General features: G+C 63.5%; 436 protein-coding genes, 10 tRNA genes and 2 pseudogenes (2 of these 448 only partly in view). 198 read left to right on the top strand and 250 right to left on the bottom strand.

What is annotated here, in order from left to right; all coding sequences use genetic code 11:
- Positions 1–489, bottom strand: partial view of an aconitate hydratase AcnA gene (acnA, locus tag RSE12_13240; protein ID WRH61342.1) — the beginning only. Its footprint begins 2,277 nt before the window's first position; 489 of the gene's 2,766 nt are visible here — the first part of the coding sequence; the start codon lies at positions 487–489; its stop codon lies off the left edge, out of view.
- A gap of 404 nt (positions 490–893) precedes the next feature.
- On the opposite strand from acnA, the gene RSE12_13235 reads away from it, so the two are divergent.
- Positions 894–1,538: a DUF1223 domain-containing protein gene (locus tag RSE12_13235; GenBank protein ID WRH64822.1), complete on the top strand. Its 645-nt coding sequence runs from the start codon at positions 894–896 to the stop codon at positions 1,536–1,538.
- Positions 1,539–1,540: 2 nt separating this feature from the next.
- Here RSE12_13235 and RSE12_13230 read toward each other — a convergent pair whose 3' ends face one another.
- The 5 genes from RSE12_13230 to dddP all read right to left on the bottom strand — a co-directional run bounded on the left by RSE12_13230 (position 1,541) and on the right by dddP (position 7,117).
- Entirely contained in the window at positions 1,541–2,413 is an 873-nt protein-coding gene (locus RSE12_13230; protein WRH61341.1) for a DMT family transporter, read from the bottom strand.
- Positions 2,414–2,708: 295 nt separating this feature from the next.
- The gene (locus RSE12_13225) at positions 2,709–3,779 is read right to left on the bottom strand and encodes a FliG C-terminal domain-containing protein (GenBank protein WRH61340.1); all 1,071 of its coding nucleotides are present in this window, start codon (positions 3,777–3,779) and stop codon (positions 2,709–2,711) included.
- Positions 3,780–3,851: 72 nt separating this feature from the next.
- Positions 3,852–4,022: an adenylosuccinate lyase gene (locus RSE12_13220; GenBank protein ID WRH61339.1), complete on the bottom strand. Its 171-nt coding sequence runs from the start codon at positions 4,020–4,022 to the stop codon at positions 3,852–3,854.
- A gap of 155 nt (positions 4,023–4,177) precedes the next feature.
- A complete protein-coding gene (gene purB, locus RSE12_13215; protein ID WRH61338.1) occupies positions 4,178–5,479 on the bottom strand; it encodes an adenylosuccinate lyase in 1,302 nt (433 codons plus the stop codon).
- A 294-nt stretch (positions 5,480–5,773) separates the two neighbouring features.
- A complete protein-coding gene (gene dddP / locus RSE12_13210; protein WRH61337.1) occupies positions 5,774–7,117 on the bottom strand; it encodes a dimethylsulfonioproprionate lyase DddP in 1,344 nt (447 codons plus the stop codon).
- A gap of 126 nt (positions 7,118–7,243) precedes the next feature.
- Between dddP and RSE12_13205 the strand changes: the two genes are divergently transcribed.
- On the top strand, positions 7,244–8,026 hold the full coding sequence (locus RSE12_13205; GenBank protein ID WRH61336.1) for a DUF3445 domain-containing protein: 783 nt from the start codon (positions 7,244–7,246) through the stop codon (positions 8,024–8,026).
- Between the two features lie 6 nt (positions 8,027–8,032).
- Here the strand turns inward: RSE12_13205 and RSE12_13200 are convergent, their stop codons facing one another.
- The 4 genes from RSE12_13200 to RSE12_13185 all read right to left on the bottom strand — a co-directional run bounded on the left by RSE12_13200 (position 8,033) and on the right by RSE12_13185 (position 12,351).
- Positions 8,033–8,953 carry a hypothetical protein gene (locus RSE12_13200; GenBank protein ID WRH61335.1) on the bottom strand — a complete coding sequence of 307 codons (921 nt, stop codon included), beginning with the start codon at positions 8,951–8,953 and terminating at the stop codon, positions 8,033–8,035.
- A gap of 244 nt (positions 8,954–9,197) precedes the next feature.
- On the bottom strand, positions 9,198–10,319 hold the full coding sequence (locus RSE12_13195; protein WRH61334.1) for a hypothetical protein: 1,122 nt from the start codon (positions 10,317–10,319) through the stop codon (positions 9,198–9,200).
- A 214-nt stretch (positions 10,320–10,533) separates the two neighbouring features.
- On the bottom strand, positions 10,534–11,943 hold the full coding sequence (glnA, locus tag RSE12_13190) for a type I glutamate--ammonia ligase (GenBank protein ID WRH61333.1): 1,410 nt from the start codon (positions 11,941–11,943) through the stop codon (positions 10,534–10,536).
- 69 nt (positions 11,944–12,012) lie between these two features.
- On the bottom strand, positions 12,013–12,351 hold the full coding sequence (locus tag RSE12_13185; GenBank protein WRH61332.1) for a P-II family nitrogen regulator: 339 nt from the start codon (positions 12,349–12,351) through the stop codon (positions 12,013–12,015).
- A gap of 175 nt (positions 12,352–12,526) precedes the next feature.
- Between RSE12_13185 and RSE12_13180 the strand changes: the two genes are divergently transcribed.
- The 3 genes from RSE12_13180 (at position 12,527) to tig (ending at position 15,794) form a co-directional block, all read left to right on the top strand.
- The gene (locus RSE12_13180) at positions 12,527–14,119 is read left to right on the top strand and encodes an NAD(P)H-hydrate dehydratase (protein WRH61331.1); all 1,593 of its coding nucleotides are present in this window, start codon (positions 12,527–12,529) and stop codon (positions 14,117–14,119) included.
- A gap of 230 nt (positions 14,120–14,349) precedes the next feature.
- Positions 14,350–14,434: transfer RNA gene (locus RSE12_13175), tRNA-Leu, on the top strand.
- Positions 14,435–14,459: 25 nt separating this feature from the next.
- Positions 14,460–15,794 (top strand): trigger factor, encoded by a 1,335-nt coding sequence (gene tig, locus RSE12_13170; GenBank protein WRH61330.1) that lies wholly within the window; start codon positions 14,460–14,462, stop codon positions 15,792–15,794.
- A 61-nt stretch (positions 15,795–15,855) separates the two neighbouring features.
- Here tig and RSE12_13165 read toward each other — a convergent pair whose 3' ends face one another.
- The 7 genes from RSE12_13165 to RSE12_13135 all read right to left on the bottom strand — a co-directional run bounded on the left by RSE12_13165 (position 15,856) and on the right by RSE12_13135 (position 21,565).
- Positions 15,856–16,797: a DMT family transporter gene (locus RSE12_13165; protein ID WRH61329.1), complete on the bottom strand. Its 942-nt coding sequence runs from the start codon at positions 16,795–16,797 to the stop codon at positions 15,856–15,858.
- Between the two features lie 82 nt (positions 16,798–16,879).
- On the bottom strand, positions 16,880–17,893 hold the full coding sequence (locus RSE12_13160) for a GSU2403 family nucleotidyltransferase fold protein (GenBank protein ID WRH61328.1): 1,014 nt from the start codon (positions 17,891–17,893) through the stop codon (positions 16,880–16,882).
- Positions 17,894–18,044: 151 nt separating this feature from the next.
- On the bottom strand, positions 18,045–18,617 hold the full coding sequence (gene rplI, locus RSE12_13155) for a 50S ribosomal protein L9 (protein WRH61327.1): 573 nt from the start codon (positions 18,615–18,617) through the stop codon (positions 18,045–18,047).
- Between the two features lie 11 nt (positions 18,618–18,628).
- Positions 18,629–18,856 carry a 30S ribosomal protein S18 gene (gene rpsR, locus RSE12_13150; GenBank protein ID WRH61326.1) on the bottom strand — a complete coding sequence of 76 codons (228 nt, stop codon included), beginning with the start codon at positions 18,854–18,856 and terminating at the stop codon, positions 18,629–18,631.
- 26 nt (positions 18,857–18,882) lie between these two features.
- Positions 18,883–19,356, bottom strand: coding sequence for a 30S ribosomal protein S6 (rpsF, locus tag RSE12_13145; protein ID WRH64821.1), 474 nt, complete (start codon positions 19,354–19,356; stop codon positions 18,883–18,885).
- 251 nt (positions 19,357–19,607) lie between these two features.
- Positions 19,608–20,039, bottom strand: coding sequence for a PACE efflux transporter (locus RSE12_13140; protein WRH61325.1), 432 nt, complete (start codon positions 20,037–20,039; stop codon positions 19,608–19,610).
- A gap of 86 nt (positions 20,040–20,125) precedes the next feature.
- Positions 20,126–21,565, bottom strand: coding sequence for a methyl-accepting chemotaxis protein (locus tag RSE12_13135; GenBank protein WRH61324.1), 1,440 nt, complete (start codon positions 21,563–21,565; stop codon positions 20,126–20,128).
- A gap of 200 nt (positions 21,566–21,765) precedes the next feature.
- Between RSE12_13135 and fabD the strand changes: the two genes are divergently transcribed.
- Together fabD and RSE12_13125 are read left to right on the top strand one after the other, a co-directional pair.
- The gene (fabD, locus tag RSE12_13130; GenBank protein ID WRH61323.1) at positions 21,766–22,701 is read left to right on the top strand and encodes an ACP S-malonyltransferase; all 936 of its coding nucleotides are present in this window, start codon (positions 21,766–21,768) and stop codon (positions 22,699–22,701) included.
- A 109-nt stretch (positions 22,702–22,810) separates the two neighbouring features.
- Positions 22,811–23,287: an ASCH domain-containing protein gene (locus tag RSE12_13125; GenBank protein ID WRH61322.1), complete on the top strand. Its 477-nt coding sequence runs from the start codon at positions 22,811–22,813 to the stop codon at positions 23,285–23,287.
- Here the strand turns inward: RSE12_13125 and RSE12_13120 are convergent.
- Entirely contained in the window at positions 23,284–23,967 is a 684-nt protein-coding gene (locus RSE12_13120; protein ID WRH61321.1) for a DUF2726 domain-containing protein, read from the bottom strand. The genes RSE12_13125 and RSE12_13120 overlap by 4 nt on opposite strands.
- 129 nt (positions 23,968–24,096) lie before the next feature.
- Here RSE12_13120 and fabG point away from each other — a divergent pair, with 129 nt between their 5' ends.
- The 8 genes from fabG (at position 24,097) to cysE (ending at position 34,841) form a co-directional block, all read left to right on the top strand.
- Positions 24,097–24,834, top strand: coding sequence for a 3-oxoacyl-[acyl-carrier-protein] reductase (fabG, locus tag RSE12_13115; protein ID WRH61320.1), 738 nt, complete (start codon positions 24,097–24,099; stop codon positions 24,832–24,834).
- Between the two features lie 177 nt (positions 24,835–25,011).
- A complete protein-coding gene (locus RSE12_13110; GenBank protein ID WRH61319.1) occupies positions 25,012–25,245 on the top strand; it encodes an acyl carrier protein in 234 nt (77 codons plus the stop codon).
- 152 nt (positions 25,246–25,397) lie between these two features.
- On the top strand, positions 25,398–26,357 hold the full coding sequence (locus RSE12_13105; protein WRH61318.1) for an arginase family protein: 960 nt from the start codon (positions 25,398–25,400) through the stop codon (positions 26,355–26,357).
- A 2,007-nt stretch (positions 26,358–28,364) separates the two neighbouring features.
- Positions 28,365–29,639, top strand: coding sequence for a beta-ketoacyl-ACP synthase II (fabF, locus tag RSE12_13100; GenBank protein WRH61317.1), 1,275 nt, complete (start codon positions 28,365–28,367; stop codon positions 29,637–29,639).
- The gene (mltG, locus tag RSE12_13095) at positions 29,639–30,814 is read left to right on the top strand and encodes an endolytic transglycosylase MltG (protein WRH61316.1); all 1,176 of its coding nucleotides are present in this window, start codon (positions 29,639–29,641) and stop codon (positions 30,812–30,814) included. The genes fabF and mltG overlap by 1 nt, the downstream gene beginning before the upstream one ends.
- A gap of 181 nt (positions 30,815–30,995) precedes the next feature.
- A complete protein-coding gene (locus RSE12_13090; protein ID WRH61315.1) occupies positions 30,996–31,325 on the top strand; it encodes a hypothetical protein in 330 nt (109 codons plus the stop codon).
- A complete protein-coding gene (locus RSE12_13085; protein ID WRH61314.1) occupies positions 31,273–33,690 on the top strand; it encodes a phage tail protein in 2,418 nt (805 codons plus the stop codon). The genes RSE12_13090 and RSE12_13085 overlap by 53 nt, the downstream gene beginning before the upstream one ends.
- Before the next feature lie 332 nt (positions 33,691–34,022).
- Positions 34,023–34,841: a serine O-acetyltransferase gene (cysE, locus tag RSE12_13080; protein ID WRH64820.1), complete on the top strand. Its 819-nt coding sequence runs from the start codon at positions 34,023–34,025 to the stop codon at positions 34,839–34,841.
- 65 nt (positions 34,842–34,906) lie between these two features.
- On the opposite strand, the gene RSE12_13075 is transcribed toward cysE, so the two are convergent.
- The 6 genes from RSE12_13075 to RSE12_13050 all read right to left on the bottom strand — a co-directional run bounded on the left by RSE12_13075 (position 34,907) and on the right by RSE12_13050 (position 41,504).
- The gene (locus RSE12_13075; protein ID WRH61313.1) at positions 34,907–36,211 is read right to left on the bottom strand and encodes a pyruvate dehydrogenase complex dihydrolipoamide acetyltransferase; all 1,305 of its coding nucleotides are present in this window, start codon (positions 36,209–36,211) and stop codon (positions 34,907–34,909) included.
- Positions 36,212–36,221: 10 nt separating this feature from the next.
- Positions 36,222–37,595 carry a pyruvate dehydrogenase complex E1 component subunit beta gene (locus RSE12_13070; protein WRH61312.1) on the bottom strand — a complete coding sequence of 458 codons (1,374 nt, stop codon included), beginning with the start codon at positions 37,593–37,595 and terminating at the stop codon, positions 36,222–36,224.
- Positions 37,596–37,609: 14 nt separating this feature from the next.
- A complete protein-coding gene (gene pdhA, locus RSE12_13065; GenBank protein ID WRH61311.1) occupies positions 37,610–38,599 on the bottom strand; it encodes a pyruvate dehydrogenase (acetyl-transferring) E1 component subunit alpha in 990 nt (329 codons plus the stop codon).
- A gap of 226 nt (positions 38,600–38,825) precedes the next feature.
- The gene (locus RSE12_13060; protein WRH61310.1) at positions 38,826–39,128 is read right to left on the bottom strand and encodes a septum formation initiator family protein; all 303 of its coding nucleotides are present in this window, start codon (positions 39,126–39,128) and stop codon (positions 38,826–38,828) included.
- A gap of 172 nt (positions 39,129–39,300) precedes the next feature.
- A complete protein-coding gene (locus tag RSE12_13055; GenBank protein ID WRH61309.1) occupies positions 39,301–40,194 on the bottom strand; it encodes a fructose bisphosphate aldolase in 894 nt (297 codons plus the stop codon).
- A 119-nt stretch (positions 40,195–40,313) separates the two neighbouring features.
- A complete protein-coding gene (locus RSE12_13050; GenBank protein WRH64819.1) occupies positions 40,314–41,504 on the bottom strand; it encodes a phosphoglycerate kinase in 1,191 nt (396 codons plus the stop codon).
- A 149-nt stretch (positions 41,505–41,653) separates the two neighbouring features.
- On the opposite strand from RSE12_13050, the gene RSE12_13045 reads away from it, so the two are divergent.
- On the top strand, positions 41,654–42,163 hold the full coding sequence (locus RSE12_13045) for a peptidylprolyl isomerase (GenBank protein ID WRH61308.1): 510 nt from the start codon (positions 41,654–41,656) through the stop codon (positions 42,161–42,163).
- Complete coding sequence (locus tag RSE12_13040) at positions 42,153–42,761, top strand: peptidylprolyl isomerase (GenBank protein WRH61307.1); 609 nt, start codon at positions 42,153–42,155, stop codon at positions 42,759–42,761. The genes RSE12_13045 and RSE12_13040 overlap by 11 nt, the downstream gene beginning before the upstream one ends.
- A 47-nt stretch (positions 42,762–42,808) precedes the next feature.
- Here the strand turns inward: RSE12_13040 and RSE12_13035 are convergent, their stop codons facing one another.
- Together RSE12_13035 and tyrS are read right to left on the bottom strand one after the other, a co-directional pair.
- Complete coding sequence (locus RSE12_13035) at positions 42,809–44,365, bottom strand: AMP-binding protein (GenBank protein WRH61306.1); 1,557 nt, start codon at positions 44,363–44,365, stop codon at positions 42,809–42,811.
- A 94-nt stretch (positions 44,366–44,459) separates the two neighbouring features.
- Positions 44,460–45,710, bottom strand: a complete 1,251-nt coding sequence (gene tyrS / locus RSE12_13030; GenBank protein WRH61305.1) for a tyrosine--tRNA ligase — start codon at positions 45,708–45,710, stop codon at positions 44,460–44,462.
- A gap of 59 nt (positions 45,711–45,769) precedes the next feature.
- Here tyrS and RSE12_13025 point away from each other — a divergent pair, with 59 nt between their 5' ends.
- A complete protein-coding gene (locus RSE12_13025; GenBank protein WRH61304.1) occupies positions 45,770–46,864 on the top strand; it encodes an anhydro-N-acetylmuramic acid kinase in 1,095 nt (364 codons plus the stop codon).
- Here RSE12_13025 and rarD read toward each other — a convergent pair.
- A complete protein-coding gene (gene rarD, locus RSE12_13020; protein WRH61303.1) occupies positions 46,861–47,763 on the bottom strand; it encodes an EamA family transporter RarD in 903 nt (300 codons plus the stop codon). The two genes, RSE12_13025 and rarD, sit on opposite strands and share 4 nt — an antisense overlap.
- 197 nt (positions 47,764–47,960) lie before the next feature.
- On the bottom strand, positions 47,961–48,389 hold the full coding sequence (locus RSE12_13015; GenBank protein ID WRH61302.1) for a cupin domain-containing protein: 429 nt from the start codon (positions 48,387–48,389) through the stop codon (positions 47,961–47,963).
- Positions 48,390–48,437: 48 nt separating this feature from the next.
- Between RSE12_13015 and RSE12_13010 the strand changes: the two genes are divergently transcribed.
- Positions 48,438–49,508, top strand: coding sequence for an FAD-binding oxidoreductase (locus tag RSE12_13010; GenBank protein ID WRH61301.1), 1,071 nt, complete (start codon positions 48,438–48,440; stop codon positions 49,506–49,508).
- A 98-nt stretch (positions 49,509–49,606) separates the two neighbouring features.
- On the opposite strand, the gene eno is transcribed toward RSE12_13010, so the two are convergent.
- Genes eno through RSE12_12990 form a run of 4 tightly spaced genes read right to left on the bottom strand, consistent with a single transcriptional unit; the run spans position 49,607 to position 52,254 of the window.
- Positions 49,607–50,884 (bottom strand): phosphopyruvate hydratase, encoded by a 1,278-nt coding sequence (eno, locus tag RSE12_13005; protein WRH61300.1) that lies wholly within the window; start codon positions 50,882–50,884, stop codon positions 49,607–49,609.
- Positions 50,885–50,932: 48 nt separating this feature from the next.
- Positions 50,933–51,436 (bottom strand): DMT family transporter, encoded by a 504-nt coding sequence (locus RSE12_13000; GenBank protein ID WRH61299.1) that lies wholly within the window; start codon positions 51,434–51,436, stop codon positions 50,933–50,935.
- Between the two features lie 21 nt (positions 51,437–51,457).
- A complete protein-coding gene (locus RSE12_12995) occupies positions 51,458–51,841 on the bottom strand; it encodes an EamA family transporter (GenBank protein WRH61298.1) in 384 nt (127 codons plus the stop codon).
- A 2-nt stretch (positions 51,842–51,843) separates the two neighbouring features.
- Positions 51,844–52,254: a Fur family transcriptional regulator gene (locus RSE12_12990; GenBank protein WRH61297.1), complete on the bottom strand. Its 411-nt coding sequence runs from the start codon at positions 52,252–52,254 to the stop codon at positions 51,844–51,846.
- A gap of 137 nt (positions 52,255–52,391) precedes the next feature.
- Here RSE12_12990 and RSE12_12985 point away from each other — a divergent pair, with 137 nt between their 5' ends.
- Both RSE12_12985 and RSE12_12980 read left to right on the top strand, forming a co-directional pair.
- Positions 52,392–53,312, top strand: a complete 921-nt coding sequence (locus tag RSE12_12985; GenBank protein WRH61296.1) for a DMT family transporter — start codon at positions 52,392–52,394, stop codon at positions 53,310–53,312.
- A gap of 407 nt (positions 53,313–53,719) precedes the next feature.
- Positions 53,720–57,400 (top strand): vitamin B12-dependent ribonucleotide reductase, encoded by a 3,681-nt coding sequence (locus RSE12_12980; protein ID WRH61295.1) that lies wholly within the window; start codon positions 53,720–53,722, stop codon positions 57,398–57,400.
- Between the two features lie 87 nt (positions 57,401–57,487).
- Here the strand turns inward: RSE12_12980 and RSE12_12975 are convergent, their stop codons facing one another.
- Positions 57,488–57,742: a GlsB/YeaQ/YmgE family stress response membrane protein gene (locus tag RSE12_12975; GenBank protein WRH61294.1), complete on the bottom strand. Its 255-nt coding sequence runs from the start codon at positions 57,740–57,742 to the stop codon at positions 57,488–57,490.
- A gap of 278 nt (positions 57,743–58,020) precedes the next feature.
- On the opposite strand from RSE12_12975, the gene RSE12_12970 reads away from it, so the two are divergent.
- The 3 genes from RSE12_12970 (at position 58,021) to RSE12_12960 (ending at position 61,244) form a co-directional block, all read left to right on the top strand.
- Positions 58,021–59,157 (top strand): PAS domain S-box protein, encoded by a 1,137-nt coding sequence (locus RSE12_12970; GenBank protein WRH61293.1) that lies wholly within the window; start codon positions 58,021–58,023, stop codon positions 59,155–59,157.
- Positions 59,158–59,307: 150 nt separating this feature from the next.
- Positions 59,308–60,258 (top strand): polysaccharide deacetylase family protein, encoded by a 951-nt coding sequence (locus tag RSE12_12965; GenBank protein ID WRH61292.1) that lies wholly within the window; start codon positions 59,308–59,310, stop codon positions 60,256–60,258.
- On the top strand, positions 60,255–61,244 hold the full coding sequence (locus tag RSE12_12960; GenBank protein ID WRH61291.1) for a GNAT family N-acetyltransferase: 990 nt from the start codon (positions 60,255–60,257) through the stop codon (positions 61,242–61,244). The genes RSE12_12965 and RSE12_12960 overlap by 4 nt, the downstream gene beginning before the upstream one ends.
- A gap of 72 nt (positions 61,245–61,316) precedes the next feature.
- Here RSE12_12960 and RSE12_12955 read toward each other — a convergent pair whose 3' ends face one another.
- Positions 61,317–63,857 carry a class I adenylate-forming enzyme family protein gene (locus tag RSE12_12955; GenBank protein WRH61290.1) on the bottom strand — a complete coding sequence of 847 codons (2,541 nt, stop codon included), beginning with the start codon at positions 63,855–63,857 and terminating at the stop codon, positions 61,317–61,319.
- Positions 63,858–64,101: 244 nt separating this feature from the next.
- On the opposite strand from RSE12_12955, the gene RSE12_12950 reads away from it, so the two are divergent.
- Both RSE12_12950 and RSE12_12945 read left to right on the top strand, forming a co-directional pair.
- Complete coding sequence (locus RSE12_12950) at positions 64,102–65,094, top strand: acyltransferase (GenBank protein WRH61289.1); 993 nt, start codon at positions 64,102–64,104, stop codon at positions 65,092–65,094.
- Between the two features lie 309 nt (positions 65,095–65,403).
- Complete coding sequence (locus RSE12_12945) at positions 65,404–66,093, top strand: VPLPA-CTERM sorting domain-containing protein (GenBank protein ID WRH61288.1); 690 nt, start codon at positions 65,404–65,406, stop codon at positions 66,091–66,093.
- 328 nt (positions 66,094–66,421) lie between these two features.
- Here the strand turns inward: RSE12_12945 and RSE12_12940 are convergent.
- A tRNA-Gln gene (locus RSE12_12940) sits at positions 66,422–66,496 on the bottom strand.
- Between the two features lie 102 nt (positions 66,497–66,598).
- On the opposite strand from RSE12_12940, the gene RSE12_12935 reads away from it, so the two are divergent.
- Both RSE12_12935 and RSE12_12930 read left to right on the top strand, forming a co-directional pair.
- On the top strand, positions 66,599–67,777 hold the full coding sequence (locus RSE12_12935) for an NAD(P)/FAD-dependent oxidoreductase (protein ID WRH61287.1): 1,179 nt from the start codon (positions 66,599–66,601) through the stop codon (positions 67,775–67,777).
- Positions 67,777–68,403: a hypothetical protein gene (locus tag RSE12_12930; GenBank protein WRH61286.1), complete on the top strand. Its 627-nt coding sequence runs from the start codon at positions 67,777–67,779 to the stop codon at positions 68,401–68,403. The genes RSE12_12935 and RSE12_12930 overlap by 1 nt, the downstream gene beginning before the upstream one ends.
- 72 nt (positions 68,404–68,475) lie before the next feature.
- Here the strand turns inward: RSE12_12930 and kdsA are convergent, their stop codons facing one another.
- The 4 genes from kdsA to RSE12_12910 form a co-directional block, all read right to left on the bottom strand.
- Complete coding sequence (gene kdsA, locus RSE12_12925; protein ID WRH61285.1) at positions 68,476–69,306, bottom strand: 3-deoxy-8-phosphooctulonate synthase; 831 nt, start codon at positions 69,304–69,306, stop codon at positions 68,476–68,478.
- An 8-nt stretch (positions 69,307–69,314) separates the two neighbouring features.
- Positions 69,315–70,970 (bottom strand): capsule biosynthesis protein, encoded by a 1,656-nt coding sequence (locus RSE12_12920; GenBank protein WRH61284.1) that lies wholly within the window; start codon positions 70,968–70,970, stop codon positions 69,315–69,317.
- Positions 70,971–71,052: 82 nt separating this feature from the next.
- Entirely contained in the window at positions 71,053–71,712 is a 660-nt protein-coding gene (locus tag RSE12_12915; GenBank protein WRH61283.1) for an ATP-binding cassette domain-containing protein, read from the bottom strand.
- Between the two features lie 241 nt (positions 71,713–71,953).
- Complete coding sequence (locus RSE12_12910) at positions 71,954–73,165, bottom strand: Na+/H+ antiporter NhaA (GenBank protein WRH61282.1); 1,212 nt, start codon at positions 73,163–73,165, stop codon at positions 71,954–71,956.
- A gap of 160 nt (positions 73,166–73,325) precedes the next feature.
- Here RSE12_12910 and RSE12_12905 point away from each other — a divergent pair, with 160 nt between their 5' ends.
- The 4 genes from RSE12_12905 (at position 73,326) to rpsI (ending at position 75,881) form a co-directional block, all read left to right on the top strand.
- Positions 73,326–73,955: a uracil-DNA glycosylase family protein gene (locus tag RSE12_12905; GenBank protein ID WRH61281.1), complete on the top strand. Its 630-nt coding sequence runs from the start codon at positions 73,326–73,328 to the stop codon at positions 73,953–73,955.
- A 13-nt stretch (positions 73,956–73,968) separates the two neighbouring features.
- A complete protein-coding gene (locus RSE12_12900; GenBank protein WRH61280.1) occupies positions 73,969–74,751 on the top strand; it encodes an SseB family protein in 783 nt (260 codons plus the stop codon).
- A gap of 171 nt (positions 74,752–74,922) precedes the next feature.
- Positions 74,923–75,387 (top strand): 50S ribosomal protein L13, encoded by a 465-nt coding sequence (rplM, locus tag RSE12_12895; GenBank protein ID WRH61279.1) that lies wholly within the window; start codon positions 74,923–74,925, stop codon positions 75,385–75,387.
- A 2-nt stretch (positions 75,388–75,389) separates the two neighbouring features.
- Positions 75,390–75,881 carry a 30S ribosomal protein S9 gene (rpsI, locus tag RSE12_12890; protein WRH61278.1) on the top strand — a complete coding sequence of 164 codons (492 nt, stop codon included), beginning with the start codon at positions 75,390–75,392 and terminating at the stop codon, positions 75,879–75,881.
- A gap of 130 nt (positions 75,882–76,011) precedes the next feature.
- Here rpsI and RSE12_12885 read toward each other — a convergent pair whose 3' ends face one another.
- The gene (locus RSE12_12885; protein WRH61277.1) at positions 76,012–76,224 is read right to left on the bottom strand and encodes a DUF1127 domain-containing protein; all 213 of its coding nucleotides are present in this window, start codon (positions 76,222–76,224) and stop codon (positions 76,012–76,014) included.
- Between the two features lie 90 nt (positions 76,225–76,314).
- On the opposite strand from RSE12_12885, the gene RSE12_12880 reads away from it, so the two are divergent.
- The 5 genes from RSE12_12880 to RSE12_12860 all read left to right on the top strand — a co-directional run bounded on the left by RSE12_12880 (position 76,315) and on the right by RSE12_12860 (position 81,104).
- Positions 76,315–77,721, top strand: coding sequence for a PLP-dependent aminotransferase family protein (locus RSE12_12880; protein ID WRH61276.1), 1,407 nt, complete (start codon positions 76,315–76,317; stop codon positions 77,719–77,721).
- A gap of 204 nt (positions 77,722–77,925) precedes the next feature.
- Complete coding sequence (locus tag RSE12_12875) at positions 77,926–78,183, top strand: hypothetical protein (protein ID WRH61275.1); 258 nt, start codon at positions 77,926–77,928, stop codon at positions 78,181–78,183.
- Between the two features lie 151 nt (positions 78,184–78,334).
- Entirely contained in the window at positions 78,335–79,207 is an 873-nt protein-coding gene (locus tag RSE12_12870; GenBank protein ID WRH64818.1) for an ABC transporter permease, read from the top strand.
- The gene (locus RSE12_12865; protein WRH61274.1) at positions 79,204–80,010 is read left to right on the top strand and encodes an ABC transporter permease; all 807 of its coding nucleotides are present in this window, start codon (positions 79,204–79,206) and stop codon (positions 80,008–80,010) included. The genes RSE12_12870 and RSE12_12865 overlap by 4 nt, the downstream gene beginning before the upstream one ends.
- A gap of 14 nt (positions 80,011–80,024) precedes the next feature.
- Positions 80,025–81,104: an ABC transporter ATP-binding protein gene (locus RSE12_12860; GenBank protein WRH64817.1), complete on the top strand. Its 1,080-nt coding sequence runs from the start codon at positions 80,025–80,027 to the stop codon at positions 81,102–81,104.
- Positions 81,105–81,123: 19 nt separating this feature from the next.
- On the opposite strand, the gene RSE12_12855 is transcribed toward RSE12_12860, so the two are convergent.
- From RSE12_12855 to RSE12_12825, 7 genes are all read right to left on the bottom strand, one after another.
- The gene (locus RSE12_12855; GenBank protein WRH61273.1) at positions 81,124–81,738 is read right to left on the bottom strand and encodes a TetR/AcrR family transcriptional regulator; all 615 of its coding nucleotides are present in this window, start codon (positions 81,736–81,738) and stop codon (positions 81,124–81,126) included.
- A 1-nt stretch (position 81,739) separates the two neighbouring features.
- Positions 81,740–82,615 carry a polyphosphate kinase 2 gene (gene ppk2, locus RSE12_12850; GenBank protein WRH61272.1) on the bottom strand — a complete coding sequence of 292 codons (876 nt, stop codon included), beginning with the start codon at positions 82,613–82,615 and terminating at the stop codon, positions 81,740–81,742.
- Between the two features lie 45 nt (positions 82,616–82,660).
- Complete coding sequence (locus RSE12_12845) at positions 82,661–83,626, bottom strand: alpha/beta hydrolase (GenBank protein WRH61271.1); 966 nt, start codon at positions 83,624–83,626, stop codon at positions 82,661–82,663.
- Positions 83,601–84,518 (bottom strand): homoserine O-succinyltransferase, encoded by a 918-nt coding sequence (gene metA / locus RSE12_12840; protein WRH61270.1) that lies wholly within the window; start codon positions 84,516–84,518, stop codon positions 83,601–83,603. The genes RSE12_12845 and metA overlap by 26 nt, the downstream gene beginning before the upstream one ends.
- A 34-nt stretch (positions 84,519–84,552) precedes the next feature.
- The gene (locus tag RSE12_12835; GenBank protein WRH61269.1) at positions 84,553–85,437 is read right to left on the bottom strand and encodes an ATPase; all 885 of its coding nucleotides are present in this window, start codon (positions 85,435–85,437) and stop codon (positions 84,553–84,555) included.
- A 113-nt stretch (positions 85,438–85,550) separates the two neighbouring features.
- A complete protein-coding gene (locus tag RSE12_12830; GenBank protein WRH61268.1) occupies positions 85,551–86,630 on the bottom strand; it encodes an outer membrane protein transport protein in 1,080 nt (359 codons plus the stop codon).
- Between the two features lie 89 nt (positions 86,631–86,719).
- Positions 86,720–87,616, bottom strand: a complete 897-nt coding sequence (locus tag RSE12_12825) for a DMT family transporter (protein ID WRH61267.1) — start codon at positions 87,614–87,616, stop codon at positions 86,720–86,722.
- Positions 87,617–87,733: 117 nt separating this feature from the next.
- On the opposite strand from RSE12_12825, the gene RSE12_12820 reads away from it, so the two are divergent.
- The gene (locus RSE12_12820; GenBank protein ID WRH61266.1) at positions 87,734–88,894 is read left to right on the top strand and encodes a low temperature requirement protein A; all 1,161 of its coding nucleotides are present in this window, start codon (positions 87,734–87,736) and stop codon (positions 88,892–88,894) included.
- On the opposite strand, the gene RSE12_12815 is transcribed toward RSE12_12820, so the two are convergent.
- The 3 genes from RSE12_12815 to guaA are packed head-to-tail and all read right to left on the bottom strand — an operon-like array spanning position 88,891 to position 91,814.
- Positions 88,891–89,892, bottom strand: coding sequence for an alcohol dehydrogenase catalytic domain-containing protein (locus RSE12_12815; protein WRH61265.1), 1,002 nt, complete (start codon positions 89,890–89,892; stop codon positions 88,891–88,893). The two genes, RSE12_12820 and RSE12_12815, sit on opposite strands and share 4 nt — an antisense overlap.
- 45 nt (positions 89,893–89,937) lie before the next feature.
- Positions 89,938–90,186, bottom strand: a complete 249-nt coding sequence (locus RSE12_12810) for an antibiotic biosynthesis monooxygenase (protein ID WRH61264.1) — start codon at positions 90,184–90,186, stop codon at positions 89,938–89,940.
- 26 nt (positions 90,187–90,212) lie between these two features.
- Complete coding sequence (gene guaA / locus RSE12_12805; protein ID WRH61263.1) at positions 90,213–91,814, bottom strand: glutamine-hydrolyzing GMP synthase; 1,602 nt, start codon at positions 91,812–91,814, stop codon at positions 90,213–90,215.
- Between the two features lie 256 nt (positions 91,815–92,070).
- On the opposite strand from guaA, the gene RSE12_12800 reads away from it, so the two are divergent.
- Positions 92,071–93,630, top strand: a complete 1,560-nt coding sequence (locus RSE12_12800; GenBank protein WRH61262.1) for a trimethylamine methyltransferase family protein — start codon at positions 92,071–92,073, stop codon at positions 93,628–93,630.
- A 34-nt stretch (positions 93,631–93,664) separates the two neighbouring features.
- Here the strand turns inward: RSE12_12800 and RSE12_12795 are convergent, their stop codons facing one another.
- The gene (locus RSE12_12795) at positions 93,665–93,988 is read right to left on the bottom strand and encodes a DUF6477 family protein (GenBank protein WRH61261.1); all 324 of its coding nucleotides are present in this window, start codon (positions 93,986–93,988) and stop codon (positions 93,665–93,667) included.
- A 212-nt stretch (positions 93,989–94,200) separates the two neighbouring features.
- On the opposite strand from RSE12_12795, the gene RSE12_12790 reads away from it, so the two are divergent.
- Positions 94,201–95,316: a DUF6456 domain-containing protein gene (locus RSE12_12790; GenBank protein ID WRH61260.1), complete on the top strand. Its 1,116-nt coding sequence runs from the start codon at positions 94,201–94,203 to the stop codon at positions 95,314–95,316.
- Between the two features lie 13 nt (positions 95,317–95,329).
- Here the strand turns inward: RSE12_12790 and RSE12_12785 are convergent, their stop codons facing one another.
- Entirely contained in the window at positions 95,330–95,899 is a 570-nt protein-coding gene (locus tag RSE12_12785; protein WRH61259.1) for a hypothetical protein, read from the bottom strand.
- A 176-nt stretch (positions 95,900–96,075) separates the two neighbouring features.
- Here RSE12_12785 and lipA point away from each other — a divergent pair, with 176 nt between their 5' ends.
- A complete protein-coding gene (gene lipA / locus RSE12_12780; protein WRH61258.1) occupies positions 96,076–97,026 on the top strand; it encodes a lipoyl synthase in 951 nt (316 codons plus the stop codon).
- An 8-nt stretch (positions 97,027–97,034) separates the two neighbouring features.
- Here lipA and RSE12_12775 read toward each other — a convergent pair whose 3' ends face one another.
- The 5 genes from RSE12_12775 to hpt form a co-directional block, all read right to left on the bottom strand.
- On the bottom strand, positions 97,035–97,646 hold the full coding sequence (locus tag RSE12_12775) for a glutathione S-transferase family protein (GenBank protein ID WRH61257.1): 612 nt from the start codon (positions 97,644–97,646) through the stop codon (positions 97,035–97,037).
- 56 nt (positions 97,647–97,702) lie between these two features.
- Positions 97,703–98,584, bottom strand: a complete 882-nt coding sequence (locus RSE12_12770; GenBank protein WRH61256.1) for a hypothetical protein — start codon at positions 98,582–98,584, stop codon at positions 97,703–97,705.
- A gap of 98 nt (positions 98,585–98,682) precedes the next feature.
- Positions 98,683–99,567 (bottom strand): cytochrome c, encoded by an 885-nt coding sequence (locus RSE12_12765; protein ID WRH61255.1) that lies wholly within the window; start codon positions 99,565–99,567, stop codon positions 98,683–98,685.
- A gap of 103 nt (positions 99,568–99,670) precedes the next feature.
- A complete protein-coding gene (locus RSE12_12760) occupies positions 99,671–99,838 on the bottom strand; it encodes a hypothetical protein (GenBank protein ID WRH61254.1) in 168 nt (55 codons plus the stop codon).
- Between the two features lie 4 nt (positions 99,839–99,842).
- Positions 99,843–100,382, bottom strand: coding sequence for a hypoxanthine phosphoribosyltransferase (hpt, locus tag RSE12_12755; GenBank protein WRH61253.1), 540 nt, complete (start codon positions 100,380–100,382; stop codon positions 99,843–99,845).
- 72 nt (positions 100,383–100,454) lie between these two features.
- On the opposite strand from hpt, the gene RSE12_12750 reads away from it, so the two are divergent.
- Both RSE12_12750 and RSE12_12745 read left to right on the top strand, forming a co-directional pair.
- The gene (locus RSE12_12750; protein WRH61252.1) at positions 100,455–100,907 is read left to right on the top strand and encodes a type II toxin-antitoxin system RatA family toxin; all 453 of its coding nucleotides are present in this window, start codon (positions 100,455–100,457) and stop codon (positions 100,905–100,907) included.
- Positions 100,908–100,981: 74 nt separating this feature from the next.
- Positions 100,982–101,833, top strand: coding sequence for an alpha/beta fold hydrolase (locus RSE12_12745; protein ID WRH61251.1), 852 nt, complete (start codon positions 100,982–100,984; stop codon positions 101,831–101,833).
- Positions 101,834–101,907: 74 nt separating this feature from the next.
- Here RSE12_12745 and RSE12_12740 read toward each other — a convergent pair whose 3' ends face one another.
- The 3 genes from RSE12_12740 to RSE12_12730 are packed head-to-tail and all read right to left on the bottom strand — an operon-like array spanning position 101,908 to position 104,031.
- Positions 101,908–102,414 carry a nicotinamide-nucleotide amidohydrolase family protein gene (locus RSE12_12740; protein ID WRH61250.1) on the bottom strand — a complete coding sequence of 169 codons (507 nt, stop codon included), beginning with the start codon at positions 102,412–102,414 and terminating at the stop codon, positions 101,908–101,910.
- A gap of 4 nt (positions 102,415–102,418) precedes the next feature.
- Positions 102,419–102,904, bottom strand: coding sequence for a phosphatidylglycerophosphatase A (locus tag RSE12_12735; protein ID WRH61249.1), 486 nt, complete (start codon positions 102,902–102,904; stop codon positions 102,419–102,421).
- Positions 102,901–104,031 (bottom strand): bifunctional 2-C-methyl-D-erythritol 4-phosphate cytidylyltransferase/2-C-methyl-D-erythritol 2,4-cyclodiphosphate synthase, encoded by a 1,131-nt coding sequence (locus RSE12_12730; GenBank protein ID WRH61248.1) that lies wholly within the window; start codon positions 104,029–104,031, stop codon positions 102,901–102,903. The genes RSE12_12735 and RSE12_12730 overlap by 4 nt, the downstream gene beginning before the upstream one ends.
- A 191-nt stretch (positions 104,032–104,222) precedes the next feature.
- On the opposite strand from RSE12_12730, the gene dusB reads away from it, so the two are divergent.
- From dusB to hflX, 9 genes are all read left to right on the top strand, one after another.
- Positions 104,223–105,206 (top strand): tRNA dihydrouridine synthase DusB, encoded by a 984-nt coding sequence (dusB, locus tag RSE12_12725; protein WRH61247.1) that lies wholly within the window; start codon positions 104,223–104,225, stop codon positions 105,204–105,206.
- On the top strand, positions 105,203–106,306 hold the full coding sequence (locus RSE12_12720; protein WRH61246.1) for an ATP-binding protein: 1,104 nt from the start codon (positions 105,203–105,205) through the stop codon (positions 106,304–106,306). The genes dusB and RSE12_12720 overlap by 4 nt, the downstream gene beginning before the upstream one ends.
- A complete protein-coding gene (locus RSE12_12715) occupies positions 106,306–107,670 on the top strand; it encodes a response regulator (protein ID WRH61245.1) in 1,365 nt (454 codons plus the stop codon). The genes RSE12_12720 and RSE12_12715 overlap by 1 nt, the downstream gene beginning before the upstream one ends.
- 83 nt (positions 107,671–107,753) lie before the next feature.
- Positions 107,754–110,036 (top strand): PAS domain-containing sensor histidine kinase, encoded by a 2,283-nt coding sequence (locus tag RSE12_12710; GenBank protein WRH61244.1) that lies wholly within the window; start codon positions 107,754–107,756, stop codon positions 110,034–110,036.
- Positions 110,037–110,038: 2 nt separating this feature from the next.
- The gene (locus tag RSE12_12705; GenBank protein ID WRH61243.1) at positions 110,039–111,463 is read left to right on the top strand and encodes a sigma-54 dependent transcriptional regulator; all 1,425 of its coding nucleotides are present in this window, start codon (positions 110,039–110,041) and stop codon (positions 111,461–111,463) included.
- 76 nt (positions 111,464–111,539) lie between these two features.
- On the top strand, positions 111,540–112,916 hold the full coding sequence (trkA, locus tag RSE12_12700) for a Trk system potassium transporter TrkA (protein WRH61242.1): 1,377 nt from the start codon (positions 111,540–111,542) through the stop codon (positions 112,914–112,916).
- A gap of 2 nt (positions 112,917–112,918) precedes the next feature.
- On the top strand, positions 112,919–114,442 hold the full coding sequence (locus tag RSE12_12695; GenBank protein ID WRH61241.1) for a potassium transporter TrkG: 1,524 nt from the start codon (positions 112,919–112,921) through the stop codon (positions 114,440–114,442).
- 154 nt (positions 114,443–114,596) lie between these two features.
- Positions 114,597–114,830: an RNA chaperone Hfq gene (hfq, locus tag RSE12_12690; GenBank protein ID WRH61240.1), complete on the top strand. Its 234-nt coding sequence runs from the start codon at positions 114,597–114,599 to the stop codon at positions 114,828–114,830.
- The gene (hflX, locus tag RSE12_12685; GenBank protein WRH64816.1) at positions 114,830–116,170 is read left to right on the top strand and encodes a GTPase HflX; all 1,341 of its coding nucleotides are present in this window, start codon (positions 114,830–114,832) and stop codon (positions 116,168–116,170) included. The genes hfq and hflX overlap by 1 nt, the downstream gene beginning before the upstream one ends.
- A gap of 78 nt (positions 116,171–116,248) precedes the next feature.
- On the opposite strand, the gene RSE12_12680 is transcribed toward hflX, so the two are convergent.
- Positions 116,249–116,635, bottom strand: a complete 387-nt coding sequence (locus RSE12_12680) for a helix-turn-helix domain-containing protein (protein ID WRH61239.1) — start codon at positions 116,633–116,635, stop codon at positions 116,249–116,251.
- Positions 116,636–116,740: 105 nt separating this feature from the next.
- Between RSE12_12680 and RSE12_12675 the strand changes: the two genes are divergently transcribed.
- Entirely contained in the window at positions 116,741–117,580 is an 840-nt protein-coding gene (locus RSE12_12675) for an SDR family oxidoreductase (GenBank protein ID WRH61238.1), read from the top strand.
- A gap of 15 nt (positions 117,581–117,595) precedes the next feature.
- On the opposite strand, the gene RSE12_12670 is transcribed toward RSE12_12675, so the two are convergent.
- The 3 genes from RSE12_12670 to RSE12_12660 all read right to left on the bottom strand — a co-directional run bounded on the left by RSE12_12670 (position 117,596) and on the right by RSE12_12660 (position 122,218).
- Positions 117,596–118,834, bottom strand: a complete 1,239-nt coding sequence (locus RSE12_12670; protein WRH61237.1) for a CoA transferase — start codon at positions 118,832–118,834, stop codon at positions 117,596–117,598.
- Positions 118,835–118,837: 3 nt separating this feature from the next.
- A complete protein-coding gene (locus RSE12_12665; protein ID WRH61236.1) occupies positions 118,838–119,659 on the bottom strand; it encodes a MaoC family dehydratase N-terminal domain-containing protein in 822 nt (273 codons plus the stop codon).
- 90 nt (positions 119,660–119,749) lie between these two features.
- Complete coding sequence (locus RSE12_12660) at positions 119,750–122,218, bottom strand: penicillin acylase family protein (protein WRH61235.1); 2,469 nt, start codon at positions 122,216–122,218, stop codon at positions 119,750–119,752.
- 81 nt (positions 122,219–122,299) lie between these two features.
- Here RSE12_12660 and RSE12_12655 point away from each other — a divergent pair, with 81 nt between their 5' ends.
- The gene (locus RSE12_12655) at positions 122,300–123,163 is read left to right on the top strand and encodes an NAD(P)-dependent oxidoreductase (GenBank protein ID WRH61234.1); all 864 of its coding nucleotides are present in this window, start codon (positions 122,300–122,302) and stop codon (positions 123,161–123,163) included.
- 48 nt (positions 123,164–123,211) lie between these two features.
- Here the strand turns inward: RSE12_12655 and RSE12_12650 are convergent, their stop codons facing one another.
- Positions 123,212–123,769: a YSC84-related protein gene (locus RSE12_12650; GenBank protein WRH61233.1), complete on the bottom strand. Its 558-nt coding sequence runs from the start codon at positions 123,767–123,769 to the stop codon at positions 123,212–123,214.
- 225 nt (positions 123,770–123,994) lie between these two features.
- The gene (hemB, locus tag RSE12_12645) at positions 123,995–125,008 is read right to left on the bottom strand and encodes a porphobilinogen synthase (GenBank protein ID WRH61232.1); all 1,014 of its coding nucleotides are present in this window, start codon (positions 125,006–125,008) and stop codon (positions 123,995–123,997) included.
- Positions 125,009–125,137: 129 nt separating this feature from the next.
- Between hemB and RSE12_12640 the strand changes: the two genes are divergently transcribed.
- Positions 125,138–125,662, top strand: a complete 525-nt coding sequence (locus RSE12_12640; GenBank protein ID WRH61231.1) for a component of SufBCD complex — start codon at positions 125,138–125,140, stop codon at positions 125,660–125,662.
- A gap of 86 nt (positions 125,663–125,748) precedes the next feature.
- On the top strand, positions 125,749–129,216 hold the full coding sequence (gene mfd / locus RSE12_12635) for a transcription-repair coupling factor (protein WRH61230.1): 3,468 nt from the start codon (positions 125,749–125,751) through the stop codon (positions 129,214–129,216).
- Between the two features lie 25 nt (positions 129,217–129,241).
- Here the strand turns inward: mfd and RSE12_12630 are convergent, their stop codons facing one another.
- The 3 genes from RSE12_12630 to RSE12_12620 form a co-directional block, all read right to left on the bottom strand.
- Positions 129,242–130,462, bottom strand: a complete 1,221-nt coding sequence (locus RSE12_12630; GenBank protein WRH61229.1) for a multidrug effflux MFS transporter — start codon at positions 130,460–130,462, stop codon at positions 129,242–129,244.
- A gap of 127 nt (positions 130,463–130,589) precedes the next feature.
- Entirely contained in the window at positions 130,590–131,231 is a 642-nt protein-coding gene (locus RSE12_12625; protein WRH61228.1) for a DsbA family oxidoreductase, read from the bottom strand.
- Positions 131,228–132,766 carry a class I adenylate-forming enzyme family protein gene (locus tag RSE12_12620; GenBank protein ID WRH61227.1) on the bottom strand — a complete coding sequence of 513 codons (1,539 nt, stop codon included), beginning with the start codon at positions 132,764–132,766 and terminating at the stop codon, positions 131,228–131,230. Before RSE12_12620 ends, RSE12_12625 begins: the two co-directional genes overlap by 4 nt.
- 64 nt (positions 132,767–132,830) lie before the next feature.
- On the opposite strand from RSE12_12620, the gene RSE12_12615 reads away from it, so the two are divergent.
- Positions 132,831–133,454: an XRE family transcriptional regulator gene (locus RSE12_12615; protein ID WRH61226.1), complete on the top strand. Its 624-nt coding sequence runs from the start codon at positions 132,831–132,833 to the stop codon at positions 133,452–133,454.
- 152 nt (positions 133,455–133,606) lie between these two features.
- On the opposite strand, the gene RSE12_12610 is transcribed toward RSE12_12615, so the two are convergent.
- Positions 133,607–133,723, bottom strand: coding sequence for an entericidin EcnA/B family protein (locus tag RSE12_12610; protein WRH61225.1), 117 nt, complete (start codon positions 133,721–133,723; stop codon positions 133,607–133,609).
- A gap of 11 nt (positions 133,724–133,734) precedes the next feature.
- On the bottom strand, positions 133,735–135,546 hold the full coding sequence (locus RSE12_12605) for an extracellular solute-binding protein (GenBank protein ID WRH61224.1): 1,812 nt from the start codon (positions 135,544–135,546) through the stop codon (positions 133,735–133,737).
- A gap of 282 nt (positions 135,547–135,828) precedes the next feature.
- Between RSE12_12605 and RSE12_12600 the strand changes: the two genes are divergently transcribed.
- Both RSE12_12600 and RSE12_12595 read left to right on the top strand, forming a co-directional pair.
- The gene (locus tag RSE12_12600; protein ID WRH64815.1) at positions 135,829–136,602 is read left to right on the top strand and encodes a 3-hydroxybutyrate dehydrogenase; all 774 of its coding nucleotides are present in this window, start codon (positions 135,829–135,831) and stop codon (positions 136,600–136,602) included.
- A 76-nt stretch (positions 136,603–136,678) separates the two neighbouring features.
- Complete coding sequence (locus tag RSE12_12595; protein ID WRH61223.1) at positions 136,679–137,695, top strand: patatin-like phospholipase family protein; 1,017 nt, start codon at positions 136,679–136,681, stop codon at positions 137,693–137,695.
- Here RSE12_12595 and RSE12_12590 read toward each other — a convergent pair whose 3' ends face one another.
- The 4 genes from RSE12_12590 to RSE12_12575 form a co-directional block, all read right to left on the bottom strand.
- Positions 137,696–138,379, bottom strand: coding sequence for a DUF502 domain-containing protein (locus RSE12_12590; GenBank protein ID WRH61222.1), 684 nt, complete (start codon positions 138,377–138,379; stop codon positions 137,696–137,698). It abuts the gene before it with no gap.
- A 61-nt stretch (positions 138,380–138,440) separates the two neighbouring features.
- Positions 138,441–139,352 carry a pseudouridine-5'-phosphate glycosidase gene (locus RSE12_12585; GenBank protein ID WRH61221.1) on the bottom strand — a complete coding sequence of 304 codons (912 nt, stop codon included), beginning with the start codon at positions 139,350–139,352 and terminating at the stop codon, positions 138,441–138,443.
- Between the two features lies 1 nt (position 139,353).
- Positions 139,354–139,935 carry a DUF1349 domain-containing protein gene (locus tag RSE12_12580; GenBank protein WRH61220.1) on the bottom strand — a complete coding sequence of 194 codons (582 nt, stop codon included), beginning with the start codon at positions 139,933–139,935 and terminating at the stop codon, positions 139,354–139,356.
- Positions 139,932–140,843, bottom strand: coding sequence for a PfkB family carbohydrate kinase (locus tag RSE12_12575; GenBank protein WRH61219.1), 912 nt, complete (start codon positions 140,841–140,843; stop codon positions 139,932–139,934). Before RSE12_12575 ends, RSE12_12580 begins: the two co-directional genes overlap by 4 nt.
- 64 nt (positions 140,844–140,907) lie before the next feature.
- On the opposite strand from RSE12_12575, the gene RSE12_12570 reads away from it, so the two are divergent.
- From RSE12_12570 to tsf, 3 genes are all read left to right on the top strand, one after another.
- The gene (locus RSE12_12570) at positions 140,908–141,465 is read left to right on the top strand and encodes a GNAT family N-acetyltransferase (GenBank protein WRH61218.1); all 558 of its coding nucleotides are present in this window, start codon (positions 140,908–140,910) and stop codon (positions 141,463–141,465) included.
- Between the two features lie 233 nt (positions 141,466–141,698).
- Positions 141,699–142,457, top strand: a complete 759-nt coding sequence (gene rpsB, locus RSE12_12565) for a 30S ribosomal protein S2 (GenBank protein WRH61217.1) — start codon at positions 141,699–141,701, stop codon at positions 142,455–142,457.
- Between the two features lie 83 nt (positions 142,458–142,540).
- Positions 142,541–143,437, top strand: coding sequence for a translation elongation factor Ts (gene tsf, locus RSE12_12560; protein WRH61216.1), 897 nt, complete (start codon positions 142,541–142,543; stop codon positions 143,435–143,437).
- Positions 143,438–143,808: 371 nt separating this feature from the next.
- On the opposite strand, the gene RSE12_12555 is transcribed toward tsf, so the two are convergent.
- Complete coding sequence (locus RSE12_12555; protein WRH61215.1) at positions 143,809–144,609, bottom strand: autoinducer binding domain-containing protein; 801 nt, start codon at positions 144,607–144,609, stop codon at positions 143,809–143,811.
- 126 nt (positions 144,610–144,735) lie between these two features.
- On the opposite strand from RSE12_12555, the gene RSE12_12550 reads away from it, so the two are divergent.
- Complete coding sequence (locus RSE12_12550) at positions 144,736–145,908, top strand: FAD-binding oxidoreductase (protein ID WRH61214.1); 1,173 nt, start codon at positions 144,736–144,738, stop codon at positions 145,906–145,908.
- Between the two features lie 111 nt (positions 145,909–146,019).
- Here the strand turns inward: RSE12_12550 and rpe are convergent, their stop codons facing one another.
- From rpe to RSE12_12490, 12 genes are all read right to left on the bottom strand, one after another.
- Positions 146,020–146,709 carry a ribulose-phosphate 3-epimerase gene (rpe, locus tag RSE12_12545; GenBank protein WRH61213.1) on the bottom strand — a complete coding sequence of 230 codons (690 nt, stop codon included), beginning with the start codon at positions 146,707–146,709 and terminating at the stop codon, positions 146,020–146,022.
- A 221-nt stretch (positions 146,710–146,930) separates the two neighbouring features.
- Positions 146,931–147,007: transfer RNA gene (locus tag RSE12_12540), tRNA-Arg, on the bottom strand.
- Between the two features lie 66 nt (positions 147,008–147,073).
- Positions 147,074–148,297 (bottom strand): cysteine desulfurase, encoded by a 1,224-nt coding sequence (locus tag RSE12_12535; GenBank protein WRH61212.1) that lies wholly within the window; start codon positions 148,295–148,297, stop codon positions 147,074–147,076.
- A gap of 2 nt (positions 148,298–148,299) precedes the next feature.
- Positions 148,300–148,884 carry a YIP1 family protein gene (locus tag RSE12_12530; GenBank protein WRH61211.1) on the bottom strand — a complete coding sequence of 195 codons (585 nt, stop codon included), beginning with the start codon at positions 148,882–148,884 and terminating at the stop codon, positions 148,300–148,302.
- Entirely contained in the window at positions 148,875–149,399 is a 525-nt protein-coding gene (locus tag RSE12_12525; protein WRH61210.1) for a YIP1 family protein, read from the bottom strand. The genes RSE12_12530 and RSE12_12525 overlap by 10 nt, the downstream gene beginning before the upstream one ends.
- Positions 149,400–150,686 (bottom strand): Fe-S cluster assembly protein SufD, encoded by a 1,287-nt coding sequence (sufD, locus tag RSE12_12520; GenBank protein WRH61209.1) that lies wholly within the window; start codon positions 150,684–150,686, stop codon positions 149,400–149,402.
- Positions 150,686–151,441 carry a Fe-S cluster assembly ATPase SufC gene (gene sufC / locus RSE12_12515; protein ID WRH61208.1) on the bottom strand — a complete coding sequence of 252 codons (756 nt, stop codon included), beginning with the start codon at positions 151,439–151,441 and terminating at the stop codon, positions 150,686–150,688. Before sufC ends, sufD begins: the two co-directional genes overlap by 1 nt.
- Positions 151,442–151,550: 109 nt before the next feature.
- Positions 151,551–151,796, bottom strand: coding sequence for a hypothetical protein (locus tag RSE12_12510; GenBank protein ID WRH61207.1), 246 nt, complete (start codon positions 151,794–151,796; stop codon positions 151,551–151,553).
- A gap of 105 nt (positions 151,797–151,901) precedes the next feature.
- Positions 151,902–152,213 carry a YbjQ family protein gene (locus tag RSE12_12505; protein WRH61206.1) on the bottom strand — a complete coding sequence of 104 codons (312 nt, stop codon included), beginning with the start codon at positions 152,211–152,213 and terminating at the stop codon, positions 151,902–151,904.
- 24 nt (positions 152,214–152,237) lie between these two features.
- On the bottom strand, positions 152,238–153,767 hold the full coding sequence (sufB, locus tag RSE12_12500) for a Fe-S cluster assembly protein SufB (protein WRH61205.1): 1,530 nt from the start codon (positions 153,765–153,767) through the stop codon (positions 152,238–152,240).
- Between the two features lie 48 nt (positions 153,768–153,815).
- Positions 153,816–154,847 (bottom strand): aminotransferase class V-fold PLP-dependent enzyme, encoded by a 1,032-nt coding sequence (locus RSE12_12495; GenBank protein WRH61204.1) that lies wholly within the window; start codon positions 154,845–154,847, stop codon positions 153,816–153,818.
- 96 nt (positions 154,848–154,943) lie between these two features.
- Positions 154,944–155,420: an Rrf2 family transcriptional regulator gene (locus RSE12_12490; protein ID WRH61203.1), complete on the bottom strand. Its 477-nt coding sequence runs from the start codon at positions 155,418–155,420 to the stop codon at positions 154,944–154,946.
- 156 nt (positions 155,421–155,576) lie between these two features.
- Here RSE12_12490 and RSE12_12485 point away from each other — a divergent pair, with 156 nt between their 5' ends.
- Genes RSE12_12485 through RSE12_12475 form a run of 3 tightly spaced genes read left to right on the top strand, consistent with a single transcriptional unit; the run spans position 155,577 to position 157,077 of the window.
- A complete protein-coding gene (locus tag RSE12_12485; GenBank protein ID WRH61202.1) occupies positions 155,577–156,236 on the top strand; it encodes an alpha/beta hydrolase in 660 nt (219 codons plus the stop codon).
- Complete coding sequence (locus RSE12_12480; protein WRH61201.1) at positions 156,236–156,496, top strand: hypothetical protein; 261 nt, start codon at positions 156,236–156,238, stop codon at positions 156,494–156,496. Before RSE12_12485 ends, RSE12_12480 begins: the two co-directional genes overlap by 1 nt.
- The gene (locus RSE12_12475) at positions 156,493–157,077 is read left to right on the top strand and encodes an HD domain-containing protein (GenBank protein WRH61200.1); all 585 of its coding nucleotides are present in this window, start codon (positions 156,493–156,495) and stop codon (positions 157,075–157,077) included. The genes RSE12_12480 and RSE12_12475 overlap by 4 nt, the downstream gene beginning before the upstream one ends.
- Here RSE12_12475 and RSE12_12470 read toward each other — a convergent pair.
- Complete coding sequence (locus RSE12_12470; GenBank protein ID WRH61199.1) at positions 157,074–158,228, bottom strand: DUF2235 domain-containing protein; 1,155 nt, start codon at positions 158,226–158,228, stop codon at positions 157,074–157,076. The two genes, RSE12_12475 and RSE12_12470, sit on opposite strands and share 4 nt — an antisense overlap.
- A 157-nt stretch (positions 158,229–158,385) precedes the next feature.
- Between RSE12_12470 and RSE12_12465 the strand changes: the two genes are divergently transcribed.
- Entirely contained in the window at positions 158,386–159,600 is a 1,215-nt protein-coding gene (locus RSE12_12465) for an NADP-dependent isocitrate dehydrogenase (protein ID WRH61198.1), read from the top strand.
- 160 nt (positions 159,601–159,760) lie between these two features.
- Here the strand turns inward: RSE12_12465 and RSE12_12460 are convergent, their stop codons facing one another.
- Complete coding sequence (locus tag RSE12_12460) at positions 159,761–159,997, bottom strand: hypothetical protein (protein ID WRH61197.1); 237 nt, start codon at positions 159,995–159,997, stop codon at positions 159,761–159,763.
- Between the two features lie 403 nt (positions 159,998–160,400).
- Here RSE12_12460 and RSE12_12455 point away from each other — a divergent pair, with 403 nt between their 5' ends.
- The 3 genes from RSE12_12455 (at position 160,401) to typA (ending at position 163,573) form a co-directional block, all read left to right on the top strand.
- A complete protein-coding gene (locus RSE12_12455) occupies positions 160,401–161,033 on the top strand; it encodes a YitT family protein (GenBank protein ID WRH61196.1) in 633 nt (210 codons plus the stop codon).
- 42 nt (positions 161,034–161,075) lie between these two features.
- On the top strand, positions 161,076–161,678 hold the full coding sequence (locus RSE12_12450; protein WRH61195.1) for a YitT family protein: 603 nt from the start codon (positions 161,076–161,078) through the stop codon (positions 161,676–161,678).
- A gap of 77 nt (positions 161,679–161,755) precedes the next feature.
- Positions 161,756–163,573, top strand: a complete 1,818-nt coding sequence (gene typA / locus RSE12_12445; GenBank protein WRH61194.1) for a translational GTPase TypA — start codon at positions 161,756–161,758, stop codon at positions 163,571–163,573.
- Positions 163,574–163,585: 12 nt separating this feature from the next.
- Here the strand turns inward: typA and RSE12_12440 are convergent, their stop codons facing one another.
- From RSE12_12440 to recA, 4 genes are all read right to left on the bottom strand, one after another.
- Positions 163,586–164,470: a LysR family transcriptional regulator gene (locus tag RSE12_12440; protein WRH61193.1), complete on the bottom strand. Its 885-nt coding sequence runs from the start codon at positions 164,468–164,470 to the stop codon at positions 163,586–163,588.
- 203 nt (positions 164,471–164,673) lie between these two features.
- A complete protein-coding gene (locus RSE12_12435; GenBank protein WRH61192.1) occupies positions 164,674–164,964 on the bottom strand; it encodes a DUF1330 domain-containing protein in 291 nt (96 codons plus the stop codon).
- Positions 164,965–164,968: 4 nt separating this feature from the next.
- Positions 164,969–167,623, bottom strand: coding sequence for an alanine--tRNA ligase (gene alaS / locus RSE12_12430; GenBank protein WRH61191.1), 2,655 nt, complete (start codon positions 167,621–167,623; stop codon positions 164,969–164,971).
- Positions 167,624–167,775: 152 nt separating this feature from the next.
- Positions 167,776–168,849 (bottom strand): recombinase RecA, encoded by a 1,074-nt coding sequence (gene recA, locus RSE12_12425; protein ID WRH61190.1) that lies wholly within the window; start codon positions 168,847–168,849, stop codon positions 167,776–167,778.
- A gap of 220 nt (positions 168,850–169,069) precedes the next feature.
- On the opposite strand from recA, the gene RSE12_12420 reads away from it, so the two are divergent.
- Positions 169,070–169,672: a hypothetical protein gene (locus tag RSE12_12420; GenBank protein ID WRH61189.1), complete on the top strand. Its 603-nt coding sequence runs from the start codon at positions 169,070–169,072 to the stop codon at positions 169,670–169,672.
- A gap of 12 nt (positions 169,673–169,684) precedes the next feature.
- On the opposite strand, the pseudogene RSE12_12415 reads toward RSE12_12420, so the two are convergent.
- The 6 genes and pseudogenes from RSE12_12415 to RSE12_12390 form a co-directional block, all read right to left on the bottom strand.
- Positions 169,685–171,151: pseudogene (locus tag RSE12_12415) on the bottom strand (ATP-binding protein).
- A 340-nt stretch (positions 171,152–171,491) separates the two neighbouring features.
- A complete protein-coding gene (locus tag RSE12_12410) occupies positions 171,492–172,637 on the bottom strand; it encodes an RsmB/NOP family class I SAM-dependent RNA methyltransferase (GenBank protein WRH61188.1) in 1,146 nt (381 codons plus the stop codon).
- The gene (locus tag RSE12_12405) at positions 172,634–173,386 is read right to left on the bottom strand and encodes an SDR family NAD(P)-dependent oxidoreductase (GenBank protein WRH61187.1); all 753 of its coding nucleotides are present in this window, start codon (positions 173,384–173,386) and stop codon (positions 172,634–172,636) included. The genes RSE12_12410 and RSE12_12405 overlap by 4 nt, the downstream gene beginning before the upstream one ends.
- Positions 173,387–173,484: 98 nt before the next feature.
- Positions 173,485–173,970 (bottom strand): bacterioferritin, encoded by a 486-nt coding sequence (gene bfr, locus RSE12_12400; protein ID WRH61186.1) that lies wholly within the window; start codon positions 173,968–173,970, stop codon positions 173,485–173,487.
- On the bottom strand, positions 173,945–174,232 hold the full coding sequence (locus tag RSE12_12395; protein WRH61185.1) for a (2Fe-2S)-binding protein: 288 nt from the start codon (positions 174,230–174,232) through the stop codon (positions 173,945–173,947). The genes bfr and RSE12_12395 overlap by 26 nt, the downstream gene beginning before the upstream one ends.
- Before the next feature lie 10 nt (positions 174,233–174,242).
- Positions 174,243–174,407 carry a hemin uptake protein HemP gene (locus tag RSE12_12390; protein ID WRH61184.1) on the bottom strand — a complete coding sequence of 55 codons (165 nt, stop codon included), beginning with the start codon at positions 174,405–174,407 and terminating at the stop codon, positions 174,243–174,245.
- 223 nt (positions 174,408–174,630) lie between these two features.
- On the opposite strand from RSE12_12390, the gene RSE12_12385 reads away from it, so the two are divergent.
- From RSE12_12385 to RSE12_12375, 3 genes are all read left to right on the top strand, one after another.
- Positions 174,631–175,137 (top strand): RNA polymerase sigma factor, encoded by a 507-nt coding sequence (locus tag RSE12_12385; GenBank protein WRH61183.1) that lies wholly within the window; start codon positions 174,631–174,633, stop codon positions 175,135–175,137.
- On the top strand, positions 175,134–175,874 hold the full coding sequence (locus RSE12_12380; GenBank protein WRH61182.1) for a zf-HC2 domain-containing protein: 741 nt from the start codon (positions 175,134–175,136) through the stop codon (positions 175,872–175,874). The genes RSE12_12385 and RSE12_12380 overlap by 4 nt, the downstream gene beginning before the upstream one ends.
- Positions 175,875–175,986: 112 nt before the next feature.
- Positions 175,987–176,337: a hypothetical protein gene (locus tag RSE12_12375; GenBank protein WRH61181.1), complete on the top strand. Its 351-nt coding sequence runs from the start codon at positions 175,987–175,989 to the stop codon at positions 176,335–176,337.
- Between the two features lie 195 nt (positions 176,338–176,532).
- Here the strand turns inward: RSE12_12375 and RSE12_12370 are convergent, their stop codons facing one another.
- A complete protein-coding gene (locus RSE12_12370) occupies positions 176,533–177,882 on the bottom strand; it encodes a S8 family serine peptidase (protein ID WRH61180.1) in 1,350 nt (449 codons plus the stop codon).
- A 166-nt stretch (positions 177,883–178,048) separates the two neighbouring features.
- On the bottom strand, positions 178,049–179,497 hold the full coding sequence (guaB, locus tag RSE12_12365; GenBank protein WRH64814.1) for an IMP dehydrogenase: 1,449 nt from the start codon (positions 179,495–179,497) through the stop codon (positions 178,049–178,051).
- Between the two features lie 141 nt (positions 179,498–179,638).
- Between guaB and RSE12_12360 the strand changes: the two genes are divergently transcribed.
- Positions 179,639–180,337, top strand: a complete 699-nt coding sequence (locus RSE12_12360; protein ID WRH61179.1) for a type 1 glutamine amidotransferase — start codon at positions 179,639–179,641, stop codon at positions 180,335–180,337.
- Between the two features lie 135 nt (positions 180,338–180,472).
- On the opposite strand, the gene RSE12_12355 is transcribed toward RSE12_12360, so the two are convergent.
- Together RSE12_12355 and RSE12_12350 are read right to left on the bottom strand one after the other, a co-directional pair.
- Positions 180,473–181,465 carry a tellurium resistance protein gene (locus RSE12_12355; protein ID WRH61178.1) on the bottom strand — a complete coding sequence of 331 codons (993 nt, stop codon included), beginning with the start codon at positions 181,463–181,465 and terminating at the stop codon, positions 180,473–180,475.
- Between the two features lie 85 nt (positions 181,466–181,550).
- Positions 181,551–182,339 carry a phytanoyl-CoA dioxygenase family protein gene (locus RSE12_12350; protein ID WRH61177.1) on the bottom strand — a complete coding sequence of 263 codons (789 nt, stop codon included), beginning with the start codon at positions 182,337–182,339 and terminating at the stop codon, positions 181,551–181,553.
- 85 nt (positions 182,340–182,424) lie between these two features.
- Here RSE12_12350 and RSE12_12345 point away from each other — a divergent pair, with 85 nt between their 5' ends.
- Positions 182,425–183,342: a LysR family transcriptional regulator gene (locus tag RSE12_12345; protein WRH61176.1), complete on the top strand. Its 918-nt coding sequence runs from the start codon at positions 182,425–182,427 to the stop codon at positions 183,340–183,342.
- Positions 183,343–183,345: 3 nt separating this feature from the next.
- Positions 183,346–184,308, top strand: a complete 963-nt coding sequence (speB, locus tag RSE12_12340; protein WRH61175.1) for an agmatinase — start codon at positions 183,346–183,348, stop codon at positions 184,306–184,308.
- 33 nt (positions 184,309–184,341) lie between these two features.
- Here the strand turns inward: speB (RSE12_12340) and RSE12_12335 are convergent, their stop codons facing one another.
- The 6 genes from RSE12_12335 to RSE12_12310 form a co-directional block, all read right to left on the bottom strand.
- Positions 184,342–184,473, bottom strand: coding sequence for a hypothetical protein (locus RSE12_12335; GenBank protein ID WRH61174.1), 132 nt, complete (start codon positions 184,471–184,473; stop codon positions 184,342–184,344).
- A 148-nt stretch (positions 184,474–184,621) separates the two neighbouring features.
- Positions 184,622–185,707: a sn-glycerol-3-phosphate ABC transporter ATP-binding protein UgpC gene (gene ugpC / locus RSE12_12330; protein WRH61173.1), complete on the bottom strand. Its 1,086-nt coding sequence runs from the start codon at positions 185,705–185,707 to the stop codon at positions 184,622–184,624.
- Between the two features lie 15 nt (positions 185,708–185,722).
- Positions 185,723–187,348 carry an alpha glucosidase gene (locus tag RSE12_12325; protein ID WRH61172.1) on the bottom strand — a complete coding sequence of 542 codons (1,626 nt, stop codon included), beginning with the start codon at positions 187,346–187,348 and terminating at the stop codon, positions 185,723–185,725.
- Between the two features lie 14 nt (positions 187,349–187,362).
- Complete coding sequence (locus tag RSE12_12320) at positions 187,363–188,493, bottom strand: carbohydrate ABC transporter permease (GenBank protein WRH61171.1); 1,131 nt, start codon at positions 188,491–188,493, stop codon at positions 187,363–187,365.
- On the bottom strand, positions 188,493–189,485 hold the full coding sequence (locus RSE12_12315; protein ID WRH61170.1) for a sugar ABC transporter permease: 993 nt from the start codon (positions 189,483–189,485) through the stop codon (positions 188,493–188,495). Before RSE12_12315 ends, RSE12_12320 begins: the two co-directional genes overlap by 1 nt.
- Before the next feature lie 138 nt (positions 189,486–189,623).
- Positions 189,624–190,976, bottom strand: a complete 1,353-nt coding sequence (locus RSE12_12310) for an ABC transporter substrate-binding protein (GenBank protein ID WRH61169.1) — start codon at positions 190,974–190,976, stop codon at positions 189,624–189,626.
- Positions 190,977–191,239: 263 nt separating this feature from the next.
- Between RSE12_12310 and RSE12_12305 the strand changes: the two genes are divergently transcribed.
- The 3 genes from RSE12_12305 to RSE12_12295 are packed head-to-tail and all read left to right on the top strand — an operon-like array spanning position 191,240 to position 194,598.
- Positions 191,240–192,283, top strand: a complete 1,044-nt coding sequence (locus RSE12_12305) for a substrate-binding domain-containing protein (protein WRH61168.1) — start codon at positions 191,240–191,242, stop codon at positions 192,281–192,283.
- 3 nt (positions 192,284–192,286) lie between these two features.
- A complete protein-coding gene (locus tag RSE12_12300; protein WRH61167.1) occupies positions 192,287–193,606 on the top strand; it encodes a GH1 family beta-glucosidase in 1,320 nt (439 codons plus the stop codon).
- A gap of 14 nt (positions 193,607–193,620) precedes the next feature.
- A complete protein-coding gene (locus tag RSE12_12295) occupies positions 193,621–194,598 on the top strand; it encodes an ROK family protein (GenBank protein ID WRH61166.1) in 978 nt (325 codons plus the stop codon).
- A 12-nt stretch (positions 194,599–194,610) separates the two neighbouring features.
- Here the strand turns inward: RSE12_12295 and RSE12_12290 are convergent, their stop codons facing one another.
- Together RSE12_12290 and RSE12_12285 are read right to left on the bottom strand one after the other, a co-directional pair.
- Positions 194,611–195,273, bottom strand: coding sequence for a dienelactone hydrolase family protein (locus tag RSE12_12290; protein ID WRH61165.1), 663 nt, complete (start codon positions 195,271–195,273; stop codon positions 194,611–194,613).
- Complete coding sequence (locus tag RSE12_12285; protein WRH64813.1) at positions 195,270–195,902, bottom strand: DNA-3-methyladenine glycosylase 2 family protein; 633 nt, start codon at positions 195,900–195,902, stop codon at positions 195,270–195,272. The genes RSE12_12290 and RSE12_12285 overlap by 4 nt, the downstream gene beginning before the upstream one ends.
- A 186-nt stretch (positions 195,903–196,088) precedes the next feature.
- Between RSE12_12285 and RSE12_12280 the strand changes: the two genes are divergently transcribed.
- The gene (locus RSE12_12280) at positions 196,089–197,309 is read left to right on the top strand and encodes an MFS transporter (GenBank protein WRH61164.1); all 1,221 of its coding nucleotides are present in this window, start codon (positions 196,089–196,091) and stop codon (positions 197,307–197,309) included.
- 19 nt (positions 197,310–197,328) lie between these two features.
- Here the strand turns inward: RSE12_12280 and RSE12_12275 are convergent, their stop codons facing one another.
- The 5 genes from RSE12_12275 to cysS form a co-directional block, all read right to left on the bottom strand.
- On the bottom strand, positions 197,329–197,784 hold the full coding sequence (locus RSE12_12275; protein ID WRH61163.1) for a Hint domain-containing protein: 456 nt from the start codon (positions 197,782–197,784) through the stop codon (positions 197,329–197,331).
- A gap of 281 nt (positions 197,785–198,065) precedes the next feature.
- Entirely contained in the window at positions 198,066–198,863 is a 798-nt protein-coding gene (locus tag RSE12_12270; GenBank protein ID WRH61162.1) for a squalene/phytoene synthase family protein, read from the bottom strand.
- Positions 198,851–199,573 carry a class I SAM-dependent methyltransferase gene (locus RSE12_12265; protein WRH61161.1) on the bottom strand — a complete coding sequence of 241 codons (723 nt, stop codon included), beginning with the start codon at positions 199,571–199,573 and terminating at the stop codon, positions 198,851–198,853. The genes RSE12_12270 and RSE12_12265 overlap by 13 nt, the downstream gene beginning before the upstream one ends.
- Positions 199,573–201,204: a citramalate synthase gene (gene cimA, locus RSE12_12260; protein ID WRH61160.1), complete on the bottom strand. Its 1,632-nt coding sequence runs from the start codon at positions 201,202–201,204 to the stop codon at positions 199,573–199,575. The genes RSE12_12265 and cimA overlap by 1 nt, the downstream gene beginning before the upstream one ends.
- A gap of 127 nt (positions 201,205–201,331) precedes the next feature.
- Complete coding sequence (gene cysS, locus RSE12_12255) at positions 201,332–202,825, bottom strand: cysteine--tRNA ligase (GenBank protein ID WRH64812.1); 1,494 nt, start codon at positions 202,823–202,825, stop codon at positions 201,332–201,334.
- Here cysS and RSE12_12250 point away from each other — a divergent pair.
- Together RSE12_12250 and RSE12_12245 are read left to right on the top strand one after the other, a co-directional pair.
- Entirely contained in the window at positions 202,709–203,212 is a 504-nt protein-coding gene (locus RSE12_12250; GenBank protein WRH64892.1) for a hypothetical protein, read from the top strand. The two genes, cysS and RSE12_12250, sit on opposite strands and share 117 nt — an antisense overlap.
- A gap of 80 nt (positions 203,213–203,292) precedes the next feature.
- The gene (locus RSE12_12245; GenBank protein ID WRH61159.1) at positions 203,293–204,672 is read left to right on the top strand and encodes a pyridoxal-dependent decarboxylase; all 1,380 of its coding nucleotides are present in this window, start codon (positions 203,293–203,295) and stop codon (positions 204,670–204,672) included.
- An 80-nt stretch (positions 204,673–204,752) separates the two neighbouring features.
- Here RSE12_12245 and RSE12_12240 read toward each other — a convergent pair whose 3' ends face one another.
- The 3 genes from RSE12_12240 to RSE12_12230 form a co-directional block, all read right to left on the bottom strand.
- Positions 204,753–205,349 carry an outer membrane beta-barrel protein gene (locus RSE12_12240; protein WRH61158.1) on the bottom strand — a complete coding sequence of 199 codons (597 nt, stop codon included), beginning with the start codon at positions 205,347–205,349 and terminating at the stop codon, positions 204,753–204,755.
- A gap of 250 nt (positions 205,350–205,599) precedes the next feature.
- Entirely contained in the window at positions 205,600–207,402 is a 1,803-nt protein-coding gene (locus RSE12_12235; protein WRH61157.1) for an ATP-binding cassette domain-containing protein, read from the bottom strand.
- Between the two features lie 42 nt (positions 207,403–207,444).
- Positions 207,445–208,101 carry a GNAT family N-acyltransferase gene (locus RSE12_12230; protein WRH61156.1) on the bottom strand — a complete coding sequence of 219 codons (657 nt, stop codon included), beginning with the start codon at positions 208,099–208,101 and terminating at the stop codon, positions 207,445–207,447.
- Positions 208,102–208,309: 208 nt separating this feature from the next.
- Here RSE12_12230 and msrB point away from each other — a divergent pair, with 208 nt between their 5' ends.
- Positions 208,310–208,702, top strand: a complete 393-nt coding sequence (gene msrB, locus RSE12_12225; GenBank protein ID WRH61155.1) for a peptide-methionine (R)-S-oxide reductase MsrB — start codon at positions 208,310–208,312, stop codon at positions 208,700–208,702.
- 96 nt (positions 208,703–208,798) lie between these two features.
- Here msrB and bamE read toward each other — a convergent pair whose 3' ends face one another.
- Positions 208,799–209,281 (bottom strand): outer membrane protein assembly factor BamE, encoded by a 483-nt coding sequence (bamE, locus tag RSE12_12220; GenBank protein ID WRH61154.1) that lies wholly within the window; start codon positions 209,279–209,281, stop codon positions 208,799–208,801.
- A gap of 226 nt (positions 209,282–209,507) precedes the next feature.
- Here bamE and RSE12_12215 point away from each other — a divergent pair, with 226 nt between their 5' ends.
- The 8 genes from RSE12_12215 to RSE12_12180 all read left to right on the top strand — a co-directional run bounded on the left by RSE12_12215 (position 209,508) and on the right by RSE12_12180 (position 215,257).
- Positions 209,508–210,098: a DUF177 domain-containing protein gene (locus tag RSE12_12215; GenBank protein ID WRH61153.1), complete on the top strand. Its 591-nt coding sequence runs from the start codon at positions 209,508–209,510 to the stop codon at positions 210,096–210,098.
- A 160-nt stretch (positions 210,099–210,258) separates the two neighbouring features.
- Positions 210,259–210,465 (top strand): 50S ribosomal protein L32, encoded by a 207-nt coding sequence (rpmF, locus tag RSE12_12210; protein WRH61152.1) that lies wholly within the window; start codon positions 210,259–210,261, stop codon positions 210,463–210,465.
- A gap of 24 nt (positions 210,466–210,489) precedes the next feature.
- On the top strand, positions 210,490–211,623 hold the full coding sequence (gene plsX, locus RSE12_12205) for a phosphate acyltransferase PlsX (protein ID WRH61151.1): 1,134 nt from the start codon (positions 210,490–210,492) through the stop codon (positions 211,621–211,623).
- A complete protein-coding gene (locus RSE12_12200; protein ID WRH61150.1) occupies positions 211,620–212,591 on the top strand; it encodes a beta-ketoacyl-ACP synthase III in 972 nt (323 codons plus the stop codon). The genes plsX and RSE12_12200 overlap by 4 nt, the downstream gene beginning before the upstream one ends.
- 97 nt (positions 212,592–212,688) lie before the next feature.
- Positions 212,689–212,991 carry an integration host factor subunit alpha gene (gene ihfA, locus RSE12_12195; GenBank protein ID WRH61149.1) on the top strand — a complete coding sequence of 101 codons (303 nt, stop codon included), beginning with the start codon at positions 212,689–212,691 and terminating at the stop codon, positions 212,989–212,991.
- A gap of 15 nt (positions 212,992–213,006) precedes the next feature.
- Positions 213,007–213,966, top strand: a complete 960-nt coding sequence (locus RSE12_12190; GenBank protein WRH61148.1) for a MerR family transcriptional regulator — start codon at positions 213,007–213,009, stop codon at positions 213,964–213,966.
- A 63-nt stretch (positions 213,967–214,029) separates the two neighbouring features.
- Positions 214,030–214,107, top strand: a tRNA-Pro gene (locus RSE12_12185).
- A 73-nt stretch (positions 214,108–214,180) separates the two neighbouring features.
- Positions 214,181–215,257: a 2'-deoxycytidine 5'-triphosphate deaminase gene (locus RSE12_12180; GenBank protein ID WRH61147.1), complete on the top strand. Its 1,077-nt coding sequence runs from the start codon at positions 214,181–214,183 to the stop codon at positions 215,255–215,257.
- A gap of 6 nt (positions 215,258–215,263) precedes the next feature.
- Here RSE12_12180 and RSE12_12175 read toward each other — a convergent pair whose 3' ends face one another.
- The 12 genes from RSE12_12175 to murI form a co-directional block, all read right to left on the bottom strand.
- Positions 215,264–215,476 carry a hypothetical protein gene (locus RSE12_12175; GenBank protein ID WRH61146.1) on the bottom strand — a complete coding sequence of 71 codons (213 nt, stop codon included), beginning with the start codon at positions 215,474–215,476 and terminating at the stop codon, positions 215,264–215,266.
- A 16-nt stretch (positions 215,477–215,492) separates the two neighbouring features.
- On the bottom strand, positions 215,493–216,140 hold the full coding sequence (gene scpB / locus RSE12_12170; protein WRH61145.1) for an SMC-Scp complex subunit ScpB: 648 nt from the start codon (positions 216,138–216,140) through the stop codon (positions 215,493–215,495).
- Positions 216,137–216,925 carry a ScpA family protein gene (locus tag RSE12_12165; GenBank protein WRH61144.1) on the bottom strand — a complete coding sequence of 263 codons (789 nt, stop codon included), beginning with the start codon at positions 216,923–216,925 and terminating at the stop codon, positions 216,137–216,139. The genes scpB and RSE12_12165 overlap by 4 nt, the downstream gene beginning before the upstream one ends.
- Complete coding sequence (locus RSE12_12160) at positions 216,918–217,934, bottom strand: glycoside hydrolase family 3 N-terminal domain-containing protein (GenBank protein WRH61143.1); 1,017 nt, start codon at positions 217,932–217,934, stop codon at positions 216,918–216,920. Before RSE12_12160 ends, RSE12_12165 begins: the two co-directional genes overlap by 8 nt.
- Positions 217,931–218,872, bottom strand: coding sequence for an SPOR domain-containing protein (locus tag RSE12_12155; protein ID WRH61142.1), 942 nt, complete (start codon positions 218,870–218,872; stop codon positions 217,931–217,933). The genes RSE12_12160 and RSE12_12155 overlap by 4 nt, the downstream gene beginning before the upstream one ends.
- 75 nt (positions 218,873–218,947) lie before the next feature.
- The gene (gene argS, locus RSE12_12150; GenBank protein WRH61141.1) at positions 218,948–220,693 is read right to left on the bottom strand and encodes an arginine--tRNA ligase; all 1,746 of its coding nucleotides are present in this window, start codon (positions 220,691–220,693) and stop codon (positions 218,948–218,950) included.
- Positions 220,694–220,775: 82 nt separating this feature from the next.
- A complete protein-coding gene (locus tag RSE12_12145) occupies positions 220,776–221,156 on the bottom strand; it encodes a 3TM-type holin (protein WRH61140.1) in 381 nt (126 codons plus the stop codon).
- Positions 221,147–221,611 (bottom strand): hypothetical protein, encoded by a 465-nt coding sequence (locus RSE12_12140; GenBank protein WRH61139.1) that lies wholly within the window; start codon positions 221,609–221,611, stop codon positions 221,147–221,149. The genes RSE12_12145 and RSE12_12140 overlap by 10 nt, the downstream gene beginning before the upstream one ends.
- A gap of 74 nt (positions 221,612–221,685) precedes the next feature.
- Positions 221,686–222,138, bottom strand: a complete 453-nt coding sequence (gene ccmE, locus RSE12_12135) for a cytochrome c maturation protein CcmE (protein WRH64811.1) — start codon at positions 222,136–222,138, stop codon at positions 221,686–221,688.
- 18 nt (positions 222,139–222,156) lie between these two features.
- Positions 222,157–223,185, bottom strand: a complete 1,029-nt coding sequence (argC, locus tag RSE12_12130; GenBank protein ID WRH61138.1) for an N-acetyl-gamma-glutamyl-phosphate reductase — start codon at positions 223,183–223,185, stop codon at positions 222,157–222,159.
- Between the two features lie 188 nt (positions 223,186–223,373).
- A complete protein-coding gene (locus RSE12_12125; GenBank protein ID WRH61137.1) occupies positions 223,374–223,628 on the bottom strand; it encodes a BrnA antitoxin family protein in 255 nt (84 codons plus the stop codon).
- Positions 223,629–223,940: 312 nt separating this feature from the next.
- Positions 223,941–224,753: a glutamate racemase gene (murI, locus tag RSE12_12120; GenBank protein WRH61136.1), complete on the bottom strand. Its 813-nt coding sequence runs from the start codon at positions 224,751–224,753 to the stop codon at positions 223,941–223,943.
- Between the two features lie 202 nt (positions 224,754–224,955).
- On the opposite strand from murI, the gene RSE12_12115 reads away from it, so the two are divergent.
- On the top strand, positions 224,956–225,849 hold the full coding sequence (locus RSE12_12115; protein ID WRH61135.1) for a LysR family transcriptional regulator: 894 nt from the start codon (positions 224,956–224,958) through the stop codon (positions 225,847–225,849).
- Positions 225,850–226,109: 260 nt separating this feature from the next.
- Here the strand turns inward: RSE12_12115 and RSE12_12110 are convergent, their stop codons facing one another.
- Genes RSE12_12110 through RSE12_12100 form a run of 3 tightly spaced genes read right to left on the bottom strand, consistent with a single transcriptional unit; the run spans position 226,110 to position 228,132 of the window.
- The gene (locus tag RSE12_12110) at positions 226,110–227,345 is read right to left on the bottom strand and encodes a sigma-70 family RNA polymerase sigma factor (GenBank protein ID WRH61134.1); all 1,236 of its coding nucleotides are present in this window, start codon (positions 227,343–227,345) and stop codon (positions 226,110–226,112) included.
- Between the two features lie 4 nt (positions 227,346–227,349).
- Positions 227,350–227,712: a YciI family protein gene (locus RSE12_12105; protein WRH61133.1), complete on the bottom strand. Its 363-nt coding sequence runs from the start codon at positions 227,710–227,712 to the stop codon at positions 227,350–227,352.
- Between the two features lie 27 nt (positions 227,713–227,739).
- A complete protein-coding gene (locus RSE12_12100; protein ID WRH61132.1) occupies positions 227,740–228,132 on the bottom strand; it encodes an MAPEG family protein in 393 nt (130 codons plus the stop codon).
- Between the two features lie 186 nt (positions 228,133–228,318).
- On the opposite strand from RSE12_12100, the gene purL reads away from it, so the two are divergent.
- The 5 genes from purL to grxD are packed head-to-tail and all read left to right on the top strand — an operon-like array spanning position 228,319 to position 232,085.
- Positions 228,319–230,472: a phosphoribosylformylglycinamidine synthase subunit PurL gene (gene purL, locus RSE12_12095; GenBank protein ID WRH61131.1), complete on the top strand. Its 2,154-nt coding sequence runs from the start codon at positions 228,319–228,321 to the stop codon at positions 230,470–230,472.
- On the top strand, positions 230,472–230,936 hold the full coding sequence (locus RSE12_12090) for a GNAT family protein (protein WRH61130.1): 465 nt from the start codon (positions 230,472–230,474) through the stop codon (positions 230,934–230,936). Before purL ends, RSE12_12090 begins: the two co-directional genes overlap by 1 nt.
- Positions 230,933–231,439 carry a GNAT family protein gene (locus RSE12_12085; GenBank protein ID WRH61129.1) on the top strand — a complete coding sequence of 169 codons (507 nt, stop codon included), beginning with the start codon at positions 230,933–230,935 and terminating at the stop codon, positions 231,437–231,439. Before RSE12_12090 ends, RSE12_12085 begins: the two co-directional genes overlap by 4 nt.
- 36 nt (positions 231,440–231,475) lie before the next feature.
- Entirely contained in the window at positions 231,476–231,712 is a 237-nt protein-coding gene (locus RSE12_12080) for a BolA/IbaG family iron-sulfur metabolism protein (protein WRH61128.1), read from the top strand.
- 13 nt (positions 231,713–231,725) lie between these two features.
- On the top strand, positions 231,726–232,085 hold the full coding sequence (gene grxD / locus RSE12_12075) for a Grx4 family monothiol glutaredoxin (protein ID WRH61127.1): 360 nt from the start codon (positions 231,726–231,728) through the stop codon (positions 232,083–232,085).
- Between the two features lie 51 nt (positions 232,086–232,136).
- Here grxD and RSE12_12070 read toward each other — a convergent pair whose 3' ends face one another.
- The 5 genes from RSE12_12070 to RSE12_12050 form a co-directional block, all read right to left on the bottom strand.
- Positions 232,137–232,436: a CcdB family protein gene (locus RSE12_12070; protein ID WRH61126.1), complete on the bottom strand. Its 300-nt coding sequence runs from the start codon at positions 232,434–232,436 to the stop codon at positions 232,137–232,139.
- Positions 232,436–232,663 carry a type II toxin-antitoxin system CcdA family antitoxin gene (locus RSE12_12065; GenBank protein ID WRH61125.1) on the bottom strand — a complete coding sequence of 76 codons (228 nt, stop codon included), beginning with the start codon at positions 232,661–232,663 and terminating at the stop codon, positions 232,436–232,438. The genes RSE12_12070 and RSE12_12065 overlap by 1 nt, the downstream gene beginning before the upstream one ends.
- 71 nt (positions 232,664–232,734) lie before the next feature.
- A complete protein-coding gene (locus RSE12_12060) occupies positions 232,735–233,067 on the bottom strand; it encodes an MliC family protein (GenBank protein ID WRH61124.1) in 333 nt (110 codons plus the stop codon).
- A complete protein-coding gene (locus tag RSE12_12055; GenBank protein WRH61123.1) occupies positions 233,064–233,432 on the bottom strand; it encodes a cell division protein ZapA in 369 nt (122 codons plus the stop codon). The genes RSE12_12060 and RSE12_12055 overlap by 4 nt, the downstream gene beginning before the upstream one ends.
- Entirely contained in the window at positions 233,425–233,970 is a 546-nt protein-coding gene (locus RSE12_12050) for a hypothetical protein (GenBank protein WRH61122.1), read from the bottom strand. The genes RSE12_12055 and RSE12_12050 overlap by 8 nt, the downstream gene beginning before the upstream one ends.
- A 227-nt stretch (positions 233,971–234,197) precedes the next feature.
- On the opposite strand from RSE12_12050, the gene tkt reads away from it, so the two are divergent.
- Positions 234,198–236,213 (top strand): transketolase, encoded by a 2,016-nt coding sequence (tkt, locus tag RSE12_12045; protein WRH64810.1) that lies wholly within the window; start codon positions 234,198–234,200, stop codon positions 236,211–236,213.
- Between the two features lie 4 nt (positions 236,214–236,217).
- Here the strand turns inward: tkt and RSE12_12040 are convergent, their stop codons facing one another.
- Both RSE12_12040 and RSE12_12035 read right to left on the bottom strand, forming a co-directional pair.
- Positions 236,218–236,592: a DoxX family membrane protein gene (locus RSE12_12040; GenBank protein WRH61121.1), complete on the bottom strand. Its 375-nt coding sequence runs from the start codon at positions 236,590–236,592 to the stop codon at positions 236,218–236,220.
- On the bottom strand, positions 236,589–237,560 hold the full coding sequence (locus RSE12_12035) for a DUF808 domain-containing protein (protein WRH61120.1): 972 nt from the start codon (positions 237,558–237,560) through the stop codon (positions 236,589–236,591). The genes RSE12_12040 and RSE12_12035 overlap by 4 nt, the downstream gene beginning before the upstream one ends.
- Positions 237,561–237,755: 195 nt before the next feature.
- Between RSE12_12035 and gap (RSE12_12030) the strand changes: the two genes are divergently transcribed.
- The 5 genes from gap (RSE12_12030) to RSE12_12010 all read left to right on the top strand — a co-directional run bounded on the left by gap (RSE12_12030) (position 237,756) and on the right by RSE12_12010 (position 242,956).
- A complete protein-coding gene (gene gap / locus RSE12_12030) occupies positions 237,756–238,760 on the top strand; it encodes a type I glyceraldehyde-3-phosphate dehydrogenase (GenBank protein ID WRH61119.1) in 1,005 nt (334 codons plus the stop codon).
- 12 nt (positions 238,761–238,772) lie between these two features.
- Positions 238,773–238,916 carry a hypothetical protein gene (locus tag RSE12_12025; protein WRH61118.1) on the top strand — a complete coding sequence of 48 codons (144 nt, stop codon included), beginning with the start codon at positions 238,773–238,775 and terminating at the stop codon, positions 238,914–238,916.
- Between the two features lie 97 nt (positions 238,917–239,013).
- Positions 239,014–240,015, top strand: a complete 1,002-nt coding sequence (gene gap, locus RSE12_12020; GenBank protein ID WRH61117.1) for a type I glyceraldehyde-3-phosphate dehydrogenase — start codon at positions 239,014–239,016, stop codon at positions 240,013–240,015.
- 90 nt (positions 240,016–240,105) lie between these two features.
- Positions 240,106–242,670: a cation:proton antiporter gene (locus tag RSE12_12015; GenBank protein ID WRH61116.1), complete on the top strand. Its 2,565-nt coding sequence runs from the start codon at positions 240,106–240,108 to the stop codon at positions 242,668–242,670.
- Positions 242,671–242,794: 124 nt separating this feature from the next.
- Positions 242,795–242,956, top strand: coding sequence for a hypothetical protein (locus tag RSE12_12010; GenBank protein WRH61115.1), 162 nt, complete (start codon positions 242,795–242,797; stop codon positions 242,954–242,956).
- Between the two features lie 56 nt (positions 242,957–243,012).
- On the opposite strand, the gene coaD is transcribed toward RSE12_12010, so the two are convergent.
- Both coaD and RSE12_12000 read right to left on the bottom strand, forming a co-directional pair.
- Positions 243,013–243,504, bottom strand: a complete 492-nt coding sequence (coaD, locus tag RSE12_12005) for a pantetheine-phosphate adenylyltransferase (protein ID WRH61114.1) — start codon at positions 243,502–243,504, stop codon at positions 243,013–243,015.
- Between the two features lie 88 nt (positions 243,505–243,592).
- On the bottom strand, positions 243,593–244,027 hold the full coding sequence (locus RSE12_12000) for a CBS domain-containing protein (GenBank protein ID WRH61113.1): 435 nt from the start codon (positions 244,025–244,027) through the stop codon (positions 243,593–243,595).
- 130 nt (positions 244,028–244,157) lie between these two features.
- Here RSE12_12000 and RSE12_11995 point away from each other — a divergent pair, with 130 nt between their 5' ends.
- The gene (locus RSE12_11995; protein WRH61112.1) at positions 244,158–244,751 is read left to right on the top strand and encodes a hypothetical protein; all 594 of its coding nucleotides are present in this window, start codon (positions 244,158–244,160) and stop codon (positions 244,749–244,751) included.
- Here RSE12_11995 and RSE12_11990 read toward each other — a convergent pair.
- A complete protein-coding gene (locus RSE12_11990) occupies positions 244,748–245,644 on the bottom strand; it encodes a LysR family transcriptional regulator (protein WRH61111.1) in 897 nt (298 codons plus the stop codon). The genes RSE12_11995 and RSE12_11990 overlap by 4 nt on opposite strands.
- A gap of 97 nt (positions 245,645–245,741) precedes the next feature.
- On the opposite strand from RSE12_11990, the gene RSE12_11985 reads away from it, so the two are divergent.
- The 3 genes from RSE12_11985 to RSE12_11975 all read left to right on the top strand — a co-directional run bounded on the left by RSE12_11985 (position 245,742) and on the right by RSE12_11975 (position 248,323).
- On the top strand, positions 245,742–247,241 hold the full coding sequence (locus tag RSE12_11985) for a CoA-acylating methylmalonate-semialdehyde dehydrogenase (GenBank protein WRH61110.1): 1,500 nt from the start codon (positions 245,742–245,744) through the stop codon (positions 247,239–247,241).
- A gap of 121 nt (positions 247,242–247,362) precedes the next feature.
- Positions 247,363–248,001: a Crp/Fnr family transcriptional regulator gene (locus RSE12_11980; GenBank protein ID WRH61109.1), complete on the top strand. Its 639-nt coding sequence runs from the start codon at positions 247,363–247,365 to the stop codon at positions 247,999–248,001.
- A 115-nt stretch (positions 248,002–248,116) separates the two neighbouring features.
- The gene (locus tag RSE12_11975) at positions 248,117–248,323 is read left to right on the top strand and encodes a DUF2892 domain-containing protein (protein ID WRH61108.1); all 207 of its coding nucleotides are present in this window, start codon (positions 248,117–248,119) and stop codon (positions 248,321–248,323) included.
- Between the two features lie 46 nt (positions 248,324–248,369).
- Here the strand turns inward: RSE12_11975 and uvrA are convergent, their stop codons facing one another.
- The gene (gene uvrA / locus RSE12_11970) at positions 248,370–251,234 is read right to left on the bottom strand and encodes an excinuclease ABC subunit UvrA (GenBank protein WRH61107.1); all 2,865 of its coding nucleotides are present in this window, start codon (positions 251,232–251,234) and stop codon (positions 248,370–248,372) included.
- A 196-nt stretch (positions 251,235–251,430) separates the two neighbouring features.
- Between uvrA and RSE12_11965 the strand changes: the two genes are divergently transcribed.
- Entirely contained in the window at positions 251,431–251,766 is a 336-nt protein-coding gene (locus RSE12_11965) for a rhodanese-like domain-containing protein (protein ID WRH61106.1), read from the top strand.
- On the opposite strand, the gene RSE12_11960 is transcribed toward RSE12_11965, so the two are convergent.
- A complete protein-coding gene (locus tag RSE12_11960; protein ID WRH61105.1) occupies positions 251,757–252,920 on the bottom strand; it encodes an MFS transporter in 1,164 nt (387 codons plus the stop codon). The genes RSE12_11965 and RSE12_11960 overlap by 10 nt on opposite strands.
- A gap of 118 nt (positions 252,921–253,038) precedes the next feature.
- Between RSE12_11960 and RSE12_11955 the strand changes: the two genes are divergently transcribed.
- Positions 253,039–253,500 carry a DUF6647 family protein gene (locus RSE12_11955; GenBank protein WRH61104.1) on the top strand — a complete coding sequence of 154 codons (462 nt, stop codon included), beginning with the start codon at positions 253,039–253,041 and terminating at the stop codon, positions 253,498–253,500.
- On the opposite strand, the gene lpdA is transcribed toward RSE12_11955, so the two are convergent.
- The 5 genes from lpdA to RSE12_11930 all read right to left on the bottom strand — a co-directional run bounded on the left by lpdA (position 253,497) and on the right by RSE12_11930 (position 261,365).
- A complete protein-coding gene (gene lpdA / locus RSE12_11950) occupies positions 253,497–254,891 on the bottom strand; it encodes a dihydrolipoyl dehydrogenase (GenBank protein ID WRH61103.1) in 1,395 nt (464 codons plus the stop codon). The two genes, RSE12_11955 and lpdA, sit on opposite strands and share 4 nt — an antisense overlap.
- Before the next feature lie 78 nt (positions 254,892–254,969).
- The gene (locus tag RSE12_11945; protein WRH61102.1) at positions 254,970–255,563 is read right to left on the bottom strand and encodes a DUF924 family protein; all 594 of its coding nucleotides are present in this window, start codon (positions 255,561–255,563) and stop codon (positions 254,970–254,972) included.
- A gap of 62 nt (positions 255,564–255,625) precedes the next feature.
- Complete coding sequence (locus tag RSE12_11940; GenBank protein WRH61101.1) at positions 255,626–256,846, bottom strand: MFS transporter; 1,221 nt, start codon at positions 256,844–256,846, stop codon at positions 255,626–255,628.
- Positions 256,847–256,938: 92 nt separating this feature from the next.
- Positions 256,939–257,973 (bottom strand): tRNA preQ1(34) S-adenosylmethionine ribosyltransferase-isomerase QueA, encoded by a 1,035-nt coding sequence (queA, locus tag RSE12_11935; protein ID WRH61100.1) that lies wholly within the window; start codon positions 257,971–257,973, stop codon positions 256,939–256,941.
- Positions 257,970–261,365: a DUF3971 domain-containing protein gene (locus RSE12_11930; GenBank protein WRH61099.1), complete on the bottom strand. Its 3,396-nt coding sequence runs from the start codon at positions 261,363–261,365 to the stop codon at positions 257,970–257,972. The genes queA and RSE12_11930 overlap by 4 nt, the downstream gene beginning before the upstream one ends.
- 104 nt (positions 261,366–261,469) lie before the next feature.
- On the opposite strand from RSE12_11930, the gene RSE12_11925 reads away from it, so the two are divergent.
- The 4 genes from RSE12_11925 (at position 261,470) to RSE12_11910 (ending at position 264,773) form a co-directional block, all read left to right on the top strand.
- Positions 261,470–261,931, top strand: a complete 462-nt coding sequence (locus RSE12_11925; GenBank protein WRH61098.1) for a peroxiredoxin — start codon at positions 261,470–261,472, stop codon at positions 261,929–261,931.
- A gap of 2 nt (positions 261,932–261,933) precedes the next feature.
- Entirely contained in the window at positions 261,934–262,755 is an 822-nt protein-coding gene (locus RSE12_11920) for a ferritin-like domain-containing protein (protein WRH61097.1), read from the top strand.
- A 172-nt stretch (positions 262,756–262,927) separates the two neighbouring features.
- Entirely contained in the window at positions 262,928–264,268 is a 1,341-nt protein-coding gene (locus RSE12_11915; protein ID WRH61096.1) for a DUF5930 domain-containing protein, read from the top strand.
- On the top strand, positions 264,258–264,773 hold the full coding sequence (locus RSE12_11910; protein ID WRH61095.1) for a polymer-forming cytoskeletal protein: 516 nt from the start codon (positions 264,258–264,260) through the stop codon (positions 264,771–264,773). Before RSE12_11915 ends, RSE12_11910 begins: the two co-directional genes overlap by 11 nt.
- 57 nt (positions 264,774–264,830) lie before the next feature.
- Here RSE12_11910 and RSE12_11905 read toward each other — a convergent pair whose 3' ends face one another.
- From RSE12_11905 to RSE12_11890, 4 genes are all read right to left on the bottom strand, one after another.
- On the bottom strand, positions 264,831–265,616 hold the full coding sequence (locus tag RSE12_11905; GenBank protein WRH61094.1) for a DUF2189 domain-containing protein: 786 nt from the start codon (positions 265,614–265,616) through the stop codon (positions 264,831–264,833).
- Between the two features lie 70 nt (positions 265,617–265,686).
- Positions 265,687–266,814, bottom strand: coding sequence for a peptide chain release factor 2 (gene prfB, locus RSE12_11900; protein ID WRH61093.1), 1,128 nt, complete (start codon positions 266,812–266,814; stop codon positions 265,687–265,689).
- A gap of 108 nt (positions 266,815–266,922) precedes the next feature.
- Complete coding sequence (locus tag RSE12_11895) at positions 266,923–269,472, bottom strand: PBP1A family penicillin-binding protein (GenBank protein ID WRH61092.1); 2,550 nt, start codon at positions 269,470–269,472, stop codon at positions 266,923–266,925.
- 114 nt (positions 269,473–269,586) lie between these two features.
- Entirely contained in the window at positions 269,587–270,753 is a 1,167-nt protein-coding gene (locus RSE12_11890; GenBank protein ID WRH61091.1) for an N-acetylmuramoyl-L-alanine amidase, read from the bottom strand.
- Positions 270,754–271,054: 301 nt separating this feature from the next.
- On the opposite strand from RSE12_11890, the gene RSE12_11885 reads away from it, so the two are divergent.
- Complete coding sequence (locus RSE12_11885) at positions 271,055–271,807, top strand: DsbA family protein (GenBank protein WRH61090.1); 753 nt, start codon at positions 271,055–271,057, stop codon at positions 271,805–271,807.
- A 9-nt stretch (positions 271,808–271,816) separates the two neighbouring features.
- On the opposite strand, the gene ispG is transcribed toward RSE12_11885, so the two are convergent.
- From ispG to RSE12_11865, 4 genes are all read right to left on the bottom strand, one after another.
- A complete protein-coding gene (gene ispG, locus RSE12_11880) occupies positions 271,817–272,953 on the bottom strand; it encodes a flavodoxin-dependent (E)-4-hydroxy-3-methylbut-2-enyl-diphosphate synthase (protein WRH61089.1) in 1,137 nt (378 codons plus the stop codon).
- A gap of 92 nt (positions 272,954–273,045) precedes the next feature.
- Positions 273,046–274,284, bottom strand: a complete 1,239-nt coding sequence (locus tag RSE12_11875) for a DUF4115 domain-containing protein (protein WRH61088.1) — start codon at positions 274,282–274,284, stop codon at positions 273,046–273,048.
- Positions 274,285–274,399: 115 nt separating this feature from the next.
- Entirely contained in the window at positions 274,400–275,623 is a 1,224-nt protein-coding gene (gene hemA, locus RSE12_11870) for a 5-aminolevulinate synthase (GenBank protein WRH61087.1), read from the bottom strand.
- Between the two features lie 190 nt (positions 275,624–275,813).
- On the bottom strand, positions 275,814–276,368 hold the full coding sequence (locus tag RSE12_11865) for a 5-aminolevulic acid synthase (protein WRH61086.1): 555 nt from the start codon (positions 276,366–276,368) through the stop codon (positions 275,814–275,816).
- Between the two features lie 111 nt (positions 276,369–276,479).
- On the opposite strand from RSE12_11865, the gene RSE12_11860 reads away from it, so the two are divergent.
- Both RSE12_11860 and RSE12_11855 read left to right on the top strand, forming a co-directional pair.
- A complete protein-coding gene (locus tag RSE12_11860) occupies positions 276,480–277,853 on the top strand; it encodes a M20/M25/M40 family metallo-hydrolase (GenBank protein ID WRH61085.1) in 1,374 nt (457 codons plus the stop codon).
- On the top strand, positions 277,850–278,293 hold the full coding sequence (locus RSE12_11855; GenBank protein WRH61084.1) for a GNAT family N-acetyltransferase: 444 nt from the start codon (positions 277,850–277,852) through the stop codon (positions 278,291–278,293). Before RSE12_11860 ends, RSE12_11855 begins: the two co-directional genes overlap by 4 nt.
- 418 nt (positions 278,294–278,711) lie before the next feature.
- On the opposite strand, the gene RSE12_11850 is transcribed toward RSE12_11855, so the two are convergent.
- The 3 genes from RSE12_11850 to RSE12_11840 all read right to left on the bottom strand — a co-directional run bounded on the left by RSE12_11850 (position 278,712) and on the right by RSE12_11840 (position 280,056).
- A tRNA-Asp gene (locus RSE12_11850) sits at positions 278,712–278,788 on the bottom strand.
- A 27-nt stretch (positions 278,789–278,815) separates the two neighbouring features.
- Positions 278,816–278,892: transfer RNA gene (locus tag RSE12_11845), tRNA-Asp, on the bottom strand.
- Between the two features lie 231 nt (positions 278,893–279,123).
- Positions 279,124–280,056: a pirin family protein gene (locus RSE12_11840; protein WRH61083.1), complete on the bottom strand. Its 933-nt coding sequence runs from the start codon at positions 280,054–280,056 to the stop codon at positions 279,124–279,126.
- A gap of 110 nt (positions 280,057–280,166) precedes the next feature.
- Between RSE12_11840 and RSE12_11835 the strand changes: the two genes are divergently transcribed.
- The gene (locus tag RSE12_11835; GenBank protein WRH61082.1) at positions 280,167–281,336 is read left to right on the top strand and encodes an alpha/beta fold hydrolase; all 1,170 of its coding nucleotides are present in this window, start codon (positions 280,167–280,169) and stop codon (positions 281,334–281,336) included.
- Here the strand turns inward: RSE12_11835 and RSE12_11830 are convergent, their stop codons facing one another.
- The 4 genes from RSE12_11830 to RSE12_11815 all read right to left on the bottom strand — a co-directional run bounded on the left by RSE12_11830 (position 281,337) and on the right by RSE12_11815 (position 285,880).
- Positions 281,337–282,644 carry an aspartate aminotransferase family protein gene (locus tag RSE12_11830; GenBank protein WRH61081.1) on the bottom strand — a complete coding sequence of 436 codons (1,308 nt, stop codon included), beginning with the start codon at positions 282,642–282,644 and terminating at the stop codon, positions 281,337–281,339. It abuts the gene before it with no gap.
- Positions 282,641–283,678 (bottom strand): phosphotransferase, encoded by a 1,038-nt coding sequence (locus tag RSE12_11825; protein ID WRH61080.1) that lies wholly within the window; start codon positions 283,676–283,678, stop codon positions 282,641–282,643. The genes RSE12_11830 and RSE12_11825 overlap by 4 nt, the downstream gene beginning before the upstream one ends.
- 138 nt (positions 283,679–283,816) lie before the next feature.
- Positions 283,817–283,892 (bottom strand) — tRNA-Val (locus tag RSE12_11820).
- A 95-nt stretch (positions 283,893–283,987) separates the two neighbouring features.
- Positions 283,988–285,880, bottom strand: a complete 1,893-nt coding sequence (locus tag RSE12_11815) for a polysaccharide pyruvyl transferase family protein (GenBank protein WRH61079.1) — start codon at positions 285,878–285,880, stop codon at positions 283,988–283,990.
- Between the two features lie 146 nt (positions 285,881–286,026).
- On the opposite strand from RSE12_11815, the gene RSE12_11810 reads away from it, so the two are divergent.
- The gene (locus RSE12_11810; GenBank protein ID WRH61078.1) at positions 286,027–288,360 is read left to right on the top strand and encodes a polysaccharide pyruvyl transferase family protein; all 2,334 of its coding nucleotides are present in this window, start codon (positions 286,027–286,029) and stop codon (positions 288,358–288,360) included.
- Between the two features lie 110 nt (positions 288,361–288,470).
- Here the strand turns inward: RSE12_11810 and RSE12_11805 are convergent.
- The 9 genes from RSE12_11805 to RSE12_11765 all read right to left on the bottom strand — a co-directional run bounded on the left by RSE12_11805 (position 288,471) and on the right by RSE12_11765 (position 299,063).
- Positions 288,471–288,545, bottom strand: a tRNA-Val gene (locus RSE12_11805).
- A gap of 13 nt (positions 288,546–288,558) precedes the next feature.
- Complete coding sequence (locus tag RSE12_11800) at positions 288,559–289,068, bottom strand: HU family DNA-binding protein (protein ID WRH61077.1); 510 nt, start codon at positions 289,066–289,068, stop codon at positions 288,559–288,561.
- A gap of 186 nt (positions 289,069–289,254) precedes the next feature.
- Positions 289,255–291,663 (bottom strand): endopeptidase La, encoded by a 2,409-nt coding sequence (lon, locus tag RSE12_11795; GenBank protein WRH61076.1) that lies wholly within the window; start codon positions 291,661–291,663, stop codon positions 289,255–289,257.
- A 342-nt stretch (positions 291,664–292,005) separates the two neighbouring features.
- Positions 292,006–293,136 (bottom strand): tRNA guanosine(34) transglycosylase Tgt, encoded by a 1,131-nt coding sequence (gene tgt, locus RSE12_11790; protein WRH61075.1) that lies wholly within the window; start codon positions 293,134–293,136, stop codon positions 292,006–292,008.
- Between the two features lie 67 nt (positions 293,137–293,203).
- Complete coding sequence (locus tag RSE12_11785; GenBank protein ID WRH61074.1) at positions 293,204–293,581, bottom strand: YbhB/YbcL family Raf kinase inhibitor-like protein; 378 nt, start codon at positions 293,579–293,581, stop codon at positions 293,204–293,206.
- An 86-nt stretch (positions 293,582–293,667) separates the two neighbouring features.
- Positions 293,668–295,296, bottom strand: coding sequence for an MBL fold metallo-hydrolase (locus tag RSE12_11780; GenBank protein ID WRH61073.1), 1,629 nt, complete (start codon positions 295,294–295,296; stop codon positions 293,668–293,670).
- Between the two features lie 39 nt (positions 295,297–295,335).
- Positions 295,336–295,926, bottom strand: coding sequence for an urea carboxylase-associated family protein (locus RSE12_11775; GenBank protein WRH61072.1), 591 nt, complete (start codon positions 295,924–295,926; stop codon positions 295,336–295,338).
- A gap of 278 nt (positions 295,927–296,204) precedes the next feature.
- Positions 296,205–297,443, bottom strand: a complete 1,239-nt coding sequence (locus RSE12_11770) for a Coenzyme F420 hydrogenase/dehydrogenase, beta subunit C-terminal domain (protein ID WRH61071.1) — start codon at positions 297,441–297,443, stop codon at positions 296,205–296,207.
- A gap of 108 nt (positions 297,444–297,551) precedes the next feature.
- The gene (locus tag RSE12_11765) at positions 297,552–299,063 is read right to left on the bottom strand and encodes an alpha/beta fold hydrolase (protein WRH61070.1); all 1,512 of its coding nucleotides are present in this window, start codon (positions 299,061–299,063) and stop codon (positions 297,552–297,554) included.
- Positions 299,064–299,203: 140 nt separating this feature from the next.
- On the opposite strand from RSE12_11765, the gene RSE12_11760 reads away from it, so the two are divergent.
- Positions 299,204–299,647, top strand: coding sequence for a hypothetical protein (locus RSE12_11760; GenBank protein WRH61069.1), 444 nt, complete (start codon positions 299,204–299,206; stop codon positions 299,645–299,647).
- On the opposite strand, the gene aroB is transcribed toward RSE12_11760, so the two are convergent.
- Both aroB and RSE12_11750 read right to left on the bottom strand, forming a co-directional pair.
- The gene (aroB, locus tag RSE12_11755; protein WRH61068.1) at positions 299,648–300,763 is read right to left on the bottom strand and encodes a 3-dehydroquinate synthase; all 1,116 of its coding nucleotides are present in this window, start codon (positions 300,761–300,763) and stop codon (positions 299,648–299,650) included.
- 1 nt (position 300,764) lies between these two features.
- A complete protein-coding gene (locus RSE12_11750) occupies positions 300,765–301,310 on the bottom strand; it encodes a shikimate kinase (protein WRH64809.1) in 546 nt (181 codons plus the stop codon).
- A gap of 261 nt (positions 301,311–301,571) precedes the next feature.
- Here RSE12_11750 and RSE12_11745 point away from each other — a divergent pair, with 261 nt between their 5' ends.
- From RSE12_11745 to RSE12_11730, 4 genes are all read left to right on the top strand, one after another.
- A complete protein-coding gene (locus tag RSE12_11745) occupies positions 301,572–301,706 on the top strand; it encodes a hypothetical protein (protein WRH61067.1) in 135 nt (44 codons plus the stop codon).
- A 16-nt stretch (positions 301,707–301,722) separates the two neighbouring features.
- Positions 301,723–303,237: a hypothetical protein gene (locus tag RSE12_11740; protein ID WRH61066.1), complete on the top strand. Its 1,515-nt coding sequence runs from the start codon at positions 301,723–301,725 to the stop codon at positions 303,235–303,237.
- A 2-nt stretch (positions 303,238–303,239) separates the two neighbouring features.
- Positions 303,240–304,187: a site-specific tyrosine recombinase XerD gene (locus tag RSE12_11735; protein ID WRH61065.1), complete on the top strand. Its 948-nt coding sequence runs from the start codon at positions 303,240–303,242 to the stop codon at positions 304,185–304,187.
- Positions 304,188–304,254: 67 nt separating this feature from the next.
- Entirely contained in the window at positions 304,255–305,553 is a 1,299-nt protein-coding gene (locus RSE12_11730) for an HlyC/CorC family transporter (GenBank protein WRH61064.1), read from the top strand.
- An 11-nt stretch (positions 305,554–305,564) separates the two neighbouring features.
- Here RSE12_11730 and RSE12_11725 read toward each other — a convergent pair whose 3' ends face one another.
- Together RSE12_11725 and RSE12_11720 are read right to left on the bottom strand one after the other, a co-directional pair.
- The gene (locus RSE12_11725; protein WRH61063.1) at positions 305,565–305,810 is read right to left on the bottom strand and encodes a hypothetical protein; all 246 of its coding nucleotides are present in this window, start codon (positions 305,808–305,810) and stop codon (positions 305,565–305,567) included.
- Between the two features lie 101 nt (positions 305,811–305,911).
- Positions 305,912–307,495 (bottom strand): helicase HerA-like domain-containing protein, encoded by a 1,584-nt coding sequence (locus tag RSE12_11720; GenBank protein WRH61062.1) that lies wholly within the window; start codon positions 307,493–307,495, stop codon positions 305,912–305,914.
- A gap of 468 nt (positions 307,496–307,963) precedes the next feature.
- Here RSE12_11720 and RSE12_11715 point away from each other — a divergent pair, with 468 nt between their 5' ends.
- Complete coding sequence (locus RSE12_11715) at positions 307,964–308,647, top strand: invasion associated locus B family protein (GenBank protein WRH61061.1); 684 nt, start codon at positions 307,964–307,966, stop codon at positions 308,645–308,647.
- Between the two features lie 53 nt (positions 308,648–308,700).
- Here RSE12_11715 and RSE12_11710 read toward each other — a convergent pair whose 3' ends face one another.
- The 4 genes from RSE12_11710 to RSE12_11695 are packed head-to-tail and all read right to left on the bottom strand — an operon-like array spanning position 308,701 to position 312,980.
- The gene (locus RSE12_11710; protein WRH61060.1) at positions 308,701–309,897 is read right to left on the bottom strand and encodes a beta-ketoacyl-[acyl-carrier-protein] synthase family protein; all 1,197 of its coding nucleotides are present in this window, start codon (positions 309,895–309,897) and stop codon (positions 308,701–308,703) included.
- Positions 309,894–310,154, bottom strand: coding sequence for an acyl carrier protein (locus RSE12_11705; GenBank protein WRH61059.1), 261 nt, complete (start codon positions 310,152–310,154; stop codon positions 309,894–309,896). Before RSE12_11705 ends, RSE12_11710 begins: the two co-directional genes overlap by 4 nt.
- A gap of 38 nt (positions 310,155–310,192) precedes the next feature.
- Entirely contained in the window at positions 310,193–311,287 is a 1,095-nt protein-coding gene (locus tag RSE12_11700; GenBank protein ID WRH61058.1) for a UDP-3-O-(3-hydroxymyristoyl)glucosamine N-acyltransferase, read from the bottom strand.
- A gap of 37 nt (positions 311,288–311,324) precedes the next feature.
- Positions 311,325–312,980, bottom strand: a complete 1,656-nt coding sequence (locus RSE12_11695; protein WRH61057.1) for a L,D-transpeptidase family protein — start codon at positions 312,978–312,980, stop codon at positions 311,325–311,327.
- 338 nt (positions 312,981–313,318) lie between these two features.
- Between RSE12_11695 and RSE12_11690 the strand changes: the two genes are divergently transcribed.
- Entirely contained in the window at positions 313,319–313,888 is a 570-nt protein-coding gene (locus RSE12_11690; protein WRH61056.1) for a DUF882 domain-containing protein, read from the top strand.
- Positions 313,889–313,970: 82 nt separating this feature from the next.
- Here RSE12_11690 and RSE12_11685 read toward each other — a convergent pair whose 3' ends face one another.
- Positions 313,971–314,717 (bottom strand): RlmE family RNA methyltransferase, encoded by a 747-nt coding sequence (locus RSE12_11685; GenBank protein WRH61055.1) that lies wholly within the window; start codon positions 314,715–314,717, stop codon positions 313,971–313,973.
- Entirely contained in the window at positions 314,714–315,853 is a 1,140-nt protein-coding gene (locus RSE12_11680) for a Ppx/GppA phosphatase family protein (GenBank protein WRH61054.1), read from the bottom strand. Before RSE12_11680 ends, RSE12_11685 begins: the two co-directional genes overlap by 4 nt.
- Positions 315,854–316,121: 268 nt before the next feature.
- Here RSE12_11680 and RSE12_11675 point away from each other — a divergent pair, with 268 nt between their 5' ends.
- The 14 genes from RSE12_11675 to RSE12_11610 all read left to right on the top strand — a co-directional run bounded on the left by RSE12_11675 (position 316,122) and on the right by RSE12_11610 (position 327,367).
- Positions 316,122–316,424 carry a virulence factor gene (locus RSE12_11675; GenBank protein ID WRH61053.1) on the top strand — a complete coding sequence of 101 codons (303 nt, stop codon included), beginning with the start codon at positions 316,122–316,124 and terminating at the stop codon, positions 316,422–316,424.
- Positions 316,425–316,447: 23 nt separating this feature from the next.
- Complete coding sequence (locus RSE12_11670) at positions 316,448–317,371, top strand: methylenetetrahydrofolate reductase (protein WRH61052.1); 924 nt, start codon at positions 316,448–316,450, stop codon at positions 317,369–317,371.
- A gap of 14 nt (positions 317,372–317,385) precedes the next feature.
- Positions 317,386–318,366, top strand: a complete 981-nt coding sequence (locus RSE12_11665; GenBank protein WRH61051.1) for a methyltetrahydrofolate cobalamin methyltransferase — start codon at positions 317,386–317,388, stop codon at positions 318,364–318,366.
- A gap of 39 nt (positions 318,367–318,405) precedes the next feature.
- A complete protein-coding gene (locus tag RSE12_11660; protein ID WRH61050.1) occupies positions 318,406–318,630 on the top strand; it encodes an N-(5'-phosphoribosyl)anthranilate isomerase in 225 nt (74 codons plus the stop codon).
- A gap of 119 nt (positions 318,631–318,749) precedes the next feature.
- Positions 318,750–319,904, top strand: coding sequence for a CoA transferase (locus tag RSE12_11655; protein WRH61049.1), 1,155 nt, complete (start codon positions 318,750–318,752; stop codon positions 319,902–319,904).
- A gap of 70 nt (positions 319,905–319,974) precedes the next feature.
- The gene (locus RSE12_11650; GenBank protein WRH61048.1) at positions 319,975–320,373 is read left to right on the top strand and encodes a cupin domain-containing protein; all 399 of its coding nucleotides are present in this window, start codon (positions 319,975–319,977) and stop codon (positions 320,371–320,373) included.
- Positions 320,370–322,439, top strand: coding sequence for an ASKHA domain-containing protein (locus tag RSE12_11645; protein ID WRH61047.1), 2,070 nt, complete (start codon positions 320,370–320,372; stop codon positions 322,437–322,439). The genes RSE12_11650 and RSE12_11645 overlap by 4 nt, the downstream gene beginning before the upstream one ends.
- A gap of 59 nt (positions 322,440–322,498) precedes the next feature.
- The gene (locus RSE12_11640; GenBank protein ID WRH61046.1) at positions 322,499–323,047 is read left to right on the top strand and encodes a sigma-70 family RNA polymerase sigma factor; all 549 of its coding nucleotides are present in this window, start codon (positions 322,499–322,501) and stop codon (positions 323,045–323,047) included.
- Positions 323,044–323,706 (top strand): anti-sigma factor, encoded by a 663-nt coding sequence (locus RSE12_11635; GenBank protein ID WRH61045.1) that lies wholly within the window; start codon positions 323,044–323,046, stop codon positions 323,704–323,706. The genes RSE12_11640 and RSE12_11635 overlap by 4 nt, the downstream gene beginning before the upstream one ends.
- A gap of 139 nt (positions 323,707–323,845) precedes the next feature.
- Complete coding sequence (locus tag RSE12_11630) at positions 323,846–324,358, top strand: fasciclin domain-containing protein (protein WRH64808.1); 513 nt, start codon at positions 323,846–323,848, stop codon at positions 324,356–324,358.
- Between the two features lie 171 nt (positions 324,359–324,529).
- Positions 324,530–325,075 carry an NAD(P)H-dependent oxidoreductase gene (locus RSE12_11625; GenBank protein ID WRH64807.1) on the top strand — a complete coding sequence of 182 codons (546 nt, stop codon included), beginning with the start codon at positions 324,530–324,532 and terminating at the stop codon, positions 325,073–325,075.
- Positions 325,076–325,153: 78 nt separating this feature from the next.
- The gene (locus tag RSE12_11620; GenBank protein WRH61044.1) at positions 325,154–326,812 is read left to right on the top strand and encodes a VWA domain-containing protein; all 1,659 of its coding nucleotides are present in this window, start codon (positions 325,154–325,156) and stop codon (positions 326,810–326,812) included.
- Between the two features lie 65 nt (positions 326,813–326,877).
- A tRNA-Gly gene (locus RSE12_11615) sits at positions 326,878–326,951 on the top strand.
- A gap of 62 nt (positions 326,952–327,013) precedes the next feature.
- Positions 327,014–327,367 carry a RidA family protein gene (locus RSE12_11610; GenBank protein ID WRH61043.1) on the top strand — a complete coding sequence of 118 codons (354 nt, stop codon included), beginning with the start codon at positions 327,014–327,016 and terminating at the stop codon, positions 327,365–327,367.
- A 74-nt stretch (positions 327,368–327,441) separates the two neighbouring features.
- Here the strand turns inward: RSE12_11610 and pgi are convergent, their stop codons facing one another.
- The 12 genes from pgi to RSE12_11550 form a co-directional block, all read right to left on the bottom strand.
- Positions 327,442–329,043, bottom strand: a complete 1,602-nt coding sequence (pgi, locus tag RSE12_11605) for a glucose-6-phosphate isomerase (protein WRH61042.1) — start codon at positions 329,041–329,043, stop codon at positions 327,442–327,444.
- A gap of 3 nt (positions 329,044–329,046) precedes the next feature.
- The gene (gene pgl / locus RSE12_11600) at positions 329,047–329,718 is read right to left on the bottom strand and encodes a 6-phosphogluconolactonase (GenBank protein ID WRH61041.1); all 672 of its coding nucleotides are present in this window, start codon (positions 329,716–329,718) and stop codon (positions 329,047–329,049) included.
- Positions 329,715–331,169 carry a glucose-6-phosphate dehydrogenase gene (zwf, locus tag RSE12_11595; GenBank protein WRH61040.1) on the bottom strand — a complete coding sequence of 485 codons (1,455 nt, stop codon included), beginning with the start codon at positions 331,167–331,169 and terminating at the stop codon, positions 329,715–329,717. The genes pgl and zwf overlap by 4 nt, the downstream gene beginning before the upstream one ends.
- 213 nt (positions 331,170–331,382) lie before the next feature.
- Positions 331,383–332,096 carry an MgtC/SapB family protein gene (locus RSE12_11590; GenBank protein ID WRH61039.1) on the bottom strand — a complete coding sequence of 238 codons (714 nt, stop codon included), beginning with the start codon at positions 332,094–332,096 and terminating at the stop codon, positions 331,383–331,385.
- A 119-nt stretch (positions 332,097–332,215) separates the two neighbouring features.
- Positions 332,216–332,800, bottom strand: a complete 585-nt coding sequence (locus RSE12_11585; protein WRH61038.1) for an HNH endonuclease — start codon at positions 332,798–332,800, stop codon at positions 332,216–332,218.
- A gap of 299 nt (positions 332,801–333,099) precedes the next feature.
- Positions 333,100–333,888 (bottom strand): xanthine dehydrogenase family protein subunit M, encoded by a 789-nt coding sequence (locus RSE12_11580; GenBank protein ID WRH61037.1) that lies wholly within the window; start codon positions 333,886–333,888, stop codon positions 333,100–333,102.
- A 13-nt stretch (positions 333,889–333,901) separates the two neighbouring features.
- Entirely contained in the window at positions 333,902–336,280 is a 2,379-nt protein-coding gene (locus tag RSE12_11575) for a xanthine dehydrogenase family protein molybdopterin-binding subunit (GenBank protein WRH61036.1), read from the bottom strand.
- A gap of 24 nt (positions 336,281–336,304) precedes the next feature.
- On the bottom strand, positions 336,305–336,790 hold the full coding sequence (locus tag RSE12_11570) for a (2Fe-2S)-binding protein (protein ID WRH61035.1): 486 nt from the start codon (positions 336,788–336,790) through the stop codon (positions 336,305–336,307).
- A 46-nt stretch (positions 336,791–336,836) separates the two neighbouring features.
- Positions 336,837–337,361, bottom strand: coding sequence for a carbon monoxide dehydrogenase subunit G (locus RSE12_11565; protein ID WRH61034.1), 525 nt, complete (start codon positions 337,359–337,361; stop codon positions 336,837–336,839).
- A gap of 110 nt (positions 337,362–337,471) precedes the next feature.
- On the bottom strand, positions 337,472–339,685 hold the full coding sequence (locus RSE12_11560; GenBank protein ID WRH61033.1) for a PAS-domain containing protein: 2,214 nt from the start codon (positions 339,683–339,685) through the stop codon (positions 337,472–337,474).
- Entirely contained in the window at positions 339,682–340,812 is a 1,131-nt protein-coding gene (locus RSE12_11555; protein ID WRH64806.1) for an FIST N-terminal domain-containing protein, read from the bottom strand. Before RSE12_11555 ends, RSE12_11560 begins: the two co-directional genes overlap by 4 nt.
- Before the next feature lie 190 nt (positions 340,813–341,002).
- A complete protein-coding gene (locus RSE12_11550; protein ID WRH61032.1) occupies positions 341,003–341,686 on the bottom strand; it encodes a response regulator transcription factor in 684 nt (227 codons plus the stop codon).
- Between the two features lie 182 nt (positions 341,687–341,868).
- Between RSE12_11550 and RSE12_11545 the strand changes: the two genes are divergently transcribed.
- Positions 341,869–342,324 (top strand): lytic transglycosylase domain-containing protein, encoded by a 456-nt coding sequence (locus RSE12_11545; GenBank protein ID WRH61031.1) that lies wholly within the window; start codon positions 341,869–341,871, stop codon positions 342,322–342,324.
- Here RSE12_11545 and RSE12_11540 read toward each other — a convergent pair.
- From RSE12_11540 to RSE12_11510, 7 genes are all read right to left on the bottom strand, one after another.
- Entirely contained in the window at positions 342,321–343,856 is a 1,536-nt protein-coding gene (locus RSE12_11540; protein ID WRH61030.1) for a trimethylamine methyltransferase family protein, read from the bottom strand. The genes RSE12_11545 and RSE12_11540 overlap by 4 nt on opposite strands.
- 228 nt (positions 343,857–344,084) lie before the next feature.
- A complete protein-coding gene (locus RSE12_11535) occupies positions 344,085–345,713 on the bottom strand; it encodes an alpha-D-glucose phosphate-specific phosphoglucomutase (protein WRH61029.1) in 1,629 nt (542 codons plus the stop codon).
- Positions 345,710–347,785 carry a glycogen debranching protein GlgX gene (gene glgX, locus RSE12_11530; GenBank protein ID WRH64805.1) on the bottom strand — a complete coding sequence of 692 codons (2,076 nt, stop codon included), beginning with the start codon at positions 347,783–347,785 and terminating at the stop codon, positions 345,710–345,712. The genes RSE12_11535 and glgX overlap by 4 nt, the downstream gene beginning before the upstream one ends.
- A 68-nt stretch (positions 347,786–347,853) precedes the next feature.
- The gene (gene glgA / locus RSE12_11525; GenBank protein ID WRH61028.1) at positions 347,854–349,287 is read right to left on the bottom strand and encodes a glycogen synthase GlgA; all 1,434 of its coding nucleotides are present in this window, start codon (positions 349,285–349,287) and stop codon (positions 347,854–347,856) included.
- A gap of 87 nt (positions 349,288–349,374) precedes the next feature.
- A complete protein-coding gene (gene glgC, locus RSE12_11520) occupies positions 349,375–350,646 on the bottom strand; it encodes a glucose-1-phosphate adenylyltransferase (GenBank protein WRH64804.1) in 1,272 nt (423 codons plus the stop codon).
- Positions 350,647–350,680: 34 nt separating this feature from the next.
- Positions 350,681–352,864, bottom strand: coding sequence for a 1,4-alpha-glucan branching protein GlgB (gene glgB / locus RSE12_11515; GenBank protein WRH61027.1), 2,184 nt, complete (start codon positions 352,862–352,864; stop codon positions 350,681–350,683).
- 36 nt (positions 352,865–352,900) lie between these two features.
- Positions 352,901–355,294, bottom strand: coding sequence for a glycogen/starch/alpha-glucan phosphorylase (locus RSE12_11510; protein ID WRH61026.1), 2,394 nt, complete (start codon positions 355,292–355,294; stop codon positions 352,901–352,903).
- A gap of 374 nt (positions 355,295–355,668) precedes the next feature.
- Between RSE12_11510 and RSE12_11505 the strand changes: the two genes are divergently transcribed.
- The gene (locus RSE12_11505) at positions 355,669–356,103 is read left to right on the top strand and encodes an Rrf2 family transcriptional regulator (protein ID WRH61025.1); all 435 of its coding nucleotides are present in this window, start codon (positions 355,669–355,671) and stop codon (positions 356,101–356,103) included.
- A gap of 49 nt (positions 356,104–356,152) precedes the next feature.
- Here the strand turns inward: RSE12_11505 and RSE12_11500 are convergent, their stop codons facing one another.
- Genes RSE12_11500 through RSE12_11490 form a run of 3 tightly spaced genes read right to left on the bottom strand, consistent with a single transcriptional unit; the run spans position 356,153 to position 360,027 of the window.
- A complete protein-coding gene (locus tag RSE12_11500; protein WRH61024.1) occupies positions 356,153–357,220 on the bottom strand; it encodes a dipeptidase in 1,068 nt (355 codons plus the stop codon).
- Positions 357,221–357,277: 57 nt separating this feature from the next.
- A complete protein-coding gene (cueR, locus tag RSE12_11495; GenBank protein WRH61023.1) occupies positions 357,278–357,673 on the bottom strand; it encodes a Cu(I)-responsive transcriptional regulator in 396 nt (131 codons plus the stop codon).
- Positions 357,670–360,027 carry a heavy metal translocating P-type ATPase gene (locus RSE12_11490; protein ID WRH64803.1) on the bottom strand — a complete coding sequence of 786 codons (2,358 nt, stop codon included), beginning with the start codon at positions 360,025–360,027 and terminating at the stop codon, positions 357,670–357,672. Before RSE12_11490 ends, cueR begins: the two co-directional genes overlap by 4 nt.
- Before the next feature lie 250 nt (positions 360,028–360,277).
- On the opposite strand from RSE12_11490, the gene RSE12_11485 reads away from it, so the two are divergent.
- From RSE12_11485 to RSE12_11475, 3 genes are all read left to right on the top strand, one after another.
- Complete coding sequence (locus tag RSE12_11485) at positions 360,278–360,478, top strand: heavy-metal-associated domain-containing protein (protein WRH61022.1); 201 nt, start codon at positions 360,278–360,280, stop codon at positions 360,476–360,478.
- A 172-nt stretch (positions 360,479–360,650) separates the two neighbouring features.
- Positions 360,651–360,785 carry a hypothetical protein gene (locus tag RSE12_11480; protein WRH61021.1) on the top strand — a complete coding sequence of 45 codons (135 nt, stop codon included), beginning with the start codon at positions 360,651–360,653 and terminating at the stop codon, positions 360,783–360,785.
- A gap of 81 nt (positions 360,786–360,866) precedes the next feature.
- Positions 360,867–361,199 carry a TfoX/Sxy family protein gene (locus RSE12_11475; protein ID WRH61020.1) on the top strand — a complete coding sequence of 111 codons (333 nt, stop codon included), beginning with the start codon at positions 360,867–360,869 and terminating at the stop codon, positions 361,197–361,199.
- A gap of 10 nt (positions 361,200–361,209) precedes the next feature.
- On the opposite strand, the gene ndk is transcribed toward RSE12_11475, so the two are convergent.
- Positions 361,210–361,632, bottom strand: coding sequence for a nucleoside-diphosphate kinase (ndk, locus tag RSE12_11470; GenBank protein WRH61019.1), 423 nt, complete (start codon positions 361,630–361,632; stop codon positions 361,210–361,212).
- A 251-nt stretch (positions 361,633–361,883) separates the two neighbouring features.
- Between ndk and RSE12_11465 the strand changes: the two genes are divergently transcribed.
- From RSE12_11465 to RSE12_11450, 4 genes are all read left to right on the top strand, one after another.
- The gene (locus RSE12_11465) at positions 361,884–363,737 is read left to right on the top strand and encodes an ABC-F family ATP-binding cassette domain-containing protein (protein WRH61018.1); all 1,854 of its coding nucleotides are present in this window, start codon (positions 361,884–361,886) and stop codon (positions 363,735–363,737) included.
- Between the two features lie 75 nt (positions 363,738–363,812).
- The gene (locus tag RSE12_11460; protein WRH61017.1) at positions 363,813–364,199 is read left to right on the top strand and encodes a DUF2267 domain-containing protein; all 387 of its coding nucleotides are present in this window, start codon (positions 363,813–363,815) and stop codon (positions 364,197–364,199) included.
- A gap of 80 nt (positions 364,200–364,279) precedes the next feature.
- Complete coding sequence (locus RSE12_11455) at positions 364,280–364,897, top strand: MarC family protein (GenBank protein WRH61016.1); 618 nt, start codon at positions 364,280–364,282, stop codon at positions 364,895–364,897.
- Between the two features lie 56 nt (positions 364,898–364,953).
- On the top strand, positions 364,954–365,529 hold the full coding sequence (locus RSE12_11450) for a TIGR02281 family clan AA aspartic protease (protein WRH61015.1): 576 nt from the start codon (positions 364,954–364,956) through the stop codon (positions 365,527–365,529).
- Positions 365,530–365,545: 16 nt separating this feature from the next.
- On the opposite strand, the gene RSE12_11445 is transcribed toward RSE12_11450, so the two are convergent.
- Positions 365,546–366,004: a DNA polymerase III subunit chi gene (locus RSE12_11445; protein ID WRH61014.1), complete on the bottom strand. Its 459-nt coding sequence runs from the start codon at positions 366,002–366,004 to the stop codon at positions 365,546–365,548.
- Positions 366,005–366,011: 7 nt separating this feature from the next.
- Positions 366,012–367,484 (bottom strand): leucyl aminopeptidase, encoded by a 1,473-nt coding sequence (locus tag RSE12_11440; protein ID WRH61013.1) that lies wholly within the window; start codon positions 367,482–367,484, stop codon positions 366,012–366,014.
- Between the two features lie 157 nt (positions 367,485–367,641).
- Here RSE12_11440 and RSE12_11435 point away from each other — a divergent pair, with 157 nt between their 5' ends.
- From RSE12_11435 to rsmA, 7 genes are read left to right on the top strand one after another with little or no spacing between them, the layout of a single operon-like run.
- Positions 367,642–368,289: an LptF/LptG family permease gene (locus RSE12_11435; GenBank protein WRH61012.1), complete on the top strand. Its 648-nt coding sequence runs from the start codon at positions 367,642–367,644 to the stop codon at positions 368,287–368,289.
- Positions 368,255–368,764 carry an LptF/LptG family permease gene (locus RSE12_11430; GenBank protein WRH61011.1) on the top strand — a complete coding sequence of 170 codons (510 nt, stop codon included), beginning with the start codon at positions 368,255–368,257 and terminating at the stop codon, positions 368,762–368,764. The genes RSE12_11435 and RSE12_11430 overlap by 35 nt, the downstream gene beginning before the upstream one ends.
- Positions 368,761–369,858: an LPS export ABC transporter permease LptG gene (lptG, locus tag RSE12_11425; protein WRH61010.1), complete on the top strand. Its 1,098-nt coding sequence runs from the start codon at positions 368,761–368,763 to the stop codon at positions 369,856–369,858. Before RSE12_11430 ends, lptG begins: the two co-directional genes overlap by 4 nt.
- 1 nt (position 369,859) lies before the next feature.
- Positions 369,860–372,064, top strand: coding sequence for an LPS assembly protein LptD (gene lptD, locus RSE12_11420; GenBank protein ID WRH61009.1), 2,205 nt, complete (start codon positions 369,860–369,862; stop codon positions 372,062–372,064).
- A gap of 46 nt (positions 372,065–372,110) precedes the next feature.
- A complete protein-coding gene (locus RSE12_11415; protein ID WRH61008.1) occupies positions 372,111–373,415 on the top strand; it encodes a peptidylprolyl isomerase in 1,305 nt (434 codons plus the stop codon).
- A complete protein-coding gene (pdxA, locus tag RSE12_11410) occupies positions 373,412–374,392 on the top strand; it encodes a 4-hydroxythreonine-4-phosphate dehydrogenase PdxA (protein ID WRH61007.1) in 981 nt (326 codons plus the stop codon). Before RSE12_11415 ends, pdxA begins: the two co-directional genes overlap by 4 nt.
- Before the next feature lie 47 nt (positions 374,393–374,439).
- On the top strand, positions 374,440–375,279 hold the full coding sequence (gene rsmA / locus RSE12_11405; protein WRH61006.1) for a 16S rRNA (adenine(1518)-N(6)/adenine(1519)-N(6))-dimethyltransferase RsmA: 840 nt from the start codon (positions 374,440–374,442) through the stop codon (positions 375,277–375,279).
- Between the two features lie 512 nt (positions 375,280–375,791).
- On the opposite strand, the pseudogene RSE12_11400 reads toward rsmA, so the two are convergent.
- The 7 genes and pseudogenes from RSE12_11400 to RSE12_11370 form a co-directional block, all read right to left on the bottom strand.
- Positions 375,792–376,418: pseudogene (locus tag RSE12_11400) on the bottom strand (DUF4167 domain-containing protein).
- A 251-nt stretch (positions 376,419–376,669) separates the two neighbouring features.
- Positions 376,670–377,524, bottom strand: coding sequence for a peptide chain release factor N(5)-glutamine methyltransferase (gene prmC / locus RSE12_11395; protein WRH61005.1), 855 nt, complete (start codon positions 377,522–377,524; stop codon positions 376,670–376,672).
- The gene (prfA, locus tag RSE12_11390) at positions 377,521–378,576 is read right to left on the bottom strand and encodes a peptide chain release factor 1 (protein WRH61004.1); all 1,056 of its coding nucleotides are present in this window, start codon (positions 378,574–378,576) and stop codon (positions 377,521–377,523) included. The genes prmC and prfA overlap by 4 nt, the downstream gene beginning before the upstream one ends.
- A gap of 77 nt (positions 378,577–378,653) precedes the next feature.
- Complete coding sequence (locus RSE12_11385; GenBank protein WRH61003.1) at positions 378,654–379,082, bottom strand: DUF1499 domain-containing protein; 429 nt, start codon at positions 379,080–379,082, stop codon at positions 378,654–378,656.
- Between the two features lie 30 nt (positions 379,083–379,112).
- Positions 379,113–380,078, bottom strand: coding sequence for an agmatinase (gene speB, locus RSE12_11380; protein ID WRH61002.1), 966 nt, complete (start codon positions 380,076–380,078; stop codon positions 379,113–379,115).
- Positions 380,079–380,350: 272 nt separating this feature from the next.
- A complete protein-coding gene (locus RSE12_11375) occupies positions 380,351–381,754 on the bottom strand; it encodes an aminotransferase (GenBank protein ID WRH61001.1) in 1,404 nt (467 codons plus the stop codon).
- Positions 381,755–381,920: 166 nt separating this feature from the next.
- Positions 381,921–383,096, bottom strand: a complete 1,176-nt coding sequence (locus RSE12_11370) for a M20 aminoacylase family protein (protein ID WRH61000.1) — start codon at positions 383,094–383,096, stop codon at positions 381,921–381,923.
- 102 nt (positions 383,097–383,198) lie between these two features.
- Here RSE12_11370 and mazG point away from each other — a divergent pair, with 102 nt between their 5' ends.
- The 3 genes from mazG to RSE12_11355 all read left to right on the top strand — a co-directional run bounded on the left by mazG (position 383,199) and on the right by RSE12_11355 (position 386,354).
- Positions 383,199–383,990 carry a nucleoside triphosphate pyrophosphohydrolase gene (gene mazG, locus RSE12_11365; protein ID WRH64802.1) on the top strand — a complete coding sequence of 264 codons (792 nt, stop codon included), beginning with the start codon at positions 383,199–383,201 and terminating at the stop codon, positions 383,988–383,990.
- Between the two features lie 287 nt (positions 383,991–384,277).
- A complete protein-coding gene (locus RSE12_11360; protein WRH64801.1) occupies positions 384,278–385,279 on the top strand; it encodes a Fe(3+) ABC transporter substrate-binding protein in 1,002 nt (333 codons plus the stop codon).
- A 130-nt stretch (positions 385,280–385,409) separates the two neighbouring features.
- A complete protein-coding gene (locus tag RSE12_11355; protein ID WRH60999.1) occupies positions 385,410–386,354 on the top strand; it encodes a nucleoside hydrolase in 945 nt (314 codons plus the stop codon).
- 54 nt (positions 386,355–386,408) lie between these two features.
- Here RSE12_11355 and phoU read toward each other — a convergent pair whose 3' ends face one another.
- Positions 386,409–387,119, bottom strand: coding sequence for a phosphate signaling complex protein PhoU (gene phoU, locus RSE12_11350; GenBank protein ID WRH60998.1), 711 nt, complete (start codon positions 387,117–387,119; stop codon positions 386,409–386,411).
- Positions 387,120–387,282: 163 nt separating this feature from the next.
- Positions 387,283–388,305 (bottom strand): ATP-binding protein, encoded by a 1,023-nt coding sequence (locus RSE12_11345; protein WRH60997.1) that lies wholly within the window; start codon positions 388,303–388,305, stop codon positions 387,283–387,285.
- Positions 388,306–388,413: 108 nt separating this feature from the next.
- On the opposite strand from RSE12_11345, the gene RSE12_11340 reads away from it, so the two are divergent.
- A complete protein-coding gene (locus RSE12_11340; protein ID WRH60996.1) occupies positions 388,414–388,821 on the top strand; it encodes a hypothetical protein in 408 nt (135 codons plus the stop codon).
- A gap of 7 nt (positions 388,822–388,828) precedes the next feature.
- Here RSE12_11340 and iolB read toward each other — a convergent pair whose 3' ends face one another.
- The 8 genes from iolB to RSE12_11300 form a co-directional block, all read right to left on the bottom strand.
- Positions 388,829–389,650 carry a 5-deoxy-glucuronate isomerase gene (gene iolB / locus RSE12_11335; protein WRH60995.1) on the bottom strand — a complete coding sequence of 274 codons (822 nt, stop codon included), beginning with the start codon at positions 389,648–389,650 and terminating at the stop codon, positions 388,829–388,831.
- A 70-nt stretch (positions 389,651–389,720) separates the two neighbouring features.
- Positions 389,721–390,617 (bottom strand): myo-inosose-2 dehydratase, encoded by an 897-nt coding sequence (iolE, locus tag RSE12_11330; GenBank protein WRH60994.1) that lies wholly within the window; start codon positions 390,615–390,617, stop codon positions 389,721–389,723.
- Positions 390,618–390,631: 14 nt separating this feature from the next.
- The gene (iolD, locus tag RSE12_11325; protein ID WRH60993.1) at positions 390,632–392,461 is read right to left on the bottom strand and encodes a 3D-(3,5/4)-trihydroxycyclohexane-1,2-dione acylhydrolase (decyclizing); all 1,830 of its coding nucleotides are present in this window, start codon (positions 392,459–392,461) and stop codon (positions 390,632–390,634) included.
- Positions 392,458–394,377 carry a 5-dehydro-2-deoxygluconokinase gene (gene iolC, locus RSE12_11320; protein ID WRH60992.1) on the bottom strand — a complete coding sequence of 640 codons (1,920 nt, stop codon included), beginning with the start codon at positions 394,375–394,377 and terminating at the stop codon, positions 392,458–392,460. Before iolC ends, iolD begins: the two co-directional genes overlap by 4 nt.
- A 120-nt stretch (positions 394,378–394,497) precedes the next feature.
- Positions 394,498–395,307, bottom strand: a complete 810-nt coding sequence (locus tag RSE12_11315; GenBank protein WRH60991.1) for a MurR/RpiR family transcriptional regulator — start codon at positions 395,305–395,307, stop codon at positions 394,498–394,500.
- Positions 395,308–395,495: 188 nt separating this feature from the next.
- On the bottom strand, positions 395,496–396,014 hold the full coding sequence (locus RSE12_11310; protein ID WRH60990.1) for a gamma carbonic anhydrase family protein: 519 nt from the start codon (positions 396,012–396,014) through the stop codon (positions 395,496–395,498).
- The gene (gene gmk, locus RSE12_11305; GenBank protein WRH64800.1) at positions 396,011–396,646 is read right to left on the bottom strand and encodes a guanylate kinase; all 636 of its coding nucleotides are present in this window, start codon (positions 396,644–396,646) and stop codon (positions 396,011–396,013) included. The genes RSE12_11310 and gmk overlap by 4 nt, the downstream gene beginning before the upstream one ends.
- Before the next feature lie 2 nt (positions 396,647–396,648).
- Positions 396,649–397,548: a YicC/YloC family endoribonuclease gene (locus tag RSE12_11300; protein ID WRH60989.1), complete on the bottom strand. Its 900-nt coding sequence runs from the start codon at positions 397,546–397,548 to the stop codon at positions 396,649–396,651.
- Between the two features lie 188 nt (positions 397,549–397,736).
- Here RSE12_11300 and RSE12_11295 point away from each other — a divergent pair, with 188 nt between their 5' ends.
- A complete protein-coding gene (locus tag RSE12_11295) occupies positions 397,737–398,366 on the top strand; it encodes a PAS domain-containing protein (protein ID WRH60988.1) in 630 nt (209 codons plus the stop codon).
- A gap of 58 nt (positions 398,367–398,424) precedes the next feature.
- Here the strand turns inward: RSE12_11295 and RSE12_11290 are convergent, their stop codons facing one another.
- A complete protein-coding gene (locus tag RSE12_11290) occupies positions 398,425–399,795 on the bottom strand; it encodes a 3-deoxy-7-phosphoheptulonate synthase class II (protein ID WRH60987.1) in 1,371 nt (456 codons plus the stop codon).
- Positions 399,796–399,953: 158 nt separating this feature from the next.
- Between RSE12_11290 and RSE12_11285 the strand changes: the two genes are divergently transcribed.
- A complete protein-coding gene (locus RSE12_11285) occupies positions 399,954–400,970 on the top strand; it encodes a GlxA family transcriptional regulator (GenBank protein WRH60986.1) in 1,017 nt (338 codons plus the stop codon).
- A 91-nt stretch (positions 400,971–401,061) separates the two neighbouring features.
- Here the strand turns inward: RSE12_11285 and RSE12_11280 are convergent, their stop codons facing one another.
- The gene (locus RSE12_11280) at positions 401,062–402,114 is read right to left on the bottom strand and encodes a PQQ-dependent sugar dehydrogenase (protein WRH60985.1); all 1,053 of its coding nucleotides are present in this window, start codon (positions 402,112–402,114) and stop codon (positions 401,062–401,064) included.
- A 291-nt stretch (positions 402,115–402,405) separates the two neighbouring features.
- Between RSE12_11280 and RSE12_11275 the strand changes: the two genes are divergently transcribed.
- The 8 genes from RSE12_11275 to RSE12_11240 all read left to right on the top strand — a co-directional run bounded on the left by RSE12_11275 (position 402,406) and on the right by RSE12_11240 (position 413,162).
- Positions 402,406–403,587 (top strand): ABC transporter substrate-binding protein, encoded by a 1,182-nt coding sequence (locus RSE12_11275; GenBank protein WRH60984.1) that lies wholly within the window; start codon positions 402,406–402,408, stop codon positions 403,585–403,587.
- 125 nt (positions 403,588–403,712) lie between these two features.
- On the top strand, positions 403,713–404,504 hold the full coding sequence (locus tag RSE12_11270; GenBank protein WRH60983.1) for an ABC transporter ATP-binding protein: 792 nt from the start codon (positions 403,713–403,715) through the stop codon (positions 404,502–404,504).
- 119 nt (positions 404,505–404,623) lie between these two features.
- Positions 404,624–405,334 (top strand): ABC transporter ATP-binding protein, encoded by a 711-nt coding sequence (locus RSE12_11265; GenBank protein ID WRH60982.1) that lies wholly within the window; start codon positions 404,624–404,626, stop codon positions 405,332–405,334.
- A 3-nt stretch (positions 405,335–405,337) separates the two neighbouring features.
- Positions 405,338–406,348 (top strand): branched-chain amino acid ABC transporter permease, encoded by a 1,011-nt coding sequence (locus tag RSE12_11260; protein WRH60981.1) that lies wholly within the window; start codon positions 405,338–405,340, stop codon positions 406,346–406,348.
- A complete protein-coding gene (locus RSE12_11255) occupies positions 406,345–407,643 on the top strand; it encodes a branched-chain amino acid ABC transporter permease (protein ID WRH60980.1) in 1,299 nt (432 codons plus the stop codon). Before RSE12_11260 ends, RSE12_11255 begins: the two co-directional genes overlap by 4 nt.
- A gap of 157 nt (positions 407,644–407,800) precedes the next feature.
- Positions 407,801–410,227: an FAD-dependent oxidoreductase gene (locus RSE12_11250; GenBank protein ID WRH60979.1), complete on the top strand. Its 2,427-nt coding sequence runs from the start codon at positions 407,801–407,803 to the stop codon at positions 410,225–410,227.
- Positions 410,228–410,574: 347 nt separating this feature from the next.
- Positions 410,575–411,180: a nucleotidyltransferase family protein gene (locus RSE12_11245; protein ID WRH60978.1), complete on the top strand. Its 606-nt coding sequence runs from the start codon at positions 410,575–410,577 to the stop codon at positions 411,178–411,180.
- A 164-nt stretch (positions 411,181–411,344) separates the two neighbouring features.
- Complete coding sequence (locus tag RSE12_11240; GenBank protein ID WRH60977.1) at positions 411,345–413,162, top strand: ATP-binding protein; 1,818 nt, start codon at positions 411,345–411,347, stop codon at positions 413,160–413,162.
- Positions 413,163–413,198: 36 nt separating this feature from the next.
- On the opposite strand, the gene RSE12_11235 is transcribed toward RSE12_11240, so the two are convergent.
- Positions 413,199–413,282, bottom strand: a tRNA-Leu gene (locus tag RSE12_11235).
- A gap of 79 nt (positions 413,283–413,361) precedes the next feature.
- Positions 413,362–414,219, bottom strand: a complete 858-nt coding sequence (locus RSE12_11230) for a neutral zinc metallopeptidase (GenBank protein ID WRH60976.1) — start codon at positions 414,217–414,219, stop codon at positions 413,362–413,364.
- A gap of 183 nt (positions 414,220–414,402) precedes the next feature.
- Between RSE12_11230 and RSE12_11225 the strand changes: the two genes are divergently transcribed.
- Positions 414,403–414,888 carry a disulfide bond formation protein B gene (locus tag RSE12_11225; GenBank protein WRH60975.1) on the top strand — a complete coding sequence of 162 codons (486 nt, stop codon included), beginning with the start codon at positions 414,403–414,405 and terminating at the stop codon, positions 414,886–414,888.
- A gap of 8 nt (positions 414,889–414,896) precedes the next feature.
- Here RSE12_11225 and RSE12_11220 read toward each other — a convergent pair whose 3' ends face one another.
- Together RSE12_11220 and RSE12_11215 are read right to left on the bottom strand one after the other, a co-directional pair.
- Positions 414,897–415,808 carry a hypothetical protein gene (locus tag RSE12_11220; protein ID WRH60974.1) on the bottom strand — a complete coding sequence of 304 codons (912 nt, stop codon included), beginning with the start codon at positions 415,806–415,808 and terminating at the stop codon, positions 414,897–414,899.
- Complete coding sequence (locus RSE12_11215) at positions 415,805–416,980, bottom strand: deoxyguanosinetriphosphate triphosphohydrolase (protein ID WRH60973.1); 1,176 nt, start codon at positions 416,978–416,980, stop codon at positions 415,805–415,807. The genes RSE12_11220 and RSE12_11215 overlap by 4 nt, the downstream gene beginning before the upstream one ends.
- 77 nt (positions 416,981–417,057) lie before the next feature.
- Here RSE12_11215 and erpA point away from each other — a divergent pair, with 77 nt between their 5' ends.
- From erpA to RSE12_11190, 5 genes are all read left to right on the top strand, one after another.
- On the top strand, positions 417,058–417,390 hold the full coding sequence (gene erpA, locus RSE12_11210) for an iron-sulfur cluster insertion protein ErpA (protein ID WRH60972.1): 333 nt from the start codon (positions 417,058–417,060) through the stop codon (positions 417,388–417,390).
- 12 nt (positions 417,391–417,402) lie between these two features.
- Positions 417,403–418,137 (top strand): hypothetical protein, encoded by a 735-nt coding sequence (locus RSE12_11205; protein WRH60971.1) that lies wholly within the window; start codon positions 417,403–417,405, stop codon positions 418,135–418,137.
- A 102-nt stretch (positions 418,138–418,239) separates the two neighbouring features.
- Entirely contained in the window at positions 418,240–418,956 is a 717-nt protein-coding gene (locus RSE12_11200; GenBank protein ID WRH60970.1) for a hypothetical protein, read from the top strand.
- 51 nt (positions 418,957–419,007) lie between these two features.
- Entirely contained in the window at positions 419,008–419,790 is a 783-nt protein-coding gene (xth, locus tag RSE12_11195) for an exodeoxyribonuclease III (protein WRH60969.1), read from the top strand.
- Positions 419,791–419,930: 140 nt separating this feature from the next.
- Positions 419,931–420,257 (top strand): hypothetical protein, encoded by a 327-nt coding sequence (locus RSE12_11190; GenBank protein ID WRH60968.1) that lies wholly within the window; start codon positions 419,931–419,933, stop codon positions 420,255–420,257.
- Positions 420,258–420,352: 95 nt separating this feature from the next.
- Here RSE12_11190 and RSE12_11185 read toward each other — a convergent pair whose 3' ends face one another.
- Together RSE12_11185 and dksA are read right to left on the bottom strand one after the other, a co-directional pair.
- Positions 420,353–421,537: an FAD-dependent monooxygenase gene (locus RSE12_11185; protein ID WRH60967.1), complete on the bottom strand. Its 1,185-nt coding sequence runs from the start codon at positions 421,535–421,537 to the stop codon at positions 420,353–420,355.
- Between the two features lie 91 nt (positions 421,538–421,628).
- Entirely contained in the window at positions 421,629–422,051 is a 423-nt protein-coding gene (gene dksA / locus RSE12_11180) for an RNA polymerase-binding protein DksA (GenBank protein ID WRH64799.1), read from the bottom strand.
- Positions 422,052–422,222: 171 nt separating this feature from the next.
- Between dksA and RSE12_11175 the strand changes: the two genes are divergently transcribed.
- The 7 genes from RSE12_11175 to RSE12_11145 all read left to right on the top strand — a co-directional run bounded on the left by RSE12_11175 (position 422,223) and on the right by RSE12_11145 (position 428,094).
- The gene (locus RSE12_11175) at positions 422,223–423,062 is read left to right on the top strand and encodes a MoxR family ATPase (protein ID WRH60966.1); all 840 of its coding nucleotides are present in this window, start codon (positions 422,223–422,225) and stop codon (positions 423,060–423,062) included.
- 479 nt (positions 423,063–423,541) lie between these two features.
- Positions 423,542–424,924: a DUF2927 domain-containing protein gene (locus RSE12_11170; GenBank protein ID WRH60965.1), complete on the top strand. Its 1,383-nt coding sequence runs from the start codon at positions 423,542–423,544 to the stop codon at positions 424,922–424,924.
- A 53-nt stretch (positions 424,925–424,977) separates the two neighbouring features.
- Positions 424,978–425,142, top strand: a complete 165-nt coding sequence (locus RSE12_11165; protein WRH60964.1) for a hypothetical protein — start codon at positions 424,978–424,980, stop codon at positions 425,140–425,142.
- A 9-nt stretch (positions 425,143–425,151) separates the two neighbouring features.
- Positions 425,152–426,333 (top strand): VWA domain-containing protein, encoded by a 1,182-nt coding sequence (locus RSE12_11160; GenBank protein ID WRH60963.1) that lies wholly within the window; start codon positions 425,152–425,154, stop codon positions 426,331–426,333.
- Positions 426,330–426,662, top strand: a complete 333-nt coding sequence (locus tag RSE12_11155) for a hypothetical protein (protein WRH60962.1) — start codon at positions 426,330–426,332, stop codon at positions 426,660–426,662. The genes RSE12_11160 and RSE12_11155 overlap by 4 nt, the downstream gene beginning before the upstream one ends.
- Positions 426,659–427,345 (top strand): DedA family protein, encoded by a 687-nt coding sequence (locus RSE12_11150; protein WRH60961.1) that lies wholly within the window; start codon positions 426,659–426,661, stop codon positions 427,343–427,345. Before RSE12_11155 ends, RSE12_11150 begins: the two co-directional genes overlap by 4 nt.
- A gap of 44 nt (positions 427,346–427,389) precedes the next feature.
- A complete protein-coding gene (locus RSE12_11145; protein ID WRH60960.1) occupies positions 427,390–428,094 on the top strand; it encodes a M48 family metallopeptidase in 705 nt (234 codons plus the stop codon).
- On the opposite strand, the gene RSE12_11140 is transcribed toward RSE12_11145, so the two are convergent.
- Genes RSE12_11140 through RSE12_11130 form a run of 3 tightly spaced genes read right to left on the bottom strand, consistent with a single transcriptional unit; the run spans position 428,070 to position 430,587 of the window.
- Positions 428,070–428,630 (bottom strand): PIN domain-containing protein, encoded by a 561-nt coding sequence (locus RSE12_11140; protein ID WRH60959.1) that lies wholly within the window; start codon positions 428,628–428,630, stop codon positions 428,070–428,072. The two genes, RSE12_11145 and RSE12_11140, sit on opposite strands and share 25 nt — an antisense overlap.
- Positions 428,630–429,859, bottom strand: coding sequence for a class I SAM-dependent rRNA methyltransferase (locus tag RSE12_11135; protein ID WRH64798.1), 1,230 nt, complete (start codon positions 429,857–429,859; stop codon positions 428,630–428,632). Before RSE12_11135 ends, RSE12_11140 begins: the two co-directional genes overlap by 1 nt.
- Positions 429,860–429,900: 41 nt before the next feature.
- Positions 429,901–430,587, bottom strand: coding sequence for a DUF6778 family protein (locus RSE12_11130; GenBank protein ID WRH60958.1), 687 nt, complete (start codon positions 430,585–430,587; stop codon positions 429,901–429,903).
- Positions 430,588–430,873: 286 nt separating this feature from the next.
- Here RSE12_11130 and edd point away from each other — a divergent pair, with 286 nt between their 5' ends.
- From edd to RSE12_11115, 3 genes are all read left to right on the top strand, one after another.
- Entirely contained in the window at positions 430,874–432,679 is a 1,806-nt protein-coding gene (edd, locus tag RSE12_11125) for a phosphogluconate dehydratase (GenBank protein WRH60957.1), read from the top strand.
- A 99-nt stretch (positions 432,680–432,778) separates the two neighbouring features.
- A complete protein-coding gene (gene eda / locus RSE12_11120) occupies positions 432,779–433,420 on the top strand; it encodes a bifunctional 4-hydroxy-2-oxoglutarate aldolase/2-dehydro-3-deoxy-phosphogluconate aldolase (protein ID WRH60956.1) in 642 nt (213 codons plus the stop codon).
- A gap of 68 nt (positions 433,421–433,488) precedes the next feature.
- Entirely contained in the window at positions 433,489–433,950 is a 462-nt protein-coding gene (locus RSE12_11115) for a VOC family protein (GenBank protein WRH60955.1), read from the top strand.
- A 150-nt stretch (positions 433,951–434,100) separates the two neighbouring features.
- Here the strand turns inward: RSE12_11115 and RSE12_11110 are convergent, their stop codons facing one another.
- Positions 434,101–434,373, bottom strand: a complete 273-nt coding sequence (locus RSE12_11110; protein WRH64797.1) for a hypothetical protein — start codon at positions 434,371–434,373, stop codon at positions 434,101–434,103.
- On the bottom strand, positions 434,360–437,203 hold the full coding sequence (locus RSE12_11105; GenBank protein ID WRH60954.1) for a glutamine-synthetase adenylyltransferase: 2,844 nt from the start codon (positions 437,201–437,203) through the stop codon (positions 434,360–434,362). Before RSE12_11105 ends, RSE12_11110 begins: the two co-directional genes overlap by 14 nt.
- 114 nt (positions 437,204–437,317) lie before the next feature.
- Between RSE12_11105 and RSE12_11100 the strand changes: the two genes are divergently transcribed.
- From RSE12_11100 to RSE12_11075, 6 genes are all read left to right on the top strand, one after another.
- Positions 437,318–437,788 carry a YbaK/EbsC family protein gene (locus RSE12_11100; GenBank protein ID WRH60953.1) on the top strand — a complete coding sequence of 157 codons (471 nt, stop codon included), beginning with the start codon at positions 437,318–437,320 and terminating at the stop codon, positions 437,786–437,788.
- Between the two features lie 292 nt (positions 437,789–438,080).
- Positions 438,081–438,533: a DUF2852 domain-containing protein gene (locus RSE12_11095; GenBank protein ID WRH60952.1), complete on the top strand. Its 453-nt coding sequence runs from the start codon at positions 438,081–438,083 to the stop codon at positions 438,531–438,533.
- Between the two features lie 72 nt (positions 438,534–438,605).
- Positions 438,606–439,052: an RDD family protein gene (locus RSE12_11090; GenBank protein WRH64796.1), complete on the top strand. Its 447-nt coding sequence runs from the start codon at positions 438,606–438,608 to the stop codon at positions 439,050–439,052.
- 174 nt (positions 439,053–439,226) lie between these two features.
- The gene (locus RSE12_11085) at positions 439,227–440,066 is read left to right on the top strand and encodes an arginyltransferase (protein WRH60951.1); all 840 of its coding nucleotides are present in this window, start codon (positions 439,227–439,229) and stop codon (positions 440,064–440,066) included.
- Between the two features lie 3 nt (positions 440,067–440,069).
- Positions 440,070–440,462: a VOC family protein gene (locus RSE12_11080; GenBank protein ID WRH60950.1), complete on the top strand. Its 393-nt coding sequence runs from the start codon at positions 440,070–440,072 to the stop codon at positions 440,460–440,462.
- 122 nt (positions 440,463–440,584) lie between these two features.
- On the top strand, positions 440,585–441,493 hold the full coding sequence (locus RSE12_11075; GenBank protein ID WRH60949.1) for a calcium/sodium antiporter: 909 nt from the start codon (positions 440,585–440,587) through the stop codon (positions 441,491–441,493).
- Positions 441,494–441,564: 71 nt separating this feature from the next.
- On the opposite strand, the gene gstA is transcribed toward RSE12_11075, so the two are convergent.
- From gstA to RSE12_11055, 4 genes are all read right to left on the bottom strand, one after another.
- On the bottom strand, positions 441,565–442,170 hold the full coding sequence (gene gstA / locus RSE12_11070; GenBank protein ID WRH60948.1) for a glutathione transferase GstA: 606 nt from the start codon (positions 442,168–442,170) through the stop codon (positions 441,565–441,567).
- A gap of 73 nt (positions 442,171–442,243) precedes the next feature.
- Positions 442,244–443,332 carry a TRAP transporter substrate-binding protein gene (locus RSE12_11065; protein ID WRH60947.1) on the bottom strand — a complete coding sequence of 363 codons (1,089 nt, stop codon included), beginning with the start codon at positions 443,330–443,332 and terminating at the stop codon, positions 442,244–442,246.
- Positions 443,333–443,366: 34 nt separating this feature from the next.
- Positions 443,367–444,812: a TRAP transporter large permease subunit gene (locus tag RSE12_11060; protein WRH60946.1), complete on the bottom strand. Its 1,446-nt coding sequence runs from the start codon at positions 444,810–444,812 to the stop codon at positions 443,367–443,369.
- Positions 444,813–444,827: 15 nt separating this feature from the next.
- Positions 444,828–445,355: a TRAP transporter small permease subunit gene (locus RSE12_11055; protein WRH60945.1), complete on the bottom strand. Its 528-nt coding sequence runs from the start codon at positions 445,353–445,355 to the stop codon at positions 444,828–444,830.
- Positions 445,356–445,776: 421 nt separating this feature from the next.
- Here RSE12_11055 and RSE12_11050 point away from each other — a divergent pair, with 421 nt between their 5' ends.
- From RSE12_11050 to ilvN, 4 genes are read left to right on the top strand one after another with little or no spacing between them, the layout of a single operon-like run.
- The gene (locus RSE12_11050) at positions 445,777–447,531 is read left to right on the top strand and encodes an acetolactate synthase 3 large subunit (GenBank protein WRH60944.1); all 1,755 of its coding nucleotides are present in this window, start codon (positions 445,777–445,779) and stop codon (positions 447,529–447,531) included.
- Positions 447,528–448,613 (top strand): hypothetical protein, encoded by a 1,086-nt coding sequence (locus tag RSE12_11045; protein ID WRH60943.1) that lies wholly within the window; start codon positions 447,528–447,530, stop codon positions 448,611–448,613. The genes RSE12_11050 and RSE12_11045 overlap by 4 nt, the downstream gene beginning before the upstream one ends.
- Positions 448,610–449,449 carry a polysaccharide pyruvyl transferase family protein gene (locus RSE12_11040; protein WRH60942.1) on the top strand — a complete coding sequence of 280 codons (840 nt, stop codon included), beginning with the start codon at positions 448,610–448,612 and terminating at the stop codon, positions 449,447–449,449. Before RSE12_11045 ends, RSE12_11040 begins: the two co-directional genes overlap by 4 nt.
- Before the next feature lie 20 nt (positions 449,450–449,469).
- Positions 449,470–450,030, top strand: coding sequence for an acetolactate synthase small subunit (gene ilvN / locus RSE12_11035; protein ID WRH60941.1), 561 nt, complete (start codon positions 449,470–449,472; stop codon positions 450,028–450,030).
- A gap of 157 nt (positions 450,031–450,187) precedes the next feature.
- On the opposite strand, the gene RSE12_11030 is transcribed toward ilvN, so the two are convergent.
- The 4 genes from RSE12_11030 to RSE12_11015 form a co-directional block, all read right to left on the bottom strand.
- Entirely contained in the window at positions 450,188–450,964 is a 777-nt protein-coding gene (locus tag RSE12_11030) for an enoyl-CoA hydratase-related protein (GenBank protein ID WRH60940.1), read from the bottom strand.
- 65 nt (positions 450,965–451,029) lie between these two features.
- Positions 451,030–451,476, bottom strand: coding sequence for a cytochrome c-type biogenesis protein (locus tag RSE12_11025; protein ID WRH64795.1), 447 nt, complete (start codon positions 451,474–451,476; stop codon positions 451,030–451,032).
- A gap of 20 nt (positions 451,477–451,496) precedes the next feature.
- Complete coding sequence (locus RSE12_11020; protein ID WRH60939.1) at positions 451,497–453,473, bottom strand: heme lyase CcmF/NrfE family subunit; 1,977 nt, start codon at positions 453,471–453,473, stop codon at positions 451,497–451,499.
- Between the two features lie 210 nt (positions 453,474–453,683).
- Positions 453,684–454,115 (bottom strand): Lrp/AsnC family transcriptional regulator, encoded by a 432-nt coding sequence (locus RSE12_11015; protein WRH64794.1) that lies wholly within the window; start codon positions 454,113–454,115, stop codon positions 453,684–453,686.
- A 107-nt stretch (positions 454,116–454,222) separates the two neighbouring features.
- Here RSE12_11015 and rocF point away from each other — a divergent pair, with 107 nt between their 5' ends.
- Positions 454,223–455,149: an arginase gene (rocF, locus tag RSE12_11010; GenBank protein WRH60938.1), complete on the top strand. Its 927-nt coding sequence runs from the start codon at positions 454,223–454,225 to the stop codon at positions 455,147–455,149.
- Positions 455,149–455,817, top strand: the 5' portion of a protein-coding gene (locus RSE12_11005; protein ID WRH60937.1) for an ornithine cyclodeaminase. It continues 360 nt past the right edge of the window; only the first 669 of its 1,029 coding nucleotides appear in the window; the start codon lies at positions 455,149–455,151; its stop codon lies off the right edge, out of view. Before rocF ends, RSE12_11005 begins: the two co-directional genes overlap by 1 nt.

Below are 455,817 nucleotides of genomic sequence, written 5' to 3'. Positions count from 1 at the left end.
CACATAGCGTTCCATGTTGCGTTCATATTCGCGGTCGACGTTGGCCTGAAACGCGCGCGGGGTGCCGAATTCATCGATCATCACCGAATGGTCGATCACCAGATCGACCGGGGCGAGCGGGTTGATCTGCTGGGCATTGCCGCCGAGGCCAAGGATGCCGTCGCGCATCGCGGCAAGGTCCACCACGGCGGGAACGCCGGTGAAATCCTGCATCAGGACGCGGGCGGGGCGGTAGGCGATTTCGCGCGGGTTCTGGCCGCCCATCTTTGCCCAGTCACCGAAAGCGCGGATGTCATCGAGCGAGACGGTTTTGCCATCTTCGAACCGCAGCATGTTTTCCAGCACCACCTTGAGCGCGGCGGGCAGGCGGGCGAAATCGCCCAAGCCTGCGGCCTGCGCGGCCGGGATGGAGTAATAGGCGACGGTCTTGCCGCCTGCGGTGAGGGTCTGGCGGGTCTTTGCGCTATCATGTCCGACGGTGACGGTCATGCTTGCCTCCTGGCTGTGGCTGGCGTTCACGGACTGCCCGGGGGGCAGGGCGGGTTCAACATTCCGGATGCCCGAAAGAATCCTGTCGGGCAAGGGTGTCTTTGGCGTTGTATGCCATTGTATGCCGAAAATCCAGCCCCGCCACGCGCGCAATATACAGAGATTTTGCTGCATTCGCACGACAGGGGGTGCGTGTTACAGGTCACGCAGGGAAGTGAAAAATGGCGGTGGGCCAATCGCAAAACCTTGATTGGCGGCAGGGACGGGCTTTTTGTTACACGGGGATACGGCGGGGACAGGCCGGCAGAGCGGATCGAAAGATCGGGAAGGACCAGATGCGACATATCGTCAGCGCCACCTGCGGGGTGGCCCTGTGGCTTGGTTTGGGCCTTGCTGCGCCCGTGATGGCGCAATCTACCGAGGGCGTGGTGGTGGAGCTGTACACGAGCCAGGGCTGTGCGTCCTGCCCGCCTGCGGATGAATTTCTGGCTGAACTGGCCACGCATAAGGAAGTGATCCCGCTCGCGCTGCATGTGGATTACTGGGATTACATCGGCTGGGAAGACAGCTTTGCGCAGGCTGCGTTCACCGAGCGGCAGAAGATGTATGCCCGCGCGGTGAAGAGCCGGTTGATCTATACGCCGCAGATGATCATCGGGGGCGTGGACCGGGTCGAGGGGAATACGCCCGACGCGGTGGTGAACCTGATCGGCAAGCATCTGGCGGTAGAGCGCACGGTGCAGGTGACGATCGAGCGGCGGGGCGAGCGGGTGGTCATCCGCGCCGTGGCCGAGCCGCCCTTGAGCGGGGGCGCGGTGGTGCAGCTGGTGCGCTATATGCCGGCGGCCGAGGTGGCCATCGAGCGGGGCGAGAATGCGGGCCGGTTGGTGACCTATCGCAACATCGTGACGGAATGGACAAAGGTTGCCGATTGGCCGGGGCTGGCACCGCTGGAGATCGAGGCGGCGGCACCGGGCGATGCGCCGGTGGTGGTGATCGTGCAAGAGCCCGGCCCGGCGGCGGTACTGGCGGCGGCGCGGCTGGAATAGCGTCAGGCGCGTTTGGCGCGCGTTTCGCGGTGCCAGATATAGGTGCCGGAAGCCACGATGATGAAAGCGCCCAGAAAGGCGAGCGCGTCGGGCCATTCGTCGTAGAACAGGACGCCCCAGAGTGTGGCCAGCAGGATGCCGCCATAGCCGAAGGGGGCGATGGCCCCTGCCTCGGCCACGGAGAAGGCGCGGATCAGGCAGATCTGCGCGGCGGTGCCAAGGCAGCCCACGATGGCGAATAGCCACAGATCGGATGCTGCGATGGGTTGCCAGACGGCGGGCATCATCGCGCTGGTGACTAGGGTGCCCAGAAGCGCGCCGTAGAACATGGCTGTCCAGGGGCTTTCGGTCATGCCGACCTTGCGGGTGAGGAGCGCCGAGGCGGCGTAGCAGACAGCGCAGGCCAAGGGGAGCAGGGCGGCGGGGGTGAACACATCCGCACCGGGGCGGATGATGATGAGCGCGCCGATCATGGCGGCGACAACGCCCGCGATGCGGCGGGGGCCGAGTTTTTCGCCAAGGAACAGCGCGGCACCCAGTGTGATCAGGACGGGGTTGATATCGGCAAGCGCCGTCGCCTCGGCCAGACCGATATGGGTGAGAGAAGCGAAGAAGAAGCCGGTTGCGCCCAGTTGAGTGAGGGACCGCAGGGCGTGCAGGCGCGGGTGTTTGGTGCGCAGGGCCGGGGCAAGGCGGATGTTCAGGATCAGCACCACAAGGAACAACTGCCCCGCAAAGCGCGCCCAAACGACCTGCGGTGTCGGGTAGCGCTGCACCAGACCCTTGGCCAGCGCATCCATCACGGTGAACATCAAAAGTGAGAGCAGCATCAGGAGGATGCCCTGACGGGTGGAGGCTTCGGTCGGCTGCTGCATGGGGTGTTCCTTGGCTCGGCCGGACCCTAGGCGGGGTGACGGGCGGGGGCAAGGTGGTGGGGGCGGTAATCTGGCGGCGCGGCGTGCCGCCGCACGGCATCTGTCTCGCCTGCGCGCCTTCGCGCTTGGCTCGGGTTTGATGGGGCGTGCCGCCCCCTCTGTCGGCGCGTGCCGCGCCGCCATTCACCCCCTGCGGGTATTTACGACCAAGATGAAGGGGGAAAGGGCGGGCTTTTGGGATCGCCGGGCCGTTGGTTTGGGCGGCATTGTTGGACCCGGTGGCGCGTGGGTGCGTTCACTCCTCCTCCTGTTTGAGGGTGAGTTCGCCCGACGCCTCTAGCCCGCGGATGGCAGAGACGATGGCGGTGAAGGCGGCATCGGCATCCTTTGGCGTGACCTTGCCGCGCGCGGCCATGTCATCGCGCAACTGCTGCACCATGCGGGGGGAGAGGGCGGCGAAGACGGCATCGACCACCGGAGCGAGGGCCGGGTCGGCCTGGGCGGCGGTGAAGGCGGTCGTGATCGTGGGCGCATCGACGGCACGCAACAGACGGGGCAGATCGCGCGGGGCGATACGGTCGGGGATATGGGCGAAGGTAAAGATCGCGCGGCGGACCTGTTCGGCAAAGGCGGCGTCAGCCTCGTCCAGCCCGGCGAGCACATCATCGCGTGTGGCGGAGGGCGAGACGTTGAGGATGGCGCCGATCCGATCGACCGGGCCTGCGGCAAAGGCGCGGGGCGGGCGGGCATCAAGCTGTGCCACGAGCGCAAGGCCGATGCGGCGCAGGGTTTCGGGGGCGGTGGCGGCGGTGCGCGACATGGCCAGCGCCACGCGGCGGGCGCGATCCCCCGGCATCTTGGCCAGAATGTCGGCTGCGCGGGCCACGGGCAGTTTGGAGAGCGCAACGGCGGCTGTTTCCGCCGCCTCATCCGCGATGAGGGGAAGCAGGTCTTCGGGGGGAAGGGCGGCGATCCTGTCCCAGGGATCGCTGCGGGCGGTGCTGGCGGCCATGCGGCGCAGGCGGCTGGCGGCATTGGGTGAGATATGGCCATCCACAAGCGACAGGGCGCCATCGATCCCATCGGGGAAGACAAGGCCGGTGGCATCCAGCGCGGTGAGGAAATCGTCCACCACGGCAGCGAGGGTGGCCCTGTCCACCAGCCCCATACGGGCCATCAGTTCGGCGAGGCGGGTCTGGTGTTGTTCGGGCAGGTTCGACAGGGGAAGCGGTTCCCCTTCGGCAAGCATGAGGCGCACGATGATCGCGGCCTTTTCGCCGGGCGTGGTGCTGCGTGGCACAAGTCCCGCTGCGGCGGCGGGCACTGGGGTGATGCGCGCAAGCGCGACAGGGCCTTCGTCCTGCATCTTGATCCTTCCCGAAGGTTGCTTCGGGAAGGTTAGGCGGGCCGGGTTAACCGGCCCTTACCCGGGTTCGGATCACGAGGTGGTTTGCGGCACGCAAACACCGGTTGCCGCGTCATAGACGGTGCCTTCGACGCAGGTCGAAGCGGTGATGTTCATCTTGTCGGAATTGCAGCCACCGCCTGCGAGGGCGAAGGTCGGGGCAAGCGAGAGGGTCAGCGCAATGAATGTGGTCTTGATTTTCATGGGTCGTCCTTTTGTTGGCATGTGACTGTCAGCAGGGCGACCGGCGGTCGGAAAATCCGCATCCGGTACGTAGAAATGAGGCTAGCATGGAATCGTGCGTTTCAAGGGCGGAAAATTCCGCCCCTGCGCCATGCCCGCCTCACGCTTTCGTGAGATCAGCCGAAAACGCGGCGGAAGATCGTGTCGACATGTTTGGTGTGATAGCCCAAGTCGAATTTTTCGGCGATTTCTGCCGGTGACAGGGCGGCTGTCACCTCAGCGTCGGCCAGCAGTTCGGTCTGGAAATCGGCGCCCTGTTCCCAGACCTTCATCGCGTTGCGCTGAACGAGGCGGTAGCTGTCTTCGCGGCTGACACCGGCCTGGGTCAGGGCCAGAAGCACGCGCTGCGACATGACCAGACCTTTGAACTTGTTCATGTTCTTGAGCATGTTCTCGGGGTAGATCACCAGCTTTTCGACAACACCTGCCAGGCGATGCAGGGCGAAATCGAGCGTGATGGTGGTGTCGGGGCCGATGGCGCGTTCCACCGAGGAATGGCTGATGTCGCGTTCATGCCAGAGCGCCACGTTCTCGAGCGCGGGGATCACCGACATGCGCACGAGGCGGGCAAGGCCGGTGAGGTTTTCGGTGAGCACCGGGTTTCTTTTATGCGGCATGGCGCTGCTGCCTTTTTGGCCGGGGGAGAAGAATTCCTCGGCCTCCAGCACTTCGGTGCGCTGCATGTGGCGAATCTCGATCGCGATGTTTTCGATGCTGGAGGCGATGACGCCCAGCGTGGCAAAGAACATGGCGTGGCGGTCGCGCGGGATGACCTGGGTGGAGATGGGTTCGGGAGTGAGGCCCAGTTGGGCGCAGACATGCTCTTCGACGAAGGGGTCGATATTGGCGAAGGTGCCGACGGCGCCGGAGATGGCACCGGTGGCAATTTCGGCCCGGGCGTTGATCAGGCGGGCGCGGTTGCGCGCCATCTCGGCGTAAAAGCGCGCGAAGGTGAGGCCCATGGTCGTGGGTTCTGCATGGATGCCGTGGCTGCGGCCGATGCGGACGGTGTCCTTATGCTCGAACGCGCGGGTTTTCAGCGCGGCGAGGACGCGGTCAAGGCCCGCGAGGAGCAGATCGGCGGCGCGGGTGAGTTGGATGTTCAGCGTGGTGTCGAGCACATCTGACGAGGTCATCCCCTGATGGACGAAACGCGCGGTGTCATTGCCGATGATTTCGGCAAGGTGGGTGAGAAAGGCGATGACGTCATGTTTGGTAACGGCCTCGATCTCATCAATTCGGGCGACGTCGAAGGTGACATCCTTGGCTTTCCACACGGCTTCGGCATTGGCCTTGGGGATGACGCCCAGGATGGCCTGTGCATCGCAGGCATGGGCCTCGATCTCGAACCAGATGCGGAAGCGGGTTTGGGGTTCCCAAAGGGCGACCATGTCGGGGCGGGAATAGCGGGGGATCATGGCGGGCCTCGTGTCAGGGAAGGGACGCGGTGGGCTTACGCCGGGACGCGCTGCGAGGCAAGGCGCAGGGACGGGACGGGTGGCACGAATTTTCTGCGAAAATTCGGAAGGAAGGGGGCTGTCTGCCCCCTCTTGGCGCGTGCCGCGCCAATTCACCCCCGAGGATATTTCAACAGAGAAGAAAGAATGAGGGTCTTTCGGGTTCTTCTCTGTCCAAATATCCGCGGGGGTGAATTGGCCGCAGGCCAAGAGGGGGCGGACAGCCCCCTGATTTTTCGCATGAAAAATCGTATTCTATGCGAGGCCCATCAGTGCGGAGTCAAAGGGGTAGCGGGTCAGGTTTTCGCAGCCGGTTTCGGTGATGAGCACCTGATCTTCGAGCTTGATCGAGAAATCGCCGCCTTCGGGGCTGACCAGAGCCTCGACGCAGATCGTCATGCCGGGTTCCAGCACGGCGTCGAAGGCGCCTTCCATCCAGCCATCGGGATAGGTGACATAGGGCCATTCATCGCAAAGCCCGACGCCGTGCATCTTGCAGGAGTATTTCTGCTGCCAGTACTGGCCGTCCAGCTGATGCCCGCCGAAAGTGAGGTCGCGGATCGAGACGCCGGGTTTCAGGCGGGACTGGTGATCGCGGATATGGTCGAGCGCATGGGCATAGGCGGCGATCATCGCATTGGTCGGGCGCTGGTCGCCCACCCACCAGGTGCGGGAGATGTCGATGCAAAAGCCGTAGGCGCCGATCAGGTCGGTGTCGAAAGCCACGATTTCGTTGTTCTGCACGATGCGGGGACCGCATTCCTGAAACCAGGGATTGGTGCGGGGGCCGGAGGCGAGCAGGCGGGTTTCGATCCATTCCCCGCCGCGGCGGATGTTTTCCGCGTGCAGGACGGACCAGATGTCATCTTCGGATACGTTGCCTTTGGGGACGTTTTCGCGGGTAAACGCCTCCATCGCTGCAACCGCGGTTTCGCAGGCATGGGCCGCGCAACGCATGGCAAGCATGTCATCAGGGCCCTTGATGGCGCGGGTGCGTTCGGTGACCTCTTCGCCTTCCATCACCTGAAAGCCGATGGATTCCAGCGCGCGCAGGCCGTGGACCATGATCTTGTCCACTGCAAGGCGGCGGTTGGTGCCGACATGGGCGCGCATCAGATCATCGACTTGCTGAGCGAAGGCGCGGGCGGCTGCGGCGCCCCGATCACCGGTGGAGTTGTAGAAGAAGGTGGCGCCGGAGCGGAGTTCCTTGACCAGCGGGTTGAAGGTCACAAGGAAGGGCGAGTTCTTGTATTCCCACATGACCATATGGCCGTCGGCCATCAGAAGGCAGGCGCGGAAGGGGTTGTGGGTGTTCCACAGCTGCATGTTTGTTGTATCGGTGGCGTAGCGGATGTTGAGCGGATCGAACATCAGAAGGCCGCCGTAATCGCGGGCTTGCAGCGCCTTGACCAGACGATCCCAACGATATTCGCGCATTCGGGCGAGGTTGGGAGGCGTGAGGCCCGCCGCCTGCCATTCGGCGAAGGCAAGCTGGGTGGGGCCGATTTCGACGCGGTCATTGTCGTTCGGGGTGCCGTCGCCCAGCGTGGTGCCCCGGCTTGGATCGATCTTGCGGCGGTCGGCGTAGTGCTGGTTCATGGTGGCCCCCCTGCTGGCATGCGGATGGTCGGGCAGGCAGGGGCAAGGGGGTTGCCGCTCTGCGACGCGGGGGAGTCGGATTTGGATGGGGTTGCTGGTCGCAGGGCGGGAATGTAGGCAAGAGGGATGAGAGAGCCGGTTTTTCAGGACAGCTTGCCCCATCAGCCATGGGCGGACCCGCGGACATGGCGGCTGCCCGGGATGCTGCCCTGCGGGGCGGAGGATTGGATCCGCGCGGACGAGGCCTTTGCCGGGCAGATGGCCGAGCGGGATTGGCTGATCGCCACGCGGCAGCCTTTGGTGCATGCGCTTTTGCCCGAAGGACGGGCGGCAGCGGCAGAGCTTTATGCGGCGGTGCTGGAGTTGGTGTCACGGCGTGACGGTTACGCGGTGGCGCCGGATCGGGTGCGGCGGCCGGATGGTGTGGAGGTGCGGCTGGATCCGGCATTTCCCCTGATCACGCTGGGGCGGTTGGTGCAGGAAGATCTGTGCCTGATGGAAAAGCAGGGGGAGGAATCCGTTCTGACCGGGGCGATCCTGTGCTTTCCGGCAAGCTGGACGCTGGGCCAGAAGATCGGGCGTCCGATGACGGGCATCCATCGGCCTGTGCGGCATTATGATGAGGATCTGGCGCGGCGGGTGCAGCGGCTGTTTGATCTGGTGCGGGTGGGGCAACCGCTGGAGCGGTACAATGCGCTGGTCTATGACGACCCGGCGCTGCACAACCCGCGTCAAGAATTTGACACCCGGCCCTATGCGGTGGAGCGTCTTTACATGCGATCCGAGCGGCAATGCATCCTGCGCCTGCCCGAAACAGGGGCGGTGGTGTTTTCCATCCACACGCATCTGGTGCCCATGGCGCGGTTTTCCGAGGCAGAGCGGGCGGCGATGGTGGCGGCCGGTTTGTAGGCCGCCTTACAGCAGCGACAGCATCGGGTTCAGCCCCGCAAAGTGGCCAAGCGCGAGCAGCGTGCAAGTCAGGGCCATGACGCGACCGGAGGCGTTGATATCGCCACCGCGCAGGAGCGAGCAGGTGAGCATCGCGGCCCCCATGGGGAGATAGACCACCATCAGCGTGACATCGAGCGTGGAGGCGGCAAGGCGCATCCGGACGTTCTGGCCTTTGGTTTCCGGCTCTTCGGGATAAAGGGCGCTGCGGACCTGATCGAGGTCGCCGGACGGGCGGCGCGGCAGATCGGGTTGGCTGTTGGCCGGGGCGGCGGGGGCCATGGCGGCATTGGAGAGGCGCGTCATGGCGGCGCGGGCGCGTTCGGCCTTGGCGGCCTTGATGGCCATGGCCTTTTCGACAAAGGACACAGGCATTCCGCCATCGGTTTCCGGGAAGGCGCGGATTGCCTCGGCCGATGGGGAGCGGCGGGCGAGCGGGCGCGTGGCCGCCGGGGCGGAGAAATCAGGCAAGCGGTCGAAGAGGTTGTCGACCAGATCGGCGGTGACGGGACCGGCAACCTGATGCCAGAGCGTTTCGCGCGGCGCGAAGCGGGCGCGCAGGCGATCAGCGATCAGGTGGCACAGGTCTTCGTAGCGGCGGCGATCGGCGGGATCTTCGCGGTTGCCCGCGATCACATCAGCGCCGGGGCCGACCGAAATCATCAAGCTGCTGGGCAGGCCGAGGGCCGGTTCGCCCGTGTAAGAGAGGGTGAAGCGCACGCCGTGCAAATCGACAAAAACGAGGTCTTCGCAATCCCAAGTGATGCGCCGGTCGCCGGCGCCGGACCGGCCGAGCGCATCGTCAAGTTCGCGCACCAGGACGGGTAGGTTCAATGCTGGGTCGCGGTCAAAGACAAACTGGGCGATCGTACTGTCGTCGAATGCCATCTGAATGCCCTCCTGCCTTTTTTATCGTTGCCCAGAGGTTGAAGGATAATTGTGCCTAATTTCAGGTGGGTTTGCGGTCGATGGATGAATTTGGCGGTTTTTCTGCCCGATTGTTGCCTGATTTGGGGGTGTTTGCGCGGAAACCCGCCTAATCTGCGGTGGTTGTCGACGGATCGTGAACAGGTCAGAGGTGTGATGATCTTGCCTGCGGTTGTGTTCTGCCCGGGTTGGCCGGGCAGGGCTGTTACATCAGATTGGGCGGGATAGTCTGGGCAAGGGCGAAGATAAGGCCGGTGATGGCCATGGCGCGGGAGGACAGGCGCAGGCCGTTGCCCGTTGCCATATCGCGCAGAAAGCGGGCCTGATCGGCCAGCACGGCGCGCAGCGGGGCAATGATCCGTGTCAGCAAGAGTGCCAGCGTGACCACGGCCGCCATCACACGAACGGGAAGCGATTGCTGCGGGGGCGATGCGAGTGCTGCGGCCACTTCTTCCGGGTCGGGGGTGTAGAGCGCGTGGCGGACCTGATGCAGATGGTTCTGTAGCGGATCGTGGATTTCGGATTGTGCAAGGCGCGGCTTTGGCATGCGCCGGGTGACCGACAGGTGCCGCACGGCGCGGCGCGGGGCCTGCCCATCGCTGCCATCCGAGGCGGTGGTTTCGGTCAGGGTGATCGTTGGCATGTCCGGGGCGGTTTCGGTGCCATCTTCCGTGGCCATCACCGCTTCGTTGGCATCATCGCCCCAGAGGTTGCGCGCTTCGGGGGCAAGGCCGGCCTCATGCGCGGCAAGGCGGGCACGGGCGCGGGCGCGGCTGCGCTGAAGCCGGGGGTCGATGCCGGGGCCGACAAGGCTGTCATCATCGAAGACATTGGCAAAAAGGTTGGGGGAGGGCAGGATGGCGCGGCTGTGTTCGACCGCGTCGCGCGCAAAGGTAAAGCGCATCGGGCGGCGCGGGGTTACGGCGCGGATGTCGGGGCTGTCGGCAAAGGGGGCTGCCTCTGCCAGCGTTATATCGGACCCATCTTCCGGGGCGAAGAAATCGGCATCGTCTTCATCGAATGACAAGAAATCTGCGTGAATGTCTTCACAGGTTTCGATGCCGGTTGTCGGATCATCTGTCGTGTTGATTGCAGAAAAATCGGTGTCGGTTTTCCGGCTTGGCACGACATTTGCACTTGTAACGGCAAGGTCGGCCAAGGCCGCCACGCCATGGGTGCCAGGATCGGGCATCAGGGCCATGCACAGATCGGCGCCGGTTTCGGCGCCGAACCGGAGGTCTGACAAGGGTGCGCGGCTGGTCCGGCGCGCCCCGCGAGAGGATTGGAATTCGGGTACAAGGAAGAAGGAAGCGTCACTATCCAGCATGGCGGCAACTCCTTAGGTTTTGTTAACCGAACCATCGAATCGTGACCAGAATTTGCGCTTTCTGTGGCGGGGTTTGGGGTATTCCCTGCAAATCCTGGTAATCGCGGCTGCGCGTCATGCCGGGTTTGCCCGATGGTGGCCCGAAACCTGTGGCAGGAATGCGAAAAGGGCCGCCCTGGGGCGGCCCTTTTGCCTTTATTCACTGATCCTTGGATCAGCAGGAATAGTACATCAGGTATTCCACCGGATGCGGGGTGTGTTCGAAGGCGTAGACCTCTTCCCATTTCAGGGCGATGTAGCCTTCGAGCTGGTCTTTGGTGAACACGTCGCCTGCGAGCAGGAAGTCGTGATCCTTTTCAAGCTCTTCCAGCGCCTCGCGCAGCGAACCGCAGACGGTGGGGATCGCGGCCAGTTCTTCCGGAGGCAGATCGTAGAGATCCTTGTCCGAAGCCGGGCCCGGGTCGATCTTGTTCTTGATGCCGTCAAGACCGGCCATCAGCAGCGCTGCGAAGGCCAGATAGGGGTTCGCCGACGGATCGGGGAAGCGGGCTTCGACGCGCTTGGCTTTGGGCGATTCGGTCCACGGAATACGGACGCAGCCCGACCGGTTGCGGGCGGAGTACGCGCGCAGAACCGGGGCCTCGAAGCCGGGGATCAGGCGCTTGTAGCTGTTGGTGGACGGGTTGGTGATCGCGTTCAGCGCCTTGGCGTGCTTCAGGATGCCGCCGATGAAATACAGCGCTTCCTGCGACAGGTCGGCATACTTGTCGCCTGCGAAGAGCGGCTTGCCGTCCTTCCAGATCGACATGTTGACGTGCATCCCCGAGCCGTTGTCGCCCTTCATGGGTTTGGGCATGAAGGTCACGGTCTTGCCATAGGCGGCCGCGACGTTGTGGATCACGTATTTGTATTTCTGGATGTTGTCGGCCTGTTGGACCAGCCCGCCGAAGATCATGCCCAGTTCGTGCTGGCAGGTCGCCACTTCGTGGTGGTGCTTGTCGACCTTGATGCCCATGCGCTTCATGGTGGAGAGCATCTCGCCGCGCAGGTCTTGCGCTTCGTCGATCGGGTTCACCGGGAAGTAGCCGCCCTTGTAATTGGCGCGGTGGGCGAGGTTGCCACCTTCCATCACGGTGTCGGTGTTCCAGGCGGCGGCTTCGGCGTCGATCTGGTACGACACCTTGTTCGGTGCGACCGAGTAGCGGACGTCGTCGAAGATGAAAAATTCGGCTTCTGGGCCGAAATAGGCCACGTCGCCAACGCCCGAGGATTTCAGGTATGCCTCGGCCTTGAAGGCGGTGCCGCGCGGGTCGCGGCTATAGGCCTCGCCCGTGTCGGGTTCGACGACGTTGCAATGCACGCACATCGTCTTTTCGGCATAGAACGGGTCGATATAGACCGAAGAAGCATCGGGGATGAGCTTCATGTCGGACTGGTCGATCGACTTCCAGCCAGCGATGGAGGAGCCATCGAACATGAAGCCTTCTTCGAAGAAGTCTTCATCCACGAGGTCCGCCACCAGGGTGACGTGCTGAAGCTTGCCCTTTGGGTCGGTGAAGCGGATGTCGACATATTCGACTTCCTCGTCCTTCATCAGCTTCAGAGCATTCTTAACTGCGCTCATCATGATGCCTTTCGGTTGGGTGTTGCAGAGGCCGCCGCGCAAGAATGCGCGGGCGGGTATTCGGAAAGGTCAGACCGCGTCGTCGCCGGTTTCGCCGGTGCGGATGCGGATGGCCTGTTCGATGGGGGTGACGAAGATCTTGCCGTCGCCGATCTTGTCGGTGCGGGCGGCAGAGACGATCGCCGCGATGGCGCTGTCGACCATGTCATCGGTGAGGACGACCTCGATCTTCACCTTGGGCAGGAAGTCGACGACATATTCGGCGCCACGATAGAGTTCGGTATGGCCCTTCTGGCGCCCAAAGCCTTTGACTTCGGTGACCGAGAGGCCCTGAATGCCGGCTTCCTGAAGGGCTTCCTTCACCTCGTCCAGCTTGAACGGTTTGATGATCGCCTCGATCTTCTTCATGGGCCGACTCTCCCCCCAGGTGGCTTGTCTTTGGAGGTCTGATCATTTCTGATTGGGGGCCACAATCGGTGAGCGGACGGGCGGGGCGGTCTGCGGCGGGTTTCCGCGAGCGTTGATTAAAAATTGTGCAAAACGCCTGCGTGATGGGCGGTTTGCGAAAGGATTGGGCGAGAACATGACCGAATTGCTAACCGCTGCCCAAATGCGCGCCATCGAAGCCGCCGCGATTGCAAGCGGCGCGGTGACCGGGCTGGAGCTGATGGAGCGCGCCGGGCGGGGCGTGGTGGAGGCGGTCTTTGAGGAATGGCCGGAGTTGCGGGCGACCTCGCACCGGGCGGTGGTGTTGTGTGGACCCGGCAACAATGGTGGCGACGGGTTCGTTGTGGCGCGGCTGTTGAAGGAGTGGGGGTGGGAGGTGGATGTGTTCCTCTACGGCGACCCCGAGAAGATGCCACCGGACGCGCGGGTGAATTATGAGCGGTGGGTGGGGATGGGGGAGGTGGGGGAGCTTACCTTGCGGAGCGTCGCCTCCGCCCTGTTCGAGGCGGTCAGAGCGGAGCAGGGTAACCAACAAAAGCCAGTCTTTGTTGATGCGCTTTTCGGGACTGGGCTTACACGACCATTGGAGCAAAACGTCTGGCGGGTCGCAGGTCTGCTCGCGAACGCTGCTGAGTTTTGTCATGCACATGTCGTTGCAGTGGATATCGTCAGCGGCCTGTGCGCTGATAGCGGTCTAAAGCTAAAGTCCCATTTAGGGGACTCGGAAGACGGTCTCGGCGCAGGTCTGACAGTCACTTTTCATCGCGCGAAACAAGGGCACTTTCTGGCAACGGGTCCAGAATATTGCGGCAAGTTGGCGGTGGCTGATATCGGGCTGGTGAGTCAACTGGGGGTGCACGCGCTCGAGGCCCCTGATGCGGGTAGGCTAAGAAAATTTGGCGCAGCGCATAAGTTCGGGCATGGAGCTTTGCTTGTTCTCACAGGTCCTTCCGGTCGCGGCGGGGCAGCGCGGCTTTCGGCGCGGGGGGCGCTCAGGATCGGGGCGGGGGTGGTGACGGTGGGGTGTCCTTCGGAGGCCTTGGCCGAGAATGCGGCTCGGCTGGACGCGATGATGCTGCGGGTGGTGGAGGATGGGGCGGCCTTGGAAGCCGTGCTGGAGGATGGGCGGATCGGGGTGGTTTGCCTTGGGCCGGGGCTGGGCACGGGGACGCGGGAGGCCGAGTTGGTGGCGGCGGCTTTGGGCGTGGTGCGCGAGGAGCGGCCCTTGTCTCTGGTGCTGGATGCCGATGCGCTGACGATCCTGTCGCGGGAGGCGGGGTTGTTCGGGGCGCTGCATGACGCCTGTGTGCTGACGCCGCATGGCGGAGAGTTCGCGCGGCTGTTTCCGGATATCGCGGAGAAATTTGCGGCACCTGCGGTGACGGGGCCTGCCTATTCCAAGGTGGATGCGACGCGCGAGGCGGCAGCTCGGGCGGGATGCGTGGTGCTGTTCAAGGGGGCGGATACGGTGATTGCGGCCCCTAATGGGCGCTGTGCGATCAATTCGGCCCATTATGAGCGGGCGGCGCCGTGGCTCGCGACGGCGGGATCGGGGGATGTGCTGGCGGGGTTTATCGCGGGGCTGATGGCGCGGGGGTTTTCGGCTTTTGACGCGGCCTGCACGGGGGCGTGGCTGCATGTGGAATGTGCCCGGGAGTTCGGGCCGGGGCTGATTGCCGAGGATCTGCCGGAGATGCTGCCTGCAGTGTTCCGGCGGTTGCGGGTGTGAGGGGGCGATTTTTGACGCAAAAATCGCTGCGGAATTTGACGCAAATTCCGGTTTGCGGGCAGGATGCCCGCAGCGTTTCCTGTGTCAGGAAACGGCGCGAAATCTGCGTCAGATTTCGCCCTGATTTTCCTCTCGCATCCCCCGTGGGGCTTTGCTAGAAGGGCGCGGATTTTCAAGGCGCGCGCGGGCCTGCCCCTTGGCGGGGCAGACGTGTGCGTTTTGGTCAATTTGCGGGTGTGGCGAAACTGGTAGACGCACCAGATTTAGGTTCTGGCGCCGCAAGGCGTGGGGGTTCAAGTCCCTCCACCCGCACCAGGGATGTGATGAGAAGGACGAAACAATGCAGGTCACCGAGACCCTGAACGACGGTCTGAAGCGCGGCTACACCATCACGGTGACCGCTGCCGAACTGGAAGCAAAGGTTCAGGAAAAGCTGGTCGAGGCGCAGCCCGAGATCGAGATGAAGGGTTTCCGCAAGGGCAAGGTGCCGCTGGCGATCCTGCGCAAGCAGTTCGGTCAGCGCCTGCTGGGCGATGCGATGCAGGACGCCATCGACGGCGCGATGAAGGATCACTTTGACAAGACCGGTGACCGCCCCGCGCTGCAGCCCGAGGTGAAGATGGTCGAGGGCGAGACCTGGGCCGAGGGTCAGGATGTCGTCGTCGAGATGTCCTATGAGACGCTGCCGCCGATCCCGGATGTGGATGCAAGCAAGATCACGCTGGAAAAGCTGGTCGTGAAGGCAGCAGATGCGGATGTGGATGAGGCGCTGAAGAACCTTGCCGCGACCGCGCAGAATTTCGAAGACCGCAAGAAGGGTGCCAAGGCCAAGGATGGCGATCAGGTCGTGATCGACTTCAAGGGCTCGGTCGATGGTGAGCTGTTCGATGGCGGCTCGGCCGATGACTATGCGCTGGTGCTGGGATCGAAGTCTTTCATCCCCGGCTTTGAAGAGCAGCTGGTCGGCGCCAAGGTGGGCGACGAAGTGGCGGTCAATGTGAGCTTCCCCGAGGAATACGGTGCCAAGCACCTTGCCGGGAAAGCCGCCGTGTTCGCCTGCACCATCAAGGCGGTGAAGGAAGCCAAGCCCGCCGAAGTGGATGATGAACTGGCCAAGAAGTACGGGGCCGAGGATTTGGCCGCGCTGAAGGGCCAGATCGCCGAGCGTCTGGAATCCGAATACAAGGGTGCCTCGCGCGCCGTGTTGAAGCGGGCGCTGCTGGATCAGCTGGATTCGATGGTTAAGTTCGATCTGCCGGCGCGTCTGGTGGAAGCCGAGGCTTCGCAGATCGCGCATCAGCTGTGGCATGAAGAGCATCCTGAAGAGCATGGCCATAACCACGGCTCCATCGACCCGACGGATGAGCACAAGGCGCTGGCCGAGCGCCGGGTGCGTCTGGGGCTGGTGCTGGCCGAAGTGGGCCGCAAGGCCGAAGTGACCGTGACGGACGCCGAGATGACGCAGGCTGTGCTGGCACAGGCACGGAACTATCCGGGCCAGGAGCGCGCCTATTTCGAGTTCGTGCAGAAGAACCAGCAAGTGCAGCAGCAGCTGCGCGCGCCGATCTTTGAAGACAAGGTTGTGGATCACATCATGGCCGGGGCCAAGGTGACCGAGAAGGACGTCAGCAAGGACGAGCTTCAGAAGGCCATCGAAGCGCTGGACGAGATGTAATCGCTTCGCCCGTTCGCGGGTGGAAATAGCGGGGCCGAGGGCGATGCCTTCGGCCCCTTTTTCATGCGCGCTTTTGCCGGGCTTCGCGCCAGAGGATGTAAAGCCCTGCGCCGGTGATGATGGCGATGCCGATCCAATCGGTCAGCACGGGCCAATCGCGCCAGAAGATCCAGCCATAGATCACCGACCAGAGCAGGCCGGTATATTCAAACGGCGTGACGACCGAGGATTCGGCCACGCGATAGGCTTGGGTCAGCAGGGTAAGTCCGATGGCGGCGATGACGCCGCAGGCCATCATCAGCATCAGGTCAAAGGCCGTTGGCATGGCCCAGCCGCGCAGCAGGAAGGCGAGTGAGGGGTGGGCGTCGCTTTCCCATGCGCCGGAGCCAAGGACCGCCGACATGGCGATGGCAGCCACAAGAAAGACCGCATTGCCCCAGAAGGCCAGTGCCGGGGCGGTTTCGCTGCTGCCAAGGCGGCGGGCGGAGATCATGGAGATGGCATAGGTGAGGCCCGCAATCACCGGCAGGAGGGCGGCCCAGTCGAACAGGTCGCCGCCGGGGCGGACCATGATCAACACGCCCGCAAAGCCCGCGAAAAGCGCAACCCAGCGGCGGGGGCCGACGGTTTCGCCGAGGATCACGACCGACAGGATGGTGATGAACAGCGGGGCCGAGAAATACAGTGCGACGGTGGTGGCCATCGGTAGGGCGGCGAGGGCGAGGTAATAGGAGGTATAGGCAAGAAACATCACCACGCCGCGCAGGATCATGGCGCGGGTGCCGGGGGTGATGAGCGTGCCAAGGCCGCCGTCGCGATGGACGAGCAGCAAAAGCAGGGGAAGCGCCGTGAGGGAGCGCAGGACCATAGCCTGATGCAAGGGATAGGCGCCGGACAGGAGTTTGAGGATCAGGTCTTGGATGGAAAAGACGGCGATGCCGGCCACCAGAAGGGCGATGCCCCTTGCGCTGTCGCGGGGCAGGGCTGTGATGGGGGCGGGCATGGGGCGCTCCGGGTTGCGGCTGGGCGGAGGCTAGGGCGGCGGCGGGGGCGATGCAGCCGCGTGTACGACATCGGCGTGTCGCCTATAGCGCTGCGAGGAGGGCAGCGCTTTCGGGCAGGCGTTTGAGGCTTGCGTCGATGCGGGCTTCCCAGCGGGGCCCGCGCGAGCGGGCATCGGCATAGGCCTCGCGCAGGTCATCGGGGCGGTCCTCTGCAAGGGTGCGGATCAGGAGGGCGGCTTGGGCGCGGTCCTTGCGGGATTTGATCTGATCGGGGCCGCCGCGGCGGCGATCGGCGACGATGAGCTTGTGGATGGCAAAGCGTTCGGGACGGGGGATTTGGATCAGCAGGCCCGAACGATAGAGGGCGGCGGCCTTGATCGGTTCGGCGATCAGATAGTTGAGGTAGTGCAACGACTGGGCCGAGACGCCGAGCGCGGGCAGATCGCGGATGTCTTCTTCCGGGCGGAAGGAAGGGGTGAGGAATTCGATGAGCGTTTCTGCGTTCGACTGACGCCAGCGCCAGACGGCCCGGCTGTCGAGAGTTGGAACAGGGTCAAAGTCGAGATCGCGGAAGAGGTTTGGCAGTGGTTCATCGACATGGTCGTTCAAAGCAAGGCTGAGGCGCTCGAACTGGGCGATGTCCAGATCATCGGTCTGCGCTGCCTGATCAAGTGGAAAAGCGATGCCGAGCTCGCCTTCATAATGGCGGAAGGCATGAGTGCCGACGATCGTTCCGCCAAGCCGGAAGACACCGGTACGTGCCATTGCCGAAAGCAGGGAGCCTGTCGTGCGATCCACCGAAAGGAAACCCTCGGCGCGCAAAAGGCGGACGAGGCGCGTGCGCAGGGCGGCACGGTCAGCACGGGTTGCGGCAAGATCTGTCGAGCGTGCAATGAGGTCTGCCGTTTCAGGCGTGTCCTCGCCGATGTAGCGTTTGCGAACTGTCGTGCCGATACGGATGGTTTCGTACCAGTATCCGCGATTGCCGCGCATTTCGAGGAATGGCGTGCCTGAATGCTGCGAGATGTCATCCTCGCGCAGCGCACGGAGGAGGTCGATGTAGGCTGCGATTGCGGTGTGGCTGTGTGGGCGCATGGCGTGTACTACGAAAGTGATTTTTGTAGTACATAGCGGCGTGTACTACAAAAGTAAATCATGTAGTCCACGGAGTTCGGGGTGTTGGCCCAAAGGAAAAGCCGCGCCGGTTGCCCGGCGCGGCCTGTGATCACTGTCCCAGAGGGTGCGCTTATGCGTCTTCGGTCGCTGCGCCACCCAGATCGTCGAACAGTTCGGCGATCTCGAAATCGGCGGCAGCTTCGGCCTCGGCGGCGAGTTCCTGGATGGATTTGCCGGCGGCTTGCAGTTCGGCTTCTTCCGGCGAACGCGCGACGTTCAGCGTGATGCGGACCGACACTTCGGGGTGCAGCACGACGGAGACCGAGTGCAGACCCAGATCCTTGATCGGGCGATCCAGAACGACCTGGGCGCGGTTCACGGTGAACCCTGCCTCGGTCGCGGCTTCGGCGGCGTCACGGGTGGTGACGGAGCCATAGAGCGCGCCGGCGTCGGATGCGGAGCGAATCACCACGAAGGTCTGACCGTCGAGCTTGGCGCCCACGGCTTCGGCCTCTTTCTTCGTTTCAAGGTTTTGCAGCTCAAGCTGCGCTTTCTTGACTTCGAAGGATTTGATGTTCGCCTCGTTGGCGCGGAGCGCCTTGCCCTGCGGCAGGAGGAAGTTGCGGGCGTAGCCGTCCTTGACGTTGACGACTTCACCCATCTGGCCGAGCTTGGCCACGCGCTGAAGGAGGATGACTTGCATATCTGTCTTCCTTATTTCACGGCGTAGGGGAGCAGAGCGAGGAAGCGGGCGCGCTTGATGGCTTGCGCCAGTTCACGCTGCTTCTTGGCCGAGACTGCGGTGATGCGCGACGGGACGATCTTGCCGCGTTCGGAAACGTAACGCTGGAGCAGACGGACGTCCTTGTAGTCGATCGCGGGAGCATTGTCGCCCGAGAAGGGGCAGACCTTGCGGCGGCGGAAAAACGGTTTGTTTGCCATGGTTTATGGTCCTTTCCTGTCCGGGATCAACGACGGAAGCCGCCGCGGTCACCACCGCGGTCGCCACCACGATCAGCGCCACGGTCGCCACCCCGATCGGGACGGTCGCCAAAGCTGCGCTCGCGGCGTTCGCCACCGCCGAAGCCGCCTTCGGGACGGTCGCCCCGTTCACGCTCGTCACGCTTTTGCATCTGCACGGACGGGCCTTCGCCATGGGTATCGACCTTGATGGTCAACACGCGCATCACGTCATCATGCAGGCGCATCAGGCGTTCCATTTCCTGAACGGCGGCCGAGGGCGCATCCGATTTCAGAAAGGCGTAGTGGCCCTTGCGGTTCTTGTTGATCTTGTAGGCCATCGTCTTGACGCCCCAGTATTCGGATTCAACGACTTTGCCGCCGTTGTCTGCGAGGACCGTGGAGAAATGTTCGATGAGGCCTTCGGCTTGCGTGTTGGAAAGATCCTGACGCGCGATGAAGACATGCTCGTAAAGAGCCATGTTCACTCCAGTTCTTGTCATGGTGCATTTCATAGGGCGGGCGTTCGGCCTTTCCGCGGCCCGTCCACGAGAGGCTGCACCGGTTCACGTGAGTGCGGAAAGGATGGGGCCTTATACAGAAAGGCCGCAGGAGTGCAAGGCTTTGCGCCTCTGCGCAGAAGGGTGATGTGTGACGCAGAAATCGCTGAAAATTTTGACGGAGAATTTGCAGGGGCGCTGGTGGTAGGCGCGATGATCGCGGGATCGAAGGTCTATCGCGCCGAGGCGGGCAGGCCGAAGATGCGGTCGAAGGCCCAAGTGAAGGCCCAAGTGTAGATCAGGAAGGCTGCGATCAGCACGGCCTCATAGGCGAGCGCCTGAACGAGGGTGACGGAGAACCACCACGCAGTCAGCGGCAGGAGGGCCAGGACAAGGCCCGCCTCAAACAGCAGCGCATGGGCGATGCGGCGTTTGAGGCTGCGGCCTCGGGTCGTTTGGCGGGATTCCCACGCCTCGAACATCGCGTTGAAGGCGAGGTTCCAGAGCATGGCGACGGTGGAGGCAAGGACCGAGAAGACGAGCGAACTGCCCGCCGTCGTTTCGGCCATCAGGAGCAGAAGGGCAGCGGAAAGCAGGATGCCGCCCGCTTCGAAGCTGATGGCATAGAGGATGCGGCGCAGGGTGGGTGATTGGTGCAGAGCCATGCCGGGGAAATGGCATGGTGGCGGCGGGCTGACAAGGTGACGGGTTGTCGTGGGGTTTGGACGGGGTGGCGGGGCTTGTCAGGGGGTTAGACGCGATAGGCCAGACGCAACCCGCCCCAATGGCGGCCCTGCACGAAGATCGGGGCCGAGACATCCTTCATCAGGGCGAAGGTTCCGCCGCCCATGTCGCGGCGATAGGATTGCAGCAGGAAAGGCCGCGTGTTGCGCCCGGCGGAGAGGCCGACGCGATCGGCAAAGATGCGGCGGTTGCGGCAGTTGGCGGCGTTCCAGACCGGATCGCCGGGCCGCTGCGGGTGCGAAAACGCGCGGTTATGGGTGGGCAGATAGCCATTCACATCCACCGCCGCGCAAAAGACTACGGCGGGCGACAGGGCGAGCAGCGGTTCCTGAATGGGTGGAAGTAGCCGGTCAGTCATTGCGGTGAATGTGGCCAGCATTTGCGGGGGATTGGTGTCGGGGATCTGGCGATAGTCGCGGTCGAACAGATCACGCAGGGGGAGGCGTCCTGCCTCAACCTCGGCGGTGAAGGCCGCCGAGATGGCGGCGGCGGCCCGCTGTACGGCCTGAATGAAAGGCGTGTCGACGGTTTCGACGCCGAGGCGGGCCGTGGAGGAGGCCAGCCTTTCGCTGGCGGCGACAAGATCGGCAAGGCCGGATCTGGCCGAGCCGAGATGGCCTGCGGCCTTTGAGACCCCCATGCCGATGCCCTGCACGCCCTTTTCGGCGGCGGTGACAAGGTCGGCTGCGGTGTTCGTGGTTTCGGTGATCTGATCCTGCCGGTCGGCAATGGCGAGAACGGCGCCGTCGATTTCGGCCATGACCTGCGAGACGCGGCCCGCCTCGCCCCGGACCAAGGCGGCGTTTTCGGCGGCGGCGCTGCCGGTTTCGGCGATGGCGGTGATTTCGCGGGTCAGATCGCCAAGGTTGGCCGCAATTTCACGCGTGGCGTCCTGCGTGCGGCTGGAGAGGTGTTTCACCTCTTGCGCGACGACCATGAAGCCGCGCCCCGCATCGCCGGCGCGTGTCGCCTCGATCGAGGCATTGAGGGCAAGGAGGTTGGTGGTGCGGGCAATGGCATCAATATCGCTGACGGCGCGGGCGACCCGGGACAGGGCTTGGGTCAGGGCGTTGATGCGGTCACCGAAGAGGGCAACCTGATTGGCCAGCGTGGTGATGTCCGACAGGGCGGTGTCGATCCGAGTCAGGCCGGTGGCGACCGTCTGGCGCGCGGCGACCGTGGCCGAAAGCGCCGAACGGGCCGCTTCGCGGATGGCGCCGTTGCCGCGTGCCAGCGAAGCGGACAGGCCGCGCAGGGCGTGCAGTGTTTCGACCTGCCGGTGCATCAGCGCATCCACATCCTCTACCGCGCCGGAGATATCGGCCAGCGAGACGGAAAGCGCGCCAACCTCTGTCGCGATGTCGCGGATGGTGGCGACCTCAGCCTGGGCCGTGGGGGCGGCAGGTGGGGCCGCCGGGCGCGTGTCGAGTAGGCTGCTGTGGGTCATGGTGAACTGGCTCTGGGCAGGAGGGGCTGTGCAGAGCCTAGCAGCGGGGGGTTTACAGAAGGTTGCGGCCTGCGGCGGGTTCTGGGCAATGCCCAGCGGCGGTTTGGGGCTGCGTGGCGGAAAGATTGCACCGCCGGGGCGGTTTGGGTAAGGCGGGGTGGGGGCCGCAACAGGGCCCGAGGACAAGAGAGGGGCAGGTCATGAGCCGAGCATTCGTGTTTCCGGGACAAGGGGCGCAGACCATCGGGATGGGGCGGGCGCTGGCCGAGGCCTATCCAGCCGCGCGGGCGGTGTTCGATGAGGTGGATGCGGCGCTGGGGGAAAAGCTGTCGGCGCTGATCTGGGAGGGCGATATCGCGGAACTGACGCTGACGCAGAATGCGCAGCCCGCGCTGATGGCCACGTCGATTGCCGCGCTGCGGGCGCTGGAGGCGGAGGGGATCACCATCGCCAAGGACGTGGCCTTTGTGGCGGGGCATTCGCTGGGCGAATACTCGGCGTTGTGTGCGGCGGGGGCGCTGGGTCTGTCGGATACGGCGCGGCTGTTGCGCATCCGGGGCAAGGCCATGCAGGAGGCGACGCCGGTTGGCCTTGGGGCGATGGCGGCGTTGCTGGGGCTGGATTTCGAGACGGCGAGCGCCGTGGCCGCAGAGGCGGCGCAGGGCGAGGTGTGCCAGGCCGCGAATGACAATGACCCCGCGCAGGTGGTTGTGTCGGGCCACAAGGGCGCGGTGGAGCGGGCATTGGAGATTGCAAAGGCCAAGGGGGCCAAGCGTGCGATCCTTCTGCCGGTGAGCGCGCCGTTTCATTGCGCGTTGATGCAGCCCGCCGCTCATGTGATGGCCGAAGCGCTGGCCGCCGTGGTGGTGGAAAAGCCGGTCGTGCCGGTGGTGGTGAACGTGCGCGCCGAAGCGGTAACCGAGCCGGACCGCATCCGCGATCTGCTGGTGGCGCAGGTGACGGGCGCGGTGCGCTGGCGGGAATCGGTGCTGTGGATGGCGGGCGCGGGCGTGACCGAATTCTGGGAAATCGGGGCAGGCAAGGCGTTGTCGGGCATGATCAAGCGGATCGTGCCGGGCGATGTGGTGACGCGCGCCGTTGGGACACCCGAGGATGTGATCGCGGCCAAGGGCTGATCAGGTGATGCGCGACGGGGCGTTGCGCAGGTGAAATGGGGCCTATGCGGCCCCACGTCGCCGCAAGCGGCGCCTTCCCCGCAGGATATTTGAACAGAGAAGAATGGGCATGGCCGAGGAGCAGATCGAGGTGCCGGGCTGGGGGCGGTTGCCCTGTTGCCGGTTCGGATCGACGGTCGAGATCGAGGAACGGCTGGCCGCGCTGGTGATTGCGGGGCGCAAACGGGCGACCGTCTGGGACGGGCGCGACGAAAACCCGACAGTGCCGGGGATGCGGTGGGCGGTCATGGTGGGGGCGCGGCCCGTTGCGGTGATGGAAACCGTGGCCGTGGGCCGGAGGCGGTTTGACGCGATCGACGCGGCCTTTGCCGCGCTGGAAGGCGAGGGCGATGGGAGCCTGCGCTTTTGGCAGATCGCGCATGAGGAATACTTTGGCCGGGCGGGCCCGTTTGACCCGCAGATGTGGCTGTGGTGGGAGGAGTTCCGGCTGATCGCCGTGATCGACGCCGACCTTGCCGCCGCCGCGCCGGGGCATGTGGCGATGGAGGAGGCCGAAGCGCGCGAGAGGTTGGCGGCGCGCGGCTAGACGCGGCGGCTGTGCAGGTCTGTCACCCCTGCGGCCGCTGTTGGCGGTGCGAGCAGGCCCGTGATGCGGCTGCGCAGGAGGGCGGGGTCGAAGTCGGGCTCTACCTCGATGAAGGGGATCCCCGCGCGGCGGATCGCTTCGCGTTTCACCGCATCGCGCAGGAAGGCGGTGCCCTGATGATGGCCGCTGCCCTGATATTCGACCGCCACCGCAAGCCGACCGGCGCAGTCGATGATCGCGAAATCAAGCCGTTTGGAATTGATCGAGGCGAAGGCGGCGGTTCGGTCATCTTCGCTGGCGGTGCCGGTTTTGGGGCGGATCAACTCGCCAAGGCTGGTTTGCGCCATCACGCGGTGGCCTGACTGTGCGTCGCGGGCGGTGGATTCGAGCAGCGGCAGAAGGCGGGCTTCTTGCCGGTTCAAAAGGGGCGTGCATTCAAATTCGACCCGCGCGATGGCATGAAGCTGCTGGGCCGGATCGTGCAGATCGGGGGCAGGCGGAAGGGTCGGCTGCGGCACCAAACGGGGGCGCGGAACGGCGGCACCGCTCCATGTGCTGTAGTTCTTGGCGCGCCGCGCGCGGCGTCGCTTGCGGGGCCAGAGGCGCAGATACAGCAAGGCGCCGAACGCGAGTGCGACCAATGTCGCAAGGAGAATGGCCTTCAATTCTTCAGCAAACATGGCTTTTGCCCTTTGGCATAAGCCCCCAATTCTCAATTTGAGGGAAATGGATGCATCGCGCAATGGCTGGTGTGGAATTATTGATGCTGCTAGGGAAACCATCAGTTTCTGAAGCAAGGGAGCGAACGGATGTTCGATCTGACGGGTAAGGCGGCGCTGATCACCGGGGCGTCTGGCGGCATTGGTGCCGAGATTGCGCGCGCGCTGCACGCGGCGGGGGCCACGGTCGGCCTTTCCGGCACGCGGGTGGAGCCGCTGGAGGCGCTGGCGGCGGAACTGGGCGGGCGGGCGCATGTCCTGCCTTGCAACCTGTCGGTGCCAGAAGAGGTGGAAGGGCTGGTCAAGCGCGCCACCGAGGCGATGGGATCGGTCGACATCCTGGTGAACAATGCGGGCATCACGCGCGACGGGCTGGTGATGCGGATGAGCGACGACGATTGGGCGAGCGTGATGGACGTGAACCTGACTGCGACATTCCGGCTGTGCCGCGCGGCCATCCGCGGGATGATGAAAGCGCGCTGGGGGCGGATCGTGAATATCGGATCGGTTGTCGGGACCACCGGGAATGGCGGTCAGGTGAACTATTCCGCTGCCAAAGCCGGGCTGCTGGGCCTGTCGAAATCGCTGGCGTCCGAAGTGGCAAGCCGGGGGATCACGGTGAATGTCGTGTCGCCCGGGTTCATCGCCACGGCGATGACCGACAAGCTGAACGAGGATCAGAAGGCGCGCATCTTGACGGCGGTGCCGGCGGGGCGGATGGGCGAACCCGCCGAGATCGCTGCGGCTGTGGTCTATCTTTCTGCGCCGGAAGCGGCTTATGTGACAGGGGCCACCTTGCATGTGAATGGCGGGATGGACATGGTCTGAAGCTGAGCTGCGACCTTTGGTCATGGAAAGCGTTTGCCTTGCGGGAACGCCCTTGCTATAGGCGCGGCGATCGGGCCGGGATGAAACCCGGTCATTCCGCAAAAGGACGCGGAGAAGATGCCTTTCGGGGCAGGGACAACGAACGGGACGCGATCCCGCAACGGAAAGAGGAATGACATGAGCGACATCGCTGCACGCGTGAAGAAGATCGTCGTCGAGCATCTGGGCGTCGAAGAAGACAAGGTGACCGAGAATGCCTCGTTCATCGACGATCTGGGCGCGGATTCGCTCGACACGGTCGAACTGGTCATGGCCTTCGAGGAAGAGTTCGGGATCGAGATCCCCGATGACGCCGCCGAAACGATCCAGACCTTTGGCGACGCGGTGAAGTTCATCTCGGAAGCCGCCTGACCCTTTTCGGTTCAAGGCTGTTGTGACACGGGCGCCCCATCGCGGGCGCCCGTTTCCATTTCCGGGGCCGCGATGGCGTGTCGCGAAAGGGCGTGCAGAATCAACCGTGTGCGGGCGAGACTGCACGCGTGGCATGGCAATGGGAGAGCGGGATGGCAACCTTGGGGGCGATGTTCGGGGCAGGGCAGGTAGAAACATTCATGGGCCTTCCCACCTGCCGCGATCTGGCAATGGTAGACGCGCAGATCGTGCTGCTGGGGGCGGCGGGATGTACGCCCTATCCCTCTGTCGGGTTCTATTGCGCCGGGGGGCCTGCAGCGATCCGGGCGGCGGGGGCGGCCTATGCGGCGAACCTTGGCCACATGAACTTCGATCTGGGCGGACCGATCCTGCCCCCGGGCGTGGTGGCGGTGGATGCCGGCGATATCGCGGTGTCAGAGGGGGACGCCCCCGGCAACCGGGCACGGCTGCGGGCGGCGGTGGGGCAGGTGCTGGCGGCGGGGGCGGTGCCGGTGCTGATCGGGGGGGATGATTCCCTGCCCATCCCGATGTTACAGGCCTTGGCAGATGCGGGGCGGCGGGTGACGATCTTGCAGATCGACGCGCATATCGACTGGCGTGATGAGGTGCAGGGCGAACGCTGGGGCCTGTCCTCCACCATGCGGCGGGCGAGCGAGATGGGGCATGTGGAGCGGATTGTTCAAGTGGGCCAACGCGGTATCGGTTCGGCACGGATGGCGGATGTGGCGGATGCGCAGGCCTGGGGGGTGGAGCTTGTCCCGGCGGGTGAGGTGGCGCGCGCGGGCGTCTGGCGCGCGGTGGACCTGATCCCCGAAGGGGCGGAGGTGGTGATCTGTCTGGATGTCGATGCGCTGGACCCCGCGATCATGCCGGCGGCGATTGGCCGGACGGCGGGGGGATTGAGCTATTGGCAGGTGATGGAACTGATCGGTGCGGTGGCCGAGAAGGGGCGGATCGTGGCCTTCGACATGGTGGAATTCATGCCCGAGCGCGACATCGATGGGCTGGGCGCGATGGTGGCGGCGCAGGTTTTGGCGGGCGCGGTGGGGGTGATCGCCCGACAGGCGCAAGGGGTTGCGGACGCAGGATAAATTTCCGCTCGGCGCGGGTTTTGACCGTGCAGCACGCGGTGCAGCGCCCGGTGCAGACGGCTGTGCATACGCGCGGCGGGGTCATCAGGCGTTAAGGTTAACGCAGGGTGAAGGGGTGGCGGAAGGTGCGCGGCCTGGGCTGGTGTGTCATTGCCGTCGTAGATGCGTTGGGGCGGCTTGTGCAGGTGGGCCATCCGATGAGCGCGCGTTTGGGGTAACGCGGGTTGGAGGGCGCATGGCTTGGGCTCGGGGCGACAGTACCCTCGGCAGCGCGACTGGTTGGGTTGTGCAGGTGGGGCATTCGTCAATCAGGCGTTAAGGTTAACGCGCGATGAAGGCCATCGGAGATGCTCACGGCTTGGATTGAGGGCGACTGTACCCTCGGCTGCGCGACTGGGCGGGTTGTGCGGCTGGGGCATTCGTCAATCAGGCATTAAGGGTAACGCGCAATGAAGGCCCTGCGGAATGTTCGCGGCTTGGGTTGGGGGCGACTGTAACCTCCACTGTCCGTCTGGGCGGGTTGTGCAGGTGAGACATTCGTCAATCAGGCGTTAAGGTTAACGCGCGGTGAAGACCCTGGGGAATGCTCGCGGCTTGGGTTGGGGGCAACTGTACCCTCGACTGTCCGTCTGGGCGGATTGTGCAGGCGAGACATTCCTCAAGCAGGCGTTAAGGTTAACGCGCGGTGAAGGCCCTGCGGGATGCTCGTGGCTTGGGTTGGGGGCGACTGTACCCTCGACTGTCCGTCTGGGCGGGTTGTGCAGGCGAGACATTCGTCAATCAGGCGTTAAGGTTAACGCGCGGTGAAGGCCCTGCGGGATGCTCGCGGCTTGGGTTGGGGGCGACTGTACCCTCGACTGTCCGTCTGGGCGGGTTGTGCAGGCGAGACATTCGTCAATCAGGCGTTAAGGTTAACGCGCGGTGAAGGCCCTGCGGGATGCTCGCGGCTTGGGTTGGGGGCGACTGTACCCTCGACTGTCCGTCTGGGCGGGTTGTGCAGGCGAGACATTCGTCAATCAGGCGTTAAGGTTAACGCGCGGTGAATGCCTTGGGGAATGCTCGTGGCTTGGATTGATGGCGAAGGCACCCTCGACTGTCCGTCTGGGCGGGTTGTGCAGACGAGACATTCCTCAATCAGGTATGAGGGTTCACGCCGCGTGGAGGCGCGGCGACGGGTGTATGGCTTGGGTTGAGGACGTCGGTACCCTTGGCGGCACATCTGGTCGGGTTGTGTAGGCGGACAACTCGTCTATCGGGCGTTAAGCTTAACCTGGGACGAAGGCGCGAAGGACGGCACGCGGTTTGGGTTGGCTGCGACGATGCCTTCAGCGGCACATCTGGACGGGCTGTGTAGGCGGGCAACTCGTTGATCGGGCGTTAAGGTATACCTGGGACGAAGGCGCGAAGGACGGCGCGCGGTTTGGATTGGCTGCGACGCTGCCTTCGGGGGCGCATCAGGGCGTGTTGTGCAGGCGGGCAACTCATTGATCGGGCGTTAGGGTTAACGAAGTGGTGTTGGCAGGCGATGCGGGATGCGCGTCCTTTGAACGGGGCGAGACAAACCTATGTGGGGTTCCGCCCGCCCCTTGAAGGTGCCCAGATCAGCATGCTCAGGAAGCATGTCATTGGTTGCTTACGCGTTAGGGTTAACGCGCGGGGAAGGCGGTGAAGGATCAGGTGTCCGCCTTCCGTGTTGATGCTTTTCAGTTGCGACGGGGGCTCTGCTTTATCGCGGCCTGCCAAACCGGGAAGCCAAAGGGGGAATGCGGCGGCCTTAGCCCTTTCTCTGCCCATTCTTCTCTGTCGCAAATATCCTCGGGGGTGAATTGCCCCGCGCGTTGCGCGGGGCAAGAGGGGGCAGACAGCCCCCTTTCTCTTTGGACAGCGCACCCTGGCGAGGCGGGGCGCAATCCGCCGCAATTACCCTGTCGAACGGGGCGCCGGTTGCGTGGGGCAATGGGCGCGTGTATCACCGCGCGAACGGTTTCAACTGGGCGGGAGAGCGCAATGCGTCGGGTCGTTGTCACGGGTCTGGGGATGGTCACGCCGCTGGCTTGCGGAGTGGAGGAAACCTGGAGCCGGTTGCTGGCAGGGCAATCCGGTGCCGGGCCGATCACGCGCTTTGATGCGTCCAATGTCGTGACGCAATATGCCTGCGAAATCCCGATGGGCGATGGCAGCGACGGGAGTTTCAACCCGGATGACTGGATGGAACCCAAGGACCGCCGCAAGGTGGATGATTTCATCCTCTATGGCATGGCGGCGGCGGTGCAAGCCGTCCGCGATGCCGGGTGGGAGCCCGAGGATGAGGAAAGCCGGCTGCGGACGGGCGTGATGATCGGCTCTGGCATCGGCGGGCTGACGTCGATTGCCGAAACGGCGGTGCTGATCAAGGAAAAGGGCCCCAAGCGGGTATCGCCCTTCTTCATTCCCGGCGCGCTGATCAACCTGATTTCGGGGCAGGTTTCCATTCGCTTCGGCTTTAAGGGGCCGAACCATGCGGTGGTGACGGCCTGTTCGACCGGCGCGCATGCCATCGGCGATGCGGCGCGGCTGATCCAGTGGGGCGATGCCGATGTGATGATCGCCGGCGGCGCAGAAAGCCCGATTTCGGAAATCGGGATTGCCGGGTTCAACGCCTGCAAGGCGCTGTCGACCAAACGCGCCGATGACCCGACCAAGGCCAGCCGCCCCTATGACGCCGATCGCGACGGGTTTGTGATGGGCGAGGGCGCGGGTGTGGTGGTGCTGGAAGAATATGAGCATGCCAAGGCGCGCGGGGCCAAGATCTATGCCGAGGTGCTGGGCTATGGCCTGTCGGGCGACGCCTATCATATCACCGCGCCGTCCGAAGATGGCGATGGCGGCTATCGCAGCATGGCGGCGGCCTTGAAGCGGGCAGGGCTCACGCCTGCGGATGTGGATTACATCAATGCCCATGGCACCAGCACCATGGCCGACACGATCGAACTGGGCGCGGTAGAGCGGCTGATGGGTGATGCGGCGGCCAAGGCCACCATGTCATCGACCAAATCCTCGATCGGGCATCTTCTGGGCGCGGCAGGGGCGGTAGAGGCGATCTTCTGCGTGTTGGCGATCCGGGATCAGGTGGCACCGCCGACGATCAACCTTGATACGCCCGCTGTGGCGCCGAAGCTCGACCTTGCCCCCAACAAGGCGGTCAAGCGCAAGATCGACGTGGCGCTGTCCAATTCCTTTGGCTTTGGTGGCACCAATGCCAGCCTTGTGCTGGGCCGCGTGACCGATGGGGTGGCGGGCTGATGTGGCGGGCGATTGCGTCCAATGCGCTGACGCTGTTCGTTGTGGCGCTTGTGGCGGCGGCGGGGCTGCTGGCCTGGGGCCGGGAGGAATATGCCGGGCCGGGGCCATTGGAGCAGTCGATCTGTTTCCGGGTGGAACGGGGGGCATCGCTCTCCGCCGTAAGCCGCGCTTTGGAGGAACAGGGTGCGGTCAGTGATGCGCGCATCTTTCGTATCGGGGCGGATTATTCGGGCAAGGCGGATGGGCTGAAATTCGGGTCCTATCTGGTGACGCCGGGGCAATCGATGGCGCAGATTCTGGACAGTCTGACCGCAGGGGGGCAATCCACCTGTGGCCGCGAGGTGAATTTCCGGATCTCGGTCGCAAGTGCCGAGGTGGTGCTGCGTGAGCTGGACCCGGCGACGAACCGCTATGTCGAAGTGGTGGCCTTTGATCCTGCCGTGACGGCGGCACCGGCGGAGTATCTGGATGTGGCCGAGGCGGATGATATCCGCTGGCGCATCACGCTGGCCGAAGGGGTGACCAGTTGGCAGGTTGTGGATGCGCTGAAGCGGGCGGAGTTCATGACGGGCGAGATTGCCGAAGTGCCGCCCGAGGGGACGTTGGCCCCCGACAGCTATGAGGTGGCGCGGGGTGCGGACCGGGCCGCGTTGCTGGCCGAGATGACCGCGCGGCAGACGGCCACGCTGGCCGAGCTGTGGGCGGCGCGGGTGGAGGGCCTGCCTTATGAGACGCCGGAAGAGGCGTTGATCATGGCGTCGATCGTGGAAAAGGAGACCGGGATCGCCGAGGAGCGCAAGCAGGTGGCGAGCGTCTTTGTGAACCGGATGCGGCAGGGGATGCGGTTGCAGACGGATCCTACGGTCATCTACGGCGTGACGCGGGGTGAAGGCGTGTTGGGGCGCGGGTTGCGGCAGAGCGAATTGCGGCGCGAAACGCCGTGGAACACCTATGTCATCGACGGGCTGCCGCCCACGCCGATTGCCAATCCGGGGCGGTTGTCGATTGAGGCGGCGCTGAACCCGGATACCACGGATTACCTGTATTTCGTGGCCGATGGCACCGGGGGACATGCCTTTGGCCGCACGCTGGAAGAGCATAACGAAAACGTCGCGCGCTGGCGGGCCATCGAGGCGGAGCGGGGCGAGGACGCGGCGACCGGCGTGCAGGACTGATGAAGAAACGGTTAAAGCGGCGTTCGGTAAGCCGTTGATCCAGAACGGAAAAACGCTTGACTTTGGCGGGCGGTCCGGTCTATAGATTGTTGCATGATGAGACAGGTGGGCAAGCGGCACGGGGGAACCCGGGGCCGCTTTTCCTTTTCCGCCGGAGGGCCGGCAGAGGGCGAAGTGGCAGATGCAACATGCAAGCGGGGGCGGCGCGCCCCTGACCGAGCCACAGCTTCTGACCCATGCGTTACGGGTCTTTGACGCGGCGGCGGCAGATGTGGCGGCGGCGTTGGTGGCCTTGCGCGACAGCGGGGCGGATGGATCGGGGCGCACGCTGCAGGCGGTGCGCGATCTGCAGGCGGCGCTGGCCGTCTTGATGGATGAGAGGGTGAAAATTGACAGGCTTCGCAACCAAGTTGCCGGCGTCGTCGGAGGGCGGACGCTCGACCTTGACGCTGCGCGCGATGAGATCGGGCGCCGTCTGGCTCGCCTCCGCGACTCCGGAAGTGGTGACTGATTTCCTGCACGGGCTGAGCGATGAGGCCTTTCTGGCGCTGCCGTGGTTGTTCGAGTTCTGGGCGCTGCCGCATCAGATCGCGCCGGATGGGGCGTGGCGGACATGGGTGATCATGGGCGGGCGCGGCGCGGGCAAGACGCGGGCCGGGGCGGAATGGGTGCGCGGGATGGTCGAGGGGGCGGGGCCCTTGGATGCCGGGCGGGCGCGGCGGGTGGCGCTGGTGGGCGAGACGGTGGATCAGGTGCGCGAGGTGATGGTGTTCGGGGAGAGCGGAATCCTTGCCTGTGCGCCGCCGGATCGCCGCCCGGTCTGGGAGGGTGGGCGCAAGCGGCTGGTCTGGCCCAACGGGGCGGTGGCGCAGGTGGTGTCAGCCCATGATCCCGAAAGCCTGCGCGGGCCGCAATTCGATGCGGCCTGGGTGGATGAATATGGCTGCCCGGCGGTGGACAAGGGGACCAATCAGCCGAACCTGTTTTATGATGCGGCATCCTCGGAGGGGGCTTTGCCCCGTGCCTCGGCGGGGATGCGGGATGACCTGATCCAGATGCAGTATTTCCGGGCGATGGCCGCGCATTGGGGGCAGGCGGAGGCCAACCCGGTATCGCCGGTCTATGGCGGGCCGATGGTGGATATGGGCAATGCCTATGCCTGGGCTTGGGACGCGCGGCCTTATCCGGCCTTTCCGCTCCGGGAGGAGGTTTGGGCCGATGGGCCGAACCATGCGCGGGGGCATTGGTTGAACGGGCGGGCGACGGCGCAGCCGGTGGAGGCTGTGCTGGCGGAAATCGTGGGGCGCGCAGGGTTGGATTTGCCGGATCTGGACGGGGTGCAGGGCGTGGTGCGCGGCTTTGCGCTGGACAGTCTGACGACCGGGCGGGCGGCGATTCAGCCTTTGATGTTGGCCTGCGGGTTTGATGCGACGGAGCGCGAGGGGCGGCTGGCCTTTCGCCGCCGCGACGCGCGGGTTGTGGCGGAGGTTTCGGTCGACCGACTTGCCATGGATGGTGATGACGCGGCGCTGACCGTGCAGCGCGCAGCCGAGGCCGAGGCGGCAGGGCGGTTGCGCGTGGCCTATCTGGATGCCGAGGGGGAGTATCGGCGGCTGGTGGCGGATGTGCTGCGTGCCGACCATGAAGGGGCGGCTGCGCTGGATCAGGAGGTGCCGCTGGCGCTGTTGCCGGAAGAGGCGCGGCGGATGGCGGAGCGGTGGCTGTCGGAGGCGCGGGTTGGGCGCGATGTGGCGCGGTTTGCGCTGCCGCCTTCGGCGATGGGCATTGCGGTGGGGGATGTGGTGCGGCTGGCGGGGCGGCGTTGGCGCATTGACCGGATGGAACAGGCGGGGGCGCTGTCTGTTGAGGCGTCGCGGGTGGAGCCGGGGGTGTATCTGCCAGGACCGGACCGGGGTGAACGCGGGGGGATCGCGGCCTTTCTGCCTGCGGTGCCGGTTTATCCGCTGTTCCTCGACCTGCCGCTGATCACGGGGCAGGAAGTTCCCCATGCGCCGCATCTGGCCGTGACGGCGCGCCCCTGGCCGGGGCGGGTGGCGCTGTGGGGGGCGGATGGGGCGGATGGCTTTGCGCTGAATGGCGTCACGATGCAGGCGGCGATCATCGGCGAGACGGAGAACGCCATGGCGGCAGCGCGGCCGGGGCTGTGGGATCGCGGGGCTGCGTTGCGGGTGCGGTTCGCGAGCGGCACCGTGGCGGCGGCGGCGGAAGGGGCAGTGCTGAACGGGGCCAATCTGGCGGCCATCGGGGATGGCAGTGCGGATGGCTGGGAGTTGTTCCAGTTTGCAGGGGCCACCCTTGTGGGCGCGGATACGTGGGAGTTGTCGCAGCGGTTGCGCGGGCAATGCGGGACGGAGGCGGCGATGCCGACCTTCTGGCCTGCGGGAAGCCAGGTGGTTCTGATGACGGCGGCAGTGGCTCAGATTGACCTGTCACCCGGTGCGCGGGGGCTGGAGAGGACATGGCGTATTGGTGCGGCGGATCGCGGGTTTGACGATCCCGATGTGGTGGAGCGCCGGTTGGCCTTTGATGGGATCGGACTGCGCCCCTATGCGGTGGCGCATCTGCGGGCTGACCGGGCAGCGGCGGGGACACGGCTGCATTGGGTGCGGCGCACGCGGATCGACGGGGATAGCTGGGTGTCGACCGAGGTGCCGCTGGGCGAGGAGCGGGAGGCCTATCTTCTGCGCGTGCGTCGGGGGCCAGAGGTGCTGCGCGAGGTGGAGGTGGCTGTGCCCGACTGGACCTATACGGCGGCGCTGCGCGCGGCGGATGGGCCTGCGCCGGTGACAGTGGAGGTGGCGCAACTTTCGGCCCGGTTCGGGGCGGGGCCGTTCCGCGCGGTGACGTTGGCCTGATGCGGCGGGTTCTGCTGGGGGATCTGCTGGCGCTGGCGGCCTATCTGGCAAGCGATCCGGGGGCGGATGCGGCCGCGCGGGTGGCCGAGGCCCATGCCGCACATCGGTACTTGCGCCGCTTTGGGCGTCTGCATCCGCTTTGGGGCAATGGCAGCCTGATGTCGCGGTTGGGGCCGGATGCGGGGCGGCTGGGGGTGGCGTACGGCCCGGCTTCAGTGCTGGCGCTTGGGGCGGCTTGTGAGGCTGTCTTCTTCTGGAAGGTAAGACGATGGTTGGTCTGTCCTCCTCCGCGGCTATATGGTAGAAGAAAGGTTCTGGATGGAGGGCGCAGTATGGCCGAGATCAAACCGAAAGTGACAGCTGTTGATCCGGTCTGGGACCGTGTCTGCACCGAGGCGCAGGAGGCGATCCGGGCCGAGCCGCTTTTGGGCGGGCTGATCCATTCCAGCCTGCTGCACCATTCCAGCATGGAACGCGCGCTGGCCTATCGGTTTTCGCTGAAGCTGGCGAGCGGTGAGATGAGCGAGCAGATCCTGCGGGAAATCGCGGATCAGGCCTATGACAGCGACCCGGAGCTGGGGGCGGCGGCGCGGGCCGATCTGATGGCGGTCTATGACCGCGATCCGGCCTGCCATCGGTTCATCCAGCCGATTCTGTTCTTCAAGGGCTATCAGGCGGTGCAAGCCTATCGCATCGGTCATTGGCTGTGGGGACAGGGGCGCAAGGATCTTGCCTATTTCGTGCAGATGCGGGTGTCCGAGGTGTTTGGCGTGGATATTCACCCGGCGGCCAAGGTGGGCAAGGGGCTGATGATTGACCATGCCCATTCCATCGTGATCGGCGAGACGGCGGTGGTGGGGGACAATGTTTCCATGCTGCATTCCGTAACGCTGGGCGGGACGGGAAAAGAAGATGGCGACCGGCATCCCAAGATCGGCAATGGCGTGCTGATCGGAGCAGGGGCGAAGGTTCTGGGGAACATCACCATCGGCAACTGCTCGCGGATCGCGGCCGGGTCTGTGGTGCTGCATGACATTCCGCCGATGAAGACGGTGGCAGGCGTGCCGGCCAAAATCGTGGGCGAGGCGGGATGTTCACAACCGGCCGTTTCGATGGACCACAAGTTGACGGGTTGCGTCGACTGCGACTGAGCTAGGTTGTTAAAAAGCCCCCGGAAGCGTTTGCTTTCGGGGGCTTTTTTGTTTGTGTCGTTCGGTCAGGCCAGCATCGCCATCGGGTTTTCCAGATTGTCCACGATGGCCTGCATCAGCTGTGCGCCGAGCGCGCCGTCGATGACGCGGTGATCGACAGACAGGGTCATGGACATGACCGTGGCCACGCCAATGCTGCCATCCTTCATCACCACCGGCTTCTTGATGCCCGCGCCCACGGCAAGGATCGCTCCGTGCGGCGGGTTGATAACGGCATCGAAATTTTCGATCCCCATCATCCCGAGGTTGGAGATGGCAAAGCTGCCGCCCTGATATTCATGCGGGGCGAGCTTCTTGGTTTTCGCGCGAGTGGCCAGATCCTTCATCTCAGCCGACAGCGTAGAAAGCGACTTTTGGTCGGCATCCTTGAGGACCGGGGTGAAGAGGCCGCCTTCGATGGCGACGGCGACGGCCACATCGGACGGTTTCAGCTTCAGGATGCGATCACCTGCCCAGACGGCGTTGGCATCCGGCACGGCCTGAAGCGCCAAGGCAGCGGCCTTGATGATGAAGTCGTTGACCGAAAGCTTCACCCCGCGCGCTTCCAGCTGTTTGTTCAGCTGTTCGCGGAAAGCCATAAGGTTATCCAGCCGCACGTCGCGCCGCAGGTAGAAATGCGGGATGGTCTGTTTGGCTTCGGTCAGGCGGGCCGCGATGGTGCGGCGCATGCCGTCGAGGGCGACTTCGGTGAAGGCGCGGCCCTGATACATTTTCAGGACTGTTTCGGTCGACGGGCCGGTGGGCATGGTGCCGCCGGTGGCCGGGGCTGCCGGAGCCGAGGCCGCAGGAGCGGCCGCCGCGGCAACCGGGGCTGCGGCGACGGGTTTCGCTCCTTCGACATCGGCCTTGACGATACGGCCGTGCGGGCCGGAACCCTGCACCTGCGTCAGGTCAATGCCCTTGTCCGCTGCGATGCGCCGGGCGAGGGGTGAGGCGAAGACGCGCGCGCCTGCGGCTTTGGGTGTGGCAGCGGGTGCTGCGGCAACCGGGGCTGGCGTGGCCGCAACCGGGGCCGGGGCGGCGGGGGCGGCGGCTTTGGCCGGGGCCGGGGCAGCATCGGCGGATTCGCCATCTTCCACCAGCACGGCGATGGGGGTGTTGACCTTTACCCCTGCGGTGCCTTCGGCGATCAGGATCTTGCCCATCACGCCTTCATCGACGGCCTCGAACTCCATCGTGGCCTTGTCGGTTTCAATCTCGGCGATGATCTGGCCGGATTTGACGGCGTCGCCCTCTTTCACCAGCCATTTCGCCAACGTGCCTTCTTCCATCGTGGGGGAGAGGGCGGGCATCAGGATTTGAACAGCCATTTTCCCCTCCTTACCGGTAGCAGACGGATTTGACGGCGGCGATCACCTCGGCGGTGGTCGTGAGCGCATGTTTTTCAAGGTTGGCCGCGTAGGGCATCGGCACATCCTTGCCCGTGCAGTTGATCACCGGGGCATCCAGATGATCAAAGGCGCGCTGCATGATCGTAGCCCCGATATGGTTGCCGATGGAGCCAACGGGGAAGCCTTCCTCGACCGTCACGCAGCGGTTGGTCTTCATCACCGAAGCCAGCACCGTGTCATAATCGATGGGGCGCAGGGTGCGGAGGTTGATTACCTCGGCGCTGATGCCCTCTTTCGCCAGTTCTTCGGCGGCTTGCAGCGAATAGGTCAGCCCGATGCCGAAAGAGACGATGGTGACATCCGTGCCCGACCGCAGGATCGAGGCCTTGCCGAAGGGGATTGTGAAATCGCCCTCGGCCGGAACTTCGAAAGACCGACCGTAAAGGATTTCGTTTTCCAGGAAGATCACCGGGTTCGGATCGCGGATCGCGGATTTCAGCAGGCCTTTCGCATCGGCTGCCGAATAGGGCATGCAGACGCGGATGCCGGGGATGGCGGAATACCATGCCGCGTAATCCTGGCTGTGCTGTGCGCCCACGCGCGCGGCTGCGCCGTTGGGGCCACGGAAAACCATCGGGCTGCCCATCTGGCCACCCGACATGTAAAGCGTCTTGGCTGCCGAGTTGATGATGTGGTCAATCGCCTGCATGGCGAAGTTGAAGGTCATGAATTCGACGATGGGTTTCAGCCCGCCCCAGCTTGCGCCGACGGCGATGCCGGCAAAGCCATGTTCGGTGATGGGCGTATCCACCACGCGCTTTGCGCCGAACTCATCCAGCAACCCTTGCGATATCTTATAGGCACCCTGATATTCGCCAACCTCTTCCCCCATGAGGAATACGGTCGGATCGGCGCGCATTTCTTCGGCCATCGCCTCGCGCAGGGCTTCCCGCACGGTCATGGTCTTGGTGGGCACGCCTTCGGGCAGGTCGGAATGGGGCCAACCAGCGGCGGCCACGGGGGCGGGGGCTGCCACTTGCGCGGCTACGGGGGCCGCGGCGGCGGCTGCCACGGGGGCGGCCTTGGCGGCAGCCGGGGCAGGGGCGGCATCGGCGGATTCGCCTTCTTCCACCAGCACGGCGATGGGGGTGTTCACTTTCACCGCCGCCGTGCCTTCAGCCACCAGAAGTTTGCCGATGATGCCTTCATCAACAGCCTCGAACTCCATCGTCGCCTTGTCGGTTTCGATCTCGGCGATGATCTGGCCGGATTTGACCGTGTCGCCCTCTTTCACCAGCCATTTGGCCAGCGTGCCTTCCTCCATCGTCGGAGAAAGCGCGGGCATCAGAACTTGCGTTGCCATCTGTCTTTCCCCCCTTACGCGTAGATATCCGTCCAGAGCTCGTCCAGCGGCGGCTCCGGGCTTTCCTTGGCGAATTCGGCACTTTCGTTGACCGTCGCCTTGATCTCTTTGTCGATGGCCTTGAGATCGTCATCCGATGCAAGGCCGCCCTGCAACAGCAGGTCGCGGACATGTTCGATGGCGTCTTTTTCGCTGCGCATCTTTTCCACTTCCTCGCGGGTGCGATACTTCGCCGGGTCAGACATGGAATGGCCGCGATAGCGGTAGGTCATCATTTCCAGAATGTAGGGGCCGTTGCCGGCGCGGCAGTGCGCCACGGCCTTTTCGCCCGCGGCCTTGACCGCCAACACATCCATGCCGTCTACCTGTTCGCCGGGGATGCCATAGGCGATGCCGCGCCCGAAGAAGGTGGTCGACTTGGTCGAGCGTTTCACGCTCATGCCCATGGCGTACTGGTTGTTCTCGATAACAAAGATCACCGGCAGGTTCCACAGCTCGGCCATGTTGTAGGTCTCATAGACCTGCCCCTGGTTCGCGGCGCCGTCTCCGAAATAGGTGAAGGTGACGTTGTCATTGCCCAGATATTTGTCGGCGAAGGCAAGACCCGCACCCAGCGGCACCTGCGCGCCGACGATGCCATGGCCGCCGTAGAAATGCTTTTCCTTGGAGAACATGTGCATGGAGCCACCCTTGCCCTTTGAATAGCCCCCGATGCGCCCGGTCAGTTCGGCCATCACACCCTTGGGGTCCATCCCGCAGGCCAGCATGTGACCATGGTCGCGATAGCTGGTGATGCGCTTGTCGCCTTCCTTGGCCGCTGCTTCCAGACCGACGACCACCGCTTCCTGCCCGATATACAGGTGGCAGAACCCGCCGATCAGGCCCATGCCATAAAGCTGGCCCGCCTTTTCCTCGAACCGCCGGATCAGCAGCATCTCGCGGTAGTATTTCAGCAGGTCTTCCTTCGACACGTTCGGTCGGTCGGCTGCTTTCTTCGTGGCCATCGGCGGTATCCTCCCCTCGGCTGTCCATAAAGTAGTTCAACGTTAAACGACCTATACTTCATCGGGGTTTATTGGGTCAAAGCAAAAAACCGGCCCGCATCACGGGCCGGCGCATGGCTGCCATGCAGCAGAGGAAAGGCTCGCAGGCAGGCGCCAAGCAGCGTTCTGCCGCTGTGCGGTTCGGTGTTTGGAAAGGGAAGGCCCGGGGGAGGCCAGGGACGAGGCGCTAGTGAATCACGATCTCATCGGCGCGGACATAGCCCAGCACTTCGCGGGCCTGTTCGTCCAGCAGGTCGATATCCAGAAACTCATCCGAAAGGCGCATCGTGCGATTCTGCATCTCGGCAAGCTCGAGGGCCAGCCTATCGCGTTCGATCTTCAACCCTTCGGCTTCGGCCGCGATCTCTACCTGGCGGAAGACGCCGTAATCGCCCTGCACGGCGGCAAAGGTGAAATAACTGCCCAGCGTGAAGGCCAGAAGGAAATAGGCCATGGCCCCAAGGGACGGGCGGGTGGAGGTCTGGTTCATCTGCTCTCGCCATCTTTCGCCCCTCTGACGGGAGCGCGTTGTTCAGACTGAATCACAATCCCGGTCGCAGTCCAAGGGGCAGGGGGCATCTTGCCCGGAACCGGCGGGCATATGGGGCATCCGTGCCACAGACCCGCAGGCAGACCCGCAGGCGCCGGAACAAACCGCAGCGTTACCCCGCGATGGATGCGGCCCAGATCCCCTCGACCGCCTTGCCCAGCATTGCGTTGAACTCTGCGTCGGATTGCTGCGCGCTCAGCCCTTCGGTCAGCGCGCGGCTGAAACTGGCGATGACGCCCCGGTTGCGGGCAAGGATAGCATTGGCCGCATCCCGCGCATGACCGCCGGATAGGGCCACCACCCGCAGCACACGCGGATGGTCGACCAGCGGCAGATAGAAATTGTCCACCGTCGGCAGGCTCAGCTTCAGCATGACCTGTTGGGTATCGGGCAGCGCGTCCAGTTCCGCGAGAATGGCATCGCGCAGCAACGCCTCGGCCTCGGCCTTGTCGGGGATCGAGATGGTCACTTCCGGTTCAAGGATCGGCATCAGGCCTGCCGCGATCACCTGTTGGCCAAGCGCGAATTGCTGCGCCACTGCCGCCTTGATGCCCTTGGTATTTGCGGCATTGATGACAGAGCGTTCCTTGGTGCCGAACACACCGGCGGCAACAGCCCGTGCCAGCAGCGACTCCAGCCCCGCAATCGGTTTCATCAACTGAACGCCGTCGGCCTCGGCCTCCAGCCCTTTGTCGATCTTCAGAAAGGGAACGACGCCGCGCTTTTCCCACAGGAATTGGGCGGTCGGGATGCCCTCGACAGTGCGATCCATCGTCTGTTCGAACAGGATGGCCCCGATCACCTTTTCGCCGGTAAAGGCGGGCGAGGTGATGATGCGGGCGCGCATCGCATGCATCAGGTCGAACATTCCCGCCTCATCGGACCATGCGCCCTCGGCGATGCCATATTGGCGCAGCGCTTTGGGGGTTGATCCGCCGGATTGGTCGAGGGCGGCGATGAATCCCCGGCCCTCACGCATCTTTGCGGTCATCGCGGCGGTGGTCATGTCTGCTCTCCCCGTGGAACGTGCCTGATGCGGACATATCCCACGGCAAACACGCCCGGCAATGCAGTTAGCGCCAACGTAAAAGGATTTTCGGGCACCTTTTTCAGATGCCCGGAATTTCAGGCCATCAGAGCGGCCACGCCTGGCAATTCCTTGCCTTCCATCCATTCCAGGAAGGCCCCGCCTGCGGTGGAGATAAAGGTGAAATCATCCGCCGCATCTGCTGCGTTCAGGGCAGCCACGGTATCGCCGCCGCCCGCGACCGACACCAGCGCGCCTGCCTTGGTCAGCCGTGCCGCCGCCTGTGCAGCGGCGTTGGTTGCGGCATCAAAGGGCTTGATCTCAAAGGCGCCAAGGGGGCCGTTCCAGATCAGGGTTTTCGACGCCTCGAACACCTTCACCAGTGCGGCGACTGTGGCCGGGCCGGCATCCAGAATCATCGCATCCGCCGGGCATTGCGCCACGGGCAGGGTTTCATTGGCCGCGCCCGCCTTGAATTCGCGCGCCACGACGATATCGACGGGCAGGTGGATGGTGCAGCCCGCCGCCTGTGCCTTGGCTAAAATCTCGCGCGCGGTATCGGCCATGTCGCGTTCGGCCAATGATTTGCCCACTTCCACGCCCTGTGCGACAAGGAAGGTGTTGGCCATACCGCCGCCGATCACCAGATGATCGACCTTGGTCACCAGATTTCCCAACAGGTCCAGCTTGGTGGAAACCTTTGCCCCGCCGACCACGGCCACGACGGGGCGCACGGGGTTGCCCAAGGCCGCCTCAAGCGCGCGCAGCTCGGCCTCCATCAACCGGCCTGCCGCTGCGGGCAACAGATGTGCCAGAGCGGCGGTCGAGGCATGGGCGCGGTGCGCGGCGGAAAAGGCATCGTTGACGAAGACATCGCCCAGCGCCGCCATGCCCTGCGCCAGGGCAGGGTCATTCTTTTCCTCACCCGGATGGAATCGGGTGTTTTCCAGCAGCACCACATCCCCCGCTGCCGCCGCAGCGATGGCCGCTGCGGCCACATCGCCCACGCAATCCGCCCCGAACACGACCTTGCGCCCCAGCGCCGCCTCCAACGTGGGGACAACATGCGACAGGCTCATTTCCGGGACGATCTTGCCCTTGGGTCGGTCGAAATGCGCCAGCAGCACAACCTTGCCGCCCCGGGCGATGATATCCTCGACCGTGGGGACGATCTTTTCGATGCGGGTGGCATCGGTCACCCGGCCTGCCTCCATCGGTACGTTGATATCCACCCGCACCAGCACGGTTTTGCCCGCCAGCGCCACGTCGTCCAAGGTTTTCCAGCCCAAGCTCGCCTCCATCACAGGATTTGCCCCTGTTTCCGCCCGTTCGCGCGCCCCGTCAACCATGCCTGTTGCCCATGTCGCAGCCTTTGACCCTTTCCATGGCCGCCCGGCACCATTAGGTTCCCGCGCAAAGAAACCAGAGGATTCCCCCCATGGCCGATATCAAAGATCCAGAAAACACCATCATCCTGACGCTGAAGGATGGCGAAGTGGTCATCGAACTGCTTGCGGACGTTGCGCCCAAACACGCAGAGCGGATGAAGACGCTGGCCCGTGAAAAGGCCTATGACAATGTTGCCTTCCACCGTGTGATCGACGGCTTCATGGCCCAGACGGGCGATGTGGAAAACGGCAACATGGAGAACAACTTCAACCTGCGCCGTGCCGGAACGGGCGGATCGGCCCACCCGGACCTGCCTGCGGAATTCAGCAAGCTGCCGCATGATCGCGGCACGCTGGGCGCGGCCCGGTCGCAGAACCCGAATTCGGCCAACAGCCAGTTCTTCATCAACTTTTCCGACAACCATTTCCTGAACGGGCAATACACCGTTTATGGCCGGGTGATTTCGGGGATGGAACATGTCGACAAGATCACCCGGGGTGAGCCGCCGGCCAGCCCGGACCGCATGATCACCGTTCGGGTGGCTGCCGATGTCGCGTGATCGGTTCATCGCAGGGGGGCTCTTCGCCCTTGGCCTTGCCGCGCTAGGCGGTTTCGCGCTGAGCCAATCCGCCGTGGCGCAGGACGTGACCGATGGTCCCGGCCCGAATCTGATGATCGAGGTGGCAGGGTCCACCACGGGCTCCATCGTGATCGACATGGCGGCGGACGTGGCCCCGAACCACGTGGCGCAGATCACCGCGCTGGCACAGGAAGGCGCCTATGACGGCGTGGTGTTCCACCGCGTGATCGACGGTTTCATGGCGCAGACCGGGGATGTCGAATTTGGCAAGACCGGCGGCGATCTGTCCGGCGCGGGCATGGGCGGATCAGCCAAGCCCGATCTGGCGGCCGAGTTTTCGTCGATGACCTTTGATCGTGGTGTGGTTGGCATGGCCCGGTCGATGGACCCGAACTCTGCCAACAGCCAGTTCTTCATCATGTTCGCCCCGGCCCCGCATCTGGACGGGCAATACACCGTGGTGGGCCGGGTGATTTCGGGGATGGAGGTGGTCGACGCCATCAAGAAGGGCGACCAGGCCGCCAATGGCGCGGTGGATGCGCCCGACTATATGGCGAAAGTCACCGTCGCCGAATAAGGCTTTGGACCGAACTTGTCGAAAGGGGGCCTTGCGGCCCCCTTTTGCTATTCTGCCAACCGGTCGCGCAAAACACGGCGCAGGATCTTGCCCGAGGCGGACTTTGGAACCACTTCCACCAGATGCACTACACGCGGCACCTTATAGCTGGCCAGCCGCCCGCGCAGATGGGTCAGCACCGCGCTTTCGTCAAAGGCCACACCCGGCGCGGGTACCACAAAGGCCACCGGCACCTCGCCCGCATCCTCATCGGCCACGCCGATCACGGCAGCGTCGGCCACATCCGGATGGGCCAGCAATTCCGCCTCCACCTCGGCCGGGGCGACCTGAAAGCCTTTGACCTTGATCAGCTCCTTCAGCCGGTCGCGGATGAAGAGATATCCTTCCGCATCCGCCACCCCCAGATCACCTGTCCGCAGCCAGCCATCCGCCGTCAGGCTGCGCGCAGTTGCCTCGGGGTTGCCCAGATAGCCCAGCATCACTTGCGGACCGCGCACCCAGACCTCGCCCTCATCGCCGACGGGCAGGGCGGCCCCGGTGTCCGGATCAGCAATCTTCCATTCGGTGTTCGGCGTCGCCACCCCTACGGATCCGGGGCGCAGCTTGCCCGGTGGCACGCAATGCGACATCGGGCTCAGCTCTGTCATCCCATAGCCTTGCACCGCACGGCAGCCCAACCGGCGGCCCACCGCCTCGGCTGTTTCCACGCCAAGGGGGGCAGCGGCGGAAATCAGCGTCTCGATCGACGACAGATCGAACTTGTCCACCATCGGGTGCTTCGCCAGCGCTATCGCCACCGGCGGCGCCACAAGGATGTGGCGCGGGCGGTGGGTCTGGATATGCGTCAGAAACGCCTCAAGATCGAAGCGCGGCATGGTGACGATCCGCGCGCCCGCCGCAAGGAAGGGGTTCATCAGCACGTTCAGCCCGTAGATGTGGAAGAATGGCAGAAAGGCCACCGTGCTGTCACCTTCGCGAATGTCCAGCATCGCCTGCACTTGATCGACATTCACCACCAGATTGCGGTGGCTTAGGACCACGCCCTTGGGCAGGCCCGTGGTGCCGGATGAATAGGGCAGCACGACCGGATAGCTATCCAGATCAACCGCCACCTGCGCCGCCAGCGCAGGCCCGCGCAGCGTGTCGATCCCGCGCAGGCCGTCGGCTGCGCCGATCACCAGCACCTCGGATATCTTTGTCCCCTCCGCCGCCGCCTGTGCCACCGGCACCATGGCAGGCACGGTCACCAGCAGCACCGCACCTGCATCGCGCAGCTGATGGGCCACTTCGGGCGCAGTATAGGTGGGGTTGATCGGGGTGACCGTGCCCCCGGCCAGCGCCACCGCATGAAAGACCACCGCATAATCCGGGCAGTTTGGGGCCAGCACTGCAACCACCGATCCCGGCCCGATGCCAAGGCCCTGCAACCCGCCCGCCAATTCGCGGATCGCCGCCTCCATCTGCGCGCCTGTCAGGGTGGCCCCGCTGGGCCCATCCACGGCGACCACCCGCCCTGGATCGGCCTGCAGCCCCATCAGCACGCGGTCGGTGATCGAGATGTCGCGCAGCACCACATCGGGCAGCGGGCTTTGGTGAATGGTCATGGCGTGGTCCTCCCTGACAGGGAGGCTAACACGCGGGGGGCACGAGGCAGGGTGTAAATTGGTCGGGGGGGGGGCGACTGACGCCGCCCGCCCGTCATCCCAGCGTTACCAGCGCGTGGCGCTTCTTCCCGGCGGTCAGCTTCAGCGGTTCCACCAGATCGCCCGCTCCAAGGCGCAGGGCCACATCTGTGATGATTTCATCATTCACCTTGGCCCCACCTTCAGCAATCAGCCGCTTGGCATCCTTGCCCGAAGCCGAAAGCCCGGCGCGCACGAACAGTTGCACGATCCCCACGCCATCGGCCACTTCTTCGGGGGCGAGGGTGATGGTGGGCAGGTCATCCCCGATGCCGCCTTTTTCAAACACCTCACGCGCCGTCGCCTCAGCCGCCGCAGCCGCTTCGGCCCCGTGCAGCAGGGTGGTGACCGCATTGGCAAGGATGATCTTGGCCGCGTTGATCTCAGACCCGGCCAGCGCGCCCAGCCGATCACATTCCGCGACCGGAAGCTCGGTATAAAGCTTCAGGAACCGCCCCACATCGGCATCGGTCGTGTTGCGCCAGAATTGCCAGAATTCATAGGGCGACAGCATCCCGCCATCCAGCCAGACCGCGCCACCCTGCGATTTGCCCATCTTGCGCCCGTCGCTGGTGGTCAGCAGGGGGGACGTCAGGCCGAAAATCTCGGCCTCCAGCACGCGGCGGGTCAGGTCGATTCCGTTGATGATATTGCCCCACTGATCGCTGCCGCCCATCTGCAAACGGCAGCCATAGCGGCGGTGCAGTTCAAGGAAATCATAGGCTTGCAGGATCATGTAGTTGAATTCGAGGAAGGAAAGGGATTGCTCCCGGTCCAGCCGCGACTTGACGCTTTCAAAAGACAGCATCCGGTTGACGGAAAAATGCCGCCCGATATCGCGCAGGAAATCGAGGTAGTTCAGGCTGTCCAGCCATTCCGCATTGTTCAGCATGATCGCATCGGTCGCCCCCTCGCCATAGGCGAGGTAGCGGGCGAACACTTTCTGCATGCCGCTGATATTGCTGTCGATCTGCGCAGGCGTCAGCAGCGGGCGTTCTTCGGCGCGAAAGGACGGATCGCCCACCTTGGTGGTACCGCCCCCCATCAGGGTGATCGGCTTGTGCCCGGTCTTTTGCAGCCAGCGCAGCATCATGATGTTGAGCAGGTGGCCCACATGCAGGCTGGCTGCCGTGGCGTCATAGCCGATATAGGCAGGCACGACCCCCGCGATCAAAGCCTCATCCAGCGCCTGATAATCGGTGCAGTCGGCCAGATAGCCGCGCTCGATCATCACGCGCATGAATTCAGATTTCGGATGGTAGGTCATGGGTCACCCGTGCTTTATGATGCGCGTGGGGTATAGCCGGGGCGGGGGCCAAGGGGAAGATGCGAAGCGGCGGCGCGATCTGGGCCCTGGGGGCGATGTCGGGCACGTCGCTGGACGGTGTCGATGCGGCCATGCTGCTGACGGATGGCGAACGCATTCTGGAGTTTGGCCCCACCGCCTTTCGCCCCTATACCGCCACTGAACAGGCCACTATCCGCGCCGCCCTTGGCCGCTGGCCCGGCGATGAGGGCGTGGCCGCGGCGGCCGAGGTCGTCGAATCTGCCCATGCTGAGTTGCTCTCGCGCTTTTCCGGCGTGGATTTGGTGGGTTTCCACGGCCAGACGCTGGCACATGATCCGCGCGGGCGCGGCACGCATCAGGCGGGCGATGGGGCGCTGCTGGCGCGGGTGCTGGGCCTGCCGGTGGTGTGGGATTTCCGGTCGGCGGACGTGGCACTTGGCGGGCAGGGGGCACCGTTGGTGCCGTTCTTCCACTTTGCCTGCGCGCGCCATATCGGGGCGGATCAGCCGCTGGCCATCCTCAACCTCGGCGGTGTGGGCAACATCACCTGGATCGACCCGCGCCAAAGCGCACCGGAAAGCCATGGCGCGCTTTTGGCTTTTGACACAGGCCCCGCCAATGCGCCGCTGAACGATCTGATGCAGGCCCGGACAGGTCAGCCGATGGATCCGCAGGGGGAAACGGCGCAGGCGGGCAGGGTGGATGAGGCACGGCTGGAGGCTTTCCTCGCCCATCCGTGGTTCCACAAGATGCCGCCCAAATCATTGGATCGGAACGATTTTCACAGCAGCCTTGATATGGGCAACCTGCCCCTTGCCGATGCCGCTGCTACCCTGACCGCCGCCGCTGCCGCCGCTGTGGCGCGCGGGGCGGAGCATTTCCCCGTGCGGGTGACCCGGGTGCTTGTCACCGGGGGCGGGCGGCACAATGCGCGGATGATGGCCGAACTGGCCGCGCGCCTGCGCGCCGATGTCGAACCTGTGGAGGCGGCGGGGCTGGATGGCGACATGCTGGAAGCGCAGGCCTTCGCCTTTCTTGCCGTGCGCGTGGCACGCGGCATGGCGACCTCTGGGCCGGCCACCACGGGCGTGGGCGCATTGGTGGGCGGCGGGCAGATCAGCCGGCCGGATTAGGCCTGCTTTCGCCGCAGCATTGATCCGGTATAGATCAGCAACGCCGCCCATATCATCGGGAATGCAATCGCCCGCGCCGTGCCGAACGGTTCGCCGAACACGAAGACCGCCGTCAGGAAGATCATCGTCGGCGCGATGTATTGCAGGATGCCAATGGTCGACAGCCGGAGCAGTTTCGCCCCGTTGGCATAAAGCATCAGGGGAACCGCCGTCACCACCCCGGCCAGCAGCAGCAGAACCGTAACCTTGCCATCGGTCAGAAAGACCATCTCACCCCGCGCAGCGATCCAGATCACCCAGCCGATCGCCAGCGGTGACAGGATCAGCACTTCCAGCATGAACCCTTGGTTCGGCCCCAGCGGCAGGCGCTTTTTCAGATAGGCATAGATGCCCCAGGACACAGTCAACCCCAGCGCCACAAAGGGCACGCGGCCCGCTTCATAAGTCAGCACCAGCACCGCCAGCGCGGCCAGCGCAATCGCAGCCCATTGCGGGCGGCTGAGGCGTTCCTTCAGCAGAACCGCGCCGAGGAATACCGAAAACAGCGGGTTGATGTAATATCCCAGCGCCGCCTCCAGCGCCTGACCGGATTGAATCGACCAGACATAGATCGCCCAGTTCACGGAAATCAGCGCCGCTGTAAGCGCGGCCATCCCGATCATCCGGGGGCTGCGCAGGGCGGCGCGCAGGTCCGATGTGCGCCCCAGCCAGATCAGGATTGCCCCGGCGACAGGCACCGACCAGATCACGCGATGGGCCAGCACCTCCAGCACCGGAACATCCGACAGGGCCTTCATGTATATGGGCAGAAACCCCCACAGCAGATAGGCGCTGATGGCAAGGACAAGGCCCTTGGGGCTGTCCTCATTTTTGGGCTGGGTGGGGACAGGATCGCTCATGCGACCCTGCTATCCAAGCCAACCGCAAAGCACCAATGCAGAATTGTACCCGTAGCAATAACGGAAAGCGATTTCTGACGCAGAAATCGCGGCGGAATTTGACGCAAATTCCGGGCGCATCCATCCCGGCCTTGCGCCCCCGATTTCTGCGTCAGAAATCGGCGCGAAGTTTGTGTCAAACTTCGCCTTCTCCGTCCTCACCGCCCCGCGATGGTGAATCCGGGCGCTGCCAGTTCAAAACCCGCAAACCGGAAGCCCGGCGCGACGCAGCAACTGACCAGCGCCCAGCCGTCCCGCGCCTCGGCAGCCTGCCACCATCCGGCGGGCACCACTGCCTGCGGCCGTTCCCCGGCCAGAATATCGGGGCCAAGCCGATGCACGGCCAATGGCCCGGCATCCGTCTCGGCCATCAGCAGGTCCAACGGTGATCCCGCGTGCCAAAGCCAGACCTCGCCCGCATCGACGCGGTGCCAATGCGACCGTTCCCCGGCCTTCAACAGGAAATAGATCGCCGTCCCGACAGCGCGGCCGTCCTGCGCGGGGCCTTGCCACGTCTCCCGATACCAGCCGCCTTCGGGATGGGGTTGCAGGCCCAGCTCTGCAATGATGCGGTCTGCCTGATCCATGCTTTCCTCGCGCTTGCGTCAATGCCACCATGGGCAAAAGGAGATGCCATGCAACCCCACATCCTGATCCTTGGCGCGGGCATCATGGGCGCTGCGCTGGCGCATCGGCTGACCTGCCTTGGTGCGGCCGTCACCTGCCTAGATGCGGGGCTTCCGGCAAGTGGTGCCTCAGGGCGCAGTTTCGGCTGGGTCAATGCCAGCTTCTTTCTGTCAGAGCCGCATTTCCACCTGCGCCATGCCGCGATGCGGGCACATCAGGCGCTGGCGTGGGATCTGGGTCTGGACCCGACGCCGCAATCCTGCATCTGGTATGAAGACAGCGGCGCAGGGTTCGACCGTCAGCATGCCGCGCTTTCCCGGCTGGGCTATCCGCTGCGCCTTCTTGACCGGGCCGGGATCGCCGCCTTGGAACCGCATTTGGCCGACCCGCCCGACCGCGCCCTGCTGTTCCCGACCGAACATGCCGTTGATCTTGTCTCCCTGACCGAGGCGCTTTTGGCCGCCGCCACCGCCCGCGGTGCCACCGTCATCACCGGAACGCGGGCCGAGGCGTTGGTCACCGCGCAGGGCAGGGTGATCGGTATCCGTTCTGGGCAAGACAGACTGTTCGCCGATCATGTGATCCTGGCCACCGGCACGGGCACGCCTGCGTTGTTGGAATCGCTTGGCCTGACCTTGCCGATGCTGCATCGCCCCGGCGCGGTCTTTCGCAGCCAGCCGCTGCCGCGTCTTCTGAGCCATATCCTTGCGACGCCAGAGCAGGAGGTGCGGCAGGATGCGGCGGGGCGGCTGATCGCGCCCGCCGCCGCGGCGCATCAGTCCGACAGTGCCGAGGCGACCGCAGACCCGGCCACGCTTATGGCTGCAACGCTGGCCCGTTTGCGCGGGCTGTTGCCCGGCGCTGATATCCGCGCCGACCGGATCACCTTTGCCCTCCGCCCGGTGCCCGGGGATGGCCTGCCTGCCATCGGCCCGGTCCTGCCGGGCCTGTCGATGGCGGTGATGCATTCCGGTGCAACGCTTGCGCCCCATGTGGCGAACCTGCTGGCGGCCGAGGTGATGGGCGATGGCCCGCAAGCCGCGCTGGAAGACTTTCGCCCGGCGCGGTTCTTTCCCTAGACAAAAGGCGCGCGGATCACCCGCGCGCCTTGGTTTGTCTGGCTCTGGTATGCACGTTCTGCTGCACAGGCGGCTGCACCGCCTGCTGCACGGCCAAATCAGCCTTTCAGGATCGACCGGCCTGCAAATTCGGCGGTTTCACCCAGCATCTCTTCGATGCGGATCAGCTGGTTGTATTTCGCCAGTCGGTCCGACCGCGACAGCGACCCGGTCTTGATCTGCCCGCAATTCGTGGCCACGGCCAGATCGGCGATGGTGAAATCTTCCGTCTCGCCCGACCGGTGCGACATCACGTTGGTGTAGCGCGCGCGATGGGCCATCTCCACCGCTTGCAATGTTTCGGTCAGCGTGCCGATCTGGTTCACCTTCACCAGCATGGAGTTCGCACAACCCCTTGAAATACCTTCGGCAAGTCGCTTTGAGTTGGTGACGAACAGATCGTCGCCGACCAGCTGAATCTTGGATCCCAGCGTATCGGTCAGCAGTTTCCAGCCTTCCCAGTCATCCTCGGAACAGCCGTCCTCGATGCTTATGATCGGGTAATCGGCGGCAAGGCCCGCAAGGAAGGCCACGTTCTCTTCGATTGACAGGGATTTGCCTTCACCCTTCATCTCATAGCGGCCACCCTTGAAGTATTCGGTGGCGGCGCAATCGAGCGCCAGACAGATATCCTCGCCCGGGGTGTAGCCTGCCTTTTCGATGGATTTCAGAATGAAATCAAGCGCGTCACGGGCAGAGTTCAGGTTGGGTGCGAAGCCGCCTTCATCCCCGATGCCGGTGTTATGGCCAGCGTTCTGAAGTTCCTTCTTCAGGGTGTGGAACACCTCTGACCCCATCCGCACGGCATCGCGGATATCATCCGCGCCCACTGGCATGATCATGAATTCCTGAATGTCGATCGGGTTGTCGGCATGCTCGCCGCCATTGATGATGTTCATCATGGGAACTGGCAAGACTCGCGCCGAAGTGCCGCCAACATAACGGAAAAGCGGCTGGCCGGTATGTTCTGCCGCGGCCTTGGCGACAGCCAGCGACACCCCCAGAATGGCGTTTGCACCAAGACGGGATTTGTTCGGAGTGCCGTCCATCTCGATCATTGTGCGGTCGATGCCGACCTGTTCCAGCGCGTCGAAACCGACGATTTCTTCGGCAATCTCGCCGTTTACGGCGGCAACGGCTTCCAGCACGCCCTTGCCTTTGTAGCGGTTCTTGTCGCCATCGCGCCGCTCGACCGCCTCATGCGCGCCGGTGGATGCGCCCGAGGGCACTGCCGCGCGGCCCATGGCGCCGCTTTCCAGATGGACGTCCACCTCGACGGTGGGGTTGCCGCGGCTGTCCAGAATCTCGCGGGCGTGAATGTCGATGATCGTGCTCATGGGCGTAACTGCCTCCCTGGCGTAACGATGGTGCTCTCGCGCCGTGGTTTAAACGCTGCTGCCTTGCAAGGAAAGGGCGCGTTTGCGCGCCCGTTCGCGGGCAAGCGCATAGAGCCCCGACCCGATGATCAGCACGGCCCCGATCAGCGTCAGCGCATCGGGGATTTCGTCAAAGACAAAGGCCCCGATCAGAATGGCGAATAGCAGCCGCGCGTAACGAAAGGGCGACACGACCGATACTTCGCCCGTGCGGCTGGCGGCGACCACGGCCCAATAGCCCGCTGTCCCAAAGACCAACGCGCCGAACAGCACGCCGATTTGCCCGGAATCGGGGATGACCGCGCCCCCCGGCACCATCATCGCCGCACCCAAGAGCGCCACCGACATCAGCCCCCAGCAGGACACTTGCGCAGTGGTGCAGTCCTTTGGTACCGCCCGCGTGGCCAGATCGCGCAAGGCAAGTGCCGCCACGGTGACCAGAACCCAGGTGGCCTCGGGGCGGAAACCGTCCAGCCCCGGGCGGATCACCACCAGCACCCCGGCGAATCCCACCGCGATGGCAGCCCAGCGGCGTCAGCCCACGGTTTCGCCCATGAACAGCGCCGCGCCCAGCGTCACAGCAAGCGGCATGGCTTGCAGCACTGCGGATACGGTCGATAGCGGCACAAGGGCCAGCGCGTGAATATAGGCGTAGGTTCCAGCCATCTCGCCCAGATTGCGCAGGATCACCCAAGGGTGCAGCGCGGCCCGTGTCAGCACCCGCTGCCCGCCCATCCGCGCCATAATGGCAAAGACGGGTGCGCCAAAGGCCCCAGCGACAAAGATGACCATTCCAACAGGAAGGTCTGCCGCCGCCCATTTCAGGAACATGTCCTCGACCGCGAACAGCGCCATGGCCGCAAGCATCAGGATAATGCCGCGCAGATTGGACCGGGCCTGTTCGGCGGTCTGGTCCAAGATCAGGATTTCTTGATGGGAATACCCAGCAGTTCCAGCCGGTGGCCGACAAGCTTGTATCCCAGCCGGGCGGCGATACGCTCTTGCAGTTCTTCGATATCGGGGTCGACGAATTCGATCACATCGCCCGAGTTCACGTCGATCAGATGGTCGTGGTGGTCGCGTTCGGCATCTTCATAGCGGGCGCGTCCATCGCCGAATTCCAGCTTGTCGAGGATGCCGGCCTCTTCGAACAGTTTCACAGTCCGATACACGGTGGCGATAGAGATCTTGGGGTCCACCTTGGCGGCGCGGGCATACAGCTCTTCGACATCGGGGTGATCTTCGGATTCGCCGATGACACGGGCCACGACCCGGCGCTGGTCTGTCATGCGCAGGCCCTTTGCCTCGCAACGGGCGATGATATCCGCCATCTCATGCCTCGTTCCCGTTCCCTTTACCGGGATTTACGTGATCCGGCCAAAGGGGGCCAGTGCTAAAGTTTAGCAAGTTGACTCCGCCCGTTGCTCGCCCACAGGCTGCTGGCAGGCAAGGAAAAGGGTAGGGCGCGATGAACCGGAAAGACAGGCTGGATGCCTTTGGTGGCACGGCCCTGCTGGCTGTGACGCTGCTGCTGGCGTTCAACCAGATCCTTGTGAAATGGGTGAATACGGGGTTGCAGCCGGTGTTCTTTGCGGGGCTACGGTCGGCGCTGGCGGTGGGGTTTGTGGCGCTGTGGCTGATCTGGCGGGGGCGCCCGCCGCAGTTGTCGCGGGCGGATCTGTGGCCGGGGCTGCTGATCGGCACGGTCTTTGCGGCCGAATTCCTGTGCCTGTTTCTGGCGCTGGATCTGACCGCGGTCAGCCGGGCCTCGGTCATCTTCTATTCCATGCCGGTCTGGTTTGCGCTTTTGGCGCATTTCCTGCTGCCGGGGGAAAGGTTGACTGTGGCCCGGCTGGCGGGGCTGGCGTTGGCCTTTGCGGGCACGGCCTGGGCGATCCTGTCGCGCAGTGCGGATACCGAGGGCAGTCTTGCGGGCGATCTGCTGGCGCTGGGTGGGGCGGTGGGTTGGGCAGGCACCGCGATTGTCGCCCGTGCCTCGCGCCTGCGTGCGGCCGGGCCCGAGATGCAACTGTTCTGGATGGTCCTCGTCTCTGCCCCGATCCTGCTGTTGGCGTCCCCGTTCTTCGGGCCGCTGATCCGCGACGTCACGCCACTACATATAGTGGGGTTGATCTTTCAGTCGTCTATCGTTGTGGCGGGGGGATTCATCGGCTGGCTCTGGCTGCTGTCGGTCTATCCGGCGGCGACGGTGGCCAGCTTTTCCTTTCTGACCCCGATCCTTGCCATTTTTCTGGGCTGGATGTTCCTGGGTGAGTCGGTGACTCCGGCGCTTTTATGGGCAGCGGCGTTGGTGGGCGCGGGGATCGTGTTGATCAATCGTCGCACCCCAAAGCCCGCAGAATCGGGCCATCCGCCGCACGAGGGGTGATTGCGCCATTCACAGACGCGTTGAACAGCCCGTGCCAAACCTGCACAACAGCGTGATAATCTTGGGCCGCAGGTTGTGTTGTCCCGGTCTTTTCCCCCGCGTTGCCCACAGGCGGGGGGCTGGCGGTGCCCCTGTTGCAGGAAAATCGTCAAGCGAAAAATCGCCAGTGACCCCCCAAAATTCCCGTTGATCACACCATCACTTTACGACAGTTTGACGAAGAGAGCGGGAAGGCCACAACATCTAGTGGTCAGCAACAATTAGGTTCCAACCCCACAGAAACGGGCAACCACCGTGTTGCCCTGATCCTGTGCCCATAGGGCAGGGGGAGGCGAAGCGTTGTCAACCGCATAGGTTCAACATCGGACGGGGCGCAGGCCCCGCCAGCATTTGGAGACGGGGCAGAGATGAAAATCGAACGCAAATTTACGACCGAAGTGACCGGCGCTTATGGGGCCATGGCTTTTGCCAAGACGACGTCGGAAATCCGCAACCCGGATGGCACGGTCGTATTTCGCAATGATGCCGTAGAGGTTCCCGAAGGCTGGAGCCAGGTCGCATCCGACGTTCTGGCCCAGAAGTATTTCCGCAAGGCAGGCATCCCGGCCCGTCTGAAGCGCGTGAAGGAAAAGGGCGTTCCGGAATTCCTGTGGCGCTCTGTCCCCGACGAGGCCGCTTTGTCCGAACTGCCGGAAGGTGAGCGTTTCACGGGTGAAACCTCGGCCAAGCAGGTGTTTGACCGTTTGGCCGGCGCCTGGGCCTATTGGGGCTGGAAGGGTGGCTATTTCAGCACCGAAGCCGACGCCCGCGCCTATTTTGACGAGATGCGCTTTATGCTGGCCCGCCAGATGGCCGCGCCGAACAGCCCGCAGTGGTTCAACACCGGTCTGCATTGGGCTTATGGCGTCGATGGTCCGGCGCAGGGGCATTTCTATGTAGACTACCAGACCGGGAAGCTGACGAAATCGGACAGCGCCTATGAACACCCCCAGCCCCATGCCTGCTTCATCCAGTCGGTTTCCGATGATCTGGTGAACGACGGCGGGATCATGGACCTGTGGGTGCGGGAAGCGCGCCTGTTCAAATACGGCTCCGGCACCGGCACCAACTTCTCGTCCCTGCGCGGCGAAGGCGAAAAACTGTCGGGCGGCGGCAAGTCCAGCGGCCTGATGGGGTTCCTCAAGATCGGTGACCGCGCGGCGGGCGCCATCAAATCGGGCGGTACCACGCGCCGCGCGGCCAAGATGGTGATCTGTGACATGGATCACCCCGATATCGAGCAGTTTATCAACTGGAAAGTGATCGAAGAGCAGAAGGTCGCCTCGCTGGTGGCAGGCTCCAAGGCGCATGAAGTGAAACTGAACGAGATCTTCACCGCGATCCGCCAGTGGGATGGCTCGGCCGAAGATTCGGTCGATCCGGCCAAGAACCCGGCGCTGAAGGCGGCGATCAAATCGGCTAAAAAGGCGATGATCCCCGACACCTATACCAACCGCATCCTGCAATATGCGCGTCAGGGCTTCACCTCGATCGAATTCCCGACCTATGACACCGATTGGGACTCGGAAGCCTACATCACCGTGTCGGGCCAGAATTCCAACAACTCGGTCCGCGTGACGGATGCCTTCCTGAAAGCGGTCAAGGATGATGCCGATTGGGCGCTGATCCGCCGCACCGATGGCAAGACGGCCAAGACGATCAAGGCGCGCGATCTGTGGGATCAGGTCGGTCACGCAGCATGGGCCTGCGCCGACCCCGGCATCCAGTTCCATGACACCGTCAACGCCTGGCACACCTGCCCGGAAGATGGGCCGATCCGGGGATCGAACCCCTGCTCGGAATACATGTTCCTGGATGACACGGCCTGTAACCTGGCTTCGATGAACCTGCTGACCTTCTACAAGGACGGCCAGTTCGACAGCGCAGCCTATATGCACGCCACACGCCTGTGGACGGTGACGCTGGAAGTGTCGGTGATGATGGCGCAGTTCCCGTCAAAGGAAATTGCGCAGCGGTCCTATGACTTCCGCACGCTCGGCCTTGGTTATGCCAATATCGGCGGTCTGCTGATGAACATGGGTCTGGGCTATGACTCGGTGAAGGGCCGCGCCCTGTGCGGGGCGCTGACCGCGCTGATGACCGGGATTTCCTATGCCACCTCGGCCGAGATGGCGGCTGAACTGGGGGCTTTCCCCGGCTACAAGCGCAACGCCGACCACATGCTGCGCGTGATCCGCAATCACCGCCTCGCCGCCCATGGCGCGACCACGGGATATGAGGCGGTGAACGTCAATCCGGTAGCGCTGGACAGCGCGAACTGCCCCGACCAAACCCTTGTCGCCCTTGCGAAATCCGCTTGGGATGAGGCGCTGGCGCTGGGTGAGGCGCATGGCTATCGCAACGCCCAGACCACGGTGATCGCCCCCACGGGCACCATCGGCCTGGTGATGGATTGCGACACGACCGGGATCGAGCCGGACTTCGCGCTGGTGAAGTTCAAGAAGCTGGCCGGTGGTGGCTATTTCAAGATCATCAACCAGTCGGTTCCCGCCGCGCTGGAGATGCTGGGCTATCCGTCGTCGCAGGTGGCCGAGATTGTGGCCCATGCAGTGGGTCACGGGTCGCTTGGCAACTGCCCCGGCATCAACCACACCGCGCTGATCGGGCATGGGTTCGGCCCGCGCGAGCTGGAAAAGATCGACGCAGCGCTGCCTTCGGCTTTCGACATCCGCTTCGTGTTCAACCAGTGGACGCTGGGGGAAGAGTTCTGCAAGGGCACGCTGGGCATCCCGGTAGAAAAGCTGGCCGATCCGACCTTTGATCTGCTGCGTCACCTCGGCTTCACCAAGGCCCAGATCGACGCCGCGAATGATCATGTCTGCGGAACGATGACGCTGGAGAACGCGCCTTTCCTGAAGCCCGAACACTATTCGGTCTTCGATTGCGCCAACCCCTGCGGCAAGACGGGCAAGCGGTACCTGTCGGTGGAATCGCATATCCACATGATGGCGGCGGCGCAGTCCTTCATCTCGGGCGCGATTTCCAAGACGATCAACATGCCGAACTCGGCTTCGATCGAAGAAACGCTGGCGGCCTATGAACTGTCCTGGTCGCTGGGGATCAAGGCGAACGCGCTCTATCGCGATGGATCGAAACTGTCGCAGCCGCTGGCATCCGCGCTGGTCGAGGATGACGAAGAGGCCGAGGAAATCCTCGCCTCGGGTTCGGCACAGGAAAAGGCCGCCGTGCTGGCTGAAAAGATCGTGGAGCGGATCATCTACAAGGAAGTGATCCGCACCAACCGCGAAAAGCTGCCGGAACGCCGCAAGGGCTATACCCAGAAGGCCATCGTCGGCGGTCACAAGGTCTATCTGCGGACTGGCGAATACGGCGACGGGCGTCTTGGCGAGATCTTCATCGACATGCACAAGGAAGGCGCTGGCTTCCGGGCAATGATGAACAACTTCGCCATCGCGGTGTCGGTGGGTCTGCAATACGGCGTTCCACTGGAAGAGTTTGTTGAGGCCTTCACCTTTACCCGTTTTGAACCGGCGGGCATGGTGCAGGGCAACGACTCGATCAAGAACGCGACGTCGATCCTTGACTACATCTTCCGCGAACTGGCGGTGAGCTATCTGGACCGCACCGATCTGGCCCATGTCAAACCGCAAGGCCATGCCTTTGATGACCTTGGCCGGGGCGAGGATGAGGGCAAGCGCAACTTCGGCGAAGTGAGCGAGTCGGCCGCGTCGAAATCGGTGGAACTGCTGCGCTCCATCTCTTCGACCGGCTATCTGCGCAAGCGCCTGCCGCAAGAGCTTGTGGTGTTCCAGGGCGGGATGGGGGCGACTGCTTTCGCCACCGGCACCGACCCGGTCGCCGCGCTGAACACGCTGGTGCCGGAAACAACGCTGACCATGTCTGCCACGGCAATTTCCACCGGCACGGTCAGCATGGACGCCCGGACCAAGGCCAAGATGCAGGGCTATGAAGGCGATCCCTGCGGCGAGTGCGGCAACTACACGCTGGTGCGCAACGGCACCTGCATGAAGTGCAACACCTGCGGCGGCACGAGCGGGTGCAGCTGATCTGACCGAACGTCAACCCGGAAAAGAAAACGGCCCCCGCTGCGAGGCGGGGGCCGTTTCCCATTCAGCGCTTTGGGCAGGCGCGGCTTACGCCCGCTTGATCAGCCGGATCACGAAAAGCAGGATCACCGCCCCGATGGTGGAATGGATGATGGCGGGGAACACGCCGCCGCCAAGGCCAAAGCCGATCTGCGGCAGCACGAAGCTGGCCACCACGGCCCCCAGAATGCCGATCACGATATTGCCGAGCAGGCCGTAACCTCCGCCCGCGACCAGCTTGCCCGCAAGCCAACCCGCAACAGCACCTACAAACAACATCACCAAAAGGCTTTCGATACCCATCGCCGTCCCCGTTTCAAAAATGAAAACATATCCGTAGGAAAAAGCTATCAGGCCGACCGCCCGGGGGCAACGCGGGGCAGAGGGGGCAACTGTGCGCGTCTTGGGCAGTGTTTGCTGTGGCCATCGACGCGAATCTAAATCCCGGCGAGGGGCCGAATCCAGACGCTGCGGTTTTGATGTGACAGTTCCCGCGAAAGGCGAGTTCAGACCTGTTAACTTCGCCTTGCTGCGCTAACTATCTGACCAATTGATAAAAAACGCATAAGGCAATCCCCCGAATGGCCGACGACTTGAGCATGGACCCGGCAGCTATGCCCCGTCTTCTGGATGATCTTGCCCGGTCGGAAGATGCATTCGTCGCCCTGCAAACCAGCGAACGGCAATTCCGTGCCTCGATGGAGCACTCGCCCATCGGGATGGCGCTGACCCGGATCGATGGCAGCTGGATCGATGTGAACCCGGCGCTTTGCAACTTTCTGGGCTATTCCAAGCAGGAACTGATGGAGGCGGGCTTCAAGCGGGTGACCCATGCGGATGACCGCGACGCCACGATCCGGATGGCGCGGAACATGGTCGCCACACATCAAAAAAGCGTCACGCTGGAAAAGCGGTATATCCACGCCGATGGGTCCATTCTGACCGGACTGCTCAGCCTGACGGTGGTGCGCGATCCGGATGACCGGCCGATGATGTATATCTCGCAGATCGTGGATGTGACGGCGGCCCGCAGGCTCGACCATCTGAAAAGCGAATTCATCACCACGGTGAACCACGAATTGCGCACACCGCTGACGGGGATCATGGGTGCCTTGGCGTTGTTGGAGCAGTTTTCGCGGGCCGGAATGGCCGAGCGGGACCAGCAGCTGATTGCCGTTGCGTCAAAGAACGCGGCGCGGCTGAAATCGCTGCTGGATGACATTCTGGAAATGGACTCCATGCGCGCCGGGACGGATACCCTCGCCGTGCAACAGGTGGACGCCAAGGACATCCTGCATACGGTGCTGACGGCGGTTCAGGCCAAGGCGGCGGCGGCCTCGATCCGGTTGCAGGCCGATCTTGGCACCGGCGCGCTGTCCATCGCGACGGACCCTGAAAAGCTGGGCCGTGTTCTGCGCATCCTGATTTCCAATGCGATCAAGTATTCAGACCCTGACGGTTTGGTTCAGATCGAGGCGGGGCCCGTGAACGGTAAGCTGCGGATTACGGTCACAAATCAGGGCCGCCCCATCCCCGAGGCCATGCGCCCCTTTCTGTTTCAACCCTTTGTGCAGGGGGAATCCACCGATGTCCGCCGCAAGCAAGGCAGCGGCCTTGGCCTGTCTATCGCCAAACATCTTGTGGAAACCCTTGGTGGCGTGATCGATTTCAGCAGCACTGAGGCCGCCACCCGGTTCTGGGTGGACCTCTGCCCCTGAAAGCCACCCCCGCGCCTAGAGTCTTATCGGACGGATCAACGGCACCTTGCCGAGGCGAAGGTTGGTGCGCATCCATCTCGGCACTGGACGTGGGGGCGGGGGAAAGGCAGGGTGCGCGCGTTAACAAAAGCAAACATCGGGTTTCGTTGCATGGTCGGCAGACTGGTCATTTCCCTGGATTTCGAGCTTCTCTGGGGCGTGCGTGACACCGAGGATCGCCAGAGCTATGGCCAGAACATTCTGGGTGCACGCGAGGCGATTCCTCGGATGCTGGACTTGTTCGCTGCGGGCGGCATCCGCGCAACATGGGCCACCGTGGGCTTTTTGTTCTGCGAAACGAAAGAAGAATTGCTGGCCAGCCTGCCCGACGAACGCCCGGCCTATCGCGACCCGCGCCTGTCAAACTATGCCTATCTTGATGAGGTGGGCCCGGACGAACGGCGTGATCCCTATTCCTTTGCCGCCTCGCTCGTTGACCGGATCAGCCAGACACCGGGGCAAGAGATCGGGACGCATACGCTGTCGCATTACTATTGCCTTGAAGACGGGCAAACGGCCGATGCCCTGCTCGCTGACCTGACCGCAGCTTTCACGCTGGCGCGGCGGCGGGGCGTGACGCTAAAATCCATCGTCTTTCCGCGCAATCAGTATTCCGATGAAAGCCTGGCGGTGTGCAAGGCGCTTGGCCTGACGCATTTTCGGGGCAATGCACCGGGTTGGGCCTATCGCGCCTTGCCCGGCGCGGGGCAAACGCGGCCCAGACGGGCGTTGCGATTGCTGGATGCCTATTCCGGCGCGCTTGGATCGCAAGTCTTTGATCCGGCGGTACGGAAAGGCCTTGTCGATGTGCCTGCCAGCCGGTTCCTGCGCCCCTGCGCGGGCAAGCTGGCACCCTTGCACCCGCTTCACATCACCACGATCAAGCGGGGCATGACGGCGGCGGCAAGGCAGGGCAAGGGGTATCATTTGTGGTGGCACCCGCATAACTTTGGCCGCGAGATCGAGGCCAATTTGCAGGGTCTGTCGGATATTCTTGCGCATTTTCGGGATCTTCGCAGCCGGTTCGGCATGATGTCCTGCGCTATGGAAGACATCAGATGACAGACATTGCGATTTCCATAGAAGGGCTGGGCGAGGATATCCTCGCGGCCTATGCCGCCTCTGGCATGGATCGGGGCAAGGCGGGGCGGGCCGCGATTGACTGGGCCTTTCAGGCCAATCCCCGGCCTTTTGCCGTGGCGCGCCGGAATGGCGAGGTGGTCGGTCTTTCCGCCTATATCCGGTCGCGGCTGAACCTGTCGGGGCATCCGGCCACAGCGATGCAAGCCGTGGATTCCTTTGTGCTGGAACAGGCGCGGGGGCAGGGCGTGTTCACCCGTCTGGCGCAAGCCTATGACCGGTTCGCCCGGGATGAGGGGGCTGATCTGGTTTGGGGGTTTCCCAACAGCAACGCGGCCCCGGCATGGTTCGGCAAGATGGGCTGGGCGCCCCTTGGGCAGGTGCCGTTTCTAATCAAGCCACTTCGGGCTGGATTTCTGCTGCGCAAGTTTCGCCTGCCTTTTGACTTTCCGCTTTCCTTCACGGCGGATCAGCACCTGACGCCGATCACTGGTTTTGGTGATTGGGCTGATGCGCTCTGGTCCGGCCTTGCACCCGAAACGGGTTGCGCGGTCAGCCGGGACCGCGCGTTTCTAAACCAACGCCTTTTCACCGGGCCCGCGGCTGGGGGCTATCGGGTTGTTGCGTCAGAAGTGGATCGCGGCGCCTTTGTCGCCACGACCGAGGCGACAAAGCATGGCGGGCGCATCGGCTACCTGCTCGAGGCGATGGGACAGCGCGATCTGGATGGGCTTTTGGCCTCGGAACTGGGGCGGCTGCGGGATCGGGGGACAGAGCTTGTTCTGGCCTGGTCCTACCCGTGGTCACCGAACTACCGCACCCTGCGCAAGGCGGGCTTTGTGCCGCTGCCCGAACGTCTGCGACCGATCGATATCTGGTTCGGCGCACGCCCCCTGACCGCGGTGGCGGCCCCGGCCGCCGATGCGCGGCGTTGGTATCTAAGCTATCTCGACAGCGACACCGTCTAGATCACGCAGAATGGCGGCTGTCTTGGCCGTCTCTATTTCGGCAGCGCGGGGATCGCGTGATCAGGCGATCCCCTAGGTTTGTTCCTTCCAGACTTTCCTGACTTCGAAGAAGCGCCGCTCCAGATAGGAATAGATCTGCATGCCCATGATGCCGGCGACGATAGACACGGTCAGCGCCAGCCACGGCCTGTTTTCGCCGAAAATCTTGATGATCAATTCGATGATCACCTCGTGACCAAGATAGATGAACATCGACGCCGCCGCGATATTCGCGATCAGCATCTTTGCTTGCGCGGGCACGCGGATGGACCGCACAAAGATCACCAGCACACAGCCCCCGCCTACGTAGAATGCCGCCGAGGTGAGCTGCCATTCGATCAGCACGGCGATCAGCGCGACCGTCAGCGCCAGCAGGCGCGACGGAAGGTCCTTGGCATTGGCCATCACCATGCCGATCACGAAGGCCCAGGCGTAATGCCACGGCGTGCGGTGATAGTTGTAGTCGGTGTTCCAGAAGGATTCGATGCTGCGATCAAGCGCCACGACCGAAATCAGCAAGACAAGCGCGCTGACCATCGGACGGTCGCGGAATGACGCGCGCACGCGTGGAACTGAAAACAGCAACGCGGTCAGCAAGAGCAACTGGATGTAGAACTCCGCGAAATAGAAAAGGAAACCTTCCATATTTTTCGGGTCTACAAAGTTGGAAATCAGCAGCAGCTGAAGCGGGTCAAAGGGCTGCGTGACGATCTCCAGCACGGCAATGACCAGAATGGTGGGAATGGCCACGGACCGCACCGTCCCTAGCAAGGTGCGCACGCTGCCAGTCCGGATGATTTCGGGCAGTTGAAACCGCGCAACCGAATAGCCCGCCAACATGATCAGGAAATAGGCGGCGCCCCAGTTTGAACTGTAGATGAACGCATTGCTATGCAGCCCAAGGATACACAGAATGAAAAAGGACCGCGTCAAGGTCACGGTTTCCAGCGGCAGCCATGAAGACTTCGCCGATCCGGAAACACGGTTCTGCAGGTCGGCAGTGGTCAGCGTTTCCCATTTTTCCGGCAATGCGCCGAAGCGCTTTTCGAAAGCCATCGAAAACTTGATGTAATGCAGCGAGTCGCCGCCGAGGGTTTCAAACGTGTCCGTGTCACCGATGCTTTGCCCAGGAAATTCATGTTCGAACAGGGATCGCACATCGGTGATGGCCCCAGTCTTGGCGCGCGTCTGGGCGGACTTGTCTTTTTCCGCCGTGAAACGATCGGCGAGCACGCGCCGCTGCGCCTTGCCCGTTCCGGTGCGCGGGATAGCGTCCACTGCCATCACCTGCAATGCGCCACCCGCCGCAACGCCCATGTCACGCAAGGCGCTGTCGGCCAGACGCCGCACGTGATCGGTGTCCTTGGCATCGCCTTCGATCGCGACCAGAACGCCATCGCCCCGGTCTGCATCGGGTATCCGGGCCACGCAGATCTGCGCGCCCGGTGCAAGGCGCGCGCGCAGCACGGCCTCCAACTGATCCGGAACGATCTTCACACCACCGCAGTTGATCAGGTCATCCGCGCGGCCATCGAAATAAAGATAGCCGTCAGACAGATGCCCAAGGTCGTTAGTCTGAAGCCAACCCTCGGCATTAAGTAGGGTGTGCAGGCCTTCGGCATCAATCCGCGATTGGGCAACATGGGGGCCGCGAATGCGAATGCGCCCTTCATTGTCGACGGCCACTTCGGTGTTCCCGATGGGGCGACCGACCGAGTCGAGCTGGTCATCCGAAACGTCTGATAGCGCAAGAAAGGTGCTGCGCGAGGCTTCGGTCAGACCGTAATGCTGTACAATCCGCGCCTTGGGGAACATGGCCCGGATGGCCCGCTTCTCATCGGCGGTCATTTGCTGTGACCCGATTTCCATCCAGCGCAACTGGCTGCCCGCATCGCCCATCAACTCGGGTGAAGCCAGCAGGATACGCAGGAGGGTGGGCACAGCAGACAGCGCATTGACCTGACCCGCCGCCAGCATCCGGGCCAGTTCGGCCGGATCAAAGCCGCGCGGCGGCATATAGGCCTGACCGCCCACCGCGCTGATGGCGCGATAGCGGGCGAGGCCAAAGCTGTAAGTGGCCGGAACACCAACATATTCGCGGATCTCGTCGGTCATCTGCATCGCGTCGATGATCCGCCGGGTCGCATCGGCAAGGTTCGCATGCGTCAGCACGATGCCCTTGGGCTGCCCCTCGGTGCCCGACGTATAGCTGATCTGGGCAATCTGATCGGTGTCAACAATGGGATGCCGTGCGGTGAACCAGCCTGTCCGTTCGACCGGCACAATGCAGCGGTCGACCGTGATGCCCGGCAAGTTTCCCGCCTGCGCCTCATCCGACAGCATGACCAGTGGGACATGCGCGTCGTAAAGCGCGAAGACCTGTTCAACGAAATCCAGCGAGTTGGTCCGAACCACTCCGGTCGCTGTGAGTGCCATCGTCTGCATGTTCACTTCCGTGACAGTCATCCCCAAAACGGGACGATCCCGTATTGGTAAATGCTTGTTAACGCCCCAGTTCAAGCCCTGAACTGTGGCGGGCATATGGCTAACTGCGCGCAGAATTTGACAATTCACGCCAAAACCGGGGGTTTGTTCACGCTTTTGCGTCTGCCCCGAAGGTTCGCCGGGGCAACTGAACGGGTCGGCAGTGGTTTCTTCGACAATTCCGACAAACTATCCCGGGCTGGATGCGGGGCGATGCATAGCAATAGTCAGGGTTAGGACGCGACTCGACTTGTCATTCACCTTTGTTACTGTCGAGCGCACGGGCTTAGCGCAAGATCATCCGTCCGACCCTTTCTGGACAAGGGGACACTAAGTGATCAACTCACTTCAGGCTGGGCGTTTCATTGCTGCCTTTGCGGTGGTCCTGCACCATGCCGTGATCAGCGTGACAGCACTCGTTGCTGCGCCGCCCCAATGGGTGCAGACCGTGTTGGCCTATGGGTATCTGGGCGTCGACTTTTTCTTCGTGCTTTCTGGCTTCATCATTCATTACACGATGAGCGTGGCCCCGCGCCCTGCTGGGCGCTTTGCGTTTGAACGGTTGAAACGGATTTTCTTGCCCTACTGGCCAATCGCAGTCGGGCTAGCCCTCGCATACACGCTTATGCCCACACTGAGCGACAGTTCGAGGGAATGGGGCTGGCTTTCCAGTTGGACATTGTTTCCAACGTCCTTGCCTCCTGTTCTGGCAGTTGCCTGGACCCTACAGCACGAGCTCGTCTTCTACATGATCTACGCGGCGTTGTTCTTCTTGGTGGGATCGGTGGAATTGGGACTGGCAGCCTGGGGCGTTGCCATATTTGCCTGTGCGATAGCTGGTTTGCCCGATGTCCCACTGCTCCGGCTGGCCTTGGCCCCGATCAATATCGAATTTATCGCTGGAGTGGCAGCCGCATGGCTATTCCTTTCTGGTAGGGCGGTGTCGTTAGCGATTTCACTGGGCAGTTCATTCTTGCTTATCCTTCTGTTCTGCTTGGCAGGCGGGCAGCGGGAAGGAAGCTGGCTGATTGGTTTTGCGATTGCCGCTTTTATCCCTTGGCTCTGCCGAACCGAAAGGTCAGGCGCATTTTCGGTGCCGCGGTGGATGGTCTTTGGCGGTGCGGCGTCCTATGCGATCTACCTGATCCACAATCCGCTACTGTCCCTGACGTCGCGACTTTTTGCCCTGATCAACGCGGATTGGATTACCGCATTGGCTGCATCTGTCGTGACCTGTCTGCTGGCTGGTGTGGTCTACTATGTGATCTGGGAAAGACCGATCCTGCGTTTGGTACGAAGCACCACCCAAGTACCTGCAGCATCCTGAGCCTTCGAAAAGCTGGGGCGACACTCCCTCGGGTCCGTCCGGTGTTCTGGCCAAAAGCCTCACTCCAGGCTGAATCAGGGTCGTAAATGCCTTTGTGGCAAAGGCGATTCGCGCGGATTGGAGGGCGGCGGGTGTGAAAGGTTACACCCATCTTGCGATGGGTTGCACGCAATGGGCGAGGGCGGAGTTTCGTAACGCGCCACAGCGAACCGAGGGTTGCAAAGCGACACTTGCAAAAATTCCTATGTCTTTTCTGCGGCGCTACGGGTGTAGACTACCGGGAAAGCTGCTGCCGCAATCTGATGGGGGATGGATACGATGCTTGGCAAACTAATTCAGGTGCTGCTTGTCTCTGGTCCTTTGGCGCTTTTCTCTGCCGCTGCATCTGCCGCACCGATCACTTTTTCCTACGATTTCACCGGCCCGAACGTGACAGCCGACTCGCTGTCGTTTTCGCAAAGCGGTGTCGGCCTGACAGTCAGCGGCTATCGCTACACGGCCCCCGAAACGATCAACGCGAACGTCCAGATAAACCGGGGCACGAATGGCCTCGGCGTTTGCGGCACCTTGCTTGTTGGCGCGTCCGGTGGTTGCTCCAGCCCGCTGCTCGACGGTGGTTCCGCTTCCAACGTCGACAATGAGCTTTTGAAGTTCTCATTCTCCGCCGGTGTATCGTTAGAGAGCATCAGGTTCTTCAATAATGACACCAATGATGTCTTCGACTTCTTCCTTGGAGAGCCGCTTGGGTTTCAGTTGGCCTTCCTCACGCCGACCAATGGGCAGCGGGTCTATACCTTTGCCGACCCCATTCCTGCGGGCCTAGTCTTTGGGGTCGGTGTTCGGGGGAATTCGGATCAGGTCCGGATTGAGGGTTTGACTGTTCGCTATGATGCAGCGGTTGTTCCACTTCCGGCAGGCGGCCTGCTGCTGATCGGCGCCTTCGCGACCCTGGCCGCCCTGCGCCGCCGTCGGGGCGCATCGGGGGCTATGGCCCACTGAAACAGAGCAAGTTTCGGTAACGCGTTTTGGCCGCACTTGTGCGGATGCCTTCTAAAAGCGCGTCCCGCACCTTTCCGTCTCGCCTGACCGACCGGATAAGGGCCATCCTCAGGTAAAGAGGAATGGCCTTCGGCGGCAATCTGCGAAACGGGCAAACGGTTTGCGGCGTGATCTGCGCGTGATCTGCCATCCATCCAATCGCGCGCCGCGCCTCTCGCACGCTTGGCCCCTATGACAGACAACGAAAATCCTTTCCGCGGCACGCGCCGAGAATGTCTTTCAGACAAATGAATTCGGATGTTTGGATGCCACGCTTATGACAAGTGGCTGGCTGGGGCGCTAGGATTCGAACCTAGGTATGTCGGTACCAAAAACCGATGCCTTACCACTTGGCGACGCCCCAACCGTGCGGCGGTGTTTAGCGAAGGCCGGGGGGGGGTGCAAGAGGGTGTGAGCGGAATTTCAGCATGATTGTGCCGCCCGTTCCAAGCGGTTAGGGAAAGCCATGCACAAGACGGATGTCATGGTTCTGGGGGCGGGCGCGGCAGGGATGTTCGCGGCTATCGAGGCGGGTCGCAGGGGCCGCCGCGTTCTGGTTGTGGATCACGCCAAGGCGGCGGGTGAGAAGATCCGCATTTCGGGCGGGGGGCGCTGCAACTTCACCAACACGGGGATGGGGGTGGAGCGGTTCCTTGGGAAGAACCCGCGCTTTGCCCTGTCGCCCTTGCGGCGCTATACGGCGCAGGATTTCATCGCACGGGTCAATGCGGCGGGGATCGCCTGGCACGAAAAGACCCTCGGGCAGCTCTTTTGCGACGGATCGGCCATGCAGATCGTGTCCATGCTTCTGCGCGACATGGCGGCGGCCGGGGTAGAGCTTTGGCTGGAGACCAGCCTTGGTGCGGTGCGGCAAGTGGCAGGCGGGTTTGAGGTGGAAACGGCCCGTGGCCCGGTGCGCGCGGACTCGGTCATCGTGGCGACGGGCGGCAAATCGATCCCGAAAATGGGGGCTACCGGCCATGGTTATCGCATCGCCGAATCCTTTGGCCTGCCGCTTGTGGACACGCGCCCTGCGCTTGTGCCGCTGACCTTTGCCGAACAGGAATTGGATTGGATGCGCCCGCTGGCCGGGGTGGCACTGCAGGGCCGGGTCAGCCATGGAAAAACCGGTTTTGATGAAGCGGTGCTGTTCACCCATCGCGGCCTGTCAGGGCCGGCGATCCTGCAGATTTCATCCTATTGGCGCGAAGGAGAAGCGATCAGCCTGAACCTGGCGCCGGGGCAGGATGTGGCGGCGTTCCTGAAGGCAGAAAAACAGGCGGCGGGGCGTGCTGCCTTGCGCACGGCATTGGGAAAGCTGGTGCCGGAGAAGCTTGCCCGCCTGATCGAGGCACAGGCCGGGGCAGGCGGCCCGCTGGCGGAAATGCCCCGCGCCGCGTTGGAACAGGTGGCGGGGCAGATTACCGGCTGGCAATTGCGGCCGGTCGGATCCGAAGGCTATCGCACGGCCGAGGTCACCTTGGGCGGCGTCGATACCGACGCACTGGACGCGCGGACGATGGCGGCGAAGTCGGTGCCGGGGCTGTATTTTGTAGGCGAGGTCGTGGACGTGACCGGCTGGCTGGGCGGTTACAATTTTCAATGGGCCTGGTCGTCTGGCTGGGTGGCGGGGCAGGTGGCCTGATGGTGCGACAGAATCGAGTCTGGCCGACGGGTGAGATCGTGGCCGATCCGGCGCGGGGTCTGTTCATGGGCAATCGCGGCTGTCTGCATGATGCGGAGGGGCGTCTTGCCGCGGCACGGTGGCGGCATCGCAACTGGATCACCTGTGCGCTGTCCTTCAATGGGCGCAGGCGCAGCCTGATGGCGCCTGGCAAGTATACGGAACTCTTCTTTCTGGATGAGGCCGTGGCTTGTGCTGCCGGGCATCGACCGTGTGCCGAATGCCGCCGTCCTGTCTGGCAAGCCTTTCAAACAGCCTGGGCGGGCGTTTTCGGGCCGATGAAGGCCGCCGAGATTGACCGCAGCCTTCACACCGCGCGGCTGGATGGCCGGGGGCAACGGCACCATGTGGCGCAGGCGCGCGACTTGCCTGATGGCACGATGGTGCTGATCAGTGATGCGCCGCATCTGGTGCTGGCGGCGCAGGCGCTTCGCTGGCAGCCGGATGGATATGGCGCGGCAAGCCCGCTGCCCGAGGGCCATGTAACAGTGCTGACGCCCGCGCCGTTGGTGGCAGTGATGCGCGCAGGCTGGGCGCCCGTGATGCATCCCACCGCTGCTGCGGATGGCGCGGATCACCCAGCCTGAAACGATTTTTCTGCGAAAAGTCAGAGGGGGCTCTGCGTCCCCTCGGCGATCACTCGGCTTGACCGCGTCGCTTCAGACGCGAAGGGGATTGGCCTTGGCCAGCCGGTCAAATGCCATGAGGCTGTCGATCAGCGCAGGCATCTGATCGAGCGGGATCATGTTGGGCCCGTCGGACGGGGCGGTGTCGGGCGCTTCATGCGTTTCGATGAACACGCCGGCGATGCCGATGGCCACCGCGCAGCGGGCCATGACCGGGGCGAATTCGCGCTGCCCGCCTGACGAATTGCCCTGACCGCCCGGCTGTTGCACCGAATGGGTGGCATCCATGATCACGGGCCAGCCGGTCCGTGCCATGGTGGGAAGTGACCGCATGTCCGCGACCAGCGTGTTATAGCCGAAGCTGGCCCCCCGTTCGGTCAGCAGAATCTTGTGGTTGCCCGTAGAGGCGACCTTTTCCGCGACATTGGCCATGTCCCAAGGGGCCAGAAACTGGCCTTTCTTGATGTTGACCACCGCGCCGGTTTCGCCTGCCGCGATCAGCAGATCGGTCTGGCGGCACAGGAAGGCGGGGATCTGGATCACGTCCACCACTTGCGCGGCAAGCCGTGCCTGTTCGGCATCATGGATGTCGGTCAGTACCGGCATGCCCATGGCGCGCACGGCTTCAAGCACCTTCAGCCCCGCATCAATCCCCAAGCCGCGACGCCCTTTGAGCGAGGTGCGGTTCGCCTTGTCATAGCTGGCCTTGAACACGTATTGCGCGCCGGCCTTGGCACAGGCCTCGGCCATCTTGCCCGCGATCATCTGGGCGTGATCCAGGCTTTCCAGCTGGCAAGGGCCAGCGATTACCAGAAGCGGGCTGTCATTGCTGACGGACAGCCCGCCGATTTCGACTTCTCTCATCTTGTTCCTCAGGCCGAGACCTGTTCGCGCAGGATTGCCGCGGTCATCGACAGAATGAGGTATATACCGGCGAAGATCATCATCGCCACCATCGTATTCTCGAATGCGCGGGGATAGGTCGCCTCGTCCGGGGCCACGGGGGCGACCGAGAGTGAGATATAGCGCGCTTGACGATTGGCCTCGATCCGCGCCGTTTCCATGGATTGCAGCGATTGCGACAGCATCATCTGCCGGGTATCGGCATCCGCCTGCGCGATGGCCAATTCGGATTGCACCCGGGCCAGCGATTGGCCGGAACTATCTTCTTCTACCAGCTTTGACCGTAGCAGCGCGATCTCGCTTTCCAGCGTAGCGATACGGCGTTTCAGCGGCTCCATCCGTGCTTGGTTCGGCGTGGCGTTCGACTCCATCTGCGCCAGCGACAGGCGGTCTGCGGTCAACTGCCCTTCCAACTGGCCGATCTGGCCGGTAATCAGGCTGACCTCCACTTCGGACGACAACACCTTGAAGGTTTCCTGCAAGGTGACGGCGCGCTGGCGCGCCTCCAGCAGGGCGGTTTCGGCCTCGGTATAGCTTTCGCGGGCGCCCTTCATTGCGTCTTCGCGCAGGCGCTGGGTCAATTGATCGACCTGCTCTTCGGCATAGCCGATCAGCGCATCGGCAAAGCGGACCGAAACCTCGGGATCGGGGGCGATCACCTCCATCCGGATGATGCCCTCCGTCGGGTCATAGGACACGCGGACATTGCGCTGATAGATCTTGTAGGCGGCCTCATTCGTGGCGTCGGGGGCCAGACGCTGAATCGGGTCGATGTCGGGGGCAGCAAAGACGTTGCGGAACCCGATATCCTGATCCAGGCGCAGCATGGCATCACGCGATTGCAGATAACCCTGCACCGTGATCGAGTCCTGCATATTGGCCATTGGCGTGCTGGCCAGCCCGCCAAGCGAACTGCCGGAAGCCTGTTGCGGCATGGCCTGCTGGATCACGAATTCCGTCTTTGTGGCGTAAAGCGGCGTGGCAATGCGATAGTAATAGAAGCCCGCCAGAAAGGTTGGCAGGATCACGAAGAAGAACAGCCGCGCCATCATCAGCATCGACCGGCGGCGGCGGCGGCGGGCCAGATCCTGCTGCATCTTCAGGATTTCAGCCGCGTGGTTCACCTCTTCGCCCTGCGCGGGCATCTTCACGGGCTTGATCGTCTGCGGCAGGCGCGCACCCGCGGGGACAGGCATCATGGACCCCGCCCGCTGCGGCGGCTGGCCCGCATCACCTTCTGCGTCCTCGGCGACGATCTCGACCACAGGGTTGGCGCGGAACGGGTCCAGCCCGGCCTGGCGCAACAGGCGCACGGCGTCAAAATCCGATGTGGCGGGCAGGCCGTATTTCTGGGCCATGCGGCGGGCAAGGCGCAACTGGCGGCCCGTCAGCCCTTCGCGACGAATGGCGTCCAGATCGGTGGCCGACGCCGCCTCAGACGGCGAGGAAACGGCATTCGCCGCCCCTTGCGTGGAGACTGCGGCGGTCGGAAAGGGGATCGCGCCAAAACCATCCTCGGCTTGCGCAAACAGCGCTTCATCGGCCCCCATCGAGGATGGGGCTTGGGCCGGGCGGTCAGACTCCACCTGCCGGAAATCGCCCATCGGCGTAACCGGGGTAGGCATCGGCCGCTGCATGGGCCGCGATGGCACCGGTTGGGCCGCGACCGGATCCGGCAGCGGCTCGGGACGGCGTGTATTGTACCGCTTAACCTTGAGTTTCATAATTATACAGCCGTTTCGCTTCTTCGAGGGTGTCGAACATGTGCAGCCGACCGTTCATCAGAACGGCGGCGGAGCGACAGAATTTTTCAAGTGTGGAGGCCTGATGCGACACCACGATCACGGTCGCGTCGCGCAGACGTTGGCGCAGGATCGATCCTGCCTTGCGGTTGAAGTCGGCATCCGTGGTTCCGGGCATACCTTCATCAATCAGGTAGATGTCAAACTCCAGTGCAAGGAGCAAGGCAAAGGAGAACCGCCCCCGCATCCCTGACGAGTAAGTGCCGACCGGCATGTCGAAATACTCGCCGATCCCGCAGAGCCAACGGCAGAAGCTTTCAACATAATCAGGGTCAAGCCCATAAAGGCGGGCGATGTAGCGCGAGTTTTCCGTCGCACTGTGGCGGTTAACGACCCCGCCCATGAACCCCAGCGGAAAAGAGATGCGGGACGACCGCTTGATCGTGCCTTCGTCGGGTTGTTCCAGCCCGGCCATCATGTTGATGATGGTGGTCTTGCCGGTGCCGTTCGGGGCCAGAATGCCCAGAGAATTGCCGAGTTCCACGCGGAACGTGGCCTGATCGAGGATCACCTTACGCGTCTTGCCTGTCCAGAAGGACTTCGAGACGTTGTCGAACTCGATCATTCCTGCCCTTCCCCTGCCAAAGACCGTGTCGTCTGCCTCATTGCCCGTCTTTCCGGACCGTTTCCCGAATGTCGCCCCCGTCTTGCGACGGCGGTGCTCCGGGCTGACATATGCGCCTTGCCTTGCCGCCTAGCGCCCGTTTTGGGCGACATTATGTCGGAATCGACGGGCACCTGACAATGGTTCAAGAAATCGTGGCACTGTTTCCTGAACGATGCATCAATAACGGCCAAACCCGGCCTCACCGCGCAACGATCCGTGACATAAGGATGGCAGCCGGCCAGGCCAGTAATGACAGCGCAAGGCCAAGGCGTGCCGCTTCGGTCATCGCGCCGCCGGGCAAGGCGGTATCCAACGCCAGCAAGGGCGCGGTAAAGCCCATGCCGGAAATCACCGCGACCAGCAGCAGATCGCGAATGCGGATACCCGCCGGCATCGGCAGACGGAACAGCCGCGCGGCGGCCAATGCGCCAAGGAACAGCCCAACCGGCTTGCCAATCCACAAGGCCGCCAAAACGGTACCGGTGGTCGGGGCCAGCGCAGCAAGGTCAATCCCTCCGCGCGACAGCCCAAACAGGAACAGCATCACCGACAGCGGCTTCACCAGTAGATGCGCAAGCCGGTTCAGCGGATCATGCAGATATTCTTCGGCCTCGGCGAACAGGCCAAAGGCGCGATCGGCATGGGGAATGGCCGGGATGATCGGCAACAGGCCCAAAGCCCCGGGCAGCCCTGCCGCAACCACCCCGATCCAGGACAGCAGGCCCGCCAGCAGATACGGCCACAGCGCCAGACCGCGCCGTCTTTCGCGCTCGGACTCGCCTGCCTGCGGGCTTTGCCCATAGAACCGCCAGACCGTCAGCGATGCACCCAACGGCAACAACAGCCACAGCCATTCCAGCCCGGCATAGGGATAGGCCAGCCCAAGCAGCAGAATTCCGATGATATTCGTCGCGATGGAAATCAGCAGCAGCAGATGCAGCGCCGGATGGCCCGCGCCGAACACCATCCGCCCGGCGACATAGCCCAGCACGATCTCTGATCCGATGGGCACCGGCCAACCTGCGCCCCAAGACACCCATTCCTCAGCCGCGAACAGCGCGGAATGGATCAGCCAGAAAAGGATGGCGCCAAGACTTCCGCCCAGCACGGCCCCTGCGGGAAGCAACGCCCTACGTCCGGACAGGGCGCCGCGTTGCAGGACCAGCGCCTCCCACAGCTCCTTGCCCACAAAGAACAGAAAGAAGGCCATCAACAATTCTGACGCCACGGTCATCGGTGAAATGACCAAACTGTCACCCGCGATCCAGTTCGGTTTTGCCAGATCAATCAGCCGGTATTCCATCGCATCGTAATAACTGCCCGGCGACAGGTTCACCCAAACCGTCGCTATGGCGGCACCGCCCAAAAGCGCCCAGGCAAAGCGTCGAACAAAGGGTGAGACACGATACATCGGCGCATGACCCGCAGCAGGGATGGCTATCAGCGGCCTATGCCTGGCCCCGGCCCCATGCAAGCCGCTTTGCGACAGCAGGGCGGCAGGTGTTGCCTGCGCGCCATGAACGGCCCATGGTCCTGAGCCATCCTCCCTGTTTCCGCCAAAGAAGCGCTTCATGCACACCCCCTCTGCCCAAAGCAGCCCGGCCCAACAGACAGCGGACCTTGCCGTTCGGATCGGCGCTTGCAGGATTTGTGCCGACCGCTTCGCTGCGACCGCCACCGCCCATGCCCCGCGCCCGGTGACGTGGTTCGCCCCAACCGCGCGGTTGTTGATTGCGGGTCAGGCTCCCGGCGCGCGGGTGCATGCCTCGGGCCGGCCTTTTACTGATCCGTCCGGGGATCGTCTGCGCGATTGGACCGGCCTGTCGATGACTGAATTCTATGATCTGGACCGGGTTGCCATCGTGCCCATGGCATTCTGCTTTCCCGGCTATGATGCAAAGGGGGCCGATCTGCCGCCGCCCCCAGTTTGTGCCCGGGAATGGCGGGGCAGGGTGATGGCATCCCTTCCCGCGATCCGCCTGGTGCTCGCCGTAGGCGGCGCTGCGCAGCGCTGGCATATTGGCCCCGGCGATGTCACCGCACGGGTGACGGATTGGCGCAGCCACGCCGCGCGTGGCATCTGGCCCTTGCCGCATCCGTCCTGGCGCAATACCGGGTGGCTGAAACGCAATCCGTGGTTCGCGGCAGAACTTCTGCCCGACCTGCGCGCGGCGATCCGCCATCTGATGGAGGCGCCCTGATGGAGACTGACCGATGACCCCGCTCGACACAGCCTATGCCGCGATGGAACAGGACGGTGCCGCCGATGCAGACCGCCTGCGGTTCTATGAGGTTCTGGCCGATGGCGAGTTCTTTCTTCTGTTGGAGGAAGAGGCGCAGGGGGCCGACATCAAACCCCGCATCTTTCCGCTGGACAGCGGGCCAGTCGTCCTGATCTTCGATCTGGAGGAACGGCTGGCCGAGTTTTCAGGCGGCATTGCGCCCTACGCCGCGCTGCCGGGACGGGTAATCGCACAGGTTCTGGCGGGGCAGGGGGTCGGGCTGGGGGTCAATCTGGGCGTCGCCCCATCCCAGATGATCCTGCCGCCCGAGGCGCTGGACTGGCTGTCGGGGATGCTGGATGCCGAACCCGAGGCGGTCGAAGCGCTGCCCGAAAGCTTTGACGCGCCAAAGGGACTGCCAACACGCCTGATCACGGGGCTAGAGGCGAAACTGCTGCGCGCAGGTGGGCTGGCGCTCTGCGCTCTGCTGGCGGCCGTCACCTATCGCGGCGGGCGTCGGGGGCACATGCTGGCCTTTGTCGATGCCGCACCGGAGGCCGAGGCGGCACTTGCACGCGCTGCGGGCGAGGCGCTGTCGTTCTCGGGCATTGATGCGGGCGAAATCGACGTGGCGTTCCTTCAGACCTCCGATCCGGCAACCCTCGCCATGGCCCGCGTGGCCCATCGTTTTGATTTGCCCCGTCCAGAAGCCGCAGATCCGCCCGCACCCTCGGCGCCGGGAATGAACCCCGATCGTCCGCCAAAGCTGCGCTAGGCCGTGTTGCCGGCCCATAAAGATGGGGTATAATAATACCGTTTTTGCAAAGCATTGATTTTGCTTTATTAAATCATCTAACCTCCCCTTGACCCGCGCAGCGCTTCACGCGATAAGCCCGCATCCAAGCTTCCGGGGGGTGTTCCCCCGCATCAACTCACAGGGTTCGATATGAAAACCTTTACCGCAACACCTGCGGATATCGACAAGAAGTGGATCCTGATCGATGCCGAAGGCATCGTTCTGGGCCGCCTTGCAACGATCGTCGCAAACATCCTGCGCGGCAAGAACAAGCCGACCTTCACCCCCCATATGGACATGGGTGACAACGTCATCGTCATCAACGCCGACAAAATCCAGATGACCGGCAAGAAGCGCGATGACAAGGTCTACTACTGGCACACCGGCCACCCGGGCGGCATCAAGCAGCGCACCGCGCGCCAGGTGCTTGAGGGCAACCACCCCGAGCGTGTCGTCGTCAAGGCCGTGGAGCGGATGATCACCCGCAACCGTCTTGGCCGTCAGCAGATGACCAACCTGCGCGTTTACGCCGGGGCCGAGCATCCGCATGAAGCCCAGCAGCCCACCGTTCTGGACCTCAAGGTTCTGAACCCGAAGAACACGCGGAGCGCCTGATCATGGCTGACATCAAATCCCTCGACGATCTGAAATCCGCCGTTGCCGGTTCCTCCGCGCCCGCCGCCACCGAGGCAGCCGCGCCCAAGACCCCGCAGCGTGACTCGCTCGGCCGCTCCTATGCGACGGGCAAGCGCAAGGACGCGGTCGCCCGCGTCTGGGTCAAGCCCGGTTCGGGCAAGGTTGTGGTCAATGGCAAGGAAATGGCGGTCTATTTCGCCCGTCCCGTGCTGCAGATGATCCTGAAGCAGCCGTTCCAGATCGCCAATGTCGAAGGCCAGTTCGATGTGTTCGCCACCGTTGCCGGTGGTGGCCTGTCGGGTCAGGCCGGTGCGGTGAAGCACGGCATCTCCAAGGCGCTGCAACTCTACGAACCCTCGCTGCGCCCCGCGCTGAAGGCCGCCGGTTTCCTGACCCGCGACTCGCGCGTCGTGGAACGGAAAAAGTACGGCAAGGCCAAGGCCCGCAAGTCGTTCCAGTTCTCGAAGCGCTGATCTCAGCCATACGAATTGCGAAAGGCCCGCCATCCGGCGGGCCTTTTGCTTTGTGGATAGCGCCGGGTTTGCAGGTAAAAAAATGGCCGGGCAAGCCCGGCCAGTCAGGGGATCGTGGGCAGGAAAGGGTTCAGTCCTGCCAGAATGGTTTCGTCACCTCGCGCGTCGCGCGGCCGTCATTCAGGCCGATATCGCGCAGCAGGTGGTCATCCAGTCGCGCCAGTGCGCGGCGGCCGCGGGCCCGTGTCTCCCAGGCTGCAAAAGTCAGCGCCAGAGTGACCAGCAGGCGCGACAGCGGCGGCAGGTTCGCGGGCAGGGCGCGGTGCAGAATGCGGGCAGACATGGGATGGTTCCTTTTTTGTATTGATACAATAATCTTGATCTTGTAGGTAAATGGATACAATATGGCGCAAGCAGCCGCCAGAGGAACATTGTGACCGGCACAATATGGAAACCTGATCTTTCGGCCTATCCCGGACCGAAGTACCTTGCCCTCTCGCGCGCCCTGCGCGAGGCGATCCGCTCTGCCGAATTGCCCGAAGGCGCACAGCTGCCCACCGTGCGCGATCTGGCCTGGGTTCTGGGTGTAACGCCCGGCACCGTGTCACGCGCCTATGCACTGGCCACTCAAGAGGGGCTGTTGGCCGCAACCGTCGGGCGCGGAACCTTTGTCGCCGCCCGTGCGCCGCGACTTGGCCCGACACAGCCGCTTTTGCTGGAACGTGAACCTGATCAACTGGTTGGCCGGATTGACCTGCGCGCCCCGCGCCTGCCGGATGTGGGGCAGGCGCAGGCCTTTACCGCCGCAATGCAGGCGATTGCCCCGCAAATGGGCGATGACTGGATCGACTATCCCACCCAGCGCGGCGAACTGCCTCTGCGCGAGGCGATCTGCGATTGGCTTTCAGACCGCGCGCTTGGCCCGCTTTCGCCAGAAGACATTGCCCTGACCGCCGGGGGGCAGAACGCCATCAGCCTGATCCTTCTGTGTTGCCTGCGTGGGGACCGGCCTGTCGTGCTGACCGAGGAACTGGCCTATCCCGGCTTTCGCCATGCCGCCCGCCTTGCCCGGGCCGAGGTGGTGGGGGTGGAAACCGATGAGCAAGGCCTGATCCCCGAAGCCTTGGAGGCTGCCTGCCGCCGCCACGGCGCGCAGGTGCTGTGCCTGACGACCGAGGCGCAGAATCCCACCACCGCGCGCATGACCCCCGACCGCCGCAGCCGCATTGCCGCCATCGCGCGGCATTTCGATCTGCAGATAATCGAGGATGATTGCTACACCCTGTCGGAAAGCGAATGGCCTGCCTTGCGCGCCCTTGCGCCGGAACGCGTCTGGCATGTGGGCAGCCTGTCCAAGACCGTCTCTGCCGCGCTGCGCTTTGGCTATATCGCCTGTCCCACCGGCATGGGGGAAACCGGGCGGTTGACCGCACAACATGCCTTTTTCGCTTTGCCCAAGCCGGTCAGCGACCTGTGCCTGCATCTGTTCCAGAGCGGGGCAGCACAAGATATTCGTCGGCGCGTGGGCGAGGATCTGGAACGCCGCATCCGCATCACCGTCAACCACCTTGGCCGTTTCGACCTGGCTTGGCAGCCTGGGCTGCGCTTTGCCTTTCTGCGCCTGCCGATGGGGTGGCGGGCATCGACCTTTACACGGATGGCCGAAGGGGATGGGGTGCTGATCCGGTCAGCAGATGAATATGCGCTGATCCATGGTCGCGCACCCCATGCCGTGCGCTTTGCCTTGGCTGGTCATATCACCGAAGACCGCTTCACCACTGGCATCGAAAAGCTGGCAAGCCTGCTATCACGCCCGCCTTATGATCCGCCTGCCGTCTGATCCGCCATAAGCCAATTGCGGCAGAAATGCGGCAATGCTTGGGCGGGCATTGCCACAATCCGGGGCTACAAGGGCCATTCTGTGGCGTTCGGGGCGCGCTTTCGGGCGATTGTTTCGATCTCACGTAAAGATGCGTTGACGCAATCGCCCGCGCCATGGCCCTTTCGGGGTCTCAGAGCAGCACAATAACGAATGGACCCGAAAATGGGACAACAGGCATTTTTTCATGCGCCGCATGGCGGCGCAGATTTCCTTGGTATTCGCACCTCGCGCAATGGCGGCACCGAAATCGTTTATGATGACGGCGTCGCCCGCCGTATGGTGTGGCGGGTCGAAGGGCAGGCGGCCGATGGCAAGCTGACCGATGCGCTGCGCGTGGCCGTGGGCAGCCTGCGCGTGATCCCCACGCTTTATGACGAACTCAAAAAGCGTGCGATTCAGATCGAGCGGATCCCGGGCTGAACCGCCCGCCCAGCTTCCTGCCGAAAAATGAGGCCGTTGCGATGCTTTTCATCGCTTCGGCCTTGTTGCATGGTGTGGGCCCTTGCGCGTCCGGTTGGATTGCGTCTAGGTTTTGATCAAAGACCGATAGAACGTGCCAACAGGGGGCATGATGGCAACCAGTACGGGAAAAAGCGGCGCGCGCCGCTCCGAGGCGGCAAGCGGTCTGCTTCTTGTCAGTCCGACGCTGATTTATGCGGTTCTGCTGCTTGCGGCACCGCTGGTGACAGTGCTGGTCTACTCGCTGTCGCTGCGCGAAGGCGGCTTCGGGTTCGACAATTACGCCACCGCCTGGTCCGACCGGATCAATCAGCTTTTGATCATGCGGTCGCTGACGGTGTCCTTCTCGGTCACGCTGGTGACGGTGTTGCTCGCCTATCCGGTGGCTTATTTCGTGAGCTTCTACGTAAAGCCGGAACGCAAATCGCTGTGGCTGTTTCTGATCACCATTCCTTTCTGGACCAGCTACCTGATCCGCGTGTTTCTGTGGAAGGTGATCCTTGGCTACAACGGCGTGATCAATTCGGGGCTCATGTCACTGGGCCTGATCGACGAGCCTTTGCAGGCCATCAACTACAACGTCCCCGCACTGGTGATGACTTTGGCCCATGCCTATGCGCCCTTCGCCATCCTGCCTATCTTCGTTGCGCTGGAAAAGATCGACCGCTCTTTCCTTGAGGCGGGCCGTGACCTTGGCGAAAGCCAGTTGATGACCTTCATCCGCGTGACCCTGCCGCTGTCGATGCCCGGTGTGATTGCGGCGGTGCTGATCGTGTTCATCCCGACGGTGGGCGACTATGTGACGCCTGACCTTATTGGTGGGGGCAAGCTGCCGATGATCGCCAACCGGATCGAAGGCACGCTCTTGAAACAGAACAATCGCGAGCTTGGGTCAGCCATCGCCGTTTCGGCCATGCTGGTGGTGGCCATCGTCAGCATTGTATTCCTCTTGCTCAATCGACGCTTCCTAAAAGGTGCGAAATGAAGTCGCCCGGTTTTCGCGCCTACACGATCGGGTATCTGATCTTTCTTTACGCTCCGATCGTGCTGCTGCCGATCTTTGCCTTCAATGACAGCAAGGTCATCGCCTTTCCGTTGCAGGGGTTCACGACCAACTGGTTCAAAGAGATGTGGGCCGATACCACGCTGTGGAACGCGGTCCGCAACTCGGCGATCATATCGATTTCGGTCGCGGTGATTTCCACCACGCTGGGCCTTTTCGCGGCCCGTGCCTCGACCCGGTTCGTGTTTCCGGCCAAGGCCGGGATCATGGGCCTGATCATGCTGCCGCTGGTGCTGCCGGAAATGATCGTCGCCATGTCCATGCTGGTGGTGCTGCTTGCCATTGGGATCGATCTGTCGATCTTCACCATCATTCTGGGCCATGTCCTGATCTGCACGCCGTTTGCGGTGGCGATCCTGTCATCATCTTTCCAGTCGCTCGACAATTCGCTGGAAGAGGCTGCCTATGACCTTGGGGAAACGCCGCTGTCGACCTTCTGGCTGATCATCCTGCCGCTGGTCATGCCGGGCATCATCTCATCCCTGCTGATCTGCTTCACCATCAGCCTGGACGAATTCATCATCGCCTATTTCCTTGGTGGCAACGAAACCGTGCTGTCGGTCTATATCTACGGCCAGTTCCGGTTCCCGGCCAAGGTTCCGGCGATCATGGCTCTGGGGACGATCCTCGTCCTTCTGTCCATCACTCTGCTTGCAACTGCTGAATATTTCCGTCGCCGCGGCATCGCCAAGGCGGGCGGCAAGGATCCCGGAGGCTTCCTGTGACCACCAACGACGCCATGATCGAGTTCCGGGACGTTCACAAATACTATGGCGACTACCACGCCCTGCGTGGGATCACCGCCACCATCCGCCCGGGAGAGTTCTTCTCGCTGCTGGGTCCATCGGGCTGTGGCAAGACCACGCTTCTGCGCACGATTGCGGGGTTCGAGGATATCTCCTCGGGTGCCGTGCTGATCGACGGGCGCGACATGGCCGATGTGCCGGCTAACAAGCGGCCCACCAACATGGTGTTCCAATCCTACGCCATCTTCCCGCATCTGAGCGTGGAAGAAAACGTCGGGTTCGGCCTGCGCCGTGACACGCGGTCCAAGGAGGACAAGGCCAAGGCCGTTCTCGAAGCGCTCGAAATGGTGGGTTTGAAAGGCTATGGCAAGCGGGCTGCGCATGCGCTGTCAGGCGGGCAACGGCAGCGCGTGGCACTGGCCCGCGCGCTGATCCTGAAGCCCAAGGTCCTGCTGCTAGACGAACCGCTTTCCGCGCTGGACAAGAAGATGCGCGAACAGATGCAAGTGGAACTGATCCGCCTGCAACGGCAGGTGGGCATCACCTTCATCCTCGTGACACATGACCAGGAAGAGGCGCTGGTCATGTCTGACCGGATCGCCGTGATGTTTGAGGGAGAGATCGCCCAGCTTGCCGATCCCGAAACGCTCTATCGTCGCCCGAACAGCCGCAAGGTGGCCGATTTCATCGGAACGATGAACTTCTTGCCTGCCAAGGTCCTGTCCGAGAATGGCAATACGGTCGAGGTTGAGTCCGCCGGTTTTGGCCGCATCCAGCTGGATGCAAGCCAGGTCATGAGCGGGGGCGCCGCGGCTGATGGTGCAGCGGTGGGTTTCCGCCCCGAAACCCTGACGATCCTCTATGAAGGCAGCGCGGCCTCGGATCGTGAAAGCATGGCAACGATCGAAGAGGTCGTCTATTTCGGCGACATGACCTATTACGACGTGCGGATCGACGGATCGGATGTCAACGTTCGCATCTCCATGCGCAACGTCTTTGGCCGTCCGGTGCTGGACCGCGGCGCCCGCGCCCGCGTGGGTTGGTCGCCCGGCGCGCTGGTGATGTTCCGCTAAGGCCGCTGCCGGACCTGCATCAGCAATCCGGCGGCAGCAACCCAAGCCCGCGCAGATAGACACCGATCCCGGCTTCCAGCAGGTCTTCGGGTGTGAAGGGCGATTTCGCCCCCGGTGCGCCGCGCATATAAAGTTCCACCACGCCATGGCTCATGGCCCAGACATGGGCCGAAAACATCGTCGCCGGCGGGCGGCGATCCGGCGGCATCTGTTCCGACAGCTTTTCGGCAGCTTTCTCCAGCACTGCACGTGCCTTTCCCGCCACCAGTGCCAGATCGGGATGGGCATTGAACGAAAGCCCGCTTTCGAACATCGCCATGTAATGACCGGGATATTTGCGCGCAAAGGCCAGATAGGCGCGCCCCGTCGCCTCGAACGCGGCCAGAGCTGTGGGTTGCCCGTCATTATAGGCGAACTCCATCAGCGCGGCGAAAATGTCATAGCCCTGACGCGCCACCTCGGCGATCAGGTCATCACGCCCGGCGAAATGGCGATAGACGGCGGCGGGCGTCACATCCGCCCGCTTCGCCGCCTCCGACAGGGTGAAACCTGTCGGCCCCCGTTCGGCAATCAGGCCAAGCGCGCCTTCAACCAACGCCTGCCGCAGATTGCCGTGGTGATAGCCGTGCTTCATATCAGTCCTTGGGGCGCAGGGCAGGGCCGCCGCAAATGGCCGGGTCCGGCGTGCCGACAAGCGCCGGATCCTTGCCCTCAAAATCGATCTCGCGCAGTACAGTCTGAATTGCCGCAATCCGGGCGCGGCGCTTGTCATCGGACAGGATCACCGTCCAAGGGGCAAAGTCAAAGCAACTGCGTTCCATCGTGTCGTCGATTGCCGCGCAGTATTCATCCCATTTGCCCAACCCGTCGATATCAATGGGCGATAGCTTCCACTGTTTCAGTGGGTCCTGTTCGCGCGCGAGAAAGCGGCGCAGCTGTTCGGCCCGCCCCACTTCCAGCCACAGCTTGACCAGAACAATCCCCTCATCCACCAACATGTGTTCAAACTCCGGCAGTTGCCGGAAGAATGTCTCGCGCTGTGCGGGGGTACAAAAGCCAAAGACATGCTCGACCATCGCCCGATTGTACCAACTGCGGTCGAACATCACCATTTCACCTGCCGCGGGCAGCCAATCGACATAGCGCTGGAAGTACCAGCTTGCGGCCTCACGGTCGGATGGTTTTGCCAACGCCACCACATTGCACACACGCGGGTTCAGGTTTTCGCGCATCACACCGATGCAGCCACCCTTTCCGGCGGCATCCCGGCCTTCAAAAATCACCACGACGCGCTTGCCGGTCGCCTTGATGTCGGCCTGCATGCGCACCAACTGGCGCTGCAACCCGTCCATCACCGTGTCATAGTCCTTGCGCTTCATCTCTTCGGCATAGGGATAGCCGGGGGTCAGGATGTCATCCTTCCCGGCATCTTTGATGGCCTTGCGGATGTCCTTGGGGGCTTTTTTCAGGAAGAACTGGGTGATCGCACCATCAAAGGGCAGGTCTGTCATCGCATCCTCGCAAAAACTGTCGCGCCAGTATGGCGATAGGCGCGGTCAGCGCAATCCGGCGCGGGTGGCAGCGCGGTGGATGGCGTCGATCACCGCCTCCGGGTTCGTGTGATGCGGCATATGCGCGACATCGGGCAACAGCGTCAGCTGCGCATCCGGCAGCAGACGGGACAGGGGGATGGCGTGGATATCGGCCGGCACAGTCGTGTCGGCGGTGCCATGCAGAATCTCGACCGGCAAGTTCAGCTTGGGGTATTCTTCGGCCATCCGCGTGACATAAGGCTTCAACCCCCAAACTTGCCGCCCATTGGCGCGCAGGCTGTGTCGCCGCATGCTCAGCCCCACGCCAACATAGTCGGCATAACCCGCGGGTGCGGGTCCGGGGGCAAAGATGCCATCGACAACAGCCTCTGCCCGTTCCGGCGGAACAAAGGCCGTGATCGCAGGTACAAGTGTCGCCCCACCCAGCCGCGTGCCGGTGACGGCATAGAACGGGCCAAGGCCGCCCGGCCACGGCATCGTTGCCCCGGACACGATCACCAGCGCTGCCACATCGGGCGTATCGGTCAACCCCCAGGCCATTGCGACGGATCCGCCATAGGAGTGGCCCATCACGATGGGCCGCCGCACGCCCAGTTGATCCGCTGCCGCCTGCAACAGCCGCGCCTGTTCCATCGGGCTGATGCCCTGCGTGCCCAGATCATCGGTCCAACCCAGACCCGGCCTGTCAAAGGCGATGACGCGGTAATCCTGTGCCAGCCGATCCACCAGATCAAAGGTGAAATCCCGCGTACTGCCACTTGCCCCGTGGATCAGCACCAGATCCGGCCCGCTGCCCTGCACATGGGCATGAACCGTTTTTCCCTCCACCTTCAACAACTGTCCTGTCGGGGGAAAGGCCGTTTCTGCCGCCTGTTCACGCTCTGTCGCCCGTCGGTCTGTCAACACGGCGCAGCCGCCGATGGCGGTGGCTGCAAGGATCAGACTAAGTGCCAATTTCAGCAATCTCATAGGGCGTGGACTGGTAAATCTCGTTAATCCAGTTGCCATATAGCAGGTGCGCGTGGCTTCTCCAGCGATTGAGCGGTGGCATCGCGGGATCGTCATCGGGATAATAGTTCAGCGGCACATTGATCGCGGTGCCATTGGCAATGTCGCGGTCATATTCCTGCTTCAGCGTTTCGCTGTCATATTCGAAATGGTTGAAGATATAGAGCGCCCGATGCGCCGCATCCTCAACCAGACAGGGGCCCACTTCCTCGGACCCGAGCAGGGTGCGCAGGCCCGGCTTGCTGTCGATCTCGCTTTGGCGCATTTCCGTCCAGCGGCTGACGGGGATGACGAAATCATCGGAAAACCCGCGCAGAAACGGTGATGTGGGCGCAAGGTTGCGGTGGCGAAAGCAGCCAAAGGCCTTTCTCGGCAGCATGTGCTTTTGCACGCCATGAAGATGATTGATCATCGCCATGCCACCCCAGCACACGCCAAAGGTGCTCTGCACATGGGTTTGCGTCCAGTCAAAGACCTCGCACAGCTCATCCCAATAGGTCACCTCCTCGAACGGCAGGTGTTCGATGGGCGCGCCTGTGATGATCAGACCGTCGAACTTTTCTTCTTTCACCTCCTGAAATGGGCGATAGAAGGTTTCCATATGCTCGGCGGCTGTATTGCGCGTCTGATGCTCGGTCATCCGGATCAGCTGCAGGTCGATCTGCAACGGCGTCGCGCCGATCAGACGGGCGAACTGGTTCTCCGTCTGGATTTTCTTCGGCATAAGGTTCAACAGCCCGATCCGCAGCGGGCGGATGTCCTGCCGTGCCGCCCGTTCGGGCGACATAACCATGACGCCTTCATTGCGAAGCACGTCATAGGCCGGCAGGGTTTCGGGCAAGGTGATGGGCATCGGGTAAACTCTTCGGTTCGGACAGGCGGCGTATCTATGCCGCCGCCGCGCGGCGATCAAGCGCCCGGGAAATCAGATCGTGGAAATCGCCGGGATTGCGCACCTGCGCCACTTCTTCGGCGGTGACCGTCACGCCCCATTCCGCCATCGCGGCATAGCGTGGCTGCCGATGGTTCAGGATGCGCGCATAGCCAAAGCGCAAGAAGGCATCGGGATCTACCTGATCCTCGGGCTTTCCTTCCTGTGCCAGGTATTCGGCCCAGAGCGTGGCAAGGAAATCCGGCTGGTAATAGATCGGCTTCGGCGCCCGGTCGAAACGGCGGATCAGTTCATCGCGATGCGCCTCGGATCCCTTGATCCAGACGAGCAGCAGGTTATCCGCCAGCGCCCGCATCACCGGATCGCCCGGATCGGCGGCATCCACCACTTCGCAGATCGACCCCCCGCTGTCACAGACGAAATTTGCGTACCCATAAATCTCGCGCGCCCGTTCGATGAATCGCGGCGTGTCCAGCAGTGCTGCAATTTCGGCTTCGCGGTGCTGATCTTGCCGCTTGCAATACTCGCCAAAGGCCACGCCGCCGCGTGCCGGATCGCCGGGCTTGCCCAGATAGGTGGACAGGGGGGCAAGATTGTTGAAGGTGATGTTGGAGGCGATAAAGACGCTATCCGTCATCAGCAGTTCCCGCAGCAGCGGAACCTTCATCGCCTCACGCTTGAAATTGTCGGCGATATACTCGCCCATGTAGCGCGTACCGATGCGGTAATCGACCGAGTAATGGAACCACCCGCCGCCTTGTTGTTCGGGCGCATCGCGCAGCATGTTGGCCAGATGCGTTTTGCCAAGGCCGGACATGCCAAACAGCAAAACCCGCTTGTCCCGCGCCGCGCGAAACTCTGCGCCGCTTGCATAGATCATGTTCTGCTCCCCAACCGCCCAACTGCCTGATAGCGCCCAAGGCCCCGGATTTCACGCGGAAAATGACAAAGGCCCCGCTGTGGGCGGGGCCTTCTACGTACGATTGTACGGGATCAGAACGAGTAGCCGACCCGCACGCCGATGCCGATAAAGTTGTTGTCGGTAAACCGGCCGCCGATGCCCGATGTCGTTGCATCACCAACCCAGCCATAGCTTGCGCCGACAGTCACCTTCATGCCGGTCGGGGCGGTGTAGATACCAGCCAGCGTCAGACTTCTGTACCCATCGGTCGGGCCCAGGTTGCCAACTTCACCACCACCGGCAGGTTCATACCCGACAGAAGCAAGGCCGGAGAAGGTATCGCTGAATTTGCGGCCTACGCCGAGCGAGTAGGACACCGTATCTTTGTTGTTGGTGCTCAGAGCGATCGTCCCACGCGGTGCGATCGTGAATTCGGACCAGTCACGCCAGCGGATAGAGCCGAAAACCAGCGTATCTGCGGCAACCCCAGTTTGAAAATCGAGGTTTACACCCTGCGGGATGGTCGTCGCAAATCCGGCACCTGCACCGAAGCTGTCGGTCGCAGTGAAGTCATGTGTTACTTCGGAAATGTATGATAGCGCCACACGAAGTGCGATGTCAGGCCGCTCGTAGGCGACGCCAACGACATACCCGTAGTCTACCTCGGTGGAAGTGGTCATATCATAGGTTGGCAGGCCTCCCGTCGGAATGCCCAAGTTTACGTTGTCAACTATGCCGTCCGTCCGCACGGCCCGCACACCTGCATAGGCGCTGACGTTCGGCGAAAAGCGATAGTGACCCAGCACGCTGAGTTGCAGGGAATTGACCGTCGCGCTGGAGGTGTTGAAGAAATACCCCGTGCCGCCCGGATAGGCCACGTCCACGCCGACCGGCTGGTCAACGACCACACCGATCGCGAATTCGTCGGTAAGTTGGTACTTCACCGACCCTGAAATCGTGTTGTAGCTGGACGCCATATCGCCCGAGCTTACCCCAAAGGCAACGCCGGAAACGCTTGGCGAAACCGATCCGAAGGCCACTTCAAAGTAGTTGCCGTTTTCGAACAGAAACGCCGGATTGAAACCTGTCCGTTCGATCCCGCCTGCCTGTGCCGACAGCGTTCCCACCACAAGTGCGGTGGTCGCCCCGAGTATTCTTTTCATGACTGCCATTCCCGTTACTCCTCCCGCGCACGTCCCCACGGGCGCATATGTCTTAACGCTATGTCCGGGCGTAATTGCGGTCAATTCATGACGCGACGTCACGGATTTGTGACCACCCCGACTGTTGCAGGCTTGCGCGTTTCGGCCCGGATATTGGCCCAGTTCCCAATAAAAATGACCACCGCCCCCAGAATGACCAGCGGATCCAGCGGTTCGGCATAAAGCATCACCCCCACCAGCGCGATGACGGGCAGGCGGGCAAAGTCGATGGGGATCACATAACTCGCCGGGGCCAGCGACAGCGCGGTGGTGATGCACAGATGTGCCAGAAGCCCGCAGAACCCAATCACCGCCAACCAGGGCAGGGTGGCCGCCGTCGGCAACTGGATCACCCCGTCATACCCCGCCAACACCAGCCCAAATATCCCCTGCATCAGCGTCAGCCAGAACAGGATCGACACGATGCTTTCGCCCCGAGTCAGTTTCTTGGTCATCAGGCTTGTCGCGGCAAAACAGATCGCGCTCGCCGCCGCCGCCAACACACCGGGGTTCAGCGCCGAGAAGTCGGGGCGCGCGACCAGCAAGATGCCGATGAACCCCATGCCCGCCGCGAACAAACGCACCCGCGTCAGTTTCTCACCCAAAACCAGCGGCGACAGCAGGATCACCCAGATGGGTGAGGTAAATTCGAGCGCAAAGACCTGCGCCAGCGGGATCATCGTCAGCGCCCAGAACCACAGGTTCTGCCCGGTGAAGTGAAACAGGTTGCGCACCAGATGCTGGCCCATCCGGTCACGCCGCACCTCGCGCAGGCGGCGCAGCGCAGCACCCACCATAAGCACGAGGGCAAAGCCAAGAACTGACCGCCACAACATGATTTCGAATGTGTCATGCACCCCCGAAATCGCCCGCCCGGCGATGGCCATGGCGGTGAAGGAAAAAACCGATCCGGTCATCCAGATGGCGGCGGCAAGGGGGCGGTGAACGGCTGTCATGGCCTGACACTCACCCCGCGATGCGGAATTGTCCAGCAGCAGCCTTCCGTCCCGCTTGCCCGGTTTTGCGCGTCCGCTTAGGCTTTGCGGGGCTATCTGGCGGGGCAGGGGGCAACAATGGCAGCGGAAACCGGGGCAGTGCCCATTATCCGGGGCAGCGAGGCGCGGGTCGGTTTTGCCGAACTGTTCTTCGATCTGATCTTCGTCTTTGCTATCACCCAGGTCAGCCACGCGCTTTTGTATCACTACGATATCAAGGGCGCGGCCGAGACGGCGCTGCTGCTTTTGGCGGTCTGGTGGGTCTGGATCTATTCGACCTGGGCGCTGAACCGGTTGAATCCCGATCATGTGGCCGTGCGGGGCCTGCTCTTCGGGTTGATGGCCGCTGGTCTGTTCCTGTCCATGGCGATTCCCGATGCCTTCGGGGGGCGCGGCTGGGTCTTTGGGCTTGCCTTTGCCGCCATGCAGGTCGGGCGTACGGTGTTCATCTGGGTCGCGCTGGGGCAAGGTAATCCGTTGCGGGGTACCTATACGCGCATCCTGATCTGGGTCAGCGGGGCAGGGGTGCTCTGGGTGATTGGCGGTCTTGCGCCGCCCGAATGGCGCTTCACGCTCTGGTCGCTCGCGCTGGTCGTCGAGATTGCGGGTCCGGTCCTCGCCTATCCCCTGCCCGGACGGGGCCGTGACCAGACCACAAACTGGACAATCCATGGCGGCCATATTGCGGAACGCTGCGGATTGTTCATCATCATCTGTCTTGGTGAAACGCTGCTCGTGTCCGGCGCGACCTTTGCCGACATGGACTGGACAGCCGCAGGCATCGCCACTTTCCTCGGCTCGCTTGTGGTGACAGTGGGCATGTGGTGGGTCTATTTCCACATCGGCCACCGCCGGGGCACCCATCAGATCGAACATGCCGCCGATCCGGGCCGCATCGCGCGCAACGGCTTTACCTATCTGCATATTCCCATCGTTGCGGGGATCGTGCTGGCGGCCGTCGGATCGGAACGCGCCATCGCCCATCCCGAAGATGCCGCTGTTCTGGCCGAAGGGGCGACAATCCTTGGCGGGCCGCTTTTGTTCCTGCTCGGTAACGGGCTGTTCAAGCGCAGCTCCGCCCAATGGTTCCCGCTGTCACATATCGCGGGGATCGCGGCGTTGGCAGGGCTGATGCTGATTGGCGGCTGGATGCCCTTGATGTGGGCGATGATCCTTTCCGCCGTGGTCATGGTCGCGGTGTCGGTCTGGGAACACCTGTCCCTTGGAGGTGAGGCCTAAGCGGTGCCATTGGGCAGAACGATCGCCCGGATTTCCCCCGCCCGCGCCGGTTGGATGATCGACTCCGCCGCCTCGGCCAGCGGCAATGTCCGCGAAATCAGCGGGTCCAGCTTGATGCGCCCTGCCGCGATCATCGCCGCCGCCCGTTCCTGCGTGAACGGGTTGATGAAGGACGACAGCAACTGCACCTCGCGAAACAGTAGATCAAAAGGTTCGATCCGCACGGTTTCGCCCGCGCCCAGCACGCCCAAAATCACCACCCGACCGCCGTCCCGTGTCAGCCGCGGGGCCATTTCCACCGTTTCGGCCACTCCGGCGCATTCCACCACCAGATCGGCCCCCTTTGCCCAGATCGCCTTTGCCGCTGCCTCTGTCGCTGCGGTCTCATGCGCGCCCAAGGATCGGCCCAGCGCCTGTTTCGATGCCTGCCGGGTGACCAGCATCACCTCGGCCCCGGCCTGCACGCAAAGCTGCAGCGCCAGCATCCCGATGACACCACCGCCCAGGATCATCACCCGTTCCCCGGCCTTGGGCGCGCCAATATCGATGCCATGGATTGTGCAAGCCAGCGGCTCACAGAACGCGCCATGCAGCGGGTCCAGATCGCCGGGCAGGACATGCGCCTTATGCGCAGGAAAGGCGCAAAACTCGGCAAAGCCGCCATCGCGGCCAAGGCCTGTCGCCACATTGTTCAGGCACAGGTTCACCCGCCCGCGCAGGCAATTCTCGCACCGCCCGCACCATGTGTTCGGATCGCAGGTCACCCGCGTGCCTTCCGCCAGCGCCACCCCTGCGCCGACACCCACGACGATGCCGGAAAATTCATGCCCCAGCGTCAGTGGCGGCTTAGATGGAAAGGTGCCATGCAGCAGATGCCGGTCCGTGCCGCAAATTCCACAGGACTCCACCCGGATCAGCACTTCACCGGGGGCCGGGGTGGGTATGGCCACCTCTGCCGTGCGGATATCACCAATATCGAAAAGTCGTGTGGCCTGCATGATCCCGTCCTCCCTGCGCCATTGGCACAAGGGCGGGGCGGCGCGTCAATCCCTCAGCTCTTCGACCCTGAAATCACGAAGGATCCCTTTGGTGGCCGAAAACCAGACCGACTCCCGCGTCCGCGCCTGATGCGCATCAAAGGCCGCGCGGTCGCGAAAGCTTTCCCGAACATCGAACACCATCGGATCATCCGTGTCGTCGATGGTAAAGGACAAACAGCCCGGCTCAGCCAGCGTCGCCGCCACATGGCCGGGACGATGGGCCAGAACGGTTTCCCGTTCCCCTTCCGTCATGCAAACAAGGCGTCCTGACAGCCGGATCATTCCAGTTCAATCGTCCCGGGGGGTTTGGAGGTGCAGTCATAGAACACGCGGTTCACGCCCTTCACCTCATTGATGATGCGGGTGGCGGTTTCGCCAAGGAATTCATGGGTGAACGGATAGTAATCCGCCGTCATCCCATCCACGCTCGTCACTGCCCGCAGCGCCAGCGCGTAATCATAGGTCCGCCCGTCGCCCATCACGCCCACAGTCTTCATCGGCAGGATGGCAGCAAATGCCTGCCAGATTTCGTCATACAGTCCATGTTTGCGGATCTGGTCGATATAAACCGCATCCGCCTGGCGCAGGATATCCAGCTTTTCGCGCGTGATCTCGCCCGGGCAGCGAATGGCAAGGCCGGGGCCGGGAAAGGGGTGACGGCCGATGAAACTGGCGGGCAGGCCCAACTCACGGCCCAAAGCGCGCACTTCATCCTTGAACAGCTCGCGCAGCGGCTCGACCAGCTTCATGCCCATCTTTTCAGGCAAACCGCCCACATTGTGGTGCGATTTGATCGTCACCGACGGCCCGCCACTGAAAGACACGCTCTCGATCACATCCGGGTACAGTGTCCCTTGCGCAAGGAAGGTCGCCCCGCCCACGGCGGTTGCATGTTTCTGGAACACGTCGATGAACAGCCGCCCGATGGTCTTGCGCTTGACCTCGGGGTCGGACACGCCTTCCAACGCGCCGAGGAACAGGTCGGACTCGTCGGCATGGATCAGCGGGATGTTATAGGTGTCGCGGAACATCGACACGACCTGCTCCGCCTCACCCAGCCGCAGCAGGCCGTGGTCCACGAAAACGCAAGTGAGCTGATCGCCGATCGCTTCATGGATCAGCACCGCCGCGACCGAGGAATCGACACCCCCCGACAGGCCGCAGATCACCTTCTGATCGCCCACCTGTTCCCGTATCTTGCGGATCGCCTCTTCGCGATAGGCGCCCATCGTCCAGTCGCCCTTGAACCCCGCAAGGCGGACAAAGTTCTCATACAGCTTGGCCCCCTTGGGCGTGTGGTGCACCTCCGGGTGGAACTGCACCGCATAGAAATGCCGCTCGGGGTTCGCCGTGATCGCAAAAGGCGCATTGGGCGAGGTGCCAAGCACCTGAAAGCCGGGCGCGATCTCCGACACATGATCGCCGTGGCTCATCCAGACCTGTTCCCGACCGCCGACGCCGTCATCGGTGTCGAACCAGCCCGACAGGATCGGATGCGTCACAGGGGTGGGCGTCACATAGGCGCGGCCAAACTCGGCGGTGCCATGCCCGCGCTCCACCTTGCCGCCCAGACAGTGCATCATCACTTGCTGGCCATAGCAGATACCAAGGATCGGCACCCCCATATCGAACACGCCCGCTGGCGGCATCGGCGCACCGTCGTTGAAGACCGAAGCCGGGCCACCCGAAAAGATCACCGCCTTGGGGGCAAAGCTCTTCAGAAAGGCCGCATCCACCTTGTTGAAAGGATGGATCTCGCAATAGACGTTCAACTCACGCAGGCGGCGCGCGATCAGCTGCGTCACCTGACTGCCAAAGTCGATGATCAGAAGGCGGTCATGCGCAAGGGCGGGGGCGGATTGGGGGGCGATCTGGGTCATGCGCCCGCGTAGCCGTTGTGCCCGATTTTCGCAAGAGGGCGCTTATGGCTTACGCCGGGGGCCGTGCCCGCGGACCCCCTCCAGAACCCACGATCCATTTTTCCCAAGTTGAAGCGGCATCACGTCGCTTCTGTTCTGCCGCGATGTCGTTTTTGCGCGCCAAGCGCCGCATTCGGGGGCGGGGCAAGGGCGGTTTGGGCGCATAAGCGGGCAAAATACACGCCCTTCGCGGGCGGTGACAGCGATGGAGAAAGCGATGAGCGACGCAGATCTTGCAGTGGCCGGGGCAGGGCGCAGGGCACGGGGCGGCGGCGGGTCGGCACGGCGCGCGGAACGCACGGCGGTCAGCCTGGAAAGCGCCAAGTTCATTCAGCGCAACATCCCGAACTTCGAGATCCTGAACGAAGAAGCGCTTCAGATCATCGAATGGAACGCCGAAACCGTGCTGGAAGAGATCGGCGTCAATTTCGTCGAAAACCCCGAAGCGCTGGTGCGCTGGAAGAATGCCGGGGCCGATGTGCAGGGCGAACGCGTCCGCATCCCGCGCGGCCTTGCCCGCAAGCTGTGCGCCACAGCGCCGCGCGAATTCACGCAGCACGCCCGCAACCCCGAACGCAATGTCGAGGTGGGCGGTCGCAATCTGGTGCTGGCCCCGGTCTACGGCCCGCCCTTCGTGCGCGACATGGAAGGTGGCCGCCGCTACGCCACGATCCACGATTTCCAGAACTTCGTGAAACTGGGCTACATGTCCAAATGGCTGCACCATTCCGGCGGCACGGTCTGTGAACCCACCGACGTCGCCGTGAACAAGCGCCACCTCGATATGCTGCACGCGCATATGGTGCTGTCGGACAAACCCTACATGGGCTCGGTGACCGAACCCAGCCGGGCCGAGGATTCCGTGGCGATGTCCAAGATCCTGTTCGGGTCGGATTTCGTTGATCAGAACACGGTGATGACCTCGCTCATCAACATCAACAGCCCGCTCACCTTTGACGGCATCATGATGGGCGCGCTTGAGGTCTATGCCCGCGCCAATCAGGCCGCGATCATCTCGCCCTTCATCGTGGGCGGTGCGATGGCACCCGTCACCGTGGCCGGCACCCTGACGCAGGTTCTGGCCGAGGTGTTGGCCGGTGTCGCCTATAGCCAGTTGATCCGCGCCGGTGCGCCGGTGATCTTTGGCGCCTTCGTGACGTCGATCGACATGAACTCCGGCGCGCCCACCTTTGGCACGCCCGAAGCCGCGCATATCACCTATGGCGCTGGCCAGCTTGCCCGCCGCCTTGGCCTTCCGTACCGCTCCGGCGGGTCGTTCTGCGGATCAAAGCTGCCCGACGCGCAGGCCGCTTATGAAACCGCCAACAGCCTGAATATGGCGCTTCTGGCCGGCGTCAACTTCATGCTGCATGCCTGCGGCTGGCTGGAAGGCGGGCTGGTATCGTCCTACGAGAAATACGTGATGGATGCCGATCAGTTGGGCACGCTGCACCACCTTGCACAGGGCATCTTCATGGATGCCAATGGGCAGGGCATGGATGCCATCCGCGAGGTTGGCCCCGGCGGCCATTACCTTGGCTGCGAACACACTCAGGCCAATTTCAAATCGGCGTTCTGGCGGTCTGACCTGTTCGACTACAAACCGTTTGAGACATGGGCCGAAGAAGGGTCACGCGACACCATGCAACTGGCCAACGAACGGGTGAAGAAACAGCTGAACGATTATCAGCAGCCCGCGCTGGACGAAGGCATCCGAGAGGCACTGGATGAGTTTGTCGCCAAGAAAAAGGCCTCCATGCCCGACGCCTTTATCTAAAGCCTGCGGCCCGTGCCATCGGCGCGGGCCTTCCTTACCCGCCCGCCAGCGCGCGTTCGGCCAAGAGCGCGATCAGCACCTCCACATGCCGCGTGCAAGACCATGCCGGGCTGCCCGCACGCCGGGCGGCCTCGGCCTCGGCTTCCATCCGCGTCAGATCCTCCACCGCCAGTGCCGCGTTGGGGCAATAGCCCAGCAGGCGCAGCAGATCCCGCGCGCGCCGATACTCCCCCAACCCATGCCGCGCAGCTGACATCAAAAGGCGCGGGCGGCGCAGCCCTGCACCGGTTTCAACCTCGCCGCCCTTGGGCAGGATGCGTTCGGGTTCGTGGATGGCAAGGGCAGGAATCGGGCACATGGCAATCTCCTCAACAGCATGGCGCCACCCTAGGCCCCGTCAGGGTGGCGTTGCGTGTTGACAGGAAACAGCGCGCGGAGGTGTACAGTTTTGTTGACACTTTGTGGACAATGCTTGGTTCTGCGCCGCTTTGTTAACGATCCGCTAACCAAAACAAGTTTGGGTTGTACTAACAGATCGTAAACATCCAGGGGGCGTTCCACAGGACTGACATGCAGAACACGACGATCCCCAACCCCTGCCAGCACTTGCCACATTGGCTGCCTGATCCGGTGCGCCACTACCTCGATCACACGGCAAGCGGCCTGCCATTGCGCGAACTTGCACGGCGCAATGGCATCGCGGCCTCGACGGTGCTGCGGCAGGTGCGTCAGTGCGAAACCCGGCGGGATGATCCGCTGGTCGATGCGGCGCTCGATTCCCTGCGCCGTGTCGCGCAACTGGCGCAGGACGGGTCGTCCGCAATCGATGAGGATGCCATGACCGCCCATTCCCGCCCCGAACCCATGCCGCAGGATGCCGCCACCCTTGCCGCCGAGGCACGGCGTGTGCTGCGACGCCTGGCCGAACCCGATTCCGTCCTTGCCGTGTCGGCCGATCTGGACCGCGCCGTCGTGCTGCGCGAACAGCCCGGAGGTGCCCAAACGCGCCTCTGCACCCTGGACCGCGCCGTGGCGCAGGCCTTTGCGCTCAAGGACTGGATCGCCTGCGCCGCGCCGGGCCGCGTGTCGGCCTATCGCATCACCGCCATAGGCCGTGCCGCCCTGCGCCGCCTTTTGGCGGAAGAGGAGATGCGCGCAGGCGGCGTGCGTGAGGCGCAGTTCATCTACGCCGCCCAGCACCGCGACATGGCCGAGCGTGAAACCGAAACCCCCGATGGCCGCCGCCGCGTCCGCTATAATGCCGCCGAAAGCCCGGTCAGCGCGCTGGGGCGCAAACTGGATCGGGATGGCAAACCCTATCTGGAACCGGAATTGGTGCGCGTCGCAGAACGCCTGCGCGAAGATTTCGAACTGGCGCAGATGGGCCCGCGCGTTGCCCAGAACTGGGATCGCTTCCTCACAGGATCAGACCGGGGCGGCTTTGCATCCTCTGGCCCGGGCGAAGGCCCCCCTGGCGCGCGCGACCGCGTGGCCGAGGCGCTGCGGGATCTTGGTCCCGGTCTGGGGGATGTGGTGCTGCGGGTGTGCTGTTTCCTCGAAGGGATCGAAACCACCGAACGCCGCATGGGATGGGCCGCACGGTCCGGCAAGATCGTGCTGCGCATCGCGCTGCAACGGCTCCAGCGGCATTACGAAGAAAGGGCAGGGCGGCCGATGATCGGCTGACGCCTGCCGAGTACTAAGCCCCGATACCCCCGGCCACGATCATCACGGAAAGCCCGGCCAGCCAGACCGCCGCCACCCGTCGCCACAGCGCCGGGATGGCGGCCCCGTCCCCGGCCCCCGGCATGCGCGCGCCCAACCCGGACCAGAAGGCCGCCACGACAATGATCGCCAGCACCAGCACGCCAAAGGCCGCCTCCGTCGCCCCGGCGGCAGGCAGCAACACAAGCCCCATGATCAACCCCTTGGGATTGAGCAGCGTCGTCAGCGCCATCCGCTGCGCCGTCACCGTTATTCCTTGCCCGGCCACCGGCTCTGTCCGCCACATCCGGACGGCCAGATACAGCACCCACAGTCCCGCCAACCCCGCCACAATCGGGCGCAGCACCCCCATCTGTGCCGCCAAACCCTGCGCCAACAGCGCCAACGGCACGATCACGGCCAGATAGGCTGCCAGTTCCACCCCGATCAACCAAAGCGACCGCGTCCAGCCCCGCTCTACCCCCGCCATCAGCATCAGCGTGTTGGTTGGCCCCGGTGTCAGCAACAACACCATCAGGGCAAGGCTCAGTTCTGCAATAGTCATCCGGTGATTCCCCGCATCGGTCACGGCCACTTTGCGATATGGCCGGCCCGGCCCACATGACATAGCGCAAACCCGCGACCCTTGCACCGGGTGCAAGCCCCCGCGTCACCACGCAGCGTTGCCTACAGCGGCACAAGGGCTTATGTCTGCACCACGCCCCGAGGGAGGATCACCCGTTGCGCGACCTGAAACTGCCCGATCAGCGCCACCCCGAAAAGGCGCATCGCCCCGACAATGACCAGCCCAAAAAACCGTCCTGGATTCGGGTAAAGGCTCCAACGTCAGATGGTTACAAGAGAACGCGCGACATCCTGCGCGAAAAGAAACTTGTGACCGTCTGCGAAGAGGCGGGCTGTCCCAATGTTGGGGAATGCTGGTCTCAGGGCCATGCCACCATGATGATCATGGGCGAGATTTGTACCCGTGGTTGCACCTTCTGCAACGTGGCGACAGGCAAGCCGCAGGCGCTTGATGCGTTCGAGCCGGGCCGTGTGGCCCATGCGGTAGAACAGCTTGGCCTGAAACATGTCGTCATCACCTCGGTGGACCGGGATGATCTGGCCGATGGCGGGGCCGATCACTTCGCCCAGACCATCCGCGCTATCCGCCACCGCGCCCCCGGCACGACCATCGAAATTCTGACGCCGGATTTTCTGAAATGCCCGCCCTCGGCCCTCGAAGCCGTGGTCGAGGCGCGGCCTGACGTGTTCAACCACAACCTTGAAACCGTCCCCGGCCTGTACCCAGAGGTGCGCCCCGGCGCGCGATACTTCCATTCGCTGCGCCTTTTGCAAAAGGTCAAAGAGCTTGATCCCGGCATGTTTACCAAATCCGGCATTATGGTGGGTCTTGGCGAGGATCGTCAGGCCGTGTTGCAAGTGATGGATGACATGCGCGCGGCGGATGTCGATTTCCTGACCATCGGCCAATACCTGCAACCGACGCCCAAACACCACCGCATCGCCAGTTTCGTCACCCCGGATGAGTTCAAGGCCTATGAGACCGCCGCTTATGGCAAGGGCTTCCTGATGGTGTCGGCAACGCCCTTAACCCGGTCCAGCTATCACGCGGGCGATGATTTCGACCGCCTGCGCACAGCGCGCAACGCGAAACTCGGCCGCGCCTGATCGCGGGGTCACGCTGGTGCGATAAAAGGCTGGGCGATGGTCTGAAATACAGCCATCGCCTCCATCGCCCGCGCCCTTTTCCGCAGCTTTGGAAAAGTCTGGGCATCAAACAGGCCCGGATGCGCCTCGTCGATAAAGCGCAACGCGCAGGTCAGGGCGATATCCGCATGACCCATCTCAGCCTCCCAATAGGGGGCATCCGTCGCCTCGGCCTCAAGCGCCTCCAGCACTGACCCGATCTGCAACCGGCATCGTGCCTCCCACTGGGCCGAGGTGACAGTGTGCAGACGCTGTTCATAAAACAGGCTTACCGCTTTCTCCGCCGCCCCACATGCCAGCGTCGCACGGCGCAGCGCAACGGCCCGCGCCCGGCCCGCGCGCGGAAACAGAGGCTGGTCCACCTGCCCATCCAGATAATCAAGGATCATGTGACTGTCCGTCAGCGACAGCCCGTCATCCAGCACAAGCACAGGCACCCGCATCAACGGGTTTACCGCGCGGACGCGCTCTGCATCACCGAACACCGACCAAGGCCGGTGCTCGAAAGCAAAATCATAGATAGACAGTGCTATGCCCACCCGGCGGACAAAGGGGCTGTCATACTGTCCGATCAGGATCATCTGTGACCTGTCACTCATAACCGTTCAAAATCAGGGCCTTGCTTGGCATACCTCACTCAGAACTTGAAGCCGATCGAGGCGTCCAGAACCATGCTCGTGGTATTGCCATCCGCTGCGCCAAACTGTGCATAGGCCCCATTGGAAAAGCCATACTCCGCCTCGACCCCCAGCGTGTTGCCGTTGACCGTACCATCCTCGGCCCGCAAATGCCCGCGCACTGTCAGCGACGGGGTCACCGCATAGCCCACATAGGCCAGCGCCGATTCAGAATCGCCGATGATCCGCTGGCTGGTCAGGTAGACCCCCATGTCGAACTGGCCAGCCTGGTGATTGGCCCCAACGGTCACGCCCAGGTTGCCATCCTCGCCCTCGACCACACCCTCGATCTGGGTGCCTGACTGCGCCTCGTATTCCCCGGCCACCTGCCAGAACGCGCCGCTTTGATGTGTCACCCCATGGATCGACGCGCCATAGCGCAGCGACCCGGTCTCAGCCGTCAGCCTTGCGCCATAAATCTGTTCGCCCAGCGATTTGGCAAAGCCCGTCACAACCGACGTCGTGCGCTGATCGATGCCCAACTGCAACTCGCGGATGCCCGCGAAATCGGGAATGTCGATCAACTGATCCGCCACCGGCTGCGGCGCACCCAGCGCCACCTCACCGGGGCCGAACCCGAAGGTCACGGCCAGAAAGGGAACGGTATTGTCATCCCCATTATCCAGATTTTGGTCGATATCCGCGCCCAGCTCAAACCCGATCGGCCCTTCATAGCGCAGGAAAAACTCCCCCCCCGCCATCGTGCCCGACGCGCCATTGCGCCGCGTATGTTCGAATTCCAGATCGCCGGAAAAGCTCAGCGCCTCCATCCCCTGTGACAGGGCCGGAAGCGGCGACGCCAGTAGAAGCAGCGCCAGCGCGCCGCCCATTTGCCTGTTCATTGGATACACCATGCTGCTCTGTTTTTTTTAACAGCTACCATGGATGGGGATTCCCTGCAATCACAAGCAGATGAGCAGGAAGCGTCCGCGAAATCCTGTCATTCCACCGCTGGAACCGCCTTCAGATAGGCCGCCACGGCCTGCCGGTCGCTTTCGGGCAGCTTGGCCATGTTCTCCACCACATGCACCATATGCCCGCCGACACTGTCATATTCTGGGGTGAAACCGCTGGTCAGGTAGCTCACAATCTCACCTTCCGACCATGTCAGTTTTCCGGGTGTGATGTTCGGAATGTTCCCCTCGCCCGAAGGATTGGGTGCCCCCGCCATCCAGCGTGCGGTGTCCATCCCGCCCAGCGCGTTGCGCGGGGTGTGGCATTCGGCACAATGCGCCAAGGCCTCCACGATCTCGCGCCCACGGGTCTGTCCCGGCGTCAAGTCGCCGTTCAGCACCCAATCTTCGTTCAGGAACAACAGCTTCCACACACCGACGCTACGGCGAATGTTGAACGGAAAGCCAAGGTCATGCGGCTGGCTTGCCACGTCCGAAGGCGGCAATCCCTGCATATAGGCGTGAATATCGGCCACATCCTGCGGCTGCATCTTGGCATAAGACGAATAGGGAAGGGCAGGGTAGTAATGCGCCCCGTCAGGCGACACGCCCCGCATCAGCGCATTGCCCAGTTCCGCCACCGTCCACCCGCCGATCCCCTGATCCGAGGGCGAGATGTTGGGGGCCTTGAACGTCCCGAAATCCGACGGAAAGCTCTGCCCGCCCGCCAGCACCAATTCCGCCTCACCCTCTGCGCCCGGCGCCATATGGCACGATGCGCACCCGGCAGCGGTGAACACCAACTCCCCCCGTACCGGATCACCCGTAATCCCGTCAAACGTGGCCGAGGGCAGGGGCGAAGGCCCGGTCAGCCACCAGGCGAAGGTCGCGCCGCCAAGGGCAAGAATGGCAAGGGTGGGCAGAATGCGCATGAAAATGGCCTCATGTGGCGGATGAATGGGCAAAGCCTAGCCCAGCCCGCACCATGCCCGCCAGTGACGAAGTCGCGAACAGGCGAAACGGCGTTCAATCTGCTCAGGGCCGAATCTTCTGCGGCACCAGCCATTCAGGCCAGCCGAACAGCCATTCATACCCAAAAATCAGCAAACACAGCGCGATCACGGCAAAGACCAGCTTCACCCGTTCGGGCGAGGGCGGATTGCGCGCCCATCGTGCCATCCGCACCAACCACATCGGATTCATCCGCTCACCCCGTAAACCGCACCTTGCCGATATAAGGAAGGTTGCGGTTGCGCTGAGCGAAATCAATGCCGTAGCCCACCACAAATTCATCGGGGATTTCGAATCCCGTCCAGGTGGCCTTGATCTCCACCTCGCGCCGAGACGGCTTGTCCAGTAGCGCACAAACCTCAAGCCGCTTGGGTTCCCGGCTCAGCAGCAGGTTCTTCACATGATGCAGGGTAAAGCCCGTATCGACGATATCCTCCACCACCAGCACATCCCGCCCCGCAATCTCGCCGCGCAGATCCTTCAGGATGCGCACCTCGCGGCTCGAATGCATCGCATCGCCATAGGAAGAGGCCTCAAGGAAATCCACCTCCACGGGCAGGTCAATCTCGCGCACCAGATCGGCGATGAACACGAAAGACCCGCGCAGCAGGCCCACCACCACCAGCTTATCCGTGCCTGCGTAATGCGCCGTGATCTCGGCCGCCAACGCCTCCACCCGCGCGGCAATCGCCTTGGCGCTGATCATCTGGTCTATGACATATGGCCGCTCAGTCATCCCACACCCCTTGATTTCCCGCCCCGGTCTAACCATTACACGGTGCCAAGTCACGCGAAGTCAGGCGCCCGAATGCCCACCCATCACGAAATAAAGCGCCTGCCTTACACCGCCCAGCAGATGTATGATCTGGTGGCCGATGTCGGGTCTTACCCGAAGTTTCTGCCCTGGAACTCTGCCGCCCGCATCCGCTCGCGTCGTCCCATCCCGGGGGGCGAAGTGATGGAGGCCGATCTGGTGATCAGCTTCAAGGTGTTCCGCGAACGCTTTGGCAGCCGCGTCACCCTGTGGCCGGACGCCCGCAAGATCGATACGGAGTATCTGGACGGCCCCTTCAAGCACATGAAATCCACCTGGTCCTTCCGCGATGTCGAAGGCGGCTGCGAGGTGGATTTTTTCGTCGATTTCGAATTTCGCAACGCCATCCTGCAAGGCATCATCGGCGTGGTGTTCAATGACGCGATGCAGCGCGTCGTGCGCGCCTTCGAACGCCGCGCGGCAGAATTGCACGGCCCAAAGGTCTGATCCGCCCAAAATCCGCGACGGAACCTGCGATCAGACGCGTATCACACTGCATCACACCTGATCAGGGGATGCCGATGCTTCGTTTTTTTGTCCTGCTGCTTGCCCTCGCCACTGCCCCCGCCGCGGCCGAAACCGTCCGTCTTGGCGACCGCAGCTATCGCATCGACCTTCCCGCCAACGCTCAGGGAGCGCCCGTCATCATCGGGCTACATGGCGGCGGCGGAAGTGCAGATCAATTCGCCCGCTCTTCCGGCCTCTCGCGCCCCGCAAACCGGCAGGGTTACGCGGTGATCTATCCCGAGGGCACCGGTCGCGCCGCCACCTGGAATGGCGGCTATTGTTGCGGATCAGCCCAGCGGAATCGGGTGGATGATATGGCCTTCCTTGATGCCGTCATCGCAGACGCTACCCGCCGTTTCTGCCTCAATCCCGAACGGCTGTACCTCACCGGCATGTCGAATGGGGCGATCATGGCGGAAACCTACGCCGCCCGTCACCCCGGTCGTGTCCGCGCGGTCGCTGGCGTCGCCGGCACGATGGACACCGGCCGCATCCGCGTGAAAGGGCCGGTTCCCTTGCTGCACATCCACGGCACTGCCGATGCCATGGTTCCCTATGCAGGCGGGCAGGGCGACAGCAGCCTCACCCGCACCAATTTCGCCTCTGTCGCCTCGGTCGAGGCGGCTTTCCTTGCCCCATTCCCCATGCTCGCCCGCACCGAACACGTCATCGACCCCGCCGCGGATGGAATGCGTGTGGTCGAACGCAATTATGCCGACGGGCGGGGCAGGGTGCAGGTGCGCATCCAGACGATCGAAGGCGGCGGTCATGCCTGGCCGGGAAGCCGCCGCGCCGCGCGTCAGGGAGCCACGCAGGACATCAGCGCCACGACCGAGGTGCTGCGCTTTTTCGCAGACCATCCCTGAACCACCGGCTTCATCTTGGCTGAAATACCCTGGGGTCCGGGGCAAAGCCCCGGGGCTGGCCACAGGCACCGCCCTTAGACAAGCGCCCGCGCCATCATCCCCAGCGCATGTTCCACTGTAGCTTGCCGCACGCCCGCCCGGCCCAGCGCGCCGAACTCTACCGTTTCCACCACCGTCTCGCGCCCGCGCAGGGCCAGCCCGAAACAGACCCGCCCTTCCGGCTTGAACTCCGATCCACCCGGTCCGGCAATTCCGGTGACAGATACCGCCATCTCCGCCGCCGAATGGGTCAGCGCGCCTTCGGCCATTTCGCGCGCGACCTGTTCGGACACGGCACCAAAGGCATCAAGCGTTTCTGCCCGAACCCCAAGCATCTCGCGCTTGGCGGCATTGGAATAGGTCACAAAACCCCGCTCGAACACATCCGACGATCCCGCCACATCAGTCAGCGCGCCGGCGATCAGCCCTCCGGTGCAGCTTTCGGCGGTAGCGATCTTCACGCCCCAATAGCGCGCCGCCTGCAACAGCGCAGGCACCGATACCGTCTCTGCCACCGCGTCTCTCACCGCCTTGCGCGCCATCGCCTCATCCCATCAACAGCCCATGCGCCACACCCGCTGCAATCACTACGCCAATTCCGGCAAACACCCCAGCGATGATGTCATCCCACATCACCCCCGCCGCATCCCCGCGCCGGTCGGCCCAACCCACCGGTCCGGGCTTCCAGATGTCGAACAGTCGGAACAGCAGGAAGGCCGCCAACCAACCGGGATAGGGCATCCAGCCGTCAAAATCCCGCATCCAAAAGGCGAATGACGGAAACAGCAGCGCGATCCACTGCCCTGCCACTTCGTCGATTACCACCTCTGATGGGTCCTCTCCCGGCCCGCAGACCGCCGCGCAGGCCCAGAATCCCACCGCCGCCGCCGCCAACGTGGCCACGGCCAAGCCCGGAAAGCCAAGAAAGCGGTCAATCACCACCCCCACACCCACCGCGACCAATGATCCCCACGTCCCCGGCGCCGGGCGCAGCAGCCCAACTCCAAAGACAGTCGCCACAGCCCGCATCATGCCCGCACCAGACAGGCCGTCGCCAAGGCGGCGATGCCTTCCTCGCGGCCCGTGAACCCCAAACGCTCGGACGTGGTGGCCTTCACGCTGACGCGGTCCACCTCCACCCCCATGATCGCGGCCAGCGCCGCCTGCATTGCCGCCGCATGCGGCCCGATCTTGGGCCGCTCACAAACCAGCGTCACATCACAATTGCCCAGCGCATAGCCGCGCGCGCGCATCAGTTCCGCCGCATGGCGCAGGAAGATATGGCTTTCGGCCCCTTTCCACTGCGGATCGCTGGGCGGGAAATGGCGGCCGATATCGCCCTCGGCCAGCGCGCCATAGATCGCATCGGTCAGGGCATGCATCCCCACATCGGCATCGGAATGGCCCAAAAGCGCCTTGTCATGCGCCACTTTCACCCCGCACAGCCAGACGTGATCGCCCGCCGTAAAGGCATGCACGTCATATCCATTGCCCAGCCGCACATCCATGCTGCGTCCCTTCAGGATCGCCTCAGCCCGCGCGAAATCGCCGGGAAAGGTCAGTTTCAGATTGGCCTCATTGCCCTCGACGATAGCCACGTCAAGCCCGGCCGCCCGCGCCACCTCGACATCATCTGCCGCTTGGCCCGGATGCGCACGATGCGCGGCCAGGATCGCGTTAAACCGGAACCCCTGCGGCGTCTGCGCCCGCCATAACCCGGCCCGGTCCTGCGTCCCGTCGACCAGACCGTCCCTGCCGCGCCACAACGCATCTGTCACAGTCAGGGCCGGTGCAGCGCCCGGATAATCCTCCAGCGCGGCCAGCACGCGTCCGATCACGCCCGCCTCGACCAAAGGCCGCGCCCCGTCATGGATCAGCACGCGCACAACCCCGGTTCCCTCCAGCGCCTCAAGCGCCGCGCGGACCGATGCATCCCGCGTCGCGCCTCCCGGCACCAGCAATGCATCGCCCGCCACGGCGGCCGCGCGGTCACGATCATCCGGATGGATCACCAGCACCAGCCGGTCCACATGGCCCCGAAAAGCCGCAAGTGTATGGGCCAGAACCGGCGCCCCGGCCAGCATCTGCCATTGCTTTGGTACCTCGCCTCCGGCGCGGCTTCCGCGTCCTGCGGCGACGATGACGGCGGCCGTGGTCATTCCGGCGCGACTCCCTTGCCCTTTCACCCTTCCTAGGCCACACCGCCGCGCCTGACAATCTGGCGCTGCTCTGGGCAAACATGCCTAAAAAATGTGCAACGCCAGTTTTTAAGACATACTCACGTCATCCACCCTTGGCTTTGCATCGGTACAGCCGCAAACACGATCCTATCTGCACAAGGAACAGGCAATTGGCCCTCTGCCTCGGATCACAGACGATCCATCCTCCCGTTCTCCTCGCACCTTTGGCGGGGATTACCGATCTTCCCTTCCGCCGTCTTGTGGCGCGGTTCGGGGCTGGCCTTGTCGTGTCCGAAATGGTGGCAAGCCAAGAGGTCGTTCAAGCCCAGCCCGAAGCGCGGGCCCGCGCCGAACTGGGGCTGGGCGATCAGGCCACTTCCGTGCAACTCGCCGGTCGTGATCCCTACTGGATGGCCGAAGCTGCCCGATTGATGGAATCGAACGGCGCCCGGATCATTGACATCAACATGGGCTGTCCTTCCAAACGGGTCACCACGGGCCTCTGCGGCTCGGCCCTGCTGCGCGACCTCGACCTTGCGCTGGAACTCATAGACTCGGTTGTGCAGGCCGTTTCTGTTCCCGTCACCCTGAAAACCCGCCTCGGCTGGGATGACGCGCTTCTCAACGCGCCCGACCTCGCCAAGCGCGCCGAAGGGGCGGGGGTGCAGATGATCACCATTCATGGCCGCACCCGCTGCCAGTTCTACAAGGGGGCCGCCGATTGGGCGGCCATCGCGCGGGTCAAGCAGGCCGTCTCCATTCCCGTCATCGCCAATGGCGACATCACCGATGCGGCCACCGCAACACAGGCGCTGCGCCTGTCCGGGGCGGATGGCGTCATGATCGGGCGCGGCGCGCAGGGTGCGCCCTGGCGCCTGGCCCAAATCGCCCATGCCCTTTACGCCACGCCTGCACCCGTCATCCCGCAGGGCGCGTCCTTGGCTGACATGGTCGCCGGGCATTACGAAGACATGCTTTCCTTCTACGGTCCCTCCCTTGGCCTGCGCTGTGCGCGCAAGCACCTCGGCTGGTATCTCGATACGGCCGGGGCCGGGGCAGGGGCCCGCAACGCCATTCTGACCGCCGATGATCCCGCCATCGTTCTGCGGCTCATCCGGTCGGTCTTTTCCGACACGGGGCAGGTGGCCGCATGACGCCCTACCGCACGCCATACCCGGTTCCCGGTGTCGTTTGGGCCTCGCTGCCGCTGCCGGCACTGTTGATCGGCCCCGACAACCGCATCGCCGAGGTGAACCCCGCGGGCGAAACCTTCCTCAACGCCTCATCGCGCAGCCTCATGGGCCAACCCGCCTTTGACCGGCTCGCCATCGACGCCCCCATGGATGAGGCGCTGGTCCGTGCCCGCCTGAACCAATCGCCGCTCTTCATCAATGATGTGGACGTCACCACCGGCGAACGCGCGCCCGTGCAGTGCAACATCCAGGTCGCACCGATGCACGACAACCCCGAGGTGATCCTGTTGATCATCTCGCCGCGCGACATCGCCGACCGGCTCGGTCGCGCCATGCAGGTAAAATCCGCCGCCAAATCCGCCATCGGCATGGCCGAGATGCTGGCGCATGAAATCAAGAACCCGCTCGCCGGGATTTCCGGCGCGGCGCAGCTTATCGGGATGAACCTGCCGCCCGAAGATCGCGAACTTGCCGATCTGATCGTCGAAGAAACCCGCCGCATCGTCAAACTGCTGGAACAGGTGGAACAGTTCGGCAATCTCCGCCCACCCGAACGCCGCCCTGTGAACATCCATGACGCGCTGGATCGCGCCCGCAAATCCGCCATGGTCGGCTTCGCCGCCCATATGCAGATCACCGAAGATTACGATCCCTCGCTCCCCCCCACCTATGCCGATCCGGACCAACTGCTTCAGGTCTTTCTCAACCTGATCAAGAACGCAGCCGAGGCTTGCCAACGGTCGGGCGAGGGGCGGACGATCCGCCTGCACACCTTCTATGACCTGTCGCTGCGCCTGCGTGGCAAGGATGGGCGCCCGGCGGCGCTGCCTCTGCAAATTGAAATCATCGATGACGGCCCCGGCATCCCGCCCGAGATTGCCGCCGATATTTTTGAACCCTTCGTTTCGGGCCGTGAAAACGGCACCGGGCTGGGGCTCGCCCTCGTTTCCAAGATCATTTCCGACCATGAAGGATGGATTTCCGTGGATTCGGTGCCAGGACGCACCGTGTTTCGGGTCTCTCTCCCCATGGTGCCTAAGGACAAGAAGGAGAAAGCCTGATGGATGGCACCGTCCTCGTTGCCGACGACGATCGCACGATCCGCACCGTTCTGACGCAGGCACTGACGCGGGCGGGGTGCAAGGTTCACGCAACCTCCAGCCTGATGACGCTGATGCGCTGGGTCGAAGAAGGGAAGGGCGATCTGGTGATCTCTGATGTCATCATGCCCGATGGCAACGGGCTGGATGCGCTGCCCCGCATCTCCAAGATGCGCCCCGGCCTTCCGGTCATCGTGATTTCCGCCCAGAACACCATCATGACCGCCATTCAGGCCGCTGAGGCCGAGGCATTCGATTACCTGCCCAAACCCTTTGACCTGCCCGATCTGATGAAGCGGTCCGCCCGCGCGTTGGAACAGAAACGCCGTGCCCCGGCCCGCGTCGTAACCCCGCGCGAGGCAGGCGATGATCTGCCGCTGGTTGGTCGTACCACCGCCATGCAGGCGCTTTACCGGCTTGTGGCCCGGGTGATGAACACCGATCTCGCCGTGCTGATCACCGGCGAATCGGGCACCGGCAAAAGCCTCATCGCCAAGGCGATCCATGATTTCTCGGACCGCCGTTCCCAACCCTTTGTCGTGGCGCAGGCTGCCGATCTTGCCGGCATGGATGGCCCCTCGGCCCTGATGGCGCGCGCCCGTGGCGGTAGCCTCGTCTTCGATGAGGTCGCCGATTACGACGATGACATGCAGGCTCGCATTGTGCGGATGCTGGATCTGGCGGGCGACAACGCGCCCCGCATCATGGCCACCTCGCAAACCGACCTGTCCGCCCGGATGGAGGGGGGGCAGTTCCGGCAGGACCTGTTCTATCGCCTGTCCGGCGTCACCCTTCACGTTCCTGCCCTGCGCGAACGGGTGGATGACATCCCGCTTCTGGCCGAACACTTCCTTGCGCGCGGTGAACGCGATTCCAGCGCCTTGCGCCGCCTGTCCAACGATGCGCGCGAACTCGTCCGGGCCTATTCTTGGCCCGGCAATGTGCGGCAATTGGAAAATACCCTGCGCCGCCTGATGGTCACCTCGTCCGAGGCTGAAATCACCAAGGCCGAAGTTGAAACCGTGCTGGGCAGCCAGCCCACGATGGAACCGCTGAAAGGTGGGGGGGAAGGCGAAAAACTCTCCGCCTCGGTCGCGCGCCATCTGAAGCGCTACTTCGATCTGCATGGCGGCCAACTGCCCCCCGCAGGCGTCTATCAGCGGATATTGCGCGAGGTCGAAACACCGCTCATCGAAATCGCGCTGGATGCCACAGCCGGAAATCAGGCCAAATGCGCCGATCTTCTCGGCATCAATCGCAATACTTTGCGCAAGAAGATCACTGATCTCGATATCCGCGTGACTCGCCGCCGCAAGCTGATGTAAAACCGCAACATCAAGCGTGTCCCCCCTGCCGCAAGGCATTTTGGGCCACAACATATGGGCGGCGGGGGAATCGGTCCCTCGTGATGAAGGGATCGGTCGGCGTGCATCGCAGCGTTGGCAGCAACACCTGGGCGCGGCTTTCGCGCCTGCGCAGGCAGCGCCAGTTCCAGAACGCCATGACCTTCGGTCTGGTGTTTCTTGGCCCGCTGCTGGCGGTTGCCACTTTCCTTGCGCTTGGCCCACTCAATCAGGGTGGCAATTCGCCCGCCTTGCGGCTGATCCTGCTGGCCGACCTTGTCTATATCCTCGTCGTCGCAACCCTCGTCATGGCGCGGGTCGTGCGCATGATTGCCGATCGGCGCAGTAAATCCGCTGGGTCCCGCCTCCACTTGCGGCTGACATTCGTTTTTGCGGGTGTGGCGCTTGTCCCCACCATCCTCGTCGCTGTCTTTGCCGTGGTCACGGTGAATTTCGGCCTCGAAGGCTGGTTCTCCGAACGTGTCCGCTCTGTTGTCGGTTCTTCGCTTTCCGCGGCCGAGGCTTATGAACAGGAACACCGCCAAGACCTGATCGAAGACGCCGAGGCGCTGGCCCGCGATCTGAACCTGTTCAAACAGTCGATGTTCTTCCTCGAAGACAACCAGATGCGCCCGGTGCTGACGCAGGCACAGGCCACGATCCAGCGTGGGCTGAAAGAGGCCTATCTCATCAACGGCGCCGGCGAGTTGATGACGCGCGGCGAACGCAGCTATCTGTTCGATTTCGAACAGCCCACGACCGAGGAAATTCAGCGCGCCCGTGCAGGGGAAACCGTGCTGATTCAGGATTGGGGCAACAACGAATTCCGCGCCCTCGTGCATCTGGATGCCTTTGCAGACCGCTATCTCTATATCTCCCGCACGGTCGACGGCTCTATCCTGTCGCTTCTGGATGGCACACGCGAAACCGTGGCACTTTATCACCAGCTTGAATCCGAACGCGGGCGCTTGCTGTTCGAGTTTGGCCTGCTCTATCTGGGCTTCGCCCTCATCCTCATCCTCGCCGCTGTCTGGATCGGTTTGTGGTTCGCCGAACGCCTGTCGCGCCCCGTGGGCCGTCTGGCCGAAGCGGCCGAAAGCGTCGGCCAAGGCAATCTCGACGTGCAGGTGCGCGAAGAAGAGGGCGATGACGAAATCGCCTCGCTCGGCCGGTCCTTCAACCGCATGACGCGCCAGCTGAAAGGTCAGCGCGACGCGCTGGTCGAAAGCCATAGCCAGACCGAACGCCGCCGCCGCCTGTTCGACTCGGTCCTCTCTAACGTCACCGCGGGCGTCATCGGCCTCGATTCCGATGGAAAGATCGACTTTGCCAACCGCGCCGCCGAACGCCTGCTCGACATGGGCGTGGGCCTGTCCGCCGATGTCGAACTGGCCGTCGCCGTTCCGGAATTCGGCCCGCTCTTTGAACGGCTGTTGGAAAGCGGCCTGTCTGCCGCACAGGAAGAGGTTCGCCTAACCCGCCGGGGCAAGCTGGAAAGCCTGCTTGTGCGCATGTCCGAACGCAGCAATGATGCGGGCGGTCTGGAAGGCTACGTCGTGGCCTTCGATGATGTGACCGATCTCGTCTCCGCCCAGCGCATGGCCGCGTGGGGCGATGTCGCCCGCCGCATCGCGCATGAGATCAAGAACCCGCTCACCCCCATCGCGCTCTCTGCCGAACGCATCAAGCGCAAATTCCGCCCGCAGGTGAACGAACCCGAAGATCTTGACCAATACACCGATGTCATCGTTCGCCAGACCAACGATCTGCGCCGCATCGTGGACGAATTTTCCAAATTCGCCCGCATGCCCGAACCCGACCGGCGCGAGAACGACCTGACGGCGCTCTTGCGCGATGCAATCTTGTTGCAGGAAAGCGGTCAGCCCGGCGTCACCTTTGTTCGTGATCTGCCCGATGCGCCCCTGATGCTGGACCTCGATTCCACTATGATCAGCCAGGCCCTGACCAACCTCATCAAAAACGCGGGTGAGGCCATCGAAACCCTGCAAGAAAAAGGCGCGCCCGCCGGCCATCGGCCCGAAATTCGCGTCAGCCTGACCAGCGAACCCGAGATGGCCATCATCCGCATCATGGACAATGGCACCGGCCTGCCGCCGGACCGCGCGCGGCTTTTTGAACCCTACGTCACCACCCGCGAAAAGGGCACCGGCCTTGGCCTGCCCATCGTCAAGAAGATCATCGAGGAACATGGCGGCACGCTCGCCCTTCTCGATGCACCTGTTTTCCAAGGCAACAGCCACCACGGGGCCATGGCAGAGATCAGGCTGCCGCGCGCCCCGCGAAGCCGCAGCCGCAAACCCGCAGCACTCGCCGCCCAGGGGGTATGAAGATGAGCAGCATTCTTATTGTAGACGACGAAAAAGACATCCGCGAATTGATCGGGGATATTCTCAAGGACGAAGGTTTCCTCGTTCGCCTCGCCGGGAACTCCGACGATTGCATGACCGAGATTAACGCCGAACCTCCTGCGCTGATGATCCTTGATATCTGGCTGAAAGACAGCCGGATGGACGGGATCGACATTCTGAAAACGGTCAAGCGTGACAACCCCGATGTCCCGGTTGTCATCATCTCTGGTCACGGCAACATCGAAATCGCGGTCGCCGCGATCAAGCAAGGCGCCTATGACTTCATCGAAAAGCCTTTCAACATCGACCAGTTGATGGTCGTTGTCTCCCGCGCGATGGAAACCTCGCGCCTGCGCCGCGAAAACTCGGAACTGCGCCGCAAGGATGTGACCTCATCCGAAATGCTGGGCAACAGCCCGGCCTTCAAAGCCCTGAAATCGCAGCTTGAAAAGGTCACCAAATCCAATGGCCGCGTCATGCTCACCGGCCCCGCCGGATCGGGCAAGGAAATGGCCGCCCGCTTCATCCATTCCAATTCCAACCGCGCCAGCGCGCCCTTCGTGTCGGTTTCCTCTGCGACGATCGAACCGGAACGGATGGAAGAGGTTCTGTTCGGCCGCGAAACCAGCGAACGCGGGGTGGAAAAGGGCCTTCTGGAACAGGCCCACGGCGGCGTCGTCTATTTCGACGAGGTGGCCGATATGCCGCTGGGCACGCAGTCAAAAATCCTACGCGTGTTGGTGGAACAGCAATTCACCCGTGCCGGCGGCACCGACAAGGTCCGCGTCGATCTGCGCGTGATCTCGTCCACCACCCGCGACCTGCGCAACGAAATCGCCTCCGGCCGCTTCCGGCAGGAACTTTATGACCGGCTCAATGTTGTGCCGATCCCGGTTCCCAGCCTGGAAGACCGGCGCGAAGATATCCCCGAGCTGACCCGCCATTTCATCGACATGTTCCACCGCAGCCAGGGCCTGCCGCTCCGCACCCTGTCGACCGAGGCTGAGGCGATGCTGCAAACAATGCCTTGGCCCGGCAACGTACGCCAATTGCGCAACGTGATTGAACGCGTCCTTATCCTCGGCGATGGCTCCGGCCCCATCGACGCCCGCGAATTGCCGGGGCAGGACGCGCCCGAAGGCGAAACCGGCCGCCTTGTCCTTGGCGGTGCCATGGCCACGCTGCCCTTGCGCGAAGCACGCGAGGTGTTCGAACGCGAATACCTCCTCACCCAGATCAACCGCTTCGGCGGCAATATCAGCCGCACCGCCAGCTTTGTCGGCATGGAACGCTCGGCGCTCCACCGCAAACTGAAATCCTTGGGCGTCGTCACCACCTCCAAAAGCGGCGGCCGCATGGCCCGGCTGGATGAGGACATGGATGAGGACGAGGGCGAAGAGGTGTGATCCCTTACCGCCGCCCCACCATTGACCACCGCCCCCCCATCTGCCACTCAGGGGGCGCGATGAACCGGAGGCAGGCATGAAGGTGATCATCTGCGGGGCAGGGCAGGTGGGTTGGCAGATCGCCCGCCAACTGTCCGGCGAAAAGAACGACGTGACGCTGGTCGATGTGAACGCCGATCTTGTCCGCCGTGCCACCGATACGCTGGATGTGCAGGGGGTTGTGGGCTTTGCCTCCTACCCGGATGTGCTGGAACGGGCAGGGGCCCGCGATGCCGACATGATCATCGCCGCCACCCATTCCGATGAGGTGAACATGGTCGCCTGCGAAGTGGCCCATGCCATCTTTTCCGTCCCGCGCAAAATCGCCCGCCTGCGCGCGCAATCCTATCTGGACGCGATCTATTCCGATCTCTACCGCCGCGATCACCTGCCCATCGATGTGGTGATCAGCCCGGAACGTGAGGTGGCCGAGGCCGCGCTGCAACGCCTGGCCGCACCTGCCACCTTTGACACCGAAAGTTTCATGCTGGGCCGGGCGCAGCTTCTGGGCATCCAGCTTGATGAGGATTGCCCCGTCGTTAACACGCCCCTGCGCCAGCTTAGCGATCTGTTTTCCACCCTGCGCGCCATCGTTGTTGGCGTGCGCCGCGAAGGGCGGCTCTTTGCTCCCGATCCGGGGGACCAGCTGTTCCCTGACGATCAGATCTACGTCTTCACCCATTCCGAAGACGTCAACCGCACGCTGGAAATCTTTGGCAAGCAGACCAAGAAACAGGAACGCATCGTCATCATCGGTGGCGGCAATGTTGGCCTTGGCGTGGCCCGTGCCTTGGAACGGCGGACCGACCGGGTCCGCTGCAAGATCATCGAAAAGAACCGCGCCTGTGCCGAACGCGCCGCCGACAGCCTGGAACGCACCATCGTCTTGAACGGCGACGGCATGGATATGGACATCCTGCTGGAAGCTTCGATTGATCGCGCCGATGCCGTGCTGGCCGTCACGGATGATGACAAGACCAACCTCCTCGTCTCGGTCCGCGCCAAACAGGCGGGCTGTCCCATGTCCATTGCCTTGGTCAACGATCCAACGCTCGCCCCCCTGATGGGCCCCTTGGACATCGACGCATATATCAACCCGCGCGCCACCACCGTCTCGTCCATCCTGCGCCACATCCGCCACGGCAAGGTGCGCGCGATCTACTCCCTTGGCGACGCCGAGGCCGAAATGATCGAAGCGCAGGTCCTGTCCACCTCGCCCCTCGCCGGGCGGCAGATTCGCGATATCGAATTTCCCGAAGGCGTCCTCGTGGGCGGCCTGATGAAGGGGGACAAAGTGCTTAAACCCACCGGCGATACCCGGATCGAAGCTGGCGACGTGATTGCCCTTTTCACCATGGCCAAGGACGTGCGCGAGGTGGAACGCCTGCTGCAAGTCTCCATCGACTTCTTCTGATCATGTGGCGCCGCCTGTCGGAACTGCCGCTTCTGGTCCTGCTCATGGGGATCACGGCGCTGTCGATGTGGCTGCCTGCCGCCCATGCGGTGATCCTGCGCGACCACGATACCGCACGCGCCTTCTTCTATTCAGGCGTCATCCTGCTGATCCTGACCGGGATGATCGGCATTGCCACCGTCAACCAACGCGCGCGCAACCCCGCCCGCGCCAACCTGACGGCACTTGTTGCCGCTTATGGCGTGCTGCCGGTGATGATGGCGCTTCCCTTCGTGCAGGCGCTGCCCGATACAAGCTGGTCCAACGCCTGGCTTGAGATGATCTCCTCCTTCACCACCACCGGGGCCACGCTCTATGCCCCCGACCGCCTGCCGCTTTCCATCCATCTCTGGCGCGCGCAGGTGGGCTGGATGGGGGGCTTCTTCATCCTTGTCGCTGCTGTGGCCATCCTCGCCCCCATGACACTGGGCGGGATCGAGGTGATGTCGGGCCGCGTTCCCGGGCGCGGGGCCGAAGGCCTGTCACAGATCACCGCAACCGCCGATCCTGCCCGCCGTGTGGCCAAACAGGCCGCGGCGATCCTGCCGGTCTATGCCGGGGTTACCATCGCGCTCTGGGTGGCGCTGCTGATGGCCGGGCAGCCGAACCTTCCGGCGCTCATCCATGCCATGTCGACCATCTCCACCTCGGGGATAAGCCCGACGGGCGGGCTGCCGGTGGAAGGCTCCACCTTCCTGGCCGAAGTGGCGATCTTCGCCGCACTCTTCCTCGCCGTTACGCGCAGGCTCTGGCCGGGCTCTTTCTCATATGACCCCGACACCCGCATCACCGGTGACGCCGAATTGCGCATGTCGCTTTTCCTGCTGGCGGTCATCCCGCTGCTCCTGTTTCTGCGGCACTGGCTTGCCGCGACCGAAGGCGCGGATATGGTCGGGGGCGACGTCCTCTCCGGCCTGCGCGCACTCTGGGGGGCGCTGTTTACCACGCTCTCCTTCCTCACCACCACGGGCTTCACCTCGGCCGATTGGGTCACCGCGCGCAACTGGTCGGGGCTGGAAACGCCGGGCCTTGTGCTCGCAGGCCTTGCCATCTTTGGCGGCGGCATCGCCACCACGGCGGGTGGGGTGAAACTTTTGCGCGTCTATGCCCTGTTCCGCCATGGCGAACGTGAATTGGAACGCCTGATTCACCCGAATTCCGTCGGCGGCTCAGGCCAATCCGCCCGCCGCCTGCGGCGTGAAGGGGCCTATCTCGCCTGGATCTTTTTCATGCTCTTCGCGCTGTCCATCGCGATCCTTGTGGCAGCCCTCGCCCTTGCCGGGATCGAGTTTGAAACCGCCCTGATCCTCACCCTTGGCGCGCTGACCACCACCGGGCCGCTCACCAGTGTCGCTGCCACCGATCCCATCGCCCTTGCCCTTCTTCCCGCCGCCGCCAAGGCCATTCTGGGCGTCGCCATGGTCATCGGGCGGCTAGAGCTTCTGGCGATTCTTGTTCTGCTTGCCCCCGACAGCTGGCGCAACTGAGAGGCAGCCCTGTAACAGGCATCTAAAACTCTGTTTTTGGGCTGGAAACTGTCTGCAAGGCATTACATACTTTGTTCCGTTGGACGGCAGCCCGGGCTGAGGGAACGGGTGTCCAACCTGCGCGACAAGACCAATAACAAAGGCAAAGACAAAAATGGCCGGCGATAAACAGAATTTGCAGGACGCCTTTCTCAATCACGTCCGAAAAGCCAAGGTTCCGGTGACGATTTTCCTGATCAACGGGGTCAAGCTTCAGGGTGTAATCACTTGGTTTGACAATTTTTGCGTTCTTCTGCGCCGCGATGGGCAGTCGCAGCTTGTCTACAAGCATGCGATTTCCACCATCATGCCCGGCGCGCCGATCAACCTCTATGAAGGCGAAGACTGATTTCAGACCGCCCCGAAGACGAGGATGACGATCTCCCGCTCTTGACCGAGCGGGTTGAACGTGACCGCTCTACTGCGGCCCGCGCCACGCGGGCCTTTGTCCTGCATCCCGACATCCGCTCTGCCAAATCGCGCCGTCTGCCCGAACATGGGCTGGCCGAGGCGATCAGCCTCGCCAATGCCCTGCCGGAACTGGATGTCGTGGGGGGCGAGGTGATCCGCCTGCCGCGCCTGCATCCCGGCATGCTGTTTGGCTCTGGCAAGGTCGATGATCTCAAGGCCCGCTTCAAGGCCGAAGACATCGCCCTCGTGCTGGTCGACGGGCCTGTTTCCCCCGTGCAGCAACGCAATCTGGAAAAGGAATGGGGCGTCAAACTGCTCGACCGGACTGGCCTGATCCTTGAGATTTTCGCCGACCGTGCCCGCACCCGCGAAGGCGTGTTGCAAGTCGAACTCGCCGCGCTCAGCTATCAACGCACCCGTCTTGTCCGCGCCTGGACCCACCTCGAACGTCAGCGCGGCGGTTTCGGCTTTGTCGGCGGCCCCGGCGAGACGCAGATCGAAGCAGACCGCCGCGCCATCGACGATCAGGTGATCCGCCTGAAGCGCCAGTTGGACAAGGTGGTGAAAACCCGCGAGCTTCACCGCGCCGCCCGCCGCAAGGTGCCGTTCCCCATCGTGGCGCTTGTTGGCTACACCAACGCTGGAAAAAGCACGCTCTTCAACCGCGCCACAGGGGCCGAGGTGCTGGCCAAGGACATGCTCTTCGCCACGCTCGATCCCACCATGCGCGGCGTCACCCTGCCATCCGGGCGCAAAGTGATCCTGTCCGATACCGTGGGCTTCATCTCCGACCTGCCGACCCAGCTTGTCGCCGCCTTCCGCGCCACGCTGGAAGAGGTGCTGGAGGCCGATCTCATCCTCCACGTCCGCGACATCGCGCATCCGGAAACCAACGAACAGGCCGCCGATGTGGCCGAAATCCTGCAATCCTTGGGCGTTGGCCCCGCCACGCCGCAGTTCGAAATCTGGAACAAGCTCGATCTGGTCGACGCCGCGCAGCGCGAGGCGCTCACCCAGCAGGCAGCCACCCGCGACCGCGTCTTTCCCGTATCCGCGCTTACCGGCGAAGGCATCGACCGCCTGCTTGACGCCGTCTCTGCCGCCTTTGATGAAGAAAAGACCGACCGCACCTTCGCCGTACCCTTCACCGATGGCCGCCGCCGCGCGTGGCTCTATGCCGAAGGTGTCGTGCTGTCGGAAACCCCTACTGACACCGGCTTTGCCGTCGCCGTCCGCTGGACCGCCCGGCAAGAGAAACGCTACCGCGATCTCGGCTGATCCTGGCCACTTGGCACTTCCCCCATCTTCTCTGCCCAAGTATCCGGGGGGTCCGGGGGCTGGCCCCCGGTCACACCCTCAACATGCGCCACGCCGTGCCAGAATCTCCGGCAATCGCCGCTCCACCCATTGCGCAAGCCCCGTCACCAGACCCGCCGCTTCCTCGCCGATCTCGGTCAGCGAATAATCCACATGCGGCGGCACCACGTCATGGGCCACCCGCCGCACCATGCCATCTGCCTCCAACCCTTGCAGGGTCTGGGCCAGCATCCGCTCGCTCACATCCCCCAACGCGCGGCGCAACGCCGAAAAGCGCAGGGTCTTGCCCGCCAGCGCCACAAGGATCAAAGCCCCCCAACGGCTGGTCAGATGCCCCAGCACCTGCCGCGACGGGCAGGCCGGATGCAGCACATTTGGCGTGTGCGCGGATGGCGGAATGCTTGTCGGCAACGGAAAGTCCTTCATCACAGGCCCTGTGCGCAGAAAGTGGATACTTACCTAAATGTACGTACTTCCTTTTCGTAAGTAAACCCGCCATCTCCTGCCCATAGTCAATGAACGGAGAGTCCCATGACCATCGCCATCACCGGTGCCACCGGCCAACTTGGCCGCCTTGCCATCGGCGCCCTCAAGGCCCGCGGCCAATCCCCCATCGCCCTTGTCCGCGATCCGGCCAAAGCTGCCGATCTCGGCGTCGAAGCCCGCGCTTTCGATTACAAGGCAATTGAAACGCTCGCCCCGGCGCTCAAGGGCGTCACCACGCTGGTCCTGATCTCGTCCAACGATTTCGACGACCGCGCAGGCCAGCACCGCAATGTCATCGCCGCCGCCAAGGCCGCAGGCGTGGGCCGCATCCTCTATACCAGCCTGCTGAACGCCACGAAGTCGACCATGCTGCTCGCTGCCGATCACAAGGCCACCGAAGAAGCCATCCTCGCTTCGGGCCTGACCTATACGATCCTGCGCAACGGCTGGTACACCGAAAACCACACCGGCAGTCTGGGTGGAGCCATCGCCGCCGGCGCGATGATCGGCTCTGCCGGGGCAGGGCGCTTCTCCTCGGCCGCCCGCGCCGATTACGCCGATGCGATTGCTGCCACTGCTGCGACCTCCGGCCATGACAATGCCATCTACGAACTGGCAGGCGACGCCACCTATTCCTATGCCGACATGGCAGCCGAAGTGTCGCGCCTCACCGGCAAGACCATTCCGTATAACGACCTGCCGCCCGACACCTATGCCGGCATCCTGGAATCCTTCGGCCTTCCGGCGGGCTTTGCCTATGTGCTGGCCGACAGCGACGTTCAGGCAGGCAAGGGCGCGCTGTTTGATGACAGCCGCACCCTGTCGCGCCTGATCGGGCGGCCCACCACACCGATGGCCGTGACGGTCGCGGCTGCGCTGGTCTGACAGTCGGGCAGGGGATCAGGCCGCGCGCACCGCCGGTCTGGTCCCCTGCGCCACCACGCCTGCATCCATCAACTTGCCGATCTGCCCCGCCCCAAGCCCCAGCAGATCACCCAATATCTCTTCGGTATGCTCCCCCAGCACGGGGGCCGCGACAGGCCCCATGCGGGCAAAGGCAGAAAACGCCACCGGCGATCCCGGCACCGGCAACCGCCCGATCCCCGGCTGATCCAGCATCGCGAACATCGGATTGTCGGACGACAGGTCCGGGTCCTCGGCCACCGCCCCCGCAAAGCTGCGAAAGACTGACCAGGTCAGCCCCGCCCCGTCAAACAGTGCCGCCAACTCTGCCAGTTGCCGCGCGGCAAACCACGGTTCCAGAACCGCCGTGATCTCCTTTCGCGCCAGCCAGCGGTTGCCTTCCTGCCGCAGGTCCATCCCCAATCGCTGCGAAAGCGCTGCTATCGCGGCCTCGTTCTCGGTCACTTTGACCAGCCCACGCCATTGCCTGTCGGTCAGGCCCACCACCATCACCCGCGTCCCGCAGGCCAACACAAAATCCTGCCCATAGGCGCCGTAAAGCGCATTGCCCGCCTTGGCCCGGTCCACCCCATTGGCCACCACCTCACCCACGATCCCAAGGTTTGCCATCATCGCCGCCGCCACGTCCTTCAGCGACAGTTCCGCCAACTGCCCCTTGCCCGTGCGCAAACGATGCCGCTCTGCCGCCAGCAGCGCGTTCACCACCATGCCTCCTGCGATGCAATCCCAGGCGGGCAGCACATGCGCCACAGGCTCCGTCGATCCTTCCGCCCCGGTGGCCATGGGAAAGCCCAGCGACGGGTTCACCGTGTAATCCACGGCAGGCTCGCCCCGGCGCGTGCCAGTCAACGACACCATAATCAGGTCCTCCCGCCGCGCCTGCAACGCGGGGTAATCCATCCAGCCCCGCGCGCGCAGATTGGTCAGGAACATCCCCGCATCCGGCCCCGGCGCGCAGATCAATTCGGCCACGATCTCCTGCCCCTCGGGCCGTGACATATCCACCGCCAGTGACCGCTTGCCCTTGTTCATTCCCGCCCAGAACAGGCTCGCCCCGTCTTTCGTCACGGGCCAGCGATGCGCGTCCAGCCCCCCCTGCGGGCGGTCAAAGCGGATCACATCCGCCCCCATCTGCGCCAGTGTCATCCCCGCCAGCGGCACCGCCACAAAGGCCGATCCCTCCACCACCCGCATTCCCGCCAGCACGCCCGCCATCAATCAGCCCTCCCAGGCCAGTTCGGCCTGCATGCAGACCAGACCATCGCCATTCACCGTCGCCACCGCATCGCCCGTGCCTTGCAGGGTCAGCGCATCGAAATGGAACAGCGGCCGAACCCCCCGGAACCTGTATCCTGCCGGCACCGCCCCGCCACGCCGCGCGCGTGCCGCCTCCATCAACAGCATCGCCTGCATCGGCCCATGCACCACCAGACCGGGGTATTTCTCCACCCCCGTCGCATAGGGCAGGTCGAAATGGATGCGATGCGCGTTGAAGGTCAGCGCCGAATAGCGAAACAGGCGCACCTCATCCATCACCACCGACTCTGACCACTCCGACGCAGGCGCGCTGACGGGCGGCGGCGGGGTAAACCGCTCCGGCATGGCGATGAAAACGATGTCCTGTTCTTCCTCCACCGCCAACCCGGCCGCGCCATGCACATCGTGGCGCACAGTGACGAACACCATCCGCCCCGTCGTACCGGTCTTTTCCGAAACCTTCAGGATTTCTGACCGCCGATAAAGCGGCTCTCCGATCCGCAGCGGGGCCAGAAACCGCAGCCGCCCGCCTGCCCACATTCGCCGCTCCAGCGGCACCGGCGGCAAAAACCCGCCCCGCGCCGGATGCCCGTCTGTGCCCAGTTCGGCCATCGCCGCTTCGGGCGTCCATCCCATCCAATGCCACAGCGGCGGCAGCGCCGCGCCTGGGGCAAAATCGCCGGAAACCCCCAGCGTGGCCGCCATCTGCCGCGCTTGCCGCGCCGTGATCTCGTCACGGGCCTCTTCGACCCGGCCCACCCATGCGCCGAATGCTTCGGTCATCTTTTTTCCTTGATCCCCGCCGTCACGCAATAATGTTGCGCGGCGGCGAAAGGTCAAGCGTCAGGCCGGAACAGTTTGGGGCAGGGGGGACTATTCCGCCGCAGGTGTCAGTACGGTCACGCCGACCGCCGCCGCCCGTGCAAGCTCGGGGTCCAGCGACATGGGCACATATTCGCCCCGCCGCCACAACTCGCCCAGATCATCATAGAACCGGCTCAGCGGGTGGCCCGATTGCCCGGTCGAGGTGATAAAGACCGATGAGTCCGGGTCGGCAAAATCATACACCCCGCGGAACCCCGCGCCATGCACGTTCAGGAAGGGCTCCGGTCCTTCGCCCTTGGTCTTGCCGCGCATCAGCGTGTGGTCATCGCCGCTGGTGGATTGGCGGATGTTCACGAAATACCTGAAAACCGGCAGGTTCCCCAGAACTGGATGGTCATGCGTCGCCTGATGCGCGTCGCCCCAGCGCCAGCTTTCCGGGTTCGGCCCATAGGTTTCCTGCAAGGTCAGCAGCGCCTCATCCAGCGCGATCCGAGCCAGATCGGCGCAGCTTTCCACCACCGCCGATTGCACCACGTCACACCAGATGCTGGCCCCGTCCACGTTGCGATAGACACGCTCGATCAGCAGCGGTTCGATATGCGTGAAAGTATCCGCCAGCGGCCCCAGATCATCGCGGATCAGCCGGTCCTGCAACGCCCGCACCCACGCCTGATAGATCAGCGGCTCCGGCAGATGCTCGCTCATCTCGCCATTCCACGCCGCCAGTATCTCCAGCGCCCGCTGGCGCAGGCGCTCCGGAGTGCCTTCCGGCGCCGCCTCGCCCGTGAACCACAGATCCGCTCCGATCAGCGGCAACAGCGACCGCGCCGTAAAGCTCACCGTGTCCAACTGCGCCTCGATAAAGCTTTCGCGTGTATGCACCTCGCGCGCCTGCATCAGCGTCAGCCAGCGCTGGATGCGCTGCGTATCGCCCCAGTCATAGGACACGTGCAACGGAAATGGCCGGTCCACCGTCTTGTTGTTGGTATTGCCCAACAAGCCCGAGGTCGGGTTCATCACCCGCGGATTGTCTTCATAGGGCAGAATGCCCTGCCAGCGGTTCTCGGCGATCCAGCCGGGCACCGGCATCCGCCCTTTGCTCTGGTGGGCAGGGTCGCGCGCGGGCATCGCACCCATCAGCTGCATGGAAATCCCGCGCTGATCGGCCAGCATCACATTCTGCGCTGGTGCCACGACCAAACGGCCCGTCTCCATGGCCTCGGTCACGGAACCCGCCCCCATCATCCGGATCACCGCCGTCATCGACGTGTCTTCACCCGTCAATGCCGTCCATGACAGCGCCGCGACATGCCCGCCCGGCGTGACCGAGGCGATGTCGTAGTGCGTCCCCGGCAGGACCGGCCCGTTATCCGTCCAACGCAGGGTAATGGTAACCGGGGCCTCATCCTTGACGGTGATGATCGACCGGCGGGTGACGAAATCTTTCCACCCGTCCGGGGTGCGATACTGTTCCGGATTGTTGGGATTCACCTCTTCAATGAACAGGTCCTGATCATCCAGATAGCTCGATGTCAGCCCCCAGCCCAGCGCCTCGGACCGCCCCACCAGCACCGCCGGAATACCGGGGATCGTGCCGCCGATCACGCCGCCTGCCGCCAGTTCAAGCCGCGCCAGATACCACACGGTCGGCGCGGTGAACCCCAGATGCGGGTCATTGGCCAGCAGCGATCCACCCGCCGCCGACCGGGCCGGCACCGCCGCCCAAGCGTTCGACGCCCCGGCCAGTTCCCGCGTGGGAAAAGGCGACAGCACATCATTCGATGCGCGCCGGATCGGCTCAAGGCTGGGGGAAACCCCCGGTACAAGGCTGGAAAACTCGGGCAGGGCGGTCACGCCGCTGCCGGGCGCATCGGGCAGGATATCCAGCACCCGCGCCTCGGGCAGTACAAGCGAGACGCGCGCCCGCAACACCTCATTCTCCAACTGCCCCGACAGTTGCAGCGCCATCAGCTTCAGGATGGCAATGGAATCCGCCGGTTGCCAGGCTGCGATCTCGTTGGAAAACAGAAACAGTTCCGGCGCACCGCGCCCCCGCGCCTCGCGGTTCACTTCCCCGATCCAGGCATTCACGCCCCGCGCATAGGCCTCCAGCGCCGCCTGCGTCGGCCCGTCCTGCACCGCGACCGAACTTTGCGCCAGACCGTAAAGGTCATAACGCCGCATCAGCTCATCAATCCGCAGCGTGCGGTTGCCGAACACCTCGGACAGCCGCCCCTGCACCGTGCGGCGCAGCATCGTCATCTGCCAAAGCCGGTCCTGCGCATGGGCAAAGCCCAGCGCAAAGAACACATCCGCATCCGTCGCGCCAAAGATATGAGGCACATTGTCATTGTTGCGCACGATCTCGACCGGGGCGGCAATGCCCGCAATCGCGAAATCCTCGTCATAATCCGGCAAGGACCGCGACAGGAAATAGTACAGGATCACCCCCGCCAGCAGCGACAGGACGATCATCCCTGTAAACAGGCGCAACATCCAGCGAAAGACAAGGAACATCAGGGGCCTGTTCTTGACGACGGTTACCGTATGGCTTCCTAGTCCATCGCAGATCGAAGGGCAATCCAACGGGGGTAAACGATGGCGCGACTGGCATTTCTGGGTCTTGGCGTGATGGGCGGGCCGATGGCACGGCATCTGGCGTCAAAGGGGCATCAAGTGACGGTCTACAACCGCACCACCGCCAAGGCAGAGGCCTGGGTCACGGCCCATGGCGGCAAATTTGGCCGCACCCCGGCCGAGGCCGTGGCCGGCGCGGAATTCGTGATGGCCTGTGTCGGCAATGATCATGACCTTGATCACATCTGCACCGGCCCCGATGGGGCCTTTGCCGCCATGGCCCCGGGCACGGTCTTTGTGGATCACACCACCGTCTCGGCCCAGATCACTCGTCACCTTGCGGGCATCGCTGCCGCGCAAGGCATCGGCTTTGTCGATGCGCCCGTCTCGGGCGGGCAAGCGGGGGCCGAAAACGGCGCACTCTCCGTGATGTGCGGCGGTAGCATCGAAGATTATGACCGCGCCGAACCCATCATCGCCGCCTATGCCCGCATCTGCCGCCGTCTGGGCGACAGCGGGGCCGGGCAACTGGCCAAGATGATGAACCAGATCTGCATCGCAGGACTGATGCAGGGCCTGTCCGAGGCGCTCGCCTTCGGCCAGAAGGCCGGGCTGGACGGCGAGGCTGTGGTCGAAGTCATTTCACAGGGTGCTGCGGGCAGCTGGCAAATGGTCAACCGCCACAAGACGATGCTGAAGGGTGAATTTGATTTCGGCTTCGCAATTGACTGGATGCGCAAGGATCTGGGCATCTGCCTGAAAACAGCTGATGAAATTGGCGCGTCCTTGCCCGTCACCGCGCTGGTGGATCAGTTCTACAAGGATGTGCAGAACATGGGCGGCGGCCGAAACGACACCTCAAGCCTGATCCGCCGCCTGAGCTGATGCCTCGGTCGGGGCAGGGGGGCATCAGCCCCCCCCGCACCCCCTGCATCACGGAATGATGCGCGTATACTTCACCCCGGCCAGCGTCGCCCCGGCGATCAGGCCTTGTTGGCCAAAGACCAGCGCGATTACCGGGTCGATCTCGGTGGTTTCCTTGCCGATGCTGGCCCCTTGCTCGGGTGTCGCATATTTCAGATCGGCACTTGCCGCCCAGCCGGTCGATGACCGGAACTCGGCCAGAGCTTCGGGCGTCATGAAGAACAGCGCATGGGCATATTGCTGCGCGCCGATCTGCAACCCATAGCTCGCCTTGGTCGAGGAATAGTAATCCACCGTCACATCGCGGATCTGCAACGCGCCGCGCCCATAGGCCCCGCCAATGAAGAACCCGGCCTCCGTGATCAGCGGCATGTAGAGAACCCCCGCCGCCCGCCCGGCCAGATCCTGTGTTCCGGGATAGCGGGAAAACAGGAAATTCCGTGTCGCACTCACCCGCGCGTCGATCTGCTGCGCGCCACTACCGCCCACGCCATTGCCGCAAGCCGCCGTGAGCGCCAATGATGCCCCGGCCCCGCCCAAAAGCGCCCGTCTTGAAATCCGTTCCATGAAACCCGCCCTCTCTTGCCTCGTCGGGGGTCTCTGCCCCCGCTCAGGCGCCACAATAGCTATATTCCGCCGCCCTGTCATGCCCCGCCTGCACCCCCGGCAAGGCCCCGCCAACCGGGCTTTGCGTGAACAGGGAAAAGGGGGCCTTCTGCCCCCTCTTGGCGCTCTGCGCCAATTCACCCCCGAGGATATTTGACCAGAGAAGAATGGGCAGGGGTGCCTTGATCAGCCCCAACTCCAGCCCGCGCGCAGTTTGCGGGCGGCTTCGGGCGCGAAATAGGTCAGAATCCCGTCGCAGCCTGCGCGCTTGAACCCCATCAGGCTTTCCATCATCGCCTTTTCGCCATCGATCCAGCCGCGATCCGCCGCGCCCCGGATCATCGCGTATTCGCCCGACACCTGATAGGCATAGGTCGGCGCGCCAAAGGCATCCTTCACCCGGCGGCAGATGTCGAGATACGGCATGCCCGGCTTGACCATTACCATATCCGCCCCCTCGCGCAGGTCACGCTCGACCAGACGCAGCGCCTCGTCGCTATTGGCGGGGTTCATCTGATAGGTCTTCTTGTCACCCTTCAACGCACCCGAAGCCCCCACCGCATCGCGGAACGGGCCGTAAAAGGCGCTGGCATATTTCGCGGCATAGGACAGGATTGCCACGTCCTTGTATCCCGCCGCCTCCAGCGCGCCCCGCATCGCGCCGATGCGGCCGTCCATCATATCCGAAGGACCAAGGATATCGGCCCCCGACTCGGCTTGCGCCAGCGCCATCTTCAACAGCGCCTCGACGGTTTCATCGTTCAGGATAACGCCATCAACCACCAGCCCGTCATGGCCATTGGCGTTGTAAGGGTCCAGCGCCACATCCGTCATCACCGCGATCTCTGGCACCGCCGCCTTTATCGCCCGGATCGCGCGATTGGCCAGATTGTCGGGGTTCCACGCCTCTTCGCAGGCCTCGGTCTTCAGCGCGGGGTCGGTATAGGGGAACAGACAGATCGCCGGAATGCCCAAGGCCGCCGCCTCTTCCGCAGCCTTCACGATCAGATCCACGCTCAGCCGTTCCACCCCCGGCATCGAGGCGATGGGTTCGCGCACCCCCACGCCATCGCGCACGAAAACCGGCCAGATCAGATCACCCACCCCCAGCAAGGTTTCCTGCGACAGCGCCCGCAGCGCGGCAGTCCGGCGCAGGCGGCGAAAGCGGGTGGCCGGGGTCGGGGCGGAAATCGGTCTCATCAGGCGGGCCTCGGGGTTGGGAAAAACCATCGGGGGCTTGCGCCCACCTCCCTTGCCTGCCAGAGAAAGAGCCGCGCCTCAAGCCGTCACGACGCAGCAGGGGCGCACTGGCAGACAGGGACGCGCGGGTTGGACTGGTACAAGACGATCTTCGAAGTGATCGACCTGCGATCCTTCTCCAACCTCTGGTTCTGGCTGGCTCTGGCCGTGATGTGGTCCACCGTCAGCCATTTCGTCATCGGCGTGCCGCATGATCTGATCCGCCGCGCCGAACGCGATGGCGATCAGGCGATGGCAGACGTCGAGGCGCTGGCCCATATCTACACCCGGCGCTTCCTGTTCCTGATGCGCAGCGGCGGTCTGATCCTGATCTGGTTCGTGTTTTTTCTGGTGACGGGATTGCTCATGCTGGCCATTCTTTACCGGGTGGAATTTGCCCAGGCGGTGCTGTTTCTTCTGATCCCGATGCTGGGCGTGGGGACATTGACGCTGCGCACCTGCCTCAGGATCGAAGGCGCTGATCTGCGCGGCGATGACCTGCTTCGGGCCCTGCGCCGCCACCGCATCACGGTGCAAAGCGTGGGGATGTTCGCGCTGTTCTTCACCGGCATGTTCGGGATGTATCAGAACCTGACCCGCGGCGTCTTTGGCTGACCTGTCCGCGCGCCACCTGCGCAGACTTCACGCAGACACCCGCAATAGGCGTTGACGTCGCCGCCCCGGCGGTTAAGTCAGTCGCCATGCAAACCGGCACACGCATCCTCCTTGGTGGCGCACCCGAAGGGTACGACGCCCGCCTCCTTTCCCGTGAACTGGAAAAGGGCGCGCCGATCATCCACATCGCCCGCGATGACAAACGGGCCGAGGCGATGGCCGCCGCGCTTGCCGTTATGGCCCCCGGTGCCTTGGTGCTGGATTTCCCGTCCTGGGATTGCCTGCCTTATGACCGGGTCTCTCCGAACCCCGCCATTTCCGCCCGCCGCATGGCAACGCTGGCGGCCTTGGCCGATGGGATCAAAGGCCCCTTCATCCTGCTCACCACACTGACCGCCGCCACCCAGCGCCTTCCGGCCAAGGATGTGATCCGCGGCGCGTCTTTTTCCGCCCGCGTGGGGGACCGCGTGGATGAGGGACGGCTGAAGGGCTTTCTCACCCGCATGGGCTTTTCCCCGGCCTCTACGGTGGCCGAACCGGGTGATTTCGCCCTGCGCGGCGGTATCGTCGATATCTGGCCTCCGGGCAGCCGGTCCCCCATCCGGCTGGATTTCTTTGGCGATGTGCTGGATGGCGCGCGCCGCTTTGATCCCGACACCCAGCGCACCACGGAAAAGCTCACCTCTGTCGATTTCGCCCCCATGTCCGAAGTGATCATGGATGAGGCCGCGATCACCCGCTTCCGCCAATCCTACCGGCTCGAATTCGGGGCAGGGGGATCGGACGACCCGCTTTATGAAGCGGTCAGCGCAGGCCGCAAGCATCAGGGCATGGAACACTGGCTGCCCTTCTTCCACGATCGGCTGGAAACGATCTTCGACTATCTGCCCGATGCCACGGTGATGCTGGATGACCAGATCACCCCGTCGCGCCTGTCGCGTTGGGAAGGGATCGAAGATCAATATGACGCAAGGCGTGAGGCGATGTCGGCCAAGGGCCGGCTCGACAGTGTCTACAAACCCGTCGCCCCCGGACTGCTCTATCTGGACGATGCGGCGTGGGAACAGGCCACCGCCCCCCATCGCCTGATCCAACTGTCGCCCAATCCGCAATCCCCCGGTCCCGGTGTGCTGGATGCGGGCGGTCGCATGGGCCGAAATTTCGCCCCCGAACGCCAGCAGGAAAACATCAGCCTGTTCGGGGCCTTGGCCGCCCATGTCAAGGAACTGCTGCAAGACCGTCAGGTCATCATCGCCTCATGGTCCGATGGCGCGCGCGAACGGCTCGAAGGTCTGCTCACCGATCAGGGCGTCAGCGGTGCGCAGCGCATCCGCGACCTGCGCGATGTGCCCGATGGCAAGGGTGGCCTTTTCCTCATGGTCTGGGCGCTTGAGGCGGGCTTCACCGCCCCCGGCCTTGCCGTGATCTCGGAACAGGATGTGCTGGGTGATCGCCTCGTCGGCAAACCCAAACGCAAACGCAAAGCCGAGAATTTCCTGCGTGAGGTCGACACCCTCACTCCCGGCGATCTGGTGGTCCATGTCGAACATGGCGTGGGCCGTTACCTTGGCATTGAAACCATCACCGCCTTAGGCGCGCCCCATGCCTGCGTGGCGCTGGAATATGCCGAAAACGCCAAGCTGTATCTGCCTGTCGAAAACATCGAACTCCTCTCCCGCTACGGCCATGAAGAGGGGCTTCTGGATCGTCTCGGTGGCGGCGCCTGGCAGGCCAAGAAGGCGAAACTCAAGGAACGCATCCGCGAAATCGCGGATCGCCTCATGCGCATCGCGGCCGAACGCGCCCTGCGCCACGCCCCCATCCTAGAGGCACCGCATAGCCTGTGGGAGGCCTTCGCCGCCCGCTTCCCTTGGCAGGAAACCGACGATCAGCTTACCGCCATCGCCGATGTGGTAGCCGATCTTGAATCCGGCCGCCCGATGGACCGTCTCGTTGTGGGCGATGTGGGCTTCGGCAAGACAGAGGTTGCCATGCGCGCGGCTTTCGTCGCGGCGCTGGCAGGGATGCAGGTCGCCGTGATCTGCCCCACCACGCTGCTTGCGCGCCAGCATTACCGCAGCTTCGCCGAACGCTTCCGGGGCTTTCCCATCACCGTCAAACCCCTGTCGCGCTTCGTGTCGGTCAAGGATGCAAAGGCCACCCGTCAGGGCCTTGCCGATGGCACCGTCGATATCTGCGTCGGTACCCATGCGCTCTTGGCCAAGGACATCCGTTTCAAAACCCTCGGCCTTCTGGTGATCGATGAGGAACAGCATTTCGGCGTCTCTCACAAAGAACGTCTGAAAGAGATGCGGTCGGAAATCCACGTCCTCACCCTCACCGCCACGCCCATCCCGCGCACGCTGCAACTCTCGCTCGCCGGGGTGCGCGATCTGTCGATCATCGCCACGCCCCCTGTCGACCGTCTGGCGATCCGCACCTATGTCAGCGAATTCGATCCCGTCACGCTGCGCGAGGCGCTTTTGCGCGAACGCTATCGCGGCGGGCAATCCTTCATCGTCGTCCCGCGTATCGCGGACCTGCCAGAGATCGAAGATTTCCTCAAAACCCACGTGCCCGAGGCCACCTACATCATTGCCCATGGCCAGCTTGCGGCGGGCGACCTCGATGAACGGATGAACGAATTCTACGACGGCAAATATGACGTGCTCCTCTCCACCACCATCGTGGAATCCGGGCTCGACATTCCCACTGCCAACACGATGATCATCCACCGCGCCGATATGTTCGGCCTGTCCCAGCTTTATCAGATCCGGGGCAGGGTGGGCCGCGCCAAGACCCGCGCCTATTGCTTCCTCACCACCAAACCCCGCGCGCCGCTGACGCCGCAGGCGATGAAACGCCTCCGCCTGCTTGGCAGCCTCGACAGCCTCGGCGCAGGCTTCAACCTCGCCTCGCATGACCTCGATCTGCGCGGCGCGGGCAATCTTCTGGGCGAAGAACAGTCCGGCCATATCAAGGAAGTGGGATATGAGCTGTACCAGCAGATGCTGGAAGACACGATCGCCAAGCTGAAATCCGGGGAACTCTCCGGCCTTGCGCCCCTCGATGACCAATGGGCGCCGCAGATCAATCTCGGCGTCCCTGTCCTGATCCCCGAAGATTACATCCCCGATCTCGACATCCGCCTCGGCCTTTACCGCCGCCTGTCATCGCTGACCACCAAGGTCGAGCTTGAAGGTTTCGCCGCCGAACTGATCGACCGTTTCGGTCCCCTCCCGCGTGAGGTGAACACCCTCATGCTCGTCATGCGGATCAAATCGATGTGCAAACGCGCCGGGATCAGCCGTCTGGATGCCGGGCCAAAAGGGGCCACGGTGCAATTCCACAACGACAAATTCGCCAATCCGGCGGGGTTGGTGGATTTCATCAAATCCGATCCCGCCAACCGCGTGCAAGGCAACAAGATCGTGCTGATGCGCGACTGGAAGACGGAAGCAGACCGCATCAAGGGCGCCTTCGCCATTGCCCGCGATCTGGCCGAAAAGGTGGTCAAACCGGAAAAGACGCCGGCCAAAGCGGTCCGGGCCTAAGGCGGGGTTACCCCCCGCCACACCCTTACTGCGGGATCAACCGCATCAATCCCGAGCCCGCCGCGGCAAACAGCGCCACCCCCGCCATCAGCGGATAGGGCGTCCCGTTGAACATCAACCCCACCGGGGCCGCCAGCACCACGGATGCCACCGTCGCAATAGCCCCCATCACGCTTGCCGCCATTCCGGCGATATGGCCTACCGGTTCCAACCCCAGCGCGTTCAGATTGCCGATGGTCAGCCCGGTCATGAAGAACACCCCGATGGTCCAAACCAGATGCGCCGGAAAGGCCAGTGCGCCAGGCCACATCCCCAGCGATTTCGTCACCAGCATCGCGCAGGAAAACACCACCTGCGCCGCCAGCGTCACGGTGATCATCCGCCGCATCCCCAACCGGCCCACCAGTTTCGCGTTGATCAGGCTCGATGTCCCCGACACCACCGCAATCACCGCAAACCACATCGCAAAGCGATCCCCCTCGCCATAGACCTGATCAAAGATCGGTTGTGTCGCCGACAGCGTGGCAAACAGACAGGCAAAGCCCAGCGTCTGCACCGCAATCGATACCACCACCACCCGATGCGACAGCACCTCGACAAAGGCCGCGCGCAGCGTTGCCACCCGCAAGGGCCGCCGCTGATCTGCGGTCAACGTCTCGGGCTGGCGCAGCCAGAACCACAGCATCGACAGGCCGGAAAACACCAAGAAAGCCAGGAAAATCCCCCGCCAGCCCGTCACCCACATGATCCCTTCGCCGATAAACGGCGCAATCGCGGGGACCAGCGTAAAGATCATCATGGCGAAACTCACCACCCGCGCCATGTCGCGCCCCTTGTACAGGTCACGCACCAGCGCCAGCGACACCACCCGCGGCCCGGCTGAGCCCAAGCCCTGCAACAGCCGCGCGATCAGCACGCCCTCCAGCGTGGGCGAAAAATACGCCACCAACGCCGCCGCACAGTAAAGCGCCGCCCCGGCAAGGATCACAGGCCGCCGCCCAAAAGCATCCGACAAGGGCCCTGCAAACAGCGTCCCGATCCCCATGCCCAACACGAAAGATGTCAAGATCAGCTGCGCCGCATTCGGCGCATCGGGCGACAACTCCGCCGCAATCTCGGGGAGGGCGGGCAGCATCGCATCAATGGAAAAGGCGATAGTGGCAAACAGCATCGCGATCATCGCGATGAATTCACGCGGCCCCATGATGGCGGCGGGTCGGGTGTCCGGGGGGGCGTTCTGTGTCATAACGCCTGCTAACACGCAGCCCCGCCTTGCGGAACTGCCCAAAGCGCACATTGCTCTGTGCGCCGCCCGATACGCAGCAGGGGACTGATTTTTCGCAGAAAAATCGTTGTCCCCTGTGCTGCAGCCCTTATCCTTGCGCGATCTTCTCGGCCAATTCGTCGATCACCTGCTGCCACATCTCCACGGGCTGCGCGCCCGACACCACGTATTGCTGCGCGATCAGGAATGTCGGCACCGCCGTCACCCCCTTCTGCCGCGCATCCATGTCGCGCGCCCGGATGTCATCAGCATCGGCATCGGTCGCCAAAAGCCGCGCCACCGCTGCCGCATCCATCCCAACCTCACCCGCCAGCCGCGCCAAAGTCGCCGCCTCGCCAATATCCGCGCCCTCGCGCCAATGCGCCTTGAACAGCCGTGCCACCATGGCCGTCTGCCGCCCCTCGATCCCCGCCCAATGGATCAACCGATGCGCATTCAGCGTATTGGGCAGGCGCGTTACCTTTTCCATGTCGATCTCGGCCCCGGCCTTCTTGGCGTGCTCGGCCACCTGCAACATCGCCTGAATGGCCTTCTCCCGGCTGCCGAACTTGGCCGCCAGATAGTCCACATGCCCAACACCCTCTTTCGGCATGTCCGGGTTCAACTGGAACGGATGCCACTGCACCTGAAACACATGGTTCGGGCGGCTTTCCATGGCCCGGTCCAGATTGGCCTTCCCAATCAGGCACCAAGGGCAAACAGGGTCAGAAAAGATATCCAGACGGATCATGCACGGCCCTCCTCGGGCGTTGATTGGGGCGGCAACAGCGCGGCCAGCGCGCGGCGGTTCAGCTTGTTGTTGGCCGAACGCGGCAGGGCGTCAAGCCGATGGAACAGACGCGGCTGCTTCCACCGCGCCAATTGCACCGCCGCATGGGCCTCCAGCGCCCCCACCTCTGCGCTGCCTACAAAGAAGCAACCGATCACCCGCACGCCCGGCCTGACCTCCACCTCGGTCACCGCCACATCCTCGACGCCCGGGCAAATTGCCATCGCCGCCTCCACCTCCAACGGTGACACGCGAAAGCCCCCCGCGTTCATCAAATCATCCGCCCGCCCCGCAAAGCGGATCGCCCCTTCCGGCCCCATCACCGCCAGATCGCCGGTCACGAACCAATCACCCTGAAATCGCGCCGCCGTCGCGGCCTCATCCCCAAGATAGCCCAGCATCACCCCCGGATCGCCCCGATGCACCGCCAGAACCCCAACCTCGCCCCGCATCACAGGCACCCCGTCCGGGCTCAGAACGGCCACGCGTCGCCCGGCTTGCACCCATCCCGCCGTGCCGGTCAGGGCAGGGCGCGCGGGGCTGCCTGACAGATAGGTCGACACTTCCGTCATCCCCAACGCCTCATGCACCGCGCAGCCGGTCGCCGCCTGCCATTCCGCGCGCAGCGCCTCCGGCAGCGCCTCACCCGCGCTCAACCCATGCCGCAGCATCGGCAACGCGGGCAGTCCCGCGCGCAGCATCTGCCGGTACACACCCGGCGCGGCTGCAAAGACCGTCACATCGAACCGCTGTAATAACAGCCCCAACTCCCTCGCCTCCACACTCGCCGCAGGGATCAGCGCCGTCGCGCCCAGCGTCCATGGGTCCATCAACCCGGTACCCAGCGTATAGGTCCAGTTGAACGCCCCCGCGTGCAGCACCCGATCCGTCTGGTAAATCCCTTCCCAGCCTTGATGCATCATCCCGCGCGCCCAGATGGCCCGATGCGCATGCCCCACAGCCTGCGCCCGCCCCGATGTGCCCGAGGTGAACACCGCATAGGCCAACCGCTCGGGGTCGCCCATATCCCACGCACAAGGCGGCAACTGCTCCCACGCCACCAATTCGTCGGCTGTAACGATCGGGCAGAGCAGCGGATCCGGCAACGCCACCCCATCTCCCGCCACGATCAGCGCAGGCCCCACCACCGCCGCCATCCGCGTGATCTCAGGCCCCGTCAGCGCGGCAGAGGTCGGCACTGGCACCAGCCCCGCTGCAATCGCCCCCAGAAACAGAACCGGAAACTCCACCACATTGCCCAACCGCATCAACACCCGGTCACCCGGCACCAATCCCCGCGCGAGCAACACGGTCCCACAGCCCCGGACCGCGGACATCAGCCGGGCATAGGTCCAACTCTCCGCCCCATCCGGGCTGACGATCTGCAACGCCACCTGTTCCGGCACCTGCGCGCAGGATGCCTCCAGCACATGACGCGCCAGATTGAACGGGGCAGGGCAGGGCGGCCAGGGGCCAAGGTCAATCTCGGACAGCATCCCGCCTTTCTAAGCGCCCACAGCGCCGTTGCAAGCAGGCCCCGCCTCGCGTAATGGCGAAGCCATGGCTGGATCAGACCCGAAAACCCTTATCCGCATCGCCCGCGAAAACGGGACGGAACCGCCCGTCGCGCCGCTCGATCTGGGCCAACGCGTGCGCGATCTGCGCAAAGCAAAGGGCTGGACGCTGGAACAGGCCGCCACACAGGCAGGCCTTGCGCGGTCTACCCTGTCAAAGATCGAAAACGGCCAGATGTCGCCCACCTATGAGGCGCTGAAAAAGCTCGCCGAAGGCCTCGCCATCACCGTCCCGCAGCTTTTCACCCCGCCCTCAAAGGCACAGGTTTCGGGTCGCATGGCCGTGACAAAAGCCAATGAAGGGCTTGGCCACGCCACGGCGACCTATGAACACGAACTCCTTGCAGGGCCGCTGACACGCAAACAGATGCTGCCCTACCGCGCCCGCATCCGGGCCCGCGATTTCGATGAATTCGACGGCTGGGTCCGCCATGACGGCGAGGAATTCCTCTACGTCCTCACCGGAGTGGTGCGGCTCTATACCGAATTCTACGAACCCGTCGATCTGCGCCGCGGCGACAGCGCCTATTACGACGCCTCCATGGGCCATAACGTGATCAGCCTGTCGGATGAGGATGCCACCATCCTCTGGGTCACATCCCTGACCTGACCAAAGAGGCGTTTTCTGACGCAGAAAACGCGTCGAATTCTGACACAGAATTCGGGGCCGCTGGGCGCGGCCCCTTCCCGGAAAGACCCGGAATTTGCGTCAAATTCCGCCGCGAATTCTGCGTCAGAATTCGCCCACGGAATGCGACCACATCAGAATGTGTTCTGCACCGTCCGCGCGCCCGAGGAAATGTCCTCACCCACACCCGCAATCGTGGCGCAACCCGCCAAAGCCATCAGAACCACCACCAGACCCAGACATGCCTTCATCTTTTCCGTCCTCATTCCTGATACCACCAGACTTCGGGCTGAAAGCCCGGCCAGTCGCCATAAAGCGGCAGACGTTCGGGATATTTCAACTCCTTGCGATGCGCCAGCCGTGACACATCCGAATACCAGATCGGAATCACATAGCGTCCCGTCGTCAACACCCGGTCCAACGCCTGCACCGCCGCCACGAACTCCGCCTCATCTGCTGCCGCCACCATGGTGGCGATCATCGCCTCGGCCGCGGGCGAATTCATCCCCATCCAGTTGCGCGTGCCGGGTTCCGTCACCCCCGCCGATCCCCAGTACAGCGTCTGCTCATTCCCCGGCGACAGCGACAAAGACCGGATGTAATGCGTCATGTCGAAATCGTAATTTGTGGTCCGCTCCTTGTACTGCGCGGAATCCACGGTTGTGACCCGCGCCTCGATCCCCAGCCGTTTCAACCCTTCGACATAGATCGTCGCTGCGTTGATGATGTCATCCGCGCCGTTTGTGATCAGAATCTCAAACGCAAACGGCTCCCCGGCGGCATTCTTCAACACCCCGTCCTGCACCGTCCATCCGGCCTCTTCCAGCAAAGCTGTCGCCGCCCGGATCGCGCCCCGGTTGGCCTCGCTCCCATCGCCCACCGGCAGGGCATAACCCTCCAGCGCGCCTGGCACCAATTCCGCCTTGAACGGCTCCAGCAATTCCGCCACCCGCCCCTCTGCAGGCACACCGGGCACCATCGCAAGCGGCGAGTTTGAGAAGTAAGACTGTATCCGCGGCTGTGCCCCACCATTCAGCGTCTTGTTCACCAGTTCAAAGTTGAACGCCGTGATCAGCGCCTCGCGCACCCGCCAGTCGGCAAACATCCCGCGCCGCGTGTTGAACACAAACCCCTCAATCCCCGAAGGCCGGCTATGCGGGATCACCGATTTCACCACATCGCCCGATGTGACGGCGGGGAAATCGTACTGTTGTTCCCATTTCACCGGGTTTGTTTCGCGCCAGCTGGTGATCTCGCCCGCCTTGAACGCCTCGAACACCACCCCGCCATCGCCGAAATAGTCATAGCGGATCTCATCCAGATTATGCTGCCCCCGGTTGAAGGGCAGGTCCGCCCCCCACCAGTCGGGGTTCTTGCGATAGCTGATGAACTTGCCCGGCTCGAACTCGGCCACCACATAGGGCCCCGATCCAATGGGGGCCTCCAGCGTGGAGAGGGTGAAATCCTTCCCCTCCCACTGCGCCTTCTTCAGGATCGGGCGCAGCCCCAGGATCAGCGGCAATTCCCGGTCTTCGGTGTTGAAGGTGAACTTCACGCTCCGCTCGCCCGTCTGTTCCACCTTGCCGATCTTGTTCCATGCTGCGGCATAGCGCGGCTGCCCCTTGGTCCCCAGCGTCTCAAAGGACCAGATCACATCCTCCACCGTCACCGGGCTGCCATCAGAGAATCGCGCCCCTTCACGCAGGGTAAATTCTACGAAGGTCCGCGCCTCATCGGTATTAACCGATTCGGCCAAAAGTCCGTACAGCGTGAAGGGTTCGTCGAAAGACCGGCCCAACAGCGTCTCCACCGTATGCGCCGTCAGCCCGGCCGGGGCGATGCCGTTCACGATGTATGGGTTAAGCGAATCGAACCCCCCGCTTTCGCCGAAAACGATTCGTCCGCCTTTGGGGGCATCCGGGTTTGCATAGGGCAAAGACACAAAATCCGGGGGGAGGGCAGGCTCTCCATACATAGCTATGCCATGCGACTGCGCCCCTGCCAGACCGGGTGTCACCACCAAGGCCAGGGCCGCAGCCACCCCCTTCAAACCACCAAGAAATCCTGAACGCATGGCCGTAACTCTCCCACAGGGGTCAATATTCTCGCAGATGACCCTAAGGCCGCTTGCCTTCCATTTCAAACTTTTAGCTTGGATACCGGCGACAGGCCGCGTATAAGATAGGCACTGCTCGATAGGTTTCTTGCCTGTATGAAACCTGCCTCAATAACTAGACGCCGGCTTCGTGCCGGCGTTTTTTTTATGCATCACACCCCCGCGACGGGCCGCAGTCGGGGGTAGCATTCGCCCCCGCAGCATGCCTAACTTTGCACGTGCAGCAAAAAGGGGGCCATGATGGACCTGAAAGGCAAGACCGCGATCATCACCGGATCAAACTCCGGCATCGGCCTCGGCGTGGCCGAAGAACTGGCGCGCGCCGGGATCAATGTGGTGATCAACAGCTTCACCGACCGGGAAGAGGATCACGCTCTCGCCGCGCGCATAGCCGCCGATCACGGTGTCACCGCCCGCTACATCGCTGCCGACATGTCAAAGGGCGAGGATTGCCGCGCCCTGGTCGAAAAGGCGGGGGGCTGCGATATCCTCGTGAACAATGCAGGCATCCAATTCGTCGCCCCGGTCGAGGAATTCCCGACTGACAAATGGAACCAGATCATCGCGATCAACCTGTCCTCTGCCTTCCACACCACGGCCGCCGCCCTGCCGGGCATGCGCGCAAAAGGCTGGGGCCGGATCGTCAACATCGCCTCTGCGCATGGCCTGACGGCCAGCCCGTTCAAATCGGCCTATGTCGCGGCAAAACACGGCGTGGTGGGCCTGTCCAAGACGGTGGCGCTGGAAACGGCGGGGCAGGGGATCACCTGCAACGCCATCTGCCCCGGCTATGTCCTCACCCCGCTGGTCGAGGCGCAGATCCCCGATCAGATGAAGGTCCACAACATGGACCGCGAGACGGTGATCCGCGAGGTGATGCTGCAACGCCAGCCCTCGCGCGAATTCGCCACCACGGCCCAGATCGGCGGCACGGTCCTTTATCTCTGCTCGCCCTATGCCGATCAGGTCACCGGAACCACCATCAGCGTCGATGGCGGCTGGACGGCGCTGTGACCCAAAATTCTTCAAAGAATTTTGCAATTTTCTTCCAAGAAAATTGTCGCGCGCAGGCTGATCGCAAGGACTCCAGATGACCCTCCGCCTCTCTCTCGCCCTGCAAGGTGGTGGCGCCCATGGCGCCTTCACTTGGGGCGTGCTGGATCGCCTGCTCGAAGACGACGGCATCGAAATCGCCGCCATCTCCGGCACCTCGGCGGGGGCGCTTAATGGCGCGGCGCTCAAGGCCGGGATGCTGGCAGGCGGGCGGGCAGGGGCCAAAGCCAGCCTCGCCACGCTCTGGGCGCAGGTTGCCAATGTGGGCGACTTCCGCATGTCCTCATGGATGCAGCCCTTCTACGCCGCCTCCCGCGCGATGTCAGACGCGGTGGAAACCGCCTTTCCCGTCTCGCCGCAGGGCATCGCGGCACAGCTCTGGTCGCCCTATGGCTGGGGTCCGTTCTGGGAAAACCCGCTCGAACCGGTCGTCCGCCGGCTCGATTTCAGCCAAGTCTGCCATGCCGATGGCCCGCGCCTGTTCGTGGGGGCCACCAATGTCCGCACCGGGCGCATCCGCATCTTCACCGGCAACGCGCTCACACCCGAGGTGCTGCTCGCCTCCGCCTGCCTGCCCACGGTGTTTCAGGCCGTCACCATCGGTGAGGAAAGCTATTGGGACGGCGGATATTCCGGCAACCCCGCCCTTTTCCCGCTTTACGAACCCGACCTTCCCGATGACATCGCCATCGTGTCCATCAATCCGTGGCTGCGGGATGAGGTGCCGAAAACCCCGCTCGATATCCAGAACCGGGTAAATGAAATCAGCTTCCACGCCGCCCTGCTGGGCGAATTGCGGGCGGTGAACTTCGTCAAACGGCTGATCGCTGCAGGGCGCATGGAAAAGGGCCAGATGAAGGATGTCCTCGTTCATCTCATCGCCGATGATGCCGTGATGACCGACCTGTCCGCCTCCAGCAAACTGTCGCCCAATCCCGGCCTGATCACGCTGCTCTACACTGCGGGGCGGGCAGCCTGCGACGGATTCCTCAGCCGCCACCGCGCCGATCTGGGACAACGCGCGACGCTTGATCTGCCCGCGCTCTTTGCCTGATCATTTGCTGATCAGTGGTTCCTTCTGCGCCGGATAAACCAATCCGCCCGACACCACCAGCTTGGCCGCCTCATCGGGTTTCATGTCCAGGAATATCACCTCGCGCTTGGGCACATAGATCAGCACCCCTGATGTCAGCGGGGTCAGCGCGACAAAGACCGCGATCATCTCTTCCGCCCCCGGCAGCTTGGTCGCGATCTCGCCCTTGGGGCTCGATGCCACCAACCCCACCGCCCAGGCCCCGGCGCGTGGAAACTCTACCAGACAGGTCCGGTCAAAGGTCTTTTCCTTCTGCGCGAAAACCGTCTCGGTGATCTGCTTCAACCCGCCATAGATCGACCGCACCACCGGCACGCGTTCAACCAGCTGCTCGGCCTGTCCCATCAGAGTGCGGCCCAGAAATCCGCGCGCCATCCAGCCGATCAGAACGGTAAAGACCAGAAACACCGCCACGCCCACACCGCGCAGTGGAAAGTTCACCTCCGGCCCGAAAATCCGATGGACAATCGCTTCGGGCTGATAGGCCGCCGGGATCAGCGGCAAAATCCATCCGTCCAGCCACCCCACCACCGACCAGATCAGCCACAGCGTCAGCCCCGTGGGCAACACCACGACCAAGCCGGTCAAAAAGCTGGCCCGCAGCGCCCCCAACAGGCTGCGCTTCGGCGGATGGTTCTCTGTCATTGTCCCCGTTCCCTTGTTCCCGCCAATTTAGGAACGCCACTTACACCATACAACCGTTGCATCACGCCCCGCGCGCCAGCGCCACGGCAATTGCCGCCCCCAGCCGCGCATTGTTCAGAACAAGGGCAATGTTGGCTGCCAACGACCGCCCCTCGGTCAGTTCAAAGATGCGCTGCAACAGGAAGGGCGTCACCGCCTTTGCCGCAATCCCCTGCGCCTGCGCCTCGGCCAGCGCCGCCTCGATCACCGGGCCGATCACGTCACGCGCAATCTCGGCCTCTGCCGGGATCGGGTTCGCCACCAACTGCCCCCCGGGCAACCCAAGCGCCGCCCGCATGCGCGCTGCCGCCGCAATCTCACCTGCGCTGTCCATCCGCAGCGGTGCCTTCAGCCCGCTGTCGCGCGACCAGAACGCCGGAAAGGCATCTTGCCCATAGGCAATCACAGGCACCCCCGCCGTTTCCAGATATTCCAGCGTCTTGGGCAGGTCCAGGATCGCCTTGGCGCCCGCCGCCACCACTGTCACCGCCGTCTGCGCCAGTTCCGGCAGATCGGCCGAAATATCAAACGACGTCTCCGCCCCGCGATGTACGCCCCCGATCCCCCCCGTGGCAAAGACCGCAATCCCCGCCAGCCGCGCACAGATCATCGTGGCCGCCACCGTCGTCGCCCCAACGCCCCCCGTCGCCAGACAGGCGGCAAGGTCCGCCCGGCTCAGCTTGGCCACGCCCTTCGCCTGTCCCAGCGCGTCTAGCTCCGCCTCGGTCAACCCCACATGGATGCGCCCGCCCATCACGGCAATCGTCGCGGGCACCGCGCCATGCGCGCGGATCTCGGCCTCAACCGCCCGCGCGGCCTCTACATTCTGCGGAAACGGCATCCCATGGGTGATGATGGTCGATTCCAACGCCACCACTGGCGCGCCATCGCGCAGCGCGACTTCCACCTCTGGCGAAAAGGTCAACAAATACATCTCAATGCCCTTCATGCAATGCGCGCGGGATCGCAGGCCCGCAGCGATAATCCGAAAACGTCACCCGGAACCGCGCCCGTTCCGGCGAACAGGCCATGATCCCCACCTTGGCGGGCAACCCCGCCGGCAGATATCCCAGCCGCGCCAGGATCCAGCCCCCCGCCGGGTTCGCCACATCCACCCGCACCGCCTCGGCATGGCGGGTCAGCCGCAGACGCAGCTTGCTGGCATCAAAGGGCAGGGGCATCGTTGCCCAGTCCGAATGCAGGTTGGTGATCACCGTGGAAAACACCGGCTGGCCGTCATTCACCTCGACCCCGCATTTGATCCAGTGCTGATCCGACAGCAGCATCATCAACCCCGCCTGATCATAAAGCGCGCGGTAGCTTCCCGATATCGTCACTTCGGCGGTGAAATCACCCTGCGCCGGTTCCCACAGGAAATGGCCGTTGTGGCGCACGAAACCATAGAATGTCTCACGCCAGAAATCGGTGTTCTCACCCGTCACCACTTCCAAACCGGCCGGGCCTTCGCTCTGTTCAACCGGCGGGTTCAACCATGTCATCCGTGAAAATCGGCTCATTCCGGCATCTCTCCGCTCACATAAGTTGCCGCCGCACGGATCGCCGCCGCCAGCGCCTCTTCCCGGCCCGCGCCGCGCCGTTCCGCCACGATATGAGCGGCCATGAACGTATCCCCCGCACCTGTCACCCGCGTGACCATCACCTTGGGCGGGGCATCCACCATCACACCCAAACCCCGCGCGCCTTCCGCGCAAGACCGCCCGCCATCGGTCACCAGAACCCGCGCGGCACCGCGCGCCAAAAGCCCTTCCGCCGCCGTCGCCGCGCTGTCGAACGTGTCATGTGCAATCAGCCCGGCCTCTTCCAGATTTACATACAGCGTCGCCCGCGGATGCCCCATCAGCGGCTGCAACCGCTCGGCCTTGCCGGGCGATGCCGGGGCCACGCGCAAATCTGCCGCCGCAAACAGGGGTGACGCCGCGATATCGGCCAGCAGATGCACAGTCAGGTTCCCGTCCAGCGCAATCATCCCCGCCCAAGGCGCACCCGCCGACCCCAGAGTCCCATCCGCCAAGGGCCGCAGAATCTTGTCCCCCGCCGCCTCCAGCGAATGCGCATCCGCAATCGCCGCGATCAACCCGTTCGCACCCTCGATCGCCATATACTGATCCGTAGGCAGGTCGTCCGACCGATAGGCGAACCCCGTCTCCACCCCCAGCCGCGCGCAATTGCTGACCAGTTCATCCCCCGCCGCATCGCGCCCGATGGATGTCAGCACCGCAGGCCGCAGCCCCAACCGCGCCAGCGTCATGGCGATGTTCATCGCCACCCCGCCAGGCAGTCGCGTGATCCGCCCCGGCACATCCGACCCCTGCCGCATCACGATGGACGACCGCCCGATGATGTCCCACAGGACAGAACCGATGCACAGGATGTCGGGCGCGGAAGGGGGGGGATGCTGCGTCATGCGCCCATCTAGGCGGGAAGGGCAGGGGCTTTCAAGCCGCGCCGCGACATGCCACCTTGCCATGATGGACCGCCAGCTTCGCCCCGCAACCCCGGATGACGCCGCCGCCATCGTGGCGCTGATGGATATGGCCAGCCATGGCATGGCCCGCGCGCTTTGGGCCGCGCTCACCCCACCGGGCGCCGACCCTGACGCCTTTGCCGTCGCCCGCGCACAGCGCGAACAGGGCGGGTTCAGCTACCGCAATACCCGCATCCTGATGGCGAACGGCCAAACCGCCGGAATGCTCATGTCCTGGCCCATCCCGCCGGAGCCCTTGCCCACCAACGACCTCCCCGCCACCGCCATCCCCCTGCAGGAACTGGAAAACCTCGCCCCGCGTGGCGCGCTCTACATTAACGGCCTCGCCATATTCCCCGCCTTCCGCCGACAGGGCCTCGCCCGTTGGATGCTGGGACAAGCAGGGCAGGGGCCGCAGGCGCTCATCACCGGGTCAACCAACACCTCCGCCATCACGCTCTACCACGCCACAGGCTTCACCGAACGCGCCCGCCGCACTGCCGTGGGCGATGCCATCTGGCAGCCAGATTTTCCCGATTGGGTGCTCCTAACCCGCGCTTGACCAAATTTCTTCGAAGAAATTTGCAAAAATCTTCGAAGATTTTTGTCCGAACCCGCACCCGCCAACCCTTCAATCCCCAACCCCACTTGCACATCTTGCCGAAACCCACTAAGGCACCCGCACTTCACAGGCACCGCTTGGGCTTTACGGGGAGAAATCCCGAAAAGTCCGCCGGTTGGGGGGCAACCCCTGAGACAGCGGTGCCAAGGGATAAACCGGAAAGGAACACGACCATGGCTCTCCCAGAGTTTTCCATGCGTCAGCTGCTTGAAGCTGGCGTTCACTACGGCCACCAGACCGCACGCTGGAACCCGAAGATGGGTCAGTACATCTACGGCGACCGCAACGGCATCCATATCCTCGACCTGACGCAGACCGTTCCGATGCTGGAACAGGCGCTCAAAGTCGTGCGCGACACCGTCGCCAAGAACGGCCGCATCCTGTTTGTCGGCACCAAGCGTCAGGCCCAGAAGCCGATCGCCGAAGCCGCCGAAAAATGCGCACAGTTCTACATGAACCACCGTTGGCTGGGCGGCACGCTCACCAACTGGAAAACCGTCTCGCAGTCGATCAACCGTCTGAAGCAGATCGACGAAATGATGGCTCACGGCGCCGAAGGCCTGACCAAGAAAGAACGCCTGAACATCGAGCGTGAGCAGAACAAACTGCAGGCCTCGCTGGGCGGCATTCGCGAAATGGGCGGCACCCCGGACCTGATCTTCATCATCGACGTGGGCAAGGAAGACCTCGCCATCCTCGAAGCGCAGAAGCTGGGCATCCCGGTCGTGGCCGTGGTCGACACCAACTGCTCGCCCAAAGGCGTGGATTACGTGATCCCCGGCAATGACGACGCCGCCCGCGCCATCGCGCTCTATTGCGATCTGGTCGCCCGTGCCGCGCTTGATGGCATGTCGGCCCAGCTTGGCGCCGCAGGCATCGACGTCGGCGCGCTGGAAACCGCGCCCGAAGAAGAAGCCGTCGCCGAAGCCTGATTGCGCCTGACATACCGCCTGTCACAGGGCGTTTACCCGGGGGGGATACCTCCCGGGTCACACACGAATTTCAGGAGTCTGACATGACAATCACCGCAGCAATGGTGAAAGAACTGCGCGAATCCACCGGCGCAGGGATGATGGATGTAAAGAAGGCACTCACCGAAACCAATGGTGACATGCAGGCCGCTGTTGACTGGCTGCGCACCAAGGGCCTCGCCAAGGCCGCCAAGAAGGCCGACCGCGTCGCTGCCGAAGGTCTCGTTGGCGTCGCCGTTTCGGGCGGCAAGGGCGTCGCGGTCGAGGTGAACTCGGAAACCGATTTCGTCGGCAAGAACGCAGATTTCCAGAACCTCGTCCGGGGCATCACCCATGCCGCGCTGACCGTGTCCGATCTGGCTGCGCTCAAGACCGCCGACATGGGCGGCAAGCCGGTTGAACTGGTGCTTCAGGAAACCATCGCCACCATCGGCGAAAACATGAACCTGCGCCGCATGGCCTCGGTCGAAGGTGACAGCGTCGCTTCCTACATCCACACCTCCGCCGCCGATGGCCTTGGCCGCATCGGCGTTCTGGTGGCGATCAAGGGCACCGATAACGGAATCGGCAAGCAGGTTGCGATGCACATCGCCGCCACCTCGCCGGTCTCGCTCTCCGAGGCTGACATGGATGCCGACACCATCGCCCGCGAACTGGCCGTGCAAACCGCCAAGGCGCTGGAAGAAAACGCAGCCTCGGCCAAGCCGAAGCCCGAAGCCGTGATCCAGAACAACATCATCCCGGGCCGGATGAAGAAGTTCTTCGAAGAATCGACCCTGCTGAACCAGAAATTCGTCATCAACCCCGACGTCACGGTGGCTCAGGCTGCCAAGGATGCGGGCGTGGAAATTCTGGGCTTCGTCCGCATGGCCGTGGGTGAAGGCATCGAAAAGGAAAAAGAAGATTTCGCCGCCGAAGTGGCCAAGGCCCTGAACGGCTGATCTTCTGTCAACCTGCATCGAAAGGCCCGTCCCGCAAGGAGCGGGCCTTTTGCTTTCCCGCAGGGCAGGGGGAGCACGACGCTGGGCCCCAAAAAAGAAAAACGGTGCAGCCTTTCGACTGCACCGTATCTCCATGCGTCCTGCCTTGGGGATGAGGCATCGCGCACAAGCACTGCGCCGGTCCAGCGGCGGGAAATTCCGCCTTCCCGACAAAAAACCACTTCCCAGGGGAAGGGGAAGGGTGTGTCGCCAACAGGATGCGGTGAAATAATGCCGCTCACCCCGCCAGCCGTCCCAGGCCGAAGCCACCACTCATCGGAACGTACCTGCAGTTGATCCCTTAACGCAGCGTTAAGATAGTCAGGGATTCCCTACCTTGCTGCAGTTGCAGCACGGGCAGGGGCCGGACCCGCGCCGTCATCCTTTTGGAAGATCATGTTCAACAACGCGGCCTTGGCCACGGCCTGTGCCGTTGTCTCCACATCCAGCGCCTCGCGCGCCAAGCGCAGATGCTTTTCCACCATCGCCGGCGACACCTGCATCAACAGCGCCACATCCTGCGTTGTCTTGCCATCCGCCACCCATTCCAGCGCCTCACGCTGCCGCTGGGTCAGCGGGCGGCGGCGGTTCGCCCCCGGCATGTTCACGATCTTCAGATGCATCATGTTGGCCACGGCCAGAATTTCCTGCCGCCGCTCGGCCCAGATGCCTTCCACCGCGTCATGGTCCAACTGTGGATCAGCGATCATCCCCAGCGCGCCCTTGGCCCGGCTGGAGGTTTCGGGAAAGCTCACCGTGATCCCGGCCTTCACCCCCATCGCCACATTCTGCCGCACCGCCGCCGCCTCTGCCTCGCTCAGGGTGCCCGCCTCAAAGGCCTCTTTCACCCATTTCCACGTGCAGGCCCCGGTGTTTTCCTGCGCCCAGCGAAAGGCAGGCGTGCGCGAAAACAACCCGCCCGAAAAATAGCGCCGCGCATATTCATCATCCCCGGTCGTCAGAAAAACCGCATCCTCCGGATTGCCGATCGACCGTTCGGAAGCAAAGCGCGTGAACCCATAATTCACCCGGCCAAAGCCAATACTGGAAAAATAGCCCGTCGCCGCCTCCCAGACCGGGCGCACAGCAACAGCTTCGGCAATCCGCGCCAAAAGCGGAAGAACCTCGCTCACGATCCCCATCCCCGTTTCGCCCCGCCAGACCCCACCCCGGCGCGGCTTGTCCTAGACACGTTATCTGTCTAACCACGCCTCCATGGGCTGTCGAGGAAAACAGCCGTCCTGCAAGGAGAGCGCGCGATGAAAGCGGATGTCGTGGTGATCGGTGGCGCAGTGATGGGCGCATCCGTGGCCTTCTGGCTCAAACGGATGCAGCCCACACTTGATGTCCTTGTCGTCGAACGCGATCCCAGCTTCGCCCGTGCCTCCACCGCGCTGTCCGCCGCCGGAATCCGCCAGCAATTCACCACCCCGGTGAATGTTGAAATCTCGCGATTCGGCATCGGCTTCATCCGCAATTTTCAGGAAAGCCTTGGCCTCGATGTGGGCATCCCCACGCTCGGCCTGCGGGAAAACGGCTATCTCTTCCTCGCCCGCAGCGAGACCGCCCTCGCCACCCTGACCGAGGTCGCCGCAATGCAGCACGCCCATGGCGCCGCGACCGAGATTTGGACCCCCGATCAGACCGCCGCGCGCCTCCCATGGCTCAACACCGAAGATCTTGCCGGGGCGAGTTTCGGCCCCCGGGATGAGGGCTTCTTCGACAACATGGGTCTGCTTGCAGGCTTCCGCACTGCCGCAAAAACGCTCGGCGCGCGTTTCATCACCGACACGGTCACGGGCATCTCTACCGAAGCTGGCCGCGTCACCGGGGTCACGCTGGGGCAGGGGGGGCATGTCGCCTGCGGGGCGGCCGTCAATGCCGCCGGTCCCCGCGCGGCGCACGTCATGGCCATGGCCGGCCTGCCGCTGGCAGTGGAACCCCGGAAACGGACCGTCTTCGTGATCGACGCCCCGAATGCACGGCTTCCCGGCGCACCGCTGCTGATCGACACGGAATATTGGATCAGGCCCGAACATCAGCAATGGATCACCGCGACCGTGCCCGCAGATGACGGCCCCTGCGACGCGGATGATTTCGAACCCGATCTTCACCTCTGGGAAGAAATCATCTGGCCCGCGCTCTGGCATCGCGCGCCGTGCTTTGACGCGGTCAAGGTCATCCGCCATTGGGTTGGCCACTACGCCTATAACACGCTTGATCAGAACGCGATCCTAGGGCCGCATCCGGCGATGCCGAACCTGTATCTGATCAACGGCTTTTCCGGTCACGGGTTGCAGCAATCGCCCGCCGTGGGCCGGGGTGTGGCCGAACACATCCTGACGGGCAGCTGGCAGACCATCAATCTGTCGGACCTCTCCGTCGAACGCATGATCGAAGGTCGCCCCTTTGCGGAACTGGCAGTCGTCTAGGGCGGGTTAACCCGGGCAAGCTGCTTGAAATTCGGTTAATGCCCGCTCAACGCACCGCTCTTTGCGTGCATACGCCCGTCTGCACAGGCGTCTGCACCGGGTGCTGCACGTTCAGATCGCTGCTTCCGCCGCCTTGCGGATCGCTGCGATATTGGCGCCATACGGGGCAGGGTGGTCCACCGACCCGCCCTTGAACACCGCCGATCCCGCCACCAGAACATCCGCCCCCGCCGCGGCAACCAGCGGCGCGGTCTCAACCGTCACGCCGCCATCAATCTCAATATGGATCGGCCGGTCGCCAATCATGGCACGCAAGGAACGCACCTTATCTATCTGGGAATGAATGAATTTTTGCCCGCCAAAGCCGGGATTCACCGTCATCACGCAGATCAGGTCCACCAGATCCAGCAGATGCGACACCGCGTCGATCCCGGTGCCTGGGTTGATGGCCAGACCTGCTTTTTTTCCCGTATTTCGAATGGCTTGCAGCGTGCGGTGAATGTGCGGCCCAGATTCCAGATGCGCTGAAATCACATCCGCCCCGGCATTGGCATAAGCCTCGATGAACGGATCGACCGGCGCGATCATCAGATGCACATCCATCACGCCTTTGATATGCGGCCGGATCGCCGCACAAGTCGCAGGCCCAAACGTCAGGTTCGGCACAAAATGCCCATCCATAACATCCACATGCACCCAATCCGCGCCCTGCGCCTCAATCGCCCGACACTCGGCACCAAAGTTCGCAAAGTCCGCCGACAGGATCGACGGGGCAATCTTGATCGCACGCGAGAATGTCATGACAGGTCTCCGGAAACCGTGGCAGGGTTGGCTTTCGCGGCTTCTAACGCAATCCATGGCGCATTGCCAGCAGCGCGCTACCATATCCCGTATATTACATAATATTGGTTATCGGATACATGGATAAAGCAAACGAACGCCGCAACTCCCCCCTCATCAAACCAAAAGCAAACGCCCGGCACAAAGCGCCGAACCGTCCAAACTTATTTTGACAAGGAAACTGGCGCACCCAATAGGATTCGAACCTATGACCTCTGCCTTCGGAGGGCAGCACTCTATCCAGCTGAGCTATGGGTGCGCTCTTGCACGGTGGATTACCGAAACCAGGCGGCAGTTGCAACCGCCTATCCACCGCCTGCCCCGGCTATCCGTTGAAAAGTTCGTTCGCCAACTCCAACGCCGATACCAGCGCATCCACCTCGGCCTTGGTGTTGTACAGCCCGAAAGACGCACGGCACGTCGCGCCAACACCCATATGTTCCATCAACGGCATCGCGCAATGCGTTCCGGCCCGCACCGCGACACCGCGCTTGTCGAGGATGGTCGAAATGTCATGCGCATGGGCCGCGCCGGCCATGGTGAAGGAAAAGATCGCCCCCTTGGTTGACGAATTTCCCTGCACATTCAACCAGTTGATCCCGGCCAACCGCGACCGCGCATAGTCGCGCAGATCCCGCTCATGGGCGGCGATGTTCTCCATCCCCAGCCCCATCATATACTCCAACGCCACGCCCAGCCCGATCTGCGCCACGATGGACGGCGTCCCCGCCTCAAACTTCATCGGCGGGTCGTTATAGGTCACCACATCCCGGCCCACATCACGGATCATGTCGCCACCGCCCAGGAACGGCCGCATCTCTTCCATCCGCTCACGCCGGATATAGATCGCCCCAGAACCGCTTGGACCGTAAAGCTTATGCCCCGTCACGGCATAGAAATCGCAGCCAATCGCCTGCACATCCACCGGCATATGCACGGCCGCCTGGCTGCCATCCACCAGCACCGGCACGCCCTTTTCGCGCGCGCCCCGGCAGATCGCCGCAACATCCACCACGGTGCCCAGCACGTTAGACATATGCGTCACCGCCACCAGCTTCGTGCGCGGCCCGATGGCATCAATCACCGCCTGCGGGTCCAGATCGCCATTGGCGTCGCACTCCACCCATTTCAGCACCACCCCCTGCCGTTCGCGCAGGAAATGCCACGGCACGATATTGGCGTGATGCTCCATGATGGACAGGACGATCTCATCCCCCGCCTGCAACCGCGGCGCGGCCCAACCATAAGAGATCAGGTTGATCCCTTCCGTCGTACCGGAATTGAACACGATTTCATCCGCATCCCCGGCGTTCAGGAACCGCGCGATGATGCCGCGCACCGCCTCATACTTTTCGGTCGCAAGGTTCGAAAGGTAGTGCAAGCCACGGTGAACATTGGCGTATTCCATCGAATAGGCCTGCGTGATCGCATCGATCACCACCTGCGGCTTCTGCGCGCTGGCGCCATTGTCCAGATAGACCAGCGGCTTGCCGTTCACCTGCCGCGACAGGATCGGAAAGTCGCCCCGGATCTGTTCAACGTCATACATCGTCAGAGCCCAACCCCCAGCATCATCAGCAGCAGGCTCATCGCGAACACCGCCACAACGAAGGTCACGACAACCCCCAGAAACACCAGCCCCAGCGACCGGAAGCCGTGCATCTCGGCCACGAAATTCACCAACAGCCACAGGAACAGCAGCACCGCCCCGATCTCGACCACCGGCGTCAGCAATGGCACAGTCACCAGCAGCACCAGTTGCAGCACCACCATCAGAAGTTGGATGAACTGCAACCACGCGATCAGGATCACGGCATCCGCCAGCTCCCCCTTCCCGCCGCGCCAGCGCCCCACGGCAAAGGCGAGGCTCGCCGTCAACACCATCCCGATGGCAATCATCCCGGCCCAGAAGAACGGGCCAACCGGTTGCAAAACCTCACCATTCGGCCCCACGGCAGGCGGCAGCAACGCCGCCATTGCCTGCATCAAAAAAGCCGACAGCACCGCCATCAACGCAACCGCAGCCCAGCGGTCCTGCAACGCCAATGGCATCCGCATCACCACCTGCGCCGCCTCCCGGGGCTTCGCAAAGGTCAACCGCACCAGCCCGGCAATATGCGCCATCGTCATTTCCATGGCTTTTCCGCCTCGATCAGCATGTTGATCCAGAGATAGAGGAAACCGCCAAAGACCCCAAGCCCCACCACTGTCGCAGCCGTGCCGTCGCCAATGAACCCCGTAACCAACCCGTTGAACAGCATCACCGGCGTGGTGCACAAAAGCGCCCAGAACAAAGCCAGCCGCGCGCCGTAACCCGTGCCCTTTCCCCCGAACAGCCGCGCCACCAGATGGCTGATCGCTGCCAGCACATAAAACACCAATGGCGCAATGAAGATCAGAGCGAACAGCCGCGATCCCATCAACGCCTGCAAGCTCGGCACCTGATCCAGCGGTGTTCCCGCCGCCTCGGCCGCGATCTGCGTCAGATGCGCCTCGCGCGCCAGCCCCGGCCATTGCGACACGAAGATCAGGGCACATGCCCCCATCACCGTGGCAATCGCCCGGTCCTCGCGCGGCCCTTCGGCCAGCTTGCGCGCGATCACCGCCCTTGGGCGGCGCCAGGACGCCAGAATATCCGGAACGACCGGCATCTATTTCTCGTGCCGGGCAAGCCAGCCTTCCAGACGCAGGCGGATATCCTCGGCAATCTCCTCATCCGCAATCTCGCCAATCGCCTCGGCAAGGAATGCCAACACCAAAAGCGATTGCGCCGCCCGCATCGGCACGCCGCGCGACCGCAAATAGAACAGCGCCACCTCGTCAATCGCGCCGCTGGTCGACCCGTGGCTGCATTTCACGTCATCGGCATAGATTTCCAGTTCCGGCTTGGCCAGAAACTGGCTGTCGCCGTCCAAAAGCAGCGCCTGGCTGATCTGATAGCCGTCGGTCTTTTGCGCGCCCTGCTTCACCAGGATCTTGCCCTGAAACACGCCCACCGCGCCGTTCTTCAGCACCTTCTTGAACACCTGCCGGCTTTCGCAGCGCTGGCCCTGATGCGTGACAAACACCGTGTCGTCATGGTGGAAATCGCCGTCGCCCACGGCCGCCCCGGCAATATGCGCCTGCGCGTCATCGCCCACCAGCTCCAGCACAGCCTCATTGCGCGTCATCACGCCATTGGCCGTCAGGGTGAAAGACTTGAACAAAGCCCCTGCCCCAAGCCGCGCGAACAGATGCGTCACGGCCCGGCGCTGGTGATCGCGGCCTTGCGACCGGATATGGTGGAACTGCGCACCGGCGCCCACCTCTACCTCCATCACCCCGGAGAACCGCGCCGCTGCCGGGCCGCTTTCCAGAATGGTCAGTTCCGCGCCTTCCTCCAGCTTCACAATGTGATGCAGGATCACGTCGGAACTATCTGAACTATGGATGTAATTCAGCGCAATCGGCTTGGCCGCCCTGCCCGTCACCCGGATCAGCAACCCATCCGTGGCAAAGGCCGAATTCAACGCCGCAAGCGGCCGCTCCACGGGTTTCTGGCCCCGGGCTTCCAGCACGCCATAGGTGTCACGCGCCCAATGGATATCCGCGCCCCCGGCCAGTGCCAGCCGCTCAATCTCCACCCCGGCCAGCCGCAGGTCATCCGACGCGGCCGCATCAAACACGCCGTCCACGAACACCACCTTCACGCGGTCGATCGCATCAAAGACCGGTGCCTCGTCGCTGTCGTCGAACACGGCTGCCTTGGGGGCGTCCACCGCTGTCAGGCTGGTCGGGTCGGTATAGCGCCAGTATTCATCGCGTTTGGCGGGCATCCCCATCGCGCTCAGCCGCGCCAAAGCCTCGGCCCGCGCCGCGCCCAGCCAGCCTTCCCGCGCAAAGGACAGCCCCGCAATCCGCGCGGACAACTGGTCCTGCTTGGCCTGCACCAATGCCATCACTGCGCCTCCGCCAACAGATCGGCATAGCCGTTCTGCTCCACTTCCAGCGCCAGTTCCGGCCCGCCCGTCTTGATGATCCGGCCCGCCGCCATGATGTGCACCACGTCCGGGTGGATATGGTCCAACAGGCGCTGGTAATGGGTGATCACAAGGAAAGCCCGCCCCGCATCGCGCAGCGCATTCACGCCTTCCGACACCAGCTTCATCGCATCCACATCCAGCCCGGAATCGGTTTCATCCAGAATGCACATCTTGGGTTCCAGCATCGCCATTTGCAGGATCTCGTTGCGCTTCTTCTCACCGCCCGAAAAGCCCACGTTCACCGGCCGCTTCAGCATCTCGGCGTCGATCTTCAAGGTCTTGGCCTTGGCCCGCACGACCTTCAGGAAATCGCCCGCGCTCATCTCTTCCTCGCCGCGCGCCTTGCGCTGTGCGTTCACCGCCGTGCGCAGGAACGTCATGTTCCCCACGCCCGGAATTTCCACCGGGTACTGGAACGCCAGGAACAGCCCCGCCGCGGCCCGCTCTTCCGGTTCCATGTCCAGCAGCTCCTCGCCTTCCAGCGTGGCGCTGCCCTCGGTCACCTCATAGCCTTCACGGCCCGCAAGCACATAGGACAGGGTCGATTTCCCCGATCCGTTCGGCCCCATGATCGCGTGCACTTCACCGGCCTTCACCGTCAGGTCCACACCCTTGAGGATCTGCTTATCCTCTTCCTCAAGTTTCACGTGCAGGTTCTTGATCTGAAGCATGTTTTGCCCCTGGTCCTTCAATGCCAAAGGGGGGCTGCCGTCCCACGGCGCCCCCGGTTTCCGTCACGCCGCCGCAGCGGCCGATATGCGATCTCGGGCGCGCGGCCCGTCAGTAGAAATTGGTCTGCGTGATCGTGGTTCCGATGGCCAAAGCCGATCCCGCAAGCAGCGTCAAAAACAACGGCAAGGCCCTGCCCCGCTTCTTGCGCCTGCGCAAGAATGTTCCGGGCGGCAGATGCAGCGCATCTTCCGTGCCCACGAACAGCGTCCGGTTGGTATTGATCCCGCCGGCCTCGATCCGGACCAGACGGTTGGCGAATTCCTGCTTCGGATCGAAGCCCGGGACACATGACATAGAGGGCACCACTTACAGACAACACTGCAAGCGATGGTGCCGCGCAACCATGACGTGACTGCGTAAACTTCAAGGCAATTTCCTGCATGATCCGCGCCGCCGGCTTCAGCCCAGACGCACGGCAGTGCCGCTCGCCGATACCATCAACATCTGGCCGATCACCTCATAGTCGAGGTCAACCCCCACCACCGCATTCGCCCCACGCGACCGCGCCAGTTCCTGCATCTCGCTCAACGCCGTTTCGCGCGCATCGGCCAGCTTCGCCTCATAGGCGCCCGACCGCCCCCCGATGATATCGGTGATCCCGGCAAACAGATCGCGCACAATGTTCGCACCCATGATCGCCTCCCCGGTCACGATCCCGAGGTATTCTGCAATCTGGTACCCTTCAACAGAGTTCGTCGTCGTCACGATCATCGGTTTGTTCCCCCAGACCATGGATCAGCCCACCGACCCTTCCAGCGAAATCGCCACAAGGCTCTGCGCCTCCATGGCAAATTCCATCGGCAGCGCCTGCAACACATCGCGGCAGAACCCGTTGACGACCAGCGCCACCGCCTCTTCCTCGTCCATCCCGCGCGACCGGCAATAGAACAGTTGATCCTCATCCACCTTGGACGTGGTCGCCTCATGCTCCACACGGGAGGAGTTATTCTTCACCTCAATGTAAGGCACCGTATGTGCCCCGCATTTGTCACCGATCAGCAGGCTGTCGCATTGCGTGTAGTTGCGCGAATTGGTGGCCTTCGGGTGCATCGTCACCAGCCCGCGATAGGTGTTCTGCGCGCGGCCTGCCGAAATCCCCTTTGAAACGATCCGGCTCTTGGTGTTCTTGCCCAGGTGGATCATTTTCGTGCCCGTATCCGCCTGCTGGGCGTTATTGGCGATGGCGATGGAATAGAACTCGCCCTGTGAATCATCCCCCCGCAGGATGCAGGACGGGTATTTCCACGTGATCGCCGATCCCGTCTCCACCTGCGTCCACATCACCTTGGACCGATGCCCCCGGCAATCCGCGCGCTTGGTCACGAAGTTATAAATCCCGCCCTTGCCGTTCTCATCGCCCGGATACCAGTTCTGCACCGTGGAGTATTTCACCTCGGCATCGTCCAGAATGACGATCTCCACCACCGCCGCATGCAGCTGATGGGTGTCCCGCTTGGGCGCCGTGCAGCCTTCCAGATAGCTCACATAGCTGCCCTTGTCGGCCACGATCAGCGTGCGTTCAAACTGCCCGGTATTCTCGGCATTGATGCGGAAATATGTGCTCAACTCCATCGGGCAGCGCACGCCCTCGGGGATGTAGACAAAGGAACCATCGGAAAACACGGCAGAATTCAGCGTGGCAAAGAAGTTATCCGATTGCGGCACGACCGAGCCGAGATATTTCTTCACCAGTTCCGGATGCTCGCGCACCGCCTCGCTGATCGAACAGAAGATCACGCCCGCCTTGGCCAGTTCCGCCTTGAACGTTGTGCCCAGCGATACGGAATCGAACACCGCATCCACCGCCACCCGCCGCTCGCCTTCGGGTGCTTCCACGCCTGCCAGCAGCGCCTGCTCCTTCAGCGGAATGCCCAGCTTGGCATAGGTCGCAAGCAGCTTGGGGTCCACCTCATCCAGAGATTTCGGCTTCACCGCCATGCTCTTGGGCTTGGCGTAATAATACTGGTCCTGATAATCGATGGCGGGATAGTTCACCATCGCCCAGGTCGGCTCTTCCATCTGCAACCAGCGCCGATAGGCCGCCAGCCGCCATTCCAGCAACCATTCCGGCTCGCCGTTCTTTTCGGAAATCAGCCGGACGATGTCTTCCGACAGGCCCTTCGGCGCGAAATCCATCTCGATCTCGGTTTCCCAGCCGTATTTATATTTCCCGGCCATGGCCTGCACGGTTTCGATCGTCTCACGATCCACACCGTCCCGAATATCGGCACGATTATCGGCATCCTTCAGCGCGGCTTCGGTCATCGGTTCTTCTCCACGGCGCAGGGGGCAGACCCCCGCTCAATTCCAAACTCAAGCAGCCCGGTTCAGGGCCTTGCGATACTGCGCGCACCATGTGTCAGTGAAGCGCAGCACCTCGTCCTTTGTCACACCCGGCCCCAGCGACACGCGGATCGCCTGCGCCGCCGCCACCTCGTCAAATCCCATCGCGGTCAGCACGCGGCTTGCGCGCACCTTGCCGCTGGAACAGGCCGATCCGGCCGAAACGGCAAACCCCGCCAGATCCATCGCCATCACCTGCGTCTCGCCCTTCCAGCCGGGCGCGATCAGGCAAAGCGTGTTGGGCAGCCGGGGCAAACCTTTCCCGACAGAAATAGTATTGTTTGCCGCAGAGGACAATCCGACTTCTAGAATATTTCTAAGTTCCTCGACCTCATCCCAGACGCCGGCCTCCAGATCACGCTGCGCCGCCTCGGCCGCCGCACCCATCCCGGCGATGCCGATGATGTTCTCGGTCCCCGCGCGCCGCCCCATCTCTTGCCCGCCGCCCGTCAGCACGGGCTGCGTCTCTACCCCGTCCTTCACGATCAGCGCGCCAACCCCCTTGGGGCCGCCAAATTTGTGCGCCGATACCACCGCCATCTCCACCCCACTCCAGGCGAATGAAAACGGCACCTTCCCCACCGCCTGCACGATGTCCAACAGCAAGGGCTCCCCTGCATCGCGCGCCGGGGCCTCTGCAACCACTCCGGTCTCGTTATTGGCATAGCCCCAGGCCAGCGCGCGCGCGCCCTGCCCCGCCCGCCGCTGCGACCACAGGCAATCATGCGCCGTCGGGTCCACCTCGACCGTTCCCACCGGCAACCGCGCCAAGACCGCCGCCGCCTCCGTGGCCCCGCTGGTGAACACCACCTCCGCCGGCTTGCAACCAACCGCTGCCGCCACCTGCGCCCGCGCCCGCTCTACCAAAGCCCGCGCCGCCCGCCCCTCGGCATGAACCGAAGACGGGTTTCCCACCACATCCATCGCCGCGATCATCGCCGCCCGCGCCTCAGGCCGCAGCGGCGTTGTGGCGTTCCAGTCCAGATAGACCCGCGGCCTCATGTTTCACCTTGGCCCAAATACCCAAATCCGCCCGCCGCCATCCCGCGCAACGCCCCCGCGCCGGGTGCCCCGATTTTTCGCAGAAAAATCGTTGCCTCACGCATCCTCATCCACCACGCGAAACAGTGCCGGCACGGCCGGGCAAGGCGTCATCTGGTTGCGGATCACGTCCGACAGCCGGGTCTGGTGCAGGAACACATAGACATGCGCGCTCAACCCCTCCCACAGCCGGTTGGTCAGGCTCTGCGCCCGCGTCCCCGACACGCCACCCGAAACCCCTGCCCCGGTATGCAGCGCGTCCACCGTCTCTTCCACCGCCTCCAGCACATCTGAAACGCGGATCGCATCAGGGCTGCGCGCCAGCCGATAGCCGCCCCCCGGCCCCCGCACCGCCTCAACCAACCCGGCCCGGCGCAGCTTGACGAACAACTGTTCCAGATAGGGCAAGCTGATATCCTGTCGCTTGGCCACTTCCGCCAGCGACACCAGATCGTCGCCCCCCGACTTCGCCTCAGCCAGCGCCAGATCAGCCAGCGCCACCATGGCATACCGCCCCTTGGTCGACAGTTTCATGACCGATCCCTTGCAAAAACATTGACGTTGCGAGTGCGGCCCATTACCTGAAACCAACCCGCCCAAACGGCACGCCCGACGCGCCTTTGGAATGGTTCTAAATTGTCCGAGCGAAGTCGTCAACAATTCGCTCCAGTCAAAGACAGGCGCTGACCAATGCCCGAAGTGATTTTCGCCGGTCCCGAAGGCCGGCTGGAAGGCCGCTACCATCCGCAAAAGGACCGTGACGCCCCCATCGCCATCGTGCTGCATCCGCATCCGCAATATGGCGGCACGATGAACAACAAGGTCGTCTACAACCTGCATTACGCCTTCTACAATCTGGGCTTCACCGTCCTGCGCTTCAATTTCCGTGGCGTGGGCCGGTCGCAGGGCGAATATGACATGGGGATTGGCGAACTGTCCGATGCCGCCTCCGCGCTCGACTATCTTCAGTCGATGAACCAGAACGCCAAGCATTGCTGGGTCGCGGGCTTCTCCTTCGGGGCCTGGATCGGGATGCAGCTTCTGATGCGCCGCCCGGAAATCACCGGCTTCATTTCGGTCGCCCCCCCGGCGAACCTGTATGATTTCTCCTTCCTCGCGCCCTGCCCGTCCTCGGGTCTGATCATCAACGGCACCGCCGACCGCGTCGCCCCGCCCAAGGACACGCGCCAACTGGTGTCCAAGCTGCACGAACAAAAGGGCATCACCATCACCCATACCGAGGTTGAGGGCGCAGATCACTTCTTCAAGGATGAAGAGGCGCATATGAAACCCATGATCGACACCGTCGCCCATTACGTCCGCCGCCGCCTGACCGAAGGGTCGCGCTGATGCCCATTCTTCAGGATCTGACCGAACAGCTGGCCAAGGATGTCGTCGACGCGATGGATGAGCTGGGCGATGACAAGCTGCATGATCGCGTGGCGCGCGTCCTGCTTGACGCCTCGCCCACCACGCAAGAGGCCTTCATGACCGCCGTCCGCGTGATCCTTGCCGAACGCAAAGGCCGCAAGTTCCTCGAACAGACGCTCAAGGCCAAACGTGAGGGCGGCGCAGCCCCGCGCGCGCCCCTCGACACGGCCGGTCATTGACGGAACGGCTCGATCAGCAGTTCGCCTTCCTGAATGAGGCGGACCGCCTGAAATCCGTGCTGCGCGCCACCACGCTCTGCGATGGCTCGCGGCGCGAGAATTCGGGCGAACATTCGTGGCACCTCGCGCTTTATGCCCTTACCCTCGCCGATCACGCCCCGCCGGGCGTGTCCATCGACCGGGTGATCCGGATGCTGCTCCTGCATGATCTGGTGGAAATCGACGTGGGCGATGTTCCGATCCATTCCGCCAACGGCACTGCCCATGCCTCGACGGAAACGCAGATCGCCGAATCCCGTGCTGCCGACCGCATCTTCGGCCTTCTGCCCCCCGACCTGCGCGACAGCTTCCGCACCCTGTGGGAAGAGTTCGAGGCGGCTGAAACGCCCGACGCGATCTTCGCCAAAAGCCTTGATCGCGTGCAACCGGTCATGGCCAACCTGCAATCCGGCGGCGGCACCTGGATCACCTATGACGTGACCCTCGAACAACTGGATACCCGCGTCGGGGCCAAGATCGCCCGCGGCGCCCCGCGCCTGTGGGATTGGGTCCGCGCCCAAACCCTGCGCTTCTTCGCCTAATCCTGCCACTCCCCCGGCAGCACCGGTGGCTCCATCTTTGGCCCAAAGGGGCGCAGCGGCACCGGGCGATAGCCATGCAGCCGCCACCGCTCCCGCGCCATCCAGGATACTGCCCTGATCGAAGGTGGCGGTGACCGGTCCACCCCCTTGCCCTTGAACAGCCCCGCCAATGGCCCGCTTTTCGGCGGGTGGTTGTCCAGCGGCGCATCCACCGCCACCGCCCTCTGCGCCGCATCCTTCATTGCGGCGGAAAACTCCAGCCCCGCCTCTTCGGCCCCGCCCATGATCCACAACAGCGCCGCGTTGGATAGGCCCCGGATCGGCCCTCCGCCCCCTACCCCGCCATGCGTGCCCGGAAACCATTCCTGCCGATAGGGCAGATCCCCTTCGCCGATGTTCAACTCGGTCAGGTTCTCCCACAGGGTCGGCGGAAAGGTCCGCCGCCGCTCATCAATCGCCACCGCATGACGGGCCGATTTCACCATGCTCGACAGGCGCAGATCGTGGAACTTGTACTTCCCGTTGGTGATCGCGGCCAATCCCGCGAAATGATCCGGCACCCCCAATGCCCCAACCGTATCCCAGACGCCAAGGTAATCCACCGCCAGCATCTCCACCGCCCCAATCCCCGCCAAATTCGGCCGCACCATCCTGTCCGTCTCGCTGGTGGCAAAGCGCGGCGAAAACGCAGCCCGAAACCGCAGGCTTGCCGGCGCATCAGGATGCGATCCCGGCTCCCGGTTGCGATACAGCGTCATCGCCTCGCCGATCCGCCCCAGCGTCGCAGGCTCCGGCAGCCCGCAATTCCGCAACAGCCCCGCCAGTGACCGCGCCATATAGGCCCCGCGCGAAAAGCCGAACAGGAACAGCCTGTCGCCGGGTTCATAGATGGCGGCAATCTCGCGATAGGCTGCCTCCAGCCGCCCGTCCAACCCCCATCCAAAGGCCCCGCCCGTCAACCGGTCCACCGCCCGCTCGATCGGCCCCGCCGCCTGTTTCCGCGTTCCCACCCCCGGCAGATAGATCGCCCGCTGCTCCTGCCCCGCGGTCGTCACCGGCAGCACATTGCGCGACAGGATCGCCACATTGGTCGGCTCCACCATGTCCAGATGGTTCCACGTTCCGTCACAAAACACCGCTATGTTCTTCATCGCGCACCCCATACACCGCCGCGCGAAGGATCAACTCAAAGGCGAGTTCGGTCAACTCTTACGATAAACGGTATGCCGTTGCATACAATGCTTCCCAAACGGTCCCTTTTGCACTATGGACCGCCGCATCACTTCCATTGCCGAAAGGGCCAAGGGCATGACCAAGATCAAGGTGGCGAACCCCGTCGTCGAACTCGACGGCGATGAAATGACCCGGATCATCTGGGATTTCATCAAGAAGAAACTGATCCTGCCCTATCTCGATATCGACCTGCAGTACTACGATCTGGGCATCGAAGAACGCGACCGCACCAATGATCAGGTCACCGTCGATGCCGCCCATGCCATCCTGAAACACGGCGTCGGCGTCAAATGCGCCACCATCACCCCCGATGAGGGCCGCGTCGAAGAATTCGGCCTGAAACAGATGTGGAAATCGCCCAACGGCACCATCCGCAACATCCTCGGCGGCGTGATCTTCCGCGAACCAATCATCTGCCGTAACGTCCCCCGCCTCGTGCCGGGCTGGACCAAACCCATCGTCGTGGGCCGCCACGCCTTTGGCGACCAATACCGCGCCACCGATTTCCGCTTTCCCGGCAAGGGCAAGGTTACCATCAAATTCGTGGGCGATGATGGCACCGTGATCGAGCGCGACGTGTTTGATGCCCCCGGCGCGGGCGTCACCATGGCGATGTATAACCTTGATGCCTCAATCTACGATTTCGCCCGCTCCTCCTTCAACTACGGGCTGATGAAGGGCTGGCCGGTCTATCTGTCGACCAAGAACACCATCCTCAAGGCCTATGATGGCCGCTTCAAAGACATCTTCGCCGAGGTCTACGCCGCCGAATTTGAAGACCGGTTCAAGGCATTGGGCATCCATTACGAACACCGCCTTATCGACGACATGGTCGCCTCTGCCATGAAATGGTCCGGCGGTTATGTCTGGGCCTGCAAGAACTATGATGGCGACGTGCAGTCCGACACCGTGGCTCAGGGCTTCGGCTCACTTGGTCTGATGACATCCGTCCTGATGACGCCCGATGGCAAAGTGGTAGAGGCCGAGGCCGCGCATGGCACCGTCACCCGCCATTACCGCGAACACCAAAAGGGCAAACAGACCTCGACCAACTCCATCGCGTCCATCATCGCCTGGACCGGCGCGCTCAAGCACCGTGCGAAACTCGATGACAATGACGCGCTGATGCGCTTTGCCACCACGCTGGAACAGGTCACCGTTCAGACGGTCGAAGACGGCTGGATGACCAAAGACCTCGCCCTTCTCGTCGGCCCCGATCAGAAATGGCTCACCACCATCGGCTATCTGGAAAAGGTCGACGAATACCTCAACAAGTCGCTGGGCGGCTGACCACCGGGATACCCGGCCCCGGGCGTGATCCGGGGGCCGCAACCGTTGCGCTGCGGCCAAAACACAGTGCGCTGCGTGCATACGCCCGTCTGCACAGGCATCTGCACCGCGCGCTGCACAGCAAAAAGGGGCCGGATCGCCAGATCCGGCCCCTTTCGCCTTACCACCGCACCGGCAGCATAGGTGCCTCTGGCAGCGGGGAACCGCGCGGTGGCAGACCGATATCCCGCCGCAGATGGTCGCTCAGATGCTCGGTCAGATCGGGCTCTGTCGGGGCCAAAGCCGCCCCCATCAACGCCTTCACCGCCACCAAAAGCACACGCATTGCGCCATGCTCGTGGATCGCCAGATGGATGGAATGGGGCATCGCGCCCCGCAGTTGGGTCATGTCGTTCATGTCATTTCCCGGCGGCTGCACCGCAGCACGGACCGGCTCCTGTCAGGGTTGGATTGGTGCAGAACAGGGCCGAAAGTCGCGGGAAAACCCCCCGGCGAAATTACGGTTTGTTCTGCGATGTCAGAGGGTTGTGCCACGGGCTTCAAGCCCCGTGACAAGCGGCTCAGGGCTTACGCGAAACGGTATCGCGCCGCGTTGCCCAGTCCGGTCTCTCCGCCACGTCGTGACGATCCAGAAATGTTCACCATCACGCCCTCCATGCTTTGCGTTGCGGATGACTGCGCATAAGGCATTTTCCCGCCCGCGGTAAATCCCCTCGCCCCATGCCAAAGTCCCGCTGATGCAGACCCGCCACAGCCTACCCCATAGGTCAATTCCATTGACCCTTTAAAGGTCAAGTGCTATGACCTTTATCATCCAGCGCGAGTCCCCCATGACCGACCCGAAACACCACACCCTGCTCGAAGATGCCCAAGGCATCGCCTTCGGGATCATCATGGCCGCCCTCGGCATCCACATCCTCACCCATATGGGCTTCGCCACAGGGCAGACGACCGGCCTCGCCGTACTGATCGCCTATTCCTATAACCTCCCGTTTTCGCTGGTCTATTTTGGAATCAACCTGCCCTTTCTGCTGCTTGGCTGGTGGCGCATGGGGGGGCGTTTCGCGCTGAAAACCCTGATCACCACCGCCGCGCTTTCCATCCTGACCGATGTCCTGCCGCGCTGGATGACGCTGGGCGAAATCGAACCTGCCTTCGCCGCCATCCTGTTCGGCATCCTCTTCGGCATCGCTGCCCTCGCCGTCGTCCGCCATGGCGGCAGCTTCGGGGGCTTCTCCATCGTCGCCCTGATGATCCAGGATCGCTGGGGCATTCAGGCGGGCTATGTCCAACTGGCTGTAGACGTTGTGATTTTTGCCGCCGCTGCCCTGATCCTCGCCCCTGAAACCTTGTTCTGGTCTTTCCTCGGTGCCGCCACCTACTCGCTCTTCCTCGCCATAAATCACCGCCGCGACCGGTATATCGCGGCCTGACCCTCTGGCGCATTGCCCCGCCACAGGATAATGCCGCGCGCCATGACCGATCCCAAAGCCCATAGCCTGATCGAAGATGCCCAAGGCCTCGCCTTTGGCACAACCATGGCCGCCTTCGGGATTGTGGTGCTGACCCACCTTGGCATGATCACCGGGCAGACCGCCGGGCTGGCGGTTCTGATCTCCTATGTCACCGGCCTGCCCTTCGGCTGGATCTTCTTTGCCATCAACATCCCGTTCTATTGGTTCGGCTATCGCCGCATGGGATTGGCCTTCACGATCAAGACCTTCCTCGCCGTACTGCTCCTGTCCCTGCTGTCTGCCCTGATGCCGCAATGGGTGGATTTCTCCACCCTCCACCCCGCCTTCGGGGCGGTCCTGTTCGGCTTCGTCTCCGGCGCGGCCCTCCTCGCGATCTTCCGTCACGGCGCCAGCCTCGGCGGTATCGGCATCCTCGCCCTCTATCTGCAAGACAGGACCGGTTTCCGCGCCGGCCACACGCAACTGATCTTTGACGCCGCCCTCTTTGCCATCGCCGCCACCTTCCTGCCCTGGCAGACCGTGGCCTGGTCCTTTCTCGGTGCTGCGGTCGTCAACCTTGTCATCGCCATAAATCACAGGCGCGACCGTTATATCGCTACCTGAAACGGGGGACTCGCCAATCCGGCGCAAACCCTGTATGGCCCTCGCAACCGCAGAAAGATTTGAAAGAGACCTCCCCGATGGAGCTTCGCAACATCGCCATCATCGCGCATGTCGACCATGGCAAAACCACACTCGTAGACGAGTTGCTCAAACAGTCCGGTGCCTTCCGCGCCAATGAGGCCGTTTCCGAACGGGCCATGGATTCCAACGACATCGAACGGGAACGCGGCATCACCATTCTTGCCAAGTGCACCTCGGTCGAACACGACGCCACGCGCATCAACATCGTCGATACCCCCGGCCACGCCGATTTCGGCGGCGAGGTGGAACGCATCCTGTCCATGGTCGATGGCGTCTGCCTGCTGGTCGATGCCGCCGAAGGCCCGATGCCGCAAACCAAATTCGTTCTGGCCAAGGCGCTGGCGCTTGGCCTGCGCCCCATCGTGGTGCTGAACAAGGTCGACAAGCCCGATGCCGAACCTGATCGCGCGTTGAACGAGGTATTCGATCTTTTCTCGAACCTCGGCGCCACCGATGAACAGCTTGATTTCCCCTACCTTTACGCTTCGGGCCGTGCCGGCTGGGCCGATGAATCGCTCGATGGCCCGCGCAAGGATCTGAACGCGCTCTTCGATATGATCGTTCGCCATGTCCCCGCGCCCAAGCAACTCGCCGCGCAGGATGAACCCTTCCGCATGCTGGCCACCACGCTTTCGGCCGATCCCTTCATCGGCCGCATCCTGACGGGCCGTGTTGAATCCGGCCGCCTGCGGGTGGGGGAAACGATCAAGGCTCTGTCGCGCACCGGCGACCGGCTGGAACAGTTCCGCGTGACCAAGGTTCTCGCCTTCCGTGGCCTTGGCCAGCAACCGATTGAAGAGGCACTGGCAGGCGACATCGTCACCATCGCCGGCATGTCAAAGGCCACCGTGGCCGACACGCTCTGCGCGCTGGAGATCGACACCGCCCTTCCGGCCCAGCCGATCGACCCGCCGACCATCACCGTCACCTTCGGCATCAATGACAGCCCGCTCGCAGGCCGTGATGGGTCCAAGGTCCAGTCGCGTGTCATCCGCGACCGTCTGATGAAAGAATCCGAGGTCAACGTCGCGATCAAGGTGGCCGACACCCCCGGTGGTGAAGCCTTCGAAGTGTCCGGTCGTGGCGAACTTCAGATGGGCGTGCTGATTGAAAACATGCGCCGCGAAGGGTTCGAGCTGTCGATCTCGCGCCCCCGCGTGATCTTCAAGGATGAAGACGGCACCCGCATGGAGCCGGTGGAAGAGGTCATCGTCGATGTCGATGACGAATATTCCGGCGCCGTGATCGACAAGCTGACCGGCGAACGCAAAGGCGAGCTGGTCGAAATGAAACCCGCAGGCACCGGCAAGACGCGCATCATCGCGCATGTCCCGTCGCGTGGCCTGATCGGCTATCATGGCCAGTTCCTGACAGATACGCGCGGCACAGGCGTGCTCAACCGCATCTTCCACGGCTGGGTTGCCCACAAGGGCCCGATTCAGGGCCGCCGTCAGGGCGTGCTGATCAGCATGGAAAACGGCGTGTCCGTCGCCTATGCGCTGTGGAACCTCGAAGAGCGGGGCCGCATGTTCATCGGCCCGCAGGAAAACGTCTACGAAGGTATGATCATCGGCGAACACAGCCGCGACAATGACCTTGAGGTAAACCCCCTCAAGGGCAAAAAGCTGACCAACGTCCGTGCGTCCGGCACGGATGAAGCCGTCCGCCTGACGCCGCATATCCGCTTCAGCCTCGAAGAGGCGATTGCCTATATCGATGATGACGAACTGGTCGAGGTGACGCCGAAGATCATCCGTCTGCGCAAGCGGATCCTTGACCCGCATGAGCGTAAGCGCCAGTCGCGGGCTTCGTAAGGCGACGGTCGCCTATCCGACGGCCCGCTCCTCACCTCTGGTCGCGCGGAAATGTCCGCGCGCCCATTTCAGAAATCCCGCCACCCGCGGATCGCTGGCCGATTTGGCATCAGCCACGGCCCAGATCTCGCAGGGGGGCGGTTTGGGCCCGTCAATCGGCAAAAGCCGCGAGTCATTGCCCGCAAGATCCAGCGGCAACAGCGCCACCCCAAGCCCTGCGGCGCAGGCCTCGGCCATGGTCGGCACATTGGGCGACAGCATCGTCACATTGCCACCCTGCCGCGCCAGCCAGCGATAGCTTTCCGTATCCGCCAACACTTTTGACGCGCGGATCACGCCTTGTCCTTCCAGCGTGTCCAACCCGGCCCGTATCCGGTTCACCGCCACGTATTGCGGCGCGGCAAACAGGCCCATCTGGTATAGACCCAGCAACTGCCCCGTGCTGCGTTCGGGCGCGGCCGCCATCGGCGCGACCATCACATCGTATGTATCGGGTTCCAGTGCATAGACATCCTCATGCACCTGCAATTCCGCCGCACTGTCCGCCCGCGCTGACCAGACCGGCAAAGCGGGTGCAAGAAAAAGCTTCGACATCATTTCGCAACAGGCCACGCGCAGCGGCGGTCCGGCATCCATCAGCCGCGCTTTGACCCGGTCATAGACCATCGCCATCTCACGCGCCGCCGCCACCAGTTCCTGCCCCCGCGCATTCGGGCTCAATCGTCCCATCTCATCGCGCAGAAACACTGGCTGGCCGTTCGCTTCGATCGCGGCAAGCCGTCGCGACATGGTCGATTGGCTGATCTGAGCAATCCGCGCCGCCCCCGAAAGGCTGCCCGCATTGGTAATCAGCAGAATGTCACGCAAGTCATTCCAGTCCGGGAAAGCTGCCGCCATGCCACGAAACCCCCTTGGCAATAAAATCCTTTTGCACTCGGGAAACACGCAACTCGGGACAACCCAAAATGGGGCAACACGTAGATAAGTGTTAACGACGCCATAGGTGCCGTCAACCAGCCTTGATTGCAAATGCGACTCAAACTCTGCCAGATCCGCCCTGACGCCCGAAAATCCGGGCCGGGCCAGCACTGGGAACCGGGTTACTCCGCCTCTTCTACCACCATCAGGTCACGAACGCTCGCCCCCTTTGCATGGGCAAGCGCCGCCTGATAGGCGGCAGAATGGTAGCACTCCACCGCCTTTTCCAGACTGGGAAAGCGCGCCACCACGTTGCGCGGGCGGTCATTGCCTTCCAACTGGACATAGCGACCGCCACGCGCCAGAAAAACGCCGCCATGCGCCGCAATCGCGGGGCCGGCTTCCTTGGCATAGCGGCCATAGGCCTCTGCATCCGTCACTTGCACATGCGCAATCCAAAGTGCCGTCGGCATCGCCTCAACCCTCCAGCACGGCTTCCGCCGCCTTGATCGCCGCTTCGGCCTGCGCGATATCCGCACCGCCCGCCTGCGCCATGTCAGGCCGGCCACCGCCGCCCTTGCCGCCCATCGCCTCGGCCGCCGCCTTGACCAGCGTCACGGCCGAAAGCGTCGCCGTCAGGTCCGCCGTCACCCCGGCCGCTACGGCAGGCTTTGCCCCGGTATCGGCGATCAGCAACACCGCGCCCGACCCGATCCGCGCCTTCATCTCATCAATCAGCGCGGGCAGATCCTTGCCCGACACGCCCGACAGCACCTGCGCCAGGAACTTCACGCCGCCGATCTCACGCGCCTCCGGCCCGCCTGCCTTGCCGCCCATCGCCAACTCGCGCCGCAACTGGGCCACCTCGTTCTGAAGGGCGCGGCGTTCATCGGCCATCGCCTTCACCCGCTCGACCGCCTCGGCCGGTGAGGCTTTCAGCACCAGCGCCACCTCGGCCAGACGCGCATCCTGCGCGCGCAGATGGTCCAGCGCGGCCTGTCCTGTCAGCGCTTCGAACCGGCGCACCCCGGCAGAAGACGCGCTTTCGCCAAGCGCCACGAAGGCCCCGATATCCCCGGTGCGCCGCACATGCGTGCCGCCACACAGTTCCAGCGAATAGGTCCGTCCGTCCGCCCCTTTGCCCGATCCCTCCTGCACGCCCATCGACACGACGCGCACCTCATCCCCGTACTTCTCGCCAAACAGCGCTTGCGCACCGATCGCGCGGGCATCATCGGGCGTCATGATGCGCGTCTCGACTGGCGCGTTCTGGCGGATATAGGCATTCACCTCTGCCTCGACCTGCGCCAATTCGGCGAGCGACATGCCGGCGGCATGGCTGAAATCGAACCGGAGTCGATCCGGCGCGTTCAAACTGCCCCGCTGCGCGACATGATCGCCAAGCGCATGGCGCAGCGCCTCATGCAACAGGTGCGTGGCCGAATGGTTCGCGCGGATCTGTGCGCGGCGGGTATGGGCCACCTCCAGCTTTGCAGGTTGCCCTTTCAGGACCGACCCTTCCAGAACCTTCGCCACATGGATGAAAATCCCTTGCGACTTGCGGGTGTCGGTCACCTCGGCAAGACCAGTGTCCGTGCGGATATAGCCGGCATCCCCGACCTGCCCGCCGGATTCGCCATAGAACGGCGTCTGGTTCACGATGATCTGCACCGTCTCGCCGGTGGCTGCCGATCCAATGGCCGCCCCGTCGCGCACAAGCGCAAGCACCTCGCCCTCGGCGGTTTCGGTGTCATAGCCCAAGAATTCGGTCGCACCATGCGCCTCGGCCAACTCGAACCAGATCTTTGCATCCGCGGTGCCACCCGCGCCAGACCAGGCCGCGCGTGCCTTGGTCTTCTGTTCCTGCATCGCGGCATCAAACCCGGCAAGATCCACCGCGCGCCCCTTCTCGCGCAGCGCGTCCTGCGTCAGATCCAGCGGAAACCCGTAGGTGTCATACAGCTTGAACGCCGCCGCGCCGGGCAGATCGCCGCCTTCGGGCAGGCGTGCCAGTTCATCATCCAGCAGGCGCAGGCCGCGATCCAGCGTCGTCTTGAACCGGGTCTCCTCCAGCCGCAGCGTCTCTTCGATCAGGCTCTGGGCGCGCTGCAATTCGGGATAGGCCGCGCCCATGCCCCTTACCAGCGCAGGCACCAGACGGTGCATCACCGGGTCTTGCGCGCCCAGCATATGCGCATGGCGCATCGCCCGCCGCATGATCCGGCGCAACACATAGCCGCGCCCTTCGTTCGACGGCATCACGCCATCCGCAATCAGGAAACTGGTCGACCGCAGGTGATCCGCGATCACACGGTGGCTGGTCTTGCCCGGGCCATCGGGATCACTGCTTGTGGCATGGGCCGATGCCTCGATCAGCGACCGCATCAGATCGGTGTCGTAATTGTCGTGCTTGCCTTGCAGCAGCGCGCCGATCCGCTCCAACCCCATACCCGTGTCGATCGACTGCATGTCCAGCGGCCGCATGGTGCCGTCGGCGAACTGTTCGTTCTGCATGAAGACGTTGTTCCAGATCTCGATGAACCGGTCGCCATCCTCATCGGCGCTGCCCGGCGGGCCGCCCCAGATGTGATCGCCGTGGTCATAGAAGATCTCGGTGCAAGGTCCGCAGGGGCCCGTCGGCCCCATGCGCCAGAAATTGTCATCCGTCGGAATGCGGATGATCCGGTGGTCCTCCAGCCCCGCCACCTTCTTCCAGATGCCGGCCGCCTCATCGTCGGTGTGATAGACGGTGACGCACAGCTTCTTTGGGTCGATCCCGAAATCCTTGGTCAGCAATTCCCAGGAAAAGGCGATCGCCTCGGCCTTGAAGTAATCGCCAAAGCTGAAATTCCCCAGCATCTCAAAGAACGTGTGATGCCGCGCGGTGTAACCCACATTGTCCAGGTCATTGTGCTTGCCGCCCGCGCGCACGCATTTCTGTGCCGTTGTCGCGCGCTTGTAGTCCCGCGTCTCTACCCCGGTGAAGCAGTTCTTGAACTGCACCATTCCGGAATTGGCGAACATCAGCGTGGGGTCATTGCGCGGCACAAGCGGCGAGCTGTCGACAACGCGATGCCCGTTGCGCTGGAAGAAATCAAGAAACGTAGACCGGATATCGTTCAGCGACGCCATGCTGCAAAGACCCTTTCAGAAAGGCGGAAAAGCCATGTCGGCCCTCCAATTAGCCCCCCCTGCCGCCCCTGTCCACCGCCACCACAGCGCGCAACGAAAAAAGGCCGGAACCCGCAGGGTCCGGCCTTTCCCGATTACGTCATATGCGCGGATCACATGTCCAGCACATCCGCCTCATCCGGACGGCCCGGCGCGGTGAAATCCAGCCCGTTCGCCGCGCGAATCTTGTCTTCGATGTCGCTGGCCATCGCCGGGTTCTGCCGCAGGAACTGCTTGGCGTTCTCACGACCCTGCCCGATCCGCTCATCACCATAGGAATACCAGGCGCCGGATTTCTCCACGACCCCGGCCTTCACGCCGATGTCGATCAATTCACCCAGCTTCGAAATGCCTTCGCCATACATGATGTCAAATTCCACCTCGCGGAAGGGCGGCGCGACCTTGTTCTTCACCACCTTCACACGGGTCGAGTTGCCAACGACCTCATCCTTGTCCTTGATCGAACCGATGCGGCGGATATCCAGGCGCACGCTGGCATAGAATTTCAGCGCGTTGCCGCCCGTCGTCGTTTCCGGGCTGCCGAACATCACGCCGATCTTCATCCGGATCTGGTTGATAAAGATTACCATGCAGTTGCTGCGCCCGATGCTGGCGGTCAGCTTGCGCATGGCCTGGCTCATCAGGCGGGCCTGGCTGCCCATCTGCATGTCGCCCATGTCCCCCTCGATCTCGGCCTTCGGCGTCAGTGCCGCCACCGAATCGACGACGATCAGGCTCACTGCACCCGACCGCACCAGCGTGTCGACAATCTCCAGCGCCTGTTCGCCCGTGTCGGGCTGGCTGATCAGCAATTCATCCAGATCAACGCCCAGCTTCTTGGCGTATTGCGGGTCCAGCGCATGTTCTGCGTCGACAAAGGCGCAGACGCCGCCCTTCTTCTGTTCCTCAGCCACCACATGCAGCGTCAGCGTCGTCTTGCCCGAAGATTCCGGCCCGAAGATTTCGATGATCCGCCCCTTGGGCAGACCGCCGATCCCCAGCGCGATGTCCAGACCCAGCGATCCTGTCGAGGTCGCCTCGATATCCATCTGCGGGCTGTCTTTGCCCAGCTTCATGATCGAACCTTTGCCGAACTGGCGTTCAATCTGTGCCAGCGCGCTTTCCAGCGCCTTTGCCTTGTCCATTTCGCGCTTCCCGTTCAAATCGAGGAGGTTCGCCACCGCCATGTCCGTCTCCTTATTTCACAGCCGCGACCGGGCGGCAATTGCTGCGCTTGTTCCCCAAGTGTTCTCATTCTTATGAGCACAAAAGTAGAACATTTCAACCAAATTCGAACATCCCCACTCTGGCAGCCAAAGGTTAAGGTCCGGTTACCAGGATGCGCAGGGGTCTCGCCTCCGGGCGCGGCCTTGTGTAGAAGGCCGGAACCAAGGTCAGGGGTGTTTCATGCTGGTTTTCTGGGAACAACGTTTAGCCATTCTCGCCACGCCCAAGACAGGGTCCACCGCGATCGAGGCGGCGCTTGATTCGATGGCAACCATGTCGATCCAGCGCCCGCCCGTGCTAAAACATACTCCGGTGCAGCGCTTTCATCGCTTCATCGGTCCGTACCTTGAGGCAACCTCAGGCCATCCCTTCACCGTCGTGGCCCTGATGCGCGAGCCGCGCGATTGGCTTGGCTCGTGGTTTCGGTATCGGCAGCGCGATGATATCTCCGATCATGCAAAGTCCACGCGCGGGATGAGTTTTGATGACTTCGTCAACGCATGGTGCGATGATCCGCAACCCGACTTTGCCGCCGTGGGATCGCAGGCGCGGTTCCTGCAGCCAAAGGCCGAAAAGGGCGTCGATCATCTGTTCCGTTACGAAGAGATCGAAACCTTCGTCCATTTCCTTGAGGATCGGTTGGGGTGCGAAATCATCCTGCCCCGTCTGAACGTCTCACCCGCAGCAGCGATGGACCTTTCCCCCACAACCGAGGCACGCCTGCGCAAGGCCGCGGCGCGGGACTTTGCGCTATACGAAACGTTGCAACCTCTGCCGGGTTGATCAGAACCGCAGTCAGGCCGCGAGCTGCGCCTGCACCGTCTCGGTCAATTCCGCGAGCGAGAACGGCTTTGGCAAGAAAACAGAATTCGGGATCCGTGCCTGCACATCGGTCAATGCCTCCTCGGCATAGCCGGAAATGAACACGGTCCGCACCAAGGGCCGCCGCTCCAAGGCTTGCCGAACCCATCCCGGCCCATCCAGCCCGGGCATCACCACATCGGTGACAAAGACATCCACATGCAGCGCTGCGTCCTGCAACAGCGCCAGCGCCTCCTCGGCACTTGCCGCCTCCAGCACCGAATGGCCGCGCAGGCGCAGGGCGCGTGCGGCGAAGGTGCGCACGGGCGCCTCATCCTCCACCAGCAACACCACCGCATCCGATCGCCGTGCCGCGCGCCGCGGTGCCGCGACCGGGCGTTCGGCCACCACCTCGGCGCAAAGCGGGAACCACAGGTCAAACTCTGTTCCCTCACCCGGCGTAGAGCGAACAAAGACAAAGCCCCCCGATTGCTTCACGATGCCATAAACAGTCGAAAGACCCAGCCCCGTCCCCTCCCCCAGTCGCTTGGTGGTGAAAAACGGCTCGAATATCTTGTCCATCCATTCGGGCGGGATGCCCGTGCCACTGTCGCGCACAGAAATCACCACATGCCGCCCGCGCGGCACCACGGCGCGGTCGCGGTGAACTTCCTCCTCCAGCGTCACAATCCGGGTTTCGATCTGCACCACGCCCCCCTCTGGCATGGCGTCGCGCGCATTCACGACAAGGTTCATGATCACCTGTTCCAGCTGTCTGCGATCCGCCCGGATCGCGGCCGTTTCGCGCGGATGGATCAGATCCAGCCCCACCTTTTCACCCACAAGCCGGTTCAGCAAATGGGTCAGGTCCGCCAGCGTATCCTGCAATTCGATCCGCTCCGGCTTCAGCGTCTGTTTGCGCGAAAACGCCAGCAATTGCGACACGAGCGCTGCCGCCCGGTTCGCATTCTGGCGAATCTGGATCAGGTCGGGGTGATCTGGGTCATCGGTCCGGTGGCGCAGCAAAAGCAGGTCGCAATGTCCCGAAATCGCGGTCAGCAGATTGTTGAAATCATGCGCAATTCCCCCGGCCAACTGGCCGATGGCCTGCATCTTCTGGCCCTGTACAAACTGCGCCTCCAGCCGTTTCAGCGCCGTCGTGTCCTGCAAGATGGCCAGCGCACCGCCCTGCCCGTCGGGTTGCAGGGTCACCTGCAAGAAGCGTTCACCTTCCTCAGGCCGGATGTCACAGCGCAGGCCCACCATCTCCGGCCCGCCGGGAAGGCGACCGGCGGCCACGTCGATGATCCAGTCCCGCACCGGACGGCCCAGGTCGACAAACAGCCGCGCCGGTTCGGGCAGGTCAGTCGGACCAAGGTCCAGCAGCGTGCGCGCCTCTGCGTTCGTCTGCACCAGGCCGCCCTCGGCGTTGAACTGCAACAACGGCACGGCCAGCCCTTCGATCCGCATCGCCGGATCGGGCGGCGCATCCGTCAGGGCCGGTGTCGCAGACCGCGTGCTTTCCCTGCGCCGTACCAACAGGATGCGGATCAAGGCCGACGCAGCCGCAGCCACGACCACCATCAGCACTCCCGCACCGAACAACGCCGGGGGCGCAGCGGCCAGAACCCCGATGATCAGCGCGACAATGGCCGCGCCAAGCACGAACCGGGCCGCCATCGAAAGATGGGCAGACCATTCCGCAAACGAGGCAATCTGGGCGCGAACTTCCTTCATTCCGCACAGATTGCCGCCCAAACGTTAAGAAATCGCTAACGCGCGCGCGGCTGTCAGACATCTCCTACACTTTGCGCAAGACCGCGCAGTAGAATCCGTCGCCGCCTTCCAGAGGGGTGAACCGCCGCTCTGACACAAGCTGCAAACCGGGTTGCCGCGCCATCAACGCGGCCACTTGTGCGCCGTTCTCTGCCTCGATCATTGAACAGGTCGCATAGCCCAGCACCCCGCCCGGCCCAAGCATGGCCGCCGCCCGATCCATGATCCCGGCCTGCACCACCAGCAACGCCTCCAGCCGGGCCGGGGTCAGCGCCCATTTTCCCTCGGGGTCGCGCCGCCAACTGCCCGAACCCGAACAGGGGACATCGGTCAGGATCAGGTCATAAGGCCCTGTTTTCTCTGGCTGATCCACAATCTTCACTGCGACGCCCGCGCGCGCCGCACGGGCGGGCAGATCGGCCATGCGCCGCCGATCGGAATCATGGGCAAAGAGCCGCAGCCGCGCCCGCGCGGCCATGGCCAGCGTCTTGCCTCCGCCCCCCGCACAAAGATCCAGCACCGCCATCCCATAGTGCAGCGGCAGCATCTCCACCACCGCCTGCGAGGCCGCATCCTGCAACTCCACCAACCCCGTCAGATAGGCTGCCGTCGCCTGCACCCGCCGCGCGCCTGACCGCACCTCCAACGCCGAGGCCGCCAGCGGATGCGCCACCGCCTCTACCCCATCAGCGGCCAACGCCTCCGCCGCCGCCTCCCGCGTGGTTCTCCCCAGATTGACCCGCAGGAAAACTGGCGCACGCGCCTGCATTGCACCCATCACCGCCGGAAAATCTGCGCCAAGCCCGCTGCGCAGCGGTGCCTCCAGCCAATCAGGGCAATCCAGCGCGGCATTGCCCTCTGGCTCCTGCCCGACCTCGTCCGCAGTGGCGGGCGCGGGCGCATGGCCCTGCCCATCAAACAGCGCCTCCTGCCCGGCCTTGCGCGCCCAGCCCAGAACCAGCCCGCGCCCCGTATCAGCCCCACCCCGCGCCGCACAGGACAGTTTCTGCCGCAGCACATCGAACACGACGTCGCGCACCGCCGCCCGGTCGCCCGATCCGGCATAGCGGTTGGCGCGGCCCCAATTCGTCAGCGCCACTTCGGCCGGTTGCCCAGCCTGCACCTTGTCCAGCACTGCAATCGCTGCCGCCAGTCGCGCGCCCGGTGTCATGCCTTGCGCTCCTGCAGGATATTGCCGCCATCCACCACAATCACTGCCCCGTTCACATAGGATGCGGCATCGGATGCCAGAAACTCGACCACCGCCGCCACCTCATCGGGTGTTCCCGCCCGCCCGGGCGGTGTGGCCAGTGCCGCACGCCTCTCCTCCTCGGTTGCCGCCTCTGTCGCCACCCAGCCGGGGGCGACCGCATTGACCGTCACCCCCGCCCGCGCCACCTCCAGCGCCAGTGCATGGGTCAGGCCCACCATCCCGGCCTTGGCCGCGGAATAGGCCGCCTCGCCGGGGTTGGAAACGTATGGCCCCGTCACGCTGGCCATCATCACCACCCTGCCCTGCCCGCGCGCCACCATTCCGGGCAGAAAGGCCTGCGTCACCAGCACAGCGGTGGTCAGCGACACATCCATCGCCCGCCGCCATTGATCTGGCGTCATGTCCAGAAAGGAACCCTGCGCGGCAGGCGCACCAACCGATCCCATCCCCGCATTGTTCACCAACACATCGACCGGCCCCACCGCATCGGCCAGACGCGCCACCTGATCCGGTTCGGTCAGGTCGGCGACATGGGCTGTCACGTCCAACCCTTCGGCGATCAGTTCCGCCGCGCGCAGATGAATTCGTCCCGTGGTGGCACAGATGGCGACCTGCGCCCCTCCGCGCGCCAACCGCCGCGCCGTGGCAAAGCCGATGCCACCGGGCGCACCGGCCCCGGTCACCAGCACCCTGCGCTGCCCTGTCATGCCCTGCCTCCACGCCCGTTCGCGGCGGACCATAGGCAAAGGCGGCCGGATTCACCAGAACCCGGCCGCCAGATTGTGACGCCGCGATATCAACCAGACTATTCTGCCTGATCCGCCGGCTTGGCGTTCAGCATCCCGTATTTCTCGGCCCCCAGACGGTCATACAGGCCGATCTGCGTTTCCAGGAAATCGATATGTCCTTCCTCATCGGCGATCAGCTCATCAAAAAGCGCGCGCGTCACGAAATCGCCCACCGCATCGCAATGCCGCCGCGCCTCGATATACAGCGTGCGCGCCTCATGCTCGGCCGCCAGATCCGCCTCCAGCGTTTCGCGCAGATCCTGCCCGATCCGCAGCGGATCGAGCTTTTGCAGATTCGGATGCCCCTCCAGAAAAATGATCCGCGCGATCAGCTTGTCGGCGTGGTGCATCTCTTCGATGCTTTCGGCGCGGGACTTGGCGGCAAGGTGGCCATAGCCCCAATCCTCCTGCAAACGAAAATGCAGCCAATACTGGCTGACTGCCGTCAATTCCGACCGCAGCGCCGCGTTCAAAAATTCAATAACCTTGGGATCGCCCTTCATGGTGCCGTCCTTGCCTGAAATCCGGAGTTAAATGCCTGGACTCCGCCCGCAGCAGCGGCGGCGTCGTGGGTACCCCAAGGCTGGCACAGTGACGCATGGTGTCAAGCAACAGCGGCATACACCCGCCGCAATCGGCACGTTTACCAAGCGCATGATAGATCTTGCCCGGCGTGATGATCGTGTCAGGGTCCGCGCGACGCATCCATTCAATGGCGGCGCGGATGTCGTGATCCGAAATTCCGGTGCAGTGACAGACGATCATGCAGGCGGCCTCACTTCGTCAGGATCAGTTTTCCCAGCCGCGTGATCCGCAGGATATAGACCTCTCCCTGATGCATCAGCCGCGCCAGACTTCCCCCTGCTGTAAGGGAAAGCACGTCATGCACGGGCACATCGGCAGGTGTCTCGGGGCTGGTTGAATGGGGGTGTTCGTTCATCACGGGTCTGGATCAGCAAGGGAACAGGGCGCGCGGAAAACATCTGTTACCGCCAGTATTACCGTAGTGATTTTGTCGGCATTGTAAAGCTGACAAAATCACTTGGGAAACGCCGATCTCCCTTCCCAAGCAGAATTTCGCCACCGATCCCAAGAAACGCGGAATAACCGCTTCCCTTCACCGTTGTCGTGCCGGATCAACAGCCTTGCCGAAAGGATCCCGCATGACCGACCGCTTTCGACAGGACCTTGTGGCGCTCGTCCCGAAATTGCGCCGCTTTGCCTATAGCCTGACCGGGAACCGGCAGGACGGCGACGATCTGGTGCAATCCGCCATTGAGAAAGCCCTGCGTAACGCCACGCAATTTCAGCACGGCACCCGCATGGACAGTTGGCTCTATCGCATCATCCAGACGCTCTGGATCGACGATCGCCGCCGTGTCCTGCGCCGCGGCAGCACGATGGACCCGGATGACGCCCATCTCAGCGATGAGGGCAAGGCCGCCAGCCTGCCCGAAGACCGCATGATGCTGGCCCAGACCCGCGCTGCCATGGCCGATCTGCCCGAACCGCAACGCGCCGTTCTCGCGCTGGTCGCCATCGAAGGCCTCAGCTACCGCGAGGCTGCCGATGCGCTCGACATCCCCGTCGGCACCGTAATGAGCCGCCTGTCCCGCGCCCGTGAGGCGCTTTTGCCGAAACTCGGCCTCAGCCATGGACCGCGTCAATGACCGCCCAGCCCCAGATGGACCGCACCCGCCTTGCCGCTTTTGTCGATGGGGAACTGTCGCCCGAAGAGGCCGCCTCCGTGGTGATGCACCTTGCCGATCATCCCGCCGATCAGGCCTTTGTCGATGATCTCTTTGCAGCCAACGCCGCCTTGGCGCAGGCCTTTGCCGCGCCATTGGCCGAACCGGTCCCCGCCGCGATGCAGCACATGATCACTGGCCCTGCGCCCGCGCAGATCATCCCCTTGCGCCCCCGCGCGCGTCCTGCGCTGATCGCGGCAGGCACCGCCCTTGCCGCAAGCCTTGGCATCGCGCTGGTGCTGTTTCGCCCGGCGGACCCGCTATCCCTTGCCCTCGGCCCTGTGGCAGATGGCTCACCTTTGGCGCAGGCTCTGGATACCCTGCCGTCTGGTACGGCCTTCCCTGAAACAGACGACCGCGATCTGATGATCCTCGCCACATTGCCCACAGATACAGGCCCCTGCCGCGAGGTCGAGGTGATCGACAGCAACGCCGCCCAGATCGAAATGGCGCTTGCCTGCCATGACCAAACAACCGGCTGGCGGGTTGAGGTCGTGCTAAAGGAACCGCTGCCCGCAGCGAATGGCCAAGATGGCTTTGTCACCGCCGATGGCACGGCGGCCCAGGGGCTTTCCCCCTTTCTCGACCAACGCGGTGCAGGCCTCGCCCTTTCACCCGAGGCAGAGGCCGAATTGATCGCCAAAGGCTGGGCGGACTGATGCGCCCGATGTTCACAGGGGCGTGAGCAAGCAAGGGGGCGGGAATAGATCCCGCCCCCTGTCGTTGTCTCTGTACGAAACGGCCACATGGCCCGAACTTCAGGAGAGAGACATGAAAGCCATCACCACAACCACGGTCGCAGCCTTCGCCACCCTGGCCCCCCTCACCGCACAGGCCGGCATCGCGACCCCGTCGATGATCGCCCCCCCGGCCCTGTCGCAGCCCGCGGGCGATGTGCAGCCCGTTTTCCTCGACCTGTCCCGCGTCGAAGCCGACATGCTGCGCCTGCTGCGCGGCAATGGCGGCGACAGCAACGGCAATGACAGCTGGGATAACAACGGCGATGACAGCGACGATGACAACAACGGCGGCTGGAACGGCGCCGACAGCAACGGTGGAAACAGCTCCGGCAGCAATGGCGGGAACAGCAACGGCGGCGATAGCAACGGCGGCAACAGCTGATCCCTGCCCGACAGGCAAGACAACCCAGGAAACGCCGGCCTCACGGGCCGGCGTTTTCTCATGCGCGCAGCAGTCACTCCAACACTCGTGCTCCCTTGCCTCAGGCATGGCGATGCCCCGCCTTTACCACCCTCGCCAATGCAAAAGGCCCGGCCAATCCGGCCGGGCCTCTTCAGTAACTCGCCATTGCCGCCCCTATTGCAGCGGCAGATCGCAGATCGCAGACGCCTCCAGCAAGCCCGCACCGAACACCTCATCCGGCCCTTCCGCCCCCAGATCGCGCGCCTGCGCCTTCAACGCGGCCGCCACCTCATCGGGCGTCAGCGCCGGGTTCTGCGACAGCATCACCGCCGCCGCCGCCGTAACAAAGGGCACCGCATAAGATGTGCCGGTCTTGCCCCGCGCGCCCCGGATCGAGGTCGCGGCAAGCAGCCCCACGCCCGGTGCCGCCAGATCGATGTGATCCCCGCGCTGCGCCCCGCGATAGACGCGCCCGCGCGCATCGACCGCCGTCACCGCCAACACGCCCGGATGTGCGGCGGGCCAGGCGGGCGGCGCATCCGGCCCGGCATTGCCTGCCGCCGCCACGATCACCGCGCCTTCCGGCCCAGCCATGGCATCCAGCGCCGCCTGCAACACCCCGTTCTCCGGCCCGGCGAGCGACAGGTTCATCACCCGCACGCCCCGCCCACGCAGCAGATCCAGCCCGCGCAGCAGCGACGGCACATCCGCCCGCTCATCCCCCGCCACGTCGGAAAAGACATCCACTGCAATCACCTCGGCCTCGGGGATCAACCCCGGCACCCGGCTTTCCTCGGCCCCCACCAACAGCGACGTCACCGCCGTGCCATGGACCGCCGCCGAAGCATCCAGCGCCGTATCGGCCAGCCGCACCACTTCCAGCCGCGCGCCGGTCAGGATGTCATGGCCCGCGTTCACGCCTGTGTCGATCACGCCCACCGGCACCTGCACCCGGCATGCCCCCATCCGTTCCACCGGCCAGCCAACAAGGTCCAGCGAAGCACAGTTTTCATGCCCGCAATCCGCCCCGTCATCCGGCATCTCTGCCCCCTGACCCGCGCGGTAAAAGTGATTGAAATCCGCATCCTCCCCGCCAGGCAGCGCCCGCACCCGCGCCCGCGCGGCCTCCAGCCCCAGCGTGCCGGGCACCCGCAACCGCGTCAGCCGCAACCCAAAGCTCGCCAGATCCTCCTCGGCGATCACCTCGAACCCTTCGCCTTGCAACTGGGTCAAAGCCTCGGGCGACAGATCGCTGACCACCACTTCATCCGGCGCCGCCACTGGCGGCGGTGGCGGCGCGGCTACCCGTTGCCGCTGCTGGCGTCGCGGGCCATCATCCGACCCGCCGCCATTCCCGAACCCACCGCCGGAATCGTCAGAAGCCCCGCCATTGTCATCCGAGTCCCCGCCATTGTCCTGCGCCAATGCCGCGCCGGCCGATTTTCCCCCGTCAACGGGCAGAACCTCCGGCATGGGCAGGATCAGGGTGGACAGCAGCAAAGCCGTCATCATGCGCTGGGTCATGGTGGATTTCCGTTCTTATGGCCGATAGGTTAATGCAGATTAATCCCGAACCTATAACGCCATGGCGCGCAATCTATTCCAGACTGCGGCACCTATTCCTGACCTGCCATGAAAAAGGGGCGGGCATCGGCTGCCCACCCCTCATTTCAATGCAAAAGAAATGGGCTCACCCCACCCGATAATTCGGGCTTTCGCGCGTGATCTGCACATCATGGACGTGGCTTTCCTTCAGCCCCGCTCCGGTGATCCGCACGAATTGGCAGTTGGTGCGCATATCCGCCACGGTGGCATTACCGGTATAGCCCATCGCCGCACGCAGGCCGCCGACCATCTGATGAATCACCGCCGCTGCCGATCCCTTATAGGGCACCTGCCCCTCGATCCCTTCGGGGACCAGCTTGTCGGACGCGGCATCCTTCTGGAAATAGCGATCCGCCGATCCCCGCGCCATCGCGCCCAAGGACCCCATCCCGCGATAGGCCTTGAACGACCGGCCATTCCACAAGATCACCTCACCGGGGGACTCGTCCGTCCCGGCTATGGCGCTGCCGACCATCGCACAGGACGCACCCGCCGCAATCGCCTTGGCGAAATCCCCGGAATACTTGATCCCGCCATCCGCAATGACCGGGATATCCCCCGCTGCACGGGCCGAATCCATGATTGCAGTCAACTGCGGCACACCCACGCCCGCGACGATGCGCGTGGTGCAGATCGACCCCGGGCCGATCCCAACCTTCACCGCATCCGCGCCTGCCCCAATCAGCGCCCGCGTCGCCTCAGCGGTGGCCACATTGCCCGCCACCACCTGCACGGTGTTCGACAGCTTCTTGATCCGCTCCACCGCAATCGCCACGCCCTCGGAATGGCCATGTGCCGTATCGATCACCACCATGTCGACACCCGCATCAATCAGCGCCTGCGACCGCTCAAAACCCGCATCCCCGACAGTCGACGCCGCCGCCACCCGCAGCCGCCCCAGCTCATCCTTGCAGGCCTGCGGGTTCAGCACGGCTTTCTCGGTATCCTTCAGCGTCAAAAGACCCGTCAGCTTGCCCGACCCATCCGTCACCAACAGCTTTTCGATCCGCCGCGCCTTCATCAGGCTGATCGCCTGCTCCCGGTCCACCGGTTCCCGCAGCAGCGCCAGATTTTCCGATGTCATCATCACCGATACCGGCGTCCGGTCATCGCTGGCAAAGCGCATGTCGCGGTTGGTCACGATCCCCAGCACCCGGCCCTGCCCATCCACCACCGGAAAGCCGGTGATGTTGTAGCGTTCCATCAACGCCTTGGCATCGGCCAGCGTCTGCTCGGGCGTCAGTGTGATCGGCGAATAGACAACGCCACTTTCAAATCGCTTCACCCGCCGCACTTCGCGGGCTTGCGCTGCGACATCCAGATTGCGGTGGATAACCCCGATCCCGCCCGATTGCGCCATGGCAATCGCCATCCGCCCTTCGGTCACCGTGTCCATCGCGCTCGACAGCAGCGGGATGTTCATGCGGATCGACTTGGTCACGAAAGTCGACGTATCCGCCTCGCTCGGCAACACGCTCGACGCGGCCGGAACCAGCAGGACATCATCAAAGGTAAGGGCCTCGCGAATCTCCATCACCGTCTCCATGGAAATGTCCGTTTGGCGGTTCCCCTTTTCACGCGTCCGTCAGGGATGCAAGGGCAAATCCCGGCCCTGCCCCCCTTGAACCCACCCCGCACCCATGCAGAGTGTCGCGCATAGGAAACAGGAAGCCCAATGCGCGTCGCCATCATTGAAAACACCCGCGTCACCCATCACGGACAGGTGGGCATCGCCCTGCATGAGGCGGCAGCCACGATCGACCTCTACAAGCCCTTCGCCGATGGCCGCCTGCCCGAACCCGGCAGCTTCGATGCGCTGGTGGTCTTTGGCGGCGAACAGTCCGCGCGGGACGATCACACCCATCCCTACCTGCCCGGCCTTGCGGCGCTGATGGCCGAAAGCGGCGCGCGGGGCCACGCAGTGTTGGGCATCTGCCTTGGCGCGCAACTTCTGGCGCGCGGCTTGGGCGCGGAAAACCGTCTCGGCGCCGCGCCGGAATTCGGTTGGTGCGATGTCACGCTCACGGACGAAGGCCGCGCCGACCTGGTTTTGTCACACCTGCCCGCGACCTTTCCGATCTTCCAATGGCATTCCGACACGTTCACCCTGCCCGATGGCACCACCCGCCTTGCAGGTTCGGGCATGGCCACGAACCAGAGCTTCCGCATCCACCGCGCCACCTATGCCATGCAGTTTCATTTCGAGGCATCCCGCGCCGTGGTGGCCGACTGGAACCGCCAGTTCCCTGATGCGGTGGAACGCAACAGCCCCGGCTGGCTTGACATCCACCATCCCGCCCATGCCCCGGAGGCAGGCGCTGCGGCAGATGCCGCAGGACTGGCGATTGCCCGTGCCTGGGTGGCATTGATCTGACCAAACAAGGCGAAATTTGACACAAATTTCGCGCCGTTTTCTGACGCAGAAAACGGTCCTCACCCCGCGCGCGCCTCCGGAATTTGCGTCAAATTCCGCTGCGAAGTCTGCGTCAGACTTCGCTTCCCCGGCCTTTCACGCCTCCGCCGCGTTGGTCTTTGCCGCCAACTGCCCGCTGCCCCACAGCGTGATCACCCGCCACGCGATCATCGGCACCACCCCCAGCGCCACCACCAGCACCGTCATCCCCGCCAGATCGAACCCCAGCGCAAACAGGGCCGAGGCATAGGCCACCAGCGGAAAGGTCAACGCCCCCCACATGGCGCTGAACCCCGCCTCCAGCACCCAGCGCCCTGAAATCACCAAGGCCAACAGGATCACCGTTGCCAATGCCAGCGCCAGCATGGGCAAAATCGGCATACCGACCCCCGCCCCCACCGTCGCCAAAAGGCTTGCCGGGGCCAGATGAATCGCCAGCAGCGGCCGCAGCGGCGCAGGCGGAATACGCCGCATCAGTTGCACCGCACTCGCCCCCCAGATCACCAGCGCCACCGCACCCGTCGTCCAGACCAGCACCATCGCCAATTCCGGCCAATCGACCCAGGGCGCGGCAATGCCCCCGACGATGAACCCCACGAAACTCAGATGCCAGCCGGGGTTCACCACCCGCGCCTCGCTCGGCAACCGGGTCAGCACCAGCACCGTCAAACCCGCCAGCACCAGATGCCCCAGCAGCGCCACAACTAGCACGGCCTGCGCCAGCCCCACCGCAAAAGGCGCCAGCGCAGCGGCCAAGGCCATCCCGCCCATGGTCATCGCGGCCAGCCCCATCCGCCCCGGCAGTACTTTCAGATCATCAAGCACCACCGACACCCGCCGCGCCATCTTTGCCCCATAGGCGAATACCGCATAGCCCCAAAGCAGCGCAACCGCGCCCAGCAGCAAATCCGCCAATCCCAAAGGCAACCCGGCCGCATCCAACCCGCGCCGCAGGGCCAACCCCAGACCGAACAGCCCAAGGATCACGGGAAAGACCGCAGGCGGTGTCCGGGCAAAGCGTGCAGGCCGGCGCGGCGGAAACTCCGGCGGCGGATAGATCTTCGGTCGCACCTGCACCCGTTCCGCCATGGCCCTGCCCCTTGTTCCGATGCACCAAGGCTAACCACTGCCGCGGCCCGGCGCAAACCGCGCGACGGGCCGCACCCGCGCCCATTCAGCACAGATAGGGAAACCAGTCCTCGCGCAGCTTCTCCCCCGGCTGCATCCCATGCCCCGGAAACGGGGGCGAGGTCGGCCCCGGCCGTTCCACATAGCGCGCATCATCCCCAACAAGCCGCAGGCTGAACGCCCGTCGCCGCGCGCTGCTCGTGTTGCCCCGCGCGCCATGCAGCGTGCGGTAATGGAAGGCAACAGCATCGCCGGGCTCCATCTCCCATTCCATCACGCGCATCCCTTCGGCATCCGGGTCCGGCACCGGAATGTAGTCATGCTCACCGGGGTAAAAGCTCGTCTCGCTTACCCAGCGCGTCGGCAGCACGTCCTTTTCCCACCGATGGCTTCCTGCCACACAGCGCAAGCTCGCCTCCTTCACCGGGTCCAGCGGCACCCAAAAGGAAACCGTCTGCCGCCCCTCGACAAAGTAATAAGGCCCGTCCGTGTGCCAGGGCGTCGGCTTGTTGGTGCCGGGCTCCTTGACCAGCACATGATCATGGAACAATTGCACCCGCTGCGATCCCATCAAGGCCGCCGCCGCCTCAGCCGCGCCCGATCCCCGGATCGCCTGCTCAAAGGCCCCGATCCGCGACCAGTTGCAGTAATCGTCAAAGAACCGCCCCTGCTCACCCGGCTTCAGCGTTGCCATCAGCTGCGGGCTGGGGCTGGCCATGTTCTCTTCCACGCCTGCGCGCAGCACCTCCACCCAATCGGCAAACAGTCCTTTCACCAGCACAACCCCGTCGCGCTGGTAATCTGCGACCATCGCATCCGTCACCACTGCCGCCATTTTCCGTCCCCTTGCGCTTCCCTCTCGACAAGTGCCACGCCCCGGCGATAGCTTCCAATAATATGTTCCGATACCAGCCATAGCCATGATCGCCGCCACCATCCGCCAGCTTGAATATGCCACCGCCACCGCCCGCTTCGGCGGCGTCACCGCCGCGGCCGAGGCGCTGCACATCTCGCAGCCCGCCCTGTCCGTCGCCCTCGCGCAACTTGAAGCGACGCTGGGCCATCCCCTTTTCCTGCGCCGCCCCGGAGGCCGCATCACCCCCACCGCCTTTGGCCGGGGCTGGCTGGCAGAGGCACAGGTCCAACTCGACGCCCTCACCCGCCTCATGTCGGGCGAAACGCCCGCCGCCCCCGTGCGTCTGGCCTGTTTCGAAGATCTGGCCCCCACCCTTTTGGCGCCTCTCCTGCGGAAACTCACCGATCTCGCCCCCGACATCGCGATCGAACCCACGGTCCTGTCGTTTGAATCCATCGCCGATGGCCTGCGTCAGGGCCGGATCGACCTTGCCATCACCTGGGACCTGGGGCTTGACGCGACCTGTGACCGGACCGTCCTGATGGAGGTCGCCCCTCACGCCATCGCTCCGGCGGACCACCCCCTCGCCCGGGCGGGCCGCAAGGGGATCACCTTGCAGGCCCTGTCCGAACATCCCCTGATCCTCGCCGATCAGGGCCTGTCCTTGGGCCATATGCGGGCGCTGTTCACAGCGCGGGGTCTGCCCTTCACCATTGCCCACCGCACCGCCACGCTCGATCTGATGCGCAGTTTTGCGGCCAATGGTCTTGGCATCGGGCTCAGCTACACCCGCCCCGCAGGGCGGCGCAGCCATGACGGTGCCCGCATGGCCACCCTGTCCATCACCGATGCCGGAACCGAACCGGTCATTCTTGCACGGATGGCGGGCAATGCCCTGCACCCGCCCGCCGCACGGCTGGCCGATCTGATCCCGGCCCTGCTTACCCAATCCGAACCAGACCAGCCAGAAACGGACGCCTGACACATGACCGCGAATACCTATGACACGGGCCGCCTGAACCTGCCCTTCGTCGGCATCTCCACCTTCGGCAAACGCCCTTACATCGCTGACTGGTCAACGATTGACGCCGACGTCGCCATCCTTGGCGCGCCGTTCGATTTCGGCACCCAGTTCCGCGCCGGCGCGCGCTTCGGCCCCCGCGCCGTGCGCGAGGCATCGACGCTCTTCTCCTTCGGCCATGCCGGGGCCTATGACCACGAAGATGACTGCATGTATCTCGGCCCTGATGTCACCATCGTCGATATCGGCGATGCCGATATCGTGCATACCGATACGGAAACCAGCCACGCCAATATCGAAACGGGGGTGCGGGCCATCCTTGCGGCGGGCGCACTGCCTGTCACCATCGGCGGCGATCATTCCATCAACATCCCCTGCATCCGTGCGTTTGACGATCAGGGGCCGATCCATATCCTGCAAATCGACGCGCATCTCGATTTCGTCGACATCCGCCACGGCGTCCGCCACGGCCACGGCAACCCGATGCGCCGCGCGGCGGAAAAGGACTATGTCACCGGCATCACCGCCCTTGGCATCCGCAATGTCAGTTCCACCACCAAAGAAGGCTATGACGCCGCCCGCAGCATGGGCGACGATATCCTGTCGGTCCGTCAGGTGCGCAAACTGGGCCCGCAGGCCACCGCAGGCCGCATCCCGCCCGGCGCAAAGGTTTACGTCACCATCGACATTGATGGTTTCTGCCCCTCCATCGCGCCCGGCACCGGCACGCCAAGCCACGGTGGGTTTCTGTACTACGAGGTGCTGGAAATCCTGCAACAGGTCGCCCGCGACCATGACATCGTCGGCATCGACCTGGTCGAGGTTGCCCCCGATTACGACCGTGACGGCACCACAGCCATCCTTGCCGCGCAAGTGCTGCTCAATTTTCTGGGCTTCATCTTCCACGCCCGCAAACTGCGGGGCTGATCCGGACAGTCAGGCGCAGAAAGACAAGGGCGTTCAGCCCTTGTTCTTGTCCTGCGATGCCGAAATCCGCGATGCCGAATTGGCCACCACAACCACGGCGGCCTTGGGCTTTTCCTTCTTCGGCTTCTTAATTTCCTTGTTGGAACGCATTTGTCCTTTGGCCATGGGCCCATCCTCTCCGGCTCAGCCGGGATGGTCCTGTGACCAGATCGGCAAGGGCGCGCGCCAGATTGCGGGGGCAATGATCTGCACCCGCCGCTGTCCCATACCCTGCTCTGCGCCCCGCAACCGCCCCTGTCAACCGACCTGAGGCTTAGCGGTACAGAAGCGACTCTCCGTTGGCGAACAAATGCACCTTGTTGGGCTGCGCCGACAGCGTCACTGTCTGGCGCCGCAGATCGGCATGGATGCCCGGCAGCTTTGCAACCACCTGCGCCGCCTCACCCTGCTTCTTGAAATAAAGCAGCGTGACCTCTCCCAGCGCTTCAGTGAATTCCACCTCGCCGGTGAACATCCCCTCAGCCCCGGTTTCCAGAAAATCCTCGGGCCGCACGCCGATATTGACCTTCAATCCCTTGTCGGACGCCTGCGTCGGCACGTTCGATCGGGCAATCCCGCCATTGGCCAGCCGCACCACGGTCTCTGCCCCGGTCTCGATCACCTCGCCGGGCAACAGGTTCATCGACGGGCTGCCGATGAACTGCGCCACAAACTCATTCCGCGGCCGCTCATACAGTTCCAGCGGCGCGCCCACCTGGCTGATGCCGCCCCCGGCCAGCACCACGATCCGGCTGGCCAGCGTCATCGCCTCCACCTGATCATGGGTCACGTAGATCATGGTGGAATTGGGCATCTGTTCCTTCAACTGTGCAATCTCGATCCGTGTCGCCACCCGCAGCGCGGCGTCAAGGTTCGAAAGCGGCTCGTCAAACAGATAGACCTTCGGGTCGCGCACGATCGACCGTCCGATTGCCACACGCTGCCGCTGCCCACCCGAAAGCGCCTTGGGCAAACGGTCCAGATAGGGCGTCAGCTGCAGGATCTTGGCCGCCTTGTCGACGGCGGCGTTGATCTCGGCCACGCTCTTCTTGGCAATCTTCAGGGCGAAGGCCATGTTGTCGCGCACCGTCATATGCGGGTAAAGCGCATAGGATTGGAACACCATCGCGATGCCGCGTTGCGCGGGCGGGATCTCGTTCATCCGTACCCCGTCGATGGAAAAATCCCCGCCCGTGATCCGCTCCAGCCCCGCGATCATCCGCAGCAGGGTGGATTTCCCACAACCCGACGGCCCGACAAAGACGATCAATTCGCCCGTCTTGATATCAAGGTTGATGTCCCGCAGAACCTTCACCTCGCCATAGGCCTTTTCGACATTGACCAGCTTCAGTTCCGCCATGGCCCATCCTCCCCTTTATGCCTTACGTGCGATGCAGCAGCCCCAACCCGGCAACCGCACCTCTCCCGCCGTTGCAGCGATGCTGCCCACGGCCTCCCCGATCTGTTCCCAGCGTCCCTCGGGCAAGCGGACCTCTGCCGGTGTCTCCCCCAGATTGAACGCACAGAATATCGTCTCTGCCCCTGACCGGACAAAGGAAAACACCTCGCCCGTCGCGGCCCAATCCGTCATCGCCCCATCGCGCAGCACCGAATGCCCCGCGCGGAACGCCAGCACCGCACGATAGTGGTGCAGCATCGACTTCGCATCCGCCTCTTGCGCCGCCACCGACAGCGGCCGATGCGGCGCTGTCACCGGCAACCAGGCCCGTTCGGCGCTGGAAAACCCGCACAGCGCATTGTCCGTGGACCAGACCATTGGCGTCCGGCACCCGTCGCGGCCCTTGAACTCGGGCCAGAACTCGATGCCATACGGGTCCTGCAATTCCTCAAAGGCGATCTCAGCCTCAGGCAGCGCCAATTCCTCGCCCTGATACAGGCAGACCGATCCGCGCAGACACATCAGCATGGTCGCGTAAGCCCGTGCCCCCGCATCCGACAGGCCCCAGCGGGTGACATGGCGCACAGTGTCATGGTTGGAATAGGCCCAGCAGGGCCAGGCATCCGGGGCCGCCGCCGCCAGCCGGTCAAAAGTCCGCGCCGCCAGCCCCGCCGTCAACCGCGCCGGTTGCAGCATCTCGAACGGGTAGCACATCTGCACCTTGTCCCCGCCGCTGGTGTATTCGGCCATGATCTCAAGGCCCCGCTGGGCATCGCCCACCTCCCCCACCGCCGCCGCGCCAAAGGGCTCCAGCACCGCGCGGAACTTCCGCAGAAACTCAAGGTTCTCGGGCTGGTTCTTCGAAAACAGATGCAGTTGGTGGTTGTAGGGGTTCACGCTCGGCGCGATGCTGTCATTGCGCAATTCCTTGGGCAAAGACGGGTTATCGCGCAGATACTTGTCGGCGAAATAGAAGTTGATCGTGTCCAGCCGGAACCCGTTCACCCCCCGCGCCAGCCAGAACCGCGCCACATCCAAAAGCGCCTCCTGCACCGGTGCGTGATGCAGGTTCAGGTCAGGTTGGCTGGTCAGGAAGTTGTGCAGATAATACTGCTCGCGCCGCCCATCCCAGGCCCAGGCGCTGCCGCCAAAGACCGACAGCCAATTGTTGGGCGGGGTGCCGTCCGGTTTCGGCTCTGCCCAGACATACCAATCCGCCTTGGCGTTGCCGCGGTCCTTGCGGCTTTCCGCAAACCACGGATGCTTGTCGCTGGTATGCGACAACACCAGATCGATCATCACCTTCAGGCCCAACTCGCCTGCCCGTGCCACCACCCGATCGAAATCGGCAAGGCTGCCGAACATCGGATCGACGTCGCAGTAATCCCTGACGTCATAGCCGAAATCCTTCATCGGGCTGGTGAAAAACGGGCTGATCCAGATCGCATCCGCCCCCAGCGCTGCGATATGGGGCAGCCGCTCGACCACGCCGCCCAGATCGCCAATCCCGTCGCCATTGCTGTCCTGAAAGCTGCGGGGGTAGATCTGATAGATCACCGCCCCGCGCCACCAGTCGGCATCATGGCCGATCACGTCCGTCATTCTTTCCGTCTTTCTCACTTCACCGATCCGGCCAGCAGGCCGCGGACCAGATATTTCTGCATGGCAAAGAACACCGCCAAAGGCACCGCAATACTGATGAAGGCCGACGCCGCAAGGATTTCCCAATCCCCCCCGCGCGATCCCATCAACTCCTTCAACTGCCCGGTCATCACCAGCTGATCCTGCGTCGATCCAAGGAAGACCAGCGCCACCAGCAGGTCATTCCAAGTCCACAGGAACTGAAAGATCGCAAAAGAGGCCAGCGCCGGGAAAGACAGTGGCAGAATGATCTTCAGGAAAATCTGGAAATCCGTCGCCCCATCCACCCGCGCGCTTTCAATGATGTCGCGCGGCAACCCGGCCATGTAGTTTCGCAAAAGATAGATCGCCAATGGCAGGCCAAAGGCGCTGTGCGCTAGCCAAATCCCCAGATAGCTCTTCCCGATCCCCGCCTTCAGGTGCAACTGCAACAACGGGATCAGCGCCAATTGCAGCGGCACCACCAGCAACCCCACCACCGTGGCAATCAGCAAGGCCCGCCCCGGAAAATCCATCCAGGCCAGCGCATAGGCAGCAAAGGCCGCCACAAGGATCGGGATCACCGTCGCCGGGATTGACACTGTCAGCGTATTCAGGAACCCGCGCCCCAACCCTTCGGCATTCATCACCCGCACGAAGTTTTCAGTCGTGAAGCTGGGCGCTTGCGTCGTGGTCACAAAGATCCGCTCTCCGCGCGTCCCCTCAAACGGCGCAGCCGAGGTCAGGCGATAGCTGCCATCCTCCTGCACTGTCAGCTCATAACCGTCGCTCGTGGTCGCCACGCCCCCGGCCTCCACCGCCGCAGGCTCCCGCGATGTGGTGCCAAAGGCGCTGACAAAGCCCTCCGCCCCGTCAAACACATTGCCGGAAATGACGTAAAGCCCGCCCTCTTGAACCGCCGTATCCGGCCCGCCCGCGCGATACTGCAGCGTAGCCTCTTGCGGGAACATCGACTGCCACCACCCGCTTGTCAGGATCTGATCCCGGTCGCGAAACGATGATACCAGCAACCCGAAGGTCGGGATCGTCCACAGCAGCACCAGCACCACTGCACACAGGTTCACCGCCCAGGTCAGGCTCGACTTCTGGCCAACGATATTGTCCATCAGCGCATCTCCTTGCGGGCGTTCCGGATGTTCCAGATCATGATCGGCAGCACCAAAAGCATGATCACGATCGCAATGGCCGAGGCGCGGCCACTATCCTGCCCACGCACCAGCCAGTCATACATGTAATTGCCCAGCACCTGCGTGCCCCATTGCCCGTTGGTCATGGTCAGCACGATGTCGAACACCTTTAGCACGGTGATGGTGATCGTGGTCCAGACGACAAGGATCGTCCCCCAGATCTGCGGCACTTTGATCTTGAAAAACAGCTGCAACGGCGACGCGCCATCCAGAATGGCCGCCTCAATGGTTTCCTCGGGAATACCACGCAGCGCCGCCGACAGGATTACCATGGCGAACCCGGTCTGAATCCAGATCAGCACCACCATCAGCAGGAACGAGTTCACGATATCATGCGTCAGCCACGTCTCCGGCGCGCCACCAAAGGCTTCGACAATCGCGTTCAAAAGCCCGATCTGGTTCTGCCCCTCGGGCCGGAAATCATAGACGAACTTCCAGATCACCGATGCGCCCACAAAGGAAATCGCCATGGGCATGAAGATCATCGCCTTGGCGAAATTGCCCCAGCGGATCCGGTCCGTCACTGCCGCCGCCACCAGCCCGAAAAAGGTAGAAAAGGCCGGCACCACAATCAGCCACAGGATGTTGTTGCGCATCGATTCCAGAAACTTGGGATCGTTCACCATCCACACATAGTTGTCCGCGCCCACGAACCGCTGCCCGCCGGAATCCATCACCGACAGATAGATCGACCAGACCAGCGGATAGACCAGATAGAGCGCCAGCAGGATCAGCGCCGGCAGCAGGAACAACCACGGCCGTATCGCATTGGCGCGGTTGATGTTGCGGCTGATATTCGGGCCCGAGGCCGGCAGCATCCGGTCCAGCAGGATGTTGCTCAGGAAAAAGTAAAGAAGACAGCCCCCGACACCAATCACAATGGTCGTGGCAGCACCAAAGAACTGTTCCACGGGTAGACCCTCCTCCCAAAGCGTCCAGAAAATACATCCGGCATATGCAATTCCGCCGCAGCGCACTGGGCCACGTCAACCGGGAAAAACATTTCGGATAGAAAAAGGCCCGCCGCTTCACGCGGCGGGCCCATCTGATTACTGCAGCGAGTCCCAGGTCGACTGGATCGAGTCAGCCACTTCCTGCGCCGACTTGCCGCCGACATAGTCGACCATCCCGGTCCAGAACACGCCCGCACCAACGCCACCCGGCATCAGGTCAGACCCGTCAAAGCGGAAGGTCGTCGCGTTCAGAAGGATGTCGCCCATTTTCTTCAGCGTCGGGTCACCATACAGATCGGTGTTCACGCCCTTGTGCGGGGTCAGGAAGCCGGTCTGGTTCATCCAGACTTCATGCGCGATCGGCGTGGTCAGGTACTCGATGAACGCGCGACCCGCTTCCGATTCCTTCATCAGACCCATGGTCGTGCCTGCACCCAGAACCGGCTGGCCCAGATCCTGCTCGGCAAAGGCCGGGAAGTAGAAGAAGTCAGCATCCTCGCCGATCACGGTGCCTTCCGGGAAGAAGGACGGGATGAACGACGCCTGGCGGTGCATGTAGCACTGCGGCGGCGATGCAAACAGGCCCTTGGGGCTGTCACGGAAATCGGTCGACGCGACCGAACCCGCACCACCCGACACATAGGCATCGTTCTTGGCAAAGGCACCGAACTGGTCGATGGCATTCACCACAACCGGATCGTTGAACTTCAGCTCGTTCGACACCCACTTGTCATAGTTTTCCGGGGTGGTCGTGCGCAGCATCATGTCTTCGACCCAGTCGGTCGCAGGCCAGCCCGTCGCACCGCCCGAGCCCAGACCGATGCACCACGGCGTGCCGCCATCGGCGACGATCTGATCGGTCAGCGCCTTCAGCTCTTCCATCGTGGTCGGAACGGCATAGCCCGAATCTTCGAAATTCTCGGGCACGTACCAGACCAGCGATTTCACATCGACCTTGTAGAAGAAGCCGAAGGTGTTCGCCGCGCCGTCGGTGCCCGGGAAGGTCACCAGATCAACCCAGGACTGACCGGCTGCATAGTTGTCCTTGGTCCACTGCACGATTTCCGGCGACATCGGCAGAACCTGCCCTTTCGCCGCCATCCCGCGCATCAGGCCGGGCTGCGGGAACACCGCAACATCCGGAGGCGATCCCGCTTCCGCATCGATCACCACCTGCTGCTCAAAGCCTTCGGCGCCGATGTATTCCACATCCGCTCCGGTCGCCGCCTCGAAATAGGCGATCACGCTCTGGAACAGCTCCTGGTCAACGCTCAACCACGGCCCCAGCACGGTGATCTTCTGCCCGTCGAGATTGTACTTCTCGTCGAACGCCGTGTAGCTGGCCCAGTTGAAATTGCCTTCGCCGATGGGGAACTTCAGCTCTTGCGCCGAAGCAGCACCCGACAGAAGCGCAAGCGCAGCGGCGCTTGCCATAAACTTTGCTTTCATTTCATCCTCCCGATTCCCCGCCCTCTGGCGGGGCTTTAACCAACTGCGATCAGAATCACTCCCAAACCGCTTTGGATGGCGCACAGTTGCCGATCCCAATTCTCAAGTCAATTCAAAGCGCGTTGGTTACGGTCACATCGCTTGCTTTTCGCACTGATCCTCGGCGAAAACGTTTTCTCAAAGGCTCTGTTAATCTTTGACCTTGACAGACGGCTTGTCTAACCTGTCCCCGAATTGAAACCGTTTTGGATGCGCGCGCTGCCATGAATCTCAAGGAACTGGCCACGAAACTGGGCCTCTCGCCCACGACCGTCAGCCGCGCACTCAACGGCTACCCCGAGGTGAACGAATCCACCCGCGAACGCGTCATGGCCGCGGCCAAGCGCCACAACTATCGCCCCAACACCCGCGCCATCCGGCTGGCCACGGGCCGCGCACTGGCCGTGGGCCATGTGATCCCGCTTGCCACGCGGCATGAAATCGTCAACCCGATCTTCGCAGATTTCATCGCAGGCGCGGGCGAAACCTATTCCCGCAACGGCTATGACATGATCATGTCCGTCGTCCCGGACGAGGCTGAAGAACAGGCCTACCGCGATCTTAAATCGCGCGGCACGGCGGACGGCGTCATCCTGCACGCCCCCCGCATGAACGATCCCCGCATCCCCCTGCTGCACGAAATCGGCATCCCCTTTCTTGTGCATGGCCGCGCCACAGGAACCGAACTTCCCTATTCCTGGGTCGATGTGAACAACCGCCGCGCCTTTCAGCGCGCCACCGAGTTCCTGCTCGATCTGGGTCATATCCGCATCGGCCTTGTGAACGGCCTCGAATTCATGGATTTCGCCATCCGCCGCCGCACCGGTTACACCGATGCCCTCGCCGCGCGCAATCTTCCCCTCGACGCAACCCTCATGTCTTCGGATGAGATGACCGAAGTCTCGGGTTACCGCGCCGCCTCTGCCATGCTGGACCTGCCCGCGCCGCCCACCGCCTTTCTCGTCGCCTCCATGATCTCGGGCATGGGCGTGCGCCGCGCGATCGAAGAACGCGGCCTGAAGATGGGCCGCGACATATCCGTGATCATCCATGACGACGATCTGTCCTACATGAAGAACGGCGGCGACGTGCCGATCTTCACCGCCACCCGGTCGTCGGTCCGCGATGCCGGCCGGATCGCCGCCGAAATGCTGCTGGGCATCATCGCCAATCCCGGCGGCGGCCCCGAACATCGCCTGCTCGAGGCGGAATTGATCATCGGTCAGTCCACAGGACCGGCCCCCCGCCCTGCTTCCTACAAGGTCTGACCCATGTCGCTCTCCCGTTTCGATTTTCCGGAAGGTTTCCTGTTCGGAGCCGCCACCGCCGCCTATCAGATCGAAGGATCGGGCTTTGGCGGTTGCGGCCCCTGCCATTGGGATACCTTCGCCGCCACTCCGGGCAATGTGAAGCGCGCCGAAGACGGCGGTACCGCCTGCGACCACTTCCACAACTGGCCGGCTGATCTCGATCTGCTGCGCGCGGCCAATATGGACGCCTACCGTTTCTCCACATCCTGGGCGCGGGTCATGCCCGATGGCGTGACCGTCAATCCCGAAGGCATCGCCTTTTATGATCGGCTGGTCGATGGAATGCTCGAACGCGGCCTGAAACCCTTTCAGACGCTCTATCACTGGGAACTGCCCTCGGCCCTGGCCGACAAGGGCGGTTGGACCAACCGCGACACCCCCCACCGCTTTGCCGATTTCGCGGAAACCATCACCCGCACGCTGGGCGACCGTGTCGCCTCCATCGCCACGATCAACGAACCCTGGTGCGTGGCTTGGCTGTCGCATTTCATCGGCGCACATGCCCCCGGCCTGCGCGACATCCGCGCCGCCGCCCGCGCCATGCACCATATCTGCCTCGCCCATGGCCTCGCCGTGGACCGCCTGCGCAGCATGGGCCAGCCGAACCTTGGCATCGTGCTGAACTTCGATTTCTGCCAACCCGCCTCTGACAGCGCCGAAGACATTCGCGCCTCTGCCCGCGCTGATGGCATCTTCAACCGCTGGTACATCGAAGGCATCACCCGCCAGACCTACCCTGAAGTCGTGCTCGAAGGCCTCGCCCCCCATATGCCCGCCAATTGGCAGGATGACATGGCGCTGATCGGCCAGCCGCTCGATTGGCTGGGGATCAACTACTACACCCGCCACATTCAGGCCGCCGCCCCCGGCACGCCCTGGCCGTCAATCCGTGAAATCCCCGGCCCCCTGCCCAAAACCCAGATGGGATGGGAGATTTATCCCGACGGCCTGCACCATTTCCTCACCCGCATGGCGCGCGAATACGTGGGCGACCTGCCGCTGTACGTCACCGAAAACGGCATGGCCAATCCCGATCTGCCCGATCTGCCCGATCAGGTCCGCGAAGATTTCCTCTTCGCCCATCTTGCCGCCACCAAACGCGCCATTGCCGATGGGGCTAACGTCAAAGGCTTCTTCTACTGGTCGCTTCTGGACAATTACGAATGGGCCGAAGGCTATGAAAAACGCTTCGGCCTCGTGCATGTCGACTTCGCCACCTTGAAGCGCACCCCGAAAACCTCCTATCACGCCCTCGCCCGCGCATTGGCGCGGAACGACTGATCGGAGCGCCCACCATGTCCCTCGTCCTCCTCGCCGATATCGGCGGCACGAATACCCGGGTCGCACTGGCCGATGGCACCATGGTGCGCCCCGCCAGCATCGCGCGCTTCTCCAACGCCGAATACAAGGCCCGCGGTCAGGACATCGCCCATATCCTGCGCGACTACCTCGCCACCAGCGGGGAAAGCCCGGATGGCGTCTGCGTCGCCGCCGCAGGCCCGGTACAGGACGGCACCGCCACCATGACCAATCTCGATTGGGTGATGGATGGCGCCAAACTCACCGCCGCCACCGGCGCGCGTCGCGTGGCCATCCTGAACGACCTACAGGCACAGGGCCACGCCTTGGGCCACATCGCCCCGGCCAATCTGCGCCCCGTCATTCCCGGCCCCGCCCATCCCGGCGCGCCCATGCTGGTGGTTGGCCTCGGCACCGGCGTCAACGCCGCCCCCGTCCACGGTCAGGGCGCCTCGCGCGTTGTGCCGCCTTCGGAATGCGGCCATGTCAACATGCCCGTCCGCAACGCAGAAGACCTGCGCCTGCTGCAATTCATCGAAACCCGCCTCACCGCACAGGGCGAGGTTCCCCATTGCGGCGTGGAAGAGGTGCTTGCCGGTCGCGGCCTTGCCAACCTGCACGCCTTTGCGGCGGTCGAGGCTGGCCAGCCATCCGAGAAATCCTCAGCCGAGGTTCTCACCGCCCTCGCCGCAGGCGAACCCACCGCCACCCATGCCGCCCGGCTCTATACCCATATTCTTGCGCAGGTGCTGGCCGATCTGGCGTTGATCCACTTGCCCTATGGCGGCATCTTTCTCATCGGCGGCATGTCCCGCGCTATGACCCCGCATTTCCCGCGCTTTGGCCTTGCGGAAACCTTCCGCGAAGCCCGCCGCGTGGACCTGCTGCAAAAGGATTTCTCGGTCACCGTGGTCGAAGACGATTTCGCAGCCCTCACTGGCTGCGCGGCCTTCCTGCAAGCCACCACCGCCTAAGGCAGATCGCCCCTACCCCGGCAGCCGCTCTTTCAGGAACTGCAAGGTCACGCCCAGCCCATCGGGCGCGATCCCATGTCCCGTGCCTTTCATGACATGGCCAAAGGTGTCGAACCCCGCCGCGACCAGCGCATCCCCCGCCAGCCCCATATCGGCAAAGGGCACCACCGGATCCTGATCGCCATGCACCAGCAGGACAGGCGGCTTCACCACGGCTTCCGCCGCCAACCGCTCCGGCACCAGCAACCGCCCGGAAATCGCCACCACCCCGGCAATCGCCTTATCGCGCCGCGTGGCCACATGCAGGCTCATCATCGCCCCTTGCGAAAACCCGACGAGGGCCAGCGCTTCTGGTGCCAACCCCTCTTCGGCCAGCCGGGCATCAAGGAATGCGTTGAACAGCGTCACCGATGCTGCCATCCCCTCGCGCGCCGCCTCTTCGGATGATCCATCCAGCCACGGGATAGGAAACCACTGGAACCCAAAGGGATTGCCGACACAGGGCTGCGGCGCGTCGGGGGCCAGAAACACCGCCCCCGGCAGATGCGGCGCCAGCACATCACCGATGCTCAGCAGATCGCCGCCATCCGCCCCATAGCCATGAACGAACACCACCATAGATGTGGTCCGCCCGCCCGCTGCCGCCTTCCGCTTGAATTTCAGCCCATCACTCACCGGATGCCCTCCCGTTCCTTTGCCACCCGGTAGTAGGCCCAGAGCAGCCGCGCCGCAACCGCCCGCCACGGCGACCAGTCTTCTGCCATCGCCCGCATCGCCCGCTCTGATGGCCGTGCCTCCAGCCCGAACAGCACCTTTGCCGCCTCCTGCAAGGCCAGATCGCCGGGGGCGAACACATCCGCCCGCCCCAGCGCGAACATCGCATAGATCTCTGCCGTCCAGCGCCCGATCCCCGGCACAGCCGTCAGCACCGCCACCACCTCGTCATCGGGCACATCGTGCAGCGCCGCAAAGTCGATCCCCGCCGCCGCCAGCGCCTGCCCATACCGCGCCTTCTGCCGCGACAACCCAACCGCGCGCAACTCATCCGCCGTGGCCACCGCCATCCTTGCCGGATCGCACAGCCCCGCCGCCTCCATCCGCGCCCAGATCGCATTGGCCGAGGCGACAGATACCTGCTGGCTCACGATGGCCGACAAAAGCGCCCGAAACCCTGCCGCGCTGCGCCGCAGCGGCAAAGGCCCGGTCAAGGCCAGCGCCCCGGCAAACCGTTCCTCCCGCGCGGCCAGCCAGCTCGCACCCTCTGCCACACAGGCCTCGGTCAGAATGATCCGCCCCACCCCCATCATATCCCTCCAGACCTTGCCCATTCACCTTGGCCCAAATACCCAATCCTGCGCCACCCCCAAGACCGCCCGCCGAAGATAGGCGCAACGGGCCGATGCGGGATCCCGGTCCCGCGCCACGCCACATATTCCCCCGCGTGTATTTGTCCCTTGCCCCCGCCGTACCAAAGTTTAACCCTTCGCCCTATGACCGACCTCGCCGCCCCCACCGACACCCGCGCCCGCCGCAATGTCCTCGTGCTCGTAGCCGCCCAGGCGATCCTTGGCGCGCAGATGCCGATGATCTTCACGATCGCGGGTCTCGCCGGGCAAAGCCTGGCGCCCAATATCTGCTGGGCCACCCTGCCCATCACCGCCGCCGTCATCGGCTCCATGCTCACCGCCACGCCCATCTCGGCCTTCATGCAGCGCTACGGCCGCAGCGCGGGCTTTGCCATCGGCGCGCTTGGGGGCGGCATCGGCGGGCTTCTCGGCGCCTACGCGCTTTCCACCTCGAACTTCGTGCTCTTCGTCATCGCGGCCCTGTTCACCGGCGTCTACATGTCGGCCCAAGGCTTCTACCGCTTTGCCGCCGCTGACACCGCCTCAGAAAGCTATCGCCCCAAGGCCATCTCGCTCGTCATGGCAGGCGGGCTCCTGTCCGCCGTCATCGGCCCGCAACTTGTAAAGCTGACCGCCGAATCCATGGCTGTCCCCTTCCTTGGCACCTATGTCGCCGTGCTGGTCCTGAACGTGATCGGCGTCTTTCTCTTCACTCTGCTGGATATCCCCAAACCGAAACCCGCCGTCGCGGGCGCATCGCAGGGGCGCAGCCGCGCGCAGCTGATCCGCACGCCCGCCATCGCGGTGGCGATGATCTGCGCCACGGTCTCTTATGCACTGATGAACCTCGTGATGACCTCATCCCCGCTGGCCGTCGTCGGCTGCGGCTTCACGGCGGGCAATGCCGCCGATGTCGTCACCGCCCATGTCCTTGCCATGTATGCGCCCAGCTTTTTCACCGGCCATCTGATCGCCCGCTTCGGCGCGGAAAAGATCGTCGCCATTGGCCTTGTGATCCTCGCCGCCGCCGGGGCCGTGGCCATCGCCGGTGTGGATCTCGCCAACTTCTTCGTGGCGCTAGCCCTTCTTGGGGTCGGCTGGAATTTCGGCTTCATCGGGGCAACGACCATGCTCACCGCCCACCCCTCGCCCGAAGAGAAGGGCCGCCTTCAGGGGCTGAATGATCTGGTGGTCTTCGGCGGCGTGACCGTCGCCTCTTTCTCGTCTGGCGGGTTGATGAACTGCTCCGGCGGCTCGGTTCAGGCGGGTTGGCAGGCGGTCAACTTCGCCATGCTGCCCTTCCTCGTGCTGGCCGGTGGCGCGCTGATCTGGCTCGCCCTACGCCCAAGCGACAGTCGCTCCTGATCGCCACCACCTAGAAAGCTCAGGCCGCCAGCGACAGAAGCCGCGCCTCAGCCACGCTCAGCGCCGGGCGGCTGTCGCGCGACGCATCGCCCACGGCAACCTGCAACCCTTCGGCCACCAAGGCACAGGCTGCGGCCGTCTGAATCTCAAACCACATGTCGGCAGGCGGCGCATCGATCAGACGCAGATCGGTGCCATTGACCAACGCACCCAGCGGGGCCAGCGCCTCTTCCACCCCGAAATAGGCCGCCAGCCGGTCACCCGCCACGACGATCATCTGATCCTCTGGCAACAAAAGCGGACTCGCCTGCCGCCCCCAGCCCCGCGCCTCACCCGACACGCAAACGACCTTGGCCCCAACCCGCGCCACCATCCGCCGGTCGATGACCGTCACAGCCACCGGCATTTCCCGGCAACAGCTCACGATATCTCCGGGTTTCAACTCTTCCACCGCGCGCCAACCGGTGGGTGTCATAAGGCGCGTTCCACGCAAAAAGCCCTTCGGCGACGCGACCACGTCTACATCGGCAGGAAGGATTGTCGAAACAATACTCATTATGTTTCCAAATCACCGCAAGCGGCCTATGGGCGGGGCAGGATTGACCCGTCTCCCGACAACATTGCCGGACATCCATGTTCTGAAACGGACACAAATCAGGATTTTGTAGGGCAATTACCCAAAAAACGCGGAAACATGCCGTGCTCCGATGCCCCGAACGGCCGCATGCCCTCTCTTGCTGGCCAGTCCCGCCGCCCTCAGGCGGCCCCGCCCCGCAGGCCAGCACGCAAAAGCCCGAATCGCCTTGCGAATTCCGACAGTTGCACCTGCCCCTCTGCCACCCGCTGCGGCTCGGCCACCACCATCTTCAACAGGGGCGCGGCTTGCCACCCAGCCAGTGTCGCAGGCCGCACCGCCCGGGACAGGCGACGCAGGCCCGCCCGCGCCGCTGCGATCCGGGCCAAACCCTCCTGCGCCAGCGCCGCCACCGCCTCGGGCCTGCCATCCAGCAACGGGATCCGTCCCCGCGCCTCCAGTTCCGGCACCGCGCGCAAATACCCCGCCAGTCCCGCCGCCCAGCCAAAGGCCCGCAGCGCCGCCTCATCCCCGGCCCCCGCCCCGAGCGCGCGCCCGGCCAGCCACATCAACCCCGCCCCGGTGTCCTCCAGATAAGTCTCCAGCGCCGCCGCATCGGCAAAGGCATCGCGGTACACATCCCAGCGCCGCGCCACGATCAGCCGGTCCATCACCTCCACCGGCAAACCGGCATCGCCGATTAACCCGGCCAAAGGCGCCGCCACCTCATGCGCCCGCGCCGGACGTCCTGCCTCGGCCTCTGCCACCACATCGCGCCACCATTGCAGCCGCATCTCGGCGATCATCGGCTCCGCCGTAACCCAGGGCGCCCGCGCTACCTCCAGGTTGAACGCATAAAGCACCAAAAGCCGCCCCCGCGCTGCCAGCGGTGCCGCCATTACCGCCGCAAAGCGATCCGCATCCCCCCGCGCCACCAGCGCCGCACAGGCATCTACGGACTCCGCGCTCAGCCCTGCCACCGCGCCACCGTCAACAGATACCCCGTCTCGCGCTTCACCCGCCGCCAATGCTCTGCCTCGCCCGCGCACAGGTCCAGCATCGCGGCGAGCGCTGCATCTGCCCCGCCGCGCAACGCCGCAATCCGCGCTTCCATTGGCCCGTAATAGGCCTCCCATGCCGCATCGCCCAGAACCCGCGTCCCAAGGCTCTCATAGCCCGCCGCCGCCACCGCGGATGCGATACCCGGAGCATCCCTGACCGGATAATCCTCCCAGAACGCCCGCGCGTCCTCTGACGGCGCATCGGTCAGAAAACTCGGCTCGGAAAAGGCCAGCACCCCGCCCGGCTTCAAGGCAGCCGCCATCCGCGCCAACCCCTCTTCCAACCCCAGAAAGTACAAGGCCCCGGCACACCAGATCAGGTCGAACGGCCCCGACGGATGCACCGCGAGCCGCCCCACATCCGCCTCCTGAACGCGCACCCGCTCTTCACCCGCAAACCGCGGCCGCATCTGCGCCACGAACCCCGGATGCGTGTCTATCGCCAGAACCCGCGCGCCCGGCACCGACAAGAGCGCGCCCACATCGCCGCCGGCCCCCGCCCCCGCATCGCAGATCGCCGCCCCCTCCGGCAGCATGGCCAGTGCCAGCGCCCAGGCCACGTCCTGAGCTTCCCCCGGCCCCTCGCGCGGCAGATCGCAGTGAACAGCGAAGAAGCTGTCCCAGTCCATCACGCGCCCTCTTTCACCGGCTGCCCCGTATCCCGGATCAACTTCCAGTTGATCGCATCCAGCAGCGCCTCGAAACTCGCATCCACGATGTTCGCGCTTACCCCAACAGTCGACCAGCGCCGCCCCTGACTGTCCTCGCTGTCGATGATCACCCGCGTCACCGCCTCGGTCCCCCCCTGCGTGATGCGCACCTTGAAATCCACCAACTTCATGTCGTCGATACAGCCCTGATAGGGGCCCAGGTCCTTGCCCAAAGCCTTGGCCAGCGCGTTCACCGGTCCCCGATCCGTGCCCGTCTCATCCATCGATTCCGAAACCGACAGCATCTTCGTCTCGCCGATCTTCACCACGACCACCGCTTCGGACAGGCTGACGATCTGGTTGTACTTGTTCTTCCGACGCTCCACCGTCACGCGGTAGCGCTTCACCTCAAAGAAATCCGGCAGCAAACCCAGTTCCGCCCGCGCCACCAGTTCGAAACTCGCCTGCGCGCCGTCATAGGCATAGCCCTGATCCTCGCGCTCCTTCACCACCTCCAGAATCCGGCCCAGCCGCGCATCCTTCGGGTCCACCTCGATCCCCGCCGCCGCCAGCCGCGCCCGCAGGTTCGACTGCCCGGCCTGATTGCTCATCGGGATCACGCGTTCATTGCCCACCACGGCAGGGTCGACATGCTCATAGGTGGACGGGTCCTTCAGGATCGCGCTCGCATGCAGCCCCGCCTTATGGGCAAAGGCGCTTGCCCCCACATAGGGCGCGCTCCGTAGTGGAACCCGGTTAAGCACATCATCCAGCTGACGGCTCACCCGCACCAACCCCGCCAGCGCCTCGCGCGTCACCCCCGTTTCGAAACGGCTGGCATAGGGCTCCTTCAACAACAGCGTCGGGATGATCGTCGTCAGGTTGGCATTCCCGCAGCGCTCGCCCAACCCGTTCAACGTGCCCTGAATCTGCCGGCACCCCGCATCGACGGCGGCCAGCGAATTGGCCACCGCATTGCCGGTATCGTCATGGCAGTGAATCCCCAGCCGGTCCCCCGGAACGCCTGCCGCAATCACCTCTGCCACCACGCGTCCCACCTCGGCGGGCAAAGTGCCGCCATTGGTATCGCACAGCACCACCCAGCGCGCTCCGGCCTCCAACGCCGCGCGCAGGCAGGCCAGCGCATAGCCCGGATCGGCGCGGTAGCCGTCAAAGAAATGCTCGGCATCCAGCACCGCCTCGCGCCCCTTGGCCACGCAATGCGCGACCGAGGCGCGGATCGCCTCCAGATTTTCCTCCAGCGTGCATCCCAGCGCAGTTCTCACATGAAACTCATGCGCCTTGCCCACCAGACAGACCGCCGGCGTCCCTGCATCCAGCACAGCCGCCAGCACATCATCATTAGCGGCCGACCGCCCGACACGCTTGGTCATCCCGAACGCCGTCATCACCGCCCGCGTCTTGGGCCGATCCGCAAAGAATTCGCTATCCGTCGGGTTCGCCCCCGGCCAACCACCCTCGATGTAATCCACCCCCAGCGCATCCAACGCCAAGGCGATCACCCGCTTCTCAGGGGTCGAAAACTGCACCCCCTGCGTCTGCTGCCCATCGCGCAGGGTGGTGTCGAACAGATACAGCCGCTCTTTCACGAACACGCCCCTTCATCTTGGCCCAAATACCCCGGGGGTAGCCGCCAAAGGCGGCAGGGGGCAGCGCCCCCCCGATTTTTCGCAAAAAAATCGTGCAAGGTAGTCTCAGGAGCTTTCCCAGAATACATTATCCTAGTTTTCCTTTGACGATCTTTGCGACATGGAGAAGGTATGCGCTTGCTGCAGCGTTTCCATCAATGCTGTCTACTCCCTCATTGAAGGTTTCACCAAGCATTTCCTTTTTGTCGTCCTCAGATAGACCACTGATATAAAACACTATTTTGTCGAGTGCCATCGTTGGTTTAACAGTCCCGTCCGGCAGGTCTGTCAGCGTCACGCCAAAAGACTTCAGCTCGTTTCGAATAAGGTCAGCTGTCTTGAAATCGCGCTCTTCTCGCGCAGTTGCTCGCCGCCTTAGAACTTCTCGAAGTGCATCATTGGCACCCTCTACTAGACCCAGAAGGTCGAACCATTTCCCCATGCCATCTTCCAATAGACCAATTAAGTTTGCCGAAGCCTTAAGTCTCTGAAAGTCACCGCTCGCGGCAAGCGCATGAAGCTCCGCAATTACTCCAGCAGTATTGAGGTCGTCCGCAAGCGCGGCCAAGACGGATGGCGATGGCGAAGACGGCAGCACGCCCTTGGTAAAGCCTCTCCATTTTGTCAAGGTTCGTGCGGCATTCTCCGCCTTCTCTGCCGTCCAATCCATCGGACGTCCGTAATGCGTGCCAAGATAGACCATGCGGATCACTTCCCCCGGATAGCCCTGATCCAGCAGATCGCGCACGGTAAAGAAGTTGCCCAGTGATTTGGACATCTTCTTCCCTTCCACCTGCAACATCTCATTATGCATCCAGACGCGCGCAAACTCGGCCTCCGGATGGGCGCAGCAGCTTTGCGCCACCTCATTCTCGTGATGCGGAAATTGCAGGTCGATCCCGCCACCGTGAATGTCGAACGATGCCCCCAGAAGGGCAAAGGACATAGCCGAACATTCGATATGCCACCCGGGTCTGCCCCTGCCCCAAGGGCTCTCCCACCCCGGCAGACTGTCATCCGACGGCTTCCAAAGCACGAAATCCATCGGGTCTTCCTTGAACGGGGCCACCTCCACCCGCGCCCCCGCGATCATGTCATCCACTGCCCGCCCCGACAGCCGCCCGTATTCCGCATAGGACCGCACGCGAAACAGAACGTGGCCGTCCTTGGCATAGGCATGGCCCTTTTCGATCAGCGTGCCGATCATCGCAATCATCTGGCCCACATAGGCCGTCGCGCGCGGCTCCGCCTGCTCTGACACCACACCCCGAATGGCAGGCCGCAGCGCCCCCAGCGCATCCATATCCTCGTGGTACCAGCGGATCGTCTCTTCCGTCCGCTCGGCGATCAACGCCTCCAGCGTGCCGGACGCCCCCGCTTCCTTCCGCGCCAGGGCGGTCGCGTTGATCTTGTCATCCACATCGGTGAAGTTGCGGACATAGGTCACATGCCCCGCGCCATAGACATGGCGCAGCAACCGAAACAGCGTGTCGAACACGACCACAGGCCGCGCATTGCCGATATGCGCGCGGTCATAAACCGTGGGTCCGCACACATAAAGCCGCACATTGTCCGCGTCGATCGGGGTGAAAACCTCCTTCGCTCGCGTCTTCGTATTGTGCAGCCGGATCGTCACCATATTCCAAATCCCGAAATTCGGCCAAAGGCCCGCCATGCCGTTCCCGGCGCGGGTCTATCAACTTCGTCTGTTCATGGGAACGAGAAGAAGGCCCGCGCGACCAATGGTCAGCGGGTAATGCAGCAGCAGCCGATGATGCCCTTCATGCTCATACCCCACCGCTACAACCAAACCGCTGGCCTGCCAAGCGCAACTTTCGGCTGCGCAAACCGCGATTCGCGCATGATGGTTAATCTTAAGAATCGTGCCAAAGCCCGTGCGCTGCGTGCATACGCCTGTCTGCACAGCCATCTGCACCGGCCGCTGCACCGCCAAATCCTCCTAAGGTGATGATTTAACGCATAGAACGCCGCCCCTTGCGGCCCTTCCCCCCGCCTGTTCAATTCACCCGTCTGCACAGGGGGGAAATCATGGATCACGATGATCTGCGTCATTGGTCAAAACGCGCCGCCGATTGGGCCCATGACTATCACGCCACGCTGCGCGACCGCCCGGTTCGCGCCCCCCTCACCCCCGGCGCGACTGCGGCACAGATACCCCCTGCCCCGCCGGAAGATGCGGAAAACATGGAGGAAATCTTTGCCGACTTCGCCCGGATCATCCCCGGCGGACTGACGCATTGGCAGCATCCCCGCTTCTTCGCCTATTTTCCGGCGAACGCCTCCCCCGCCTCCATGCTGGCCGAACAACTGGCCAACGCCATCGCGGCGCAGGGGATGCTGTGGCAAACCTCGCCCGCCGTGACGGAACTGGAACAGGTGATGATCCGCTGGCTGGCCCACTCCCTCGGCCTGCCCGACACGTTCACCGGCACCATCCACGACAGCGCCACCACCGCCACCCTCTCGGCGGTGCTGACCATGCGCGAACAGGCGTTGGGATGGGCGGGCCTGCAACAGGGCCTGTCCGCCCAGCCCCGCCTGCGGCTTTACGCAAGCGCCGAGACACATTCCTCGGTCGACAAGGCCGCCCGCATCGCCGGGATCGGGCAGGAAAACCTTGTAAAAATCCCAACGGATGCAACGCTTTCCATGAAACCGGGGGCTCTGGCCGGGGCTATCGCCGCGGACCGCGCGGCAGGATTTCTGCCCGCAGGCGTGATCCTCTGCGCGGGCGGCACCTCTGTCGGGGCCTTCGACCGCATCGCCGATTGCATCAGCGTGGCCCGTGCCGCAGGCCTGCCCGTCCATGTCGATGCCGCCTGGGCCGGATCGGCCATGATCTGCCCGGAATTCCGTGACTTGTGGCTGGGCATCGACGGGGCCGACAGCATCGTGTTCAACCCGCATAAATGGCTCGGCGCACAGTTCGATTGCGCGGTCCAGTTCCTCGCCGATCCCGGCCCACAGGTCCGCACGCTCGGCCTGCGCCCCACCTATCTGGAAACCGCCGGGCGCGAAGAAATCACCAATTTCAACGAATGGACTGTCCCGCTGGGCCGCCGCTTTCGGGCCCTTAAACTTTGGTTCACCCTTCGCGCCTATGGTCTGTCGGGCTTGCGCAGCCGGATCCGCAACCATGTGCTCTGGGCGCGTCAGGCCCGCGATGCGCTGGCGCGGTTGCCCGGCGTGACGATCACCACCGAACCCTCGCTGTCGCTCTTCACGTTTGCCCTCGGAACCGATGCCGAAACCGAATCCCTTCTGTCCCGGATTAATGATGATGGCCGCATTTACCTCACCCAGACCCGCCACGCCGGGCGCTATGTCATCCGCGTGCAGGTGGGTCAGTTCGATTGCACCGAGGCTGACGTGATGACCATCCCGCAGGTCGTGGAAGAGCTGATCTAAACAAAACGGGCGGCCCCGAAGGACCGCCCGCCTGTTTCAGATCCGATTTCGTTAAGAAACCGTAACCTTATGATTTCCGATCAGAAACGGAATCCGACACGCGTGTTGAACGTGGTCGCGTCCAGATCGACGCCCGACCCGTTGAAGTTGTCAAAGCGGTGCTCCAACAGTTCCGCACCCACCGTCATGCGCTCGGTCAGGGCATAGTCCATGCCCACACCCAACGCATAGCCGTTGTCGCTGCCGATTGAGGTTTCGGCCCGCACGGCTGCAACCGTACCGTACAGCAGCGCCGGGCCCATGTCATAGCCACCGATCAGCTTCAGGCGGGCGACATTGTCCAACGTCGCAGCACCGCCACCCAGATCGATATCGGTCCAATCATAGTTGCCTTCGATACCGGCCACGAACTGGCCCATATCGGCGCGGTAACCGGCGATCAGGCCCGTCGTGAAGCCGCTGCCATCCAGCGTCGCGGACGAAGAGCCCACATCGCCATAGCCAAGCTGACCACCAACATACAGCCCGCTCCAATCCGCGCTGGGTGCGGCAACAACCATCGGTGCCGGGGCGACCGCCGGTTCGTTGTAAACTTCGGTCGGGCCGCCAGCCAGCGCGGGCATCGCGCCAAATGCCGCCACTGCGGCCAGCGCCGCCGTTGCTGAAATGAATTTCATTGTCTGTCTCCTGTGCCTTTGAACTGCGACCGTCCAGTACTCCGGCGGTCGTCTCGTGAGGTACACCTGCGCCCGATGGCAGGTCAGAGCAAGTCATGATGACGGGGAGGTGAACAAAGGTGAATGCAAGCGGCGGGATTTGGCGCGCGCCACTGGGCGCTTCGGCCAGTTATCGCCTATCCCCTCAAAATCACGTGATAATTCGCCAAATGTGGGGAACCGGATCCTGCGCCCTGCGTTACCCTGTCCCTCAGGCGCGCTCTTCCAAGGCCAGCCATTCCTCTTCCGCCGCCGCCAGCGCACCCTGCCGTTCCACAAGCGCATCGGTGGCCTTGCGGAACTTCACCGGCTCGCGCGTGAACAGGTCCGCGTCGGCAAGCAACTCTCCCAATTTGGCAATTTCTGCCTCCAGCCGCGCAATGATCCCCGGCAAAACTTCCAGCCGTTTCCGCTCCGGAAAACTCAGCCCTTCGGCCTTGGCAGCGGGCTTCACAACCACCTTTGCCGCCTCGGCCTTCATGGCGCGCGAACCCTCCTCCGGGCGGACAGGTCGCTGCGCGGCATAGTCCGACCAGCCGCCAGGATAGACCACCGCTGTCCCCGTGCCATCCATCGCCACTGTCGCCGTCGCCACGCGGTCGATGAAATCGCGGTCATGGCTTACCAGCAGAACCGTGCCGTCATAATCGCCCAGAACCTCTTGCAGCAGGTCCAGCGTCTCGATGTCCAGATCGTTGGTTGGTTCGTCCAGGATCAACAGGTTCGACGGCTTTGCCATCAGCTTGGCCAGCAGCAACCGCGCCTTTTCTCCCCCAGACAGGCTTTTCACCGGCGCACGCGCCTGCCGTTCGTCGAACAGGAAATCCTTCAGATAGGCCACCACATGCCGTGGCACGCCACGTACCATCACCTGATCCGCCGCCCCCGACACCCGCATCAAGGGATCGCCGGTCAGATTGTCCCAAAGGGTGGCATTCGGGTCCAGCTGCGCACGGGTCTGGTCAAAGACCGCGATCTCCAGATTGGTGCCCAGCGTCACCGTCCCTGCATCCGGGGCCACTTCGCCCACCAGCATCTTCAGAACCGTGGTCTTGCCCACACCATTGGGGCCGACAAAGGCCACACGGTCGCCGCGCAGCACCCGCAGATCGAATCCGGTCACGATCTGCTTATCGCCAAAGGCTTTCTCCAGCCCCTTCGCCTCGATCACGCGCTTGCCGCTGACGGGGCCGCTTTCCAGTTCCATCGCCGCAGTGCCCTGTCGACGGATCATCGAAGACCGTTCCTCCCGCAACGCCGCCAGGGCGCGCACGCGCCCCTGATTACGCTTGCGCCGGGCGCTGATGCCTTCAACCGCCCATTTCCCTTCGGCCTTGATCTTGCGTTCCAGCTTGTGGCGCGCCTCATCCTCTTCGGCCCAGACGGTTTCGCGCCACTCTTCAAACCCGTCAAAGCCCGACTCGCGCCGCCGCACCTCGCCCCGGTCGATCCACAGTGTCGCCCGTGTCAGCGCCTTCAGGAACGCGCGGTCATGGCTGATCAGGACAAAGGCCGCGCGGGTGGAGGACAGTTCCGCCTCCAGCCATTCGATGGCCTGAATGTCCAGATGGTTCGTCGGTTCGTCCAGCAGCATCAATTCCGGCGCTTCGGCCAGCAACTTGGCCAGCGCCGCGCGCCGCCGTTCCCCGCCCGAAGCCGTGGCCACCGGTGTTTCAGGGCGGAACTTCAACCCTTCGGCTACCATCTCGACTCGATAAGTCTCGGAATCGGCCAACCCGCTCGCCGCGTAATCTCCCAGCGTGGCAAAGCCCGAAAGATCGGGGTCCTGCTCCATGTAGCCGACCGTCACACCCGGCGGAATCACACGGTTACCCTGATCCGGCTCCACCAGTCCGGCCATGACCTTCATCAGGGTGGATTTCCCCGAACCGTTCCGCCCGACTAGGGCCACCCGGTCCCCCGGTTGAACGACCATATCAAGCCCGTCAAACACAGGGTTGCCCCCGAAAGTCAGGGAAATCGACGAAAGCTGGAGAAGGGGTGCGCGTGCCATGGCGGGTCAGGTATGCGGGCCGATGCGCGGCGTCAACGCCTCTCAGCGCGCATCAAGCCGCAAAAGCCGCGCCCGAACCGGGGGAATCGCCCCGATTTCTACAGCGGTGAACACATGCAGCGTATCCAGATCGCGGTCCAGCACCGCGTGATCGCTGACCCACCCCCCCATCGCCAGATAGCTGCGCAGCAGCGGCGGCATCTGCCCCAGCGCCTGCTTCGGATTATGCGGCGCAGGCGCCAATGCCACCGTATCCACAGCCTTGCGTCCGGGCCGCTGGTCAGCCGGGCCGATATGCCCCGCCGCCAGCAGGGCCAAGGCATCCCGATGCGGTTCCGCCCCGACGCCATCAAAGGATGAACAGCCGAACATCACCGTTACCGCCTCGGCATCCACAATCCGCGTCAGCGCGGCCCAAGCCACGCGCAGCGCATCCGCGTCGCCCGCGGCAGGTGAAAGGCAGAATCGCCCGATCTCCAGCATCGGGGTCCGGCATCGGGCCAAGGGCGCCAGATCGTAGAACTGCGCGGAATAGCAATTCTGCAGCATCCCGGCCTGCCGGATCAGCATCAGGCGGCAGGTTCCCACAACCGCGCCCCCCGTTATTGTTTCGATCAGAAGATGCTGGCACCGTTCGTCAAAGGCATCGCTGTCCAGCCCCTCGCCCGCCTCCGATACACGTCCTGCGCGGAATGCCATGTAACGCAACCGCTGCGCGGCGCGTATATCTTCCAGGGACTCGGCCAAGCGGGCGCGAAAACGGCCCTTGCAGAACGGCAACACGGGTGCAGGCTCCTTGCCGCTTGGCGTCACACCTGCGGCGAACTAGATATGAGGCCAGCCGAAAGCGGGACGCAAGCCCCCCACGCTTGCTGCGACGCCCCGCAAAACAGAAGGAAGACCAAAGATGGACAAGGTTGTGAAATCGGATGCCGAATGGCGGTCGCAACTGTCGGACCTCGCCTATCGGGTGACACGCAAGCATGCAACGGAACGCGCCTTCACCCATGACGATTTTCCAAAGGCGGCGGGAACCTTCCGCTGCGTGTGCTGTGACGCGCCCCTTTTCGACGCGCGCACAAAATTCGACAGCGGCACAGGCTGGCCCTCATTCTGGCAACCCATCGATACCGAAATGGTTGGCGAGCAGGAAGACCGCACCCTGTGGATGCGGCGGACCGAGGTGCATTGCAACCGATGCGAGGCGCATCTCGGCCACGTCTTCCCGGATGGCCCTGCGCCAACGGGGCTGCGCTATTGCATCAATGGCGTTGCGCTGACCTTCGAGGCGGAATCGTAAAGAAACGATTAATCGTAAAGTTCTCGTCAAACGGAAAAGGGGCGCAGCTGTGTTGCGCCCCTGAAATCACTCCGCCGAACAGCGTCTACCGCTCGATCACTCCCCGGTGACGATGCCCGGCCCGATGCGTCCGAAACTGCCAAGCAGTTGCTGGATCACGCTCAGACCCTTCACGCTGGTTTCCGTCACGCGCCGCGAAAGTGGCACGACCTTGCCCCGCTCCAACCCGAAGCGTTCGATGTTCTGAACCCGTCCCGCCTCGGTAAAGGTGATCGACACGACCTGACGTTCGATCTCTTTCGGCTCGAAAGCCCCGCGATAGGCCCAGCGGCTTTGCACATAGAACCAGCCCAGATCGTTCAGCAGACCCGAAGCCGTGGGTCGCCCGATCTTTTCGCTAACGGTTTCGCGCGTGTCCACGCCCACCTCGACCAGCGCCAACTCGTCGTCGGTCGGCACATAGCCATGGTTGCGATAGACCGTGGAACAGGCCGCAATAAGCAGGACCGCGCCAATCAGACCCAACCGGATTCCTCTGCCCACACCCGCCGAGGCCGCCATTTTGCCGAAGAAACTCATTCCGTTCCCTACCTGCCTCTGCCGCGCGAACCGATCATCGAACTTGGTTGCCTTGTCATGCTACAGCACAACACGTATTGCAAAAAGTAACGGTCGCATGCGGCGCTTTTGTTCCGGCTTACAGAAGGACGGGCCACTGTTCAAGAATGGAACAGCCCCGACCAGGCCGGACCGGGCAGGAACATGCGGCAAAGACACCCCCAAACGCCGACCGGAGCCGTGCCAGATGACCGAAACACCACCCCATGATCCGGCAGCACCCGCCCTGCACCACCCGCTGCGCACAGGAGCCCTGTCCCCACGCAAGCCCACGCGGTTCGACCTGCGCCCCGATGCACCCACCCGCGCGGCTATGGCGGCAGCCCTTGATCTGCTTGATCTGCCTGCCTTCCGCTTTCGCGGCGAACTCCGCCCTTCGGGTCGCAACGATTATGTGCTGGAGGCTGAATTGACCGCCTCTGTCGTGCAGCCCTGCTCTGTAACACTCGCCCCGGTTCCGGCCACGATCACCGACACCGTCCGCCGCAGCTATCTGTCCAGCTGGCAAGAACCCGAAGGTGATGAGGTAGAGATGCCCGAGGATGACACGCAAGAACCGCTGCCCGAAGTGATCGACCTTGGCGCTGTGGCAATCGAAGCGCTGGCGCTTGCCCTACCACTCTATCCTCGCGCGCCAGATGTGGCTTTGGGAGAGGCGGTTTTCGCCCCGCCCGGAAGCGAACCGCTGCGCGAGGCCGACCTGAAACCCTTTGCCGGTCTTGCCGCCCTTCGCGACCGCCTTGCCGCATCCGATGAGGGGCCGGAAAGCAAGGAATAGGCCCCAGCACCGAAGCGCAAGAAAGGGGCTTGCGCCCGCACCAAATCCGGGTATTTTCCGCGCCTCATTCGATGGCTGGTACGGGCTCGCACGATAGGCGGGCAAACCGCTGATCGCAAAGCGAAATCAGGGGCATGTCCCCACTACCCGAGGTCGAGACATGGCTGTCCCGCAGAACCGAGTCACCCGTTCAAAGCGCAACATGCGCCGCGCACATGACGCCCTTGTTGCCGGCAATCCGCAGGAATGCTCCAACTGTGGCGAGCTGAAGCGCCCGCACCACGTGTGCAGCGCCTGCGGCCATTACGACGCCCGCGAAGTCGTGGCATCCGTCAAAGAAGTCGATCTGGACGAGGACGCGGCGTAAGCCGCCTCCAAGACGCCCAGCCCGATGGCCAACGGACTTCACACTCCGGCAACCGACGGCCCGCGCCGCATCGTGATTTCTGTTGACGCCATGGGTGGCGACAGGGGACCGGCAGCCGTCGTTGCCGGTCTTTCCCTTTCTGCGTCTGCGCATCCGGATGTCGACTTCATCCTGCACGGCAATGATGCCGAACTCACGCGGCTTGTCGAACGTGAAGCTCCCCTGAAGGGTCGCGTTACCGTGCGCCATGCAGACCGTGTGGTGTCCATGCAGGACAAGCCAAGCCATGTCATGCGGCATGGCGACGGCACCTCGATGTGGTCCTGCATCGACAGCATCAAGCAAGGCGAGGCGTCGGTGGCCGTGTCCTGCGGGAACACTGGCGCGCTTATGGCGATTGCCATGCTGCGCCTGCGCCGCCTGCCCGGCATCAACCGGCCTGCCATCGCAAGCCTTTGGCCATCGCGCAATCCCGGCGGCTTCAACGTGATGCTCGACATGGGCGCTGACGTGAAGGCCGAGGCGGGCGATCTTCTGCAATTCGCTATGATGGGCGCGTCCTATGCCCGCAACGGGCTTGGCCTGACCCGCCCACGCGTGGGCCTGCTGAATGTGGGCACAGAAGAACACAAGGGACGTGCAGAGCTGAAGGAAGCGCATGAACTGCTTGGGCCTCAGGCCGAGGCGGGCGGCTTTGATTTCATCGGCTTTGTCGAAGGCAGCGATATTCCCTCAGACCGCGTCGATGTGATTGTGACGGACGGTTTCACCGGGAATGTCGCGTTGAAGACAGGTGAAGGTACTGCCAAGCTGATTTCGGATTTCCTGCGCGAAGAATTCAACGCTTCGGTCTTTTCGCGGCTGGCGGCACTCTTTGCGCTCAGCACGCTGAAACGGTTGCAAAAGCGGATGGATCCGCGCCGGGCGAACGGCGGCGTGTTCCTTGGTCTGAATGGAACTGTCGTGAAATCTCATGGTTCGGCGGATGCCACTGGCGTTGCCGCCGCCATTGGCCTTGCCCGGCAACTGGCCGCCGCCGGGTTTCAGGATCGCCTTGCCGCACGGGTTGCGTCCGCCGTGCGGGCGGGGCAGGATGCCGCGGCAGAAGCAACCCCGTCCGTTTCGGAACAGGGGACGGGAGGCGGGACCAAAGAATGACGATACGCGCCGTCGTAAAGGGCGTCGGGCATTATCTGCCCGAAAGGCTTGTCCCGAATTCGGAACTCGAAACTCTGGTGGAAACCAGCGACGAATGGATCCGCACCCGATCCGGCATTGAACGCCGTCATTTCGCGGCCGAAGGGCAGACGACATCCGACCTCGCCATTCGCGCCGCACAGGCCGCGCTGGCGGATGCCGGGATGGCGGCTGATGATGTGGATGCAATCGTTCTTGCCACGTCGACCGCCGATCTGACCTTCCCTTCGGCTGCCACGATGGTTCAGGCCGGGCTGGGCATGACGCGCGGCTTTGCCTTTGACGTTCAGGCGGTTTGCGCGGGTTTCGTCTACGCCATGGCCAATGCTAATGCCCTGATCCTGTCAGGGCAGGCGAAGCGGATTCTCGTCATCGGAGCCGAGACGTTTTCAAAGCTGATGGATTGGTCGGATCGTTCCACCTGCGTGCTGTTCGGGGATGGGGCCGGGGCCGTGCTGCTTGAAGCCGTCGAGGGCGACGGCACCTCGGCAGACCGGGGCATCCTCGCCACCGACCTGCATTCCGACGGGCGGTTTCGCGATCTTCTTTACGTCGATGGCGGCGTTTCAACCGGGACGACTGGCTATCTGCGCATGCAGGGCAAGGAAGTATTCCGTCACGCCGTGGAAAAACTGGCCGAAACGGCCCATACCGCACTGGAAAAGGTTGGCCTCACCAGCGGCGACGTCGATTGGATCGTTCCGCATCAGGCCAATATCCGGATCATTGAGGCCACCGCCAAGCGGATGCAGGTGCCGATGGACCGTGTGGTGGTCACGGTGCAGGATCACGGCAATACTTCCGCCGCCTCCATACCACTTGCCCTATCCGTCGGCAAAGCGCGCGGACAGATCAAACCCGGCGATCTGGTGGTGACCGAAGCGATCGGCGGGGGGTTGGCCTGGGGATCGGTCGTCCTGCGCTGGTAAGCCGCGTCCCTCGTCTGAAAGCAGCGGGACAAGTTGTTGATATTGACTCGGAATCCCAAACCGCTCACTCTGTCGTGAAACGCCCGGGGGGGATAGAATGAGTGAGAAGACATTAACCCGCATGGACCTGTCGGAAGCCGTGTTCCGTGAGGTCGGATTGTCGCGCAATGAAAGCGCGCTGCTTGTGGAAAGTGTGCTGCAACACATGTCGGACGCCTTGGCATCGGGCGACACGGTCAAGATATCGTCCTTTGGCACCTTCTCGGTGCGTGACAAGTCGGCCCGTGTCGGCCGCAACCCCAAGACAGGGGATGAAGTGCCGATCAGCCCGCGCCGGGTTCTGACCTTTCGGCCATCTCACCTGATGAAAGACCGGGTTGCGGCAGGATCCAAGAAGTAAGGAGTTCGTCCGCCGATGGACAAGTCGCCAGAGGCGTTTCGCACGATCAGCGAAGTGGCCGATTTCTTGGACACGCCCGCGCATGTTCTGCGTTTTTGGGAAAGCCGCTTTCCACAGATCCGCCCGGTCAAGCGCGCCGGGGGGCGGCGGTATTATCGGCCGGGCGACGTGGCATTGCTGGCAGGGATCAAGAAACTGCTACATGACGAAGGCATGACCATTCGGGGCGTGCAAAAAATTCTGCGCGAACAAGGAATTAGGCATGTGGCGGGCCTCGCATCCGAAGATGCCGGCCCCCTGCTGGACGACGCCGACATTGAAGCGGTACTCAGCGCCGAATACGGACCACGGGATCGGCTTGGCGAAGACGACAGGCCGTCCTCCGAGGCATTGCAAAGTGCACAGATCATCTCACTTGAGACGGCATTGAACCGGCAAGACACGGCGCGCGACGCCACCCCAATGCAACCCGAGCTTTGGCCCCCTGCCCCGCCGGAAAGCCCCGCGACGGATGCGCAGGCCTGGCCCGGCGACCCGGGCGATGCGCTACCGGCCCCGGAAGTGACAGACCCCGCAGCGCAGGTCGGCGCTGACAGTGCTGAACCCGCATCTGCAACGGCTGAAGCGCCGTTGGATGCGGATCAAGATAGCGAACCGCCCCCTGCCGAGACGCCATTGGACAGCGCCGATTTGCCGGATGCTGGTCCATCGGAAGCCAATGCGGGCGTATCAGAGCCTGTCAGCGAAGAAGCATCGAACAGCCGTCAGGACGCTGCATCCGATTCGTCGTCCACTTCCGCGTCGGACGAAGCAGACGGTGGGGAAACCGTCGAAACGGCAACCATTGCCGCGATGCTGCGGCGGACCTCAGCCGCAGACGTATCGGCAGTCCAGCCTCAGTTGATCCAACTGCGCGACCGTCTGATCGAACTGCGGGGACGGGTGGCCGAAGCAGCGCGGCGCAAGGCCAAGTGATCGCCGGATCCATGTGCTTTCCTGCTTGCCCCTGCCCGGAATATCAGTATGTATCCCGCCTGTCGGGCCGTGGCGCAGCCTGGTTAGCGCGTCCGTCTGGGGGGCGGAAGGTCGTGAGTTCGAATCTCACCGGCCCGACCAATACCGAAACCGCCCGCCTGCCCAACGGCAGTGCGGGCGGTTCCGTTTCAGCACTGTGCCGGGGGATCGCGACATGATGGCGAAGGGTGTTCTTCCCTCACAGGCGCTGCGCGCGTTGATTGCCAACGGAGCAATTTCCGCCAGCCTACCGATCACCGATGCACAGATACAACCGGCCAGCCTTGATCTGCGGCTGGGCACCGTTGCCTATCGCGTGCGGGCATCCTTTCTGGCTGGTCAGGGCCGGAAAGTGGCCGACCGCCTGGCGGAATTCGAAATGCATCGGGTCGACCTCACCGCCGGTGCAGTGCTGGAAAAGGGCTGCGTCTATGTCATTCCTCTGATGGAGGGCCTTGCCCTGCCTGCCGGGGTGACGGCGGTGGCAAATGCAAAAAGCTCCACCGGGCGGTTGGATCTGCTAACGCGGACGATCACCGACGGTGGAACCGAATTCGACCGTATCCCCGAAGGATATACCGGACCGCTCTATGCCGAGGTCTGCCCGAAAAGCTTTTCGGTTCTGGTACGGCCGGGGATGCGGTTGAACCAGATCCGCTTTCGTTCGGGGCAGGCTGTGCTGGATGATGCCGAACTGACGCAGCTTCACGCGCAACAGCCCCTTGTGTCAGGTCAGGCGGTGATTTCCGAAGGGCTTGGCTTTTCTGTCGACCTGCGCCCGGCGGCGGGTGATCTGGTGGGTTTCAGGGCCAAGCCCCATACCGGAGTGGTCGATCTTGATCGCATCGGCCATTATCCGGCGGCCGATTTCTGGGAAGAAATTCATACGACCGAGGGGCGTATCATTCTGGATCCCGGGGCCTTCTATATTCTGGTCAGCCGCGAGGCGGTGACCATACCCCCTGATTATGCCGCCGAAATGGCGCCCTATCTGGCGATGGTGGGTGAATTCCGGGTGCATTACGCAGGCTTCTTCGACCCCGGTTTCGGCCATGCCGATGCGGGCGGGGCCGGATCGCGCGGTGTGCTTGAGGTCCGATGCCATGAGGCGCCTTTCGTGCTGGAGCACGGGCAGGTGGTGGGGAGGCTGGTTTACGAACGGATGTCGGAACGTCCCGACACCCTTTACGGGCAGGCCATCAAATCCAACTATCAGGGTCAGGGCCTGAAACTGGCAAAGCAGTTCAAGTAGACGGTCCTATTTCCAGAACCTACGCCCGATCTTCATCAGATCATTCATCCGCTTCTGGGTCGCTTTGGTCTGATCGGCCCGACGGCGGGAATCCTGCTTGGTCATCCCCACATCACCCGGGGACTTGCCCATGCGGTTGATGCCCTTCTTCACGGCAATTCCCAGAAGCTGACGCAGCAACCTGCCGCCCATGCCTTGCAACAATCTGTTCAGGTCCATCGCACGCTTCCTCTACTCAATCTTCAAACAGTTCGCTTTGCCCGGCGAGGGTTTCTTCTTCCTCATCTGGGGATTGAATTCCGCCCGGCAAGGGCCTGTTGTCCAAAAGCCCTGCCGCGCGCAGTTCCTTCAGCCCCGGAAGATCGCGGGCGGATTCCAAGCCGAAGTGATCGAGAAACTGTTCCGTCACCACAAACGTTACAGGCCGACCCGGGGTCATGCGGCGGCGGCCAAGGCGGATCCATTCCAGTTCCAGAAGCTGATCCACCGTGCCGCGCGACACGGCGACGCCGCGGATTTCCTCGATCTCGGCCCGGGTGACGGGCTGGTGATAGGCGACAATGGCCAGCGTTTCGATGGCAGCGCGGGACAGCTTGCGCTGTTCCACGGTTTCTTTTTGCATCAGATGGCCTAGATCGGCCGCCGTGCGAAAGGCATAGGCATCCCCCACGCGTACCAGATGCACGCCGCGCCCTTCATAGCGTTTGCGCAGATAGACCAATGCCTCGGCTGGATCGCAGCCGTGCGGCATACGCGCTACCAGTTCGGCAAGCGTCACAGGTTCGGCAGAGGCGAAAAGGATCGCTTCGACCATACGCTCCTGCTCGGCCATCGGGGGGGCCTCGAACAGGCTGCGTTCGATGGGTTCTTGCGTACCGGTCATGACTCTTTTCGCCGCAACTGGATGGGGGCAAAGACTTCGCCTTGCCGCAATTCGATCTGCCCCCGTTTGGCCAGTTCCAGAATGGCGGCAAAATGCGCAGCGGTGGAAGAACGACGGCGCATCGGATGGCTGTCCCACCCATCAGGAAGGAACGATGTCAGATCCGCCCAGGCCCCGGCAAAGCCGATCATGCCGCGCAGCCGATCCAGAGCCTGTTCCATGGTGAAGACATGGTCACGGTCCATGACATAGGGGCGGAATTCATCCTTGGTTCGGATGCGGGCATAGGCGCGCATCAGATCGATCAAGGTCGCCGAATAGGTGACGTGGCGGTGGCGGGTGACATCTTCGGGCAGTCCGCGGGCAAAGAAATCGCGTCCTAGCTGATCGCGCGCCATCAGACGAGCGGCGGATTCCCGCATGGCCTGAAGGCGTTCCAGCTGAAACGCCAGATGCGCGGCGAGTTCTTCGGCAGAGGGACCATCTTCACCCGGTTCCGGCGGCAGCAGGAGCCGCGACTTCAGAAAGGCAAGCCAGGCCGCCATCACCAGATAGTCAGCGGCCAGTTCGATCCGCAGCGCGCGGGCGCGTTCGACAAAGCCCAGATATTGATCCGCCAGTTGCAGGATGGAGATACGGCGCAAATCGACCTTCTGGGTGCGAGACAGCATGAGGAGCAGGTCAAGCGGTCCCTCAAACCCATCGACATCGACGATAAGGGACTCTGCCGACACCCGCTCTGCCGGGGTCAGTCTTTCTTCGCCGGACCAGTCGTCATCAGCCATGCGCAGGTTCCTGAAGGATCGCAGCAAGGTCGGCTTCCAGCGCTGCAATGTCAACCGGATCGGGCACGCGACGGGCCGCGAGTGCGGCTTGGGCGCGGATCAGCGTATCGGCACGCATGGTGCCGGCGGCCGCGGCGACGGCCTGCATTTCGGCCAGATCGCCCTTGCAATGCAGCGCGATATCGCAGCCCGCCGCGAGCGACCGGGCGGCCCGTTCGGCCAGCGTTCCGGCAAGTGCTTGCATATTCAAATCATCGGTCAAGAGCAGGCCATTGAAACCGATGCTGTCACGGATCACGCGGATCATGGCGGGCGATTGGGTGGCGGGCCTATCCGGGTCATGGGCTGCAAAGACGATATGCGCGGTCATCGCGATGGGCAGATCGTTCAGCGCGCGGAAGGGGGCGAAATCGGTCGCCTCCAACGTCGCGGCTTCCTCGGTCACGGTGGGCAGGTCGTGGTGGGTGTCGGCGGTTGATCTGCCATGGCCGGGCATATGCTTGACGACAGGCAGCACGCCGCCGGCCAGGTGGGCTTCCGCCACGGCGCGGGCGATAACGGCGACTTGCGCCGGGTCACTCCCATAGCAGCGGTTCCGCAGGAAGGGATGCGTGGCCGCGCTGGCCAGATCGGCGCAGGGAGCGCAGTTGCCATCAATGCCCACGTCGCGCAGTTCATGGGCGATGATGCGAGACCGCAGCGCCATGCCGCGCGCCGCTTGCGCGCCCGACCGTGCGACCTGATCCAGCGGTGGCAGCCATTCGCGCCAATGGGGCGCACGCAGGCGCTGCACGCGACCACCTTCCTGATCCACCAGAATCGGGGCGTCGCGGCCAACCGCATCACGCAGGGAAGCCGTCAACCGCCGCACCTGTGCCGGATCTTCAACGTTGCGCGCAAACAGGATGAAACCCAGCGGATCGGCCTCGCGAAAGAAAGCGCGTTCATCATCGCCCAGTACCGGGCCCGCGCAGCCGAAAATCGCGGCACCCGAACCTGTCGACGTCATCTCTGTTCGACCGGGATGCAGGAGGCGCTTTGTTCCAACAGCGTCGTGCAGAAGCTGCGGGCAGATGCTTCATCCGCAAAGCCATGGGCGCGCAGGCGATAGAAGGTGCGTCCGCCACTTTCTGCCGCCTGCACGACAAGGGCTTTGCCTGCCATCGTTGGGCCGAACTGGTTGGACAACTTTACCCATTCCGACCGCGCCTGTTCCGGCGTGTCGAAGGCACCAAGCTGTACCAGACGGGTACCGCTGGGGATGGTGGCGGGGTCAACCTCTGCCATGGGTGTTGCGGCCACAGTGGTGGTGTCGGTCAGGGTGACCGAAAGCTCGCCGGGCGCGCCTGACGTTGCGGGGCGTGCGCGGGGCCGCAGTGTGGCACCGGCAACCTGGGGGGCCTCATCCCCAACGGCATCGGGCAGAGGTTCAGCCAGCGCCTCGGCCAAAGCTTGCGCCACGGCATCGGGATCTGGGCCCAGGTTTTCAGCCGGGGCTGGCTCTACCGGTGCCGGCAGTGCGGGAGCGGCGAGTGCCGGGGCGACAGGCTCTGCTACGGCGTTTGGATCCACGGGCGACAGGCCTGCGCTGTCTTCGGGGGTAAGCTCAAGCGGGCGCGGGGCAAGAACCAGCCGGTCCGGTGGCGGCGCGGCGGTGCCAAGCGCGGCCACCGTGTTCACGGCAAGGCCCTGATGATCGGCCACTTCGCCACCCGGATTTTCCGGCGCAATCCGCATCGGGCCAGACATGGCGCGCACCACGGGAACACCGTTCACGTCGCGCACGGCAAGTTTGTAGCCCCACATGCCAAGGCCAAGCACCAAAGCCACGGAACAAACAGCCCCAGCCAGATGGGTGATTTGCGTCAGCCGCCCGGAAGCCATGTGTTGACCAGACCACCCTGAGGGATGACCCGTATCGAAATCATCGTAATCCACGTCCGCCATGCCATGCCTCTTGCGCGATGCGATACGTGCCGCATCCGCTTTGTTCGCCTGCTCGACCGGACGGGACGCTGTTGATCAGCGCATTTCCTCGACCGGAGTAACACCCAAGATACCAAGACCAGAGCAAATGACAACGGAAACGCTGCGCGCGAGGGCAATTTTCGCCTGAGACGTGGCCGGATCGCCGTCTTGGATGAAGCGAAGGCTGCCGTCATCATTGCCGCGGTTCCAGAGGCCGTGGAAATCGGAGGCAAGTTCATAAAGGTAAAAGGCAACGCGATGCGGTTCATTGTTCCGCGAGGCGATTTCCACCAGACGTGGCCATTCGGCGATCTTGCGCGCCATCGCCAATTCGGCCTCATGCGTCAGGATCGACAGATCGGCAGACAAAAGGGCGGCATCCGACACATCCAACCCGGCATCGCGCGCCTTGCGCAGGACCGAATTGATCCGTGCATTGGCGTACTGCACGTAAAATACCGGGTTGTCCTTGGACTGTTCCAGCACCTTGTCGAAATCGAAATCCAACGCGGCATCGTTCTTGCGCGTGAGCATGACAAAACGGGTGACATCGGCCCCCGCCTGTTCCACCACATCGCGCAGCGTGACGAAGGTGCCTGCCCGTTTTGACATCTTGAACGGTTCGCCGTTCTTATAGAGCTTCACCAGTTGGATCAGCTTGATATCCAGCGGCACCCGGCCGTTCGACAGGGCCGAAACCGCCGCCTTCATGCGTTTGACATAGCCGCCGTGATCGGCGCCGAAAATGTCGATCAGAGCATCAAACCCGCGCCGCACCTTGTTGTAGTGATAAGCGATGTCGGGGGCGAAATAGGTCCAGCTGCCATCGGATTTTTTCACCGGGCGGTCAACATCATCGCCATGGGCAGTGGAGCGGAACAGAGTCTGAACGCGGGGTTCCCAATCATCGGGTTCCTTGCCCTTTGGGGGTTCCAGCGTGCCCTCGTAAATCAGGCCCATGCTTCGCAGGGTATCAATCGCGGCCTCGATCTCGCCCGTGCCGTAGAGCGCCTTTTCCGATGAATACACGTCCATCTCAACGCCCAAGACTTTGAGATCGTTACGTATCTCTGCCATCATCAGGTCAGCTGCGAAATCCCGGACGTCGTTGAGCCAGACGGATTCCGGCTGATCCAGCAGGGTGGTGCCGTACTTCGCCTTTAGCGCCTCGCCCACCGGAATGAGGTAATCGCCAGGATAGAGCCCTTCGCGGATTTCGGGTTCCAGTCCGTTCGCCTCGCGGTAGCGTTCATAGGCCGACCGCGCCAGAACATCGACCTGCGCGCCGCCGTCGTTAATGTAATATTCACGCGTCACGTCCCAGCCGGTAAAGGCCAGCAGCCGCGCCAGCGCATCCCCGAAAACCGCGCCACGGACATGGCCCACATGCATGGGGCCGGTCGGGTTGGCCGAGACGAACTCGACATTCACCCGCAGCCCCTGCCCCAGTTTGGAGCGGCCATAATCGACGCCTTGCGTCAGCGCCGCGCGCAACAGGGTATGCCAGACCGCCGGATCAAGGCGAAAGTTCAGAAATCCCGGACCGGCCACGTCCGCCCCGGCAATGCGCGGGTCCTGCATCAGGCGCGACGCCAGTGCCTCGGCAATCACACGCGGTTGCAGGCCAGATGGTTTGGCCAGCACCATGGCGGCATTGGTGGCCATGTCGCCATGGGCGGCGTCGCGCGGCGGTTCCACCGCAACAGCGGCAAAATCGAGACCGGCGGGAAGCGTGCCCTGCGCGGCCAGATCGGTGAGCGCCGCGATGACAAGCTCCCGGATATCCGAGAAGAGGTTCATTTGATCACATTCCTGTCTGCTTGCCTGTGGCAATGCCAGAGGCTTTCTGACAGGTCAAGGATCGCCCTTCAGGGATACACTTTCAGGCAGGCGGTTCCTGCGGTGGGTTTTCGGGCAGAGGCGCCCCTGCGCCGGTCGTGCGGTGGCGGAGGTGGTGCGCCTCGCGCGCACCGAAATGGGTTGCGATGACCGCCCCCAACAGCCACCACAGTTCTGCTGGAGCAGCCTTGAGCGCGGCCATGCGCTGCGCGAACCCCGCCGGATCAATCATCGCAAAGACGAACATCGCGATGGCCCCAAAGGCCAGCGCCGGGCGCGGAAGGCGGTTGGCGGCATCTATGAGCCGGTCATAGCGCCCGCCGCCCGCAAGGGTGGTTCCTGGTGATTGCAGGATTCCCGAAAGGACAGACCGGAGTTCGGGGGAGGAGATGGCGCTGTCCAGCGCCTTGCCGATCAGACCCATAGCGAAAGCCTTTTGCGATGATCTTCAAGGGAAAGGTGTTTTTCGGCGGGAAGAAAGGTCTCTGCTTCCATGATGCGGATGCCCTTTGTGCCGTTGGGGCCTGCCACGAAACAGCGTCTTTCCTTGGCGACGTAAGCAAAGTCATAGGCCCTGTCGCGGCGATCGCGGGCGCAGGCATAAAGCAGCAGCACCCCCAGACTTTCCACGGCGCGGCGGGCCGCCCGCAGGGTAACCGGGCAGATGGCGCCGGATCGCGGACACTCTTCGCCCTTTTCGTTCAGCACACGTTGCAGGGCAATGATCGCGTGCCGACCGGCCAGAAGGTAGTGATCAAAGACGAAGGGTTGGAGCAACTCCGGCAAGGCCTGAATGCCCGGTGCCCGAAATTGGCGGTCGAGCAGGGCTTCGGCCCCGTCACCCGCCGTGTCGCGGGCAATTTCTTCGACGGTCTTCATGCGGCCTCCTTGCGCTGTCATGCTGGCAGGAGGCTGGGCGTCAGCGGTTAACGCGGTGCTGTACCGCCGTGCGGTCAGCTGTCCGAGTCATCAGGATCGACGTAGACCCCTTGTTCCTTCAGCGCGTCGACCACTTCGGACGGCATGTAGGTTTCATCATGCTTTGCAAGGATTTCCGTAGCTTGGAACGTGCCATCCACCATTCGACCCGTGCCTACCATCCCCTGCCCTTCGGCAAACAGGTCAGGCAGGATGCCCGTATATGCGACGGGAACGGATTGATTCATGTCGGTCACGCGGAAGGTGACGGTTTCACCTTGCCCCCGGGTGATCGACCCTTCTTCGACCAGGCCGCCGATGCGGAACACCTCATCATTCTCTGGCGGCGCTTCGACCACTTGGGTGGGGGACCGGAAGAAGTTGATGCCGTCGCGCATGGCATAGCCGACCAGCGCCGTCGACAGGGCCAAGGCCACCACCGCAAGGGCGATGATCTGGATACGGCGTTGTTTTTTCAGCCCTTTCAGACCGGCCATGATCCCTCCTTACGGGAAGACGGGGGCAAGCAGCAGCCCTTGGGTTTCGGGCAGGCCCAGCATCAGGTTCGCGTTCTGGATGGCCTGTCCGGAAGAGCCCTTGGTCAGGTTGTCCAGCACGGCGATCACGGTGGTGTTGCCGGGAACCCGGTCACCGATGACGCCGATATGGCAGTAGTTGGACCCTGCGATATCGCGTGTCGAGGGGAGCGCGCCAAAAGGTAGCACCTTGAGGAAAGGCTCGGTTTCGTAGGCGGTTGCGAGGGTTTCGTGAACCTGTTTCGCATCGCCCTTCACATAGACCGTGGCGAGGATGCCGCGATTCATGGGCAGCAGGTGGGGCGTGAAGCGGATATGCACGGGGCGGCCAGCGATCAGGCTGAATTCCTGATCGAATTCGCCAAGGTGCCGGTGTTTGCCGCCTGCCGAATAGCTGTGGGTGCCGCCGGACAATTCGGCGTGAAGGAGGTTTTCCTTCAAGCTGCGCCCTGCGCCGCTGACCCCTGCTTTCAGGTCGATCAGGATATCGTCAAGATCAATGCAACCCTTTGAAATCAGGGGACGAAGGGCATACTGCCCGGTGGCTGCATTGCAGCCCGTTCCGGCGACCAAACGAGCGTTTGTGATGGCGTCGCGGTAGAACTCTGTCAGGCCATAGACGGCCTCTTTCTGCAGGTCGATGGCGGTGTGGGGTTGGCCGTACCATTTTTCGTATTCCGCCGGATCGCGCAGGCGGAAATCGGCGGAAAGGTCCACGATCTTGAGTGTCTTTGGCAGGGCCGACACCACCTGTTGTGTGGTGGCGTGGGGCAGCGCGCAGAAACACAGGTCGATCTGGGAAAAGTCGATCTCGTCGATCTTGACCAACCTTGGCAGGTCCAGATGGCGCAGGAAGGGGAACACGTCGGCCATGGCCATGCCAGCCTTACGATCAGCCGAAAGCGCCGCGATTTCAAGCCCTTGATGGGTGGCAAGCAGGCGGACAAGCTCGGCCCCCGTATAGCCCGACGCACCCAGAATGGCGACTTTCTTGGCCATGATGACCCCCTGTTTCCGATGCCGGAGTGATGCGGCAGGCCGGGGCGAAGGGCAAGGGTTTTTTGCCCGATCGGCCGTGCAGCGCGCGGTGCAGATGGCTGTGCAGACGGGCGTATGCACGCAGCGAACGCGGGTAGTGAAGGTTGTTAACGGTTTATTGTGGTTCCGGCGCGCGCGAAGCGGCCTTCCTAAAGGCCAAGCGCCCTCCGCAATGTGTCGTTGATGCGCCCCTGCCAGCCCGGCCCTGTGGCGCGGAAGGCGGCGAGGATGTCGGGGTCGAGGCGGAGGGTGGTGGAGACCTTTTTCACATCGGCCTTTGGGCGGCCACGCGTGACCTTTGCCCGGTCAAACCGGGCGGCCCATTCGGGGGTGGAGAGGTCGGGAAGATCATCATCCGGCATGGTGTCGGAGGGTTGGGCCGCAGCGGGCGATTTCGCAGTCATTGGCTTTTCTCATGCTGAGGATGCGGTATGTTTCACCGCGAGGGGTTTAGGCGATAACCACCATGCGCGTGTTCAGCAGACCGATGGTGATTAAGCGAGGCTCGCCGTAATCGAACCGATCATCTTCAACCGTCATCGCCGGGCCGCAAAGCACGCTACCTGCATCGGCAAGATCCAGAACGCGCCCCGCAAGGGTTTCGTCAGGCTTTGCCGGATCATAGCTGATCTGCTTTTTTGTTACTACAAAAAATAACGCGCATTACAGAGAATGCGGCACGTATCGTTAAGGATGAGTTAAGGAAGGCGGTGGCTTCACGCCGCCTCGAACGTGATCTTCCGCCGCAAGAACTGCGTCGCCTTGTTTGATACCGTCTGCGGATCGCCGGTGGTGAGGAACTTGGACACAGTCCCCGCTCCCAGAAACGCGGGCCGACGGGTCAGGTAATCGGCAAGCGACTCGGCCACGAGGTTGGCTTGGGAATAGACCTTGACCCCCTGCCCCAGCGCATCTTGGAAGGTTTTTTCCATCAGCGGGTAATGGGTGCAGCCGAGGATGGCGGCTTCGGGGGCGGGCATGCGGCGCTTGAGCGCCTCGACATGGCTGCGGACCAGCGCCTCGGCCAGCATTTCATCGCCCTGTTCGATGGCATCGACGACACCGCCGCAGGGTTGGGCTTCGACATCCACGCCGATGGCGCGGTAGGCCAGTTCGCGCTGAAACGCGCGCGAGGCGACGGTGGCGGGGGTGGCGAAGAGGGCCACGTGTTTGACAGCCACCTCACGCGGGGGGGAGTTGTCGCCCCATTGGCGTTCGGTCAACGCCTCGATGAGCGGAACGAAGACGCCGAGGACGCGCTTGTTCGCGGGAACCCACGTTTCCTGCATCCGTTTCAGCGCGGCGGCCGAGGCGGTGTTGCAGGCGAGGATGACAAGATCGCACCCTTCCTGCCAGAGCCGTTCGGTGGCGGCGCAGGTCAGGCGGAAGATATCGTCATGGTCGCGCACACCATAGGGGGCATGGGCATTGTCACCCAGATAGACAAAGGGCACGTCCGGCAGGCGGCGCGTGACCGCATCCAGAACCGTCAGCCCGCCAAGCCCCGAATCGAAGATGCCCACTGCCATGCCCTGCCCCTTTCGCGGTTTGCGCGCCTTTTGCACCGGGTTCGCCCGGTTGGTGCAAGCATAGGCGGGATGGTGGCGGCGGGAAAGGGCAAGCGCGGGGTGTGGCAAAATCGGAGCCATGCGTTCTTTACATGGCAGCTATACTTCTTATGTGGGGGCTTCCGTGGTAGAATGCCGCGATTTTTAAAGGTGAGTGATGCAGATGGATTGGGACAAGCTGCGGATTTTTCATGCGGTGGCAGACAAGGGCAGCCTGACCCATGCGGGCGATGTGCTGCACCTGAGCCAATCCGCCGTCAGCCGCCAGATCAGGGCGCTGGAAGAAAGTTTGAACGTCACGCTGTTCCACCGCCATGCGCGGGGGTTGATCCTGACGGAACAGGGCGAGTTGCTGTTCGATGCGACGACACAGATGGTCAAGCGGTTGGACGCCACCGCCGCCCGAATTCGTGATAGCGAGGACGAGGTTTTCGGCGAGTTGCGGGTGACGACGACAGTTGGCTTTGGGACGTTGTGGCTGGCCCCGCGTCTAACGGCGCTGTACCAGAAGTATCCCGAACTGAAGATCGACCTGATGCTGGAAGAGCGGGTGCTGGACCTGCCCATGCGTGAGGCCGATGTGGCGATCCGGATGAAGGAACCAAGCCAGGCCGATCTGATCCGCAAGCGGCTGATGCAGATCCGGATGCGGCTCTATGCAACGCCGGAATATTTGGCGCAGCATGGCACCCCGCAGACGATGGCGGATTTCCATTCGCATCGGTTGATCTGCCAGCATGCCGGAACGGCGCAGGTCGCGGCGGGGGCGTCGCTGGTGCAGCAGTTGATGAGCAATGACATTCCGTCGACGCTGACGGTGAACAACTATTTCGGGGTGTTGCAGGGGGTGCTGAACCATATCGGCATCGGCGTGCTGCCCGACTATATCACCGAGGATTCGCCGGATCTGGTGCGGGTGTTGCCGGATGTGGAAAGCGGAGAGGTGCCGGTGTTTCTGGCCTATCCCGAAGAGTTGCGCCATTCCAAGCGGGTGGCAGCATTCCGCGAGTTCGTGAGCGAGGAAATCTTCAAGTATCGCAAGCGCGAACAGGGCTGACGTAGGGTTTTCCGGCGCCCCATTCGTCAATGTGGGGAAACGTTTCCACAGCCTGCCGATAAGCCATGCATCTTCTGCATAGCGGCCATGCTGCATCTGCGGCATTCCTGCCCTTGCACGATGCCAAGCGCCCGCCTATTTGCATTGGCGAGGCAGCGATTGAGATCTTCTCTTGCTGTCTCATACCTCCCTGTTGGACTTGGGCCGAGCTTCTGCTCGGCCTTTTTTTTGGTTTTCGGGGGATTTTCTGGAACTGCCCATCAGATGGGCTGCTGATCGCGCCTTTTGGCGAGGAAAGCGGCATCGGCGGCAGAGGGCGCAAGGGCGATGGCGCGGTCATAGGCGGTGCGGGCGGCGGCCCCCTGCCCCGCGCGTGCCAGAAGATCAGCCTGCGCGGCATGGAAGGGTTGATAGTCGTCGAGGACCGGGGCGAGGTCTGCCAGCTCTGCCAAAGCGGTGGAGAGATCGCCCGCCTCGGCCAATGCGACTGCACGGTTCAGGCGGATGACGGAGGTGGGTTCGAAATCCAGCAGCCGGGTAAAGAGTGCCACGATCTGCGGCCAGTCGGGGGCGGGATCGGCCATGTGGCAGGCGGCGATGGCGGCCTTGATCTGGTAGGGGCCGGGGTTCCGGCGGGCCATGGCGCGGTTGATGAGGGCGAGGCCTTCGTCGATTGATAGGCGGTCCCAGAGGCTGCGGTCCTGTTCGGTTAGCGGAATGGTGATGCCATCCTCGCCAAGGCGGGCCGCGGCGCGGGACTGCGTCAGCAGCAGGAGAGCGAGGCAGCCTTCGATTTCCGGATCGTCCGGGCGCAACTGTGCCAGAAGGCGCGTCAGGAAGATTGCCTCGGCACAAAGATCGCGGTCGGACTGCGCCTCGGCCTGCGGGCCGATGGAATAGCCAGCGTTGTAGATGAGATAGACCACTGCCAGCACGGATTGAAGACGGTCGGGCCAATCCTCGGGGGACGGTACGGCATAGGGGATGCCGGCGGCGGCGATCTTGGCCTTGGCGCGGGAAAGGCGCTGGCCCATCGTGGGTTCGGCATCAAGGAAGGCGCGGGCGATTTCGGGGGTGGTCAGACCGGCGATGCTGCGCAGGGTCAGGGCCACGCGGGATTTTGGATCCAGTGCCGGGTGGCAGCAGGTGAAGATCAGGCGCAGGCGATCATCGGGGATGTCGTCGGCGGTGTGCTCGGCGGCTTCTTCCATGGCCAGATGGGTGAGGTCTGCGGTTTTGCGGGAATCGCGCTGGGCAGAGCGGAGGCGGTCAATCGCCTTGCGCAGGGCCACGCGCAGCAGCCAGCCCTGGGGTGAGGCGGGGATGCCCGCCCGGCTCCAATGGGTGAGGGCAGAGAGCGCAGCTTCTTGCAGGGCATCTTCGGCAAGCTGAAAATCGCGCAGACGGGCAATGAGGGCAGCGAGAAGCCGCCCCCGATCCTGCCGCAAGAGCGCCTCGACGGCGCGGGTGACGGCAATGGCATCGGAGGCGGTCATTCGGTCATTCCCCGGCGGGGTTGTAGTCCATCAGGGGGCGAACCTCGACCGTGCCGAAGCTGGCCGACGGGACCATGGCCGCGTATTTCAGCGCGGCGTCAAGGTCCGGGACATCGACGATGTAATAGCCGCCGAGATGTTCCTTCGTTGTGGCAAAGGGGCCATCCATGGTTTCCACCTTGCCGCCGCGCAGGCGGAGCGAAGTGGCGCTTTCCACGCTCTTGAGGGCTTCGCCGCCGCGCATGGTGCCGTCGGCTTTCATCACCTCGTTCAGCTTGAAAAAGCCCGCCATCATTTCGGTGAATTCAGGGGTGCCATAGGCGGGTTCGAGGGCGGGGTCGCTGTAGATCAGAAGCATGTATTGCATGATGTTTGTCCTTGGGTTTGCAGAATGTCAGAAGCCGAGGCGGGCCATGGCGATGAGCACGCCGAGGATCACGAAGGAGAGCAGGTTCAGAGAGTTGCCTGCGATCCGTAGTGGATGGGCGGGATTACCGGCCTTCAGGCCCAGCGGATGCAGGATGCGCCCCAGCACGAGAAGGCCACCAGCGCAGTGCAGTGCGATGGAGTTTGCAGCGGAGGCTTCGGCCAGGGCCAGAAGCACCAAGCCAAAGGGCACCCATTCGACGAAGTTGCCATGCTGGCGGATGCGTTCATGCAGAACGGTATCACCCGCATCGCCGATGGAGGCCTTGAGGTCGGTCCGCCGCGCCGAGACGCGGAAGAACAGGACGAGGAAAATCAAGATCAGGGGAAGTGCGTAAAGGGAAGTTGTCGGAAAGGTCATTCTGGGTTCCTTAAGCGTTTTGGGTTTTCGTGACCCAAGGACGCCTGCAGTTTGCCGATTTCGACAAAGCCGGGAAAAAAATTTGCAGTTGGCCTGAAAAAAGATTCTGCCCGTGGCAACGGGTCTTTCGGAACGGCCTGCCTTGGCCTATGACGCGAGCCAAGCCGCGCCCATGGGAGAATGCCCTTGTCCGAACCCGCCATCACCCCCGATCTTGTTGCAGCCCACGGATTGAAGCCGGATGAATATGACCGGCTGCTCGGGATCATCGGGCGCGAACCGACCTATACGGAACTGGGCATCTTCAGCGCGATGTGGAACGAGCATTGTTCCTATAAATCGTCCAAGAAGTGGCTGCGCACCCTGCCGACCACCGGGCCGCAGGTGATTTGCGGACCCGGCGAGAATGCGGGCGTGGTCGATATCGGCGACGGTCAGGCGGTGATCTTCAAGATGGAGAGCCACAACCACCCGTCCTATATCGAACCACATCAGGGTGCGGCCACCGGCGTGGGCGGCATTCTGCGCGACGTGTTCACCATGGGTGCGCGGCCCATCGCGGCCATGAACGCGCTGTCCTTTGGCCTGCCATCGCATCCCAAGGCCAGCCATCTGGTAAAGGGCGTGGTTGAAGGGATCGGGGCCTATGGCAATGCCTTTGGCGTGCCGACTGTGGGCGGCGAGGTGCGGTTTCACGCATCCTACAACGGCAACTGCCTGGTGAACGCCTTTGCCGCCGGTTTGGCCGATGCGGACAAGATTTTCTATTCGGTCGCCAGCGGCGTGGGGATGCCCGTTGTGTATCTGGGCGCCAAGACCGGGCGCGATGGGGTGGGCGGGGCCACGATGGCCAGTGCCGAGTTTGACGACACGATCGAGGAAAAGCGCCCCACTGTGCAGGTGGGTGACCCGTTCACCGAAAAGCGGCTGCTGGAGGCCTGTCTGGAGTTGATGGCATCGGGTGCCGTGATTTCCATTCAGGACATGGGCGCGGCGGGGCTGACCTGTTCGGCGGTTGAGATGGGCGACAAAGGCGGCTTGGGCATCAAGCTGCAACTGGATGACGTGCCGCAGCGCGAAACGAACATGACCGCCTATGAGATGATGCTGTCGGAATCCCAAGAGCGGATGCTGATGGTGCTGAAGCCCGAGATGGAGGCCGAAGCGCGGGCGATTTTCGTAAAATGGGATCTGGATTTCGCCATCGTGGGCGAGACGATCCCCGAGGATCGCTTCCTGATCCTGCACGGCAATGAAGTGAAGGCTGATCTGCCGCTGTCAAAGCTGTCTTCCAGTGCGCCAGAATATGATCGGCCTTGGATTGAGACGCCGAAGGCGGCTCCGCTGGGCGATGTGCCCGCGATTGCGCCGCTGGCGGGCCTGAGGGCGCTGATCGGATCACCGTCCTATGCCCATAAGGCCTGGGTCTGGGAGCAGTATGACAGCCAGGTTGGCGCAGATACGGTGGTGACACCGGGCCTGCCTGCGGGCGTGGTTCGGGTGCATGGCACGGGCAAGGCGCTGGCCTTCACCAGCGATGTGACCCCGCGCTATGTGAAGGCCAACCCGTTCGAGGGGGGCAAGCAGGCGGTGGCCGAGGCCTATCGCAACCTGTGTGCTGTGGGCGCGAAGCCGCTGGCTACGACCGACAACCTGAACTTCGGCAACCCGGAAAAGCCCGAGATCATGGGGCAGTTCGTGGGCGCCATCAAAGGGATCGGCGCAGCGGTGGCGGCGCTGGATATGCCCATCGTTTCGGGCAACGTGTCGCTTTACAACGAAACCGACGGCAAGGGCATTCTACCCACCCCCACAATCGGCGCGGTGGGGATTCTGGCATCACTGGATGAGGTGATTGCGGGGCGGCCGGTTGCGGGGGATGCGGCGGTGCTGATCGGGGCAGCGGGCGCACATCTGGGCCAATCGGCTGTGCTGGCCGAAATGTTCGGGATCGAGGCGGGCGATGCGCCGACGGTCGATCTGGCCGCGGAAAAGCGGCATGGCGAGTTTGTGCGAGCCAATCGCGTGGCAATCCGGGCCTGTTCGGACCTTGGCGATGGCGGGCTGGCGCTGGCAGCGTTCGAGATGGCCGAAGGGGCGGGCTTGGGCGTGGTGCTGGACAGCGGCGATACGGGCGTTTTGTTCGGTGAGGATCAGGCGCGCTATCTGGTGGCGACGGACAAGGCCGATGCCCTGATCGCGGCGGGCAAGGCGGCCGGGGTTCCCGTGGCTGTGGTCGGCAAGTTCGGTGGCGATGCGGTGGCGTTTGGCGGTGAGGCGGCATCCATCGCAGAGTTGTCAGCGCTATACCGTTCAGCTTTTGCCAAGGCGGTTGCCTGATGTTGCGGCCGGCGACCGAGGGGGAAATCCCGGCGGTCGCTGCGCTGATTGCGGCCTATCCGATGCAGTTGCTGGCGCAATCCGAAGGCTGGCTGCGTGAGATTGCCGCCGAGGATGGCGGGGCGGTGCTGATCTGGGATCGGGGTGGGATCGACGGGGTGGCGGTGCTGGAATGGGCCTATCCGGGGGTCGTGTACCTGATGAACCTGGGGCTGGCGCAGCCCGGGCGGGGCGAAGGTCAGGCGTTACTTTTTGCCGTGCAGGCGCATGTCTTTGGGACCATGGGCGCGCATCGGATGTATTGTGACATCGCCTTTGACAATGCCCCTGCCCTGACCGCCTTTGCCAAGGCGGGCTTTGTGATGGAGGGCACCATGCGGGAATGTTGGGACCGGGGGGCGGGGATCTGGGTGGATTGCCACGCCTTCGGGATGCTGGCGCGGGAATGGCGGGCGCGCGCATGAGCCTGCGCCCTGCCCTGCCCGACGATTTTGCCTTTATCCGCGCGCTGGCGCAGAGGCCGGATTACGCAATCTACATCACCGATGAGGATGAGGGGCGGCTGGCGTTTTATGCGTCGGATGCACGGCATCGGCTGCTGATCTGGGAACAAGACGGCGCGCGGGCGGGCTATGCGCTGTTTGCCGAGGTGGGCGAGCCTTCGGGCGCGGTGGAGTTGCGGCGGCTGGCGTTGGATGTGGCGGGCGGCGGTCGCGGGTTGGGGTTCGTGCGGGCGCTGACGGAGTATGGGTTTGCCGAGCTGGGCGCACAGCGGGTCTGGCTGGATGCGAGCGGCGAGAATCTGCGGGCGCAGACTGTCTATGCGCGCGCCGGGTATCAATTGGAGGGGCGGTTGCGGCAGCACTGGTATCGCCCGATGCTGGGACGAACCGTTGACCTGATGCTTTATGGTATTCTGCGCGATGAATGGATCGCCGCGCGGGGCCTTGCAGCCCCTGCCCTCTAGGCATACATCTTTTCCTGACAGACCGAGGACCGACCCATGCCGATTTCCGCACGCGATATCGAAAACCTGATCCGGGAAAGCTTTCCGGCGGCCAAGATCACGGTTGAGGGGGATGACGGGCAGCATTTTTCGGCCGAGGTGATTGATGCCAGTTTCAAAGGCATGAACCGGGTACAGCAGCAGCGGGCAGTCTATGCCGCGCTGAAGGGTAAGATGGATGGTGCGCATGGAGAGCTTCATGCGCTGGCGCTGACGACCAAGGCGCCGGATTGAAAGGAAGATGAGCATGAGCGCGCAGGACCAGATCCGCGAGACGGTTGAGAAGAACGACGTGGTGCTGTTCATGAAAGGCACCAAGATGATGCCGCAATGCGGGTTTTCGTCCCGTGTGGCGGGGGTGCTGAATTACATGGGCGTGGAATTTGCCGATGTGAACGTGCTGGCCGATGCCGAAATCCGGCAGGGCATCAAGGATTTCAGCGATTGGCCGACGATCCCGCAGCTTTATGTGAAGGGCGAGTTCGTGGGCGGTTGCGATATCGTGACCGAGATGACGCTGTCGGGCGAATTGGACGCGTTGTTCGAGGCGAAGGGCGTGACCTTTGACAAGGACGCCGCCAACAAAATCCGCGAGGCGAATGGCTGATTGAAGCCCCCATCGCGACGGATGGCCCGCCCCTGGCGGGCTTTTTCGTTTTCAGGCCCCTGTGAGAATTAAATCAAACGCACGAATGATGCGGTCGCGTTCATGCGAGAGGTTGGCGACGAAAGTCCCGAGTTCTGACAGCGTCAAGGTTGCAAGGATATGGGGGGCGATGCGCAACCGGACGTCTCCGGTAGAGAGAAGCGGGGAAAGCGCGGCAAATGCGGGAGTTGTCGCCTGTTCCGGCAGGGCGAGACAAACGGCACGGGTGTTGAGTGCGTCCAGCAGATCGGACTGCAGAATGATGACATAGTCGCCATCCGCCATCCGATAGAGATCAAACTGCCGGGACATCAGAACTTGCGAAACTTTGCGAGGGGCACCCCGTTTTCCTCGATCCACTTGTTGTAGGCGGAGATGTCTGCGGCGTTGTCCTCTTTCCAACGGCGGGCGCGCTCTGCGCGGACCTGGGCGAGGATGCCCTCTTCGGCCGCGCGTGACAGGTTAACACCCAGGGCGCGCGCTTCATCCAGAAGGGCAGCGTCGAGGGTCATGGAGGTGGCGCGGCGGGTAACGGGCATGACAGGCTCCGGTTTGATGGCCGCCAGAACATACCGCAAAACATACCGTATAAGAAGCGGTAGGTTGCGCCCTATGCCGGTGTGCAACCGGTAAGAATGGCGGTTTCGGTCCCTGCCTCGCCGTCTTTCCAGTAGAGCGTCGCTTCGTCCCCCTTGGTCCACCAGACGTAGTTGGACCCGTCTGAAGGCCAGCCATAGCGCGCGCCAGAGGCGGCGGGTTCATTGTACAGAAGGAACTGACCGCCTTCGACGTAGATGACCGCAAGCGATGTATCGGGCGTTGTGACATAGACCACAGGCACCGCGACACCACGGTCACAGACATAGGTCATGTTCTGCACCTCGGTTTCAGCGAAAGCAGGCGCAGTGGTCACGCAAAGGATAGCGATGGCGCGCAGCGTCAAGACGGCCTGCGCGCATCATCCAGCCGGTCGGCCAGAGCTTCGGCCCGTGCAGCGATTTCAGCCAGCGTTTCGGTGACTTGCGGCGGGATGACCGGCACTTCGACACGGGTTTCGGGGCGCGCTTCAAGATCGGCAAGACGGGCTTTCAGACCCCGGATCTCATCCTCGACAGCGGCGGTCTTGTCGGCCAGCATTAGACCAGCCATCAGGAGCATCTTGGCCTCGGGCAGGCGGCCCATCTGGGAAATGAGGGGCTGCGCCTCGGCATCGAGCATGGCGGCGGCAGCGCGCAGGAAATGCTCTTCGCCCTCCTGACAGGCGACGGGGAAGGCGCGGCCGCCGATGGTGATTGTCAGTTCAGGCATCGAGGCGCTCTTCCTTGATCAGGGGGGTAAGTTCGGTGAGGATTTCGTCCATCTCGGCCACTTCGGACAGGCGGGTAACGCGGATCGCTTCAAGTTCGGCCATCATGGCGCGGTTGATCTGTTCGGGATCAGCAAGGTTTGCCGTCTGCGCCCGGCGCAGGCCGCGCAGGTTTTCACGCAATTGCACCACCGTCTTGCGCATGCGATGGATTTCAAGGCCCTGCACATCAAGCTGCGCGGTCATTTTTTCGATCCGGGCTTCCAGTTCGGCACGGTCTGCGTCGGGTGCAGGCGCGGGTTCTGTGTCGAGTGCCGGTTCGGCCTGCGCCTCCAGCTGTTCGCGCAAAGCGGCGACGGTGTGGCGTTCGGCGGAAAGGGCCTGTTCAAGCTGCTGTATACGATCGGCATCGGCAGCATGATCTTCCACGGGGGGGGCGGAAGCGGGCGCGCTGGCCGCAGAGGTAAGCGTTTCAATCCCCTCGCCGATGCGGTGCAGTGCGGCGGCGATGCGGCGTTCCAGCTCGGCCATATCCTGCATTGAAATGCCTTTCTGTCCTGGCGTTCGTTTCTTGTCGTTACGGTGCCCGATCCTGCGCCAAATCCCGCAACCGAATCAACACACCGTGGCCTGACATGCAGTGTAGCGCAAGAATGTGGCGCTTCTCACCCCTTTGCACCCAAGGGGTTGCGCGGATTGCTTGATCTTGCCCATCGGACTGCTTAGAGCGAGGCCGCACCCCTTTTTGTTCAGACAGGACCATGGCCTTGGATATTCAGACGCTCCGCGCCCGCCACCCGGATCACTGGAAGCGCGCCTGCGCGATCCGCACCCTGACGCTTGATGCGGTTGCGGCCGCGAATTCGGGCCATTCGGGGATGCCCATGGGGATGGCCGATGTGGCAACGGTGCTGTTCGAGAAGCATCTGAATTTCGATCCCGCCGCGCCGCGCTGGCCGAACCGCGACCGGTTCATCCTGTCTGCAGGGCATGGGTCGATGCTGATCTATTCGCTGCTTTATCTGACCGGCTATGCCGACATGACGTTGGAGCAGATCAAGAATTTCCGCCAATGGGGCGCGATCACCGCGGGCCACCCGGAATATGGCCATGTGGCAGGTGTGGAAACGACGACCGGCCCGCTGGGGCAAGGTATTGCGAATGCCGTCGGCTTTGCGATGGCCGAGGAAAACCTGCGTGCGCGCTGGGGATCCAAGATCATGGATCACCATACCTATGTGATCGCGGGCGATGGCTGCCTGATGGAAGGGGTGAGCCAGGAGGCGATTGCCCTGGCAGGCAAGCAGGCCCTGTCGCGGCTGATCGTGCTGTGGGATGACAACGGCATCACCATCGACGGCAAGGTGTCCATCGCTGATGTGACGGACCAGAAGATGCGGTTTGCGGCATCGGGATGGAACGTGCTGTCCTGTGACGGGCATGACCCCGAGGATATCGATCGGGCTCTGGTGGAGGCAAAGGCATCGGACAAGCCCACGATGATCGCCTGCAAGACGCATATCGCGCTTGGCCATGCCGCGCAGGATACCTCCAAGGGACATGGCGCGCTGACTGATGCGGCACAGATGAAGGCCGCGAAAGAGGCCTATGGTTGGGACTATGCCCCGTTCGAGATTCCGGCGGATGTGAAAACGGCCTGGGAAGCAAAGGGCAAGCGCGGCGCTTCTGCCCATAAGGAATGGGCTGCGCGGCTGGCGGCACTGTCGGCAGCAAAGCAGGCGGAATTTGCGCGCATTTTTGCGGGCGAGGCCCCAGCGAAACTGGGCGCGGTGATCCGTGCGCTGAAGAAGCAGGCGGTGGAAGATGCGCCGAAATTGGCCACCCGCGCGGCATCGGAAAAGGTGCTGGGCGTGGTCAATCCGGTGATGACGGAAACCATGGGGGGATCGGCCGATCTGACCGGGTCGAACAACACCAAGACCGCCGATATGGGCGTGTTTACGCCCGAGGATCGCAAAGGGCGTTATGTCTATTACGGCATTCGCGAGCACGGGATGGCGGCGGCGATGAACGGGATGGCCTTGCATGGGGGCGTGCGGCCCTATGGTGGCACGTTCATGTGTTTCACCGACTATGCCCGCCCGTCGATGCGTCTTTCGGCGCTGATGGGGGTGCCTGTGGTATACGTCATGACGCATGACAGCATCGGTCTGGGCGAGGATGGCCCGACACACCAGCCGGTGGAACATCTGGCGATCAGCCGGGCGACGCCCAACACTTTGGTGATCCGGCCTGCCGATCTGGTGGAAACGGCCGAGGCCTGGGAAGTGGCACTGATGCAAACGGCTACGCCCACGGTGCTGGCCCTGTCGCGGCAGAACCTGCCGGCGGTGCGCAAGACCCATACGACGCAGAACCTTGTGTCCAAGGGGGCTTATGTGCTGGCCGAGGCGACAGGGAAGCGTCAGGTGATCCTGATGGCGACAGGGTCCGAAGTGGAGATCGCGCTGAAGGCGCGGGATGCGCTGGAGGCGGAGGGGATCGGCACACGGGTAGTGTCGATGCCGTCGATGGAGCTGTTCGCCCAACAGGACGTGGCCTATCGCAAGCGTATCCTGCCGGGTGGTCCCGTGCGGGTGGCCGTTGAGGCAGGCGTGCGGATGGGCTGGGACCGGTGGTTGCTGGGCGAGCGCGGCAAAGAGACGAAAGCCGGGTTTGTGGGCATGTCGTCCTTTGGCGCGTCGGCCCCGATTGACCGGCTTTACAAGGAGTTCGGGATCACGGCGGAGAACACCGTCGCCGTGGTGAAATCTCTGCTCTAACGCGCTAGCGGCGCAGGGTGTAACACCCTGCGCCATGCGCGGCGAGGATCAGGCAACCGCCTGCAATCGCCCAATTCTTGACGAAGATCGACATCTGCCACGGATCGGTGGGGATGAAGTGGAACAGGCTGGTCACCGCGCAATAGGCGGCCAGTAGCGTTGCTACAGGGCGAATTCGCCAACCTGCGATCAAGGCCAGTGCAGCCAGCAGATTGAAGACCAGCGCGGGCCAGACAAGCCATTCCGGCCAGCCACGCGCGGAAAGCAGGCTTTCCACCGCCAGCGGGTTGGCCGCCTTTTGCACGGTTCCGGCAAGAAACAGCGCGGCGATCAGGATGCGCCCGGCCAGCGTGGCCACATCACCAAAGCGATCGGTCATGCCTTGGCCTTGCCGGGGCGAAGCGCGGCGATCAGGGGGCCGATGATGCGGGTGGCGACCGGAATCAGCAGCACACCCAGAATCAGGCCGAAGATCCCGTCAAAAAAGGCGGTGACTGCCCAGGAAACCAGACCTTGCGCTTTGCCAATGGCCGCCGATGCTGCATCGGCGATGTGATGGATGGTTTCATAGGGCCAGACCCAAAGATGCGTCACCTCTAACCCATGCACGACGATGTTGCCGCCGACCCAGAGCATGGCGGCGGTGCCGACGACGGAAAGGAACGCCATCAGTTTCGGCATGGCCAGAACCAACCCGCGCCCAAGGGCGCGCCCTGCCCCGGTGCGGCCTGTGGCGGCCATGTGCAGGCCGACATCATCCATCTTCACGATCAGCGCGACGGCCCCATAGACGGCCACTGTAATCAGGATGCCCACCACCGCCAGCGTGATGGCCTGCATCCAGAAGCTGGGGCTTTCGATGGTGGCGAGTGCGATGGTCATGATTTCTGCTGACAGGATGAAGTCGGTCTTGATTGCGCCTGCGATCTTTTCTTCCTCAAGCCGGGTGGGATCTTTCGGATCGAAATCTTCCGCGACAGCGTGATCGGCATGGGGGGCGAAGGCGTGGACGACCTTCTCCGCGCCCTCAAAGCAGAGGTAGGCCCCGCCCAGCATCAGAAGCGGGGTAATGGCCTGCGGCAGGAAATGATCCAGCGCCAACAGGGCGGGCAAAAGGATGACCAGCTTGTTGCGGACCGACCCCAGCGCGATCCGCCAGATGATGGGAAGTTCGCGGTCCGCCTCAAACCCATGAACGTATTTGGGCGTGACAGCAGCATCGTCGATCACCACACCCGCCGCTTTGACCCCGGCCTTGGTGGCGGCTGCGGCAATGTCATCAACAGAGGCGGCTGCGACCTTGGCAATGGCGGCCACATCATCCAGCAGGGCGAGCAAACCACTCATGCAAATCTTCCTATTCCTATGTGCCATCGTCATAGCCCGGTTGGGCGATTTTGGCAAAGGCTGCGGGATGTTAGCGCAAACCTTAGATGTTTGCGTTAACACATTGTTTTCGCGCGTATTTTATCCTTTTCGCGTGTTTCCCATCGCGGTATGCCCGCTGCATCCCACGGTATGCAACAGGTTGGAGCGGCACAAATGACCATCACCATCGGCATCAACGGCTTTGGTCGCATCGGGCGCTGCACGCTGGCGCATATCGCGGAGAGCAACCGAAACGACGTGCAGGTGGTGGCGATCAATGCAACCGGGCCGATTGAGACGAATGCCCATCTGTTGAAGTACGATTCGGTTCATGGACGCTTTCCCGGCACGGTGAAGGTCAGCGGCGGGATGCTGGATCTGGGGCGCGGGCCGATCCGGGTGATGTCGACCTACAATCCGGACGAACTGGATTGGGACGGTGTGGATGTGGTGCTGGAATGCACCGGGAATTTCAACGAACGCGACAAGGCGGCCGTACATCTGGGGCGCGGGGCGCGGCGGGTGCTGGTGTCCGCCCCGGCCAAGCGGGCGGACAAGACGGTTGTGTACGGGGTGAACCACCGCAGCCTGACAGCGGATCATCTGGTGGTGTCGAACGGGTCTTGTACGACCAACTGCCTGGCACCTTTGGCGAAGGTGTTGAACGACGCCATCGGAATTGAATCGGGGATCATGACGACGATCCATTCCTATACGGGTGATCAGCCGACGCTGGACCGCCGCCATGCAGACCTGTATCGCGCGCGGTCGGCGGCGATGGCGATGATCCCCACCAGCACCGGCGCCGCCAAGGCGCTGGGCGAGGTGTTGCCAGAACTGGCCGGTCGGCTGGACGGAACGGCGATCCGGGTGCCAACACCCAATGTAAGCGCGGTGGACCTGACGTTTGTGGCAGGCAAATCGGTTAGCGTGGCCGATGTGAACGAACTCGTGCGCGAGGCGGCGGCGGGCTATATGGGAATGGTGCTGGCCTATGATCCGGAACCAAAGGTATCCATCGACTTCAATCACACGCCGTATTCGTCTATCTTTGCGCCGGACCAGACGAAGGTTGTGGGTGGGCGCACGGTGCGCGTGCTGGCATGGTATGACAACGAGTGGGGCTTCTCTTGCCGGATGGCCGATGTGGCCGGGGTGATGGGGCGGCTCCTCCACTGATCAGGAGGGGTCGTGACAGACCGTATCGCGCTTGTGCTTGGACTGTGCCTGATCGGGCTGATCGGGTTGGATATTGTCGCCAATGATGGCGAAGCGCTGCTGTTTCTGATGAGAAAATTCTTCGTCTTTATCGAATTCTTGGCATTCTGGCGCTGATCGGCGAGAGTCGGGTTGAATTGTTACAGTTTCTGCGGATGTTAGCGCTATCAAATGCAGCGGATTCGCTGCTTTACCCATCGTCGGAGGACATTCCATGACCGTCAAAGTCGCCATCAACGGATTCGGTCGGATCGGGCGAAACGTGCTGCGGGGGATCATCGAATCCGGCCGCACGGATATCGAGGTCGTGGCAATCAACGATCTGGGCCCGGTCGAGACGAACGCGCATCTGATGCGGTTCGATTCGGTGCACGGGCGGTTTCCTGGTGTGGTGACCACCGGCGATGACTGGATCGACGTGGGCCGTGGGCCGATGATGGTGACGGCGATCAAGAACCCGGCAGACCTGCCCTGGGGGCATGTCGACATCGTGATGGAATGCACGGGCATCTTCACCAGCAAGGAGAAGTGCCTGCCCCATCTGGAAAACGGCGCAAAGCGCGTGCTGATCAGCGCGCCGGGGGACGGGGCCGACAAGACCATCGTCTACGGCGTGAACCATCACACGTTGACCAAGGATGATCTGGTCGTGTCGAACGCGTCTTGCACCACCAACTGCCTGTCTCCGGTGGCGAAGGTGTTGAACGACGTGATCGGGATCGAGAAAGGGATGATGGCCACCATCCATTCCTACACCGGTGATCAGCCGACGTTGGATACGATGCACAAGGATCTGTATCGCGGTCGCGCGGCGGCCCTGTCGATGATCCCCACCAGCACCGGCGCGGCCAAGGCGGTGGGTCTGGTGTTGCCCGAGTTGAAGGGCAAGATGGACGGCTTTGCCATCCGCGTGCCGACGCCGAACGTTTCGGTGGTGGACCTGAAGTTCCTCGCCAAGCGCGCGACCAGCGTGGAAGAGATCAACGCCGCGATCAAGGCGGCCGCGGATGGGCCGATGAAGGGCATTCTTGGCTATACGCTGTTCAAGAATGTGTCGGCGGATTTCAACCACGACCCGCATTCGAGCATCTTCCACATGGATCAGACCAAGGTGATGGACGGGACGTTCTGTTCGATCCTGACCTGGTATGACAATGAGTGGGGATTTTCGAACCGCATGGCAGATACCGCCGTTGCGATGGGCAAGTTGATCTGAACCTTCCACAGTTTGGGCATGTTTCAGACCGGTCACGCATTGTGACCGGTCTTTGCTTTTGCAGGCGGTGAATTCGTTTATCTGTGCAGGATGGATCTTGTTGTCATCATTGCCATTCTGACAGGGCTGTTTCTGGCCATCGCGCTGGCCGAGCCGTTGGCGGCGCGGTTGCGGCTGCCGACGGCGGTGCTGCTGGCGGCGCTGGGGATGGCGATTGGTGGCGGGGCAGCGTGGTTCTGGCGGACCGATGTGACGGATGCGCTGAACCCGGTGGCGCTGGCGATCCTGAACCTGCCAATTTCATCGGATGTGTTCATCTATGTGCTGCTGCCGATCCTGCTGTTTCAGGTGTCGCTTACGCTGAACCTGCGGCGGTTGATGGATGACTGGGTGCCGGTTCTGACGCTGGCGGTGGTGGCGGTGATCGTGGCCACCGTGGTGATCGCGCTGGCCTTGCAACCGTTCAGCGGGTTGCCCCTGCTAGCCTGCCTGCTGCTGGGGGCCATCGTATCAACCACCGACCCATCGGCGGTGGTCAGCATCTTTCGCGCGACACCTGCGCCGCAACGATTGGCGCGGATTGTCGAAGGGGAAAGCCTGCTGAACGATGCGGCGGCGATTGCGCTGTTTTCGGTGTTTCTGGTTGCGATCCAGAGCGGCGATAGCGCGCCCGATCCGCTGACGGTGCTGCTGCAACTTCCCTGGATGATTTTTTCCGGCGCCGTAGTGGGGGGCGTGCTGGGCCGGTTGGCCGTGGCGGTGATGGGGGGAATGAACGCCTTTCCGTTGGCGCAGCTGTCGGTGAGTTTCGCCCTGCCCTTTGCCACCTTTCTGGTCACGGATCAGCTTTTGGCCGGGTCTGGCGTGGTGTCGGCAGTGGCGGCGGGGATGACAGTCAACCTGTTGGCGCCGGGGCGGGTGGCGCCCCCTGCCCTTACGCTGTTGCGCGATGCGTGGAACCTGTTGGCCTATTGGGCGGGCGGGTTGATCTTTGTGCTGGCGGCACTGCTGGTGCCAAGCGCGCTGGCCCAAGCGCGGGCGCATGATTTATTGCTGGTGGCGGTGGTGGTGGCGGCTGCCTTTGTGGCGCGGGCCATCGTGTTGTGGGGGATATTGCCGCTTTTGACCTTTGCCCGGCTGTCGCCGCGCGTGGAGCGGGCCTATCGCGTGGCGATCCTGTGGGGGGGCTTGCGCGGGGCGGTGACGCTGGCGCTGGCGCTGGCAGTGACGGAGAACGCTGCGATCCCGTTCGAGGTGAAGCGCCAGGTGGGCATCGTGGCGACCGGTTTCGTGCTGTTCACGCTGCTAGTGCAGGGCACCACCTTGCGGTTGCTGATTGCCAAGCTGCGGCTGGACAGGCTGTCGCCGCTGGACCGGGCGCTTTCTGAACAGGTGGTCGCCGTGGCGTTGCAAGATGTGCGCGAGACGGTGGCCGATACGGTGCGGCAACTAGACCTGACACCTGCAATCATCCGCGAAGAGGCCGTTCGCTTTGGCGAGCGGCTGAATCAGGCGGTGGAAAGCGCGGATGAGGCGACGGACATCCTGGACAAGGACCGGGTGACGCTGGGCATGGTGGCGATGGCCGGGCATGAGCGCGATCTGGTGCTGGATGCGTTTCGCGACGGGCTGATCTCGGCCCGGGTGGCGGAACGGATGCTGGCCGATGCTGACCGGCTGATCGAAGCGGCGCGTGTATCAGGGCGCAGCGCCTATCGCGCGCAGGCGCGGCGGGCGCTGGGGCGGGGGCGGCGTCTGGACCTTGCGGAATGGGCTTATACGCGGTTCCGGCTGAAGGCGGGGCTGCAGAACCTGATCGCGGACCGGTTCGAGTTGCTGGTCGGGCATCAACAGGCACTGCGGGCGCTTAGGCGGTTTGTAGAGCGGCGCATCCTGCGCATCCATGGGCGGCGGGTGGCATCGCTGCTGCAGGACCTGCTCCGTTCGCGCATCGAAGAGACAGGGCGCGAGTTGGAGGGGTTGCGCATCCAGTTTCCCGGCTATGCCGAAGAGGTGGAGCGGAGGTTGATCCGGCGGTTGGCCCTGCGGCAGGAGGAGCTGGAATATGACCAGTATACGCAGGACGGGCTGATCGGGCCGGAATTGCAGATGGCGCTGCAGCAGCGGATTAACGACCAACGGGCAAAGCTGGCCGCGCGCCCACGGCTTGATCTGCGGATGCAGCGGGTTGATATCGTACGCGGTTTCACACTGTTTGCCGGGCTGGATGAACCGACGTTGCAGCAACTCGTGCGGCGGCTGCGGACAGTTTATGCCAAGCCGGGCGATGTGCTGATCCGGCGGGAAGACCTGCCGGATCGGGTGTGGTTCGTGGCCTCGGGCGCGGTGGAGGCAGAGCTTGCTGATGGGCGGCACCTGTTGGGGCATGGTGAGATGTTCGGACATCTGTCCGTGCTGCAAAGGCGGCCGCGACGAGCGACGGTGCGGGCGATCAGCTATACGACACTGGTGACCTTGTCAGAGGCAGCGTTCCGCGAACTGATGCAGCAGGCACCGCAACTGGCCGCTGCGGTGAAGGCCAGCGCGGAAAAGCGCGGCGTTTCGGTGGATGGCAAGGCGCCCGGATCGGCAGAGGCGGCCCCTGCCCCACCATGGGTGACGCAGCTGAAGGAAGCCCTGCGTTTTCGTTCATAGCTATGCGCCCAATGCATGACGGCTTCCCCGGCATGGTGGTTGCTGCGGGTGCGAAACAGGCCCATCTATGTGGCACGCCGAAGGGACAACCGAAAAGCCCTTGGTGACATAAAGGAAAGAACAAATGAAACTGATCGAAACTCTGAAAGCTGCCGCCGCCAATCGGGCCGTTTACCGCAACACGCGTGACGAGATCGCCCGCATGCCGCGCGACGTGGCGCTGGATCTGGGGATCTTCCCGGAAGACGCCCATCATATCGCCTGGGCGGCCGTTTACGGCAAATAAGGAATTCAATCCGTGTCGAGCGGGGAAAAGGGGGCCGGATGGCCCCCTTTTTCGTTTCACCCGAAACGACGCGCCAGGGCCGCCTGCACCGGGGGAGTTACGAATTTCGACACATCCCCCCCAAGACGCGCGATTTCCTTGACCAGCTTCGACGCGATCGCCTGCCGGCGGGCATCAGCCATCATGAAGACCGTTTCGATGGAGGCATCCAGCGCGCGGTTCATGCCAACCATCTGAAATTCGTATTCAAAATCCGCCACGGCACGCAGACCGCGCACGATGACCGAAGCCCCCACATCGCGGGCGCAATCGATCAGCAGGTTTTCGAAGGGATGGACGACAATCTCACCCCCAGTCTTGGCCGTGATGGCGGAACATTCCGCCTCGACCATGGCCACACGCTCTTCGAGCGAGAAAAGGGGGCTTTTGTCCCGGTTGATTGCAACGCCGATCACCAGCCGGTCCACCAACGCCATCGCCCGCTGGATGATGTCGACATGGCCGAGCGTGATCGGGTCGAAAGTGCCCGGATAGAGGCCGATACGCATGGGTTCACTCCCCCGTTTATGCGGTGGCTGCACGCAACATTATTGCGCGGAATAGCGCAAGGTCCAAAGTGAACCGGCGGCGCTGTGATCAGAAGCCTTTGATCATGCCTTCGAGCGCGTCCTTTTCCATGGCCAGTTCCGTCAGGCGGGCCTTGACCACATCGCCGATGGAGATGAAGCCGACCATCTGGTTGCCATCCATCACGGGCATGTGGCGGAAACGACCGTCGGTCATCTTTTGCAGCACTTCATTGGCCTGTTCCTCGCGCCGGCAGCCGACGATGTTGGCGGTCATGATGCTGTCGACGGTATCCGCCATGCAGGTGATCCCACGCCGGCCGATTTCGCGCACGATGTCGCGTTCCGACACGATGCCTGCGACGCGCTTGCCATCGGGCGAGACGATGACCGCACCGATGCGGCGCGATGACAGGATTTCCGCTGTCTGGGCAACCGTTGTTCCCGGCACAACGGTGACCACACTGTCATCCGATTTGGACTTCAGGATTTGGCTGACAAGCATGGATTCCTCCCTCTCCATTCTTCGGCCCTCGATGCTGCGCCGGGCCGGGATTTCTGTCAACGATTGCATGAGGCTTTACAGATCAGGGGTTTGAAAGACATCCTTTGGCTGTCGAGCGGTGGAGTGGATCATGCGCCTGTCTGTGTTTGTAATGGCCGGTCTTCTGGCCTCGGCACTGCCTGCCAACGCGCAGGAGGTGACGGCCACCGCGCGGGTCTATGACCGGATCGCGGCCTTTGCATTGCCCGAGGGTTTTCTCGGTGCCTGTGAAAATGAGGAGGGCGGAAGCTATCTGCTGGAGTTCGTGCCCGAGGGCGAGAGCGTTGAAGGCTGGAGCGAGATGATCACGCTTTCAGGGGCGAAGGGGCTGGCGGCGCAGATGCCTGCCCCGCTGGACGTGGCGGCGGCAATTGGAGCCGGATTTCGCGAGAGTTGCCCCGAAAGCTATCGCGGATCGGATGAGGGCGCGCAGCAGGTGGCAGGCGGCGACGCGGCGCATCTGGTGCTGTTTTCCTGCGGTGCTGCGGGTGCAGAGACGGAAAGCGCGCTGATCCTTGTGGTTATATCCGGGGAGGATGTCTTTACCCTGCAATGGGCAGAGCGCGGGGCGACGGTGCCCCCCGATCCCGATATCTGGCTTCCCCGTTTTGAGACGGTCCTGTCGTTGCGGCTGTGCCCAGTGGTTGAGGGCGAGGAACCACCCTACCCTTCCTGCAATTCCTAGGCGCGGGTTGCCAGTGCTTCCAACCGGGCCACTTCGCGGCGCAGACCCTGCGCCAGCAGATCGGCAAAGCGGTTCAACCGTGCGACGCGGCCATCATCTGCGTGGCGGATCAGCCAGAAGCTGCGCGTCAGCGCGACCTGATCAGGAATAAGCCGGATAAGTTCCGGCGCGGCGGGAAGGGCGAAGTCATGCACCACCCCCACCCCTGCCCCGGCGCGCAGCCAGTTGAGCTGCACCGAGACGGAGTTTGAGGCCAGCGCCACGGTCCCTGCCCCAAGTTCCGACAAGTAATCGAGTTCCTTGTCGTGGATCATATCAGGGATGTAGCCGATGAGGCGGTGCCTGTTCAAATCGGCCTGCGTGACAAGCGGCGCAGAATGGGCCAGGTAATCGGGGTGGGCGGCAAGGTGCAGGCGGTAATCGGTCAGCTTCTGCACGGTCAACCGGCCCGCCGTTGGGCGGCTGACGGCGATGGCGAGGTCTGCCTCGCGTTTTGACAGGTTGAAGACGCGCGGCAGGGCGACGATCTGCACTTCTAGCCCCGGATTGGCGTCGCAGATGGCGGCCAGAACCTGTGGCAGCAGATAATTGGCGCAACCGTCCGGCGCACCGATGCGGATCTGGCCTGACAGCCCTTCTGGCCCCGACAACGCCTCGCGCGCGCCATGCAGCGCCGTCTCAGCCCGTTCGGCATGGGGCAGCAGGCGGGTTCCCTCCTCGGTCAGTGTATAGCCTTGGGGGGATTTGGCAAAGAGCCGGGCGCCCATCGACTCTTCCAACCGGGCGATGCGGCGGCCAACGGTTGCGGCGTCGATCTTCAGCCGCTTGCCCGCGCCCGACAGGCTTTCGCTGCGGGCAACGGCCAGAAAGATGCGAAGGTCATCCCAATCCATGTTTTGCAATCCTGCAAAGCGCTTTTGAAATCTTGCCCCTTTATGGCGCATTTCCGCAAGGCTATTGTGGCGGTAACGAATTTTTTGGGAGGCGACGATGAAAGAGATCGGTCACTGGATCAACGGCAAGCATGTGGCGGGCACATCGGGGCGGTTTGCCGATGTGTTCAACCCAGCCACGGGTGAGGTGCAGGCGCGCGTGGCTTTGGCCACAAAGGCCGAATTGGACGCCGCCACCGCAGATGCGGCCAAGGCCCAGGTCAAGTGGGGAGCGACCAACCCGCAGCGTCGCGCGCGGGTGATGATGGAATTCGTCCGCCTGCTGAACCGCGATATGGACAAGCTGGCCGAGGCGCTTTCATCCGAGCACGGGAAAACCATCCCCGATGCCAAGGGCGACATTCAGCGCGGGCTGGAAGTGATGGAATTCTGCATCGGCGCGCCGCATCTGCTCAAGGGTGAGTTCACCGACAGCGCCGGGCCGGGCATCGACATGTATTCGATGCGCCAACCCATCGGCGTCGCGGCAGGGATCACACCGTTCAACTTTCCGGCCATGATCCCGATGTGGAAGATGGGCCCGGCGCTGGCCTGCGGGAATGCGTTCATCCTGAAGCCGTCAGAGCGGGATCCGTCAGTGCCGCTGATGCTGGCCGAACTGATGCAGGAGGCCGGGCTGCCTGATGGCGTGTTGCAAGTGATCAACGGCGACAAGGAATCGGTCGATGCGATCCTGGACAATCCGATCATCGCGGGGATCGGTTTCGTTGGGTCCACCCCGATTGCAGAATACATCTATGGTCGGGGCTGTTCCAACGGCAAGCGCGTGCAGTGCTTTGGCGGTGCCAAGAACCATATGATCATCATGCCGGATGCCGACATGGATCAGGCCGCGGATGCCCTGGTGGGTGCGGGTTATGGCGCGGCGGGTGAACGCTGCATGGCAATCTCCGTCGCCGTGCCGGTTGGTGATGAGACCGCCGATCGGCTGATCGAAAAGTTGATCCCCCGGATCGAGAAGTTGAAGGTCGGCCCCTATACTGCTGGGAACGATGTGGATTACGGCCCGGTCGTCACGGCGGCGGCGAAGGCGAATATCCTGAAGCTGGTGGAATCGGGCGTGGCACAGGGTGCGAAGCTTGTCGTCGATGGGCGTGGGTTCAAGTTGCAGGGATATGAAGACGGGTTCTTTGTCGGCCCGCATCTGTTTGACCATGTGACCCGCGACATGGACATCTATCGCAAGGAAATCTTTGGTCCTGTGCTTTCGACCGTCCGCGCCAAGACCTACGAAGAGGCGCTGGCCTATGCGATGGACCATGAATATGGCAACGGCACCGCGATCTATACCCGCGATGGCGATACCGCGCGGGATTTTGCGGCGCGGGTGAATGTCGGCATGATCGGGATCAACGTGCCGATCCCGGTGCCGCTGGCCTATCACACCTTTGGCGGTTGGAAGAAATCGGCCTTTGGCGATTTGAACCAGCACGGCCCCGATGCCTTTCGCTTTTACACGCGGACCAAGACCATCACCTCGCGCTGGCCTTCGGGGATCAAGGAAGGCGCAAGCCTGAACTTCAAGCCGATGGATTGATCTGGGCCTGTGCCGAACGGATTTCTTGCAAAGGGTCGCCGACGGGCGGCCCTTTGTCTTTGGCGGCTTGATTGCCATTACCTTGCAATGCTTTTCTGGCGAGCATGGCTAGGAGAGTGGCATGGATTGGTTGGGCGTACTTGGTGACCTGAGGGCAGAGACGCGGGCCGAACTGGCAGGCTTGCAAAGCCGGGTTCTGCCGCGCGGGCTGGATCTGTTTTCCAAGGGGGATCGGGCGCAAGCCTTTCCCATGGTTCTGTCGGGGCGGATCGAGGTTTGCCTGACAGGGCCATCGGGCCGCGAGATTCTGCTTTATGCCGTGGAAGCGGGCCAAAGCTGCATTCAGACGACGCTGGGTCTTCTGGGGGATGAACCCTATTCGGGCACTGCTGCGACGGTGATGGAGACCGAGGTGGTGCGCATCCCCAAGCCGATGTTCCTGCGGCTGATGGAAAGTGACCCGGCCTTTCGCGCCTTTGTGCTGCGCTGCTTCGGGCAAAGGATGGCGGATCTGACCCGACTGCTGGAATCGGTGGCCTTTGGCCGGATTGATGAGCGGTTGGCGCAGGTGCTTTTGGCCTTGGCCGAGGATGAGGTGGTGCGCGCCACGCAGGCCGAGATTGCCGCCCGTATCGGATCCGCGCGCGAGGTCGTGTCGCGCAAGCTGGATGCCTTTGCCAAGGCGGGATGGGTGGTGCGGGACCGGGGTGAAGTGCATCTGCGCGATTTGACCGCGTTGCGACGGGCGGCAGGGCAGTAACTTGCCCCAGCGCGCTGCTACGGGATGTGACGAAGTCACAGACAACGCATTCGAAATTTGCTATGTTTTCGCATGACCCGGACCAACCGGGCCGACCACCGGAAAGGGAACGACCATGTTCAAAACCAATGTTGGCGGAATTGACCGCATCCTTCGGATCGTCGTCGGGCTTGCGTTGCTTGCCGGATTTTTCCTGAATGCGGATGCAACCTATCGCTGGGCCTATCTGATTGGCATCGTGCCGCTGGCCACGGGATTGCTGTCTTCCTGCCCCCTCTATTCCATTCTGGGGCTTTCGACCTGCCCGATGAAGCGGTCGTGATATCTCGAAAAGAACGCGCCGCCGCCCGATTTTGGGCGGCGGTTGACTATTCGGCCGCGACGCGCTTGGGTTTGAGCATGTCACGCAAGTAGCGGCCGGTATGGCTGCGTTCATTCTTGGCCACATCTTCGGGCGTGCCCTGGGCCACAACCTCACCCCCGCCATCGCCGCCTTCGGGACCGATGTCGATGATCCAGTCGGCAGTCTTGATGACATCAAGGTTATGTTCGATCACCACCACCGTGTTGCCCTGGTCGACAAGTTCATGCAGCACTTCAAGAAGTTTGCGTACATCCTCGAAATGCAGGCCGGTTGTGGGCTCATCGAGGATGTAAAGCGTGCGGCCTGTTGCACGACGTGCGAGCTCCTTGGAGAGCTTTACGCGCTGCGCTTCGCCCCCGGAAAGCGTGGTCGCCTGCTGGCCAACCTTGATATAGCCAAGGCCCACTTGGCAAAGCGCATCCATCTTTTCGCGGATAGCTGGCACGGCGGCAAAGAAGGTTTGCGCATCTTCACACGTCATATCAAGAACGTCTGATATGCTTTTGTTCTTAAATTTGATTTCCAGCGTTTCACGGTTGTAACGCGCGCCTTTGCAGGTTTCGCAGGTGACATAGACATCGGGCAGGAAGTGCATCTCGATCTTGATGACGCCGTCACCTTGGCAAGCCTCACACCGGCCGCCCTTGACGTTGAAGCTGAACCGGCCGGGTTGATAGCCGCGCGCCTTTGCCTCGGGCAGGCCGGCGAACCAGTCGCGGATCGGCGTGAAAGCCCCGGTGTAAGTGGCTGGGTTTGAACGTGGAGTCCGCCCAATGGGGCGTTGATCAATGTCGATCACCTTGTCCAGATGTTCAAAGCCGCGAATGGTTTCGCAGGGCGCCGGCGTTTCCCGCGCACCGTTCAGGCGGGTTGCGGCGGTCTTGAACAGTGTCTCGATCGTCAGTGTGGATTTGCCCCCACCCGACACGCCTGAAACGCAGACAAAGCGGCCCAGCGGGAAATCGACGGTGACGTTCTTGAGGTTGTTTCCGGTGGCGCCAACCACAGTAAGTTTCTTGCCATTTCCCGCACGGCGGGTTTTTGGAACCGAAATCTCACGCTGGCCGGAAAGATACTGGCCTGTCAGGCTTACGGGATCGGCGGCCACCTGTTCCGGCGTGCCGTGGCTGACCACGCGGCCGCCATGGACGCCTGCGCCGGGGCCGATGTCGAAGACATAATCCGCCTCGCGGATCGCGTCTTCGTCATGTTCCACAACAAGCACCGTGTTGCCCTGATCACGCAGGTTCTTCAGCGTGGTAAGCAAACGGTCATTGTCGCGCTGGTGCAGACCGATGGAGGGTTCATCGAGCACATAAAGAACGCCCGTCAGGCCAGAACCGATTTGCGACGCCAGACGGATACGCTGGGATTCACCGCCCGACAGCGTGCCCGCGTTGCGCGACAGTGTTAGATAATCCAGCCCGACATTGACAAGAAAACCAAGACGTTCGCGGATTTCCTTAAGGATAGCGCGGGCGATTTCGTTCTTCTGGTTGGTCAGGTTTTCTGGAACGCTGCCGATCCAGGCATAGGCCTCTTTGATCGACATGCGGACAACCTGGCCGACATGCAGACCTGCGATCTTTACCGCCAGTGCCTCGGGCTTAAGGCGATAGCCGTGGCAGGTGCCGCAATCGCGGTTGTTCTGATAGCGCTCAAACTCCTCACGCACCCAGTTGCTGTCGGTTTCGCGGTAGCGGCGTTCCATGTTGGGAATGACGCCTTCGAACACGCGAGAGACCTCATAGATCCGGCCGCCTTCGTCATAGCGGAAGCGGATCTCTTCATCACCCGAACCGTGGAGGAAGACCTGATGCACATGGGCGGGCAGATCTTTCCATTTCTTTTTGGCGTCGAATTCGTAATGTTTTGCAAGGGCCTGGATGGTTTGCGTGAAGTAGGGGCTTTTGGATTTGGCCCAAGGCGCCAGCGCGCCCTGCATCAGCGTCAGCCCTTGATCGGGGACGACGAGGCGTTCATCAAAGAACAATTCCACCCCAAGGCCATCGCATGCCGGGCAGGCCCCGAAGGGCGCGTTGAAAGAGAACAGGCGCGGTTCGATTTCCGAGATGGTGAAACCGGAAACCGGGCAGGCGAACTTTTCGGAATATGTGATGCGCTGGGGATCGCCTTCGCCTTCACCCGGTGCGGTTTCGATGATGGCGATGCCATCGGCAAGGTCCAACGCGGTGCGGAAGCTGTCGGCAAGGCGGGTTTCGAGCCCTTCGCGCACGATGATGCGGTCGACGACGACGTCGATGTCATGGCGGAACTTCTTGTCCAGCGTTGGCGGTTCTTCGAGTTCGTAGAAGGTGCCGTCGACCTTCACACGCTGGAACCCCTGTTTGCGCAGTTCCAGGAATTCCTTTTTGTATTCCCCCTTCCGGTCGCGGATGATCGGGGCGAGGAGATAGGCGCGGCTGCCTTCCGGCATGGCCATGACGGCATCGACCATATCCTGCACCTGCATCGCAGTGATCGGCAGGCCAGTCGCGGGGCTGTAAGGGGTGCCAACACGCGCGAACAGCAGGCGCATGTAATCGTAGATTTCAGTGACCGTGCCAACGGTAGAGCGCGGGTTCTTGGACGTGGTCTTCTGTTCGATGCTGATCGCGGGGGATAGGCCGCTGATATGATCGACATCGGGTTTGCCCATCATGTCGAGGAACTGCCGTGCATAGGCCGACAGCGATTCCACATAGCGGCGCTGGCCTTCGGCATAGATCGTGTCAAAGGCGAGCGAGGACTTGCCCGATCCAGAAAGGCCGGTGATCACAACCAGCTGGTCGCGCGGGATGCTGACATCCACGCCCTTAAGATTGTGTTCGCGCGCACCGCGCACTTCGATGAACTTCTGTTCGGCCATGCCCATTCCCCCGGACGGATGCGATGTAGATAGGCCATGCGGCGCGAGTCTCCAATGTAAAAATGTGAACATTGAGTGAACAAAGACAGGAAGCGCCGAGAAATGCTCAGGCTTTATGCGCAACCGGATGGGGCCTTTACATATTCGTTTTTCCGCATATGTTATCCGCAACAGTCCGTCACAATAGGTTGCCCCCATGACCCCGATTACTTCTGTTCCCCAAGCCATCGATCTGGCCGCCAAAGGTGAGATCGTCCTTCTGGATGTGCGCGAAGCAGGCGAGCTTGCCTCTTCCGGCACGGCGCAGGGGGCGATCCATATTCCGCTGGGCCTGCTGCCCCTGCGCGCCGATCCGCGCGCGCCAGATTATGATGCGCGGCTTAACGGCAAACCAGTTGCGGTATTCTGTGCAGCGGGCGCGCGCGCAGGGCGGGCTGTCGAACTGCTGGAACGGTTCGGGCATGAGGCCGTGAACATCGGCGGGTTTGGCGATTGGTGCGGTTGCGGCGGGCCTGTGCAGCGTCACGCCTGATGGGCGCGACGGCTTGCCTGCCAGGCGTGGACAGCGATGCCCGCTGCGCAGAGCGGCAGCGCAAAGGCGATTACGCCGCTCGGCCCCATACCAGCGATCAGCAGCGCGAGGATCGGCGTCCCCGATGTGGTGCCCAAATTGCCAAGCTGCGCCACAGCCCCAGAGGCGCGGGCGCGATCTTCGGGCGTGGTGTTCAGTTGCGGGATCGAGGCGAAACTTGCCCCCTGCACGATGCCCATGGCCCCGGCCAAGGTGAAGGCAGCCAGAAGGGTAACGGTCCCCTCCCCCCAGCCCGCCCATAGGGCGAGTGTTGCCACCAACCCGGCGGCGTAGCCCGCTTGTACCATGCGCACAGCGGTCATGTAGTTCAGGCCCCAGACCCCAAGCGTCAGCGAGACACCGATTGACAGAAGCGGCATCCCTGCGGCGGCAAGGGCCCTTTGCCCCTCGGGCAGCAGCGGGGGCAGCAGCGTCAGCAGCGCCACATAAAGCGCGGTGTAAAACACAAAGCCCATCGCCGGAGCCGCGATGGTTGGCGAGGCGTATATGGTGCCATGCTGGCGGATCAGACCGCCGAGCGAAGGTAAGGGCGGGGCAGCAGGGTCAGTCGGAAGAAGGATGTACAGAAGCAGCGCCAATGCCGCCATCCATACTGCGTGGCCTAGGAAAAGATAGGTGATGCTGCCGACAGCCAACAGCGACGGCGCGATCAGGGCAAGCAAGGCGTAGGTCACCCCAAAGAAACTGCTCCAGAGTGTCATGGCCAGGCCCTGATGTCGCGCCGGGGAAAGGCCCGCGATCATCGTCGGGCCGACCACGACGATGGCTAGATGTGACACTCCTTCGAGCACGCGGGTCAGGATCAGGGCGGCATAAAGCAGCGGCAGGGTTTGCAGGGCAGACACCACCGCACCAAGCGCCAGCGCCGCCACGATGGCCCGGCGCGGGCCAATGCGGGCGACCAGCAGGCCTGCGGTGGTGCCGAAGATCAGCCCGACAATGCCGACGATGGACACGATCAGCCCGATGCCCGCCGCGCCCTGTTCTGGGTAGCGGTCGGCCATCAGATCGAAGGCAAAGGACAGCTTGCCGAATTGCGCGGCAGAGCCGAGGCCGGCCAGCCAGAGGGCGAGGATGGTGAAAAGGGTGCGCATGTCGCTTTATCTGTTGCGCGCGCGACCCTAGGGCCAAGGGCTGCGGGCTTCAAGCGGGCGGGTACGACATCCGTATGAAGGTCTTGCAACGAACAGGCAACGGTTTAGCATCCGAAAGATGACACGTGGCCTGATCCTGACGCTTGTTCTTCTTGCCCCCGCGCCCGCGCTAGCAAGTGATATGTGTGCGCTCGCCATGGACATGGAGGCGCGGATTGCCGAAAGGCTGGGCTATGCGCCGGGGGCCGTCTGTCCAGAAATCACCTTCGCCCTTCCCGTGGCTGGGGCGGTGCAGCGGTCGCAGGCCGGGGCCTATGATCCGATGACGGGGCGGATCGACCTTGCGCCCGATCTGGACCTGCGCACGGCCTATGGGCAAAGCTTTCTTTTGCACGAACTGGTGCACGCCGCGCAGTATCGGGCGGGGCGGGATCGTGCTGTGCCATGCCCCGCCGCACTGGAGGCCGAAGCCTATAGAGAACAGGCCGACTTCCTTTTGGAAGCTGGCCTGTCGCGCGAGGCGGTGCTGACACGCGCCCTTGGCGCGCAACTGGGCGGCTGCGAGGCCCCCGAATACTAAAAGTGTAGCGCGCGGCCGTAGGCATCGAGCACGGATTCGTGCATCATTTCCGACAGGGTGGGATGCGGGAAGACGGTGTTCATCAGATCTTCCTCTGTCGTCTCCAGCGTGCGGCCGATGACATAGCCCTGGATTAGTTCCGTCACCTCGGCCCCGACCATATGCGCGCCCAAAAGCTCGCCCGTCTTGGCATCGAAGATCGTCTTGATCATCCCCTCGGATTCCCCCAACGCGATGGCTTTGCCATTGCCGATAAAGGGGAAGCGGCCAACCTTGATGTCATGGCCTGCCTCTTTCGCCTTGGCCTCGGTCAGGCCGACGCTGGCGATCTGAGGATGGCAATAGGTGCAGCCTGCAATCGAATTGGGTTTGATCGGGTGCGGATGACCGCCCGCGATCAGTTCGGCAACCATCACGCCTTCATGGCTGGCCTTGTGGGCAAGCCATGGTGCACCTGCAATGTCGCCGATGGCATAAAGCCCGTCGATGCCGGTGCGGCAGAATTCATCGGTCACCACATGGGTGCGGTCGATCTTGACCCCAAGCGCCTCGAGCCCGAGGTTTTCGATATTGCCCACGATGCCAACGGCAGAGATGACCGTGTCGAATTCGTGCGTCTCAATCTTGCCGCCCACTTCGATGTGGGCGGTGACGCCCTGCCCCGGCTTGCGATCCAGCTTCTTGACCGCCGCCTTTTCCATGATCTTCATGCCCTGCTTTACGAATTGCTTCTTCGCGAAGGCGGCAATCTCGGCATCCTCGACGGGAAGAATGCGGTCCATCACCTCGACCACGGTGGTATCTGCGCCCAGCGTGTTGAAGAAAGAGGCGAATTCGATGCCGATGGCACCTGAGCCGATCACCAGCAGCTTCTTGGGCATCCGTTTCGGTTGCAGGGCGTGGCGATAGGTCCAGACCAGATCACCGTCCGCCTCCAACCCCGGCAGTTCGCGGGCGCGTGCGCCGGTGGCAAGGATGATGGCAGGCGCGGTCAGGTCTTCGCTGCCCTTGTCGGTTTTCACTGTCACCTTGCCCTTGGCGGTGATCGTGGCCTGCCCCATGACGACGGCGATCTTGTTCTTTTTCATCAGGTGGCCGATGCCGGAAGACAGCTGTTTCGCCACCCCCCGTGACCGTGCCACGACGGCGGGAAGGTCAAAACTGACGCCAGTGGCGGCAAGGCCAAATTCCTTGGCCCGGTGCATGAGGTGGAACACCTCGGCTGACCGCAGCAGAGCCTTGGTCGGGATGCAGCCCCAGTTCAGGCAGATGCCACCCAGATTCTCGCGCTCGACAATCACGACTTTCTTGCCGAGTTGCGCGGCCCGAATGGCGGCAACATAGCCGCCGGGGCCAGCACCGATCACGATCACATCATAGGCAGTGGCCATGAGATTTCCTCCCTCAGAGCAATTGGTTTGGCCTTAAACTATTTTTCCAAACCAAGCAACGCAGGCAGCGCCGGGGCCCTATGCGCCGGACGCATGGCTGGCAGCATCTTGCAGGCGGCGCACTTCGGCCCCGTATCCGCCTGCGGCCAACCAGTCGGATTCTTCGGCCGTGTCGGCGCGGCCAAGGGCGGCGTTGCGGCTGGGAAAGCGGCCAAATCGGGCGATGACGGCCTGATGCGCGCGAGCGTGCAGCGCCATTTCGGGATCAGAAGACAGGCGTTCCTGCATCAGTTGCACGGCAAGCGCCTGATCAGCGGGATTTTCGGAATGCTCGAAAGGCATGTAGAAGAATTGCCGTTCCGGTTCTGGCGCGCCCATATCCCAACCGGCGGCAAGTGCGGCGCGGGCGGCGGAAAGGGCGTGTGGATCGGTGGCAAAGCTGTCAGCCGTGCCGCGAAACATGTTGCGCGGCAGTTGATCGGTCAGGATCAGAAAGGCCAGCGTGCCAACGGTGCCGTCGATCCAGTGGTCAAGATTGCCGTCACGCGCGGCCTGCCAGATATCCTGAAACCGGGCGCGGCAGGTGCTGTCGATCTCGTCCCCGCCGATGTACCAGCCATCGGGGCCAACCTCACCCAGCCAGAAATCCAGCAGTTCCACCGGGTCTGACATGGCGTATCCCTTCCGTGTTGCCCATCAAGCGTGGCAGGGAACAGTCAGGGGCGCAACCACCGTCAGCGATCCTTTTCGATGACAGCGGTCGCGGCGACCGATGAGGCGGTGGGAACAATGAAATTGGATGGCCCACTGCCCGCAGGCGCGGCACGGCGCGACATGCGCCAGAGCGCGTAGCCCGTCAGCGCCACGTAAAGCGCGGCAATGAAGAGGAAAAAACCGCCCGATCCCACCTGCCCCATGATCCAGCCGGTGATGATCGGGCCGAAGATTGCACCAAATCCGTTCAGGAAGATCATCCCCGCACTGGCAGCGGCCATGTCATCCTTGGACAGGAAGTCGTTGGTATAGGCGATGAGCAAGGCATAGACCGGGTTGGTGATCCCACCCAGAAGAAGTGCGACGATGAGATAGCCGTAGAAGGGCAGATCAAACAGCCCGGCGATCAGCATTGTCACGGCGGCGATCCCGGACAGGCCGGTGATCAGCAGGCGGCGATCCATCCGGTCCGACAACCAGCCCACCGGGTATTGCAGAATAAGCCCACCCACATAAAGCGCACCGACAAAGATCGAGATGTCGCGGACTGACAGCCCCTCCATCGCGCCCCAGACTGACGCCATACCGAACATGGCCGAGAAGACGCCCCCGGTCAGAAGCATCCCCGCACAGCCGAGCGGCGAAATGCGGAACAGCGCGCGGAAGGAAAGGCCTTTGGTCGTCTCGAATGTCGGGGCTGGTGTGGGGGCAAGAAGAAGCGGCATGAAGGCGAGCGACACCAACACCGACGGGATCACGAACAGGACAAACCCGGACGGATCGGCCACGTTCAGGATGGCTTGGCTTGCGATGATGCCCAGCATCTGCACGATCATATAGGCCGACAATGCCTGCCCACGCGTTTCGTTCGTGGCGGCGTTGTTCAGCCAGCTTTCAGCGGTGATGTAGATGCCCGAAAAGCAGAACCCGATCAGCACGCGCAGCGCCGTCCAGACCATCCAGTCGGCGGCGACCGGATAGACCACCAGCACGGCCGAGATCAGCGAACCCAGCGCCGCAAACACGCGCACATGGCCCACCTTTCGGATCAACGATGGTGCTACTTGCGAGCCCACCAGAAAACCCGCGAAGTAAGCGGACATGACAAGCGAAATCTCAAAGGTGGAAAAGCCTTCGATCGCGCCTCGGATACCCAGAAGAGTGCCCTGAATGCCGTTGCCGACCATCAGAAGCATGACGCCCAGCAGCAGCGGCCATGAGGTGGAGATCACTTTCAGCATGGGCGCACCGGGAAAAAAGCGGATGATGTCAAAGGATAGCACGCCGCAAGATCGGCATGAGCAGGAATACGACGCAGCCCCTATCGCCCCCGTCAGGGAATGAGAAGCGAGGAATCGCCATAGCTGAAGAAGCGATAGCCGTTCTGCACGGCATGGGCATAGATCCGCTTGATGCGGTCCTGCCCCATGAGCGCCGAGACCAGCATCATCAGCGTGGATTTGGGCAGGTGGAAGTTGGTCATCAGCGCATCGGTGATGCGAAAGCGGTAGCCGGGGTAGATGAAGATGTCGGTCGGGCCGGTCCAGGGCTGGATGATGCCGTCTTCGTCGGTGGCGGATTCGATCAGACGCAGCGCAGTGGTGCCCACTGGGATGATGCGGCCCCCTGCCCTTTTGGTGGCGTTGATCTCGGCCGCCGCACCGGGGGTGACCTGGCCCCATTCGGCGTGCATCCGGTGGGTGGTCACTTCATCCACCTTTACCGGAAGGAAGGTGCCTGCGCCGACATGCAGCGTCACTTCGGTGAAGGTTACGCCTTTGTCGGCCAACGCGCGCAGAAGCGGCTCGTCAAAATGCAGCGAAGCGGTGGGTGCGGCCACGGCCCCGGCATGACGGGCGAACACGGTCTGATAGTCGGTGGCATCCTGCGCGTCGGGGGCGCGTTTGGCAGCAATGTAGGGCGGCAATGGCATCGCCCCGGCTTCGGCAAGCGCGGCATCGAAATCATCGCCGGTCAGGTTGAAGGTCAGCCGCAGATCGGTTTCGCCCTTTTCCGTTACGGTGGCAGACAGGCTGTCGGAAAAGCGGATCACCTCGCCTTCGTTCACCTTGCGCAGCGGTTTCGCCAAGGCACGCCAGCCGATGGCAGCCGGTTCCAGCAGGGTGATTTCCACCTTTGCCACAGCTTCGCCGCGGGTGCGCTGGCCTGTCAGACGGGCGGGGATCACCTTGGTGTTGTTCAACACCAGCCGGTCGCCCGGACGAAAGATGTCGATCAAGTCATAGACGTGACGGTCGTCAATCCCGTCGCCCTGTGCCAGCAGCAGGCGCGCATGCGTGCGCGGGCGGGCGGGCCGGGTGGCGATGAGCGACTCGGGCAGGTCGAAATCGAAATCTGTCAGTTTCATCCGTCAGGGCTCTCGTCTGGGTTTGCCAAGCGCGGCGGGTCGCGGCGGAACAGGTCACGGAACATGCCCGGCGTCAGGATCGACAGCGGGTTCACCGACACAGCAACGCGATCCCGGCTGCCCTGCACCCGATAGTTGAAGCCGAACAGACCTTCGCCGCGCCGCGTGAGGATCGCGCCGATGCCGTTCAGCATGTAGATCGGCGACACCACCCCTTGCAAGTCCAGCGCCCCATCCCGGGTGCCATAGAGACCGGCCATCGATACGCCAATGGAATTGCCAACGGCAGAGCCGCGGGTGATCTGCACCGCCTCGGGCGTCAACACGAATTCGGCCAGCGCCTGTCCGAAGGCCAGCCCTTCACCGTTAAGCTGCTCCAGGATGCCGACAACCGAAACGGCGTTGAGCAGTTCGGCCAGCACCGGCGCGTCGACCACCCGGAAATCGCGCATGTCGGCGGTGCCGTCATAGACGCCATCCGTAGCACGCGGGACCAGCCGCAGATCAAGTTGCCCCCCGCGTGCCGAGGCGAAAACCCCGGCCGAAGACAACACTCCGCCGGCATTGTCGGAAAGCACGCGGATCGCGGCCCCATTAGCGCTGGGTACAACAGTGCCATTGACGGCGGCCTGACCGTTCACAAGGGCGCTGAAACTGCCATTGAAGCCGCCGCGCGGCGAGAAGTCGCCGCGGAATTCGGTCAGCGATATGCTGTCGGTGATGCGCAGGCGGTTCAGGGCAAATGTCAGCGGGATATCTGCCACCTCGCCCCCACCGCCGCCTGCCACCGTATCGGGGGGTTTGCTGCGCAGATCGACCGTGGCGTCTGACACCAGAATGCCCACGGGCCGCCCTTCGCCCCGCCCGCTGATACGGACCCGGCCAGAAAGCCAGTCGCCCAGTTCAACTTCTGTGAAATCGACCTGATCCAAACTTCCGCCCGGCAGAAGCCGAACGCTGCCCCGGGCCGACAGACCGGGGGCGGTGATGGTCAGGCTGTCAATCGCGGCGGGCTTGGACAGTGTGGCCGCCACCTCCAACCGCCCGAGCGTGCCCGCGGGCTTGCGCCACCCGGTGCCGGGAAGGGTGATTTCGATGCGGTTCAGGTCTGAAATCAGGCGCAGTTGGGCCGGTTCGCCTTTGGGCAGGGTGATCGTTACCATGCCCTGCCCATCACCCCGAGCGATGGCCTCGGGCAGGCCAAGGCCGAATTCGGTGATCGTGTCGCGCGATAGGGCGACGGTGCCTTCGATGCTGGCGGGGGGGGCCTGTTTGCCAAACGGCTGGCTGAAGGTCACATCAAAGGGGACGCGCCCGATGGTACCGGGACCGGAAACGCGCAGGCCCCTGGGATCAGCCGACAGTGACAGGTCCGGGGCGGCGATCTGCTTGCCTGCCACCAGCCGGTCGCTGCGGAAATCGGTAACGCGGCCGTTGACGGAGAAGATCACGTCTTCTGCCGTCAGCTTTGGCAGCAACGGAAAGCGCAGCGTGGCATCCAATGTGGCGCGCCCTTCGCCCAGATCGACGGCACGACCTGCCTTCTTGAGAAAGCCGAACGGGGGTTCATCCAAGAGTGACAGCGCGGCGGTGAGGGTGGAGTTCGTCTTCAACACCACCTCGGCTTGCGCCGGGCGGCGGGTGATATCCAGCACCGAGAACACCGATCCGGACATGTCGATCACCCCGCCAAGGGGCGGCGTGACCGACCCACGGCTGACCACCATTGTATAGGTCATGCCTTCGATCGTGGCGTAGCCATCGGCATCGCGGATGGGAGGCAAAGTGCGCAGAAAACGGACATCCGCGCCAAAGAAATCATAGCCGAGCGACAGAACCGGTTCCTTGCCCGGCGCGATGCGCAGCGCGGCCTTTACATCGGTGAGCGTGCCTTCCAGCACGTTCTGTTCCAGCCAGTCGCGCGTGCGTTTCACCAGCTTGACCGGCCAGATCGCCATCAGGTCGGTATGGCCGATGGAATCCAGCGTCAGGTCAACGGCAGCGGTCCAACCTTCGGACCCGGCGCTGATGCGGCCTTTGGCCGATAGGCGGCGGTCCTGTTCGACCAGCGCCACCTGGCCAATATCGATGCTGAACGGATCGAGCCGAAGCCGAAGATCGACCGCACCTTCACTGAACCGGACAGGTTTTTGAAACAAGCCCGCCGGATCGACCTGCATTTCCGAAATGTGAATCTGGGTCAAAAAGCTGTGCGGCAGGCGGGTGCCAAGCGGGCCGGTCAGGATGGAGCCCGCGGCATCGGTCAGATAAGAATGCCCAGTCGCGCGCAGGCGCAGCGTCGTGCTTTCCACATCAAAAGCATTCAGGTTCACCCGTCCTTTTGCCGGATCATAGCTGACAGTCATCGCTGCGCGTTCAAAGGCGATGGGAACGGCGGCATCGGTCGGGCGCAGGGCGCCGGCGCCAAATTCCAGCGCGGCGTCCATGGTCGTGATCCCCTCGGCCTCCAGTCGGGCAGACAGCTTGCCCGAAATGGGCGCATCCACAGCCGCCAGAGGGGCCAAGGGCAGGATCAGCGCGGCCAGATCGGCGGCATGGACACGGTCCACTGTGGCGGACAATCGGGCGCTGTTCTCGCCTTTGCGGGTGATGGCCGTCAGCTGCGCCTGTGCCGGATTACCGTCTGCCCCCATCAGCGACAGGGCCATTTCTGCGCGCAGCTCATCGGGGTGATTTTCAAGCCGCAACCGCCCATCGCCAAGATCCCAGACTCGGCCCGACACCCTGTCTGTCAGCGCGAGCGTCAGGGCATCGGCATCTATGGCCTGCAACCGTGACAGAGCGGGGGTATCGAAAGCCTCGTCTATCATCGCAAAAAAGGCGGGCAGGCTGTCGATCCGACGGTCGCTGCCAAGGCCGCCAAATGCCACGTCAAAACTGCCATCGCGTTCGCGTGTCAGGTCGATGCGTGTACCAGACAGGCGCAGGCTGCTGGGCCTGATCTGCCCGTCCAACAGGGCATCCAGAGAGAAGGCCACCCGCACCTCGGACAGGATAAGGACGGGGGAACCGTCACGGTGCAGAAGGCGGGTGTCTTCTAGCCGCAGACGTGGCACCCAATTGTCATCCACCCCGATCTCGACCCCGCCGATGGCGATAGCGTTTTCGGGGAAGGTCGGGGCAAGGGCGCGGTTCAGGCGATCTTCAGCCTCGGCCACAGCCCAGACGGGAAGGCGCAGAAATGACCCGGTCAGCGCAAGAAGGCCAAAGCCCAGCGACAGCAATAGGACCAGCACGACGAACAGGCCGATAATCCCGTTGCGCAGCGGCCTGCGCCGCGGGCTGGGTGCGGGCTGCGGCATGGCCGGACCCTGCCCGTCGCCCGGGGCGGCGGTTTCCGGCACCGTGTCATGCAGGCCAGAATCTGACACTCTGCGAGGCCCCTCCCATCATTCACTGCCGGGATTGCCTTTATCTTCGCCCGAAGGCAACTAGAACGCAAAGCATCCATCGTCACAATGCAAGGAGCCGCCAGATGATCACCGCAGGCGCAAGCGCCCCCGATTTCACCCTGCCGCGCGATGGCGGGGCGTCCCTCACCCTTTCGGCCCTGCGTCCGGGCAAGGTGGTGCTGTATTTCTATCCCAAGGATGACACGCCCGGCTGCACGCTTGAAGCGCAGGATTTCACCGCCCGTCTGGCCGATTTCACCGCCGCAGGCACCACGGTCATCGGCGTGAGCAAGGACAGCATCAAGGCGCATGACAAGTTCTGCAAGAAACATGGCTTGTCGATCATTCTCGCCTCGGACGAGGCTGGTCACACCTGTGAAGACTACGGCGTCTGGGTTGAGAAGAGCATGTATGGCAAGACCTATATGGGCGTAGAGCGCACAACGTTCCTGATCGACGGCACCGGCAAGGTGGCGCAGGTCTGGAACAAGGTGTCGGTCAAGGGCCATGCGGATGAGGTACTGGCGGCGGCCAAGGCGCTTTGACCATGCAAAGCCTGGCCGAGATGGCGTTGGAGGTTCTTTCCACCGCCGACGGACGCGCAAAAACCGCGCTGGGCCGCAAGCATGCAAGCGCCTGGTTTGCTGCGCGGGCAGCGGGCGCGCCGTTGCCGGTGGGCAAGGCCCAACCGCCCCTGCGCCCTGCCCGGCCGGAAAAACCCGATCTGCTTGCCCCGCGCGATGTGCCGCGCCGCCGCCCCGGAACCGAGGCCGGGCGCATCGCGCTGTTGCACGCGGTGGCGCATATCGAATTGAACGCCGTCGATCTGCATTGGGACATCATCGCCCGTTTTACCGATCATCCGATGCCGTTGGGCTTTTACGATGATTGGGTCAAGGCGGCGGATGAAGAGGCGAAGCATTTCAACCTGATCTGCGATTGTCTTGAAACGATGGGAAGCCATTACGGCGCCCTGCCCGCCCATGCCGGGATGTGGCGCGCCGCCGAAGATACAGTGGACGATCTGTTGGGACGTCTGGCCGTTGTGCCCATGGTGCTTGAGGCGCGGGGATTGGATGTGACGCCGGGCATGATCGAGGTGTTCCGCAAGGCTGGCGATACCGGGGCGATTGCCGCGCTTGAGACGATCTATGGTGAAGAAGTGGGCCATGTCGCCTATGGATCGAAATGGTTCAACTGGCTGTGCGGGCGGGATGGGTTGGACCCGAAAGACGTGTTCCATGATCTGGTTCGCCAGTATTTCCATGGCGCGCTGAAGCCGCCGTTCAATGAGGAAAAGCGCGCCGAGGCCGGGCTGCCGCCGGATTTCTATTGGCCGCTGGTGGCAGAGGCCGGGGCCGAGGGGTGACCCCATCCGCAGCTATCGGCGGGTTTCTGCCGACTTACGGCGGATTTCAGGTGCCGTTTTGGGCCATCTGGTCAATTATGTTGCGGCAGTGTGATGCGCTGGCTAATCAATGGGCGTCTCCGGTTGGGAGCATTTCGCCCGTCCTTTTCAGCAACGTACGGAAAACGCACAAGTGATGACGCGTGTCGCCTATCGGATAAACGCCACGATCGAGCGTTTCCTTCCCGAACAACGCCTGTTCCTGAAATCAGATACAGATACACGGTTCATCCGCCTGCGCCCGGTGACGCAATTGATCGCGGTGACAGGCTGCGCGATGTTCGTGGCCTGGACGATCGTCGCCACCGCCGTTCTGATGATGGATTCCATCGGTGCCGGATCGTCACGCGAACAGTCGCTGCGGCAACAGGCGATGTATGAAGAACGGCTGAACCTGTTGTCCGCCGACCGTGACCTGCGGGCCGAAGAAGCAGCCCGCGCGCAAGAGCGGTTCAATCTGGCGCTGGAACAGGTCGCCGATATGCAATCGCGGTTGCTGGCATCGGAAGATCGGCGCCGCGAACTGGAAACCGGGATCGACGTGATCCAATCCACCCTGCGCCGCACGATCATCGAACGGGACGAGGCGCGCAGCAAGGCCGATGAGGTGACGCTGGCCCTGGCCGAGACCACAGGGTCGGCACGCAGCGAACAGGGCCGCGTCCGTGATACGGTGGATACGCTGGCCATCCTGACCGAGGCGCTGGGCGATGCCGCGCAGGAGCGGGACCTTATGGAAGGCGCGGCGCAGAAATCTGCTGAACGCGCCGAAGAGATCATGGAACAAAAGCGCGCGATGGAACGTCAGAACGACGTGATCTTCGCGCAGCTGGAAGAAGCGGTCACCGTGTCGATGGAACCGCTGGACAACATGTTCCGCGATGCAGGCCTTTCGCCCGATGATTTGCTGAGTTCGGTCCGCAAGGGCTATTCCGGCACCGGTGGACCATTGGCGCCCATCTCGCTGTCGACATCCGGCGCGGCGATGAGCCCCGAGGCCACCCGCGCCAATGCCATTCTTCAGGGCCTTGACCGGATGAACATGTACCGCATCGCGGCCTTCAAGACGCCCTTCGCGATGCCGGTGAACACGCCCGTGCGCTATACCAGCGGCTTTGGCGGGCGTAACGATCCCTTTGGCCGTGGCTTCCGCCGGCATGAAGGGCAAGACATGGCGGGTGCCTATGGCGCGCCGATCCTGGCCACCGCCGATGGCGTGGTGATCCATGCCGGATGGGAAAGCGGGTATGGTCGTCTGGTCAAGATCCGGCACGAATTCGGGATCGAGACGCGCTATGGCCATTTGTCGCAAATCCGCGTCAACGTGGGCGATCGGGTATCGCGCGGCGACAGGATCGGTGATATGGGCAATTCAGGTCGTTCCACTGGCACGCATCTCCACTACGAGATCCGGATCGGGGGCGAAGCAATCAACCCGATGACCTTCATAAAGGCAGCGAGAGATGTTTTCTAAGAGCCGAATCAACGAGCCGGGCCCCAAGCAGGCCGAAGTGGAAAAGCCGAAAGCACCGGAGGCAGGCGTGACGAAACCCAGCACGGACTTCACCCCCGCCGCCCCCAAGGGCAAGGCGACCGCATCTGTTCTGTCCTCGGATCTGACCGTTGTGGGCAATCTGCGCACCACCGGTGACATTCAAGTAGAAGGCACCGTCGAAGGGGATATCCGCGCCCATCTGCTGACCGTGGGCGAAAGCGCCACCATCCGCGGCGAGATAGTGGCCGACGACATCGTCGTGAATGGCCGTGTGATTGGCCGCGTGCGCGGGCTGAAGGTGCGCCTGACGTCGACCGCACGGGTTGAAGGCGACATCATCCACAAGACCATCGCCATCGAAAGCGGTGCGCATTTCGAAGGGTCGGTTCAGCGCCAGGACGATCCGCTGGCACAGGGCCGCGTGACGGCCCCGGCAATGCCTGCGGCGGCCCCTGCCCCGGCAGCAAAGCCCGACGCGCCCTAATACGGGACGTGCCACTGGTCAGACTGCTAGGGCGCCCTTTGGGCGCCCTTTGCCATTTCAGGCCCAATGGACCGCGCGGCGATAAAGATGCCAGGTCGCATGCCCCAACACCGGCAAGACGACGAACAGGCCCAGAAAGCCGGGCAGCATCCCGACGAACAAGAGCACGGCGATGAAAGCCCCCCAGCCCAGCATCACGACCGGGTTTTCGCGCACCAGCGCGATCGAGGTGAGCATGGCGGTGACAAAGTCCACCTCGCGATCATCCAGCAGCATGGGCAGGCTGACCACCGTCAGCGCATAAAGCAGGGTGGCAAAGACCGCCCCTACAGCGGAGCCAAAGGCCAGCATCATCATTCCTTCGGGTGTCAGGAACACGCCCAGCGATGAGCTGACATTGGTCATGGTCGATTTGCCAAGAAACAAAGCAAAGATCGTATGGGCCAGAAAGTTCCAGAAGAGGAAAAAGACCACAATCACCGCCGCCATCGACGGGATCTGACGATCCTTTTGCCGAACCACCGCCCCCAGAATGTCACGGAAGACAAGTGGCTGCCCCGCCTCGCGCCTGCGGCTGATTTCATACAGCCCGCAGGCCGCAAAAGGGGCAAGGATGGGAAAGCCGGCAGCCGCGGGCAAAGTCCACCAGACCTGCCCCTGCGCGGTGAAGGCATAGGTCAGCAGCCAGCCCCCCACGACATAGACCATGGCAAAGAAGGCGCCGTAGAAAGGGTGGGCTAGGAAATCCTGCCATCCTGCCCCTAGGGCATGGCGAAGATCGCCGCTGTCCAGCGACAGGACCTCTGGCACCGCCGCAGACGGCGTACCTGCGTGATCGGACATCTTTCCCCCCTTTTTGCCAAAGGGTAAGCGGCGCGGGGGGTGGCGGCAAATATGTATTTCGCAGATCGCCTTAATCTGCGGCGGTGGCCTCGGCGCGGGATTTTCCGGCTACGTCCATTGCCAGCGTCGCGGCCATGAAGCGATCCAGATCGCCATCCAGGACACCCTGCGTGTCCGAGGTTTCGACATTGGTGCGCAGATCCTTGACCATCTGATAGGGTTGCAGCACGTAAGACCGGATCTGGTTGCCCCAGCCTGCCTCGCCCTTGTTTTCATAGGCGGCGTTGATAGCGGCGTTGCGCTTGTCCAGTTCCATTTGATAGAGCCGCGATTTCAGCGCGTTCATCGCGATTTCGCGGTTCTGGTGCTGCGATTTCATCGACGAGGTGACGACGATGTTGGTCGGCAAGTGGGTAATCCGCACCGCCGAGTCCGTCGTGTTCACGTGCTGACCGCCCGCACCGGACGACCGATAGGTGTCGATCCGGATTTCATTGTCGGGGATGATGATCTCGATATTGTCGTCGATCACCGGATAGACCCAGACCGAAGAAAACGACGTGTGCCGCCGCGCGGCGGAATCATAGGGGCTGATCCGCACAAGCCGGTGAACACCGGATTCCGATTTCAGCCAGCCATAGGCATTGTGACCGGTAATCTTATAGCTGACAGACCGGATACCCGCCTCTTCGCCGGCGGTTTCGGACTGCATCTCAACCTTGTATCCCTTTTTCTCCGCCCAGCGGACATACATCCGGGCCAGCATCGACGCCCAGTCGCAGGATTCCGTACCGCCCGCACCCGCATTGATTTCAAGGAAGGTGTCGTTGCCATCCGCCTCGCCGTCCAGCAGCGCTTCAAGCTCTTTGGCGGCGGCAACCTCGACCAGCGCTTTCAGCGCGGCTTCGGCTTCGGTGACGATTTCCTGATCACCCTCCATCTCGCCCAGTTCGATCAGTTCGACATTGTCCTTCAGACCGGTCTCGATCATCCGATAGGTGGACAGTGCCTCCAGCAATGCCTGCCGTTCACGCATCAGCTTTTGTGCCTTTGCGGGATCGTTCCACAGATCAGGGGCTTCGATCATGGCGTCGAACTCTTCCAGACGATGCGGCGCGGTTTCCAAATCCATCCGCTGCCCAAGCAGCTTCAACGACTTGGAGATCGCATCGACATTGTTCTGCGTCTCAGAGCGCATGGTGGTTCTGTCCTGTGCTGGTCTGGAGGTCTGAAAGTCTGGAGGGCGTGATACCCTTTGGCGCAGCGGGCGGCAAGGGCTGCGCCCTTGCCTGCCTGTGCGGTGGCGTCAGTAAAGGCCGCCGGAACTGAGCGTGCCGAAATCTGCCTTTTCCGGAATGACCGCCGTTTCCCCGGTTGAGGTGACAACCGTGGTTTCGCCGCCGCCATCCCCCTCGCCATAGGCGAAGAGCGGCAGGTTGGAACCCATGGCAAAGCCGCCATCGACCATCATGTCCAGACCGATGATGCCGTCCACGCCTTCGCGGAAGTATTCGACCTGCACATTCGGACCGGAAGCGTCATCCGGCAACAAGGACCCGGTAAAGCGGTCCAGCTTGACCCAGCGCCCGCCTTCAGGGACGCGGAATTCAGTGCCGCCATAGCGGGCCACGGCCTGTTCCATGAATTCCTGAAACACCGGCGCGCACATGCCGCCACCCGACGCACCAGAGCCAAGGCTGCGCGGCTGGTCATAGCCCATGTAGCAGCCCGCCACGATGTTTGACGTATAGCCGATGAACCAGACGTCCTTGGCATCATTGGTGGTGCCGGTCTTGCCCGCCACCGGAACCGGCAGGTTCACAGCCCGCGCCGCCGTGCCACGGTCCACAACACCTTCCATCATGGAAGTCAGCTGATAGGCGGTGATGGCGTCCATCACCCGTTCGCGTTCAGACCGGATGCTGACGCCCGCGCCAGGATCAAGGCTGGCCAGGCGGCAATCGACGCATTCCCGCTGGTCATGGCGATAGATGGTGCGGCCAAAACGGTCCTGGACGCGGTCCACCAGTGTGGGTTCCACCCGTTCGCCGCCATTGGCGAACATGGCATAGGCGGCCACCATCTTGAAAAGCGTGGTTTCCTGCGCGCCAAGCGAATTGGCGAGGAACGGGCGCATCGGGTTATAAACACCAAAGTTTTCGGCATAGCGCGCAACCGTTTCCATGCCGATTTCCTGCGCGATCCGCACGGTCATCAGGTTACGCGATTGCTCAATCCCGGTCCGCACCGGGGTGGGGCCATAGAACTTGTTCGACGCATTCTTCGGCGTCCACAGACCTTCGGCGGTTTCCACCTCGATCGGCGCATCGACGACGATGGTGCCGGGGGTGAACCCGTTGTCCAGCGCGGCGGCATAGACAAAGGGTTTGAAGCTGGAACCGGGCTGACGGGTGGCCTGTGTCGCGCGGTTGAAGACCGAGTCCTGATAGGAAAAACCGCCCTGCATGGCGATGACCCGTCCGGTGAACACGTCCATCGCCATGAAGCCGCCCTGCACTTCGGGGATCTGACGCAGGGACCAACGGATGAAACTGCCATCCTCATCCGACGTGACGGCCCGCACATGGACGACATCGCCCACTGCGACCAGATCACCTGCGACCTGCCCCCGGCGGCCAAAACTGCCATCCGCGTTCAGCTTGCGCGCCCAGGTCACATCTTCGGCCGGGATCCAGTGGCCATCGGCGTCATCCTCAACCCCTTCGATGCCGATGCGGGCGTCATTTTCGCCCACCTCAAGCACCACGGCAGGGGACCAGCCGGCGATGTCGCGCGGCACTTCCACCTCGGCCAAAGCCGGGCGCCAATCGGCCAGACGGTCAGCAGGGATCGTCTTGCCTGTGCCGCGCCAGATGCCAAGGCCGCGGTCATACTTCTCCAGCCCGTCGCGCAGGGCCTTGGCGGCCACTTCCTGAAGGTCGGGGTCGGCGGTCGCACGGATAGACAAGCCGCCGCCGAAGAATTCTGCCTCGCCGAAAGTAGTGGACAGCTGGCGGCGGATTTCGTCGGTGAAATAGTTGCGCGGCGGCAGCGCCTCGCGGAAGGCGGGGTAGTCGCCATTCTGCACGGTCAGCAGCGGTTTCTCTGCCTCGGCCTTTGCCTCATCGCGGGTGATGTGGCCATCCTCGGCCATACGATTAAGCACATAAGCCCGCCGCTCCAGCGCACGGTCCTTGTTGCGCACAGGGTGCATTTCCGACGGCGCCTTGGGCAGGGTTGCCAGATAGGCGGCCTCACCCGCCGTGAGGGCGGTCAGAGGTTTGTTGAAATAGGTCTGGGCGGCGGCCGCCACACCATAGCTGTTCTGGCCAAGGAAAATTTCATTCAGATACAGTTCAAGGATCTTGTCCTTGGACAGCGTCTCCTCAAGCCGGGTGGCAAGGATGATTTCCTTGATCTTGCGTTCGCCTGTCCGGTCGCCCGACAGAAGGAAGTTCTTCATCACCTGCTGGGTGATGGTCGATGCGCCGCGCAGTTCCTGACCGCGGGTCAGGATCGCATCGCGAAAGGCTGCGGCCATACCGGTGACGTCATAGCCGTGGTGGGTGTAGAAGTTCTTGTCCTCGGCCGCGATGAAGGCGTCCTTTACCAGATCTGGGATGTCTTCGATCGGCACGAACAGGCGGCGTTCCTGTGCGAATTCATCCATGATCCGGCCTTCGCCGGAATAGATGCGGCTGATCGTGGGGGGCGTATACTGCGCCAGGCTTTCATGGCTGGGCAGATCGCGCGAATACATGAAGAAAATCGCGCCGATGGTCAGCGCGCCGAACAGGATACCCAGCGTCACGGCTGTGAAGATGGCTCCGAAGAATGAACCGACGAATCTGATCACGCGCGCATTTCCCGAGGCTTTCCCATATTGCCCGCGCTTATACACGGCTGGGGGGGGAAAGGTCAAAACGATGGCGTGAAGGCGCGGGCAAACGGCATCTTGCCGCCGGTTGCGTCAGCCGTCCTTCATCCCGGCAAGGGCGGCGTCCTCGGCGGCCCAGACGCGCAGCGCATCGCGGATGGCGGCGGCCATGCTGGCCCGCCATTCCGGGTCGATCAATCGCTCCAGATCCGACGCAGAAGACAGAAATCCCAGTTCAATCAGCAGCGAAGGCACATCCGGAGATTTCAGGACGGAAAAGCCCGCCTGCTGGATGGGATGGCGGTGCATCTTGAGCCCCGCGCCCGAAATCGACTGTCGCAGCGCCAGCGCAAGCCGATCAACCCTTGGCTGGGTTTCGGTGCGGGCCATGTCCATCAGCACCGTCGCCACCAAATCATCCTGTTCGGTCAGGTCGATGCCCGACAGCAGATCGTCACGGTCATGCCGTTCGGCCAAGGCGCGGGCAGCCTCGTCGCTGGCATCTTCGGACAGGGTATAGATCGTGGCCCCAACGGCCTCACCCTCGGCCAAGGCATCGGCGTGGAGCGACAGGAAGACATCTGCCCCGGCAGCATGGGCCACAGAGATGCGTGCCTCAAGCGGAACGAAGATGTCATCATCACGTGTCATCACCACGCGAAAGCCGCCGTCGCGGACGAGCAGTTCCTTCAATTCACGCGCGAAAATCAGCATCAATTCGGCCTCGGTATGGCCATCGCGTTCCGCGCCCGGATCAATGCCACCATGCCCGGGGTCAAGAACCACGGTCAGCGGACCCTCGCCGCGCGGGGTCGGCGCGGACAGAGTGGCGGCCTGTGGCAGCGCCCATTCCGCCGGTTCTGGCAGGGCCGCCTGACGTTCGAAATCGGCTGGCGTGGTGGGCACCAGCCCAAGGCGCACCGTTGCGCCGGTATCGGTGGCCATTTCCGCCGTCATCACGGCCATCGGCGCGCGCAGCTCCATCACCAGACGCGACCAGCCGGGGCGAAAGCTGCCCGCACGCAGATCTGCAATCCGGCTGCTGTCGCGGCGCATGTCGGCGATGCCGGACCAGTCCACCTCGCGGAAATCCATGATCAGGCGGCGCGGGTTATTTGCCAGACGCACCCGCCACGGCACAGGCTGGCTCAGCTGGAGTGTGACGGACAGGGTTTCGCCCTGATCCATGATGGAAGACGCGGCGGGGTCCAACCGCGCCAAAGCCGACAGATCCTGTGCGGCGGCCGGAAGCCAGGCCATTACCGTCAAGATCAAGCCTGTCAGCCATGCACGCATCCCCTGCCCTCCTGCTTTTTTCTCGGAGTATCACGCCTGATCCGTCGCTTGTCCATTCAAGGCTGCGACATCCAGGGACGGGTGTGCTTTGAGGCCCCCGCGTCCCTTTGCCGGACACGTCTTCCCGTATCACGAAGCAGGGATTGGGCGGTGGATGCCTTGAATTCTTCCCGGCCCCACCCCTAAGGTGGGCGCAAGCGCTTTGCCCTGCGGGACGAAGACCATTGCAATGCCCGATCCGGGCCTTTCGTTGACGGAGCCTCTGATGCGCAGTCTTTTTGCGGGCACTGCCCTGACCCTTGCCCTTGCCCTGCCCGGCTTTGCCGACGGTCTGACCGATATGTCGGATGCGGAACGCACAGCCTTTCGCGCCGAGGTGCGGGCCTATCTGATGGAGAACCCCGAGGTTCTGGTCGAGGTGATGAACGAACTGGAAAACCGCGAACAGATCGCGGCCATGGCGCGCGACAAGGAGATGCTTGCTGCGCAATCCGACGCGATTTTCAATGATGCGGCGTCTTATGTCGGCGGCAATCCCGAAGGCGATATCACGGTGGTTGAGTTCATCGATTATCGCTGCGGCTATTGCCGTAAGGCGTGGGAAGAGGTGGATCAGCTTGTCGAAGGCGATGGCAATATCCGCTTTGTTCTGAAGGAGTTCCCGATTCTGGGTGAGGCATCGGTCCTGTCGTCGCGCTTTGCCATCGCGGTGCTGCAACTGCATGGGAATGAGGCCTACAAGACGGCCCATGATGCCCTGCTGTCGATGCGGGCAGAACCCACGCCAGAAGCGCTTGCGCGCATCGCGGGGGATATGGGGCTGGAGCCGCAGCCCATCATGGAGCGGATGAATGCCCCGGAAGTGACCAAGGTGATCGAGGACAATCACCGTCTGGCGCAGACGATGGAGATCAGCGGCACGCCTACCTTTGTGGTGGGCGGCACCATGGTGCGGGGCTATGTGCCGCTGGATGCAATGCAGCAGATCGTGGAAGAACAGCGCGCCAACGCGGGCTGATCTTCCCGCTTACTGGGCCGCCTCGGACGCGGCGGCCTTTTCGGCCGCGTCGATTTCGGCGGCCTTCTGTTCCACCAGTTCGACGATATGGTCGATCATCCGGTCATTGCCCAGCTTGTGGCTTTGCTTGCCTGCCAGATAGACCATGCCTGATCCGGCGCCACCGCCGGTGAAACCGATATCGGTCATCAAAGCCTCACCCGGGCCGTTCACAACACAGCCGATGATCGACAGCGACAGCGACGTGGTGATGTGGGCAAGGCGGTCTTCGAGCGCGGAAACCGTCTTGATTACGTCAAATCCCTGCCGCGCGCAGGACGGGCAGGAAATGATCGTCACGCCACGGTGGCGCAGACCAAGCGATTTCAGGATTTCGAAGCCAACCTTCACCTCTTCCACCGGATCGGCGGAAAGGGAGACGCGGATCGTGTCGCCAATGCCCATCCACAGCAGGTTGCCAAGGCCGATGGCCGATTTCACCGTGCCGGAGACAAGGCCCCCGGCTTCGGTGATGCCCAGATGGATCGGGGCATCCGTCGCTTCGGCCAGTTGCTGATAGGCGGCGGCGGCCATGAACACATCCGACGCTTTCACGCTGATCTTGAATTCGTGAAAATCGTTGTCCTGCAACAGCTTGATGTGATCCATGCCGGATTCCACCATGGCATCAGGGCAAGGTTCGCCATACTTGTCCAACAGGTGCTTTTCTAGACTGCCCGCGTTCACGCCGATGCGGATGGAACAGCCATGGTCCTTGGCGGCTTTGACCACCTCGGCTACGCGGCGGGCGTCGCCGATATTGCCGGGGTTGATACGCAGGCAGGCAGCGCCAGCCTCTGCCGCCTCAATCGCGCGTTTGTAATGAAAATGGATATCCGCCACGATGGGAACCGGGCTTTCCGCCACGATCTCGCGCAGGGCGCGGGTGCTTTCTTCATCCGGGGTGGAAACGCGCACGATATCGGCCCCGGCAATGGCGGCGCGCTGGATCTGTTCCAGCGTGGCCGCGACATCGGTGGTCAGGGTATTCGTCATCGTCTGCACGCTGATCGGTGCGTCACCGCCGACCAGCACCTTGCCCACGCGGATCTGGCGCGATTTGCGGCGATAGATGTTGCGCCAGGGGCGCACGGTATTCAGCGACATGGAGGCGGTCCTGCTGCGGGCAAACGTCTGCAACAGAGATAGACGCAGCCGACCGCAAGGGCAACCGCAGAGGCGACAATGCCTGAAGTTGATCAGTCGACGAGCGGTGCCGGGTCGGTTGCGGCCTGTGCCACATTCACGAACTTCGCCAGATCGGCATCGACGGAAAGATCCGCTTCGGCAAAGGTCTGGGTCAGGGCATCGGCGGAAAGGGCGACGTTCTTCACAACCGATGCGCCCGGTGCGGCGGGGCCATAGGTGCGGCCATTCACGGCAAAGTAAACAGATCCTGAATTGCCCGCGCGCAGGACGGGCGCCTCTTCGAGGCTGGGCACGACATAGCGTTCGCCCGCATCAAGAATTTTTTCGAACAGCACGGTGCCATCAGCCGATTGCACCCGCACCCATGACGGGCGCACGGCCAGAACTTCCAGTTGCGGCGCGGCGTCGGCAACGACTTGCACGCCATCCACAGCGCCAGCCTCGGCCAATGCCTGATCGACGGCGGCGGCCATGGGATCGGCAGGAGCGGCAGAGGCAAGGGTGCCCGTGTCGCGCGGATTGATTGCTGCGATGGGGCCATCGCGCGACGTCATCACCGGCACATCCAGCGCCTGCGGACGATACAGGCGATCCATCAGATCGGGCTGGGCTGAAGTATTCGCCTCGGCCAGCGCGGCGGGGTCTGCTTCGGGTGCGACGGCGACTTCGGCCACCAGCGGATCAATGCGCTGCACACCGTCGAGCGGGTCAATCTCGGCCACCACAACGGGGGCTTGGTCGATCGGGGCCAGTTGCACGCGCTGCACTTCTTGCAACACGGACCAGCCGCCATAGCCGATCGCGCCAATGAGCACCGCCAACACGAGAACGGAGCCGACCGCGCCCGGTTCAATCTGCGACAGCACGCTTTCGCTGCGCGGGATGAAGGTCGCGTTGGGATTGGCCAGCGGATCGCCGAAATCCTGCGTTGCACGTTTGGCCGTGATCCCCTGAGACGAGGCGGCCGCGCTCATGCCATGGGCGACTGTGAAATTCGCCTCGACACAGAATTTCTGAAATGCCCAATCCGGATCCATGCCGAGATAGCGCGCATAAGACCGCACATAGCCCGCGACAAACCCTTGGGTTTCAAAGGCCGACACGTCTGCATTTTCAATGGCAGCAATATAGGTGGCTTTGATTTTAAGCTCGCGCTGCACATCGAGCAGCGATTTGCCCAGCGTGGCGCGTTCGCCCCGCATCAGGTCGCCCAGTCGCAGTTCGAAATCGTCAAAGCCCTTTGGCTTGTCGACCCCGGCCGTCGAAGGTTTGGACCTCCAACCGATCATGCAACTTGCCCCATCACTGCCCCAAGACCACCGAGTCGCATTGTGCGCGACTCATATTCTGTCGTATTCAGGATAAGTTAGCACAGGGCAAGGCCTTTTGCATGTGCGGAAAGTGTCAGGCGGATACCTCGGCGCGATTCAGCGCACAATGCCCCCAAAGTGCATCCATAGCCCGCACCAGATGGTCGATCTGCCGCGAATCGTGCACCGGCGAGGGCGTGAAGCGCAGGCGTTCGGTGCCACGCGGCACGGTGGGGAAGTTGATAGGCTGCACGTAGATACCATAGGTTTCAAGCAGCATATCAGACAGCATCTTGCAATGCACCGGATCGCCGACATGGACCGGCACGATATGGCTGCCATGGTCGATGATCGGCAGACCCAACCCCTTGAGCCGGGTTTTCAGAATGCGGGCATGAAGTTGCTGGGAATCGCGCAGATGCTGCGCGGTCTTGAGGATGCGGACGGATGCCGCCGCACCGGCCGCCACGGCGGGCGGCAAAGACGTGGTGAAGATGAAACCCGGCGCATAGGACCGGATCGCATCCACCATGCGGGCCGAAGCAGCGATGTATCCGCCGAACACGCCATAGGCCTTGGCCAGGGTGCCGTTGATGATGTCGATGCGATGCATCTGGCCATCGCGTTCCGCGACCCCTGCCCCGCGCGGGCCATACATGCCCACGGCGTGAACCTCGTCGATATAGGTCAGCGCGTTGAATTCCTGTGCCAGATCGCAAATCGCGGCGATCGGGCCGAAATCGCCGTCCATCGAGTAGATCGATTCAAAGGCGATCAGCTTTGGCGCGGCGGGATCATCCGCCGCCAGCAATGCGCGCAGATGGGCCAGATCGTTATGGCGGAAGATACGCTTTTCGCCGCCCCCGCGACGGACGCCTTCGATCATGGACGCATGGTTAAGCGCGTCGGAATAGATAATAAGTCCGGGAAAGATGGACCGCAGCGTCGAAAGCGTGGCGTCATTTGCGATATAGGCGCTGGAGAAAACCAGCGCGGCCTCTTTGCCGTGCAGATCGGACAGTTCTGCCTCAAGCTGCTTGTGATAGACCGTCGTGCCGGAAATATTGCGCGTGCCGCCCGATCCCGCGCCCGTGGCATCGAGCGCCTCGTGCATGGCGGCCAACACTTCGGGGTGCTGCCCCATTCCCAGATAATCGTTGCCGCACCAAACGGTTATGTCGCGTTCCGTGCCGTCGGGGCGGCGCCAGACTGCCTGCGGGAAATGGCCCTTGCGGCGCACGATATCGATGAAGGTGCGATAGCGCCCTTCGTCGTGCAGACGTTGCAGGCTGGCATCCAGCGCAGCTTGGTAATCCATCGCGTCTCCTATCCGGCGGTGCGTTTCGCCGTCCTCAGTGCGCTTGTCCCGGGAAAAGCCTGATATGGCGGCGGCCCGGAATAAATGCGTCAGTCGTTGCTATAGCCATGGTCGGTAAACCCGGCCTTACCCTTGATATGGATCAAAGCGGCCATGATTCACCCCGGATTTGGTGGACCTGTTGCCGCAGTCAGTCTGCGATGGCAACGGTGCAATCCGTCGCGGCCTGCTGTTTGGCGGCACAGGCGGCGACCGCCTCATCCCCGGATGCACCCAAACCCCAGGCACCCGTTGCCGCCGAAATGGCCAATGCGCCGCCCGTGTAGTTCGCGAAATCGGTGGTCGCAGACATGGACAATTGCAGGGGCCGCGCCTCCCATCCTTCGGGGCGGACAAGGGCCACAATGACACAATCGGCGGCGCCTTTCTTCTTGGCGTTGCATTCGCCAAGGGCGGCGGTGCTGGCCGCTTCGATCGTGTGGTGGTTGGCTGCGGCGATGGTGGCTTCGGACATCAGCCCCTCATCGGGGGAAATGGCGATTGCGGCGTAATAGGGTTGGTCCTGCGCGACCATGGCCAGCATCTTGGCCTCGTCCTTGGCCAGCACGCCCTGCCCGTTGATTTCCACCTCGGCCGGTGCCGGGGCGAAGAGAAGACTCGCCGCCTCATCGCCCGTGATGCTTTGGGCAAGCGCGGGAAAGCCGGCTAAGGACAGGGTGAGCACCAGGGATGACAATCGGGACATGGCAGGTTCCTCATCGGATGACGGGGTTGTTTTAACCTGTCAGGCCGGGTCTGGACAGGGGCAGAAGTGTTGATAGGGTCGCGGCGCGTATCACATTCAGGAGACAGCGCCATGAGCCTTGATGCCGTTCTTGCCCGCATTGACGCGGACCTGCCACAGGCGCTGGAGCGGTTGATGGAATTGCTGCGCATTCCGTCGATCTCGACCGACCCGGCCTTTAAGCCCGATTGTGCACACGCTGCGGATTGGCTGGTGGCGGATTTGCAGACGCTGGGGTTCACCGCGGCAAGCCGTCCGACACCGGGGCATCCGATGGTGGTGGGGCACGGGGGCGAAGGCGGGCGTCACCTGTTGTTCTACGGGCACTACGACGTGCAACCCGTTGATCCGCTGGAGCTTTGGGCGCGTGATCCGTTCGACCCGCAGGTCGAAGATACCCCCAAAGGCAAGGTGATCCGAGCGCGGGGATCGTCGGATGACAAGGGGCAGTTGATGACCTTCCTTGAGGCCTGCCGGGCCTGGAAGGCGGTGCATGGCAGCCTGCCCGGCAAGCTGACGATCTTTCTGGAAGGTGAGGAGGAATCGGGTTCGCCGTCGCTGATCCCCTTCCTGCGCGAGAATGCCGCCGAGTTGCGCGCCGATCTGGCGCTGATTTGTGATACGGGGCTGTTCGAGGATGCGGTGCCTGCGATCACGACCATGTTGCGCGGGCTTTGCAAGGCGGAATTCACCGTACGAGCCGCAAGCCGCGATCTGCATTCGGGCATGTATGGCGGGTTGGCGCGCAACCCGATTCACGTGCTGACACGGTTGCTGGCGGGGCTGCATGATGCAGAGGGGCATGTGCAAGTGCCCGGATTCTATGACGATGTTGCCGAACTGCCCGATGCGCTGCGCCAGCAGTGGCAGGCTTTGGCCTTTGACCATGGCAAGTATCTGGGGGATGTCGGGCTATCGCTGCCCGCGGGTGAGGTGGAGCGGACGCCGCTGGAAATGATCTGGTCGCGCCCGACCGCCGAGGTGAACGGCATCTGGGGCGGCTATACCGGTGCGGGTTTCAAGACCGTGCTGCCGGGCGAGGCCCATGCCAAGGTGAGCTTTCGGCTGGTGTCGAAACAGGATCCGGAGAAGGTGCTCAAGTCCTTTAGATCATGGGCAGAATCGCAAATTCCGGCAGATTGCGAGATCATCTGGCATGACGGGATCGAAGGGTCGCCCGCATCGGTGATGGAGATCGGCGATCCGGCGTTCGAGGCGGCGCGGCAGGCGCTGACCGATGAATGGGGCCGCGCGGCGGCCTTTGTGGGATCGGGCGGGTCGATCCCGATTGCGGGATATTTCAAGACGGAACTGGGGATGGATGCGATGCTGATCGGCTTTGGTCGGGATGACGACCAGATCCACAGCCCCAATGAGAAGTATGATCTGGAGTGCTTCCACAAGGGCATCCGGTCCTGGGCCCGTGTTCTGGCGCGACTGCAATGAGCGTGGATATCCGCGATGCAACCCCTGCGGATGAGGCGGGTTGGCGCAGCTTGTGGCAGCAATACCTTGATTTCTATGAGGTTGTTCTGAAGCCAGAGGTCACCGCTGCCACTTGGGCGCGGCTGATGGACCCCGCCTCGCCGGTCAAGGCGCGGCTGGCTTTTGTGGATGGAGAAATGGTGGGGTTTGCCATTCACCTGCACCACCCGTCGACATGGGTGATCGGTGAGGATTGCTATCTGGAAGACCTGTTCCTTGCGCCTGCGGCGCGGGGCAAGGGCGTGGGGCGGGCGCTGATCGAGGATCTGAAGACGCTGGCGCGGGGCAAAGGGTGGCAGCGGCTGTATTGGCACACGGATGAAGACAACCTCGTGGCGCGGCGGCTGTATGACCGCTTTGTCGAGTCAGACGGGCATGTGCGGTATCGGCTGACGTTGTAGGGCGTTCTGGGGGTTAATCACCCGCCTTTTCAGCGTTTTACGCGAAATCGGCTGTGCAGCGGCCGGTGCAGACGCCTGTGCAGACAAGCGTATGCACGCAGCGAACGGTCCTAACGGTTAACCTTAACCGGTTGTTCATGACCGACTCAGCGCCAACCGCGCCAGTTTGGCGATCAGCAAAAGCCAAGGAAGGGTGTGGAAGGCGAGATCGAAGATGTCCATGGGGCGAAGAGGGATGCCGGCCACCAGCATCTTGAACTTTTCCCAGATGTGAGGTTCCGGGAAGAACGGGGCGAGGCCCAGCGTGAACGCGCCGACAAAGGCTAGGGTCAGGGGGATGCGGTCGAGGAATTACATGGGCACCTCCGGTTTTACGGGAGCGTTATCACACATTCATTATTCTGCATCTGTGGTGAAATGGCGCGGTCGACGGGGCTCGAACCCGCGACCCCCGGCGTGACAGGCCGGTACTCTAACCAACTGAGCTACAACCGCGCATTTAAACGTTCGGGGTCGGGCGGATGGCGCGGTTGACGGGGCTCGAACCCGCGACCCCCGGCGTGACAGGCCGGTACTCTAACCAACTGAGCTACAACCGCACTCGACCGCCCGGTTCCCCGAACGTGGGGTGGGTATTACGGAAGGGCGCGGGTGGCGTCAAGCGACCTTTGGAAAATAATCCGCGGCCGATGGAGAGGGCGAAATTTGGCGCAAATTTCGCGTCGATTTCTGCACGCAGAAATCGGATGCGCCCTTCCCGAAGGGCGCACGGAATTTGCGCCAAATTCCGGCGCGGTTTCTGCGTCAAAAACCGCTTTGCCAAACGGCAGTTACGGAGCGGGGATGAATTCCGCGTTGTCATCGGGCGGCAGCCGGAAGCGGCCATGCGCCCAATCGCCTGCGCGCCACGCCTCTTTCGCGGCGTCGATGCGTTCTTTCGACGAGGCCACGAAGTTCCACCAGATGTGGCGCGGGCCATCCATCGTAGCCCCGCCCAGCAGCATCAGCCGCGCCCCCTGCCCGCCTGCGCGCACCGAGATGCGGTCGCCCGGACGGAACACGAGCATCTGGCCTGCGGGGAAGGTCTGGCCGCCCACAGTCACCTCACCCGCCAGAATGTAGATGCCGCGATCTTCATGGTCGTCGGGCAACGGAATGGCGGCGCCGGGATCGAGGGTGGCATCGGCATAGAACACCTCGGACGGGGTATCGACCGGCACGCGTTCGCCCCAGGCATGGCCCAGGATCAGGCGGACGGTTTTGCCTTCGCCTTCCAGTTCCGGCAGCAGGCTGCCTTGGGCATGGACAAAGGCGGCGGGGTCGTCTTCGTTCTTTTTCGGCAGGGCGAGCCACGTTTGCAGGCCGAACATGGTATGCGGCTGGCTGCGCAGCGAGCCATCTGTGCGTTCGGAATGGGTGATGCCATGGCCTGCCATCATCAGGTTGACTGCACCCGGTTCGATCCATTGATCGGTGCCCAGACTGTCACGGTGGTGCAGGCGGCCCTTGAGCAGATAGGTGACGGTGGCCAGCCCGATATGGGGATGGGGGCGAACGTCGATCCCCTGCCCTGTCAGAAATTCAGCCGGGCCCATCTGATCGAAGAAGATGAAGGGGCCAACCATCTGGCGCTCCACCGAGGGAAGTGCTCGGCGCACCTCGAACCCGCCAAGATCGCGGGCGCGCGGGACGATGACAGCCTCGATCGCATCGACGGCATCGCCGATGGGGATGGACGGGTCTAGGGCGGGGTTCCAGCTCATGGCAGCCTCCGGGCTTTGCTTGGGTCCAATGTAGGGGAAGGCAGAGGCCGGGTCACCCGCCGCAGGCGCGCGCGGGTTGTGCAGGCTGGCACAGGCGCGCCGGGGGTGGCATGGTGGAGGGCATGGTGAACCGGATAGATCAGCAGCGCCCAGATGCGCCGGATATGGCGGGCTATGGCCCGCATGGCGTGGGCTGGCAGGACTGGGAGGTGGAGACGCCGCCTGTGGTCGATGTGGTGGCGACAGGGGACGGGCCTGAACAGTTTGCCCCCCGGCGGCTGCGCTGTGTGGTGTGGTATCCGGCGGCACCGGGCGGGGTGGCGGTGACGTTGCGCAGCCGGTTGCGCGATGGGCGGCAGGAGGCGGATCTGCAAGGGCGAGCCGTGGCAGGGGCGCAGCCTGTGGCAGGGCGGTTTCCGCTGGTGATCCTGTCGCATGGCTGGCCGGGGAACCGCTTCCTGATGGCGCATCTAGGCGAAGCGCTGGCCTCGCGCGGTTTCTTTGTGGTGGCGCCGGATCATCCGGGCAGCACCTATGAGGACCGGCTGGACGGGCGGGCGGATTTCGGGATCACGCTGGTGCATCGGCCGCTGGATCAGCGGTTCCTGATCGCGGCGGCGGTGGAGGCCTTTGCCGATCGGGTGGATGGAAGCCGCGTGGCCGTGGTGGGCTATTCCATGGGGGGCTATGGCGCGCTGGTGTCGGCGGGGGCGGGTCTGTCATCAGTGGGGGTGAATTGGCCGGGTGGCGCGCGCGGCGATCTGATGGCGCATCACGCCGAGGGGGCGGCGCTGCCGGCGGAAGGGTTGCGCGCCATCGTGGCGATTGGCCCCTGGGGCGTGCAGCACGGGTTCTGGACCGACGCGGCGCTTGCCGCGATCCGGGTGCCGATGCTGGTGATCGGCGGGGATCAGGACGGGATATCGGGCTATGCCGATGGCATCCGGCGGGTGTTCACGCAAGCCACGGGCTGTGACCGCTGGCTGCTGACGTTTCAGGGCGCGGGGCACAATGCGGCGGCCCCTATCCCTGCCCCGCGCGAAAGCTGGGCGATGGTGCCTTGGCTGGAGTTCGCGCCGTTCGAGCACTATGCCGATCCCGTCTGGGACAGCGTGCGCATGAACAACATTGCGCAGCATGTGGTGGCGGCCTTTCTGGACCAGTCCCTTTGCGGGGCGGATCAGGCGGCGCGGTTGGCCCCGTTTGAAGGCGGGCGGCCTGCGGGGTTTACCGAAGCAGGCGCGCCGGGGCTGCGGTTGGAGCGGTTGGCGAAAGGGTGATCACCCGTCGCGGCGCAAGATCACATCAAGCCGGTCGAGGAAGAGCGCGGCGTTGTCTTCGGAAAAGACCAGGGGCGGGCGGATCTTGAGGGTGTGGCCTTGTGGGCCGGTTGCAGAGATCAGGATGCGGGCCTCGCGCAGGGCGTTGACGAGGCGGCCCGCGCGGGCGCGGTCCGGCCTGCCATCGGTGACGATATCGACGGCGAGGAAGAGGCCGGCGCTGCGAATGTCGCCCAAGGCGGGGTGACGGGTGGCAAGCGTTTCAAGCCCCGCGCGGAAGGTGGCGCCGACGCGGGCGGCGTTTTGCATCAACCCTTCCTCTTCGATCACCGAGAGCACCGCCATCGCGGTGGCGGCGGCGACGGCATTGCCGCCGAAGGTGTTGAAATAGCGCGCCTTTGCGCCGAATTCGGCGATCACATGGGGTTGCAGGACAAGGCCCGCGACGGGGTAGCCATTGCCCATCGGCTTGCCCAGCGAGACCATGTCGGGGGTCACACCGTGGCGCTGAAAGCCCCACATATGCCCGCCCGTGCGGCCAAAGCCGGGTTGAACCTCATCAGCCAGAAACAGCCCGCCTGCGGCGCGGATGGCGGCGGCAGCGGGCGCGAGGAAACCCGGCGGATCGGTGAAGAGACCGTCGGAGGAAAAGACGGTGTCGACGATCAGCAGCGCGGGACGGATGCCGTGGCGGAAGAGATCGTCGATGGCGGTCTGAACATGGGCGGTGAAAGTGGTGGCGGGGTCGCCGTGGCGGGCATCGGGGGCCGGGATGGTGCGGACATGTGCGCCGAGCGGGACGCCGGGGCCGAGGGACGGGGAAAACTCGGCCACCGATGCTGTGACGCCGTGATAGGCGTTTTCCGTGACGATGATGCCGGTGCCGCCCGTGGCCGCGCGGGCAAGGCGCAGGGCCAGATCATTCGCCTCGGACCCGGTGCAGGTGAACATGACATGGGCCAGATCGGGCGGGAAATGCGCCAGCAGCCGTTCGGCATATTCCAGCACGCCATCATGCAGATAGCGGGTATGGGTGGCCAGTGTTGCCGCCTGTTCGGCCATGGCGGCCACCACGCGGGGGTGGCAATGGCCGACCGAGGCCACGTTGTTGTAGGTGTCCAGATAGGCGTTGCCTTCGGGATCATACAGCCAGACGCCCTGCCCCCGCAGCAGATGGACGGGGGTTTCGTAGAACAGCCGATAGGCCGGGCCCAGCAGATGCTGGCGGCGATCAACCATCGCGGCTTCGGTCGGGCCAAGGTTGCCCGCGCCGGGGACAAAGGCATTGGGCATGGGATCGCGGGTCATGGGGCATCCATTGGGGTGAGGCGCGCGAGGGCGCGAGACAGGGCTTTGGGGCCGGCCTTGGCCAAGGCGATGAGGCCCTGTGCGGCAGAGGGAAAGTTGCGCAGGATATAGGGCGCGTTTTCCGGGTAACGGGCGGCACGGAAGCTGGTGATGGCGAGCGTTGTCACCATGCGCGCAGCGACAAGATCGGGAAGAACGGTGATCTCAGCGGCGGTCAGCGGGTATTCGGTTGCCCAAGCGGCGGCAAAAGCGGCCAGCGATGCGGCGGGATTGGCGGGACCAAGGCAATAGGCGGCGGCGATGGCCAGATCGCAGACCATCGGCGTGAGAACCATGTCGCCGAAATCAAGGATGCCTGTCACATGATCGGGCGCGGCGGGATCGCCCAGCAGGTTGTGCGGGTTCAGATCGCCATGGATGACCTGCCAGCGCAGGGAGGGCAGCGCAGGAGCGACACGCGTATCGAAACGGTCCAGCGTTGCGGTGGCAACGGCGCGCAAGGCGGGATCAGAGATATGAGGCAAAAGCGGGCGCAGCTGGGCCGCGCGTTTGATATCCCATTGCAGGCTGTGATCGGCAGCGGGATCGCTGAACCCCTGCATCGCCCGCGCCAGCCGCGCGCCAAGCCGTGCGACGCCTGCGGCCTGCATCGGGCTGGGCGGCAGGGTGGCCAAGGGCGCGCCATCAAGCCAGGTGAGAACGCGCATCAGATGGCCGGAGGGCAGGATGACGTCTTCCGCGCCGTCGGCGGTGGTCACCACATGCGGGATGGGCAGGGTTGGATCGCAGGCGGCGGCATGGCGCAGGGCGCGGGTCTGAAACCGCGTCATGGCATGGGGTTCGGCGAGGTTGGCGATTTTGACCACGAAGCGGCCATGCGGCGCATCAAGCCGGTGGTTCAGGTCGCGTTCCGAGGTGAGCGGTGAAAGTTGGCCGGACAGGCCCCAATGGGCCGCCAGCGAGCCTGCGACGGTTTCGGGATCAAAGACGGGAGGACGGCTGTCCAGAAGAGGGCTGATCGAGGAAAGGGTCATGAGCCAGCCAAGGGTTCGCCTGCACGGATGCCGTTGGTGGAGTATCATCCCGTCTGTCGGGAAAGATAAAGGGGCAAAGGGAGCGCGGCTGGTTTGTAGGGGGCTGGGACGGTCTGGCGGCGCGTCTGACAGGGTGCGTGGTGGGTGGTGAGGGACTCGAACCCCCGACATTCTCGGTGTAAACGAGACGCTCTACCAACTGAGCTAACCACCCCGGCACGCCACTTGCGCGCTTTTAGGCGTTTTCGCAGGCGGGTCAAGGGCCCAGAAGCGGCCCCCGCCAAGGGCGAAGCGCGACAGAGTGGCGTCTTAGCCCCGGCCTTCCAGCGCGGGCTCTGGCCGCTCGCCCTGCCCCCGGTCCCAGTCCAGCGCCTTTTGGCGCATCGTATCCAGCACGGGAAACGGGGCCGCGTCGAGCAGGGCCAGAGCTTGAAGCGGGCGGGTGACGATCTCGCAGCACAGATCGGCGCTGGCATCGGTGAGGGTGGGATGAAGGGAGAGGTCGAGCGGCTCCGCCTCGGTTATGCCGAAGGCGGCGTAGTGATCCGAGAATTTGGTGCCATCACCCGGGATCTGGGTGTCGGAACTGCTGAACACGGCGCGGCGCGTGGGGATGCCATAGGCATGGGCCACGACCAGACCATGCAGCGAGGTGGAGATGATCGCTGAACAGCTGGTCAGGGCAGCAATGAAATCCTCGATGTCGCGATAGCCGATCCGATCCAGCCCGATTTCGATGACATCGCCCGATATCTCCAGCGGGTGCGCCTTATGCGTGTAGTGCCGGATGATCCCCAGCCGATGGCGTTTGCGCGCGGCGGGCCGGATGAGCGGCAGGAGCATCGCCGGATCGCCATAGATTTCGGGCGCTTCGCCGCCGCTTTGCAGCACAAGCTGGCGCGTCAGCGGGCCGCGGACCGCATGATATTGGGCCTGGGCCGACAGTGTATCGGTCATGCGGGGTGTGCCGGAACCCCAGACCTGCGTGCCTTCGCGGGCGAATTTGATGACCGAACCGATGGCAAGGATGCCATCGCCCTTTGGCACGAAACGGGGGGGAAGGCCGCTGAGTTTTTCCACGATATAGGGGTTCAGGATATCGCCCAAATTGCCGGGATAGGGTTGTTCCATCCACCACAATGCGGGGCGTTGATCCGGGGTCAGCCCCATCGCCAGCGCGCGCTTTTCCAGATCAAGGCGGAAGCTGCGACTGCGGTGATAATCGGCATGGCTGCCGGACCGGGCGAGCCTGCGCAAACCCAGACCCGCTGCCGGAAAGTTCTCATCGGCGAGATTGGCCTCGATCGCCAGCACCTGCGCTTCGGGCGGTCCGTCGCGCATATCGAAAGCGCTGCGCAGGCATTGCAGCGTTGATTTCGGCTTGTTCACGCGCAGGAAGAAATCCGCCGCAATCAGCGCCGTGTCCTTGTGGGCGGGGTCCAGCCGCAGGGCCGCGCGCAGGATCGCCTCGGCCTCGTCGCGGCGTGCGCGTTTGACGGCGAGCCGAAAGTGCCGGATCAGCGTGGCGCGGTCGCGCCCGAGGGTGAAGGCTTCGGCATGGTGCTGTTCGACCTTGTCGACAAAGGCCCCGACATTACCGCTGGCCCCATGCAGGAAGACGGCGCGCGTGTTGCGATCGGCCTCATCCTGCGAAAAGGACACGAGATCGTGGCTGAAGAGATGGATGCCAAGGCCCGGCTCAAAGGAGCGGAACGCTTCTTCAAGGAAATAGTCGTCGGTGCCATTGATGGTGGAGGTTCGCTCCAGCATGGCCAGATGATCGACGAAGGCCCGGCAGCGTTTCGTGCCGGTGAAATGCAGAAAGCCGGGGTGGAAGCGGCGGCCAAAGAGGGCGGGGTCAAATTCGCGGAAGCTTTTGAAATTGCGCGGGAACGCGCCGAAATCGTAGCCGAGCCCCGCGCTTGCGACCGGGGCGGGGCCGAACACATGCAGCGGCGGCCGCAGGATGCGCGTGTCGACATCCACCCAGAGAATGCCCTTCGGGTGCTTGTCCAGCATGTATTCATAGAACGGGATTTTCAGGCGGCAAATATCGGACCATTCCAGCTCGTCCGGTTTTTCGAGATGGACGATATCGTGGCGCAGGCCCAGACGAACGCAATCTTCAATCAGCGCGGCAGCCGCCCGATGATAATACTCTGCCCCTGAATAGAAGCTGACGACAGTCGGCACTGATGACACGGCAACACCACATTTAGCACGGGTTTTCTTAGGGCCTGCCCGTGGGACTGTCGAGAAAATTCAGCCTGGACAGGCAAAAGCGGCTTGCTTCCAAAAAGGCGATGCGGCACCACCAATCGGTGGTTGGTGTTAGTGGGACGACGTGTATGAGTGAGGCTGGTTTCAAGCTGTTTGAAAATCGTGATCTGGTGCCGCAGACGTGGCTTTCGGAGAGCGACGCGAAACACGGTGAACGGTTCCGGGTGTTCAACCCGACGATCACCGCCGTCGAAGGCGGCTATGCGATGTGTTATCGCGTGGTGCAGGACGGATCGGCCCATCGCTGGCTGGCCACCTGCAAGCTGGATGCGGATTTCAATATCCTTCCCGACAGCATCACCCCCCTTTCGGACCATCTGCGCTTTGCCGAAGAGGACAGCCTGAACGAACGGGCGCTGACCTGGCATGCCGATCCGCGCTATTTCACATTGAAGGGGCGACTTTTCCTGTCGTGGAACGATGGGGCGAACCGGCCGGGCAACAACCAGTTCCTGATGGAGATGGATGCGGGCGGTCTGCTTCCGGCCGGCAAGGCGCGTGTGATGAATTGCACGCCACGCCGCGAGGTCGAAAAGAACTGGATGTTGTTTGACCACGACGGCGCGGTCTATGCGACCTATTCCATCGCGCCGTTTTCGGTGCTGGAATTCGATCTGGATCAACCGGATCGGCTGGATGGACGGTTCGTTTCGCTGGCCGGGTGGCAGACCGAGTATGAATCCTTTTACGGGGTGTTGCGGGGCAGCGCGCAGCCGGTGCGGATCGGTGACCGGTTTGTGACGCTGGCGCATTCCAGTTTCAAATCGACGGCAGGGCGCATCTATTGCGCATGCTTCTACAGCTTTTCCGCCGGCCTGCCCTTCCGCGTAGCCGCAGCCACCGCGCAACCCTTCGAACTTCCCAATCCGAAGGGCGAGACCTTTGACATGCCGCGGCTGAATGGGGAGGTGGCCGAGGTCGTCTATCCCTGCGGCATGGTGGTGGCGGGCAGCGATCTGGTGATCTCATACGGGATCAATGATGAATCCTGCGCCATCGCGGTGGTGCCGACCGCCGCCGTCGAAGCCGTGCTGGAACCGGTCGATGGCGGGTTTGCCGTGGCCAAGTTGTCGCGTGTGATGCAGCCGACACCTGTGCCGCAGGACAGCGACTATGCGGCGGCACGCGCGACCACCCCCATCCCGCTGATGTGGTGGGATTGCATTGGCAAGAAGTTCGATGGCAGCATCGGAAACCGCAAGTTCAAGATCGGGAATTTCGGCGATATCGCGAGCAGGGATATCGTCGAGGCGCTGCTGGGACGCCCGACAGAGCCGGTCACGGGCGGGCAGCGCAAGCTGATTTCCATCGGGTCGGTCATCCACACGGCATCGCAGGGCGACATCATCTGGGGGTCCGGGATGAAGGGGACCAAGATGATGCTGAATGAAAGTGTGAAGGAATTGAGCGTCCATGCGGTGCGCGGGCCATTGACGCTGGATATGGTGCGCCGGCATGGGATCGACATTTCCAAGGTCAATCACCTGTTCGATCCGGGCTGTCTGATCCCGCATCTGTTTGCCGATCACGTCGCCCGAGCACGCGAAGGCGCGAAGAAGGGCGGATATCGGATCATTCCGCATTACCGCGATGACATGGTGCTGCGGCGCAAGCATTACCGTCATGTGCAGCATTTCATTTCGGTGGATTGCACGCCGCTGCAAATGATTGATGCGATGATCGGTGCGGACCGGGTGGTATCGAGTTCGCTGCACGGTCTGATCTTTGCAGAAAGTCTTGGCATTCCGGCCTGCTGGCTTGCGCCCGTGGGCGGCGAGGATGACCTGAAATACTATGATTACTACTATGGCACCGGGCGGTTCGCGGTGAAGCGGTTCGACAATCTGGAAGACGCCTTGCGGGCCGAACCCATGCCGCTGCCCAAGTTCGAGTTCCAGAGCTATGTGGACAGCTTTCCGAAAGAGGAAGTTCTGCGGTTGGGTGCATCGGGCGTGGCGCTGGGGACGACGGTTTCCTTCCCGCAGTTCGAGGATAGCAAGCATCGGCGCCATTTCTCATTCCTTGATCTTGGGCATGGTGGGGCAGAAGGGATATGGGGGACGGCCAAGTTTTCCCGGCTGCGCACGCATGTGCTGACGCCGAATGGGGGCAATCTGGTTGCCAATCTGCAGCTGCGCCCGTTCAACCATGCCGACTTTCTGCGTCCGCAGGCGATTGGGATCAGCGTCAATGGCGGCCCGGTGACCGAGGTGGAATGGGCCAAGGGCGAGACGGACGAGGTCGCGGTGAGTATTCCCCTTGCTGCCGAAGACATTGAAACACCGGTGGAGATTGTCTTTCAGGCGCGGAATTGCCGGTCACCCAAAAGCCTGGGCATCCCGTCGATCGAAGCGCCGATCACCTTTTGCCTGAAGTCGTTGAGCTTTCATCGGGCGGTCTGAACAGCGCGCGATGCAGGTGCGGGGTCACCCGGCCTGCATCCGCGATACCGGCTTTGCACGGCCACAAAGCAAAACGCCCCGGGCAATCCCGGGGCGTTTTGTTTGAATGATGGTGGGCGATAACGGATTTGAACCGCTGACATCTTCGATGTGAACGAAGCGCTCTACCGCTGAGCTAATCGCCCGGTGCGGGGGTGTTTAGTCGTCTTCGCCGACCTCTGCAAGGGCCTGTTTGCCCCCTTTTGGCGCATTCTTTGACCCGGCCCCGCGCAGGCGGACGGTGGTCATCTGATCGGCGCCTTCGCCCTTTTGCCGGGCCACGCGGGCGCGTCCGAAGGGGGGGATATTCAGGGATTCACCCTTTTGCAGCGCCTCGCCCATGGCGGCGAGGGTGGCTTCGACGATCTCTTTCACGCCGCCCTTCTTCTTGCCGTCAAGCGCGGCAACTACGCGGGCCACGAGTTCCTTTTTCTTCAGCTGGGGAGCGGCAACACGCGCCTGCTTTTCTTCGGGCATGGCCGGGGTGAGGATGATTTCGGCCATGGATTCGGACGCTGCTTCCGGTGCCACGGATTTCGGCGCGGCGACGGTGGCCTTGGGCGCGGCTTTGGCCATGGGCTTGGCTACCTTGGGTGCGGCCTTGGCGGCGGGTTTTGCCGTGGCGGAGGATTTCCGTGCGTCTGGTTTCTTGGCGGAACTGATGGCCATTACTCTACTGCCCTGTTGCTGGTCGGGGACCGACCTCGTTGCGATTGTGCATAGGTTATCCAGCTTGGCCGCGCATTTCCACCTTTGCGGTTGCACGGGGATGCGAATTTTCAAGCCGTGGGGCGGAATGGCAAAGGGGCGCAGCCTGTGCTGCGCCCCCTGCCCTGTCATGGCGCCAGCTTGGCCTTAATGCGCGACTTGCGCACGCGAGGCATCGGCGGCGGCGGCGCGGGCTGCGGCGGCGGCTTCTTCCGCCGCCTCATCCCATTCCACCGGTTCCGGGGCACGCACCAAGGCCAGTTTCAGCACCTCTTTCACGTGGGACACGGGAATGATGGTCAGGCCTTCGCGGACATTGGCCGGGATTTCGGTCAGGTCCTTGGCGTTTTCTTCCGGGATCAGCACTGTCTTGATCCCGCCACGCAGGGCAGCGAGCAGCTTTTCCTTCAGCCCCCCGATGGCCAGCGCGTTGCCGCGCAGGGTGACCTCGCCGGTCATGGCGATGTCCTTGCGGACCGGGATGCCCGTCAGCACCGACACGATGGAAGTCACCATGGCAAGCCCGGCCGAGGGGCCGTCCTTAGGCGTGGCGCCTTCGGGAACGTGGACGTGGATGTCGATGGCTTCGAATTTCGGCGGCTTCACCCCCAGTTCGGGGCTGATGGAGCGGACGTAAGACGCCGCCGCCTCGATCGATTCCTTCATCACGTCGCCGAGTTTACCGGTCGTCTTCATGCGGCCCTTGCCGGGCAGCTTGAGCGCCTCGATCGACAGCAGGTCACCGCCGACCGATGTCCAGGCCAGACCGGTTACGACACCGACCTGATCTTCCTTTTCGGCCAGACCGTAACGGAAGCGTTTCACGCCCAGATATTCTTCAAGCCTTTCGGGCGACACCTCGACGGCCTTGCCCTTTTTCTTGACGATCTCTGTCACGGCCTTGCGGGCCAGTTTGGCGATTTCGCGTTCCAGATTCCGCACCCCCGCCTCACGCGTGTAGGTGCGGATCATTTCCGTCAGCGCGGCGTCGGTGATGGCAAATTCACCCTTGCGCAGGCCATGATTGGCGATCTGCTTGGGGATCAGGTGCTGCTTGGCGATTTCGCGTTTTTCATCCTCGGTGTACCCGGCGAGCGAAATGATCTCCATCCGGTCCAGAAGCGGGCCGGGCATGTTGTAGGAGTTCGCCGTGGTGATGAACATCACGTTGGACAGATCGTATTCCACCTCAAGATAGTGATCGACGAAGGTGGCGTTCTGTTCGGGATCCAGCACCTCGAGCATTGCGCTTGCCGGGTCGCCACGGAAATCCTGACCCATCTTGTCGATTTCATCGAGCAGGATGAGCGGATTGGTGGTTTTCGCCTTTTTCAGCGCCTGGATGATCTTGCCGGGCATGGAGCCGATATAGGTGCGCCGGTGGCCACGGATTTCGGATTCATCGCGCACGCCGCCCAGCGAGATGCGGATGAATTCGCGCCCCGTCGCCTTGGCAACCGACCGGCCAAGCGAGGTTTTCCCCACGCCGGGCGGGCCGACGAGGCAGAGGATCGGGCCCTTGAGTTTCGCGCTGCGCGCCTGCACCGCCAGATATTCGACGATGCGTTCCTTGACCTTGTCCAGACCGTAATGGTCCTTGTCGAGAACCTCTTGTGATTTGAACAGGTCTTTCTTCACGCGCGACTTCACGCCCCACGGCACGCCCAGAAGCCAATCCAGATAGTTGCGCACCACCGTAGCCTCGGCCGACATGGGCGACATGGATTTCAGCTTTTTCAGCTCGGCATCCGCCTTTTCGCGGGCCTCTTTGGACAGCTGGGTCTTGCGGATGCGATCCTCAAGTTCGGCGATTTCGTTCTGGCCTTCTTCGCCATCGCCCAGCTCGCGCTGGATCGCCTTCATCTGTTCGTTCAGGTAGTATTCCCGCTGGGTCTTTTCCATCTGGGTCTTGACGCGGGATTTGATCTTTTTCTCCACCTGCAGGACGGACATTTCGCCCTGCATCTGGCCATAGACCTTTTCCAGCCGCTCGGACACTTCGAGCGTTTCCAGCAGTTCCTGTTTCTGCCCCACCTCGATGCCCAGATGGCCGGCCACAAGATCGGCCAGACGGGCCGGTTCGCGGGTTTCGGCCACGGCGGCGAGGGCTTCTTCAGGGATGTTCTTCTTGATCTTGGCGTAGCGTTCGAATTCCTCGGCCACGGCGCGGATCAGGGCATCGACCGATGCCTTGTCGCCCAGCGTTTCCGACAGGGATTCAACGCGCGCCTCAAAGAAGCGGTCATTGGGGACGAAATCGGTGATGCGGATGCGGGTCTTGCCTTCGACCAGCACCTTGACGGTGCCATCGGGCAGTTTCAGCAGCTGCAGCACATTGGCCAGCACGCCGACACGGTAGATCGCATCGGTGCCGGGATCATCAACGGACGGGTCGATCTGGCTGGAGAGCAGGATCTGGCGGTCGTCGGCCATCACCTCTTCCAGAGCGCGCACGGATTTCTCGCGTCCGACAAAGAGCGGGACAATCATGTGCGGGAAGACCACGATATCGCGGAGCGGAAGCACCGGATAGCTGGGGGAGAGAATATCGCTCATCTTGTTTCCTTGTCTGGCAGGAAGGCACCGGCCCCGATCTTCGGCAGCGCTTGGCCTTCCCCTTTTGGCATCCATATCTGGTGTTCCAGCGGGGGCGAGTCAACCACGCCTTCACGTCAACTTGTCGGCAATGATGCGCCCGTGTTCGGGCAGGGGCAAGCGGGCTTTGGTCTGAGGAATGTGCCTTTCTGGTCGGGCTCGGGTGCCCTGTTGCACAGATCGTGCCGCGTTGCGCGCCAGTGCGCAGATCGTGCCGGATAAGGATGCAAAGGATGGCAGATTACGCGATCCTTTGGGGAGCCATCGGCGAGATGTTTTGACCATCCGCACTGGCGTTCCCCCCTAGAGCGGTTCGATATCCCCCTCGGCCCGTTTGGCGTAGAAATCGGCGACGAAGGTGGCGAGTTGGCCGGCAGTTATGGCGTCGCGCAGGCCCTGCATGAGGTCCTGATAGTAGTGGAGGTTGTGCCACGTCATCAGCATGGAGGCGATGATTTCGCCTGCCTTGTTCACGTGGTGCAGGTAGGCGCGGGAATAGTTCCGGCAGGCGGGACAGGTACAATCGGCATCCAGCGGGCGGGGATCATCCTGATGGCGAGCGTTCTTGATGTTGATCTGACCGCGCCGCGTCCAGGCCTGCCCGGTGCGGCCGGAGCGGGAGGGCAGCACGCAATCCATCATGTCGATGCCACGCTCCACCGCGCCCACGATATCATCGGGCTTGCCCACGCCCATCAGGTAGCGGGGCTTGTCTTCCGGCAGGAAACCGGGGGCATAGTTCAGCACGTCGAACATGGCCTCTTGCCCCTCGCCCACGGCAAGCCCGCCTACGGCGTAGCCGTCAAAGCCGATATCGATCAGCGCACGCGCCGATTCCTCGCGCAGGTCCCGCGTCACGCCGCCCTGCATGATGCCAAACAGCGCGTGCCCCGGCCTATCGCCAAAGGCATCGCGCGAGCGTTGTGCCCATCGCATGGACAGCTGCATGGATTTGGCGACCTCGGCCTCGGTCGCCGGAAGCGCGGGGCATTCGTCGAAGCACATCACGATGTCAGAGCCGAGGAGTTTCTGAATCTCCATGCTGCGTTCCGGCGACAGCATGTGTTTCGATCCGTCGATGTGCGAGGAGAACCGCACCCCTTCCTCGGTCAGCTTGCGCAGGCTGGCCAGCGACATGACCTGAAACCCGCCGCTGTCTGTCAGGATCGGGCGATCCCAGTTCATGAATTTGTGCAGGCCACCAAGACGGGCGATGCGTTCCGCCGTGGGGCGCAGCATCAGGTGATAGGTATTGCCCAAAAGGATGTCGGCCCCCGTGGCGCGCACGCTTTCGGGCAGCATCGCCTTGACCGTGGCGGCGGTACCCACGGGCATGAAGGCAGGCGTGCGGATGTCGCCGCGCGGGGTGGAGATAACCCCCGTGCGCGCCTTGCCATCGGTGGCCTCCACCGCAAAGCCAATTCCCGTCGCCATTGCCAACTCCTTGCAGAAAGCGGCCCCTTTTGGTTCAAAGCGAGCGGGATGGAAAGGGGGGATGCGCCTATTCCGGGTAGGGGCGCGCCGCCTTGGCCACCGCCAGCTTGCCGCCGTTCTTCTTGGCCTGTGCCGTCGCCGTCCATTCATAGCGATGCACACCATCCGGCGGGCAAGGCTGCTTGTACTTGAACTGCCCCGCCGTGATCACATCGCCCCCATCATAGGCGACGACGCCGCCACCATGGTTGAAGCCGGGAACATCGCGGTCCACCAGCTTGAAGCGGATAAAGGCCGTCCCTTCGGGCACATCCTTTACCGTGAAGGCCGGGCTGGGCACCGTTCCCGGATTGCCGCTGTTGCAGAGCTTCAGGCCATCCCAGGTGAAGCCGATCTCAAAGGCCGAAGCCGAGATTGGCATCGCAATCAGCATAGAAACAGTCATCAGGCGGGTCAGAAAGAACATGGTACACCTTTGATATGGAACGTTAACGTTTGTAGAACTGGCAAAATGAACCCCTGCCTGCCCCCTTATTGCCGCCGCCGTGCGGGCTTGCGTGGGGGTGGGATATGGCCGCTTTCCTCCAACGCGCGGCGCAGGCGGCGGATCAGGGCGTTGCGGCCACGCTCATCGGCGGTGCCGCGCAGGGCCTCATTTATATCAAGGATAAGACGCGACACATCATTGTGCCAATCCATCCGCGCCACCTGTTCCGGGGCAAGGCGGGGAGGCTCTGTATTGGCGCGGCGGACAAAGCCGTTTTCCGTCAGAGAGTAGCTGTCATCCAACGCCGGCACGGCGATCCGTTCGGCAGGCACGTCGGTCAGCCGCGCGGCAAGGCCTGCCATCGCCTCTTCCTCGCCATGCACCAGAAACAGCCCGTGACGGATCGGCGCGCGCTCCATGATCCATTGCGCCAGTTCCGGGCCGTCGGCATGGCCGGAGTACAGATCGATAGACCGGATGCGCGCCCGGACGGGAAATTCCTCGCCCTGAATGCGCACTTGCGCCACGCCATCCTGCAACAGACGGCCCAGCGTCGCCTCGGCCTGATACCCCACCAGCAAGAGCGTCGCCGCCTCGCGCGCGATCCAGTTCTTCAGATGGTGGCGGATGCGGCCCGCCTCGCACATGCCCGAGGCCGCAAGGATGATGTGAAAGCCGCGCGCGGTCGCCAGGGCGCGGGATTGCTCCACGCTTTCGGTGAAATGCAGGTGGCTGGATTTCAACCCTTCGACCAGTGCCGCGCCGTTTTCCAATTCGCGCGCGTGTTTGCGGAACAAGGCCGTGGCGCGGGTGGCCATCGGGCTGTCGACATGGATGGGGCAAAAGGGGATGTCGCCCGCCAGCATCAGGCTGGACAGATCGGCGATCAGTTCCTGCGCGCGTTCCACGGCAAAGGTAGGGATCAGCAGAACGCCATCGTCGCGCCATGCCGCGCGCACCTCATCACGAAGGGTGGCGCGGCGATGTTCGGCGCTGGCCTCGATCCGATCAGTATCGCCATAGGTGGATTCGCAGATCACATAATCGAGGCCGGACGGACCTTCCGGATCAGATTGCAAAAGTTTGGCATCCGGGCCGATATCGCCAGAGAACAGCAAGCGCAGGGGGGTGTTGGGGGCGGTCAGTTCCACCTCGATAGACGCTGATCCCAGAAGATGCCCCGCATTCCAGAAGCGCGCGCGGCAGCCCGGCACAACGGGGAACCAGCTGTCCATCTCCTGCGGGCGCAGCAGGGCCAGCGTCGCCTCGGCATCCTTGCCGTCATAGATCGGGGACACATCCGCCCCGCCCCGCCGCCGATTGCGACGGTTGAGCATTTCAACCTCGCTCTCCTGGATGTGGGCGCTGTCGGGAAGCATCACGCCGCACAGGTCCACCGTCGCCGGGGTGGCGTGGATGGGGCCAGTGAAGCCGTCGCGCGCCAGTTTGGGCAGCAGACCGGAATGGTCGATATGCGCATGGGTGAGCAGGACCGCGGAAATGGCCGCGGCGTCAAAAGGGAAGGGGCGATAATTCAGGGTCTTTTCCGTCTTTGATCCCTGAAACATGCCGCAATCGATCAACACCGCGCCTGATGCCGTTTCCAGCCGGAAGCAAGACCCAGTCACCGCCCGCGCGGCCCCGTGAAACGTCAGGATCGGGTTTCGGGTCATGGCGGTATTCCCTTTGATACGGGCGCTCCGGCGCGGCGGTCAGTCGATCACGTCGAAATGCACCTCGACCGGGGTGCAATCCTTGCCGTTGATCGGGATCATGTCCTGCGGGCAGGTCGACATGACCACCACGCAATCGATCTGTGCGCGCAAAAGCACATGATCGCCGGGTTTCGACAGGGGCTCGCCCCAGGTGATGCGCCCATCAGCGGCGATGGGAATGTTCATCCACAGGTTCAAGGGCGCGGGGCATTCCGTCCGGGGAAAGCCGATCATCGCGAGCGCCGCGTGCAGGTTGTCGGTGCAATTGTCGTGATAGGTGGTGCAGCCCAGCGATTGATAGCGGTGGATGTCACAGGCGGCGATCACCGTGTCATGGCGCCCCGGCGAGGTATCTTCTTCCAGCACCAGAATGGGGCGGCGACGATTGGTGACCAACTCATCGCCTTTGGCCGGGAAAACCGAACCGAGATTGGCATGAAGATGCTCCATCGACATGAACTCCCCCGGGTCATCGGCGTTGAAGGCCCAGGTATCCACCACCTGCGTGCCGTGGGTGTTCACGATGCGGATCGCCTGCCCTGCCGCCAGTCTGACCGCCCTGCCCCGCCGTGCCGGAACCATTTCCATGTCTATCCCCCCGTTTCCTTCACGATGGGCGCAGGACAGGGACGATGCAAGCCCCCGCGCGCAGCACAGGTGTTGAGAGGGATTTGGGTATTTGGGCCAAGATGAATGGGCAGGATCGGCCTCTCCTTCAGCTTGGCGGCAAATACCCGCAGGGGGTGAATGGCGGCGCGGCACGCGACGACAGAGGGGGCGGCAGGCCCCCTACCCCTGAGCCAAGCGCGGATGCGCGCAGGCGAGGCAAACGGGATGCGCGGCCCCGGAACGGGGGCGCGTGCCGGTTACTTCTTTTCCTCATCCGGTCCGGGGGTCAGGCCATAGGGCGCGACCAGACGCCAGACATGGGCAGGGATCATGTTCTTCATCCGGGCCGGAAAGGCGCGGCGCAGGTGCAGGACAGTCTCGATCGCCTTCATCTCCACCCGGGCGCGGGCAAATTCAAGGCCGCGCGGGCCGATGCGGGGTTGCAGGAAGGCCACGATGGGGCGCGCCCAATCGGGCATTGCGCGCAGCGGCATTCCGCCTGCGGCACGTTCGGTATTGGCCATGAAGCCGCGCACGGCGCCTGCGCGTTTGCCCTTGTCGGTCAGCGGCTTGACCGTCAACCGATCGGCCAGAAGGGCCAGCAGTTCCTCGCCCCGCTCGTTGCGGGTGATGACCCATTGGTCGCCGTCACCGCCCATGTAACCCACGGTGATATCGGCCAGTCGGTTGGTGTAATCGACGCAGGTCTTGCAGGTCATCGGGAAGAAATCGGCAGGCAGTTTCGACAGCGGCAGCTTCAGGAACGGCACGGTGCGCGTAGGTCGGCCATCGTCATAGCGCAGTTCCACGCGGTAATCGGCGCGGAACTCCAGATAACTGATCCTGTCGGGCCGGGGGTCGATCTGGGCGAGGAAGTGGTGGAAGTTTTCGGTCGTGGTGTTGTCGGAACAGGGGGTGCCGATGACATAGATCCGCTCAAACCCCAACTCCGCCTCCAGCGCGCGCAGGGCATGGACCTGGCAGGGGATGCCCACCAGCGCGATGCGGCGGTGTCCGGCAGCGGCGGCGGGTTCCAGCAGGGCCAGCGTCGGGCCGAACCCCATGCGCATGCCGCGCACCTGTGCCAGTTGGGCAGGATCGGTCACGATAACGGGGAGCGGTTTCCAGCGGTCGGCCGGATCGGGCGCAGTGGCAAGAACGGCGGTGACAGCCCCGGTTTCCAGCAGGCGCGCAGCCAGCGCCGTGGTGATCCCGGTCCATTGCGCGCCGGGAAGCGGGTTTGTCATCCGCGCGCGCAGCATCCGGCGGGTGATCCCGAAAAAGGCCTCTTCACCCTGTTCTGGCTGGGCCGTGCGGCCATGCGCTTCGGTCTCTAGTCCCGGATAGTCGGGTGCAATGAACTGGCAGGCGCGGCCACAGGCCTTGCCGTCGCCCATGCGCGAGACGCCGCAATCGGTGCACAGGCCGGGGCGCGGCGCACCGCCAAGGCTGGGGGCGTAAAGGCCGGGGATCGGCGGGATCGGGCCATCGGGCATGACTGCGGCTTTCGCGGGCCGGAGGGGCCCCTGTGGCAGAGGCTAGCCTGCGGCGGCGGAGTCGTCCAGAAAATGTGTCAACCTGGCGTTACAGTTTTCATTTGGACATCAAGCAAACATCGGGAAGGTCACACCCAACGACCAGGCCAGCATCAGGCCAAAGCCAAGCCCGCCCACGGCGGCAAAGCCCGTGCGCCGCCCGACCCAGCCCGCCATGGTTCCAAACAGAAGGTAGAACAGCAGGATCACCGGCAGGATGATCAGAAGGAACATCAGCCGGTCGAAGTTCAGCGCGACAGCGGCGATGAGGGACATCAGGAAAGCCCCGCGCACCAGCAGAACGCGCCAAAGGGGTGCGCGCCCGGCCTCGGTCAGCAGGGCGTCGCTGAGGAAATAGGGGATGGCCCCTAGTGCCAGCCCGGCGATGACCGCGATCCGGCCCGGATGGGGCAGGAAGCTGGCGACATAGCGATCCAGCGCCATCCCGAAGGCCAGCAGCGCCGCCAGTCCGACCAGTGCGGCCATGGGCCAGATGCGCAGGGGAAACTGCCCGCGCAAGCGCCCGGCGCGGGCCAGCAGCGCCAGCGTGATGGCCCCGTAGGCCGCAAAATGCAGGGCGAGGTAGTCGGCCACCAGCACGGGCAGTACCCTTATGTTAAAGGGCGCGAGGATGAGCGGCACCACCAAAGCGGGCAGAAGCGCCGCGATCAGAAAGGGGCGCAGGGGTAGGTGCGGCAAAGGCGCTGTCGGTGCGGCGGGCAAGGCGCGGGCAAGTGGCCATGCCAGCGCGGTAAGGCCTGCGAGCAGCAGCAGGATCCAGCCGCCCCGCGCCTGTGCAGGTTGCGCGCCATTGCGGCCGAAGGCGGTGTCGAGCCAAGCCGTTGCGGCGTTCAGCGCGGTGGGGGCGTAAAGCACACCCACATGTTCCACATTCGGGGCGATGACCACCTGCCGGGCGGACCCATCCGTCATGGAGCCGACGACCTGCCCTTCGCCTGCCTGCGGATCGGTAAGGTGGAGGACACGCAGCGCCTCGGTCCGCAGCATCCCCTCCCATTCACCGGTGATCATCAACAGGTTGACGGGGCGGTCAGCGGTGACGGCCTGCGAAAAGGCCGAGACCGCGACCACCGCCTGCACGGGCGGATCGTTCAGCGCGGCGCGGATGATGATATCAGAGGCCATGGAATGGCCGAGATAGGCCAGACGCCCATCCGCGCGGGGATGGGTCAGGGCGGCGCGGGCGACGCTCCGCAACTCCTCTTGCATCAATCTTGTGGTGCCGTTGATCGTGGTCACGTCCCCCGTCATCGGGCGCGGGTTGCGGCCATGGCCCATGAAATCAAAGCTGACGACGATGTATCCGGCATGGGCCAGCGTCAGGGCAAAAGGGTCCATCAAGGGGCGCGATCCAGCAAAGCCATGGGCCACAACCACCACTGGCGCGGGATCATCGCCGGGGGCCAGATAGAGCGTCGCAGGGGGGCCATCCGGTACGGCAAAGGGGGTGATGGACAGGCCCATGCGCCCGGCCTCAAGCATCCAGACGGACAGGACAATGGCCATCACCGCCAGAATCGCCACCACTGCCCGCACGGATTCCCCCTGCCCTGTTGCCATGCCCTCCACCTAACACAGTCCCGCACAAAGGCCACAGTTGCGAAACTGTGACCGGCGGGGGATGGACGGGGCATTGTCCCCGGCGCGGGCTGGGCTTAGGTTCCGCCGCCACAGAGTCACTCACCTTGATGGGGTTTCCCTTGCATCGCGCCCTTGCCCTTTTGTCCCTTGCCCTGCTGACCGCCTGCGGTGCATCCAAGGAGATGCAGCTTTATCCCACCACGGGGCCGCTGGCCGCGCAGGTGCCGCCGCCGGTGATCCGGGCCACGGCCACCAACAGCGATGACAATTCCGGGGCGCTGAGTTTCCGCATCCCAAAGGGCGCGCGCTGCAACGGGACGTGGACCAGCGTGGCGCCCACCGTGGTGACCAAGGAACGCGGGATCAACCTGTCGATCCGCGATCTGGGCGGGCGTCTTGGGCGGGACCGGGAAACCGTGGCGGGCGTGAACTCGGGCGAGCTTTATGCCGTGTGCAAGGATGGCACCATCGTGCAGGGCACCTTTGTCATGGGCAGCGGCACGACCAGCGGCACCGGCACGGCGACCGATACGCTGGGCAACAGCTACAAGGTTCTGTTCTGATCAGCGGCGGGTGGCGAGGGCTTCGGTCAGAAGCCCCGTGACCAGATCGGGCGGCACGTCTTCGGCGACGAAGGCCTCACCAATCCCGCGCGCGAGAATGAATCGCAGGCGGCCGTCGATCACCTTCTTGTCCTGCCCCATCAGCGCGACCAGCGCCTCGGCCCCCGGCAGATCGCCCTCGATATCGGCGAGGTCCACCTTCATGCCCATGGCGCGCAAATGGGCGCGCACGCGGCTGGGGGCTTCTTGTGCGCACAGGCCCATGCGCTGCGACAGCTCAAACGCCAGCGCGCAGCCGATGGCCACGCCTTCGCCGTGCAGCAGGCGGCTGGAATAGCCGGTGGCCTTTTCCAGCGCGTGGCAGAAGGTGTGACCCAGATTCAGCAGCGCGCGTTCGCCTTCTTCGGTTTCATCGCGCGACACGATCCCGGCCTTCATCTCGACCGACCGGCGCACGGCGTATTGGCGTTTGCCGGCATCAGTGGCGAGGTCGGGGGCGTTCACCTCTAGCCAATCAAAGAAGGCGGAATCGCCGAGGAGGCCGTATTTCACCACCTCACCATAGCCCGCCAGAAAATCGCGGGTGGGCAGGGAGTCGAGGACGAGAGTGTCGGCCAGCACCAAGGACGGTTGGTGAAACGCGCCGACAAGGTTCTTACCTTGCGGGGTGTTGATCCCGGTCTTGCCGCCGACGGAACTGTCGACCTGCGCCAGCAGGGTGGTGGGGATTTGCACGAAGCGCACACCGCGCCGCAGGACGGCGGCAGCGAAGCCCACAAGATCGCCGATCACACCGCCACCAAAGGCGATGACGATATCGCGGCGTTCGACCTTTTGGTCCAACAGCCATTCGACGCAGCGGCCGAATTCGGCCCAACCCTTTGTCTGTTCGCCCGCAGGCAGGGCAAGGGTGGCAACGGTGATGCCTTCGGATTCCAGCGCCGCGACAAGGCGAGAAAGGTGCAGCGGGGCCACGGTTTCATCGGTGACAACGGCGGCACGGCGGCGTTTCAGGAGGGGGGCGATTTCCGCGCCGGCGCGGTCGATCAGGCCGGGGCCGATCCGCACCTCATAAGAGCGGTCCCCAAGGGCCACGGGCACCACATCGACAGCCATGCTATTCCCCTTCCAGCACATCCGGGCGCTGTTTCAGCGCGGCGATCACCTTGGCGGCCATGTCGTCGATCGACAGATCGGCGGCGCTGTCCACGGTGATATCGGCAAGGCTGTAGAGCGGGACGCGCGCCTCGTAAAGCTGGCGCAGCGTTTCGCGCGGATTGGCCGTGCGCAGCAGGGGACGGGTGGATTTGTGGCGCACGCGTTGCCACAGAAGTTCCAGATCGGCGCGCAACCAGACGGCGATCCCCGCATCATGGATCAGGTTGCGGTTCACCTCGGACAGGAAGGCCCCGCCGCCGGTGGACAGGATGCAGGGCGCGCCACGCAGCAAGCGGGCCAGCACCTCGGTTTCCCGTGCGCGGAAGAAACCTTCGCCATCGCGTTCGAATATCTCTGCGATGGAGCGGTTGGCGGCTTTGACGATTTCTTCGTCCGAATCACGAAACGCCACCGCAAGCGACTTTGCGACGGCCGTGCCGACCGCTGTCTTGCCCGCCCCCATCATGCCGACCATAACGACCGTCTTCTTCAGCCGTTGCATTATCCTCAGCCCACATCACACCTGTGTGTCCGGCGCATTTCCGCCCGCCGAAACTGTTCTTCATCTCCCTCAATGGCGTGAACTCTGCGCGAAAGCCATATATAATCGCGCGGCGCGGCGTGGCTTTTGCCAGCGCTTCGGCTATCACTGGGCCATCATCTGGCAGTCTCGGAGCAATCGCTTTGGGACCGCCGGACAACGATACGGCCGCGACAGGCTGCAAGGTCCGCAACGAACGGACAGGAAGAAGACGAGGCAAGGCATATGGGGCGGATCATCAAGGCGCTGCTGGTACTGGCGATCCTGGGGTTCATCGGGCTGACGGGTTATGCCTATCTGGGGGACATGGCCCCGGATCAGGCCGAGGTGAAGGTTCCGGTGACGCTGAATGCCGATTAGGCTGTTGCGAGGTTCAATGGTTGCGGCGGTGTTGGCCGCCCTGCCCGCTGTGGCGGCGGCGCAGGAACCGCTTTCCGCCATCGACTGGCTGTCGCAATCGGTGACAACGCCCCCCCCGGCAGAACCTGCACCGGACGCTCCGGCCGTATCGACGGGCGTGGTGCAACAGGATGTGGCGGTGACCGTGATCGGCGCGCCCACGGCGGACGCGCTGGGGTTGCTGACGCCCAAAGTGACGGGTCTGCCCGCCGCCCTGTGGGGGCCGGGCCGCAGTGCCGAAATCGTGGCGATGATCGGGGCCGAACGGGTGGACAGCCTGCCCGCGTTGCGGGGCCTTTTGCTGACGCTGCTGCTGGCCGAGGCGGTGCCGCCGGCGGATGGCGGTCCGGGGGCGGCGCTGCTGACCGCGCGCATTGACAAGCTTTTGGACATGGGGGCGCTGGATCAGGCGCGCGCGCTGTTGGATGCGGCGGGAAGCCGGGACCCGGACCTGTTCCGCCGCAGTTTCGACGTGGCGTTGTTGACGGGCGAAGAGGATCGTGGCTGCCGGATCATGGTGGAATCCCCCGGCCTTGCCCCCACCTTTCCGGCGCGCATCTTTTGCCTTGCGCGGTCGGGCGACTGGAACGCGGCGGCGCTGACGCTGCGCACGGGGCAAGTGCTGGGCTATATCACCGAGGCCGAGGAGGCGCTGCTGTCGCGGTTTCTGGACCCCGACCTTTACGAAGGCGAGCCGCCCTTGCCCGCGCCCTCGCCGGTGACCCCGCTGTCATGGCGGATGTTCGAGGCGATTGGCGAGCCGCTTTCGACCGCGACGCTGCCCATCGCCTTTGCCCATGCCGAATTGCGCCCGCAAGCGGGATGGAAAAGCCAGATCGAGGCGGCGGAACGGCTGGCGCGGGCCGGGGCGATTTCACCCAACGTGCTGCTGGGCCTTTATACCGAGCGTAAGGCCGCGGCTTCGGGCGGGGTGTGGGACAGGGTCAAGGCCTTCCAGCGTTTTGATGCAGCGATGCAGGCCGGGGACCGCCCGGCCATCGCGCAGATTCTGCCCGAAATCTGGGCCTTGATGACCGAGGTGGAACTGGAAGTTGCCTTTGCCGATCTGTACGGCAAAAGGCTGGCCGCCATGCCGTTCGAGGGAGAGGCGGGGCGGATCGCGCTGGTGATGGGGCTGCTGGCCCCGGATTTTGAGACGATCGCAGCCAGCCTAAAGCCGGTCAGCCCGCTGGAACTGTTCCTGATCGGGCTGGCACGGGGGGATGTGGCAGGGATCACCGCGCCAGACAGCCTGTCGCGGGCCATTGCGCCGGCCTTCATCGCGCCCGATCCGGGAGAGGACCTGACCCGTCTGATGGATGAAAGCCGGACGGGCGAGGCGATCCTGACCGCCATCGAAAAGATCGAACGCGGCGTGCAGGGCGATCTGGACGGGGTGACGGACGGGCTGTCGCTGTTGCGCAAGGTGGGCATGGAAAAGGCCGCGCGGCGGGCGGCGTTGGAACTGCTGCTGCTGGAACGGCGCGGCTGACCATGGCCCCGCGCGACGACGCCACCTGGATTTCGGCCTTTCTGGAGGCGCAGGCGGCAGAACTGGATGCGGCGCGCAACACACGGCTGGCCTATGGGCGCGATCTGGCGGATTTCATGGGCTGGCTGGCGCGGCGGGGGCAAGCCTTCATTAGCGCGACGCGCGAGGATGTGGAGGCCTATCTGATTGCCTGCGAGGCAGAGGGGCTGTCCAAGGCCACGCGGGCAAGGCGGCTGTCGTCGATCCGGCAGCTTTATCGCTTTGGTCATGGCGAAGGCTGGCGCGACGACAATCCTGCCATTCGCATCAAGGGGCCCGGGGCCACGCGCCGCCTGCCCGCATCGCTGACCCATGATGAGGTGGATCGGCTGCTGGAGGCCGCCCGGACCAAGGGCCGGGCTGAAGGCGAGCGGCTGCGGAACCGCGCGCTGCTGGAACTGCTTTATGCGACGGGCATGCGCGTATCGGAACTGGTGGAACTGCCCGTGGCCGCTGTGCGGGGCGACCCAAGAATGATTCTGGTGCGCGGCAAGGGCGGCAAGGAGCGGATGGTGCCGCTGTCCGGCCCTGCACGGGCGGCGCTGACCGGTTGGCTGGCGCAGCGCGACAGTGCCGAGGAAAAGGCACGCAAACAGGGCCATGCCGCCAACCGCCATCTGTTCCCCGGCCCCGGCACGGACGGGCATCTGACACGGCAGCACTTCTATCTGCTGATCAAGGATATCGCCGTGCTGGCGGGCGTCGATCCGGGCAAGGTGACGCCGCATACGCTGCGCCATGCCTTTGCCACCCATCTGCTGGCAGGCGGGGCCGATCTGCGGGTGATCCAGACGCTGTTGGGCCATGCCGATGTGGCCACGACAGAGATTTACACCCACGTTCTGGACGAACACCTGAAATCACTGGTGCTGGAACATCATCCCCTCGCGAAACCGCAGCCCAAGGGTTGAGCCTGCCGCCCCCTGCCCGCATAGTGGCGCTGCCGCCTGTTGGTGCGGTGTTTGCACCGGAACCCCAATGACGCTTGACGCCGCTTTCTGGATCACTGCCGTTTCCATCCTTTGCCTGTTGTGCCTTTCGGCCTTTTTCTCGGGGTCCGAGACGGCGCTGACCGCGTCGTCGCGGGGCAAGCTGAAGGCGCAGGCGGATAAGGGATCAACAGGCGCGGCCAGCGCCATGGCCGTGACCGAAGACAGCGAGCGGATGATTGGCGCGCTTTTGTTGGGCAACAACATCGTCAACATCCTGTCGGCATCTTTGGCAACGGCCCTGCTGACACGGCTTTTCGGGGATTCAGGTGTTGCGCTGGCCACGCTGGGGATGACTGTGCTGGTCCTGATCTTTGGCGAGGTGCTGCCCAAGACCTTTGCCATCACCTATCCAGAAGCAGTGGCCACACGGGTGGCACCGATTATTCGGGTGTTGATCGTTGTCTTTTCGCCGGTTGTTTCCGTGGTGCGGGCTGTGGTGCGGGGTTTGCTGCATCTGCTTGGCGTGCGCGGCAATGATGCCGGGCGGATGACCGCCATGCGCGAAGAGATTGCCGGAACCATTGCGCTTGGCCATTCCGAAGGCGCGGTGGAAAAAGATGCGCGCGACCGGTTGCTGGGCGCGCTGGACCTGACCCACCGCACGGTGGACGAAATCATGCGCCATCGCCGCCAGATCGAGATGATTAACGCCGATGACGCGCCAGAAAAGATACTGTCGCAGGCGCTGGCCTCTCCCCACACCCGGTTGCCGATCTTTCGCGGCAGTGACGAAAACATTCTGGGCGTGATCCATGCCAAAGATCTGCTGCGCGAGGTGGATCGGTTGATGCGCGGCGATGCGACGGGCGGGATGGAGCAGTTGGCGGGGCTCGACATCGTGAAGGTGGCAATGAAGCCCTATTTCATTCCCGAAACCACCACACTGGACGAACAGATGCGCGAGTTTCTGACGCGGCGCACGCATTTCGCGCTGGTGGTCGATGAATATGGCGCGTTGCAGGGGCTGATCACGCTGGAAGATATCCTTGAGGAAATCGTGGGCGAGATCACGGATGAGTTCGACGTGGTTGCCAAGGATGGCGGGCTAAGCCGGAATGAGGCGGGCGATTACATCATCGACGGGGCCATGACGATCCGCGACCTGAACCGCGCGAATGACTGGTCATTGCCGGATGACGAGGCCAATACGATTGCCGGTCTGGTGATTCACGAATCGCAGACCATCCCGTCCGAGGGGCAGGCCTTCAGCTTTCACGGGTTCCGGTTTGAGGTTCTGCAAAAGCGGGAGAATCGGATCACGCGGCTGCGGGTGCGCCCGCTTTAGGCGGCAAACTGTCAGATCTGGGGTGCGGATGGCGCGGCGGTGCGCGTGACGTTGCCGTTGCGATCCACGGTCACACCGTATTCTTCGGGGTTGGGAACAGGCGGCAGGCCCTGCGTGCGCACGGCCAGCAGGTGATAATGCAGGTCGAACAGCGCCTGATCGAAATAGGCCGGCGCCACCTCATCCACCGGGCCGCTTGCTTGCGCATCTGGCGAAAGCGGGGCGGGCTCGTCCTGATCTGGGGCGCGCTGCGTCATCTGGCATCTCCGGTTGTGCCGCAAAGATGCCGCGAATCTGCCGCCATTTCCAGCGGGCATAGGGATGACACCCATCCCTGCGGATGGGTTGCCCCCTACCCTTATCGACTGCGGAACAGAGATCCCAAGATACCGCGCACCAGGGCCTGCCCGCTGCGGCTGCCCAATTGGCGGGCAAAGCTTTTGGCAAAGGCCTCACCCACGGAATCGCTGCGGCTGGAACTGCTGCGGGGCTTGGGTTCGGCCTTGGCATTGCCGTCATAGCGGCGGGCCCGGCTGTACCCATCGGCATCGCCATCGGGCCGATCGGCCCCCTTGTCCCAGGGGGAGGGGCGGTCATCCGATTGCGCCCCTTCCTGCGCCTGCGCCTCACGCGCGGCGGCATCGGCCCGGGACCGCAGCATTTCATAGGCGCTTTCGCGATCAACCACCTTGTCGTATTTCCCGGCAACCGGAGAGGCCACCATCAGTTGCGCCCTTACGGCCGGGTCGATGGGGCCAAGCTGGCTGGAGGGCGGGCGGATCAGGGTGCGTTCCACGATCCCGGGGATGCCCTTGTTTTCCAGAAAGGACGTGACCGCCTCGCCGGTGCCGACATCACGGATCGCCTCTTGCGTGTCAAAGCGCGGATTGGGGCGATAGGTTTCCGCCGCCATCTTCAGATCCTTCTGATCCTTGGCGGTAAAGGCACGCAGCGCGTGCTGCACGCGGTTGCCCAACTGACCCAGAATGTTTTCCGGCACATCGGCGGGGTTCTGGGTGATGAAATAGACCCCCACCCCCTTGGACCGGATCAGGCGAGCCACCTGTTCCACCTTGGCCACCAGTGCCTTGGGCGCGTCGGTGAACAGCAGATGCGCCTCGTCGAAGAAAAAGACCAGCTTGGGTTTGTCGGGATCGCCCACTTCGGGCAGGGATTCGAACAGTTCCGACAAGAGCCAGAGCAGGAAGGTGGCATAGAGGCGGGGGCTGTTCATCAGCTTGTCGGCGGCGAGGATGTTGATGCGCCCTGCCCCATTGGCATCCAGAAGCATCAGGTCGGCCAGATCAAGCGCGGGTTCGCCGAACAGCTTTACCCCGCCTTCGTTTTCCAACACCAGAAGACGCCGCTGGATCGCGCCGATGGAGGCGGTGGCGACAAGGCCATAGCGGGTGGAGATGGCATCCGAATTCTCGCCGATGAAAACCAACAGCGCCTGAAGATCCTTCAAATCGAGCAGCGGCAGGCCTTCCTCATCGGCCAGACGGAAGGCGACGTTCAACACGCCTTCCTGCGCCTCGGTCAGTTCGAGAAGGCGCGAGAGCAGCAAAGGCCCCATCTCGGCCACGGTGGCGCGGATCGGGTGGCCCTGTTCGCCGAACAGATCCCAGAACACGACCGGGAAGGACCGGTATTGCAGGTCCAGCCCAATCTTGGCGGACCGTTCGGTAAAGGGCGTGTGCAGCTTGTGCGTGGCCGAACCGGGCGCGGCAAGCCCCGACAGATCGCCCTTCACATCAGCCATGAAGACCGGCACCCCGGCGGCGGAAAAACCTTCGGCAAGGATTTGCAGCGTGACCGTCTTGCCGGTGCCGGTGGCCCCTGCGATCAGGCCATGGCGGTTGCCGTATTTCAGCAGCAGGGTTTGTGGCAGGCCATACCCCTCACCGCCGCCACCCACGAAAATGCTTGCCTGATCGGTCATTCCCTGCCCCTGCGCTGTCATCCGAACGGGGCGCGGATCATCTTTGCTGCCCCGGCCCGGCGGCAAAGATACAGGCTTTGCCCGGCCGCGCCAGTGCAGGATTGCGCCGGGTGGGTGCGGGGCGACTGCGCCGCTGTCGCAGCGCAACAGAGCACGCGGTGGGGCGCCGGATCAGCCGTTTGAATTTTGACCAAAAGGACAGGTTTATCCAATGATTTCAGCCGTGCATGGGCCCAGATTCCCGGTTGACGGACTGGAAATAACCGCTTAGCGTCCGTCTCCATGAAGTCGGCCAGTCCGACAGGGAGCAATAATACGACGCGAAAAGGGCCGGTCGACCGGCCCTTTTTCATTTTGTCCCGCTTTCATGCAGACCGGGCGGCCACCGCCCGCGCATCACCAATTTGGCACCTGACACTGCTTGCGCCGCATGGTAAGCGGCTGCGAAACCAACCAAGGACGCAGCTTATGTCACTCCTTTCCCTTCATCGTCCGCTGGCTGTTGCGCTGGCCTTCGGGCTTGTCTCTGCATCCGGCTTTGCGGCGCTTGCACAGGAAGCCACGGAAGCCACGGAAGCCCCCGCAGAAACCGCGGCCCCCGCGGCCGATGCCGCCGTCGCCGAAGACCTGTCGATGGGTCAGGCCCCGGCCGATGGCCCCGGGTCGACCTATGTGAAAGAGGCTTTTGAATCCTGGGAACTGCGCTGCGTGCGTGTGGCCGAGGGTGCGGAACCCTGCCAGCTGTATCAGTTGCTGAAAGACGGCGAAGGCAATTCGGTGGCTGAAATCGGGATGTTCTCGCTGCCTGCAGGGGGCGAGGCTGCGGCCGGGGCCACGATCATCGTGCCGCTGGAAACGCTGCTGCCCGCTGGTCTGCGGCTGGCCGTGGATGCGACCGAACCGAAGATCTATCCGTTCACCTTCTGCTCGCAGATGGGTTGCGTGGCGCGCGTGGGCTTTACCGCTGCCGAAGTGGCGGGCTTCAAGGCCGGTGCAAAGGCCACGATGACCATCGTTCCCGCGGTTGCCCCCGACAAGACGGTGGCGCTGGACATGTCGCTGAAAGGCTTCACCGCCGGTTATGACGCCGTGGAAGCCGCCCGTGTGGCAGCCGAAGCTGCGGCACCCGCCGAAGGTGCTGCGCAGGACTGATCCCGGTTCGCGCCGAGAACACAGGGCCGTGCCGCAGGGCGCGGCCCTTTTCGTTAGGCGCGGCGCAGCACAAGAACCGCGTTCAACCCGCCAAAGGCGAAGGCGTTGGACATGGCGACCGTCACCTCTGCCTGACGCGCCACGTTCGGCACGACATCCAGCGCACATTCGGGATCGGCCTCTTCAAAGCCGACAGTGGGGGCGATCACGCCCTCGCGCAGGGCCATGAGGCAGGCCAGCAATTCCACCGCGCCCGTGCCGCCGATCAGATGGCCATGCATGGCCTTGGTCGAACTGACCGGCGGGGTTTGCGCGCCGAAAACCTGTTGGATGGCAGCGGTTTCCGTTCGGTCATTCGCAGCGGTGCCGGTGCCATGGGCATTGATGTAATCCACAACGCCGGGGGCGAGCCCGGCATCGGCCAGCGCGCCCGACATCGCCCTTGCAGCCCCGTCAACCGAAGGTGCGACAAGATCGGTGGCATCCGATGTCATCGCGAAACCCACGACTTCGGCCAGAATTTCGGCCCCACGCGCCAGCGCCGCTTCGCGATCCTCGAACACGAAAACCGCCGCGCCTTCGCCCTGAACCATGCCATCGCGGGTGCGGCTGAAGGGACGGCAAGCGCAGGAGGACATGACGCGCAGCCCTTCCCAGGCCTTGATGCCGCCGAAGCACAGCATCGCCTCGGACCCGCCAGTGAGGACGGCACGCATCGCGCCTGCGCGGATCATCTGAAAGGCAAGGCCCATGGCGTGGTTGGAACTGGCGCAGGCTGTGGAAACGGTGAAGACCGGGCCACGAATACCATGCGCCATGGACACATGGCTGGCCCCGGCATTGGCCATCAGGCGCGGCACGGTCAGCGGGTGGACGCGGGATTTGCCATCGGCATAGACCGCGCGGTAGCTGTCATCGGAGGTTTGCAATCCCCCGCCCGCCGTGCCGAGGATGACGCCGCAATCGGCCCCCTCGCCCACCGCCAGCCCGGATTGCGCCATGGCCTGCGCAGCGGCGACCAGCGCAAACTGGGCGAACCGGTCTGACGCGGTGATCGTGGCCCGGTCCAGATGCGCGGTCGCGTCCCAGCCCGTGACCTGCCCGCCGATGCGGACCGACAACCTGTCAAGATCGGGAATATCCAACGGGCCGATGCCGCAGCGCCCGGCACGCATGGCGGCCCATGTTCCCGGCACGTCATGCGCGAGGGCATTGACGGTGCCTGCCCCGGTGATGACAACCCGCCTCATGCGGCCCTTTGCGCCACCAATCCCTGCACCGCATCGACAATGGCCGCGACGCTGGTCATGTCAAAACCCGACTGGGCCGGATCGTTGGCGTTGAACGGGATCGAGATGTCAAAAGCCTCTTCCATCGCGAAAATCGCCTCGACCAGACCGAGCGAGTCGATGCCCAGGCTTTCGATGGTGCTGTCCGGGGTCACATCCGACACATCCAGCACGGCCTGTTCGGCGATGATGGCAATCACCTGTTGCTGCAAATCCATGGACGTTCCCGCCGTTCCTTGTGTCACTCTGCAACGATCTAGTCGCTCTCAGATGACTTTGGAATGACACTGCGTTCGATTTCCGCCACGCGGGCGGCCAGACGGGGCAGACGGCGCAGCGCTTTCTGGATTTCCACATGGGTTTCCATCTTCACCGCCGGGTACCCCAGCAGCACGCGGCCTGCGGGGGCGTTGGTGAAAATCTTGGTCGCGCCGCCAGCAATGACGTCATTGCCGACAAAGATGTTGTCATTCACCCCGCATTGGCCGGCCATCACCACCCGGTCGCCGATGCGCGCGGAACCGGCGATGCCGACCTGCCCGCAAAGCAGGCAATCGCGCCCGATCTGCACGTTATGGCCGATATGGACGAGGTTATCGAGTTTGGTACCCGATCCGATGGTGGTGTCGCGGATGGTGCCGCGGTCGATGCAGACATTCGCGCCCAGTTCGACATCATCGCCCAGCGTCACGGCACCAAGCGAGTGAATCCGCGTCCAGCTTTGATCCTTGATGCCTTCGCGCGTGCCGAGGGTTTCGCGAATCTCTTCCACACCCGATTTTTCGGGTGTGACGAAGGAAAACCCGTCCGCCCCGATGACCGCGCCGGGTTGGCAGATGAACCGATGCCCGATGGTGACCCGCGCGCCGATGCGCGCGCCTTGCAGGATCAGGGCATCATCGCCGATCTGCGCGCCTTCGGCGATGGAAACATGGCTGGCGATGCGCGCACGCGCGCCGATGCGCACGCCGCGCCCGATGGTGACAAAGGGGCCGATCGCAGCCCCGTCGCCGATTTCGGCACCGGGGTCGATCGCCGTCATCGGGTGGATGCCGGGGGCGATATCGGGGCCGGGGTCCATCAGCACGGTCAGCCCGGCCATCGCTAGCCGCCCGCGCGGGGCAAAGATCGCGGCTTTCAGCCCCAGCGCCTGCCAATCGGCCCCAGGCCAAAGCAGGGCCGCCCGCGCCCCGCCTTGCGCGATACCGCCTGCGTATTTCGGGTCCATCGCCAGCGCGAGCGCATCGGGGCCCGCGCTTTGCGGCTCGGACGCGCGGGTGACCTTGATGTCAAGGTCCCCCTCCGCCTGGGCCCCAAGGGCAGCAGCAATGTCGCGGATCGTATGGGCCATCGGGCAGCGTCCTTGGGTCAGTCCGTCCGCCGCAGGCTTACCCCTGAACGCCGTCCAAGGCTACCCCAGCCTCGGTCAGCGCGTCGAAGATGCGTCCGTCGCGGCCATAGATATCACGCCGATAGGTCATCTCGCCCTTGGCGGTCGGCCAAGCGGTGAAATACACCAGATGCACGGGCAGCTTTTCATCGAATTTCACCACCGTTTCACGGTCGCTGTCGAGATGATCCTGAAAGAACCCTTTCGGATCATCGGTTTGCGCGGCCAGCAGGGCATAGGCGAAATCAAAGGGATCGGCCAGACGGATACAGCCATGGCTGTAGGCGCGGACCTCATGGTCGAACAGTTCCTTGGCGGGCGTGTCGTGCAGATAGATGTTGTACTGGTTGGGGAACATGAACTTCACCTTTCCCAGCGCGTTGCCGTCCGATGGCGGCTGGCGCAGGCCAAAGGGAAAGCTGCGCGCGGAATAGGCGGCAAAGTTCACAGCGCCGCGCGGGACGACACGACCGTTGCGGTCAATCACCTGAAGGTGGCTGACGGCATTGGGGTTACGCTGCAACAAGGGCAGGTATTCCTTGACGATGATGGACCGCGGCACGCCCCAGCTGGGGTTGATGACCAGATGGTCCATCTCATCGGAAAATTCCGGGCTGCGCTGATCGGGGACGTTCTTGCCGATGACGGCGCGGGTCTGGAAGGTGACCTTGCCGTGATCCACGATCTTTGACGTGAAATCGGGCAGGTTCACCCAGATATGGCGCGGGCCGCGCACGGTGTCATGCATCCAGCGTAGGCGTTCCATCGCCACGACGATGGATTTGACCCGGTCCTCGGGGCTGACATTCAGTTCGGCCAGCGTTTCCGCAGTGGCACGGCCATCGGCTGTCAGGCCGTGGTCGATCTGAAAACGCTGCACGGCGGCCTGCATATCGCGATCATAGATCGCGGTCGCGGAGCGGCGCAGATAGCCCATGGCCACCAGCCTGTCGCGCAGCGCCACCACATCTGCCCCGGTATCCCCCGGCGCAAGCGCATCGGCCTGAACCGCAGCACCCCAGCCGCCACCGGCCATCCTGGCCTCAAGCGCCAGCTTTTCCTTCATCAGGCGGGCATATTCGGGTGTCTTGGGCGGCAGGCCACGCAGCAGGGCCTGCGGATCGGTCTGGTCGATCTGTGCCAGCAGGCGCAGGGGATCAAGACGCGTCACCTCGCGGTGGATCCCGGCATCGGCCTCTTCGGGGACAAGAACCCCGGTCGCCACGTCAGATGCATAATCAAGGAAGGCACGGGTCATCCGCACCTCAAGCCGGCCACGGTCGCCTTCGGTGACAGCGGCGGCAAAGGCGGCGCGCAAGGCGGCGGCATCATAGCGGGCCACGGGCAGGCCATGCGCCGCTGCACCATCAAGTGCAGCAAAAAGCGCAGCCCGCCGCGCCGCATCCTCGGCCCCGGTCCAGAGCGTGGCGTAATTGCGGGCACGATAGTAATCGGCCAGCGTTGCGTCTTCGGTCAGCGCAACCGCCACGGCCTGCGCATAGGGCGCAGAGGGTTGCACAGCCTGCGCCAGACCTGCGGCGGGTGGCAAAGCCAGCGCCGCCGTCAGCAAGAGCGATGCGATACCCCTGCCCCAGCGACCATGTGCTGCCTGATTGCGCTCGAACCCCTTAACAACCGCTTCAGACACCACCATGACGTTCCCCGAAACCCGCGAATTTATGTGTATTTGCGACAGTTTGGGTGATTCCCCAAGCAGAGTCCATTCACAACCACCACATCGCGAAGGCCCGGAAGCGCAAGATCGTTTCCGATGCGGCAATAGCGCTGTGTTGGCAACAGGCGCGGAAATTTGCACATCGCCCCCCGCCGTTCAGCGAAAATTTGCCGATTGGGGCTTTGTTGCGTCTGGCCCGCCAATCAGCGCTTGGGTCACGAATCGTCCTGTGCAATAACACTACGGCGCTTGGGGATAAGTGGCACAGAAGCTGCTCTTAGAGGCGGCGAAGACGGATCACGGGGACAGCAGTCAGAATGACAGACATGACCAAACTTGGAGTGACACGTCGCGGTGTGCTTGGCGTTTTCGCGGCGGTGACGGTTGCTGCGGCCCCCACCTACTCCAATGCTTTTGGTTTGCTGCGCGGCGCGGGCGATGTGCGCCGCATCCGTATGTATTCGGGCCGCACCGGGGAAAGCGTCGATACGATCTATTGGATCGAAGGCGAGTACATTCCCGAAGTCGTCAAGGAAATCAATTACTTCATGCGTGACTGGCGGTCCAATGACCAGATCAAGTATGACCTGCGCACCATCGACATCATGGCTGCGGCGCATAGCCTGATGGATGTGTCGGAACCCTATGTCCTGCTGTCGGGCTATCGCAGCCCGGCCACCAATGCGATGCTGCGGTCCAAGTCGGGCGGTGTGGCGCGCAACTCGCTGCACATGAAGGGCCAGGCGGCCGATCTGCGGCTGAAGTCCCGCTCTGTCGGACAGATGGCCAAGGCGGCAGAGGCCTGCGCGTCGGGCGGCGTGGGCCGTTATTCGCGGTCGAACTTCGTGCACATGGATTGCGGACCGGTTCGTCACTGGGGCGGCTGATTTCCGCCTATCGCAATTGGCGGTATGACAAAGGGGCGCTTGATGCGTCCCTTTTGCGTTTCCTGCCGCGCATCAATCGCAGTTATTCATCCTCGTCATCCGCCGCATCTGCCGCGACCTGACGGCCTCGGAATCCCTGGGCCACGACGAATTTCTCGGAACTGTCGGACCGGCTGGCGGGCGGTTTCACATTTGCCACCTTGCGGAAGTTGCGCTTGAGCAGGGTCTGCATCTCATTCTCGGCCCCGCCGGCAAGAACCTTGGCGACGAAGGTTCCGTCATCTTCCAGCACGTCAAAGGCGAAGGCCAAGGCCGCCTCGACCAGCGCCACGATGCGCAGGTGATCGGTGGCCTTGTGGCCCGACGCCGACGCGGCCATGTCTGACATCACCACATCGGCGCGGCCGCCCAGCCAGCGTTTCACCTTTTCATCGGCGTCATCGTCAAGGAAATCCAACTGGTGAATCTCGGCGCCCGGGATCGGCTCCACCTCTTGCAGATCGACGCCCAGCACGGTGCCCACCGGCTTCTTCGGGTTCTGCCCCAACGCATTGACCCGCACAACGGCGACCTGGCACCATCCCCCCGGCGCGCAGCCAAGGTCCACCACCCGGCCGCCCGGTTTCAAGAAACCGTAGCGATCATCCAGTTCCAGAATCTTATAGGCCGCGCGTCCGCGATAGCCCTCTTTCTTGGCCCGGACGACATAGGGATCGTTCAACTGCCGCTCCAGCCAGAGCGTTGACGAAAGCTTGCGCCCCTTGGCCGTCTTGACCCGTACCCGCAATTCGCGCTGGCCGCGCCCGGAGGTTCCCTTTTCCTGTGTCATGCGTAAGGCCCATCTTCCAGAACGCCATCCGCGCTCATCTGTGCATATAACAGCCCTTCGCGCAGGCCACGGTCGGCCACGCTCAGGCGATCGGTCGGCCATATCCGCATCAGCGCCTGAAGGATAGCCGCGCCGGACATGATCAGCGCGTGGCGGTCGCGGCCGATGCGCGGATCGGTGCGCCGCCCTTCGGGGCCCAGCGACAGATATTCCCGGATCACCAGATCAATCTGATCGGATGTCATCTGCAACCCATCCACCTTGGTCCGATCATAGCGGCGCAGGTTCAGATAGCTGGCAGCCACTGTCGTGACGGTGCCAGAGGTGCCGATGATCTGAAAACCGGCGCGGGGGTTTTCGGCGTTATAGGGCGAAAAGCTGGCGAGGTTTTCTTCAAAGAACCAGCTCATCAACGCAAAACGCGCAGCATCATCATCCACGTCGGCGAATTGATCCTTGAGCGTGGCGACGCCAAGCGGGACAGAAATCCAGTCCACCACCCGCGCCGACGCCTCACCCTGCGGCTGAAACCCGCGATGCAGCCGCATGATCGACCTTGCCCGATCCTCGGGCGGCACGGCGGACAGGTCGATCCAGACCAGTTCGGTCGATCCGCCGCCGATATCGACCACCAGCAACTGTTCGGTGCGCGCGTTCACCAGCGGTGCGCAAGAGATCACGGCCAGCCGCGCCTCTTCTTCGGGAGCAATGATTTCAAGGCTAAGCCCGGTTTCACGCCGGACCTGCCGGATGAAATCCTTGGCGTTGCGCGCGCGGCGGCAGGCCTCTGTCGCAACAAGGCGCATCCGGCGAACGCCGTGCTTTTCGATCTTTTTCTGACAAATGCGCAGCGCCTGCACCGTGCGCCCCATCGAGGCGCGCGACAACCGACCCGAGGCTTCAAGCCCCACGCCAAGCTGGACAGTCTTGGAAAAGCTGTCCACGACCTGAAACTGGCTGCCCTTTGGCTGGGCAATCAGCATCCGGCAACTGTTTGTGCCAAGGTCGAGCGCCGCATAAAGCGTGCCCGCCCCCGGCGGATGGGAAGCTGACGGTTCTACCGCGGGCGGCACGCCGTCTGGCATGCCGTCCAACTGCGGGATCGCGTCCGCCTCCCGGGGACGCTGGGGCGTCATGACCGCCCTCCATCTGTGGTTAACCCAATCGTAGCCGCCTTTGGCCACCCAAGGCAAGCGCGCGCTGACCGGCGGTTGCATGCTGCAATCACATTCATCATTTGCTTGAGAATTTTTCCGATCCCGCTCTGTCGCCGCCGTCACCAAATTGCGCTAGGTCGGAATTGGCGCAGGTGGGGGTCGTTCCTCGCCTGCGCCATGTCGAAAACCGACATCGGCTGTCGGGGATCGGCGCTATCAAAGGGTCAAGCACGGCAAGGGGAATCGCATGCCTGAGGTTACCATCGTCTACTGGCGCGACATCCCGGCCCAGGTCATCGTGGGCAAGGGGCGGCGTGGGTCCAAGATCCAGCTGACCGAGCGCTTCGAGCAGGCCATCGACCGCTGCGCCATGAAGGTGGGCGCGCGCGATACCGACAGCTATCTCGCCGAATGGCGCAAGGCTGCCCCCTATGAGGTGGACGGCGACCCGGATGAAATCGTGAAATCCGTGGCGGCCCAGCTGGAAGCCGAATTTGATACCGCGCGCCTGAAGGCGCTGATCGACGCCGAGGGTTGGGCCAAAGCCTGATCCGTTAACCGTGGGAGAGCCGCATGGCCCTGTTCAACTTTCGCCGTGAGGCAGCCCCTGCCCCATCTGCCGAGGCCCCGGCCGAGATGGAGGCCTTTCTCAAGGGCTTTTCCATCGAGGTGATGCCGCGCACGGCGGAAAAGGTGGAAAGCTTCCGCGCAATCCTGCCCGCAGGCACCCGCGTCTATATCGCCCATATCGACGGCACCCCGATCGAGGACATGGTGGCGACAGCAAAGCGGCTGAATGCGGAAGGCTATCCCGTGATGCCGCACTTCCCCGCGCGCATCATCAAGGACCGCGCGACGCTGGCCGATTGGGTGGCCCGCTACAAGGGCGAGGCCGATGTGAAGCAGGGCCTTCTGCTGGCTGGTGGTGTGGCGCAGCCGGTGGGCGACTTCCAGACCTCGATGCAACTGCTTGAGTCGGGTGCCTTTGACGGGTTCGAACGGCTGCATGTGGCGGGCCACCCGGAAGGCAACAAGGACATTGATCCGGATGGGTCTGACCGCATGGTGATGGAAGCCGCGCGCTGGAAATCGGCCTTTGCCGAGCGGACCGATGCCAAGATGGCGATGGCCACGCAATTCTGTTTTGAGGCTGATCCCGTGATCGCCTGGGTGGACCGTCTGGCCGCCGAGGGGGTTAAGCTGCCGGTGCACATCGGTGTGGCGGGGCCTGCGAAACTTCAGACCCTGATCAAATTCGCCATCGCCTGCGGCGTGGGCCCGTCGCTGCGCGTGCTGCAAAAGCGCGCGATGGATGTGACAAAGCTGCTGCTTCCCTATGAGCCCACCGAATTTGTCGCGGCCCTGGCCGCGCACAAGGCCGCGCATCCCGATTTCGGGATCGAAGCGGTGCATTTCTTCCCCTTGGGCGGCATCAAGACCAACGCCACCTGGATCACCGAAAACGGCGGCACTTCCGGCCAGCCTGCACACGCATAAGAAAAGGTTCCCCGATGACTCGTACCGTCCTTGAATCCAAAACCAAGACCGTGATCATCGGTTTTGACGAACCTTTCTGCGTGATCGGTGAACGCATCAACCCGACAGGGCGCAAGAAACTGGCCGCCGAACTGGAAGCCGGGAACTATGAGACTGTCATCCGCGACGCGCTGGAGCAGGTGGCCTGCGGGGCGACGGTGCTTGATGTGAATTCGGGCGCGGTCTTCACCAACAAGATGGCCGAAGACCCACGCTATGCCGACAACAACTTTGTCGAACCGCCGCTGATGAAGGCGCTGATCGAGATCATCCAGCAAACGGTGGACGTGCCTTTGTGTATCGATTCGTCGGTTCCCGCCGCGCTGGAGGCCGGGCTTGCCGCCTGCGAGGGCCGCCCGCTGCTGAATTCCGTGACGGGAGAAGAAGAGCGCATGGAACTCGTCCTGCCGCTGGTGAAGAAATACAACGTGCCCGTCGTGGCCATTTCCAACGACGATACCGGCATCTCGCCCGATCCCGATGTCCGGTTTGCGGTGGCCAAGAAGATCGTGGAACGCGCGGCAGATTTCGGCATTCCGGCGCATGACATCGTGGTCGATCCGCTTGTGATGCCGGTGGGCGCGATGGCGAGCGCGGGTCAGCAGGTCTTTGCCCTTGTCCGCCGTCTGCGCGACGAGTTGGGCGTGAACACCACCTGTGGCGCGTCTAACATCAGCTTTGGCCTGCCGCATCGGCACGGGATCAACGCGGCCTTCCTGCCCATGGCCATTGGCGCGGGTATGACAAGCGCGATCATGAACCCGGTCCGCCAGCAGGAGATGGAGGCGATCCGTGCCGCCAACTTCCTGATGAACCATGATGCCAATGGCGGGGAATGGATCCGATTTGCCAAGGTTCTGGAAGCGGTCGAAGGCGGCATGACCTTTGCCGAGGCCTCGAGCGCCGCGTCGCAGGCGGCCGGTGGCCGCCGGGGCGGCCGCCGCGGCCGCGCCTGATTAACCAGATCGTAACCATGGGGCGGCTAGGGTCGCCCCATGCAAACCGTCAGGCACACCCCTTCTGATACCTGGATCAGGCTGATCTTTTCGGCCAAGGCGGCGGATGGCCATGTCATCCGCCGCAATGTGACGTGGATCGACCGCGAGGTCGGGCGCGAGCGGTTCATCACCGAGGTGCGGTCGCGGGGGTTTCATCTGTTGCAAACCGCCGACCAGTTCATCGTGGTCTGTCATTCCGGGCCCGTGCATCTGCTGTTCTGAGCGGCTTGGGCCAACGAAATTTCTGCGAAATTTCAGGCCCTGCACCTCTGATTTTTCGCAGAAAAATCGTTGAGGTGCGTATAGCCTGACTGTGCAGACCGACGCACTGGAACACACCCATGCCCGCGCCCCTTTCCGGCATCACCATCCTTGATCTGACCCATGTCCTCGCAGGCCCCTTCTGCGCTACGACGCTGGCTGATCTGGGCGCGCGGGTGATCAAGGTGGAACGGCCCGGAACCGGGGATGATACCCGCGCCTTTCCCCCTTTCGTGCAGGGGGAGTCCGGCTATTTCGCGGCGCTGAACGCGGGCAAGCAATCCATTGCGCTCGATCTCAAGGCCACGCCCGACCGCGCGTTGTTTGACCGGTTGCTGGCGCGGGCGGATGTCGTGCTGGAAAACTATCGCCCCGGCGTGATGGAGCGGTTGGGCTATGGTTGGGATACCCTCCACACCCGCCACCCCCGGCTGATCTATGGCGCCGTGTCCGGCTTTGGCCATACCGGGCCCGAGGCAGGCAAGCCCGCCTATGACATGGTGGTGCAGGCGCGCGGCGGGGTGATGTCGATCACGGGCGAAGAAGGCGGCCCCCCGGTGCGGGTGGGGGCATCCATCGGGGATATCGTGGCGGGGATGTATCTGGCGCAGGGGGTATTGGCTGCGCTCTATGCCCGCGAAAGGACGGGGTTGGGGGCGAAGGTCGACATTGCCATGCTGGATGCCCAGATCGCCATTCAGGAGCACAGCCTTGCCATCACGGCGGCAACGGGCCATCCGCCCGGCCCCACCGGCGCGCGGCATCCGACGATCACGCCCTTTTCCACTTATCGCGCCGCGGATGGGTTCTTTGTGATTGCCGCCGGGAATGACGCGCTGTTTGCGCGGCTGTGCACTGCGCTGGCGTTGCCTTTGGCGGATGATCCGCGCTTTGCCAACAATGCCGCGCGGTGCGAGCATGTGCATCTTCTCAAACGCCTGATCGAAGCGGTGACGCTGGGCCATCCCGCCGCGCATTGGATCGCGGTGCTGGAGGCGGCCGGGGTTCCCACCGGCCGGGTGCAGACCATGCTGGAGGCGATGGCCGACCCGCAGGTTCTGGCGCGCAACATGGTGGTGCCGGTAGACCCCGCGCCGGGGGGGCCTGCCTTCACTGCGGCAGGCAATCCGATCAAGATGTCCACGCTGCCAGACCTTCATGCGCGTGGCCCTGCCCCCCGTCTGGACGGGGACCGCGCGGCGATCCTGCACTGGCTTGACGCGGGCGAACCCTGACCTGCCGCTATCCGGCATTGCAGACGCCGCCCCACGCCCTAGAACAGGCACACGAACAGGAGAAATGACCTTGCCCACCGCATGCGCCGTGGATTTCGCCGCCCTGCCCGATGAACGCTGGGATGATCCGGCGCGCGGGACGATCCAGTTTCGGACGCTGTTTTCCGCGCCTTCCACTGACAGCGATGAAATCACCTGCGGAGTCGCGATGATGGCAGCGGGGGATACCTTTCCGCTGCATTCCCATCCGCAGGCCGAGGTCTATTTCGGGCTGGAGGGCGAGGGTGAGGTCATGATCGATGGCACCCCCCACCGCCTTGCCCCCGGTGTTGCGCTTTACATCCCCGGGGGCGCCGTGCATGGCGTGCCGCAGGCGTATGGACCGCTGCGCTGGTTCTACACCTTCGCCGCCGATTCCTTTGCCGACATCCGCTATAGTTTTATCCACGAGACGGGACAGACCGCATGACCGCCGCCGCCCAAACCGCAACCGCCGCCACTGTTGAAGAAGCGCTGGTGATCTTTACCCCTTCGGGCAAGCGCGGACGGTTCCCGCTGGGCACACCGGTGCTGACAGCGGCGCGGCAGTTGGGCGTGGACCTTGATTCCGTTTGTGGCGGGCGGGGCATTTGCTCCAAATGCCAAATCACGCCCAGCTACGGCGATTTTTCCAAACATGGCGTGACGGTTGCCGATGACGCGCTGACGGAATGGAATTCGGTCGAGGAACGCTACAAATCCAAGCGCGGGATGCTGGATGGCCGCCGTCTGGGGTGCCAGGCCAAGGTGATGGGCGATGTCGTGATCGACGTGCCGCCGGAATCTCAGGTCCACAAGCAGGTGATCCGCAAGTCGGCCACCCAGCGCGACATCATTATGGACCCGGCGACCCGGCTTCTCTATGTCGAGGTGGCCGAGCCTGACATGCACGAACCCACGGGCGATTTCGAACGTCTGGCCATTGCCCTGCGCGATCAGTGGCAGGTGGAGGATGTGGCCGCCGACCTTTCGCTGATGCGCCGGTTGCAGCCGGTGCTGCGCAAGGGCGAGTGGAAGGTCACCGTCGCCCTGCACAAGGGCAACCATGATGGCACGCCGCGCATTCTGGACATCTGGCCGGGTTTCCATGACGGCGGGCTTTACGGGCTGGCCATCGACCTCGGCTCCACCACCATCGCGGCGCATCTGTGCGATCTGAAGGATGGGTCGGTGCTGGCCTCGTCCGGCCTGATGAACCCGCAGATCAGGTTCGGCGAAGATCTGATGAGCCGCGTGTCCTATGCGATGATGAACCCCGGCGGCGATGTCGAGATGACCCGCGCGGTACGCGAAGCGATCAATGGGCTGGCCCAGACCATCGCGCAGGAGGCGGGCATTGATCCGACCGCGATTTATGAGGTGGTCTTCGTCTGTAATCCTGTGATGCACCACCTGCTGTTGGGGATTGATCCGGTGGAACTGGGTCAGGCGCCCTTTGCGCTGGCCACCTCAGGTAGCATAAGTCTGGATGCGCGCGATCTGGACCTTCCCGCGCTGAACCGCGCGGCACGGGTCTATATCCTGCCCTGCATCGCAGGCCATGTCGGGGCCGACGCCGCTGCCGTTGCGCTGTCAGAGGAGCCCAACAAATCAAAGGACATGGTGCTGATCGTCGATGTCGGCACCAATGCCGAAATCCTGCTGGGCAATTCCACGCGGGTGCTGGCCTGTTCGTCGCCCACTGGCCCGGCCTTTGAAGGCGCGCAGATTTCCAGCGGGCAGCGCGCGGCACCGGGCGCGATCGAGCGGGTGGAAATCGATCCCGTGACAAAGGAGCCGCGTTTCAAGGTGATCGGCAGCGATCTTTGGTCCACCGATCCGGGCTTTGATGAGGCGACCAAGGGCTCTGGCATCACCGGCATCTGCGGTTCGGGAATCATCGAGGCGGTGGCAGAACTGCGCATGGCGGGCCTTCTGGACCCAGGCGGCCTGATCGGCAGCCCGGAACAGACCGGGACATGGCGCTGCACGCCCGAAGGGCGGACGCACAGCTATTTGCTGCATGATGGCAGTCTGGATGGCGGGCCGCGCATCATGGTGACGCAGGGCGATATCCGGGCGATCCAGCTTGCGAAATCGGCGCTTTATGCCGGGGCGCGGCTGTTGATGGATGAGATGGGCGTGGAAAAGGTCGACCGCGTCACGCTGGCCGGGGCATTTGGTGCGCATATCAGCCCGAAACACGCGATGGTGCTGGGGATGATCCCGGATGTGCCGCTGGACCATGTGACCAGCGCCGGCAATGCAGCCGGCACCGGCGCGCGGATCGCGCTGTGCAGCGTGGCGGCGCGCAACCAGATCGAAGCGACGGTGCATCAGATCCACAAGGTGGAAACTGCCATCGAGCCGAAGTTTCAGGAACATTTCGTCAATGCCAATGCCATTCCCCATGCAACGGACCCCTTCCCGGAACTGAACGCCATCGTCACCCTGCCTGACGTGAGCTTCAACGCGGGTGGTTCGGGCAGCGAGGGGCGGCGGCGGCGCCGTGGCTGAAAGGGCTTTCCTTCTGCGTGCGACGCCTTACAAACAGGGGGCAGACAAGCAGGGTAACCATGATTGACGAAGACCCGGTAGCCGATCTTCTGTCCCGGGTGGCCGCGCAGGACCGCGCGGCCTTTCGTGAACTTTATTCCAAGACTGCGTCGAAACTTCTGGGCGTGCTTCTGCGTATCCTAGGCACAAGGCCCGAGGCGGAGGATGCGCTTCAGGAAGTTTTCACCCGCATCTGGCTGCGAGCCGGACGCTTTGACGCAACGAAGGGGCGCGGCATGACCTGGCTCATCGCCATCGCGCGGAATCACGCCATCGACAGGCTGCGCGCCCGCCCGGACGAGTCGCTGCGCGACGATGCCGATGCGCTGGATACCGTGCGCGATGCCGCCCCAACGGCGGAAAACCGGCTGATCGCCTTGGGCGAAGCGGGCCGTATCGCCGAATGCTTTGCCACGCTGGAACCCGACAGGGCCGAGGCGGTGCGCGGGGCCTATCTGAACGGGCTGTCTTATGTCGACCTTGCCGCACGGTTTGACGTGCCTCTCAACACCATGCGGACATGGCTGCGGCGCAGCCTGCTGCGGCTGAGGGAGTGCATGGACGCATGACAACCGAAGACACCCCCTTGTCGCCACTGGATGCAGATGACGCGCTGGCCGCGGAATATGTGCTGGGCGTTCTGTCGCTGGCCGATCGCAGCGCCGTTGAGGCGCGGCTGAAGAATGACAGCGCCTTTGTGGCCCGTGTGGCCGCATGGGAAAACCGGCTGGCGCCGCTGAATGACGATTACGCCGAAGTGCCCGCCCCCGACCTGTTGCCCCGGATCGAGGCGCGGCTGTTCCCGGTTGCGGCCAAACCCGCCCGCCGCCCGCTGTTCGGTTGGCTGTCCGGTGCGGCGACTGCTGCCGCCATTGCCATTGGCGCAGTGGTCATGTTCACACCGCCTGCCCCGCCGCCCGTGGTGGCCACGCTGGGCGAGGCAGATGCAAGCCTGCGGTTCGAGGCGCGCTTTGACGGGCAGGCCCTGACCGTGACACGCGTGGCCGGGACGGCCGCGCCGGAAGGGCAGGTGCAGCAGCTTTGGATCATCGCACCGGATGCAGCCCCAGTGTCGCTGGGCCTGCTGGAGGGTGAGACCATCGCCGTCCCCTATCCCGAGGCCCCGGCCGGTTGGACACTGGCCGTGTCTGTGGAACCTGCTGGCGGGTCGCCCACGGGCGCACCGACCGGGCCGGTTGTCGCGGCAGGCGTGATAACGGACCTGTGATCCGAAAAATTTGCGGGGCTGAAACTTCTGCCCCGCACACCCCGTAACTTCCGGGCAAGGCAGCGAGAGCTGCTTCAACCTTGGGAGATACACGATGAAACTTCGCTTTGCTTTTCCGGCCCTGCTGCTGACCTCTGCGATGGCCATGGCCGCCAGCGATGGCAGCGAGAACCCGATGGTCGGCGGTGCGGCCATGTTCTCGGACAAGAACATCGTCGAGAACGCCGTGAATTCGGCTGATCACACAACGCTGGTTGCTGCCGTGCAGGCCGCCGGTCTGGTGGAAACGCTGCAGGGTGCAGGCCCGTTCACCGTTTTCGCGCCGACCAACGACGCTTTCGCCAAACTGCCGGCTGGCACCGTTGAAACGCTGCTGCTGCCCGAAAACAAGGACATGCTGACCAAGATCCTGACCTGCCACGTCGTGGCTGCGAATGCCATGTCGACCGACATCGTGAAAATGATCGCGGATGATGGCGGCATGCACAAGATCGGCACCGTTGGCGGCTGCGAATTCACCGCCGCGATGGATGGCGATGCAGTCAAGATCACCGATGGTCAGGGCAATGTTGCCACCGTCACGATTGCCGACGTGAAGCAGTCGAATGGCGTGATCCATGTGATCGACACGGTTCTGCTGCCCGCGAATTAATCGCAGGTGGCAGGCGCGGGCGGGGCCGTCACTCCCTGACCCGCGCACCTACCGCTTCTGGCGCCAATCTCTGTCCCCAAAACACAGGCGCTGGGGCGGGCAAGGGGGTTTCGGGGTATTTCGCCCGGAACCCCCTTGTCATTTTGCGCATCGTTCCGTTTCCTGACCGGCATGGAGCGGCGGTATCTTTTTCTTTTGTCTTCGGCACGGCCCGGCGGAAATTCCGCGCTGCTGGCGCAAAATGCGGCCATGGCCCTGCCCGTATCTGCACAGCATTGGATTGACCTGAGCGCGGCGCAGATTTCCCCCTATCGTGACCTTCGCCCCGCAACGGCGCAGCCTGTTGGCGATCTGGCTGCCATTATGGATGCCATGCGCGCCGCAAGCGATATCGTCATCGTGGCACCTGTCTACTGGTATGCCCTGCCCGCCCCGGCCAAGCTGCTGCTGGATCATTGGTCGGGCTGGTTTGATGCGACGGAAACGGGCTTTGCCGATTGGGCGCGGGAAAAGACCGTGCATCTGATCACAAGCCGCGCCGACCCTGAACCGACCGTTCCCGAATTGCTGGAGGCGATGGTCACAAGGTCCATCCTCTGGCTTGGCATGCGCTGGGGTGGCGCACTGCACGGGGTGGGCGATGCGGTGGGGGAAATCGCGCAGGACACGGCTGCAATGGCAGTGGCGGCGCGTTTCCTGATCGGAAACAAAGCCTGATCGGCCCAAAGATCGCTTGCCACAAGGGCCGGGGCCAACCTACGCTTTGGTATAGTCCATCATTGCCCCGGGGTTGCCATGTCCTTTCGCGCATCGATTTTCGCCACCGTCTGCGCCGTTCTGCTGCCCTATGCCGCGCTGGCCGAGGGGAAAAGCATCATCGTTCTGGACGCCTCGGGTTCCATGTGGGGGCAGATCGACGGGCGGGCAAAGCTGGAGATTGCGCGTGAGGCGCTGGCGGGTGTGCTGGCGGGGATTGATCCGGCCACCGAACTGGGCCTGATGGCCTATGGCCATCGCGAAAAAGGTTCGTGCAGCGATATCGAACTGGTCGTCCCCCCCGGACCCGGCACAGCGCAGGCCATCAGCGATGCCGCCGCGGGGATGAAATTCCTGGGCAAGACCCCGCTGTCCGAGGCGGTTCGTCAGGCAGCCGCCGAGTTGCGATCCACCGAGGCGAAGGCAACCGTTATCCTGATCACTGACGGGATCGAAACCTGCGATGCCGATCCCTGCGCTTTGGGAAATGAACTTGAGGCGTCAGGGGTGGATTTCACCACCCATGTCGTGGGCTTTGGCCTGACCGCCGAGGAAGGCAAGACCGTCGCCTGTCTGGCCGAGAATACGGGCGGAAAGTACATCGAGGCGAAGGATGCCTCATCCCTGTCTGATGCGCTCAAGACCACGGTGGCGGTGGCCGAACCAGAACCGGAACCGGCACCAGCGCCCGAACCCACCCCGCCCCCTGCCGCGCCGGATTACAACTTTGCCCCGCTGGCCTTTTTCGCACCGGGCGCGCCTGTGCCGGTCGAGGAGGGCACGGCCTTTGCGCTTTATCAGATTGCCAGCGACGGATCTTTGGGCGACCGCGTGACCACCGAATATGGCGAGGTGACGGTGACCATCGAGCCCGGAACCTACAAGCTGGAAACAAAGCTGGACGAAGTCACGGTGTTACAGGATGTGACCATCACCGCTGACGCCATCGCCGCGCCCGAGGTCATTCTGAACGCCGGTCGGGTGATCATCCACCCCAAGGGCAGTGCGGGCGGCCCGGATGAGGACAGCGCCGCCGTCCAATTGCTCAACGCCGCTGGGGAACGGCAAGGCACCTATTACGGCACGACCGATATCGTGGTGCCCGCGGGTGATCTGAACCTGCGGGTGGAGGTGGGCAATGCCTTTGCCACCCAGACCGTGGCCATCACCGCCGCCCAAACCACCGAGGTGGACATCATCGCCGAGGCCGGGCTTGCCGCCGTGGAAGGGTTCTATGTCGACGGCATGATGCTGGAGACAAACGCCCATTCCGTTGCGGTCTATCCGGTCAAGAAGAACCTTGATGGCTCGCGCGACCGCATCGCCACCGCCTATGGAGCGGGCAGCCAGTTCACCCTGCCGCCCGGGGACTATGTGGTGGAAGTGGGGCTTGATCTGGCCCTGGCCGAAGCGCCCTTTACCGTGAAGGGCGGCGAACGGGTGGATGTGTCGGTGGTGTTGAACGCAGGCGTGATGGCCGTGACGGCGCCGGGGGCATCGTCGATCCTTGTGATGTCGGGCAAGGCCAACATTTCGGGCGAACGGGAACGGCTGCACACCGAATACGGCGAGGCGATCAACCTGACCGCCGCAGCCGGCGACTATGTGATCGAGGCCTATCGCGGCGACCCCGCCGTGATGACCGAAGCACGGGTCACCGTGGTGGCGGGCGAACGGACCGAAATCACCGTTCCCTGACCCACTGCGGCGCGCGCCAAACCCGCTTGACGACGGCGCGCGGCTGGCTTACCTCAACCCCTGTTGCGGGTGTAGCTCAATGGCAGAGCAGCAGCTTCCCAAGCTGAATACGAGGGTTCGATTCCCTTCACCCGCTCCATCCCTTTCCTTCCTGCGCTCGTCTTGTTAGCAAGCGGCAAGCAATCAGGAAGGGATATCTCCATGAACAGTGACATCACCCGTATCGGCACCGGTGCCCGCATGTCCGAGGCCGTGGCCTATAATGGCATCGTCTGGCTGGCGGGTCAGGTCGGCAATCCCGGCAGCAGCGTGGCGGATCAGACCCGCCAATGCCTGGCCGAGGTGGACCGTATCCTCGCCGAGGCCGGAACGGACAAGACGCGCATCCTGTCTGCCCAGATTTGGCTGGCCGATATCGGCACCTTTGCCGAGATGAACGCCATCTGGGATGCATGGGTCCCGCAGGGCCACACCCCGGCACGGGCGACGGGCGAAGCGAAGCTGGCGACGCCGGATTATCTGGTCGAAGTCATCGTGACGGCGGCGTTGAGGTAATCAAATTTCTTCGAAGAAATTTGCAAAAATCTTCAAAGATTTTTGGCCCCCGGCGTGATGCGCCGGGGGTCTCTTTATCCGCGGAACCACGCGGCCAAAGCGGCGGTTGATCCGTCCTTGCCATCCGTGCCCTGATGCCCTTCCAGCACGGGTTGCAGCGCCAGCGCCAATTCCTTGCCCAGTTCCACCCCCCACTGGTCATAAGAGTTGATCCCAAGGATCACCCCTTCGACAAAGACCCGGTGTTCATAAAGCGCGATGATCTGGCCCAGCGTGAAGGGAGTCAGGCTGTCATAGGCCAGCGTGACCGAGGGGCGGTTGCCTGGGAACACGCGATGCCGGGCCTGCCGGTCCTGTTCCGCCCCGGTCAGACCTTTCTTCGCCATGATCGCGCGCGCCTCGTCCAGCGACCGGCCACGCAGCAGCGCCTCGGATTGCGCAAGGCAGTTCGACACGAGAAGCAGGTGCTGATGCGCCAGATCCGGCTCATGCCCCTGCCGGGCGATCAGAAACTCGCAGGGCACCACGCGGGTACCTTGATGGATCAACTGGTAAAAGGCGTGCTGGCCGTTCGTCCCCGGCTCGCCCCAGACGACAGGGCCGGAATGCATGGGCAGATCGGACCCGTCCATCGCCACGCGCTTGCCGTTGCTTTCCATCTCCAGCTGCTGAAGATAGGCGGGCAGGCGCGACAGGCGCTGGTCATAGGGCAGTACGGCGCGCGTGGCATGGCCGCAGATCTGATTGTGCCAGATGCCCACCAGCGCCAGCAAAACAGGCAGGTTCGAATCCAGCGGCGCAGATTGGAAATGCACGTCCATCGCCCGCCCCCCGGCGAGGAAGCCGCGAAAATCCTCTGGCCCCACGGCCAGCATCAGCGCAAGGCCGATGGGACCCCACATGGAATAGCGCCCGCCGACCCAATCCTCGAATCCAAAGACGCGGGAAGGGTCGATTCCGAAGGCAGCGGTCTTTTCTGCGGCGGTCGACACGGCGGCGAATTGCGCGGCAGGGTTCGTAACCTTGCCCGCCATCCAGACCCGCGCGGTTTCGGCGTTGGTCATCGTCTCGATTGTGGTGAATGTTTTGGAGGCCACGATCACCAGCGTGGTTTCCGGGTTCAGCCCGTGCAGCGTATCGGCGATATGCGCGCCATCGACGTTGGATACGTAATGGCAGCGCGGCCCATCGTGATAAGGCGCCAGCGCAAGTGTTGCCATGGCGGGGCCAAGGTCGGACCCGCCGATCCCGATATTGACCACATCGGTGATCCGGCCGCCCTGCCCTATGAAGCGGCCATCGCGCACGTCGCGCGCGAACGCCTCCATCCGGGCCAGAGTTGCAGTGATGCCGGGGGTGACGTTCACGCCCTCGACCATCACCGGGCCATCCAGATCGCGCAGAGCGGTGTGCAGGACGGCGCGGCCTTCTGTTTCGTTGATCTTGACGCCACCGAACATGGCGGCGCGTTTGGCCTCTACCCCCGATGCGGCGGCAAGAGCGACCAGCAGTTTCCGTCCATCGGCATCGACATTGGTTTTTGACCAATCCAGACGCATCCCATCGGCAATGGCGGTAAAGGCCCCTGCCCTGTTGGCATCGGCGAACAGATCAAGGATGCGGCGATCCTTGACCGCCTGATGATGTGCGGCCAGCTCGGCCCATTCCTGTTTCATCACTCACTCCGCCCAATGCACAATTGCGTTGTCCAGCACGGCGCGCACTGGCGCCTCTTCCGGGGTTAGCGAAAGCGCGCGCTCCAATGCTTCGCGCTTCTCTTCACCCACGATCAGGATATGAATGTTCATCGCGCCCTTCAGCACTGGCGCGGTCAGCGTCACGCGGGGCTCGCCTGCCGCCTCGGCCCGCATGGGCAGAAGGATCGGTGCATCCGGGGCCAGCGCCTCGGCCAGTCGATCCGCGCCGGGGAACAGGCTAGCGGTGTGCATGTCGGCCCCCATGCCCAGCAGCAGCACCGAAATCGGCAGATGCGGGCGCAGGCCTTCGGCAAGGTCGTCCAACACGCCTTCGGGCGTCTCTGCCGGGGAAAAAAGCGGGATCAGGTTCGCCGCCGCTGCCTTGCCACGCAGGAGGCGTTCGCGCAGCAGGCGGGTGTTGGATCGGGGGCTGTCCTCGGCCACCCAGCGTTCATCGTTCAGGAACACGGCCACATTGGCCCAATCCAGATCAACGCCGGACAGCGTGTCAAAGATTGGCCCCGGTGTGGTGCCACCCGGCACGCAAAGCGAGGCCCGCCCTTCCCGCCGCAGGAAATCCGCCAACTGACCCGCAATCACATTGGCCAGCCCCAGCATCAGGAATTCCCGGTCGGGATAGACCTCAAGTTTCATTCGCGGATCTCCCGCCAGCGACGGCCATCGCGGTGCATCAGCATCAGCGCATCCTCGGGGCCTGAGGAGCCAGGATCATAGCCCTGCGGACGATCCCCCCGCGCCTCCCACCCGGCGATAATCGGGTCGGCCCAGGCCCAGGCGGCCTCGACCTCATCCCCGCGCATGAACAGGGTCTGGTTGCCCCGGATCACATCCATGATCAGCCGTTCATAGGCATCGGGAATATCCTCGGCCTCAGCCCCCAGCGCATCGGCAAAGGACATGTCCAGCGGCACCTGCATCAGGCGCATACCCCCCGGCCCCGGTTCCTTGATCATCATCATCAGGTTCATGCCTTCATTCGGCTGCAACCGGATCACCAGCACGTTTTCACGCCAACCAGACGCATCATCAAAGATCGAATGCGGCGGTTCCTTGAAGGTGATCGCAATCTCGGACGCCCGCGCACGCAGCCGTTTGCCCGTGCGCAGATAGAAGGGCGTGTTCTTCCAGCGCCAGTTCGAGATATGGCATTTCAGCGCGATATAGCTTTCGGTCCGCGACGCCGGGTTTTCCGAATGTTCGACATAGCCGCCCTGCCCGCCACCCGGCAGATACTGCCCGCGCACGATATCTTCGGGCTTCACCGGATCAAGCGCGCGGATCACCTTCAGCTTTTCATCCCGCACGGCATCGGGGTCAAAGTGATAGGGCGGTTCCATCGCGATCAGACACAGCAACTGCATCATGTGGTTTTGGACCATGTCCCGCATGGCACCGGACTTGTCGTAATACGCGCCGCGTCCTTCGACACCCACGGTTTCTGCCACGGTGATCTGGACATGGTCGATGTATTCGGCCTTCCAGAGCGGTTCGAAAAGGATGTTGGCGAAGCGCACCGCCATCAGGTTCTGAACCGTTTCCTTGCCCAGATAATGGTCGATCCGGTAGATCTGATGTTCGTCGAAATGCTGTGCCAGCACCGCGTTCAGCGCGCGCGCGCTGGCCAAATCGCGGCCAAAGGGTTTTTCCACCACGATACGGCTTTGAGGATCGGCGATGTCATGGGCGTGCAGGCGTTCGGCGATGTCGCCAAACAGCGTGGGCGCGACCGAAAAGTAGAAGGCCCGCACCACGCCGGGCCGCATCAGCGCCTTGAGAGTATCCCAGCCCCCGGTGCCCTGCGCATCAATTGAAACATAACCGATCCGTTCGATGAACCCGGCAATCTGCGCCGGATCGCGCCGCGCGGCGGGAACAAATTCGGCAATGGCCTCTGCCACCATGGTGCGAAATGCTGTCTCGGTCAGGTCAGCCCGTGCCGCGCCGATGATCCGGCTGTCGGCGGTCATCTGCCCCGACAGAAAGCGGCGATACAGCCCCGGCAGGATCTTGCGCCGGGCCAGATCGCCCGTGCCACCAAAGATCACAAGGTCGAACGGATCGACCGGGATGACGCGCGAAACCATGACTGTCCCTCGTTCTTGGGCTTTTGCCCCACACTTGGTCAGCGCCTTTGTTAGCGCTAACGATGCTGCTTTTACCCCTGCAACCCGCGCGAGTCTAGCACCGCTGCGCCGCAGCGCAAACGCCCGCTTGTGGAAGGTGGCGGAAAGCGACAGTCGGCGGGCATCGCATCGCTATGCCACAACGGCAAAGGTTTGCGCTACGGTGCGTTTGGTTCAGCCTTCATCAACGCCCTGCCAGCGCACCCGCATCAGGCCCGGCTCCGCCACCAACCGCTGCACGGCAAGCTCCAGCATCTCTTCTGTGACGCCTTCACCCGTGACGGTGGCCGACAGGTCCAGACCATCACCCGTCTCTGCCGCGCGCAATTCAACCTCGCTCAGATGCAGCCCGCCGATGGTCAGCGTCCGCAGGACAAGCGCCCGCACCACCGCCTCTTGATCCCCCCGGCAGGTGATCACCACCCTGTAGGATCGGCTGATCGGCACCCCGGCCTTGGTCTTGCGCTTCAACCATTTGACCAGGGGGCGCAGGCCCAGGTTGATGAACACGACAAGCCCCGTCAGCAACACGGCATAGGGCCACGCCCCCGCCCCGGCCATCATGCCCACGGCGGCCGAACACCAAAGCGTTGCCGCTGTATTCAGCCCGTGAACGTTGAACCCGTCACGAAAGATGATCCCGGCACCCAGAAACCCGATGCCAGAAACGATCTGGGCTGCCACCCGCGTCGGGCTGACCTCATCAGGGTAAAGCCCCGAAAACGTGACAAAAGCCGCCGCCCCCAGCGCGACAAGCGCATTTGTCCGCAGCCCCGCCATGCGCTGGCGCACCTGTCGTTCCGATCCGATCAGCGCGCCGCAGAAAACCGCCACCGACAGGTTCAGCGCCGCCAGTTGCAGCGGAAGCGGGAAAAACGCGGTCAGCATGGGCACCCCCTTGAGCAAAGCCCAAGATCACCGCCCCCGTTGGGAAATGTAAAGGATTTGTAACGACTATATGACAGTCAAACCCGTCACGCGACCCATGCGCGACGACAGGGACACCGTCACGCGTCCAGTTCGGCATCCCAATAGAGGTAATCCATCCAGCTTTCATGCAGGTGGTTGGGCGGGAACTTTCGCCCATGCGACTGCATTTCTTCGGCGGTTGGCGGGCGCGGGACGCGGCGCAGATGCAGGCCCGACTGGCGCAGCGTCTTTGATCCCTTGCGCAGGTTGCAGGGCGAACAGGCCGCCACCACGTTTTCCCAACTTGTCACCCCACCGCGTGACCGGGGCAGGACGTGATCAAAGGTCAGGTCGCCCTTGGCCCCGCAATATTGGCAGGAAAATTCGTCCCGCAGAAAAAGATTGAAGCGCGTGAATGCCACGCGCTTCTGGGGTTTGACGAATTCTTTCAGCACCACGACCGAAGGTATGCGGAACTCTTGCCTCTGGCTGCGAACCACGTGGTCGTATTCCGCCACGATCTGCACCCGGTCCAGAAACGCCGCCTTGATCGCCTCTTGCCAGGGCCAAAGGCTGAGCGGGTAATAGCTCAGTGGCCGATAATCGGCATTCAGCACCAGCGCCGGATAGTGCTTCAGCGCGGCTGGGTCGCGTACAAACTGTGTCCTGAAATCGCCGTCCATACTTTGCCAGACTCCGCCTTCATCCTGCCATCTTGCGATGCAGGGCGGGGAGCCCCGCCCCAGCACATCGACTATATCTGGCGGAAGACCTGTGGCAAGCCCCTCAAGCTGTGGTGGCCTGTCACATCCGCCTGATCCTTGCATAGACCGGCTACATGACACGGACGTGACCGTGACGCCCAAACCTGCGGCAGGATGCGGCAGGATCGGGCAGCCTTTTGATGCCACATGCCCAGCCGCCAAAAGGAAAGGGCGGCCCGGTTGTTCCGGACCGCCCCCGTATGCATTCTTGCCGTAGGTCAGGCTGCGGCTTCGACCGCGCGCTTGGTCAGCACCTTCACCAGATTGGCGCGATAGGCGGGTGTGCCGTGCAGATCGCCGATCATTCCGGTCGAATCCACCGTCAGCCCCGCCACTGCGCTGGCGGCAAAGTTGCCCGACAGCGCAGCCTCGGCATCTGCCCAGCGGAAGACGCCATTGTTGCTGGCCCCTGTCACCGCCACCCGCACGCCATCGGCGAACTTGGCAACGAAGACGGCGGTCAGGGCAAAGCGGCTGGCGGGTTGGTTGAACTTAACATAGGCCGCCTTTTGCGGGACGGGGAAGGTCACGCCGGTGATGATCTCACCCTCTTCCAGCGCTGTGGTGAACATGCCCTGGAAATAGTCATCCGCCGCGATCTTGCGCCGGTTGGTCACCACGGTTGCGCCCGATGCCAGCACCGCCGCCGGATAGCAGGCGGCAGGGTCGTTGTTGGCAAGGCTGCCGCCGATGGTTCCGCGATTGCGGACCGCCGGGTCACCGATGCCGCCTGCCAGATGGGCCAACGCAGGGTAATGCGCCAGCGCCTCCTTGGCCACTGTTGCGTGCGGCGTGGCGGCCCCGATCGACAGGCCATCAGACCCAAGGCAGACGCCCTTCATCTCGGCGATCCCGGTCAGGCTGACCAGAACTGTGGGTGCCGCAAGGCGCTGCTTCATCGTGGGCGTCAAGGTTTGCCCGCCCGAAAGCGCCTGCGCGCCTTCGTTCGACAGGGCCTTGACCGCATCCGCGATGGACGAGGGTTTCACGAAATCGAAGTTATGCATGTCCGTTCCTCCCTCAACCGTTGATCGCCGCCCATACCCGTGCCGGAGACACGGGCATGTCGATATGCTTGACGTGGGTCATCCCGCCCCGATGCAGGGCGTCGATCACCGCATTCACCACCGCAGGCGGTGATCCGATGGCGCCAGCCTCGCCGCAGCCCTTCACCCCCAGCGGGTTATGCGTGCAGGGCGTGATGCAGGAATGATCCACCGTATAGAACGGCACATCATCGGCTCGCGGCATGGCGTAATCCATATAGGACGCCGTCAGCAGCTGGCCGTTTTCATCATAGGTGGTGTTTTCCAGCAGGGCCTGACCGATCCCCTGCCCCACACCGCCATGAACCTGCCCCTCGACGATCATCGGGTTCATCACATGGCCGAAGTCGTCGGCACAAGTGAAGGAGGCGATGTCGACCTTGCCAGTCTCGGCATCCACTTCCACTTCGCAGAGATAGGCCCCCGCCGGATAGGTGAAGTTGGCCGGGTCATAGAAGGCCGTTTCCTCCAGCCCCGGCTCCAGCGTTTCCAGCGGATAGTTGTGCGGGACATAGGCCGAGAAGGCGATTTCGCCGAAGCTTTTCGCCTTGTCCGTGCCGGTCACGCTGAACTTGCCATCGGCAAAGACGATGTCGTTCTCGGACGCTTCCAGCATATGGGCCGCGATCTTCTTTCCCTTGGCAATGATCTTGTCCACCGCCTTGGTCATGGCCGAACCGCAGACCGCCAAGGAACGCGAACCGTACGACCCCATGCCGAAGGGGATCTTCGATGTATCGCCATGCACAATCTCGACCGAGCTTTCGGGAATGCCCAACTGTTCGGCCACGATCTGCGCGAACACCGTTTCATGCCCCTGCCCGTGGCTATGCGCCCCGGTCATCACGCTGATATTGCCGGTGGCATTCACCCGCACGGTGGCCGCGTCGTAAAGACCGACGCGCGAGCCGAGGACGCCTACAAGGTTCGACGGTGCGATGCCACAAGCCTCGATCCAGGTGGAAAGCCCCATCCCGCGCAGTTTGCCCTTGGCCTTGGATTCCGCCGCGCGCTTGTCGAACCCGGCCACGTCGGCCAGTTCGATCAGCTTGTCCAGCGTCGCCTGATAGTTGCCGGTGTCATACACAAGGCCCACGGGCGTGGTGTAGGGGAACTGGTCCGGCTGGATCAGGTTCTTGCGGCGCACCTCGAACGGGTCAAGGCCCAGCTCGCGGCACATCTTGTCGACCACACGTTCGATGCTGAACGTGGCCTCGGGGCGGCCCGCGCCGCGATAGGCGTCGACGGGGGCGGTGTTGGTGAACACCGTCTTCACGTTCACATAGACATGCGGCACCTTATAGGGGCCGGCCATCAGAGTGCCATGCAGGAAGGTGGGCGTCGCGGTCGAGAAGTTCGACAGATAGGCCCCCACATTCGCCAGCGTTTCCGTGCGGATCGCAAGGATTTCACCGTCCTTGGTGGAGGCCAGTTCGATCTTGGTCACATGGTCGCGGCCATGCGCATCGGTGAGGAAGCTTTCCGACCGTTCCGCCGTCCAGCGCACGGGGCGGCCCAGCTTGCGCGATGCGGCAAGGACCAGCGCCTCTTCGCCATAGTGATAGATCTTCGAGCCAAAGCCGCCGCCCACGTCGGGGGCCACGACTGTCAGCTTGTTCTCCGGAATGCCCAGCACGAAGGCCGAAACCAACAGACGCGTCAGATGCGGGTTCTGGCTGGTGGTGGTCAGCTTGTAATCGCCCGTGCCGGGGTAGTACTCGCCGATGGAGGAACGCGGTTCCATCGCATTGGGCACCAGACGGTTGTTCACCAGTTCCAGCGTCGTCACATGCGGTGCGGATTTGAACGCGGCGTCCACGGCGGCGCGGTTATCTTCGATCCAACCCCAATCAAAGCACAGGTTGTCCGGGATCTCGTCATGCACGCGGTTCGACGCATCGGCCACGGCCTTTTTCATGTCGACGATGGCGGGCAATTCTTCGATATCGCTGTCATCGGCCAGTTGCTGGGCTGCATCCTTGGCCTGATTGTAGGTTTCCGCGATGACGGCGGCATAGGCGTCGCCCACATGGCGAACCTTGCCATGGGCCAGCACCGGGCGCTTGGGTTCGCGCATCGGCGTGCCATCGCGGCTGTTGATCAGCCAGCCCGCCGGGTTGCCGCCCACATCCTTGAAATCCTCGCCGGTGAAGATGGCCAGCACGCCGGGCATTGCGGCGGCGGTGGCGGTGTTGATCGCCTTGATCCGCCCATGCGCCACGTTCGACCGGACAAAGACCGCAAAGGTCTGTGCGTGCAGCGTAAGGTCATCGGTGTAATTTCCGCGCCCCGACAGGAAGCGCACATCTTCGCGCCGCTTCGAGCTGGCGCCGATCCCGTAATCCTTTGGCATCTGAATCCCTCCCTGAAGTTGCGGTTATTCGGCGGCCATCGCGGCTGCATCCTGCCCGGATGCCGCCAGCACAGCCTTGACGATGTTATGATACCCGGTGCAGCGGCAGATATTGCCTTCCAGATAATGCCGGATCTCGGCCTCGCTCGGCTTGGGGTTTTCGGCCAGCAGGGCGGCGGAAGACATCACCATGCCCGGCGTGCAGAAGCCGCATTGCAGGCCGTGATGATCCTGAAACGCCTGCTGGACCACCGACAGCGACCCATCGGCATTGATCATGCCTTCGATGGTCTTGACATTGGCCCCGGCCGCATCGGCGGCGAACATGGTGCAGGATTTCACGGCCTTGCCGTCGACATGCACCACGCAGGCCCCGCATTGCGACGTGTCGCAACCGACATGGGTGCCGGTCAGACCCAGCCCTTCGCGCAGAAAGGACGACAGCAGCGTGCGCCCCTCGGTCTCGGCCGAAACGACCTTGCCGTTCACGGTCATCGTGACTTTCGTCATGGTTTTCCTCCCTTGGAAATCCCTGGGTAATGAATTGCCCGCCGGTTCAGCCGATCAGCTTTTTGAACCAGCCCTTTTTCTTTTCGCCTTCGCCTTCGCCCTCGGCTACAGCCTCGGCCTCGTCTTCCTGCGGGCCTTCGACGGCGGCCTGAAAGCGGGTGAAGAATTCATCCGCCATCTTCTTGGCAAAGCCGTCGATGATCCGGCTGCCAAGCTGGGCGATCTTGCCGCCCACATTGGCATCCACTTCATATGTCAGCCGTGTACCCGCCTCGCTGGGTTCCAGCGTCACCGCAGCGCTGCCCTTGGCAAAACCAGCCGGGCCGCCCTTGCCTTCGCCGCTGATCTTCAGGCTTTTGCCTTCGATCCGGTCGCTGATCGACACCGCCCCTTTGAAGGTGGCCTTCACCGGGCCGACCTTCTGGGTCACTACGGCCTCGAACCCCTCTTCCGGGCTGCCGGTCATGCTTTCGCATCCCGGCACGCATTCCTTCAGAACATCGGGGTTCAGGATGGCCGCCCAGACTGTTGCTGGGTCTGCCTTGATTTCTCGAAAATCGCTAAGCTGCATGTCTCTTCCCTCGTCTTGGCATCAGACTAAGCGGCAGGCGCGTCGCCCGATATGGAACAATGGTCGTATAGGCGGGGTCGCGGCAGGCTCACGGCGGGGCAGCCCCTGCGCTATCCCGCCGCAGGCAGCCCGACGATAAAGCTTTCCAGCGCGCGCGGCTCCAGCGGTTTCATCATCAACCCGATGCCCGCCTCGGCGCAAGCGGCGCGCAATTCCGGGCGGCGGTCGGCGGTCACGATGCGTGACGGCACCGCGCCATGCCGGGCCTGCACCTCAGCCACAAAGCGCAGACCATCCATCCCGTCGCCAAGGTTGTGATCCACGATAAAACAGTCGGGCAGGATGCCCAGTTCATCGATCAAATCCAACGCCTCTTCGCCCGAGGCGGCATCGAGCACGCTGACCCCCCATTTTTCCAGCAAAAGGCCCATGGCGCGGCGCAGATCGCCGTCATTTTCCACCAGAAACACGATCCGGTTCTGCATCGACGGGCGGGGCGCGGGGGAAACGGTCGGGCGGGGGCCATCGGCCACCAGTGTCAGACCTTCGGACAAGGGCACCTGCACCATGAAACATGTCCCCACCCCGATCTGGGATGTCAGGCCCAGCGGATGGCCCAAAAGCGCGCAGGCACGTTCCACGATGGCAAGGCCCAGCCCCATCCCCTCGGATGCCGAAGCGCGGGCGTTCAGGCGGTGGAACTCTTTGAAGATGTTGTCCTGTTCTTCTTCGGGGATGCCCGGCCCGGTATCGCGCACCTCGATCCGCACCATCCCGCCGCGCCGCCGCACCCCCACCAAAACGCGGCCCCGGTCAGTATAGCGGATCGCATTGCCGATCAGGTTTTGCAGGATGCGCCGCAGATAGGCGGGGTCAGACATCACTGAAACCCGCGACGGCACGACCGACAGACGCAGGCCCTTGGCCGCCGCGATGGCCCCGAATTCATCGTTCAACTGCGCCAGCAGCCGGTCCAGCCGCACAGGCCCGACCGCCACCGCCGCGCGCCCGCTTTCCAGTTTGGAAATGTCCAACAGCGCGCCCAGAATCCCCTCGACCGACAAAAGCGCATTCTGCGCCTTGTCCAACGTGGCTTTTGCCTCGGGCACCAGTGCCCCTTCACCGATAGAGGAAATGAACAGCTTTGCCGCCGACAGGGGTTGCAGCAGGTCATGGCTGGCCGCCGCCACGAAACGCGACCGGCTGGCATTGGCGCGTTCGGCATGGGCCAACGCATCCTCCAGTTCCAGCGTGCGGTCCATCACCCGCGCCTCAAGCGTTTCATTGGCGCGGGACAATGCCTCGATTGCAGCACGTTCGGCGGTGACATCGGTGAAAGACATCACGAAACCACCGTCCGGCATCCCTTGGGCAAAGACATCCATGATCATGTCCGGCCCGCGGCGCAGCTCAAACCGGATCGCCCCACGGTCACCCTTGGCCGCCACCCAATCGCCCAGCCGCGCCTCGGCCCTGTCCTCGCCAAAGGCCAGATCGGGGCGGAACCGGTCAAGGATAGCATCAAAGCTGACGCCCATGCGGAACCGCGCCATCGGGATAGTCAGCAACTGGCCCAACCGCTGATTCCACCCCACAAGCCGCGCCTCTGCATCGAAGATGCAGACGCCTTGGCTGATATGGTCCAGCGTGGCGCGGATCACCCGCGCCTGATCGTCCAGCATCTTGCCGCGTTCGGACCGTTCCAGACGGATGATCTCGGTCACGTCCGTCTGCAGGATCACCGTCCCGCCATCCAGTGTGCGATGTTCGCTCACCTGCACCCAGCGGTCCCAGACCATGCGCACGTTAAAGATCACATGCCGGTCCTGATGCCGCCTGCGCCGCGCAATGGCCCAATCCTCGGGCGTCTCGCCCCCCGGCAATTCCAAAAACCGCGACCGGCTGACGCGGTCAACATAATCACCAAAGGTCAGGCCCGGCTTCAGATGATCGCGCAGGTCCAGCATGTGCATGCCAAAGCGCGAATTGCACATCACTAGAACATCCTGCGCATCGAACAGGGCAAAGCCTTCCTGAATCGTCTCGATGGCATTGGCAAGGTTCTGGCGCGCCGCCTCGGTCGCGCGGTTCGCATCGGCCAGCCTTGCATTGCTGTCATTCAGCAGGTCCAGCGCGCGTTCCAGATCATGGGTGCGTTCGCGCACCTGATCTTCCAGCATGGCCGCGCGTTGGAACTGGGCATAGGCGGCGCCGCTGTCATCGGTGATCTGTTCCACCCGCCGCATCAGAACCTGCGCGATGGTGAGCAGCTTTTGCGTCTGCCGTTCGGGCGGATCGGCGGGGTTGATCAGCGTGTCAATCATCGCGCACTTCCCGGCGGATAGATCGCGACCCCGGTCATGGTCTGGTTCACATGCATGGAATTCAACTGCTCGCCATAGGTGGAAAAGCCCACCACCCCATGGGCGCGCAGGATGGCCGACACCGCCCCGGTCTTCTGCTTTTCCTGCGCTTCCATCCGGCGCAGGATGCAATCGCAGGCCAGAATGGCCACCGGCTGCCCCTTGGCCGCCAGCGCGACCATTTCCGCCTCAAGATGCGCCACCATGTCCTGCGGCTGCGCCAGTGTCAGCACCACGCCCTCATCGATGGCAGAGAAGAAGATCAGATCGCCGTCCTCGCCTACCTCGCGGATGGCGCGGACATGGTGTTTGCCACCGATGCGCACGACAACCGGATGGGCGGCAAAGGTGAATGTGGTCAGTTGCGCCGGATCCTTGCCCAGAAGCCGTGCATATTCCTGCGCTGCCGGTTCGGCATTGATCTGCCGCACGATGCGGCGGGCGGGATCGGCCTCGGTCACCACCATCCGCGCCTCGGTGGGCAACAGGTGATCCAGGCTGAACACCTTCACCCGGCAATCGGTGCGGATCAGCGCCAGCACGGCGGCGTTCTGCAAGGCATGCCCTTCATGCAGCACATAGGTCGCCTTGAACCGCGTCCCGTCCCCCGCCGATCCGCCAAACAGCGGCACCGGCCCCAAGCCCGACGCAAGGGCCGAGGTGAGTTCATCCTCGCGCACCGACAGTCCGTCGACCAGCAGAAAGGCAAACTCGCCTGCCCAATCGGGCCTTTGCCGCGCCAGCCCCTGACGCGACCGGATCAAACGGCCGATCATCGCCTCACGCTCCAGCACCGAAAGGTCAGGCACCAACAGCACATCGGCGGCGAAATGCGCGGCGGGAAGGCCCACGGCGACAATCTCGCCTTCGGTATACCCCTCGCCCGAAATCTCGCCCGCGGTGGAACAACCGATCACCGGCGCGCCGCCAAACCGCCCCGGCAGGCGCAGCGCCAGCGCATCGAGGTCCGCATCGGGCGAAACGAACAGCACCACCAGCGCGAATGGCCCCGGCCCCAGCGCCTCTTCCAACCGCCGCAGGGGATTGGCCGCCGTCACGGAAACAGAGGCCCGCGCCACCAGCGCCAACCCCGCCCGATCCGGCCCCGCAACACCCTCCCAAGGCTGGTTCACCGCAATCCCCCCTCGCGTCCCCCCGACGCAATTCTTGTGGAAAGGCTAGCCCCCGCCCATGGTTCGAACAAGCCCTTGCCCGAAGGCACAGCAAACCCTCTCAGACAGGGACAAACCGGCAAGAGACCCCGGGCCAGAGGTCGCCTCAGCTCGCCTCGGGCATCAGCCGGTCAAAGCTTGCTTCCTGCGCGATCAGCACCGCCTGCGTCCGGCTTTGCACGCCCAGCTTGCGCATGATGGCGGTGACATGCGCCTTCACCGTGGTTTCCGCGATGGTCAGCTCATAGGCGATCTGCTTGTTCAACATCCCCTCGCAGATCAGTTGCAGGATCTTGGCCTGCTGCCGTGTCAGAAGCGACAGCCGCGCAATCGCTTCTTCCTGCTGATTGGCCGGCGCATTGGGATCGGCCTGCGGCACGAACCCATCGGGCAGATAGCCATCGCCGGCGCGGATCGCGTCAAAAGCCGCCTTGAACACCTCGCGCCGGGAATGCTTTGGCACAAATCCGACCGCCCCCGCCCGCAGCGCCGCCCCGATCACCCGGTTGTCGGCCAGCGAGCTGACCACCACCACCGGCACATCGCCCACTGTGGCCCGCAGACGGATCAACCCGTCCAGCCCGTTCACATCCGGCAGGTTCAGATCCAGCACGATCACATCAGGCAAGGGCGACAGTTCCAGCCGCGTCAGCGCGGTTTCCAATCGGTCGGCGGTTTCCACCACCTCGATCCCCGCCACGGCGCGCAACGTCATCGACAGGGCATCGCAGAACAGCGGATGGTCATCCACGATCAGGGCCGAAGCCAACCTGCGCATTCCCTGTTCCATGACCAAACCTACCCGTTCCACACCCGCAGGCTAGCAGCCCTGCCCCGCCCCGCCAACCACGCCAAAGGTCGAAGCTGCGGGCAAGCTGTCGCGCAGGTTTTCGCGCGCCTTTGCCCGAACGGCTTTCCTTGCGGCCAAGCCCCCGCTATCAGGCGAAAACCCTTTCGCCTCAGGTGGCCCCCATGATGATGTCCCGCCGTGCCCTTCTTGCCCTGTCGCTGCCGCTGGCACTGGCCGCCTGTGGCGCGCCGCCCGAACCCGAGGTGTCGCGTGGCCCCCAGGGCCCAGAGGAAATCAATCGCCTGATTTCCCGCTATGCGCAGGTTTACGACATTCCCGAAAGCCTGATCCACGAAACCGTGCGCCGCGAAAGCGGCTATAACCCCGCCGCCCGCAACGGCCCCTATTACGGGCTGATGCAGATCCACCCGCAAACCGCCCAGACCATGGGCTTTCGTGGCGATCCGTCCCAACTTTTGGATGCGGAAACCAACATGATCTATGCGGGCAAATACCTGCGCGGGGCGTGGCTCGTGTCGCGGGGCGACCATGACGCCGCACATATGTGGTATCGTCGCGGCTACTATTACGAAGCAAAGCGCATGGGTCTGCTGGAAGAAACCGGCCTGCGCGGCTAGTACCACATATCGGCCATCGTGGCCTTCTTGCGGGATACGTAATCCTCCAGCGCCTCGCGCATCGCGATGTCCATGGGCGGGGCCTCAAATTCGGCCAGCCGCTTCTTCCACAATCGGTTGGCGCGTGTCGCAGCATCCGCCCCACCCGCCGCCTCCCATTTCTCGAACGGCTCATTGTCGGACAATTCGCTGTCCCAGAACGCCGTTTCGTAATGCGCCATGGTGTGCGCACAGCCAAAGAAATGGTTGCCCGGACCCACTTCGGCGAAGGCCTCCACCGCCAACTGGTCGTCGTCGATCTTCACCCCGTCCAGATAGGAATGCAGCGCGCCGCACAGATCGGCATCCAGCATGAACTTCTCATAGGACATGCTCAAAAGCCCATCCAGAAACCCGGCGGAATGCAGGATGAAATTCGCCCCGCAATGAATGGCAGCCAGCATCGACATGGTGCCTTCCATCATCGCCTGCGCATCGGGCAGCTTTGACGTGGTGAAATTCCCCGAACAGCGCAGCGGCAGGTTCAACCGCCGCGCCAGTTGCCCAATGACCATGGAACCGATCGCAGGCTCCGGTGTGCCAAAGGTGGGCGATCCTGACCGCAGGCTCATCGATGACAGGAAATTGCCAAAGATCACCGGCGCGCCCTTGCGCTCCAACTGCGTCAGCGCGCATCCCGCCATGGTTTCCGCGAGCGACTGCGCAATTGCCCCGGCATTGGTCACCGGCCCCATAGCCCCACCAAGGATGAAGGGCACCACCACCGCCGCCTGATTGGCCCGCGCATAGGCGCGCAAACTGCGCGTCATCGTGCCATCCCAGACCAGCGGCGAATTGACGTTCACATTTCCCAGGATCACGCAATTGGCGTCCACAAAATCGCGTCCGAACACGATCCGCGCCATGTCGATCGAATCCTCGGCCCGCTCCTCCGCCGTGACCGATCCCATGAAGGGCCGGTCTGACAGCGTCAGATGCGCCATGACCATGTCGAGATGCCGTTTGTTCACGGCAATATCCGTGGGCTCGCAGATCGTCCCGCCGGAATGGTGAAAGGCGGGGCTCGCCTGCGCCAGCTTGATGAAGTTCCGGAAATCCTCCAGCGTCCCAAAACGCCGCCCCCGGTCCATATCCATGACAAAGGGGCTGCCATAGGCGGGCGCAAAGACCACCGACCTGCCACCGATCTCCACCGATTTCGCCGGATTGCGCGCATGCTGGGTAAAACTCACGGGCGCATCACGCAGCACCTCGCGCAGCAATCCGGGCGGAAAGCGCACCAGCACGCCGTCCACCTCCGCCCCTGCGCGCTTCCAATGCTCCAGCACCACGGGATCATCGCGGAACTCGATCCCCGTCTCGGCCAAGATCCGATCCGCCGCCGCTTCGATCTTCAGCAAGCTTTCCTCGCCCAGAATGTCATAGGTGGGAATATTGCGCAGGATATAGGGCCGTCCGACCCCGCCCCCCTTCTGCGCCCGCTCCGCCTGCCGCGCCGCGCGGCCTGACCGCTGATGCCGAACCTCGTTCATCCGAACCTCCCACCCCGCTTGACCCAATCAGGCGCCCGGCTCCCGCGAAAGTCAGCCCGAATCGCGACCAGAACAGGTCCAAACCCGCCCCGGCTCATTCTTCTCTGCCCAAATATCCTCGGGGGGTGTGGGGGGCGAAGCGCCCCCACGCCTGAGCCAAGCGCGCATGCGCGCAGGCGAGGCAAAAACAATGCGGGCGCATGCCCGCTCCGTTTCACACGCCTCGGATCAGGTCACCACATTGGGGGCCGACCGCCCGGTGAACTCGGCGATCCGCGCGATCTGGTCTGCTGCCCGGATCACCGGGGCAAGCGCCGCCTGCGGATCAAGGTCCAATCCCCCCGGTCCCGGCGCATAGCGCTCCAGATACAGCCGCAGCGTCGCGCCCTCGGTCCCTGTCCCCGACAGGCGCAGCACAAGGCGGGATCCGTCGGTGAACATCACCCGCACCCCTTGCTGGGTGCTGACCGATCCATCCACCGGATCGGTATAGGCAAACTCATCCGCCCCGGCGATCACCATCCCCTCGACTGTCTTGCCCGGCAGCCCTGGCAGAGCCCCGCGCAGCGAGGCGACCATCGCTTCAGCTTTGGCCACCTCGATCGCTTCGAAATCATGGCGGCTATAGTAGTTGCGCCCGAACCGCGCCCAATGCTCGGCCAATATCTCGGCCACCGATTGCTTGCGCACGGCCAGAATGTTCAGCCACAGCAAAACCGCCCAAAGCCCGTCCTTTTCGCGCACATGGTCCGATCCGGTGCCGAAGCTTTCCTCACCACAGATCGTGGCGCGGCCCGCATCCAGCAAGTTGCCAAAGAATTTCCACCCCGTGGGCGTCTCGTAACTCTCAATCCCCAGCGCCGCTGCCACCCGGTCCGCCGCCGCCGAAGTGGGCATCGACCGCGCCACGCCTTTCAGGCCGCGCGCATAGCCCGGTGCCAGATGCGCATTTGCGGCCAGCACGGCAAGGCTGTCCGAGGGCGAGACATAAATCCCCCGTCCCACCACCATGTTGCGATCGCCATCGCCATCCGACGCCGCGCCAAAATCCGGCGCGTTGTCCCCAAACATCTCATCCATCAACGCCTTGGCCCAGGTCGGGTTCGGGTCGGGATGCATCCCCCCGAAATCCGGAAGCGGTGTGGCATTGACGCAGGTCCCCTGCGCCGCGCCCAGACGGTTTTCCAGGATATCCACCGCATAGGGCCCGGTCACGGCGCACATGCTGTCCATACGCATCCGGAACCCGCCTGCGAACATCGCGCGGATCGCCCCGAAATCGAACAGCGTCTCCATTAGCGCGGCATAGTCGGACACCGGGTCCACCACATCGACCACCATCCCCGCAATCGAGGTGCGCCCGATGCGCGACAGGTCCACATCCTGCGCCTCGACGATGCGATATTCCGTGATCTCGGTCGTGCGCTTGTACATCGCCTCGGTCACGCCCTCCGGCGCGGGTCCGCCATTGGGCATGTTGAACTTGACCCCGAAATCCTCATCCGGCCCGCCCGGATTGTGCGAGGCCGACATGATGATCCCGCCATCGGTCTTGTTCAGCCGGATCAGGTGGCTGGCCGCCGGGGTGGACAGGATCGCCCCCTGCCCCACGATCACCCGCGCCGCGCCATTCGCTGCCGCCATCCGAAGGATGACCTGCGCTGCGCGGTCGTTGAAATAGCGCCCGTCGCCACCCAGAACGAAGGTCTTTCCCTGCGCCCCCACGACATCAAGGATGCTCTGGACGAAATTCTCCAGATAGTGATGCCCCATGAAAACGGGCGTCTTCTTGCGCAGGCCGGATGTGCCGGGCTTCTGCCCCGCGATGGGCTGTGTGGGAACGGTGCGGATTGTCATGGCTTTCCTCCCAAGGAAACAGTGGCCGCTGGGGCCTTGGCCGCAACCGGCCGGAAGACGAGTACGGATTGCGCAGGCGCCCGCGTGCCGGGGCCGCCCGTTTCGGGCGCTGCATCGGGGCGTGTGGTATCCAGGATCAATTCCCAGCCCGGCGCGGTATCGGGCAGGCGCAGCACGCATTCCACGCCTGTATTGAACACCGCAAATATCGCGGAATGGCCGCCATCCGCCCCTTCGGCCGCCATGCGCAATTCCACCCCAAGGCAGCGAAAACCCGGATCATGCCAATCCTGCGCCGATGGTTTTTGCCCATCCGCCCGCCGCCAGACGACATCGGGCAGCCCATCCGCAGGCCGCGGGCGCGCATGCAGGAACCGCTTTTGCCGCAGCACCGGATGCGCCTTGCGCAGCGCGATCAGCCGCGCGACAAATGCCACCAGCCGTTGGTCACCCTTTGCCCAGTCGATCCACGTCGTCTCGTTATCCTGCGCATAGGCGTTGTTGTTGCCGCCTTGGCTGTGGCCAAGCTCATCCCCCGCCAGCAGCATCGGCACCCCTTGAGCCAACATCAGCGTGGCCAGCAGGTTGCGTTTGCGCAGGTCGCGCGCCGCGCGCACGGCTTTGTCGTCGCTCGGCCCCTCTACCCCCATATTGTCGGAATGGTTGTCATGGTGGCCGTCGCGGTTTTCCTCGCCATTGGCGAAGTTGCGTTTCAGGGTGAAACTGACCAGATCCTCCAGATTGAACCCGTCATGCGCGGTGACAAAGTTCACCGAAGATGTCGCCGCCCGCCCGTGATGGTCGAACCGTTCAGCGCTGCCCAAAAGGCGCTTGGCAAGGTCCGGCGCAAGCCCCGGATCGCCTTTCCACCACCGCCGCACACCATCGCGGAACTTGTCGTTCCATTCCATGAAAGGATGGGGATAGCCGCCCAGCTGATACCCGCCGGGGCCGATATCCCATGGCTCGGCGATTAGCTTCACCCGCGACAGGACCGGGTCCTGCCGGATTGCATCGAAAAAGCCACCATGCGGATCAAAGCCATGCGCCTCGCGCCCCAGAACGGTGGCAAGGTCAAAGCGGAACCCGTCCACATGGCAGACCTCAACCCAATAGCGCAGGCTGTCCATCACCATGCGCAGCACCATCGGATGGGTCAGGTTCAGCGTATTGCCGGTGCCGGTGTCATTCACATAATGCCGCCCGCCATGCAGCAGGCGGTAGTAACTGGCATTGTCGAACCCCCGGAAAGACAGGGTCGGCCCGAATTCATCCCCTTCGCCCGTGTGGTTATAGACCACGTCAAGGATGACCTCGATCCCCGCCGCATGCATCCGGCGGACCATGGATTGGAACTCCCAGACCTGCCCCTTGGTCAGGTAGCGCGGCTCTGGCGCGAAGAAACCGATGGTCTGATAGCCCCAGTAATTGCGCAGCCCCTTGGCGATCAGGAACCGTTCATCGGCAAAGGCCTGAACGGGCAGCAATTCCAGACTGGTCACCCCCAGCTTCACCAGATGATCAATCACCGCATCTGACGCCAGGCCAAGGAAACTGCCCCGCAGCCCCTTTTCCACGCCGGGGTTCAGCATCGTCATGCCGCGGACATGCGCCTCATAGACCACCGACTCGGCGGCTTGCACACGTGGCGGCGCATCATCGCCCCACATGAAGGACGTATCCACCACCACCGATTTCGGCACGGCAAAGGCGCTGTCGCGGGTGTCATAGGACATGTCCCCGCGCGGACTGCCCACCTTGTACCCCATCAGCGCATCCGACCATTTCAACCGCCCTTCCAGCGCGCGAGCATATGGGTCGATCAGCAGCTTGTGCGGGTTGAAGCGGTGGCCCAGTTCCGGCTGATACGGGCCGTGCACCCGATAGCCATAGAGCGTTCCGGGCATCAGCCCGCCCACATGGCCGTGCCAGATGTCGCCATCGCGTTCCGGCAACGCGAGACGGACAAGTTCCTTGCGCCCATCCGGGCTGAACAGGCACAGCTCGATCTTTTCGGCATGGGCGGAAAAGACGGCGAAGTTCACACCTTCACCGTCAAACGTGGCGCCCATCGGCCAGGGTCGCCCCGCCGAAACAGCATGGCCCACCAGTCGCGGCGGCAAGAGCGCGTGTTGTGGTGTCACGCGGCCAATCCGTCATAAAGCGCGGCATAGTCGGCGGCGCTGGTCTCCCATCCCACCGGGTGGCCCATCGCGTTCTTCTGAACCCGCGCCCAGAGTTTCGGGTCGGCATACAGCGCAACCAACTGCCGCAAGGCCTGAGCAAAAGCCACCGCGTCTGTCGGGTGAAACTGCACCCCGGTTGCCACCCCTGCCGCCAGAGCGGCAGGTGACGCGTGGATGACCGTATCCGCCAACCCGCCCACCAGCGCCACCACCGGCACCGTGCCATAGCGCAGCCCATACATCTGCGTCAGGCCGCAAGGTTCAAACCGGCTGGGCACCAGCACCGCATCCGCCCCGGAAAACAGCCGATGCGACAGCGCCTCATCATAGCCGATCCGCACCGCCACGCGCCCCGGAAAACGCTGTTCCAGCCCCCTCATCGCGCCTTCCAGCGCCGGATCGCCCGATCCCAGAACGACCAGCGCCCCGCCGGATGCGATGAATTCCGGCACCACCTGTGGCAGCAGGTCGATGCCCTTCTGATCCGTCAACCGGCTGACGACAATGGCCAAAGGCCCTTCGGGAACCGACAGACCAAACTCCTCGCATAGCGCCACCCGCGCCGCCGCCTTGCCCTTCATCGCGCGTGCCGAATACGGCACGGGCTCGGCCTCGGGCGACCAGACCGCGGTGTCGACCCCGTTCAGGATGCCGGACACCACCCCCGCCCGCGCGGCGATCACGCCCTGCATCCCCATCCCGAATTCCGGCCGCATCAGTTCCGCCGCATAGGTGGGCGATACGGTGGTGATCCGGTCCGCCGTCACCAGCCCGGCCTTCAGGCTGGACAGCCCGCCGTAATACTCCAACTGCCCCGGATGAAACGCCTCGCGCGGCAGCCGCAGCGCGCCCAGCATCCCGGCATCGGCCCAGCCCTGAAAGGCGATGTTATGGACGGTCATCACCGATCCCACGCCCGATGGCCCGCCATAGGCCAGATAGGCCGGGGCATAGCCCGCCTGCCAGTCATGCGCATGCAGCACCTGCGGCTTCCAGCCTGCAAACCCCTCGCGCGCCATGCGCGCCGCAACCCAGGACAGGGCGGCAAATCGCTGGGGATTGTCGGGCCAATCGCCCCCGGCACTGTTGTAGGGACCGCCTTCGCGATCAAAAAGATGCGGCGCATCCAGCAGAAGGACGGGAACCCCCTCAACCTCGCCCTGAAAGACCACACCGTCGCCGCCCCACAGCCCCGGCTCGCGCCAGACTTCGCGCAGTCCGGGCAACAGCCCACGCAACCGGCGATAGGCGGGCAGCAGCACCTGCATGTCCCAGCCCTGCGCGCGCAAGGCGGCGGGCAGCGCGCCCACCACATCGGCCAGCCCCCCGGTCTTGATCAGGGGCACGCATTCCGATGCCACCGACAGCACCCGCCCCTTGATCGCCATGAAAGCCCCCTTCATCTTGGCCCAAATACCCTCGGGTGGGTCCGGGAGGGCAGACAGCCCTCCCGGGGCTTCCTCCCGGAGCCCAAGTCAGGACAACTTCCGCGCCCGCGCGTCAAGCATATCCTGCGTTATCAACACGATCCCGCCTTCGCTCACGCGGAACCACTTGGCATCTTCCACCGGGTCCTGCCCCACGACCAGCCCTTCAGGGATCACCACATTGCTGTCGATCACGCATTTCGTCAGCTCCGCCTTGCGGTTGACGATCACGCGCGGCAGGGCCACCACATATTCCAGACTGGAATAGGAATGCGTCCGGCAGCCGGTGAACAACAGCGAATTGCGCACCTCTGACCCCGATACGATGCAATCGCCCGACACCAGCGAAGACACGGCCGAACCACGGCGATCCGCCTCATCATGCACGAACTTGGCTGGGGGGACGATTTCGGAATAGGTCCAGATCGGCCAGGTATTGTCATAGATGTCCAGCTTGGGGACAAAATCCGTCAGGTCGATATTGGCCTGCCAGAAGGCATCGATCGTGCCCACATCGCGCCAATAGGGTTCATCCTCCAACCCGCTTTTCACGCAGGAGTCGGCGAACTTGTGCGCCATGGCCTTGCCGCCCTTTACGATGGCGGGGATAAGGTCATTGCCGAAATCATGGCTGGAATTCGTATCCGCCATGTCGCGGATCAGCAGGTCACGCAAGAAATCCCAGTCAAAGACGTAAATCCCCATCGAGGCCAGCGCATTGTCAGGGTCGCCCGGAATCGACGGCGGATCTTTCGGCTTTTCCAGAAAATCGGTGATGCGCATGTCCTTGTCCACATGCATCACACCAAAGGCCGTGGCCTCCATCCGGGGGACGGTCAGGCAGCCGATGGTCACATCGGCGCCCGTGGCCACATGCTGTTGCAGCATGATCTCGTAATCCATCTTGTAGATGTGGTCACCCGCCAACACGATCACATACTTGATGCCATAGCTGTCGACGATGTCGATGTTCTGCGCCACGGCATCGGCAGTTCCCAGATACCACTTCGTTTCGTCCACCCGCTGGGACGCGGGAAGGATGTCCAGATATTCGTTCCGTTCCGCCCGGAAGAAGTTCCATCCCCGCTGGCAATGCCGGATCAAGCTGTGCGCCTTGTACTGCGTGGCAATGGCCATCTTCCGGATGCCAGAGTTCAGCGCATTGGACAGCGCAAAGTCGATGATCCGCGTCTTGCCGCCGAAATAGACCGCAGGCTTGGCGCGGCGGTCGGTCAGCTCCTTCAACCGGCTGCCCCTGCCCCCGGCAAGAACAAAGGCCATCGCCTGACTGGACAGGCGCGCATTCGGTCTTGGTTGCATCATCGTGTTTCCCTCCCTACGCAGCCTGCGCTGCTTATCCCTTTGCCTGACGGAACCAGACTGCCGAAAGCGGCGGCAGCGTGACAAGCGCTGATTGCGCCCTCCCATGCCACGCCACAGCCTCGGCCGTCACACCGCCCAAATTTCCCCGGTTCCCGCCACCATAAAGCGCGGCATCACTGTTCAATATCTCATCCCAATGCCCCGCCTCGGGCAGGCCCAGCCGATAGCTGCGTTCCACCGGCGTCAGGTTGACCACCGCCACCACCATCGGATCGCCCGCCCGCCCTTTGCGCGCCCAGGCATAGACCGACGCGCCCGCATCATTGGATTCGATCCACTCAAAGCCTTCGGCCCGTGTATCGTTCACATGCAACGCGGGCGTGTCGCGGTAGAGCCGGTTCAGATCGCGCACAAAGGATTGCACACCGCGATGTTCCGCGATGTCCAACTGGTGCCAGTCGAGCGATTGGTTGTGGTTCCATTCCCGGCCTTGCGCGAATTCGCAGCCCATGAAGAGCAGCTTTTTGCCCGGATGCGCCCACATGAACCCGTAATAGGCGCGCAGATTGGCGAACTTCTCTTCGCCCGATCCCGGCATCTTTTCCAGCATGGATCCTTTGCCATGCACCACCTCATCATGGCTGATGGGCAGGATGTAATTCTCAGACCACGCGTAATGCAGCCCGAACGTCATCTGGTGGTGATGATACTGCCGATAGATCGGGTCCTTTTCCATGTAGGACAGGGTGTCGTTCATCCAGCCCATGTTCCATTTGAACCCGAAGCCCAGCCCGCCATGATCGACCGGGCGCGACACGCCGGGAAAGGCGGTGCTTTCCTCGGCTGCCGTCATGATCCCCGGAACTTCACCATAAACGGTGGTGTTCATTCGTTGCAGCAGGGAGATGGCCTCGTAATTCTCGCGCCCGCCATCCTTGTTCGGGATCCATTCGCCATTCTTGCGCGAATAGTCGCGGTAGAGCATGGATGCCACCGCATCCACGCGCAGCCCGTCGATATGGTATTCCTCCAGCCAATAGAGCGCGTTGGACACCAGATAGTTAGCGACCTCGATCCGCCCGTAATTGTAGATCAGGGTATTCCAGTCCTGATGGAACCCTTCGCGCGGGTCGGCATGTTCATAAAGCGGCGTGCCGTCGAACCGGCCCAACCCATGCGGATCGGTCGGGAAATGCCCCGGCACCCAGTCCAGCAGAATGCCCAGCCCCTTGCGGTGCGCCGCATCCACCAGCGCGCGAAACTCGGCCGGGGTGCCATGGCGGATGGTGGGGGCATACATGCCAACAGGTTGATATCCCCAGCTGCCATCAAAGGGAAATTCGCTGATCGGCAGCAATTCGATATGGGTGAACCCCATATCGGCGACGTAATCCACCAACTGCTCGGCCAGTTCCAGATAAGATAGCATCCGGTCCCCCGGCGCGCGCCGCCACGATCCCAGATGCACCTCATAGATGGAGATCGGCGCATCGATGGTGTGGCGCGCGGCGCGGCCCGCCAGCCAGCCTTGATCGTGAAACTCACCCGCAATCTTGCGCACGACGGATGCGTTGGCCGGCGGATGTTCGGACCCAAAGCCCACCGGATCGGCCTTCAACGGACCGACATAGCCGTTCTGGCCCCGGATTTCATACTTATAGGTCGCGCCTTCGCCCAGACCGGGAATGAACGTCTCCCATACACCCGTCGGGCCACGCCGCCGCATCGGGTGGCGGCGGCCATCCCAGACGTTGAAATCCCCCACCACGCTGACGCGGTCTGCATTCGGCGCCCAGACGGCAAAATGCGTGCCTTCCACCCCTTCATGGGTAACGACATGTGCGCCCAACACCTGCCACAGGCGTTTATGCGTACCCTCGCCCAACAGGTATTCGTCCATCTCGCCCAGCACGGGGCCAAAGCGGAAGGGATCATCGAATTCCCATGTCGCGCCATGGCCTTCGGCGCGCAGGCGGTAATCCGACTTTCTGGGAAGCGCCGCGCAGAACAGACCGTCGCAGCCGGGAATGGCCATGGCCTCCACCGGTTTGCCTGCCTTGCCTGTCAGCACCGACAGCCGTTCCGCCCCGGGCACAAAGGCAGTCACGACCCACCCGGCCTCGCGCTTGTGCAGGCCCAGCACGGAAAACGGATCGCCGTGGCGGCCTTCCACGATGGCCTTGGCGGCCCCGTGGTCGATCAGCTGTTCGGTCATGGCTGCCCCCCTCCCAAAGAGCGCCACCCCGGCCCGTCACAGGGCCGAAGTGACCCCCCATATGTCATCCATATAGCTGCGGATCGTACGGTCCGATGAAAAGAAACCCGATCGCGCCGTGTTCATCGCCGCCATCGTTACCCAACGATCCTGGTCCGCATAGGCGCGGTCCACCTCGCCCTGCGCCGCGTGGAAGGCATCGAAATCCGCCGCCACAAGGAAATAGTCATGGTGCCAGATGCGATGCACCAACCCGTGATAGCGATCCACGTGATCCGGCGAGAACCGCCCTTCGGCGATCATCTGCAAAACATCCTGCAGGGTCTGGCTCGCCTCGATGGCCTTGCGCGAATGATCCGGGTCTTCGCGCCGCTTCATCACCTCTTCCGCCGTCAGGCCGAATAGGAAAAAGTTCTCGGCCCCGACCTCTTGCAGAATCTCGACGTTGGCCCCGTCCAGCGTGCCAATGGTCGGCGCGCCGTTCATCATGAACTTCATGTTGCCGGTGCCGCTGGCCTCTTTCCCGGCCGTCGAAATCTGCTCTGACAGGTCGGCGGCAGGCACCAACCGTTCGGCCATGCTGACGTTATAATTGGCCGGATAGATGATCTTCAGCAGATCGCCGGTGACAGGATCGTTGTTCACGACCCAAGCCACGTCATTGATCAGATGGATGATTTCCTTCGCCACCGCATAGCCGGGCGCGGATTTGCCGCCGAAAATCTTGACCCGCGGCACCCAGTTGGCCTTGGGGTTGGACCGGATCCGGTTCCAATGCGCGATGGTTTCCAGAATGTTCAAAAGCTGGCGCTTGTATTCGTGGATGCGTTTGATCTGCACATCGAACAGCGCATCAGGGCTTACCTTCACCCCGCAATCGGACGCGATCCAATTCGCCAGCGCCACCTTGTTGGCGCGCTTCGCCCCGGCAAAGGCATCGCGGAATGGCTTGCCCGCGATATGCGGCTCCAGCCCGCGCAGCCGATCCAGATCGGCCTCCCAGCCTTCGCCGATGGTTTCGGTGATCAGGCCCGCCAGCGGGCGGTTGGCCATTTTCAGCCAGCGACGCGGCGTGACACCATTCGTCTGGTTGATGATCCGTCCGGGGTGCAGGCGGTGCAGTTCAGGGAACAGGTTCTTCTTCACAAGGTCCGAATGCAGCGCCGACACGCCATTCACCTTATGCGCCATGACAAAGGCCAACTCGCCCATCCGCACCTCATGGTGCTTCACAATGCCCACATAATGTGGGCGCGACGGATATGTGCGGCGGTGCCAGCTGTCGATACGTTCGACGATCTGCATATGGCGCGGCAGCACATTGCCGAAGGTGAATGTCGCCCAACGCTCCAGCGCCTCGGGCAGCAAGGTGTGGTTGGTATAGCCAAGGCATCCCCGCGCCGTCTCCAGCGCATCCTCAAAGGCCATGCCATGCTCATCCACCAGCAGGCGGATCAGTTCCGGCCCCGCAATCGCTGGATGGGTGTCGTTCATCTGGATCGCCACATGCTTGGGCAGGTCGGCCAGATTGCTGTGCCGCGCCAGATAGCGGCGCAGAATGTCCTGCAATGCGGCCGAGGTCAGGAAGAATTCCTGTTTCAGCCGCAACTCCTTGCCCTGATAGGTGGTGTCATCCGGGTAAAGCACGCGGCTCAGCGTACGCGCCAGCGCCTCGGGCTCGGCCGCAGCGGCGTAATCCCCGCGGTTGAACCGCTCCAGATCGAACATCGTCGTGGGCTTCGCCGCCCAAAGGCGCAGAGTATTGGCCCATTTCCCCTGCCAGCCGATCACCGGCGTGTCATGCGCCTCGGCCAGCACGGTTTCGCCGGGCACCCAGACTTCGCGCCCGTCGCGGGTTTCGATATGGCCCTTGAACGGAATGGTATACGCGCTTTCGGGCCGCGCGAATTCCCACGGATGGGCCTGGTTCAGCCAATCCTCGGGTGTTTCCACCTGCTGCCCGAACTCGAACCGCTGGCGGAACAGGCCATGCTCATAACGGATGCCATAGCCATAGGCGGGGCAGCCCAGCGTCGCCATGCTTTCCATGAAGCAGGCCGCAAGCCGCCCCAGCCCGCCATTGCCCAATGCAGCATCAGGCTCGTCTTCAACAATCTTGCGGAAATCCTGCCCGAACCCGGCCATCGCCTCTTCGGCGATGTCGCGCAGACCCAGATTGGTGGTGGCATCTTCCAGAAGCCGCCCGATCAGGAATTCCATCGACAGGTAATAGACGCGCTTGCGATCCTCGGCCCAGGTGCGCCGGGTAGAGGCGAACCATGGCTCCACGATACGGTCGCGGATCGCAAAGGACAGCGCCATGCGCCAGTCATAGACCGATGCATTGGGCGCATCCTTGCCCAGTGTGAAGGTCAGATGTCGCGCGACATCGGCTGCCAGAAGGTTCGGGGTCAGGCTCAGATCGTTCACGTCACTATTTTCCGCATGATGTCGCCACGGACCAACCCTAAGCTGCGCGGAAGGGGCGTCAAGCAACACCATCCGGAACAGGCAGGTCAGGCGTGGGCGCAACCTCTTTCAAAACGGTTTAAATGTTATCGCTAAAGTTGGCAACGACCTTATGAAAAGCTCTTTCTATTCAGCATTTCTTTTCTCCAAAGCGATTTGAACGACCCCGCATCGCAAGAAGCAACCGCCATGATCGGCACAGACTAACCCGGTTTGCCGATTCCCCGCAGCGGGCCAATAAACACAGGCAATCTGATCTGGATCATGTCACACAAGCTGCGTCCTGCATAAATCTTTGGCGTCAGAACCAGACCAGTTCAACCCGGAGAGCGCGGATGAGACTCACCACACGGACCAACCTTGCCATGCGCACCTTGATGTTCTGCGCCGTCAATCCGGGCCGCATCGTGCGAAAGTCCGAAGTGGCCGCCGCCTGCAACGCTTCTGAGAACCACCTCGCACAGGTGATTCACCTTCTGGCGCAAAAGAAATACCTCCACACGGTGCGGGGCCGCGCGGGTGGGCTGATGCTGGGCCATCCGCCGGAAGAGATCACCGTCGGCGCGGTGTTCCGCGAATTCGAGGCGGTGCTGCCCTTCACCGAATGCTTTTCGGGGGATGATTGCACCTGCCCCCTCGTTGCTTGCTGCCGGTTGAAGGGCGTTCTGGCCGATGCCCTGCGCGCCTTTTATGCGGAACTGGACCGCGTAACCCTGTTTGATCTGGTGCACGACAATCACCCGCTGCGCGACCTACTCAAGGTCGCCTGAACCAGATTTTGCCGGATAGCCCTGATTTTTCGCAGAAAAATCGTCCCTTTCACTGCCCCCAGGTCCGCCGCAGGACAGCCAGCCAATTGTCCCATGCCAGTTTGCGGATCAGGTCTTCGCCATAGCCATGCGCACGCAGCGCATCGATCAGACGTGGCAGGCCTGCCACATCGGTGATGCCTTGCGGCACGGTCGCGCCATCGAAATCCGATCCGAACCCGACGTGATCTTCGCCCAGCCGCCCGATCAGGTGATCCAGATGCTGCAGCACGGCCTCCCAGCCCATATTGGGGTCGCGCCGCCCATCCGGGCGCAGGAAGACCGTGGCAAAATTCAAGCCCACCAGCCCGCCCCGTTCGCGGATCATGTCCAGCTGCCGATCCGTCAGATTTCGGCTCGACGGTGTCACCGCATGGGCGTTGGAATGGCTGGCCACCAGCGGCGCATCGGACAGCCGCGCCACATCGTCAAAGCCCTTTTCGTTCAGATGGCTCAGATCGATCAGGATCTTCAGTGCATTGCATTCCCGCACCAGTCGCGCGCCGGCCTCGGTCAGCCCCGGCCCGGTATCGGGCGTGCCGGGAAAGCGGAATGGCACCCCATGGCCAAAGACGGTTGGCCGGCTCCAGACCGGCCCCAGCGACCGCAATCCGATCGCGTGAAAGGCATGCAGCGCATCGCAGCCGGGATCGATCGCCTCGGCCCCTTCCATATGCATGACACCGGCGATCACCCCTTGCGCCCGCGCGGCCTCGATCTCACCCGCTGTCCGGCACAGGCGGAACGCCCCGTCCGATGCCCGCGCCATCCACAACAGATGCCCCGCCTGCTCCAGCGCGACTACCTGGCTTGGCCCCAGCGGCAATTGCCCCGGAAGGTCCACCGCATAGGGCGGGCGGTCCATCAGCGCCTCGATCGCATGCGCATCCACCGTGCTGGGCGTTGGCACATAGATCGCAAAAAGCCCGCCCGCAAAGCCGCCCGCCTTCATGCGCGGCAGGTCCAGATGGCCCTTGCCTTCTCCGGTCAGCCAGATCGCCTCACGCGCGGCAGGGTTCATCAACAGACGGTATAGAATATCGTTATGGCCGTCGAACACCGGGATAAGATCGGTCATGGATGCCTCCGCATTGCGCGGCCACCCTTGCACGGGCCGGGCGCAGCTTGAACCCCCTCAGCAACACTCCGCGCCTGCCAACCCCGTCAGGATCGGGCAATCCGGGCGCTGATCCCCGGCGCAACTGGCCACCAAATCGCGCAGCGTCGCCTGCATCGCCCGCAATTCGGCGATCTTGCGGTCCATGTCGGCCAGATGCTGCTCGGCCAAGGCTTTTACATCGGCGCTGGCCCGCGCGCGATCCTCATAAAGCGCCAGCAGCTTGCGGCATTCCTCGATGGTAAAGCCCAACCCGCGCGCCCGCGCCAGAAAGGCCAGCTTGTGCAGATCGCTTTCGCGAAAGGCGCGATAGCCGTTCGCCCCGCGCAAGGGGCGGATCAGGCCGATCTCTTCATAGTAACGGATTGTCTTGGCAGGCAGCCCCGACCGTTCGGCCACATCCTTGATGTTCATCCCCTCACCCCCCGCACCCGTTTCAACCGCAACGCATTGCTCAGCACAAAAACCGAAGACAGCGCCATCGCCCCCGCCGCCAGCATGGGCGAAAGCTGCGGCCCGCCAAAGGGCACCAGCAGACCCGCCGCCACCGGGATCAGCGCAGCATTATAGCCAAAGGCCCAGATCAGGTTCTGCTTGATGTTTCGCATCGTGGCGCGCGCCACGATCACCGCATCCGCCACCCCCTGCGGATCGCCCGACATCAGCACCACGTCCCCCGCCTCAATCGCCACATCCGTGCCGGTCCCCATCGCCAGCCCCACCTCTGCCGCCGCCAGCGCGGGCGCATCGTTGATGCCGTCGCCCACAAAGGCGACGCTGTCGCCCATGGCGCGCACCGCATCGGCCTTACCACCCGGCAAAACGCCTGCCTGCACGTCACTCAGGCCCAGCCGCGCCCCGATGGCCGCCGCCGTCACCGCATTGTCGCCCGTAACCATCGCAACGCGCAGCCCCAACCGCTCCAGCGCGCGCAACGCTTCCACGGCCGATGGTTTCAGCGGGTCCGCCACAGCGATCACCCCGCCCGCCTGATCCGCATCGCCGACGAACAACAACCCCTTTCCCTCGCCCGCCCAGACCTCTGCCGCCCGCGCCAAATCGTCAGGTACCACGCCAAACATCCGCGCCGATCCGACTGCAACCACCGCGCCGCCGACCGTCGCCCGCGCGCCATAGCCCGGCACGGCCTCGAACCGCTCAGCCGAAGGCAGGTCCAGCCCGCGCGCCGCCGCCTCGGCCAGCACAGCCGCGGCGAGCGGGTGTTCTGACCCTGCCTCGACCGCCGCCGCCTGCGCAAGCATCGCGTCATCCCCCAGCATATCGGTCACCACCGGGCGGCCCAGCGTCAGCGTGCCGGTCTTGTCAAAGGCCACCACCTGCACCTCGGCCAGCCGTTGCAACGCCTCACCCTTGCGGAACAGCACCCCCAGTTCCGCCGCCCGGCCTGACCCGACAAGGATGGAAACCGGCGTCGCCAGCCCCATCGCACAAGGACAGGCGATGATCAGCACCGAAACCCCAGCCACCAAAGCCTGCGCCACCCCCTGCCCGGCCACAAGCCAGCCCACCGCCGCCAGCACCGCTATGCCCATCACAGCCGGCACGAACCACAGCGTCACCCGGTCCACCAGCGCCTGCACCGGCAGTTTGGTGCCCTGCGCCTCTTCCACCATCGCCAAAATCCGCGCCAGCACCGTGGCCGCGCCCACCTGCCGCACCTCGACCACCAGCGCGCCGGTGCCGTTGATCGTGCCGCCCGTCACCGCGTCACCCGCGCCCTTGGCCACCGGAACCGGCTCACCCGTCAGCATCGCCTCATCCACCGCTGACGCGCCGGAAATGACCACGCCATCCACTGCCACCCGCTCCCCAGGCCGCACCAGAACGCGCATCCCCGGCACCAACGATGCCACCGGCACCTCGGCCCCGTCTTCCAGCCGCGCCACCTTGGGCTGCAAGCCGACAAGCCGCGCAATGGCCGCCCCGGCACGCCCGCGCGCCCGCGCCTCCAGCGTGCGACCCAAAAGGATCAGCACCACGATCACCGCCGCCGCCTCGAAATACACCGCCCGTGCCGCATCGGGGAACAACCCCGGCGCAAAGGTGACCAGCGTGGAATAGGCCCAGGCCGCACCCGTGCCCACCGCCACCAGCGAATTCATGTCGGGCGCGCCGCGCAGCAGCGCGGGCCAGCCCTTGACCAGAAACCGCCGCCCCGGCCCCAGCAGCACCAGCGTCACCAGCACGAACTGCGCGATCCACAGCGCCTGCGTTCCCACCAGCCCCATCAGCCAGTGATGAAAAGGCGGGTAAAGGTGCCCGCCCATCTCGGCCACAAAGACCGGCAGGGTCAGCGCCGCCGCAATCCCCGTATCCCGCGCCAGCGCCCGCAATTCCACCTTCGGATCATGCGGCGCTGCCTCGCTTGCCGCCCGCGCCTCATAGCCCGCGCGGGTAACGGCGGCGGCCAGCACCTCGGCCCCGGCCCCACCTTCCCACAGCGTCACCGTGGCGCGGCGCAGCGCCAGATTGGCGACCGCCTCCTTCACCCCGGGTTGCGCCCGCAGCACCCGCTCCACCCGCCCAGTGCAGGCGGCACAGGTCATCCCGTCCACGTCCAGAACCACCGTCGTCTCGCGCGCCGGATACCCGGCCTTGGCAAGCGCCGCCGCCATGGCCGCCGGTGCGGCCGGGCTGGCATAGGCCACATCCGCCGTTTCGGTGGAGAGGTTCACCACTGCCCGCGTCACACCCGGCAGGGCCGTCAGAACGCGTTCGGCGCGCAGAACGCAGGAGGCGCAGGTCATCCCCTCCAGCCGGAATCGCGCCTGCCGGGCCGGGTCGGCCCCGGCAGCGGGGGCGGCAGAAGCAGTGGCGGGGGCAGCGGTGGCAAGGGCAGCTTGGGTCATGGAAAGACTCCTTCCACCACCCCATGTAATCCTTCCAGTAAAGGGAAGGTCAATCCCCGCCCCCAAAAACCTTTATGTCAGTTCCACCCTTGACCTTCCCGTTACAGGAACCCCCACATATCAAGCAGCCAACCAAAGGACCAAACCCGTGACCCTTCTTTCCATCCCCGACATGACCTGCGGCCATTGCAAGACATCGGTCGAAACCGCGCTGACATCGCTGGCCGATGCGGGCGAGGTGACGGTCGATCTGGCCGCCCGGACGGCCACGACGACAGGCACGGCCAGCCCCGAATCCCTGATCCTTGCCCTAGATGAAGTGGGCTTTCCCGCCACGCAGATCGGCTGATCGCGCGAACGTGCGCAGGGATTTGCGGGCTAAGCCACGGAACCTGTTGCAAATGTCGCACATCCCCTGTAGCGCGTCGCAAAATCGTCATGCTTGCGTCTTGTCCCGGTCTTTTCCCGCGCACAACTCTTGCAGAAGCGATTTCAGACCAGAGCCGGAGCGAGCAGGAAAGATGGCCAAGAAACCGAACACCACCACGCAGCAACAGGGCGGCAGCAACACGCCCACGCAGCAGCAAGACCAATCCCAAGGGTCCACCCAACAGCAAGGGTCCACCCCGATCTTCCGCGACTGGGCCGCGATCTGAACCCAAGCAGACCGGAACAGACGCTTTCCTGAGACAGGGCCAGCCGCTAGGCTGGCCCTGTTTCATTCAAGGCCCCCAACGATGCCCAGCCCCGTTTCCTCCATCCCCAATCTTGGCCCCGCGACCGAGGCCGCCTTTGCCAAGGCGGGCATCCATTCCGCCGAAGAGTTGCGCGCGCTTGGCCCGGATGAAGGCTATCGCCGCCTTCTGGCCAGTGGTGTGGCCCCCCATTTCATCGGTTACTATGTGATCGTCATGGGCCTGCAAGGCCGCCCGTGGAACGATTGCCAAGGGGATGAAAAGGCCGCGCTGCGCGTCCGTTTCGATGCGATCAAGGCCAGTATGAAAGGAAAAGGCCGCTCCGAAATCGAAGCGGCCCTTGATATGCTTGGCGTCGTGGAACGTCGCCGCTGATCCCTGCGGATCAGCCGACCAGTTCGAGACCCGAGAAGTAGAACGCGATCTCGCGCGCGGCGGATGCCTCGCTGTCCGACCCGTGGACCGAGTTTTCGCCAACCGACAGGGCGAATTCCTTGCGGATCGTGCCTTCGGCAGCGTTGGCCGGGTTGGTTGCGCCCATCACTTCGCGGTTCTTCAGGATGGCGCCTTCGCCTTCCAGAACCTGCACGACCACCGGCTCGGATGCCATGAACTCACACAGCTCGCCATAGAAGCCGCGCTCTTTGTGTTCGGCATAGAACTGACCGGCCTGCGCCATGGTCAGGTGGATGCGCTTTTGTGCGACGATGCGCAGACCAGCTTCTTCAAACTTGGCGTTGATCTTGCCGGTCAGGTTGCGCTTGGTCGCATCGGGTTTGATGATCGACAGGGTGCGTTCGATGGCCATGGGGACGTCTCCGTTACTGGGTTCTGTTTCTGGGGCGCGTGGGGGATCCCCGCGCCGGAATTCATGTGCGGCGCACGTAGCATGGGCCTGTAACAATGAAAAGCCGCCGCCGATCCTGAACGTGGCCAAAGCGTTAAACACAGGTGCGCTGCGTGCATACGCCTGTCTGCACCACCATCTGCACCACGCGCTGCACGCCCAATTCACAGCCGCCGTTGACGCCGCGCCGCCCATAGGGCAAGCCCTGCGCCATGTTACGCATTGACGCCATCACCTATTCCGTCGAAGGCCGCCCCCTTTTGGAGGCAGCCTCCGCCACCATTCCCACCGGCCACAAGGTCGGCCTCGTGGGCCGCAATGGCACGGGAAAAACCACGCTTTTCAGGCTGATACGCGGCGAACTTGCGCTTGAAGGCGGGTCGATCACCCTGCCCTCGCGCGCCCGCATCGGCGGTGTGGCGCAAGAGGTGCCTTCGTCTGAAACCTCGCTGCTCGATACCGTGCTTCAGGCCGATACCGAACGCGCCGCTTTGCTGGCCGAATCCCACACCGCCACCGACCCCCACCGCATCGCCGAAATTCAGGCCCGCCTGGCCGATATCGACGCCTGGTCGGCTGAAGGCCGCGCCTCCAGCATTCTCAAGGGGTTAGGCTTCGACGCGGATCAGCAACTCATGCCCTGTTCGGCCTTTTCCGGCGGGTGGCGGATGCGGGTAGCGCTGGCGGGCGTACTGTTTTCCCAGCCGGATCTGCTGCTGCTCGACGAACCGACCAACTACCTCGATCTTGAAGGCGCGCTCTGGCTTGAGGCTTATCTTCAGAAGTATCCCCATACTGTCATCATCATCAGCCATGACCGTGGCCTTCTGAACCGCGCTGTGCAGGGCATCCTGCACCTGGATCAGCGGAAATTGACATATTGGACAGGCCCTTACGACCAGTTCGCAAGGCAGATGGCCGAACGCCGCGCCGTCTTGCAGGCCGAGGCAAAGAAGCAAGAGGCGCGGCGCGCGCATCTGCAATCCTTCGTTGACCGGTTCAAGGCAAAAGCGTCCAAGGCCGTACAGGCGCAATCCCGCGTGAAGATGCTGGAGAAAATGACGCCGATCACCGCGCCCGAAGATGCCAAGCGTGTGGTCTTTACTTTCCCGGCGCCCGAGGAATTGTCGCCGCCCATCATCAACATGGAAGGCGCCGCTGTGGGCTATGGCGGCCCGCCCGTCCTAAAGAAGCTTTCGTTAAGGATCGACCAAGACGACCGCATCGCCCTGCTGGGACGGAATGGTGAGGGAAAGTCCACGCTTTCCAAGCTGTTGGCGGGAAAACTTACCGCGCTTGAGGGGCGTTTCACGCGCTCGTCCAAGCTAAGGATCGGTTACTTTGCGCAGCATCAGGTGGATGAGCTGCACATCGACGAAACGCCGCTGCAACACATCCAACGCCTGCGCCCTGATGAAGGCCAACCCCGCCTGCGCGCGCGGCTGGCTGGATTCGGCCTGATGGCCGATCAGGCCGAAACGCAGGTCGGCCGCCTGTCAGGCGGGCAAAAGGCGCGGCTGTCGCTTCTGCTGGCCACCATTGACGCGCCTCATCTCTTGATCCTCGATGAACCGACCAACCACCTTGATATGGAAAGCCGCGAGGCGCTGGTTGAAGCGCTGACCGAATACTCCGGCGCGGTGATCCTTGTCAGCCATGACATGCACCTTCTTTCGCTGGTGGCCGATCGGCTCTGGCTGGTCAAAGGCGGGGCCGTCACGCCCTATAATGAGGATCTGGAAGCCTATCGCCGGATGCTTCTAGCGGGTGACGAAGAGGTGAAAGTCGCCGCGAAACCCGTTGAAAAACCAAAGAAAGCCAGCCGTGACGAAATCCTCGCACTGCGTGCTGAGGTGCGCAAATGCGAAGACCGTCTCGCCAAGATCAACGACATGCGTGACAAGCTGGCTAAGAAGCTGGCCGATCCCGAACTCTATGAATCCTCGCGCATAGGCGAATTGGAAACCTGGAACCGCAAATACGCCGAGGTGATGGAGGCGCTGGACAAGGCCGAGGCGCTCTGGCTTTCGGCGCAAGACCGGCTGGAGCAGGCCGAGGCTGCGTAGACCATGCCGATGCCCTGGACCTATCGGCAGGCAACCCGGGAATGGCAGGCGTTCTTGGCAGATGCACAATACGCGATGGATACGCCCACGGACCACAGCACCTTCACCGCCGTTGAAGGCGTGCTGCGTGCCTTTCGCCATCGCCTGACACCGCAGCAAGTCATTGATTTTGCGCAAGTCCTGCCATCGGTCCTGCGGGCGCTTTTCATCGCCGACTGGAACCTGTCCGATCCGCCCGCCCCACCCGGCACCCGCGCGGATTGGACTGCCGAAGCCCGCGCCCTGCGCCGCCATCACAACATCGCGCCAGAGAATTGCGTCGCCGCCACCGCCTATGCCCTGCGCCGCGCGGTCCTGCGCGAAGACCTGGACCGCGTGCTGTCCCGACTGCCGCCCTTTGCCGCCGAGTTCTGGTCAACCCCCGGGATTGATCCGGCCAGTCTTGGGCCCCGCATCGTCTGATCTACACCGCACAAAGCGCGCCGGATTCACTGGCCAGAAACCTTCAGCACCCATAGGCTGCCCAAAACCGGAGGTCGCCCTTGCCCGAAACCGCCTTCCTCATCACAGCCTTTGCGACACTGTTCGTGGTGATCGATCCGCCCGGTCTGGTGCCGCTGTTCATCGCGCTGACGCAAGGTATGACACCCGAACACCGCCGCCGTCTGGCTCTGCGGGCCTGCCTGATTGCCTGCGGCCTGCTGTTGCTATTCGGGCTTGCGGGGGAATCGATCCTTTTCTTTGTCGGAATCACCATGCCTGCCTTCCGCATCGCGGGCGGCATCCTGCTGTTCTTGACTGCGCTCGACATGCTGTTCGAACGCCGCACGCAGCGGCGCGAGGGACAGAAGACCGAAGCCGACCACGATCCTTCTGTCTTCCCCCTTGCGATTCCCCTGATCGCCGGGCCGGGGGCGATTGCCACCATGATCCTTCTGGTGGGTGAAGCACCGGGCTGGTCCGGCACGATCTCGGTGCTGGGCCTGATGGCGCTGGTTCTGGCGACCACCTTCCTGTTTCTTCTGGCCTCGCCGCCGCTGGAACGGCTTCTGGGCCGCACGGGCACCATCGTTATCACTCGGCTTCTGGGCATGTTGCTGGCGGCGCTATCGGTGCAGTTCGTCATCGACGGTGTCAAAGGCACCGGACTGATCGGCTGACCCTTCCCCTGCCCGCACGCGCCCCCCATATCCTGCAAGGAAACAGGAAAAACTTCATGGATTCGGAAACCACTGGCCGTCTGCTCTATCTCGTCCTGCTGCTTGCGGCCGTCGGTGGCTGGGTGATCGTCGAATATCGCAAACGCATGGGCGAGGCGTTGCGCACCGTCGCTGCCTGGGGCCTGATCTTCATCGGAGTGATGGCTGGCTATGGGCTGTGGAACGATCTGCGCACGGACATCGCCCCCCAGCAGATGATATCCGAAGCCGGTTCTATCGAAGTGCCGCGGGCAGAGGACGGCCATTACTACCTGACGCTGGATATCAACGGCACGCCGGTGCAATTTCTGGCCGATACAGGGGCCACCAGCATGGTGCTGTCGGATCGCGATGCCCGCCGTATCGGGATCGACCCCGGGGCATTGGTCTATATCGGCACGGCGCAAACGGCCAATGGCACGGTCCGCACGGCGCGGGTTGAACTGCCCAGCGTCACGCTTGGCCCCTATCAGGACAGCGACTTCGCCGCATGGGTCAATCAGGGCGATATGTCGGATTCCCTTCTGGGAATGGAATATCTGTCGCTCTACCGCGTTGAAATTGCTGAAGACAGGATGATCCTGCGGCGGTAGGGGCGTTAACCGTTCGCTAACCCTTTTCCGCCTTCTTCTCCCACCGCCCACTTTCCTCTGACCAGTATTGCGCCGCTAATCCCGCTTCGGTCAGCGCCTTCCACTTGGCCCGTGCATCGGTCAGTTGCGCTCCGTCATTGCCATCAAACAACAGCCAGACCCGTTCCAGCGGACGCGCCTCATCGGGCGTGGTCGCGGCCCCGTCGATCAAGAACAACCCCTTGGCATCATTGGCAATCGCCCCCTGCCCGATCAGCACCGGCTGATCGGCATCGTGCGGCCCGCCCGCCATGCCATGCGGCAGAAATGGCTGGCTTTCCGCCGTCCACAACTGGGCATCCAGCCGCTCCAGCGCCGCCGGATCGGTGCCACGCAGCATCACGCGCCAGCCCTGTGCCACAGCGCGTGGCAGCAGCATCAGCAGCGTCTCCTCAACCGAGGAGCGCGTCAGGTGATAGAACATCACCACGCCCATGGCAGGGTCACTTCGCCTCGAACTTGTCGCGGATCAGACGATCCAACGCCATGACACCCCATCCCGTCGCCCCCTTCGGCGCAAGCGTGCTGTCAGATTTCAGCAGCGCGGTGCCTGCGATATCCAGATGGCACCACGGGATTTCGGATTTCACAAAGCGTTGCAGGAATTGCGCCGCCGTGATCGAACCGCCATCGCGCCCGCCCACATTCATCATGTCGGCGATGCGGGATTTCAGCTTGGCATCATAGGCATCGCCCATGGGCATCCGCCACGCGCCCTCACCCTCGGCCTTGGCGGCCTTTAGGAAGGCATTGCACAGATCATCGTTGTTGGAAAAAACGCCCGTGTTTTCATGGCCCAAGGCGATGATGATGGCCCCGGTCAGGGTGGCAAGATCGATCATCCCCACGGGCTTGAACCGTTCCTGCGCATACCACAGCACATCGGCCAGAACGAGGCGGCCTTCGGCATCGGTGTTGATCACCTCGACCGTGTCGCCCTTCATCGTCTTGACGACGTCACCCGGTCGCTGCGCGCGCCCGTCGGGCATGTTTTCCACCAGCCCGACCAGACCCACGACATTGGCTTTGGCCTTGCGCAGCGCCAATGTGCGCATCACGCCCGCCACGACGCCCGCGCCGCCCATATCCATCGTCATGTCTTCCATGCCACCGGCAGGCTTGATCGAGATGCCGCCTGTGTCGAACACCACCCCCTTGCCCACCAGCGCAAAGGGGGCCGCGCCCTTTTCGCCGCCATGCCATTGCATGACCACAACCTTGGACGGGCTTTCCGATCCCTGCCCCACGCCCAACAGCGCGCCCATGCCCAGTTTGGACAGTTCCTCTTCTTCAAGGATTTCGACATCCAGCCCCAGTTCCTGCATCGCGGCCAGCCGCGCGGCAAAATCATAAGTGGTCAGGATGTTGGCGGGTTCATTCACCAGATCGCGGGTGAAGAAGACGCCTTCCGCCACCGCAGCCCCCGGCGCGGCGGCCGCGGCCACCGCCTCGGGGTTGGAAACCATGAAGGCCACATGTCCGGGCACCTTGCGCTCGCCCGTCTTGTGGGCGGTGAAATCATAGGCCCGCATCGCGACGCCAAAGGCAATCTCGGCCGCCAGCGCATGGTTTTCGGCAAGAACGGTTGTGCCTGCCGGCGTCAGCGCGCGCCCGATCGCGCCGCCTGCCTTGCGGGCATTTGCAATCTCGGTCCGCTTGGGCAGGCGCACGATCTGCAAGGCATCGGCCAGCAGGCCCGACGGCCAGGCCAGTTCGACCGTTTCACCCGGTTTCAGCCGATCGAAGGCTTCATTGTTCAACAGCCGCGTCACTGCCCCGCGAGTCAGCTTGTCCAGCCGGCGGATGGCCGGGCTCAGCGCGTTCGGCCCATCCGCAAAGGCCACGATCCGCCCGGTGATGCGCGGCAGGGCGTCAAGATCGACAGGGCGGAAATGGATCGGAACGGGGTGTGTCATGCGGGAAATCCTTGACGGAAAGCGCCTGCCGATCAGCGGCGGCGCAGAGATTGGCAAAACGCTACCCGCCCCGCCCCGGATTGACCAGATATGAGTTTTCCCCGCCGGGGATTTCCGTTAGATTCACCAAAAGGCTAGAACCGGGGATGCAGTCAGCGTGTCAAAATTCGACAGATATCTGCTGTCGCAACTTGTTGCGCTGTTTGGCTTCTTTGCCCTAATTCTTGTGTCTGTCTATTGGGTCAACCGGGCCGTTGGGCTGTTTGACCGGCTTATCGGCGACGGCCATTCTGCGCTGGTCTTCCTAGAATTCTCGCTGTTGATGTTGCCCAATGTGATCCGTCTGGTTCTGCCCATCGCGGCCTTTGCCGCAACGGTTTATGTGACCAACCGGCTGACACAGGAAAGCGAGTTGGTGGTGATGCAGGCCACCGGTTTTTCCGGCTTTCGCCTTGCGCGCCCGGTTCTGTACTTCGGGGCCATCGTCACCGCGCTGCACCTGCTGCTGATGAACGTGCTGGTGCCCTGGAGCGGGGCCATGCTGTCCGATCGCGAGGCGGCCTTGGCCGAGAATGTGACCGCCCGCTATCTGACCGAAGGGCAGTTCATGCATCCCGCCACGGGGGTGACGCTTTACATCCGCGACATCACCCAGCAGGGCGAATTGCGGGACCTCTTCCTGTCGGATGAGCGTAATGCCGCCGAGCGAACCACCTACACCGCCCGCCGCGCCCTGCTGGCGCGCGGGGGAAAACGGGCCGACGCTTCTGATGTTCGACGGCATCGCCCAGACGTTGACCCGTGACGATCGGCAAAGCCTGTCCGTCACGCGCTTTGCCGATGTGACCTATGATCTGTCCGGCATGCTGGCCGACCGGACGCAGACGACGGTTCCGCCCGATTACCTGACCACGGTTCAGCTTCTTTCCGCCGATCCGCAGGAATTGCAGACCCGCACGGGTGCGGAACGCGCGACCATCCTGCAAGAGGTGCATACAAGGCTGGCGCAGCCGTTCCTCAGCGCGGCAGCGGCGATGGTTGGCTTTTCCACCCTTCTGATCGGCGCCTTCAGCAGGTTTGGCCTGTGGCGGCAGATCCTTGGCGCGGTAGGTATCCTGATCTTCTTGCAGCTTCTCAACACGACCGGCTCTGCCATGGCGCTGAAGGATGCACGGCTGTGGCCGGCGGTCTATGTGGCCCCGCTGGCCGGGCTTGGGATTGCGGCGTTGCTGTTGCATCTGGCGCAGCGCCCCCGGCATGTGCGAAGGGCCTTGGCATGACGCTTAGCCTTTACATCGCGCGCCGGTTTCTGGGGTCTTTCCTGGTGGTGCTGGGGGTCTTCTTCGGGATCATGCTGCTGATCGACACGATCGACCAGTTGCGGCGACTGAACCAGAGCGATGCGGGCCTGATCTCGGCCCTGCATCTGGCTGCGCTGAACGTGCCTGAAAGCCTGTACCGTATCCTGCCGCTGATCGTGGTACTGGCCGCGATTTCGCTGTTCATGGCACTGGCCCGGTCCAGCGAACTCGTCGTGGTCCGGGCGGCAGGCCGGTCAGGCCTGCGCTTCCTGATCGCGCCGGTGGTAACCGCACTGATCAGCGGGCTGGTCGCGGTCGCCGTGCTGAACCCGTTTGTCGCAGCCACCACCCGGCTTTATGACAATGCGCAAGCCGATCTTGCCCGCGGCGGATCAAGCGCGATGTCGGTATCAGAGAACGGCCTTTGGCTGCGCCAGGGCGATGGCAACGGTCAGACCGTCATTCAGGCCGCCCGCACCAATCAGGATGGCACAGAGCTTTACGGCGTCAGTTTTCTGCTGCTGGATGCCGAAGGCTTGCCCGCCGCGCGGATCGAAGCGAACGTCGCGCGGCTGGAACCGGGGGCCTGGGTGTTGGAGGGGGCAAAGCGCTGGGATCTGACGGCGCGCAACCCGGAACAAAGCTCAACCCGGTTGGCCGATGGCAGCACCCTGCCTTCTGACCTGACGCGCGAAGGCATTCGCGACAGTTTCGGATCGCCCTCTGCCATCCCCTTCTGGTCGCTGCCCTCCTACATCGCTGGGTTGGAACGGGCGGGATTTTCGGCCCGCGCCCATCAGGTGTGGTTCCAGATGGAACTGGCACAGCCCCTGTTGCTGGCGGCGATGGTGCTGGTGGCGGCGGGGTTCACGATGCGGCATGCGCGCTTTGGCAAGACAGGCACGCTTGTGCTGTTCGCCGTGCTCAGCGGGTTTGCAATCTTTTTCCTGCGCAACTTCGCGCAGGTTCTGGGTGAGAACGGGCAGATTCCGGTGGCACTGGCCGCCTGGGCGCCGCCCGTGGCCGCCACGATGATGGCGCTTGGCCTTCTTCTGCATCTGGAGGATGGCTGACATGGCCCGTGGCCCTGATTTCCGCCGCCGAAAGCCGCGCCGTTTTGCGGCCCTGCGTCCGCTTGCGCTGGCGCTGTCGGTTGCGGCCTTGCTCGGGTCGGCCTCACCGGGCGGACTGATGGCGCAGGAAGCCGCGACGCTGATCGCGGACCGGCTGGAAATTGCGGCGGATTCCCGGCTGATCGCTGAAGGATCGGTCGAGGTGTTCTATCAGGGCCGCCGTATGACGGCGGAACGTATCGTCTTTGACCAAAGCACCGATCAGTTGCGCATCGAAGGCCCGATCCGCCTGACGGATGAAGACGGGTCGACTGTCATCGTTGCCGCGCAGGCCGATCTGTCATCGGACCTGACCGAAGGCATCCTGCAAAGCGCGCGTGTCGTGCTGAACCAGCAATTGCAGATGGCGGCGGCGCAAATGGTGCGCAGCGAGGGGCGTTACCTGCAACTGGACAATGCCGTGGCCTCTAGCTGCAAGGTCTGCGCGGGCAGCACAACGCCCTTATGGGAGATTCGCGCCCGACGCGTGCTGCACGATCAGACAGCGCAGCAGATTTACTTTGACCATGCCCAGTTGCGCGTGGCGGGCGTCCCGCTGCTGTATATCCCGCGCCTGCGTATTCCTGATCCGACACTGGACCGCAGTACTGGCTTTCTGATGCCCAAGTTCACCAACCGGACCGATCTGGGAACCGGCATCACCCTGCCCTACTTCGTGGCCATCGGCCCATCGCGCGACCTGACCTTCTCGCCGACCTTGACGACAAATGGCGCCAAGGCGCTTGAGATCAGGTATCGGCAAGCGTTCGAGACAGGCAATATCGCCATATCCGGCACCGTGGCACGGGATGACATCCAGCCCGGGAACACGCGCGGCTATGTGGTGGCGGATGGTGTCTTCCGGCTGCCGCGCGGCTATCGTCTGGCCTTCCATGGCGAGGCGGTCAGCGATGATGCCTATCTGGCCGATTATGGCATCAGTAGCACGGACCGTCTGACCAACACGATCCAAGTGGACCGAGTCCGCCGCGATGAATACATCGCCGCTCGGATCATCAATTTCGATACGCTGCGCGCGGGCGATTTTCCGTCAGCCACCCCCTATCTGGTGACGGATTCCACCTATATCCAGCGCTTCCAGCTTGGCGCGTTGGGGGGCGAAGGGGCGTTGCGTTTTGGGTCACACACCCACACGCGGCAATCGTCGAACCCGTTGGATGGTGCGGACTCTGATGACATTTCCGAAGGGTCAGACATGCAGCGCCTGTCCATCGGCGCGGATTGGCGCAAGGATTGGGTGACGACGAATGGCGTCGTGCTTGCCGCCCTTGGCGATGTGCGGCTGGATACGTTCAACATATCCGACGATGCCACCTATGGCGGCAGCCGGTCGCGGATTTACGGCGCGGGCGCGGTCGAGTTCCGGTGGCCTTGGGTTCGGGCTGGGGCGGATGGCGTGGCGCAGGTCATTGAACCCGTGGCACAGCTTGTCTGGTCCGATGATGACGGGGCCTTGATCCCGAATGAGGACAGCCGCCTTGTGGAATTCGATGAATCCAATCTGTTTTCGCTGAACCGTTTTCCCGGCACCGATGTGGTGGAAACCGGTCTGCGCGCCAATCTGGGTGTCAGCTGGACGCGGATCGATCCCGCAGGTTGGACGATCGGCGTGACGGCGGGCCGTGTCTTCCGCGATGCGCCCGCGGCGGGCTTTTCCGCCGCATCCGGGCTCAGCGGCAGCACCTCGGATTGGCTGTTGGCGGTGACAGCAGAAACTGAGAACGGCCTGAACTTTGCCGGGCGGGTGATCACCGATGATGACCTGTCGGTCACGCGAGGCGAGGTGCTGGCCGAATATGGCAGCCCAGAGGTGTGGTTCAACACCGGCTATATCTGGTCCATCGCCGATCTGGCCGAGTCCCGACCCAGCCGCGTCTCGGACCTTGTGCTCGGGGGCGGTTATCAGATCAGCCCCGGCTGGCAGGCCACGGCATCGGGCCGCTATGATTTCGAGGCGGACAGCTATCGCAGCGCCGATTTCGGCGTGAGCTTCAAGAACGAGTGTTTGCTGGTTGATCTTTCTCTCTCGCGTCGGTTCACGTCATCCACTACTGTGCGGCCAGGCACGACGGTCGATCTATCGGTCGAATTGCTTGGCTTTGGCGGCGGAACCGAGGCAGGACCGGCGCGCATGTGCAGACGATGACTGTACAGGGCAAGTCACGGGGCAAGGCAGGATACGGGATACGGGAATGACGGATCGTTCGCGGAACAAGGCGGCACAGACCATGAGGGCAGCGCTTCTGGGGGTATCGCTTCTGGCGGTGGGGGCAGGCATGGCCCCGGCACAAGAGGGCGGGCTGTTCGCGCCCCGCATGGTGATCAACGGCCAGACCGTGACCAATTTCGAAATGGAACAGCGGATGCTGTTCCTGCGCGCCCTGCGCGCGCCCGGCGATCCGGAAAAGGAAGCGCTGGACGCGCTGATGCGCGACAGGCTTGGCGCGCAAGCGGCCGAAGATATGGACATTTCCGTCACCGACGAACAGGTGAAGCAGGGGATGGAAGAATTCGCCGCCCGTGCCAACCTGACGGCCGAGCAATTCACCGAAGCGCTGGGACAAGAGGGCGTGGCCCCCGAAACCTTCCGCGATTTCGTGGCCAACGGTCTGTTGTGGCGCGATGTGGTGCGCACGAAATTCGCGTCGCAGATCCGCATTTCCGACGCCCAGATCGACCGGGCCCTGGCCGAGAACGCCAAGACCCCACAGGTGCAGGTTCTGCTTTCGGAACTGATCATTCCGGTGCAGGGCGAAGACATCTCGCCCGTGCTGGATCAGGCCCGCGCGATCAAGGCGGAAAGTGGTTCCGAGGCGGGCTTTGCCTCTGCCGCGCGGCAGTTTTCGGCGGCCCCTTCCGCGGGGCGCGGCGGGCGGTTGGATTGGGTTCCGATCAGCAATCTTCCCCCGGCCATCGCCCAGCAGGTGCTGACGCTGTCGCCCGGCGAAGTGTCCGATCCGATCGTGGTTCCACAGGCGGTGGTGTTGTTCCAATTGAACGGCATCAGCGATCTGGAAAGCGCCATGCCCGCGCAGGTCGAGGTGGAATATGCTCAGTTTGCCCTGCCGCCGAACCTTGATCCGGCTGTGGTGCGCCAGCAGACGGATGATTGCGGCGATCTTTACCCGCTCGCGCGTGGTCTGCCGGCCGAACAGTTGCGGGTGACCAAACAGATGATGGGTTCCGTGCCGCAGGATATCGCGCTGGAGCTGGCCAAGTTGGACCCGGGCGAAAGCGTGCTGCGGGGGCGCGGCACCTATAACGAATTGCTGATGCTGTGCCTGCGGACCGGTATCCCCGAGGCCGACCCGAATGCCGCCGAAATTCCGGTGACCACCGCCGAAAGCGACGCAGCCGAGGGCGAGGCCGCAGCCGAGGACAAGCCCCTGGTCGACCGCGAGGCTGTGCGCAACCAGTTGGGCAACCAGCAGCTGACCGCCCTGGCCGAGGGCTTCATGGAAGAGCTGCGGTCAGAAGCGATCATCGAGGAGCGGTGAGCGCGTCCTTGTTGCCGATTGCGCTGAGCTGTGGCGATCCTGCCGGGATCGGGGCCGAGATTGCCCTGAAGGCGCGGGCGATGCTGGGGGCAGACTTGCCGTTCTTCTGGATCGGCGATCCGGCGCATATGCCGGTGGGTGCGGTCTTTTCCGTGATTGACGATCCCGGTCAGGCGGCGTCGGTTCCTGCGGCATCCCTGCCCGTTCTGGCGCACAGTTTCCCCCGACCCGCCACACCGGGGCAGCCGGACCCGGCAAATGCGCAAGGCATCATCGACGTGATCGCGCGGGCGGTGGGTTTGGTGCAGCAGGGCCAAGCGTCGGCAATCTGCACCCTGCCGATCAACAAGAAGGTGCTAAAGGACGGGGCGGGTTTCGCCTTTCCGGGACATACCGAATATCTGGCGCACTTGGGCGGTGTCAGCCGTGTGGTGATGATGCTGGCCTGCCCGGAATTGCGGGTGGTGCCTGCGACTATCCACATCGCGTTGGCCGACGTGCCGTGCGTTCTGACGCCGGATTTGCTGGAAGACACCATCCGCATCACCGATGCCGGGCTGCGGCGGGATTTCGGCATTGCGCGGCCCCGTATCGCGGTGGCGGGCTTGAATCCCCATGCCGGCGAAGGCGGCGCGATGGGGTGGGAGGAGACGCAATGGATCGGCCCGCTGATCGCCAGAATGGCGGCAGAGGGGTTTGATCTGCGCGGACCGATGCCGCCAGACACGATGTTTCACAAGGTCGCGCGGGCGCGCTATGACGTGGCCGTGTGCATGTATCACGATCAGGCGCTGATCCCGATCAAGACAGTGGATTTCGACGGCGGGGTGAATGTGACGCTGGGCCTGCCCTTTATCCGCACGTCGCCCGACCATGGCACCGCCTATGACATAGCAGGCAAAGGCATTGCCAGCGCGACCAGCCTTGTGGCGGCGCTGCGGATGGCGCAACAGATGGCGGCGGCGCGCGGGGCGTGATCTGCCGGATTTGGGTATTTGAGCCAAGATGAAAAGGCGGGTCAGGCATGGCGACGATTGACGGGCTTCCGCCGCTGCGCGAGGTGATCCGCGCACATGATCTGGTGGCGAAAAAGCAGTTGGGGCAGAATTTCCTGCTCGATCTGAACCTGACCGCCAAGATCGCACGGCAGGCGGGGGATCTGTCCGGTTGTGATGTGCTGGAGGTGGGGCCGGGCCCCGGCGGGCTGACGCGCGGGTTGCTGGCCGAAGGCGCGCGGCGGGTGCTGGCGGTGGAAAAGGATCCCCGCTGCATGGCGCCGCTGGCCGAGGTGGGGGCGGTTTATCCCGGTCGGCTGGAGGTGATCAACGGCGACGCGCTGGAGGTGGATGTTCTGGCGCATCTGACACCGCCGGTTCGGGTGGTCGCGAACCTGCCCTATAATGTGGGCACGGAATTGCTGATCCGCTGGCTGACACCGGCTGTCTGGCCACCGTTTTGGGAGAGCCTGACGCTGATGTTCCAAAAGGAAGTGGCCGAGCGGATCGTGGCCAAACCCCGGACCGATCATTACGGGCGTTTGGCGCTTTTGGTGCAATGGCGGGCCGAGGCGAAGATCGTGATGCATCTTCCGCCCGAAGCGTTCACCCCCGCACCCAAGGTACATTCGGCAGTGGTGCATATCACGCGGCTGGCCGAGCCGCGCTTTCCGGCCGATGGCGCGGTCCTAAGCCGGATCACGGCCATGGCCTTCAACCAGCGGCGCAAGATGCTGCGGTCATCGCTGAAGGGTTTGGGGGCCGATATCGAGGCCAAGCTGGAGGCGGCGGGGATCGTGCCGACGCAGCGCGCCGAGGAAATTTCGCTGGAGCAGTTCTGCGCCTTGGCGAGGCTTATCAAGGCATGAAAAAAGGCCGGGTTTGACCCCGGCCTTCTGTTTCAAATGATTAATGGGCGGTTAACGCCTTATTCCGCAGCCGCAGCCGGATCAGAACCGGAATTGTCCTTCTCTGCCTTTGGCTTGCGCGGTGCGCGGGTCTTTTTCGGGGCCTCAGCCGCTTCCGGCGCAGGTGCCACGACGGCTGGCTGCTTCGGCGCTTTCGGTGCGGCGGGGGCCGGAGCGGCAGCGACCGGGGCAACGGCAACAGGGGCTGCCACAGGGGCGGCATCGGTCACGGTCTGCGGCTGCTGGTCACGACGGTTTTCGCGGTCCCGGCGGAAATCGCCCCGGTTGTTACGATCCTGACGGTCACCAGCCGGGCGTTCGCCGCCCTGACGCTCGCCGCCTTGACGGTCGTTGTTCTGGCGGTCGTTATTTTGACGGTCGTTGTTCTGGCGATCATTGTTCTGGCGGTCACCGCGATCTTGGCGGTTGCCTTGATCCGGACGGTCGCCGCGGTCATCACGGCGGGGCTGGAACGGGCGCGCTTCAGGAGTTTCCACCAGATTGGTGTCACCGCCTTCGCCCAGTTCGATCACCGCAGCGCCCGACGGGGCCGCTTCATCCGTATTGCGATAGTCGCGGTACTCGCCGCGATCCTGACGGTCACGCCAGGGCTGATCGCGGTTGCCATCGCGATTGTCGCGGTTGCCGTCACGGTTGTAGCCCTGATTGCCGTCGCGGTCACGGTTGCCATTGCCGTTCTGCTGGCCGCCGCCCTGATAACCATTCTGCTGGTTGCCGTTCTGGTTGCCGTTTTGGCCTCCGTTCTGGTTTCCATATTGGCCACCGCCCTGCTGACCACCCTGCTGCGGGTTGTTCTGCTGGTTGCGCTGACGCTCTTCCTGTTCGGCGGCCATCTCGCGCATCGCCTCGCCAAGGAGGCGGGTGTAATGCTCGGCGTGTTGCAGGAAGTTTTCCGCTGCGACGCGGTCATTCGACAGCTGTGCGTCACGGGCGAGAAGCTGATACTTCTCGATGATCTGTTGCGGCGTGCCACGCACCTTGCCTTCGGGGCCGGAGCTGTCGAAGACGCGGTTTATGATGTTGCCGAGGGTGCGCGGGCGGTTCGCCTTTGAGCGCGAGCGGGACTTGGAAGATCTCATCTTGTCCTTTGGTCCAGATGACCTGGCTTTCTGCGAAGCGCCTTTGGGTCACGGGTTCCCATATGGGGGCATCCCAAGGCGCATCAAACTGTCAGGCAGTTCCGGCGCGGGGGGACCTGCGCCCTGCCCCATCACCTGAGGTTCGAATAACCACTCTCCGGGCATGAAGACAAGGGGATTCGCGCAGCGCACGGCGGGATGGGCGGCAAAAGCCCCGCTGTTGAGGCGGAATGTGGCGGATTTCCCGCAGGTCAGGCGGGGGTGGCCTTGGCCGCTGCACTGGGCTGGTGTGCGATGACCACGCGGTCACGGCCATCAAGATCGGGCAGGATGCGGATATCCGTCAGGCCCTGTGCGGCGAAAAGGGCGCTGACAACAGCACCTTGTGTGGGACCGATTTCCACCATGAGCCGCCCCTGCGGGCGCAGATGCGCCGGCGCGTCGCGGGCGATGGCGCGATAGGCATCCAACCCATCCCCCCCCGGCGTGAGCGCGCGATGCGGTTCGCGCTGCACCTCGGGCGACAGGGCGGGCATCTCTGTTTCGGCGATATAGGGGGGGTTGGAGACGATCAGATCAAACTGGCCGGAAACGGCGGTAAGCCAATCGGACAGACCAAATTCGGCCCGCGCGGAAAGGCCGTGGGTCTGCGCATTCGCGGCAGCCACGGCCAAGGTGGCGGGATGGATGTCGGTGCCCATACCCCGCGCTTGCGGCCTGTCTGCAAGGCAAGATAGCAGGATGCAGCCTGTCCCGGTGCCAAGATCCAGCATCCGGGTAAAGGGTTCCGCCAGTGCAGCCTGAACAAGGATTTCCGTTTCCGGGCGGGGATCGAGCGTGTCGGGCGTGACCCGGAAACTGCGGCCCCAGAACAGGCGCTGGCCGGTGATATGGCTGACCGGTTCGCGGGCGGCGCGTCGGGTGATGGCAACCTCAAACGCCTGAACGGCAGCTTCAATCAGGGGATCGGACAGATGCAGGGTGAGCCTGTCAGGCGCAATTCCGGTGGCATGGGCCAGCAACACACGCGCATCGCGGGGGGCATCGGGGACGCCTGCGGCGGCTAGGCGGGGGATGGCGCCGCGCAGCGCCTCGGCCCCGGTCATCCTTCCATCTCGGCCAGTTTTTCGGCCTGATCATGGGCCACAAGGGCGTTGACCACCCCGTCCAGATCGCCCGCCATGATCTGCGGCAGAGCGTAGAGCGTCAGGTTGATGCGGTGATCGGTCAGGCGCCCTTGGGGGAAGTTGTAGGTGCGGATGCGCTCAGATCGGTCGCCAGAGCCGACCTGCGCCTTGCGGTCTGCAGCGCGGTCATTGGCCTGCCGTTCGCGTTCCATCTCGAACAGCCGAGCCCGCAGCACCTGCATGGCGATGGCACGGTTCTGATGCTGGGACTTTTCCGATGAGGTGACGATGATCCCAGTCGGGATATGGGTTATGCGGACCGCCGAGTCGGTGGTGTTGACATGCTGCCCACCTGCCCCGCTGGCGCGCATCGTATCAATGCGGATGTCAGAGGCGGGGATGTCGATATCCACCTCTTCTGCTTCGGGCAGCACGGCCACGGTGGCGGCAGAGGTGTGAATGCGGCCACCGGCTTCGGTTTCCGGAACACGCTGCACGCGGTGCACGCCGGATTCGAATTTCAGTTTCGCAAAGACGCCTTCACCCTGCACATGGGCGGTCAGTTCCTTGATGCCGCCCAGATCAGAGAGTTGTTGTTCGAGGATGTCGAACCGCCAGCCCTGCCGTTCGGCATAGCGCTGATACATCTTGAGCAGGTCAGCCGCGAAAAGTGCGGCCTCATCGCCCCCGGTGCCGGGGCGGATTTCAAGGATTGCGGGGCGCGCATCGGCGGCATCCTTGGGCAGCAGGGCGAGGCGCAGCTGGTGTTCAAATTCGGGGATCAGGGCGCGCAGGCGGGGGATTTCATCCTCGGCCAATGCTTTCATTTCGGGGTCTGACAGCATCGCCTCGGCCTCGGCCAGATCATCGAGTGCGCGGCGATAGGCGGCGATCTGATCGGCGACGGGGCGCAGGTCGCTGTATTCACGCGAGATTTTGGCGATATCCGATGGTTCGGCACCCGCGTTCAGACGCGCTTCGAGATACTCGAAACGCTGGGTGATCTGGGCAAGTTTGTCCAAGGGAACCATGCGGGTTCTGTGGCGCGTTCAGCCCAGCCGGTCAAGGGGGGGCAGGTCGCTTGGGTATTTGGGCCAAGATGAAGCCATCAGAGCCTTGAGAGCCAGTCCCGGAGTCGCGCGGCGTTCACGCCCATGTCGCTGCTGCCAAAGCGCAGGCGGGCGTGCAGGGTGAGCGTGGTGCCTGAGCTGGCGGGCGTCGCCTCGGCGGTGATGTAGTCGGGAAAACCCCACAGGCTGGACCGCGTGATCCAGGTGATGCGCCCCTCGTCAGGCGATCCGGCAAGGCGGGTGGTGCGCGGGGTGGCCATGGCGATTTCGTCAAGCCGGGAAAGCAGGGCCGCCGGGGCATCCGCGCGCGCGCAAGTGGCGCGGGCGTCGCCTGTGCCCTGTTCCACATTGCAATCAGCCGTAGCGGCGGAGGGGGGCGCGACGTGCCAACGTGCGGGGTCAGAGGGGGCAAGACGGACGTAAAGGCCAAAGCCCACCACGATCAGGACCAGAAGTCCCGCGATCATTCCCATCTTGCCCACCCTGTGTAGTTTCCCTCAGCGCTGCGTTCTTGCCCAGTGATAGAGGCAAATCAGTTCATACGCCACATGCGCGCCAGCGATGGCTGTGGCCCCAGTGGTATCATAGGGGGGGGACACCTCGACGATATCGCCACCCACCATGTTGATGCCCGCAAGATCGCGCAGCATCGCCGCCGCCTGCCAGGAGTGCAGCCCACCCCAAACCGGGGTGCCGGTGCCTGGCGCGACCGAAGGATCGAGGCAATCGATATCGAAAGTCACGTAAGTGGCTTTGTCGCCTACGATGTCCTTGGCCTTGGCCACGGCGGCATTGATGCCCTTTTCATGCACCTCACGCGCATCAATGACATGGACGCCGAGGTAATCCTCGGTCGTGGTGCGGATGCCGATCTGGACGGAACGCTTCGGGTCTACAATCCCGGTTTTCACCGCCTTGTAGAGCATGGTGCCGTGGTCGATCCGGGACAGGTCATCATCGGGCCAGAGGTCGGAATGGGCGTCGAAATGGATCACGCCAAGGGGGCCGAACTTTTCGGCATAGGCGCGCAGGATCGGGAAGGTGATGTAGTGATCGCCGCCCAGTGTGATGGTCCCTGCCCCGGCTTGCAGGATGCCCCGGATATGGGCGGTCAGCGTGTCGGGGAAATCCGATACCTTGGCATAATCGAAGGCCACATCGCCGTAATCGACAATTGCCATATCTTCCAACGGGTTGGTGGGCCAGCCGTGCGGCGGATCATAGGGCATCAGGCTGGACGCCTCACGGATCGCGCGGGGGCCAAAGCGGGTGCCGGTACGGTGGGTGACGGCCTGATCAAAGGGCACGCCGGTGATGGCCAAATCCACTCCGGTGAGGTCTTTGGTATAGGTCCGGCGCAGGAAGGACGTGGCCCCCCCGAATGCATTTTCAAAGGCATAGCCGCGCAGGCCTTTGCGGGTGAAGGCGGTGTCGACTTCGGATTTGGCGTCTTCAAGAGCCATGATGGGATTGCCCCCGTGTAAAGCGCTGCGTCGTTTGAAAGCCGAGACGCGGCGGATCGGGTGGCGCGAAGGGACCAAGGGGCGCGGGGCTTGTCAAGCGGGGCTGCCGTATGGGATGGAGCACGCGGGGTTAACCTTTTGCTTTTCAGCGATTTTTCCGAAATCGGCTGTGCAGCACGCGGTGCAGCGCCCTGTGCAGCACATGGTATGCACGCAGCGCACGCTGTTTTTGCCCGCGCAACGGGTAACCAAGGGGGCCGAATCGGTGCAGGTCAGCCCAGATGGTGGCCTTCGCGGACCAGTTCATCTGTGATCTTGCGGATGGCTTTTTCCAGCACATCGGCCACGAAATCGACCTCGGCTTCCGTGATCGTCAGCGGCGGCGACATGACGTTGAGATGCGCCAAGGGCCGCACGATCAGACCCATCGCTTCGGCCGCGTCCGAGATCCGCTTGGATTCGTTCACGCCATCGGGCAGCGGTTCCTTGGTCGTCTTGTTCATCACGTTTTCGGTGCAGATCATCAGGCCCCGCCCGCGCACCTGCCCGACGAGGGGCAGGTCTTCCATCGCCTTCAAACGGTTCTGGAAATAGGCCCCCACACGGGCGGCGTTGGCGAGCAACCCTTCACGTTCCATGATCTCGATATTCTTCAGGCCTGCTGCGCAGGACACCGGGTGGCCGGAATAGGTGAAACCGGCGGTGAACCAGCGCGACGGATCACCCGCCATGATTTCCCACAACCTGTCGGAAAAGATCATCCCGCCGAGGGGGACATAACCGGAGGTCAGGCCCTTTGCCGTGCAGATGATATCGGGCATGACGCCAAATTCATCCCAGGACGCGAACCAGTGGCCCAGGCGGCCAAAGGCGGTGACGACCTCATCGGCGATGAACAGGATGCCGTGGCGCTGGCACACCTCCCACATGCGTTTGAGGTATCCGTCGGGCGGCACGATCACGCCACCCGAGGCCTGGATCGGTTCAGCGATGAAGCCGCCGATGCGGTCTGCGCCGACATGGGCGATCAGGTCTTCGAACTCCTGCACCAGCCAATCGCAGAATTGCGCCTCGGTCATTCCATCAGGGCGGCGATAGGGGTTCGGCGGCGACAGGTGATAGATGCCGTCTTCTTTGTAGCGGAACTCTGGCACGCGGTCGCCCGGACGCTTGCCCACCGATTGCGACAGGTAGGTGGAGCCGTGATAGCTGTGGTCGCGGGCAACGATCCCGATCTTGTCGGGGTGGCCAAGGCAGGACTGCACATAGGCCACCATGCGCACGGCGGTATCGACAGCGGTGGAACCGCCCGTGGTGAACATCACGCGGTTCAGATCACCGGGGGCGAGGTCCGCGATACGCGCGGCAAGCCGGGCCGAGGGATCATTCGCCATGTCGACAAAGGTGTTGGAGAATGCCAGCCGTTCCGCCTGATCCGCGATGGCCTGCGCCATCTCGCGGCGGCCGAGGCCGATATTGGTGCACCAGAGGCCACCCACGCTGTCGAAATAGCGGTTGCCATCAGCATCCCAGAGCCAGCACCCCTCACCTCGGGTGATGACCAGCGATCCCTTATCCTGAAACGATCCAAAATTCGTCCAAGGATGGAGGGAATGGTTGTGGTCCATTTCCCAAAGATCGGCTGGCGAAGGCGTGTTCAGCGCGGCGGTCGGCATTTCGGGCGTCCTGATCGTGAGTTGTTACACGTTAGTATAACAGCTCACACCGAAACGGGCCAGCCGGAACGGGACACCAAAGGTTGCGCGGGGCAGGATATGGTGTGCCAAAGGTTGAAACTGGGCCAGATATGGCCCCGTTTCCTGCTGTCCGATTCGGGGCAGATCACACGACGGGCTGCGCGCGTTCCACCAGACGGGCGAAGAAGCTTGCGCCGATCGGGGCGGCCTCATCGTTGAAATCATAGGCCGGGTGGTGCAGCCCCGCCCCCGGCCCGATGCCAAGAAAGAGATAGGCGCCGGGGCGGGCCTCCAGCATGTAGGAGAAATCCTCGGACCCCATCTCGCGGTTGGAGTTTTCGTTCACCGCCGCATCGCCCGACACTTCGCGCGCCACGTCGGCGGCGAAATGGGTGGGTTCGGCATGGTTGATCGTGGCGGGATAGCCCCAATCATAGTCGATCCGGGCGGACACGTTATAGGCCAGTGCATGGCCTTCGACGATTTCATGGAAGCGGCGCTTCAACAAAGCCCGCACCTCGGGGTTGAAGCAGCGGATGGTGGCGCAGAACATCGCCTCTTCGGGGATGATGTTGCTGGCGGTGCCGGTGTGGATCTGTGTGACAGAGATCACCGCCTCGTCCAACGCATAGACGTTGCGCGGGATGATGGTCTGGATCGCACCAACCATGCCCACAACGGCGACCACGGGGTCGATACATTCATGCGGGGTCGCCCCATGGCCGCCCTTGCCGGTGATATAGACAAAGGCCGTATCGACCGAGGCCATCAGCGCGCCGGGATTGGTGTGGAAATGGCCAAATTCGACATTGGGCGCGTTATGGATGCCATAGACGGTGTCGATACCGAACTTGTCCATCGCGCCTTCCTTGACCATCACTTCGCCGCCGCCGCCATCCTCTTCCGCGGGTTGGAACAGCAGAGCGACGCGGCCTTTGAAATTGCGCGTCTCGGCGAGGTATTTGGCGGCCCCCAGCAGCATGGTGACATGGCCGTCATGGCCGCAGGCATGCATCTTGCCGGGAACGGTGGAGGCGTGCTCCACCCCGGTGATTTCATGGATCGGGAGCGCGTCCATATCGGCGCGCAGGCCGATGGTGGGGGCGTTGGGTGCATCGGCCCCCTGCCCGTTGATGATGGCAACGATCCCGGTCTTGGCAATGCCGGGGTGAATCTCGTCCACGCCGAACTCGCGCAGGCGATCTGCGATGAAGGCTGCAGTGTCGTGGCAATCGAAGCCAAGCTCGGGATGGGCATGCAGATGGCGACGCCAGGTCTTCATTTCCTCGGCATAAGCGGCGATACGGTTGAGGACGGGCATCACATGTTCCTTGTGCGTTGGTGTCTTTGATCAAATCCCAATTCAGAGGTGCCCGCAATGCCCCTGCCCGACCGTGACGCAGCGACAAGCGACAAGTTGATCATGGAAGGGGGCGGCAGCATGGACCGGCTGCTGGCGATCATGCGGCGGCTGCGCGATCCGCAGACCGGCTGCCCTTGGGACATCGCGCAGGATTTCGCCTCTATCGCGCCCTATACGATCGAAGAGGCGCATGAGGTGGCCGATGTGATCGCGCGGCAGGCCTGGGGAGAGTTGCAGGGCGAGCTGGGCGATCTGCTGCTGCAAACCGTCTATCACGCGCAGATGGCCGATGAGGCGGGGCTGTTCGGGTTTGACGATGTGGTGCGCGCGATTTCCGACAAGATGGTGGCGCGGCACCCGCATGTGTTTGGTAGCGAGAGCCGCGACAAGAGTGCCGAACAGCAGACTGCCGACTGGGAACGGATCAAGGCCGCCGAGCGGGGGCCTGCGCGGGTGCTGGACGGGGTGGCGCTGGGGCTGCCCGCGCTGACTCGGGCGGTGAAGTTGCAAAAGCGCGCGGCGCGGGTGGGGTTTGACTGGCCGTCCACCGATGAGGTGGTGGCCAAGATCGCCGAGGAAGCGGCGGAACTGGTCGAGGCGCGCGAGACATTGACCGAGGCGGAAGTGGCCGAGGAATTCGGTGATCTTCTTTTCGTGATGGCCAATCTGGCGAGGCACCTGAAGGTGGACCCGGAGGCGGCGCTGCGGGCAGCGAATGCCAAGTTCACCCGCCGCTTTGGCCGGATCGAGGATTGGCTGGCCGAGGGCGGCAAGACGCCGGCCGAGAGCGATCTGGCCGAGATGGACGCGCTGTGGAACCGGGCGAAGGTCGAGGAAAAGGAAAAAAGATAGGGGGCTGTCTGCCCCCTCTTGGCGCTTTGCGCCAATTCACCCCCGAGGATATTTCAACAGAGAAGAGGGGCGCAGGCTTTGTTCCGCCCCCGGTCTTATCGGCGGCATAAATTCCGGGGGGAGGAAGGCGCGGCACCTTGCCTTCGGGGGACGAGTGCCCGCTTCCTCTTTTCTTTCGATTACGGGCGCGTGATCTCTGACTTTTTCACTCACCTATTGACCAAAGTAAAATTGTCGGGTTTATGGCGGGCATAAGATTTCCCGACAAAAGGACTCAAGCAATGACGATGCGCCTTTCCCTGATGGCCCTCGCCCTCGCCTCCACCGCCGCGCCTGTGCTGGCAGATGAGATCAACGTCTATTCCCACCGTCAGCCCGAACTGATCCAGCCGCTGGTCGATGCCTTTACCGCCGAGACCGGAATCACGGTCAACGTGGCCTTTGTCGACAAGGGGATGGCGGAACGTCTGGTGGCGGAAGGCGACCGATCGCCGGCGGATCTGGTTCTTACCGTGGATATCGCACGGCTGACGCAGGTCGTCGATGCGGGTGTGACGCAGGCGGTGCAATCCGATGTGCTGGAGGCGAATATTCCCGCCGCCCTGCGCGACGAGAATGACCAGTGGTTCGGACTGACCAGCCGCGCGCGGATCGTCTATGCCAGCAAGGACCGCGTGGCCGAGGGCGAGGTGACGACCTATGAGGATCTGGCCGATCCGAAATGGCAGGGACGTATCTGCATCCGCTCTGGCACCAATGATTACAACGTCGCGTTGACGGCGGCGGTGATTGCCCATCACGGCGAAGAGGCCGCAAAAGCATGGCTGGAAGGCGTGAAGGCCAATCTGGCGCGCAAACCCGATGGCGGCGACCGGGATCAGGTCAAGGCGATTGCGGCAGGCGAATGTGACATTGCCGTGGGCAACACCTATTACATCGGGCAGATGCTGGCCGACCCCGAACAGAAAGAGGCCGCCGAATCCGTAAAGATCCTGTTCCCGACCTTTGAAGGCGACGGCACCCATCTGAACGTGTCGGGTGTTGCGATGACCAAAGCCGCGCCCAACCGTGAAAACGCGCTGAAATTCATGGAATGGCTGTCGGGGGATGAGGCGCAAAAGATCTATGCCGAAACCAACCACGAATACCCGGTGAAACCGGGGGTGGCGAAATCGGATCTGGTGGCAAGCTGGGGCGAATTCACCCCGGATTCCAAACCCCTGACCGAAGTGGCCAAGCTGCGCCCGGCAGCGCTGAAACTGATCGAAGAGGTCAATTTCGACGGCTGACACGGCCCGCAAGAGGCAGGACAGGCAGTGAAAGGGGGCACAGATGTGCCCCCTTTCTTGTTTGACCATCTGGACAAAAGTCGCGGGTTGGGATTTTTTGGCGGACCTGACTACAGTAAAGGCACGCAGCATGACGCATCCGCGCAAGATCATCATCGACACTGATCCGGGGCAGGATGATGCGGTGGCGATCCTTCTGGCGCTGGCCAGCCCGGACGAGATCGAGGTGCTGGGCCTGACCGCAGTGGCGGGCAACGTGCCGCTGGCGCTGACGCAAAAGAATGCGCGCATCATCTGCGAACTGGCGGGCAAGCCCGCGACGCCCGTCTATGCCGGGTGCGACCGGCCCATGACGCGCAAGTTGGTGACGGCGGAACATGTGCATGGCAAGACCGGGTTGGACGGCCCGCAGATGGCCGACCCCGTGATGCCCTTGGCCGAGGGCCATGCCGTCGATTTCATCATCGAGACGCTGCGCCGCGAGGCGCCGCATACCGTGACGCTCTGCCCGTTGGGGCCGCTGACCAACATCGCCACCGCCTTTGAACGCGCGCCCGATATCGTGGGCCGGGTGCAGCAGATCGTGTTGATGGGCGGCGCCTATTTCGAGGTGGGCAACATCACACCGACGGCCGAGTTCAACATCTATGTCGATCCCGAGGCGGCAGAGATCGTGTTCAAATCCGGCATTCCCATCGTCGTGATGCCGCTGGACGTAACGCATAAGGCCCTGACCACCCGCGCGCGGGTGGAGGCGTTCCGCGCCCTTGGCAATGAGGCCGGGCGGATGGTGGCCGAATGGACCGATTTCTTCGAACGCTTTGACATGCAGAAATACGGCTCAGACGGCGCGCCGCTGCATGACCCTTGCGTCATCGCCTATCTGATCCGGCCCGAGCTGTTCGCCGGGCGGCATATCAACGTGGAGATCGAGACGCAGTCGCCCCTGACATTGGGGATGACAGTGGCCGATTGGTGGGGGGTGACGGATCGCCCGGCCAATGCGTTGTTCGTCGGATCGGTGGACGCAGAGGGATTCTATGCCCTGCTGACCGAACGGATCGGCCGGCTTTAACCATCCGACCGGATCACCCGGCCCTGCCCCTCTATTGTGGCAGGATACGGGCGATCAGACGTCAGGCGTGCCTGCGGCGGTACTGTCGAGTTTGGGCCGGTCATCGCCCGGAAGCGCGCCGGTGACGAGGTAGATCACCTGTTCGGCCACCGCTGTGGCGTGATCGCCCACCCGTTCGATATTCTTGGCGATGAAGTGCAGATGCATGGCCGGGGTGATGTTGCGGTGGTCTTCCATCATCTCGGTCAGCAATTCGCGAAACAGGGCGGAATACATCTGATCCACCTCCTGATCACGCTGCCGCACCTCGGCGGCCAGTGCCACATCACGCGCAACAAAGGCCGCCAGCGCATCGGTCAACAAGGCCGAGACATGTTTCGCCATCTGCCGGATCGCACCCGTGGGCACCGGCAGGGTCGTCATCTCGGCCAGCACGAGCGACCGCTTGGCAAGGTTCTTGGCATAGTCGCCGCAGCGTTCGAGGTTGGCCGCGATTTTCATCACCGTGAGCACCGTGCGCAGGTCGGATGCCGCAGGGGCACGCAGCGCGATCAGGCGCGCGCAATCGGAATTGATCTGTTCTTCCAGCGCGTCGATGTCCTTGTCACCCGCCCGAACCCGCTGGGCCGTGGCTGCATCGCGGGTTTCCAGCGCCTCGGCCGCATCCACAAGCGCGGCCTCGACCAGACTGCCCATGCGCAGAACCTGCTCTTGAATCGAGGCGAGGTCGCGGTCGAAGGCCAGCATGATATGGGTCTGGGGCATTGATTTGGCTTTCGCTGCGGGCGGATCGGATCTGTCGCCCGGTGGCAGGGCGCCTGCGCGCCTGCAACCCTGCGGGTTTTGCCGTTTTGCGAAGAATTTGAAACAGTTTTATGACAATCGCCAGACCCATGCGACCAGCGGGCCGGGCTGGCCGGCAATTCGATCACGTTTCGGGAAGTATCACGCTGAAAACGCTGCCTTTTCCGCGTTCGCTTTCAATCCGGATACGGCCGCGATGGCGCTGGATGATGTGCTTGACGATGGCCAGGCCCAGCCCTGTGCCCCCCTGTTCGCGCGAGCGGTGGCCGTCGACGCGGTAGAATCGTTCGGTCAGGCGGGGGATATGGACGGGGTCGATTCCCTCGCCCTGGTCCATCACGTCGATCCGCAGACCGGGGCCGCGCGGCAGTTGTTCGCGCGCGATATGGATGTCGACCTTGCCCCCCGCGCCACCGTATTTCACGGCGTTTTCGATCAGGTTTACCAGCACCTGCGTGATCTGATCGGCATCGCCCGGCACGGGCAGCGGGCCGGGTTCGCCGGTCACCTCGACCGCGACACCTGCGCCTTCGGCAAGCGGGCGCAGCGTGGCAACCGCGCCTGTCACCAGCGCCTGCAAATCCACCCGTTCGGTGGGGCGGATGCGTTCCTGGCTTTCCACACGGCTCAGTTGCAGCAGATCACCGATCAGGCGATTCATGCGGCCCGCCTCGCGTTCCATGATGGACAGGAACCGCTCGCGCGCCGCGGGATCATCCTTTGCGGCGCCGCGCAGCGTTTCGATGAAACCCAGCAGCGCAGTCAGCGGTGTGCGCAGCTCATGGCTGACATTGGCCACGAAATCGCGGCGCATCTGGCCCATCTGTTCAGCCTCGGTCACGTCTTCAAAGGTCAGCAGCGCGTGCCCCTCGCCCGCCGGGGCCACGGTGACGCGATAGGTGATGTCTTGCGACGGGCCGGGGATCACATGGCGCACCGTGCCCGCCACACCCTGCCCCAGCGCGGCGGCGATGGCCTCTTGCAGCGCGGGCTGGCGGAGCGACAGCAGATGATGCCGCCCTTCGATGGCCGCACCAAAGAGCGCGAGTGCCGCCGGATTGGCCGCCGCGACCCGTTCATCCCGCCCGATGGCGATCACCGGAAGGGGCACCGCTGCCACGATTGTCCGCATCATTTCCGCATGCATGCCACTCTCCTGCCCCGTTCTGCCGTCATACCACGCCCTGACGCAGAGGCCAGAGGCCGGGGCGCGGCCACAAGGCCCGCCATACCGGCAGATTGTGACGGAGGGCGCATGCAGACGGGTGGACAGCAACAGGCGGCAGCCGCGATCAAGGCGCAGCGGGCCTTGGCGGTGCGTCGTCGTGCCCCCCGGGTGCGGCCCGCCGAACAGGTGGTAGAAGAGGAACCGCAAGTCGCGATCGTGCTGGGGTTCGAAGCGCTGGCGCCCGATGCCGTGGCCGTGGACCGGCCCGAGGCGATTGACGCCGGATTGCTGGCGCGGGTGCAGCCCAAAAAGGTGATCTGCCCGATGATCGGCGAAGATTATGACGCGCTGATCGTCGCCACGCATCTGCGCGCGCTGAACTTTGCGGGAACGCTGGTGGTGGTGGCCCCCGAATTGCCCAATCCCCGCATGGTAGAGCGGGAGATTCGCAATCAGGCGGGCGGGCTGCGCGTAAGCGTGGTGATCAAGCCGTAACTTTCGATCAGACCGCGGCCTCAGGGTTGTCGCGACGATAGATCCAGTCGTGATCGGGATCGTTCTGGAACCGCCAATTGCGGCGCGGGCCTGCCATGACGTTCAGATAATACATCTCATAGCCATAGGGCGCGCCACAGGGATGATGCCCTTTTGGCACCAGCGTCACGTCGTGGTTCTTGACCGCCATGGTTTCATCCAGACTGCCATCCTCAGTATAGACACGCTGGATGCCAAAACCCTGCGCCGGATTGAGGCGCATGTAATAAGTCTCTTCCAGATAGGTCATGCGGGGGAAGTCATCCTCATCATGCCGGTGGCTGGGATAGCTGGACCAGTTGCCGGCGGGGGTGAACACCTCGGTCACCAGCAGGCTGTCGGCCACTTCGCGCGCTTCCATGGCGATGTTGTTGATGTGGCGCGTATTGGCCCCTTGCCCGCGTGGCGTCAGCGTGATGCCTTCCGGCCCAAGCCGTTGCACCGGATGATTGCCCATGCCCGGTGCGGTGCAGATGGCCAGCGTGCAATCCGTGGTAGCCACGGCCTGCCAGTCGCTGCCACCCGGAACATAAAGGCAGTGCGGCGGGGTCTTTTCAAACACATCCATCCGGTCGCCCATTTCGCCGAAGTCTGCGCCGCCGGCTGTGATCCGCGCCTTGCCTTCGACCAGCACAAGGATCGCCTCGCGCGCCCCCGTCGCCTCGGCCGCCGATTGGCCGGGGGTCAGGCGATAGAGGGTGAACCCCACATAGCCCCAGCCCGCGCTTTCCGGCGTGATGTCATGAACCTTGCCATTGGTCCCCGTAGGCTTGCGCAGAAGATCGGCCATGCTGTTTCATCCGTTCCTAAATATCCTCGGGGGGTGCGGGGGGCAGACAGCCCCCCGCTGCGCCGGGATGTCAAATGAGACCGGCTTCCCGCGAAAGCCGCTTCAACGTCGCCAGACCGAGCGTCTGATAGAGCAGCGGGTTGCGGACCTGCGGGTTCTGTTCCGCCTCGATCACGATCCAGCCGTCATAGCCTGCCTTGCCAAGGATGTTCAGCAGCGGCGCAAAATCGATACCGCCTTCCTGATCGCCGGGCACGGTGAAGGCCCCTTCGACCACACCCTTCAGGAAAGACCAACCTTCCTTGCGGACCTTGTCCACCACGGCGGGGCGGATGTTCTTGGCATGGAAATGGCGCACGCGGGCGATGTGTTTCGTCAGCACCGCCACCGGATCGCCGCCGCCAAAGGCACAATGGCCCGCGTCGAAGAGCAGATGGGTATGCGGCCCCGTGGCGGCCATCAGCGCGTCAATCTCTTCCGGGCTTTCCACAATGGTGCCCATGTGGTGGTGGTAAACCAGCGTCACGCCCTGCCCTGCAAGATAGGCGGCGAAGGCTTCAAGTTTCGCGCCGAAGGCATTCATTTCGCTGGCAGAAAGTTTCGGGCGATCATTCACAGCCTTGGCCGCGTCGCCATGAATGGCGTTCGAGGTTTCGCAAACGATGCAAACCTTGCAGCCATTGTGTTTCAGCTTGGCCAGATGCGGCTGAACGGCGGCGATTTCATCTTCGACCGACCGGATCAGCAGCTCTGTCGAATACCAGCCGGAAATGAACTTCAGCCCGTAAGAGCCAAGCATTGCACGCAACTCTTCCGGATCGTCCGGCCAGCGATGGCCATTTTCGATGCCGTCAAAGCCGATCTGACGACCTGCCTCATCCAGAATGCGCGCGGTAGGGATATCGGCCCCGATGCTGCGGTCGTCGTCATTTGCCCAGGCGATGGGATTGGTTCCGAAAAGGATCATGTGTTTTCTCAGCTTCAGTTTGCAAGCAACTGTTTCTTTGTGTTTTCTTCATAGCGCGCGCGGGCTGCGCGCACCTCGGCACGGGTGGATACTTCGGGCACGGCCACATCCCACCAGGTGCCGCCGGCGGCGGTGGAGAGCGCGGGATCGGTGTCGATCACGATCACCACCGGGATCGCGGCGCCTTTGGCTTCGGCCAGCGCGGCCTCAAGCTCGGCGATGCTGCCCACCTTCACCGCCTTTGCCCCCATTGCGCCTGCATGGGCGGCAAAGTCGATATGGCTGGGGTTCACGTGGTGGCTGTCATCCAGAAGGTTGTTGAACGGCGCGCCGCCCGTGCCCTGTTGCAAACGGTTGATACAGCCATAGCCGCGATTGTCGGTCACCACGACAGTAAAGGGTATGCCCATCATCACGGCGGTGGCCAGTTCGCTATTGGCCATCATGTAGGACCCGTCACCCAGCATGCAGATCACATCCGCCGCAGGGCGCGCCATCTTGATGCCCATGGCCCCGGCGATTTCATAGCCCATGCAGGAGAAACCGTATTCCATGTGATAGCCACCCGCGGCCGCATCCCAGATCTTGTGCAACTCGCCCGGCATGGTGCCTGCGGCCCCCATCACCACGGTTGCAGGACCTGCGCTGCGCTGCACGGCGCCAATCACCTGCGCATCCGTTGGCAGGGCATTCCCGGCCTCGGGCGCGGCTTTGACGGCCGCCGTGGCCTGCGCCCAGTCGGCCTTCAGCTTTGCATTCGGAGCGGCAAAGCGCTGGGTTCCCAGCGCCGCCGCCAGCGCATCCAGCGCGACGCGGGCATCCGCGACAAGCGACAGCGCGTTGTGCTTGGCCGCATCGAACGGCTGCACGTTGATCGACAGAATCCGCCGCGCGGGGTTTTTGAACAGCGACCATGACCCGGTGGTGAAATCCTGAAACCTTGTGCCAAGGCCGATCACCAGATCGGCATTTTCGCACACGATATTGGCCGATGAGGCCCCCGTCACGCCGACCGGGCCGAAGTTCAGCGCATGGTCATGGGCCAGCGCAGATTTGCCACCCTGCGTTTCCACCACGGGGATGTTATGGGCGGTGGCAAAGGCGGCCAAGCGTTCCTCGGCCTGTGAATATATCACGCCGCCACCTGCCACGATGACCGGCGATTTTGCCGCCTTCAGCGCCGCGATGGCCACGGCCAATTCGCCCGCATCGGGTTCGGGGCGGCGGATGTGCCAGACCTTGGGGGTGAAGAAAGCCTCGGGGTAGTCGAATGCCTCGGCCTGCACGTCCTGACAGAAGGCCAGCGTCACGGGGCCGCATTCGGCGGGGTCCGTCATCACCCGCAGCGCGCGGGGCAGTGCCGTCATGATCTGTTCCGGCCGGGTGATGCGGTCGAAATAGCGGCTGACGGGCTTGAAGCAATCATTGGCGCTGATGGTGCCATCGCCGAAATCTTCCACCTGTTGCAGCACGGGATCGGGCGCGCGATTGGCAAAGACATCGCCGGGGATGATCAGAAGCGGCAGGCGGTTCACATGGGCAAGTGCTGCGGCCGTCACCACGTTCAGCGCGCCGGGGCCGATAGAGGTGGTCACCGCCATGGCCTTGCGCCGCTTGTGTGCCTTGGCATAGGCGATGGCGGCATGGGCCATGGTCTGTTCGTTATGGCCACGCCAGGTGGGGAACACATCGCGGGCGCCATGCAGCGCCTCGCCGATGCCGGCCACGTTACCATGGCCGAAGATGGCCCAGATGCCTTCGATGAAACGGCTGCCATCTTCCGTATGCTGGACCGAAAGCCAGCGGATCATGGCTTGTGCGGCGGTAAGGCGGATCGTGGTCATGCGGCATGTCCTTTTGTGGCGCGGGCCTTGTCCCAGATGGCGCAAAGGCGGGCATAGCGTTCGGCCATCTGAGTGATGGCCGCGTGATCCGTCATGGTGCCAGCCAGCCAGCCACGCGCGGCATCGGCGAATATGGTGCGCCCCACGGCGAAGCCTTTCACGAGATCATGCCGCGCGGCCAGCGCCAGCGAGGCGGCAAGCTGATCTTCGGCCGCATCAAGGCCCAGCACGACAATGCCGCGGACATGGGGATCGCGGGTGGTGATGGCGGTACAGGCGTTCGACCAAGCCGCATCTGTCGCAAAGGGTTCCAGCTTCCACCAATCGGGATAGATACCAAGGTCATAGAAGCGCTTTATGACGCGGGCTGATGTCATGTCATCCACTGGCCCAACCTTGGACGGGATGATTTCCAGCAGCATTTCCAGACGGTTGCGGCGGCAGGCATGGAACAGGCGCAGGACGGTATCCTCCTGTTTCGCCTTCATCTCTGCATCGTCATCGGGGTGATAGAAGCACAGCACCTTGACCACATGTTCCAGTGGCCATTCCGACAGGCCGCCGAAATCAGGGCCAATCTCGGGTTCCAGCGTCAGGGGGCGCGATCCCGGCCATTCGACCGGCCGCCCAATCCACAGACCGGTTCCGGCAGCGGCATAAAGCGCGTCGCGGCCCAGGCGGGAATCGCACAGGATGCCATGGCCGGGCTGGCCATCCGCCACCTGCAGCGCGGCGGTCAGGCACAGCTCCTTGAACGCGCCGATCTTGGCGGGGGTGGCCCCCTCCATCGCCTCCAGCTGCATGCGGTGGTCAAAAGCGAAGACACGCATCGTGGACCAATCCTTGTGCCGGTTGGTCGCCCAATGCACCTGCTCCAGTGCGGCATCCTTGCGCAACGCGCGTTCGACAACGCCGCGTTGCAAGAAGAATTGCAGCTCCTCCCAGCTGGGATAGGCAGGCGTGCAGCCATGGCGCGAAACGGCAAAGGCCCCGCAGGCATTGGCGTATTTGAGCGCGACGGGCCAAGGCTCGTTATCCAGCCAGCCTTTCAGAAGGCCGGACATGAACCCGTCGCCCGCGCCCAGCACGTTGAACACCTCAATCGGGAAGCCGGGGCCGGTTTCGCCATCGTCCAGAGAGTCGGGGATCGCGCCGGTAAAGGCTGCGGCCCCCATCGGCCCGCGCTTGCAGACCAACGTGGCCTTGCTGACCGCCCGCACGGCGCGCAGGGCGGCGATGGTGTCGGTGGTTCCGCCCGCGATGTGGAATTCCTCTTCCGTGCCGACGATCAGATCGAAATAATGCAGCGTCGCCTGCAGCTTGGCCGTGACGGCAGCGCTTTCGATGAAGCGGCTTTCGCCATCGCCATGCCCGGCAAGGCCCCAGAGATTGGGGCGATAGTCGATGTCCAGCGCGGTTTGAAGCCCGTGCTTGCGCGCCAGTTCCAGCGCCTTGATCACCGCCGCCGCCGTGCGGGGATGCGACAGGTGGGTGCCCGTGGCGACGACAGACCGGGATTGCGCGATAAAGCCTTCGTCAATGTCATCTTCGCACAGCGCCATGTCCGCGCAGTTCTCGCGGTAAAAGATCAGCGGGAATTGCTTGTCATCGCGGATACCCAGCAGGACCAGCGCGGTCAGGCGTTCCGGATCGGTCTTTACACGCCGCACATCCACGCCTTCGCGCGCCAGTTCTTCGCGGATGAAGCGGCCCATATGTTCATCGCCGACGCGGGTGATCAGCGCGGATTTCAGGCCAAGGCGTGCGGTGCCTGCGGCCATGTTGGTGGGGCTGCCCCCGATGTATTTCTGGAATGACCCCATGTCTTCCAGACGCCCGCCCACCTGCGCGCCATAAAGATCGACCGAGGCACGGCCTATGGTGATGACATCCAGGGGTTTATCAGTTGTCGTCACCGCAATCTCCTATCAACGCGGCCCCGCGTGACCGGGATTCGCCGCATCTGCATTTTTGGAATATTTATTCCAAATGCGCGCCAGAGGGAAGGTTTTTCTTGCCTGATTGACGAAGGACCATCAGCCCCGCGCCGACCCCACCGCAACAGCCAGCGACAGCGCCAGCGCCAGCGTGGCGGAAAGCGACCGGAAGGCACCGAAATCCACCTCGGGCACGGTCAGCACAACCGAAGACAGGCGCGCGACCGGGCTGGTCAGGCGGTCGGTCATCCCCACCACCGGCAGACCGCGCGCCCGCGCATCCTGCGCGACCGACAGGGTCTCATCCGAATAGGGCGCGAAGGTGATGGCGATGCAGGCATCATTGGGCCGCAGCGCATGGCGATGGTCCAGCCGGCCGGCGTGATCGTGCAGGATTGACGGCACGGCCAGCTTTTCCAGCACATAGGTCAGATAGCTTGCCACCGGATAGGCGCGGCGCAGACCCACGACATGCAGCGTATCTGCCCGCGCCAGCAGCGCGACGGCCTGCGAAAGCGCGGCCTCATCTGTGGATTTCGCCAGTTGCTCCAGCGACAGCCGCCCGGCCTCGACGAACTCGGCCAGCAGGGCCGAAGGGCTGCCTGCGCCACTGTCTTTCAGGTTGCGCAGGCGGGTGGTGTAGTCGGGCCAGCCCGGGGCATAGGCCTCGCGGAACAGTTTCTGCATTTCGGAAAAGCCGGAAAAACCAAGGATCTGGCAAAACCGCATCAGGGCCGAAGGCGGCACATCGGCCCCGGTGGCCAGTTCCGCCACGGTGGAAACGGCGATGCGATCCGTATTCGCGGCGATGTAATCGGCACATTGGCGCAGGCGTTTCGGCAGGCCTTCGGTCACCGCGGCAAGGCGGCTGCGAAACTCGTCGATCGTGGTCGGCGCGGCGTCGGTCATGCAGGTCCCCGGCTGGTGGGGCGCAGGCTAGCATCGCGGAACGAATATTCCAACCGGATTTGGAACGCGCGGCGAAGACGATTTCTGACACAGAAATCGTTGCGGAATTTGACGCAAATTCCGCGTGCCCCCCCCCTGACGCCCGATTTCTGCGTCAGAAATCGGCGCGAAATCTGCGCCAGATTTCGCTACAGCGCCCGCAGTCCCGCACCAAAGCGCCGCGCATTGGCGCGGTATCCGGCGGCGGATGCCAGCAGCCGCGCGCGCGCAGCATCGTCCAACATGCGCACCACCTTGCCTGGGCTACCCATGACCAGCGATCCGTCGGGAATCTCCTTGCCTTCGGTGATGAGCGCGCAGGCCCCGATCAGGCAGCCCTTGCCGATCTTTGCCCCGTTCAGGATGGTGGCCCCCATCCCGATCAGCGTGCCATCCCCGATGACGCAGCCATGCAGCATGGCCTTATGGCCGATGGTGCAATCCGCACCAATCACGAGGGGCGATCCCAGATCGGTGTGCAGCACGCAGTTCTCCTGCACGTTGGACCCCTGCCCGACCCGGATTTCCTCATTGTCGCCGCGCAGCGTGGCCCCGAACCAGACCGAGGCTCCCGCCTCCAACACCACCTTGCCGATGATGTTAGCATCCGGCGCGACCCAAGCATCAGCGGCGATGTCAGGTGTGATCCCATCCAGCGCATAAATCATCTTGCGTCAAACTCTCGGTTCAGTTGGCGCACGAAATCGGCCAGTCCCGGCTGACGGTCGCGGCGCATCCGTTCGGTTTGCAGGATGGTCTGCAACTGGGCGAAAGTGGCGTCCAGATCATCATTGATCAGGACATAATCGTATTCCGCCCAATGGCTTATCTCATCGCGGCTTTTGGCCATGCGCCCGGCGATCACCTCGGCGCTGTCCTGCGCGCGGTCATTCAGGCGACGGTCAAGCTCGGCAATGGACGGGGGCAGAACAAAGATCGACACCACGTCGCGCCCCAAGGCCGAATTGCGGATCTGCTGGCCGCCCTGCCAATCAATGTCGAACACCGTGTCGCGGCCTTCGCGCATGGCATCCTCGACCGGGCCGCGCGGCGTGCCGTAGAGGTTTCCGAACACCTCGGCATGTTCCAGCATCTGGCCATCGGCCACCATCGCCTCGAACTCGGCACGTGTGCGAAAAAAATATTCGCGGCCGTCCTGTTCTCCGGGCCGGGGCGCGCGGGTGGTGGCGGATACGGAAAAGCGCATCGTCGCATCCCATCCCATCAGCATCCGCGTCAGGGTGGATTTGCCCGCACCCGAGGGGGAGGACAGGATAAGAAGAAGCCCCTTGCGCGCCATGGTCATTCCACGTTCTGAACCTGTTCGCGCATCTGATCTATGACCGTTTTCAGGTCAAGCCCGATCCGGGTGAGCGTCAGCGCCTGCGCCTTGGAGCAGAGCGTGTTCGCCTCACGCATGAATTCCTGCATCAGGAAATCAAACTTGCGCCCCACCGGGCCGGGTTCCGCCAGCAGGTCGCGGGCGGCGCCGACATGGGCGGTCAGACGGTCCAACTCTTCGGTGACGTCATTCTTCACTGCGATCAGGGCGAGTTCCTGCGTCAGGCGTGCTTCATCCACCCCGTCGGCATTGGCGATCACCTTTGCCAGCGCGTCGCGCAGCGCGCTGGCGGTGGCGTCGCGGCGGGCCTCGGCCTCGGTTGTTGCGGCGCGGGTCAGGCTGTCGATCCGGTCAAGCTGCGCCGCAATCACGCCGTTCAACGCCGTGCCTTCGGCGGCGCGCATGGCGTTGAAATCGGCCAGCAGCGCGGGCAGGTCGGCCAGAATGGCGGCGCGCAGGGGGGCGGTGTCCTCATCCGCGCTGGACATGTCCAGCACGCCGCGCACGGCCAGCACATCGGCGGCAGTCGCCTGCGCCAGCGTGACACCTGCGTCCATTGCGGCTGCCTCCACCTCGCCCAGGGCGCGCAGGACGGCACCCAGAACGGTGGGGTTCACGCGCAGCGCGGCCTCGCCCTCGGTCGCGCCATCCCGCGCGACCTTCAGCGACAGGGACACATTCCCCCGCCCCAGCGCGCGGCCCAATTCGGTGCGCAGCGCCGCCTCCAGCCCGTCGATCCAATCCGGGACGCGCAGGCGCAAATCCAGCCCCTTGCCGTTGACCGACCGCAGATCCCAGGCCCAGCCATGGCCCGCGCCCTGCCCTTTGCGGGCGGCGAAACCGGTCATCGAAATGGTCATGCGTGCCCCCAAGTGCGCCCCCGGGCGCGGTTAACCCTTTGTTCATCTTTCACTGCGGCCCGGCACCTTTCCGCCATAGATTGGCGGGCGGGGCTAATCCAGCGGTTGCAGCGTCCGTTATTGGGCCTAACAGAGGGGCGCAAGCCCGACAACAGGCAGCGCGGCCAAGCAGGGCGCAGGCAGAAGGCATGATGGACATGGCAGGCGGGCGGACAGGGTTTCAGGGCTGGCAGGGGGGCACCGCGCAGGCAGCACCTTCGGGCCTGCTGAAACGCCATTGGCACAGCCTGCGGCAGGGCACTGCCCTGCCCCGGCGCGACGCAATCACCCCGCGCGCCATTGCCGGGATGCTGGACCACGTGCTGATGGCCGAACGCAGGCCCGGTGGCGCGGTCCTGCTGCGCTATGCCGGGACGGCTGTGAATGCGGTGCATGGGCAGGACCTGACCGGGCGGCCCCTATCCGCCTTGTTCGAAATCGGGATGCGCGATCAGTTGCTGGGCGCGCTGGAGATGGCCTTTGCGGGCAAGCGCACGCTAGAGATGGGCCTTTATTCGGAACGCGGGCTGACCCGGCCGCCGCTGACGGCGCGGCTGACGCTGCTGCCGCTGGCGGCTGTCGCGTCCGAAGGCGTCACGCTGATCGGCTGCCTTGATCTTGACGGCCCGCCGATCCTGCCGCCGCGCCGGTTCCGGATCGAACGGGTGCTGGGCGTGCCGCTGACCGCCTTGTACGATCCGCGACAGCCGCAAGAACGGCCCCCGGATCGTCCGGCGGGGGCCGATAGTGGCCCGGTTCTGGTCTGGTCGGGGGGCTGATGCGAAAGGGGCGGTCTGGTGGACCGCCCCTTTCCCATTTCATGGCTTGTCGCTCGGATCAGAGCGCGATGCGCCGTCCGGCATCACGCAGCGTGGTCAGTTCCTCGGCCACGAGGAAGGCCAGTTCAAGCGACTGCGATGCGTTCAGACGCGGGTCGCAGGCGGTGTGATAGCGATCCGACAGATCTTCGTCGGTGACGGCGCGCAGACCGCCGGTGCATTCGGTCACGTCCTTGCCCGTCATCTCGAAATGCACGCCGCCGGGGATCGTGCCTTCGGCCTTGTGGATGGCAAAGAATTCGCGGACTTCGCGCAGGACGCTGTCGAACGGACGTGTTTTGTACCCGGTCGACGACTTGATCGTGTTGCCATGCATCGGATCACAGGACCAGACGACATTCGCGCCTTCCTGCTGCACCGTCTTGATCAGGCGCGGCAGGTGTTCGCCCACCTTGCCCGCACCAAAGCGCGCGATCAGCGTCAGGCGGCCTGCCTCGTTCGTCGGGTTCAGCTTGGCCATCAGGACTTTCAGATCCTCGGCCGTGGTGGATGGCCCGCATTTCAGCCCGATCGGGTTCAGCACGCCGCGCGCGAATTCCACATGCGCGCCGTCCGGCTGACGCGTGCGGTCGCCGATCCAGATCATGTGACCCGATCCCGCCACCGGCTGACCGGTGATGGAATCGATGCGGCAGAGCGCCTCTTCATATTCCAGAAGCAGGGCTTCGTGGCTGGTGTAGAAATCCACCGCCGAAAGGGTATGTGCGGTATCTGCATTCACCCCGGCCGCATTCATGAAATCCAGCGCGTCAGAGATGCGGTTGGACAATTCGCGATAGCGTTCTGCCTTGTCATGTTCGGCAAAGCCCAGCGTCCAGGAGTGGACGCGGTGAATGTCGGCAAACCCGCCGGTGCTGAAAGCGCGCAACAGGTTCAGCGACGCGGCCGCCTGCGTATAGGCTTGCAGCATCCGCTGCGGATCGGCAACGCGCGCCTCGGGTGTGGGGTCAAAACCGTTGATGATGTCTCCCTTGTAGGACGGCATTTCCACGCCATTAATCACCTCGGTCGGGGCCGAACGCGGCTTGGCGAATTGGCCTGCCATGCGGCCCACCTTGATGACCGGAACCTTGGCACCATAAGTCAGGACCACGGCCATTTGCAGCATCACGCGGAAGGTGTCGCGGATGTTGTCGGCACTGAATTCGGCAAAGCTTTCGGCGCAATCGCCGCCCTGCAACAGGAAGGCCTTGCCCTCGGCGGCCAGTGCCAGCTGCTTTTTCAGCTTGCGCGCCTCGCCCGCAAAGACCAGCGGCGGATATTTGGCAAGCTGCGCCTCGGCGGCGTGCAATGCGGCCTGATCCGGGTAATCGGGCATCTGGATGCGCGGCTTTGCGCGCCAGTCAGATTTCGTCCAGCCCTTGGTCATGGGTCTTCTCCGAAGGTTTGCGGTAACGGGGGCGGTATAAGGTCATCGCACGGCATATGCAAAGGAAGAAACTGGCCTGATTCCCAATCCGATTGCCCTTGCAGTAAAATTCGTTTCCTGAAAGGCTGCGCCGAATACCGACATTTTCAGGTCGCACAATGTCCACCGCCCCCAAGAAAGCCCAGCACATCGCCAAGGGTGCCGAACCCCGGCGCTTTGTCTTTTTGTTGCTGGACCATTTCACGATGCTGTCTTTTGCCAGCGCAATCGAACCGCTGCGCATCGCAAACCGCGTGTCGGGCGAGACGTTGTATACGTGGAAGCTGGCGGGTGAAGGCGGTGAAAGCGCCACCTGTTCCAACGGCGCCTCGTTCAAGCTGGACATGGGGCTGGAGGAGATCGAGCGTGAGGATACGCTCTTGGTCTGTGGCGGCATCGACGTGCAGAAGGCCACCACCCGTGGCGTGCTGAACTGGCTGCGGCGCGAAGCGCGGCGCGGCGTCACGATGGGAGGGCTGTGCACCGGGGCCTATGCCGTGGCCAAGGCGGGGCTTCTGGACGGCAAGCGGGCGACGATCCACTGGGAAAACCAAGACGGGTTCCTTGAGGAATTCGAGGATGTGAAGCTGACGAAGTCGGTCTTCGTGATGGATGGCAACCGCTGGAGCACGGCGGGGGGCACCTCGTCCATTGACCTGATGCTGAAGGTGATCGCCGCCGATCACGGCGAGGATCTGGCCAATACGGTGGCGGATCAGCTGATCTATTCCACCATCCGCACCGATCAGGACACGCAGCGTCTGTCGATCCCCACGCGGATCGGCGTGCGGCATCCCAAGCTGAGCCAGGTCATCCAGATGATGGAAGGCAATATCGAAGATCCGATGTCGCCCGCCGATCTGGCCGAAGAGGTGGGCATGTCCACCCGTCAGCTGGAACGCCTGTTCCGGCGCTATCTGAACCGCTCGCCCAAGCGCTATTACATGGAGCTGCGCCTGCAAAAGGCGCGCAACCTGCTGATGCAGACGGATATGAGCGTGATCAACGTGGCCTTGGCTTGCGGATTCGCCTCGCCCTCGCATTTCTCGAAATGCTACCGCGCCCATTACAACACAACGCCCTACCGCGAACGCGGGTCGCAAGGTGGCGGTACGGGCGTGCGCCTGTCGATCTGACCCAAACCACGAAGTTTCTGCTAAAATTCTGCTCTGTTTTGCGTTGGGCGCGAACGGACGTGCGCGCCCCGATTTTTCGCAGAAAAATCGCCTACTCGTTCGGTGTCAGGCGATAGGCCACCCCGTCATAGACCGCCAGGTACCAGATCGACCCATCCGGCGCCTCGACGATGTCGCGCACCCGGCCAGTTTGCGGCCCGGCGATCCGCTCTTCGGCATAGCCGTTTTCCGGGTCCAGACGGCTGATGAAATCGGAATTCAGCGACCCCGTGAAGACATCGCCTTTCCAGTCGGGGAACAGGTCGCCCTGATAGATGACCATTCCCGATGGCGCGATGGAGGGCACCCAGTAATGCAGCGGCTGCTCCATCCCATCGCGGGCCGAGCCTTCGCCGATCTGGCCGCCGCCGTAATCCTCGCCATAGGAAATGACGGGCCAGCCATAGTTGCGCCCCGCCTCGATGCGGTTCAACTCATCCCCGCCCTGCGCCCCATGTTCAACGAGCCAGAGGTTGCCTTCGGCATCCAGCGTGGCGCCCTGTGCGTTGCGATGACCCAGCGAATAGACGCCGGGGCGATGGCCGGGCAGCGAGGTGGCGGGGCTGCCGTCGCGGTTCAGGTGAATGACCTTGCCCTCGGCCCGCATGGGATCCTGCGCCTCCATCCCTTCGGGGCCGGTGCCACGGTCGCCCGTCGTAAGGAAGACCGTCCCATCCGCCGCCTCGACGAGCCGCGATCCGAAATGCCGGCCGCCGCCTGTGGCATCCCCCTGATACAGTGTGCTGAACCCCTCCAGCGCGGTGCCTTCCGCGTTCAGAACCCCTTTGCCCACGGCCGTTGCGCCACCGCCATCAAGCGGTATGGAAAAGCTGAGCCAGACCTCGCGCGTCTGTTCGAAATCCCGCGGAATCATCACATCCAACAGTCCGCCCTGCCCGCTATCGAACACCTCCGGCAGGCCGGAAACAGGCTGCGCGGCACCTTCTTTCACATGCAGCAAAGCCCCTTCGCGCTCGGTGATCAGAAGGCTGCCATCGGGCAGAAACTCCAGCGCCCAAGGCTCGTTCAGGCCCGTCACCATGGGCGTCACGGCCAGCGGACCAACCGAACTGTCCAGTGTCGCAGCCCCAACCGGGGCCGCCATCGCGACAACCAGCAAGGACGCAAGCGGGGCCCGTCCAGACCATACGCGGCGTGGGTTCAGGGGGCTTCGTGCGGCGGGCAAAGACAGGGCGGCAAGGCGCTGATGCATTGGAACAATCCTTTCCTTTCAACCGCAGATAATCATGCGGCGCCGGAAAGGAACCCGGCTCACGGCTTTCTGATTGGACCCGGTTTCACGACCGGCATTCCGCCACACATCGGGGTGCTTCCCTTTTGATCACAAGCACACTACGTTCGCCGGCAGGACAACGATCCAACTCGGGAGTTAACGATGAAAAAACTGCTGCTGGCTTCGGCCGCAACCGCCCTGATGGCTGGTGCCGCCTCGGCCCAAGACGTGAAACTGGGCGTTCTGCTGGGCTTCACCGGCCCGCTCGAATCGATCACCCCGGCCATGGGTGCCGGCGCTGATCTGGCGATCAAGGAAGTCAACGACTCGGCCAAGTTCACGCTGGGCACCGTTTCGGCCGTCCGCGGCGACTCGACCTGTATCGACGCAGCGGCTGCCACGGCGGCGGCAGAACGTCTGGTCACCGCCGATGGCGTGACCGCGATTGTCGGCGGCGACTGCTCGGGTGTGACCGGCGCCGTGCTGCAGAACGTGGCACGTCCGAACGGGATCGGGATGATCTCGCCTTCGGCCACCTCGCCCGCTCTGTCGACCGCTGAAGATGACGGCCTGTTCTTCCGCACCGCCCCGTCGGATGCGCGTCAGGGGGAAATCATGGCCGACATCCTGACGGAAAAGGGTATCAAGTCCGTCGCGCTGACCTATACCAACAACGACTATGGCAAGGGTCTGGCCGACAGCTTCGGCGCGGCTTTCGCAGCCAAGGGCGGTTCGGTCACCATCTCGGCCCCGCATGAAGACGGCAAGGCCGACTATTCGGCAGAGGTTGCCTCGCTGGCTTCGGCCGGTGGCGAAATGCTGGTGGTTGCGGGCTATGTCGACCAGGGCGGCAAGGGCGTGATCCAGGCCTCGCTCGATTCGGGCGCGTTCTCGACCTTCTACCTCGTGGACGGCATGTATGGCGACGCGCTGATCGAAGCGATCGGCGAGCCGCTGAACGGCTCGTTCGGCGCGGTGCCGGGCACCGATTCCGAAGGCGCGACCAAGTTCCAGGAAATGGCAACGGCTGCTGGCTTTGACGGCACCTCGGCCTTCTCGCCGGAATCCTATGACGCGGCGGCGCTGATCCTGATGTCGATGGCGGCGGCGAATTCGACCAATTCCAAAGACTGGACCACCAAGGTGATGGATCTGGCCAACGCCCCGGGCGAGCCGATCCTGCCGGGCGAACTGGGCAAGGCGCTGGAGCTGATCGCAGCAGGCACCGATATCGACTATATCGGCGCCACGGCGGTGGAACTGGTGGGCGCTGGCGAATCCGCCGGCAACTACCGCGAATACTCGATCACCGACGGTGCGATCACCACGGTCGGGTTCCGTTGATCCGGCTTTCTGCTTGACCTGAAGGCACGGCCCGGGCAAACGCCCGGGCCGTTGCCATAAGCAAATGTCCCGCGACGCCGCCCATCCAAGGGCGGACGGAAATGACGGGATACAGGGGAACACATATGATCGTTGTCGAAGACCTGCACAGGCATTTCGGCGGCTTCCGTGCCGTTGACGGGGCCTCGCTGGAGATAAAGACCGGCTCCATCACCGGGCTGATCGGCCCCAATGGCGCGGGCAAGACCACCCTTTTCAATGTCATCGCAGGCCGCCTGCCGCCCACGTCGGGCCGGGTGCTGATGGATGGCGAAGATATCACCGGCCTGCCGCCGCATGAGCTGTTCCACAAGGGGCTGCTGCGGACCTTTCAGATCGCGCATGAATTCGGGTCGATGACCTGTCTCGAGAACCTGATGATGGTTCCGGCGCGGCAGAAGGGGGAAACCCTGATGAACGCCTGGTTCAACCGCCGCGCCGTGGCCGAGGAAGAGGCCGCGATCCGCAAGAAGGCGCTGGATGTGCTGGATTTCCTGACCATCAGCCATCTTGCCGAACAGAAGGCCAGCCAAATCTCGGGTGGTCAGAAGAAACTGCTGGAACTGGGCCGGACGATGATGGTCGACGCCAAGATCGTCTTCCTCGACGAGGTGGGCGCAGGCGTGAACCGCACGCTTTTGAACACCATCGGTGATGCCATCGTGCGGCTGAACAAGGAACGCGGCTACACGTTCTGCGTGATCGAACATGACATGGATTTCATCGGCCGCCTCTGCAACCCGGTCATCTGCATGGCCGAAGGCAAGGTGCTGGCACAAGGCACGGTGGACGAGGTCAAGAATGACGAACGGGTGATCGAGGCCTATCTCGGCACCGGCCTGAAGAACAAGGTGAAGGAGGAGGCGGCCCATGCGTGACGCCCCCGTGATGAACCCCGGAACCGGGGCCAACGAATTTTCTGCGAAAATTCAGGCCCCAACCGCTAAGAGACTGCTGAATTTTCGCAGAAAATTCGTTGCAGTCGGAGGCATTGCCCATGGCTGAGCCCTTTCTGATCGGCGAGGCGATGACCGGCGGCTATGGCGGTGCGGATATCCTGCATGCCTGCACGATTGCCGTGGAAAAAGGCCAGATCGCCGTGATTGTTGGCCCCAATGGCGCCGGCAAATCCACCGCCATGAAGGCGGTCTTCGGGATGCTGAAGCTGCGGTCCGGCCATGTGAAACTGGCGGGTGAGGATATCACCGCGTTGACGCCGCAGGCCCGCGTGGGCAAGGGGATGGGCTTCGTGCCGCAGACCCACAACATCTTCACCTCGATGACGGTGGAAGAGAACCTCGAGATGGGGGCCTTTATCCGCACCGACGATTTCCGCGATACGCTGGCGCAGGTTTATGACCTGTTCCCTGTCCTAAAGCAAAAGCGTTTGCAGCCCGCAGGCGAGTTGTCGGGCGGGCAGCGCCAACAGGTCGCTGTGGGCCGCGCGTTGATGACCAAGCCAAAGGTCCTGATGCTGGACGAACCCACCGCAGGTGTCAGCCCCATCGTGATGGACGAATTGTTCGACCGCATCATCGAAGTGGCGCGCACGGGTATTTCAATCCTGATGGTAGAACAGAACGCCCGTCAGGCGCTGGAGATCGCCGACAAGGGCTATGTCCTTGTGCAGGGCGCCAACCGATTCACCGACACCGGGGCCGCGCTGCTGGCCGACCCGGAAGTCCGCCGTTCCTTCCTTGGGGGTTGAGGCATGGATATCCTGAACGCCCTGATCGTTTTTCTGAACTTCGTCTTCGTGCCGGGCTTGGCCTATGGCGCGCAACTGGCGCTGGGGGCGCTGGGGGTAACGCTGATCTATGGCATCCTGCGCTTTTCCAACTTTGCCCATGGCGACACGATGGCCTTTGGCACCATGGCAACGATCCTGGTGACATGGTGGTTGCAGTCTATGGGCATCGGCTTTGGCGTGCTGCCCACCGCCCTGCTGGCCCTGCCCATCGGCATCGCCGTCACCGCGCTGTTCGTGCTGGGCACGGACCGGGTGATCTATCGCTTTTACCGCAAGCAGAAGGCCGCGCCGGTGATCCTTGTGATGGTGTCGCTGGGCGTGATGTTCGTGATGAACGGCATTGTCCGCCTGATCATCGGGGTGGATGACCAGAACTTCACCGATGGCGAACGCTTTGTCATCTCGGCCGGGGATTTCAAGACGGCCACCGGGCTTGCCGAAGGGCTGGCGATCAAAACAACCCAAGCCGTGACCGTCGTCACCGCGCTGGTGGTGATGGGCCTTCTGTTCTGGTTCTTGCAGAAAACCCGCACCGGCAAATCTATGCGCGCCTTCTCCGACAATGAGGATCTGGCGCTGCTGTCGGGCATCAACCCCGACCGCGTGGTGGCCGTAACCTGGATCATCGCAGCCGCCTTGGCCACGATTGCAGGCGTTCTTTACGGATTGGACAAAAGCTTCAAACCCTTTGTCTATTTCCAGCTCCTGCTGCCGATCTTTGCTGCCGCCATCGTGGGTGGCCTTGGCAGCCCGCTGGGTGCCATTGCGGGCGGTTTCGTCATCGCCTTTTCCGAGGTGATGGTCACCTATGCCTGGAAGAAGGTGGTCACCTATCTGGTGCCTGAAAGCATGGCGCCGGACGGGCTGCTGCAACTGATGTCGACGGATTACAAATTCGCCGTCAGCTTTGCGATCCTGATCCTTGTGCTGATCTTCATGCCCACCGGCCTGTTCAAGGGGAAATCGGTATGACCCGCAACCTTGCGCTTTTCGGAACGGTCGCTGCTCTGTTCATCATGACGGGGGTGTTCCAAAGCTGGAACCTGTCCCTGTCGATCCTTGGTATCTCACTTCTGTCGGCCATCATGGCGCTGGGGGTGAATATCCAGTGGGGTTATGCGGGGCTGTTCAACACCGGGATCATGGGCTTTACCGCGCTGGGGGGGCTGGCTGTCGTGCTGGTTTCCGCCCGGCCCGTGGCCGAAGGCTGGGCCGCTGGCGGCACCGGTATTCTGGGGGGCCTGTTCCTTGGGGCTGCGTCCATCGCCGCCGCCATCTTTGCCTGGAACCGGATGCGTCCGGGCCGCCTGCGGATGCTGGTGACGCTGGCCATCTGTGTGGCCGGTTTCTTCCTGTTCCGCATGGTCTTCGACCCGGCAGTTGAGGCGGTAGAGGCGTTCAATCCCGCCACCGCGGGCAATATCGGCGGTCTGGGCCTGCCTGCGCTGGTGTCCTGGCCTGTGGGCGGCCTGCTGGCCGCCGCCGCCGCCTGGGCCATCGGGAAAATCTCGCTGGGCCTGCGGTCGGATTATCTGGCCATCGCCACGCTGGGGATCGCCGAAATCATCATCGCCGTGATGAAGAACGAAGACTGGCTGGCGCGTGGCGTAAAGAACATCATCGACCTGCCCCGCCCCTGGCCGGTTCCCTATGAGGTGGACCTTCAGCAATCGACGGCCTTCATCGACTGGGCCACGCGCTGGGGGTTCGATCCGATGACGGCCTCCTCTATCGTGGTGAAGCTCTTGTACATCGCGCTGTTCTCGGCGGTGCTGCTGGCGATCATCTGGCTGTCCGAACGCGCACTCAACAGCCCTTGGGGCCGCATGATGCGCGCCATCCGCGACAATGAGGTGTCCTCGGCCGCCATGGGCAAGGATGTGAAGCGCCGGCATTTACAGGTCTTCGTGCTCGGCTCGGCTGTCGTGGGGATCGCGGGGGCGATGTATACCTCGATGGCGGGCCAGTTGCTGCCGGGCGAATACAACCCGCTGCGCTTCACCTTCCTGATCTGGGTGATGGTGATCGTGGGCGGGTCGGGCAACAACTGGGGCGCGGTTCTGGGCGGGCTGTTGATCGGCTGGCTTTGGCTGATCGTGGAAAGCCTTGGCCCGCTGGTCATGGGCGGTATCGTGTCGGGCCTGTCGGAAGGGCCGCTGAAGACCCATCTTGTCGACAGCGCCCAGCATATGCGCCTGCTCACGCTGGGGGTGATCCTGCTTCTGGTGCTGCGGTTCAGCCCGCGCGGCCTGATCCCCGAAAAGTGACAGGCCTTCCATCGGCACATACAGGGGCGCCCCACCGGGCGCCCCTTTGCTTTGCCGCATCCGATTTTCACATGCGACATATTCTTGTCGCTAACCAACATGCCGCCCGGCCCGGCTTGCGGCCAATCTGCGGACAATCCAACGCAGGGAGTCCCCCATGAAAACCCATACCCGAGTGCTCGTGATCGGCGGCGGTGTCGTCGGCTGCTCGGTTCTATACCACCTCACCAAGCTGGGCTGGTCCGATGTGATGCTGGTGGAACGCTCCGAGCTGACCTCCGGCTCCACCTGGCACGCGGCGGGGGGGTTCCATACCCTGAACGGCGACACGAACATGGCGGCGCTTCAGGGCTATACGATCCGCCTTTACAAGGAGCTTGAGGCGATCACCGGCATGTCCTGCGGGCTGCACCATGTGGGCGGCATCACGCTGGCCGACAACGCCGCGCGGTTTGAACAGCTCAAGGCCGAACGCGCCAAGCACCGCTATATGGGGCTGGATACGGAAATTCTGGGCCCGGAAGAAATTCACAAGCTGACCGACGGGATGGTCAATCTCGAAGGCATCATCGGCGCGCTTTACGATCCGCTGGACGGTCACCTCGATCCGTCGGGCACCACCCACGCCTATGCCAAGGCCGCGCGCATGGGCGGGGCAGAGATTGTGCTGCACAACCGCGTGCTGGAAACCAACCCGCGCCCGGACGGATCGTGGGAAGTGGTGACCGAAAAGGGCACCATCATCGCCGAGCATCTGGTGAACGCGGGCGGCCTCTGGGCGCGCGAGATTGGCGCCATGGCGGGGGTCTACCTGCCGCTTCTGCCGATGGCGCACCAGTATCTGGTCACAGACGACATCCCCGAAATCATGGACATCCTGAAATCGGGCCGCGAATTCCCGCATGTCATGGATCCGGGCGGCGAAAGCTATCTGCGGCAGGAAGGGCGCGGTCTGTGCATCGGCTTCTACGAAAAGCCGTGCGAGCCGTGGTCGGTGGATGGCACGCCGTGGGACTTCGGCCATGAGCTTCTGAACGAACAATTCGACAAGATCGAGGATTCCGTCAACTTTGCCTATCGCCGCTTCCCCGTGCTGGAACGGTCGGGGGTGAAGCGCGTGATCCACGGCCCCTTCACCTTCGCCCCCGATGGCAACCCGCTGATCGGCCCCGTGCCGGGCCTGCGCAACTATTGGTCGGCCTGCGCCGTCATGGCAGGCTTCTCGCAGGGCGGCGGCATGGGCCTTGCGCTGGCGCAGTGGATGATCGAGGGCGAGGTCGAACGCGATCCGCGCGGCTTTGACGTGGCCCGTTTCGGCGGCTGGACCAGCCCGGGCTATACCGTTCCGAAGGTGATCGAAAACTACCAGATGCGCTTTTCGGTCAGCTACCCGAACGAGGAACGCCCCGCCGCCCGCCCCTTCCGCACCACCCCGATGTATGAGGTCTTTGACGGCATGAACGCTGTCTGGGGCCAGCAATACGGGCTGGAGGTGGTGAACTACCACGCCCTGCCGGGCGAGCCGCGCTATGAAGAGCCGTCCTTCAAACGCTCCAACGCCTGGGAGGCGACGCGTCAGGAAGTGCTGGCCGTGCGCGAAGGCGTGGGCATCAATGAGGTGCAGAACTTCGGCAAATACCGCGTCACCGGCCCGAACGCCCGCGAATGGCTCGACCGGATCATGGCCGGGACCATCCCGAAACCGGGGCGGTTGTCGCTTACCCCGATGCTGGCCCATTCCGGCAAGATTTTCGGCGATTTCACCGTCTCCTGCCTGTCGGAACAGGAATTCCAGCTGACCGCCAGCTATGGCGCGCAGGGTTGGCATTCCCGCTGGTTCGACCAGAACATGATGGATGGCGTGCGGGTCGAAAACATCTCCGACGCCCGCTCGGGTTTCCAGATTGCCGGCCCCAAGGCGCGCGAACTCCTTTCCCGCGTCACCCGCGCCGATGTGTCGGCCGAGGCGTTCAAGTTCATGGATGTCAAACGCATGACCGTGGGCATGGCCAATTGCATCGTCCAGCGCGTCAGCTACACCGCCGATCTGGGATATGAGATCTTCACCGATCACATGTCCGTCCGCCACCTGTGGGACGTGCTCAACGCCGCCGGCACCGATCTGGGCCTGCGCCCCTTCGGGATGCGCGCGATGATGAGCCTGCGGCTCGACAAATGGTTCGGCAGCTGGGGCCGGGAATTCAGCCCCGATTACACACCCATGGAAACCGGGCTGGACCGCTTCATCCGCTGGAACAAGGATGCAGACTGGATCGGCAAGGCCGCCGCCACCGCAGAAAAGGCCGCCGGACCGAAGCGCCGCCTTGTCAACTTCATCGTCGATGCAAACGACGCTGATGTCGTGGCATGGGAGCCGATCTGGCTGGACGGTGCCGTGGTGGGCTATTGCACCAGCGGCGGCTACAGCCATTGGACAGGCAAATCGGTCGCCATGGGCTTCCTGCCCGCCGACCGCGTGCAGGACGGGCTGGTCTGTGAGATCGAGATCCTCGGTGAACGCCGCAAGGCCACGGTCCAGCTCGCCCCGCTCTGGGATGGCGACGGCGCCCGGATGCGGGGGTAAAGGTCAGTCCGGGGCGCTTCGCGCCTCGGACCCATCGCTCCAGTCCAGTGCAACGACGCTCGAACACGAAAGCCCATTGCAAGAAAAGAACCGGGCTCGACCCTCGCCCTTCCCCGAAAACGCCATATGCCCCCCTCTTCTCTGTCCAAATATCCTCTGGGGTCTGCCATCGGATTCGCCACCGGTTCAAGAACCGATGGCTGACGGGGGGCGAAGCGTCCCCTTCTCTGAGCCGAAGCGCGCAGGCGCGCAGGCGAGGCAAAAGACCTGCGGGCGCATGCCCGCTCCGCCAGATCACCGTCAGATCATTACTTGACGCCCCGCGCAGCACTTGGAAGGGTTGGGCCATGAACGCACATATCCTGATCCTCGCCGCCGGGTCCTCTTCTCGCATGCGGGGGGGTGACAAGATGCTGGAACAGGTCGATGGCCAGCCCCAGCTTGCGCGCATCCTTCAGGCGGCGCTTCAGACCGGCCTGCCGGTCACTGTCGCCCTGCCGCCGGACCGCCCGGATCGGGCGGCGGTGATCGCGGGCCTTCCCGCCAGACAGACCACCGTGCCAGACCCCGCGCAGGGCATGGCTGCCAGCCTGACTGCCGGGCTCGCCAGCCTGCCCGCGACAGCCGGGGTCATGCTGCTGCTCGCCGACCTGCCAGAGATCACCGCCGCCGACTTGATCACCCTGCGCGATGCCTGGGCGCAGGAACCCGAGGCGATTCTGCGCGGGGCGGCGGCGGATGGCACGCCGGGCCATCCAGTCTGCTTTCCCCCCGATTTACGCGATGACCTGATGACGCTGAAGGGCGACGAAGGGGCGCGGGCGGTCCTTGTGCGCCACCGCGCCCGGCTGCGGCTGATCCCCCTGCCCGACCGCCATGCCACGACCGACCTCGACACGCCCGAAGATTGGGCTGCCTGGCGTGCGGCACGGCAGGCGCTGCCGTCAGAATAACCCAGCCCGACGTTTCATGGCGCAAGGCGCCACGGGTTGGGGCAAAGGACAATTGGCACAAGACTTGCCGTTAAATCCGTGCAATACCCGCTCAGGTTGCGCCCGCAACGCCAGCCCGCACGGCAAGCAGATTGGGAATGGTGGGCCGCGGCGAAAGGGCGCTTATGACGACATCCGTGGATATCCGGCTCCTTGTGGTCATCGCCTGTACCTTGCTGGTCATGTCGCTATGCCTTGCCGCCTATCTGAACCGCACCTGGACGGAGCGCTTTCACCGGGCCGTCAACCTCTATGGGGCCAGCCTTGGCAGCCTGACCCTTTCCGCCGTAGGCGTCTTCCTGTCGCAAACCGCCCCCTTCGTGGTAAGCACGACACTGCTGATCTCTGGCGCGCATTTCGGCATCGTGCTTGGCTATCTGTCGGTGCATGAGGCGCTGCGGCCGCATCGCGGGCTGCGAACCGTGCTTGGACTGGCGGCCGCCATTTGCCTCACGCAGGTGGTGTTGGCGGTGGTCTTTCACGATGCCGCCCTGCTGATCGCCACATCCTCGGTCGTGAACGGGCTGGTGGGCTTTCTGGCCGCAACCCACCTGTGGAAATTGGCCAGCGTTACCGCGCCCCGGCTGCGGCTGCTGATTGCGGCCCCATTCTATCTTGTCGGTTGTGCCTATGTTGTGCGGCTGGCGCTTCTGGCGGCAACGGACCCCACGAAACTCTTTGTCATGGCCTCATCTGTTGTCGCCTTTACCCTTGGCCTCATGTCGCTCTATCTGGGCTTTTCCCTGATCATCCTGCGCGAGGCTGCGCTTTCTGTTGACCTGCGGCGCGCCCGCGAACAGGCAGAAGAGGCAATGCGCCAGCGCACGCGGTTCTTTTCCCAGATCAACCACGAACTTCGCACGCCGCTGAACGGCATCCTTGGCCTGACGCGGATGCTTTCGGCCCATGTGCAGGGCGATACGGGCGCAAGAACGTTGAAGGATCTGCAATCCTCGGCGGCCCTGCTGAAGACCGTCGTTGATGATGTGCTGGATTTCGCCAAGCTGGAATCGGATGCAGTCCGGCTTGAATCCATCGCCTTCGACATCGAAGAGGTGATTGGCGGGATGGTCACACAGTATGAGACATTGGCCGCCGAAAAGGGCGTGACCCTGCGCTTTGAACCGTCTCCCGATCCGCTGGGCTGGCGGATGGGCGATCCGATGCGCCTGACCCAGATCCTGCACAACATCCTTGCCAATGCGGTAAAGTTCACCACCGCCGGGCAGATCACCGTCTCGGTCCGGCGGGCAGAGGGGGATACCGTCGCACTCTCCATCGCCGATACCGGGATCGGGATGGATGACGATCAGCTTGGTTCGTTGTTCGAGCCGTTTCGGCAGGCCTCGGCCAGCACGGCGCGGCGCTTTGGCGGTACAGGTCTGGGGATGAGCATTGTCCGGATGCTGGTGGATGCGATGGAAGGCAAGATCACCGTTCAAAGCCGCCCGGGCCAAGGGACACGCGTCGATCTGATCCTGCCCCTCGCCTTGACCGCGGCGCCACTGGCCGATGCCGGGCCGGAGAGTGCCGCCATGGCCCCGACGATGGCGCATGGACCGCTGCGCATCCTTTGCGTCGATGATGACGAGATCAACCGTCTGGTCCTTCAGGCCCTACTGGCGGAATTGTCCATCGACGCCGCCATGGCCGCCAGCGGGGCGGAAGCGGTTGCGATGGCGCGCGATGGGCTGTTCGATGTTTATCTTATTGATATCAACATGCCCGAAATGGGCGGTGTCGAAACCCTTGCCGCCCTGCGCGGGATTGATGCCTTGCGCAACGGGCCCGCCCCCTTCGCCGTAGCTGTGACGGCCAATGTGATGCAGGACGATGTCCAGTCCTATCTGCGGGCCGGGTTCGACGCGCATCTGCCCAAACCCATCGTGTTCGATGATCTGTCCAACATGCTGCATCGGGCGCAAACCCGCGCAGGCGGCTAAAACGCCACGCGGCGCAGAGACATTCAGGGGAAAGCGTGGTGCCCGAGGTCGGACTCGAACCGACATATCTTGCGATGGCGGATTTTGAATCCGCTGCGTCTACCATTCCGCCACTCGGGCCACGGATGCGGTTTAGCCGCTGCCGTGTGCGGCGTCAACGGCGGCCGGAACCCCGTTGACCGCCCATCTTTGCACGGCCTTACAGGCGCGCGGCCGCGAAGGTATCGCAGGACTCGATCTCGCCCGTGGTCAGGCCCGTCTCGAACCAGCGCATCCGCTGGTCACTGGTGCCGTGGGTAAAGCTGTCGGGCACAGGCCTGCGCCCGGCTTCCCGTTGCAGGGCATCATCGCCGATCTGCGCGGCGGCGTTCATCGCTTCTTCAACATCCCCGCGTTCAATGGATCCGAAACGCGCATCCGCCTCATGCGCCCAGACGCCCGCCAGACAATCGGCCATCAGCTCAACCCGGACCGAGATTTCGTTGCCTTCCACCTGACTGGCCTGCTGGCGCAGGCGGGTGGTCTGTTCCAGAACACCCAATTCATTCTGCACATGGTGGCCAATTTCATGCGCCACCACATAGGCGGCGGCAAAGTCGCCCCCTGCCCCCATGCGTTCATCCAGCACGGTGAAAAACCCGGTGTCCAGATAGACCTTGCGGTCGCTGGGGCAGTAGAAGGGCCCGGTCGCCTCGGACGCGCCGCCGCAGCCGGATTGGGTATAGCCCTTGAACAGCACCAGCGTGGCAGGGCGATAGTCCCGCCCCAATTGTTCGCGGAACAGCGCGGCCCAGACCTCTTCGGTATCGGCCAGCGTGACCGATACAAACTCGCCGATCGCCTGATCCTCGGCGGTCAATTCGGTTGGCGCGTCGCTGCCTGCCCCCGGTTGCCCCTGCAACAGCGGCGTGACGTCAACCCCCAGGAACCAACCCAAGAGCAGCACGACGATCACACCCGCGCCACCGATTCCGGCCCCGCGTCCGCCGCCACCGCCGCCGCCCGCTGTCCGACGATCCTCGATGTTCCGGCTGCCCCGGCGTCCGCGCCATTCCATACCTGACCCCTACCTGTCTGTTCGTCTTGCTTAACACCCGATCCGCCTGCCGCCAAAGCGCAAACTGGCCGAACAGCCCTCCCCGGCGACGCTTCGCCCTGCCCGGCTTCACGATCCCGTAGGCGCGGCTTGCCTTCCTCGGCGCGATGGTCATTCTGCGCCCGGAATACAGGAGTGCTGCCCATGACGACCGACCGCCGCCGCTTTGCCATTCTTCTTGCGGCGGGCGGGTCTGCCGCCGTTCTGGCCGCGGCCTTTGCCTTTCAATATCTGGGGGGGCTTGCGCCTTGCCAGTTGTGTATCTGGCAACGGTGGCCGCATGCCGCGGCGGTGGTCATCGGCGGGCTTGCGCTGATCCTTGCGCGCGGCACGATCGGGCGCATCCTGCCACTTCTGGGGTCGCTGGCGGCGCTGACCAGCGCCGGGATCGGGGTCTTTCATGTGGGGGTGGAACAGAAATGGTGGCAAGGGTTGGCCTCCTGCACCGCAGGGTCGATCAGCGGCATCTCCACCGACGATCTGCTCAACCCTGATGTCGCCGTGGGCGCGGTCGTGCGCTGCGATGCCATCGCCTGGCAGATGTTCGGAATTTCGATGGCCGGGTGGAACGTGATCCTGTCGGCGTTGCTGGCGATGATCTGGATCGCCGCCTATCGCCGTTCGGTCTGATCGCCTGATTATTCCGGCGTAAGGATGGCCGCACCGGGCCGCAGGATCATCATGCGTCGCGCCGGAAAATTCCACAGCGTCGGATGGCCGGCGAAGAAGGCCGCGCCAAGGCGCAGTTCATCCGGCTGACCAGTGCGGCGGCCATCCTCTGCACTCCCGGCCTCGATCAATTGCACCGGAGTGGGCTGCATCAGCGCCCCGCCCAGAGTGACGCCTGCCAGTTCCCAAAGCCCGTTCGGGCCACTGGCAAGACTGCCCGCCGCCACCATCCGCGCGCGGGTGCCGGGTTGCACGTAAAGCGTGCCGCTGTCGCCGGAATCAAAGCTCACCAGAACCGGCACCTCACCAATGCGCGCCACGGCCAGAGGCAGTTCATCGGGGAAAAGCAGGACATCCAGCGTCGCGATCACATCGGTTGGCTCTGGCATCGGCAGGGCCATCACACCCGCCTCATCCACCCGGATCACCGTCAGCGCCGCGCGGTCATAATCCAGCATCACCGCATGATCCTGCACGGCGGGAAGGCCAACAAAGCCAAGAAAATCCGCACCAAAGGCCACTTCGGCAAAGCCGAAATCCCCGCTCTGCACCCGCTCGGGCAGGGCAATCGCCTGCCCCGCCAGCGTCAGGCCGGGCGCGGGGTGCAGCTGCACCACGATCTCCTGCCCGGATGCGGCATGTCCCTGCCCCACCTCTTGCCCGTCTGGCAGATCGACCGCGCCCCGGTTGAAGAACACAGCCGACGGCGTGCCGATATCGAACATCATCACGCCCGCGCGCCCATCCACCGCCACGGGAAGCATGGGCTTGCCATCCATCACCGTGAACTCGATCTCGCGCCGATCCTGCCCTTCGTCCAGAAGCCCCGCCCACAGGGGCGTGGCAGCCGTCAGCAGCACGGCACAGACCGCCGCCTTCATGCGCCATCCCCGATCAGGCGGGCATGTTCCTGAATGGCGAAACGGTCGGTCATCCCGGCCACGTAATCGGCCACGATGCGCGCCAGCGTTACCTCATCCTGCGCCGCCTCGATGTCAGACCGCCATTCGGCAGGCAACAGGTCAGGCTGCGACAGGAACAACGGGAACAGGTCATTCACCATCCGCGTCACCCGCGCCCGTTCCACCATCACCGAAGGCGCGCGATACATGCGGTGGAACAGGAAGGACCGGATCGCCTTCAGCTCCTGATACAGCGGCTTGGAAAAGCGGATCACGGTGGTGCCCAGATGGCGGATATCATCCACCGATTTCGGCTGCGCCGCCGTCAGGCGGTTCTGCGCCACGGCGATCACATCCTCTACCATCCGCCCGAAGACCCGCCGCAACGCCTCATGCCGGCGGCGCATCTTCTCGAGGCCCGGATAAAGGCGGTCCACCTCCTCGAATGCGGGCCCCGTGACCGGCAGGTCCATCAGATCAGCCTCGGTGAACAGCCCCGACCGCAGCCCGTCATGCAGGTCATGGTGGCTATAGGCCACATCATCGGCAATCGCCGCCACCTGCGCCTCGGCGCTGGCATGGGTGTGCAGTTCCAGATCCCAGGCGGCATTCACCTCGGCCAGCGCATAGGGCAGCGGCCCCTCATGCTTTTTGTCCGCATTCGGGCCGATCACCGGGCCGTTGTGTTTAGCGATGCCCTCCAGCGATTCCCATGTCAGGTTCAGCCCATCGAAATCGGCGTAATGCCGTTCCAGCCGTGTCACGATGCGCAGCGCCTGCGCGTTGTGATCGAACCCGCCATAGGGTTCCATCAACAGCCCCAGCGCGTCCTCGCCCGTGTGGCCGAATGGGGTATGGCCAAGGTCATGCGCCAAAGCTATGGCCTCGGCCAGATCGGTGTTCAGGCCCAGCACGCCGGATATGGTGCGCGCCACCTGCGCCACCTCGATCGAATGGGTCAGGCGGGTGCGATAATAATCGCCCTCATGTTCCACAAAGACCTGCGTCTTGTGTTTCAACCGCCGAAACGCGCTGGAATGGATGATCCTGTCCCGGTCGCGCTGAAACGGCGACCGAAAGGAAGACATGCGTTCCGGATGAAGCCGCCCGCGCGATTGATCGGGCTGGCAGGCATAGGGGGCAAGGGTCACGCGGTTTTGCCTGTTCTTGTTGATCCTTATGCGGCATCCTATATGTGCCTGACCCCACAAGGAAACCGGATTCCACCATGGACCTGACCCTTCCCCCGAAAGTGACCGACCGCGCCTTCACCCGCCTGCGCGAGATTTGCGAAGCCACGGGCGAGGCAAAGGCGCTGCGCGTCTCGGTCGAAGGCGGCGGCTGTTCCGGTTTTCAATATGACATCAAGCTTGATGATCCCGCCACCGATGACCTGATCCTTGAACAAAACGGGGCGAAGGTTCTGGTTGATGCCGTGTCGCTGCCCTTTCTGGCGAACGCGGTGATCGACTACACCGAAGAACTGATCGGCGCGCGTTTTGTGATTGAAAATCCCAACGCTTCATCCTCTTGTGGCTGTGGAACCTCCTTTTCGATGTAACTTGTGTTCGTGATGTTAAGTTCGAGTGGCTTTGTTTCCGTACCGCGTGGCGCTGTTGGCTTTGCCTATGCGGCAGTTCTGATTGCTGCGGTGGGCGCTTTCTGGCTGCTGGCCGGCTTTCCGATGATCACCTATCACCTGCTGATGTCGGCGATCCTGCTGCCGCTGGTCGCCTGGCGGCAGGACGCGGCGACGGATGCGCTTGTCCGCCTGCCCTCTCCGCCGACATTGCGCTTCATCCTGCTGGCCTATGCCGCCGTCATTCTTGAAGAAACCCTCGTCGGCACCTTGGCCGCCCTGCTGGCCGAGGGCGACCCCGCCCTTTGGGCAGACCGGGTGCGCCAGTTCATCACGCTGAACCTGCTGATCTTCACCGGGCCGATTCTGGCTATGGCCGCCCATGCCCGGCTCTGCGCCCCGCATCGCTGGGAGGTGCTGGTGATCGCCGGGGGATGGGGGCTGTTTGCCGAATCCGTCCTGCAACGTCTGATTGGCGCGCCGCTGCTGGCGGGGCTGCTGGTCTGGCCGACGCTGGTGATCTATGCGCTGATCTTCCTGCCCGCCACTCTGTCGGTCGCCCGCTCGCGCGGCCACCGCAGCCCGCCACTCATCCTGCGCGCGGTTCTGGTATGGGCTGTGGCCTTTGCGATCACGCTGCCCCTTGTCATGCTGGTCGAACATCTGCGCGCCACGATGCCGGATCTGTTTCCGCCCTGCCTCTACATGATCTGCGCGCCGGCCCCATAGCTGCAAATCTGTGCCCCTGCTGACTTATCCTTAGCGCAACGGATGCTTTGGCGTGACTTGCCGCGCCCTTGCCCTACCTTCGCGTGATAGGAGAGCATTTTCATGGATACCGTTTTGATGCTGGGGTCCGCCCCGATGGCGATGCAGGCGGCAGATTGGCCGCGCGCGCCTTTTGATGCGCTGGTGGCGATCAACAACGCCCATGCCGTGCGGCCTGACTGGACGCATCACATCTACCCATGGGACTATCCCGAAGAGCGCCGCCCCACCCCCGGCCCAGGCCAAAAGGCCGTCACGCAAGAGGATTTTGTCCCCGCCCAGAACGCCTTTGGCGGCTTTGTCTATGCGGGCGGCACCATGGCCTTTACCGCCGCCTATTGGGCGCTTCACTCGCTGACACCCCGCGTGATCGCGGCCTTCGGCTGCGACATGCACTATCCCAAGGGCCAGACCCATTTCTATGGCACCGGCACCGCCGATCCCCTGCGCCCCGACATCACCCTGCAAAGCCTTGAGGCGAAATCCGCCCGGCTGATGATCCTTGCCGCGATGGAGGGCTGCGCCATGGTCAACCTCTCCAACGGCCCCTCCCGGCTGATCTTTCCCCGCGTCACGCGCGACCGCGCGGCGCGCGCCCGCCCCCTGCCCTTTGACATCCGCCTCGCCGATCAGGCCCTGCGGCGCGAAGACGATCTGGGCTACCACGTCCCCTCTGGCCGCTACTGGGAAGAATCCCACCGCTTTGATCCAGCAGAACTTAAGCGGCTGGATATGCTCTGGCTTGCGGCAGCGCAGACCGGGCTTGCCGCCACAGCCTGACTTGTGCGCTCACGACCCCCGGCCTAGAACGGGGGCGACAGGGAGACGCCCATGAAACTCGCCACCTTCAACATCAACGGCATCAAGGCCCGCATCGACGCCCTGCCCGCTTGGCTGCGCGAGGCAAAGCCCGATGTCGTCTGCCTTCAAGAAATCAAGTCGGTGGACGACGCCTTTCCGCGCGAAGTGTTTGAAGACATGGGATACCGCGTCGAAACCCATGGGCAGAAATCCTTCAACGGCGTCGCCCTCCTGTCGCGCCTGCCGCTGGAGGATGTGACACGCGGCCTGCCGGGGGACGAGACTGACGAACAGGCCCGCTGGATTGAGGCGACGGTGATCGGCGAGGCGCGCGCTGTGCGCGTCTGCGGGCTTTACCTGCCCAATGGTAACCCCGCGCCGGGGCCGAAATACGATTATAAACTCGGCTGGATGGCCCGGATGGAGGCGCGGGTGCGCGCCCTTCTGGAAACCGAAGACCCCCTCGCTTTTTGCGGCGATTACAACGTGATCCCCCAGTCCGAGGATGCCGCAAAACCCGCCGCATGGGTTGAGGATGCGCTGTTCCTGCCCGAAACCCGCGCCGCCTTTCGCCGGATCGTGAACCTTGGCCTGACCGATGCCTTCCGCGCCCGCGATGCGCGTCCGGGGCAGTATTCGTTCTGGGACTATCAGGCTGGCGCGTGGGAACGGAACAACGGTATCCGCATCGACCACCTGCTTTTGTCCCCGCAATGCGCCGACCTGCTGCTGGATTGTGGCATCGACAAAGGCGTCCGGGGCGGCGAAAAACCCTCGGACCATGTGCCGGTCTGGGTGCAGCTCGACGCCTGAACCTGCGCCGCGATCACGGCTGCGTGATGCGCCGAGAACACATCTCGCATTAAGCATGTTTGACCCGCGCGCATCGTCATTGCCGGGGGCAACGCCGCGGCTATCGTAACGGCACGACTCATGCCAAAGGAGTTCCGCCCATGTCACGCCTTGCCATCGGCGGCCTGTCCGCCCTTCTCGCCCTTGCCACGGCCCTGCCCGCCGCCGCGCTGGATCGGCGGGTGACGCTGATCAACAATACCGGCTTTACCATTGTCGAGTTCTACGGCTCCAACACCGGATCGGACAGTTGGGAGGAAGACATCCTTGGCTCGGATGTCCTGCCGTCAGGGTCATCGGTGGTGATCAATTTCGATGATGCCACCGGCTATTGCATGTTCGATTTCCGCGCCGTCTTTGACGATGGCGATGTGCTGGAACGCGGCGACGTGAACATCTGCGAGATCGGCACTTTCACTTACGAGTAGGGCACTTACGAATAGGGCACCTACGAATAGGGCACTTCCGAATAGGGCGCGACTTGCCCCTTCATCTTGGCCCAAATACCCAAAATGACCCGGTCTCAGCCCGCGGTGACGTCAAAGCCATAAAGCCAGTCGAACCGCCGAAGCGCCATGCCGGGGGCCACGGTTCCCGCCAGTCGCAGCGCAGCATGGCCCACCGCCCGCCGTGCGCCCGTCAGGTGATAGTTGCGCGCATTGGCCTCGGCCGCCTGCACGATCCGGGCACAGCGCGGCGCGCGGGCGGCCTGATAGGCCGCCAATGCCGCGGCATCCCCGTCATGGCCTGACAGCGCGGCAGCCAGCGCCCAGGCATCCTCCAGCGCCATATTGGCCCCCTGCGCCAGAAAAGGCAGCGTCGGATGGGCCGCATCGCCCAGGATCACCGCCGCCCCATCAGGCAACCCCCTGAACCATGATTGCGCCACCGGATGGCGGAAAAGCCCCCAAAGCCAGACATCCTCCACCCGGTCCAGCCAGCCGCGCACTCGGGGCGAAAACCCGGCAAAGGCAAGCCGCAGTTCCATCGGATCATCGCGCAGCGACCAGCCTTCTTCGACCCAGCGCCGCCGCTCCTCGACCGCCACGATATTGCGCCACGCCCCGCCCCGCAGCGGATAGCTCACCAGATGGCGGCCGGGGCCCATATGCACCTCGGCCTCCACCGCATCGCCGGGATCGTTCGGGATCACCGCACGCCAGGCCACCTGATGGGTAAAGAAGGGGGCCGCCGCCCCGTTCAGCGCCATACGCAGCGGCGAATGCAGGCCATCCGCCCCGATCAGCAGCCCCGCCTCGACCTCCTCGCCCTGCACCAGCCGCACACGCGGCCTTGCGCCGGACAGATCGACCGCCTCCACCTTGTGCAACAGCCGCAGCGTCACCCCCGCCTCGCGCGCGCCGTCCAGCAAAAGCGCGATCAGATCGGCGCGGTGCACGAAATGCCACCCCTGTTCAGGGCGCAGCCGCGCCAGATCCATCCGCAACACCGCCGAACTGTCCAGCCCGTCGCGCAGCACCACCGCCTGCGCCCGCAGGCTGACTGCGGCCAGTGCAGGGCCAAGCCCCAAGGCCTGCAACACCGCCGCACCGTTCGGGCTGATCTGAAGCCCGGCGCCCACTTCGCGGATCGCGTCGGCCTGTTCCAGAACCGTTACCTGCGCCCCGCGCAGCGCCAGCGCCCGCGCGACAGCCAGCCCCGCCACGCCCGCGCCAAGAACCGTTACCGGCCGCCCGATCAGGCTCATCCCCCGCACCCCCGAATGCAAAACGCCGAACCCGAAGGTCCGGCGTCACTTTCTGCTTCCCCGCCGCGCCCCGCAAGGGGCGGACCTGCGGTCAATCTTCACGGTGAACCTTCTCGCGGCGTTCGTGCTTTTCCTGCGCTTCCAGCGTCATCGTGGCGATGGGTCGCGCATCCAACCGCTTCAGGCTGATGGGTTCGCCCGTCATTTCGCAATAGCCGTATTCGCCATTGTCGATCCGGCGCAGGGCCGAGTCGATCTTGGCCACCAGCTTGCGCTGCCGGTCCCGCGTGCGCAGTTCCAGCGCGCGATCCGTTTCTTCGCTGGCACGGTCGGCGATATCGGGCACGTTGCGCGCCGAATCCTGAAGGTTGTCGATGGTTTCCGCCGATTGCGACAGAAGCTCGGCCTTCCAGTTGAGCAGCTTGCGCCGGAAATATTCCAGCTGCCGGTCATTCATGAACGGCTCGTCCTCGGCCGGGCGATAATCGTCGGGAAGAAACACTTCGGGCTTCATCACTGCTGTCTCCGTCTGGTCGGACCGCGCCGACAGGGGGTCTGCTTGCATGGCGCGCTCCTGTTGGCCGTGCATCTAGACCATCGCCAAAGGATTGTCACTAGCAGTTGCGACGGAATTACCGGGGCGATAGGGTCCACCCCTGCCCGCCCCCTCCCTGCGCGAGATCCCATGAAATTCTCTTCTACCTCTGGCTATGTCGCGACCGATGATCTGACCCTCGCGGTCAACGCAGCCGTCACGCTGCAACGCCCGCTTCTGGTCAAGGGCGAACCCGGCACCGGGAAAACGGAACTGGCGCGGCAGGTGGCACAGGCCTTGGGGATGCCGCTGATCGAATGGCATGTGAAATCCACCACCAAGGCGCAGCAAGGCCTGTACGAATACGATGCCGTCAGCCGCCTGCGCGACAGCCAGCTGGGCGATGCGCGCGTGAACGACGTGCGCAACTACATCCGCAAGGGCAAGCTGTGGCAGGCGTTTGAGGCCCCCTCCCGCGTGGTCTTGCTGATCGATGAGGTGGACAAGGCCGATATCGAATTTCCCAACGATCTGTTGCAGGAACTCGACCGGATGGAATTCCACGTCTACGAGACAGGCGAAACCGTCCGCGCCACCCATCGCCCCGTGGTCATCATCACGTCCAACAATGAAAAAGAATTGCCCGACGCGTTCCTGCGGCGCTGCTTCTTTCACTATATCCGCTTCCCCGACATCGACACGATGCGCGCCATCGTGGATGTGCATTTTCCCGGCATCAAACCCGCCCTGCTGACCGCCGCGCTGACCCAGTTCTACGAACTGCGCGAAGTACCGGGGCTGAAGAAGAAACCCTCCACCTCCGAAGTGCTGGATTGGCTGCGCCTCTTGCTGGCCGAAGATCTGTCACCCGAAGACCTGAAGCGCGAAGGTGGGCCGGCGCTCCCGCGTCTGCATGGCGCACTTTTGAAGAACGAGCAGGACGTTCACCTTTTCGAAAGACTTGCGTTCATGGGACGAACCAAGCGTTAGGCCGAATCGCCAGAAATTGCCGCAACTTGGCCGCAGTTTTGCCACAAAGTGATCACGCGTCGCCGTGATTTTGACATGTTTTGAAATGTTCCGTGAACACCCTGCACAGATGCGGTGTCTTCCGCCTGCATGGGCGCGATCCGTAGTCGGGCCGTGGTCTTGCACTTTTCCCGGAATTGACACGTCAACGCCCTCATAACGACACTGACGGACATCTTCTTGGGGGCATCCGTTCCTGGTGTTGATGGTGGTCTGCGTGTCTGCGTCCCTTGGCAAAAGCCTGCCCTTTTTCCCGCGCTGCGCGGGTCTGGCATTGCTCTTGCAGGATGCGGCCAAGGTCGTCTGTCGGAACGGTTCCGGTCTGGTGACGCGGGGGCGTCACCTTGTCTGGGGTGACGGAACTGCGGCCCTGCGGGCGGGTTCCGGTGTTGGTCGGGTCGCAAGACCCTTGGTTCAGAATGAAAGCAGAGCTGCCACTCATGCGTATTTCTTTGGCCGTCGCGGCCCTCTCACTGATCGTTTCCGCCTGTTCACCCGCACCCGTTGCGCAAGTGGCCATGAACCGGGCTGCCCCGTCGATGGCCGGGGCCTCGCTTCCGCCGTTGCAGGGCTTTGCGGCGCAACCCGCTCCCGCAGCTTCGCGCAGCAACGCTGATATCGCGCGCGACATTCTCGATCTGGAATTCCTGATGGAAAGCGGGCGCGCCCTTCCGGCGCTGACCCGGTTCGAAGGGCCGATCACCGTGGCCATGACGGGCGATGTGCCCGCCACCGCCCATCCCGATCTGTCGCGCGTCATGGCCCGCCTGCGGGCCGAGGCCGGGCTGGACGTGCGCCCCGCCGCGCCGGGCAGCCGCGCCTCGATCACCATTGATTTCCAGCCCCGTGCCGCGATGCGGCGTCTCGTGCCGTCGGCCGCCTGTTTCGTCGTGCCGCGCGTGTCGTCCTTTGCCGAATATCGCACCGCCCGCAGCGCCGGACTTACCGATTGGGCCACCGTGACCCAGCGCGATACGGTGGGGATCATCATGCCCTCCGACACCTCGCCGCAGGAAGTGCGGGATTGCCTGCATGAAGAACTGGCGCAGGCCATCGGCCCGCTGAACGATCTGTACCGCCTGCCCGACAGCGTGTTCAACGACGACAACTTTCACACGGTCCTGACCGGCTTCGATATGCTGGTTCTGCGCGTGCATTACGACCCCGCCCTGCAATCCGGCATGACCCGCAACGAAGTGGCCGCCCGTCTGCCCGCAATTCTGGCGCGTCTCAACCCGGCAGGCGAAGGCCGCCCCACCGCTGGCAACACCCAAATGGCCCCCCGCGTCTGGATCGAGGCGGTCGAAGCCGCCATCGGCCCGCGCGGATCGGATGCCGCGCGGCGCAAGGCGGCAGAACGGATGCTGTCCATCGCCCGCGCACAGGGCTGGCAGGACAACCGTCTGGCCTTTTCCTGGTTCGCGCTTGGCCGCGCGCAGGTGGGCAGCGACATCGCCGCCGCCAGCCGCGCCTTTACCGAAGCGCAGCGCATCTGGCAGCGTATGCCGGGGGGCGAGGTCCGCTCAGCCCATGTCGACATGCAGCTTGCCGCCTTTGCCCTCGCCGAAGGACGCTTCCCTGAGGCGCTGGCCCTGACTGACCGCGCCATCCCGGTGGTGCGCCGGGCCGAAAATGCCGCCCTGCTGGCCACCCTTCTGATGATCCGGTCCGAGGCATATGGCTCCATCGGCCGCGATGATCTGGCCCGGGAGGCCCGTCTCGACAGTCTGGGCTGGGCGCGTTATGGGTTCGGCACGGATGCGATGGTCCGCGCGCGGCAATCCGATATCGCAGGTCTGGCAGCATCCGGCCGAAGCGGCTGAGACGGGCGGGCCTTCCTGCCCCCCGGCCATAAAAAGACGGGGGCTAGGCAGGCATGATCGTGATCGCGGGGTTGATTCTGGGCGCTGCCATCGGCGCGCGCAAAGCGCTGAAATCGGGTGGCAAGCGGCTGGACGCGCTGCAATACGGCGCGGGCTACGGGATCGCCTTCGCTCTGGTCGGTCTGTTTCTGACGCTGTTCATCGACCGCATGGTCTAAGGGCGCGGCATGTTCCTGCCCTTCTTCCAGAAGCTGCGGCAGGAAGGCGTGCCGGTCTCGCTGCGTGAATACCTGGCCTTTCTGGAAGGCATGGTGGCGGGCCTTGTAACCTATGACGTCGACGGCTTTTATCACCTTGCCCGCGTGGTGATGGTCAAGGATGAACGCCACCTTGACAGGTTCGACCGCGCCTTCGCCGCCGCCTTCAACGGCCTTGAGGCGATCACCCCCGATCAGGTGCTGGATGCCATCGACCTGCCCCGCGACTGGCTGGAGAAACTGGCCGAGCGCCACCTGACGCCCGAGGAACGCGCACAGGTCGCGGCCTTGGGCGGGTTCGACAAATTGATGGACACGCTGCGCAAGCGGCTGGAGGAACAGAAGGGCCGCCATCAGGGTGGGTCGAAATGGGTGGGCACTGCCGGGACCAGCCCGTTCGGCGCCTATGGCTACAACCCCGAAGGCGTGCGCATCGGGCAGGACCAAAGCCGCCACCAGCGCGCGGTCAAGGTCTGGGACAAGCGCGAGTTCCGCAATCTCGACGATTCGGTCGAACTGGGCACCCGCAACATCAAGGTGGCGCTGCGCCGCCTGCGCCGCTGGGCGCGTGACGGGGCGGAACAGGAACTGGATCTGGAAGGCACCATCCGCGCCACCGCCGATCACGGCTGGCTGGATGTGCAGACCCGCCCCGAACGGCGCAACGCGGTGAAGGTTCTGCTGTTTCTGGATATCGGCGGGTCGATGGACCCTTACGTCAAGGTGATGGAGGAGCTGTTTTCCGCCGCCAAGTCGGAATTCAAACACCTCGCCCCCTTCTACTTTCACAACTGTTTGTATGAGGGCGTCTGGCGCGACAACCGCCGCCGTTGGGATGACCAGACCCCGACGATGGACCTGTTGCGCACCTATGGCCCGGATTGGAAATGCATTTTCGTGGGCGATGCCAGCATGTCGCCCTATGAAATCCTGCATCCCGGCGGCGCGAACGAACATTGGAACGCCGAAGCAGGCCAGGTCTGGCTGAACCGCGCCTGCGCGCAATGGCCCCGCCACATCTGGATCAATCCCCTGCCCGAGGCGCATTGGGGTTACACCCAATCCACCCGCCTGATCCGTGACATCTTTTCAAACCGCATGGTTCCGATGACACTGGATGGCATCGCGCGGGGGATAAAGGAACTCAGATGATCCGGCGGTTCTGGCGCAAAAGCCCTGCACTGACGCTCGCCTTCGGGCTGGCGCTGGCGGCCACGCTGTTCTTTGGCGGGCGGGCGGTCCTTTTTGCGGTGACGCTGAACTATCGCTCCGAAAAACCCATCGCAGGATGGATGACCCCACGCTACATCGCCCGCACCTACGGGCTGGACCGCGAGGATCTGGCGGTCCTGCTGTCGACCGTCGACAAGGATGATCTGCGCCAGCCGCTTTACACCATTGCGCGGGAACAGGGTGTCCCGGTCACCGACCTGATCGCCCCGGTGCAAGAGGCGATCGACGCATTGGATGCGGCGGAATGACCGAGACCCTGCTTACCCTTGTGCCGGAATGGGGCGCAATCCTGCTGGCGCTTGCGAATTTCCTCGCCTGTCTTGCTTTGCCGGTGCCTGCCTCTTTGGTGATGCTGGCCGCCGGGGCCTTTGCGGCGGCGGGCGATCTGAACGCGCTGCCCTTGTGGATCGGGGCCATTGCGGGGGCTTTGCTGGGCGATCAATGCGGTTACTGGATCGGGCGTGGCCTTGGGCCCCGCGTCATGGTGCGGCTGTCCCGGCGTCGGCGCGGTGCTGCCCTTGTCAAACGGGCGGTGGCTTGGCTTGGCAAGCGCCGTCTGCCCGCGATCTTTCTGTCGCGCTGGCTGGCCTCGCCCCTGTCGCCCTACATGAATTTTGCGGCCGGGGCGGCGCGGATCAACTGGCTGGGCTTCACCCTGCCCGCCTCGGCCGGGGCCAGCGTCTGGGTGTCGATCTATATCGGCCTTGGCTACAGCTTTTCCGGCGATCTGGAGGCTTTGGGGTCCGTTCTGGCAAACCTCGTTGCCGCCATCGCGGCGGGTATCGTGACCATGATCCTCTGGCAGATGCTGGGCCGCAACGGCGATACCGGGCCCGAAGATGACCGCGCCGACACACCACCCCCCGCCGAAGACAACGGTCCCAGCGGCGTTGCGGACAACCACCGTCGGGATCGTGACCCGCGCAGTTGACCGCCCCCCTTCCCCTTGCCGGATTTCTTCCCATATCCTGACGCATGGCAGCGCTTCTCATCCCCACCCTTCTCGCCATCGGCTACGCGCTGGTGATGTACCGCTTTTCCGTCTGGCGGACGGGAAAGATGCTGGACGAACAATCCCGCCCCCTGACCGACCCTGCCATCACCCGGCTGGCAGACCGGATGGCAGCAGCTCTCAACATCCCATCGATCCCCGTGCATGTGTTCGAGGTGGAGCCCGTGAACGGCCTTGCCGCCCCGGACGGGCGCATCTTTTTGACGCGCGGCTTTCTCAATCGAAAAATGCGGGGTGAGGTGACAGCAGAAGAGCTTGCCGCCGTCATCGCGCATGAACTGGGCCATGTGGCCCTTGGGCATACCAAACGCCGCATGATCGACTTTACTGGTCAGAATGCGGTGTTCGTGGTGCTGTCGGCGGTGCTCAACCGCTTTCTGCCTTTCATCGGCATCTGGATCGCGCGGCTGATGTCCGGTGCGCTGGCCGCCCGCCTGTCGCAACGCGATGAATATGAGGCAGACGCCTACGCCACGGCCCTCCTCCTGAAATCCGGCATCGGGACCGAGCCGCAGAAGGCGCTTTTCCGCAAGCTTGACAGCATGACCAAAGGAAATCGCGGCGAAATGCCTGCATGGCTTTTGTCGCACCCCTCCAGCGCCGACCGCATCGCCCAGATCGAGGCGAACGAACGCCGCTGGCTTCAACCGGCCCGACTGCCGTCCTGAGTAACGGCCTTGGCAAGGCGCGGCAGGCTCGCGCGTTTGAGCAGCGCCTTGAGCGAGACAGGCCCCCCCGCCATTTCCTCGGCCCGCCGATGCACATGCGCAATCACCGCGCCCGCCTTTGTCGGCTCGCCCGACCACAATTCCCACAGGAACCCGTCCGGATCGCGCCGCGCCACGCCTTCGCCCGCCAGCACATGGCGGGGGAAATCCACCGCGTTGAACGTGATGATGGCATCGGCGCTGCTCGCCACCGCCACCGCCAGCACATGGGTATCGTTGGGGTCTGGCAGCACCAGCCGCGCCTCCACCCCCGGCGCGGCGGCCTGCATCGCGCGGGGAAAGGCCGCGCGCATCAGCGCTGCCGTGCCGCGTGCCTGCGCCTCGGCCCCCGGCCCCAGCTTCACCGTGGCCCGTGCCCATTCCTCAAGAATACGTTCTGACCATTTCGGTTCGAACAGCCCCGCCTCGGCCATCCCCAGCAGCAGATCGCGCAGCACGGGCGGAAACAGAACGCAGGCATCCAGAACCGCGCGCATCAATCCAGACGGAAGAACAGCGATTTCAGGTATCCGCTTTCCGCCAATTGCGGCAGCATCGGATGATCCGCCCCGGCAACACCCGTGTGCAGCAACTGCCCGCGCCGCCCCCCGCGCCCGATCCCGCGCGCCGAAGCGTTGCGGAAGGATTGCAGATCGACCGCATGGGAACAGGAACACAGCACCAGATAGCCACCCGGCGCCACCAAAGGTGCCGCCAGCCGCGCAATGCGTTCATAGGCGCGCAACCCCGCCTCCAGTGCGGGCTTTGCCGGCGCAAATGCGGGCGGATCGCAGATCACCAGATCAAACCGTGCGCCCTCGCCCCCCAGCGCCTCCAGCACCGCAAAGGCATCGCCCTGCCGCGTGCTGAACCGCTCCGCCACACCCGAAGCCCGCGCGCCCTCATCGGCCAGCGCAAGCGCCGGCGCAGAGGCATCAACCGCCAGCGCGCTTTCCGCGCCTCCGGCCAGCGCGGCAAGGGCAAAGCCCCCCACATGGGTGAACACATCCAGCACCCGCGCCCCGCGCGCCAGCCCGGCGGCAAAGGCATGGTTCGGACGCTGGTCAAAGAACAGCCCCGTTTTCTGCCCGCCGGTCACATCGGCCATATAGGTGGCCCCGTTCATCGGCACTGCCACAGGCCCATCCACCGCGCCCGCCAGAACGACGGTTTCTTCAACCAACCCCTCCAGCCCGCGTGACCGGCCCGTGCCGTTCTTGACCACGGTGGAAACCCCGGTCACTGCCTGCAAGGCCGCCACCAGCGGCGTGATCAGCATCTCGGCCCAGGCGGCATTGGGCTGCACCACAGCCAGATCGCCGAACCGGTCGATCACAACGCCAGGCAATCCGTCCGCCTCGGCATGGACCAGCCGGTAGAAGGGCGCGTCATAAAGCCGTTCCCGCAATTCCAGCGCGCGGGCCAGACGTGCGGCAAACCACGCCTCATCAATCACAGCCGCCGGATCACGGTCCAGCATCCGCGCCACGATCTTGGATTTCACGTTGACCGTGACCAGACCCAGCACCCGCCGCTCGCCGTCTTCCATAACGGCCAGCGCACCGGGCGGGATATTCCCCGTCCGGCGATCCATCACCAGTTCATCGGCATAGACCCAAGGGAAGCCATGGCGGATCGCCCGCGCCTCGGCCTTGGGCCGCAGCCGCACCACAGGAAGCCCCGACAGAGGCGGCTCATCATCGGAAATGGAAGAAGGGGAGGACATCATGTCCTCCCCTTACCTGTTCCTGCCCGAATGGGAAAGGCTCAGCGCGCGACCAGCACCGGCGCGCCCGGGTTCTGCGTGGCGCGTGCCACCAGCGCCGGATCGGTCACCGCGCCGGAGAGTTCCCGCCGCAACGTTTCCACCAGCTTTTCGGTCACCACAACCTTCTGCGTCCGGCCCGCCTGCTCCTCGGCAATCGCGGCCTGGCCGCCTGCCGCCTTGGCATCGGCCACCACACGGCGCGGCCCGTCGATCACGGCACCGGTCGCGGCATCGCGCACGGTCAGATCGAAGACCATGTTATGCGTGCCGCCAATCGTGTAGCGGGTCTTTTCCGTCACGCCGTGAAAGCGCACGATCTCCAACGACAGCACGGCCTGACGCGGCCCGGCCATGGTGGCGGTCGCGCGGTCTGCCGCAGCCTGGAAGATGGACGCGATCTGCTGATGGCGGTCGCCCATCGGATCACCGCGCCAGACGATATCTGCCATCGGATAATAGCCGTTGGCCTCGGACACCTGCAGCGCCCGCGGCACCGCGATCTGCACATCCGTGACCGTGTAAAGCGGGGCCACCACACGCGGCGCACCGCGCAGCGGGGTTTCCGCGCCGCGTGACGCCAGGGTCAGCCCATCATTCGATGCGTTGCGGCTGGCCGGTTCGCTGCTTACACAGGCCGACAGCACCAGCGCAAAGCCAAGAGCGACGAATTTCGTGATACCATTCATGTCCATACCTCCGGGCTCCTGCCCATTACATGGGAGGGAGGTATGCGAATCGAATGTGGCCAAATTTGGTTAACGGCAGAACTTTTCAGGGATTTAGCTCCGTTCCGGAAACAATCCGTGCGATAATCGCCAAATCGGCAACGTTCTTGTACGGTTGGGCAATAAGCCGCTTAAAGCAGCCCCAAAGACCGCCCCGCCACTGCCCTTATCCGCCTTGGCCGGAGGCTGTTGTTAGCGCTAACAGAATCTGCTAACCTGCCGCCAACCACCGCCAGAGGAGTCGCCCATGTCGCTGCACCCCACCATTGCCCGCGTCACGGATCGCATTCGCGCCCGCTCGGCCGATAGCCGCGGCCTCTATCTGGAACGGCTGGCCAAGGCCGCGACGGACGGCCCCGCGCGCGGGCATCTGGCCTGCGGAAATCAGGCCCATGCCTATGCCGCGATGGGCGATGACAAGGCTGCGCTTGCCGCCGGCCGCGCCCCGAATATCGGCATCGTCACTGCGTATAACGATATGCTCTCGGCCCATCAGCCGTTTGAAACCTACCCCACCCTGATCCGCGCGGCCGCCCGCAAGGCAGGCGCCACGGCGCAGGTGGCGGGCGGCGTTCCCGCCATGTGCGATGGCGTGACGCAGGGCCAACCAGGGATGGAACTCTCGCTCTTTTCCCGCGACGTGATTGCGCTGGCGGCTGGCGTGGCCATGTCGCACAACACCTTTGACGCGGCGCTCTATCTGGGCGTCTGCGACAAGATCGTTCCCGGCCTGATCATCGCCGCCTCTACCTTCGGCCATGTGCCTGCGATCTTTGTCCCTGCCGGCCCCATGACATCGGGCCTGCCCAATGACGAAAAATCCCGCGTCCGCAACGCCTATGCGGCGGGCGAAATTGGCCGTGATCAGCTGATGGCGGCGGAAATGGCCTCCTATCACGGCCCCGGCACCTGCACCTTCTACGGTACAGCCAATACCAACCAGATGCTGATGGAATTCATGGGCCTGCACCTGCCGGGTGCCTCTTTCGTCAACCCCGGCACCCCCCTGCGTGAGGCGCTGACAACGGCGGCGGTGGAACGGGTGGCCCAGATCACCGCGCTCGGCAATGATTTCCGCCCTGCAGGCGAAATCCTCGATGAACGCGCCTATGTGAACGGCCTCGTGGGCCTGATGGCGACGGGCGGCTCCACCAACCTTGTGCTGCACCTGCCTGCCATGGCCCGCGCCTCGGGCGTGATCCTCGACCTGCAAGACTTCGCCGATATTTCCGAAGCCGTCCCGCTGATGGCCAAGGTCTATCCCAACGGTCTGGCCGATGTGAACCATTTCCACGCGGCGGGCGGGCTGTCCTACATGATCGGCCAGCTTCTTGACGCAGGCCTACTGCATCCCGATGCCAAGACGGTGGCAGGCGACGGCCTGTCGCTCTACCGGCAGGAACCCAAGCTCAAGGATGGCAAGCTCGCCTGGGAAGACGGCGCCAACGCCACCCTGAATGACAGGATCCTGCGCCCCGCCACCGATCCTTTCCAACCCTCGGGCGGGCTGAAGCAGCTGACGGGCAATCTAGGCCGCGGTGTGATCAAGGTCTCCTCCGTCGCGCCCGATCGCCACGTCATCGAAGCCCCCGCCCGCATCTTCCACGATCAGAACGATGTGAAGGCCGCCTTCAAGCGTGGCGAGTTCACCTCCGACTGCGTCGTCGTCGTCCGCTTCCAGGGCCCGCAGGCCAACGGGATGCCGGAACTGCACTCGCTCACCCCCACGCTCTCGGTCCTGCAGGATCGCGGCCTGCGCGTGGCACTGGTCACCGATGGCCGCATGTCGGGCGCATCGGGCAAGGTGCCCGCCGCCATCCATGTCTCGCCCGAAGCCGCAACCGGCGGCCCGCTCGCCAAACTGCGCGACGGCGACATCATCCGTCTGGATGCCGATGCCGGCACCCTGACGGTCCTCGTCACGGATTTCGACAGGCGGACCCCGATCACCGCCGATCTCTCCGCCAACAGCTTCGGCATCGGGCGCGAATTGTTCGAAGCCTTCCGCCGCACTGTCGGCCCCGCCGAAACAGGTGGCGCAGTCGTCGTATGATTGCCCACCTGTATCTTCTCTGCTGAAATATCCTGCGGGGGTCCGGGGGCGCAAAGCCCCCGGGTCTCTCCGCCAAACGACCGACCAAGGACCCTGCCCATGACCCCCGCCGAACAATCCGCCGCCAGCCTCAAGGTCTGCCAGCTTGCCCCCGTCGTCCCGGTTCTGGTGATCGACGATCTGGCCCATGCCGCACCCCTCGCCCGCGCGCTGGTCGCAGGCGGACTGCCCGCGCTGGAGGTCACGCTGCGCACCCCAGTCGCGCTCGATGCGATCCGCGCCATGGCCGATGTCGAAGGCGGCATGGTCGGCGCAGGCACCCTGCTGACACCCGCCGATGTGAAAGCCGCCAAAAAGGCGGGTGCCACCTTCGGCGTCTCGCCCGGTGCCACGGATGCGCTGATCAAGGCCTGCGAGGATGAAGGCCTTCCCCTTCTCCCCGGCGCCGTCACCGCCACCGAAATCATGGTCCTCTTGGAACGCGGCTATACGGTGCAGAAATTCTTTCCCGCCGAACAGTCGGGCGGCGCGGCCTTCCTCAAATCCATCGGATCGCCCATCCCGCAGGTAAAATTCTGCCCCACCGGGGGCATCAGCCTGAAGAACGCGTCAGATTACCTGTCACTGAAGAACATCCTCTGCGTCGGCGGCTCCTGGGTCGCCCCGAAAGAGGCGATGGCCGCGGGCGACTGGGCTGCCATCACCCGTCTCGCCGCCGAGGCGCGCGCCTTGCGCGCCTGATTGCAGACTTGCCCGACTCCCCCCAAGGGCGCAAAGTGACTGTGTCGCGCATCTCGGGGGGGAACACGATGACAGGGCCCAGCATCCAGACCTGCCTCTGGTTCGACGATCAGGCCGAAGAGGCAGCGTCGTGCTATGTCACGCTGCTGCCGGGGTCCAAGATCATCCAGACCTTTCCCCGCCGCGGGGCCGAGGGGGTCTTCCTTGTCCATCTCTCGCTCCTTGGTCACCGCTACAGCTTCCTCAATGGCGGTGCGCATTACCGCCTCACCCCCGCTGCCTCGATCGAAGTGCATCTCGATACCCAGTCCGAGGTCGATCTCCTTTGGCACGCGCTGTTGCAGGGCGGCACCGCCCAGCGCTGCGGCTGGCTGGTGGATCGCTTTGGCGTCAGCTGGCAGATCATCCCGCGCAGCCTGATCCGCCTGATGCAGACAGGCGACGCCGCACAGGCCGCCCGTGTGACCGAAGCGATGATGGATATGGTCAAACTCGACGGCCCCGCGCTCGAGGCCGCCGCGCGCGGCTAGGCGATTTTTGACGCAAAAATCGCGCAAAATTCTGACGCAGAATTTTGTGCACCCGGACCAACGCGATCCGAAAAACCTTCTCTCTCTGAACGACTGACGGTATCCGAAATCTGCGTCAGATTTCGGCGCGATTTTTGCGTCAAAAATCGCTTACGCGCCGCCCACCCGCGCCGCGCGCCCGCCGCGCCGCTTGGGTGCGTCCGGCGTCATCAGCCCGTCCTTCAGCACCGCCGACATCGGATGATCCGGCGCGCCCAGCGCATATTCTGCCATCAGGGTGCGCACGGCATCCTTGATCGGCGCATCCACCGGCAGGCTCAGCGCCCAATCAACAAAGATCGACCGGCATTCCCCCGCCGTGATCCCGTCAATCCGATAGCTTTCCCGCACCAACCCCTTGGGGTCCGCCTCACTCAACAGCACTGCCCGTCTCCCCATGCCCCGCCCCCTGCGCGCCTTTCGGCATCTGGGTCACAATCACCGCTTCGGCAAGCCCCGCCACCGCCTCCAGCCGGTCCGACAGCGCCACTGCCGATGTCTCGCCCGTCTCGCGCAGCAAAAAGGCACAGGCCCCTTCACCCAGCTTCGCCGGATCCAGCGCCCCGTCCGTGATCAGCCGTGTCCCCGCCTGCAAACGCCACATCAACCTGTAGGCCTCCAGCAGGCCTGTCGCGTCGGAATCCGACAGAATACCGCCCTTTCGCCCCGCCTCGATCTGCCGTTCCACCCCGCGCGCAGGCGATCCGGTCAGCAAAGCCGCCATCTCGGCCAGCAATTCGATGTCCATCAACCGCCCGGGTCCGTTCTTGGCCTCCCACTGCCCGCGCGCGGGCTTGGCCACCGCCAGCCGTGCCCGCATCTCGGCCACCTCCTTGCGCACCCCGGCCCCCTTGCCCTTGGCCAGCAGCAGATCGCGCCGGAACGCCTCGACCTCGGCCATAAGCACCGCCGCGCCCACCAAGGGCCGCGCCCGTGTCAGCGCCAGATGTTCCCAGGTCCAGGCCTCCGTCTCCTGATAGCTGGTGAAAGACTGGATCGAGGTCGCCACCGGCCCCCCGCGCCCGCTTGGGCGCAGCCGCATGTCCACCTCGTAAAGCCGCCCCTCCGGCATCTGCGCCGTCAGAGCCGTGACCAGCGCCTGTGTCAGCCGCGCATAATAGGCCCGCGTCGCCAGCGGGCGGGGCCCGTCGGATGTCTCTACCCCTTCGGCATCATAGATCACGATCAGGTCAAGGTCGGACCCCGCATTCAACCGCGCCGCCCCCAGCGACCCCATCCCGATCACCACCGCCCCCCGCCCCGGCAGCGGCCCATGCTTGCGCGTAAACTCGGCACAGACCACCGGCCACAGTGCGGCAATCACCGCATCCGCCAGATCGGCATAATGCTTGGCCGCCTCAAAGGCATCAACCAGCCCGCGCAGATGATGCACCCCCACCCGGAAATGCCATTCCTTCATCACCCGCCGCGCCGCATCCAGCTTGCGCTCGTAATCCCCGGTCTCGGCCATGGCCCTGCCCAGCGCTTCGGCCAGCGGCTCCACCCCCGGCCAAGGCGCAAAGAACGACCCGCCAATGACCGCATCCAGCACGCCCGCATTGCGCGACAGATACCGCGCCAGCGCGGGCGAGGTGCCGGCCACGTCGATGATCAGATCAATCAGCGCCGGATTGGCCTCGAACAGCGAAAACAACTGCACCCCGGCCGGCAACCCCGCCAGAAACCCGTCCAGCGCCACCAGCGCCTCATCCGGGTTCGCCGCCCGCATCAGTCGTTTCAGCAGCACCGGTCGCAAGCGGCGAAAGATGCCCTGCGCCCGCTCCGACCGCAGCGCCGGATAGTGCGACCACCCCTCGACAATCGCCCGCGCGCTGTCTGACAGCGCAGGCAGCGCTTCCACCTCACCGGGGGCAAAGAACCCCTCGGTCAGCCCATCCGTCCGCGCCAACCGGTCCAGCAGGTCCGCCCGGAACGCCGCCTCCTCCTGCCCGCAAAAGGCCGCGATCCGCGCCACACCTTCCGCCGTCACCGGCATGTCATGGGTCTGCGCGTCACCCACCATCTGCAACCGATGCTCCACCTCGCGATGTGCGCGGTAAAGCGCGGTCAGGTCATCGGCCACCTCGGCAGGGATCCAGCCCTTTGCCGCCAGCGCCGCCAAACTTCCCACTGTCGTTCTGTCCCGCAGGTCCGGATCGCGCCCCCCCGCAATCAGCTGGCGGGTCTGGGTAAAGAACTCGATCTCCCGTATCCCCCCCTGCCCCAGCTTCATGTTGTGCCCCTCCACCGTCAGGGGCCGGTTCAACTGCCGATGTTCGCGGATCCGCAGCCGCATGTCATGCGCATCCTGAATGGCCGCGTAATCCAGATGCTTGCGCCAGACAAAGGGCGTCAGCGCCTTAAGGAACCGCTCCCCTGCCACAAGATCGCCCCCACAGGGCCGCGCCTTGATATAGGCCGCCCGCTCCCAGGTCCGGCCCACGCTTTCATAGTAACTCTCTGCTGCCGCCATTGATATGCAAACCGGCGTCACCGCCGCATCGGGCCGCAGCCGCAGATCGGTGCGGAACACATAGCCCCCCGCCGTCAGATCGCTCAGCAGCGCCGCCATCTTGCGCGTCACCCGGATGAACGCCGCCCGCGCCTCTTGCGCCGCATCGCCATAGCGCGTCTCGTCGAACAGGCAGATCAGGTCGATGTCCGAGGAATAGTTAAGCTCCCCCGCCCCCATCTTCCCCATGGCCAGCGCAACCATCCCCGCCCCGGTCGCCGCATCCTCCGCCACCGCGCCGGGCAACTTGCCACGCCGGATCTCCTCGGCCACAAAGGCCCGGATGGACAGATCCACCGCCCGATCCGCCAGCCCGGTCAGCGCGCCGGTCACCGCCTCCAGCGTCCAGACCCCGCCCAGATCGCACAGCGCCGCCAGCAGTGCCACGCGGCGCTTGGCCGTCCGCAACGCCTCGCCCAGCGCCTCTGCCCCGGCCTCCAGCGCGGCTTCCGGGGCGGCCAGCAGGTCCGCCAGCACCGTTTCTGGTGCCTCGGCCAGTGCCGCGCGCAGCCACGCCGCCTCGCGCGTCATCAGTCCCTTCAGATAGGGGCTGCATCCCGCCGTCCCCCCGATCAGCCCCGCCACCTCGGGCGGCAGGTCGGCAAAAGCGCGCGCCGCATCCCGCCCCGCCTCGGCGTCAAAGGCAATTGGCGAACGGCGCAGACGGGCGGCAAAGGCAGCAGGTGCAGGATCACGGGTCATGCCGCCACCATGCGCCGCCCGCGATACGGGGTCAACGCAGGCAAAGCTACCCCCATCTTGCCCCAGACCTCCCGCGCGCGCTACACCCCTCCCACCCCAGTCAGGACGCCCCCGATGAGCAAAAGCCTCGCCCGTGTCACCGCCGCCTTGCAGACCGCAGGCCTGACCATCACGCCGCTGGAAATGCCGTCCGAAACCCGCACCGCCCAGCAGGCCGCGACAGCCGCCGGGGTCGCCCTCGACCAAATCGTGAAATCCATCCTTTTCGCCGGGGCCAACAGCGGGCGACTTTTCCTCTTCCTCACCGCAGGCGGCAATCAGGTGGACCCCACGCGCGCCGCCACTCTGGCGGGCGAAGCTCTCGCCCGCGCCGAAATTGACGCCGTCCGCCGGATTACGGGCTTTGCCATCGGCGGCGTGGCCCCGGTCGGCCATCTGACACCACTGCCGACCTGGCTCGATCCCCGCCTGATGGAGTTCCCCCTCCTCTGGGCCGCCGCTGGCACGCCGCGCCACATCTTCCCCATCGCCCCCGCCGACCTGTACCGCCTCACCGGCGCCACCCTCGCCCCGTTTACCGCATAGAGCGCACTGCCCAGCCTCTTCATCTTGGCCCCAAATACCCTCAGGGGGTGAATTGGCGCGCATGCGCCAAGAGGGGGCGGAACGCCCCTTCCCGGGGCCCCGCACGCGCCGCATGGCGCGGGTGGGGAGAACAGCCTTGCGCGGGCCCTGCCCGCGCGCCGCAAGATCACCGCCAGCCCCGCCGGAATGCGATGTGAATTATTTTAACATGCCCTCTTGAACGCGGCCCCTTTCCCCCTCATCTTCCCCAATGTGAAAGACATTCACATCAACCTTCAACCGGAGACCGCCGATGAACAGCTTTCCCTCCGCCGCCCCCCGCGTTCCGGGCGGCCTCCTGTCCTGGCCGCGCCGCGCCGAGGCCTGGCTTGATGGCCATGGCCGCAAGGCCTGGATCACCGCCATGGTGCTGGGCTTCATCTTCTTCTGGCCCGTGGGCCTCGCCCTCGTCGCCTATATGACCATGACCAACCGCTGGAGCAAAACCATGTTCGGATCGTCCTGCCGCAAGTCCAACCGTGCCGAATGGGGCGCGCATCGTGTCTACTCCTCTTCGGGCAACAGCGCCTTCGATGCCTACAAGGCCGAAACCCTGCGCCGCCTCGAAGAAGAGCAAGCCGCCTTTGAGGGCTTCCTGAACCGTCTGCGCGAAGCCAAGGACAAGCAGGAATTCGACGCCTTCATGGATGACCGCGCCCGCAGTCCGCGCCCGGTTGCCGACATCCCGCCGCCCGCCGACGCGTGACCGGCCCAAACACTTGAACCGGTGGCCCGCAAGGGCCACCTCTTCCCCATCTGCCACGGAACCCCGCACATGATGTCCGACAGCCTGATCAACGCCCAGCCCGACCCCGACCGCCATGCCGAATTCTACAGCGGCGTGGCCTTCAAGCGCGGCATCGCCTGGATTGTCGACACCATCTTCGTCACGCTGATTGTGGCGCTGGTGGCCCTAGTCACCGCGCTGACCGCGCTGTTCATCCTGCCGCTGGTCTGGCTCGCCGTGGGCTTTCTCTATCGCTGGGTCACCCTGTCGGGCAATTCCGCCACCTGGGGCATGCGGCTGATGTCGATCCAGTTGCTTGATCGCTATGGGCAGCGTTTCGATGCCGCCACCGCCTTCCTGCACACGCTGGGCTATTCGCTGTCCATGGCCTTCGTGCTGCCGCAAATCCTGTCTGTCGCGCTGATGATGATCAGCCGCCGGGGCCAAGGTCTGACCGACATGGTTCTGGGCACTGTCGCGATCAACCGCGCGGCCTGAGTCTCTCGCACCGCCCGCAAAGCTCCCAAGCCCGCCACCGGTGACCTCACCGCCGAGGCGGGCCTTGGAATTCCCCGACAATCGGCTGAAAAGGCCCGGATGATGCCGGATTCCCGGCTTGGCGGCAGGCATCGCCCTTGCTAGGGTTGTGATGGTTTCCATGATCATCCGAAGATGCGCCACACCCTTCCCATCGCGCCCCAGTTCTATGTGACGGCTCCGCAGCCCTGCCCCTATCTGGATGGCCGGATGGAACGGAAGCTGTTTACCGCCCTGCAAGGGGAACATGCGCAAAAGCTGAACGATACCCTGTCCAAGCAGGGCTTTCGGCGCAGCCAGAACGTGCTCTACCGCCCGTCCTGCGCGGAATGTTCGGCCTGCCTCTCGGCGCGCATCCGGGTGGCCGATTTCTCGCCCCGCCGCACCCAGCGCCGGGTGCTGAAGAAATGCGAAGACCTGCGCCGCAACGCCACCTCGCCCTGGGCGACCGAAGATCAGTTCTCGCTCTTCCGCCGCTATCTCGACACCCGCCATGCCGATGGCGGTATGGCCGACATGGATATCTTCGAATTCGCGGCCATGATCGAAGAGACGCCGATCAAATCCCGTGTCATCGAATATTCCCGCCCCCCCGGTCCGGGTGAAACGGGCCGCCCCCTCGCCGCTGTCTGCCTGACGGATGTGTTCGATGACGGGTTGTCGATGGTCTACAGCTTCTATGACCCCGATCTCGCCGATCTGTCGCTGGGCACCTATCTGATCCTCGATCACATCGACATCGCGCGCGAGGCGGGGCTGCCTTACGTCTATCTCGGCTATTGGGTGCCGGGGTCGCGCAAGATGGGCTACAAGGCGGGGTTCAACGCGCTGGAGATTTACAAGGGCGGCCGCTGGCATGACATTGGCGATCCGGCCGATCACAAAGCCGAACTGCACCCCCTGTCGGTCGATCCCATTGCCGAACAGGTGGCCCGCATCTCGCTGCCCGAAACCCGCACCCCGCGCGACGCCTGATCCATGGCGCAAAGCCGCCTTGCAGGCGTGTCGCTGATCGTGCCGGACTATGACAGCGCCATCGCCTTTTTCGTCACCGCCCTTGGCTTTCGCCTGACCGCCGATCTGGATCAGGGCCACAAGCGCTGGGTCACCGTGGAACCGCCCGGCGGCGGCTGCCGCTTGATACTTGCCCGCGCCGAAGGGCCGGATCAGCAGGCCGCAATCGGGATGCAGGGCGCAGGCCGCGTCTGGCTGTTTCTGGAAACCGACGATTTCGCCCGCGATCATGCCCGCATGCTGGCACATGGCGTGGTGTTCGAAGAGGCCCCCCGCCATGAACCCTATGGCATCGTCGCCGTCTGGCGCGATCCCTTTGGCAACCGCTGGGATCTGATCGAACACACAAAGGCGTGACTGCCTCGCCACGGGGGCCGTGCAAAACCCGCGCTTTCTGCGCTTTTTCACCCGCCCCCTCTTGTCCTTCCCGATCCAGACACGATGTGGGGCGCAACATGGTAAACTGACTTGGGGTTATGATGACGTATCTTCTCTTCGCACTGGGCCTCGTCGCCCTGTTCTTTGGCGGCGAATATCTGGTGCGCGGGGCGACAGCCATCGCCAAGCACTTCCGCCTGTCGCCCATGGTGATCGGCCTTACCATCGTGGGTTTCGGCACCTCGGCCCCGGAAATGCTCGTCTCTGTTCAGGCCGCCATGGCCGGACAGCCCGCCATTGCCATCGGCAACGTGCTGGGATCGAACATCGCCAATATCCTCTTGATCCTTGGCATCTCGGCGCTGATCGCCCCGCTGATCATTCCCGTGCGCAAGCTGTGGCGCGATCTGGGCTTCATGCTGCTGGCCACGGCGGTGATCTGGGTGATGCTGCTGGATGGCGATGTCACGCGCCTTGACGGTGCCCTGCTGATCGGCGGCCTGCTGATCTTCCTGATCGTTGCCTTCACCACCGGCAAAGTGGAACCGGAAGAGGCCAACGCAGGCGACATCCCCCAGTGGAAGGCCTGGGCCATGACGCTGGGCGGTCTGGTCGTGCTGGTCATCGGTGCGCGGCTTCTGGTGGACAGCTCCACCGAACTCGCCCGTGCCTTCGGCATATCTGAGGCGGTCATCGGCCTCACCATCGTCGCCGTCGGCACCTCGCTGCCCGAACTGGCAACCTCGGTCATCGCCGCCATCCGCAAGCAGACCGAGATTGCTGTCGGCAATATCGTCGGATCGAACATCTTCAACATCTTCGGCATTCTGGGCACTACCGCCCTAATTGCTCCGATCCCTGCCGATCCGCGCTTTGCATCGGTCGACATGCCTTGGGTCGCCGGGGCTGCAATCGGCCTCACGGTTCTGGCCTTTATCCTCGGTGGCCTGCCCCGCATCGCGGGCGCTGTGCTGCTGGCCGCCTATGCCGGTTACGTCGCGCTGATCTGAGAAAAGCCTGACGCCATAAGAAAGGCCCGCGCCATCGGCGCGGGCCTTTTGCGTTTCCAAAAGTTGCAGCCTTACTTCAGCAGACCTTCCGCCGTCATCGCCGCCTGCACCGCAGGGCGCGCCGCAATCCGCGCGCGCACCGCCTCCAGCTTCGGGAAGGCGGAAAGGTCATGCCCAATCCCCTTGGACCAGTTGGTGACGGTGAACAGATAGGCATCCGCCGGGGTGAAATCCGCGCCCAGCAGATAGTCGCGCCCATCGGCAAGCCGTGCCTCCACCAGCGCCAGACGGTTATTCAGCAGCGCCAGCTGCGCCTCTTTCACTGCGCCCTCCAGCCCCCGGAAAAAAGGAGAATAGGTCTTGTGCACTTCGGTCGATACAAAGTTCAGCGCTTCTTGCAGCCGCGCCCGCGCCAGCGTGCCTGCGGCGGGCAGCTTGCCCGGCGTCACGCTGTCGGCCACAAACTGCATGATCGCCACGCCCTCGGTCAGCACTTCGCCATCCTCAAGCACCAGCACCGGCACCGCCCCGCGCGGGCTGATGGCAGTGAAATCGCCACCGCTTTCCGTCTTCTTGGCGCGGATATCGGCCCGCTCTACGGAATAGTCAGCCCCGCTTTCGGCCAGAACGATATGCGAGGCCAGCGAACAGGCCCCGGGCGAATAGTAAAGCTTCATGGAAACATCCCTTTTGTTAAGAAGGGCCGCACCATCGCAGTGCGGCCCCCCCGGTTTTCATCTGCCTGCGCGATCAGCCGCGCGGGCGGTTGCGGATCATGAACGTGTCGAATGTGTATTCCGCCACTTGGTTCCACAGGTTCGCTTCGTTGCGATAGGCGGTCTGCGCGTCATAGATCGTCTTGAAGTCCGCATTCTCGGCCGACAGCGTGGCGTAAAGCTTGTTCGCCTCTTCGAAGGCCTTCATCAGCACGTCATCCGGATAGGGCTTCAGCTGCGCGCCGCCCGCGATCAGGCTGCGCAGCGCAGCCGGGTTGCGATAGTCATACTTGGCCAGCATGGTTGCGTTGGCCTGTGCCGCAGCCGATTTGACGATGGCCTGATAGGCCGGGGTCAGCTCGTTCCACTTGCCCAGGTTGATCATGAAATGCAGCATCGCGCCGCCTTCCCAGAACCCCGGATAGTAATAGAACGGCGCCACCTTGTTGAGGCCCAGCTTTTCGTCGTCATAGGGGCCGACCCATTCCGCCGCATCGATCGTGCCGCGTTCCAGCGACGGATAGATCTCGCCGCCCGGGATCTGCTGCGGCACGACGCCCAGCGCTTCCATCACCTTGCCGCCCATGCCGCCGATGCGCATCTTCACACCCTGAAGATCGGCCAGCGAGTTGATCTCCTTGCGCCACCAGCCGCCCATCTGGCAGCCGGTATTGCCACCGGGGAAGCCGATCAGGTTCTGCTTGGCATAGAAGGTGTTCATCATGTCGATGCCACCGCCGTCATAGTTCCACGCGTTCAAGCCGCGCACGTTCAGCCCGAAGGGAACAGCCGTGCCCAGCGCATAGGTCGGGTCCTTGCCCCAGTAGTAGTAGCTGGCGGTATGAGTCATCTCGACGGTGCCCGACCCGACGGCATCGGCTGCCTCGGGCATAGGAACGATCTCGCCCGCCGGGAAGGACTGGATCTGGAAGTTGCCGTCGGTCGCATCGCTCACGTATTTGGCAAAGTCTTCCGCCGCGCCATAGATGGTATCCAGCGCCTTCGGGAAGCCCGAGGTCAGGCGCCAGCTTACCTTCGGCGCCGTCTGCGCGATGGCAGGTGCCGCCAGACCGGCTGCGATTGTCCCCACTGCTGCGGTGGACAGGAAATTGCGTCTTTTCATTTAGGCCTCCCTTTGAGTTTTCGGATCAGTACGTTCAGTCGCCCGCCGGCGCGGGTGCCGGCGAAAGGTCAAGGTCAAGCGCGGGTGCCTCAAGACCGGGCATCGGCAGCGCGTCCAGTTGCAGATCAATCGCCGCATCATCCAGCAGCACTTCCTCAGTGATCAGCCCGTCAACGATCCCCGGGAAGGTGATGATCAACGCCACCAGAATCAACTGCAAGATGATGAACGGTATCGACCCCAGATAGATGTCCCGGCTTTTCACCTCGGGCGGGGCGATCCCGCGCAGGTAGAACAGCGCAAATCCAAAGGGCGGATGCATAAACGCCGTCTGCATGTTCACGCAGATCAGCACACCCAGCCAAACCAGATCGATGTCCAGTGCGATCGCCGTCGGAATCAAGAGCGGGATGATGATGAAGACGATCTCGAAGAAGTCGAGGAAGAAGGCGATGAAGAAGATGAACACGTTGACGAAGATTAGGAAACCAAGCCGCCCGCCGGGAATGTGGCTCAGCAGATGCTCGATCCACTTGCCCCCGTTCACGCCCTGAAACACCAGACTGAACACTGTGGCACCCACAAGGATGAAGATCACCATCGCCGTGATCCGCATCGTGCCGTCAGACGCCTCCCAGACCATCCGCCAGCTGAAGCGCCCATGCGACTTGGCCAGCAGCACCGCGCCCACCGATCCCATCGCACCCGCCTCGGTCGGCGTGGCCAGCCCCATGAAGATCGTGCCCAGCACCAGGAAAATCAGCACCAGCGACGGCACCATCCCCCAAGCCAGCTTTGACGCCAGCGCGCGGCCCGACAGCGTGCGCGCCTCGGGCGGCAGCGCGGGCACCTTGTGCGGGCTCAGGATCGACACCAGCAGGATGAAACCCGTGAACAGCAGCACTTGCGCGATCGAAGGCCCGATGGCGCCCAGATACATATCGCCCACCGGCACGCCCAGCTGGAAGGCCAGAACGATCAGCACGAGCGACGGCGGGATCACCTGCGTGATCGTGCCAGAGGCCGCGATCACCCCGGTGCCGATCTTCATGTCATAGCCGTATTTCAACATGATCGGGATCGAGATCATCCCGATGGCGATGACGGATGCCGCCACCGTCCCGGTGATGGCCCCCAGAATTGCGCCCACAAAGATCACCGCATAGGCGATGCCGCCCGGGATCGGCCCGAACAACTGGCCAAACCCTTCCATCAGGTCCTCGGCCAGACCCGATTTCTCCAGCACGACCCCCATGAAGGTAAAGAACGGGATGGCCAGCAGCAGATCGTTCGACATGATGCCGAACACCCGCGCCGGCAGCGCCTGCAGGAACGGCAGCCCGAAATATCCCACCTCAATCGCGATGAACCCAAAGGAAAGGCCAAGGGCTGCCAGCGAGAAGGCCACCGGAAAACCAACCAACAGAAAGCAGATCAGGCCCGCGAACATCGCCGGGGCGAGGAAACCGTATTCAAGCATGCGCGGCCTTTCCGGTCATTGCAGAGGTTTTTCGTAGCTGAGGTCCAGCGCAATTTCGCCGCGCAAGGCAGCCACGCGCCGGATCAGTTCGGCCACGCCCTGCAACAGCAGCAGCGTGAACCCCAGCGGCAAGAGCAGCTTGACCGGCCACACGGGCAGCCCCCCCGCATTGGCCGAAATCTCGCCCGCCACCATGGCATTCCAGGCCCAGGGGAAGGCCATCTCAAGCATGATGAAGCAGACCGGAAACAGAAAGAACAGCAGCCCGAATACATCGACCCACAGCTTCGTGCGCGGCTGATAGATGCTGTAAAGCAGATCGACGCGCACATGTTCATTCAGCTTGAACACCCAGGGCGCGCCAAGAAGAAAGGTTGCGGCATACATCTGCCACTGGATCTCAAGGAACGCGTTGGAAGAGATATCGAATGCATAGCGCGAAATCGCATTCAGCGCGCTGATCAGACAGGCCGATGCCACCATGATCGACGCCACGATTCCAAAGAACTTGTTCATCCGGTCAATGCCGGACGCGAGCGTCAAAAGACCCTGCAATTCCTTCCCCCCGAGTACGCTGGCCGTCTGACGCGGCCATACAATGAGTAGTTGTTCAGTCCGCTTCTCTTTTCAAGTGCGATCCACAATCTTTGCGCGGTTTATGCCGAAACTCACCCCACCTTTTCAAAAGTTGCGCGAATTGGCAGCAATGGGAAAGAATAGTGCAATTTTTCACCTCCCTGCGACACTTTAAGCCTGTTTTTGCGGTTGACGCCCCATTCCGCCCGCCATAGTGTCCGCCGCGGTAACAAGAGGAACGGATATGTCCGGCATTCTCGTAGACGTAGGACGATGGCGCATGGGGCGGTAACGCTGGCCATATGGCTCCCATGCGCCCCCGGATCGAAAACCGGGGGCTTTTTGTTGCGCGATGACGGGGCAGTGGCCCGAACAAGGATGGATGACGATGACCAAGCAGATGAGCGGCGCAAGAATGGTGGTGCAGGCCCTGAAGGATCAGGGGGTCGAGGTCGTGTTCGGCTATCCCGGCGGGGCCGTGCTGCCGATCTATGACGAAATCTTTCAGCAGAATGATATCCGCCACATCCTCGTGCGCCACGAACAGGGCGCTGTCCACATGGCCGAAGGCTATGCCCGTTCGACCGGCAAGCCGGGCGTCGTGCTGGTCACCTCTGGCCCCGGTGCCACCAATGCCGTGACCGGCCTTGTCGACGCGCTGATGGATTCCATCCCTCTGGTGGTGCTGACGGGTCAGGTTCCCACCTTCATGATTGGCACCGACGGGTTCCAAGAGGCCGACACCGTCGGCATCACCCGCCCCTGCACGAAACATAACTGGCTGGTGAAAGACACGGCGAAGCTGTCGGAAACCATCCATCAGGCCTTCCATGTGGCCACCTCGGGCCGCCCCGGCCCGGTGCTGATCGACATCCCCAAGGATGTGCAATTCGCCACCGCCGAATACACGCCGCGCGAAAAGACCAAGGTGTCGCATTATCAGCCCCGCGTGCAGGGCGACACCGAGGCGATCACCCGCCTTGTGGAAATGATGGAAACCGCCGAACGCCCGATCCTCTACACCGGCGGCGGCGTCATCAATTCCGGCCCCAAGGCCAGCCAGTTGCTGCGCGAACTGACCGCCGCCACGGATTTCCCCGTCACCTCCACGCTGATGGGGCTGGGTGCCTATCCGGCCTCGGGCAAGAACTGGCTGGGGATGCTGGGGATGCATGGTCTTTATGAGGCCAACCTCGCCATGCATGGCTGCGATCTGATGATCAACGTTGGCGCCCGCTTCGACGACCGCATCACCGGCCGCGTCAAGGATTTCTCGCCCAATTCCCGCAAGGCCCACATCGACATCGACCCGTCCTCCATCAACAAGGTGATCCGCGTCGACGTGCCGATCCTTGGCGACATCACCCTTGTGCTGGAAGAGGTGCTCCGCATCTGGAAGGCGCGCGGCAGCAAGACCAACCGCGCAGGCCTCGACAAATGGTGGAAGCAGATCAACGAATGGCGGGCGGTGAACTGCCTGTCCTTCAAGAACAGCACAAAGGTCATCAAACCCCAGCACGCGCTCCAGCGGCTTGAGGCGCTGACCAAAGGCATGGATCGTTACATCACCACCGAAGTGGGCCAGCATCAGATGTGGGCCGCGCAATTCCTTGGCTTTGAAGATCCCAACCGCTGGATGACATCGGGTGGCCTTGGCACCATGGGCTATGGTCTGCCTGCCTCCATCGGCGTTCAGATCGCCCATCCCGACGCGCTCGTCATCAACGTTGCGGGCGAAGCATCCTGGCTGATGAACATGCAGGAAATGGGCACCGCGATCCAGTTCCGCGCCCCGGTCAAGCAGTTCATCCTGAACAACGAACGGCTCGGCATGGTGCGCCAGTGGCAGGAACTGCTGCACGGCGAACGCTATTCGCACAGCTGGAGCGAAAGCCTCCCCGATTTCGTGAAACTGGCCGAAGCATTCGGTTGCAAGGGCATCAAATGTTCTGATCCCGCCGATCTTGATGACGCGATCATGGACATGCTGCGCTATGACGGCCCGGTGATCTTTGATTGCCTCGTGGAAAAGCACGAAAACTGCTTCCCCATGATCCCGTCGGGCAAGCCGCATAACGAAATGCTGCTGGGCGAAGCCGATACCCAGGGCGTGATCGGTGCCAAGGGGGCGGTGCTGGTGTGAACCATCATCATACGGGCGATGTTCAGGGGACCAGTGTTACAGTGCCGGACCAACCGACATCGCCCGCACCCTCGACCGTATTCTGGAAGGCCGGGGATCCTGTCGAACAGCTGCAGGGGGCCGTCGTCTTTCTGGCGATGACGGCCTTTCGTCACTACACCGACGAGATCGCCGATGCCCTGCATGCGCGGGGCGCGTCCGTGCGCCTTGTCCACACCAGTGATGCGGTCAAGGCAACCGATGCGCTGCGGCAGGCACGTTGTCTGGTCACGTTTCATTCCTGTGTCACCTCCATCCTCGGCATCCTGAATGACCTGCGCGGAAAGGTTCCGACGCTCACCTTGCAGGACGGGATCATCGAATATCAGCATTCCAGCGTTGTTTTCGCCGATGGCACCGCGCGCTATCGGCCCCTGGCCAGCGACAGGATTGCCGTGTTTGGCGATGCGTCGGCCCGGATGCTGCGGGCCATGGGTGTTGCCCCGGATCGGATCCATGTCACGGGCAGTTCGCGCATCACCTTGGGCGATGCAGAACGCTTTCCGGGCACGGGCGACATCCTGATCGCAACGGCCAACAAGCCGGGGTATTCGCAGGCGCAGCTTGTGGCCTTCTATCGGCTGCTCGACCGCACCATGACAACGCTGGCGGCAAGCGGCCATCGGCTGCGCTTCCGCTTCGGGCGCGGTCTCAAACCGGATGGCCTTTGCGCGGTCGAACTTTTCGCCGACACGCTGGGACAAGACATGGTCGATCGTATCCGGTCCCTGCCCCAATCCACCGCAGCTCTGGAGCAGGACCTGCGCGAAAGCCGCGCCGTGATCACCACAGCATCGACGCTTTCAATCGAAGCGATGGCTCAGGGCCTGCCTGTCGCCCATCTCAGCTATGATGACGACACCGCTTTTCTGCATCCCGCCTGGCAGATCCGGCCCGACAGCGATGCCTCCGCCGTCCTGCAGTCCATGCTGGCACCGACGCCGCTGCAAAAGATGTATCAGCTCTCTGTTCTGCACGACAACCTTCGCCCCGGCCCCGCCACCGACCGCATCGCCGATCTGATCCTGGATGGTGCGCGATGAAGATTTACTTCGCCAATGATTGCCGGGCCTATCACGGCGGCAGCTGGGCCGTGTCCGAGGTGATCCGGTCCGAGATTGTCGCCGCAGGCCACAGCCTGCTTGTCGAAAGCGATCCCGCACGGATCGAGATCGACGCAATCAGCGAAGCCGACGCCATCATCGTGAACGGCGAAGGCACACTCCACCACAACAAATCCCGCCCGCGGCACCTGCTCGACATTCTGGCCGAAGGCCAGCGGCGCGGAAAATGGACCGCCTTGATCAATACATCCTGGCAGGACATGTCGACCGATCATGACGACGTGCTTCGCCGGCTTGACCATTTCACGGTCCGCGAAACGCTCAGCCTGCGGGAGCTTGACCAAAAGCACGGCGTCACCGCCACCTTGCTTCCTGACCTGAGCCTGCAATATCCGATAACGATCCCCGACCTTCCAAAGGATGATCGCACCCTGATCACCGATCTCTACGCGGCGGAGTTCGGGTGTTTCGTCATCCTGAACGGCGGCTCCAGATCAAAATTGCCGTTGCTCGACATGCGCAAACTGAACTGGTCGGACACGCTGGCCACTGTCAAACGCCATCCCGTTTTCGTGACAGGGCGCTTCCATGGCATGATGGCGGCCCTGCGTGCACGGACCCCCTTTGTCGCCTTTGGCGGCAATACGCACAAGATTGCGGGGGTCATGCATTGGGCAGGCCAGCCGCAACTGTGCTGCGATACCCCTTCCGCGCTTTTCACAGCGGCAGGCAAGGTAAAGCGGCTTGGCGAGCTTTACGAAAAACTCTTCGACTGGGCAGCCCAGCTTCCGAAATGGCGCCTGCCCGCGCTTTGACTCAACTCCGGAGATCACCGATGCCACCTCTGAACATAAGAAAAGGCTCAACCAGCCATTCCGCCTATGACCTGCGCGATCACAACAGCACCGTGATCGAAAGCCATACCCTCGCGGTCATCGTCGAAAACGAACCCGGCGTCCTCGCCCGCGTGATCGGCCTGTTTGCCGGGCGCGGCTACAACATCGACAGCCTCACCGTGGCCGAGGTGGATCACACCGGCCACCGGTCGCGCATCACCATCGTCACCTCGGGCACCCCCGCCGTGATCGACCAGATCGAGGCGCAGCTTGGCCGCATCGTTTCGGTCTATGAAGTACATGACCTTACGGCCGAAGGCCCCGCCGTGCAGCGCGAACTTGCGCTGTTCAAGGTGGCCGGCAAGGGCGAAGCCCGGATCGAGGCGCTGCGTCTGGCCGAAATCTTCCGCGCCAATGTGGTGGATTCCACGCTGGAAAGCTTCATTTTCGAAATGACGGGTACCCCCGAAAAGATCGACGCCTTCGCCGAGCTGATGCGCCCGCTGGGCCTGCGCGAAATCGCCCGCACGGGCGTTGCGGCCCTGTCGCGCGGGGCCTGACGCGATTTTTGACGCAAAAATCGCACCGGAATTTGACACAAATTCCGGTGCGGCTGCGCTGCAATCCCAACCTGATCGGAAGCCCCGTTTTGCCGTCAGGCAGCAGGTTTCTGCGCGCGAGTCCGTCGCGGAATTTGCGTCAAATTCCGCCCTCGCGTCACACCCCGCGAAACCGCGCCGGGCGTTTTTCCAGAAACGCCGCCACCCCTTCGCGGAAATCCGCGGTCGCCCCGGCCTCGCTCTGCAACCGCGCCTCCAGCGCCAGTTGCGCCTCCAGCCCGTTCGCCGGTGACGCCCGCAGCGCCTCTTTCACCAGCCGATAGGCGACTGTCGGCCCAGCCGCCAGCGCCCCGGCGCGCGCCGCCACATGGGCGGCAAAGGCCTCATCTGGCACCGCCTCCCAGATCATCCCCCAATCCACCGCCTGCCGCGCGGTGATCTTCTCGGCAAACAACGCCGCCCCCATCGCCCGCGCCATCCCCACCTGCCGCGGCAACCAATAGGTGCCGCCCGCATCCGGGATCAGCCCGATCCGCGTGAAAGCCTGAATGAAACTCGCGCTCTCGCAGGCGATGACCACATCACAGGCAAGCGCCAGATTGGCCCCCGCCCCCGCCGCCGCCCCATTGACTGCGGCAATCGTAGGCACCGGGCAATCATAGATCGCCTTTAGCAAGGGTTCATATTCCTCGGCCAGAATGCGGCCCAGATCGGTCTGCCCCAGCGCCATCGCATCCTGCAAATCCTGCCCGGAACAGAAGGCCCGCCCTGCCCCCGTCAGCACGATACAGCGCGCGCTAAGGGATGCCGCCCGGATCGCCGCCAGCAACTCCCCCCTCAGCCGCGAAGACAGCGCATTCATCACCTCGGCCCGGTTCAGGGTGATGGTCGCCACCCCGCCCGCCTCTGTCACGGTGATCGTCTCATAGCCCATGTCGCGCCTCCCTGTTGCCGCCAGCCTAACGGCGGCTCAGGGCAAAGCAAAAGCGCGACGGCGCGTCACTCTTTCATAATCTCGGCGACCCGCGCCGCTTCTTCGGCGTTCAGCCCCTCTGCCACCGCCGTTCCCCGCCGCCGGAAGGTGGCAAAGGCAATCCCCGCCCCGGCCAGCAGCATCACCGGCCCCGCGATCCACAACAGGATATTCGCCCCCGTCGCAGGCGGGTTCAGCAGCACATATTCCCCATAGCGGTCCACCAGAAAGGCCACCGCTTCGGCATCCGTGTCACCCGCCACCAGCCGCTCGCGCAGCAGGATGCGCAGGTCGCGCGCCAGTTGCGCATCGCTGTCATCAATGTTCTCGTTGCGGCACACCAGACAACGCAACCCCTTGGACAGCACCCGCGCCCGTGCCTCCAGCGCCGGATCGGCCAGCATCTCATCGGGCTGCACCGCCATCACCGGCGGCGCGGCCAGCAAGGCCAGCGCCAGCAGCGCGGGCTTCAGCACGCCAAACCAGCCGCCGCTCATTCCGCAGGCACCCCGGTTGCCGCAGGCGCACGCCGCGCCCCTGCCGCCACGCGATAGCGCCGGTCCGTCAGGCTCAGCACACCGCCCAGCGCCATCAGCAGACACCCTGCCCACAGCCAGTTGGCAAAGGGCTCGATATAGGACCGCACCGCCCAGCCGCCATTGTCCTGCGGATCGCCGATCACCAGATAGATATCGCGCAAAAAGCCATAGTCGATTGCTGCTTCGGTCGTGGGCATCCCGGCCACTGGATAGACGCGCTTCTCCGGGAACAGCGTCGTCACATCTGCGCCGTCCCGCGTCACCCGCATCTCGGCCATGGTGGATTGGTAATTCGGCCCCTCCACCTCGCGCACGTCGACCAGCGTCACCTCATAGGGGCCAAGGGCATAGCTGCCCCCCACCGGCACCACGCGGATATCCTCGGTCTTCCAGGCCAGCATGGCCGACACGGCAAAGATCGTGACACCCAGCCCGCCATGCGAAACCGCCTTGCCCCAATCAGCACGCGGCAACCGCGCCAGCCGCGAAAACCGCCCCGACAGCGCCCCGCGCCCCGTCCGCGTCCACAGATCAACCAGCGCGCCACCCAGCACCCAGACACCCAGGATCACGCCCACCGGCCCCAGTGCCGACCGCCCCGTCTGCATCGCCCAGACAAGCGCCCCCAGCGACACAGACAACAGCAGTACCGGCCACAGCGGCCGCATCGCGCGGCCCACATCGCCCCGCTTCCATGGCATCATCGCGCCAAAGGGCAGGATCATCGCCAACCCCACGACGAAGGGTGAAAAGGCCGCGTTGAAGAACGGCTCGCCCACGCTCAGCTTGCGGTCAAAGACCAGTTCCGCCACCAGCGGCCAGATCGTGCCGAAGAACACCACAAAGGCCGATACCGCCAGCAGGATGTTGTTGGCTACCAGCGCGCTTTCGCGGCTGACCATGCCGAACACCCCCTTCGCCTCCAGCGCGCCCGCCCGCGCCGCGAATAGTGTCAGCGCGCCGCCCATGAACACACCCAGGATCAGCAGGATGAACATCCCCCGCTCCGGATCATTCGCAAAGGCATGAACCGATGTGATCACCCCCGACCGCACGATGAACGTCCCGATCAGCGAAAACCCAAAGGCAAGGATCGCCAGCAGGATCGTCCAGGCCTTCAGGCTTTCCCGTTTCTCCACCACGATGGCCGAATGCAACAGCGCCGCCGCGATCAGCCAGGGCATGAAACTGGCATTCTCCACCGGGTCCCAGAACCAGAACCCGCCCCAGCCAAGCTCATAATAGGCCCACCAAGACCCCAGCGCGATCCCAATGGTCAAAAACACCCAGGCCGCCAGCGTCCAGGGACGCACCCAGCGCCCCCAGGCCGCATCCACCCGCCCCTCGATCAGCGCGGCAACAGCGAAACTGAACGACATCGAAAGCCCGACATATCCAAGATACAGGAACGGCGGATGGAACGCCAAACCCGGATCCTGCAACAGCGGGTTCAAATCCTGCCCATCGAGCGGCGGCACGGCCAGCCGCAGGAACGGGTTCGATGTCAGCAGCATGAACAGCAGGAACGCCACCCCGATCATCCCCTGCACCGCCAGCACCCGCGCCTTCAACTGCGGCGGCAGGTTCTGCCCGAACCACACCGCACAGGCCCCGAACAGCGCCAGGATCAGCACCCACAGAAGAAGCGACCCTTCATGGTTCCCCCAGACGCCCGAGATCTTGTAAAGCATGGGCTTTAGCGTGTGCGAATTGCCCACCACCAGCGCCAGCGAAAAATCCGACACCACAAAAGCATAGGTCAGCGCGGCAAAGGAAAAGCCGATCAGCAGGAACTGCGCCACCGCCGCCGGATCGCCCACCGCCATCCAGGCCGCATTGCGCCGCTGCGCCCCCACCAGAGGCACGATCGACTGGATCACCGCCACCGCCAGCGCCAGGATCAGCGCAAAATGCCCAAGCTCTACGATCACCGGCAGGCCTCCCCTATACTTTGGCGCAGACAATAGGCGCATTCCGCGCCCGCTCCAATGGCCTGCGCGCCCCTGACGCAGGCGCATACGCAGGTTTGATCAGTCGTGGACCCACCCTGCCGGAACCCGGCCAAGCCCCTCATCTTCTCTGCAGCAAATATCCTCTGGGGGTCCGGGGGGCGAAGCGCCCCCGGCGGCCAGCCCCGCGCGCTACCGCCGCCCCGCCTTGCGCGTCGACAACAACAGGTTCGTCTCCGACACCGTCACCCCTTCCATCGCCCGGATGCGGTGGATCGTCTCGTCCAATTCCAACAGCGTCTGCGTCCCCAACTCCACGATCACATCCCACCGCCCGTTGGTCGAATGCACCGCCTGCACCTGCGGCAGCCCCCCCAGCCGCGCCATGATCTTCTCGCCGCCGCGCCCCTCGATCCCGATCATCATCAGCCCGCGCACGGGCGATGGCGTCACATCCCCCCGCGTCAGAACGGTGAACCCCGCGATATCCCCCCGCGCCGTCAACCGCTCCATCCGCGCGCGCACCGTGGCCCGGCTCAGCCCCAGCCGTTCGGCCAGATCGGACAGCGCCGCCCGCCCGTCGCGCCGCAACTCGGCCACCAATCGCTGATCCGTTTCGTCCATCATGGCCAATTACCTCGCCGTTATGGTCAATACCTTGTCCGCTTTGACCATAACAACGCTGGATTCCACCGCAACCCGGAAAGACCCTGTGGGTCAAGGAGAGTCCCATGCCCAACACCATCCTCATCGGCGCACCCATCGACAGCGGCCAGCGCTACCCCGGCTGCCTGATGGGCCCCGCCGCCTATCGCGTCGCGGGCCTTGCCCCTTCCCTCCGCATGCTGGGTCACGGGGTCGAAGATTGGGGCGATGTCGCCCTCCCCGATCTGGAGCCGGTCACCTGCGCCAACCCCGCCGTTCACTCGTTGGCTGAAACGCTGGGCTGGACACAGATCCTCGCTGACCGCGTCGATGACGCGCTGTCACAGGGCGGCCTGCCCATCATCCTGGGCGGCGATCATTCCCTCGCGCTCGGCACCGTCTCCGGTGCTGCGGCCTTTGCCAAACGGCAGGACCGCCCCCTGTTCCTGCTCTGGCTCGATGCCCATTCCGATTTCCACACGCCGATGACCACCACCTCGGGCAACCTGCATGGCACACCCGTGGCCTATATCGCCGGGCGCGACGGGTTTGACGCCTTCCCCCCCTTCCCCGCCCCTATCCCGCCGCAGAACATCTGCCTTTACGGCATCCGCTCGGTGGACCCGGCCGAACATGCTGCGCTGCTCACCCATGACATCGCGATCAACGACATGCGCGTGCTGGATGAACAGGGCATCGTCGCCCCGCTGCGCGCCTTCCTCGACCGCGTCCGCATGGCGGGGGGGATGCTGCATGTCTCGCTCGACGTGGATTTCCTCGACCCCTCCATCGCCCCGGCCGTCGGCACCACGGTCCCCGGTGGCACCACCTTCCGCGAGGCGCATCTCGTGATGGAACTGCTGCACGAATCCGCCCTCGTCACCTCGCTCGACCTTGTGGAACTCAATCCCTTCCTCGATGAACGTGGCCGCACCGCGCGGTTGATGGTCGATCTCGTCGCCTCCCTCATGGGCCGCAAGGTGTTCGACCGCCCGACCAGGGGGCACATGTGATGCTGAACCTCGTTCCCTTCGTCTCGGTCGACCGGATGATGAAACTCGTCCACCATATCGGGATCGACCGTGTGCTGACCGACCTCGCCACCGCGATCGAGGCGGATTTCCTGCGCTGGGGCCAGTTTGACAAAACCCCCCGCATCGCCTCCCATTCCGATGTGGGGGTGATCGAACTCATGCCCACCTCGGATGGCGAAACCTACGGGTTCAAATACGTCAACGGTCACCCGTCCAACATGAAGCGGGGGCTGCAAACCGTCACCGCCTTCGGCCTGCTGGCCGATGTGGAAACCGGCTATCCGGTGCTGCTTTCGGAAATGACCATCCTCACTGCCCTGCGGACTGCCGCCACCAGCGCGATGGCCGCCAAATGGCTGGCCCCGCGCGGGGCCACGACCATGGCGCTCATCGGCAACGGCGCGCAGGCCGAATTTCAGGCGCTGGCCTTCAAGGCGGTCTGCGGGATCACCGAAGTGCGCCTTTACGACATAGATCCTGCCGCCACCCTGAAATGCGCCCGCAACCTCGAAGGGCGCGGCCTCACCGTCACCGCCTGCCGCACCGCGGAAGAGGCGATCCTTGGCGCACAGATCATCACCACTGTAACCGCCGACAAGACCAACGCCACCATCCTGACCGACAACATGATAGGCTCCGGCGTCCAT

It is taken from the genome of Fuscovulum sp. (genome assembly GCA_035192965.1).
GTDB lineage: Bacteria > Pseudomonadota > Alphaproteobacteria > Rhodobacterales > Rhodobacteraceae > Paragemmobacter.
The sequence above is the reverse complement of the archived record's forward strand: the minus strand, read 5'-3'. Positions and strand labels throughout refer to the sequence as shown.

Coding starts and splice junctions, on each gene's coding strand:
- RSE12_11910 (WRH61095.1), top strand. CDS start 264,258: ATGTTTTCTAAGAGCCGAATCAACGAGCCGGGCCCCAAGCAGGCCGAA.
- RSE12_11560 (WRH61033.1), bottom strand. CDS start 339,685: ATGATTGACACGCTGATCAACCCCGCCGATCCGCCCGAACGGCAGACG.
- dddP (WRH61337.1), bottom strand. CDS start 7,117: ATGAACCAGCACTACGCCGACCGCCGCAAGATCGATCCAAGCCGGGGC.
- RSE12_11450 (WRH61015.1), top strand. CDS start 364,954: ATGGATTCGGAAACCACTGGCCGTCTGCTCTATCTCGTCCTGCTGCTT.
- RSE12_12465 (WRH61198.1), top strand. CDS start 158,386: ATGACCAAGATCAAGGTGGCGAACCCCGTCGTCGAACTCGACGGCGAT.
- RSE12_12935 (WRH61287.1), top strand. CDS start 66,599: ATGCACAAGACGGATGTCATGGTTCTGGGGGCGGGCGCGGCAGGGATG.
- RSE12_11955 (WRH61104.1), top strand. CDS start 253,039: ATGACACGTGGCCTGATCCTGACGCTTGTTCTTCTTGCCCCCGCGCCC.
- RSE12_11585 (WRH61038.1), bottom strand. CDS start 332,800: ATGGACGGCGATTTCAGGACACAGTTTGTACGCGACCCAGCCGCGCTG.
- RSE12_12125 (WRH61137.1), bottom strand. CDS start 223,628: ATGACTGCGAAATCGCCCGCTGCGGCCCAACCCTCCGACACCATGCCG.
- glgC (WRH64804.1), bottom strand. CDS start 350,646: ATGCAACCAAGACCGAATGCGCGCCTGTCCAGTCAGGCGATGGCCTTT.
- RSE12_12265 (WRH61161.1), bottom strand. CDS start 199,573: ATGGACTGGGACAGCTTCTTCGCTGTTCACTGCGATCTGCCGCGCGAG.
- RSE12_11725 (WRH61063.1), bottom strand. CDS start 305,810: ATGACGCAGCGCGCCCCAGATCAGGACGAGCCCGCCCCGCTTTCGCCA.
- scpB (WRH61145.1), bottom strand. CDS start 216,140: ATGACCGGTACGCAAGAACCCATCGAACGCAGCCTGTTCGAGGCCCCC.
- RSE12_13220 (WRH61339.1), bottom strand. CDS start 4,022: ATGAAAATCAAGACCACATTCATTGCGCTGACCCTCTCGCTTGCCCCG.
- RSE12_12420 (WRH61189.1), top strand. CDS start 169,070: ATGCTGGTTTTCTGGGAACAACGTTTAGCCATTCTCGCCACGCCCAAG.
- RSE12_12380 (WRH61182.1), top strand. CDS start 175,134: ATGACCGCCCAGCCCCAGATGGACCGCACCCGCCTTGCCGCTTTTGTC.
- RSE12_12605 (WRH61224.1), bottom strand. CDS start 135,546: ATGCGTTCAGGATTTCTTGGTGGTTTGAAGGGGGTGGCTGCGGCCCTG.
- RSE12_11250 (WRH60979.1), top strand. CDS start 407,801: ATGAAAACCCATACCCGAGTGCTCGTGATCGGCGGCGGTGTCGTCGGC.
- RSE12_11575 (WRH61036.1), bottom strand. CDS start 336,280: ATGCCAAAGGATTACGGGATCGGCGCCAGCTCGAAGCGGCGCGAAGAT.
- RSE12_12650 (WRH61233.1), bottom strand. CDS start 123,769: ATGGAACGGATTTCAAGACGGGCGCTTTTGGGCGGGGCCGGGGCATCA.
- RSE12_11150 (WRH60961.1), top strand. CDS start 426,659: ATGACCGAGACCCTGCTTACCCTTGTGCCGGAATGGGGCGCAATCCTG.
- RSE12_12350 (WRH61177.1), bottom strand. CDS start 182,339: ATGGCGGCAGTGGTGACGGATGCGATGGTCGCAGATTACCAGCGCGAC.
- RSE12_11445 (WRH61014.1), bottom strand. CDS start 366,004: ATGGGCGTGGTGATGTTCTATCACCTGACGCGCTCCTCGGTTGAGGAG.
- zwf (WRH61040.1), bottom strand. CDS start 331,169: ATGGTTTCGCGCGTCATCCCGGTCGATCCGTTCGACCTTGTGATCTTT.
- RSE12_12770 (WRH61256.1), bottom strand. CDS start 98,584: ATGAACAGGCAAATGGGCGGCGCGCTGGCGCTGCTTCTACTGGCGTCG.
- RSE12_11415 (WRH61008.1), top strand. CDS start 372,111: ATGACGGATCGTTCGCGGAACAAGGCGGCACAGACCATGAGGGCAGCG.
- phoU (WRH60998.1), bottom strand. CDS start 387,119: ATGCCCCAGACCCATATCATGCTGGCCTTCGACCGCGACCTCGCCTCG.
- RSE12_11890 (WRH61091.1), bottom strand. CDS start 270,753: ATGGCCTGGCTTCCGGCCGCCGCACAGGATCTGTCGGCTTTGGCGCGG.
- RSE12_11385 (WRH61003.1), bottom strand. CDS start 379,082: ATGATCGCGGGACTTCTGGTCCTGATCGTGGTGGGCTTTGGCCTTTAC.
- fabG (WRH61320.1), top strand. CDS start 24,097: ATGTTCGATCTGACGGGTAAGGCGGCGCTGATCACCGGGGCGTCTGGC.
- rpsR (WRH61326.1), bottom strand. CDS start 18,856: ATGGCAAACAAACCGTTTTTCCGCCGCCGCAAGGTCTGCCCCTTCTCG.
- RSE12_12145 (WRH61140.1), bottom strand. CDS start 221,156: ATGGGTCTGATCGGCAAGGCGCTGGACAGCGCCATCTCCTCCCCCGAA.
- RSE12_11665 (WRH61051.1), top strand. CDS start 317,386: ATGACTCGTACCGTCCTTGAATCCAAAACCAAGACCGTGATCATCGGT.
- argS (WRH61141.1), bottom strand. CDS start 220,693: ATGAACCTCTTCTCGGATATCCGGGAGCTTGTCATCGCGGCGCTCACC.
- RSE12_11085 (WRH60951.1), top strand. CDS start 439,227: ATGCGCCACACCCTTCCCATCGCGCCCCAGTTCTATGTGACGGCTCCG.
- RSE12_12575 (WRH61219.1), bottom strand. CDS start 140,843: ATGACGCAGCATCCCCCCCCTTCCGCGCCCGACATCCTGTGCATCGGT.
- RSE12_11190 (WRH60968.1), top strand. CDS start 419,931: ATGTCACGCCTTGCCATCGGCGGCCTGTCCGCCCTTCTCGCCCTTGCC.
- RSE12_11670 (WRH61052.1), top strand. CDS start 316,448: ATGGCCCTGTTCAACTTTCGCCGTGAGGCAGCCCCTGCCCCATCTGCC.
- tig (WRH61330.1), top strand. CDS start 14,460: ATGCAGGTCACCGAGACCCTGAACGACGGTCTGAAGCGCGGCTACACC.
- prfA (WRH61004.1), bottom strand. CDS start 378,576: ATGGTTCCCTTGGACAAACTTGCCCAGATCACCCAGCGTTTCGAGTAT.
- lptD (WRH61009.1), top strand. CDS start 369,860: ATGGCCCGTGGCCCTGATTTCCGCCGCCGAAAGCCGCGCCGTTTTGCG.
- RSE12_11690 (WRH61056.1), top strand. CDS start 313,319: ATGACAGACATGACCAAACTTGGAGTGACACGTCGCGGTGTGCTTGGC.
- eno (WRH61300.1), bottom strand. CDS start 50,884: ATGAGCACGATCATCGACATTCACGCCCGCGAGATTCTGGACAGCCGC.
- RSE12_13180 (WRH61331.1), top strand. CDS start 12,527: ATGACCGAATTGCTAACCGCTGCCCAAATGCGCGCCATCGAAGCCGCC.
- rpsB (WRH61217.1), top strand. CDS start 141,699: ATGGCTCTCCCAGAGTTTTCCATGCGTCAGCTGCTTGAAGCTGGCGTT.
- RSE12_13135 (WRH61324.1), bottom strand. CDS start 21,565: ATGACCCACAGCAGCCTACTCGACACGCGCCCGGCGGCCCCACCTGCC.
- RSE12_11310 (WRH60990.1), bottom strand. CDS start 396,014: ATGATTTATGCGCTGGATGGGATCACACCTGACATCGCCGCTGATGCT.
- RSE12_11770 (WRH61071.1), bottom strand. CDS start 297,443: ATGCCCGATGGCCCGATCCCGCCGATCCCCGGCCTTTACGCCCCCAGC.
- RSE12_11640 (WRH61046.1), top strand. CDS start 322,499: ATGATTGACGAAGACCCGGTAGCCGATCTTCTGTCCCGGGTGGCCGCG.
- RSE12_12670 (WRH61237.1), bottom strand. CDS start 118,834: ATGGCGGGCGTGCTGGCGGGAATGCGGGTGGTGGAGGGATCGGCCTTT.
- metA (WRH61270.1), bottom strand. CDS start 84,518: ATGCCCATCACCTTGCCCGAAACCCTGCCGGCCTATGACGTGCTTCGC.
- RSE12_12765 (WRH61255.1), bottom strand. CDS start 99,567: ATGCGCATTCTGCCCACCCTTGCCATTCTTGCCCTTGGCGGCGCGACC.
- RSE12_13195 (WRH61334.1), bottom strand. CDS start 10,319: ATGCTGGATAGTGACGCTTCCTTCTTCCTTGTACCCGAATTCCAATCC.
- RSE12_11015 (WRH64794.1), bottom strand. CDS start 454,115: ATGGACGAAACGGATCAGCGATTGGTGGCCGAGTTGCGGCGCGACGGG.
- RSE12_11090 (WRH64796.1), top strand. CDS start 438,606: ATGTCCGACAGCCTGATCAACGCCCAGCCCGACCCCGACCGCCATGCC.
- tyrS (WRH61305.1), bottom strand. CDS start 45,710: ATGACCTACCATCCGAAATCTGAATTCATGCGCGTGATGATCGAGCGC.
- RSE12_11225 (WRH60975.1), top strand. CDS start 414,403: ATGACGACCGACCGCCGCCGCTTTGCCATTCTTCTTGCGGCGGGCGGG.
- RSE12_11660 (WRH61050.1), top strand. CDS start 318,406: ATGCAAACCGTCAGGCACACCCCTTCTGATACCTGGATCAGGCTGATC.
- RSE12_11535 (WRH61029.1), bottom strand. CDS start 345,713: ATGACAATCCGCACCGTTCCCACACAGCCCATCGCGGGGCAGAAGCCC.
- RSE12_12810 (WRH61264.1), bottom strand. CDS start 90,186: ATGACGGAAGGGGAACGGGAAACCGTTCTGGCCCATCGTCCCGGCCAT.
- coaD (WRH61114.1), bottom strand. CDS start 243,504: ATGCGTATCGGCCTCTATCCGGGCACTTTCGACCCGATCACGCTCGGC.
- RSE12_11500 (WRH61024.1), bottom strand. CDS start 357,220: ATGACCGATCTTATCCCGGTGTTCGACGGCCATAACGATATTCTATAC.
- ppk2 (WRH61272.1), bottom strand. CDS start 82,615: ATGACAGACCTGCCCTTTGATGGTGCGATCACCCAGTTCTTCCTGAAA.
- RSE12_11645 (WRH61047.1), top strand. CDS start 320,370: ATGACCGCCGCCGCCCAAACCGCAACCGCCGCCACTGTTGAAGAAGCG.
- RSE12_11940 (WRH61101.1), bottom strand. CDS start 256,846: ATGCTGAAAGTGATCTCCACCTCATGGCCGCTGCTGCTGGGCGTCATG.
- grxD (WRH61127.1), top strand. CDS start 231,726: ATGAGCGCGCAGGACCAGATCCGCGAGACGGTTGAGAAGAACGACGTG.
- RSE12_13125 (WRH61322.1), top strand. CDS start 22,811: ATGGCCGAGGAGCAGATCGAGGTGCCGGGCTGGGGGCGGTTGCCCTGT.
- RSE12_11545 (WRH61031.1), top strand. CDS start 341,869: ATGATGATGTCCCGCCGTGCCCTTCTTGCCCTGTCGCTGCCGCTGGCA.
- xth (WRH60969.1), top strand. CDS start 419,008: ATGAAACTCGCCACCTTCAACATCAACGGCATCAAGGCCCGCATCGAC.
- mltG (WRH61316.1), top strand. CDS start 29,639: ATGTGGCGGGCGATTGCGTCCAATGCGCTGACGCTGTTCGTTGTGGCG.
- RSE12_12740 (WRH61250.1), bottom strand. CDS start 102,414: ATGGCGCGCAAGGCGGTGAGAGACGCGGTGGCAGAGACGGTATCGGTG.
- RSE12_11715 (WRH61061.1), top strand. CDS start 307,964: ATGTCACTCCTTTCCCTTCATCGTCCGCTGGCTGTTGCGCTGGCCTTC.
- RSE12_12110 (WRH61134.1), bottom strand. CDS start 227,345: ATGACCGCCTCCGATGCCATTGCCGTCACCCGCGCCGTCGAGGCGCTC.
- RSE12_11300 (WRH60989.1), bottom strand. CDS start 397,548: ATGACCATTTCGATGACCGGTTTCGCCGCCCGCAAAGGGCAGGGCGCG.
- RSE12_13075 (WRH61313.1), bottom strand. CDS start 36,211: ATGGCTGTTCAAATCCTGATGCCCGCCCTCTCCCCCACGATGGAAGAA.
- RSE12_11430 (WRH61011.1), top strand. CDS start 368,255: ATGTTCGACGGCATCGCCCAGACGTTGACCCGTGACGATCGGCAAAGC.
- RSE12_11775 (WRH61072.1), bottom strand. CDS start 295,926: ATGGAAATGGTTCCGGCACGGCGGGGCAGGGCGGTCAGACTGGCGGCA.
- RSE12_12085 (WRH61129.1), top strand. CDS start 230,933: ATGAGCCTGCGCCCTGCCCTGCCCGACGATTTTGCCTTTATCCGCGCG.
- RSE12_13025 (WRH61304.1), top strand. CDS start 45,770: ATGCGAAGCGGCGGCGCGATCTGGGCCCTGGGGGCGATGTCGGGCACG.
- RSE12_12240 (WRH61158.1), bottom strand. CDS start 205,349: ATGAAATTCATTTCAGCAACGGCGGCGCTGGCCGCAGTGGCGGCATTT.
- mfd (WRH61230.1), top strand. CDS start 125,749: ATGCAAACCGGCACACGCATCCTCCTTGGTGGCGCACCCGAAGGGTAC.
- RSE12_11080 (WRH60950.1), top strand. CDS start 440,070: ATGGCGCAAAGCCGCCTTGCAGGCGTGTCGCTGATCGTGCCGGACTAT.
- RSE12_12090 (WRH61130.1), top strand. CDS start 230,472: ATGTTGCGGCCGGCGACCGAGGGGGAAATCCCGGCGGTCGCTGCGCTG.
- RSE12_11830 (WRH61081.1), bottom strand. CDS start 282,644: ATGACCCGCGATCCCATGCCCAATGCCTTTGTCCCCGGCGCGGGCAAC.
- RSE12_12945 (WRH61288.1), top strand. CDS start 65,404: ATGGATACGATGCTTGGCAAACTAATTCAGGTGCTGCTTGTCTCTGGT.
- prfB (WRH61093.1), bottom strand. CDS start 266,814: ATGCGCTCTGAGACGCAGAACAATGTCGATGCGATCTCCAAGTCGTTG.
- eda (WRH60956.1), top strand. CDS start 432,779: ATGACCCCCGCCGAACAATCCGCCGCCAGCCTCAAGGTCTGCCAGCTT.
- glnA (WRH61333.1), bottom strand. CDS start 11,943: ATGAGCGCAGTTAAGAATGCTCTGAAGCTGATGAAGGACGAGGAAGTC.
- RSE12_11115 (WRH60955.1), top strand. CDS start 433,489: ATGACAGGGCCCAGCATCCAGACCTGCCTCTGGTTCGACGATCAGGCC.
- RSE12_11200 (WRH60970.1), top strand. CDS start 418,240: ATGGATACCGTTTTGATGCTGGGGTCCGCCCCGATGGCGATGCAGGCG.
- RSE12_12905 (WRH61281.1), top strand. CDS start 73,326: ATGCACACCCCCTCTGCCCAAAGCAGCCCGGCCCAACAGACAGCGGAC.
- RSE12_11740 (WRH61066.1), top strand. CDS start 301,723: ATGGTTGCGGCGGTGTTGGCCGCCCTGCCCGCTGTGGCGGCGGCGCAG.
- RSE12_11710 (WRH61060.1), bottom strand. CDS start 309,897: ATGAGGCGGGTTGTCATCACCGGGGCAGGCACCGTCAATGCCCTCGCG.
- RSE12_13110 (WRH61319.1), top strand. CDS start 25,012: ATGAGCGACATCGCTGCACGCGTGAAGAAGATCGTCGTCGAGCATCTG.
- RSE12_12790 (WRH61260.1), top strand. CDS start 94,201: ATGCAGAACACGACGATCCCCAACCCCTGCCAGCACTTGCCACATTGG.
- RSE12_11505 (WRH61025.1), top strand. CDS start 355,669: ATGAGACTCACCACACGGACCAACCTTGCCATGCGCACCTTGATGTTC.
- RSE12_11260 (WRH60981.1), top strand. CDS start 405,338: ATGGATATCCTGAACGCCCTGATCGTTTTTCTGAACTTCGTCTTCGTG.
- RSE12_12990 (WRH61297.1), bottom strand. CDS start 52,254: ATGGCGGATATCATCGCCCGTTGCGAGGCAAAGGGCCTGCGCATGACA.
- RSE12_12535 (WRH61212.1), bottom strand. CDS start 148,297: ATGTATGACGTTGAACAGATCCGGGGCGACTTTCCGATCCTGTCGCGG.
- ugpC (WRH61173.1), bottom strand. CDS start 185,707: ATGGCGGAACTGAAGCTGGTCAATGTCGAAAAGGCCTATGGCGAGGTG.
- rplI (WRH61327.1), bottom strand. CDS start 18,617: ATGCAAGTCATCCTCCTTCAGCGCGTGGCCAAGCTCGGCCAGATGGGT.
- RSE12_12470 (WRH61199.1), bottom strand. CDS start 158,228: ATGAAGAACATAGCGGTGTTTTGTGACGGAACGTGGAACCATCTGGAC.
- RSE12_11985 (WRH61110.1), top strand. CDS start 245,742: ATGAAAGAGATCGGTCACTGGATCAACGGCAAGCATGTGGCGGGCACA.
- RSE12_11680 (WRH61054.1), bottom strand. CDS start 315,853: ATGACGCCCCAGCGTCCCCGGGAGGCGGACGCGATCCCGCAGTTGGAC.
- RSE12_12495 (WRH61204.1), bottom strand. CDS start 154,847: ATGAGGCCGCGGGTCTATCTGGACTGGAACGCCACAACGCCGCTGCGG.
- RSE12_12595 (WRH61223.1), top strand. CDS start 136,679: ATGACCCTCCGCCTCTCTCTCGCCCTGCAAGGTGGTGGCGCCCATGGC.
- fabF (WRH61317.1), top strand. CDS start 28,365: ATGCGTCGGGTCGTTGTCACGGGTCTGGGGATGGTCACGCCGCTGGCT.
- RSE12_12710 (WRH61244.1), top strand. CDS start 107,754: ATGAAGGGATCGGTCGGCGTGCATCGCAGCGTTGGCAGCAACACCTGG.
- RSE12_11280 (WRH60985.1), bottom strand. CDS start 402,114: ATGGCGGCCCCGGTTGGGGCTGCGACACTGGACAGTTCGGTTGGTCCG.
- RSE12_13010 (WRH61301.1), top strand. CDS start 48,438: ATGCAACCCCACATCCTGATCCTTGGCGCGGGCATCATGGGCGCTGCG.
- rpe (WRH61213.1), bottom strand. CDS start 146,709: ATGACATTCTCGCGTGCGATCAAGATTGCCCCGTCGATCCTGTCGGCG.
- hpt (WRH61253.1), bottom strand. CDS start 100,382: ATGACTGAGCGGCCATATGTCATAGACCAGATGATCAGCGCCAAGGCG.
- RSE12_13205 (WRH61336.1), top strand. CDS start 7,244: ATGAGAGAGCCGGTTTTTCAGGACAGCTTGCCCCATCAGCCATGGGCG.
- trkA (WRH61242.1), top strand. CDS start 111,540: ATGAAGGTGATCATCTGCGGGGCAGGGCAGGTGGGTTGGCAGATCGCC.
- RSE12_11220 (WRH60974.1), bottom strand. CDS start 415,808: ATGAAGGCGGCGGTCTGTGCCGTGCTGCTGACGGCTGCCACGCCCCTG.
- pdhA (WRH61311.1), bottom strand. CDS start 38,599: ATGGCCACGAAGAAAGCAGCCGACCGACCGAACGTGTCGAAGGAAGAC.
- glgA (WRH61028.1), bottom strand. CDS start 349,287: ATGGCGATCAAGGGGCGGGTGCTGTCGGTGGCATCGGAATGCGTGCCC.
- gap (WRH61119.1), top strand. CDS start 237,756: ATGACCATCACCATCGGCATCAACGGCTTTGGTCGCATCGGGCGCTGC.
- RSE12_12375 (WRH61181.1), top strand. CDS start 175,987: ATGAAAGCCATCACCACAACCACGGTCGCAGCCTTCGCCACCCTGGCC.
- RSE12_11340 (WRH60996.1), top strand. CDS start 388,414: ATGCAGACGGGTGGACAGCAACAGGCGGCAGCCGCGATCAAGGCGCAG.
- RSE12_11370 (WRH61000.1), bottom strand. CDS start 383,096: ATGCCCGTCCTCAACCGTATCGCCGCTTATGCCGAGGAAATGAAGACC.
- RSE12_12610 (WRH61225.1), bottom strand. CDS start 133,723: ATGAAGGCATGTCTGGGTCTGGTGGTGGTTCTGATGGCTTTGGCGGGT.
- RSE12_11840 (WRH61083.1), bottom strand. CDS start 280,056: ATGAGCTGGAACCCCGCCCTAGACCCGTCCATCCCCATCGGCGATGCC.
- RSE12_11460 (WRH61017.1), top strand. CDS start 363,813: ATGGATACGCCCACGGACCACAGCACCTTCACCGCCGTTGAAGGCGTG.
- RSE12_11735 (WRH61065.1), top strand. CDS start 303,240: ATGGCCCCGCGCGACGACGCCACCTGGATTTCGGCCTTTCTGGAGGCG.
- RSE12_13160 (WRH61328.1), bottom strand. CDS start 17,893: ATGCGCCCACACAGCCACACCGCAATCGCAGCCTACATCGACCTCCTC.
- RSE12_12825 (WRH61267.1), bottom strand. CDS start 87,616: ATGACAGCCGTTCACCGCCCCCTTGCCGCCGCCATCTGGATGACCGGA.
- RSE12_11295 (WRH60988.1), top strand. CDS start 397,737: ATGATGGACATGGCAGGCGGGCGGACAGGGTTTCAGGGCTGGCAGGGG.
- RSE12_11050 (WRH60944.1), top strand. CDS start 445,777: ATGACCAAGCAGATGAGCGGCGCAAGAATGGTGGTGCAGGCCCTGAAG.
- RSE12_11265 (WRH60982.1), top strand. CDS start 404,624: ATGGCTGAGCCCTTTCTGATCGGCGAGGCGATGACCGGCGGCTATGGC.
- RSE12_12390 (WRH61184.1), bottom strand. CDS start 174,407: ATGAACGAACACCCCCATTCAACCAGCCCCGAGACACCTGCCGATGTG.
- sufC (WRH61208.1), bottom strand. CDS start 151,441: ATGCTTCAGATCAAGAACCTGCACGTGAAACTTGAGGAAGAGGATAAG.
- RSE12_12665 (WRH61236.1), bottom strand. CDS start 119,659: ATGACCGAAGCATTCGGCGCATGGGTGGGCCGGGTCGAAGAGGCCCGT.
- RSE12_12155 (WRH61142.1), bottom strand. CDS start 218,872: ATGGCGGACGTGGATTACGATGATTTCGATACGGGTCATCCCTCAGGG.
- RSE12_12930 (WRH61286.1), top strand. CDS start 67,777: ATGGTGCGACAGAATCGAGTCTGGCCGACGGGTGAGATCGTGGCCGAT.
- RSE12_12845 (WRH61271.1), bottom strand. CDS start 83,626: ATGAGATTGCTGAAATTGGCACTTAGTCTGATCCTTGCAGCCACCGCC.
- RSE12_13105 (WRH61318.1), top strand. CDS start 25,398: ATGGCAACCTTGGGGGCGATGTTCGGGGCAGGGCAGGTAGAAACATTC.
- RSE12_11465 (WRH61018.1), top strand. CDS start 361,884: ATGTTACGCATTGACGCCATCACCTATTCCGTCGAAGGCCGCCCCCTT.
- RSE12_11240 (WRH60977.1), top strand. CDS start 411,345: ATGACGACATCCGTGGATATCCGGCTCCTTGTGGTCATCGCCTGTACC.
- RSE12_12105 (WRH61133.1), bottom strand. CDS start 227,712: ATGCAATACATGCTTCTGATCTACAGCGACCCCGCCCTCGAACCCGCC.
- RSE12_12505 (WRH61206.1), bottom strand. CDS start 152,213: ATGATCGTGACGACGACGAACTCTGTTGAAGGGTACCAGATTGCAGAA.
- RSE12_12395 (WRH61185.1), bottom strand. CDS start 174,232: ATGATCGTCTGTCACTGCACCGGAATTTCGGATCACGACATCCGCGCC.
- RSE12_13055 (WRH61309.1), bottom strand. CDS start 40,194: ATGACCACCGCCGCGATGACCGCAAAGATGCGTGAGGGCCGGGGATTC.
- RSE12_12870 (WRH64818.1), top strand. CDS start 78,335: ATGGCAACCAGTACGGGAAAAAGCGGCGCGCGCCGCTCCGAGGCGGCA.
- RSE12_12550 (WRH61214.1), top strand. CDS start 144,736: ATGAAAGCGGATGTCGTGGTGATCGGTGGCGCAGTGATGGGCGCATCC.
- RSE12_12570 (WRH61218.1), top strand. CDS start 140,908: ATGGACCGCCAGCTTCGCCCCGCAACCCCGGATGACGCCGCCGCCATC.
- RSE12_11965 (WRH61106.1), top strand. CDS start 251,431: ATGACCCCGATTACTTCTGTTCCCCAAGCCATCGATCTGGCCGCCAAA.
- plsX (WRH61151.1), top strand. CDS start 210,490: ATGGCCAACGGACTTCACACTCCGGCAACCGACGGCCCGCGCCGCATC.
- RSE12_11835 (WRH61082.1), top strand. CDS start 280,167: ATGGTGGAGGGCATGGTGAACCGGATAGATCAGCAGCGCCCAGATGCG.
- glgX (WRH64805.1), bottom strand. CDS start 347,785: ATGGGCGCCACGTTTGACGGTGAAGGTGTGAACTTCGCCGTCTTTTCC.
- pgl (WRH61041.1), bottom strand. CDS start 329,718: ATGAAACTTGAGGTCTATCCCGACCGGGAATTCCTGATGCTGGGGCTG.
- RSE12_11945 (WRH61102.1), bottom strand. CDS start 255,563: ATGTCAGACCCGGTGGAACTGCTGGATTTCTGGCTGGGTGAGGTTGGC.
- RSE12_11825 (WRH61080.1), bottom strand. CDS start 283,678: ATGACCCTTTCCTCGATCAGCCCTCTTCTGGACAGCCGTCCTCCCGTC.
- RSE12_12325 (WRH61172.1), bottom strand. CDS start 187,348: ATGACGGACGTGATCGGCCATGATGCCGACTGGTGGCGCGGGGCGGTG.
- RSE12_12975 (WRH61294.1), bottom strand. CDS start 57,742: ATGGGTATCGAAAGCCTTTTGGTGATGTTGTTTGTAGGTGCTGTTGCG.
- RSE12_11855 (WRH61084.1), top strand. CDS start 277,850: ATGAGCGTGGATATCCGCGATGCAACCCCTGCGGATGAGGCGGGTTGG.
- RSE12_12620 (WRH61227.1), bottom strand. CDS start 132,766: ATGCTGTCCGAGATTGACCTTGGCCCCTGGCCGCCCTGCCCTGCCCCG.
- RSE12_12860 (WRH64817.1), top strand. CDS start 80,025: ATGATCGAGTTCCGGGACGTTCACAAATACTATGGCGACTACCACGCC.
- RSE12_13165 (WRH61329.1), bottom strand. CDS start 16,797: ATGCCCGCCCCCATCACAGCCCTGCCCCGCGACAGCGCAAGGGGCATC.
- RSE12_11635 (WRH61045.1), top strand. CDS start 323,044: ATGACAACCGAAGACACCCCCTTGTCGCCACTGGATGCAGATGACGCG.
- RSE12_11060 (WRH60946.1), bottom strand. CDS start 444,812: ATGCTTGAATACGGTTTCCTCGCCCCGGCGATGTTCGCGGGCCTGATC.
- RSE12_11155 (WRH60962.1), top strand. CDS start 426,330: ATGATCCGGCGGTTCTGGCGCAAAAGCCCTGCACTGACGCTCGCCTTC.
- RSE12_12855 (WRH61273.1), bottom strand. CDS start 81,738: ATGAAGCACGGCTATCACCACGGCAATCTGCGGCAGGCGTTGGTTGAA.
- purB (WRH61338.1), bottom strand. CDS start 5,479: ATGATCCCCCGCTATTCCCGCCCCGACATGGTCGCCCTTTGGGAACCC.
- RSE12_12450 (WRH61195.1), top strand. CDS start 161,076: ATGACCGATCCCAAAGCCCATAGCCTGATCGAAGATGCCCAAGGCCTC.
- RSE12_12735 (WRH61249.1), bottom strand. CDS start 102,904: ATGATGCGGGCTGTGGCGACTGTCTTTGGAGTTGGGCTGCTGCGCCCG.
- hemA (WRH61087.1), bottom strand. CDS start 275,623: ATGGATTACCAAGCTGCGCTGGATGCCAGCCTGCAACGTCTGCACGAC.
- RSE12_12245 (WRH61159.1), top strand. CDS start 203,293: ATGGATCACGATGATCTGCGTCATTGGTCAAAACGCGCCGCCGATTGG.
- RSE12_12820 (WRH61266.1), top strand. CDS start 87,734: ATGGCAGCGGAAACCGGGGCAGTGCCCATTATCCGGGGCAGCGAGGCG.
- RSE12_12590 (WRH61222.1), bottom strand. CDS start 138,379: ATGACAGAGAACCATCCGCCGAAGCGCAGCCTGTTGGGGGCGCTGCGG.
- RSE12_11100 (WRH60953.1), top strand. CDS start 437,318: ATGAGCAAAAGCCTCGCCCGTGTCACCGCCGCCTTGCAGACCGCAGGC.
- dksA (WRH64799.1), bottom strand. CDS start 422,051: ATGAAGCCCGAAGTGTTTCTTCCCGACGATTATCGCCCGGCCGAGGAC.
- RSE12_12180 (WRH61147.1), top strand. CDS start 214,181: ATGATGGCGAAGGGTGTTCTTCCCTCACAGGCGCTGCGCGCGTTGATT.
- aroB (WRH61068.1), bottom strand. CDS start 300,763: ATGGCTGTCGATGTGGTGCCCGTGGCCCTTGGGGACCGCTCTTATGAG.
- RSE12_12280 (WRH61164.1), top strand. CDS start 196,089: ATGACCGACCTCGCCGCCCCCACCGACACCCGCGCCCGCCGCAATGTC.
- RSE12_11145 (WRH60960.1), top strand. CDS start 427,390: ATGGCAGCGCTTCTCATCCCCACCCTTCTCGCCATCGGCTACGCGCTG.
- RSE12_12745 (WRH61251.1), top strand. CDS start 100,982: ATGCTTCGTTTTTTTGTCCTGCTGCTTGCCCTCGCCACTGCCCCCGCC.
- RSE12_12115 (WRH61135.1), top strand. CDS start 224,956: ATGGATTGGGACAAGCTGCGGATTTTTCATGCGGTGGCAGACAAGGGC.
- RSE12_13235 (WRH64822.1), top strand. CDS start 894: ATGGCGCAATCTACCGAGGGCGTGGTGGTGGAGCTGTACACGAGCCAG.
- RSE12_12800 (WRH61262.1), top strand. CDS start 92,071: ATGAGCGACGCAGATCTTGCAGTGGCCGGGGCAGGGCGCAGGGCACGG.
- RSE12_11590 (WRH61039.1), bottom strand. CDS start 332,096: ATGCTGACCGCGTTTTTCCCGCTTCCGCTGCAACTGGCGGCGCTGAAC.
- RSE12_11075 (WRH60949.1), top strand. CDS start 440,585: ATGACGTATCTTCTCTTCGCACTGGGCCTCGTCGCCCTGTTCTTTGGC.
- RSE12_12055 (WRH61123.1), bottom strand. CDS start 233,432: ATGCCTGAACTGACAATCACCATCGGCGGCCGCGCCTTCCCCGTCGCC.
- RSE12_11205 (WRH60971.1), top strand. CDS start 417,403: ATGTTAAGTTCGAGTGGCTTTGTTTCCGTACCGCGTGGCGCTGTTGGC.
- RSE12_11490 (WRH64803.1), bottom strand. CDS start 360,027: ATGACCTGCGCCTCCTGCGTTCTGCGCGCCGAACGCGTTCTGACGGCC.
- RSE12_11565 (WRH61034.1), bottom strand. CDS start 337,361: ATGCAGCTTAGCGATTTTCGAGAAATCAAGGCAGACCCAGCAACAGTC.
- RSE12_11165 (WRH60964.1), top strand. CDS start 424,978: ATGATCGTGATCGCGGGGTTGATTCTGGGCGCTGCCATCGGCGCGCGC.
- rpsF (WRH64821.1), bottom strand. CDS start 19,356: ATGGCTCTTTACGAGCATGTCTTCATCGCGCGTCAGGATCTTTCCAAC.
- alaS (WRH61191.1), bottom strand. CDS start 167,623: ATGGCGTCGCTGAACGATATCCGGTCTACGTTTCTTGATTTCTTCCAG.
- RSE12_11360 (WRH64801.1), top strand. CDS start 384,278: ATGCGCCTTTCCCTGATGGCCCTCGCCCTCGCCTCCACCGCCGCGCCT.
- hfq (WRH61240.1), top strand. CDS start 114,597: ATGGCCGGCGATAAACAGAATTTGCAGGACGCCTTTCTCAATCACGTC.
- RSE12_11685 (WRH61055.1), bottom strand. CDS start 314,717: ATGACACAGGAAAAGGGAACCTCCGGGCGCGGCCAGCGCGAATTGCGG.
- RSE12_11230 (WRH60976.1), bottom strand. CDS start 414,219: ATGGAATGGCGCGGACGCCGGGGCAGCCGGAACATCGAGGATCGTCGG.
- rocF (WRH60938.1), top strand. CDS start 454,223: ATGCCCAACACCATCCTCATCGGCGCACCCATCGACAGCGGCCAGCGC.
- hemB (WRH61232.1), bottom strand. CDS start 125,008: ATGAGACCGATTTCCGCCCCGACCCCGGCCACCCGCTTTCGCCGCCTG.
- RSE12_11920 (WRH61097.1), top strand. CDS start 261,934: ATGCAAAGCCTGGCCGAGATGGCGTTGGAGGTTCTTTCCACCGCCGAC.
- RSE12_11675 (WRH61053.1), top strand. CDS start 316,122: ATGCCTGAGGTTACCATCGTCTACTGGCGCGACATCCCGGCCCAGGTC.
- sufD (WRH61209.1), bottom strand. CDS start 150,686: ATGGCATTGGTGCAGGCCAAGCAGGACCAGTTGTCCGCGCGGATTGCG.
- cueR (WRH61023.1), bottom strand. CDS start 357,673: ATGAACATCAAGGATGTGGCCGAACGGTCGGGGCTGCCTGCCAAGACA.
- RSE12_12405 (WRH61187.1), bottom strand. CDS start 173,386: ATGACAGGGCAGCGCAGGGTGCTGGTGACCGGGGCCGGTGCGCCCGGT.
- RSE12_11065 (WRH60947.1), bottom strand. CDS start 443,332: ATGAAAAGACGCAATTTCCTGTCCACCGCAGCAGTGGGGACAATCGCA.
- RSE12_13120 (WRH61321.1), bottom strand. CDS start 23,967: ATGTTTGCTGAAGAATTGAAGGCCATTCTCCTTGCGACATTGGTCGCA.
- RSE12_12490 (WRH61203.1), bottom strand. CDS start 155,420: ATGAAACTGTCGACCAAGGGGCGGTATGCCATGGTGGCGCTGGCTGAT.
- RSE12_13035 (WRH61306.1), bottom strand. CDS start 44,365: ATGACCATTCACCAAAGCCCGCTGCCCGATGTGGTGCTGCGCGACATC.
- RSE12_12165 (WRH61144.1), bottom strand. CDS start 216,925: ATGGCTGATGACGACTGGTCCGGCGAAGAAAGACTGACCCCGGCAGAG.
- RSE12_11925 (WRH61098.1), top strand. CDS start 261,470: ATGATCACCGCAGGCGCAAGCGCCCCCGATTTCACCCTGCCGCGCGAT.
- RSE12_12100 (WRH61132.1), bottom strand. CDS start 228,132: ATGACCTTTCCGACAACTTCCCTTTACGCACTTCCCCTGATCTTGATT.
- RSE12_11140 (WRH60959.1), bottom strand. CDS start 428,630: ATGCGCGCGGTTCTGGATGCCTGCGTTCTGTTTCCGCCCGTGCTGCGC.
- RSE12_12000 (WRH61113.1), bottom strand. CDS start 244,027: ATGCTTGTCAGCCAAATCCTGAAGTCCAAATCGGATGACAGTGTGGTC.
- RSE12_12580 (WRH61220.1), bottom strand. CDS start 139,935: ATGAGCCGATTTTCACGGATGACATGGTTGAACCCGCCGGTTGAACAG.
- RSE12_12915 (WRH61283.1), bottom strand. CDS start 71,712: ATGATCGAGTTCGACAACGTCTCGAAGTCCTTCTGGACAGGCAAGACG.
- RSE12_11960 (WRH61105.1), bottom strand. CDS start 252,920: ATGCGCACCCTTTTCACCATCCTCGCCCTCTGGCTGGCCGGCCTCGGC.
- iolD (WRH60993.1), bottom strand. CDS start 392,461: ATGACCACGATCCGCCTTACCGCCGCACAAGCCATGATCCGCTGGCTT.
- RSE12_12775 (WRH61257.1), bottom strand. CDS start 97,646: ATGATCCTGATCGGACAGTATGACAGCCCCTTTGTCCGCCGGGTGGGC.
- erpA (WRH60972.1), top strand. CDS start 417,058: ATGGACCTGACCCTTCCCCCGAAAGTGACCGACCGCGCCTTCACCCGC.
- argC (WRH61138.1), bottom strand. CDS start 223,185: ATGGCCAAGAAAGTCGCCATTCTGGGTGCGTCGGGCTATACGGGGGCC.
- RSE12_11130 (WRH60958.1), bottom strand. CDS start 430,587: ATGAATGGTATCACGAAATTCGTCGCTCTTGGCTTTGCGCTGGTGCTG.
- RSE12_11700 (WRH61058.1), bottom strand. CDS start 311,287: ATGGCCCATACGATCCGCGACATTGCTGCTGCCCTTGGGGCCCAGGCG.
- RSE12_12730 (WRH61248.1), bottom strand. CDS start 104,031: ATGACCACGGCCGCCGTCATCGTCGCCGCAGGACGCGGAAGCCGCGCC.
- RSE12_12510 (WRH61207.1), bottom strand. CDS start 151,796: ATGTCATGTGTCCCGGGCTTCGATCCGAAGCAGGAATTCGCCAACCGT.
- RSE12_11170 (WRH60965.1), top strand. CDS start 423,542: ATGCGTATTTCTTTGGCCGTCGCGGCCCTCTCACTGATCGTTTCCGCC.
- RSE12_13015 (WRH61302.1), bottom strand. CDS start 48,389: ATGGATCAGGCAGACCGCATCATTGCAGAGCTGGGCCTGCAACCCCAT.
- RSE12_12675 (WRH61238.1), top strand. CDS start 116,741: ATGACCATCGCCATCACCGGTGCCACCGGCCAACTTGGCCGCCTTGCC.
- RSE12_12370 (WRH61180.1), bottom strand. CDS start 177,882: ATGACCCAGCGCATGATGACGGCTTTGCTGCTGTCCACCCTGATCCTG.
- RSE12_13140 (WRH61325.1), bottom strand. CDS start 20,039: ATGGCTCTGCACCAATCACCCACCCTGCGCCGCATCCTCTATGCCATC.
- RSE12_12015 (WRH61116.1), top strand. CDS start 240,106: ATGGATCTTGTTGTCATCATTGCCATTCTGACAGGGCTGTTTCTGGCC.
- RSE12_11345 (WRH60997.1), bottom strand. CDS start 388,305: ATGCATGCGGAAATGATGCGGACAATCGTGGCAGCGGTGCCCCTTCCG.
- RSE12_12410 (WRH61188.1), bottom strand. CDS start 172,637: ATGACACCGGGCGCGCGACTGGCGGCAGCGATTGCAGTGCTGGACAAG.
- RSE12_11720 (WRH61062.1), bottom strand. CDS start 307,495: ATGACCGATCAGGCAAGCATTTTCGTGGGTGGCGGCGGTGAGGGGTAT.
- bfr (WRH61186.1), bottom strand. CDS start 173,970: ATGAAGGGCGATCCCAAGGTTATTGAATTTTTGAACGCGGCGCTGCGG.
- RSE12_12320 (WRH61171.1), bottom strand. CDS start 188,493: ATGGACAATATCGTTGGCCAGAAGTCGAGCCTGACCTGGGCGGTGAAC.
- RSE12_11580 (WRH61037.1), bottom strand. CDS start 333,888: ATGCATAACTTCGATTTCGTGAAACCCTCGTCCATCGCGGATGCGGTC.
- RSE12_11995 (WRH61112.1), top strand. CDS start 244,158: ATGCGCCTGTCTGTGTTTGTAATGGCCGGTCTTCTGGCCTCGGCACTG.
- RSE12_12010 (WRH61115.1), top strand. CDS start 242,795: ATGAAACTGATCGAAACTCTGAAAGCTGCCGCCGCCAATCGGGCCGTT.
- RSE12_12080 (WRH61128.1), top strand. CDS start 231,476: ATGCCGATTTCCGCACGCGATATCGAAAACCTGATCCGGGAAAGCTTT.
- RSE12_12285 (WRH64813.1), bottom strand. CDS start 195,902: ATGGGGGTGGGGCGGATCATTCTGACCGAGGCCTGTGTGGCAGAGGGT.
- RSE12_12585 (WRH61221.1), bottom strand. CDS start 139,352: ATGTATTTGTTGACCTTTTCGCCAGAGGTGGAAGTCGCGCTGCGCGAT.
- RSE12_12715 (WRH61245.1), top strand. CDS start 106,306: ATGGATGGCACCGTCCTCGTTGCCGACGACGATCGCACGATCCGCACC.
- RSE12_12385 (WRH61183.1), top strand. CDS start 174,631: ATGACCGACCGCTTTCGACAGGACCTTGTGGCGCTCGTCCCGAAATTG.
- RSE12_11810 (WRH61078.1), top strand. CDS start 286,027: ATGAGTGAGGCTGGTTTCAAGCTGTTTGAAAATCGTGATCTGGTGCCG.
- RSE12_11780 (WRH61073.1), bottom strand. CDS start 295,296: ATGACCCGAAACCCGATCCTGACGTTTCACGGGGCCGCGCGGGCGGTG.
- fabD (WRH61323.1), top strand. CDS start 21,766: ATGAGCCGAGCATTCGTGTTTCCGGGACAAGGGGCGCAGACCATCGGG.
- RSE12_12305 (WRH61168.1), top strand. CDS start 191,240: ATGAATCTCAAGGAACTGGCCACGAAACTGGGCCTCTCGCCCACGACC.
- rpmF (WRH61152.1), top strand. CDS start 210,259: ATGGCTGTCCCGCAGAACCGAGTCACCCGTTCAAAGCGCAACATGCGC.
- RSE12_11655 (WRH61049.1), top strand. CDS start 318,750: ATGCCCGCGCCCCTTTCCGGCATCACCATCCTTGATCTGACCCATGTC.
- RSE12_12345 (WRH61176.1), top strand. CDS start 182,425: ATGATCGCCGCCACCATCCGCCAGCTTGAATATGCCACCGCCACCGCC.
- RSE12_12065 (WRH61125.1), bottom strand. CDS start 232,663: ATGCCCGTTACCCGCCGCGCCACCTCCATGACCCTCGACGCTGCCCTT.
- uvrA (WRH61107.1), bottom strand. CDS start 251,234: ATGGCCGAACAGAAGTTCATCGAAGTGCGCGGTGCGCGCGAACACAAT.
- RSE12_12865 (WRH61274.1), top strand. CDS start 79,204: ATGAAGTCGCCCGGTTTTCGCGCCTACACGATCGGGTATCTGATCTTT.
- RSE12_11785 (WRH61074.1), bottom strand. CDS start 293,581: ATGACTGTTTCTATGCTGATTGCGATGCCAATCTCGGCTTCGGCCTTT.
- RSE12_13060 (WRH61310.1), bottom strand. CDS start 39,128: ATGAACCAGACCTCCACCCGCCCGTCCCTTGGGGCCATGGCCTATTTC.
- RSE12_11375 (WRH61001.1), bottom strand. CDS start 381,754: ATGCCGACCGCCGCGCTGAACACGCCTTCGCCAGCCGATCTTTGGGAA.
- ihfA (WRH61149.1), top strand. CDS start 212,689: ATGAGTGAGAAGACATTAACCCGCATGGACCTGTCGGAAGCCGTGTTC.
- RSE12_11255 (WRH60980.1), top strand. CDS start 406,345: ATGACCCGCAACCTTGCGCTTTTCGGAACGGTCGCTGCTCTGTTCATC.
- RSE12_12695 (WRH61241.1), top strand. CDS start 112,919: ATGTGGCGCCGCCTGTCGGAACTGCCGCTTCTGGTCCTGCTCATGGGG.
- ispG (WRH61089.1), bottom strand. CDS start 272,953: ATGTCGCTGAATACCGTGCGCCCCTGGCGCAACATCTATCGCCGCAAA.
- RSE12_12705 (WRH61243.1), top strand. CDS start 110,039: ATGAGCAGCATTCTTATTGTAGACGACGAAAAAGACATCCGCGAATTG.
- RSE12_11730 (WRH61064.1), top strand. CDS start 304,255: ATGACGCTTGACGCCGCTTTCTGGATCACTGCCGTTTCCATCCTTTGC.
- RSE12_11440 (WRH61013.1), bottom strand. CDS start 367,484: ATGACACACCCCGTTCCGATCCATTTCCGCCCTGTCGATCTTGACGCC.
- RSE12_11875 (WRH61088.1), bottom strand. CDS start 274,284: ATGATCGGTTGGAGGTCCAAACCTTCGACGGCCGGGGTCGACAAGCCA.
- gap (WRH61117.1), top strand. CDS start 239,014: ATGACCGTCAAAGTCGCCATCAACGGATTCGGTCGGATCGGGCGAAAC.
- RSE12_11315 (WRH60991.1), bottom strand. CDS start 395,307: ATGACCGACGCCGCGCCGACCACGATCGACGAGTTTCGCAGCCGCCTT.
- gstA (WRH60948.1), bottom strand. CDS start 442,170: ATGAAGCTTTACTATTCGCCCGGGGCCTGTTCGCTGGCCTCGCATATC.
- rpsI (WRH61278.1), top strand. CDS start 75,390: ATGGCTGACATCAAATCCCTCGACGATCTGAAATCCGCCGTTGCCGGT.
- RSE12_13225 (WRH61340.1), bottom strand. CDS start 3,779: ATGCAGGACGAAGGCCCTGTCGCGCTTGCGCGCATCACCCCAGTGCCC.
- murI (WRH61136.1), bottom strand. CDS start 224,753: ATGGCAGTGGGCATCTTCGATTCGGGGCTTGGCGGGCTGACGGTTCTG.
- RSE12_12050 (WRH61122.1), bottom strand. CDS start 233,970: ATGCAGGATATGGCCGAGCTGGAACGCCGCATCGCCGCCGCACTGCAC.
- RSE12_13040 (WRH61307.1), top strand. CDS start 42,153: ATGTCGCGTGATCGGTTCATCGCAGGGGGGCTCTTCGCCCTTGGCCTT.
- RSE12_12175 (WRH61146.1), bottom strand. CDS start 215,476: ATGGACCTGAACAGATTGTTGCAAGGCATGGGCGGCAGGTTGCTGCGT.
- queA (WRH61100.1), bottom strand. CDS start 257,973: ATGAAACTGACAGATTTCGATTTCGACCTGCCCGAGTCGCTCATCGCC.
- RSE12_11105 (WRH60954.1), bottom strand. CDS start 437,203: ATGACCCGTGATCCTGCACCTGCTGCCTTTGCCGCCCGTCTGCGCCGT.
- iolB (WRH60995.1), bottom strand. CDS start 389,650: ATGGCCGATCTTCTGCGCAAGCCTACGGGGACCAATGGCAAGGTTCAT.
- lptG (WRH61010.1), top strand. CDS start 368,761: ATGACGCTTAGCCTTTACATCGCGCGCCGGTTTCTGGGGTCTTTCCTG.
- RSE12_12480 (WRH61201.1), top strand. CDS start 156,236: ATGCCCATTCTTCAGGATCTGACCGAACAGCTGGCCAAGGATGTCGTC.
- RSE12_12300 (WRH61167.1), top strand. CDS start 192,287: ATGTCGCTCTCCCGTTTCGATTTTCCGGAAGGTTTCCTGTTCGGAGCC.
- RSE12_12885 (WRH61277.1), bottom strand. CDS start 76,224: ATGTCTGCCCGCATTCTGCACCGCGCCCTGCCCGCGAACCTGCCGCCG.
- RSE12_11800 (WRH61077.1), bottom strand. CDS start 289,068: ATGGCCATCAGTTCCGCCAAGAAACCAGACGCACGGAAATCCTCCGCC.
- RSE12_12530 (WRH61211.1), bottom strand. CDS start 148,884: ATGGAAATGACGATGGCGCATATTGCCGGGCTGGTGCGGTTGACCTTT.
- RSE12_12815 (WRH61265.1), bottom strand. CDS start 89,892: ATGCAGGCCACACGACTTTTCGATATTGGTGATATCCGCACGGCAGAG.
- RSE12_12250 (WRH64892.1), top strand. CDS start 202,709: ATGGCGCAGCAACCGAAACAGCGTGTCGAACACGACCACAGGCCGCGC.
- RSE12_11135 (WRH64798.1), bottom strand. CDS start 429,859: ATGTCCTCCCCTTCTTCCATTTCCGATGATGAGCCGCCTCTGTCGGGG.
- RSE12_12600 (WRH64815.1), top strand. CDS start 135,829: ATGGACCTGAAAGGCAAGACCGCGATCATCACCGGATCAAACTCCGGC.
- RSE12_12965 (WRH61292.1), top strand. CDS start 59,308: ATGGTCGGCAGACTGGTCATTTCCCTGGATTTCGAGCTTCTCTGGGGC.
- RSE12_12440 (WRH61193.1), bottom strand. CDS start 164,470: ATGGCGGCAGCTTTCCCGGACTGGAATGACTTGCGTGACATTCTGCTG.
- RSE12_12485 (WRH61202.1), top strand. CDS start 155,577: ATGCCCGAAGTGATTTTCGCCGGTCCCGAAGGCCGGCTGGAAGGCCGC.
- RSE12_11185 (WRH60967.1), bottom strand. CDS start 421,537: ATGAGCCTGATCGGGCGGCCGGTAACGGTTCTTGGCGCGGGCGTGGCG.
- RSE12_11550 (WRH61032.1), bottom strand. CDS start 341,686: ATGGAACAGGGAATGCGCAGGTTGGCTTCGGCCCTGATCGTGGATGAC.
- RSE12_11975 (WRH61108.1), top strand. CDS start 248,117: ATGTTCAAAACCAATGTTGGCGGAATTGACCGCATCCTTCGGATCGTC.
- RSE12_13085 (WRH61314.1), top strand. CDS start 31,273: ATGAGATCGGGCGCCGTCTGGCTCGCCTCCGCGACTCCGGAAGTGGTG.
- RSE12_11905 (WRH61094.1), bottom strand. CDS start 265,616: ATGTCCGATCACGCAGGTACGCCGTCTGCGGCGGTGCCAGAGGTCCTG.
- tgt (WRH61075.1), bottom strand. CDS start 293,136: ATGGCGACGGGAATTGGCTTTGCGGTGGAGGCCACCGATGGCAAGGCG.
- guaA (WRH61263.1), bottom strand. CDS start 91,814: ATGACCCAGATCGCCCCCCAATCCGCCCCCGCCCTTGCGCATGACCGC.
- RSE12_12215 (WRH61153.1), top strand. CDS start 209,508: ATGACCGAAACACCACCCCATGATCCGGCAGCACCCGCCCTGCACCAC.
- iolE (WRH60994.1), bottom strand. CDS start 390,617: ATGATCCTTTTCGGAACCAATCCCATCGCCTGGGCAAATGACGACGAC.
- RSE12_11860 (WRH61085.1), top strand. CDS start 276,480: ATGAGCCTTGATGCCGTTCTTGCCCGCATTGACGCGGACCTGCCACAG.
- RSE12_12680 (WRH61239.1), bottom strand. CDS start 116,635: ATGAAGGACTTTCCGTTGCCGACAAGCATTCCGCCATCCGCGCACACG.
- RSE12_11765 (WRH61070.1), bottom strand. CDS start 299,063: ATGGCAACAGGGCAGGGGGAATCCGTGCGGGCAGTGGTGGCGATTCTG.
- RSE12_13200 (WRH61335.1), bottom strand. CDS start 8,953: ATGGCATTCGACGACAGTACGATCGCCCAGTTTGTCTTTGACCGCGAC.
- mazG (WRH64802.1), top strand. CDS start 383,199: ATGGAAGGGGGCGGCAGCATGGACCGGCTGCTGGCGATCATGCGGCGG.
- RSE12_11865 (WRH61086.1), bottom strand. CDS start 276,368: ATGTCCCGATTGTCATCCCTGGTGCTCACCCTGTCCTTAGCCGGCTTT.
- RSE12_11285 (WRH60986.1), top strand. CDS start 399,954: ATGTCCACCGCCCCCAAGAAAGCCCAGCACATCGCCAAGGGTGCCGAA.
- typA (WRH61194.1), top strand. CDS start 161,756: ATGGAGCTTCGCAACATCGCCATCATCGCGCATGTCGACCATGGCAAA.
- RSE12_11705 (WRH61059.1), bottom strand. CDS start 310,154: ATGGATTTGCAGCAACAGGTGATTGCCATCATCGCCGAACAGGCCGTG.
- RSE12_12900 (WRH61280.1), top strand. CDS start 73,969: ATGACCCCGCTCGACACAGCCTATGCCGCGATGGAACAGGACGGTGCC.
- RSE12_13045 (WRH61308.1), top strand. CDS start 41,654: ATGGCCGATATCAAAGATCCAGAAAACACCATCATCCTGACGCTGAAG.
- speB (WRH61002.1), bottom strand. CDS start 380,078: ATGGCTCTTGAAGACGCCAAATCCGAAGTCGACACCGCCTTCACCCGC.
- RSE12_12460 (WRH61197.1), bottom strand. CDS start 159,997: ATGAACGACATGACCCAACTGCGGGGCGCGATGCCCCATTCCATCCAT.
- RSE12_12875 (WRH61275.1), top strand. CDS start 77,926: ATGGGACAACAGGCATTTTTTCATGCGCCGCATGGCGGCGCAGATTTC.
- RSE12_12630 (WRH61229.1), bottom strand. CDS start 130,462: ATGACACAGAACGCCCCCCCGGACACCCGACCCGCCGCCATCATGGGG.
- RSE12_12235 (WRH61157.1), bottom strand. CDS start 207,402: ATGGCACGCGCACCCCTTCTCCAGCTTTCGTCGATTTCCCTGACTTTC.
- RSE12_12040 (WRH61121.1), bottom strand. CDS start 236,592: ATGACCGATCGCTTTGGTGATGTGGCCACGCTGGCCGGGCGCATCCTG.
- RSE12_11625 (WRH64807.1), top strand. CDS start 324,530: ATGGAGCGGCGGTATCTTTTTCTTTTGTCTTCGGCACGGCCCGGCGGA.
- RSE12_12795 (WRH61261.1), bottom strand. CDS start 93,988: ATGTGCCCGATTCCTGCCCTTGCCATCCACGAACCCGAACGCATCCTG.
- msrB (WRH61155.1), top strand. CDS start 208,310: ATGGACAAGGTTGTGAAATCGGATGCCGAATGGCGGTCGCAACTGTCG.
- RSE12_12200 (WRH61150.1), top strand. CDS start 211,620: ATGACGATACGCGCCGTCGTAAAGGGCGTCGGGCATTATCTGCCCGAA.
- RSE12_11270 (WRH60983.1), top strand. CDS start 403,713: ATGATCGTTGTCGAAGACCTGCACAGGCATTTCGGCGGCTTCCGTGCC.
- RSE12_11540 (WRH61030.1), bottom strand. CDS start 343,856: ATGAACGAGGTTCGGCATCAGCGGTCAGGCCGCGCGGCGCGGCAGGCG.
- pgi (WRH61042.1), bottom strand. CDS start 329,043: ATGAAACAGGAATGGGCCGAGCTGGCCGCACATCATCAGGCGGTCAAG.
- rsmA (WRH61006.1), top strand. CDS start 374,440: ATGGCGACGATTGACGGGCTTCCGCCGCTGCGCGAGGTGATCCGCGCA.
- RSE12_12830 (WRH61268.1), bottom strand. CDS start 86,630: ATGGCAGTCATGAAAAGAATACTCGGGGCGACCACCGCACTTGTGGTG.
- RSE12_12655 (WRH61234.1), top strand. CDS start 122,300: ATGGCGCGACTGGCATTTCTGGGTCTTGGCGTGATGGGCGGGCCGATG.
- lpdA (WRH61103.1), bottom strand. CDS start 254,891: ATGGCCACTGCCTATGATGTGATCGTGATCGGTGCTGGCCCCGGCGGC.
- RSE12_12750 (WRH61252.1), top strand. CDS start 100,455: ATGCCCACCCATCACGAAATAAAGCGCCTGCCTTACACCGCCCAGCAG.
- RSE12_12920 (WRH61284.1), bottom strand. CDS start 70,970: ATGCCTACCCCGGTTACGCCGATGGGCGATTTCCGGCAGGTGGAGTCT.
- ilvN (WRH60941.1), top strand. CDS start 449,470: ATGCCACCTCTGAACATAAGAAAAGGCTCAACCAGCCATTCCGCCTAT.
- prmC (WRH61005.1), bottom strand. CDS start 377,524: ATGACCGGGGCCGAGGCGCTGCGCGGCGCCATCCCCCGCCTAGCCGCC.
- RSE12_12720 (WRH61246.1), top strand. CDS start 105,203: ATGACGCCCTACCGCACGCCATACCCGGTTCCCGGTGTCGTTTGGGCC.
- RSE12_11980 (WRH61109.1), top strand. CDS start 247,363: ATGGATTGGTTGGGCGTACTTGGTGACCTGAGGGCAGAGACGCGGGCC.
- RSE12_12660 (WRH61235.1), bottom strand. CDS start 122,218: ATGTTCCTTGTCTTTCGCTGGATGTTGCGCCTGTTTACAGGGATGATC.
- RSE12_11355 (WRH60999.1), top strand. CDS start 385,410: ATGACGCATCCGCGCAAGATCATCATCGACACTGATCCGGGGCAGGAT.
- RSE12_11245 (WRH60978.1), top strand. CDS start 410,575: ATGAACGCACATATCCTGATCCTCGCCGCCGGGTCCTCTTCTCGCATG.
- RSE12_12275 (WRH61163.1), bottom strand. CDS start 197,784: ATGACACCCACCGGTTGGCGCGCGGTGGAAGAGTTGAAACCCGGAGAT.
- RSE12_13230 (WRH61341.1), bottom strand. CDS start 2,413: ATGCAGCAGCCGACCGAAGCCTCCACCCGTCAGGGCATCCTCCTGATG.
- RSE12_12760 (WRH61254.1), bottom strand. CDS start 99,838: ATGAATCCGATGTGGTTGGTGCGGATGGCACGATGGGCGCGCAATCCG.
- rplM (WRH61279.1), top strand. CDS start 74,923: ATGAAAACCTTTACCGCAACACCTGCGGATATCGACAAGAAGTGGATC.
- RSE12_12310 (WRH61169.1), bottom strand. CDS start 190,976: ATGAAAGCAAAGTTTATGGCAAGCGCCGCTGCGCTTGCGCTTCTGTCG.
- RSE12_11610 (WRH61043.1), top strand. CDS start 327,014: ATGAACAGTGACATCACCCGTATCGGCACCGGTGCCCGCATGTCCGAG.
- RSE12_12525 (WRH61210.1), bottom strand. CDS start 149,399: ATGCCGGTCGTTCCGGATATTCTGGCGTCCTGGCGCCGCCCAAGGGCG.
- gmk (WRH64800.1), bottom strand. CDS start 396,646: ATGGCGCGCAAGGGGCTTCTTCTTATCCTGTCCTCCCCCTCGGGTGCG.
- RSE12_12835 (WRH61269.1), bottom strand. CDS start 85,437: ATGATCTATGCAAGCGGCGCAGAGTTTCGCGCGGCGCGGGACAAGCGG.
- RSE12_11570 (WRH61035.1), bottom strand. CDS start 336,790: ATGACGAAAGTCACGATGACCGTGAACGGCAAGGTCGTTTCGGCCGAG.
- sufB (WRH61205.1), bottom strand. CDS start 153,767: ATGACCGAAGCCGCGCTGAAGGATGCCGATAATCGTGCCGATATTCGG.
- recA (WRH61190.1), bottom strand. CDS start 168,849: ATGGCGGTGGCGAACCTCCTCGATTTGAACGGGAAGCGCGAAATGGAC.
- RSE12_11275 (WRH60984.1), top strand. CDS start 402,406: ATGAAAAAACTGCTGCTGGCTTCGGCCGCAACCGCCCTGATGGCTGGT.
- RSE12_13090 (WRH61315.1), top strand. CDS start 30,996: ATGCAACATGCAAGCGGGGGCGGCGCGCCCCTGACCGAGCCACAGCTT.
- RSE12_13070 (WRH61312.1), bottom strand. CDS start 37,595: ATGGCAACGCAAGTTCTGATGCCCGCGCTTTCTCCGACGATGGAGGAA.
- bamE (WRH61154.1), bottom strand. CDS start 209,281: ATGAGTTTCTTCGGCAAAATGGCGGCCTCGGCGGGTGTGGGCAGAGGA.
- RSE12_11175 (WRH60966.1), top strand. CDS start 422,223: ATGAAATTCTCTTCTACCTCTGGCTATGTCGCGACCGATGATCTGACC.
- RSE12_11160 (WRH60963.1), top strand. CDS start 425,152: ATGTTCCTGCCCTTCTTCCAGAAGCTGCGGCAGGAAGGCGTGCCGGTC.
- RSE12_11095 (WRH60952.1), top strand. CDS start 438,081: ATGAACAGCTTTCCCTCCGCCGCCCCCCGCGTTCCGGGCGGCCTCCTG.
- RSE12_11480 (WRH61021.1), top strand. CDS start 360,651: ATGGCCAAGAAACCGAACACCACCACGCAGCAACAGGGCGGCAGCAAC.
- lon (WRH61076.1), bottom strand. CDS start 291,663: ATGAGCGATATTCTCTCCCCCAGCTATCCGGTGCTTCCGCTCCGCGAT.
- RSE12_11290 (WRH60987.1), bottom strand. CDS start 399,795: ATGACCAAGGGCTGGACGAAATCTGACTGGCGCGCAAAGCCGCGCATC.
- edd (WRH60957.1), top strand. CDS start 430,874: ATGTCGCTGCACCCCACCATTGCCCGCGTCACGGATCGCATTCGCGCC.
- RSE12_11030 (WRH60940.1), bottom strand. CDS start 450,964: ATGGGCTATGAGACGATCACCGTGACAGAGGCGGGCGGGGTGGCGACC.
- guaB (WRH64814.1), bottom strand. CDS start 179,497: ATGGAGATTCGCGAGGCCCTTACCTTTGATGATGTCCTGCTGGTTCCG.
- RSE12_12785 (WRH61259.1), bottom strand. CDS start 95,899: ATGACTATTGCAGAACTGAGCCTTGCCCTGATGGTGTTGTTGCTGACA.
- RSE12_12190 (WRH61148.1), top strand. CDS start 213,007: ATGGACAAGTCGCCAGAGGCGTTTCGCACGATCAGCGAAGTGGCCGAT.
- RSE12_12970 (WRH61293.1), top strand. CDS start 58,021: ATGGCCGACGACTTGAGCATGGACCCGGCAGCTATGCCCCGTCTTCTG.
- RSE12_11475 (WRH61020.1), top strand. CDS start 360,867: ATGCCCAGCCCCGTTTCCTCCATCCCCAATCTTGGCCCCGCGACCGAG.
- RSE12_12295 (WRH61166.1), top strand. CDS start 193,621: ATGTCCCTCGTCCTCCTCGCCGATATCGGCGGCACGAATACCCGGGTC.
- RSE12_13185 (WRH61332.1), bottom strand. CDS start 12,351: ATGAAGAAGATCGAGGCGATCATCAAACCGTTCAAGCTGGACGAGGTG.
- RSE12_12035 (WRH61120.1), bottom strand. CDS start 237,560: ATGAGTGGTTTGCTCGCCCTGCTGGATGATGTGGCCGCCATTGCCAAG.
- RSE12_12960 (WRH61291.1), top strand. CDS start 60,255: ATGACAGACATTGCGATTTCCATAGAAGGGCTGGGCGAGGATATCCTC.
- RSE12_12985 (WRH61296.1), top strand. CDS start 52,392: ATGAACCGGAAAGACAGGCTGGATGCCTTTGGTGGCACGGCCCTGCTG.
- tsf (WRH61216.1), top strand. CDS start 142,541: ATGACAATCACCGCAGCAATGGTGAAAGAACTGCGCGAATCCACCGGC.
- RSE12_12360 (WRH61179.1), top strand. CDS start 179,639: ATGCGCGTCGCCATCATTGAAAACACCCGCGTCACCCATCACGGACAG.
- glgB (WRH61027.1), bottom strand. CDS start 352,864: ATGACCGAACAGCTGATCGACCACGGGGCCGCCAAGGCCATCGTGGAA.
- kdsA (WRH61285.1), bottom strand. CDS start 69,306: ATGAGAGAAGTCGAAATCGGCGGGCTGTCCGTCAGCAATGACAGCCCG.
- RSE12_12980 (WRH61295.1), top strand. CDS start 53,720: ATGAAAATCGAACGCAAATTTACGACCGAAGTGACCGGCGCTTATGGG.
- RSE12_12615 (WRH61226.1), top strand. CDS start 132,831: ATGGCTGGATCAGACCCGAAAACCCTTATCCGCATCGCCCGCGAAAAC.
- RSE12_11630 (WRH64808.1), top strand. CDS start 323,846: ATGGCCATGGCCGCCAGCGATGGCAGCGAGAACCCGATGGTCGGCGGT.
- RSE12_11695 (WRH61057.1), bottom strand. CDS start 312,980: ATGGTGGTGTCTGAAGCGGTTGTTAAGGGGTTCGAGCGCAATCAGGCA.
- cysE (WRH64820.1), top strand. CDS start 34,023: ATGGCCGAGATCAAACCGAAAGTGACAGCTGTTGATCCGGTCTGGGAC.
- RSE12_12230 (WRH61156.1), bottom strand. CDS start 208,101: ATGGCATTCCGCGCAGGACGTGTATCGGAGGCGGGCGAGGGGCTGGAC.
- RSE12_12160 (WRH61143.1), bottom strand. CDS start 217,934: ATGACGTCGACAGGTTCGGGTGCCGCGATTTTCGGCTGCGCGGGCCCG.
- RSE12_12625 (WRH61228.1), bottom strand. CDS start 131,231: ATGATCCGTCTGGATATCTTTTCTGACCCTGTTTGCCCTTGGTGCCTG.
- RSE12_11040 (WRH60942.1), top strand. CDS start 448,610: ATGAAGATTTACTTCGCCAATGATTGCCGGGCCTATCACGGCGGCAGC.
- RSE12_11990 (WRH61111.1), bottom strand. CDS start 245,644: ATGGATTGGGATGACCTTCGCATCTTTCTGGCCGTTGCCCGCAGCGAA.
- RSE12_12455 (WRH61196.1), top strand. CDS start 160,401: ATGACCTTTATCATCCAGCGCGAGTCCCCCATGACCGACCCGAAACAC.
- RSE12_11745 (WRH61067.1), top strand. CDS start 301,572: ATGGGGCGGATCATCAAGGCGCTGCTGGTACTGGCGATCCTGGGGTTC.
- RSE12_11885 (WRH61090.1), top strand. CDS start 271,055: ATGCGCAGTCTTTTTGCGGGCACTGCCCTGACCCTTGCCCTTGCCCTG.
- RSE12_11620 (WRH61044.1), top strand. CDS start 325,154: ATGTCCTTTCGCGCATCGATTTTCGCCACCGTCTGCGCCGTTCTGCTG.
- ndk (WRH61019.1), bottom strand. CDS start 361,632: ATGGCCATCGAACGCACCCTGTCGATCATCAAACCCGATGCGACCAAG.
- rarD (WRH61303.1), bottom strand. CDS start 47,763: ATGAGCGATCCTGTCCCCACCCAGCCCAAAAATGAGGACAGCCCCAAG.
- RSE12_12070 (WRH61126.1), bottom strand. CDS start 232,436: ATGTCCCGGCAGTTTGATCTCTATCGGATGGCGGATGGCGACTATGTC.
- RSE12_12910 (WRH61282.1), bottom strand. CDS start 73,165: ATGTATCGTGTCTCACCCTTTGTTCGACGCTTTGCCTGGGCGCTTTTG.
- speB (WRH61175.1), top strand. CDS start 183,346: ATGACCGCGAATACCTATGACACGGGCCGCCTGAACCTGCCCTTCGTC.
- RSE12_12140 (WRH61139.1), bottom strand. CDS start 221,611: ATGAAGACCGTCGAAGAAATTGCCCGCGACACGGCGGGTGACGGGGCC.
- RSE12_12435 (WRH61192.1), bottom strand. CDS start 164,964: ATGCCGACGGCACTTTGGATTGCGCATGTGCAAGTGACGGATGCAGAG.
- RSE12_12355 (WRH61178.1), bottom strand. CDS start 181,465: ATGGCGGAACGGGTGCAGGTGCGACCGAAGATCTATCCGCCGCCGGAG.
- RSE12_12335 (WRH61174.1), bottom strand. CDS start 184,473: ATGGCCAAAGGACAAATGCGTTCCAACAAGGAAATTAAGAAGCCGAAG.